Source organism: Brevibacterium sp. CT2-23B, assembly GCF_013168765.1.
In the GTDB taxonomy this organism is placed as follows: domain Bacteria; phylum Actinomycetota; class Actinomycetes; order Actinomycetales; family Brevibacteriaceae; genus Brevibacterium; species Brevibacterium sediminis.
Genome location: NZ_JABBYK010000003.1, coordinates 230,437 through 578,724 on the forward strand (window position 1 = coordinate 230,437; position 348,288 = coordinate 578,724).

At 65.2% G+C, this 348,288-nt stretch carries 297 protein-coding genes, 1 tRNA gene, 1 pseudogene and 1 riboswitch (1 of these 300 only partly in view); of the genes and pseudogenes, 124 read left to right on the top strand and 175 right to left on the bottom strand.

Annotated features, from left to right (window positions below):
• Nucleotides 1-1,985 carry the 5' portion of an MMPL family transporter gene (locus tag HIM68_RS09625; protein WP_172171720.1) on the bottom strand. 1,009 nt of this gene lie to the left of the window's left edge, so only the first 1,985 of its 2,994 coding nucleotides appear in the window; the start codon lies at nucleotides 1,983-1,985; its stop codon lies off the left edge, out of view.
• Between the two features lie 203 nt (nucleotides 1,986-2,188).
• Here HIM68_RS09625 and HIM68_RS09630 point away from each other — a divergent pair, with 203 nt between their 5' ends.
• Both HIM68_RS09630 and HIM68_RS09635 read left to right on the top strand, forming a co-directional pair.
• A complete protein-coding gene (locus HIM68_RS09630; RefSeq protein ID WP_248283891.1) occupies nucleotides 2,189-2,851 on the top strand; it encodes a TetR/AcrR family transcriptional regulator in 663 nt (220 codons plus the stop codon).
• A gap of 97 nt (nucleotides 2,852-2,948) precedes the next feature.
• Entirely contained in the window at nucleotides 2,949-3,965 is a 1,017-nt protein-coding gene (locus tag HIM68_RS09635) for a hypothetical protein (protein ID WP_172171722.1), read from the top strand.
• 15 nt (nucleotides 3,966-3,980) lie between these two features.
• On the opposite strand, the gene HIM68_RS09640 is transcribed toward HIM68_RS09635, so the two are convergent.
• Together HIM68_RS09640 and HIM68_RS09645 are read right to left on the bottom strand one after the other, a co-directional pair.
• Complete coding sequence (locus HIM68_RS09640) at nucleotides 3,981-5,228, bottom strand: C45 family peptidase (RefSeq protein WP_172171724.1); 1,248 nt, start codon at nucleotides 5,226-5,228, stop codon at nucleotides 3,981-3,983.
• A 44-nt stretch (nucleotides 5,229-5,272) separates the two neighbouring features.
• A complete protein-coding gene (locus tag HIM68_RS09645) occupies nucleotides 5,273-6,355 on the bottom strand; it encodes an MBL fold metallo-hydrolase (protein ID WP_172171726.1) in 1,083 nt (360 codons plus the stop codon).
• A gap of 311 nt (nucleotides 6,356-6,666) precedes the next feature.
• Here HIM68_RS09645 and HIM68_RS09650 point away from each other — a divergent pair, with 311 nt between their 5' ends.
• Together HIM68_RS09650 and HIM68_RS09655 are read left to right on the top strand one after the other, a co-directional pair.
• A complete protein-coding gene (locus HIM68_RS09650; protein WP_172171728.1) occupies nucleotides 6,667-8,106 on the top strand; it encodes an APC family permease in 1,440 nt (479 codons plus the stop codon).
• A gap of 276 nt (nucleotides 8,107-8,382) precedes the next feature.
• Nucleotides 8,383-8,922: an MOSC domain-containing protein gene (locus HIM68_RS09655; protein ID WP_172171730.1), complete on the top strand. Its 540-nt coding sequence runs from the start codon at nucleotides 8,383-8,385 to the stop codon at nucleotides 8,920-8,922.
• Nucleotides 8,923-9,234: 312 nt separating this feature from the next.
• Here HIM68_RS09655 and HIM68_RS09660 read toward each other — a convergent pair.
• Nucleotides 9,235-9,325, bottom strand: a tRNA-Ser gene (locus HIM68_RS09660).
• Nucleotides 9,326-9,530: 205 nt separating this feature from the next.
• Nucleotides 9,531-12,023, bottom strand: a complete 2,493-nt coding sequence (locus HIM68_RS09665) for a hypothetical protein (RefSeq protein ID WP_172171732.1) — start codon at nucleotides 12,021-12,023, stop codon at nucleotides 9,531-9,533.
• A gap of 265 nt (nucleotides 12,024-12,288) precedes the next feature.
• Here HIM68_RS09665 and ilvA point away from each other — a divergent pair, with 265 nt between their 5' ends.
• The 5 genes from ilvA to HIM68_RS09690 all read left to right on the top strand — a co-directional run bounded on the left by ilvA (nucleotide 12,289) and on the right by HIM68_RS09690 (nucleotide 16,684).
• Complete coding sequence (ilvA, locus tag HIM68_RS09670) at nucleotides 12,289-13,560, top strand: threonine ammonia-lyase IlvA (protein ID WP_172172139.1); 1,272 nt, start codon at nucleotides 12,289-12,291, stop codon at nucleotides 13,558-13,560.
• 102 nt (nucleotides 13,561-13,662) lie between these two features.
• A complete protein-coding gene (locus HIM68_RS09675) occupies nucleotides 13,663-14,667 on the top strand; it encodes an NAD(P)H-quinone oxidoreductase (protein ID WP_172171734.1) in 1,005 nt (334 codons plus the stop codon).
• Between the two features lie 3 nt (nucleotides 14,668-14,670).
• Nucleotides 14,671-15,276 carry a proteasome activator gene (locus tag HIM68_RS09680; protein WP_253903878.1) on the top strand — a complete coding sequence of 202 codons (606 nt, stop codon included), beginning with the start codon at nucleotides 14,671-14,673 and terminating at the stop codon, nucleotides 15,274-15,276.
• On the top strand, nucleotides 15,273-15,845 hold the full coding sequence (locus HIM68_RS09685) for a hypothetical protein (protein WP_172171736.1): 573 nt from the start codon (nucleotides 15,273-15,275) through the stop codon (nucleotides 15,843-15,845). The genes HIM68_RS09680 and HIM68_RS09685 overlap by 4 nt, the downstream gene beginning before the upstream one ends.
• Nucleotides 15,842-16,684 carry an HAD family hydrolase gene (locus HIM68_RS09690; protein WP_216657054.1) on the top strand — a complete coding sequence of 281 codons (843 nt, stop codon included), beginning with the start codon at nucleotides 15,842-15,844 and terminating at the stop codon, nucleotides 16,682-16,684. Before HIM68_RS09685 ends, HIM68_RS09690 begins: the two co-directional genes overlap by 4 nt.
• 68 nt (nucleotides 16,685-16,752) lie before the next feature.
• On the opposite strand, the gene HIM68_RS09695 is transcribed toward HIM68_RS09690, so the two are convergent.
• Entirely contained in the window at nucleotides 16,753-17,613 is an 861-nt protein-coding gene (locus tag HIM68_RS09695) for an HAD family hydrolase (protein WP_248283890.1), read from the bottom strand.
• A gap of 108 nt (nucleotides 17,614-17,721) precedes the next feature.
• Entirely contained in the window at nucleotides 17,722-19,002 is a 1,281-nt protein-coding gene (gene serS, locus HIM68_RS09700) for a serine--tRNA ligase (protein ID WP_172171738.1), read from the bottom strand.
• Nucleotides 19,003-19,083: 81 nt separating this feature from the next.
• Between serS and HIM68_RS09705 the strand changes: the two genes are divergently transcribed.
• The 3 genes from HIM68_RS09705 to HIM68_RS09715 all read left to right on the top strand — a co-directional run bounded on the left by HIM68_RS09705 (nucleotide 19,084) and on the right by HIM68_RS09715 (nucleotide 24,175).
• Nucleotides 19,084-20,199: a diacylglycerol kinase family protein gene (locus HIM68_RS09705; protein ID WP_253903879.1), complete on the top strand. Its 1,116-nt coding sequence runs from the start codon at nucleotides 19,084-19,086 to the stop codon at nucleotides 20,197-20,199.
• 222 nt (nucleotides 20,200-20,421) lie between these two features.
• Entirely contained in the window at nucleotides 20,422-22,611 is a 2,190-nt protein-coding gene (locus HIM68_RS09710) for a hypothetical protein (protein ID WP_172171740.1), read from the top strand.
• 241 nt (nucleotides 22,612-22,852) lie between these two features.
• On the top strand, nucleotides 22,853-24,175 hold the full coding sequence (locus HIM68_RS09715) for a lipoprotein 17-related variable surface protein (RefSeq protein WP_172171742.1): 1,323 nt from the start codon (nucleotides 22,853-22,855) through the stop codon (nucleotides 24,173-24,175).
• Nucleotides 24,176-24,320: 145 nt separating this feature from the next.
• Here HIM68_RS09715 and HIM68_RS09720 read toward each other — a convergent pair whose 3' ends face one another.
• The 5 genes from HIM68_RS09720 to dnaK all read right to left on the bottom strand — a co-directional run bounded on the left by HIM68_RS09720 (nucleotide 24,321) and on the right by dnaK (nucleotide 29,535).
• Nucleotides 24,321-25,196: a DUF1206 domain-containing protein gene (locus HIM68_RS09720; protein ID WP_172171744.1), complete on the bottom strand. Its 876-nt coding sequence runs from the start codon at nucleotides 25,194-25,196 to the stop codon at nucleotides 24,321-24,323.
• A gap of 149 nt (nucleotides 25,197-25,345) precedes the next feature.
• Complete coding sequence (locus tag HIM68_RS09725; protein WP_062241058.1) at nucleotides 25,346-25,786, bottom strand: helix-turn-helix transcriptional regulator; 441 nt, start codon at nucleotides 25,784-25,786, stop codon at nucleotides 25,346-25,348.
• A gap of 14 nt (nucleotides 25,787-25,800) precedes the next feature.
• Nucleotides 25,801-26,817: a DnaJ C-terminal domain-containing protein gene (locus HIM68_RS09730; RefSeq protein ID WP_172171746.1), complete on the bottom strand. Its 1,017-nt coding sequence runs from the start codon at nucleotides 26,815-26,817 to the stop codon at nucleotides 25,801-25,803.
• 181 nt (nucleotides 26,818-26,998) lie between these two features.
• On the bottom strand, nucleotides 26,999-27,673 hold the full coding sequence (locus HIM68_RS09735; RefSeq protein ID WP_172171748.1) for a nucleotide exchange factor GrpE: 675 nt from the start codon (nucleotides 27,671-27,673) through the stop codon (nucleotides 26,999-27,001).
• Nucleotides 27,673-29,535: a molecular chaperone DnaK gene (gene dnaK / locus HIM68_RS09740; RefSeq protein WP_139467936.1), complete on the bottom strand. Its 1,863-nt coding sequence runs from the start codon at nucleotides 29,533-29,535 to the stop codon at nucleotides 27,673-27,675. Before dnaK ends, HIM68_RS09735 begins: the two co-directional genes overlap by 1 nt.
• A 662-nt stretch (nucleotides 29,536-30,197) precedes the next feature.
• On the opposite strand from dnaK, the gene HIM68_RS09745 reads away from it, so the two are divergent.
• Nucleotides 30,198-31,376: an alpha/beta fold hydrolase gene (locus tag HIM68_RS09745; RefSeq protein ID WP_172171750.1), complete on the top strand. Its 1,179-nt coding sequence runs from the start codon at nucleotides 30,198-30,200 to the stop codon at nucleotides 31,374-31,376.
• A gap of 595 nt (nucleotides 31,377-31,971) precedes the next feature.
• Here HIM68_RS09745 and HIM68_RS09750 read toward each other — a convergent pair.
• Nucleotides 31,972-32,931, bottom strand: coding sequence for a DMT family transporter (locus HIM68_RS09750; protein WP_139467934.1), 960 nt, complete (start codon nucleotides 32,929-32,931; stop codon nucleotides 31,972-31,974).
• On the opposite strand from HIM68_RS09750, the gene HIM68_RS09755 reads away from it, so the two are divergent.
• Nucleotides 32,930-34,339 (top strand): PLP-dependent aminotransferase family protein, encoded by a 1,410-nt coding sequence (locus HIM68_RS09755; protein ID WP_172171752.1) that lies wholly within the window; start codon nucleotides 32,930-32,932, stop codon nucleotides 34,337-34,339. The genes HIM68_RS09750 and HIM68_RS09755 overlap by 2 nt on opposite strands.
• Nucleotides 34,340-34,403: 64 nt before the next feature.
• Here the strand turns inward: HIM68_RS09755 and HIM68_RS09760 are convergent, their stop codons facing one another.
• Nucleotides 34,404-35,324 carry an EamA family transporter gene (locus HIM68_RS09760; protein WP_216657055.1) on the bottom strand — a complete coding sequence of 307 codons (921 nt, stop codon included), beginning with the start codon at nucleotides 35,322-35,324 and terminating at the stop codon, nucleotides 34,404-34,406.
• A gap of 112 nt (nucleotides 35,325-35,436) precedes the next feature.
• Here HIM68_RS09760 and HIM68_RS18820 point away from each other — a divergent pair, with 112 nt between their 5' ends.
• On the top strand, nucleotides 35,437-35,874 hold the full coding sequence (locus tag HIM68_RS18820) for a LysR family transcriptional regulator (RefSeq protein WP_367647493.1): 438 nt from the start codon (nucleotides 35,437-35,439) through the stop codon (nucleotides 35,872-35,874).
• Entirely contained in the window at nucleotides 35,871-36,293 is a 423-nt protein-coding gene (locus HIM68_RS18825) for a LysR substrate-binding domain-containing protein (protein ID WP_367647494.1), read from the top strand. Before HIM68_RS18820 ends, HIM68_RS18825 begins: the two co-directional genes overlap by 4 nt.
• Before the next feature lie 43 nt (nucleotides 36,294-36,336).
• On the opposite strand, the gene HIM68_RS09770 is transcribed toward HIM68_RS18825, so the two are convergent.
• Nucleotides 36,337-37,407: a GNAT family N-acetyltransferase gene (locus HIM68_RS09770; protein WP_367647496.1), complete on the bottom strand. Its 1,071-nt coding sequence runs from the start codon at nucleotides 37,405-37,407 to the stop codon at nucleotides 36,337-36,339.
• Nucleotides 37,408-37,425: 18 nt separating this feature from the next.
• Between HIM68_RS09770 and HIM68_RS09775 the strand changes: the two genes are divergently transcribed.
• A complete protein-coding gene (locus HIM68_RS09775; RefSeq protein WP_172171758.1) occupies nucleotides 37,426-37,902 on the top strand; it encodes a MarR family winged helix-turn-helix transcriptional regulator in 477 nt (158 codons plus the stop codon).
• Here the strand turns inward: HIM68_RS09775 and HIM68_RS09780 are convergent.
• Complete coding sequence (locus HIM68_RS09780; RefSeq protein ID WP_172171760.1) at nucleotides 37,897-38,475, bottom strand: TetR/AcrR family transcriptional regulator; 579 nt, start codon at nucleotides 38,473-38,475, stop codon at nucleotides 37,897-37,899. The genes HIM68_RS09775 and HIM68_RS09780 overlap by 6 nt on opposite strands.
• A gap of 73 nt (nucleotides 38,476-38,548) precedes the next feature.
• Here HIM68_RS09780 and HIM68_RS09785 point away from each other — a divergent pair, with 73 nt between their 5' ends.
• Nucleotides 38,549-38,956 (top strand): VOC family protein, encoded by a 408-nt coding sequence (locus HIM68_RS09785; RefSeq protein ID WP_172171762.1) that lies wholly within the window; start codon nucleotides 38,549-38,551, stop codon nucleotides 38,954-38,956.
• A gap of 31 nt (nucleotides 38,957-38,987) precedes the next feature.
• On the opposite strand, the gene HIM68_RS09790 is transcribed toward HIM68_RS09785, so the two are convergent.
• From HIM68_RS09790 to HIM68_RS09800, 3 genes are read right to left on the bottom strand one after another with little or no spacing between them, the layout of a single operon-like run.
• Nucleotides 38,988-39,782, bottom strand: a complete 795-nt coding sequence (locus HIM68_RS09790) for an ABC transporter permease subunit (protein WP_139467928.1) — start codon at nucleotides 39,780-39,782, stop codon at nucleotides 38,988-38,990.
• A gap of 58 nt (nucleotides 39,783-39,840) precedes the next feature.
• The gene (locus HIM68_RS09795) at nucleotides 39,841-40,497 is read right to left on the bottom strand and encodes an ABC transporter ATP-binding protein (RefSeq protein WP_253903881.1); all 657 of its coding nucleotides are present in this window, start codon (nucleotides 40,495-40,497) and stop codon (nucleotides 39,841-39,843) included.
• Complete coding sequence (locus tag HIM68_RS09800) at nucleotides 40,494-40,853, bottom strand: hypothetical protein (RefSeq protein WP_139467927.1); 360 nt, start codon at nucleotides 40,851-40,853, stop codon at nucleotides 40,494-40,496. Before HIM68_RS09800 ends, HIM68_RS09795 begins: the two co-directional genes overlap by 4 nt.
• Nucleotides 40,854-40,924: 71 nt before the next feature.
• On the opposite strand from HIM68_RS09800, the gene HIM68_RS09805 reads away from it, so the two are divergent.
• Nucleotides 40,925-41,452, top strand: a complete 528-nt coding sequence (locus HIM68_RS09805) for a helix-turn-helix domain-containing protein (RefSeq protein ID WP_139467926.1) — start codon at nucleotides 40,925-40,927, stop codon at nucleotides 41,450-41,452.
• Between the two features lie 38 nt (nucleotides 41,453-41,490).
• Nucleotides 41,491-42,156: an SGNH/GDSL hydrolase family protein gene (locus tag HIM68_RS09810; RefSeq protein ID WP_139467925.1), complete on the top strand. Its 666-nt coding sequence runs from the start codon at nucleotides 41,491-41,493 to the stop codon at nucleotides 42,154-42,156.
• A gap of 438 nt (nucleotides 42,157-42,594) precedes the next feature.
• Here the strand turns inward: HIM68_RS09810 and HIM68_RS18995 are convergent.
• The 3 genes and pseudogenes from HIM68_RS18995 to HIM68_RS09820 form a co-directional block, all read right to left on the bottom strand.
• A pseudogene (locus HIM68_RS18995) lies at nucleotides 42,595-42,734 on the bottom strand (IS3 family transposase); the annotation flags it as partial.
• Between the two features lie 782 nt (nucleotides 42,735-43,516).
• Nucleotides 43,517-44,218: an AAA family ATPase gene (locus HIM68_RS09815; RefSeq protein ID WP_172171764.1), complete on the bottom strand. Its 702-nt coding sequence runs from the start codon at nucleotides 44,216-44,218 to the stop codon at nucleotides 43,517-43,519.
• 78 nt (nucleotides 44,219-44,296) lie between these two features.
• Nucleotides 44,297-45,325, bottom strand: a complete 1,029-nt coding sequence (locus tag HIM68_RS09820; protein ID WP_367647497.1) for an ABC transporter substrate-binding protein — start codon at nucleotides 45,323-45,325, stop codon at nucleotides 44,297-44,299.
• A 135-nt stretch (nucleotides 45,326-45,460) separates the two neighbouring features.
• On the opposite strand from HIM68_RS09820, the gene fepB reads away from it, so the two are divergent.
• Nucleotides 45,461-46,492: a Fe2+-enterobactin ABC transporter substrate-binding protein gene (fepB, locus tag HIM68_RS09825; RefSeq protein ID WP_172171766.1), complete on the top strand. Its 1,032-nt coding sequence runs from the start codon at nucleotides 45,461-45,463 to the stop codon at nucleotides 46,490-46,492.
• A 145-nt stretch (nucleotides 46,493-46,637) separates the two neighbouring features.
• On the opposite strand, the gene HIM68_RS09830 is transcribed toward fepB, so the two are convergent.
• Both HIM68_RS09830 and HIM68_RS09835 read right to left on the bottom strand, forming a co-directional pair.
• Nucleotides 46,638-47,906, bottom strand: coding sequence for an alpha-hydroxy acid oxidase (locus HIM68_RS09830; RefSeq protein WP_172171768.1), 1,269 nt, complete (start codon nucleotides 47,904-47,906; stop codon nucleotides 46,638-46,640).
• A gap of 88 nt (nucleotides 47,907-47,994) precedes the next feature.
• On the bottom strand, nucleotides 47,995-49,683 hold the full coding sequence (locus tag HIM68_RS09835; protein ID WP_172171770.1) for an L-lactate permease: 1,689 nt from the start codon (nucleotides 49,681-49,683) through the stop codon (nucleotides 47,995-47,997).
• Nucleotides 49,684-49,918: 235 nt separating this feature from the next.
• Here HIM68_RS09835 and HIM68_RS09840 point away from each other — a divergent pair, with 235 nt between their 5' ends.
• Complete coding sequence (locus HIM68_RS09840; RefSeq protein ID WP_172171772.1) at nucleotides 49,919-50,704, top strand: FadR/GntR family transcriptional regulator; 786 nt, start codon at nucleotides 49,919-49,921, stop codon at nucleotides 50,702-50,704.
• An 81-nt stretch (nucleotides 50,705-50,785) separates the two neighbouring features.
• Here HIM68_RS09840 and HIM68_RS09845 read toward each other — a convergent pair whose 3' ends face one another.
• Nucleotides 50,786-54,445 carry an efflux RND transporter permease subunit gene (locus HIM68_RS09845; RefSeq protein WP_172172147.1) on the bottom strand — a complete coding sequence of 1,220 codons (3,660 nt, stop codon included), beginning with the start codon at nucleotides 54,443-54,445 and terminating at the stop codon, nucleotides 50,786-50,788.
• 336 nt (nucleotides 54,446-54,781) lie between these two features.
• Nucleotides 54,782-55,960, bottom strand: a complete 1,179-nt coding sequence (locus HIM68_RS09850) for a GTP-binding protein (RefSeq protein WP_172171774.1) — start codon at nucleotides 55,958-55,960, stop codon at nucleotides 54,782-54,784.
• Between the two features lie 227 nt (nucleotides 55,961-56,187).
• On the opposite strand from HIM68_RS09850, the gene HIM68_RS09855 reads away from it, so the two are divergent.
• A complete protein-coding gene (locus HIM68_RS09855; protein WP_139467918.1) occupies nucleotides 56,188-56,589 on the top strand; it encodes a Fur family transcriptional regulator in 402 nt (133 codons plus the stop codon).
• Nucleotides 56,590-56,634: 45 nt separating this feature from the next.
• Here the strand turns inward: HIM68_RS09855 and HIM68_RS09860 are convergent, their stop codons facing one another.
• On the bottom strand, nucleotides 56,635-57,639 hold the full coding sequence (locus HIM68_RS09860; protein ID WP_172171776.1) for a GTP-binding protein: 1,005 nt from the start codon (nucleotides 57,637-57,639) through the stop codon (nucleotides 56,635-56,637).
• Between the two features lie 69 nt (nucleotides 57,640-57,708).
• Here HIM68_RS09860 and ykgO point away from each other — a divergent pair, with 69 nt between their 5' ends.
• Entirely contained in the window at nucleotides 57,709-57,831 is a 123-nt protein-coding gene (gene ykgO / locus HIM68_RS09865) for a type B 50S ribosomal protein L36 (protein ID WP_139467916.1), read from the top strand.
• Here the strand turns inward: ykgO and HIM68_RS09870 are convergent.
• Entirely contained in the window at nucleotides 57,812-58,435 is a 624-nt protein-coding gene (locus HIM68_RS09870) for a molybdenum cofactor guanylyltransferase (RefSeq protein WP_172171778.1), read from the bottom strand. The two genes, ykgO and HIM68_RS09870, sit on opposite strands and share 20 nt — an antisense overlap.
• A 143-nt stretch (nucleotides 58,436-58,578) precedes the next feature.
• On the opposite strand from HIM68_RS09870, the gene HIM68_RS09875 reads away from it, so the two are divergent.
• Entirely contained in the window at nucleotides 58,579-60,303 is a 1,725-nt protein-coding gene (locus HIM68_RS09875) for an amidase (RefSeq protein WP_172171780.1), read from the top strand.
• A gap of 4 nt (nucleotides 60,304-60,307) precedes the next feature.
• Here HIM68_RS09875 and HIM68_RS09880 read toward each other — a convergent pair whose 3' ends face one another.
• Entirely contained in the window at nucleotides 60,308-61,042 is a 735-nt protein-coding gene (locus HIM68_RS09880; protein WP_172171782.1) for a DUF998 domain-containing protein, read from the bottom strand.
• Between the two features lie 99 nt (nucleotides 61,043-61,141).
• On the opposite strand from HIM68_RS09880, the gene HIM68_RS09885 reads away from it, so the two are divergent.
• The 4 genes from HIM68_RS09885 to HIM68_RS09900 all read left to right on the top strand — a co-directional run bounded on the left by HIM68_RS09885 (nucleotide 61,142) and on the right by HIM68_RS09900 (nucleotide 63,790).
• Nucleotides 61,142-61,915, top strand: coding sequence for an isocitrate lyase/phosphoenolpyruvate mutase family protein (locus tag HIM68_RS09885; protein WP_139467912.1), 774 nt, complete (start codon nucleotides 61,142-61,144; stop codon nucleotides 61,913-61,915).
• A gap of 66 nt (nucleotides 61,916-61,981) precedes the next feature.
• Nucleotides 61,982-62,743 (top strand): VOC family protein, encoded by a 762-nt coding sequence (locus HIM68_RS09890; RefSeq protein ID WP_172171784.1) that lies wholly within the window; start codon nucleotides 61,982-61,984, stop codon nucleotides 62,741-62,743.
• A gap of 70 nt (nucleotides 62,744-62,813) precedes the next feature.
• Nucleotides 62,814-63,299 (top strand): hypothetical protein, encoded by a 486-nt coding sequence (locus HIM68_RS09895; protein WP_216657056.1) that lies wholly within the window; start codon nucleotides 62,814-62,816, stop codon nucleotides 63,297-63,299.
• A gap of 194 nt (nucleotides 63,300-63,493) precedes the next feature.
• Nucleotides 63,494-63,790 carry a hypothetical protein gene (locus HIM68_RS09900; RefSeq protein WP_139467910.1) on the top strand — a complete coding sequence of 99 codons (297 nt, stop codon included), beginning with the start codon at nucleotides 63,494-63,496 and terminating at the stop codon, nucleotides 63,788-63,790.
• A 2-nt stretch (nucleotides 63,791-63,792) separates the two neighbouring features.
• Here the strand turns inward: HIM68_RS09900 and HIM68_RS09905 are convergent, their stop codons facing one another.
• Both HIM68_RS09905 and HIM68_RS09910 read right to left on the bottom strand, forming a co-directional pair.
• Nucleotides 63,793-65,931 (bottom strand): RecQ family ATP-dependent DNA helicase, encoded by a 2,139-nt coding sequence (locus HIM68_RS09905; RefSeq protein ID WP_172171786.1) that lies wholly within the window; start codon nucleotides 65,929-65,931, stop codon nucleotides 63,793-63,795.
• Between the two features lie 94 nt (nucleotides 65,932-66,025).
• Entirely contained in the window at nucleotides 66,026-66,499 is a 474-nt protein-coding gene (locus HIM68_RS09910; protein WP_139467908.1) for a hypothetical protein, read from the bottom strand.
• Nucleotides 66,500-66,647: 148 nt separating this feature from the next.
• On the opposite strand from HIM68_RS09910, the gene HIM68_RS09915 reads away from it, so the two are divergent.
• Nucleotides 66,648-67,232, top strand: a complete 585-nt coding sequence (locus HIM68_RS09915) for a TetR/AcrR family transcriptional regulator (RefSeq protein WP_139909196.1) — start codon at nucleotides 66,648-66,650, stop codon at nucleotides 67,230-67,232.
• Nucleotides 67,233-67,269: 37 nt separating this feature from the next.
• Here the strand turns inward: HIM68_RS09915 and HIM68_RS09920 are convergent, their stop codons facing one another.
• Nucleotides 67,270-68,169, bottom strand: a complete 900-nt coding sequence (locus HIM68_RS09920) for an ArgP/LysG family DNA-binding transcriptional regulator (RefSeq protein WP_172171788.1) — start codon at nucleotides 68,167-68,169, stop codon at nucleotides 67,270-67,272.
• A 70-nt stretch (nucleotides 68,170-68,239) separates the two neighbouring features.
• Between HIM68_RS09920 and HIM68_RS09925 the strand changes: the two genes are divergently transcribed.
• Together HIM68_RS09925 and HIM68_RS09930 are read left to right on the top strand one after the other, a co-directional pair.
• A complete protein-coding gene (locus tag HIM68_RS09925) occupies nucleotides 68,240-68,839 on the top strand; it encodes a LysE/ArgO family amino acid transporter (RefSeq protein ID WP_367647499.1) in 600 nt (199 codons plus the stop codon).
• A gap of 63 nt (nucleotides 68,840-68,902) precedes the next feature.
• Nucleotides 68,903-69,622: an AAA family ATPase gene (locus HIM68_RS09930; protein ID WP_172171792.1), complete on the top strand. Its 720-nt coding sequence runs from the start codon at nucleotides 68,903-68,905 to the stop codon at nucleotides 69,620-69,622.
• Nucleotides 69,623-69,977: 355 nt separating this feature from the next.
• Here HIM68_RS09930 and HIM68_RS09935 read toward each other — a convergent pair whose 3' ends face one another.
• Both HIM68_RS09935 and HIM68_RS09940 read right to left on the bottom strand, forming a co-directional pair.
• On the bottom strand, nucleotides 69,978-72,155 hold the full coding sequence (locus HIM68_RS09935) for a YhgE/Pip domain-containing protein (RefSeq protein ID WP_172171794.1): 2,178 nt from the start codon (nucleotides 72,153-72,155) through the stop codon (nucleotides 69,978-69,980).
• A gap of 40 nt (nucleotides 72,156-72,195) precedes the next feature.
• Entirely contained in the window at nucleotides 72,196-73,053 is an 858-nt protein-coding gene (locus HIM68_RS09940) for an ATP-binding cassette domain-containing protein (protein ID WP_172171796.1), read from the bottom strand.
• A gap of 378 nt (nucleotides 73,054-73,431) precedes the next feature.
• Here HIM68_RS09940 and HIM68_RS09945 point away from each other — a divergent pair, with 378 nt between their 5' ends.
• Nucleotides 73,432-74,511, top strand: a complete 1,080-nt coding sequence (locus HIM68_RS09945; RefSeq protein WP_172171798.1) for a tellurite resistance/C4-dicarboxylate transporter family protein — start codon at nucleotides 73,432-73,434, stop codon at nucleotides 74,509-74,511.
• Between the two features lie 194 nt (nucleotides 74,512-74,705).
• Here the strand turns inward: HIM68_RS09945 and HIM68_RS09950 are convergent, their stop codons facing one another.
• From HIM68_RS09950 to HIM68_RS09960, 3 genes are all read right to left on the bottom strand, one after another.
• The gene (locus HIM68_RS09950) at nucleotides 74,706-75,272 is read right to left on the bottom strand and encodes a DUF805 domain-containing protein (protein ID WP_172171800.1); all 567 of its coding nucleotides are present in this window, start codon (nucleotides 75,270-75,272) and stop codon (nucleotides 74,706-74,708) included.
• 295 nt (nucleotides 75,273-75,567) lie between these two features.
• Nucleotides 75,568-76,881 carry an MFS transporter gene (locus tag HIM68_RS09955; RefSeq protein ID WP_172171802.1) on the bottom strand — a complete coding sequence of 438 codons (1,314 nt, stop codon included), beginning with the start codon at nucleotides 76,879-76,881 and terminating at the stop codon, nucleotides 75,568-75,570.
• Between the two features lie 89 nt (nucleotides 76,882-76,970).
• Complete coding sequence (locus HIM68_RS09960; protein WP_139467898.1) at nucleotides 76,971-77,459, bottom strand: MarR family winged helix-turn-helix transcriptional regulator; 489 nt, start codon at nucleotides 77,457-77,459, stop codon at nucleotides 76,971-76,973.
• 201 nt (nucleotides 77,460-77,660) lie between these two features.
• Nucleotides 77,661-77,789: riboswitch (FMN riboswitch) on the top strand.
• 114 nt (nucleotides 77,790-77,903) lie between these two features.
• On the opposite strand from HIM68_RS09960, the gene ribD reads away from it, so the two are divergent.
• The 4 genes from ribD to ribH all read left to right on the top strand — a co-directional run bounded on the left by ribD (nucleotide 77,904) and on the right by ribH (nucleotide 81,678).
• Nucleotides 77,904-78,998 carry a bifunctional diaminohydroxyphosphoribosylaminopyrimidine deaminase/5-amino-6-(5-phosphoribosylamino)uracil reductase RibD gene (ribD, locus tag HIM68_RS09965; protein WP_253903882.1) on the top strand — a complete coding sequence of 365 codons (1,095 nt, stop codon included), beginning with the start codon at nucleotides 77,904-77,906 and terminating at the stop codon, nucleotides 78,996-78,998.
• Between the two features lie 53 nt (nucleotides 78,999-79,051).
• Entirely contained in the window at nucleotides 79,052-79,768 is a 717-nt protein-coding gene (locus HIM68_RS09970; protein ID WP_172171804.1) for a riboflavin synthase, read from the top strand.
• A complete protein-coding gene (gene ribA, locus HIM68_RS09975; protein WP_172171806.1) occupies nucleotides 79,761-81,146 on the top strand; it encodes a GTP cyclohydrolase II in 1,386 nt (461 codons plus the stop codon). The genes HIM68_RS09970 and ribA overlap by 8 nt, the downstream gene beginning before the upstream one ends.
• Before the next feature lie 61 nt (nucleotides 81,147-81,207).
• On the top strand, nucleotides 81,208-81,678 hold the full coding sequence (gene ribH, locus HIM68_RS09980; protein ID WP_139467895.1) for a 6,7-dimethyl-8-ribityllumazine synthase: 471 nt from the start codon (nucleotides 81,208-81,210) through the stop codon (nucleotides 81,676-81,678).
• Nucleotides 81,679-81,869: 191 nt separating this feature from the next.
• Here the strand turns inward: ribH and poxB are convergent, their stop codons facing one another.
• From poxB to HIM68_RS10015, 7 genes are all read right to left on the bottom strand, one after another.
• Complete coding sequence (gene poxB, locus HIM68_RS09985) at nucleotides 81,870-83,585, bottom strand: ubiquinone-dependent pyruvate dehydrogenase (protein WP_139909206.1); 1,716 nt, start codon at nucleotides 83,583-83,585, stop codon at nucleotides 81,870-81,872.
• 365 nt (nucleotides 83,586-83,950) lie between these two features.
• On the bottom strand, nucleotides 83,951-85,114 hold the full coding sequence (locus HIM68_RS09990; RefSeq protein ID WP_172171808.1) for an MFS transporter: 1,164 nt from the start codon (nucleotides 85,112-85,114) through the stop codon (nucleotides 83,951-83,953).
• Nucleotides 85,104-86,462: a Wadjet anti-phage system protein JetD domain-containing protein gene (locus tag HIM68_RS09995; protein ID WP_172171810.1), complete on the bottom strand. Its 1,359-nt coding sequence runs from the start codon at nucleotides 86,460-86,462 to the stop codon at nucleotides 85,104-85,106. The genes HIM68_RS09990 and HIM68_RS09995 overlap by 11 nt, the downstream gene beginning before the upstream one ends.
• On the bottom strand, nucleotides 86,459-90,037 hold the full coding sequence (locus HIM68_RS10000; RefSeq protein WP_367647500.1) for an ATP-binding protein: 3,579 nt from the start codon (nucleotides 90,035-90,037) through the stop codon (nucleotides 86,459-86,461). The genes HIM68_RS09995 and HIM68_RS10000 overlap by 4 nt, the downstream gene beginning before the upstream one ends.
• Nucleotides 90,034-90,783, bottom strand: a complete 750-nt coding sequence (locus HIM68_RS10005; protein WP_172172153.1) for a DUF4194 domain-containing protein — start codon at nucleotides 90,781-90,783, stop codon at nucleotides 90,034-90,036. The genes HIM68_RS10000 and HIM68_RS10005 overlap by 4 nt, the downstream gene beginning before the upstream one ends.
• 56 nt (nucleotides 90,784-90,839) lie before the next feature.
• Nucleotides 90,840-92,303: a DUF3375 domain-containing protein gene (locus HIM68_RS10010; protein WP_172171812.1), complete on the bottom strand. Its 1,464-nt coding sequence runs from the start codon at nucleotides 92,301-92,303 to the stop codon at nucleotides 90,840-90,842.
• Nucleotides 92,304-92,358: 55 nt separating this feature from the next.
• Complete coding sequence (locus tag HIM68_RS10015) at nucleotides 92,359-92,793, bottom strand: MmcQ/YjbR family DNA-binding protein (RefSeq protein WP_139469119.1); 435 nt, start codon at nucleotides 92,791-92,793, stop codon at nucleotides 92,359-92,361.
• Nucleotides 92,794-92,846: 53 nt separating this feature from the next.
• Here HIM68_RS10015 and HIM68_RS10020 point away from each other — a divergent pair, with 53 nt between their 5' ends.
• Complete coding sequence (locus HIM68_RS10020; RefSeq protein WP_172171814.1) at nucleotides 92,847-93,848, top strand: asparaginase; 1,002 nt, start codon at nucleotides 92,847-92,849, stop codon at nucleotides 93,846-93,848.
• Nucleotides 93,849-93,851: 3 nt separating this feature from the next.
• On the opposite strand, the gene HIM68_RS10025 is transcribed toward HIM68_RS10020, so the two are convergent.
• Nucleotides 93,852-94,859 (bottom strand): LacI family DNA-binding transcriptional regulator, encoded by a 1,008-nt coding sequence (locus tag HIM68_RS10025; protein WP_172171816.1) that lies wholly within the window; start codon nucleotides 94,857-94,859, stop codon nucleotides 93,852-93,854.
• 286 nt (nucleotides 94,860-95,145) lie between these two features.
• Between HIM68_RS10025 and HIM68_RS10030 the strand changes: the two genes are divergently transcribed.
• From HIM68_RS10030 to HIM68_RS10050, 5 genes are all read left to right on the top strand, one after another.
• Nucleotides 95,146-96,507, top strand: a complete 1,362-nt coding sequence (locus tag HIM68_RS10030; protein ID WP_172171818.1) for an MFS transporter — start codon at nucleotides 95,146-95,148, stop codon at nucleotides 96,505-96,507.
• A 1-nt stretch (nucleotide 96,508) separates the two neighbouring features.
• On the top strand, nucleotides 96,509-96,862 hold the full coding sequence (locus HIM68_RS10035) for an L-rhamnose mutarotase (protein WP_139469116.1): 354 nt from the start codon (nucleotides 96,509-96,511) through the stop codon (nucleotides 96,860-96,862).
• Between the two features lie 86 nt (nucleotides 96,863-96,948).
• Entirely contained in the window at nucleotides 96,949-98,118 is a 1,170-nt protein-coding gene (rhaI, locus tag HIM68_RS10040) for an L-rhamnose isomerase (RefSeq protein ID WP_172171820.1), read from the top strand.
• Between the two features lie 103 nt (nucleotides 98,119-98,221).
• Entirely contained in the window at nucleotides 98,222-100,258 is a 2,037-nt protein-coding gene (locus HIM68_RS10045) for a bifunctional aldolase/short-chain dehydrogenase (RefSeq protein WP_172171822.1), read from the top strand.
• Nucleotides 100,259-100,287: 29 nt separating this feature from the next.
• On the top strand, nucleotides 100,288-101,742 hold the full coding sequence (locus tag HIM68_RS10050) for a rhamnulokinase family protein (RefSeq protein WP_172171824.1): 1,455 nt from the start codon (nucleotides 100,288-100,290) through the stop codon (nucleotides 101,740-101,742).
• Between the two features lie 96 nt (nucleotides 101,743-101,838).
• On the opposite strand, the gene HIM68_RS10055 is transcribed toward HIM68_RS10050, so the two are convergent.
• Complete coding sequence (locus HIM68_RS10055; RefSeq protein WP_172171826.1) at nucleotides 101,839-102,861, bottom strand: NADP-dependent oxidoreductase; 1,023 nt, start codon at nucleotides 102,859-102,861, stop codon at nucleotides 101,839-101,841.
• 75 nt (nucleotides 102,862-102,936) lie between these two features.
• A complete protein-coding gene (locus tag HIM68_RS10060) occupies nucleotides 102,937-103,779 on the bottom strand; it encodes a DUF402 domain-containing protein (protein ID WP_172171828.1) in 843 nt (280 codons plus the stop codon).
• Between the two features lie 86 nt (nucleotides 103,780-103,865).
• On the opposite strand from HIM68_RS10060, the gene HIM68_RS10065 reads away from it, so the two are divergent.
• Nucleotides 103,866-104,876, top strand: coding sequence for an amidohydrolase family protein (locus HIM68_RS10065; protein WP_367647501.1), 1,011 nt, complete (start codon nucleotides 103,866-103,868; stop codon nucleotides 104,874-104,876).
• A gap of 3 nt (nucleotides 104,877-104,879) precedes the next feature.
• Here HIM68_RS10065 and HIM68_RS10070 read toward each other — a convergent pair whose 3' ends face one another.
• The 14 genes from HIM68_RS10070 to HIM68_RS10135 all read right to left on the bottom strand — a co-directional run bounded on the left by HIM68_RS10070 (nucleotide 104,880) and on the right by HIM68_RS10135 (nucleotide 122,280).
• Nucleotides 104,880-105,419, bottom strand: coding sequence for a DUF421 domain-containing protein (locus HIM68_RS10070; RefSeq protein WP_172171830.1), 540 nt, complete (start codon nucleotides 105,417-105,419; stop codon nucleotides 104,880-104,882).
• 100 nt (nucleotides 105,420-105,519) lie between these two features.
• On the bottom strand, nucleotides 105,520-106,269 hold the full coding sequence (locus HIM68_RS10075) for an SDR family oxidoreductase (RefSeq protein ID WP_172171832.1): 750 nt from the start codon (nucleotides 106,267-106,269) through the stop codon (nucleotides 105,520-105,522).
• A 68-nt stretch (nucleotides 106,270-106,337) separates the two neighbouring features.
• Nucleotides 106,338-107,273 (bottom strand): hypothetical protein, encoded by a 936-nt coding sequence (locus HIM68_RS10080; RefSeq protein WP_172171833.1) that lies wholly within the window; start codon nucleotides 107,271-107,273, stop codon nucleotides 106,338-106,340.
• A gap of 1 nt (nucleotide 107,274) precedes the next feature.
• The gene (locus HIM68_RS10085; RefSeq protein ID WP_139909223.1) at nucleotides 107,275-107,919 is read right to left on the bottom strand and encodes a response regulator transcription factor; all 645 of its coding nucleotides are present in this window, start codon (nucleotides 107,917-107,919) and stop codon (nucleotides 107,275-107,277) included.
• The gene (locus tag HIM68_RS10090; protein WP_172171835.1) at nucleotides 107,907-109,832 is read right to left on the bottom strand and encodes a sensor histidine kinase; all 1,926 of its coding nucleotides are present in this window, start codon (nucleotides 109,830-109,832) and stop codon (nucleotides 107,907-107,909) included. Before HIM68_RS10090 ends, HIM68_RS10085 begins: the two co-directional genes overlap by 13 nt.
• Before the next feature lie 276 nt (nucleotides 109,833-110,108).
• Nucleotides 110,109-111,395, bottom strand: coding sequence for a PLP-dependent aspartate aminotransferase family protein (locus HIM68_RS10095; protein ID WP_259357255.1), 1,287 nt, complete (start codon nucleotides 111,393-111,395; stop codon nucleotides 110,109-110,111).
• Nucleotides 111,396-111,658: 263 nt separating this feature from the next.
• Nucleotides 111,659-113,689, bottom strand: a complete 2,031-nt coding sequence (locus HIM68_RS10100; RefSeq protein WP_172171839.1) for an FAD/NAD(P)-binding domain-containing protein — start codon at nucleotides 113,687-113,689, stop codon at nucleotides 111,659-111,661.
• A complete protein-coding gene (locus HIM68_RS10105) occupies nucleotides 113,682-114,647 on the bottom strand; it encodes an LLM class flavin-dependent oxidoreductase (RefSeq protein WP_172171841.1) in 966 nt (321 codons plus the stop codon). Before HIM68_RS10105 ends, HIM68_RS10100 begins: the two co-directional genes overlap by 8 nt.
• On the bottom strand, nucleotides 114,644-115,261 hold the full coding sequence (gene ssuE / locus HIM68_RS10110; protein ID WP_139909228.1) for an NADPH-dependent FMN reductase: 618 nt from the start codon (nucleotides 115,259-115,261) through the stop codon (nucleotides 114,644-114,646). Before ssuE ends, HIM68_RS10105 begins: the two co-directional genes overlap by 4 nt.
• A gap of 1 nt (nucleotide 115,262) precedes the next feature.
• The gene (locus tag HIM68_RS10115; protein WP_172171843.1) at nucleotides 115,263-116,693 is read right to left on the bottom strand and encodes an NtaA/DmoA family FMN-dependent monooxygenase; all 1,431 of its coding nucleotides are present in this window, start codon (nucleotides 116,691-116,693) and stop codon (nucleotides 115,263-115,265) included.
• The gene (locus tag HIM68_RS10120; protein ID WP_172171845.1) at nucleotides 116,686-118,644 is read right to left on the bottom strand and encodes an ABC transporter ATP-binding protein; all 1,959 of its coding nucleotides are present in this window, start codon (nucleotides 118,642-118,644) and stop codon (nucleotides 116,686-116,688) included. Before HIM68_RS10120 ends, HIM68_RS10115 begins: the two co-directional genes overlap by 8 nt.
• Nucleotides 118,641-119,579, bottom strand: coding sequence for an ABC transporter permease (locus HIM68_RS10125; protein WP_172171847.1), 939 nt, complete (start codon nucleotides 119,577-119,579; stop codon nucleotides 118,641-118,643). The genes HIM68_RS10120 and HIM68_RS10125 overlap by 4 nt, the downstream gene beginning before the upstream one ends.
• Nucleotides 119,576-120,646 carry an ABC transporter permease gene (locus tag HIM68_RS10130; RefSeq protein WP_172171849.1) on the bottom strand — a complete coding sequence of 357 codons (1,071 nt, stop codon included), beginning with the start codon at nucleotides 120,644-120,646 and terminating at the stop codon, nucleotides 119,576-119,578. Before HIM68_RS10130 ends, HIM68_RS10125 begins: the two co-directional genes overlap by 4 nt.
• Nucleotides 120,646-122,280 carry an ABC transporter substrate-binding protein gene (locus HIM68_RS10135; RefSeq protein WP_172171851.1) on the bottom strand — a complete coding sequence of 545 codons (1,635 nt, stop codon included), beginning with the start codon at nucleotides 122,278-122,280 and terminating at the stop codon, nucleotides 120,646-120,648. The genes HIM68_RS10130 and HIM68_RS10135 overlap by 1 nt, the downstream gene beginning before the upstream one ends.
• Nucleotides 122,281-122,791: 511 nt before the next feature.
• On the opposite strand from HIM68_RS10135, the gene HIM68_RS10140 reads away from it, so the two are divergent.
• Nucleotides 122,792-123,157, top strand: coding sequence for a helix-turn-helix transcriptional regulator (locus HIM68_RS10140; protein WP_135810474.1), 366 nt, complete (start codon nucleotides 122,792-122,794; stop codon nucleotides 123,155-123,157).
• A complete protein-coding gene (locus tag HIM68_RS10145) occupies nucleotides 123,154-123,645 on the top strand; it encodes an SRPBCC domain-containing protein (protein WP_172171853.1) in 492 nt (163 codons plus the stop codon). Before HIM68_RS10140 ends, HIM68_RS10145 begins: the two co-directional genes overlap by 4 nt.
• On the opposite strand, the gene HIM68_RS10150 is transcribed toward HIM68_RS10145, so the two are convergent.
• Nucleotides 123,614-125,200 (bottom strand): acyltransferase, encoded by a 1,587-nt coding sequence (locus HIM68_RS10150; RefSeq protein WP_172171855.1) that lies wholly within the window; start codon nucleotides 125,198-125,200, stop codon nucleotides 123,614-123,616. The genes HIM68_RS10145 and HIM68_RS10150 overlap by 32 nt on opposite strands.
• A 267-nt stretch (nucleotides 125,201-125,467) precedes the next feature.
• On the opposite strand from HIM68_RS10150, the gene HIM68_RS10155 reads away from it, so the two are divergent.
• Nucleotides 125,468-126,499 carry a nitronate monooxygenase gene (locus tag HIM68_RS10155; RefSeq protein WP_172171857.1) on the top strand — a complete coding sequence of 344 codons (1,032 nt, stop codon included), beginning with the start codon at nucleotides 125,468-125,470 and terminating at the stop codon, nucleotides 126,497-126,499.
• A 48-nt stretch (nucleotides 126,500-126,547) separates the two neighbouring features.
• On the opposite strand, the gene HIM68_RS10160 is transcribed toward HIM68_RS10155, so the two are convergent.
• Complete coding sequence (locus tag HIM68_RS10160) at nucleotides 126,548-127,279, bottom strand: response regulator transcription factor (RefSeq protein ID WP_216657057.1); 732 nt, start codon at nucleotides 127,277-127,279, stop codon at nucleotides 126,548-126,550.
• Nucleotides 127,280-127,447: 168 nt separating this feature from the next.
• On the opposite strand from HIM68_RS10160, the gene HIM68_RS10165 reads away from it, so the two are divergent.
• From HIM68_RS10165 to HIM68_RS10175, 3 genes are all read left to right on the top strand, one after another.
• Entirely contained in the window at nucleotides 127,448-128,359 is a 912-nt protein-coding gene (locus HIM68_RS10165) for a hypothetical protein (RefSeq protein ID WP_172171859.1), read from the top strand.
• Nucleotides 128,356-130,344, top strand: coding sequence for a sensor histidine kinase (locus HIM68_RS10170; protein WP_172171861.1), 1,989 nt, complete (start codon nucleotides 128,356-128,358; stop codon nucleotides 130,342-130,344). Before HIM68_RS10165 ends, HIM68_RS10170 begins: the two co-directional genes overlap by 4 nt.
• Nucleotides 130,345-130,461: 117 nt before the next feature.
• On the top strand, nucleotides 130,462-131,361 hold the full coding sequence (locus HIM68_RS10175) for a hypothetical protein (RefSeq protein WP_172171863.1): 900 nt from the start codon (nucleotides 130,462-130,464) through the stop codon (nucleotides 131,359-131,361).
• Nucleotides 131,362-131,366: 5 nt separating this feature from the next.
• Here HIM68_RS10175 and HIM68_RS10180 read toward each other — a convergent pair whose 3' ends face one another.
• Nucleotides 131,367-131,768: a hypothetical protein gene (locus tag HIM68_RS10180; RefSeq protein WP_172171865.1), complete on the bottom strand. Its 402-nt coding sequence runs from the start codon at nucleotides 131,766-131,768 to the stop codon at nucleotides 131,367-131,369.
• Nucleotides 131,765-132,778, bottom strand: coding sequence for a CPBP family intramembrane glutamic endopeptidase (locus HIM68_RS10185; RefSeq protein WP_172171867.1), 1,014 nt, complete (start codon nucleotides 132,776-132,778; stop codon nucleotides 131,765-131,767). The genes HIM68_RS10180 and HIM68_RS10185 overlap by 4 nt, the downstream gene beginning before the upstream one ends.
• A 181-nt stretch (nucleotides 132,779-132,959) precedes the next feature.
• Between HIM68_RS10185 and HIM68_RS19340 the strand changes: the two genes are divergently transcribed.
• Both HIM68_RS19340 and HIM68_RS10195 read left to right on the top strand, forming a co-directional pair.
• The gene (locus HIM68_RS19340; RefSeq protein WP_172171869.1) at nucleotides 132,960-134,369 is read left to right on the top strand and encodes a histidine kinase; all 1,410 of its coding nucleotides are present in this window, start codon (nucleotides 132,960-132,962) and stop codon (nucleotides 134,367-134,369) included.
• Nucleotides 134,366-134,998: a response regulator transcription factor gene (locus HIM68_RS10195; RefSeq protein WP_172171871.1), complete on the top strand. Its 633-nt coding sequence runs from the start codon at nucleotides 134,366-134,368 to the stop codon at nucleotides 134,996-134,998. The genes HIM68_RS19340 and HIM68_RS10195 overlap by 4 nt, the downstream gene beginning before the upstream one ends.
• 106 nt (nucleotides 134,999-135,104) lie before the next feature.
• Here HIM68_RS10195 and HIM68_RS10200 read toward each other — a convergent pair whose 3' ends face one another.
• The 3 genes from HIM68_RS10200 to HIM68_RS10210 all read right to left on the bottom strand — a co-directional run bounded on the left by HIM68_RS10200 (nucleotide 135,105) and on the right by HIM68_RS10210 (nucleotide 137,059).
• On the bottom strand, nucleotides 135,105-135,866 hold the full coding sequence (locus tag HIM68_RS10200) for a 3-hydroxyacyl-CoA dehydrogenase (RefSeq protein WP_172171873.1): 762 nt from the start codon (nucleotides 135,864-135,866) through the stop codon (nucleotides 135,105-135,107).
• Between the two features lie 219 nt (nucleotides 135,867-136,085).
• On the bottom strand, nucleotides 136,086-136,664 hold the full coding sequence (locus tag HIM68_RS10205; protein ID WP_172171875.1) for an NADPH-dependent FMN reductase: 579 nt from the start codon (nucleotides 136,662-136,664) through the stop codon (nucleotides 136,086-136,088).
• Between the two features lie 8 nt (nucleotides 136,665-136,672).
• Nucleotides 136,673-137,059 (bottom strand): hypothetical protein, encoded by a 387-nt coding sequence (locus HIM68_RS10210; RefSeq protein ID WP_172171877.1) that lies wholly within the window; start codon nucleotides 137,057-137,059, stop codon nucleotides 136,673-136,675.
• 1 nt (nucleotide 137,060) lies between these two features.
• Between HIM68_RS10210 and HIM68_RS10215 the strand changes: the two genes are divergently transcribed.
• A complete protein-coding gene (locus tag HIM68_RS10215; RefSeq protein ID WP_172171879.1) occupies nucleotides 137,061-137,720 on the top strand; it encodes a TetR/AcrR family transcriptional regulator in 660 nt (219 codons plus the stop codon).
• Between the two features lie 67 nt (nucleotides 137,721-137,787).
• Here HIM68_RS10215 and HIM68_RS10220 read toward each other — a convergent pair whose 3' ends face one another.
• The 4 genes from HIM68_RS10220 to HIM68_RS10235 form a co-directional block, all read right to left on the bottom strand.
• Nucleotides 137,788-139,593, bottom strand: coding sequence for an ABC transporter ATP-binding protein (locus HIM68_RS10220; RefSeq protein WP_172171881.1), 1,806 nt, complete (start codon nucleotides 139,591-139,593; stop codon nucleotides 137,788-137,790).
• A complete protein-coding gene (locus tag HIM68_RS10225) occupies nucleotides 139,590-140,651 on the bottom strand; it encodes an ABC transporter permease (RefSeq protein WP_244195243.1) in 1,062 nt (353 codons plus the stop codon). The genes HIM68_RS10220 and HIM68_RS10225 overlap by 4 nt, the downstream gene beginning before the upstream one ends.
• Nucleotides 140,651-141,742: an ABC transporter permease gene (locus HIM68_RS10230; protein ID WP_139469086.1), complete on the bottom strand. Its 1,092-nt coding sequence runs from the start codon at nucleotides 141,740-141,742 to the stop codon at nucleotides 140,651-140,653. Before HIM68_RS10230 ends, HIM68_RS10225 begins: the two co-directional genes overlap by 1 nt.
• 141 nt (nucleotides 141,743-141,883) lie before the next feature.
• Nucleotides 141,884-143,518 carry an ABC transporter substrate-binding protein gene (locus HIM68_RS10235; RefSeq protein WP_139469085.1) on the bottom strand — a complete coding sequence of 545 codons (1,635 nt, stop codon included), beginning with the start codon at nucleotides 143,516-143,518 and terminating at the stop codon, nucleotides 141,884-141,886.
• A gap of 422 nt (nucleotides 143,519-143,940) precedes the next feature.
• On the opposite strand from HIM68_RS10235, the gene HIM68_RS10240 reads away from it, so the two are divergent.
• Nucleotides 143,941-145,479, top strand: a complete 1,539-nt coding sequence (locus HIM68_RS10240; protein ID WP_139469084.1) for a sodium:alanine symporter family protein — start codon at nucleotides 143,941-143,943, stop codon at nucleotides 145,477-145,479.
• Nucleotides 145,480-145,861: 382 nt separating this feature from the next.
• Here HIM68_RS10240 and fbaA read toward each other — a convergent pair whose 3' ends face one another.
• A complete protein-coding gene (gene fbaA, locus HIM68_RS10245) occupies nucleotides 145,862-146,887 on the bottom strand; it encodes a class II fructose-bisphosphate aldolase (protein ID WP_139469083.1) in 1,026 nt (341 codons plus the stop codon).
• 217 nt (nucleotides 146,888-147,104) lie between these two features.
• Between fbaA and HIM68_RS10250 the strand changes: the two genes are divergently transcribed.
• Nucleotides 147,105-148,427, top strand: a complete 1,323-nt coding sequence (locus tag HIM68_RS10250; RefSeq protein ID WP_172171883.1) for an MFS transporter — start codon at nucleotides 147,105-147,107, stop codon at nucleotides 148,425-148,427.
• Nucleotides 148,428-148,463: 36 nt separating this feature from the next.
• On the opposite strand, the gene HIM68_RS10255 is transcribed toward HIM68_RS10250, so the two are convergent.
• Together HIM68_RS10255 and HIM68_RS10260 are read right to left on the bottom strand one after the other, a co-directional pair.
• Entirely contained in the window at nucleotides 148,464-148,952 is a 489-nt protein-coding gene (locus tag HIM68_RS10255; protein WP_172171885.1) for an SRPBCC domain-containing protein, read from the bottom strand.
• A 31-nt stretch (nucleotides 148,953-148,983) separates the two neighbouring features.
• Complete coding sequence (locus HIM68_RS10260; protein ID WP_172171887.1) at nucleotides 148,984-149,325, bottom strand: helix-turn-helix transcriptional regulator; 342 nt, start codon at nucleotides 149,323-149,325, stop codon at nucleotides 148,984-148,986.
• A 101-nt stretch (nucleotides 149,326-149,426) separates the two neighbouring features.
• Between HIM68_RS10260 and HIM68_RS10265 the strand changes: the two genes are divergently transcribed.
• From HIM68_RS10265 to HIM68_RS10275, 3 genes are read left to right on the top strand one after another with little or no spacing between them, the layout of a single operon-like run.
• Nucleotides 149,427-150,071 (top strand): TetR/AcrR family transcriptional regulator, encoded by a 645-nt coding sequence (locus HIM68_RS10265; protein WP_172171889.1) that lies wholly within the window; start codon nucleotides 149,427-149,429, stop codon nucleotides 150,069-150,071.
• Nucleotides 150,068-151,006: an ABC transporter ATP-binding protein gene (locus tag HIM68_RS10270; protein ID WP_172171891.1), complete on the top strand. Its 939-nt coding sequence runs from the start codon at nucleotides 150,068-150,070 to the stop codon at nucleotides 151,004-151,006. Before HIM68_RS10265 ends, HIM68_RS10270 begins: the two co-directional genes overlap by 4 nt.
• On the top strand, nucleotides 151,003-152,739 hold the full coding sequence (locus HIM68_RS10275; protein ID WP_216657058.1) for an ABC transporter permease: 1,737 nt from the start codon (nucleotides 151,003-151,005) through the stop codon (nucleotides 152,737-152,739). Before HIM68_RS10270 ends, HIM68_RS10275 begins: the two co-directional genes overlap by 4 nt.
• Here HIM68_RS10275 and HIM68_RS10280 read toward each other — a convergent pair.
• Entirely contained in the window at nucleotides 152,729-155,020 is a 2,292-nt protein-coding gene (locus HIM68_RS10280) for a LuxR C-terminal-related transcriptional regulator (RefSeq protein WP_172171893.1), read from the bottom strand. The two genes, HIM68_RS10275 and HIM68_RS10280, sit on opposite strands and share 11 nt — an antisense overlap.
• Nucleotides 155,021-155,287: 267 nt before the next feature.
• Between HIM68_RS10280 and HIM68_RS10285 the strand changes: the two genes are divergently transcribed.
• On the top strand, nucleotides 155,288-156,493 hold the full coding sequence (locus HIM68_RS10285) for a peptidoglycan bridge formation glycyltransferase FemA/FemB family protein (RefSeq protein WP_172171895.1): 1,206 nt from the start codon (nucleotides 155,288-155,290) through the stop codon (nucleotides 156,491-156,493).
• 48 nt (nucleotides 156,494-156,541) lie between these two features.
• On the opposite strand, the gene HIM68_RS10290 is transcribed toward HIM68_RS10285, so the two are convergent.
• Nucleotides 156,542-157,576, bottom strand: coding sequence for an ATP-grasp domain-containing protein (locus HIM68_RS10290; protein ID WP_172171897.1), 1,035 nt, complete (start codon nucleotides 157,574-157,576; stop codon nucleotides 156,542-156,544).
• Nucleotides 157,577-157,923: 347 nt separating this feature from the next.
• Between HIM68_RS10290 and HIM68_RS10295 the strand changes: the two genes are divergently transcribed.
• Nucleotides 157,924-159,120 carry a hypothetical protein gene (locus HIM68_RS10295; protein ID WP_253903883.1) on the top strand — a complete coding sequence of 399 codons (1,197 nt, stop codon included), beginning with the start codon at nucleotides 157,924-157,926 and terminating at the stop codon, nucleotides 159,118-159,120.
• A gap of 59 nt (nucleotides 159,121-159,179) precedes the next feature.
• On the opposite strand, the gene HIM68_RS10300 is transcribed toward HIM68_RS10295, so the two are convergent.
• The 12 genes from HIM68_RS10300 to HIM68_RS19345 form a co-directional block, all read right to left on the bottom strand.
• Entirely contained in the window at nucleotides 159,180-160,217 is a 1,038-nt protein-coding gene (locus HIM68_RS10300; protein WP_172171899.1) for an ATP-grasp domain-containing protein, read from the bottom strand.
• A 154-nt stretch (nucleotides 160,218-160,371) separates the two neighbouring features.
• Nucleotides 160,372-161,874 carry an oligosaccharide repeat unit polymerase gene (locus tag HIM68_RS10305; protein WP_172171901.1) on the bottom strand — a complete coding sequence of 501 codons (1,503 nt, stop codon included), beginning with the start codon at nucleotides 161,872-161,874 and terminating at the stop codon, nucleotides 160,372-160,374.
• A gap of 111 nt (nucleotides 161,875-161,985) precedes the next feature.
• On the bottom strand, nucleotides 161,986-163,536 hold the full coding sequence (locus HIM68_RS10310; protein WP_172171903.1) for a polysaccharide biosynthesis tyrosine autokinase: 1,551 nt from the start codon (nucleotides 163,534-163,536) through the stop codon (nucleotides 161,986-161,988).
• 119 nt (nucleotides 163,537-163,655) lie between these two features.
• On the bottom strand, nucleotides 163,656-164,834 hold the full coding sequence (locus tag HIM68_RS10315; RefSeq protein WP_172171905.1) for a glycosyltransferase family 4 protein: 1,179 nt from the start codon (nucleotides 164,832-164,834) through the stop codon (nucleotides 163,656-163,658).
• Between the two features lie 4 nt (nucleotides 164,835-164,838).
• Nucleotides 164,839-166,200: a lipopolysaccharide biosynthesis protein gene (locus HIM68_RS10320; RefSeq protein WP_172171907.1), complete on the bottom strand. Its 1,362-nt coding sequence runs from the start codon at nucleotides 166,198-166,200 to the stop codon at nucleotides 164,839-164,841.
• The gene (locus tag HIM68_RS10325) at nucleotides 166,187-166,789 is read right to left on the bottom strand and encodes a sugar transferase (protein ID WP_367647502.1); all 603 of its coding nucleotides are present in this window, start codon (nucleotides 166,787-166,789) and stop codon (nucleotides 166,187-166,189) included. Before HIM68_RS10325 ends, HIM68_RS10320 begins: the two co-directional genes overlap by 14 nt.
• 80 nt (nucleotides 166,790-166,869) lie before the next feature.
• Nucleotides 166,870-167,484 carry a low molecular weight phosphatase family protein gene (locus tag HIM68_RS10330; RefSeq protein ID WP_139909264.1) on the bottom strand — a complete coding sequence of 205 codons (615 nt, stop codon included), beginning with the start codon at nucleotides 167,482-167,484 and terminating at the stop codon, nucleotides 166,870-166,872.
• Nucleotides 167,485-167,836: 352 nt separating this feature from the next.
• Entirely contained in the window at nucleotides 167,837-169,039 is a 1,203-nt protein-coding gene (locus tag HIM68_RS10335) for a DegT/DnrJ/EryC1/StrS aminotransferase family protein (RefSeq protein WP_172171911.1), read from the bottom strand.
• Complete coding sequence (locus HIM68_RS10340; RefSeq protein WP_172171913.1) at nucleotides 169,036-170,919, bottom strand: nucleoside-diphosphate sugar epimerase/dehydratase; 1,884 nt, start codon at nucleotides 170,917-170,919, stop codon at nucleotides 169,036-169,038. The genes HIM68_RS10335 and HIM68_RS10340 overlap by 4 nt, the downstream gene beginning before the upstream one ends.
• Before the next feature lie 299 nt (nucleotides 170,920-171,218).
• The gene (locus tag HIM68_RS10345) at nucleotides 171,219-173,906 is read right to left on the bottom strand and encodes a helix-turn-helix transcriptional regulator (protein WP_172171915.1); all 2,688 of its coding nucleotides are present in this window, start codon (nucleotides 173,904-173,906) and stop codon (nucleotides 171,219-171,221) included.
• Between the two features lie 292 nt (nucleotides 173,907-174,198).
• Complete coding sequence (locus HIM68_RS10350) at nucleotides 174,199-176,772, bottom strand: helix-turn-helix transcriptional regulator (RefSeq protein WP_172171917.1); 2,574 nt, start codon at nucleotides 176,770-176,772, stop codon at nucleotides 174,199-174,201.
• A complete protein-coding gene (locus HIM68_RS19345) occupies nucleotides 176,757-179,303 on the bottom strand; it encodes a LuxR family transcriptional regulator (protein WP_172171919.1) in 2,547 nt (848 codons plus the stop codon). The genes HIM68_RS10350 and HIM68_RS19345 overlap by 16 nt, the downstream gene beginning before the upstream one ends.
• Nucleotides 179,304-179,606: 303 nt before the next feature.
• Between HIM68_RS19345 and HIM68_RS10360 the strand changes: the two genes are divergently transcribed.
• Together HIM68_RS10360 and HIM68_RS10365 are read left to right on the top strand one after the other, a co-directional pair.
• Nucleotides 179,607-180,800, top strand: coding sequence for an acyl-CoA dehydrogenase family protein (locus HIM68_RS10360; protein WP_172171921.1), 1,194 nt, complete (start codon nucleotides 179,607-179,609; stop codon nucleotides 180,798-180,800).
• A 38-nt stretch (nucleotides 180,801-180,838) separates the two neighbouring features.
• Nucleotides 180,839-181,984: an acyl-CoA dehydrogenase family protein gene (locus tag HIM68_RS10365; protein ID WP_172171923.1), complete on the top strand. Its 1,146-nt coding sequence runs from the start codon at nucleotides 180,839-180,841 to the stop codon at nucleotides 181,982-181,984.
• A gap of 473 nt (nucleotides 181,985-182,457) precedes the next feature.
• Here the strand turns inward: HIM68_RS10365 and HIM68_RS10370 are convergent, their stop codons facing one another.
• The 4 genes from HIM68_RS10370 to pyrE all read right to left on the bottom strand — a co-directional run bounded on the left by HIM68_RS10370 (nucleotide 182,458) and on the right by pyrE (nucleotide 186,406).
• Nucleotides 182,458-183,087: a TrmH family RNA methyltransferase gene (locus HIM68_RS10370; RefSeq protein ID WP_172171925.1), complete on the bottom strand. Its 630-nt coding sequence runs from the start codon at nucleotides 183,085-183,087 to the stop codon at nucleotides 182,458-182,460.
• The gene (locus tag HIM68_RS10375) at nucleotides 183,084-184,784 is read right to left on the bottom strand and encodes an ABC transporter permease (RefSeq protein WP_253903884.1); all 1,701 of its coding nucleotides are present in this window, start codon (nucleotides 184,782-184,784) and stop codon (nucleotides 183,084-183,086) included. Before HIM68_RS10375 ends, HIM68_RS10370 begins: the two co-directional genes overlap by 4 nt.
• Nucleotides 184,784-185,659 carry an ATP-binding cassette domain-containing protein gene (locus HIM68_RS10380; protein ID WP_172171927.1) on the bottom strand — a complete coding sequence of 292 codons (876 nt, stop codon included), beginning with the start codon at nucleotides 185,657-185,659 and terminating at the stop codon, nucleotides 184,784-184,786. The genes HIM68_RS10375 and HIM68_RS10380 overlap by 1 nt, the downstream gene beginning before the upstream one ends.
• Nucleotides 185,660-185,839: 180 nt before the next feature.
• Nucleotides 185,840-186,406, bottom strand: coding sequence for an orotate phosphoribosyltransferase (gene pyrE / locus HIM68_RS10385; RefSeq protein ID WP_062862586.1), 567 nt, complete (start codon nucleotides 186,404-186,406; stop codon nucleotides 185,840-185,842).
• Between the two features lie 337 nt (nucleotides 186,407-186,743).
• Here pyrE and HIM68_RS10390 point away from each other — a divergent pair, with 337 nt between their 5' ends.
• Nucleotides 186,744-187,016 (top strand): GlsB/YeaQ/YmgE family stress response membrane protein, encoded by a 273-nt coding sequence (locus tag HIM68_RS10390; protein WP_101547170.1) that lies wholly within the window; start codon nucleotides 186,744-186,746, stop codon nucleotides 187,014-187,016.
• Nucleotides 187,017-187,191: 175 nt separating this feature from the next.
• On the opposite strand, the gene HIM68_RS10395 is transcribed toward HIM68_RS10390, so the two are convergent.
• Genes HIM68_RS10395 through HIM68_RS10405 form a run of 3 tightly spaced genes read right to left on the bottom strand, consistent with a single transcriptional unit; the run spans nucleotide 187,192 to nucleotide 188,619 of the window.
• Entirely contained in the window at nucleotides 187,192-187,593 is a 402-nt protein-coding gene (locus tag HIM68_RS10395) for a hypothetical protein (RefSeq protein WP_139909273.1), read from the bottom strand.
• Nucleotides 187,586-188,059 carry a hypothetical protein gene (locus HIM68_RS10400; RefSeq protein WP_253903885.1) on the bottom strand — a complete coding sequence of 158 codons (474 nt, stop codon included), beginning with the start codon at nucleotides 188,057-188,059 and terminating at the stop codon, nucleotides 187,586-187,588. The genes HIM68_RS10395 and HIM68_RS10400 overlap by 8 nt, the downstream gene beginning before the upstream one ends.
• Entirely contained in the window at nucleotides 188,056-188,619 is a 564-nt protein-coding gene (locus HIM68_RS10405) for an RNA polymerase sigma factor (RefSeq protein ID WP_139469057.1), read from the bottom strand. The genes HIM68_RS10400 and HIM68_RS10405 overlap by 4 nt, the downstream gene beginning before the upstream one ends.
• A 183-nt stretch (nucleotides 188,620-188,802) precedes the next feature.
• On the opposite strand from HIM68_RS10405, the gene HIM68_RS10410 reads away from it, so the two are divergent.
• The 5 genes from HIM68_RS10410 to HIM68_RS10430 are packed head-to-tail and all read left to right on the top strand — an operon-like array spanning nucleotide 188,803 to nucleotide 191,052.
• Nucleotides 188,803-189,273 (top strand): Asp23/Gls24 family envelope stress response protein, encoded by a 471-nt coding sequence (locus tag HIM68_RS10410; protein ID WP_139469056.1) that lies wholly within the window; start codon nucleotides 188,803-188,805, stop codon nucleotides 189,271-189,273.
• 37 nt (nucleotides 189,274-189,310) lie between these two features.
• The gene (locus HIM68_RS10415; protein ID WP_062862592.1) at nucleotides 189,311-189,493 is read left to right on the top strand and encodes a hypothetical protein; all 183 of its coding nucleotides are present in this window, start codon (nucleotides 189,311-189,313) and stop codon (nucleotides 189,491-189,493) included.
• Between the two features lie 4 nt (nucleotides 189,494-189,497).
• On the top strand, nucleotides 189,498-189,887 hold the full coding sequence (locus HIM68_RS10420) for an Asp23/Gls24 family envelope stress response protein (protein WP_229664069.1): 390 nt from the start codon (nucleotides 189,498-189,500) through the stop codon (nucleotides 189,885-189,887).
• Nucleotides 189,884-190,459: a DUF6286 domain-containing protein gene (locus HIM68_RS10425; protein WP_172171931.1), complete on the top strand. Its 576-nt coding sequence runs from the start codon at nucleotides 189,884-189,886 to the stop codon at nucleotides 190,457-190,459. The genes HIM68_RS10420 and HIM68_RS10425 overlap by 4 nt, the downstream gene beginning before the upstream one ends.
• The gene (locus HIM68_RS10430) at nucleotides 190,456-191,052 is read left to right on the top strand and encodes an alkaline shock response membrane anchor protein AmaP (protein ID WP_139469054.1); all 597 of its coding nucleotides are present in this window, start codon (nucleotides 190,456-190,458) and stop codon (nucleotides 191,050-191,052) included. Before HIM68_RS10425 ends, HIM68_RS10430 begins: the two co-directional genes overlap by 4 nt.
• 579 nt (nucleotides 191,053-191,631) lie before the next feature.
• On the opposite strand, the gene HIM68_RS10435 is transcribed toward HIM68_RS10430, so the two are convergent.
• Together HIM68_RS10435 and HIM68_RS10440 are read right to left on the bottom strand one after the other, a co-directional pair.
• Entirely contained in the window at nucleotides 191,632-192,408 is a 777-nt protein-coding gene (locus tag HIM68_RS10435) for an SDR family oxidoreductase (protein WP_139469053.1), read from the bottom strand.
• Nucleotides 192,405-193,229 carry a thioesterase family protein gene (locus HIM68_RS10440; RefSeq protein ID WP_139469052.1) on the bottom strand — a complete coding sequence of 275 codons (825 nt, stop codon included), beginning with the start codon at nucleotides 193,227-193,229 and terminating at the stop codon, nucleotides 192,405-192,407. The genes HIM68_RS10435 and HIM68_RS10440 overlap by 4 nt, the downstream gene beginning before the upstream one ends.
• A 68-nt stretch (nucleotides 193,230-193,297) precedes the next feature.
• On the opposite strand from HIM68_RS10440, the gene HIM68_RS10445 reads away from it, so the two are divergent.
• Together HIM68_RS10445 and HIM68_RS10450 are read left to right on the top strand one after the other, a co-directional pair.
• Nucleotides 193,298-194,092: an exodeoxyribonuclease III gene (locus HIM68_RS10445; protein ID WP_139909275.1), complete on the top strand. Its 795-nt coding sequence runs from the start codon at nucleotides 193,298-193,300 to the stop codon at nucleotides 194,090-194,092.
• A 110-nt stretch (nucleotides 194,093-194,202) separates the two neighbouring features.
• A complete protein-coding gene (locus HIM68_RS10450) occupies nucleotides 194,203-195,117 on the top strand; it encodes a GTP pyrophosphokinase family protein (protein WP_172171933.1) in 915 nt (304 codons plus the stop codon).
• A 68-nt stretch (nucleotides 195,118-195,185) separates the two neighbouring features.
• Here the strand turns inward: HIM68_RS10450 and HIM68_RS10455 are convergent, their stop codons facing one another.
• Together HIM68_RS10455 and HIM68_RS10460 are read right to left on the bottom strand one after the other, a co-directional pair.
• The gene (locus HIM68_RS10455; protein ID WP_172171935.1) at nucleotides 195,186-196,037 is read right to left on the bottom strand and encodes a DUF1707 domain-containing protein; all 852 of its coding nucleotides are present in this window, start codon (nucleotides 196,035-196,037) and stop codon (nucleotides 195,186-195,188) included.
• 11 nt (nucleotides 196,038-196,048) lie between these two features.
• Nucleotides 196,049-196,957 carry a DUF1707 domain-containing protein gene (locus tag HIM68_RS10460; RefSeq protein WP_172171937.1) on the bottom strand — a complete coding sequence of 303 codons (909 nt, stop codon included), beginning with the start codon at nucleotides 196,955-196,957 and terminating at the stop codon, nucleotides 196,049-196,051.
• Nucleotides 196,958-197,067: 110 nt separating this feature from the next.
• Between HIM68_RS10460 and HIM68_RS10465 the strand changes: the two genes are divergently transcribed.
• The 5 genes from HIM68_RS10465 (at nucleotide 197,068) to HIM68_RS10485 (ending at nucleotide 202,672) form a co-directional block, all read left to right on the top strand.
• Nucleotides 197,068-197,946, top strand: coding sequence for a DUF5926 family protein (locus tag HIM68_RS10465; RefSeq protein ID WP_139469047.1), 879 nt, complete (start codon nucleotides 197,068-197,070; stop codon nucleotides 197,944-197,946).
• 81 nt (nucleotides 197,947-198,027) lie between these two features.
• A complete protein-coding gene (locus HIM68_RS10470; RefSeq protein WP_172171939.1) occupies nucleotides 198,028-198,876 on the top strand; it encodes a glycosyltransferase family 2 protein in 849 nt (282 codons plus the stop codon).
• Nucleotides 198,873-199,811, top strand: a complete 939-nt coding sequence (gene pheA / locus HIM68_RS10475) for a prephenate dehydratase (protein ID WP_172171941.1) — start codon at nucleotides 198,873-198,875, stop codon at nucleotides 199,809-199,811. The genes HIM68_RS10470 and pheA overlap by 4 nt, the downstream gene beginning before the upstream one ends.
• Before the next feature lie 186 nt (nucleotides 199,812-199,997).
• Nucleotides 199,998-201,836: an FAD-binding dehydrogenase gene (locus HIM68_RS10480; RefSeq protein WP_172171943.1), complete on the top strand. Its 1,839-nt coding sequence runs from the start codon at nucleotides 199,998-200,000 to the stop codon at nucleotides 201,834-201,836.
• Nucleotides 201,833-202,672 carry an SDR family NAD(P)-dependent oxidoreductase gene (locus HIM68_RS10485; protein ID WP_219729043.1) on the top strand — a complete coding sequence of 280 codons (840 nt, stop codon included), beginning with the start codon at nucleotides 201,833-201,835 and terminating at the stop codon, nucleotides 202,670-202,672. The genes HIM68_RS10480 and HIM68_RS10485 overlap by 4 nt, the downstream gene beginning before the upstream one ends.
• An 84-nt stretch (nucleotides 202,673-202,756) precedes the next feature.
• Here HIM68_RS10485 and HIM68_RS10490 read toward each other — a convergent pair whose 3' ends face one another.
• Nucleotides 202,757-203,689 (bottom strand): NAD(P)-dependent oxidoreductase, encoded by a 933-nt coding sequence (locus HIM68_RS10490; RefSeq protein WP_172171945.1) that lies wholly within the window; start codon nucleotides 203,687-203,689, stop codon nucleotides 202,757-202,759.
• Between the two features lie 33 nt (nucleotides 203,690-203,722).
• On the bottom strand, nucleotides 203,723-204,502 hold the full coding sequence (locus HIM68_RS10495; protein ID WP_172171947.1) for an enoyl-CoA hydratase: 780 nt from the start codon (nucleotides 204,500-204,502) through the stop codon (nucleotides 203,723-203,725).
• A gap of 108 nt (nucleotides 204,503-204,610) precedes the next feature.
• On the opposite strand from HIM68_RS10495, the gene HIM68_RS10500 reads away from it, so the two are divergent.
• Together HIM68_RS10500 and clpB are read left to right on the top strand one after the other, a co-directional pair.
• Nucleotides 204,611-206,188 (top strand): Na+/H+ antiporter, encoded by a 1,578-nt coding sequence (locus tag HIM68_RS10500; protein WP_172171949.1) that lies wholly within the window; start codon nucleotides 204,611-204,613, stop codon nucleotides 206,186-206,188.
• 187 nt (nucleotides 206,189-206,375) lie between these two features.
• Nucleotides 206,376-208,982, top strand: a complete 2,607-nt coding sequence (clpB, locus tag HIM68_RS10505) for an ATP-dependent chaperone ClpB (protein WP_172171951.1) — start codon at nucleotides 206,376-206,378, stop codon at nucleotides 208,980-208,982.
• 155 nt (nucleotides 208,983-209,137) lie between these two features.
• Here clpB and HIM68_RS10510 read toward each other — a convergent pair whose 3' ends face one another.
• From HIM68_RS10510 to HIM68_RS10520, 3 genes are all read right to left on the bottom strand, one after another.
• Nucleotides 209,138-210,490 carry an HTTM domain-containing protein gene (locus HIM68_RS10510; protein ID WP_367647504.1) on the bottom strand — a complete coding sequence of 451 codons (1,353 nt, stop codon included), beginning with the start codon at nucleotides 210,488-210,490 and terminating at the stop codon, nucleotides 209,138-209,140.
• Nucleotides 210,480-211,223, bottom strand: a complete 744-nt coding sequence (locus tag HIM68_RS10515) for a DUF5819 family protein (RefSeq protein ID WP_229664072.1) — start codon at nucleotides 211,221-211,223, stop codon at nucleotides 210,480-210,482. Before HIM68_RS10515 ends, HIM68_RS10510 begins: the two co-directional genes overlap by 11 nt.
• A 260-nt stretch (nucleotides 211,224-211,483) precedes the next feature.
• Nucleotides 211,484-212,653 (bottom strand): CoA transferase, encoded by a 1,170-nt coding sequence (locus HIM68_RS10520; RefSeq protein WP_172171953.1) that lies wholly within the window; start codon nucleotides 212,651-212,653, stop codon nucleotides 211,484-211,486.
• A 200-nt stretch (nucleotides 212,654-212,853) separates the two neighbouring features.
• Here HIM68_RS10520 and HIM68_RS10525 point away from each other — a divergent pair, with 200 nt between their 5' ends.
• Together HIM68_RS10525 and HIM68_RS10530 are read left to right on the top strand one after the other, a co-directional pair.
• Nucleotides 212,854-213,888, top strand: coding sequence for an agmatine/peptidylarginine deiminase (locus HIM68_RS10525; RefSeq protein WP_172171955.1), 1,035 nt, complete (start codon nucleotides 212,854-212,856; stop codon nucleotides 213,886-213,888).
• Between the two features lie 278 nt (nucleotides 213,889-214,166).
• Nucleotides 214,167-214,607: a hypothetical protein gene (locus tag HIM68_RS10530; RefSeq protein WP_172171956.1), complete on the top strand. Its 441-nt coding sequence runs from the start codon at nucleotides 214,167-214,169 to the stop codon at nucleotides 214,605-214,607.
• A 152-nt stretch (nucleotides 214,608-214,759) separates the two neighbouring features.
• Here HIM68_RS10530 and cls read toward each other — a convergent pair whose 3' ends face one another.
• Entirely contained in the window at nucleotides 214,760-216,256 is a 1,497-nt protein-coding gene (gene cls, locus HIM68_RS10535) for a cardiolipin synthase (protein WP_139469036.1), read from the bottom strand.
• 189 nt (nucleotides 216,257-216,445) lie between these two features.
• Here cls and HIM68_RS10540 point away from each other — a divergent pair, with 189 nt between their 5' ends.
• Nucleotides 216,446-217,147 carry an NUDIX domain-containing protein gene (locus tag HIM68_RS10540; RefSeq protein WP_367647505.1) on the top strand — a complete coding sequence of 234 codons (702 nt, stop codon included), beginning with the start codon at nucleotides 216,446-216,448 and terminating at the stop codon, nucleotides 217,145-217,147.
• A 1-nt stretch (nucleotide 217,148) separates the two neighbouring features.
• Here the strand turns inward: HIM68_RS10540 and HIM68_RS10545 are convergent, their stop codons facing one another.
• A complete protein-coding gene (locus HIM68_RS10545) occupies nucleotides 217,149-218,033 on the bottom strand; it encodes an enoyl-CoA hydratase-related protein (RefSeq protein ID WP_172171960.1) in 885 nt (294 codons plus the stop codon).
• Nucleotides 218,034-218,140: 107 nt separating this feature from the next.
• Entirely contained in the window at nucleotides 218,141-219,532 is a 1,392-nt protein-coding gene (locus HIM68_RS10550) for an MFS transporter (RefSeq protein ID WP_172171962.1), read from the bottom strand.
• Nucleotides 219,533-219,701: 169 nt separating this feature from the next.
• Between HIM68_RS10550 and HIM68_RS10555 the strand changes: the two genes are divergently transcribed.
• The 3 genes from HIM68_RS10555 to HIM68_RS10565 all read left to right on the top strand — a co-directional run bounded on the left by HIM68_RS10555 (nucleotide 219,702) and on the right by HIM68_RS10565 (nucleotide 222,495).
• Nucleotides 219,702-220,181 (top strand): TM2 domain-containing protein, encoded by a 480-nt coding sequence (locus HIM68_RS10555; RefSeq protein WP_172171964.1) that lies wholly within the window; start codon nucleotides 219,702-219,704, stop codon nucleotides 220,179-220,181.
• A 146-nt stretch (nucleotides 220,182-220,327) separates the two neighbouring features.
• Complete coding sequence (locus tag HIM68_RS10560; RefSeq protein ID WP_172171966.1) at nucleotides 220,328-221,911, top strand: FMN-binding glutamate synthase family protein; 1,584 nt, start codon at nucleotides 220,328-220,330, stop codon at nucleotides 221,909-221,911.
• Between the two features lie 14 nt (nucleotides 221,912-221,925).
• A complete protein-coding gene (locus HIM68_RS10565; protein ID WP_172171968.1) occupies nucleotides 221,926-222,495 on the top strand; it encodes a dienelactone hydrolase family protein in 570 nt (189 codons plus the stop codon).
• Nucleotides 222,496-222,597: 102 nt separating this feature from the next.
• On the opposite strand, the gene HIM68_RS10570 is transcribed toward HIM68_RS10565, so the two are convergent.
• Nucleotides 222,598-223,401 carry a 3-oxoacyl-ACP reductase gene (locus HIM68_RS10570; protein WP_172171970.1) on the bottom strand — a complete coding sequence of 268 codons (804 nt, stop codon included), beginning with the start codon at nucleotides 223,399-223,401 and terminating at the stop codon, nucleotides 222,598-222,600.
• Between the two features lie 296 nt (nucleotides 223,402-223,697).
• Between HIM68_RS10570 and HIM68_RS10575 the strand changes: the two genes are divergently transcribed.
• The 4 genes from HIM68_RS10575 (at nucleotide 223,698) to HIM68_RS10590 (ending at nucleotide 229,634) form a co-directional block, all read left to right on the top strand.
• Entirely contained in the window at nucleotides 223,698-224,726 is a 1,029-nt protein-coding gene (locus tag HIM68_RS10575) for a hypothetical protein (protein ID WP_172171972.1), read from the top strand.
• Nucleotides 224,727-224,850: 124 nt separating this feature from the next.
• The gene (locus HIM68_RS10580; RefSeq protein WP_139469028.1) at nucleotides 224,851-225,879 is read left to right on the top strand and encodes a 3-oxoacyl-ACP synthase III; all 1,029 of its coding nucleotides are present in this window, start codon (nucleotides 224,851-224,853) and stop codon (nucleotides 225,877-225,879) included.
• Nucleotides 225,880-225,886: 7 nt separating this feature from the next.
• Nucleotides 225,887-228,661, top strand: coding sequence for an alpha/beta fold hydrolase (locus tag HIM68_RS10585; protein WP_139909292.1), 2,775 nt, complete (start codon nucleotides 225,887-225,889; stop codon nucleotides 228,659-228,661).
• A 7-nt stretch (nucleotides 228,662-228,668) separates the two neighbouring features.
• Nucleotides 228,669-229,634 carry an NAD(P)-dependent oxidoreductase gene (locus HIM68_RS10590; protein WP_172171974.1) on the top strand — a complete coding sequence of 322 codons (966 nt, stop codon included), beginning with the start codon at nucleotides 228,669-228,671 and terminating at the stop codon, nucleotides 229,632-229,634.
• Between the two features lie 61 nt (nucleotides 229,635-229,695).
• Here HIM68_RS10590 and HIM68_RS10595 read toward each other — a convergent pair whose 3' ends face one another.
• Nucleotides 229,696-231,039, bottom strand: coding sequence for a hypothetical protein (locus HIM68_RS10595; RefSeq protein WP_172171976.1), 1,344 nt, complete (start codon nucleotides 231,037-231,039; stop codon nucleotides 229,696-229,698).
• Nucleotides 231,040-231,161: 122 nt separating this feature from the next.
• Here HIM68_RS10595 and HIM68_RS10600 point away from each other — a divergent pair, with 122 nt between their 5' ends.
• Complete coding sequence (locus HIM68_RS10600; protein ID WP_172171978.1) at nucleotides 231,162-233,093, top strand: acetate--CoA ligase; 1,932 nt, start codon at nucleotides 231,162-231,164, stop codon at nucleotides 233,091-233,093.
• A gap of 279 nt (nucleotides 233,094-233,372) precedes the next feature.
• Here HIM68_RS10600 and HIM68_RS10605 read toward each other — a convergent pair whose 3' ends face one another.
• Nucleotides 233,373-234,320 carry a hypothetical protein gene (locus HIM68_RS10605; protein WP_172171980.1) on the bottom strand — a complete coding sequence of 316 codons (948 nt, stop codon included), beginning with the start codon at nucleotides 234,318-234,320 and terminating at the stop codon, nucleotides 233,373-233,375.
• 85 nt (nucleotides 234,321-234,405) lie between these two features.
• Here HIM68_RS10605 and HIM68_RS18830 point away from each other — a divergent pair, with 85 nt between their 5' ends.
• On the top strand, nucleotides 234,406-234,993 hold the full coding sequence (locus HIM68_RS18830) for a MarR family winged helix-turn-helix transcriptional regulator (RefSeq protein ID WP_216657060.1): 588 nt from the start codon (nucleotides 234,406-234,408) through the stop codon (nucleotides 234,991-234,993).
• 107 nt (nucleotides 234,994-235,100) lie between these two features.
• Here the strand turns inward: HIM68_RS18830 and HIM68_RS10620 are convergent, their stop codons facing one another.
• The 4 genes from HIM68_RS10620 to HIM68_RS10635 all read right to left on the bottom strand — a co-directional run bounded on the left by HIM68_RS10620 (nucleotide 235,101) and on the right by HIM68_RS10635 (nucleotide 239,408).
• Nucleotides 235,101-235,586 (bottom strand): SRPBCC family protein, encoded by a 486-nt coding sequence (locus HIM68_RS10620; RefSeq protein ID WP_172171982.1) that lies wholly within the window; start codon nucleotides 235,584-235,586, stop codon nucleotides 235,101-235,103.
• Between the two features lie 180 nt (nucleotides 235,587-235,766).
• Entirely contained in the window at nucleotides 235,767-237,236 is a 1,470-nt protein-coding gene (locus HIM68_RS10625) for an LssY C-terminal domain-containing protein (RefSeq protein ID WP_172171984.1), read from the bottom strand.
• Between the two features lie 123 nt (nucleotides 237,237-237,359).
• Nucleotides 237,360-238,457: a MerR family transcriptional regulator gene (locus tag HIM68_RS10630; RefSeq protein ID WP_367647506.1), complete on the bottom strand. Its 1,098-nt coding sequence runs from the start codon at nucleotides 238,455-238,457 to the stop codon at nucleotides 237,360-237,362.
• 156 nt (nucleotides 238,458-238,613) lie between these two features.
• Nucleotides 238,614-239,408, bottom strand: coding sequence for a HEAT repeat domain-containing protein (locus HIM68_RS10635; RefSeq protein WP_253903886.1), 795 nt, complete (start codon nucleotides 239,406-239,408; stop codon nucleotides 238,614-238,616).
• A 99-nt stretch (nucleotides 239,409-239,507) separates the two neighbouring features.
• On the opposite strand from HIM68_RS10635, the gene HIM68_RS10640 reads away from it, so the two are divergent.
• Nucleotides 239,508-240,131, top strand: a complete 624-nt coding sequence (locus HIM68_RS10640) for a GyrI-like domain-containing protein (RefSeq protein WP_172171986.1) — start codon at nucleotides 239,508-239,510, stop codon at nucleotides 240,129-240,131.
• A gap of 82 nt (nucleotides 240,132-240,213) precedes the next feature.
• On the opposite strand, the gene HIM68_RS10645 is transcribed toward HIM68_RS10640, so the two are convergent.
• Nucleotides 240,214-240,480 (bottom strand): hypothetical protein, encoded by a 267-nt coding sequence (locus HIM68_RS10645; RefSeq protein WP_139469017.1) that lies wholly within the window; start codon nucleotides 240,478-240,480, stop codon nucleotides 240,214-240,216.
• Between the two features lie 151 nt (nucleotides 240,481-240,631).
• Here HIM68_RS10645 and HIM68_RS10650 point away from each other — a divergent pair, with 151 nt between their 5' ends.
• The gene (locus HIM68_RS10650) at nucleotides 240,632-241,219 is read left to right on the top strand and encodes a peptidoglycan-binding protein (RefSeq protein ID WP_216657061.1); all 588 of its coding nucleotides are present in this window, start codon (nucleotides 240,632-240,634) and stop codon (nucleotides 241,217-241,219) included.
• 100 nt (nucleotides 241,220-241,319) lie between these two features.
• Nucleotides 241,320-241,679, top strand: a complete 360-nt coding sequence (locus tag HIM68_RS10655) for a helix-turn-helix transcriptional regulator (protein ID WP_139909298.1) — start codon at nucleotides 241,320-241,322, stop codon at nucleotides 241,677-241,679.
• Nucleotides 241,680-241,776: 97 nt separating this feature from the next.
• Here the strand turns inward: HIM68_RS10655 and HIM68_RS10660 are convergent, their stop codons facing one another.
• The 3 genes from HIM68_RS10660 to HIM68_RS10670 all read right to left on the bottom strand — a co-directional run bounded on the left by HIM68_RS10660 (nucleotide 241,777) and on the right by HIM68_RS10670 (nucleotide 244,568).
• Nucleotides 241,777-242,712 carry a DMT family transporter gene (locus HIM68_RS10660; protein WP_172171988.1) on the bottom strand — a complete coding sequence of 312 codons (936 nt, stop codon included), beginning with the start codon at nucleotides 242,710-242,712 and terminating at the stop codon, nucleotides 241,777-241,779.
• A gap of 40 nt (nucleotides 242,713-242,752) precedes the next feature.
• On the bottom strand, nucleotides 242,753-243,886 hold the full coding sequence (locus HIM68_RS10665) for a pyridoxal phosphate-dependent aminotransferase (protein ID WP_172172168.1): 1,134 nt from the start codon (nucleotides 243,884-243,886) through the stop codon (nucleotides 242,753-242,755).
• Nucleotides 243,887-243,995: 109 nt separating this feature from the next.
• On the bottom strand, nucleotides 243,996-244,568 hold the full coding sequence (locus HIM68_RS10670) for a peroxidase-related enzyme (protein ID WP_216657062.1): 573 nt from the start codon (nucleotides 244,566-244,568) through the stop codon (nucleotides 243,996-243,998).
• A gap of 119 nt (nucleotides 244,569-244,687) precedes the next feature.
• Here HIM68_RS10670 and HIM68_RS10675 point away from each other — a divergent pair, with 119 nt between their 5' ends.
• Complete coding sequence (locus HIM68_RS10675; protein WP_172171992.1) at nucleotides 244,688-244,993, top strand: cupin; 306 nt, start codon at nucleotides 244,688-244,690, stop codon at nucleotides 244,991-244,993.
• 141 nt (nucleotides 244,994-245,134) lie between these two features.
• Here HIM68_RS10675 and HIM68_RS10680 read toward each other — a convergent pair whose 3' ends face one another.
• Nucleotides 245,135-246,616, bottom strand: coding sequence for a glutamate-cysteine ligase family protein (locus tag HIM68_RS10680; protein WP_139469012.1), 1,482 nt, complete (start codon nucleotides 246,614-246,616; stop codon nucleotides 245,135-245,137).
• Nucleotides 246,617-246,811: 195 nt separating this feature from the next.
• Here HIM68_RS10680 and HIM68_RS10685 point away from each other — a divergent pair, with 195 nt between their 5' ends.
• A complete protein-coding gene (locus HIM68_RS10685; RefSeq protein WP_172171994.1) occupies nucleotides 246,812-247,984 on the top strand; it encodes a M20 family metallopeptidase in 1,173 nt (390 codons plus the stop codon).
• 155 nt (nucleotides 247,985-248,139) lie between these two features.
• Here HIM68_RS10685 and HIM68_RS10690 read toward each other — a convergent pair whose 3' ends face one another.
• Nucleotides 248,140-249,150 (bottom strand): FkbM family methyltransferase, encoded by a 1,011-nt coding sequence (locus HIM68_RS10690; RefSeq protein ID WP_172171996.1) that lies wholly within the window; start codon nucleotides 249,148-249,150, stop codon nucleotides 248,140-248,142.
• Nucleotides 249,151-249,323: 173 nt separating this feature from the next.
• Between HIM68_RS10690 and menC the strand changes: the two genes are divergently transcribed.
• Entirely contained in the window at nucleotides 249,324-250,448 is a 1,125-nt protein-coding gene (gene menC, locus HIM68_RS10695) for an o-succinylbenzoate synthase (RefSeq protein WP_172171998.1), read from the top strand.
• Between the two features lie 88 nt (nucleotides 250,449-250,536).
• On the opposite strand, the gene HIM68_RS10700 is transcribed toward menC, so the two are convergent.
• Nucleotides 250,537-252,162: a DASS family sodium-coupled anion symporter gene (locus tag HIM68_RS10700; RefSeq protein ID WP_367647508.1), complete on the bottom strand. Its 1,626-nt coding sequence runs from the start codon at nucleotides 252,160-252,162 to the stop codon at nucleotides 250,537-250,539.
• 94 nt (nucleotides 252,163-252,256) lie between these two features.
• Here HIM68_RS10700 and HIM68_RS10705 point away from each other — a divergent pair, with 94 nt between their 5' ends.
• Both HIM68_RS10705 and HIM68_RS10710 read left to right on the top strand, forming a co-directional pair.
• The gene (locus tag HIM68_RS10705; RefSeq protein ID WP_172172002.1) at nucleotides 252,257-253,141 is read left to right on the top strand and encodes a LysR family transcriptional regulator; all 885 of its coding nucleotides are present in this window, start codon (nucleotides 252,257-252,259) and stop codon (nucleotides 253,139-253,141) included.
• 137 nt (nucleotides 253,142-253,278) lie between these two features.
• The gene (locus HIM68_RS10710) at nucleotides 253,279-254,388 is read left to right on the top strand and encodes a tartrate dehydrogenase (protein WP_172172004.1); all 1,110 of its coding nucleotides are present in this window, start codon (nucleotides 253,279-253,281) and stop codon (nucleotides 254,386-254,388) included.
• A gap of 79 nt (nucleotides 254,389-254,467) precedes the next feature.
• Here HIM68_RS10710 and HIM68_RS10715 read toward each other — a convergent pair whose 3' ends face one another.
• From HIM68_RS10715 to HIM68_RS10730, 4 genes are all read right to left on the bottom strand, one after another.
• On the bottom strand, nucleotides 254,468-255,376 hold the full coding sequence (locus HIM68_RS10715) for a cation diffusion facilitator family transporter (protein WP_139469005.1): 909 nt from the start codon (nucleotides 255,374-255,376) through the stop codon (nucleotides 254,468-254,470).
• Between the two features lie 141 nt (nucleotides 255,377-255,517).
• Complete coding sequence (locus tag HIM68_RS10720; RefSeq protein WP_139909310.1) at nucleotides 255,518-257,266, bottom strand: flotillin family protein; 1,749 nt, start codon at nucleotides 257,264-257,266, stop codon at nucleotides 255,518-255,520.
• 174 nt (nucleotides 257,267-257,440) lie between these two features.
• Complete coding sequence (locus HIM68_RS10725; RefSeq protein WP_172172006.1) at nucleotides 257,441-257,902, bottom strand: DUF3817 domain-containing protein; 462 nt, start codon at nucleotides 257,900-257,902, stop codon at nucleotides 257,441-257,443.
• 237 nt (nucleotides 257,903-258,139) lie between these two features.
• Nucleotides 258,140-260,290, bottom strand: coding sequence for a M28 family peptidase (locus tag HIM68_RS10730; protein WP_172172008.1), 2,151 nt, complete (start codon nucleotides 260,288-260,290; stop codon nucleotides 258,140-258,142).
• A gap of 475 nt (nucleotides 260,291-260,765) precedes the next feature.
• Here HIM68_RS10730 and HIM68_RS10735 point away from each other — a divergent pair, with 475 nt between their 5' ends.
• Nucleotides 260,766-261,869, top strand: a complete 1,104-nt coding sequence (locus tag HIM68_RS10735; protein ID WP_172172010.1) for a VIT1/CCC1 transporter family protein — start codon at nucleotides 260,766-260,768, stop codon at nucleotides 261,867-261,869.
• A complete protein-coding gene (locus tag HIM68_RS10740) occupies nucleotides 261,866-262,753 on the top strand; it encodes an aminotransferase class IV (protein ID WP_172172012.1) in 888 nt (295 codons plus the stop codon). Before HIM68_RS10735 ends, HIM68_RS10740 begins: the two co-directional genes overlap by 4 nt.
• Nucleotides 262,754-262,859: 106 nt before the next feature.
• Here the strand turns inward: HIM68_RS10740 and HIM68_RS10745 are convergent, their stop codons facing one another.
• Nucleotides 262,860-263,060 (bottom strand): hypothetical protein, encoded by a 201-nt coding sequence (locus HIM68_RS10745; RefSeq protein WP_139468999.1) that lies wholly within the window; start codon nucleotides 263,058-263,060, stop codon nucleotides 262,860-262,862.
• Nucleotides 263,061-263,307: 247 nt separating this feature from the next.
• Here HIM68_RS10745 and HIM68_RS10750 point away from each other — a divergent pair, with 247 nt between their 5' ends.
• The gene (locus HIM68_RS10750; RefSeq protein WP_092010107.1) at nucleotides 263,308-263,607 is read left to right on the top strand and encodes a DUF4235 domain-containing protein; all 300 of its coding nucleotides are present in this window, start codon (nucleotides 263,308-263,310) and stop codon (nucleotides 263,605-263,607) included.
• Nucleotides 263,608-263,782: 175 nt separating this feature from the next.
• Here the strand turns inward: HIM68_RS10750 and HIM68_RS10755 are convergent, their stop codons facing one another.
• Entirely contained in the window at nucleotides 263,783-264,685 is a 903-nt protein-coding gene (locus HIM68_RS10755; protein ID WP_172172014.1) for a type I 3-dehydroquinate dehydratase, read from the bottom strand.
• Between the two features lie 57 nt (nucleotides 264,686-264,742).
• Here HIM68_RS10755 and HIM68_RS10760 point away from each other — a divergent pair, with 57 nt between their 5' ends.
• The 6 genes from HIM68_RS10760 to HIM68_RS10785 all read left to right on the top strand — a co-directional run bounded on the left by HIM68_RS10760 (nucleotide 264,743) and on the right by HIM68_RS10785 (nucleotide 271,035).
• Nucleotides 264,743-265,543: an alpha/beta fold hydrolase gene (locus HIM68_RS10760; protein ID WP_139469129.1), complete on the top strand. Its 801-nt coding sequence runs from the start codon at nucleotides 264,743-264,745 to the stop codon at nucleotides 265,541-265,543.
• A 351-nt stretch (nucleotides 265,544-265,894) separates the two neighbouring features.
• Complete coding sequence (locus HIM68_RS10765) at nucleotides 265,895-267,205, top strand: glycine betaine/L-proline ABC transporter ATP-binding protein (RefSeq protein WP_139468997.1); 1,311 nt, start codon at nucleotides 265,895-265,897, stop codon at nucleotides 267,203-267,205.
• Nucleotides 267,205-268,104 (top strand): proline/glycine betaine ABC transporter permease, encoded by a 900-nt coding sequence (locus HIM68_RS10770; protein ID WP_172172016.1) that lies wholly within the window; start codon nucleotides 267,205-267,207, stop codon nucleotides 268,102-268,104. The genes HIM68_RS10765 and HIM68_RS10770 overlap by 1 nt, the downstream gene beginning before the upstream one ends.
• A 54-nt stretch (nucleotides 268,105-268,158) precedes the next feature.
• Complete coding sequence (locus HIM68_RS10775) at nucleotides 268,159-269,067, top strand: glycine betaine ABC transporter substrate-binding protein (RefSeq protein WP_139468995.1); 909 nt, start codon at nucleotides 268,159-268,161, stop codon at nucleotides 269,065-269,067.
• Between the two features lie 202 nt (nucleotides 269,068-269,269).
• On the top strand, nucleotides 269,270-269,794 hold the full coding sequence (locus HIM68_RS10780) for a methylated-DNA--[protein]-cysteine S-methyltransferase (protein WP_172172018.1): 525 nt from the start codon (nucleotides 269,270-269,272) through the stop codon (nucleotides 269,792-269,794).
• A gap of 338 nt (nucleotides 269,795-270,132) precedes the next feature.
• The gene (locus HIM68_RS10785) at nucleotides 270,133-271,035 is read left to right on the top strand and encodes a glycine betaine ABC transporter substrate-binding protein (RefSeq protein WP_172172020.1); all 903 of its coding nucleotides are present in this window, start codon (nucleotides 270,133-270,135) and stop codon (nucleotides 271,033-271,035) included.
• A gap of 68 nt (nucleotides 271,036-271,103) precedes the next feature.
• Here the strand turns inward: HIM68_RS10785 and HIM68_RS10790 are convergent, their stop codons facing one another.
• The 4 genes from HIM68_RS10790 to HIM68_RS10805 all read right to left on the bottom strand — a co-directional run bounded on the left by HIM68_RS10790 (nucleotide 271,104) and on the right by HIM68_RS10805 (nucleotide 274,849).
• The gene (locus HIM68_RS10790) at nucleotides 271,104-272,414 is read right to left on the bottom strand and encodes a Dyp-type peroxidase (RefSeq protein ID WP_367647510.1); all 1,311 of its coding nucleotides are present in this window, start codon (nucleotides 272,412-272,414) and stop codon (nucleotides 271,104-271,106) included.
• Nucleotides 272,404-273,072: a copper chaperone PCu(A)C gene (locus tag HIM68_RS10795; protein ID WP_172172024.1), complete on the bottom strand. Its 669-nt coding sequence runs from the start codon at nucleotides 273,070-273,072 to the stop codon at nucleotides 272,404-272,406. The genes HIM68_RS10790 and HIM68_RS10795 overlap by 11 nt, the downstream gene beginning before the upstream one ends.
• 441 nt (nucleotides 273,073-273,513) lie before the next feature.
• Nucleotides 273,514-274,209 carry a hypothetical protein gene (locus HIM68_RS10800; RefSeq protein ID WP_172172026.1) on the bottom strand — a complete coding sequence of 232 codons (696 nt, stop codon included), beginning with the start codon at nucleotides 274,207-274,209 and terminating at the stop codon, nucleotides 273,514-273,516.
• Between the two features lie 67 nt (nucleotides 274,210-274,276).
• Nucleotides 274,277-274,849 (bottom strand): hypothetical protein, encoded by a 573-nt coding sequence (locus HIM68_RS10805; RefSeq protein WP_172172028.1) that lies wholly within the window; start codon nucleotides 274,847-274,849, stop codon nucleotides 274,277-274,279.
• Between the two features lie 229 nt (nucleotides 274,850-275,078).
• Between HIM68_RS10805 and HIM68_RS10810 the strand changes: the two genes are divergently transcribed.
• Nucleotides 275,079-276,764, top strand: a complete 1,686-nt coding sequence (locus HIM68_RS10810; RefSeq protein ID WP_172172030.1) for an HNH endonuclease signature motif containing protein — start codon at nucleotides 275,079-275,081, stop codon at nucleotides 276,762-276,764.
• 170 nt (nucleotides 276,765-276,934) lie between these two features.
• On the opposite strand, the gene HIM68_RS10815 is transcribed toward HIM68_RS10810, so the two are convergent.
• The 13 genes from HIM68_RS10815 to dcd form a co-directional block, all read right to left on the bottom strand.
• Nucleotides 276,935-278,167 (bottom strand): N-acetylglucosamine-6-phosphate deacetylase, encoded by a 1,233-nt coding sequence (locus HIM68_RS10815; protein WP_253903887.1) that lies wholly within the window; start codon nucleotides 278,165-278,167, stop codon nucleotides 276,935-276,937.
• Nucleotides 278,168-278,509: 342 nt separating this feature from the next.
• Nucleotides 278,510-280,525 carry an alpha/beta fold hydrolase gene (locus HIM68_RS10820; protein WP_172172034.1) on the bottom strand — a complete coding sequence of 672 codons (2,016 nt, stop codon included), beginning with the start codon at nucleotides 280,523-280,525 and terminating at the stop codon, nucleotides 278,510-278,512.
• 193 nt (nucleotides 280,526-280,718) lie between these two features.
• A complete protein-coding gene (locus tag HIM68_RS10825; RefSeq protein ID WP_367647511.1) occupies nucleotides 280,719-281,519 on the bottom strand; it encodes a hypothetical protein in 801 nt (266 codons plus the stop codon).
• Complete coding sequence (locus HIM68_RS10830; protein WP_172172036.1) at nucleotides 281,516-283,156, bottom strand: sensor histidine kinase KdpD; 1,641 nt, start codon at nucleotides 283,154-283,156, stop codon at nucleotides 281,516-281,518. Before HIM68_RS10830 ends, HIM68_RS10825 begins: the two co-directional genes overlap by 4 nt.
• Nucleotides 283,153-283,905 (bottom strand): response regulator transcription factor, encoded by a 753-nt coding sequence (locus tag HIM68_RS10835; protein ID WP_139468984.1) that lies wholly within the window; start codon nucleotides 283,903-283,905, stop codon nucleotides 283,153-283,155. Before HIM68_RS10835 ends, HIM68_RS10830 begins: the two co-directional genes overlap by 4 nt.
• The gene (gene mnhG / locus HIM68_RS10840) at nucleotides 283,895-284,290 is read right to left on the bottom strand and encodes a monovalent cation/H(+) antiporter subunit G (RefSeq protein WP_101546653.1); all 396 of its coding nucleotides are present in this window, start codon (nucleotides 284,288-284,290) and stop codon (nucleotides 283,895-283,897) included. The genes HIM68_RS10835 and mnhG overlap by 11 nt, the downstream gene beginning before the upstream one ends.
• Nucleotides 284,280-284,825 carry a monovalent cation/H+ antiporter complex subunit F gene (locus tag HIM68_RS10845; protein ID WP_139468983.1) on the bottom strand — a complete coding sequence of 182 codons (546 nt, stop codon included), beginning with the start codon at nucleotides 284,823-284,825 and terminating at the stop codon, nucleotides 284,280-284,282. Before HIM68_RS10845 ends, mnhG begins: the two co-directional genes overlap by 11 nt.
• Entirely contained in the window at nucleotides 284,822-285,499 is a 678-nt protein-coding gene (locus tag HIM68_RS10850) for a Na+/H+ antiporter subunit E (RefSeq protein ID WP_253903888.1), read from the bottom strand. Before HIM68_RS10850 ends, HIM68_RS10845 begins: the two co-directional genes overlap by 4 nt.
• On the bottom strand, nucleotides 285,499-287,079 hold the full coding sequence (locus tag HIM68_RS10855) for a Na+/H+ antiporter subunit D (RefSeq protein ID WP_139909327.1): 1,581 nt from the start codon (nucleotides 287,077-287,079) through the stop codon (nucleotides 285,499-285,501). Before HIM68_RS10855 ends, HIM68_RS10850 begins: the two co-directional genes overlap by 1 nt.
• Nucleotides 287,076-287,711, bottom strand: coding sequence for a Na(+)/H(+) antiporter subunit C (locus HIM68_RS10860; RefSeq protein ID WP_139909328.1), 636 nt, complete (start codon nucleotides 287,709-287,711; stop codon nucleotides 287,076-287,078). Before HIM68_RS10860 ends, HIM68_RS10855 begins: the two co-directional genes overlap by 4 nt.
• The gene (locus HIM68_RS10865; protein ID WP_139469126.1) at nucleotides 287,708-290,755 is read right to left on the bottom strand and encodes a Na+/H+ antiporter subunit A; all 3,048 of its coding nucleotides are present in this window, start codon (nucleotides 290,753-290,755) and stop codon (nucleotides 287,708-287,710) included. The genes HIM68_RS10860 and HIM68_RS10865 overlap by 4 nt, the downstream gene beginning before the upstream one ends.
• Nucleotides 290,756-290,937: 182 nt before the next feature.
• A complete protein-coding gene (locus HIM68_RS10870) occupies nucleotides 290,938-292,140 on the bottom strand; it encodes a hypothetical protein (RefSeq protein ID WP_248284004.1) in 1,203 nt (400 codons plus the stop codon).
• Nucleotides 292,137-292,715, bottom strand: a complete 579-nt coding sequence (dcd, locus tag HIM68_RS10875) for a dCTP deaminase (RefSeq protein WP_139468980.1) — start codon at nucleotides 292,713-292,715, stop codon at nucleotides 292,137-292,139. Before dcd ends, HIM68_RS10870 begins: the two co-directional genes overlap by 4 nt.
• Before the next feature lie 312 nt (nucleotides 292,716-293,027).
• Here dcd and HIM68_RS19350 point away from each other — a divergent pair, with 312 nt between their 5' ends.
• The 3 genes from HIM68_RS19350 (at nucleotide 293,028) to HIM68_RS10890 (ending at nucleotide 296,639) form a co-directional block, all read left to right on the top strand.
• Complete coding sequence (locus HIM68_RS19350; protein ID WP_172172038.1) at nucleotides 293,028-294,533, top strand: LPXTG cell wall anchor domain-containing protein; 1,506 nt, start codon at nucleotides 293,028-293,030, stop codon at nucleotides 294,531-294,533.
• A gap of 6 nt (nucleotides 294,534-294,539) precedes the next feature.
• Nucleotides 294,540-295,616: an ABC transporter gene (locus tag HIM68_RS10885; RefSeq protein ID WP_172172040.1), complete on the top strand. Its 1,077-nt coding sequence runs from the start codon at nucleotides 294,540-294,542 to the stop codon at nucleotides 295,614-295,616.
• A gap of 63 nt (nucleotides 295,617-295,679) precedes the next feature.
• Nucleotides 295,680-296,639, top strand: coding sequence for a hypothetical protein (locus HIM68_RS10890; RefSeq protein ID WP_172172042.1), 960 nt, complete (start codon nucleotides 295,680-295,682; stop codon nucleotides 296,637-296,639).
• A gap of 227 nt (nucleotides 296,640-296,866) precedes the next feature.
• Here HIM68_RS10890 and HIM68_RS10895 read toward each other — a convergent pair whose 3' ends face one another.
• The 3 genes from HIM68_RS10895 to mmsB form a co-directional block, all read right to left on the bottom strand.
• The gene (locus tag HIM68_RS10895) at nucleotides 296,867-298,801 is read right to left on the bottom strand and encodes an NHL domain-containing thioredoxin family protein (protein WP_172172045.1); all 1,935 of its coding nucleotides are present in this window, start codon (nucleotides 298,799-298,801) and stop codon (nucleotides 296,867-296,869) included.
• 178 nt (nucleotides 298,802-298,979) lie between these two features.
• On the bottom strand, nucleotides 298,980-299,717 hold the full coding sequence (locus HIM68_RS10900) for a YggS family pyridoxal phosphate-dependent enzyme (RefSeq protein WP_172172047.1): 738 nt from the start codon (nucleotides 299,715-299,717) through the stop codon (nucleotides 298,980-298,982).
• Between the two features lie 182 nt (nucleotides 299,718-299,899).
• Nucleotides 299,900-300,805, bottom strand: coding sequence for a 3-hydroxyisobutyrate dehydrogenase (mmsB, locus tag HIM68_RS10905; protein WP_139468974.1), 906 nt, complete (start codon nucleotides 300,803-300,805; stop codon nucleotides 299,900-299,902).
• Nucleotides 300,806-300,945: 140 nt separating this feature from the next.
• Here mmsB and HIM68_RS10910 point away from each other — a divergent pair, with 140 nt between their 5' ends.
• Nucleotides 300,946-301,821 (top strand): LysR family transcriptional regulator, encoded by an 876-nt coding sequence (locus tag HIM68_RS10910; protein ID WP_139468973.1) that lies wholly within the window; start codon nucleotides 300,946-300,948, stop codon nucleotides 301,819-301,821.
• Between the two features lie 90 nt (nucleotides 301,822-301,911).
• Here HIM68_RS10910 and HIM68_RS10915 read toward each other — a convergent pair whose 3' ends face one another.
• From HIM68_RS10915 to rpmB, 7 genes are all read right to left on the bottom strand, one after another.
• A complete protein-coding gene (locus tag HIM68_RS10915) occupies nucleotides 301,912-302,658 on the bottom strand; it encodes a 3-hydroxybutyrate dehydrogenase (protein WP_172172049.1) in 747 nt (248 codons plus the stop codon).
• A 193-nt stretch (nucleotides 302,659-302,851) separates the two neighbouring features.
• Nucleotides 302,852-304,210 (bottom strand): MFS transporter, encoded by a 1,359-nt coding sequence (locus HIM68_RS10920; RefSeq protein WP_139467449.1) that lies wholly within the window; start codon nucleotides 304,208-304,210, stop codon nucleotides 302,852-302,854.
• A 399-nt stretch (nucleotides 304,211-304,609) separates the two neighbouring features.
• Nucleotides 304,610-306,667, bottom strand: a complete 2,058-nt coding sequence (locus tag HIM68_RS10925; RefSeq protein ID WP_172172051.1) for a bifunctional copper resistance protein CopD/cytochrome c oxidase assembly protein — start codon at nucleotides 306,665-306,667, stop codon at nucleotides 304,610-304,612.
• Between the two features lie 237 nt (nucleotides 306,668-306,904).
• The gene (locus HIM68_RS10930; protein ID WP_025779153.1) at nucleotides 306,905-307,192 is read right to left on the bottom strand and encodes an HU family DNA-binding protein; all 288 of its coding nucleotides are present in this window, start codon (nucleotides 307,190-307,192) and stop codon (nucleotides 306,905-306,907) included.
• 69 nt (nucleotides 307,193-307,261) lie between these two features.
• Complete coding sequence (gene rpsN / locus HIM68_RS10935; protein WP_025779151.1) at nucleotides 307,262-307,567, bottom strand: 30S ribosomal protein S14; 306 nt, start codon at nucleotides 307,565-307,567, stop codon at nucleotides 307,262-307,264.
• A 6-nt stretch (nucleotides 307,568-307,573) separates the two neighbouring features.
• Nucleotides 307,574-307,744 (bottom strand): 50S ribosomal protein L33, encoded by a 171-nt coding sequence (gene rpmG, locus HIM68_RS10940; protein WP_200885341.1) that lies wholly within the window; start codon nucleotides 307,742-307,744, stop codon nucleotides 307,574-307,576.
• A complete protein-coding gene (gene rpmB, locus HIM68_RS10945) occupies nucleotides 307,741-307,977 on the bottom strand; it encodes a 50S ribosomal protein L28 (RefSeq protein ID WP_025779147.1) in 237 nt (78 codons plus the stop codon). Before rpmB ends, rpmG begins: the two co-directional genes overlap by 4 nt.
• Before the next feature lie 586 nt (nucleotides 307,978-308,563).
• Here rpmB and HIM68_RS10950 point away from each other — a divergent pair.
• Nucleotides 308,564-309,523, top strand: coding sequence for a protein kinase (locus HIM68_RS10950; RefSeq protein WP_172172053.1), 960 nt, complete (start codon nucleotides 308,564-308,566; stop codon nucleotides 309,521-309,523).
• 58 nt (nucleotides 309,524-309,581) lie between these two features.
• Here the strand turns inward: HIM68_RS10950 and HIM68_RS10955 are convergent, their stop codons facing one another.
• Genes HIM68_RS10955 through HIM68_RS10965 form a run of 3 tightly spaced genes read right to left on the bottom strand, consistent with a single transcriptional unit; the run spans nucleotide 309,582 to nucleotide 312,773 of the window.
• Complete coding sequence (locus tag HIM68_RS10955) at nucleotides 309,582-309,908, bottom strand: hypothetical protein (protein WP_253903889.1); 327 nt, start codon at nucleotides 309,906-309,908, stop codon at nucleotides 309,582-309,584.
• Nucleotides 309,892-311,325, bottom strand: coding sequence for an acyclic terpene utilization AtuA family protein (locus tag HIM68_RS10960; protein ID WP_248283854.1), 1,434 nt, complete (start codon nucleotides 311,323-311,325; stop codon nucleotides 309,892-309,894). Before HIM68_RS10960 ends, HIM68_RS10955 begins: the two co-directional genes overlap by 17 nt.
• On the bottom strand, nucleotides 311,313-312,773 hold the full coding sequence (locus HIM68_RS10965; RefSeq protein ID WP_172172055.1) for an SLC13 family permease: 1,461 nt from the start codon (nucleotides 312,771-312,773) through the stop codon (nucleotides 311,313-311,315). Before HIM68_RS10965 ends, HIM68_RS10960 begins: the two co-directional genes overlap by 13 nt.
• 87 nt (nucleotides 312,774-312,860) lie before the next feature.
• On the opposite strand from HIM68_RS10965, the gene HIM68_RS10970 reads away from it, so the two are divergent.
• Nucleotides 312,861-313,757: a LysR family transcriptional regulator gene (locus HIM68_RS10970; RefSeq protein ID WP_172172057.1), complete on the top strand. Its 897-nt coding sequence runs from the start codon at nucleotides 312,861-312,863 to the stop codon at nucleotides 313,755-313,757.
• A gap of 94 nt (nucleotides 313,758-313,851) precedes the next feature.
• Here HIM68_RS10970 and HIM68_RS10975 read toward each other — a convergent pair whose 3' ends face one another.
• From HIM68_RS10975 to HIM68_RS11000, 6 genes are all read right to left on the bottom strand, one after another.
• On the bottom strand, nucleotides 313,852-315,312 hold the full coding sequence (locus HIM68_RS10975; RefSeq protein ID WP_172172059.1) for a dihydrolipoamide acetyltransferase family protein: 1,461 nt from the start codon (nucleotides 315,310-315,312) through the stop codon (nucleotides 313,852-313,854).
• Nucleotides 315,313-315,330: 18 nt separating this feature from the next.
• The gene (locus tag HIM68_RS10980) at nucleotides 315,331-316,308 is read right to left on the bottom strand and encodes an alpha-ketoacid dehydrogenase subunit beta (RefSeq protein ID WP_139467455.1); all 978 of its coding nucleotides are present in this window, start codon (nucleotides 316,306-316,308) and stop codon (nucleotides 315,331-315,333) included.
• Nucleotides 316,308-317,462, bottom strand: a complete 1,155-nt coding sequence (pdhA, locus tag HIM68_RS10985) for a pyruvate dehydrogenase (acetyl-transferring) E1 component subunit alpha (RefSeq protein WP_169253557.1) — start codon at nucleotides 317,460-317,462, stop codon at nucleotides 316,308-316,310. The genes HIM68_RS10980 and pdhA overlap by 1 nt, the downstream gene beginning before the upstream one ends.
• 466 nt (nucleotides 317,463-317,928) lie before the next feature.
• Complete coding sequence (locus tag HIM68_RS10990; RefSeq protein ID WP_172172061.1) at nucleotides 317,929-319,446, bottom strand: hypothetical protein; 1,518 nt, start codon at nucleotides 319,444-319,446, stop codon at nucleotides 317,929-317,931.
• Between the two features lie 145 nt (nucleotides 319,447-319,591).
• Complete coding sequence (locus HIM68_RS10995; protein ID WP_172172063.1) at nucleotides 319,592-320,323, bottom strand: hypothetical protein; 732 nt, start codon at nucleotides 320,321-320,323, stop codon at nucleotides 319,592-319,594.
• A complete protein-coding gene (locus HIM68_RS11000; protein WP_172172065.1) occupies nucleotides 320,320-320,565 on the bottom strand; it encodes a hypothetical protein in 246 nt (81 codons plus the stop codon). The genes HIM68_RS10995 and HIM68_RS11000 overlap by 4 nt, the downstream gene beginning before the upstream one ends.
• A gap of 252 nt (nucleotides 320,566-320,817) precedes the next feature.
• Between HIM68_RS11000 and purB the strand changes: the two genes are divergently transcribed.
• Nucleotides 320,818-322,251, top strand: a complete 1,434-nt coding sequence (gene purB / locus HIM68_RS11005; RefSeq protein ID WP_172172067.1) for an adenylosuccinate lyase — start codon at nucleotides 320,818-320,820, stop codon at nucleotides 322,249-322,251.
• Nucleotides 322,252-322,410: 159 nt separating this feature from the next.
• Here purB and HIM68_RS11010 read toward each other — a convergent pair whose 3' ends face one another.
• Nucleotides 322,411-323,217 carry a transcriptional regulator gene (locus HIM68_RS11010; RefSeq protein ID WP_172172069.1) on the bottom strand — a complete coding sequence of 269 codons (807 nt, stop codon included), beginning with the start codon at nucleotides 323,215-323,217 and terminating at the stop codon, nucleotides 322,411-322,413.
• Between the two features lie 214 nt (nucleotides 323,218-323,431).
• Nucleotides 323,432-324,811 (bottom strand): MFS transporter, encoded by a 1,380-nt coding sequence (locus HIM68_RS11015; RefSeq protein ID WP_101547017.1) that lies wholly within the window; start codon nucleotides 324,809-324,811, stop codon nucleotides 323,432-323,434.
• Between the two features lie 193 nt (nucleotides 324,812-325,004).
• Between HIM68_RS11015 and HIM68_RS11020 the strand changes: the two genes are divergently transcribed.
• Nucleotides 325,005-325,889, top strand: coding sequence for an alpha/beta fold hydrolase (locus HIM68_RS11020; protein ID WP_139467463.1), 885 nt, complete (start codon nucleotides 325,005-325,007; stop codon nucleotides 325,887-325,889).
• Between the two features lie 149 nt (nucleotides 325,890-326,038).
• Here HIM68_RS11020 and HIM68_RS11025 read toward each other — a convergent pair whose 3' ends face one another.
• On the bottom strand, nucleotides 326,039-327,415 hold the full coding sequence (locus HIM68_RS11025; RefSeq protein WP_172172178.1) for a D-arabinono-1,4-lactone oxidase: 1,377 nt from the start codon (nucleotides 327,413-327,415) through the stop codon (nucleotides 326,039-326,041).
• A gap of 5 nt (nucleotides 327,416-327,420) precedes the next feature.
• Complete coding sequence (locus HIM68_RS11030; protein WP_172172071.1) at nucleotides 327,421-328,683, bottom strand: amino acid deaminase/aldolase; 1,263 nt, start codon at nucleotides 328,681-328,683, stop codon at nucleotides 327,421-327,423.
• A gap of 49 nt (nucleotides 328,684-328,732) precedes the next feature.
• Here HIM68_RS11030 and HIM68_RS11035 point away from each other — a divergent pair, with 49 nt between their 5' ends.
• Entirely contained in the window at nucleotides 328,733-330,334 is a 1,602-nt protein-coding gene (locus HIM68_RS11035) for a succinic semialdehyde dehydrogenase (protein ID WP_172172073.1), read from the top strand.
• An 11-nt stretch (nucleotides 330,335-330,345) separates the two neighbouring features.
• On the opposite strand, the gene HIM68_RS11040 is transcribed toward HIM68_RS11035, so the two are convergent.
• The 4 genes from HIM68_RS11040 to HIM68_RS11055 form a co-directional block, all read right to left on the bottom strand.
• Nucleotides 330,346-332,280, bottom strand: a complete 1,935-nt coding sequence (locus tag HIM68_RS11040) for a penicillin-binding transpeptidase domain-containing protein (RefSeq protein WP_172172075.1) — start codon at nucleotides 332,278-332,280, stop codon at nucleotides 330,346-330,348.
• Between the two features lie 184 nt (nucleotides 332,281-332,464).
• Nucleotides 332,465-333,199, bottom strand: coding sequence for a response regulator (locus HIM68_RS11045; protein WP_172172077.1), 735 nt, complete (start codon nucleotides 333,197-333,199; stop codon nucleotides 332,465-332,467).
• A gap of 112 nt (nucleotides 333,200-333,311) precedes the next feature.
• Nucleotides 333,312-335,237, bottom strand: a complete 1,926-nt coding sequence (locus tag HIM68_RS11050; protein ID WP_172172079.1) for a sensor histidine kinase — start codon at nucleotides 335,235-335,237, stop codon at nucleotides 333,312-333,314.
• A gap of 181 nt (nucleotides 335,238-335,418) precedes the next feature.
• Nucleotides 335,419-337,323: a 2Fe-2S iron-sulfur cluster-binding protein gene (locus tag HIM68_RS11055; protein WP_172172081.1), complete on the bottom strand. Its 1,905-nt coding sequence runs from the start codon at nucleotides 337,321-337,323 to the stop codon at nucleotides 335,419-335,421.
• A gap of 113 nt (nucleotides 337,324-337,436) precedes the next feature.
• Here HIM68_RS11055 and HIM68_RS11060 point away from each other — a divergent pair, with 113 nt between their 5' ends.
• The 3 genes from HIM68_RS11060 to HIM68_RS11070 all read left to right on the top strand — a co-directional run bounded on the left by HIM68_RS11060 (nucleotide 337,437) and on the right by HIM68_RS11070 (nucleotide 340,350).
• Entirely contained in the window at nucleotides 337,437-337,730 is a 294-nt protein-coding gene (locus HIM68_RS11060; RefSeq protein ID WP_062862662.1) for a metal-sensitive transcriptional regulator, read from the top strand.
• 86 nt (nucleotides 337,731-337,816) lie between these two features.
• Entirely contained in the window at nucleotides 337,817-338,029 is a 213-nt protein-coding gene (locus HIM68_RS11065) for a heavy-metal-associated domain-containing protein (protein WP_101547024.1), read from the top strand.
• The gene (locus tag HIM68_RS11070) at nucleotides 338,029-340,350 is read left to right on the top strand and encodes a cation-translocating P-type ATPase (protein ID WP_172172083.1); all 2,322 of its coding nucleotides are present in this window, start codon (nucleotides 338,029-338,031) and stop codon (nucleotides 340,348-340,350) included. Before HIM68_RS11065 ends, HIM68_RS11070 begins: the two co-directional genes overlap by 1 nt.
• Nucleotides 340,351-340,629: 279 nt before the next feature.
• Here HIM68_RS11070 and HIM68_RS11075 read toward each other — a convergent pair whose 3' ends face one another.
• The gene (locus tag HIM68_RS11075) at nucleotides 340,630-340,911 is read right to left on the bottom strand and encodes a hypothetical protein (protein ID WP_139467472.1); all 282 of its coding nucleotides are present in this window, start codon (nucleotides 340,909-340,911) and stop codon (nucleotides 340,630-340,632) included.
• A gap of 466 nt (nucleotides 340,912-341,377) precedes the next feature.
• Here HIM68_RS11075 and HIM68_RS11080 point away from each other — a divergent pair, with 466 nt between their 5' ends.
• The 4 genes from HIM68_RS11080 to HIM68_RS11095 all read left to right on the top strand — a co-directional run bounded on the left by HIM68_RS11080 (nucleotide 341,378) and on the right by HIM68_RS11095 (nucleotide 345,464).
• Nucleotides 341,378-341,923 (top strand): hypothetical protein, encoded by a 546-nt coding sequence (locus HIM68_RS11080; protein WP_139467854.1) that lies wholly within the window; start codon nucleotides 341,378-341,380, stop codon nucleotides 341,921-341,923.
• Entirely contained in the window at nucleotides 341,923-342,888 is a 966-nt protein-coding gene (locus HIM68_RS11085; RefSeq protein WP_172172085.1) for a response regulator transcription factor, read from the top strand. The genes HIM68_RS11080 and HIM68_RS11085 overlap by 1 nt, the downstream gene beginning before the upstream one ends.
• A 4-nt stretch (nucleotides 342,889-342,892) precedes the next feature.
• The gene (locus HIM68_RS11090) at nucleotides 342,893-344,179 is read left to right on the top strand and encodes a HAMP domain-containing sensor histidine kinase (protein ID WP_172172087.1); all 1,287 of its coding nucleotides are present in this window, start codon (nucleotides 342,893-342,895) and stop codon (nucleotides 344,177-344,179) included.
• Nucleotides 344,180-344,579: 400 nt separating this feature from the next.
• On the top strand, nucleotides 344,580-345,464 hold the full coding sequence (locus tag HIM68_RS11095) for a D-alanyl-D-alanine carboxypeptidase family protein (RefSeq protein ID WP_253903890.1): 885 nt from the start codon (nucleotides 344,580-344,582) through the stop codon (nucleotides 345,462-345,464).
• A 4-nt stretch (nucleotides 345,465-345,468) separates the two neighbouring features.
• On the opposite strand, the gene HIM68_RS11100 is transcribed toward HIM68_RS11095, so the two are convergent.
• Nucleotides 345,469-346,086, bottom strand: coding sequence for a DUF1990 family protein (locus tag HIM68_RS11100; protein ID WP_172172091.1), 618 nt, complete (start codon nucleotides 346,084-346,086; stop codon nucleotides 345,469-345,471).
• A 168-nt stretch (nucleotides 346,087-346,254) separates the two neighbouring features.
• On the opposite strand from HIM68_RS11100, the gene HIM68_RS11105 reads away from it, so the two are divergent.
• The gene (locus HIM68_RS11105; RefSeq protein WP_172172093.1) at nucleotides 346,255-346,707 is read left to right on the top strand and encodes a MaoC family dehydratase; all 453 of its coding nucleotides are present in this window, start codon (nucleotides 346,255-346,257) and stop codon (nucleotides 346,705-346,707) included.
• A gap of 149 nt (nucleotides 346,708-346,856) precedes the next feature.
• Here HIM68_RS11105 and HIM68_RS11110 read toward each other — a convergent pair.
• The coding region (locus HIM68_RS11110) for a glycoside hydrolase family 15 protein (protein ID WP_172172095.1) at nucleotides 346,857-348,288 on the bottom strand (1,432 nt) is incomplete at its 5' end.

Consider the following 348,288-nt stretch of genomic DNA (forward strand, 5'->3'; position numbering starts at 1 on the left):
GGCAGGAAGCTGATGACCGGTCCCGTCCCGTCGATGCCCAAGGGGCCGGCGAAGAGTCCGTCGTGGAAGACGAGGACGACCGTGCCGAAGGAGGCGAAGACGGAGAGGAGGAACCCACCGGTGGCCTTGATCGGCACCGCCACGGAGCGGAAGACCATCATGAGCAGGATGATGGAGAGTCCGACGACGAAGATGCCGAAGGGCACCAGAGCCTTGCCGAGCTGGTCGGAGACGTCGATCTGGATCGCGGTGGCACCGGTGACGGCGGTGTCGAAGTCGAAGTCGTCCTCGATCTCCGTGCTCAGGTCCCGCAGCCGATCGACCGTGTCGAGGGTCGCCGGGTCGTCGGAGGCCGTCGTCGGAATGATCTGGAAGAGCCCGACGGTCGCGTCCCGGTTCGGGGTGGCCATGATGACCTGTTCGACGCCGTCGACCTTCTCGATGCGCTTCTCGATCTCCTCGACGTCTCCGAGCGGATCGTCGCTCGTCACGATCTGGCTGGTCATGACCAGGGGCCCGTTGTAGCCGGGTCCGAAGTGCTCGTCGATGAGGTCGTAGGTCGCCCGTGCCGGGGTGCCCTGCTCCTGGTCGCCTGCGGTGGGCAGGGACAGTTGGAGCTGGGTGGCGGGGATCGCGAAGAGCGCGAGGCCGCCGACGATGACGACGATCGTCAGCAGCGGGATCTTCGTGACGACCTTGAGCCACCCGGCGAAGAACTTGTTCATGATCGTCGGCGGGTACGGGTCGCCGCCCTCGGCGCGCGCCTCGTCGGCGATCCTCTCCCGCAGTGCCGGGTTGGTCGCCTCGGCGGGGGTTCCTGTGGAAGCGTCGGTCGCCACAGTGGGGGTTCCTGTGGAACCGTCGCCCGCCTCGGTGCCGGTCGATGATCCCTTCGCCGAGGCAGACGTGCCCGTCGTCGCCCGCTGAGCGGCCGCGGCATAGGCCTTCCGGTAGCGCTTCGTCGGCTTCGGGGTGATCTTGGACTTCACGAGTCCCAGCAGGGCGGGGACCATCGTCAGGGAGATCATCACGGCCACGGCGACGGAGCCGGAAGCGCCGATTCCCATGATCGTGAGGAAGGGGATTCCGGCCAGGGACAGGCCGAGGAGCGCGATCATCACGGTCATGCCCGCGAAGACGACGGCGGACCCGGCGGTCGCGACGGCGCGTCCGGCCGCCTCGACGGGGTCGTGGCCGTCGGCGAGGAGGTCGCGGGCGCGGGAGACGATGAAGAGTGCGTAGTCGATGCCCACGGCCAGTCCGAGCATGAGCGCGAGCATGATCGATGAGGAGTTGATCGTCGCGAACGCGGTGCCGCCGACGATGAGCAGCACGGAGATGCCGACGCCGATGAGCGCGGTGATCAGCGGCATTCCTGCGGCTCGGAAGGAACCGAGTGTGAGCAGGAGGACGATGAAGGCGATGACGACGCCGATGCCTTCGACCCAGGAGATCTCGACACCGGTGATCTGGAAGAGCTCACCGCCGCCTTCGACCTGCGCCCCGGGCAGGGCGTCACGCAGCGGATCGAGGGCTTCGATGAGGTTGTCGCCGGCGTCTTCCCCGACGTCCTGCTGAGTGCCGTCGTATTGGACGGAGATCATGGCCGCCGTCTCGTCCTTGCTGATGGCGCCCTCGACGAGGTCGGAGTACGGGGAGGTCACCGTGTCAACGTGCGGGAGGTCCTCGATGCGATCGATCTCGTCTTCGATCGCGTCCTTGTACTTCGCATCCTCGACCGAGTCGCCGTCGTCGGCGACGACGATCACGGAGGCGGAGACGCCGGCGGCTTCGGGGAACGTCGACTTCATCGAGTCGAGAGCGGTCTGCGCCTCCGAGCCCGGGAGTGTGAAGTCATTGTCGAAGTCCTTGGAGAAGGCGGCGACTCCGGCTCCGACGAGGACGAAGATCAGCAGCCACGCAGAGATGAAACGCCACGGGGTCCGGTACGCACGACGGCCCAGGGCGTAGAGGAAAGTTGACACGAAAACCTCGATACAAAAGTGTATTGGATACAGTATTGTATTGTTGTGCAATACCCACCCTCCATGCAAATGGATCCCAGGTTGAGCGAGGATTCTCATAAGATGCTCAGCCGCCCTGACCTTCGAACCGACCCCGCGGCCGGCTCTGATGCCGGCACAGATGACAGCGCCACCCTGGCCATCGCCGCCCCACCAGCAACGAAATGACGATGAACACAGACGAACTCAGCCCACGCAGACGCCAGACCCGATCCACCCTCGTTCAGGCCGGCACCTCGGTCTTCGCCGTGCGCGGCATCGACGGCGCCTCGATCGAGGAGATCTGCGAGGCCGGGGGTCTGACCCGCGGGGCGTTCTATTCGAACTTCTCCAGCCGTGACGACCTGGTGCTCGCGATCATCGAGATGCGCATCTCGGAGAACCTCGATCGCCTCGATGCCACGATCCAGCGGTGGTCCGAGCAGCTCATGGCCACTGCCGAGGTGCCGGAGATCAAAGCGCTGATGACGCAGTTCATCGACGATGTCTTCAATGAGAAGAAGCAGACCGTGGCCGAGACGATCACGGAACAGGAGATCGAGCTCTACTGCCTGCGGGTCCCACATCTCCACGCCCGCTATGTCGAACTCAACGCCACTCAGCTCGATCGGCTGGCCGCGCTCGTGACCACGGCCCTCGATGTCGCCGGCGCCACGACGAAGCAGCCGCTCGGCGACTTCCTCACGGTCATCATCTCCGTGTTCAACCGGATCGCCCTGACTGCGGCGGCCGGGAAGAAGATGGACGAGCACGTCGACATCGATCCGAGCCTCATCGTCGAGGTCCTCATGCACCTCATCGATTTCTGTCCCGACGCCGAGGTCTGAACGCTTCTGCCCCGACAGCGATACCTGGAGGCTTCTGCCCCTATGACAAGGTCTGAACGCGCTCGACGAACCGGCTCGAGGCACTAAGGTGGTGCCCGTGAACGAACTCCAGCGAGAATTCTCTGCTTTCATCAACAATATGGACGTCCGCCTCGGCGCGTTCGTCCTCGCCGACCTCCCCAAAACCTTCGAGAAGGAGGACGGGGAGACCGTGAAGTTCCCGAAGGACTTCGGGCCGAAATCACTGCCGATGCTCGAACTCTTCGTGCTCTCGAAGTTCCCGAACACCGAAGAGATCCTCAAGCCGGAGAACCGCCGCTTCTTCGAAGGACTCATCCGCTACCTCGGCGAAACCTATCTGCGTGCGATCGGCGGCGTCTGGGACCACGACGAGTCGACGGGCAACGGGATGCCATTCATCCGCCCCGACAATGCCGACGGTCCGGCCGCCGGTGAGCCGATCCCGCTGGTGGGCATCGTGCTGGCCGCCGTCGATCAGCGCAGCGCCGAGGTGTTCACCGCAGTGCTCGACAAGGCCAGGGAGCTCCTCGGCGGGGACGGCCAACCGCGCCGCAAGTGCACGGGACTCTCCCTCGGCGTGCTCAATGCCGAGAACTCGAGCGAGGAGGAGGTCGAATTCCTCACCCGCTTCATCGGCACCGTCGAACCGGGCATCGCCGCCTGGACTCAGGAGCAGGCCGATCCGAGTTCGTGGGGCTTCGACCGGGAGAGCCTCGCCCGTCTGGGCAAGCAGGTCGCGGTCCGCTACGACGGCCCCGATGACATGATCGCCGAGGACGAGACCCCCTTCACCGCCGGCGCCATGCGCTTCATCGGTGAGACGGTGCGCCGCATCGCCTTCGGCCAGTGGCGCTACGGCGCCGAACTCGAAGCCGATGATCCGCGCAGCAAGCAGCCGTTCATCCGCTTCGTCATCGGCGATCAGAATCTCGACCTTGTGCCGTGGCGACTCATCCAAGCCGCACTGGAGAACGACGATGCGATCGCGTCTGCCCTCGACGCGGTCATCGAGATGCGCGAGCAGGAAGCCGCCGAGGCGGACGAGAGTTCCGATGATTCCGCCAGTGCGACGGACGGAGCAGACGAGGACTGAGCGGCCGCCGCCGGTTCAGAGTTGGAAGCGGCGGTTTCCGTGCAGACCGTCGGCCGGTGACCCGGGTGCGAGGTCGATCTGTTTGCGCGCCGGATCGATGCGCACGCTCACCAGGGTCGCCGAACGATCCCCGTAGGCGGCGCCGGGCGCCGGAGTGCAGCACACGGGCGCGTCTCCCGGTCCAGTCGTCAGCAGCTTCGTGAGATCTCCGACCGCGACGGGCGCGTTCTTCGCACCGTCGGTCGAGGCAGCGCCGTCGGACACGACGACGCTGTCGGATTCAGCGGCACCGTCAGCATGGGCGGCGCCGCCTGCCGGGGCCTCTTCGCCACGCGCCAGCGCACGTTCGGCTTCGAAGCGCACGACCGCCTCGGCGAGGTGACGGTACCGTTCCTGCGAGGTCGAATCGGGACGCAGCTCGAGTGCACCGTCGAGCAGATCCGGGTGCAGGAAATGGTTCGTGTGGATGAGGAATCCGGACTCCCCCGTCTCCCCATCGGCCACACTGCCCGCGCGGGCCCGTCGCTCGCGCTTGAGGCCACCGGCGATCTCCACCTGGACGGCCGCCTCGGCGGTGATGACGGTGATGATCGACGACGATGACGTCGGTGCGGAGTCGATGATCTCAAGCGCCTCGGCGAGGGTGCCCGCTTCGGCCAGGACACGGGCGAGGATCATGTGGATGGGCACGCCACCAGGCGCATCGTTCCGGTGCCTGAGGATGTTGAGCAGGACGCCGACACCGGCCTCGTTGAGACCGATCTTGCCGAGCATTCCGAATTCGGCGATGCCCACATGCCGGTGCTGCCCGGGCACGGCACCGACATCGTTGAAGTGCCACAGAGTGGAGAAGTCCGCCGCCCAATCCCAGTTCTGTGCGGCCACGGAGGCGCCCGGGCTGGTGTGGCTCACGGTCGAGCATTCGGTCGGCGCGGCCAGTGCCTGGGTCATGATCTCGGTCCGGGCGACGATCTCCATGAGCTCCGTGACGTCGATGCCCGCTCCGGCTGCGACGGCTTCGACCTCCTCGGCGCCGGTCGGCCACCATTGCTGGAGTCGCTGCCAACTCGACGTTGCTGCCGATTGCACGGCCGCCTCGGTGATGGACAGATGCGAGAAGTAGCGCCGATACGCATCCAGGGTGGAGGCGATTCCCGTGCGCAGCTCCTCGCCACGGCGGTGGCCGCGCTCGACGTGGTCGCTCGCATGGACGGCGAAGGTCACGGGCCGCACCTCGGCGGCGGGAACGAATTCGGTGCTCATGCTGGTTCCTCCTTGCTGTCTCTCTTCTTCAGGCCGGGCCCGGCTCAGTCTTTGCCGACGAGAGAGCCGACGCCGATGTCGATACCGAGATAATGCATGTGCGCGGCGGTTTCGGCAAGGGCGGCGAAGAGGTTGAAATTGTGCAGGCTCTCGAAGCCGCGGGACCAGTGCAGGCCCGCCGCGATCGAGTAGACGCTGTGGTCGTCGGTGGCCTCCATGCGGGCGCGGATCTCGCCGAGGCGCTCGTGATGGTGTTCGACGAGTTCGACCTTGCGGTCATGGAGCCCGCGGAAGCGGAAGCCGTGGGCCGGCAGCACCGCCACGTCCTCGTCGAGCTCGCCGATCTTCTCCAGCGAGCGCAGATAATCGCCGAGGCTGTGCGTGATCGCCCCGGAGTCGAGGCCGATGTTCGGCGTGATCGTCGGCAGCACATGGTCGCCGGAGAAGAACAGTTTGTCCTCGTCGCGGACGAACGCCGAGTGCCCGTAGGTGTGCCCCGGCGTCCACATTGCCGTCACTCGACCTTCGTCGAGCGGGAGTTCGGTGCCGTCATCGAGGACGTGGATGTTCTCGGGCAGCCGGCTCATCGCCTGTCTGTACAGGTCCATCGAGGCGCTCTTCGACCCGCCCTTGTCCGATCCGACCTGGAGGCTTTCGACTTCGGCCCAGCGGTCCTCGGGGACACCATAGGCGCGGGCGATGTTGAGGTTGGGGTCGATTCCGGTGCCGAGGTCGACGGCGTTGGTGTAGAAGCGTTTGATCGCGCGCAGGTCCTCGCCGTGCATGGCGACCCAGGCGTCGGGGTTCTTCGCGAGGAGTGCGGGCACGAGCCCGATGTGGTCGCGGTGATAGTGGGTGATCGCGATTCCGTGGATATCGGTGACCGTGAAGCCGAGGTCGTTAAGCGCCGAGGTGAGCGCCAGGTACTGATCCTTGCCATCCCAGCCCGGGTCGATGAGGACGACGCCGGAGCCGTCGGCGAGGGCATAGCAGTAGGTGTAGACGAGAGGGTTGTTGGGGATCGGGACCGGGAGGGCCCAGACACCTTCGGCGACCTGTTCGACCGGCGGCAGGACTCGATCCTTCCATGCCGCCGACTGCTGGGAACTGAGCGTTTCGATCGCCATACTGCTCTCACACCTCTCGTGGGGCCACATTGTCCGTTGACTGCAATCTACTCTGTTTCGCGTCGGCGCTGACGGTTCGTTCGATAACTGGTCATCGTGATGCCGGCTGGGACTACCGATATCGTTGCCGATATTGACGGTTTTCATCGGAAAGGTCACGATTTCACACTGATACCCGTCCCGATCCTCGGCGATGGTTTCGTTTTCAGTACCTTGGGCGCTAAGATCATGACGCACATCACTTCCGGGCCGGTCATCGATGGCGACGTCGACGGCCCGGCGGGCGGCAAGACTCATTGGGGAGGATTGATATGGCTGCCTCTGGCTCACTGAAGCGCAACCTCGGACTGTGGTCCATCGTCGGACTCGGACTCGGCTATATGACGCCGACGGTCGTCTTCGACACGTTCGGAATCGTCTCCGAACAGACGAACGGAGCCGTTCCGGCGGCGTACCTCGTCGCGCTCATCGTCATGATCTTCACGGCCTTCAGCTACGGCAAGATGGTCAGGGTCTTCCCGACCGCGGGGTCGGCCTACACCTATACGCGGGAGACGATGTCACCGGGGCTCGGCTTCCTCGTCGGGTGGACCTCCCTCCTGGACTATCTGCTGCTGCCGATGGTCAACTGCCTCATCATCCGGCTCTACATGGAGTCGATGGTCCCCGATGCGCCCCCGTGGGTGTGGGTCATCGTCTATACGATCGTCATGACCGGCATCGTCCTGTCCTCGATGCGGGGAACGGCGAACATCAACGGCGTCCTCCTCGTCTTCGCGGTTGTGCTCGTCGCCACGTTCTGCGTGCTCGCCGTCATGCAGCTCAACGCCGGCGAAGGCGCCGGAGTCGTCTTCAGCCCGGAGCCGTTCATCCATCATGGCGTCCACCTCGGCGCGGTCCTCACCGGTGCGACTGTCGTGTGCTTCTCGTTCATCGGCTTCGATGCGGTGACGATGTACACGAACGAGGCGAAGCACGTCAGCCTCATGCCGAAGGCGATCATGCTCACCGTTCTCGCCGGCGGTCTCATCTTCCTCGTCGCCGGCTACTTCGCGCAGCTGCTCTTCCCCGACAATTCGCAGTTCACCATCGTCGACGATCCGCTGCCGGAGATCGGCATGATCACCGGCGGCCACGTGTTCCAGCTGTTCTTCGTGGCTGCGGCATTCGCTGCGACCGCCGCCTCGGGGCTGGCTTCGCATGCGTCGGTGTCGCGGATGATGCTCGTGATGGGCCGCAACGGGGTGCTGCCGCGCAAGGCCTTCGGATACATCAACCCGAAGACGCACACTCCGGTGTTCAATATCGTGCTCGTCGGTGCGGTGTGCCTGCTGGCGATGTCATTCAGCCTCGAGCTCATCTCGGCGCTCATCAACTTCGGTGCGCTCATCGCCTTCACCTTCGTCAACCTCACGGTCATTGCGCACTACGCCTTCCGGACCAAGCAGGTCAAGGACTTCAAGTCGGCGTTCAGCTACGTCGTGATGCCGGCCGTCGGCGCGATCCTCACAGGAGTCCTGTGGGTCAGCCTGCACGGGACCGCGCTCATCGGCGGTCTCGTGTGGCTGGCGATCGGCATCGTGTACCTGGCAGTGCTGACCCGCGGATTCAAGCGTTCGGTGCGCAGCTTCGACGACCCCGAGGCCGATGCCGAGATGTCCGAACCAGAGGCGCCTGAGGCTGGCGAGGGTGCTGGGACGCCCGAGGCTGGCTCCAGCGGTCCCGAACCGGGAGCACCAGTCCGCGACTGAGCGGTCGGCACCTGAGTGCACTATCGGCCTAACGGTGCCTATGAGCGGCTTCGAAATTCATACGCGGTGATCTTGATCAGTGCGCATGAATTTCGAACCCGCGAGTTACGACACTTAGCGCTGGGCGTGCCGTTCAAGCGCTGCACCGCGGGAATCCCGTCGTTCAAGACCAGGCGCGGTTATCGGTAGGTCTGCCCAGCGAAAAGCGCGCTCAGCCTTGAACGAGCGGAAGTGGAGTCTCTGTCGCGGGGCTGGCCACATGGGAGAATCAGTTCCATGGTGTCCTCGGTTCGCGCAGTCCACTTCAACCCTGCGCATGACTTCAGCAAAGAGCCGATGCCCTCGATCACGCTCATCGAGGGCATCGGCGTCGCCGGTGACGCTCATGCAGGCACGACCGTTCAGCATCGCAGCAGAGTGGCCAGGGACCCGAGCACACCGAACCTCCGACAGGTCCACCTCATCCATGGCGAACTCTTCGACCACCTCAGCGACGAGGGGTTCACCGTGGAGCCGGGCAGCCTCGGGGAGAACATCACCACGCGCGGAGTCGATCTGCTCGAACTGCCGGTCGGCACTCGACTGAGAATCGGTGAGGCGACAGTGGTCGTCACCGGTCTGCGCAACCCGTGCCGTCAGATCGATGACCTGCAGCCTGGCCTGATGAAGCGCCTCGTGTTCAAAGACGACGATGGCCATGTTCGCCGGCTTGCCGGAGTCATGGGCATCGTCGCCCGAGGCGGAGTGGTTCGTCCGGGCGACCCGATCGCCGTCGAGCTTCCACCCTTGCCGCATCATCCGCTCACCACCGTCTGACAAACTCGCTGAAGGCACTGGGACACCCGGCGCTTCCGGCGGGCCTGGTCAAGAAGGACCCTTGCGCGACCGAGTCTGTGCGACTCGGTCTGCGGCAGCGGCAGCGCTAGGACCGTCGTTCAAGCGCTGCACCGCGGGAATCCCGTCGTTCAAGACCAGGCGCGGTTATCGGTAGGTCTGCCCAGCGAAAAGCGCGCTCAGCCTTGAACGAGCGGAAGCAGAGGCTTTGCCGCGAATGCTGACCCGTCGCGGCGGGCGCGCGAAAGCCCCCGAGCTCTTCGCTGTTGACGATGAGCTCAGGGGCTTCTCCCATGGCGGAAGCGGTGGGATTCGAACCCACGGTGCGGGGTTGCCGCACAACGGTTTTCAAGACCGTCTCCTTCGGCCGCTCGGACACGCTTCCTTCGGTTCTTCCATGCTTGTGACAGTGATGGAGCGAACCCGGCCTGCTCGACGCGAGGTCGAGCCACCATAGTTTCTCACAACCGCAACAGCATCTGCCAATTGGCGGATGCGCACACGAATGTCACCAGCTCAGTCAGCGACTGGCTCAGTCCGCGACCTTCACCGAGGCAACCGGCACCGAGGCGACGAGTCCGCGGAGGCGGTCAGTCCTTCTTGCGCTTCTTCATCCGGTTCCGCTTACGCTCGGTGCCCAGGAGGTCATCGAACACAGACCCGCCGGCAGGCTTCGAATCGTCCCGGGACTTATCCATTGATTCGTCGGGCCGTGCCGCGGAATCGTCGCGACTCTTGTCCGGCCGCTCGGAGATCTGCTCGCCGAATGTTCCGCGGTCGCTGCCGGAGTTCTGCGAACGTTCGCTCCACGTGTGGCCGAGCTTCGGTGCGTCCTTCGGCTTGGCCGGCTGCGATTCGTGTCCAGTGCTGTCGGCGTCCTCCGAGGTGGCGCCGCGCGCCGCGAACGAGGCCGGAACTCGTCGGACCGGAGCCTCCGATTCTTCCTCGTCGACGAATTCCTCGTCTTCAGCAGGAGCTGGAGCCACTTCGGGTGCGTCGTCCTGGGGCGGGACCACGGTCGAGTCCTCGACATCGTCGATGTCGGAATCCGCGACCGCGTCAACGGTGTTCTCCGCAGTATCGGCGACCTCGACCTCGTCCGCTTCGATTTCACTGGCTTCGGTCTCGTTGGTCGCGGAGTCCCCGGCTTCGGGCTCACCAGCTTCAGACTTGTTAGTTGCCAAATCCTCGGAGTCTGAGTTCGCGATCGCAGCTGCGACGGCGCCGGAGGTTCCACGGGGCGCCGCAGAGACCGACTCCGAATCGGCGGCGGTCGCCTCGTCGGCGGGTGGAGCCACGGCGAACGCATCGCTCGACGCGACTTCCGCATCCACTTCCGAGTCCTCGGCAACAGCAGCACCGGCTGCGTCGCCGGAAGCTGGAGAGTCCTCGGCCGCATCGGACCCCGCCTCGCCGGAATCAGACCAGTTGAGGCGGGCCTCAGCAGCCTCCTCGGTGCGGGCGGGCTTGCCCTTGAGGACGAGGGTGAGCGTGGCCAGCGGCACGGACAGCCAGTTCGGGCGGTTGCGCAGCTCGGTGACGACCTCGACGAGAAGCCGGTCGACCAGCGCCGCGCGCAGCACGGGATCGCTCAGCCCGATGCTGTCGCCGCGCGCCCGCGAATATCCGGACAGCAGCGAGTTCTGGACCTGCGAGGCCCACAGGTACTCGGGCGAATCGAAGATCGCGCGCAGCGCTCCCGGATCGTTGCCGAAGCCGCTGACGACCAGCGAGCCGTCCTCGGAGTCGAGCGCGTCGGTGCGCTGCAGACGAGCGAAACCAGCAGCGTAGTCGATGCTGCGCAGCAGAGCCACGAGGTCGAAGGCGGCGGGCTTGGGGTCCGAGTCCGTCGAGTCCGTGAACTTCACGACCGAATAGCCGTCGGTGGACGAGCTGACCACATGGTCGAGCGTCAGCTCGCCGTGGATCTTCTGCAGGGTGCCGATGGTTTCGAGGCTCTGCAGCCTGGCACGGTGGCCGCGCAGCTCCGGCACCAGCGAATCCAGGGCCAGGGGTGCCCGGCCCAGCGCCCAGTCGATGCGTTCGACCCACTTCTGCACCAGCTGCTTCGTCGGTTCGCCGGCGCCTTCGACGACACCGAATTCGGCGGCCATGTCCGTGTGCAGTTCGCCGATGCGCCGACCCATCTCTGCGGCGTGGGCGTTGTAGGCCCCGATCGAACCGGAGTCGACGGCGCACACCGTGTTCACGGCTTCTCGCCATGCGGGTTCGGCGTCGACATCGACGTGGGAGAGCAGCGCCATCGGCGCCTCCATCTCCTGGACCTCGAACATGTCGTACCAGCGGCCCGAACCCCAGCCGATGACCTCGGGCACGCTGCGCGAACCCGCCTCGGTGAGCAGAACCGGAATCGTCAGCGACGACGGCATTCCGTTCTCGAGGACGTGGAAGAACGAGAGCTCCAGCGGCTCGTATTCGTCGTGGATGATGACGGTCGACTTGTACTGCCCGGAGTCCGAGACCTCGATCGGGCGGATCTCGACGGGCATGACGTCCTCCGCCCCCACCGTGAGGTCTCCGATCGATGGCTTCGGTGGGACCGCCTCGGCGGCGGTGTTCGTCGATCCATTCGCCGAGGCGGCCGCCCCGTTCGCGGTCACGGGGAACGGCATGGGCGCACGGTCCCGGGCCTCGGTCTTCTCCTGGCTGTGGCGCAGGGACTCGGTGGACAGCTGCCCGCCGTCGAAGACCTTGCGCTTCGTGATCGCGTCGGCCATGAGGTTGACGAAGACGGGATCGGCGGCGCCGTCGTAGACGTAGACGGTGCCGAGCGCGAGGTCGTCGACGCGGCCGATGAGGGCGTGGCGCAGGTGCATATCCTCGGCACCGCGCAGGGTCAGGGGGATGTTGAGGCGACGCAGGGTGGGACCGTCGCCGACGGAGATGACGGTCACGAGACCGGCGAAGCCCCCGAGCTCCTCGGCGGTGTAAGTGAACGCGCGGGCCACCGACATGGGGGTGATGTCGGGGTCGGTCCCGAAATCTGCTGCGAGCTTGGGAAACCACGGCTGTCGGGGTATCCAGCTGGCTAACAGTTGTTCGAGCTCACTGCTGATGGCCATGACGTCTCCTAGAAGGGATTACGGGCATCCTCCATCCAATCATGATATGGGGTGTTCGCGGTCCAGGGCGCACCCGAAACCCCGAAGTCGGGAGCCGAATCACCGGGTTCGGGTAGGTGCGAGGCGGGTACGGGAGGGACGCGGTACTGTCATAGCGGGGCGGGCCGAGGCGGGTCCTCAGCGGCCCCGCAGTTGTCCTCATATCGATACGAGTTGCCAAATAGCAAGACAAAGGGCGCACAATAGTCTGGTGGTTGAAACAGACATGACTCCCCAGAAGCTCACACTCGCCGGCGAGGTCGAGGCGGCTGCGCTGCGAATTTCCGATTCTGTCATCCTGTCGCCACTTCAGATCTGCGAGCGGTTGACGACCGCTACCGGTTCCACGGTCTACCTCAAGCGCGAGGACCTGCAGATGGTGCGGTCCTACAAGATCCGCGGCGCCTTCAACTTCATGCTCCAGCTCGATGCCGACGAACGGGCCCGCGGTGTCGTCTGCGCCTCGGCGGGCAACCATGCCCAGGGATTCGCCCGTGCCTGCAAGGAACTGGGCATCCAGGGCACGATCTTCGTGCCGAAGACGACGCCGAAGCAGAAGATCGAACGCGTCCGTCACTTCGGCGGGGAGCAGGTGACCATCGAGATCGCCGGCTCCACCTACGATGACGCCTCGGCGTTGGCCCACCGGTTCGCCGAACGCAATGAGGCACTCCTGGTCTCCGCCTTCGACGATATGCGCACCATCGCCGGTCAGGGCACCGTGGCCGCGGAGATCCACGCTCAGCTCGAGACCGACCCGGATTACATCATCGTTCCCGTCGGCGGCGGCGGAGTGCTTGCGGGAATCGCCGCCTATGCGGCCGAACGGATGCCGAACACGAAGGTCATCGGCGCCGAACCCGCCGGAGCCGCCTCGATGATCGCAGCGCTCAAGGCCGGCCACCCCGTGACCTTGGAGAACATCGACCGCTTCGCCGACGGCACCGCAGTGCGCCGGGCCGGCAACATCACCTATGACGTCATCGCCGACCTCGGCCTCGACATCCGCCCCGTCGCCGAGGGCGCGGTGGCCACCGAGATGCTCGATATGTACCAGGTCGACGGAATCATCGCCGAACCCTCCGGTGCTCTGGCCTCGGCCGGGATCGGCGGCCCGGAGTCGGACAAGCCGATCACGATCGAACCCGGATCGACCGTGGTGTGCCTGGTCTCCGGCGGCAACAACGACATCTCCCGCTACCCGGAGATCCTCGAACGCTCGCTCGTCCACGAGGGCCTCAAGCACTACTTCATCGTCGACTTCCCGCAGGAGCCCGGTGCCCTGCGCCGGTTCCTCAACGAGGTGCTCGGGCCCGAGGACGACATCGCGATGTTCGAGTACGTCAAACGCTCCGACCGGGAGACCGGACCGGCGTTCGTCGGCATTCAGCTCGGCTATGCCGAAGACCTGCCGAACCTGCTCGAGCGGATGGAGGCCTCGAACATCGAGGTCGAGCGCGTCCACCAGAACTCGCCGATGTTCCGCCTCTTCGCCTGAGCGGCTTCGCTGCCGCCCTGCCTCATCCCGAGCGGCCTTCCACCGAACCCCACCTCGCGGATGCCCCTGCCCACTCGCGCACCCAGCTACTAGAGTGGACGCATGCGCGCTATCACGATCTCCTCCCCCGGTGAGCCCGAGGTCCTGCAGGTCACCGACGAACCCACGCCAGACATCGCCGCCGACGAGGTCCTCGTCCGCGTCCATGCCGCCGGCGTCAACAGGGCCGACCTCCTGCAGCGCCGCGGATTCTACGATCCCCCACCAGGGGCCACCGAGATTCCCGGCCTCGAGGTCTCCGGCACGATCGAAGAACTCGGCGCCGACGTCACCGGCTGGTCCGTCGGCGACCGGGTGGCGGCTCTGCTCTCAGGCGGCGGATACGCCGAATACGTGCCCGTTCCTGCAGGTCAGCTGCTTCCCGTCCCCGCCGGCTTCGACCTCACCGAGGCGGCCGCCCTGCCCGAGGTGCTGTCGACCGTCTGGTCCAACATCGTCGGCCGCGCACAGGTGCAGGCAGGCGAATGGCTGCTCGTCCACGGCGGCGGCTCCGGAATCGGAACGGCCGCAATCCAGATCGCACGCCACCTCGGCGTGAAGATCGTCGTGACCGTCGGCTCCGAGAAGAAGGCCGAATTCTGCCGCGAACTCGGCGCCGATGCCGTCATCAACTACCGCGAAGAGGACTTCGTCGAACGCGTCCACGAGATCTGCACCCACGACGACGGGTCGACCGGAGCCGATGTCATCCTCGACATCATCGGCGCGAAGTACCTCGAGCGCAATATCAAGGCGCTGGGCACCGACGGCCGTCTCGTCATCATCGGCATGCAGGGCGGAACGAAGACCGAGATCAACCTCGGCTGGCTCATGCAGCCGCGCAAGTCAGTCTCCGCCACGACCCTGCGGGCGCGGCCGAAGGACCAGAAGATCGCCATCGTCGCCGAGGTGGCCGACCGCCTCTGGCCGGCCGTGATCTCGGGCGACATCCGCCCCATCATCCACGAGGCCATGCCGCTGGCCGACGTCGTCCGTGCTCATCAGACGCTGGAGGACGGGGCGAACATCGGAAAGGTTCTGCTCATCGTCGATGAGGAAGGTGCATGAGCAATGACTGAGAATCCCGAGTCCTTAGGCGGCATCCAGAACTCCGCGGGTGACACGAGCACTTCGGACGCAGCGAACACAGACGAGGCGGGGAACGCGAACGGTGTATCGAACGCCGACGGAGCGCAGTCCGGCCTCGCCAAGGCGCAGCACGATCAGGCGGATGTCTCGTCACCGGCGAAGGTGATGCGCATCGGCACCATGGTCAAGCAGCTGCTCGAGGAGGTCCGTGGTACCGAACTCGATGAGAAGGGACGCGAGCGCCTCGCCGAGATCCATCGCCGCTCCATCGACGAACTCGAAGATGGGCTGTCGAAGGACCTCATCGAGGAGCTCGAGCGCCTCGACCTGCCCTTCGACTCGGCCGACGGTCCTCCGACGACCTCGGAGCTGCGGATCGCCCAGGCTCAGCTCGTCGGTTGGTTAGAGGGTCTCTTCCACGGCATCCAGACTGCGATCATGGCACAGCAGGCCATGGCCCAGCAGATGGCCGGTCGCGGCCAACTGCCTCCGGGAATGGTTCCGCCCGGAATGACGCTGGCCGACGGGCAGCCCGGCGAAAAGAAGGAGTCGGACCGCGACGATCGCGGCACCGGCAACTATCTGTGAAGCGCTTCTTCTCCGGTCTGCGCAAGAAGGCGATTCCGACCGCGGTCAAGGACGATGACCGGTTCGGCACTGGTCTGTGGCGCCACAACCGCGACCGCTTCATCCGCGCAGTCGACCGGTATTACACCACCGCGGTGGCCCTCCACGAGTCACGCGACTCCGGTGGCAGCGCCATCTCGGGAGCCGCCTCGGCGGGATCATCCGACGGCGAGGCCACGGCCGCCTCGGCGAAGGATCCGATCGACGTCATCGTCGGCGGCACCCACCGGCTCAACGCGCTCGTCGACGTCGTCGACGACCTCACCGCGACCCTCCACGCCCGCCACCCCGTCACCGGTCAGGTGGTGCCCGGGCCGGCTCGGCAGGCCGTCGGCGACGCACCGGAGCTGCTGACGAAGGCCTCGTCGAAGGTCGGCGAGGCGGTGCTCGCTGCGTCGATGGCACGGTCGGACGGGCCATCGGGACGGTCGATCGACTCGAGCGCGGGGGCCACGGTTCGGTTCATCACGGATGCCGAGGAGCTGCTGGGGCGGGCGCGGGAGATTCTCGCTAGGGTGGAGGCATCATGAGACCTCCGATCAGCCCCGATATCCTGCCGCCGGATGACTTCGACCTCGGCCTCGTCGCCAGCGATATCGACGGCACGCTGCTGCTGAACTGGAAGCCGATCTCGACGGCCACGATCGATGCGATCCACCGCTGTCAGGATGCGGGAATCCCCTTCGTGCTCGTCACCGGGCGGCCCATCCGATGGTTGGCGCCGATCGCCGAGCAGATCCCCGACCTCGGTCGCGTCGTCTGCCTCAACGGCGCAGTCGTCTACGACATCGCATCGCAGTCCGTCGTCGATGCCCACACCATCGATGCGCAGACGCTGACGGAGATCACCGCGGCGGTCCGCGTCGATCATCCCGAGGCCCGGTTCGCCTACGAGACGCTCAACGGCGGTTTCATCGACCGGGAGTTCGTCACCGGCCGACCGCGTGAGGCCAGGATCATCGACGATGTCTCCGAACTCGCCGGCGAGGACGTCGTCAAGGTGCTCGTGCGTCTGGAGACGAGCGATTCGCAGGCGATGCACGACCTCATCGATCCGCTCGTCGACGGCACTTGCCATGCCTCGTTCTCCGAGCCGGACAACGGTCTTGTCGAACTGGCACCGCATGGGATCACGAAGGCGAAGACGCTGTCGGATCTATGCGACCACCTCGGAGTGGCGCGGGCGCAGGTGATGGCGTTCGGGGATATGCCCAACGACATCGAGATGCTGTCGTGGGCCGGGCACGGGGTCGCCATGGGCAATGCGCTGGGGTCGGTCAAGGCGATCGCCGCGGCGGTAACGGAGGCCGTCGACGACGATGGCGTCGCCCGCTACCTCGACGCCGTCCTCGACGCCCGCCCCAACTAGTCCTAATTGCTACGTGACGGCGGCCCAGCAACCTCGCGCGAGGTTGCTGGGCCGCCGTCAGGTAGTAATCAGGGGCGGGTGTTGGTGGTGCCCTCTGCCTCGAGGAGCGCTGAGTCGAGGCTGAAGTAGTCGACGAGGGCGGTCGCCAGTCCGTCGTCGTCGACCGAGTCGGTGACCACGCTCGCGAGCACCTTGAGTTCGTCCTTCGACTGCCCCATGACGATTCCGTGTTCGACCCATTCGATCATCTCGAGGTCGTTGAGTCCGTCTCCGGCCCCCACAGTGTGAGCGTGCTTGACCCCGAGTTCCTCGGCCACGATCTCCAGACCGCTGGCCTTCGAGACCCCGTCCGGGGCGATGTCGAGCCAGTTGCTCCAGCCCACCGAGTAGCTGACCTCATGCAGTCCGAGCGAGTCCACGGCGGCGGCGAACTCCTCGGCGGTGCCGTTGACCTCACGCATGACGATGCGGGTGGCCCGCTTGGTCAGCAGTTCATCGAAGTCGACGATGTCGAGGGTGTCGGATTCGGCGAGTTCGCCAACCGGGAACGCCCCGGACGCCCACCGGTGCAGGTCCGGATCCTCGACGAGGAACAGCGCCGTCGGCAACGCCGCGTGCATCTGCTCGAGCGCATCCTTCGGGTCGAAGGACACGACATGGTGCAGCTCCCACCCCAACGGCAGCTCCGGGTCGAGGCGGACGACGACGGATCCGTTCGAGCACACGACGAAGCCGTGCTTGAGGTCGAGCGCGTGGACGACCTCGAGCGCTCCCGGCAGGGCTCGGCCGGTGGAGACCACAAGGTGGTGGCCCTCCTCGGCGAGCCGATCGAGCACCTGCTTCACCGACTCCGACAGGGTCCCGTCGTAGCCGACGATCGTGCCGTCGACATCGAGTGCGATGAGGTGCGGGGTCAATGTGTCTCCCAACGTATGCGTGAATCTTCTTGTCGTTCTTCCCGGCGCCGAGGCGACCGAACCCGACCGAGTCCCGTCGAGTTCCGCCGCACGGTCAGTGCCCCGCGTCCCGGCACAGGCTCAGTAGCGCGGTCCTTCCGGTCCCTGTGCGGTCATCCCGCCGAGGTAGGGCCGCAGTGCCTCGGGCACCGTGACCGAGCCGTCCGCCTGCTGATGGTTCTCGAGGATCGGCACAAGCCAGCGGGTGTTGGCCATGGTTCCGTTGAGGGTGGCGACGGGGCGGGTCGATCCGTCGCGGCGTTCGCGGATCTGCAGGCGGCGGGCCTGGAACGTCGTGCAGTTCGACGTCGAGGTCAGCTCGCGGTAGGTGCCCTGAGTCGGCACCCAGGCTTCGCAGTCGAACTTGCGGGCGGCCGAATCACCGAGGTCGCCGGCAGCTGTATCGATGACCCGGTAGGGAAGCTCGCACAGTCCGAGCATCTTCTCCTGCAGCGACAGCATCCGCTCGTGTTCGGCTTCGGCGTCCTCGACCGGGACGTAGGCGAACATCTCGACCTTCTGGAACTGGTGGACGCGGATGATTCCGCGGGTGTCCTTGCCGTAGGAGCCGGCCTCGCGGCGGTAGCAGGAGGAGATGCCGGCGTAGCGCAGCGGACCGTCGGAGAGATCGATGATCTCGTCCATGTGGTAGCCGGCCAAGGGCACCTCGGAGGTGCCGACGAGGAACAGGTCGTCGGCTTCGAGACGGTACACCTCATCGGCGTGCTCACCGAGGAACCCGGTGCCGCGCATGACTTCGGGACGCACCAGGGTCGGGGTGATGGTCGGGCTGAACCCGGCCTCCTCGGCGACGTCGCGGGCGAGGTTGAGCAGAGCCATCTCGAGCTTCGCGCCGAAACCGGTGAGGTAGTGGAAACGCGAGCCGGAGACCTTCGTTCCCCGCTGAGTGTCGATTGCCTTCAGCTTCTCGCCGATCTCGAGATGATCGAGCGGTTCGAAGCCGTCCGGGGTGAAGTCGCGGGGTTCGCCCACGGTCTTGAGCGTCACGAAGTTCTCTTCGCCGCCGGCAGGGATCCCCTCGATGATGAGGTTCGGAACCTTCGACACGAGCTGGTCGAAGGCGAAAGTGGCTTCTTCGGATTCCGCGGACAGCGACTTCACGGCCTCGGACTTCGCCTTGCCCTCCGCGATGAGTGCCGGCTTGTCCTCCTTCGGCGCCTTCGCGATCTGGGAGGAGAACGATTTCTGATCCGCACGTGCGTCTTCGAATGCGGTGATGGCCGCACGACGAGCGGAATCGGCGGCGATGACCTCGTCGATGAGCTCGACGGATGCCCCGCGAGCCTCCTGCGATGCCTTGAACAGGGCCGGGTTGTCTCTGAGAAGCGCTAGATCGATCACCCTCTCAGCTTAACGGGCCGGGCGTGTTTTCGACATTCGGCACTCAGCCTGCACACGACCGGGGCACTGTAGATTTGGGACATGATCATCGAGTTGGACCCCCTGATGACCTGGGTCATCGTCATCGGTGCCCTCGCCGTGCTCGTGGCCGCGTTCCTCATCGGCCGCCGCAACGGCGTGCGACGCACGCTCAACACGATGAGACGCTACGCCCACCCGGCGAACCTCTCCGACGAGGCGGTCGATGATGCGGCCAGATACCGTGCCGCGCTCATCGTCAATCCCACGAAGACCGATGTGCGCAAATTGGCCGCCACCGCCGAGGCGATCTGCCGTTTCGAAGGATGGAACCCTCCGCTCGTGCTCGAGACCACCCCCGAGGATTCCGGCGAGGGGGCCACGGTCCGTGCCCTCGACGAGGGGGTCGACGTCGTCATCGCCGCCGGCGGGGACGGCACCATCCGCGCGGTCGCCTCGGCGCTGGCAGGAACCTCCACTCCGCTGGGGATCGTGCCGTTGGGGACCGGGAATCTGCTCGCCCGCAATATCGACCTCGTCCTCGACAAGACGGAATGGGCGCTGCGAATCGCCCTGTGGGGACGCAACCGGGAGATCGACGTGGGGAAGGCGAAGATCGCCCCCGACGGCGATACCCATGTCTTCACCGTGATGACCGGACTCGGCTTCGACGCCGCGGTCATGGCCGATACCAACGACGATCTCAAGGCCCGCCTCGGATGGCTCGCCTACGTCGAAGCGGGTTCACGAAAGCTCACCGGCAAACCCAGTCATGTCAAGGTCACGTTCGACGACGAATATCGGATCTCGGCCAGGGTGCGTTCGGTGCTCGGCGGCAATTGCGGCCGATTGCAGGGAGGCATCCAGCTGCTTCCCCAGGCCGTGATCGACGACGGCATGCTCGACGTGCTCATCGTCAGCCCGAAGAACCTCGGCCAGTGGGTCGGCGTGCTCGCATCGATCGCCGGCCGCCGAGCCTCACGCGGGCTGCACACGAACATTCGGAAGTGCCGAAAGGTCGTCATCGAAGCCGGTGACGAGGTCGATATCCAGATCGACGGGGACCCGCTGGGACAGTCGTCCTACCTGGAGATGGAGGTCGACCCCTCCGCCCTGACCGTCCGCGTCCCCACCGTCGAACAGCGCAAGCAGATCCGCGCCGAGGCGTGGCCGGTCTAGTTCGGAACCGCTGAATTCGCGCGGCCGACTCGTCCTTTCGCCGAGGCTGCACTGACGGTCATTCTTTTACCGACGAGTAGGTCACGAAACGGTTAAAGAAATTCACCTAAGTGTTACCGCTTTTAAACCTGAACAAAACGTACAGAAATAGTTTGGAAAACCCTCAGAACCTAGGATGAGTGCCGTATCACACCCCTCGCCACAGAGATTGAAGGCACTCCAATGAAGAAGATCATCCTCGCGCCGGCAGTCGCGCTCGCGTTCACCGGGCTTGTCGCGAGCCCGGTCGCCGCCGCGGAATCGACGTCTGCCCAGTCCGCCTCCACGCAGAAGGCCGAGCAGAAGAAGGCCGACGCCGAAAAGGCCGAAGCCAAGAAGAAGGAAGAGGCCAAGAAGGCCGCGGCTGAGAAGGCTGAAGCCGAGAAGAAGGCAGCTGCAGAGAAGGCGGCAGCCGAAAAGAAGGCCAAGGAAAAGGCCGAGGCTGCCAAGAAAGCCGCTGACAAGAAGAAGGCGGACGGGAAGAAGGCCGCCGAGGACAAAGCGGATAAGAAGGACGAGGCAAAGAAGCCTCCGAAGAAGGTCGATCCGAAGCCCGCTCCTGCCCCCAAGGACGAGGACAAGGACTCCAAGGACGACGACAAGTCCGAGGACAAGGCCAACCCGATCAACGCCTCGGTGCAGGTCACCTCGGGTGAAGTCACCGCCGAGGAGCTCCACGAGGACGGTGTGACCGTCAAGGTCACCGGCCTCGAGAAGGGCGACAAGGTCGCCGCCAAGTCCGGCCTGACCGGTCCGGCCGTCACCGCTCAGGGATCGACCGCAACGATGAAGCTGCGCTCCTCCAAGAGCGCCGAGTCCCTCACCTCCGGCCAGCAGAGCCTTGCCGTTCAGGTCGAGCGCAAGAATGCACAAAGCGTCACGGAGACAACTAGCTTCTCGTACGCCCCGTTTGCAGATGACGGGACCGCCCCGATCGACGCCAAACTCTCGGTGTCCCCAAACGAGATCACCGCAGAAGATCTCGCCGACGAGAGCAAGGGCGTCGACGTCACTGTTACCGGCCTTGAAAAGGACGACACAGTCACTGACAGCCTGACCGGCAAAGAGAAGACCGTGCAAGCCGATGGTGATTTCACCTTCAGCGTCTACTACAAAGGCGACCCCGCGGATCTCGAAAAGGGCCCCGTCGATTTCACCGTCACCATCGACCGTGAGGACGAGGAATCAAAGACCCTCAACGGCACCATCAACGTCGTCGCCGAAACCAGCGACGTCGACCCGACCGTCAAGGTTGATTCGAAGGAGATCTCTCTCGAAGACTTCAAGAAGGATGGGCTGAAGTTCAGCGGATCCGGGTTCACCCCGAACGGAACCGTCAGCGTCAAGGGCGAGGCCGTCTCAACGCAGCGTGCCGCCGCACCGCAGGCTGACGAACTGCGCGCTGACGAAAACGGTGATGTCGAAGGCGTTGTGACCGCTCCCGAATCTCTCGAAGCCGGCACCTACTCGCTGACTTTCATCGACGATGAGACCAGCACCGCCAGCAACTCCGTCGAGGTCACCGTCACCGACGAAGACGAGGACGCCGTCGATCCGATCGACGCCTCACTCAAGGTCGATCCCAAGGAAATCACGGCCGCGGATCTCGCCAACAAGGACAAGGGCGTGACAGTCACCGTCTCGGGCGTGAAGAAGGGCGACACGATCACTGACTCGCTCACCGGCAACAGCCAGACCGCAGAGGCTGACGGTGACTACAAACTCCACCTCTGGTACGAGGGCAACCCCGCGAACCTCGAGGTCGGCAAGGTTCCGTTCACCGTCACCATCGACCGCGAAGGCACCGAGTCGGAGACTCTCAACGGCAACATCAACGTTGTCGGTGAAGACGATGGTGAGACCGAGGCTCCCGCCGAGGCGACCTTCAAGGTCTCACCGAAGACGATCGAGGCGGCGGACTTCGCCAACGAGAAGAAGGGCGTCACCCTCGCCGTCGAGAACTGCGAGCCCGGCGCAGATGTCCACTTCGAGGTCAACCCGAAGGGCATCAACGTCACGGCCTATGAGAACACCGTCAAAGCTGACGACGAAGGCAATGCCTCGGTCAACGTCTTCGGCACCTCGTCGGATGTCTCCGCCTACGTCGGTGCGTACACCGCAACCGCAACTTGCGGCGACGACACCATGAAAGACTCCTTCACAGTTACCGAAGGCGCCAATGGCGGCGGATCTGACGGCGGGGACAACGGCAATGCCAGCAACGGCGGTGAAGATGACGGCAGCCAGCTGCCTCGCACCGGTGCCGACCTCGGTGGACTGACGACGGGAGCCCTGCTCCTCCTCGTCGGTGGTGCCGCGATCGCACTGACCGGCCGCAAGAACAAGTTCGGACAGACTCCGACGAGCTTCTGATCCGAGCCAGGCGGATGACCTGAATCGAGAGGGAGGGGCGGCTCAGCACACGCTGAGCCGCCCCTCCTTCTGTTCTGCAGTCTGTGACGAACCGGGTGTTCAGGGTGAATGAAGAATGAACTCTGCAACAGAGCCGACGTCAGTGCTGAACAAAACGACCACAACTATGTGTGTGGTGAATGTTGCATTACTGTTACATTCGTAATACTTCACACCCAGCTGTAATTTTCTAAGGAAATACATGAAGAAGCTCGCCCTCGCCCCCGCGGTGGCCATCGCCATCACCGGCCTGGCCGCATCCCCAGTCATCGCTGCTCCCGGTTCGGACAGCTACTCGCACACTGTCGTCAAGAACTCCGGCGACGCCCAGGAGAGCACTCCTTCGGAGTCGCCTGAGGCTGAGGCGCAGGCCATCGAAGCGAAGGTGACAACCTCCCCCAAGGAGATCACCGCCGAGGACCTCGCCAACAAGGACAAGGGAATCGTCGTCACGATCACCGGTCTTGAAGCCGGAGACAAGATCTCGGATTCGCTCACCGGCGAAGCCGGAACTGCTGAGGGCGATACCTTCGAATACAACATCTACTCGACTCAGCCCGCCGAAGACATCGAGAACGGCAAGGTCGACTTCTCCGTCACGATCACTCGCGATGGCGAGGAGCGCACCTATGACGGGCTGAGCTTCTCCGTCGTCGACGACACAGACGAGCCCGAGGCTCCCGAGGTCGACCCGAAGGTCTCGCTCAACGCCGACAAGTTCACGGAAAGCGAGTTCGCAGAGAACGGCGTCAAGGTCACCGGTGAGGGCTTCACCCCGAACAGCAAGGTCACCGTCGTCGGCGGCAACGCAACGTCGCCGTTCGCGACCAAAGAAGTCGAAGCCGACGACGAAGGAAAGATCTCCGCAACCCTGAAGTTTGAGGGCGACGAGGCGCTTCCGGCCGGCGACTACTCCGTCTGGGGCGTCGACCAGGAGTCGGAAACCAACTCCCCGGCTCAGGACTTCGTCATCACCGAAGACGAAACCGAAGAGCCCACCGCTCCGGTTGAAGAAGCCAAGCTGACCGTCTCCCCCGAGTCGATCACTCCTGCTGACTTCGTCAAGGAAGACAAGGGCGTCACCCTCGCCGTCGAGAACTGCGAGCCCGGTGAAGACGTCCGCTTCCTCGTCAACCCGAAGGGCGAGTCAAGCGTCACCGCCTTCGACAAGACCGTCCAGGCTGACGACGAAGGCAAGGCCAACGTCAACGTCTACGGCACCAGCGCCTCCAACGCATCGGCCTACGTCGGCGATTACGACGTCACCGTCACCTGCGGCGATGACGAGCTGACCGGTGACTTCTCGGTCGAGGAAGATCCGAACGCCGGCGGCGGCGATGAAGACGGCAACGGTGGAAACGACGATGGCGACAACGGAGATGCCGGCAACGGCGGCGACCTGCCCCGCACCGGTACCGAGCTGACCGGCCTCGTCGGCGGCGCCGGCCTCCTCCTCATCGGTGGAGTTGCAGTCGCCATGACCATGCGCCGCAAGAAGGTCGCCAAGGATCCCGCTGAGATCTGATGGCGACCGACTTGAGAACGTGCCGGCTCGACTGAGCCGGGCGTGAGTCGAAGAAGGGCGCGAACCCAGTTGGGTTCGCGCCCTTCTTCGTATCTCAGCGGCTAAACATCAGCGGCCAAACATCTGCCGCCGGGCAGAAGACTGCTCAATCCATGCGGTCGTACCTCGAGCGCAGGGCGAGGAAGACTCCGTAGAGGACCAGGCCCAAGCCCACCGCCAACAGCAGGTACGGCCCGAACGGCTGATCGCGCATGCCCTTGAGCGCACCGTCGATACCAGTGAACTCCTCCGGATCACCGGTCGCCGCAGACACCACGATGAGGATGCCCACCGACAGCAGCGTCGCACCTTTGCCCAGATACCCGACAACACCGGTGAACCCGACGAGGAAGCGGGTGAACGCGCTGCGCGGCCGACGAAGCTCATCTTTCCACTTCCGGCGCAGACCATTGATACAGAACACGATGCCGATGAGCGCAATCACGGCGCCGGCAGCCATGAGGATATACAGTCCGCCCGGGGCCTTCGCCACGGTCGTCGAGGCCTGTGAGCTCACTTTGCCCGAGTCCGATCCTCCGCCGAAGACGAACTGGGAGAAGGTCGCGGCAACCACCACATAGGCAATGGCAGAACCGACCGTCGAGAAGAAGTCGATCCACTGTTTCCTCCCCTGCTTCTCCTGCGGGTCGCGAGTTCCGGCACCGCGCAGCGACGACGCACCGAAGAACGCGTTGACCAAGCACCACAACGCCATCAGCGCACAGCCGAGGAAGCAGATCACGATCAGCACCAGGCCGAAGGGCTGTGAAGCGATCTGTCCGACCGCTCCGGCCTGGTCGGCTTCGCCGCCGCCCTGCCCCAGGCCGATCGTCACGGCCGTCGCACCGAGGATCGCGTGGACCAACCCATTGGCAATGAAGCCCGCGCGGGCCACACGCTCGAACCAGCGGCTGTCCGCGGCTTCCTGAGCCGCCGAATCGGCACTGTCGGCGACCTGTCGAACCTTCTCTTTCTCGTTCACAGAGTCAGTGTCGCACAACACGTGTACTTTTCTGCGCCGCAATGAACTGGATTCGTCGAGCAACGCGAAAAGGCGGAGTGCGCACCGAAAGTTCGGTTCGCACTCCGCCTCGACGCTGTTCTCAGCGTCCCAGTCGGGCCTCGTCAGGATCAGCCGCGTCGGTACCGGTTGTACAGCACCAGAGCTCCCGGCTCAGGGCGACCCTGTGGGCGTCGTCCCCTCGAGATCGAGACGACGTCTCCGCCCACGGTTCCGGCCGCGAAGACACGCGCATCGCGTTCCTGCGCCGACCGGCGTGCCCGAACCTCGTCCTCGAGCTCCTCGTTGCGGCTCTTGAGCGCATCGACCTGATTCTGCAGGTCGATGATCTTCTTGATCCCGACGAGGTTGACTCCCTCGTCCTGCGACAGCTGCTGGATCAGTCGCAGCTTGGCGATGTCCTTCCCGGAATAACGCCGGCCCCGGCCCGCAGTGCGTTCCGGAGAGACGAGACCCAGTCGGTCATACTGCCGCAGCGTCTGCGGGTGCATGCCCGCCAGATCCGCGGCCACCGAGATGACATACACCGCCGCACTCGATGAAATGTGCATTGTGATTCACCACCTCAGCTGGCCTTGGCTTTGTCCAGCAAGCCGGCGCGTGGGTCCTCACCTTCAGTGGCGGCCTTGAACGACTCGACCGCTTGCTTGGCTTCCTTGGACAGGTTCTTCGGCGCCACGATCTCGACTGTCGCAAGCAGATCGCCGGTGCCCTTCTTCGTCTTCACACCTTTGCCCCGCACGCGCAGGGTCCGTCCCGACGGTGTACCCGGCGCGACCTTGACCTTGACAGGCATTCCGCCCAGAGTCGGCACCTTGACCTCGGCGCCGAGGGCCGCCTCGTCGAAGCTGATCGGCAGATCCATCCGCAGGTTGTCACCATCGCGGGTGAAGACGGGGTGTGGACTCACGTGCACGGTGAGGATGACGTCACCGGGCTCGCCGCCGTTGGGGCTGGCCTTGCCCTTGCCGGCCAGGCGGATCTTCTGTCCGTCCTTGACCCCGATCGGGGTCCGCACGGTCAGCGGCTTCCCGCCGGGCATGTTCAGCTTCACCGAGGCGCCGTCGATGGCTTCGGTGAACGACAGGGTCGTGCTCGACTTGATGTCGCCGCCCTTGACCGGAGGCTGGTAGCCACCGTATCCGCCGCCACCGCCGAAACCTCCGCCGAATCCGCCGAGCAGATCCGCCAGGTCCGGGGGAACGTCTCCCCCACCGCCGTAGGTCGTGCGGGTCCGGGTGCGTCCGCCGCCTCCGAAGAGGTCGGAGAACACGTCGTCGAATCCGCCGCCGGCAGCCCCGCCGGGTCCACCGGAACCGGCGCTGAACCTGGCGCCGCCGCCCATGACGCGGACCTGATCGTACTGGGCCCGGGATTCCTTGTCGGAGAGCACCTGGTGGGCCTGGCCGATCTCCTTGAACTTCTCCTCGGCCTTCTCATCACCGGGGTTGGCGTCCGGGTGATACTTGCGCGCGAGCTTGCGATAGGCCTTCTTGATCTCGGCGTCGGAAGCATCCTTGGAGACGCCGAGGGTTTTGTAGAAGTCCTTGTCGAACCAATCATTCTGAGGTCCGGTATTCACCTGGCACCTCCTTTCCTTCCAATCAATCCTGTCATCAGGGTATTCACTTGTCCTCTCACAATCCGCATCCCCGGGGCGATGCCCCGAAGATCCGGACCGCCGCCGAGGCGGTTCCCCGGCCCCGTACGTCGGTGAACCGGCGTGCGGGGCGGGCGGCCGCCTCGGCGATCGTGGTCGTTGCTCAGTCCTCCGGCTGCTGGACACCGACGCGGGCGGCGCGGATGATGCGCTCCCCGATCCGGTAGCCCGGCTGCATGACCAGGAAGAGCGTCGGATTCTCGACCTCATCCGAAGGCTGCTGCATGAGCGCTTCGTGGATGTTCGGATCGAACTCGTCGCCGACCTCTCCGTACTGCTCGACGCCGAGCTTGTTCAGCGATTCGACCAGCTTGTTCACGTGGGTCTCGAAAGGCCCGGTGACATCGCCGTTGTCGCGAGCGAGCTTGACCTCGTCGAGCACGGGGATCAGGGCCTCGACGACCTTGATCGTGCCGCCGAGCGCCGCACGCTCACGTTCACGGTCGGCCCGCATCCGGTAGGCCGCATATTCGGCGTTGATGCGCTTGAGGTCGGCCAGGTACCCCGCTGCCTCCGAACCCGGTTCGGGCTCGGCCTCCGGCTCGATGTCCTCGAGACCCGAGGCATCGGACGGGATGTCCACACCGAGGTCGCTGGCATCGGCCGCGCCAGCCTGTTCGGCATTCGGGTCCGCGGTCGGCTCCTCGCCGGCCCCGGCCGAGGCCGACTGGGCGTCGGCCTCGGGACGGACCTCACCGGTGTTCGGATCGACCCGGCGCTTGTCACTGAAGGTGAAGCCTGGCTCCTCGGACGACTTGTCGTTGCCCTCGGCAGTCATTACTTCTTCTCCTCATCCTCATCGTCGACAACTTCGGCGTCGACGACATCGTCGTCTGCGCTCGCATCGGCTGCGCCTTCACCGGCAGCTTCGGCGCCTTCGGCACCGCCCTGCTGGCTGTAGATGGCTTCGCCGATCTTCTGCTGGTTCTCCACGAGCTTGTCGTAGGCGCTCTTCACGGCGTCGTCGTCTTCACCCTTGAGGGCTTCCTTGACGGCGTCGACATCGCCCTGCATCTCGGTCTTGAGCTCTTCCGGCAGCTTGTCGGCATTGTCGGTCAGCAGCTTCTCGGTCTGGTAGGCGAGGTTCTCCGCATTGTTGCGGACGTCGGCAGCCTCACGGCGCTTCTTGTCCTCTTCTGCGTGTTCCTCGGCCTCGCGGACCATGCGGTCGATGTCTTCCTTCGGCAGTGCCGAACCGCCGGTGATCGTCATCGACTGCTCGGTGCCGGTGCCCTTGTCGGTGGCCGACACATGGACGATGCCGTTGGCGTCGATGTCGAAGGCGACCTCGATCTGCGGCACACCGCGCGGAGCCGGAGCGATACCGGTCAGCTCGAAGGTGCCGAGGTTCTTGTTGTCGCGAGTGAACTCACGCTCACCCTGGAAGACCTGGATCGACACGGAGGGCTGGTTGTCCTCAGCGGTGGTGAAGGTCTCCGAACGCTTGGTCGGGATCGGGGTGTTGCGCTCGATGAGCTTGGTCATCACGCCGCCCTTAGTCTCGAGTCCGAGCGAGAGCGGGGTGACGTCGATGAGCAGGACGTCCTTGCGCTCACCCACGAGGACACCGGCCTGAACGGCGGCGCCGATGGCGACGACCTCATCGGGGTTGACGCCCTTGTTGGGCTCCTTGCCACCGGTGAGTTCGGTGACGACGGCGGAGACGCCGGGCATACGGGTCGAACCGCCCACGAGGACGACGTGGTCGATGTCGCTGACGGAGACACCGGCGTCCTTCATGACTGCGTGGAACGGAGCCTTGGTGCGCTCGAGGAGGTCCTTGGTCAGGTCCTCGAACTTCGCACGGGTGAGGGTCTCATCCAGGTGGATAGGTCCGTTCTCGCTCATCGACAGGTACTGCAGCGAGATGTTCGTGCTGGTGGCCGAGGACAGTTCCTTCTTGGCCTGCTCAGCGGCTTCCTTGAGGCGCTGCAGAGCGGTGGCATCCTTGGTCAGGTCCACGCCGTAGTTGTTCTTGACCTGCTCGACCAGCCAGTCGACGATGCGCTGATCCCAGTCGTCACCACCGAGGCGGTTGTCACCGGAGGTCGCACGGACCTGAATGGTGGAGAAGTCGTCTTCGTCCTTGCCGACTTCCAGCAGGGAGACGTCGAAGGTACCGCCACCGAGGTCGAAGACGAGGATGAGCTCGTCTTCCTTGCCGCGCTCGAGACCGTAGGCCAGAGCGGCAGCAGTGGGTTCGTTGATGATGCGCGAGACGTTGAGGCCGGCGATTTCACCGGCGTCCTTGGTTGCCTGGCGCTCAGCATCGTTGAAGTATGCGGGAACGGTGATCACCGCGTCGGTGACCTTCTCCTGCAGGTACTCTTCGGCGTCGTGCTTGAGCTTCTGGAGGATGCGGGCCGAAACTTCGGGGGCCGTCATCTTCTTGCCGCCGATCTCGGTGGACCAGTCGGTGCCCATGTGGCGCTTGACCGATGCGACGGTGTTCTTGATGTTCGTGACGGCCTGGCGCTTGGCGATCTCACCGACGAGGGAGTCGCCGTTCTTGTTGACTGCGACGACGGACGGGGTCGTGCGACCGCCTTCCGCGTTTGCGATGACCTTCGGGTCGCCGCCCTCGAGGACGGTGACGACGGAGTTCGTGGTTCCGAGGTCGATACCGACTGCACGTGCCATAGTTTTCTCTCCTTACAGATCGTGAGTTCCTGCGACTCGAATGTGTGCGATCGGGCGGCTCCGGCTCTTGAGTCAGAACCACTCGACCGCACACATTGAGCCAACCGGACTCAAGTATTCTCTTCGAGGTTCCGACCGTCAAGTCGGCCTCATCAAAGTTGCGTACACTAGACTCAACTTTGCTGAGAATGGTTTTATTCCAGCGGGAGAGAAGTTCTTTTCAGACAGCTGCTGTAGGTTCTCGGATTTCGTGTCGGAATCTCAATTTCGCGTCGGAGGCGTGTCGGTGTTCCCAGTTTCATGTCGGCGCGAGGATGCTGGAAACATGACAACGGAGACGTTGCTGGACACGGAACTGATGTACCTCACCGAGGAGGGCACATCGGTAGCCACCACTGTGGGAGCTGTGGACAGCACCCGACTTTCGAAGGGACTACCGGTCCGGTCGCCCAGATCATACGCGCGTCAACGTCACTACCCCGGTTTGTTTTGGTCCGCGACCACAAACGACCATATACCGTTCGAAAGCCGGTTAGAACTCGATCGATTGTGGTTGGCGGACTTCGAGTGGAAACCAAACCATGGGTCAGGTCAGAGTCAAACAAACCTTCAGCATTCCCTTCGTTTGACCTGAACCTCGGTTCAGGGGTGAAGCTTGAGGCATGAGTGAACGAGATGAGCTGTTTGGGATTGCCGAAGTCTCGGCACGGATCGGTCTGGAACCGGACACGATACGATACTTCGAGCGCCAGAGGGTCATACCGTCTCCACGACGCGACAGTGCGGGACACCGTCAGTACACGACGGCCGACGTCGAGTTGATCCGCATGCTGGTTCATCTCCGTGAGACGGGGATGCCTCTGGCTGATATCGCGAAGTTCACGGGCGCAGACAACAAGGTGGCTGATCTGGCCGGACTTCGAGTGGAGTTACTGACAGCCCATCGCCGTCGCGTCCAGGATAGGCGTGAGGAGCTCGACCGAGCGCTCGATGTAATTACGCGGAAGATCATGGATTTCAGCGATCGAATCACCGGTTCGGTGAACCTTCTCGAGCGAACAGATTGCACGATTGCGTTCGACTTCCAGGGGGAGGGGCCTCTGTTGTTCCTGGTCGGTGCGCCGGCGGGGCGGGCTGGTTTCGCACCGCTAGCGCATGAGCTTTCCGACCGTTATACCGTCGTCACCCATGACCCACGTGGTGTCGGTGCCAGTCGTGCAGTCCTGGGGATGGCTGCACCCACGCCCGAGGTACTTGCCGAGGATCTTGCTGCGCTTGTTGACCGGCTCACCGGAGGACCCGCCCTATTCGTCGGAACCAGTGGCGGCGCCGTGACGCTGTTGGAACTGGCCAAGCAGTATTCTGAAATGGTTGGCCGGGCCGTGTTGCATGAGCCGCCGCTCGTGTCCCTCGTGGCTGATTCGAAGCTAGCGGACAGAGCTGCAGCGGTGTTTGAAGCCGCGGAGGCTGATCCCCAGCGGGCAGTGCAGGAGTTCTTTGATCTCAGTGGCGCTGCCCACCATACGGGACCAGATCAGACACCTCCCGCCCATATGTCGATGCCCGAGCTACCTGCCGAGGAACTCGAAAAGAATCGCTACTTTCTAGGGCAGATGGCCGGTCCATCAGTCTTTTACGTACCCGATATTGAGGCCATCCGACGTGTTGCGATTACGCTGTGTGCAGGCTCACTGAGCCATCATCAACTCGCGCGGCGGGCAACCCAAATACTCGCTGAACGTCTAGGACTGCCCCTAGTCGACATGCCAGGTAACCACCTCGGCGCAAGCTCAGAGCCGTCAGAATTCGCAAAAGACCTCAAGCGCCTGCTCGAACCCTGAGCACTACCCGCGGCCCTTCCTAGGCCGAACGGCCCAGGACCACGGCCCCGCTGGAGCTCTTGACCGTTGAGGCGGAATGCCCGCTCTCCCACGCGTTGAGGGGGCGCTTAATCGTTCCGGTGGTGGTCTTCTTAGCCCTGATATGTCCAAACGAGGGCGGCGCACGGAGCCGCAGCCCAGTTTCTCGTACAGCTAGGCGGTGGAGGCGGGGTCGAGGCCCCGCTCGTCGCGAATGAGCGTCATCGACCAGAACAAGGCTCGGCGATTCCTAGCGATTCTCTTCCACGACCACTCGACGACCTTATGGGCGTGTACGAGACGCCCCAGCACTCGCAGATAGCGGTGAAGCGCCCTGGGGTTCGCTCCAGGTCTTAGCAAGGGGAACGGGAGTATGTCCAAGGAGTTCAGTCAAGAGTTGCGATATCGCACCATGCGCATGGTCTACGAGTGCCCGGCCCCGCTCGCAGTCGAATCGTGCGCTCACCCCGCGGTTCGGTGTCGGCGGCGAGACGCTGCGAATCTGGTGCAACCGCTACGGGCCCACCGAACCTGCGGGTTGCCACGGATCAGCCCGTAACTTCTCCGAGATCAGTCATCAGTTAGCGCGGAGTGTGTCTCGTACACCTGCCTGCTTTCCTCGGTTGCGGGCGCGAACTGCAAGCAGTGCGCAGCCGATCACGGCGATGCCGCCGGTAACGGTCTGCCAGCCGATGTGCTCGCCCAGCAGCAGGCCTGCCCAGAGGATGTTCATCACCGGTTGAGTGAGCTGCACCTGGCTGACTTCTGCCATCGGTCCGATGGCGAGGCCACGATACCAGGCGAAGAACCCGAGGAACATGCTCACCACCGCGAGGTACGCGAACGCGCCCCACTCCACGAGGGTGCCCATGTGAGGCTGCTGCACCATGGCGATGCCGGTCAGTAGAATCATCAGCGGTGAGGCGAGCACAAGCGCCCACGAGATTGTCTGCCACGACCCCAAGCTGCGCGAGAGCAATCCGCCTTCCGCGTAGCCGACCGCGCAAACGACGACGGCGGCGAACAGTAGCAGGTCGGAGAAGTGCAGCCCGCCGAAACCGCCACCTTGGATCACGGCGAATACCACCGCAGCGACAGCACCAAACGCGGCGGCGACCCAGAACGAGCGTGCGGGTCGTTCCCCCGTGCGCAGCGCCGCAATCACCGCCGTCGCTGCGGGCAGCAGCGCGATCACCACAGCCCCGTGGCTCGCGCGCGCTGTCTCGAGGGCAAACGACGTCAGCAGCGGGAACCCGACCACCGCGCCGCCCGCGACCACCGCGACCTGTACCCACTGCCTCCCTCGCGGGAGTCTTTGCCGCGTCAATCCGAGGGCGAAGGCGGCAAGCACGGCCGCGATCACCGCACGGCCCGACCCGACGAACAGTGCCGACATGTGCCCGTTCTCCACCGCGACCCTGGTGAACGGCACGGTGAACGAGAATGCGGTCACGCCGAGCAGCCCCCACCACAGGCCGGAACGGGATACTGGTAGCAGTTTGACAGAATATACAATAGCGCTATTGTTGTGATTCATGATTAATAGTAGCAGTGACCGCATCGTGTCGGCACTTGGCGAGTGGCTCGCGGTCGCTCCTGCGGGCGCACAGCTTCCGTCGACGCGGCAGCTTGTCGCGCGATTCGAGGCCAGCCCGGTGACGGTGCAGAAGGCACTGCGCACCCTCATCGGTCAGGGGGTGATTGAGTCGCGGCCGGGCGTCGGCACGTTCGTGCGCAGGGTCCGGGAGGTCCGTCCGAACGACTACGGCTGGCAGACGGCAGCGCTCGGCTCCCCGCAGCACCGCATCCCGGCCTCGTCGGTGGCGCTGCGCACAACGCCGAACGATGTGATCGCCCTGCATTCGGGCTACCCCGACAGGGAGCTGCTGCCCGAACGTCTGGTACGGGCCGCGTTCGCTCGCGCTGCACGCAGCGAGGCGGCGGTGAGCCGCCCGCCCGCTGCAGGCCTGCCCGAGCTGCAATCCTGGTTCGCCGCTGAACTCGGCGCGATCACTCCCACGGATCTCACCGCCCCGGCCGCAAGGGATGTCGTAATCGTGCCGGGTAGCCAGAGTGGCCTCAGCACTCTCTTCCGCACCCTTGTCGGTGCGGGACGACCACTACTCATCGAGTCACCGAGCTACTGGGGGGCGATGCTCGCCGCCGCGCAGGTCGGCGTGCAACTCGTACCCATCCCGTCCGGGCCGCACGGCCCGAACCCCGACGACCTCGACCGCGCCTTCGCGCAGACCGGGGCACGCGCGTTCTACGCGCAACCGAACTTCGCCAACCCCACCGGCGGCCAGTGGTCGGCGAAACTGGGTGACGCGGTGCTCGGGATCGTGCGCGAGCGCGGCGCGTTCCTCATCGAGGACGACTGGGCGCACGACTTCGGCATCACTACCGATTCTGTCCCCATCGCCGCCCGTGACGACAGCGGTCACGTCGTCTACATCCGCTCACTCACCAAAAGTGTCTCTCCATCAGTCCGGGTCGCGGGCCTGATCGCGCGCGGCCCTGCCCGTGATCGCATCCTCGCGGACACGCAGGCCCAGGAGATGTACGTCAGCTCCGCCCTACAAGCCATCGCGGTCGATGTGGTCACGCAACCGGCTTGGCGCACGCACCTGCGCTCACTCAGGCAACAGCTCGCCACCCGCCGCGATCTCCTCGTCGACGCGCTCCACGAGCACGCTCCGGCGGCGTGCCTGGACGCCGTACCGTACGGCGGCCTGAACCTCTGGCTGCGACTGCCCGACGACACGAACCTGCTCCAGCTTGCCCGAGAATGCGAAGCTCGTGGGGTCATCATCGCAGCAGGCGACGATTGGTTTCCCGCCGAGCCAACCGGCCGCTATCTCCGTCTGAACTACTCCGGACCCAACCCCAGCGCGTTCCCCGAAGCCGCGCGAATCATCGGACAGGCCCTCGCAAACAGACAGTGAATCGTTTCGGTGAGGATAGCGCTCCCGACCTTGCCGGTCGCACCGAATACAGCGGCTCGCATGATCAGACGTGGTCTTTCGTGCTCGGTGGCGGGAGTTGACCGGCGACCATCGAGATGAGTGCGGCGGCAAAGCCGAGAAGTTGGAGTGGGGTCAAGGCTTCACCTGCGATCGCGGCGCCGAGCCCCGCCGCGACGAGCGGGGAAAGCAACCCGAGCAGGGCGGTTGCCGTCACGGGCAGACGCCGGATGCCGGCGAACCAGATGGTGTAGGTCAGCAGCGCCCCGATCAGCCCCAGCCAGGCGTACCCCAGCACGGCCTTACCGTCGATACCGGGCGGAATGCCGTCGATGAGCAGAGCCGGCAGCAGCAGGACAAGACCGGCCGCGGTGAGTTGCCACCCGGCCAGACCTACTGCGGAGACCCCTTCGGGGCGCCCCCACTTCTTCGTCAGCACAACTCCGATGCCCATCGACACGGCACCGCCCAAGCCCGGGAGGACACGAAGAGGTGATATCGCAGCGTTCCGGCCGAGGACGACGAGCGCAACGCCGATCATGCCGAGCACGCCCCACGTGACTCGCCAGAGCGAGAGCTTTTCGTGCAGGATCGCCACGGCGAGGAACGCGATCACGATGGGCTGTGCCGCACCCAGCGTGGCTGCTACTCCGCCTGGCAAATGCTGGGCTACGAGGAAGAGCAGCGGGAAGAATGCGGCCATGTTGAAGGTGCCGAGCACGAGGCTCTTCCACCACCACGAACCGAGCGGCAACTGCCTCGCGATCAAGAGCGCGAGCAGACCTGCGGGAAGCGAGCGCATCATCGCAGCGAAGAGAGGATGCCCTGCGGGCAGTAGGTGCGTGGTCACGATGTAGGTGGTGCCCCAGGCCATCGGGGTGAGCGCAGTCAGTATCGTCCACACGGCCTGGCTCGTGGATTCTGCCTGCACGCTTGGAGGCGTGCGCGGTGAGGTCGTGATGCTCATGGTTACATCGTCGGGTCCGGCATGCCCATGAGTCCAGGACATTGTTGTGATCCCAGTGATGAACAAGGATCATTGAAGTGTGGAGCTTCAGCAGATGCGGTATGTGGTCGCGGTGGCCGAGGATCGCAGCTTCACTCGCGCGGCAGAGCGGTGTCTCGTGGTGCAGTCCGCTCTGAGTCACCAGATCAAGGCGCTCGAACGCGAACTCGGGGTGAGGTTGTTCGCGCGCACCAGCCGCAGGGTTGAGACCACGGCCGCCGGCGAGGCATTCCTGGCACGAGCACGAGAGAGTCTCGATGCGGCTGAACGGGCGGTCTCCGAGGCGGCGGAGGCGGACGGGCAGATTCGAGGCAGTCTCACGATCGGTGTGATTCCGACGGTGACCACCATCGATATACCTACTGTACTGGGGCGTTTCCATCGCGCCCACCCTGCGGTGCGGATCAAGCTCCGAGGCGGCGGTAGCGATGAGTTCATCACCGCGATCAGCGAGGGCCGTATGGACGTCGCAGTGCTCGGGCTGCCCGACAGCGCACCCCGAAAGGCGTGAACGCGCGCGTTCTTGCCAGGGAGCGGCTCATCGTCGTCGTCGCCGCTGAACACTCACTGGCTCGGCGTCGCAGACTACGGTTGGAAGACTTGACCGATGAAGTGTTCGTGGACTTTCCCGAGGGAACACCCGGCCGAGTTCCCTCCGACCTCGCATTCCAGGCCGCTGGTGTCCATCGCGAGGTCGCCTTCGAAGCGATGAGCGCCGACCTTATCGTCGACCTGGTCAGGCAGGGCCTCGTGATCGCCCTGCTCTCACCAGCTGTCATCCCCGCCGGCAGCAACGACCTTCGAACGATCCCGGTGACAGCTGGCCCCACCCGTATCGAGTACCTCGCGTGGAGCAGCTTCAACTCCACCCCCGCAGCAAGAGCATTCCTCGAAAGCCTGCCGATGCCTCAACCGGGCGACGACACGTAGGTGCATTCGCAGGGAGCCGAATGTCAGTCCACCGGACCTCGCTTCAAAAACGCTTGACAAGGTCGACTGCTCCTTCGGGATTCTCGGTTTGCTGGACGAATCCTTCGCTCGTGTACAGATGGATGTTCTTCGTGCTTCGCGATCCGGTGCTGAGCTCTATCCGGTCGCAGGAGCTGGCGAGAGCATCCGTCGCGTGCCGGAGGAGCCAGCGCCCGATTCCCCGTCCGTAGAGATCGGGAACGACGGCGAGTCTGCCGATGCACCCTGTTCGCGATGCGCGTCGAGCGCGAACCATTCCGATGAGACGACCGTGGAGCCAGAGTCCGATCGTCTCCCAGTCGGTGAGCCAGGCCTGCACGTCGTCGAGGGTCTCGGTGAACGGAGTGAGGTCTAGTGTTTCGTTGCTCAACGCCTCGTCGACCCAGCAGCATCGCTGCAGAACCAGTACATGAGGTGCGTCGTTGGGAGTCAACGGGCGTGTATAGCTACCGGGCAGCGGCCCAACTCCGTTACCGGGCCGTGCAGCCTCCCGCATGGGCTTGAGCGCGTGAGCTAGTCTGATCAGCTCTTCCAGCAAGCTGTTCGCTGACGCGGTCAGCTGTGCGCCCGGGCGCACCCCGGTCGAATCGATCGTGTCTTTCAGGCGCAGGGCGACGGTCGAGCCGAGTGGGACGAGACGAAGTGTCGTTATCACCTGTTTCGCGTGCTGCACGGATCGGGTGCCTGCCGAGGTGTTGCCGTAACTCACGAACCCCATGGGCTTCCATGCCCATTCTTGGCTCAGGTAGTCGAGGGCGTTCTTGAGCGTCGCGGGCATGCCGTAGTTGTATTCCGGCGTGACCGCGATGAAGCCATCCGCCTCGTCGACGATCTTGCTCCACGCTTTGGTGTGCGGGTTTCGGTACGCGCCAACAGCAGGATGTTCCTCCTCGTCGAAGAACGGGAGGTCGAGATCGCGCAACGACACATGCTGAAGCTCGACGCCGAGTGCGTCGGCGTCGGGGGTGAGGGTTCGCAGGAGCCAGTCTGCAACCGCCGGGCCCATAGCTCCTGGCCTGGTGCTGCACGTGAGGATCACGACTCTAGGAGATTTCATTGACATGTAAACGAGCATAGATCGTAGAATGATTACATGTCAACGAAAAGGATGGGGTCCGCGGCGCCGTGGCTGAACGAGGATGAGGAAGTCGCCTGGCGCGCGTTTCGTCGCATGACGATCGCAGTGCAGGCCGGTGTGGTGCACGACCTTGCAGCGTCGGGTCTCTCGGAGCCCGACTACGAGGTGCTCAGCACCCTGGTCGAAGCGCCGGAGAGGACGAGCACACTGCATGCCCAGGCGCAGAAGATGGGGTGGTCGCGGAGCAGGCTCTCGCGTCACGCCGGCAGGATGGAAGCGCGAGAGCTGATTCGCCGTGATCCCGACCCGGCAGACGGTCGCGGCTGTCTGCTCGTACTCGCCCCCCTCGGTCTCGACGCCCTTCGTGGAGCGACTGCCGTGCACTTGGAATCCGTGTGCCGCCGCTTCACCGATCGGCTCGACGCGCGCGACCTCCTCGACATCGTGCGAATCTCTGGAAAACTCTCCCATGCTCCAGAGTCGGCTCTATGACACGTAGGCCGTGAGCAGTCTGTCAAGGGCCCGATGAGACTGCCGACGAGCCAGGTCGATGTCGTTCTGTTGGGCTGTCCACAGGGCTGCTTCGTTCATCGCGCCGGAGAGCTGCGCGGTCGACGCATCGAGGATGTCTTCTGCAACTCCTGCCTCACGTAGTGCCTCTCGCAGATGCGTCGCCGAATTCTCTGCGTCAAGTCGGCGCCATTCCTGCCAGCCGGTCACTGCTGGTGAATCGATGAGCAGGATGCGCATGGCGGCTCCGTTCGTGATCGCATCGAGGAATGCGTGCGACCCGGCCTTGAGCTGTTCGTGAGGCTGCGGGTCTGCATTCTCGGCTGCCGCGACGACAGCTCGTGCGACGTCGGCTTGGAGTCGGGCGGCGACTTCGCCGAACAGCGCGACCTTGTTCCGGTAGTGGTGGTAGACCGCCCCCCGTGTGACCCCGGCGTCCCGGGCGACGTCATCGACGGAGACTTCGCTGAAGCCTCGCGCTGATAAGAGTTCCTTCGCGGAATCGAGGATGCGTTGGGCTGTCTGGGCGGCGTCGGCTGCGGAGGCGCGGGGCATGGTCCTCTTCCTTTACGTACAGTGTGTATGTATACTGGCTTCGTTACATGCATATCGTACGTAAAGGAGTGCAATGTCCGTCACCAGCCTCTATCCCGTGCTCATGTCTCGCGATGTCGACGCCGCGGCGTCCTTCTACCGCGACTTCATCGGTTTTGAGACGACCTTTGAATCCGACTGGTATGTCAGCTTGCGCTTAGGCGAGTTCGAGCTGGCGATCTTGGCTCACGATCACTCCACGGTGCCGGCCGGATACCGTGAACTTCCCCGAGGAGTGATCGTCAACCTCGAAGTCAGCGACGTCGATGCCGTCCACAAGCAGCTGGCCGGCAGAACAGAGGTGAACGTGGTGTTACCGCTTCGCGACGAGGACTTCGGTCAGCGGCACTTCATCATTGCTGCCCCCGATGGTGTGCTGCTCGACATCATCCAGCCCGTGGCTCCCAGTGAGGACTACGCGAGCGCGTATATGCAGCCATAGAGGCTCCCGTTCGGCGAGACCCTGGATCCGTTCACCTCAGGTCTCGCCGAAGGGGAACGAAGATGGCGAGAATCGCCGCGATGACCGCGTATGCCACGAGGATCGCAGCGCCGAGCACAGGTGAGACCATCGTCGCAGGCGTCAGCGCTGTCTGGCTCGCGATCGCGCCGGTGAGGAAGTCGAAACTCGTCAGCGATGCCGTCGCGCCGCCCGGCAGGAACGGGTAGATCGCATTGACGCCAGGAACCATCATCAGGACGTACTCGACGAACAGGAAGTAGCCGAGCACGACGCCGATCGCGACGAAGGGTGAACGCGCCAACGCGCCGATCCCTACTCCAAGCAGCATGTAGGCGGCAGCGGCGAGGCTGAGCTGTATGAGTGCCGGTACCAGATTCACCACATTGACGCCCAGCGGTACACCGCGCATCCATGTTGCGACGATCAGGGCGAGGAAGGCCGACAGGGATGCGACCATTCCGTAGACAATGCCCAGCGCTGTGTACACGGCGAGCTTGGCTGTGAGTACTCGACCCCGACGAGGAACGACGAGGAACGTCGTGCCGATCGTGCGGTGTCGATACTCGTTTGTGATCGCGATGGTCCCGATCAGCGCGGGGACGAACAGAAGCACGGTTCCGATGCCGAGCACGAATCCAACGCCTTCGGGGGTGTCGATGTCCGGCATGGGAGGCTGGGCGTTCTGCGGTCCGGTGAGCGCAAGGAGAAGCGGCAATCCGCCACCACACGCGAGCGCAACCAGTGTCGACCGCAGTGCTACTCCGGTGCCGCTCAGTCGCGCGACTTCGCCATAGACGGCATTCATAGGAGGAGTCCTTTCTGCGTGAGGCGCAGGAAGGCTTCTTCGAGGGGAGCATCTTGCGCTACGAGTCGTTCGAGTGCGCCCGCCCAGACGGTGCGGCCTCGGTCGATGAGGATGACGTCGTCGATCGTGTGCTCAACCTCGTTGAGCACATGGCTGGAGAGCAGTACGGCGCGCCGTCAGCATCGGCGAACTCGCGCAGGAATGTGCGGAGCCAGGCGCTTCCGCTTGGGTCGAGACCGTTCGACGGCTCATCGAGCACGAGGATGTCCGGGTCGCCGAGCATCGCGGTGGCCAGCGCGAGGCGCTGGCGCATCCCGGTGGAGAAGGTGCCGATCCGACGATCGGCGTACGACTGCGCCCCCACGAGGGATAACACGGTGTCGACCCGCGACCGGTCCATTCCTCCGAGTGCCGCGTACGTGTGAAGGTGAGCGCGTGCCGTCATGCGTGGATGCGCTGAGGCAATGTCCAGGACCGCGCCCACGGTCTTTGCGGGCGCAGGCAGGTGGGCATACGGAAGGCCAGCAATGTGAGCCTCACCGCTGTCGGAGCGAACTAGGCCGAGTAGTGCGCGCATGAGCGTCGATTTCCCTGCCCCATTGGGCCCGAGGAACCCGACGACGCGCCCGTACTCGACCTTCAAGGTGACATCTTCGAGCGCAACGACTGCCCCGAACCGTTTTGAGAGCGCCTCTACCTCGATCGCAGCGTTCAAGAGTGCACGTCCGATCGGAGGTCTGCCGCGATCGACTCTGCAGCATCGGTGCTCAGGAGGACCTCGTCGAACCCGACGGCGGCCCGGTCGACGGCGATCCGCAGCAGCGGGTGACCGCGCTTCATCGAGACTAGGCGCCGCACTCCCGAAGGGTGTCTGAACGTGCCCAGCTTGCGGTAGCCAGAGATGACGAGACCGGATTTCATCCCGAGGATCTCGGAAGTCCATCCCGGCTCGCTCGTTACACCACGGATCGCCGCCCTCGGAATTGACAGCTTCGGCAAGCCCGTCATCGTCGCCTCCCAGCCGGGAAACTGCACGTGTACTCCCGTTTGGTCGTACGTGATGTTCGTCATCGTTCTCTCCTGGTCGCTAGAATAGAATCGTAACGAGAACATTATCATAATGATAACAGTGAGGAGTCAAGGTGCCGGACAAGACTGCTCTGGCAGAGGTCGTGCTGCACCCCGTGCGATTACGGATCATCCAGCAGCTGGGTGGTCGCAACCGCACGACGGCACAGTTGCGCGAGGCGCTCCCGGATATCCCGCAGGCCACGCTCTATCGACATGTAGCGGCCCTCCTCGATGCCGAGGTTGTCGCCGTGGTCAATGAGCGCAGATCTCGTGGCGCGATCGAGCGAACCTTGGCGCTAGGGGACCGGATGGCAGCGATTGACCACGCCGAGCTTTCTGCGATGAGCAGCGCGCAGCTAAACACAGCCTTCCTGACTTTCTTGGGAGACGTCACGGGTGACTTCGATCGTTTCCTCAGCGCGGGTTCTCCCGAAGCCCGTGAGTTGGTCGGTTTCGCGCGAACGCCCTTGTACGTGAACAGGGAGGATCTCGCCACGATCCAGTCCAGCCTCGCCGAGCTACTGGCCCCTTACCTGACGGAACGGGAGGACGGTCAGCAACGCGTCAACCTCGCCACGATCCTCCTTCCGGACCCGTGAACGCGTAAAGAGAACGACGGCAACGCAAAGGAGACAAGATGCCAACGACGAAGCACATCCTTGTGTACTCGGACTCGCTGACCTGGGGCATAGTCCCGACGACTCGGCAGCGACTTCCCTTCGAAGAGCGCTGGCCCGGAGTCCTGCACGCCGCGCTCAACGCGGGAAGGGACGGTCGCATCCGGCTTACGGAGGATTGTCTCAACGGGCGTCGCACCGCCTTCGACGACCCATACAAACCTGGGCGGAACGCCCTCAGCGGCATCCAACAGGTCATAGAAGCGCAATCCCCGCTCGACCTCGTGATTCTCCTACTCGGCACGAACGACTTCCAATCCATGCACCAGCACAAACCCTGGCACTCCGCGATGGGCATCGCAGCGCTCATCAACGCGATCAGGACAGCGCCGATCGAGCCCGGGATGCCTACCCCGCCGATTCTCGTCATCGCGCCCCCGCAGCTTGACAACCCTCGAGGACCGATCGGCCCGAAGTTCGCGGGCGGGGATATCGCCGCACAGGGTCTCGCGCAGGCAATTCGACAGGTCAGCGAAGACACCGACTGCGTCTTTTTCGACTCGAACACGATCACCACCAGCAGCAAGCACGACGGCGTGCATCTCGACGCCGACCAGCACCACGCCCTGGGTGTCGCACTCGCGCCGGTCGTCGCGGACCTGATGGTAGATCGCGATGCTGGCTGAAGCTCCACAGTCAAACAATGCGGGTCATCCGGCCCCTTCTGAGGCGATCAGAGCGTAGTTCCTTACTTTTACCTACTGGGCGCTGCCTAGTTGGTCACATGCAGGAAGACTGTCGGCTACTTTTGCTGAGATAGGACGGTGCGCTGCCCAGACCCTCTCTATATCAACTTGGCGTAGCGCATCTCGCATCGCTCGTAGCGCGTTATCCGAGTGTCGCAACGTTTTCTGGGTACCTAGTCGAAAGAGGTGCGAAAAATGGTCGTCGTCATTGCCTAGTCCCAAGTGCCTGCGCAGAGCTGTGGCTCGGGTGCGGTTAACGTTTGATTTGTCGGCCAGGTCATATTTTCCCATGTAGAACTTTATCTCCAAGTCGACTTCACGGATGCCGGCCGCTTCGGCTTCAGGGTCATTGGTCGTGTGTAGCGCAGTGCCCTATAGGTCTTTGTGCTCGTCGAGGAAAGCGACGATCACTTCCGTAGGCGGTCGAACTCCGCCTTGCCGAAGTACGCGGTCGCTGACCGGAGGATCTCGTTCGTCTTCTTCAGCCCCCGATTCTCAGCCTCCAGTTGCCGGATCCGAGCTGTGGAGTCGATCGGCGTCGTGGGCAGATCGTCATCTTAAGCGCGCTTGACCCACGTCTGTAGAGCTTCCTTGTGGACACCGGTCTGTTCAGCGATCCGAGCGATCGCGCCGTTGCGCATCGCAGGGTCTCGGCGAGCTTCCACCGCCAACCGTGTGGTACGCGCGTGGAGCTCGGTAGGATCCTTCGGGTTCGGTAAAAGGGCCGTCCTTCCGGATATCTGTCACACCCTCAATCAAACTAAGGACGGTTCAATCTGTGGCTACTCGTTTCCCTTTGTCAAAGACATTCTTGTCTCCAGTAGCGAGCAGCGCTGCTTCGAGGAGCATTTCGAAACAATGCTTAAGATGGATCAAGACTGTGGTCACTCTTCCATTGTTTTCCAGTGCGTTGAACGCTGTGACGCCAGTCCGCAGCGAGGAGATGGCTTTCGCCCTCAGTGTGCGAACGTCGTATGACTTTCATGGCATGATTACAGGTTAAATGAGATCGGATGCACTTCCACCGCCTGTGAGCCCTGATGTTGGCAGGCAGAGGTCAGACATTGAGATCGCTGACGAGCGTGGACCTAGTCAATCCAAGCTCCCTTGACAGTAGGCGGATCCTGCTCGTCGTCGAACACTCGTAGGTGATATGACTTTACCCGAGCGACTTGACCGCAAAGCGGGCGCTCACTCCTTTACGCAATGTTGCACCGCGATAGCTCATCTTTAGGCTTTCATCTACTCTGTGGTAGGTACTGGAAGAAAATGACAACTTAGTGAGACGAAAGTGGTCTCCTCAAGTTGTCATGTCCAAGGTCACCTCGGTGAGCTTCTGACAAGAGTAACGAGATCCTACAGCCGCTGCGGTATCGAGCAGGCCGAGAACATCATCGACAACAGCACCCCGATGCGACAGCACGACACGGCCCCAGGGCTCACCGTCACCGAGGCTGTCACCACGAAGGATGCGCTCGCGCAGTTCGCTCCAGCGCCTCCAATGTCGGTCGAAGGCGCGTCGCCTGACAAGCCTCTTCCGCTGCGCCTGATCGCGAAGCGCGGAATCTCGATCCGTATCAATGAAGACAATCATCGGTCGATATCCGAGAATTCCTGCAAGGCTCACAATGAGTCGGCGACTCCATCGGCGGGTGCCCGGATCATGGATGACCAGCGGTCCGCCGCCCCTGTTGAGCATGAGCGCAAGCACGCGGAGATGGGCGATCGTGTGGAGAATCGGTCGAACAAGCGCGTACGGCAACCACGGCACCCACTGACGCAGCTGACGTCGCACGCCCTCCGGGTCTGCCGACCGCACCCGAGGCGATCGGCCCCGTAATACTCTGAGCGCTTCGGTCTTGCCTGCCCCGGGAACCCCGGCGATGACAACGAGAGGAGTGACCGCAGCACTGCCCGATGGGCCGCTTTCGCGCCCTTTGAAATTCCGGTCGAGTTCCTTAACGAACCCGTCGTCGCCTCTCGCAGCGGCTGCTGATCCCATGGTGGCCTCTCCGAGTCAGATGATGAGAGTCAGCATAGAGGCGATTTCTTCGCCGTCACTGCGAAATCTCTCGGAGATTCACTCGCCGAGGTGGCCCTCCAGATCATCGAGGATCTGACCGGCCCCGGTCGGGCCGAGTCCAAGGAACCAGACATCGTCATTGACGCGGATGGCCTTGCTGTCCTGGACCGCGTCGAGACCCTTCCATTGGCTCGACTCGAGTGCCTTCTTCTCCCCGGTCGCCTCCGGATCGCCATAGCTGGTGTAGAAGACATAGTCGCCGGCCGCCTGGTCGAGGTTCTCCGGAGAGATCTCGACGGCGAGCTCGTCGACGTCCTGATTCTTCGGGCGCTTGAACCCGGCATCGTGGAGGATGACTCCGATGAGCGACTGATTCGCGTACAGGCGGAGGCGATCAGGCATGAAGCGCACGAGCGAGATCGTCGGGTCGCCGTCGACGGAGTCCTTGAGCTCTCCAGCCTCGCGAGCGTACTCCTCAAGCTCCTTCGTCGTCTCGTCTTCCATGCCCATCGCCTCACCCACGAGGCGGAAGTTCTCCTTCCACGGGAAACCGGGACGGATCGAGAACACCGTCGGAGCAATGGAGTCGAGTTCGTCATAGCGTTTGTCGGCGCGCAGCTGGCTACCGAGGATGAGGTCAGGTTCGAGTGAGGCGATCTTCTCGAGATCAAGCTCCTGAATCGTGCCGACCGTCTCGACTCCCTTGACCTGGTCTTCGAGATAGCTCGGCACCGGGCTGGCGCCTTCGGTCGTCACCATGCCGACGGGTGTGATGCCCAGCGACAGGACATCGTCGAGCTCTCCCGTGTCGAGGACGACGACGCGCTCGGGCTTCTTCTCGATCTCCGTCGTGCCATTCGCATGCTTGACCGTCCGCGGGAAGACCCCAGCCTCGGCATCGCTGCCGAGCTTCGCAGTCTCCTCATCAGCAGTGCCGAAGGCCTCGCCTCCTGTCGCAACATCTTTGTTTCCGGCGTCCCCGTCGGCGCCCTTGTCACCCTCGGCGGCACAGCCGACAGCGAACAGGGCAATGGTCAGAGCTGAGGCGGCCACAGCAACCGCCCGATTCTTCAGAGTCGATTTCACGAAGATGAGCCTACCCTAAGTGGATACTTCGCTCGACACGCCGCACCTTCCGCTGAATCGCACCACGAATGCAGTTTCCCGGGTCTACTTAGGTTAGGCTCATCTTCGCAAGCGAACATTCTCGAAAGGTTCCCTATGTCCCGCGTCAAACCCGGCAGCACACGCGTATTTGCCGCAGTCACCCTCGCCACCGCTCTCAGCCTCAGCGCCTGCGGCGGGTCCGGCTCTTCCGACTCCGGCGATGGCGACACCGCCGCCGACGGTCAATGGCCCCTGACGATCACGGACGACGCCGGCCACGAAGTGACCATCGACGAAGCTCCCGAATCGATCGTCTCCACCTCGGTGACTCTCACCGGCAGCCTCCTCGCCGTCGACGCACCGGTCACCGCCTCCGGGGCCACCATGCCCAATTCCCCCGTTGCCGACGATCAAGGCTTCTTCACGCAGTGGAGCGACGTCGCGAAGGAGAAGGACGTCAAAGCCCTCTACCAGGGCGACCCCGATGTCGAGGCCGTGCTCGCCGAGGAACCCGACCTCATCGTGGTCTCGAAGACCGGCCAGGACTCGGCGAACGCCATCTACGATCAGCTCAACGACATCGCCCCGACCGTCGTCATCGACTACGGGGACAAGGACTGGCAGGAGGTCACTGCCAAGCTCGGTGAGATCACCGGCCACGAGGATGAGGCGAAGAAGGTCAACGACGAATTCGGTTCCCGCGCCGAGGAGGTGAAGTCCGCCATCGACGCCCCGAAGCAGCCGGTCACCGGCATGATCTTCAACGAGAAGGCCAAGGGCGGAGGATCCGGGGCCAGCGCGAACATCTGGACCCCGGAATCCGCTCAAGGCAAGCTCCTCCAGGAGGTCGGCTTCGAACTCGCCGAGGTCCCCGAAGGCACAGCCGGCCAAGGAGAAATGGGCAAACGCGCCGATATCGTCGAAGTCACCGGTGAGAACCTGTCGAAGGCCGCCACCGGCGAATCCGTGTTCCTGTTCAACGCGAACGAGAAGACAGCCGCGTCATATGCGAAGAACTCGCTGGTCGAGAGCACACCGGCGGTGAAGAACGATGCCGTCTACCCGATGGGCCTCGACTCATTCCGCCTCGATTACTACTCCGCCACGAACGTCCTCGACCGCATCGAGGACGAATTCGGCAAGTGATCACCTGAACCCGAAACGGACGGCCGGCAACGAAGATTCTTCTCGCTGCCGGCCGTCCGTTCTCTGCCTACGGAGCCCCGTCTTGGCGGCCCCGGCGGGGCCGCCTCGGCGATCTGATCGACCTCCGCGGGGCCGCCTCGGCGAATCAGCCCTTGGCCGGGCGGGAGCTGATGATCTCCGCGCGCTCGTCGCGGTTGAATTGACGCAGCTGGGTCACATGGGACGGGTTGAGCTCGGAGACATCGGCGACCTGGAGCAGGCGCATGGTGCGCTCGACCTGCTCGCCGAGGATCGCGATCGTCCGGTCCACTCCGGCCCGACCGCCGGCCATGAGGCCGAAGAGGTAGGCGCGGCCGATGAGCGTGAAGTCCGCGCCCAGCGCCAACGACGCGACGATGTCGGCGCCGTTGCGGATTCCGGTGTCGATGATGATCTCCACGTCCTTGCCGATCTCGCGAGCCACCTCGGGGAGGAGTTCGAAGGGCACGGGCGCGCGATCGAGCTGGCGCCCGCCGTGGTTGGACAGGACGATCGAATCGACGCCGAGGTCGGCGAGCTTTTTCGCATCCTCGAGCGTCTGCACGCCCTTGACGGAGAATTTGCCGGGCCACATGGCGCGGATCTCGGCGAGGTCATCGAAGTTGATGGAGGGGTCCATCGCCGAATCGAGGAGCTCGCCGACGGTGCCGCCGGTCTCCGACAGGGACGCGAACTCGAGCTTCGGGGTGGTCAGGAAGTCCCACCACCACCAGGGACGAGGGATGGCGTTGAGGATCGTCTGCGGGGTCAGCTGCGGTGGAATCGAGAAGCCGTTGCGGGTATCGCGCAGTCGGGCACCGGCGACGGGGGCGTCGACGGTGAAGAAGAGAGTGTCGAACCCGGCGTTCTTCGCCCGCTCGACGAGGCCGTAGGAGATGTCGCGCTGCTTCATCACATAGAGCTGGAACCAATTTCGCCCATGCGGGTTGGTCTTCTTCACGTCCTCGATCGACGTCGTGCCCAACGTCGAGAGCGTGAACGGGATGCCGGCAGCTCCGGCGGCTCCGGCGCCGGCGGTCTCACCCTCGGTCTGCATGAGTCGGGTGAAGCCGGTCGGCGCGATGCCGAAGGGCATGGCCGAGCTGCCACCCATGATCTGGGTCGAGGTGTCGACGTTCGTGACGTCCTTGAGGATCGAGGGGTGGAACTCGATATCGCGGAAGGACTGGACCGAGCGCTCCATCGAGATCTCACCCTCGGCGGCCCCGTCCGTGTAGTCGAACGCCGCGGCCGGGGTCCGGCGCTTCGCGATCTTGCGCAGGTCCTCGATCGTCAGCGCATTCTCCAAGCGACGCTTCTTCGGGTCGAGTTCGAACTTCTTGAACTTCATCAGCTCGAAGATCTCGGCCGGCTGAGGAATCTGCCTCTTGACCATGTTTTTCGCTCCTTTGATTAGGCGGTGGTTGAGAAGTGGGTGGTGGCTGGTGCGGGTGGTCCGATCGGCAAGACGGCGCCGCGCGGATTCAGGAGCCGGGGACCATCCAGGACAGCACCGTCGACTGGAGTCCGACGAGCAGACACATGGCGACGAGCATGCCCAGGGACCAGCCGATGACGCGGCGGAGGATCGAGGCCTCCTTGCCGAGCAGACCGACGGCGGTGGCCGCGATGGTGAGGTTCTGCGGGCTGACCATCTTGCCGAGGACGCCGCCGGAGCTGTTGGCGCCGACGAGCAGCAGCGGGTTGAGCCCGGCCTCGTGTGCGGCGGTCTGCTGCAGGGTCGCGAACAGTGCGTTCGCCGAGGTGTCCGAACCGGTCACAGCAGTGCCCAGCCAGCCGAGGATCGGCGAGAGGAAGGCGAAGAAGGCTCCGGTGCCGGCGATCCAGGTTCCGATGGTGATCGTCTGGCCCGAGAGGTTCATGACATAGGCCAGCGCGAGAACGGAGCCGACGGTGAGGATCGAGAACTTCATCTTCACGACGTTGACGATGAAGACATCGAAGGCGTCCTTCGCCGACATCTTGTACACGATCGCGACGATGATGCCGGAGATGAGCAGCAGGGTGCCAGGGGAAGACAGCCATTGGAAGTTGTAGACCGTGCTCGTCGAGACTTCGCCGGCGGCGTTGAGGATGTTCCCATCCAGTCCGGGCCAGGGGATCTTCACATCGGTCGAGGCCAGCCAGTTGTTGATTACCGGCACGAGTTTGGCCACGGAGAAGATGACGATGACGAGCAGATAGGGAAAGAGCGCGAGGAAGACTCGGGACCCGGTCAGCGGCGCGGTCTCCTTCTTCACATCGGTGGCAACGGCAGCAGAGGCACCGCCGGCATCGGGAGCATCGGCGCCTTCGTGTTCGCGCTCATCGGCCATGCGGTCGAGTGCGTCCTGACCGCCCTTCGGCTTCCAGAAGCGCAGCATGATGACGACGGCTGCGAGGCCGACGAGGGAGGCGATGATGTCGGTGAGTTCGACGGAGAGGAACGTGGCGGAGACCCACTGGGCGAGGCCGAAGGCGATGCCCACGACGAGGGCCAGCGGCCAGATCTGCTTCAGCCCGCGACGCCCGTCGACGAGCAGGACGAGGAAGAGCGGCACGACCGCGGCGAGGAACGGGGTCTGGTGACCGACCATGGCGCCGATGTCCTGGTAGTCGATTCCCGTCAGAGTGCCGGCGGTGATGATCGGGATGGCGATGGCGCCGAAGGCCACGGGCGCGGTGTTGGCAACGAGGACGACGACGGCCGCTCGCATAGCGGTGAAGCCGACGGCGACGAGCATGACACCGGTGATCGCCACCGGGGCACCGAATCCGGCGAGCGCTTCGAGGAGGCCGCCGAAGCAGAAGGCGACGATGATGGCCTGGATGCGCGGGTCATCGGAGATGACGTTGATGACCAACCGCAGGTCCTCGAAGTGCCCCGAGCGCACGGTGAGTTCGTAGAGCCAGATCGCCGTGATGACGATCCACATGATCGGAAACAGTCCGAAGGCGAACCCCTGTGTCGCCGAGAGCGCGGCGAGTCCGACCGGCATTCCGTAGGCGGCGATCGCGACGAGGAGAGCGACACCGACGGCGGTCAGTCCGGCCCAGTGGGCCTTCCATTTGAGCGCGCCGAGGGTGACGAAGATCGTCAGCAGCGGCAGGATCGCCAGCAGGGACGACCACAGCAGGCTGTCGGCCACCGGTGCGATTTCAGGTGTGTACATGGTTTCTCCAAATCGGCCGGGCCTGCCCACATCGGGTCCGTTCCCCTGTGAACGCGCTCCGAACTCGAACGATCAGAATTTTCAGTATGGCCTTTATGAGGTCAGACCATTAATCTGAGCATAGGACGAGGGTGTGATCTGCGTCAAATGTTTTCCGGCAGCGGTTCCGGTCACACCCCACGAGCAGGACGACGAGCAATGAGAGGCATGACATGATGGCGCGGTGGAGACGACCATGAATGATGATGCGAATGGGGTCCGCCCGGATCAGGCAGACAGCACCGAGGCGGCTGCGGGCCCCGACTGGAAACCCGTGAACCGTGCGAGCACCTATGAGCTCGTCATCGACGCCATCGAAGAGCAGATCATGACCGGCTCACTGGGCGTCGGAGATCCTCTGCCTGCCGAACGCGACCTGGCGACGAAGCTCGGCGTCAGTCGCGCCAGTGTGCGCGAAGCGCTGCGCGTGCTCGACAGCCTCGGCGTCGTTCGGTCATCTGGCGGGTCCGGCCGCGGTGCCGGCACGTTCATCGCCGCCATGCCCTCGGCCGCGCTCACTCGTTTCCTCCGCCTTCATGTTGCGCTCACGAACTTCAGCATCGATGACGTGACGGAGACGCGCATCCAGCTCGAACGCTCGAGCGCGATCCTCGCGGCGACCCGAGCCGATAAGGACGCACTGGCAGAGGTGAATGCGCAGCTGGCGATGATGGACACTCCCGGGATCAGCCTGGAGACCTTCAACGACGCGGACACCGCGTTCCACGTCGCCATCGCTCAGGCGGCTGGAAATCAGCTGTTCTCCGACCTCACCGGGGCCATCCGCACCTCTCTGCGGAAGTCGATCTTCTCCTCATTCAGCCGCGTCGACGACCAGCAGGCGCTGATGGCGAAGCTGCAAGCCCAACACCACGGGATCATGGACGCCATCACCGCCGGTCGCGCCGAGGAGGCTGCGGCCCTGACCGAAGAGCACATCCGCTTCGCCGCCTCACGCTTACCCGGCCTCTCCGACACCTAACCCACCCCAATTGCTACCTGACGGCGGCCCAGCAACCTCGCGCGAGGTTGCTGGGCCGCCGTCAGGTAGTAATTAAGGGGTTTACTGGTCGTCGGAACGTTGGGCCACCTCGGCGGTTTCCGCTTCGATCCGCGCTTGGTTCTCGGCCCGTTTCTTGGCGCGCTTCTCCTCCTTATGTGCCGCCCGGACCTCTTTGCGCCGTTCGACGAGGAGGTAGAGGGCGGGGACGAGGACGAGCGTGAGCACCGTCGACGAGGTGAGCCCGCCGATGACGACGATCGCCAGGGGCTGCGAGATGAACGCTCCCCCACCGGTCAGCCCCAGCGACATCGGCACGAGGGCGAAGATCGTCGCGGCCGCGGTCATGAGGATCGGGCGCAGGCGCAGTCGGGTGCCGTGGACGATCGCGTCCATGAGGTCGAGTCCGTCCTCCCGCAGCTTGTTGATGAGGTCGATGAGCACGATCGCGTTCGTCACGACGATGCCGATGAGCATGAGCAGACCGATGAGTGAGGGAATGCCCAAGGGTGTGCCGGTCGCCAGCAGGAGCAGCACGGCTCCGGTCGCTGCGAACGGAATCGACACCAGCAGGATGAGCGGCTGGACGAAGCTGCGGAACGTCGCGATCATCACGAGGAACACGAGCACGATCGCCACGGCCATCGCCATACCAAGCTGACCGAAGGATTCCGCCTGCTCCTGGCTGGCACCGCCGACGTCGAAACTGACTCCGTCGGGCAGATCCATGGTCTCGGTCAGATCGGTGGCCGCAGCGGTGACCGTTTCGAGCTGACCGCTGGACGGAGTTGCGAACACGGTGACCTTCCGGTCTCCGTCGGCACGGTCGATCGTCGCCGGGGTCTCGGTCTTCTTCACCTCCGCGATCTCGTCGACGGTGATCGGTTCGCCCTTGATGTCGGGGATGGCGGCCTGCTCATCGGCAAGCGCTTCTTCCTCCTCCTGGCTCTGCTCCTGTTCACGCTGGCCGTCGACGAGGTCGTCGATGGCGTCGTTGGCTTCCTTCAGTCCCTTCTCTGCTTGTTCGACGCCTTCGCGGGCCTGTTCCACCTGGTCGGCAGCCATGTCGCCCGGGCTCGGAGCCGGCGGCGGATTCTCGGCATCGCGCAGGGCCTTGCGGGCCTGTTCGAGCTGGTCGGCCGCGTTGTCACGAGCTTCACGGGCAGACTCAAGCTGCTCGGCCGATTCGTCAGCGGCCTTGCGCTTGGCCTCCTCGGCGCGGGCATCGGTCTTCTCCTCGACCCGATCGGTCGCATCCTCCTGGGCGTTCTGCGTCTGCACCTCGGTGACGGGCAGTTCGAGAGCACGGATCTCGTCCGGGGTCGCATCCGGATGAGTCGGAGCGAGAGTGATGACGCGCTCCTGGCCATTGAGGGTGATGGTGCCGGCCTCGACACCGTGGAGTGCGGCGGCGATGGCCTGCCCGACCTCAGCCTGGCTGAATCCGTAGTCGGCGGCTTTCTCCCTATCGACGTCGACCTCGATGACCGGCTGATCGGCGGCGAGGTCGTTGCGGGCGGACTGTACGCCGTCGGTGTCCGCCATCTTCTTCGTCACCTCGTCGGCAGCCTTTCGCAGCGCACCCAGGTCGGTGCCCGAAAGGGTGACCTCGACGTCCTCGCTGACGGAGCCGCCAGCGTCCTGGACGTCGATCTCGCCCGCGTCCTTCCCGAGGTCGTCGAGTTGGGTGCGGAGGCGGTTCGTCGCGACCTCGGCCTCGGAGTCTTCGGCCAGGGTGACGTTGAACTGGTTCTCTGCTCCGGATTCCGGGCCGTTGACCGTCGTCGAGTAGGTGTCGACGTCCGGATCATCGCCAAGCACGGCTTCCACGCGCTTCGCGGCCTTGTCACCGGCTTCGAGCGAAGCGCCGGCGGGGAGGGTCTGCGTGATGTACACGGAGTTCTGCCCGGCCGATCCGAGCAGGTCCGTCTTGAGGAAGGTCGCGCACATCATCGTGACAACGAAGATGACGACGGAGAAGGCGATGGTCCTCCAGGGGTGGTGCAGGGCCGAGATGATCGCCGGCAGGCTGCGCTGCTGGAGGCGATCGACTCGGCCGGAGGCCTCACCGTTTCCGGGTGCGGGAGCGACGACGGGTTCGACGGTCGCGTCCGGCAGCGGGTCCTTGCCCTTGGCCGCGCGTTTAGCGTTTTTCTTCTCGATCGCCTTCTGGCGGCGTTCGGCACGGGCCACCGAGCGGCGGTGCTGCTTGGCCGCCCACAGCTCATAGCTGCGGTCGGTGGCGGCTTGCCGTTTGGGCGAGAGCGGTTTGGGGCTGCGGCGCAGGACCCAATAGCTGAACACGGGGACGATCGTCAGCGCCACGACGAGGGAGGCCAGCAGTGCCAAGGACACGGTGCCGGAGAAGGGCCGGAACAGCTGTCCGGCGATGCCGTCGACGAACGCGATGGGCAGGAACACGGCGACGGTGGTCAGGGTCGAGGCGGTAATGGCACCGGCGACCTGCTTGACGCTGGCGACGATGTCTTCGACCGTCAGGTCGCTCGTGCCCTGGCGTCTCCGGATGTTCTCGATGACGACGATGGAGTCGTCGACGACGCGGCCGACGGCGATCGTCAGGGCGCCCAAAGTGAGGATGTTCAGCGTGTAGTCGCCGACCATGAGGCCGATCATCGCGATGAGCAGCGACATCGGGATCGAGATCGCGGCGACGATGGTCGAACGGAACGAGCCGAGGAAGGCGAGGATGACGAAGATCGCGAAGATCAGGCCGAGTCCGCCTTCGACGGAGAGGTCGTGGATAGATTTCTCGATCTCCGGAGCCTGATCGAAGATCGTCGAGAATTCCGTGTCCTCGCCGAGCTTCGGACCGACCTTGTCGAGGGTGTCGGCGACCTTGTGGGAGACGTCGACGACATTGGCGTCCTGGTCTTTGGTCACCGACACGGTCACGGAATCCCTGCCGTCGGCACGGGACAGGGAGGTCTTCTCGACCGAGTCGAGGTCGACGTCGGCAACCTCACCCAGCAGTACGGTGCCGTCCGCGGTGCGCAGTGGCGTCTTCTTGATCTGCTCGACGGCGTCGACCTCAGTGCCGACCTCGACGGCCATCGACGTGTCGCCCCGTGAGCTCTGGCCAGCGGGAACGACAGTGCCGGCGGCTTCGAGCTCATCGGGCACGGAGGATTCGACGACGTTCTTCTCCGCCACGTCCTCGGGGCGGAAGGTGATGGAGACTCGCTGCTCGTCCTGGCCGGTGACCTCGACGTTCGAGACTCCGTCGAGAGCGCGGAGTTCGGGGACGAGGTCAGTCTCAAGACGGTCACCGAGGGTGGCGGAGTCTCCACCGGAGACGGCGAACATCGTCACCGGGACCTCATCCATCTGATACGACAGCACCTCGGCTTCCGCATCGGCGGGCAGGTCGGACTTCACTCCGTCGACGGCCGAGCGGACGGCGTCGGTCATCTCTTCGGAGTCCTTGCCGAAGGGCCAAGTCACCTCGGCGGTCATCATCCCCGACGAGGTGGAGGTGGTCACCGATTCGAGCTCTCCGACCCCGTCGAGCGCAGTTTCGAGGGGCTTGGTCACAGTCTCCTCGATGACCTCCGGAGAAGCGCCGGGGACGGTGGCCTGCACCGAAGTGCCGGGCAGGTCGACCGAGGGCATCGTCTCCTGGTTGAGTGAGGTGGTCGCGACGATGCCGAAGACGGCGATCACGAGGGTGAGCAATCCGACGATGAGGCGGTTCTTCAGACTCATCCGGGTGATCAGGTGCACGGGGTTCCTCCGGGTTCGGGGGTGTGAGCGGGGCGCTCCAGTCAGTCTTCCAAGCGGATCGCCTCAGCGGATCGCCCAAAAGTAGGCAACGGTGTCCCCCAAAAGGATGAATTCTCACTGCTGTTCCCGGCAGGTCGATCACGGCCGTTCGGTGGGGCACGTTCCGACCCTAGAAGCGGTCACAGGTGCCCGGCACGGGAGTTGTCCCCCAGACCACCCTCAGGAAACACGGAAAAAACCGGAGGATCCCCTCCTCTTACTACCTGACGGCGGCCCAGCAACCTGGCGCGAGGTTGCTGGGCCGCCGTCAGGTAGCAATTAGGTGTGGAGGCGGACGTGGTGGAGGAGGCGTTCGGAACGGTCACTGCCTGATGCCGCGACATCCAGGCCTCCGGCGGCGTCGCTGTTGAGGGCGGCGGTCAGAGTGGCTTCGGCCGCCTCGGTGTCGAAGTCCTCTCCGATGGCGACGAGGACGCTGTCGGCATCCGGCCGATCACCATTCCCCGCGCTTAAGGACGGCGTCTTCGGGACAGGTCGGGCCGCCTCCGCGACGTAGACGTTCGGACCCACAGCCTGCACACCGAAGCTGCGCCTGCGAGATCCCACAGCCGCGAGCACGGTGCCCTTCACGCGGTACACCCCGGGCGGGAGGTCTTCGACGAAATCCATCACCGCATCCGGATCGACAGGGCCGCTGCCGGTGACGGTCACGGACTGGGCGTGGCGGTGTGGCATGGATTCCGCATCGACCTCGTCGTCACCGATCTCGTCGACCGCCGCCTCGGCGTAGGCCTGACGCAGCAGTTCCCGGATCGGCAACTCAGGTTGGATCGGGTCATCACCGGCGTCGGAGCCGCCTCGGCGAAGGTCCTGCTCACCTTCGCCCGGATCGAATATGAGTGTGGGGTCGAGGCGGGCGTGGTGGGTGCCGATGACGATGACGCGCGGATTGCGTTCGTGGACGCGGGCGCGCACGGCCTCGACCGTGGTCCCACGGTCGGCCACCGGCACCTGGTCGAGCTTGTTGACCAGCACCAATGTCGTCGCGGCGAAACGCAGGGGCGGCAGGCTCGAGGTATCGATGGTGTCGAAGTACATGGTGGCGTCGACGACGTCGATGACCCCGCCGAGGTGGAATCGGTGGTGGCCCATGCGCGTGATCATGCGGGCCAGGGTCAGGGGCTCGGCGAATCCGCTGGCCTCGACGATGATTGCGTCGAGGCGCAGCTTGGGGTTCGTCATCGCCACGAGCGCGTCTTCGAGCTCGGAGTCATCGGTCAGGCAGCACACGCATCCGCCCGAGATCGACAGCGGTTCGTCGACCTGGCCGACGACGAGTCCGGCGTCGATGTTGAGGTCGCCGAAGTCGTTGACGATGACGCCGATGCGGGCGTCAGGGTGGCGCAGGAGGTGGTTGAGCAGGCTCGTCTTTCCGGCACCGAGGTAGCCGGTGAGCAGGATGACCGGGATCGCCGGTCTGCGGGTGGGGCCGCTCATTGCGCCTCCTCGGTGGTCGTGCTCGCTTTTCGTGCTCGGTGGCTCGACAGCGCGGGTTCCGCTGTGCGCGCGGGCCCCGTTCTCGGTACGGGGTCAATCGTAGAGATGCGGGTGAACCGCCCGTTAATGGTAACGTGTTTCATTATTTCTCTCGCATATGCGCGTTCATGCATATGCCCCTGTGACGTCGACGATGAGTTCGACAGAGACTATAAGGGAGGACTCCCATGGCAGCTCCGCAGAAGAAGACGCGTAGCACCGCACAGAAGGCACTCATCCGCTCTGCCCTTGAGACCGAGACCCGCTTCGTCTCCGCCAAACAGCTCCACCGCCGCCTCGAAGACGAAGGGGCCAGCGTCGGCCTCGCCACCGTCTACCGGCAGCTCAATGCGCTTGCACGCGGCGGCGATGCCGATACGATCACCATCGCCGAGACCCAGCTCTTCCGCGCCTGCGCGCAGACCGAGCACCATCACCATCTCGTCTGCGAGCGCTGCGGCACCGCCGTTGAGATCGACCCGCCGAGTGAGGACTGGATGCGTCAGATTGCGGCATCGAACGGCTTCGAGATCACACACCACGTCTTCGAGATCTTCGGCCTGTGCGCCGAATGTCGGGCGTCCGGCTGAGCGCAGCCGGAGCACCGCCCCGGCGTCAGACTAAGACCGCTGGCGTCATCCGCGGTGCGCGGAGTCCCATGCGGGGAACTCGTCGTGATACTCGAGCCAGGCCATCGGACCCGCCAGAAGCTCAGCATCGGTGAGGACGGCGCGGTCGAGCGCTTCACACAGCCCCGCCTCGTCGAGGTCGAAGCCGATGAAGGCGAGATCCTGACCGAGCGCCAACAGCTCTGCACCGGGCAGCGGATCAGCGGTCAGCGGTGAGAACGTCAGCAGCGTGCCTGCATGATCCCAATGCGCGGTCACATAGGGTCGGGAGGCAAGCTTCGCGAAGCCGGCCGAACGGACGATTCGCCCCCAGCAGCCTTCGCCGAGAGCCGCACTCAGCACTGCCTGCAGTCGCTGCGGGTGGAAGGGTCGCGCTTGCTCGAAACGGCAGGCGCGGACACCTCCCGACCGAGCCGGGGGCCGAAACTCCGAGTTGAGTATCGCCGTCCACCCCGCGGCGGGAGGTCGGTGCCCGAACTGCCAGCACACCGGCTCATGCACCGCGCCGTCGCGCAGGAGAAAGCGCTCGGCCTCCGGTGCCAGGTGCGCGATCAGCCCGATGGCCGCCTCGGCCCCGGCCGAGTCGGCTGCATCGGGCGCCAGCAGAGCAAGTGTCGAGGCGAATTCGATCTGCGCAACCAGGGCTCCGGCGCGCGCTTCCGAATCGAGATCGCTGCGCAGGCAGGCAAGGTCGAGCACGCAGACGAGGTCGGTGAGCACGGCTCGCGCGTCGGGAGCACTCAGAGCTCCGATGATCTCCGCACAATCCGCGTCCTCCCCGTATTCGAGGACGAACCCGTGCACCCCGGATGTCATTCCGACCAGATCGACGAGGCGGTCGATCGCCTCGATGCCCTGTTCCGTCTGCTCCGCGGGCACGAAGACAAAACCGCGATCCCTGGCCAGACCCATCGCATAGCGCCTGCGCTCAGCCGCGCAGAGTCCGACGACGGCGATCGCTTCGATTCCGTCGACGATGAGACTCCGGCCGCGTTCGTCTGATCCCTGCATTCGCTTCCCTTCGCTGGAGAACATAGTATTATCTCTAATGATACTCATTCTCACTAAGGAGTCGCATCCATGAAGGTTCGTCGTTCGCTGCGTTCGCTGAAGTCACTGCCCGGTTCGCAGGTGGTCCGCCGCCGCGGCCGCGTCTACGTCATCAACAAGAAGAATCCTCGATTCAAGGCCCGTCAGGGCTGAGCCGGGTTCGAATCGCTTCGAGCTCGGCTGCAGTGTCGAAGTCGCTCACTACCTCCGGGTCCACAGCGACCGCGACCGGCTCGAGTCCCGCGAAGAGCAGCTTCACCGCCCCATCCGTCGGGTCGCCGATCTCCGTGAGACGGGCACGCAGCAGCCGAGTCGGCCAGGCCGCGCAGAGGAACTGCGTCTTTCCCCGATCGTCGGCGCCCGTGGCCGGACGTCCGGTGGCACGACACGCAGAGATGAGCTCACCGAGGTGGCCCGCCGTGATCAGCGGCATGTCCCCGGCCAGGACAAGGGTGACATCGGCCGTCTCGGCCGGAAAGTCCGCCTCAGTCGGCATTGCCGCAACCGCGGCTGCGATCCCGGCCAAAGGGCCCGCGAACTCGGGTTCTTCCCGCACGACGCGGACGCCTTTCTGCTCCGCCGCCGAGAGTCCGTCTGCGGGTCCGGCCACCCACACCTCGGCGTCGGCTGCCGCACCGCGGATGCTCTGGAGGATCCGGGAGATCGTCGACCGTCCGTCGACCTCGACGCCGGGTTTGTGAATACCGTCGAAGCGTCGCGAGCGACCGCCGGTGAGAATGATCGCGTTGACCGTCATGCCTCGATCGTACAGACCGCGAATACCGCACTCAGCACCTCGAGGACAACGAAATCCGCAGCCCGTCCTCGGCGAATCGGCGCTACTCTGGGCAGGAACACACCCACATCGCGCACGCACCGTCGAGTGCCCGGAGGAAGATCATGTCGAAGTTCGATGTCGTCGAAGCGTCCATCGCCGATCTGCGAGCCGCCCTCGAGAACGGCCGCACCACCTCGGTGGAGCTCGTCGAGGCCTATCAGGACCGGATCGCCGCGTTCGACGGCCCCGACACCGACACGAAACTCAACTCCGTGATCGTGAAGAACCCGCAAGCCCTCACCGAGGCGGCCGCCTCCGACGAACGACGCGCGGCCGGTGAGACGCTCGGCCCCCTCGACGGGATTCCGTACACCGCGAAGGACAGCTATATGGTCGCGGGCCTCACCGTGGCCTCCGGATCCCCGGCCTTCGCCGATCTCGTGGCACAGAAAGATGCATTCACGATCGAACGGCTGCGCGCCGGCGGCGCCATCTGCTTGGGTCTGACGAACATGCCGCCGATGGCCAACGGCGGCATGCAGCGCGGGCTTTATGGTCGCGCCGAAAGCCCGTACAACGCGGATTGGCTGACCAGCGCCTTCGCCTCCGGTTCCTCGAACGGATCGGGCACGGCCACGACGGCGAGCTTCGCAGCCTTCGGGCTCGGCGAGGAGACCTGGTCCTCGGGCCGAGCCCCAGCGTCACACAATGCGCTCATCGCCTACACCCCCTCGCGCGGGGTCATCAGCGTCCGCGGAAACTGGCCGCTCGTGCCGACCATGGACGTCGTCGTCCCCCACACTCGCACGATGGCCGACCTGGCCGAGGTCCTCGACGTCATCGTCGCCGACGACGAGCAGACTCGCGGGGACTTCTGGCGCGTCCAGCCGTGGGTGGATATCCCGAAGGCGAGCTCGGTGCGCCCGGATTCCTATGCCGCACTGCTGCCGGAATCGGTCGCGGCGGCTGGGTCGGTGTTGGCCGGCAAACGCCTCGGCGTGCCACGGATGTACATCAACGCCGATGACGAGGCCGGGACGAACCCGGACGGCGGTATCGGCGGGCCCACGGGACAACGCGTCGAGACGCGCGCCTCGGTGATCGAGGCCTGGCAGGCGGCGCGAGCCGACCTCGAATCCGCAGGCGCCGAGGTCGTCGAGACCGACTTCCCGGTCGTGAGCAATTACGAGGGCGACCGGCCCGGTGCGCCGACGATCGCGACGCGGGGTTTCGTCACCGCCGACTACCTCGACCGGGAGATCAACGACCTCTCGTCGTGGGGGTGGGATGACTTCCTCGCCGCGAACGGCGACCCCAAACTGAACACCCTCGCCGAGGTGGACGGAGCCTTGATCTTCCCCCACCCACCCGGTGCGCTGCCGGATCGCTACGTCGGGTTCGACGATGACATCGCAACCTACCCGGAGCAGGTGCGCACGAATCGCTACGCCTCGGTCACGGAGATCCCGGAGCTCGAGTCCGGTGTGCGCGGGCTCGAGGAGACCCGCCGGGTCGACCTCGAGGAATGGATGGATGAGCGGGGCCTCGATGCGGTGATCTTCCCGGCGATGGCCGATGTGGGACCGGCCGATATGGATGTCAATGAGGCTTCGGCCGAACTCGGTTGGCGCAACGGCACATGGGTGGCCAACGGCAACCTCGTGCCCAGGCATCTGGGCATTCCCTCGGTGACGGTGCCGATGGGCACCATGTCCGATACCGGGATTCCCGTGGGCCTGACGATCGCCGGACGAGGCTGGGACGATTCTGCGCTCATCGAGATCGCAGCGGCGTTCGAGGCGACCGGCGACCGTCGCCAGGTGCCGCCGCGGACTCCGCGGCTGTAGATCGTCAGCGCCCGGAGGCGAGTTCGCGCTTTCGCCTGGAGGCGTCACGCAGCTGCATCCATCCGGCGAGGATGAACCAGATGAGGAACGGGTAGGACGCGGCTCTCTCGACGATCCCGACGGGCAGGTTCCAGGTCTCGGATGCGGCCAAGATCAGTGCTCCGGCGAGGCCGAAAGCGCCCAGTCCGAGCGTGAGCCCGCCGAATTCGACGGGACCGATCCAGCGCTTCTCGGGCCAGCGAGTCAAGGCGACGCCCGCGGCGAGCAGACCGAGATTCTGGATTCCGGATCCGCCGAAACCGAAGACAGCATGCAGAGTCGGGTCGATATCGGCGGGGACCATCCCGGTTCCGGCCAACAGCATTCCGCCGGCGGCGAGCAGGAAGGATCCGCACCTGCCCCAGCGACTCGGGGCGATCCAGTCGTGCCAGATGAAGGCGATGATCGCGAGCATCGATCCGGCGATGATGGAAACACCGTTGACGAAGGGATGGGCCGGTGAGCAGACCTCGATCGGGGTTCCGACGTCTCCCCAGTCCCCGCATCCGGTCATCCCCAGATGGCTGATGGGTTGCTGAGTGAACGAATAGCCGCCTTCGGACATCAGTGCCGCGGGAATCTCGATGAGGATCGTGGCCATGCCGGCAAGCACGGCGAGAAGTGCCCATACCCGCTCGGGTTTGGGCGAAACGCGGATGGCGCCCGAACCGGCCACCTCTGCTCCTCCGTACGGCGACATCGGATGTTGTTCACGCTATCACTGCGCCTGCCTGAAACCTTCTGGTGAACCAGTCCGACCCCTGGCGTGTCGAGGCACAACAGTGGAAAAGTATTGACCATGGTCGATTACACGGTTCTCGCCGAACGCGCTTTCACCCTTCTGCAGGGACATCACCAGGACGAACCTCTCGTGCTACCGACTGTCTGGGATGCCTGGTCGGCTCGTGCGATGGTCGACGTCGGTTTCAACGCTCTGAGCATCGGGTCGCACCCGCTCGCCGATTCGCTCGGCCACGGCGACGGTGAGCAGATGACGCTCGAGCAAGCGCTCGAGGGGATCTCACGGATCACCTCGGCGGTGGATGTTCCGGTCACCGCGGATCTCGAATCCGGCTACGACACCCCCGCTCCCGAGCTCATCGCCGGTCTCCTCGAGGCCGGAGCGGTCGGTGTGAATATCGAGGACACGGTGCACAGTCGCGGCAGCATGCGCAGCCCCGAGGAGCATGCCGAATACATCTGGAGTCTGCGCCAAGCGGCCGAGGCTCAAAGGGTCCACGTCGTCATCAACGCCCGCACCGACGTGTTCAAATATCCCGGCGACTTCGAAGACCCCACCGCCGAGGTGGTACGACGTCTGCGTCTGTGCACCGACGCCGGCGCGGACTCCGTCTACCCCGTCCGTCTGCCCGATGTGGGCACACTCAAGTCGATCCTCGCGCAGATCACTCTGCCGCTCAATGTCACCGCGCACCCGATCAAGGGCGCGGTGCCCGAAGAACTCGACCTCTCACAGCTCGCTGAGCTCGGGGTCGGGCGCGTGACCTTCGGTCCGCTTCTGCAGGCGGCGCTGACCGACTGCTTCGCGGATTTCACGCGCGCTTGGCAGTAGGGTCATCCCGCTGCCGTCGGCACCATTCACTGCAACTCACCTCCACCAATCACAAGAGGAGACGCATTGCCTGCCAACCCCCGCGAAGGCCAGCCGATCTGGATCGACTATGTCTGCCAGGACTTCGAGGCCGCCCAGAACTTCTACAATCAGCTCTTCGGCTGGGAATTCACCGACATGGGTGAGGACTTCGGCCACTACAACATGATCACGAAGGACGGAGGCAACGTCGGCGGCGCCATGCGAGCCATGAACATGGACGGCACCCCGAGCCCGGAGATGCCCACAGCCTGGTCGACCTACCTGCACACTGGGGACATCGCCGGAGTCCACCAGGCAGCGTTGGGTGCCGGTGCTGCGGACGTCGTCGGACCCATGCCCGTCGGCCCGCTCGGCCAGATGGCCGTCGTCGTCGATCCGACTGGTTCGCCCATCGGCATGTGGCAGCCCGGCGAGTTCTCCGGCTTCGATACTCCGCTCTCACCGGGAACTCCCGTGTGGTTCGAGCTCATGACGACGAACTACCAGGCAGCGAATGATTTCTATGCCAAGGTCTTCTCATTCGACATCACTCCGATGGAGGGCTTCCCGTACTCGACGCACGGCGACGGCGACGATGCCGTGGCCGGAATCTGCGATGCCAGCGAGTGGGCACAGAATTCCTTTTGGCGCACCTACTTCAACGTCGACGACGCCGATGCTGCGGCAGCGAAGGTGACCGAGCTCGGCGGCAAGGTGCTCGCCGGTCCGGAAGACTCCCCATACGGTCGCATCGTCACGGTCACCGATCCGGAAGGCGCGACGTTCCAGCTGCAGCAGAATCTGTGACCGTCAGCCTCGCCGAGGCGGCCCGGTTCTGTTCCGGTCGACTGCCCCTTCGGCAGTCGCTGATCCGGCTGTGACTGACACCGACCGTTTTGCACCGCTGCGGCGGCGATTCCTCAGCCTGGGGCTCGGGGAGATCGTCGCCGCAGCGGTCTTCGCTGTCATTCCGACACGGCTCGCTTTCGTCACGGCCGATCGAACCGAAGCAGCGCTATGGGCAGCACTGTCCCCGCTGCTCTTCATCCTCGTCCAGGCCGGAATCTACTGGCTGATCGCTCGGCATCATCTGCCGGCCCCGATTCCAAGACCGGTGGCTCGAATCTATCGGTTTCTGCGAGTCATCAACCCGCTGGTGCTTCTCGCCTCACTCATCGGCATCGTCGTCGCTTGGCCCGGCGTTTCGCTCAGCGCGGTTCTCATCATCGTCATCTGGCTGTTTGCGGTCGCCGAATACATCAACTATTTCCATGTCCGGCTCTCCTACCCGTGGTCGAAGTGGACAGTGAAGGTCGGACGCCGGTCAACTCCGCGCCTGGTCAGAGACCTGCAGAGGAGTTAGAGGTACCGCTGCAAGTCATCCAGCACGCTTGATGGTGAGCTTTGAAATCATGCGGTCGCTGAATAAGTCTCAGAATGAACATCGCGACAGTCTCTGTATTTATGGCATCTTCATTAGCCGACGTTTAAGCTCGAAACCAACGAGCCGACGGCCGAGAGTGTCGCACGACTGGAAATCAAAGAGGGCGGATCCATTTGGACATCAGCACGGAACTGAACGGCAGGATCGAATACATAGTAATTCCAGCGATTCAGAAGCTGCTTACTGATGCCGAATTCGAACAACTTACTATCGAATCTGAGGGGTCTAGGCTCGATCGATTCGTAGCGTCTATTCAGGCATGCGGAGAGACTCTCAGCGTCATCGTTTCAGATTCCTATATGCACGAAAGCATGGATGAGGCGCGAGATCGATTCTTCGAAGATCTTCGAGATGAAATATCGGAGACCGAATTCGGCTGGGGTCAGCTCCGGGACGGCTCGTCGAATTGACCTCAGGCCCGGAGTGCAAGGGCAAACGGCAGCACCGAGGTGGCTCCCGCCTTGCGCAGCAATCGTGCGCAGACCGTCATCGTCCACCGCGAGACGACCTCGTCGTCGACCAGCAGCACTGACTTCCCGGCCACTGCCTCCTCGATCTCCGGAGGAACAACGAAGGCCTCATAGAGGTCTTTGACGCGGAAAGCACTGTTGACATCAGGGGTGCCGTGATCGCCTACCTGGAGCAGTTCCCCGCCGTCCACAAGTCGGCCGGCCGCGGCGAGATTCGCGGCCAGAGACCGCACCGTCACAGGACGGCGATTGCTCGGGATCGATACGACCACCTCGGGCCGTGTTTTCCAATCCCACTGTGCCAGGACTTCAAGACACCACTTGCCGATCTGACCGGGCACCTCTGCATCGGGAGCATCAGGGGCGAGAAACGAGCGCAGACTCTGCCCCTGTCCGAGGTCGGAGAGGCGGGCGATGGCACGTCCCTCCTCGGCGAGCTCTTCAGCCGAGATCCGACCTTTGAGAGGGACACCGATATTGGCGAGTCCGCTGGGCCAGGTGCTGCGCGGCTCGATCGGCAGGCCGATCTTGTGCAGGTTCCCGGCCGCGACTTGGCGCTGTTCGTCGGAGATCTCGGCAGAGAACCACACTCCCGCACAGTTGTCGCAGCGCCCACACGGCTGCGGGTCGGGATCGTCGAGCTGACGGATGAGGAACTCCATCCGGCACTGCTCTGTCGCCTCATAATCGAGCATAGCCTGGGCCTCTTCGGCTCGGACGGCCGCGACCTTCTCATAGCGTTCCCGGTCATACGTCCAGCCCAACCCGGTCGAGACGTACCCGCCTTTGACCTTCGACACCGCGTCTTCGACTTCGAGGGTCTTGAGCAGCAGGTTGAGACGGGAGCGTTTGGTTCCGACCAAAGTTTCCAAGCGGGCCACGGACAGGGGGCCGTCCGCCTCGGCGAGGGCTGCGAGCACGGCGTTCGCATCGTCCTGATTGGGCATCGACGCAGTCGCAAAGTACTCCCAGATCTGTTCGTCTTCCGCTCCGGGCAACAGCAGGACATCGGCGGAGTCTGTGGCGCGGCCGGCTCGGCCGACCTGCTGGTAGTAAGCCACGGCTGAGGAGGGCGCGCCGATGTGGATGACGAATCCGAGGTCCGGTTTGTCGAATCCCATGCCCAACGCCGAGGTGGCCACCAGCGCCTTGATCCGATTGTCCTTGAGCTGCTGCTCGAGTTCCGCGCGTTCTTCGGCATCGGTCCGGCCCGTATAGGCGCGGACCTCGTGGCCTTGTTCGCGCAGCATTCGGGTGATGTCCTCGGCAGCGGAGACGGTGAGCGTGTAGACGATGCCGGACCCGGTGAAGTCGTTCAGGTGCGAGGCCAGCCAGGCGATGCGGGCACTCGCGTCGAGTCCGGGCAGGACGCCGAGGCGCAGGGAATCACGGGCGAGTTCACCGCGGACGACGGTGGTGTCGTCGCCGAGCTGTTCGGCGACGTCGGTGACGACGCGGGAGTTCGCTGTCGCCGTCGTCGCGAGGACCGGGGTGTCACGTGGCAGTTCGGACAGAATCCGGCCGATGCGGCGGTAGTCGGGGCGGAAATCGTGGCCCCAATCGGAGATGCAGTGGGCTTCGTCGACGACGATGAGTCCGAGGAAGGCCAGCAGCTGTGGCAGCACTTCGTCGCGGAACTGCGGATTGTTCAGCCGTTCCGGAGAGACGAGAAGGACGTCGAGACTGCCGGCCTTGAGGTCCTCGAGCACGGAATCCCATTCGGTGACGTTCGAGGAGTTGAGACTGGCGGCACGGACTCCGGCACGTTCGGCCGCGGCGATCTGGTCGCGCATGAGCGCCAGCAGCGGGGAGATGATGAGACTCGGCCCGGTGCCTGAGGCCCGGAGCATCCGAGTGGCCACGAAGTACACAGCTGACTTGCCCCACCCGGTGCGCTGGACGACGAGGACGCGTTTCTTCGCCTGCACGAGGTCGCGGATGGACTCGAGCTGGCCATCGCGGAACTGCGCGTTCGGGTTCGCGGTGAGCTCGGCCAGGATCCGCTGCGCCTCGATCGCGAAGTCATCAGGGGTGCCGGGCGACTCGGCAACGGGTGGGAATGTCGGGGTGGATTCCGTCATGGGGCCAGTCTAGGTGGAGGGTGTGACACGGCAGGCCCATCCCCCAGTTGGCCTGGGCAAAGCATGTCCTTCACTTTCCCTTTGCTGCTGCTCCTCAGCGCAGGGCGAGCTCGATGCCCAGGGTGGCGAGCACTCCGAAGAGGACTCCCCAGAGGATGATCGAGATGACCTGCCAGAAGGCTACGACATTGCGGTTCGCACCGAAGCCGACCATCGCTGACGAGGTGATCTGCGAGGGCAGGAGCGTCTGGCCGAGCAGCGAGACTCCCGGCACGCCGAATTTGTCGAACATGCGCTTGAGCCGCTGTCGTTTCGGCTTCTCCTCGACCTCTTTGTTCTTCGTCGCCTTGTCGCGGATGGCACCGGCCCCATAGACGAAGGCGAGCATTGAGATGACGTTGCCGATGATGGCCATGAGGATGGCGACCACGGGGTGGAGTCCGATCGCGACGCCGATGACAGCGCCGAAATACGACTCGACGAAAGGGATGGCCGAGACGAGCAGAATGCCCGCCCACTGCAGCCAGTCGGGGATGTTTCCGGCGAATTCCTGCAGACTGTCGATCATGAGGGCTCTCTCTTCTTCCGTTCGGGTCCTCTGGTCGGGTCAGCACACTGTTCCTGCCGCGCCGTTTCAACGCTTTGGCACACCGTACTAGTACAACGTACTATACACTGAGTTGAAGCATCGTTGTCAATGAAGCGAGGAGTCACGGTTGTCGAAGCGAGACGAGATCGTCGCCGCAGCCATCCGCCTGGCTGAGGGGTCGCAGCCTGGGCACGCGAACCTCAGTGTGCGCGCCGTGGCCAAGGAAGCAGGGGTCGGACCGTCGACTCTGCGCCACTACTTCCCCACCCAGGCAGACCTCCACGAAGCAGTCGCTCGGCGCTCCATCGACACCGTCGTCAAGGACTTCTCCATCGCTGATGCGAACCGCGACCCGGCCGACCGGCTCTATGAGTGCTGCGCCCAGTTCCTGCCGACTCATGAGCATCGAGATGTGCAGCTCGAAACCTGGTTCTCCATGCACTTGCATGCCCTTGGAGCGGAGAAGCGGGCAGTGTCCCGGCGCCTCCTCGAACACGGTCACCGTGTCACCTATGACAGCCTGCATCGCTGGCTGAATCTGCTCGCCGAGGAGGGGCATCTCGACCCGACTGAGGTGGCGCCGACCGCCACAGCACTCTTCACCACCGTCGACGGCATCGCCCTGCACTCGATCATCTCTCCCGAGACCATGACCGTCGACGCCGCACATGAGCAGGTCAAGTGGACGATCAGCAAGCTCCTCAGCTCCTGAGCGGATCAACAGAGGGCAGTTCAGCTCCGCCCCCGAATCACCGCATGTTGGCGGCCGCGCGGCGCAGCGCCTCGGTCAGTCGAGAGAGCTTGTCCGAAGCCAGAGTCCAGTGATGCCAGTACAGCGGGACGTCGATATGCGGATCGGGACCGATCTCGACGAGGTCGGCTTCGAGATCGTCGAGCTGCATGACCGGCACCATCCCCCAGCCGAGGCCTGCTTCCACTGCGGCTGCGAACTCCGCTGAGCCCGGCACGACCGACATCGGCGGCCGACCGTCGACACCGCAGCGGCGGAGGAACTCGAACTGCAGGTCGTCGTCCTGTCCGAAATTCACCATCGGCAACTGGGCCAGATCCGCCTCGGCGCCGGTGGAATGCCGATCGAACAGGGAACGTTCGGCCACGGCGGTGTAGCGCATCGTCCCGAGCCCGGCGACCGTTGTCCCGTACCCGCCGGTCGCCGTCGAGGTGATCGTGCCGAGCACCTCTCCCGAGGCCAAGAGCGGCAGCGCTTTGTCCTGGTCGACCATCTCGATGCGGAGGACGACATCGTCCCAGCCGGCCGCCTCGGCGAAGATCGGGCGAAACCATGTCGCCATCGAATCGGCGTTCACCCCCACCCGAAGCACCGTGGGCTCACGACCCCGGTCACCGGATCCGCCCAGCCCGAGGGAGTCGGCGTCGATGCCGTGCAGCCGGTCGAGCGCCTCGGACTCGAGCAGCTCAACCTGCCGAGCATAACGGAGGATCGCCTGCCCCGCCTCGGTGACGGTGATCGGATTCGATCGTCGGATGAGCACCTGCCCGAGGCGGGACTCGAGTGTGCGGATGCGCTGACTCGCCGCCGAGGCGGTGATGCCGAGTACGAAGGCCGCTCCCTCGACGGTGCCTTCGTCGACAGCGGCGGCGAGCGCCTTGACGTGATCGATGTTCATGAAGCAATTGTGCATCAGATGCATATTCTGTTGTTCTTCTTCTGATCAGTCGGTCTCTACTGTTGAGTCCGTGCTCACTCATCTCGTCACCGGACTTCTCACCGGCTGGTCCCTCATCATCGCCGTCGGCCCGCAGAACGCACTCCTGCTGCGGCAGGGGATCCGTCGCGAGCACCTCGGCGTCGTCGTCACCATCTGCATCGTCGCCGACGTGCTGCTCATCGCAGCGGGCACGGTGGGGATCGGGGCAATCGTGCTGTTGGCGCCGTGGGCGCTCGAAGTCCTGCGCTGGCTGGGTGTGGCCTACCTGCTGTGGTTCGCGTGGACGAGCCTGAAATCGGCGCGCGAAGCCACCGGGCTGAAGGCGGACACTCATCAGCGGTCCCTCAAGTCCATCATCGTCACCACTCTGGCGCTGACGTTCCTCAACCCCGGCGTCTACATCGACACCGTCGTCATGCTCGGCAACCTCGCGAATCAGCAGGGTTCGGACGGGGTGTGGCCGTTCACATTCGGGGCAATGCTCGGCTCGATCAGCTGGTTCCTCGTCATCGGCTACGGCGCCCGTGGGCTCTCCCGTTACTTGTGGCGGCCGCGAGTCTGGCAGGTCCTCGACGTCATCATCGCCGTCGTGCTCGTGCTGCTGGCCGCGCGGCTGGCGCTGGGGTAGGACGTTGCGCCGACGCGACCGACGTCGTCGCCGATGTCAGTGCCCATCGGTACCGTCGCAGACATGGATCCCCGCATCGACCTGCCACTGCGTTCTGTGGCCGAGCATGCCCTGTCTCCTCCAAAGCTGAGTCCCTGGCTGCGTGATCTGCCGGCCGTTCGCGACGTTCTGTCCGGCTTCGAGTTCGATCGGACGACCGTCTTCGTCGGCGAGAACGGCTCGGGCAAGTCGACCATCATCGAGGCCATCGCCACGGCTCTTGACCTCCCGCACGGCGGTGGCTCAGATTGGGAGGTGCGCGATCACGTCGAGGCGCCTCCCGAACTGAGTGAACACCTGCAGATCGTGCGCGGAGCGACAACGAATCGCAGCGGATTCTTCCTTCGCGCCGAAACGATGCACGAGAACATGGCCTATCTCATGAGCGTCGGTTCGATGCGCGGCCATCACTATGCGCAGCGCTCGCACGGCGAGATGTTCGTCGACATGCTGACGAGCCGCTTCATGGACCTCGGGCTATGGATCCTCGACGAGCCCGAGAGCGCTCTGTCGTTCACAGCCTCGCTGACTCTTCTGCAGCTCATCCGCGAACGCCAGCGGAAGGGCCTGCAGACCGTCACGGCCACCCACTCCCCCGTCCTCGCCCGAGCCGACAACGCGAAGATCGTCGAGGTCGGCGAGTGGGGCTTGCGCGAATCCGCGTGGGAGGACCTCGACATGGTCGATCACTGGCGCCGCTTCCTCCACGACCCGCAGCGATACCTGCGCTACCTCGACGACTGAGCCGCCGCTGACGCCCGCTACGCCAGAGGCGGCACCGCTCCTTGCTCTGCAGACACACACGGCTTGCACCCGGGAAGCTCCAAACACCTCGGCGAAGGTTGCCTGATCTCCTCCCACTCGATTTCGCTGGATTGTTGGGTCGACCCACGGCGTTTCAAGCAGCGAAAACACCGTGGATCGACCCAACAATGCGCCGACAGCGTCTGGCATCCGCAACGGGCCACGCCCGCGCTGCGACGCCCGCGCTGCGATCAGGCCTGTAAGTCCGCAGCAGCCCTGTGCCCTGCAACAACTCTGCAGCCCGCACCCCTAGGCACCCCCGCACCCCAAGGCACGACACTGCAACCGGCCCGGCCTACAGCTGCAGGCTCGGGTGGAGCTGAGTGAGCGTGACCATACGCTTGCGGCTGCAGACCACGGTTGTGGCAACCAGACAGATTGCGGTCATCAGCAGCAGGACCACGGCCGCCTGCGCGGCGATGAACATGTCACCACCGGCAACCAGTGTGCGCAGACCGCTGACCGCGTGCGTCATCGGCAGGAACGGCGAGATGATCTGGAAGATCTTCGGCGCCGTCTCCACCGGATAGGTTCCGCCTGCCGATGCGATCTGCAGCATCAGCAGAACCAGGGCAATCAGCCTGCCGACACCACCCAAGGCCGCGACACACAATTGGTGCACGGAGTGGAAACAGGCCGCCACGAGCATCGAGAACAGCAGCGTCCACAACCACGAGCCGGCCGAGAAGTCCAAGGTGAAGGCGAGGATCGCATAGAGGACCGCAACTTGGGCGATGCCGAACAGCAGCCCAGGAACGTAGCCGGCCCATGCGATGCGCGACGAGGTGGCCGATGAGAACAGTGCTCGGTATGGGATGGCGTTGAGCACCATGTAGGTGATCATTCCGCCGATCCACAGGGCCAAGGAGACGAAGAACGCAGACAGTCCTTCGCCATAGGCATCGACGGCATTGTCCTTGACCTTGTCCGCATCGACAGGGACAGCTACGACGTCCGACCGGTGCTCCCGATCCTTCTTGTCGTAGGTCGGGATCTGCTCGAGTCCCTTCTCCAGCCCGTCGGCGAGTTCCCCGGAACCGTCTTCGAGTTTGCCCGCACCTTTGTCGAGTTCGGTCGACCCGTCGACGAGCTGCTCCGATCCGTCCTTGAGATCACCGGCTCCGTCCTTGGCCTTCGCCGTGCCGTCCTTGAGCTGGACGGCCCCGTCATGCAGGTCACCGGCACCCTTGGCGAGCTTGCCCGCTCCGGCGTCGAGCTTGATCAGTCCGGAGTGGAGGTCATCGGCACCGGTCGCGACCTTCTGCGCTCCGTCGTCGAGCTGACCGATCTTCTTATCGGCCGTGCGGATCTTGTCCATCACGCCGTCGACCGCGTCGGTCAGCTTGTCCTCGAGGCTCTTGGCTTCATCCTTGGCATCGGAGGCGCGCTGGTGTGCGGAATCGAGGTCCTCGCCGAGGCCGTTGGCATCCTCGGCGAGTTTCTTGACGTTCGGGTCGTCCGGATAGTCCTCCTGCAGCTGCTTGATCCGGTCGTCCATGTCCCCGCGCACGGTGGTGCGGGCGTCGTCGAAGTCCCCTTCGGCGCGCTCGAGCTTCGGTCGCGCTCCGTCGACGACGTCATCGGCCTTGCGTTTGACGTCCTCGGCTTTCTTCGTCGCCTCATCGGCGGTATCTCGCAGCTCTGAGGTGCCGTCGGCGACCTGCCCGGCACCGTCGGCGAGTTTCTTCGAGCCGTTCTTCGCTTCGGTGGTGGATTTCGCCAGGGTATCGGCCCCGTCGGCGAGGTCGCCGCTGCCCTTCTTCAGCTCGCCCGCACCCTTATCGAGGTCGATGAGCCCGGTCTGCAGCGTTCCGATTCCTTTGTCGAGCCTCGTCGTCCCGTCCACGAGCTCTCCGGTGCCGTCGTGGAGTTGGCCTGCTCCGTCGTGCAGGTCGGACGCACCGTTTGCAGCTTTCTCCGTCTCCGAATGGATGTCGTTGAATCCGAGATAGACCTGGTTGACGTACTCGGCGGTCGTCGTCTTGCTCAGTCCGCCCTTGATCTCGGAGAGGATGGTCCCGGCCACCTGTCCGACGATGAAGTTGTGGGCGTCGTCGGTGCGCAGCCGCAGCCCTGCCTGCTCCGGATCGTCACCTCCGGTCGACACGAGCATCTCGGAGAAGTCCGAGGGGATCTCGAGGACCGCGAAGTATTTCCCTTCGGCCAGTCCCTCGTCGGCTTCCTCTTGGCTGGTCTCCTGCCAGTCGAATCCGCCTTCGCCCTTCGGCGTGATCTCGTCGACGAGTTCCTGACCGGCGTTGAGCTTCTCTCCGTCCGAGTCGGGCTTCTCCGCGCCGGTATCCTCGTTGACGATTGCCGCCTGCAGCTTGTCGAGGTGCTCGGTCGGGTTCCAGTTCGAGGCGAGGTACAGCCCGCCGTAGATCGACGGGATGACGATGATGACGATCATCGCCAAGCGCGTGATCGTGTGGCGTTTGAATCGTGAGAGTTCTAACCAGGGCAGGGAGAACATTCGGGAATCTCCTCGGATTCGTATACGTGGGGCAGGCAGTTCAGTGTTTGGACCCGCGATGAGCGGGAGGGTGGGGCGGCAGTTCGAGTTCGACCAGCGACGGCTCCGCGCGGAAGCCGAGCGATCTGGTGGCGATGTCGAGTTCGCTCGAGTCCTCGCAGGAGACGATGACCGTGAGCGGGTTCTCGGGATCCCGTGATCTGCGCAGCTGCTGGTAAATGAGGATCCCGGCCCAAGCACGGGCTCGGTCGGCGGATTCGCGCAGGTAGTCGATGTTGTCGATGACGACGACGGGTGGGCGGCTGAGGCTCGCCAGCCCGAATTCGAGGAAGAATTTCTGCAGCTCACTCAGCTCGGAGACGAATACCTCTCCGTCATCGTCGATGAGGAAGTCCGCGCGCTGGGCGTCCTGCTTCGAGAACGTCCCAGGCGGGAGTTCGTCAATGATCTCCGTAGCCGTGGTGAAAGTGTCCCGGATGAGACCGATGACCTCACGCAGGGTCGATTTCGACGCCCACGGCTTGTACCAGGGCTGGAGCATGATCTGTCGTTCAGCGACGTGCTGCGCAACCGTGAAATCGTCCTCAAGGTCCGTCAGCCCGCCGATATGTCCGACCGCAACCTGCCCGCGCACGGTGCGGGCCTGCTTGCGGATATCGATATCGCCGAGGCGGCCCTCCCCCGCGGAGACCCGCATCCTTCCAGCCAAGGACAGGAGGAGAGAGGTCTTCCCGCTGCCGGCGGGACCACGGACGACAGCGATGGCACCGGTCGGCACCTCGAGGTCGATATCGGTGAACACATCGCCCTGTTTGCCGGACAGCGACCAACCGTGCAGCGCGACCGCTGGCGCGTCGATGTCGGTGTCCTCGGCGAGAGTGTCCGTTGTGCTCTCCATAGCCATCGCTCCCAATCGTCTGTGCCCTCGTCGATCCGGTCAGTGCCGGATAATTCTGCACCGCGCAGGTGACTGCAGACTACGCCACCACCGGCACGTGAGGGTGTGGAGCGGGCGACTCCACGCGAAGTTACCCATTGGTAACACCAGTGAATTCTCTCATGAAAATGACGCGAGAGTGACTCGAGAAGACCCAGATGTCACGAATTGCACATCGATTCGCTGGACAGAGGCCATCGGGCGGACTCTCGGGTGGCCTCTCGGTGGGGACCGCGGAACGGTTCAGGAGGGCGGGACTGCAACGCGGTTTCAGGGGTGGGGTCGTACTATCGAAGACGTCGATGTCCCTCGACACACGACGACGAGAATGAGGAGCGGATGAGCACGGCCGATCGCAACCTCACCGGACTGCACAGACGGTGGGGGCTGAGCCCTTCGACGCTGGCTCCCGGATGTTTCGCCTCGGTGATGGCGACCGGCATCGTGTCGATCGGTGCCGAGCTCAAAGAGCTGCACTCGCTGTCAGTGGGTCTGTTCTGGATCGCCGTCGCTCTGTATGTGTCCTTCACCGTACTCACCGTGGTGCGGATCCTCCGATATCCAGAAGCTGTCCGCGCCGACCTGCATGATCCCTCCCGGGCGTTCGGGTTCTTCACCGCTGTGGCAGGCACGACTGTCCTGGCGACGGGGCTCGTCGGTTTCGGCTTGATCCCGCTGGCCCTCGCCTTCTTCGCTCTCGGCGGTCTGCTCTGGCTGGTGCTCGGGTACGGGATTCCCTTCACCGCGATCCTCGGGTCGAGCACACGGCCGGTATCTGCAGGGGTGAACGGCACGTGGCTTGTGTGGGCGGTGGCCGCTCAGTCAGTGGCGGTGGTCGCCGCGAGCCTGGGGATCGAGCTTCCGAACACCGCATATCTCGAGCCCGGTCTGGTCGCATTCCTCGCGCTCGCGGCGGTGGTCATGTGGGCGGTTGGACTGGCGCTCTACGTCGTCTGCGTGATTGCGATCGGCGTGCGCGTGCTTCGGCATCGGTTCGGGCCCAAGGACCTCGATGCTCCGTATTGGGTGACGATGGGGGCACTGGCAATCACGATCGTTGCGGGTTCCCGGATTCTCGATCTCGGCGACGCTCCCCTGCTCGAAGCGACACGTGTACTGGTCGGCGCCTCCTCGGCGCTGCTGTGGGCGATCGCCACGTGGCTCGTCCCGGCGCTCGTCGCCGCAGGAGCCTGGAGGCATGCCGTCCACCGGGTGCCGATGACCTATTCGGCCGGGCTGTGGAGCATGGTGTTCCCAGTCGGCATGTACGCCGTGGCGAGCATCTACCTGGGCCGGTCGGATCATGTGCCGGCGATCGAATGGATCGGGCTTCACTGGTACTGGATCGCACTGACCGTCTGGGCGATCGTCTTCGTCACCATGGTCACGTCATTCGTCAGAACCGTCCGGCGTTCCTGACAGGTCGGACCGCCTCGGCAGGGTCTTCGCAATCCGTCCTCTTGGCAACACAACACCCCGCCAGTGGCTTCTCGCACCATTGCAATGGTGCGAGATGACACTGACGGGGCGTTATGGTTGCGCAGCTGTGTTACGTGTCAGCAACTAGACGTGATGCTCCGCCCGAGCACAGGCGCCGCAGTCAGACCTCGAAATCAGACGTCGAAGCGCTGACCCTCGGGCTTGGGCGGCATGATCTCCATAACGAGCACAACGATTCCGCCGATAGAGGTCAGGGTAAGCAGGTAGAAGAGGCCGGAGAAGCCTGCATCGTGGAGGCGGCGCCAGGAGACAGCGATCGACGGCACGATCGTGGCCAGGACAAACACGCCGAGAAGGACCCCTCCGATGCCCATCAGTGCAATGCCACCGCCCGAGGGCGCCCCGCCCCCGTAGGGATCGGCAGAAGCAGACGCCGCCATCATCACCGCTCCGATGATGACAAGAATGTAGGGCACCAGCGCAACGAGAACGCAGAACAGCGTCGCCCACCAGAACTCGCTGCGCGAGGCGCGCCCGCTGAACTTCGCGTAGTTCTTGAAGAAGCGCTTGACGGCCTGGCCGAAGGAAGCGCCGTAGAGCGGCAGTGAGAGGTCATCGGGGCTGGCGGCACCGCGTGGCGCTCCACCGAAGCCCTGCCCTCCATAGCCCTGGCCGGCGGCACCGGGAGCTCCTTGACCGGGTGCGCCGGAGTTGTATGCTGCATTCGCGTCGTAGGACATGATGACCTTCATTTGTAGGTGACGTTTCCGATCGCGCTCCCACGTCGATGGGCCGAAAATGCTCAGCCGATCTTCAGGAAGCGCGCACTCTATTCTGCACCAGGCATTCCATCGATCATGTGTCGAACCGGTTTCAGATCTGCAACACAGCGCATGATTCACTCATTTGTCATGGTCCGGACACGGAAACGGCGCCCGAGGAATGATTCCTCGGACGCCGTGATCCGCGAGCCGCTGCCGCTTCGAAAAGGCTCGACCTCGTCGACGATCGGCACTGCCTGCAGGCGAGTTCGCCTCAGGCGTCGCCTCCGGTGAGGGCATAAGCCTCGTCGACCGGCGACTCATCGATATGCCCGTCGACGCGACGCAGCTTCTTCCAGCCGAGCGAGATGACGACGACCGACAGCAGCACGGCCCCCGCACCGAAGAGGTACGGAGAACCCGCACTGATCGATTCCGACACCGCACCGGCGACGATCGGCGCAACGGCACCGCCGATGAAACGCACACCCGAATAGGTCCCCGAGGCGACCGGACGAGGCAGGTCGCTGACCTCCATCGCCGATTCCGTGAACACCGTGTTGAGCACGCCCAGAAGCATGCCCGCCACGATGATGCAGACGATGATCCCGGCCAGCGATTCGACGAGAAAGGACATCACGCCCAGAAGCACGGCCAGTGCGACCAGGGTGACGATGAGGCTGCGACGACGTCCGATCCGCTTGGTCAGCACGGGAGCACCGAACACCGAGGTGATCGCCACGCAGATGCCCCAACCGAAGAAGACGTAGCCGAGGCCCATGGCGCCGAAGTCCTCCATGCCCAGCTTCGCGGCGGCAGCCTCGACAGGGAACGGGCTGTAGGCCAGCAGGATGAAGAAGCCGAAGTTGTAGAGCAGAGCGGAGACGCCGAGGATGGCGACACCCGGACGGGCGAGCGCACGGAACGTAGCGCTGAGCTTGATCGGCTCCGCCGAGGCCCCATTCGAGCTCGTTCCTCCCGGCAGCAGCACAACGATGGCGATGAAGCCGATGGCCATGAGGACTGCGGTACCGAAGAACGGTCCGCGCCAGGAGATGCCGCCGAGCAGTCCGCCGAGCAGCGGGCCGGTGGCGATGCCGACGCCGAGAGCCGCCTCGTAGAGGATGATCGCCTTCTCAGCACCACCGGACGCGGCACCGACGATCGTCGACAGAGCGGTGGAGATGAACAGCGCGTTGCCCAGCCCCCAACCGGCACGGAAACCGATGATCTGGTCGACGGAACCGGAGAATCCAGCCAGAGCCGCGAACGCGACGATGAGCACGAGGCCGATGAGCAGCGTGGTCTTCGCACCGATGCGCGAAGACAGGAAGCTCGTGAAGAACATCATTCCGCCGGTGATGAACAGGTAGCTGGTGAACAGCAGCATCGATTGGGCGGGGGTGGCGTCGAGCTCGGCCGAGATGGCCGGCAGGATCGGATCGACCAGGCCGATGCCCATGAAGGCGATGACCGCGGCGAACGCGACCGCCCAGACGGCACGCGGCTGGCGAAGGATCGACGCTCCCGCCCCGGAATCGGCGGGTGTTTCGTCCCCTGTTGTTTCGTTGTCTGCTGACGCTCTCATCTGCTGGTCGCGTCTCCTTTCCTATGGTGCGTTCCGCTTGCGAAGTCCGATTCGGAAGCGTGGTTGAAAAAATGAGGTGTGTGCTGCGGCTAGCCCGCGGCCGAGTCGGAGTCCGATTCGTCGGCGGGTTCGTCGACGCCGTCGACCGGGTGGCGGTCCTTGAGGAAGTCCGAGACCAGCCCGAGCGCACGATCGACGCTCTGCCTCTCCTCGACGCTCAGCGACTCGAAGTAGGGCTGCATCTGCTCGATCATGATCGACCGGTTCTCCGCCAGCCTCGCCCGTCCGGCTTCGGTGAGAGAGAACTGCGACGCCCGGCCGTCCGTGGGACTGGGTTCGCGCACGACGAGTCCGGCTTCTTCGAGTTTGGCGAGGAGTTTCGTCGCCGCGGGCTGAGAGCTCAGATATCCTTGCGCGAAATGGCCTACCCGTACGGGCTGATACTGCTCGACGACTGCGAGAGCACGCAGCGCCGCCAGCGAGTTCTCATTGCCGATCACTCGTCGAAACGCTCTGGTCAGGCGCGACGAGACGACAACGAGCCGCGACACGAGTTCAGCCGAATCCACATCATCCATAACTTATTTATATACCCAGGTTATGCAATTCGGCAAATCGTGGTCACCGCGAGCGCCTTCGCGTCGCTCGCGAACGCCGGCCCGCCCGGACCACGGAGACACTCCACCCCATCCGCACGCAAAACCGCTCCCACCCCGCCCAGGTGTCACCATGTGACGGACCTCACGGCCGCCTCGGTGATGGTCATGCTACTCTGGCCTCACATGTTCCGGGGACGGTGAAATTCCGTACCGGCGGTCATAGTCCGCGAGCCGCTCGCATTCGTGCAGGCGGTTGATTCGGTGAAATTCCGAAACCGACAGTCAGAGTCTGGATGGGAGGAGCATGGTGGCCTCGGCCGCTGTGTCTGGTGCAATCGACCGCACCGTCGCACGCGACTGAGACGCCCTGATGGTTGCACCCGCAATATCCTCCCTCCCGGCGAAGGCTCGGGAGGTTTTTTCATGGGCGCGCAGCCAGGCGACGCAGCGGAATTCACGGACCTCGAATCCGCGGCGATGACCGCTGCCCTCAATGCGGCCCGCGAAGGTGTTCGCGGAGCGAATCCGCTGGTGGGCGCGGCAATCCTGACAGCCGACGGCCAGATCGTCACCGGTCACCACGGAGGTGCGGGCACTCCCCACGCCGAGGTGGACGCGATCACCACCGCCCACGACCTCGACATCGATCTGACCACCTCGACACTGTTCGTCACGCTCGAGCCCTGCGCCCATCACGGCCGGACCGGCCCCTGCACCGAGGCGATCATCAACGCTGCGATCCCCTCCGTCGTCTTCGCCTCCCCCGATCCGAACCCCTTGGCCGCGGGCGGCGGAAAGACCCTCGCCGAGGCGGGGCTGACGGTCCGTTCGGGACTGCACGAAGAGGACTCCCGCGCACTCAATGCCCGCTGGGTCCGGTCGACGGCCGAGGCCCGCCCGTTCGTCTCGGCGAAGATCGCACAGAGCCTCGACGGGGCCGTCGCCGCCGCCGATGGAACCAGTCAGTGGATCACCTCCGCGGAGTCTCGCGCACACGCCCACGAAGTCCGGGCCCGAGTCGACGCCGTCCTCGTCGGCACCGGCACCGCCGTGGCCGACGATCCGCGTCTCAATGCCCGCGGCCCGGACGGAATCTCACTCGACGACCAGCCGCGGCCCGTCGTGCTCGGCACCTCGGAACTGCCGGTCACATCGTTTCTCGCCCTCAACCCGAACACTCTGCAGCTGCGCACCCACGATGTCCGTGCGGCCTTGGACGAACTGTACGCCGCCGGAGTGCGCCACCTCCTCGTCGAAGGCGGGCCGACGGTGCTGGGCGCGTTCTTCTCCGCAGGGATCGTCGACGAGGTCTTCTGCTATCAGGCTCCGCTGCTCATCGGCCCCGGCCGCAGCAGCGTCGACGGCTTGGACATCGGCACCCTGTCCGAGGCGCTGCAGCTGATCCCCGACGACACGGAGACACCGGCGGTGTCACGGCTCGGCCCGGACTTCCTGCTGCACTTCACAACTACGGATCCGGAACCTACCGAAACCGGCTCCCCCGAACCAGGTACGTAGCCGCCGCACTCCCCCAACCACCACCGACCACCGCCTGAAGAATCTGGAGTCACATGTTCACCGGAATCATCGAAGAACTCGGCACCGTCGAGTCCATCGAGCACACGAACGATTCGGCCGCGATCACCATCGACGCCGGCCCCCTCGTCGCCGACCTCGACCTCGGCGGCTCGCTGTCCGTCAACGGAGTCTGCCTGACTTCGACGAGGCAGCCCACCGAGCAGCGTCCCGGCCTATTCACCGCCGAGGTCATGGGCGAGACCCTGCGCCTGACCGGGCTCGGCTCCTTGGTCACGGGCGACCGCGTCAACCTGGAACGCTGCACGCCCGCCTCGGGGCGCTTCGACGGGCATGTCGTCCAAGGACACGTCGACGGACGCGGCGAACTCCTCAACCGCATCGACCGACCCGACTGGTCGACCCTGCGCATCGGGATCCCGAACGACCTCGCACCGCTGACCGCGATCAAGGGGTCGATCGCGCTCAATGGTGTGTCGCTGACGCTGACGGCCGTGTCCGAACCGAGCGCACCCTCGGCGTGGGTGGAGGTCGGCCTCATTCCAGCCACCCTGGCACACACGACGTTCGGCGAGCTGCCGGTAGGCGCGGCCGTGAACGTCGAGGTCGACGTGCTCGCGAAGTACACCGCACGCCTCCTGTCCTTCCGCACCGATGGCGGCGCCGCCGACGCGGTCCCCACTCACTCGAGCCCCGCCTCGGCGGACTCATCGCTTTCGAACAGCACCCAGCAAGGAGTCGATCATGACTGATCCCATCGCCCACGCCAGCCGCCTCGATCCCATAGACGCGGCCATCGCAGCCGTCGCCGCCGGCCGACCCATCCTCGTCGTCGATGATGAGGACCGGGAGAACGAGGGCGACCTCATCATGGCCGCCGAGTTCGCCGACCCCACGACGATGGGCTTCTTCGTCCGGCACACCTCGGGCGTCATCTGCGCACCCATGACCGCCGACCGAGCCGCGTCCCTGCGTCTGCCGCCGATGGTCACCGACAACGAGGATCCGAAGGGCACCGCCTACACGGTCAGCTGCGACGCGGTCGGGGTGACCACGGGCATCAGCGCCGCCGAACGCGCCGAGACCGGTCGAGTCCTCGCCGCCGCCGATCCGGATCCGGCGGCGATCTCGCGGCCCGGCCACATCTTCCCGCTCGTCGCGAAGGACGGCGGGGTCCGGGAACGTCCAGGTCACACCGAGGCCGGAGTCGAGTTCGCGCGCCTGGCCGGTGCTCAGCCGGTGGCGATGATCGCCGAGGTGGTCCACGACGACGGTTCGATGATGCGCTTCGACGCGGTGCGCGACTTCGCCGACACCCACGACCTCGTCATGGTCTCGATCGAACAGCTCATCGCCTACCTCGAGCTGCGTGACGCGGATGAGTCCAACGACTCCGCGGCGTCCGTGTCTTCGCCTTCGGACGATTCCCGCACTGAGGCGGCCGCCTCGGTGAACATCGCCGGTGCCCCTGGTGGGGACGAATCGGTTGAGGCGACCGCGGAGGTGGCTCTGCCGTCGGAGCACGGCAGCCTGCGGGCCCGCGCGTTCACGATCAACGGGCATGACCACCTCGGCGTGTTTGCGGGGTCCCCGGATTCCGACTCAGCGGGTCCGGCACCTCTCGTGCGGCTGCATTCGGAGTGCCTGACCGGGGACGTCTTCGGTTCGCACCGGTGTGACTGCGGTGAGCAGCTCGACCTGGCGCTCGGCCTCATCGCCGAACACGGCGGGGCGGTGCTCTACCTGACCGGGCACGAGGGTCGCGGAATCGGGCTGAGCAACAAGCTGCGCGCGTACGCCCTGCAGGATCAGGGGCGGGACACCGTGGATGCGAACCGGGACCTCGGGTTCACCGACGACGCCCGCGACTACCGTGCCGCGGCGACAATCCTGCGCTCGCTCGGGCTGACTCGCATCCGCCTGCTCACGAACAACCCGGCGAAGACCTCGGCTCTCGAAGAGCTGGGCATCACGGTCGACGCTGTGGTTCCGCTCGAGGTCGCGGCGCGGCCAGAGAACACGCACTACCTGGCCACGAAGCGCGAACGCATGCACCATGTGCTCTCGCTGCCGGAGGTCACGGGCACATCCGGCACTGGCGCGGGCACAGCCGGGGCCGTCGCCAGCTGAATCTCGGCCCCACACAGACACGAACCAGGCTCTGCGGAGCCTTCGAACAAAGGACACACTCATGGCTCATTCCGGAGCACCAGAACTCACCGTCGACGCCGCTGACCTGCGCGTCGCCATCGTCGCCGCCTCCTGGCACACCCAGATCATGGACGGACTCGTCGACGGGGCCCAACGCGCCGCCGCCGAGGCCGGAGCCGAAGCCACACTCGTCCGCGTGCCCGGCAGCTTCGAACTGCCCGTCGCCGCGGCCCGCCTGGCACCGCACTTCGACGCGGTCGTCGCCCTCGGTGTGGTCATCCGCGGCGGCACCCCGCACTTCGACTACGTCTGCCAAGCCGCCACCGACGGCCTCAACCGGGTCGCCATCGACTCCGGCAAGCCCGTCGGCTTCGGGGTCCTCACCTGCGACACCGAACAGCAGGGACTCGACCGTGCCGGGCTCGAGGGCTCGGTCGAGGACAAGGGCCATGAGGCGATGACCGCCGCCCTCGTCACAGCTCAGGCCCTGGCGCCGTACCCTCAGATCTGAGCAGGGCTGACTCGGGCGAGCGGGTCGGCCGGCCCCGGCTTCCTCAGACCGATCGGACCGCAGAACCTGCTTCCCCACAGATAAGTGTGCGCAGATTGCCCGTTTGGGTGTCCCAAGTGGCAATCTGCGCACACTCATCGTGCTGTGCGGCAGGTTGCGCCGGCGGCGCAGGCCCCGCGACCTGACTCAGCTCAGAAGAGCTGGCGGATGTTCGTCCGGGCGAGGTCGATGAGCTCGTCGCCCTTGCCCGAGAGCACCGTGCGGATGGCGTAGAGCGCGAAGCCCTTGGCCTGCTCGACGGTGATCGACGGCGGCATCGACAGCTCCTGACGTTCGGTGACGACATCGAGGACCGCAGGCCCCGGGTAGGCGAGGAATTCCTTGACGACCTTCGGCAGGTCCTTGGACTTCTCGACACGGAATCCCTTGATCCCGACCGCCTCGGCGATGGTGGAGAAGTCGGGATTGTCGAGGTCGGTACCGAAGGTGACGAAACCGGCCGCCTTCATCTCGAGCTCGACGAAGTTGAGCGACGAGTTGTTGTACACGACCGTCTTGACCGGCAGCTTGTTCTGCGTGAGCGTGATGAGCTCACCGAGCAGCATCGACAGTCCGCCGTCACCGGCGAGCGCGATGGTCTGCCGGTCCTCGAACGCCGACTGCACGCCGACGCTCTGGGACAGGGCGTTGGCCATCGACCCGTGGCTGAAGGAACCGATGAGGCGGCGTTTGCCGTTCATCGTCAGGTAGCGGGCCGCCCACACCACGGGTGATCCGACGTCGGGGATGAAGACGGCGTCGTCATCGGCCATCTCGTCGAGGAGGCGCGTCAGGTATTGCGGGTGGATCGTCCGCTTCGACGGTGTAGCCAGTTCGTCAAGGTCCTTGCGGGTCTTCTGATAGTGCTTGGTCAGGGACTTCAGATGCGTGCTGGTGCGGTTGGCCTTGATCTTCGGCAGCAGCGCCTCGACGGTGTCGGCGACCGTTCCGACAAGCGGAATGTCGACCTTCGTGCGCCGTCCGATCTGGGACCCGCGCACATCGACTTGGATGACGGTGGCGTCCTCGGGATAGAACTGCTGGTAGGGCAGATCGGTACCGAGCATGAGCAGAGTGTCGCAGTCCTTGAGCGCGGCGTAGCCGGAGGAGAATCCGAGCAGGCCGGTCATGCCCACATCGTAGGGATTGTCGGGTTCGACGAATTCCTTGCCACGCATCGTATGGACGATCGGGGCCTGGAGCTTCTCGGCGATGGCGAGCAGCTCATCATGGGCACCCTCGGTGCCGGCGCCGGCGAGGATCGTCGTCTTCTTGCCCTTGTTGAGCGCCTTGGCCGCGGCCTCGACCTGGGACTCCGCGGGAATCATGTGCGACGGATAGGCCCGGACCTCCTCGGCGGCGGCATCGATGTCGGCCAGGCCGACGTCACCGGGAATGACGAGCACGGCCACGCCGCGCTTCTCGATGGCTTCTCGCATGGCGATGCGCAGCAGGCGGGGCATCTGCTCAGCCGAGGAGACGTTCTCGACGTAGACGCTGCAATCGCGGAACAGCTCGGTCGGGTGGGTCTCCTGGAAGTAGTTCGAGCCGATCTCGTCGCTGGGGATCTGTGCGGCGATGGCCAGCACGGGAACTCGCGAACGCTGGGCGTCGAAGAGACCGTTGATGAGGTGGAGGTTGCCGGGTCCGCAGCTGCCGGCGCAGACCGCGAGCTCACCGGTCAGGGCGGCCTCGCCGCTGGCGGCGAAGGAAGCGGCCTCCTCGTGGCGGACGTGAACCCATTCGAGCTGCGGGTTCACGCGGAGGGCATCGGTGAATCCGTTGAGCGAATCTCCCGGGATGCCGTAGACGCGCTTGACTCCGCTCGCGACGAGGGTATCGACGATGTTTCTGGCGACGGTGGGCATTGACTTCCTTCCGTTGAACCATGGCACCGGGGTGCATTCACAGCCCCGGCAGGGGGCGGCCCCACGCTTGGGGCCTTGACCGCGCTTTCAGTCTAGCCCCGAAGTCCATCAGGGCGGCTGTCCGATTCCTCACCCTCCAGTGCGGGAATATCTCCCTTTTCGGTCAGGGAAGAACCTCGCCGAGGCGGCCCTGACCATGGGTTCGCATGTGCAGGATCCTCCGACGAGGTGTCTGTTGGGAGGCCCGCAGGAGAGCCCGGCAGATGTGTCAAGCAACTTTCCATATCTCCGAAACGTGTAAAAAAATCGCCGATTCTTTTACACGTTTCTCTGCTCAGAGAGTGTGCCCCTCACCGAGGCGGCATTCACGTCCGCGCAGACAGCAGGGTCGCCAGTGTGAGCAGCCCGGCCATGGTCACCGCCATCATCGGGTACCCGCCGAGTACCCCAGCCAGCGCCGGACCCGCGACCGGTGCGAGCGCCGTGCCCGCGGTGATCGGCGCGACGAAGACGCCGTTGACGGCCCCGAAGTTCCTCGTCCCCCACCGGTCGGACACCGCTGTGGCCTGCAGCAATGTCATGCAGCCGCGCACGCTACCGCCGAGCATGGCGATGCCGATGAGCAGCCAGATCGGGCCGGGAACCAGAGCGAGCAGCCACAGGCCGACAGCGCCCGAGGCGAAGAGGATGACCGTCCGCGACCGTGTCGACGAGTGCCGTTCCAGACTCGGGTAGCCGAATCGTCCCGCCATCTGGCCGAAGCCGACGAGGCCGAGGGCGATGGCCGCCAGACTGTAGCCGGCACCGCGTTCGATGATGAGCGGGATGATGTTGATCGTCACCGCGAAGAGTGTGAACGTGGCGATCGCGACGGCGATCTGCAGGGTGATGAAGCGCGGGTGACGAGTGACGCGGCGCAGTTCGGCCCGGCTCGGCTTCACCGTGGATGCGGCCGCCTCGTCGGTCCAGGTGCGGTTGAGGAAGAACAGGTGCATCGGCAGCGCGAGGACGGCGAGCAATCCGGCGAGCACACCGTAGGTTCCCCGCCAGCCGAGGCTGTCGATGAGCCAGGCGATGATCGGGGCGAAGACCGTCGATGCGAGCCCGCCGACGAGCGTGATCGTCGTCAGGGGCTTCGTCCGCTCCGCCCCGTACCAGCGGGTGATGACGGCGAAAGCCGGCGGGTAGAGCGTCGCTGCCTGGGCGAATCCGGCGAGGATCCAAGCGGCGAAGAACACGAAGAGGTTCGGCGCGATCGCGACGAGTCCGAGGGCGACGACCCCGATGGCCGTGCCCGCGCCCATGATCAGCTGCGGACCGTGCCGGTCGAGCATCCGCCCGACGCTGGGCCCCATGAGCGCTGAGACGATGAGCCCGACTGTCAGCGCCGCCGTCACCGTCGTGTGGCTCCACCCCATATCGTCAGAGATCGGGGTGACCGCCACCGGCAGAGAGTAGTAGAGCAGGCCCCAGCAGACGAGTTCGGCAACGCACAGCGCGGCCAGTCCCCCGCGGGGTTTATCGGTCATCATCGAGGCCCTCGCCGAGGCGGTGCTCCGTTCCCACGCCACGACCTGTTCCTTCGCCGAGGTGACCCGAGGTCTCCACCTCGGCCGCGGACCTCAACCGTTCCAGTGCCGTCTCCCACGGGATGCGTTCCTGTTCGAGTCGAACGTGGCCTTCGGCGCGGAGTCGTTCGAGGGCACGTGCCTCGGTGCCGGTGAGATGTGCGAAAGTGCCGGTGCTCGGCTTCGGTTCCGGCACCCAGAGGTCCTGGTGTACGAGCAGAGTTGCTTCGTCCATGAGCACGGATTCGACCTCCGGCAGGTGGCTGCGCAGGCGGTTGAGAATCGCGAAACCATGGGAGTCGAGGTCGCCCCAATAGATCACGCGCGCACCGGCGATCCAGTCCAATCGAGCGACCCCGTCGACGGCATAGCCGGAGCCGTGTACGGCCACGGCACCCGGCCAATCCGGCATGGCGAGCACGGATTCGAGGTTCTCGAAGACGAAGACCAGCCTCGGCGATATGGGCAGTCGACCGAGTTGGGAGATCGGAGCGGTCACATCGTCGAGGGACGCGGCGGCCGCTCTGTCCGAGGTGCGATCGACGGTGACCTCATGATCCACGGAGCCGATCAAGGTCCCGTCGAGGATACGCAGCCGCAGTCGCGGTTCGGCGTCGAGGACGGTCACCGCATCGGCATGGCCGATCCCTCCGAGCAGGGCGGTGACGAGGCTGCGGTGGGTCTCAAACCACTTCGAGTCCACCCCGCGGATGGGCAGCTGCCTGGGTCGCAGCGATCCGAGCGGATGGGTGCACAGCCAGTCGACGACGTCGATGACAGTAACGAACGCAGTGTCGGACAAGGAGAGGATCCGTTTCGACTGGGAACGTATCGCCGCGGCAAGGGAGCCCCCGTCCGAGCTGACCTCCGCGTCCGCGTCGCGAGTCGCCGCGATGCCGTTCGATACGGACCCGAGTCGCTGCCGGATGCTGACGGCACGGTCTCGCAGCCTCCGCCATTCTCGAGCGGTGTCGCCGCCAACGAAAGCGGCCACTGCATCAGGGGTCAGCAGTCGCAGTCGGACCGGAACGCGTTGACTGCCGACGCGGACCCAGCTGCGCTCTTCCCAATCGATCTCGAGCTCTGCAGGTGCGCCCGCGGCTGCCCCCGCAACCTCCCGGACCGCCCGCCAACTGCCGGCCCAGTCGGCGGCAGCAGCCTGATCGGAGAGCACCTGCTGTTCCGTCGGCGATTTGAGGGCGATCTCGATTCGCACCTCCTCGACCTGTTCCGCCGCCCAGGCAGCCATAGACGCAGCCAGGCGCTTGCGCGCCTTGTCCCGAGCCTCGGCGACGGAGAGCATCGTCATCGGGCGTCCGACTCCTCGAACTCAAGCTCGACTTCACCGGCCACACGGATGCTGTCGGAGCCGTCCGCCTTCTCAGACCCATCTGCCCCACCGGCACCGTCCGATCCCTCAGCTTCCGTGGCCGCTCCGGCGCCGCTCGATTCTTCGCCAGCGCCAGCGACTGACTCCGACTCCGATACTGACTCCGAGACCGACTCAGCTCCAGCCCCGTCCAGCTCCGTCTCGTCCCACACCATCGTCGAGGTCAGGGTCTTCTGCCGACTCGGATTCTCGATCGAGGTCGCCGCACCCACATAGGGTTCGATCGTCTGCAGCAGCTTCTGCGGAGTCGCCAGCACCATGTGGAAGCCGAACTCGATGAAGATGTCCAAGGCCATACGCGTATACCGCGTATCCGCTTTGTCGAAGGCCTCGTCGAGGATGATCGTGCCGTACTTCGAGATCGCCTCATCCGGGTCGGCGAGCTGATAGCGCAGCGCTGCCGCCAGGCAGAAGATCACGAGCTTCTGCTGCTGACCACCGGACATCGCCGCACCCGAATCGTAGGTGGCATGTGCACGACCATGGTCGTCGATCTCCTCGGCGAGGAAGCTCACGTGCAGGCGTGTGTCCAGGCACTGAGTCTTCCAGACCTTGTCGACGTGCTCGCTGGATGAGAATCGGCGCATCACCTCGGCGAGGGTGTCGTACTTCCTCTCCGCAGTCTCCATATCGTCCTCACCCCAGCTGCCGCTCGCCACGAGGCGGAGATCGGCGATGAAGGCGTTGACGGTCTCGGACCGCCGGGTCTTGACCTTCAGCCGCAGGTACCGGTCCTCGTCGAACTGCGACCGCAGAAGGGACGAATTGATCGGCGCGACCCGATCCTCGATCTCACGCGGGGCGGCATGGATCTCGTTGAGGAGTTCGCCGATGAGATCCCGGGACCGCTGCTGCAGCAGATCCCGGAAACGGTTCTCATGATCGGGCAAGCCGTGCGCGAGGATCTCATCGAGCATCGACAGGTAGGCGCGCCGATCATCGACTTCCGCCGTGAGCTGGGACGATACCGATGGCCATGCGGCCTTGAACTCGGCAGCCAACCGTGTCACGGACTGCCCCGACCGACTTGCATCGGCTTGCGCCCGGTCCTTCTCCTCCTGCAGCACCTGCGAGACCTGCTGGCCCACCTCGGCGAGGTTCTCCCGCTTGATGCTGCGTTGGATCTTCCGGAACCGTTCGTCCAATTGTTCGCCGAGGTGGCCCTCGACTTCCGCCACCCGACCTGAGTTGACGTCGTCCTCGATCCGGGTCAGGTTCGAGCGCAGACCCGTCGATTCCTCGTTCGCCCGGCGAAGGGCATAGTCGGCTTCGTTCTTCGCTGTCTCGGCCGCGTCCTTGACCGCCTTGGCTTCGCGTTCGGCGCCGATCGCCTGCTGCAGGTCGCCGTCGGCATCTTCGAGTTCGGCCAGCTGCCGCTCGAGAGTCGCGACCTTCTCGGCCGCTCCGTCTCGGTCGACGTCGCGCCAGGACTGTTCGCGAATACCGGCGAGGATGCCGCGGCGACGGTGGGCCAGTGCGGTTTCGGCGTCAGCCGCCGCGACCACCTGTTCGGCCGCGGCCAGTTCCGACTGAGCCTCCTTGAGGGATTCGACGAGGGCTTCGAGTTTCGCTTCGCGGTTGCCCAGGACCCATTGGCTGCGATCGTCGATGGCCCGCCGGTCGTCCTTCTCGTACCGGGTGCGTGAGGTCTTGACCTGGCCCTTGACGGTGACGGCGCGCGGATGGTCGTCGAGTTCGTCCGGGTGGTCGACACAGGCGAAGTCGAAGCGTTCGGACAAGGTGGTCCGGACCCAGTCGCCGAAGCCGGTGTCGCTGACATTCACCTTGTTGACCAGCGACTTCTCACTGCCCACGGGGCGGGGGCTCGGCACTGAGCGCGGGATCTCCTCGAAGACGAGGCGTCCGCGGATGCGGTGGGAATCCACCCAGGTGCGCACGGCCGAGAGGTTCTCAGAACGGACGAGGACGGTCAGAGCCATGGGCCGCAGCACCCTCTCGATGGCACCCGTCCACCGGGCCTCGTCGGGGTCGACTTCGATGAGTTCGGCCGCGAACGGCAGCGCCTTCTCGCTCAGTCCGGTGCCGGCGGCGAGCTCGGACCTGATCGTCATGAGGTTGTTCGGCACGGTCGATCCGGACCGCCGAAGGGATTCGATCTCCCCTTCGAGTTCGCGGACCTTCGCCCGCGCCTGAGAGAACCGGTCGTGATCGGCATGGCTGGGTCCTGCGACCTGCGTGTCGTCGTCGAGGCTGGAGGCGATCTGGGCCTGCAGTTCGGCAAACTCGGCGGCAGTGGTCGGGGCGTGCTCGATGCCGGCCTGCTCAAGCTGACGAGCCAGCCCAGACCAACGTTCGGCGATGGCACGACGTTCGGTTTCGGCGGTGTCGATGCGCTGCTGAAGGTGCTCTGCCTCGGAACCACCGAGTTCCAAAGTGGCTCGTCGGGCCAAGTCGTATTCGTCGACTGCGGCGTCGAAGTCACGTTTGGCGCGGTCGGCGGTGACTTCGAGTTCGACGATCTGCCTGGTCAGCGCCGAAAGGTCGGCGCGGAGGATATCGAGCTCGCGCCGCTTCTGGTACGGCAGCAGAGCTTCGCTGAGCGCGATCGACTTCGCGGCGATGTCGTTGGCAGTCTCGAAACGGGAGGCGGCTTCGCGCAGCTGCAGCAGATGATCGCGCTGTTTGCGCAGTTCGACGACATGGTCATGAGCGTCCTTGAGGTCACCGAACTGTGCGACGGCAGTCTCGGCGAGGTCGAAGGTCACCGGACTTTCGAGCATATGGTCTCGGAAGAGCCGGTCGAGGCTGTCCAGGCTCTTCGCCGATTGTGTCTTGTGCAGCAGCTGGAGTGCGGACTCGTCGGCCATGCCGAAGGTCTTGCGCATCCGTGCATAGAACTTCCCGTGGTGGCCGTTCGAGGTGACCACCGCATCAGGATGGTCGGCCTTGAGTTTGCGGGTCTCGAGTCCGGAGCGCGCATAGTGCTGCAGGTCGGAGAGGTCGAGGTCCGCGCGCTCGAGGACACAAGCGTCGGAGAGGTCCGTCGTTTTCGTGCCCGAACCCTTGATGAAGAAGAGTCGGGCCAACGACAGGGGCTTGTCGCTGCCGTTGTCGTAGCGGAGGATGATTCCGCTCCAGGTGGCGCGCGGGCGCAGATATTTGCTGACGACCCGGTCCTCTTCGGAATCCGCGGTGCGAGTCCAGGCCCCGCGGACGTAGCTGACGAGGCTGCGCTGGTCGAGGCGAGCGCCCGCGGTCTGAGCAGCGACGTTGAAGCGCAGCCACTTGTCCGGGGTGAGGACTGCGGCGATTCCGTCGAGGAGGGAGGACTTGCCCGAGCCCGAGGGCCCGGTGATGAGGTGGCCCTTGTGGGAGACGGGGATGCGGTGGATGTCGGCGTCGAAGGTGCCCCAGTTCGCGATCTGGATCTCGCTCAGGCGCCACTGACTGCCGACGTCGGGCCGGTTCGCTCCGCGAGCACGCGCCTGGTCGGCGACGAAGGCGGCATCGAGCGGGAAGAGTGCCTCGGTCACGCGTCGTCCTCCTCGGTGTCGGCGTCGATGTCGCTATCGGCATCGGATGCGTCGGTGGCGGTATTGTCGACGACCGCCTCGGCGATGGAGTCCCCGCCGTCATCAGACTTGCCGTCATGGATCTCAACGGCATCGGTCTCACCAGCGGCGATGCGTTCGTAGACGGCGATGAGCTCGCGCACACGGTCCTCGTCGATGAGGAACTTCACCATGGGAGAGATCTCGAAGCGGTCTTCACCGGCTTTGTGGAGCACGCGCAGGCGGTTGCTCATCCGCGACCACGCGCCGTTGAGATTGCGCTGGAAGGTCGATTCGTCCCCTGTGCGGTAGATCGCGAGTCGTTCATAGACCTCTTCGCGATCGACGATGACACGCTTCTCCCCCGGCGCGGCCAACAGCAGCTGCCGGAGCACCAGCAGCATCGCCGTGTCGAGGAAGGTGAGTCGTTCGCTGCGCACCGCGGCGGGCGCGTCGATCTCGTCGGTGACGATCTTGCGGGTGAATGCGAATTCGTCGACCCGGTCGATGACGAGGTCGAGGAACAGATCGTGCAGGCGCGAACGGACGAGGCCCTCGTCCGCGACGAGAGCGGCCCACAGCTGCGGGGCCTGCGTCCCGGACACATACGGCCCTTTGAGCAGTTCGAGCAGCACTCGGCGAGTGCGCTCTCCCAGCGTTCCGGTGTCACCGGACCACAGACCGCTGGGGTTGTGGCCGAGGTCGTCTGCGGAGTCGGTGGATTCCATCGCCGAGGCGACCCCCACCTCGGCGGGGGCTGTGTCGTTGTCGTGGTGGGTGGGGCTCATAGGGTGATGCCTTCGGTGAAGTAGTGGCGGCGGATCGCGGCGGTGCGGACGATGCCGTCGATACCGGCCCAGGTGAGGATTTCGCGGTTGCCGACATCGACGTGGCCATAGGTGCTGGCCAGGGACAACAGGCCGACGACGCTGGCCAGTCCCTGTGTGGCGGGGAAGGTTTCGAGCACCTCCGCGACGGAGGCTTCGTGGGCGGAAGTGACGACGGAGTTGATGTTCTCGGTGAGTTCGGCGAAGTCGATTTCGGATTCGCGGGCGACTGCGATGAGTTCGGCGAAGTCGATCTCGGAGTCCGTGGCCTCGCCGAGTTCCGCTCCGGCGTCGAACTCCTCAGGGTCGTGGAGGATGACCTCGCCGACGCTGCCGAGTGAGACGCTGGAGAGTTCGAGGTCGATGCCGATCTCGTCGTAGGGTTTGAGCTCCTGCGACACGGGCGCGGCCGCGGCGAGACCCTCCTGGAGGAGAGTGCGCATGACGCGGTCGCGTTGGAATTCGTGGGAGTGGACGTAGCGGCGCAGGCCACGGGCGAACTCGGTGAGGATGTCCGAAACCTCGTGAGACCCGTCCTTCATCTGGCGCATCAGGGTGCGCAGGGAACGGCGGGTGGCCAGAGAGAGGGTGGCGGAGAAGTCCCGGTCGAGGATGGCGGCGATGTCGTCGTCGAAGGCCGCGGACTGTTCGGGGTCGCGGACGAGGGCGGAGAACGCCGAGAACGTCCGACCTTCGTCAGAGGACTCGATGAGGTCGACGCCGCGGAACACTTCGTCGAGTACTTGGGACTGGGAGTCCTCGGCGGCGAGGATCGAGACCCGCAGTTCCTGATTGAGTTCTTCGAAGCGGGCGCGCACGCGGGCGAAGTCGGCGGGCAGTCCCTGCGCCTGCTGGAGGATGTCGGAGACGCGTTCGTTGGCTCGCCGCCTGTCGAGGACGACGGAGCGCGGATCGCCGCGGCGGACCCGGGCGATCTCGGCGTCGATGCGGTCGCGTTCGGCGCGTAAGGAGGCGAGGCGGCGAGAGCTGTCCGGGTCGGTGTCGATGGCCAGCTGTCGCACGGATTGGGCGAGGCTGACCAGCCGGGATTCGGTGGCGGTCTGTGGTGGGGTGCGCAGCTGCTCGAGCATGCGGATGGCATCGAAGCCGGCGGCGGAGAGTTCGTAGGTTTCGCCTCTGGCGGCGGTGGCGGGACGGCGGACGAGGATTTCGGCGCGACGCCAGTCATCGCAGTAGGCCTTCGCCGTCCGCAGCGAGAGGTCGAAGTGGTCGCGCAGCTCCTCGAGGTCGGCATCGATGCCTTCGTGCAGATCCTCGGTGTTCATCCTGGTGCCGGGCTTGCCGAGATGAGCGTCGAGGGTTCCGGCCATGACAGCGAGGTTGTCGGCCCGGAGCATGCGCAGGGTGGCATTCGATTCGAGCAGTCGCCGGTAGGCGAGCGCGGATGACAGGGCGGACATAGGAACTATTCTCTGCGCCTAGGCGGGTGCGCGCCAATTCGCGAGTCGGGTGAGGTCAACGGCTGTCTCTCCTCCCTCCGAAGGTGTCAGGGTCAACAGGTCGGTCCTTCTTGGGCATCTTGGCCACGACAAGACAATAGGACTCGAGCACGAGGTCGTGGAGAAGATCGGGATCGAGACGATCGCCGGCAGTTGCGGCGCCGGGTTCGCCGCCGTCATCGCTTCCCTCCCCGGCCACGGTGATCCAGTGCTTCTTGTTCATGTGATAGCCGGGTGAGATCTCCGCATAGGCGTCGCGCAGCACCTCACCGTCGAGGGGATCGATCTTGAGGTTGAGACTCGGAACTCCCCGCAGCTCGTATGCCATCATGAACATCTTTCCGCGCACTTTGTACACGGCATTGTCCGGCCCGAACGGGTGGTCGAGCTCGACCGAGGGGTACTGCATGGCTTGGTCGTTGGCCAAGCGGAGCACGGTGGCGGGGTCCATGCGTGGAGACTAGCAAAGGCCACTGACGTAGGAACTGACGTTAGACTCGAATCATGCCTGAGACCTCACTCCACACCGCCCCTCACCTGCTCTTGGCCGCTCTCGGCGGGACCATCGCGTCGACCGCCAATGCCGCAGGTGGGGTTGCTCCAGCACTCAGTGGGGCAGAGATCGCTGCGGCCGCAGGTCTCGATCAGGTCTGGCCGGATCTGCAGGCTGATTTCACTCAGGTTGCTCAGGTTTCGAGCGCGAATGTCACCCTCGAGATGCTCTTCGACGTCGTCGAACTCGCCCGCTCATCCGCGGCCGATGGAATCGTCCTCACCCAAGGCACCGACACTCTTGAAGAGTCCGCGTTCGGGCTCTGGCTGCTCAATGACTCGAGCACTCACATCGCTGTCACCGGGGCCATGCGCAATCCGACCCTGCCCGGAGCCGACGGGCCGGCAAATGTCCGGGCCGCCGCGCTCACTGCCCTGTCCGACCAGGTCAGAAACCTGCCTGCGTCCCTTGTGTTCAATGACGAGGTCCACGATCCGAGGTTCGCAACGAAGTCGCACACGACCTCGACGGCCGCGTTCTCCTCCGGGCCCATCCTCGGCGCGATCGGATGGCTGAGCGAAGACGATCTCCATCTCCCGCACGCACCCCAGCCTCCGAAATCACCGTTCGCCGGACTTCCCCGTCCGTCTCAACTGAGCAAGGTCGCCCTCGCCGAGGTGGGGATGGGCGAACCGGAAGAGACCCTTGATCTCATCGACGGGTCCGGGTTCGCCGGAGCCGTGGTCTCCGGAGTCGGCGGCGGTCACGTCCCCGAGGATCTGATGCCCGCCGTGGCCCGACTGGCCGAGAGGATGCCCGTGGTGCTGGCCTCACGTACCGGTTCGGGTGCGAGCCTGCACCGCACCTACGGCTATCCGGGCGGCGAGATCGGCCTGCTCGATTCCGGGCTCATCTCCGCGGGAATCCTCGACGCTCGCAAGGCCCGCATCGTGCTCAACCTGGCGCTGAGCTTCGGCCTTGACCCCGCCGAGGTGTTTGGTCAATTCAACTGAGCTTCACACCGGCCTGGTCGACCCCCGCACCACGAGTTCCGGGGTGAACTGGCGGTCGTGATGTTCATCCGAGGCCAATGCGTTCTCCTGCAGGAGTGCCTCCACCGCCGTGCGTCCGAGCAGTTCCGCCGGCTGCCGCACGGAAGTCAAGGGCACGATCGTTGAGAACGCATAGTCGATATCGTCGTAGCCGACGATCGCGATGTCCTCGGGGATCCGCAGATCGCTGAACATGATGACTGCCTGCATGAATCCGACCGCCAACAGATCATTGGCGCAGAAGACCGCGTCGGGCCGCTGATCGTCGGGCAGCGCGACGACCTTCTCCCCCGCGTCCCGTCCGGCGAGGATGGTGAGTTCGGCGGTGTCGAAGACCGGCAACTCGAGTCCTGCTTGACCGGCTCGTTCTCGCGCTCCGGTCAAACGGTCGGCGACCTGCGGCAGCGACTGCTGGCCGCCGATGAACGCTGGTCTCGTGCAGCCACCGGCGATGATGTGGTCGAGTGCCAACCGCCCTCCGGCGATATTGTCCACGGTCACTGACGACAGGGCGTAGCCGTTCGAGTCACGGTCGACGAGCATGACGGGCGTGCCTCTGGACGCAATCGATTCGAGCCCGGACAGGTCTGAGCCAGTCGGGGTGACGAGCAGACCGTTCACTCTCTGTTCGGCGAAGAGGTCGACATATTTCGATTCCCGGGCCTCATCGGTCCCCGAGTCTCCGATGAGCAGTGAAAGTCCTGCCTCGTCGCAGGCTTGTCTGGCCCCGTGCGCAACAGACGCGAAGAACGGGTTCGCGGTGTCGAGGACGACGAGGCCCAAACTGCTGCTGTGCCCAGATCGCAGCTGCCTGGCCGCGGCATTGCGAACGAAACCAAGCTCCTCGATCGCGGCGTTGACCTTCGCCGCCGTCGCCTCGGCGACCTTCGACGAACCGTTGACGACATGGGAGACCGTGCCGACCGAGACTCCTGCGCGGTCGGCGACTTCGCGCATGCTCACTTTCGCCATGAGTCTCCCTCTGTCATCCGTTGTACTTACGTCACCTGCGCTGTGCCGTCCGTTATCCGCTCCGCGGCACTCCGCAATTTCGCGGGCAGGCATGTCTCATTGTGCCTGACGCACCGTCATTCCGGCCGCCGCTCCCACCCCAACTTCCACAACCGCCAACGGCCGTCTTGATGTGACCCGAACGACATGCTAGTGTTCCGAGCAACAATATTGAAACGTTTCAATCACTTCATCTCACCCGGCGGATTCGCGAAGTCGCGATCACCGAGCCATCCTGGAGGAACCTATGAAGGACACAACGACGTCGTCCAAATGGAAGGCCACGGTCGCCGTGGCTATGTCGAACTACATCGAAGCCGGTTCGATCATCGCGATCGCCACGAGCATCAGCCTGTGGCAGACGGAATTCGGCCTCGACAGCATGGCCGTCGGCCTGCTCAGTGCACTGAGTGCCAACGCCTTCGGTGCTGCGATCGGTGCAGCCATCGGCGGTCCGCTCTGTGACCGCTACGGCCGGAAGTTCATCTACACCTACGACCTGCTCCTGTACATGTTCGGCACGCTGTTCGCGATCTTCGCGTTCAACTTCGCCTCGCTGCTCATCGGCTTCGTCCTCACAGGCATCGCCGTCGGTGCCGGTGTCACCGCCGCATGGACCTATATCGCCGAGGAAGCCCCCGACGGCCGTAGGGCCGGCCATGTCGGTGTGGCCCAGTTGGCCTGGTCGATCGGGCCGATGATCGGCTTCCTCCTTGCCGCCCTGCTCGAACCGATGGGTCTGCTCGGCTCCCGCATCATCTTCGCCCACCTCTTCGTCATCGCCTTCATCACCTGGTGGGTCCGCCGCGGACTGAGCGAATCGCGTCGCTGGACGAAGAAGCAGGCCAACCCGAACACCGTGGGCACCTACCGCGGAATCTTCGGGATGTTCACCAAGAAGAAGAACATCACAGCACTCCTCTTCCTCATCGGCGTCTACGGCCTGTGGAACACGGTGGCCGGTCAGGCCGGAATCTTCCAGCCCCGCATCTACGAGGCCACCGGACTCACCGACGCCCGCTCCCAATACCTGCTGCAGGTCCTCGTCTGGGGTCTGACCAGCGCCGCAACCTTCTTCGGCTTCATGCGCTACGGCGACAAGGTCTCCCGCCGCTGGCTCTACGGCTTCGGCGCCGGACTCGGCGTCATCGCCTGGGCCGTGCTCATCTGGGGACCGGCCGGTTGGTTCTCCCTCCTCGTCTTCGCCATCGGCTGGGGCATCTCGTCCGGACTGGGCGCTCAGGCCTTCTACGGGCTGTGGGCGGCCGAGCTCTTCGCCACCCGCTACCGTGCCTCAGCACAGGGCTTCATGTTCATGATCGTGCGCGTCATGGTCGGCGTCCTGTCTCTGTGGTTCCCTCTCATGCTCGAGAAGACCGGCATCCACGGCGTCGGATTCCTCATCGTCGGACTCCTCGTCGCCGCCCTGCTCATCGGCATGATCTGGGCCCCGAACACCCAGAACAAGACCCTCGAAGAGATCGAGATCGAACGCTACGGCCGACTCCTCGATGCCGATCACGCCACCGAGGTGGCCGCGGGCAATATCCACACCGACGGAACCGCAACATCCGGTTCGACCGATTCCACCGCAGTCAGGGAACGCTGAGATGGAGCGGGTGTGTTTCCGCATGCAGGTCGATCCTGCCCGCCTCGATGAGTACGTCGCGGCACACCGGGCCGTATGGCCGGACATGCTCGAGGCTCTCGAATCCACCGGTTGGCGCAACTACTCCCTGTTCGCGGATCCGACCGGCATGGTCATCGGCTATCTCGAAACGGACGACTACGAGGCCGCGCAGAAGGGGATGGAGCTGACGGAGATCAACGCTGCTTGGCAGCAGTCGATGTCTCCGTACTTCGCTGCCGGCGGGTCGTTCGACGCAGGACCGGAACGAATCCGCGAAGTCTTCCACCTCGAGGACCAACTCGCTGCGGCCCGGGCCGAAGTTCACCCCGAGTGACCACTGCATCGGATCCAGCGACTCGCTGATTCTTCAGTCCCACAATGCACCCAGCACCACCGCAACATTAAGGAATACCAACTCTCATGAGCACTCGCCCCACCTTCTCCGACATCACCGATAAGCTCGCCGCGCAGGAGATCGAACTGCCCTCCTGGGCGTTCGGCAACTCCGGCACCCGCTTCAAGGTCTTCGGCACCCCGGGCACTCCGCGGGACCCGTTCGAGAAGATCGCCGATGCTGCAAAGGTCCACGAACTCACCGGACTCGCTCCACAGGTGGCCCTGCACATTCCGTGGGACCTCTGCGATTTCGATGAGCTGGCTGCCCACGCTGCCGGACTCGGAGTCCGTTTGGGCACGGTCAACTCGAACACATTCCAGGACGACGACTATAAGTTCGGTGCCCTCACCCACGAGGACGAGGCTATCCGCGCCAAGGCCATCGACGCTCATCTCGAATGCATCGACGTCATGGATCGCACTGGATCACGGGACCTCAAGATCTGGTTGGCCGAAGGTTCGAACTACCCTGGCCAAGCGGACATGCAGGGTCGGCAAGATCGACTCCACGAGTCACTTTCCCAGATCTACGACCGCCTCGGCGAGGAACAGAGGATGGTGCTTGAATACAAGTTCTTCGAGCCCTCGTTCTACCACACGGACGTCCCCGACTGGGGCACTAGCTACACCCAGGTCGCAGCCCTGGGCGACAAGGCGCTGGTCTGCCTCGACACCGGCCACCACGCTCCGGGCACGAACATCGAATTCATCGTCATGCAGCTGCTGCGCCTGGGCAAGCTCGGCTCGTTCGACTTCAATTCCCGCTTCTACGCCGATGACGACCTCATGGTCGGTGCCGCCGACCCGTTCCAGCTCTTCCGAATCATCCACGAAGTGATTCGCGGAGGCGGCCTCAACAGTCCCGATATCGCGTTCATGCTCGACCAGTGCCACAACGTCGAGAACAAGATCGAAGGACAGATCCGCTCGGTGCTCAACGTCCAGGAGATGACCGCCCGAGCCCTCCTCCTCGACACCGAGGCGCTCACTGCGGCTCAGCGAGCAGGCGATGTCATCACCGCCAACGACATCTTCATGGATGCGTTCTACACCGATGTTCGCAGCGACCTCGCTGATTGGCGCGTCTCCCGCGGACTGCCGGCCGACCCCATCCGTGCCCTCCGTGAATCCGGCTACCAGGAGCAGATCGCAGTCGACCGCGTCGGCGGCACCCAAGCCGGCTGGGGCGCCTGAACTTGGAGACAGTGGGCGTCCCGAAATCGCGACGCCCACTGTCTCGACCCACCTCGCTGCATCACGCACTTCGACACCCGCACCATCCTTTTCAAGGAGAACCATGACCCATCCGACCGTCAACGAACTCATCACCCGCTCGAACTCGCTCGGCGCCGATCGTCGCAATACGAACTTTGCCGGTGGCAACACCTCCGCCAAAGGCACCGACATCGACCCGGTGACCGGCGAAGACGTCGAACTCATGTGGGTCAAAGGCTCCGGCGGAGACCTCGGAACGCTGACTCCCGAAGGTCTCGCGGTCCTCCGCCTCGACCGGCTGCGAGCGATGGAGAACACCTATCCCGGTGTCGACCGCGAAGACGAGATGGTCGCGGCCTTCGACTACACCCTGCACGGCAAGGGCGGTGCCGCACCCTCGATCGACACCGCCATGCACGGGCTCGTCGACGCCGCCCACGTCGACCACCTCCACCCGGATTCGGGCATCGCCATCGCCACTGCGGCAGACGGTGAGGAACTGGCCACAAGGATCTTCGGCGACAAGGTAGTCTGGGTGCCGTGGCGCCGTCCCGGTTTCCAACTCGGCCTCGATATCGCCGCGATCAAGACGGAGAACCCGCAGGCCATCGGCACCATCCTCGGTGGTCACGGGATCACGGCCTGGGGAGCCACCTCGGCGGAATCCGAAGCCAACTCACGGTGGATCATCGACACCGCGGCCGCTTATATCGCCGAACACGGCCGCCCCGAACCTTTCGGCGCAGAGCGCACGGACTTCGCCGCTCTGCCTGCCGATGAGCGTCAGGCCAAGGCCGCGGCCCTGGCTCCGCACCTGCGTGGTCTCGCCTCTGCGGACAGGACGATGGTCGGGCACTTCACCGATGAACCGGCGGTGCTCGAATTCCTCGCCGGGGAGAAGCTCAACGCTCTGGCCGAACTCGGCACGAGCTGCCCGGACCATTTCCTCCGCACCAAGGTGAAGCCGCTGGTCATCGATCTGCCGGCGGCCACCTCGGTGGAAGAGACCATCGCCGCACTCCCGGCACTGCACGAGGCCTACCGAGCCGATTATGCGGCCTATTACGACCGCCACGCCGATGCTGAATCACCCGCCATGCGCGGGGCGGATCCGGCGATCATCCTCGTTCCGGGGGTGGGCATGTTCTCCTATGGTGCGGACAAGCAGACAGCGCGGGTGGCCGGCGAGTTCTACGTCAATGCCATCAACGTCATGCGCGGAGCCGAAGCGCTGTCGACCTACGCTCCCATCAGCGAGGCGGAGAAGTTCCGCATCGAATACTGGGCTCTCGAGGAAGCCAAGCTGCAGCGGAGGCCTGCACCTAAGCCGCTGGCCGGTCGCATCGCGTTCGTCACCGGCGCCGCTTCGGGGATCGGCAAGGCGATCGCCACTCGCCTCGTCGCCGAGGGGGCCTGCGTCGTCATCGCCGATCTCGACCGGACCAAAGCACAGGAGGTTGCGACCGAACTCGGGCCGACCGATGTCGCCATCGGCGTCGCAGCCGATGTCTCCGATGAGGCCGGAGTGCAGGCGGCCTTGAATGAGGCGGTCCTCGCCTTCGGCGGTCTCGATCTCATCGTCAACAATGCCGGGCTGTCCCTGTCGAAGTCGCTGTTCGACACGACCGAAGCCGATTGGGACCTCCAGCACAACGTGATGGCCAAGGGGTCGTTCCTCGTGTCGAAGAACGCCGCCCGGATCCTCGTCGACCAAGGGCTCGGCGGTGACATCGTCTACATCTCCTCGAAGAACTCCGTCTTCGCTGGACCGAACAATATCGCCTACTCGGCGACGAAAGCCGATCAAGCTCATCAGGTGCGTCTGCTCGCGGCTGAACTCGGCGAACACGGAATCCGTGTCAACGGCATCAACCCCGACGGCGTTGTGCGCGGTTCAGGAATCTTCGCCGGCGGTTGGGGTGCGCAGCGCGCGAAGACCTATGGGGTGGAGGAGAAGGACCTGGGCAAGTTCTATGCTCAGCGGACCATCCTCGGCCGTGAGGTCGTCCCGGAGAATGTGGCCAACGCCGTCTATGCGCTGTGCACTTCCGACTTCTCGCATACGACCGGCCTGCACGTGCCCGTCGACGCCGGAGTCGCCGCAGCGTTCCTGCGCTGAGCCGCACGCGAACGGAGATCCTCATACATATGGATACCACTGAATCTGCTGCCGGTCTCACTCTCGCCGCGGTCGACCTCGGCGCCACGAGCGGCCGCGTCATCTTGGGCGGCGTGCACGATGGCGTGCTGCGGATGAACCCCGTGGCTCGGTTTGCCAATGTGCCGCAGTTCTTGGGCGAGAGCATGCACTGGAACATCCAGTCGCTCTTCGCCGAACTGAGTACGGGCCTCCGGGAAGCCATCCTCAGAAGTCCGGGACTCGTGAGCATCGGCATCGATTCGTGGGCCGTCGACTATGGGCTGCTCCGCGGCGGAGAACTGCTCGGGATTCCGCACCATTACCGGGACGGACGGAATCTGCGCGGTGTCGAAATCGTCCACGAACTCGTCGCCCCTGATGAGCTCTTCACCCACAACGGCCTCCAGCACCTCGACTTCAACACCGTGTTCCAGTTCGCGGTCGAAGCCGAATCCGGGTTCCTCGACCTCGCCGACGCGGCACTGCTCGTTCCCGATCTCATCGGATTCTGGCTGACCGGGCAGATGCGCACCGAACGCACGAACGCCTCGACGACCGGGCTTCTGTCGGTCCGCAACGGAGACTGGGACGCCGACCTCATGGAGCGGCTCGGACTGCCGGCCGATCTTCTGCCCGCTCTCGTCTCCCCCGGCGAGAGCATCGGGGAACTGACTGCACCGGTGGCTGAACGTCTCGGGGCGGTCGAACCGATCCAGGTGACGGCCGTGGGCAGTCATGACACCGCCTCGGCGGTGGTGGCCGTGCCGATGGAGGGGCAGAGCTCTGCTTATATCTCCAGCGGAACCTGGTCCCTGGTCGGTCTCGAGATCGACGAACCGGTCGTGACCGAGGAGGCGCGCCGAGCGAACTTCACGAACGAAGGCGGAGTCGACGGAACGATCCGGTTCCTCAAGAACGTGTCCGGTCTGTGGCTGCTCAGCGAATCGATGCGCCAGTGGGAACACGACGCCACCGATGCTCAGCGCAGCTCGGACCTTGAGAGCCTGCTCGCCGAGGCGGCCGCAATCACGACGCCTGTGGCTGTGTTCGACCCGTCCGATGGACGTTTCACCCCACCCGGGGACATGCCCACCCGCATCCGCGACTGGTGCTGTGAGCACGGCATCGACCCTCCCCACACCCGCGCCGAGGTGGTCAGATCCATCCTCGAATCGCTTGCTGCCGCTTATGCTCAGACCATTGCAAAGGCCGAGAAGCTGACGGGACGGAGTGTGGAGACGATCCACATCGTCGGCGGCGGTTCGCAGAACACTCTGCTCTGCCAGCTCACCGCGAACCGCTCCGGCCGCAGAGTGCTCGCCGGTCCCGTCGAGGCGACGGCGATCGGCAATCTGCTCATCCAAGCGCGAGCGGTCGGTCAGGTCGATCCGACCAGCAGCTTGGACGAGCTGCGTCAGGTCGTGAGGAACTCGTTCTCCGTCACCGAATACCTGCCTGGCTGAACAGCGTTGCGATCCGCAAGGCAAGAAAGAGGCGGCGTCGGCCAGAACTGGCCGACGCCGCCTCTTCGTTTCCGATTCAGAGATGAACCGACAGACTCAGCTCTCGGCGCCCACGGCGACGACCATCTTGCCGAAGTTTCCGCCGGTGAGCAGATCGTTGAAGTATTCGGGAGCCTTGTCGAGACCGGGACGGATATCCTCGCGGAAGCGAACCTTGCCCTCCTTGAGCCAGCCGCTCATGTTCGTAAGGAACTGCGGGGTCAGACGCTCGGCGAACTCGGTCTGGATGAATCCGCGCACGAGCAGCGACTTCGTCAGGATGTTGCCCATGAGCGCTCCCGAACGGTCCGGCCCCTCTGGCAGCGAGGTGAGGTTGTAGTTGGCGACGAGACCGCACACGGGCACGCGAGCGAACGTATTGAGCCGCGGCAGCACAGCGTCGAAGACCTCCCCGCCGACGTTCTCAAAGTAGACGTCGATGCCCTGCGGCACCGCCTCCTTCAGCTCCTGCCGCAGGTTCCCCGTGCGGTGGTCAAGTGCCACGTCGAAGCCGAGCTCACGAAGGTGAGCGACCTTGTCCGGTCCGCCGGCGATGCCGACGGCAGTCGCTCCCTTGATCTTCGCGATCTGACCGACGACGGATCCGACGGGACCGGTCGCAGCGGCCACGGCCACGGTCTCAACCTCCTTGGGCTGACCGATCTCGAGCAGACCCGCGTACGCAGTGAACCCGGGCATGCCGAGCACACCGAGGTGGGTGGAGATCGGCGCAATCTCCGGGTCGATCTTGCGCAGGTGTCCGGTCGACTCGACCGAATACTCCTGCCAACCGCCGTAGCCGAGCACGATCTCACCGGCGGTGAAGCCCTCGGCATTGGATTCGACGACCTCGGACACGGTGGCGCCGACCATGACATCGCCGACCTCGACGGGCTTGGCGTAAGACTTCGCGTCCGACATCCGCCCGCGCATGTACGGATCGAGCGAGAGATAGAGGGTGCGCAGCAGCACCTGCCCCTCGCCCGGGGTCGGCACAGGCACCTCGTCGAGCAGGTAGTTCTCTGCAGTGGGAGCGCCCACAGGGCGCGAGTTCAGGCGAATCCGATGGTTGGTCGTCATGGAGACGGTTCCTTTCAGCAGCAGATCATTCTTCGCTTGTGTGCTTCAATGGGGCGACAGGTGCATCCGCGACGATCACCGATGCTGTCGGTCATAACAACCATTCGGGATCGCCCGATGTTCCTGATCGAACGATTTTTCTGACACCGAGGCGGCACCCAGTCGAACCTTCCCCACCAGATCGCGGGCCACCGTCTCCCATTCGGGATCGAAGGCCCACCCGAAATCGCCGAGGTGATCGAGCAGATGGCTGCCATTGTCCCGGATGATCTCCGACCACTCCTTCGGCCACGCGCCGTAGTTCGCCGCCGCGGCGAGTTCGTCGACATCCTTGAACACGGCACCGGTCGGATCGAGCCGACCGTCCTCGGCGTGCAGGGGCATAGACGCGATCGGGAAGGTGATATCGAGGATGTGATCGCTGGTGAACAGCGCATCATCGCTGCGTCGGTGTGAGGTCTCAAGATTGATGTACCACTCGACCTGCACGCCGCCGGACTCTGGACGATCGACATCATCCCCAGCATCTTTGAGCAGCACCCATACGGAGAACGGAGCTTCGGGCGGGACGATCTTGAGCACTCCACGACCCCGCCACGTGCCCTCGACATTGATCCTCGTCGGCGCCTCGGCGATGGGACGAAACCGTACCTTCAACGGCACATCGTGGGCGTTCGTGTCTTCCCACCCGACGATGCGGGTCTCCTGCGTCGGCGTACCCCCTGCCAACCACAGAACAGAGCCGGACGGCCCGTCGGCGATGACACGCATCGGGCGGGCCACCTCGGCGAGGTCGCGGTCGAAGTCGAAACGACGGAACGTACAGGTCACGGTCTGTCCCGGAGTCCAGAACGGCGCCGTCCCCACGGGTCTGACCTGGGACGGAGTGGGGATCGTGAACGGATCGCGCAGGCTCATGCGGGCAGTCTATGCGTCGGTCATGGGCGAGCGCTGAAGACCGACCAACCGTGAAGACCTGGGCGGCGAGGTCATAGAGTGGGGCCATGAACGACTCCGATGACGCAGCGACTCAGACCCCCTCGGCCGCCCAGACTGCACCCATTCCCCCGACCGCGAACCCTGCCCCGGAGACGACGATCGGTCGCACCTTCGAGATCCCGAACACGATGACCGCTCCCCCGCGCACCGATGCCGAGGTGCCCGACTACGTCCGCGCCCTCGGCCTGCCCGGACTCGCCGACATCCACGTCCACTTCCTTCCGCAGAACGTACTCGACAAGGTGTGGGAGTACTTCGACAACGCTGCGGACAACTACGGTCGCGACTGGCCGATCACCTACCGGTACGACACGGACACCCGCCTGGATATCGTCCGCGAGCTCGGCCTGCGCGCGATCCCGGCCCTGACTTACCCGCACAAACCCGGAATGGCCGCCTGGCTGAATGAATGGAATGCCGAGTTCACCGCCGCCCACGACGACGTCATCCACTGCGGCACTCTCTATGCCGAACCCGAATCAGCCGACTACGTCCCTGCCGCGCTTGCCGCCGGTGCGAAGCTGTTCAAGGTCCACGTTCAGGTCGGTGTGTTCTCTCCCGACGACGAGGTCCTCGACCCTGCGTGGAAGGCACTCGAAGAGGCCCGAGTGCCGATCGTCATCCACGCCGGATCTGCTCCCCTGCCGGGCGCCTACACCGGGCCGCAGGCGGTGGCGAACGTCCTCGAGCGATTCCCGCAGCTGAATTTCGTCATCGCCCATATGGGCATGCCCGAGTACGACGAGTTCGCCGATCTCGCAGAGAGATTCGACAACGTCTATCTCGATACGACGATGTTCGCCTCCGGGTATTTCTCCACCCCCGCCGAGGTGACCCCCGCCTACCGCGAACGACTGGCCAGGCTTGAGGACAAGGTCATCCTCGGCTCTGATTTCCCGAACATCCCCTATCCCTATGTCGATCAGATCTCCGGACTGGCAGGGCTGGGTCTCGGCGATGATTGGATGCGCTCGGTGCTGTGGACCAACGGCGCGAAGGTGCTCGGGCTCGACTGAGTCTCAGCCGTCGCGGGGCACTCGGTCGGCGCCGACGACCCCGGTGAGCATCTCCTCGGCGGTGGGTGCACCGCGTCGGATGACGCTGATCTGACCGGTCGATTCGAGGATCACGCATGCCACCTCATCGCGGTTGCGGATGCCGGCAGATCGCAGTTTGGCGATGAGTTCGTCGTGGTCGACGTGGCTCTTCGACAGGTTGTCCTTGAGGATCTCACGACCGGCCATGAGCACCACCGCCGGGGAGTTGACGACGCTGCGCACGAATCCGAAGCGTCGGCCGAATCCGCTGAGCGCCTGCAGGATCAGCAGGGTCGCCAGACCCAGGATTCCGGCCGCCAGGGTCGGGGTATCGCCGAGGATGGACCGCCCGATGATCGCTCCCATCGCAATGATCGCGGCCACGTCGAAGCTCGACAGGCTCGCCAGAGTGCGCTGGCCGAAGATGCGCAAGAGCAGAATGATCCCGAAGTAGAAGGCCACACATGAGACGACGATCCTGACTGCGTCGACCCAGTTGAGCCCGTATTCCATCCAATCCATGACAACCTCCGGAACGGATGATACGCCTGCCCCGGAATCGGGGCGTTGCGCTGGGGTCGGGGTCAGCGATTCGCAGCGGGGTCAGCTCTTCACACGAAGCTCAGACCGAGCGCAGCCATTCGTCGACGGTCTTATCGGACATCCTCGGTGACGGTGGGATGAGGCCGTCGCGGGCCATCGGCCCGGGCAGGGGAATGCCGACGACTTTCGACGGCTTCACACCCGCCTTCCGGGCACGTGCAGCGGCAAGTCGGCGGGCGATCTCAGCGAAGTCGCTGATCTCGGGACCGGCGACCTCGATGGTGCCGCGCTCGCGTGCGTCGATGGCTTCGGCCATCATGCGTGCCGCCTCGGTGACTGCCAGGGCCCGCACGCGCATCTTCGGCACGAAGCGCAGCGGCCCGGCCTTGATCGTCATCGTGTCGACGAGTTCGAACCACTGAGCCGACCGGAACATCAGCAGCTGCTCCTCCGGGATGAGCCGGCGAAAGATGCGCTCCTGCATGGCTTTGCCCCGGTAGTAGCCCATCAGCCGCGACTCGGCGGCCTCGGAGCGGAACGCGATCGACAGGACGGCCACGGAGGTGCCGGGCTTCTCGGCAGCCGCCTCGGCGATCGAACGGGAGCTGCGTGAGAAGAAATCGATGGCTTTGTCGGCGTTCATCGTCAGCTGGTTGACGCAATCGACGAGGACGTCGCTGCCTTCGGCCGCCTCGGTGACTCCCTGACCGGTCACCGTGTCGACCCCGCTCCCGCGATGAGCGGCGATAACAGTGTGTCCACGTTCGCGCAGTTGGGGCACCAACTGCGCGCCGAAGGTTCCGGTGGCTCCATAGACGGTGATCTGCATGATCGTCGACCCCTCAGACGAAGCACGGGCGGGCCCGACGTCGAGCCCGCCGGTGCGCCGGTCGTTTCTCAGTTCTGGTTGACTGTGACAGTACCAGTGTCGGCTGTGGCCGAGATCGGAACGAGGATCTTGCCCTTGGCTTCCTTCGGGTCGTCCGCCACGTCGTACTTCTTCAGATCGGAGGCGAGGTCGACGGTGCCGTCATTGGACTTCGCGTTGATCCGGTAGAAGAAGTCCTTATCCAGCTCTTCTGAGGTGAGCTTGAGATTCGGCACTCGCATGTCGATCGAGCCCTCTTCTGTCTTCGCGATGATTCCGCCGGTGGGCATCGCCTGATTGGTGAAGTCGAGGTCGACGGTTCCCGTCGAACTGACCACGTCGATGCGGTCGCTGACGGTGAGGTTCTCGCCTTCGATGGCACCGACCCCGGTCTTGGCCGACACCGTACCGAAGTCTCCGTCCAGGTAGGTCGCACCCCAATCGCTCGTGGTCCGCACCTTCTGAGCCGACCCGGTCACGTTCGCGGTTCCACCGCCGGTATCGGCGTTGATCTCGGCGAAATCGCCGGTGACATCGAACCGGCCGTAGTTGCCGTCGAAGTCCAGCGCAAGGTCTTTCGCCTCACTGGTCGGGATGGTGACGGTCAACCTGGTGTTCTCGAGTTTCCCGCCGTTCTTCACGGCCACCTCGGCGGTATCGGCTCGACTGTCGACCTCAAGGTTCGCGGAGCTGTCACGGGGACCGGTGCCGGTGAGCTTCACGGTCGCCTCGGCGACGTCGGCGGTCTTGATGTCGACAGCACCACCGGAGTCGAGGCCGATCTTGAGTTCCTTCATCGCCTTCGGCAGCGGTTCGGACGATTCGATCCGCCCGTAGTCGAGGCGGGAAGCACCTTGGGCGGTGCTGACGATGACGGGGACGAGGAGGACGACGGCGGCGAGGATGATCAGGACCGCGCGCAGACCGACGCGGGCGGATTCGCTGATGCGCACTGTGGCAGGCATTCTAGGCTCCGAGGAATGTGAGGACGGCGAGGACTCGGCGATTCTCCGAGGTGTCGGCGGTGAGGCCGAACTTCGTGAACACCGAGGAGATGTGCTTTTCTACGGCACCGGCACTGAGGTAGAGGGTGCCGGCGATCGCGGCATTGGACTTGCCCTCTGCCATGAGCTGGAGGACTTCGATCTCGCGGGGGCTCAGGGTCGAGAGTCCGTCCTTCTTGCGCGTGCGCACGAGGATCTGGGACACGACCTCCGGGTCGAGAACGGTGCCGCCTCCTGCGACCTCGTCGACGGCGGTGAGGAAGTCTTCGACGTCGGCGACACGGTCTTTGAGCAGGTAGCCGAAGCCGCCGGTGTTCTCGGCGATGAGTTCGGACGCGTACTGCTCCTCCACGTACTGGCTGAACACGAGGACCTTGACGTCCGGGTTCTGCTTGCGGATGAGGACGGCGGCGCGGATGCCTTCATCGGTGAACGTCGGGGGCATGCGCACGTCGATGACGGCGAGGTCCGGCGGATCGTTGTGAACGACGGCGAGGAGTTCGTTGGCGTCGGGCACGGCGGCGATGACCTCATGTCCGGCGTCGGCGAGCAGCCTTTCGAGTCCGGCCCGCAGGACGGCAGAGTCTTCAGCGATTACGATGCGCATGGCACCTCCACAACTACAGTCGTTGGCCCACCTGCGGGGCTGGTCAGGTTCAGTGTGCCACGAGCGGCTTCGACCCGGTCGATGAGGCCGGCGATCCCGGTGTGACGCCCCGTGCGGTCGACACGTGCACCGCCGTGGCCGTTGTCGGTGACGACGATCTGCACACCGCTCTCGATCGGGGCGATGAACACGCTGGCGCGAGTGGCGCCGGAGTGCTTGGCGATGTTCGTCAGGCATTCGGCGACGACGAAGTAGGACACGGCCTCGGCTTCACGCCCGATCCGCCCCTCGAGGCGGACATCGACGTCGACGGGAATCGTCGACCGTCCGGCCAGGGCGGAGACCGCGGCGTCGAGTCCGCGATCGGTGAGGACAGCGGGGTGGATTCCGCGGGCCAGCTGGCGGAGTTCGTTGACGATGCCCTTGGCTTCGGTATGGGCTTCGGCCACAAGTTCCTTCGCCTTCTCCGGAGCTGTGTCGATCTTCGTCTTCGCCATGCCCAAGGTCATGGTCAGAGCGACGAGGCGGGGCTGGGCTCCGTCGTGGAGGTCGCGTTCGATGCGCAGACGTTCCGCCGCGGCCGCCTCGAGGCCGGCCATGCGGGCCCGATCGAGTTCGGTGACCTCGGCCTGCAGCGCCACGGTGCGGGCCGGGGCGAGCAGCGCCCGGTCGAGGGCGCGGTCGAGCAGCGGGGCGAACCACAGGATGGCCAGGGAGCTGGCGAGGACGATGACGGCACCGATGGCCACACCGATGCGGGCCGGTCCGTCGATGGTTTCGCCGATGAAGAAGGTGTTGACTCCATGGGGGTTGATGGCCGCGAAGATGCCGAAGATGGAACCGCAGATTGCCGCAATGGTGCCGGCGACGACGATCAGGCCGAGGAGCATCTTGATGTAGTGGTGGGCGGTCGAGCGCCAGAAGGCACCGGATTTCACCTGCAGCCAGCGATTGTGGAGGAAGCGGCCCATGCCGGGTTCGCGATTGCTGCTTTCGATCTTCGGGACGGGGATCTTATCGGAGTAGATGAGTTCAGCCCGGTAGCGTTCGGCGTTGTTCGCGCCCTGCTGGACGAGGACCCAGACGAGGAGGGCGAGGACGCCGAGGCCGAGGGCGAAGATGCCGCCGATTCCGGTGAACAGCAGTCCCAGCGGGATCCACGCCCAGATCAGGGCGAGGACGGCGGAGAGCACGAGGTTCGCGACGCCGATGATTCCGGTGGGGCGTTTGGGCCAGGTGATGGGTCCGTCGGCAGGGATCTCGGTGACCTCGTCCCGGCTCAGCGGCAGTGAGCCGGTGACCGGGGCGTAGGCGACGGGTTCGCGTTTGGGCTTCATCCGCCGAGGCGGCCGCGGGCGTGGCATCGGCTGTGCCATCGGCATGGGCTGTGCGTTCGGCGCAGGCCGTGCATGCGGCATGGGCTGTGCATGCGGCGCGGGACGACCGAACTGCGGGCCGGGTTGTGGTGCTGGGCGCGGTCCGGGTTGAGGGGCGCGGCCGGGTGGGGTGGGGTAGTTCGGGTTGTTCGAGGGCGCGTACCCGGATGGTGCGGCCTGAGCCGAGGGATGGGTGCGGGGGCCAGGCTGCGCAGGAGCCGTCGGATGTGTGTAGGTGACCGGCCTGGTGGGGTTCATCGGTGGGTCGTCAGGACGCTGGGCCTGTTCGCCGGCTCCCATCACTCGGGTCGAGCCCGTCGCGAACGGCACGTCGAGGTCGACGGGTTTCGTCCGGAACTCTCCTGCTTCGCGAGCGGTCGGTACGTCGACCGCTGCTGCGTCGACTTCGGTGGTCGGCGGTGCATTGACGATCGCTTCGGCGCTGATCGACTCTTCGCGCTGTGGGGGTTGAGGCTCCTGCGGATCGGGGCCGAGCGGCTCCTGATCCTGCGGGTTCTCGGGGGTCTTCTCACTCATAGCAAATACGCTACGGGAGCCGCGGGCTCGCGAACAGCACGAAGACCTCCGACCCCACGTCGGGTTTTCCCGACACCCTGTGACCGGCCCCACTGGATTTCCAGGTGGACGCTGGAGCCCCGGACCGCATCAGCCGCGCCTTTGCGCGCGGCGTGTCTGAGCGTCCCTCACCCTTCGCGACGAATCACCCCGCTGCAACGAGGTGGTCTGCCACGAAGGGTGAGGTGTGCCGACGTACCGGGAGGAAGTGTCGCTCCCGGTACGTGATGCCGTCGGCTATACGGGGACCGCAGCCGCTCGAGACGAGACGTGGTGCTTTCCCGCAGGAGCGGTATGTGCGGCTCCGTCGGCAGGACTCGTGCCCGCATCACCGGACGTGGCGTCGAGCGCCTGCGCAAGGTCGGCGAGGATGTCTTCGACGTCTTCGATCCCGACGGACAGGCGGATGAACCTGCCGGAGACGCTGACCTCGCTGCCGGCCACGGACAGGTGCGTCATCGTCGCCGGGTGGTCGATGAGGGACTCGACTCCTCCGAGCGATTCGGCCAGAGTGATGAGCTTCGTGTTCGCCACCAGGGACAGTGCCCGCTCCTCGGTGTCGGTGCGCAGGGACACCACTCCTCCGAACCCGCTCATCTGCCGCTTCGCCACCTCGTGCCCCGGGTGCGAGGGCAGGCCCGGGTAGATCACTTCGGCCACCTCGTCGCGGGTCTCCAGCCATTCGGCCACCGCCTGCGCGTTGGCACAGTGCGCCTTCATCCGCACCGGCAGGGTCTTGATCCCGCGCCTGGTCAGCCACGCGTCGAACGGGGAGATGCCCAGCCCGACGGACGCGAGGTGGCTTTCGAGGCGGTCGACCACCTCGGCGGCGCGGGGACAGCTCGTCCCGTCACCGGTGAGGACCGCCCCGCCGATGACATCGGAGTGGCCATTGATGAACTTCGTCGTCGAGTGCACGACGATATCGGCGCCGAGTTCCAGCGGACGCTGGAGCACCGGGGTCGCAAAGGTCGAGTCCACGGCCAGGAGCGCGTTCGCTCGGTGGGCGAGGCGGGCCGCCTCGGCGATATCGATGATGTCGAGCCCGGGGTTGCTCGGGGTCTCGACCCAGATGATCGCGGTGTTGTCGTTGATGGCGGCGGCGAGCGCCGCGGTGTCGGTGAGGTCGACGGTGCGGATGACCACGCCCCAGCGGACGTATTCATTCTGCAGGAGCCGGAAGGTCCCGCCGTAGACGTCGCGGGGCAGGATGACCTCGTCGCCGGGACGAAGCAGAGAAGAGAACACGGCCACCTCGGCCGAGGTTCCGGAATTGACGGCCGCGGCGAACGACGCTCCCTCCAATTCGCACAGAGCCTGTTCGAGGTCGCTGCGGTTCGGCGTGCCCGTGCGCGCGTAGTCGAAGCCGGCGCGAGTCTCTCCCGGAGTGTCCATCATGAAGGTCGAGGTCTGGAAGATCGGGGCCACGACCGAACCGGTGTGTGCCTCGGGCATGGCTCCCGAGTGCACCGATCGGGTCGAGATTCCGGCGGGTGTGGTGGGTTCGAAACGGGGTGAACTCACGGCGGATCCTTCCTTCACTGATGGGCACCGCTGCATCTGCGGTGTGATTCAGTGTGAGTGTCCCCGATGTGCTCGCGCGAACGCGCCGTCTCGGATGGTCACGTCGCGTCATATGTCGTCGATGAATGTCATTTTTCGACGTAGAAGGTCGGCATCCCTCGCCGAGGCGGTCCGCCGACTCGTACGCCCGCGACGTGACCGTCGTTCGTTCCCACCGCGGCAGCTCTCTGTGACGATCGAGCAGTCCCACTGCCGGTCGCCGGTCACCCGGCCAGGAGCTCCCGCCAGTCGGACCCTGCCGCCACGGCGTCGAGGATCGCCCCGGCAATGCGCTCGTTGTCAGCGAACACGGGGGCGCCCGTCTGCGGTCGGCTGAAGGCCTCGGCGGTCGATCCGGAGACCGCGGGACCGAGCAGGAACAGATCGCCTTGTGCCCGACCATGTGCGTCGAGCGCGCGACCGGCACCGTCGGTGCGCAGCTTCGCGTGAGCCGCGGTCTCGAGCAGCAGTCGGCCGTCCGCCCGCAGTGTTTCGAGGACCGGATCGGCTGCCTTCTCCGCACTCTGCCGAGCCAGGCGGGCATCGACGAGATGAGTGAAGGTCTTCGCCTCCGGGTGAGCGGTGGAGCGGGCGGTGAAACCGGCAGCAGCGGCGTCGATGCTCAACCCGGGACCGAGGAACCGAACGAGACCGGCTTCGTGGAGAGCGAGGATCTGTCTGACTCTCTTCGGCGGCGGGCCGCTGCCGACGAATGAGAACAGGGAATGGAAGCTGCCTTCGACGAACTCCGTGCGATCGCCATTGCTGACTCGACCGTCGCGGACGAGCATCCTGATCTGCACATATGCCTTGACCAGAGCGGTGAAGACGGCGAGGTCGGCAGAGTGGTGCACATCGGCACTGCGCTTGAGTTGCCCCGAGATGTGATCGCGCACGCTCGCCTCTGCAGAAACGAGGTCATCGCAGCGCAGATCGGCCAGCGGACGGTTGATGCGGTCCAGGTCGAACAGATCGGCCTCGTCTCTGATGACGTCGCGGGCGGCCTCGGCGATGGTCTCGAAGACGGCGCCGGTGGTGGCTTCTGCCCCGTTCTCGCCGATGCGGCCTGAACGGACCCGCTCGGCGGTTGCGTCGATGCGCTCGAGCAGTTCGGGAGCGTCGATGCCGCGCTTCCACAGCACGTGTTCGTAGTGGGCATAGGTGAGTTCGAGTTCGAACAGCGGACCGAGCACCGCATCGAACTCGATGAACCGGGAACTCTCGCCGAGGCGCTGCCCGCTTCCGCGACGGTCCCCTCCCACGCTGCCGGTTCTCTCAACCACGCGGTCCAAGTACCGCAATTCCACGGCCGGTGCGCCGGGGACATCGACTTGACTGTAGCCGAGCTTCGGACTGTAGGAGACCCCACGGGAGGATCCCACCCACAGCACCGGTTCGGTGCCGGAGGGCCGGTAGCGAAGCCGTTCGCCGTCGTCGACGAACTCACCGCCGCGGCCCTCGGTGACCATGACCATGAAGTCGAGGAACGCGAGTCCGAACCCGCGGGTGAGCACCTCAGCGCCAGCGGGGATGCCGCTGAAGTCGAGGTCGGCCGTGTATCCGGGAGCCTGATAGTACAGATCATGTCCCGCCGAGGCGGCAGCGCGGTCGGCCAGTATCGCATCCTGCTCGGCGGTGTGCATGTCGAGATGCCCCTGAGCCGAGACGAGGACGTCGGTGTCGATCTCCGCACCGATAGAGGTGGTGACCACGAAGCCGCGGTCGTCATCGCCGCGGCGCACCGCCGCGGCGCGGGCGCGATGGATGTGCACCTGAGCATCGAGACGATCGAGGGCGGTCTCGAAGGCCGCCGTCAGGTAGTGTCCCTGGACCCGGCGGCTGGCAAATGATTGGGAGTCGAGCCCTGCCGCCTCGGCGCCGAGGCCAGCCTGCGTCAGGCGCTCCCGACCGGGCCCGTGGATCCACTCGTGCAGGGTCGGTCCCATGATGCCGGGATTCTCGAGCAGGCAGGACTCGTCCGGGAAGATCGTGATGTCCTCGGTGCGCGAGTTCATCCACAGGTGCGGCGACTGTTCGGTCCGCCATATCCGCCCGGCTCCGGCCGGATACGGGTCGACGAGGTGGATGCGCAGGCCTGCCCCGGCGTCCGTGTTCGCGGCGATCGCGAGCAGGATGCCCAGGGTCTTCGGCCCGGCCCCGATGAAGGTGAGGTCGGCGCGGTGTCCGCCCGAATCGGATGCCGTCGACGCATCACCGCCGGTCGTGAGGTCCGCCGCAGCCGACGTCTTACACATCGGCATAGAGGCTCACGGCCGGGGCGAGTCCGAGGCGGCCGCGCAGATCGCTCGCGTCGCTGTCGCCGCCCAGTGCCGCAACGACCTCAGGGGTGTCACGCAGTCCCGCCGCGTGCAGGGCGGGCAGGATCTCGGAGACGAGGCGGACGCTGAAGTCGAGTTGATTCTCAGCTGACGCGGTCAGCAGCACCCCCGAGGCCCCGCGTTCGACGAGGATGCGCACGGAGCTGACGAGCTCGGCCACCTCGGCGCGGTTCGTCGGTGCCGGCAGGACGGTGAGCACCGGCACCCCGGGGTCGAGTTCGGTGCGCAGATCCTCGAGCGAGATGGTGCCGGCGGCCTCGTCGGCGAGAACGACGTCGGCGGCGCCGCGGGCCGCCTCGTTGCCGGCCTCCGCACGGACGATGATCGGCGGGTGGCCCTGCGGCGGGCGCGGCGTGATCGAGGGGCCGAGCACCGAGTAGTCGACTCCCGTCGAGTCCTGGACCTGCGCTTCGATGTAGTGGAGGCGGTCGCGATCGATGTACCGGTCGGTGGCCTCGTCGCGGATGATCGCGTCGTCGTCCCAGGAGTCCCAGAGTCGGCGGATGACGTCGATGACGGATGCGGCCTCGGCCCAGGCAGCGGGTGCCGGGGCGGGGCCGCGTCGACCGAAGAGGGCCGCCTCGGCGGGGGTGGATGAGATGCCCACAGCGAGTCCGGCACGGGCCCGAGCCGCATAGTCGAGCGTCGCCGAGGCGGTCGCGAGGTGGAAGGGCTCGAGATGGGTGGCGCGGACCTCGGGGACGATCCCGAGCCTGCTGGTCAGCGGGCCGAGCCAGGAGGCGAACTCGAGCGCGTCGTACCCGGTGAAGTCATCGGGGACGAGGGCGAAGTCCGCATGTCCGTCAAGGGTCTTCGCGGTCGCCGGTCCGGTGGTCGGGTCGGGAGTCAGCGTGGTGGCGATGATGACGCTCATGAGGGATTCCGTTCGGTCGTGATCGGGGTGGTGATGAGGGATTCGGCGGCGGCCGCCTCGGCGTGAGTGCACGACCTCGCACGGACGGTCAGTTCGGAGTCGAACTGGTCGATGGCGTCGACGACGTCGCGCTCGACGGATTCGTCGATGCTCGGAGGGGTCGTGTCCGTGGCCGGGAGGATGTTGCTCGATGCGACGAAGCGGCCGCGGCCGATCGAGCTCGCCCCGAGCGTGGCCAGCAGCGGTTTGAGGCCGTAGTCGAGGGCGAGGACGTGGGCGGCGGATCCGCCGGTGAGCAGCGGCAGAACGGGTTTGCCGTGCAGGGCGTCCATCGGCAGCAGATCGACGAAGACCTTGAGCAGTCCGGTGTACGTGGCCTTGAAGACCGGGGATCCGACGATCACCGCGTCGGCGGCGGCGACCGTGTCCCGCGCCGAGGCGATGAGGCCGTCGCTCGAATCCCCCGTCAGGAGGGGGCCGGCGGGCAGGTGGCGGAGTTTGATGAACTCCGTACGGTGGCCGTACTGGCCGAGCCTGCGGGCGATGAACTCGAGGAGCGCTTCGGTCTTCGAGTTCTCCGAGGGGCTGGCCGAGAGCAGGACGACACGCGACATGTCAGCCCACCTCCTTGAGTTCGCGGGTCGGAGCGTCGGGGGTGCCGGCGACACCGATCTCTGTGGTGTCGGTTTCTGCGGCGGCGGTGCTGCGGGCTTCGCGACGGGCGGCGGCCCAGTCAGCGGCGGTGCGGGCGGCGGGCAGTCCGATGCTCTCGCGCAGGGACCCGTCCGGATACTCGGTGCGATAGACCCCGAGTTCCTGGAGTTCGGGCACGACCTTCTCAACGACCTCGTCGAGTCCGCCCGGAGTGAGGTGGGGGACGAGGATGAAGCCGTCGGCGGCCTTCGTGCGGACCGCCTCGGCGAGGTCGGTCGCGACCTGGTGCGGGGTGCCGACGTAGGAGTGACGGGTCGAGACCCGGATGACGAGTTCTCGGGCGGTGAGGTTCTCGGCCTCGGCGATCTTCCGCCAGCGGGCAATCGTCGCTTCCGCGTCCTTGATGTGTTTGACCCTGCCCTGGGAGATCGAGTCGGCGGCCGGCGGCACATCGGGCAAGGGTCCATTGGGGTCGAAGGCGGAGAGGTCGCGGTCCCACACGCGTTCGAGGAACGCGATGGCACCGGCCTCGCTGACCTGTTGGGAGGCGACCTCACGGGAGCGTTCGGCCGCCTCGGCGAGAGTGTCGCCGAGGATGATGGAGACTCCCGGGTAGATCTTCAGGGAGTCTTCGGTTCGGCCGTAGCGGGCCAGGCGGGACTTCACGTCCGCGTAGAACTTCCGGCCGGATTCGGGGTCGGAGTGACGGGTGAAGATGACGTCGGCCGAGCCGACGGCGAAGTCACGGCCGAAGTCCGAGTCCCCCGCCTGGAAGACGACGGGGTGACCGCCGGGCAGGGGGCCGGCGGGGAAGCGTCCGGCGATGTCGAAGAAGTCGCTGGCATGCGTGAACGACCCGTCACCGGCGGCGGTGTCCCAGAGTCTCCGAGCCACGTCGATGAAGTCCTCGGCGCGGCGGTAGCGGTCGGCGTAGTCGAGGTAGCCGCCGCGGCGGAAGTTCTCGCCTGTGAAGGCGTTGGAGGTCGTGACGACGTTCCAGGCGGCGCGACCGTTCGAGAGGTGGTCGATCGTCGCGAGCCGGCGGGCGATGTCGAAGGGTTCGTTGAACGTCGAGCTCAGGGTTCCGGCCAGCCCGATGCGCTTGGTGACGGCGGCGAGCGCGGAGAGCACAGCCGTGGTGTTCGGTCGTCCGACGACGTCGAGGTCGAAGATCTTCCCCTGGTGTTCGCGCAGGCGCAAACCTTCGGCGAGGAAGAAGAAGTCGAAGAGTCCCGCCTCGGCGGTCTGTGTCAGATGAGCGAAGGAGTCGAATTCGATGTGGCTTCCCGAGGCGGGATCGGACCATACGGTCGTGTTGTTCACGCCCGGGAAGTGCGCGGCCAGGTGGACCTGCCGCGGCTGGCCGGGGATGCTGCTGTCGAATTCAGGCATGGGATGCTCCTGTCAGTTCGGTGGTGTTCGGGGTCAGCGATACGTCGCCGGTGTCGGTGGACGTCGCGCGCAGGTCGGTGTCGGTGGTCTCTGTCGAAGTCGCGCGCTCGGCCGTGCGCACGGCGGAGTCGTCGAAGCACGGCACTGCGTCGATGAGCGCCCGCGTGTAGTCGTCACGGCTCTCGTGCAGCACACGAGCAGTCGGCCCGGATTCGACGACAAGTCCGTCCTTCATCACGATCACCTCGTCGGCGATCTGCTCGATGACGGCGAGGTCATGGGAGATGAAGAGGTAGGCGACGCCGAGGCGATCCTGCAGGTCGACGAGCAGCTGGAGGATCTGCGCCTGCACGCCGACGTCGAGTGCGGAGACGGGTTCGTCGAGGATGATCACCTCGGGGTCGACGGCCAGCGCACGGGCGATCGCGAGCCGCTGCCGCTGCCCTCCGGAGAGCTCCCGCGGGGTGCGCTTGAGGAGGCTGTGATCGAGGGCGACGGAGTCGAGCAGCTCCCGCACGCGTCCCGGCCGGTCGGCTCGGATGCCGATGCGGTGGCCGCGCAGCGGTTCGGTGAGGATCCGCTCGACCGTGTAGTGCGGGTCGAGAGCCGCGCTCGAGTCCTGGTGGACGTACCGGATGCGCCGTCCGAGGTCCTTCCGCCGATAGTCACTGACGGGCTTTCCGTGGAGGGTGATAACTCCGGAATCCGCCCGGTCGGCGCCGAGCAGGATCCTCGCCGAGGTCGTCTTCCCCGACCCGGATTCGCCGACGATTCCCACAGTCGATCCTGCCCGCAGATTGATGTCGAGACTGTCAACTGCGGGACGGTCCCCACCGAAGTTCCGCACGATGCCGCGGCCGGACAGGACCGCCTCGGCGCCGGTGTGGGTCGTGGTGGCGCCAGCGTCGGTGCTCGGCCGCAGTCTCGCCCACCCGAGGTGCGGGGCCGCGGCGAGGAGCGACTGCGTATAGGCATGCTGGGGGTCGGCGAGGACGGCTTCGGTGGGCCCGGTTTCGACGATGCGCCCGGCCTGCATGACCAGCAGCTTTGCGGCGCGTTCCTTCGCGACGCCGAGGTCGTGGGTGATGAGCACGAGCGCGGTCTGCGAACCGGCGACGAGGCCGCTCAGCACGTCGAGGACCTGTTTGGCCACGGTCGCGTCGAGCGCCGAGGTGGGTTCGTCGGCGATGATGAGCGCCGGCCGGGCGGCGATCGCATTGGCGATGAGCACGCGCTGCCGCTGCCCGCCGGAGAGCTCGTGCGGATACCGCCGTCCGTGGGTCTGCGGGTCGAGTCCCACGGCGGTGAGAACCTCGGCGATGCGGGGTCTGATCTGCGGTTTCGCATAACCGTTGACGGTCAGGGTCTCGGCCAGGGCGGAGGCGATCGTGCGCACCGGGTTGAGCCCGGCGCCCGCGTCCTGCGGCACGTACGCGATTCCCGTACCGAGGATCCGCTGCCAGGTGCGCGGCTTCGCCGAGGTGAGGTCCTCGCCGAGGTGGCTGTGCGTGTGCGCGTGGACCTTCGTCCCCGCCGGGAGGAGTCCGGTCAGCGCCGCGGCCGTCGTGGACTTGCCGGATCCGGATTCGCCGACGATCGCGAGCGTGTCCCCGGGGGCGAGACTGAGGTTGATGTCCGCGATCGCCGGGGTGGGAGCACCGGGGTAGGTGACGCTCAGTCCCGCAACCTCGAGGACTGGAGGCCCCTGGTGGGCTGATGACTCGGGTGCCTGGACACCGGGTGCTGAGGTCTCGGGCGTTGAGACATCGTGCGCTGGGGTCTCGGGCGTCGCGGTTCGCTCGACTGCGACCCCGGACGTCACGGTCGAGGTCGACGAGTCGCGGGTGTCTGCCGCAGCGGCATCCGCCGCGGGAGTCTTCGCGTCGGCCTCGTCGATGACTTCGGTGCCGGCACCGGCTGCGGGCCAGGCGAGGAGATCGGTGTTGATCATCGGAATTCCTTCTCGGAGTTGACGGCGTGGGAGAGACGGTTGGCCGCGAGCACCACCGCAGCGACGACGAGTCCGGGGAAGGTCGTCATCCACCAGGCTGCGGCGAGGAAGTCGCGGCCCTCGGAGACGAGCAGACCCCACTCCGGCTGCGGCGGCGGGGCGCCGAAGCCGAGGAAGCTCAGGGCGGAGACGGCGAGCACAGCGGACCCGAATTCGAGTGCGAGCAGTGCCCCGATCGGGCCTCTGACCTGGGGCAAGATGTGCAGGGCGAGGACCGATGCAGCCGAAAGTCCGTCAGCGCGGGCGGCGCGGACGAATTCCGTCGAGCGCCATCGGATCACCTCAGCACGGGTCAGCCGGGCGAACGAAGGCACGGCCGCGACGCCGACAGCCACGGCGACGTTGAGGGTGCCGAAGCCGAGCGCGGTGATCACTGCCATCGACAGCAGCAGGCCGGGCACGGCCTGGAGGACATCGACGGTGCGCATGAAGATCGCGTCGAGCACCCCGGTGAAGAAGCCGGCGAGCAGGCCGATGAGGACGCCCGCGCCGACCCCGATGAGCACGGCGGCGAGGCTGGCCGACAGGGTCTGCGCGGACCCGTGGATGGTGCGGGCGAAGACGTCGCGGCCGAGCTGATCGGTGCCGAAGACGTGCTCGGCGCTGGGTGCCAGGAGGCGGTCGGTCGGGTTGCCGGTGAGCGGATCGACGCTGGTGAGCAGGGTCGGCCAGACGGCGGCGAGTGCGGCGAGTCCGAGGACGATGATCGCGATGACTTCGACGATCCCGATGCGGGTGGAACCCACCGCCGAGGTGAGTCGACGCAGCCGACCGGGCGTGCCGCCGCCGGGGACCCGGTCCTCGTGGGGCCGGGCCGCACCGGGCCCGGTCGGTGCGATCTGGGCGTTCTTCTGCAGTTCGGTGGCCAGGCTCATGCGCGCGCTCCTTCGGTCTTCGTCGATGCGGACTCTGCCGTCGAGCCGGCCGGGCTCGCACCGGCGGGTGCGTCCTCACGGTCGGACGCCTCGGCGAGGGTGTCCCTGGCCTTGGTTTCGAGCTTCCGGCGGGCGCCGCGCAGCCGCGGATCGAGCAGCGGGTAGGTGAGGTCGGTGATGAGGTTGACGAGGACGAACACGGCCGCGGCGAAGAGGACGATGCCCTGGACGAGCGGGATGTCCTGCCCGGTCACGGCGGTCTGCGCGAGCCGACCGAGGCCCTGCCTGGAGAACACGTTCTCCACCACGACGGACCCGGCGAGCGCCTGGCCGAAGAGCACCCCGCCCATTGTCAGCGCCGGCAGCAGCGCCACGGGCAGGGCCTGGCGCAGCAGCAGCCGCAGCCGGGTGTAGCCCGATGCGTGGAAGGTCGTGACGAAGGGCTGGATCCAGGCATTCTGCAGCGAGCGGAAGAGGACCTGGGCGATGATCGCCGACAGCGGGATCGCCAGGGTCACGGCCGGCAGCACGATCGCGGCCGGGGAACCGGTGCCCACCGCAGGGAAGAGCGGGAGGCGGAAGGAGAAGATCTGCAGCAGCATCAGTCCGACCCAGAACGTCGGCAGTGCGACCCCGAGTCCCGGCAGAGCCGCGAGGGTGTCGCGCAGCCACGGGCGGCGGGTCAGGGTCGCGGCAACCGCGATGACGATCCCCACCGCCAAGGCGAGACCTAAGGCCAACGCGGCGAGTGCGAGCGTCGGGGGCAGGGCGGCGGCGATCGCCTCGTTGACGGGGGTGCCGGCCTGGATCGAGGTGCCGAAGTCAAGGCGGACGACGGCCAGGAGGGCGAGCAGGTACTGGATGGGCAGCGGCTGGTCGAGGTTGAACTCGGCACGAAGCCTGGCCACCTCGGCGGGGTCGAAGCTCTGCAGCTCTCCCCCGGCGCCGAGCATCGTGATGACCGGATCGCCGGGCAGCCAATAGAGGAGGAAGAAGCTGAAGGTGAACGCGATCCACAGGACGAGCAGTCCTTGGGCCAGCCGGGAGGCCAGGTAGCGCAGGCTCATCACCGCTCACCGTCCAGCCAGGTGTCATAGAGCTGGAAGCGCGAGGAGGCCTCGTACTTGAAGTCGTGGACATTCTTGCCGGTGCCGATCACTCCGGAGAGTTCGACGATCGGAATCGAGTAGCCTTCGTCGATGAGGATCTTCGCGGCCTTCGTGAAGTCCGCCGTGCGTTCCTTCTCGTCGAGCGTCGAGGTCGTGCGGGCGAGGATGTCGTCGAGTTTCTCCTTCTTCTTCCTCGCGTTGCCGTTCTGTTCGTCGACGCCGAAGTAGTTGCGCAGAACATCGCCGTCGGCACGGGTGAGGTTGCCGAAGGTCAGCTCTTCCTTGCCCTCGGCCTGCTGGGCGGTCACCTCGGCAGTGGTCTTCTTCTCGAGTTTGAGGTCGAAGCCGATCTCTCGCAGCTGCTGCTGGACGAGCTCGAGGAATGGGGCGTCCTGCCAGTAGGTCAGCGTCGTCGACAGCTTCTTGCCGTTCTTGACCCTGATGCCGTCGTCGCCGGGCTTCCAGCCGGCATCGTCGAGGAGTCTCTTCGCCCCGTCCGGGTCGTAGGCGAGCAGATCGGAGAGGTCTTCGTACTCAGGGGTCGACTTCGCCAGCACCGAGGTGGCCGGAGCCTGGTGCAGCGAGATCACGCTCTGCAGCTGGTCGCGGTCGATGCCCTTGACGAGCGCCTGACGCACCGACTTGTCCTTGGCGATGTTCCCGGTGAGCTTGGGCACGAGGTTGTAGACGACGCCCGGGTTCGGTCGGGAGGCGATGCCCAGTCCCTGCGCCTCGAGGGTTTTCTCGTCCTGGGATTGGACGGAGAAGTCGACATCTACCTGCCCCGACAGCAGTGAACCGTTGCGCACCGAGGCCTCGGGGACGATGGAGAATTCGATGCCGTCGAGGTGGGCCGGCCCTTCGTGCTCGGCGATCGATGACGGCCAGTCGTAGTCGTCGAACCGGGCGAGCTCGATCGACTTGTTGTGCTCGAAGGACTTCACCTGGAACGGGCCGGTGCCGACGATGTCTCCGGTGCAGCGTTCCTCGGGGGACTTCGCGAGTGTGTCCGAGGAGTAGAAGCTCAGCGACATCGTCGACGTCGCCTGGAGGAACTGGGCGTTGGACTTGTCGAAGGTGAATGTCACGGTCTGCTTGTCGGGAGTCTCGATCGACTTCAACCCGTCGAGGTAGGTCTGTCCCAGGGAGGCCTTCGCCCCGAGATCCTGGATCGCTTCGAAGTTCTCCTTCACCGAGGCGGAGGTGAAGTCCGTGCCGTCCTGGAACTTCACCCCGTCACGGAGGTGGAAGGTGAAGGTCTTCGCATCATCGGAGACATCCCAGCTCTCGGCGAGCCACGGCTTGATCTCCTGCGTCTCCGGATCCTGATCGGTGAGCGAGTCCGTGATCTGACGAGTGACATTGAGGGTGACGTTCGTGCCCTGCTGCTGTCCGTCGAGGCAGGTCGGATCGACGTCGTAGGCGATCTTCAGTGTTCCGCCGTCCTGAGGTGTGGCATTTTCGTCCTCGGCCTGTGCCGATCCGGAGCACCCGGCGAGGAGGAGGGAACCTGCTGCGAGAGCGGCGAGAGCGAAGTGAGAGCGGCGCTGCGGCGAGCGGGTCGGAGCGGCGGGAGAGCTGATGGTGGTCATGGGTGTCCTGGGTGGTGTCAGTAGTGGATGTGAATCAGAGGTGATTGCGAGGGTGTCGGCGCGAGTTGCGACGATCACGGCCGACCATACGGCAGTGATTGCTCAACATATCGCCGAAAAGATCAAACGCTTTCGACTCGGCGCCCCAGAATCATGCGAGAAAGCGGAGCGTCCGGCAGGGCGAGGCGAGCGAGGCTCGACAGCCTCCGCCGCAGAAAAGCCCGGGCGCCCGGAGTCGGCGAGAAATCAGCCTTTGACGAGGCGGAACATCGGCATGGTCATGCAACAGTCAAGAGCTTCGAACCGTGCGGACAGCGCCCAGGTCTGCGAATTCTTGAAAGCGATCATCATGCCCTCTGCTGAAGTGATGTCGTGGAATGTTGACGATCAACACCGTATCAGTAAACTCAATTGCTCAACAATAGTTGAGTATGATCGTCGTCATCATTCGTCACAGAACTTTCAGCCGCCCTCTTCCCATAGGCCACCCCAGGATGTAATACTTAGCCTTATGGTTAAGTATTCGGATGAGCTCGATGCGATGTTCTCAGCATTGGCCGACCCCACTCGCCGCAGCGTGATCGCGCGTCTCGGGCGGGGGCCGGCCAGCGTCGGAGAGCTTGCCGAGCCGTTGTCGATCTCGCTGCCGTCGTTCATGAAACATGTGCGCAGCCTCGAATCGTGCGGCCTCATCCGGACCGAGAAGTCCGGGCGCGTGCGCACCTGTGTGCTCAACCAGGATCGGTTCCATCTGCTCTCGGGTTGGCTCGAGGAACAGCGGCGCATCTGGGAACGTGCCACCGACCGGCTCGAACAGTTCGTCACCACGGGTTCCGTCGACTCCGACGGGCCCACCCCCACCAAGGAGGAATCATGACCACTCAGCTCTCTCGCACACGAAATCAGAATCCAGACCTCGACCTCAGCATCCAGCGGATCATCCACGCCCCGAAGCAGGCCATCTGGGACGCTTGGACCACGCCGGATCAGCTGGCCCAATGGTGGATTCCGGCGCCCCTGAGTCTGCGCGTGGATTCGCGCGAGCTCGCTCCGGGCGGTGCCTTCGTCACCCGGATGAGCGAAGACGGCACCGAGTGGCATCCGCATGTCCATGCGGTGTTCCTCGTCATCGAGGAAGGCGGCCGCCTCGTGTTCACGAACGCCGTCAGCAGCTCCTGGCACCCTTCGCTGCCGGACCCGGTGGCGATGACCACCGAGATCATCCTCGGCGACCATCCCGACGGCACCGACTACCGCGCCATCGTGCGGCACGGCAGCCCGGAGCAGCGCGCCCGGCATGAGGAGCTCGGGTTCTTCGACGGCTGGGGCACTGTCACCGACCAGCTGGCTGCCGCAGTGGAGTGAGCCCGGCCGACAGGACGAGCGAACCCATCAGCAGGCCGGCCGCCACGACCGACCAGATCATCGGCGCGATTCCGACGAGGAGGGCGATCGCAATGCCCATCGTGGCCGCTCCGACAGCGACGATGGCGCGCGCCCGCGAGCTGAATGCCTGGACCGGGAAACCCTGCGGAAGGACAGCACGGACAAGCGCTGAGAGGCTGCGACCGACTGCGGCCAGTCGCTGTTCGGAGGGGAACGGGATCCGCTCCGCGGCCATGGCGACCAGCGCGGAGAGTCCCATGACTGCAAGCAGCCACGGCAGACGCGTCGCCCACCACCATCCCGACTCGATCTCGGGAAGGATGAACTCGGCGACGATGCCTGTCGGCAGGTCGAGCAGAATCCCCGTCGGGAAGCCGACGGCTGTCTGCGCCAGCCATCCGAGACCTCCGATGAGGACGATGACGACGCTCATATGCCACAGGTAGACCTGCATTCCGTAGGTATTGCCCCAGGCGATGACCCGCGCCGATAACTGGGCGGTCAGGATTCGGGAGGAAGGGGCCGCCGCAGTGGGGGCCGCCTCGGCGGGGACTTCTCCTGGAACCATCGTCGACTCTGCGGACGGCTGATCGACGTCGAGCGCCCGATTCAGCCGGGCGTGGCACAGCCGCAGCACGCAGAGCTGTGCCACGCCGAGCAGGACGAGGGCGCCGGTCGGCGGATTGAGGTTGACGAGCATATTCGGGCTGTACACCCCGGCTGCCACGAGTCCGCCGAGGAGACCCAGAGCGGCCGCAAGCGCCGACCACACCACGGGACGGCTGATCGGGCGGTCGGAGGCATCGGCGAAGAAGAACCCGAGCTGTTGGATCAGCGGCCAGACGACGACGAAGTTGAGATAGCCGAGGCCGGCAATCCCTGTCGTTCCGGAGAGAACGTCGACGGCGATGACGGCACCGGCGAGGACTGCCAGGGACCGCCTCGGCGCTCTTTCATGGAAATGGACCGCTACCGGCACCAGCGAGGACAGGCCGAGATAGACGGCGAGGAACCACAGCGGCTGGCCGATGCGGCGGCTCGCCTCGGCGATGAGTTCGGAGGAAACGCCCATGTCAGCGGCCGCGGACAGTCCGATTCCGGCAATGACGACGAGGACAGCTGTGGGTACGGCGAGGCGGCGCAGTCGGGCACGCAGGTAGTCGGTCCAAGTTCCGCCTCGGGCACGGGTGCGCCGCCATCCGGTGATGCCCGCGTATCCCCCGATGATGAAGAACAGGGGCATGACCTGGAAGAACCAGGACGCTGCGGCGAATCCGGCGGTCGTCGACAGCGCGACCGTCGGCGCCACTGTGCCGTCGGAACCGAGCACGGCCGGGCTCATCATCGAGTGGAGGATGACCACGACGACGAGGCAGCCGAACCGGATGAGGTCGATGGCCTGGTCACGGTGGGGTGTGGCGGCGGTGTGGGTTTCGCGAGCCCGAGGTTCGGCGGGCGGGGCGACCGCGCTCTCGGGGGTTCGGACGACCTCGGTGCCGGCGGGCGGGGCCGGGCTGTTGAGCATGAGTGTCATGGCAGTTCCTTGTCAGAGTCGTTCAGTGCCGATCACAGGGAATCGGGGCGATGACACCGAAGTTAGGAACCGCGTCTGCCTCGGCACATCACGCCGGAGAGCCCACCTCTCCCCCGCCGACCGATACTTCCGAGGGATACCTTCGACCGGTCACCTCATACTCGCCGCGGCCGATCGTGTGAGAATGGCGATGAGCACGCACGACCACGCGGCCGCCTCGCTCGGCTACAGACGCCGAGCCCGGGCCGCCGATAATAGGAGAGAACCGTGACGATCGCCTTCGCGAAGACCTCACTGCCCATCATCGGTGCACCCATGGCCGGTGGGACGACGACGCCCGAACTCACCGAGGCTGTCGCCCGGGCCGGCGGATTCCCTTTCGTCGCGGGCGGCTATCTCACTGTCGAGGCCCTCGCTCCGCTTATCACACGGATGCGTGAGACGACCTCGAACTTCGGCGTCAACCTCTTCGCCCCGAATCCCGTTCCCGTCGATCGCGAAGCTTTCGACGACTTCGTCAGTGCGCTCGAACCGGTCGCTGCCGCTCGCGGGATCACGCTCGATCCCGAACCGGTCGAGGATGACGACCATTTCGACGACAAGCTCGACTGGCTCACCGAGCACCCCGTTCCTCTGGTCTCGCTGACCTTCAATCTGCCCACCGCCGAGGCGGTCGACCGCCTCCACGCCGTCGGCACTCAGGTCGTCGCCACGGTGACCACGGTTGCTGAGGCCCGTGCGGCCGCCGAAGTCGGGGTCGACGGGCTCATCGTCCAAGGTCCGCACGCCGGCGGACATTCGGGTACGGCCGATCCGACACGGACCATCGAGGACCGCGCGACCGTCGATCTCGTCCGTGACATCCTCGCCGAGGTGGACCTGCCCGTGGCAGCCGGCGGCGGAGTCGACGGTGAGGCTATGGTGGGAGAGCTCCTCGATGCGGGGGCGAGCTCAGTCGTCGTCGGTACCCTGCTGCTGCGCTCCGACGAGGCAGGAACGGCACCCACTCATCGGGCTGCACTGGCCGACGACGAGTTCACGGACACCCAGCTGACCAGGGCGTTCACCGGGCGCCCCGCGCGTGCGCTGGTCAATGACTTCGTGCGGACGTTCGACCCGATCGCCGTCGACGCCTACCCGGCGGTGCACCATCTGACGAAGGAGTTCCGCGCCGCGGCGAAGAAGGCCGATGACCCGCACGGCCTGCACCTGTGGGCCGGAACCGGCTACCGCAGCGCCCAGGACAGATCCGCGGAGACGATCGTCAAAGACCTCGGAGCCGGCTTCGCCCGCGAGTAGTCAGCGAGCCGGCGCCCCCCGCAGACGCCCCTCTCCGAACCGCGCCGCTCAGTTCCCGGCGACGACCAACCCGGACTCGTAGGCGGCGACGACGATCTGGGTGCGGTCGCGCAACCCGAGCTTCGACAGGATCCTCGAGACGTGGGTCTTCACGGTCTGTTCGGCGAGGTACAGCTGTTCGGCCACCTCGGCGTTGGCGTGTCCTTTCGCCACCAGGGTCATCACGTCGATCTCCCGGTCGGTGAGCTGACCGAGCACCGCGGTGTCCTTGGCCACGGTGGGCCCGGCGACGTATTCGGCGATGAGGCGGCGGGTCACCGACGGCGCGAGCAGCGATTCCCCACCGGCAACGACCCGGACAGCGGTGATCATGTCTTCGGCGGTGGCGTCCTTGAGGAGGAATCCGCTGGCACCGGCGCGGAGCGCGGAGAACACGTATTCGTCGGCGTCGAACGTGGTGAGCATGATGACTCGCGGGTGGTCCCCGGGCATGTTGAAGATCGCTCGGGTGGCGTCCAGCCCGTTGAGCGTCGGCATCCGAATGTCCATGAGGATGACATCGGGGCTCGTACGGCGGACGAGGTCGACGACGGCGGACCCGTCATCGGCGCTGCCGACGACCTGCATGTCCGACTGCGCGTCGAGCAGCGCCCCGAACCCCTGCCGCACCATCGCCTGATCGTCGACGATGGCGACCCTGATCGTCGTCTCCGACGGAGGCGGCACACTCGCCGAGGCGGCTCCCCCGTCTCCGTTCCCCGCGTCCTCAAATCCCGGCATGGTCCAAACCTACCGGACAGCGAGGTCGCAGTACCCGCGCAATCCCCGAGAATCCGCCGCTTGGGTCCGGTTTCGCGCAGATCTCATCCTCACGGGTGATACGTGCGGCGCTCATTTCACTCCTGCGTATGATGTGCCGGCGCATACCGGCTCCCTAACGTTCGAGTCATGATCATCACCGCCGTCATCCTCGCCACCGCAGCAGCGTTCTGCCTGGCCTTGGGTACCCACTTCCAGCAGCATGCCGTGGCCACCATGGCTCCGAGCCTGCGCCGTCGCGCTGCCTGGGCAACCGGGCTCGGCCTCATGGGGCTGGTCACGGTGCTCAACGTCATCGCGCTCGGACTCGGCCCGGTCGCCATCGTTCAGCCCATCGGCGCGGTCTCTCTCGTCTTCGCCGTCCTCATCGGCCGGCGGTACTTCGGGCTCCGCCTCGGTGCTCCGCTGCTCATCAGTATCGCGGTCACGCTCTTCGGGATCTTCTCCTTCGTGGCCACCTCGGCGAGGTTCGCCCACGACATCTCCGTGAACGCACAGTCGGTGACCTGGCTGCTCGCCGTGCTCATCGCCCTCACCGTCTTTGCGGGGCTGTTCTCGTTCAGCTCCGCCGGCCACATCCCCCGGGTCGTCATGACCGGGATCGTCTTCGGCACGGTCGCCGCGGCCACGCACGTCCTCGCCCGATCAGTCGTCATGTCGGGACTGCCCGGACTCGATACGTTCGGTCTGCGCTGGTGGGCGCTGCTGGGCGCGGTCGGCCTGGCCTCGGCGGCGGGGTTCTGGCTCGTCCAGACTGCGTACGCCTGCGGCCCCGCCGAGACCGTGCTGGCCGGCCTCACCGTCATCGATCCGATCGTCGCCGTCATCATCGGTGCCGCATTCTTCGGCGAGTACACGGGCCTGACTCCGCCGGCCACTCTCGGTCTGCTCGTCTCCGCAGCCATCGGCATCGGCGGAGTGTGGATGCTCTCGCGCTTCCACCCGAAGGTCCTCGAATCCCGCAGCACCGCTCGCACTCACACTGCGGTCGGCACCGCGCAGACGTCCTCGCACACAGCACAGGAAGGAATCACGCTGTGAACCACTCCCCCGATCTCACCTCCCCCGCACCCGCCGACGCGTACGCTGGAGACGTGCCCCGCCCAGCAGAGCCTCCGCAGATCGGCCCGAACTCCCAGGAGGCCGCCGATTCTCAGGCCGCAACCGCGCCGAGTTCGTGGTGGGCCCGGCTGTGGCACAATCTCGGCCGCGATGCCGGCCTCATCGCCCCGAGCCTGGTCATCTCCCTCATCGCGTTCCCGGTGCTCGTCACCCTGGTCTCCGTCTCGATCGCCACGGTCATCGTCTGGGTCGGCGTGCTCCTGTTGCCGCTGACGCTCACCGTCGCCCGAGCGTTCGGCAACCTCTCCCGTGTCCGTGCCCGTGCGTGGGGTGCCCCCATCACCGAGGCGGCTCCCCGTCCCCGTGGACGCGGACTCCGCTGGTGGTTGGCTCCGCTGTCCGATGCGCGTGCGTGGTTGGATCTGCTCTACGAAACCGTGTTCGCACTGCCGATCCGGCTCTTCACGTTCTCGATCTCCCTTGCCTGGTTCGCAGGCGGTCTTGGCGGGATCACGTTCTTCTTCTGGGGCAGGTTTCTCCCCGAAGACGAAGGCGACACTGTCGACTGGGTGGTCGCCTGGGTGACGAACTCCCCGGTCACTGACCTCGGGTTCTCCGCCGAGGCGACGTTCCAATTCGTCACGGGCATCATCCTGCTGCTGACTTTCCCCTTCATCCTCCATGCCATGGCGCTGCTCGAGATCGTTTCGATCCGCGCTGCCCTGTCGACTGACGGGGAAGCTGCCGCGATGCAGTCGGCGCAGTCGACTCATCCGGCGCAGTCGTCCGCACTGTCGACCATCGCCGGGAGTCAGGGGTGGTTCTGGCTCATCGCAGCGTTCGTCGGGGTCGTGCTCGTCGCGATCGCCTGGCCGGTGACCACCGTGCTCTACGGTGTCCCGACAGTCTTCGCGATGGTTCTTGCGTTCAGTCTCAGCGCCGCGCTCCTGCTGTCAGTGCGCTGGCCGATACCGGCGATCGGCCTCGGCCTCGTCGCTCAGTTGGCAGGCATTCTGCTCACTGCGGACGTTTCGGGAGCAGTCCGACCGTTCACGGTCACCTCGCTGCTGGCTCTCGTCTTCCTCCACCTCATCATCGGTCTGCGTCACCGCTGGATCCACCTCGTCGCACTGTGGTCGGGCAGTGCGCTCATCGGCGTGCTCGCCCTGGTCCTGCCGCATGCCGGCGAGCTGCCTGGGGCCTTATCGAACGTGATCACCACCGCGGCCGTCGCCGCCGGTGCCGGAGTCATCGGCGTCATCGGCAACCTGCTCATCAAAGGTCGCAGGCAGCTCGAATCCGAACGCGAACTCAGCGCCGCGGAGCTGGCGAAGCGACAGGAGTTGGAGGAGCGCAACCGGATCGCTCAGGAGCTCCATGATGTCGTGGCGCACAGCATGTCGGTCATCAGCGTCCAGGCGACGACGGCGAAGTACCGGCTGCCCGGACTCGATGAGCGCAGCCTCGGCGAATTCGATTCGATGGCGGGATCGGCCAGGCAGGCGCTCACGGAGATGCGTGGGCTGCTCGCAATCCTCCGCGGTGGCCGGGATGCCGACCTGGCGCCGCAGCCGACCGTCGATGACATTCCCGCTCTCGTCGATGTCACGCGCGGCTCCGGTGCGGTCGTCGATCTCGACTTCCCCACCGACCCCATGTCGCTGCCACCGACGACGAGCCTCACGGCCTTCCGGGTGGTTCAGGAGAGTCTGTCGAATGCGCTGCGGCATGCCGCCGGCGCACCCGTGGCGGTCACCGTCACAGCCATCGGCGCCCGGCTCGAGATCTCCGTGCTCAACGGGGAACCCGACGGCGGGGCGGATGCGGGTGGGCACAGCCACCTCGGCGGAGGTTTCGGCATCAAAGGGATGCGCGAACGCGTCGAAGCCTTGGGCGGGAGCCTGCAGGTGGGGCCGACCCAGCACCGTGGTTTCGAGGTCAGAGCGTCGCTGCCGATGGAGTGAAGGTCCGAGGAAAGCGCTGAGGCGGCGCGGATTCGCGCCGAATCAGGCAAGCGTCGGGCGTCCGGTGCCATACTGGAAGTCCCCTCATGCTTTCCCATTCGGAAGGACTGTTTCCCCATGTCACAGCCGCCTCCTTCGCCATCTGCATCTCCGCTTTCGCCGGCGACCGCCTCGGCGTCGGATCCGAAGGCACCGAGACGATCGGTGCGGATTCTGCGGCGCACGATCGCCATCATCATCGTCGTGGCTTTCAGCCTGGCTGCGGCCGGCGGGATCATCGTCCTCCTCGGCGACATCGAGTCCGAAGCGACGTACAAAGTCATCGGCACCACGGCTCTGACCGGCGCCGTCAGTGTCGCAGCGTTCTGCGGTGCCACGCTCATCGGTCGCCGGACCCAGTGGTTCGGGATCACCACGATCGGCATGGCTGCGGTCACAATGGCGCTGAGCCTGTGGTTCCTCTGGGGCGACCCCTATGCAGATCCTGACAGCTATGCACTCGAGGAGGTCCTCTTCCAAGCCCTGTCCTCGCTCGCCCTCCTCACCGCTGTCGCCTCGATATCCGCGCTCATTCTGCTGCTGGTGCCCCGGTCCTGGGTGGTGCGGGTCGGGCTGCCGATCACGCTCGGACTGCTTGCTCTCGGCACGAGCCTGGTTCTCGTCACGATCTGGGTGGAATCGGCGTGGGAGCTCGAGTGGCTGACCCGCCTCAACGGGATCGTATGGATCCTCGCCGCACTCGGGGTCGTCATCGTGCCGCTGACCTCGCTGCTGCTCAGGGCCGGGTCGAAGCCTGCGGGCGCCGACCGCGCCGGCGAGACGTCAGCCCGATCGACTCAACCGTCGTCGTCCCAGCCGGCGCCGGCCCTGTCGCCTTCGACGCTCGAGCGCCTCGAAGCCGCGGCTCGGGCCGAGGGCATCACGGTCGACGAGCTCGTCGATCGTCGTCTGGCCGCCGACTCGACACCGCCGGACGCCTCCGCATCCGGGCCGCAGTCCGAACATCCACGACACTGAGCCGGTCAGCGGTCGTTCGCGCGTGAGTCCTCGAACTCCTTGGGCACACGAGTGTCGATGAACCCTGCGACGAAAGCGCCGATGATGAGCAGGACGATGAGTGCGATGATGCCGCCGATTTCCCTGAACACGGGATTCGTGAAATCGAACAGCCCAGGCCAGATCGCAAAGACCGCCACACAGCACACTCCGATGAAACCGAAGACGTTGAGCGTCGTACCGCCGCGGGAACGATGACGTGGTCCGGTGTATTCGGAGGCCTTCTGTTTCGGCGTGCCGAACTCGGCGTCGGGTGTCGTCCCTGCCGCCTCCGCTCTGTCTTTGACCTCGTGGAGGACGGTGAGGACCTGGTCTTCTTCACACCCGCGCTTGCGCAGGTTCTGGGCAAGCTCGCTGTAGTAGCTCATGACAGGTTCGCTTTCGTTTCGGTGTCGGCATTCACATCGCTGTCCACCGCGGTTTCCTCGTTCTCTGGGCCGTCCCCGCGGGGACGCATCGGTTCACGGTCGGTCGGGCCGCCTCGGCGAAAGGACGATCCGCTTCGGCGGCGATGATCGAGGACGACGATGATGCCGAAGACGATCGGAGCCGTGATCGACATGACGACCTCGACTGTGGGGGCGCTCGTCGCATTGAGGTCGGCACCGGCGAGCACGCCCAGACCGAACGCGAAGACGTTGTTGACGATGTGGAAGGCGATTCCGGCCTCGAGACCGCCGGTGATGATGGTCAGGGTGCCGACGATGACAGCGAAGATGCCGACGTCGATGAGTCCCGGCAGGTCGTAGACGTGGCCGACGACGAAGAACGGCGCGGGGATGAGCACGGCCCACGCGGGGTGGCGCAGCCATGAGCCGATGATGTTCATGGCCAGGCCGCGGAAGACGATCTCCTCGGCCGTCGCCTGGAACGGAACGAGGAGGATGATGGCGATGAGCATGGCAAGCACTTGGCTGTTCCACACGATTCCCGAGGTCAGGTTGTTCATCGCCCCGTCGGAGAAGGTCACCATGATGATCGCGCAGACCACCCATACGGCCGCGCCGACCAGCAGATACCGGCCGACCTGCCCCCATCGCATGCCGCCGCGGATCGAGATCATCGAGGAGAACGAGCGCCGGTAGATGCATAGGGTCGCGAGCTCGGCGGCCGGCCACATGAGGATGACGCTGACGAGTCCGAAGAGGACGCCCGTGGTCGTGTTCATGTCGATGAGCTGGTCCGACCATGTGTTGAAGTCGCCGTCGGCGCCGAGGGCGAAGAGTGCCCAGACGAAGAAGCCGACGAACAGGGCGACGATTGCGATGAGGTAGAACACCGCGGTCAGGAGCGCCACGAGGATCGGCTTGAACCACCGAGTGTCCGGCAGCGCGGCGAATTGACGATGAAACGGCAGTGAGTGGGGTTGATTTCTCATGTCTCCACTCTTTCGAAACCGGCGGCCGCCCACCATCGGTCAAGGGCATGATTCATGTCATCCGATCGAATGAATGCGCACGTCAGGGCGCATCCGGCCGGGCTGCCGCGCCCTCGCGTCCGCTCCGAATTCATCCTTTCGGGCGACACCCTCGCGGCCCGCGCCCGGGTAGGCTCGAAGGGTGACACCTCGCCCCGCCCGCCGCCCGCTCGCGCATGCCCTCCTCTGGACCGGCATCTCCGCGGTCGTCGGCGCGCTCATCCTCTTCGTTGTCATCGGAAACCAGTGGCCGAACCCGAAACCCACCGGTGCTGAGGCGGACGCGCTCAGTGCCGAAATCTTCGTACACATCGTCTTCGGGCTCGTATCCTTCGTCTGTCTGCCAATCGTGCTCGTCTTCGACGGACGCCGGATTCCGCGCAAACAACTGCGTCCGAAGGTCCTTGCCTCAGAGAAGCTGCGCGAATTCCTCACAGTCACCGGTCACGGCGGTGATGAGTTCCTCGCCGCCGACGGATCCGTCGAATCGCTTCAGCGGCGACCGGGAGGCTGGATTCCCGTCACAGTCGGGATCATCGGCATACTCCTCGGCACGGTCAGCATCCTCGGCGCCTTCGCCGCTTCGATCATGCTCATCTCACTGTCGGCCCGGCGCAGTTGGGCCCTCGACTTCGTCGCACTCGCCGCCACATTGGCAGCCTTCTCAGCGACCTATGTGCTCACTCCACAGGCCGCGGGAGCCTTCGATCTTCCCGTGTTCGTCTTCGGCGGCACGATGTACGCCGTTATCGTCATCGTCGGTGTCATCCGCGGTGCCCGCGAGCAGGGCTTCATCGACTCCGCCGCCCAGACCCTGCTGCGCGAACGCTCCCGGCAGGACCGCGCCATCGCCGAGGTGCGACGCGGCATCGCCCGCGATATGCACGATTCCCTGTCCCACCACCTCTCCGTCATCGCCATGTATTCCGGTGCGCTGTCCGTGCGGCAGGACCTCGACCCCGACGAGGTGCGGGAGAACGCCCGCCTCATCGCCGATGCCGCCCGCCGCTCCGGCGTCGAACTCCGGGAGGTGCTCACCATGCTCCGCAGCGACGATCAGGGCACGGTCATCGACCCCGACATCGACCGCCTCGTCGCGGCCAGGGGCGACACCGCTGAGCTGCGCTACCTCGAACCGGTGACGGGCGCGGCGCTCCACCGGTGTGGGGCGCTCGAGCAGACGACTATCTACCGCTTCGTCCAGGAGGCGATCACGAACGCGGTCAAGCACGCACCAGGCCAGACGGTGACGATCAAGGTCGGCTTCGATGAGGCCGACGGTCACCTCGTGCTCGTCGCCAGCAATCCGCACACAGGCCTGGCCCCGGCCTTCCGCGCCGGAGCGCAGCAGCTCGTCTCCGGATCCGGGTTGGGACTGCTCGGACTGCGGGAGAGAATGGAGGCCATGGGCGGCGATCTCACCGTGACGACGACCCCGGAGTTCACCCTCCGTGCCCGCATCCCCGTCGACGCCGACATCTTCACAGACGGCGACGCCCCGGGTATGACCGAAACGACCGACCCCCGCGACGAGCAGGAGGCACAGCCATGAGCATTCGGGTACTCATCGCCGACGACGAATCGCTCATGCGCTCGGGTCTCAAGCTCCTCCTCGGCGCGGCGACCGATATCGAGGTCATCGCCGAGGCGGTCGACGGAGTCGAAGCCATCGACCTCGCCCGTCGGCTGAGTCCCGACCTCGTACTCATGGACATCCGGATGCCCCGTCTCGACGGCCTGGAAGCAGCTCAGACGCTGCTGTCCGATCCCGAACATCCGCAGGTGCTCATGCTCACGGCCTTCGGGACCGACGATTTCATCCACCGCGCCCTGCAGTCCGGGGCGGCTGGTTACATCCTCAAGGACACCCCGCCGGAAGAGCTCATCAACGCCGTCCGCGCGGCAGCCGACGGCACCCGCACCCTGTCGGCGACCGCCCTGGCCACGTTGATGTCGTCCCGTCCGGCCGCCTCGGCGCCGGGTCAGGATCCGCTGGCAAATCTGTCGACCAGGGAACGGGAGATCGCCGAGGCGGTCGCTCAGGGTTTGACGAACGCACAGGTGGCGCGGTCGCTGTTCGTCTCGACGGCGACGGTGAAGACCCACCTGGCGCGCATCTTCGACAAGCTCGAGGTGACCTCGCGGGTGCAGCTGGCGCTACTCGTCAACGCCCGCCGCTGACAATTCCAGTCAACGGCAGAGCCGCCCCTCCGCGACTGCGGAGACGGGCGGCTCTGTCGGTTGGACGCTCCTCGGGGAGGGCCTCCTCGGTGAAGGTGTCAGTCGATCATTTCGGAGCCATGCGAATGGCGCCGTCGAGGCGGATCGTCTCCCCGTTGAGCATCGGGTTGGCGACGATCGCTTCGACGAGCTGCGCGTACTCGGCGGGCTTGCCCAACCGGGCCGGGTGCGGCACGGACTTGCCGAGGGATTCCTGCGCCTCGGCGGGCAGACCGGCCATCATCGGGGTCTCGAAGATGCCGGGGGCGATGGTGACGACGCGGATGAGAGAGGCGGCGAGTTCGCGGGCCATCGGCAATGTCACGGCGGCCACGGCACCCTTGGACGCCGAGTAGGCGATCTGGCCGATCTGCCCGTCGAAGGCGGCGACGGAGGCGGTGTTGACGATGACTCCGCGCTCTTCGCCGTCCGGCTCCTGCTGCTGCATGGCCGCAGCGGCGAGGCGGCAGACATTGACGGTGCCGACGATGTTGATGTTCAGCACCTTCTGGAATGCCTCGAGCGGCAGCGGACCCTTGCGGGAGACGAGCTTTCCGGGGGTCGCGACGCCCGCGCAGTTGACGACGACGCGCAGGGCGCCGAGTCCGGTGGCGGTGTCGACGGCGGCCTGAACCTGCTCTTCGTTCGTCACGTCGGCGGTGACGAAGTGGGCGGAGTCACCGAGTTCGGCGGCGACCTGTTGCCCCACCTCGGCGTTGAGGTCGACCATGACGACCTGGGCGCCGGCGGCCAAGAGGCGTTCGGTGGTGGCGCGGCCGAGTCCGGAGGCTCCGCCGGTGACGAGGGCGACGGTGTTCGTGAGATCCATGAGTGTCCTTTGCATCGCTGAGCGAACAGTTGATCACTGCGACTCTAACGCAGATGTGGGGACAGTCACTGTGCATGGTCGAGTGGGGCCGCCTCGGTGAGGGATCACCCTGACGGCGGCGCCGGTCGTGACCGGTACGGTGTCAATCGACACGGGGACGACAAAGCCCGCCGGTCGGGTGACCGGCGGGCCTGTCTCAGCTCAGTTGCGAGGGCGGACTCAGGCAGCCTGCTCCTCGGCACCGGCTTCGCGCACGGACTTCAGGGCCTCGCCCCAGGCGACGAGGTCGTCGACCATGGAGGCGAACGGGGCGGCCGAGACCTCGGTGGGGGCGAACGTACCGTCGGCGACGTCGGTGAAGATCGAGAACGATGCCTGGTCGCGGACGACGGCGAGCTTGTAGTTCGCGAGGATGTGGCGCAGGTGCTCAGCGGCGCGCACTCCCTTGTCGGCGCCGTAGTTCACGATGCCGGCGACCTTGTGGTTGAACTCGGTGGCGACGAAGTCGAGGGCGTTCTTCAGCGAACCCGAGATCGAGTGGTTGTACTCCGGGGTGACGAAGATGAAGGCGTCGAACTCTTCGAGCTTCGCGCCCCAGGCCTTCGTGTGGTCGTTGGCGTACATCTTCGCACCGGCGGGGATCACCTCGTCGAGGAGAGGCAGGTCGAAGCTGCCGAAGTCGACGACCTCGGCGCGGACGTCATCATTGGAAGCCAGCTGCTGCTCGACCCAGCTCACGATCTGCGGGTTGAGCGCCTGCGGGCGGGAAGTTCCGGGAATGATGGCAATGTTGAGCATATGCGTCCTCAAATCGTTGAGCGGTGTCCACCGGCCGGGCGGCCATGGCGGTCGAGTTCACTGGTGGAGCCTGCGACCCCGGCGAACCGGATCGGCTGCAGCTCCACCGTGACCAACATTGTTGAACACTCAATCATTCCCGGATAGAGAGTGACACTGGTCACAGGTTGGGGCCGGGTCAGGTCGCTCACCAGGCACTGCTCGATCACTGTTCCGGTGACGGGGCCATACGAAGTCCGCGACCGGTCGCAACGGACGCCGAACACGGCGATACCGTAATTCCGCGCGAAATCAGGCCCGCAGAGACCGCCTGTCGTGTATGGTCGTTGGGCAAGTGAAAGACTGTTCGTTAAAAAGTCGGCTTCAACGGAAAACAAGGCAAGGAGTCCGGTCATCGTGCGCTCAACCAACGGCCGCAACAATATTCTCCGCTCGGCCCGGGACACCTTCGCGGACAAAGGATTCGACGGCGCGTCCATCCGCGATATCGCACAGACAGCAGGTCTGAGCCTCTCAGCGCTCTACTACTACTTCCCGTCCAAGCAGGAAGCTCTCTACGAGCTCGTCCACACAGCGTATACCTGGTACGTCGAACACTGCCGAGCGGTCATCGCCGACGTCGATGACGATGTCGTCGACCAGCTGGCCGTGGCGGTGCGTTACCTCGCCCGCTATCGCATGGAGAACGTCTCGGTCTCCACCGTGCTGCTGCGCGATACCGAACGGCTCACCGGCGACAACGCCGTCCGCGTGAAAGAACTCCAGCGGGAGGCCCGCGAGATCATGGGCGATATCGTCCAGGCCGGCATCGACTCGGGTAAGTTCCGCGTCAGCAGTGCGGCTCTGGCCACCCGCGCCATCCACTCGATCTGCAACTCGCTCTCGCTGTGGTACCGGCCGACGGGCGACCTGACGCCTGACATGATCGAGCGCGACTTCACTCAGTACTCGATGCGCATCCTTGGTATCGACCCCGACGAGGCCGAACTCGACCGCCTGTTGGCCCTGCCGGTCAATCAGGCCGGAATGCTCGATTTCATCGCCGACACCAACTGACCCCGTTGCTACCTGACGGCGGCGCAACAACCTCGCGCGAGGTTGCTGCGCCGCCGTCAGGTAGTAATTAGGGGGTTGGGCGGAGGGTTCTTGCCAGCTCGCGGCGCTTCGCCTGCTCCTTCGGGTCCGGGACCGGCAGTGAGGCGATGAGGCGTTTCGTGTAGTCCTCCTGCGGCGCACCGAGCACCTGCTCACCCGTGCCCTCTTCGAGCAGCTCGCCGTGGAAGAGCACCCCGATGCGGTCGGAGAGCATATCGACCACGGCGAGGTCGTGGCTGATGAACAGGGCCGCGAAGTCGAAGCGGTTCTGCAGCTCGACGAAGAGCTCGAGCACCTTCGCCTGCACGGACACATCGAGCGCCGAGGTCGGCTCGTCGGCGATGAGCAGCTCCGGATCGAGCGCCAGTCCGCGCGCCAGGGACGCCCTCTGCCGCTGACCGCCGGAGAGCTCATGCGGATACCGCGCCGCATACGCCTTCGGCAGCTGCACAGAATCGAGGAGTTCGGCCACTCGCTGCGACCGGTCGTTCGCACTCATCTCCCGGCGGTGGATCGCGAACGGTTCGGCGATGCACTCCCCGATCGACAGATGAGGATTGAACGAGGCCGCCGGGTCCTGGAACACGAACCCGATCCGTCGCCGGATCTTCGAGAACTCACGCTCCTTGAACCCGACCATCTCGTGCCCGAGGACGGAGAGGCTGCCGCCGCTGGCCCTGGTCAGGCCCGCAATCGCGCGTCCGATCGTCGTCTTGCCCGAACCCGACTCACCGACGAGCCCGTAGACTTCGCCGGCCTTGATATCGAAGCTGACCTTCTTCACCGCGTGGAAGTCCGACTTGCCGATCCCGCCCGGATAGACGATATCGAGCTCGCGCGCGGTCACGATCGATTCGCGTCCGTCTCCGTCCTTCGCCGAGGCGGCTCCCTCCTTCGCCGAGGCACCCCCGTCCGACGTCTCCCCCGCCGAGGCGACCCCACCCGAGGCCTCCCCAGTCGAGTCAGTGCGCACTGAGGCGGCGGCCGCCTTGCGGCTTCCGGCCACGGTCGACCCGATCCGCGGCACCGCGGCGAGGAGTTCGCGCGTGTACTGCTCCTGCGGATCGTTGAAGAGCTGCTCGACGGTCGAGACTTCGACGAGGTCGCCGCGCAGCATCACGGCCACTCGATCGGCGAGGTCGGCGACGACGCCCATGTTGTGGGTGATGAGAACGATGGCAGTGCCCGTCTCGTCTCGCAGATCGCGCAGCAGGTCGAGGATCTCTGCCTGCACGGTGACGTCGAGTGCGGTGGTGGGCTCGTCGGCGACGATGAGCTTCGCCCCGAGAGCGAGGGCCATGGCGATGACGATGCGCTGCTTCTGCCCGCCCGAGAACTGGTGCGGGTAGTAGTCGAAACGGCTTTCGGCATCGGGGATCCCGACCTGCCGCATGGCCTTGACGACGCGCGCCTTGAGGTCGGCCTTGTTCGCCTTCCTATCGTGCGCGCGCAGACCTTCGGCAATCTGCCACCCGACCGTGAAGACGGGGTTGAGCGCCGTCGACGGCTCCTGGAAGACCATCGCCACGTCCCGGCCGCGCATGGCCCGCAGCTCATCGGCGGAGACGCTGAGCACGTTCGCACCGGAGATGACGATGGCCCCGGTTCGCTGCGCCGTCTCGGGCAGCAGACCGAGGATGGATCGGGCGGTCACGGTCTTGCCGGACCCCGACTCACCCACAATCGCCAGCACCTCACCGGGCGAGACGCTCAGCGACACGTCCTTGACCGCGTGGACGTCCCCGCCGTCGGTGGAGAAGGTGACGTCGAGCCTGTCGACATCGAGGATGCTGCCCGTCGCCGAGGCGGTCCGCTCGTGTTTCTGCTTGCTCATGCCGTGACCTCCGCGGGCTTGACGTTCTTGACCTTGGCTTTGCGTCGCACGCGCAGACGCGGGTCGTTGAGGTCGTTCATCGACTCACCGACCAAGGTGATTCCCAGCACCGTGAGCACGATGGCCACGCCCGGGAACACCGCCGTCCACCACACACCGGAGGTGACGTCCGGCAGTGCCTTGTTGAGGTCGTATCCCCATTCCGACGCCGAAGTGGGTTCGATTCCGAAGCCCAGGAACCCGAGTCCGGCCAAGGTCAGAATCGCCTCGGACGAGTTGAGTGTGAAGATCAGCGGCAGGGTCCGAGTAGCATTGCGGAAGATGTGCTTGGAGATGATCCGCGTCTTCGAGGCGCCGAGGACGATCGCCGATTCGACGAACGGTTCGGCCTTCAGCCGCAGCGTCTCGGCACGGACGACGCGGAAGTACTGCGGGATGAAGACGACCGTGATCGAGAATGCGGCCGCGGCGATGCCGCCCCACGCACTCGACTGACCGCCGGAGATCGCAATCGACATGACCAGCGCCAGCAGCAGGGTCGGGAAGGCGTAGACGGCATCGGCGATGACGACGAGGATGCGGTCGAGCCATCCGCCGATGTAGCCGGAGACGAGACCGAGGATGACACCGGCGAAGATCGACATGACCACGGCCACGACGATGACGGCCACTGCGGTCTGGGCGCCCCAGACGACACGGGAGAAGACATCGTAGCCGCCGACGGTCGTGCCCCAGATATGGGTGCCGCCGGGTGGCAGCTTCGACCCGAAGTTGCCCTCGGAGGTGCCCAGCTGGTTGAAACCGTACGGGGCGATGAGCGGAGCGAAGATCGCGCAGATGAGCACGATTCCGCACAGCACGAGGCCGGTGATGAGCATTCCGCGCTGCAGCCCCACGGACTGGCGCAGATGCGAGATGATCGGCAGGCGGGAGAACCAGGACTTCTTGGCCCGGTCGTCGAACGCCACTGCCGGTACTCCGGAGCCGGGAGCCTCCTCGGCGAAGGTCTGGGCCTCTTCAGCCGGGCCCTGGTTCTGCGGGTTGTCTGGAGTGGACATCAGTACCTCACTCTCGGGTCGATGAACGCGGCGATGACGTCGACGAGGAAGTTCGTGACCGCGACGATGACGGCGAGGAACACGACGATTCCCTGCACTGCCACGAAGTCACGGGCGGTCAGGTACTCGGCGAGTTTGAAACCGAGTCCCTTCCACTCGAACGTCGTCTCGGTGAGCACGGCGCCGGCGAGCATGAGCGCGATCTGCATACCCATGACCGTGATGATCGGGATCAGCGCTGGACGGTACGCATGCTTGGTGACCAGGCGGTATTCGGAGATTCCGCGGGATCGACCGGAGTCGACGTACTGCTGCTCGAGCGTGCCGATGAGGTTCGTGCGCACGAGCCGGAGGAACACTCCGGCGGTGAGCACGCCGAGGGCGATCGCCGGCAGCACCGCATGGGCGAGCACATCGCCGAGGACCGAGAAGTTGCCGATGCGCAGGGCGTCGATGAGGTAGAACCTCGTCGGGCCGACGACACCGGACATGATGTATTCGGTCTCTGTGGTGCCGCGGCCGGCGACGGGCAGGATCGGCAGGAAGACGCCGAAGACGAGCTTGAGGATCATGCCCGCGAAGAACACCGGGGTCGCATAGCCGAGGATCGCGAGCACACGCAGTGCCGCGTCGGGGGCCTTGTCGCGGTGATAGGCGGCGAGCATGCCCAGCGGGATGCCGAGGATGAACGCGACGATGAGCGCGTAGAAGACGAGTTCGACGGTCGCTGCTCCGTAATTGAGCAGGATCGACGAGACCGGCTGTCCGTCGGAGACCGCTGTGCCGAAGTCGCCTTTGAGCAGATTGCCCAGGTATTCGAAGTACTGGACGAGGATGGGCCGGTCGTAGCCGGCGGCGTGGACGCGCTCGGCCAGTTGGGCCTTCGTCAGGCGTCCTCCCAACGCTGCGGTGATCGGGTCACCGGTGATGCGCATGAGGAAGAACACCAGAGTGGTGAGAATGAAGATGGTGGGAATGATGAGCAGGAAGCGGATGAGGACATAACGTCCCAGACCGCCTCCCGAGGGCTTCTTGACCGCGACCGAAGTCTCGGCGGCCTCAGCCCCTGGTTCGCTGATGGCAGCAGACATGTGTTCCTTATGGGATGTGTTTCGATGCGCTCGCGGCAAGAGACAGCTCGGCGAGGTTCACTGCAGGCGTACGTACCTCGCCGCGGACGCGCCACGAGGTGCAGGCGGCCTGATCGGCTCACCTGCACCTCGTGTGGGTGATCACTTGCTCAGCAGTGCCAGACGGAACTGGAAAGCGGGGTCGAGGGTGTCGTCGACGCCCTTGACGTCCTTGCCGGACACGGCGATCTGGTTGCCCTGCAGCAGCGGCAGGGTCGGCAGTTCGTCGGCCAGCTCACCCTGGATCTTCTTCAGGGCATCTTCGCGCTTGCCCTTATCAGCGATCGAGGACTGAGCGTTGAGCTCCTTGTTCATCGCCTCGTCACGGTAGTGGTTGGCGAGGAACGACGGAGTCTCATCCGTGTCATAGAAGAACGGCATGAGGTAGTTGTCGGCATCCGAGTAGTCCGGGAACCAGCCCAGCTGGTACATCGGGTACACGTCGTCGGTGCGGTCCTTCGAGTACTGGACCCACTCGGTCGACTGCAGCTTGACGTTGAACAGCCCGGTCTTGTCCAGCTGATCCTTCACCAGGGCGTACTCATCGCCTGAGGAGGGTCCGTAGTGGTCAGGGTTGTACTGGAGCTTGAGCTCGACCGGGGTCTTGACGCCGGCGTCCTTGAGCGCCTTCTTCGCCTTCTCGACGTCGGCGCCGCCCTTGCCGTCGCCGTATTCGGACTTCAGCGGTTCGTCGGAGCCGGGAAGCCCGTCGGGCACGTGCGAGTACAGCGGAGTGAAGGTGTCCTTGTAGACCTGGCTGGCGATCGCCTGACGGTCGACGGAGTCGGCCATGGCCTGGCGGACAGCGAGCGCCTTCTTCTCGTCGGCGTCATCGGTCTTCGCGCCGAAGGGCATCGTGTCGTAGTTGAACACGATGTACCGGATCTCGCCACCGGGACCCTTGTGGACCTTGAGGTCCTCGTTCTTGCCGAGGTCCTCGACGTCGGTGGCCGAGAGCGAACGCCACGCGACGTCGATGGTGTTCTCCTGGACGTCGAGCTTCATGTTGTTCGCGTCCGAGTAATACTTCATCTGCACGGTCTCGGTCTTCGCCGGCTCGATGAAGCCCTTGTAGTCCGGGTTCGCCTTGTAGGTGATCAGCTCGTTGAACTTGAAGCCGTCGATCGTGTACGGGCCGGCGAAGGCCTTGCCGTCGACGATCTCCTGGTCCTTCGTGACCTTGTCGGCCGAGAACACGTCTTCATCGACGATCGGTCCGGCGGCGCTGGCGAGGACTCCGGGCCAGGTCTGGTCGTTCTTGCGCTTGAGGTTGAAGACGACGGTCTTCTCATCCGGGGTCTCCACGGACTTCAGACCGCCCAGCAGCGAAGAGGGCCCGTTGGGATCCTGGATCTTCAGCTGACGATCGAAGGAGAACTTCACGTCCGAGGAGGTCAGTTCGTTGCCGTTGGCGTATTTGAGTCCGTCCTTGAGCTTGACCTCGTACTTCGTCGGCTCGGTGAAGTCAGCGGACTCGGCGATCGATGGGTTGAGTTCGGCCGTGCCCGGCTTGTAGGCGAGGATGTACGGGTAGATCTGCTGTTCGACGAGCGAGCTTCCGTTGTCGTACGCAGCAGCCGGGTCGAGAGCCACGACCTTGTCCGTGGTTCCGACCGTGAGCATTCCGCCTTTGTCGTCCCCGCCGCCGCCTCCGGTCGTCGAGGTCGAGCAGGCGGAGAGGAGCAGAGCTCCGGCCGCGGCGATGGCCACAGCCTTTGCACCGGTTCGTCGTTTCATGGTGTTCCTGTCTTTCACAAGTGCTCTTCGTGTCTTCTTTGCTCGAAGAGATCCGCACCACATCTTACGGTTCCCGTCCCAAATAGTGAACTGAAGCACATGAAGTGATCCAGTTCGCAACGACTTCGCAACAATTCGCCGAGGCGGCCCTGCTCGCCACAGCGAAACTTCCCTTGCCGGGACAGCCGGGGCACTCCCCGCCGTCACCCCACATCACGCCCACAACCGCCGCGAACCGCTCCCAGCCGTAGCCCATCCAACGGCCGCGACTTCGGCGGCGCAACGGGGAGCCGCCTCGGCGAATTCGATTTGCGTCACCGATGACAATCGGTTTCACTTATGAGGTGCATCACAGAGAAGACACAGGTCCTTCACTGTTTCGATGCTCAGAAACCCCTGCCCCCCCTTCTGATTGGAAAAGCGTGTCCGCAGTCCTTGATTGGCTCAACGGAATCATCTGGTCCTCCGCCCTCGTGTACCTCTGCCTCGGTGCCGGCGTGTACTTCACGATCCGCTCCCGAGCCGTCCAGATCCGACAGATCAAAGCGATCTTCACGCAGATGTTCCGCGGGAAGAGCTCGAACGAGGGCGTCTCCTCCTTCCAAGCTCTCGCGATGTCGTTGGCCGGTCGCGTCGGCGTGGGCAACATCGCCGGTGTCGCCACCGCAATCGGCTTCGGCGGACCTGGCGCGGTGGTGTGGATGTGGATCTCCGCGCTGCTCGGAGCCTCAACGTCCTATGTCGAGTCGACTCTCGGCCAGGTCTTCAAGGAACAGGACCCCAAGAGCGGCGAATACCGCGGCGGACCGGCTTTCTACATCGAGAAGGCCTACCGGCACACGAAGGCCAAGGGCCTGTTCAAGGTCTACGGTCTCGTCTTCGCCGCTGTCACGGTTCTCGCGATGAGCTTCATGCTCCCGGGCATCCAGTCGAACGCGATCTCCGGTGCGGTCGAGAACGCGTGGGGAACTCCGACATGGATCACCGCGGTCATCCTCGCGGTCATCATGGGCTTCATCGTCATCGGCGGAGTCAAGCGCATCGCCCACTTCGCCTCACTCGCGGTGCCCTTCATGGCCGTCATCTACATCATTGCGGCGATCGCTGTCACACTCGTCAACGCCGACCAGATCATCCCCGTCTTCCAGCTCGTCTTCACCTCCGCATTCGGCGTCGACGCAGGACCGGACGCGGCCTTCGGCGGCATTCTCGGCATGGCGGTTCAGTGGGGCGTCCAGCGCGGGATCTACTCGAACGAGGCCGGACAGGGTACCGGCCCGCACGCTGCCGCTGCCGCCGAGGTCTCGCACCCGTCGAAGCAGGGACTCGTGCAGGCCGGTTCGATCTACATCGACACCCTCTTCGTGTGCTCAGCGACTGCTTTCATGATCCTCTCCACCGGTATGTACAAGGTCTTCGATGCCGACGGCGAGACCATCATCGGCACAGGACGCGGTCAGATGGCCGAAGCCATCGCTGCAACACCCGGTGAGAAGTGGCCTCAGGCCGGACTCGACACGATGATCTCCGGCTTCGGTGCGGGCTTCATCGCGATCTCGATCTTCCTCTTCGCCCTGACGACGATCGTCGCCTACTACTACATGGCGGAGACGAACCTCGTCTACCTGCTCGGCAAGGCCAAGAGCACATTGGCCCTGACGATCGGCACTCGTGTACTGCAGGTAGTCATCGTCATCGCGGTGGCCGTGGGCGCGATGTCGACTTCGGGCAGCGCCTGGGCACTCGGCGACATCGGAGTGGGCCTCATGGCCTGGCTGAATGTCATCGCGATCCTCATCCTCCAGCAGCCGGCGTTCAAGCTCCTGCGCGACTTCGAACGCCAGACCAAGCTCGGCCTGGATCCGGTGTTCGAGCCCGAGAAGATCGGCGTGCGCAACGCCGACTTCTGGGATCAGCGCGTGGCTCGCCTCAAGGCCGGCGAGGCGGTGCCGGAAGGCTGATGCCCCTCCCGATCGGGCTGCCGGCCGTACGGCAAGCAGCCCGATCGGGAGGCAGATCGTTCGGCTGACGCCTCGTCCGCCGAACCGAGGGACAGACTGCGAGGCCCGGGACAATGGCGTCCCGGGCCTCGTGCCATTCACAGTGGAATCTCGCCGAGAAACGGGCTGAGTGTCGAGACACGGGTGTGCGCGTGCGTTTCTCGACACTCAGCCCGTTTCTCGACGGTTCAGCATGCGCAGCACCCCCACAAAGCGGCCGCCGCCCTGAATCGGGCGACGGCCGCTGTCGGTTCACGGGGCAGACTCTGCTGCCCTCCGGCTCACCAGCCGAGCTGGCCGCGCTGGCTAAGCTGGCTGCGCTGGCTCAGCCGACTGAGCCGGCTCACTTCTTCAGGCTGGTGCCTGCCGAGCCGAGGTTCTGGCAGGCTTCGACGATGCGCTCGGCCATGCCCTTCTCTGCGGCCTTGCCGTAGGAGCGCGGGTCGTAGAGCTTCTTGTCGCCGACCTCGCCGTCGATCTTGAGCACTCCGTCGTAGTTGCGGAACATGTGCTCGACGACTGGGCGAGTGAAGGCGTACTGGGTATCCGTGTCGATGTTCATCTTCACGACTCCGTGGCGGACCGCCTCGGCGATCTCTTCTGCACTCGAACCCGAGCCGCCGTGGAAGACAAGGTCGAAGGGAGCCTTCTTGCCGACCTCGGCCCCGACCTTCTCCTGGATCTCACCGAGGAGTTCGGGACGCAGCTTCACATTGCCGGGCTTGTACACGCCGTGGACGTTTCCGAAGGTCAGAGCCGTGAGGTAGCGGCCCTTCTCGCCGGTACCCAGCGCTCGTGCGGTGGCCAGCCCGTCCTCGACGGTGGTGTAGAGCTTGTCGTTGATCTCGTTCTCGACGCCGTCCTCTTCGCCGCCGACGACGCCGACCTCGATCTCGAGGATCGAGTGCGCTGCCGTCGAGAGCTCGAGCAGCTCCTCAGCGAGAGTGAGGTTCTCGTCGAGCGGAACGGCGGAACCGTCCCACATATGCGACTGGAAGTAGGGATCGCCGCCGTTCTTCACGCGCTCGGTCGACGCGGCCAGCAGGGGCTTGACCCAGGCTTCGACGGCGTCCTTCGGGGCGTGGTCGGTGTGCAGCGCGATGTTGACGTCGTAGCTCTTGGCCACCTCGGCGGCGAAGACGGAGAACGCGATGGCGCCCCGCACGCGGTCCTTGACCGTCGGGCCGGACATGTATTCGGCACCGCCCGTGGAGATCTGCACGATGCCGTCGGATCCGGCCTCGGCGAACCCGCGGATGGCGGCGTTGATCGTCTGCGAGGAGGTGCAGTTGATCGCGGGGTAGGCGAAGCCCTGGGTCTTCGCGCGGTCGATCATCTCGGCATACACTTCGGGGCTGGCGATGGGCATACATGCTCCTTGGTCGGGGTCGGCCGTTTCTGCTGCCACCAGCCTACTCGTTCCGCCCCGCCCATGGCAGGAGGTCCCAACGGCGGCCCCACCGAGGATGCTCTCCCCTGGCACCGAACGTGGAGGACCCCGGCGCGCAATTTCGGATCCTGCCGCCGAGGAGGCCCGACCCTGGCTCAGACCTCGCTTCGGACGCTGCATTCAGTACAGTGGCCTCATGGCCTCGACGCTGACTCCGCCCGGTTCGGGCAATCGCCTGCGCATCTTCAATTGGGCCCTGTGGGACTGGGGCTCGGCGTCCTTCAACGCCGTGATCATCACCTTCGTCTTCGCCCCGTATCTGACGAAGTCCGTCGCCGCCACCGAGGAGGCCGGATCCTCGGCATTGGGCTGGTCGATGGCCGCGGCCGGCTTCGTCATCGCCGTCGTCGCCCCGGCCGCCGGCACCCGGGCCGACGCCGGGGGTCGGCATCGCCTGTGGCTGGGTGTGCACACCGCAATCGTCGTGCTCACGATGTTCGGGCTGTTCTTCGTCCGCGACTCCCCCGACTATCTGTGGCTGGGCCTTCTGCTCTTGGCCGTCGGCAGCGTCTTCTTCGAATTCGCCGAGGTGTCCTACAACGGCATCATGGTCCGCATCACCACACCCGACAACGTCGGCAAGGTCTCCGGATTCGGCTGGGGAATGGGATACGTCGGAGGGTTGGTCCTCCTCGTCATCCTCCTCGTCCTCGTCATCCAACCCGAGGTCGGCTTCCTCGGCGCCAGCGACGAGGAGGGACTGCGGTTCCGCATCGTCGCGGTCCTGTCCGCCGTGTGGTTTGCGATCTTCGCAATCCCCGCTCTGTTCTCGGCACCAGGGGCGAAGGTCAAGGGCACTTCGGGTGGGCACCCGATCCGAGCATTCATCGCCGACTACGCCGCACTCGTGCGCCGTCTGATCCGGATGTGGTCGACCGAGCATCAGACGCTGCGGTTCTTCATCGCCTCGGCGGTCTTCCGGGACGGTCTGGCCGCGATCTTCTCGTTCGCGGGCGTCCTCGCCGCCGGCAGCTACGGGTTCTCCGCCTCCCAGATCATCATCCTCGGCGTGGCCGCGAACGTCGCCGCCGGTGCCGGGGCGATGATCGCCGGATGGTTCGATGATCGGCTCGGACCGAAACCCGTCATCATCGCCGGTCTCATCGTCATCATCCTCGGCGGACTGCCGATCCTCTTCAGCGCCGAGGCAGCCGTGTTCTGGGTCTGTGCCCTGATACTCAGCTTCTGCGTCGGTCCGGTCCAGGCCTCGAGCCGGTCGTTCCTCGCCCGCATCACTCCGCCGGAGTCGGCCGGGGAGAACTTCGGCCTCTACGCCACGACCGGAAGGGCCGTGAGCTTCCTGGGCCCGGCGATGTTCGCCCTGGCGATCACGGTCTTCGGCTTCCAGCGGGCAGGAACGCTGGGCATCCTCATTGTTCTGGCGGTCGGCCTGGCGCTCATCATTCCCGTCCGACCCGACGCCCCGGCCCACTCCATGCAGGCCCGCGAGGAAAGCTGAAGCATTGCGGAGAGGCCGGGCGCCGGCCGCACCGGCTCACTGCCGAGCGAGCAGATCGTCGATCTGGTTGATCGCTCCGGTCGAGCCTTCGATGACACCCATCTCCAACACGGTGCGCAGTCCCTCAGCCGAGTCGAAGACCGATTCGTAGGTGGCACGAGTCCCGGTCTCGGTCGCTTCGAAGCGGTAGATGCAGCTGCTTCCCGGCATCGATTCGACGACGCTGAAGTCCTCATCGGCGAAATAGTCGCGGAACTCCAGGCGCGCGGGACGGTCGACGGCGGTCAGTTCCCACAATCCGCAGAACTTCTCGCCCTCCGGGCTCGTCATAAAGTATGTGACTCTGCCGCCGGGCTCGAGCGAATGGTCGACGACCGTGGCCGGATACGTCGGCGGACCCCAAATCTGCTCGAGCTGGCGAGGATCGGCATAAACTTCCCACACCCGTTCGCGCGGCGCCGCGAACTCGGCGACGATCGTCAGCGTCAGTGTCTCTTCGTCATGAAATGTGTCGATGACCGGCATGGCTGCTCCTTAAGCATTGCGGTGGTTTGCTTCACGACCCGGCCTGTTCGTCCCCGGCCAGAAGGTCGTCGATTCTCTGCACTCGGTCGACCCACTGGTCTTCGAGTTCGGCGAGCATGCTCCTGATGGTGCGAAGCGGACCCACCTCTGCGTGAGCGATCTGCTGCTTTCCGACTCGTCGCTTCGTCACCAGTCCTGCACGTTCGAGGACCGCGACGTGCTTCTGCACTGCGGCGAAGCTCATGTCGTAGTCGGCGGCCAGATCGGTCACCGAAAGCCCTTCTCCTGCGACTCGGCGTACGATATCGCGCCGGGTGCGGTCGGCCAATGCTTGGAACAGCGCATCCGCCTCGTCATCGAGAAGTCCTTTCATGCGATCAATCATACAACCAAATGGTTGTATGTAAATAGGTGCAGGCAAAGATTCTCGCGACCCGTTGACATTCGACATTGAACACGCGTTTAATATTAAACATGCGTTCAACGAACCCCGATTCCAACTCGCGCCGCTCTCCCAACACCTCTCCGGAGACTGCCGAGAAGATCCTCTCTGCCGCCGTCGCGGAGTTCGCCCGCCGCGGGTTCACTAAGACGACGGTCCGCGGCATCGCCGCTGCCGCCGAGGTCTCCCCCGGCCTGGTCATCCACCATTTCGGGTCGAAGGACGCGTTGCGCAGTGCGTGTGATGAACACGTATTCGAGCGAATCGCTGAGTCGAAGGCGGCGAACGCCGGCTACGCCACCATGGCAGTGCAGATGATGTTCGACGACCCCGAGATGTCCACTGCTGTGGACTACCTCGTCAAGTCCCTGCTCGACCCCAGCGAGCATGGCCAGCGCTACTTCGACCACTACGTCGACCTCGTCGAGTCCTATATCACCGAAGGATTCGCCGGCTACACCTTTCGACAGAGCGAGGATTCTCGTGGACAGGCGGCGACCATCGCGGTCATGGCCCTGGCCCCCTCCCTGCTCGAGCACCGCCTGCATTCGGTCCTCGGCACCGATGACACCACCGCAATGATGACCCGACTCGCCCCGCATCTGCTCGACCTCTACCTGCACGGTGCCCTCGAGTCAGTCCCCGACAACTCTCAACCAGGAGATGAGGAACCATGAGCACATTGACCCGTCCCCGCCGCACCGACGACGGCCGCGCATCCGCCTCGGCGGCGATCTCGATGCGGGACGTCGTGAAATCGTACGGACGCGTCCGCGCCCTCGATGGTCTCGACCTCGAGGTCGCCCGCGGCGAGGTCCACGGCTCCCTCGGCCCCAACGGCGCCGGCAAGTCGACGACGATCCGGATTCTGCTCGGAATCCTGCGACACAACTCGGGCACGGTGCGCCTCCTCGGCGAGGATCCCTGGTCGAAGGCGGTGACCCTGCACCGCCGCCTGGCCTATGTTCCCGGCGATGTGGAGCTGTGGCCGGGACTGACCGGCGGTGAGGCGATCGACCTGTTCGCCCGGTTGCGCGGAGGGGTGGACAGGCGTCGTCGCGATGAGCTCATCGAGCGGTTCGACCTCGACCCGCGGAAGAAGGGCCGGACCTATTCGAAGGGCAACCGGCAGAAGGTCGCACTCATCTCAGCTCTGGCCTCGGACGTCGAACTGCTGCTCCTCGACGAGCCGACGGCCGGACTCGACCCGCTTATGGAAGCGGTGTTCCAGGACTGCATCCGTGAGGCGAAGGACGCCGGTCGCACGGTGCTGCTCTCCAGCCACATCCTCGCCCAGGTCGAAGCCCTGGCCGATCGGGTGTCGATCATCCGCTCGGGTCGCATCGTCGAGACGGGGACCCTGTCCGAGCTGCGGCACCTGTCGCGGACGACGATCACCGTCGGGCTCGAACACGATGTGCCCGCCCTGTCCGAGATGACCGGAGTCCACGACCTCGTCCGCGAAGGTTCGCGACTGCATTTCAGCGCCGATACGGCGCAGCTGCCCCGTATCATGCGGGCGCTCGGCGAACACGATGTCGAATCGCTCACCGCGACCCCGCCGACCCTCGAGCAGCTGCTACTGCGTCACTACGGCAAGGAGGAGTCATGAATCTGCTGGCCGCATACACGGACGACGGGGATCGCACTGTCCACGGAGGCCCCGGGAACTCACCGCGAACCGGGCATCATCATGGTGCACATGAACGTGTTCGGCGTGGCCGCCTCGGCGAGGGAAACCTGGCAGGGTTGGGGAATCTGCTGAGATTCATGCTGCGGCGGGACCGCCTGTGGCTGCCGGTCTGGGTGCTTGCTCTCTCTGCGCTCACCGCGTATTTCGCTAATGCGATCGCCGTGGTCATGGATTCGGATTCGCTGCAGGCGATGACGGCGTTCGCGAAGAATCCGGTGATGGCGCTCATCACGGGGCCAGGTTACGGGCTCGACCAGGTGACGATTCCGCGGTTCATCGTCGGCATGTACGGGGTGTTCCTCATGATCGGGGCGGCTCTGATGTCGATCCTCACCATCTCCCGCCACACGCGCGCCGAGGAGCAGACGGGGCGGGCCGAACTCGTTCGCGCCGGCGTCACCGGTCGGCACACTCAGCTCATCGCCGCCCTTGCGCTCACGGTGTTCATGAATCTCTTGCTCAGCGCGGGCATGGCTGCGGCGTTCGGATTCTCTCAGGCCGAACCGGATTCGTGGTCGGCGACGATGCTGTTCACGGTCGGAATCGGCGCGGTGGGCTGTGTCTTCGCCGCCGTCACCGCGGTCACTGTGCAGCTGAGCGCGTTCGCCAGGGCCGCCTCGTCGATGGCCGGAGCGGTGCTCGCACTCAGCTTCGTCCTCCGCGGGATCGGTGATATGTCGCACGTGTCCGGGGGTGGCCTCGATTGGCTGTCGTGGCTCTCGCCCTTGGGGTGGGCGCAGCAGACGGCACCGTTCACCCTCGACCGCTGGTGGCCGCTGCTGTACTCGGCTGGTCTGTTCACGGTCCTCGTCGTCGCGGCCGCGATGCTGCAGTCTCGTCGTGACCTGGGTGCCGGAATCGTCGCAGAACGGCTGGGCCGGTCGCAGGCGGGACCGCTGCTGTCGACGCCGCTGGGTCTGGCGCTGCGCCTGCAGGCCTCGAGCCTGATCTGGTGGTCGATGAGCATGCTGGTCATGGGTGTGGTGTTCGGATCGTTCACCGGGCCCATGGACGAAGGAGCGGCGGGGATGCCGCCGGAGATCCTGTCGATCATGGGCGGTCGGTCCGGAATCGTCGACGGCTACCTCGGATACATGGCCCTGTACTTCGCCATCATCGTCGCCGCGTATGCGGTCATCGCCGCTGGTGGGCTGCGGTCGGAGGAGTCCTCTTTCCACACCGAACCGGTGCTCGCGACCGCGGTCTCCCGCAGCGGATGGTTGGCTTCCTGGGCAATGGTGACTCTGGTCGGGGCCGGTTGGCTGATGGGCATGGCCGGCCTCGGTGAAGGGGTGGGTGCCGCGATGTCGATGGACGATTGGTCCCTGGTGTGGCCGACCTTGCTCGGGCATCTCGCGCAGGCGCCGTCGATCTGGGCGCTGCTCGGATTCGCCTACCTGCTCTACGGCCTCGCCCCGCGGCTGATGAGCCTGAGCTGGATCGTCTTCGGCGCCTCGGCGGTGCTCGCCCTCTTCGGCGGGCTGATGCAGCTCGACGACGCGGTCCTCGATCTGTCCTTGTTCACCCATATCGGCCAGTATCCGGCCCAGGATCTCTCCGCCGAGGCGGTGCTGTGGTTGGCAGGGATCGCTGTGGTCCTCGTCGGGGCTGGGATCCTCGGATTCCGAAGGCGGGACCTCGTCACGGCGTGAGGTACCCCAAGGACCGGGCGCGGCTGAGGACGTCCGCCCGGTTCGAAACTCCGAATTTGCGGTAGAGAGCCGAAAGACGGTTCTTCACGGTTCCGGGCACCTGCTGCAGTTCGCCGGCGATCTCGGCAACGGACAGGCCACGTGCCAGCAGGTCGATGAGCTGGGCTTCGCCGACGTTGAGCTGCGGCGCTTCTGCCAGCTCCACGGAGACCGAGCCGATGCGCCGCAGTCGCTCCATAAGCTGCTCCGGTGAAGCGAAGGTCACGGCGAACTCGTTCGCGGCTTCCGCCCATACGGGCGAGTCGGCTGTGAGGTCGACGAGTCGGCTGCGATCGGTCAGCGGCAGCAGTGCAAGCGGCAGCAGCGAGCTCACCCAGGTCGAGAGACTCACAGCCGTCGTGAAATCACTCTGCGCTGCAGCCTGGTCCCCCGTACGCAGTTTGGCTGCTGCTCGGATGGCGGCGAGTTCTGCGCGGCTGCGTGGACTGAGCGAACGGTGATAGAACCAGGTATCGGCGCACGCGATCGCCTCGGCGTTGCGACCGGCCACGAGCTTTGAGCGGACGTCGAGGACGATGCGCGCATCACACGCCGGGGAGAGCCTTTCTCGGTCGAGCTCGGCCCACCGCAGCTGACCGAGTGCGATGAAGACCATGCTGCGTCCGAACGCAAGCAGATCCTTCTCAGCGGCGGATAGAACTCCGGAATCGCGATACCGCTCGGCATCATCGTTGACGAAGAGCAACCCGGATTCGGACTTTGCGGACAGCACTGCCAAGGTCCGAGCGATGAGAGGCAGATAGACCCACAATGTTCGCAGCTCGGGGTAAGCGGACAACGCGTCGAATTCCGTCCGAGCGCGTTGCACGTCGAGACGGTCGAGAGCCCGCAGCGCCGCCGCGATACGCAGCGGCGGAGTGACGAGCTCGTCGACGATGCCGCTCGGCCGTGTTGCTGAACGAGCTGCGACAGAGCCGGTTCCATCACAGGCTCGGCTGGACTCGGACGACTCTGCTGCCAATGCGAGATGGATATCGGCTCGTTCACAGTCGCCGCTGACGGCCGAGATGAGAGCTGTCCACGCGATGATTGCCGGCAGCAGGAAGTCGCCGTCGATGTGACCGGCCCGAGCTGGCCCCTCGATCTCATGGAGCAGGGACAGTGCCCGGCGAGACTCGGCTGCATGGTGGAGTGCGATCGCAGTGAGGAGTCGGACGACGGAACGCCCACGCACACTGGGCATCTTCGCCGCGGCACGGATGCCCAATTCTGCGGCATCACCGTGCCGGCCGGATTCGGCGAGACCGATCAGTTGACGAACGGTGTCGATGACATCCACCGGCAATCCGTCCGGCCGGATTTCTCCGCTCCCATCTTCTCCCAGTGCCGAGTCGCCGAGAATCGCCGGCAGTCGTGACCTCAGCAGTCCGGGCCCGGTATGCCTGATCACGGCGGCACGGATGCGTGCCGGATCGGCGGCAGCGGAATCAGCGTCGATGTCCTCGGCGAGTGTTCCGAAGAATTCGAGTCCGGGCCAGTTCGCACGAGTCTTGGGCGGCAGAAGACGAAACGCGGTGCAGGCGGTCCGCGGAGTGAGCAGGAACATCGGTATGCCCACTGCCTCGGTCACTCGCAGCAGCTGGGGCCAGCAGCCGCCGTGTCGGGCCAAGAGCAGCACGTCGCTGAGGAGTTCGGGCTCAACGGCGCCTGCCGATTCCATATGTTCGATGAGCACTTCGAGAAGTGAGGCGACCACCGGCCCCGCATCGGGTGTGGTGGTGAGGTCATATCGCAACTTAGCCGCGATGAGGGTAGGAACCTGCAACAGTGAGCCCCGCACCGAATCCTCAACACGAGTGAGCATCCCGCTGGAGTGGAGTCGGATCAGCACTCCTTCGGGGTCGTTGACCCCGATTCCGCCGAGGAGGTCATCAGCCACCGCGGTCAGCGCCCGCACGGCGGTCGGCTCTGACACAGCGCTGAGTTGAGCGAGCACCGAGGCTGCCGCCGTGTCACCGGGTCCCAGCTCCAGGGACAGCCGTGGACACAGTTCGACGACCCAATCGGCGAAGGCAGCAGACTCGGGCTCCACCGTGACGCCGGCGGTGGCTGCGGCACGGAGGACCGCCTCGGCGAAGAGAGCACGACCGGCGCATTCAGTCCACAGCAGGTGGCAGAGCTCGGTGTCGACCGGGCCCACGCCTGAAGATTCGAGTTCGATGATGAAGTCTCCCAGACTGCGGCGAGGATCTTGCGCTTTCCCTTCAGCATTCGAGCTCATGGTCGCCCATCCTTCATCTCGGCGGATCGCACCCGCGTCACGCTCATCGACGTACACGTGAGCTCCCCTCTCAGACGTCCCGCTGTCAACAATCGGATGACCGGCACGCAGCTTGCTGACCTGTCCGGACTCCCAATGTGCCTGTCATCCGTCGGCGATTGTCGACCGACGGGAGCGATATGCGGTCATCCGCCAATGGAGTGCGGATGCACGAAAGCTGCATCGTGATCTCCGGTTGCCCCCTCCGTACCTCCCTACCCTGATTCCATGCATACGGTTGAAACCCTTGAAAGCGCCGATTACCACCGGTTCCTCGAAAATTTCGAGACCGCAAGCTACCAGCAGACTCCGCAATGGGGAGACGCACGCGGCCAGATCTGGGACTATGAGCTGCTGGGTATCCGAGACAATACGGGAGCACTGGTCGCTGCGACGCTCGTCAAGTACAAGAATCTGCCTGGGACTGGGCTCCGATTTGCATATATTCCGCAGGGGCCACTGATCGACTGGGCCGCCCCGGATGCGGTTGAGCAGCTGCACGCCCTGACCTCTCATCTGCGCGCAAAGAACATCTTCGCCGTCAGGATTGCTCCGCCGTTGAAGCTGCGAAGCTGGCATGCCGACACTGTGAAGAAGGGTCTCACGGATCCCGGCGTCGCACGATTCGACGATCTCGCCCCCGACGACACCAATCCTGTCGGAAGTGACATCGTGCGACAGTTGTCACGACTCGGCTGGAAGGAAGTTCGTGGCAACAAGGAAGCCGAAGCCAGCCAGCCCAGATTCAATTTCCATCTCTCGCTGGAAGGCGGCTCAGAGCAGGCCGTCTCTTCACGGATGTCGAAGACGTGGCGAAAGAATATCCGCAAGGCCGACCGCGCGGGAGTGCAAGCGCAGACCGGCGAACTGGCAGATCTCGATGAAGTGCTCGGAATATTGGCGGAGACAGCCGACCGCAACCGTTTCAATGCAAAGCCTCGAAGCTACATAGAGGCAGTCCTGACAACATTGACTGTTGACTTTCCTGGTCGCATCGCATTTGACGTCGCCAGGCACAATGGCGAGGTTCTCGCCGCCGAGGCGACAGCGCAGCTCGGTCGAAGGGTGCAGGGCATCTTTGCCGCAACAAGCACTCTCCGGCCCGAGGTGAGGCCGTCGAATGCCCTCTATTGGGAGATCATCCGTCGTGCCGTCGCAGACGGAGTCGAAGTCATCGATATCGGCGGGGTCCAAGATACCTTGGATCCCGATGTTCCGGCTGCGGGTCTGATTCACTTCAAGGCCGGCATGGGAGCCGATGCGCACGAATACATCGGAGTCTGGGATCTGCCGCTGCGACCGCGGATCTACACCGCATTCTCTTCCCTGCTGGCGCTTCGGGACCTGGTCCGATCGGATGCCACGCACAAGATGCGTGACTTCGCCACCCGCCTCGGCGAAAATTCGCACCGGAACGTGAAAGTCGGCAGCTGAGGGCGACGTCATCTCAACCTCACCGAATTCACGTCTGGGTCCTCTTCGTCAACCCGTGACGCGGATGCTCTCATATTTCGCGGAGACGACGTCCAATTCGTATCGGTTCCAGCTCTCACCGATATCAACCCCGAGGACCTGTGCAAGATAGTAGAGAGGCACATCTGCACCGGCGAGGTGGACGAATGGATATCCACCGCCGAATCGAGGGTTGATGTCGATCACGGAAGCCCCACCGAAGTCATCGACGAACACGTCAACGTCGATGAGGCCTGTCAGGTCTGACGCTTCGGCGATCCGCTCAGCGATTCGAGTGAATGGTGCGGGGTCGACGGTCACGGCTTTGTCCGTCTCTCCAGCCCTCATGCGAACCTTGCGGCGCGCCAGCACGCCGCTGAGCATTCCGCAGTCTGTGAGGCTCCCGATGATGTCGACACCGTATTCGGTTCCCGGGAGCTTCGGCTGCACTACAACATCATCCCGGGTACCCGAATGCCCACCTGCCGCCGGGGCAGAAAGCGCGGCTTCTGTCACCGCCTGACGGACGTGATCTGCTGAGACCACCCGGAGACCCGAGGACCCGCTGCCGAATCTGTGCTTGACGACGAACTCGTCGGTCTGAGCACTCAGCTCATCGATTCCTTGGTCATCCGCGCCGCTGACGGTCGCCGGCGTCGGAACCTCGATGGAGGCGAGCATCTTCGCCATCTGCAGCTTGTCTGCGCAGCCGGCCTGCCATGCTGCCGATACTCCCGGCACAAGCACGCCCCTGTCCCGAAGAGAGTTCGCAAGTCCACTCTTCACATGGACATGCATGAGCTCGTAGTCGTTCGCCGAAACGAAGATCCTGGGGTCGAATTCGACAACCAGGCGCATCAGCTCTGGACCATAGTCCGGATCATCGTATTTCGGCAGACTCCGGCCGACGTCGCCGTAGGAAGCGGAGGAGCTTGTCGGATCGTTTTCGGCAACGATCACTCGCCCTTCGAGGCCAAGAGCTTCGAAAGCCTCGCGAAACCAGTCGATGAGGTACAGACGCCTCCCGGCTGAGCTGATGATGATCGTCTCTGGCTTAGCTGTCATACCGTCCTCCTCGAACTGGTCCGAGTCTCCCCGATCACATCAGACGATCTCTGTACGGATGGAGTTCACCCAGACCGAATTCGTCAATTGCATTTTCTTGCACATCGGGGCGCAGGATATTACTGCGAAATTCCGATTCCATTCTGCCCAAGTCAGTTTGATTCTATTTCTATCGTCAGACACCCCGATGGCAGCATGCGGTTCTCCGCAATAATCAGTGAAACGACTCCGCACCCCAACTGCTCTCCGTAGACTGCTTGAATACACGACATGAAGCACAGAAGAGAGTGATTGAAGTGGCGCAGCACGGGACCCGGCAGCACGAGCCCCAAACGCCGGCTTTTGTCTTGGACTCATCAGTCCTCGAAGAATTCATCGATAGATTTCGCCAAGCACTTCTGAATCAATGGCCGAATTCAGTGCTGTCGTATTCTTTCAAAACGAATGCACTGCCATGGCTTCTGTCTTTCATGAATACGCAAGGCGTCTGGGCAGAGGTGGTATCGGATGCCGAGTACCAACTTGCGCTGTCCGTGGGGTATCGCCCGGATCGCATCGTATTCAATGGCCCGGTCAAGAGTCGGCAGCGCTTGCGCCAAGCCCTCGCCCACGGGTCAGTCGTCAACCTGGATTCAAAGCGAGAGGTCAGGTGGGCCGCCGAGTTTGCCAAGGAGCAGCCCGAGCAGACGCTTTCAGTGGGATTGCGTGTCAATTGGAACCTCGAAGAGAGATGTCCCGGGGAGAGCACGACGTCGGGACAGCACAGCCGTTTCGGGTTCAATGCGGAGAACGGTGAACTCGGCGCAGCGATGTCCACGCTGAAGGCCGCAGGGGTGAGGGTGGCCGGTCTCCATATGCACCGGAATTCGCTCACACAGAGTTTGGGAGTCTACACGGCGTCGGCAGAGCTCGCTGCCGAGCTCATCTCCGAGTTCGACCTCGATCTCGAATGGATCGATATCGGCGGCGGGTTCTTCGGCAGCCCTGTCGGAACTCCGACATTCGACCAATATGTGTCGACGATTCGCAGAGGACTCGAGGGAGCGGTCGACATCGATCGAACTCAATTGATCGTCGAACCGGGCGGTTCGCTGATCGCAGTGCCTGTGGAATTTCATTCACAAGTAGTCGACGTCAAATTCGTCGGAGATCACCGGTACGTGGTCACTGATGCCAGTCGCACCAATATCGATCCCCTCTTTCGGAGACAGAGGGAGTTCGATGTGCGAATCGATGCCGCTTCTGAGGAATCGATTCCCGAACAGGTGATCTGCGGCTTCACCTGTATGGAGGACGATCGCCTGACAGTCCTGAGAGACGCGCCGCAGCTGTCGGAAGGTGATCGGATCGTCTTCTACCGGGTCGGTGCCTACACGATGTCCTACCAGTCTTCCTTCATCGAATTCCCTCCAGCTGTCTTCGTCCGGGACGACGATTCTCTGAAATTGGTGAGGCGGAGGGGCTCGGTGGACGACTATCTGGGCGGACATTCGTGGCTCCATGCCACGGCATCTGTACCTGCCTCGGTCGCAGCTGGTTCATGACAGAACCTGAAGCAGGATCCTGACGCTCCGAGGCGGCTCATGCCGGCTGTTGGCCGGCACTATCGACGGAGAACGGAGAATTCGTCTCTTCTCGCCGTCGTCACCCCGACTTCATAGTCCAACAGTGATGGAGCATCGGCCAGTCCCGCCAACTCACGGACCAGATAGGCGGGAACATTCGCTCCCGCAAGGTGACAGAACGGGTACCCTCCACCGAACCGCGGATTGATATCGATGATCTGGGGAGAGCCTTCGGTGTCTTCTTTGAAGTCGACGTCGATCGGACCCACCGGTTTGAGGAGGTCCCCAAGTTCGGCCAGCGCCTGGGTGAAGCCCTTCGCCGCGACAGTTGTGGCGACATCGGTGTCTCCGCCTCTCATCCTGTCCTTGCGACGCGCAAGTGCCCCATTCAGACGGCCGGTTCCATCGAGGGCAAACACTCCATCGACGCCGAACTCCGTTCCGGGTAAGTGGGTCTGGATGATGACGGCGTCTTCGCCGTGAGTTGTCGGTCGTCCGCCTGCGTCTCTTGCCGTCTTCGCCGATTCGATGATCATTTCCTGCAGAGCCTCACCTGTGGCAATGCGAAGCCCGTCTGATCCGCTTCCGAAACGGTGTTTGACGATGAAGCTGCCGCCCGAGTTCGTCGCCTGCGCCATGTCAGCCTCACTGCCGAGCCAAGTTGCAGGGGTGGGAAGTCCTCGGTCACGCAGTCTCGCAGCCATCAGGTGTTTGTCGAGGACGATGTTCTGCGCATCGGCGTCGAGTGCTGCGACCGTGCAGCCGCCCCTGCGCAACTCTTCTGCCAAGCCACCGGCCAGCACCTGAAGCTCGTAGTCATTCACTGAGACAAACAGGTCAGGCGATTCTCTCCGAACCCAGTTCAATACCTCTTCGCGGTACTCAGGAGAGTTGTATGCCGGCATCACCACGCCACGGTCTGCCAGGGACAGGGTCGGGGCCGTGTCTCGATACTCGAACGCGATGACTTCACCGTGGATTCCCTCGGTTCGCAAGGCCGTCTTGAACCACTCCACATAGTGCGCCCGGTGCGCGGCAGAGGCAATGACAACAGTGAGCCCGTTCGAATTCTTCATCCGGAATCCTCCTTCGAGTGCGTTTCGACATTCACACCGACCGCTCAGATCACGGTATCTGAACAGACAGTACTGGCTGAGCACGGAGACAGCAGCAAGCGCCGACGCACTTGCGCATTGCCCTGTGCAGCCGAGGTCGGGCCGATGTCGAGAATCATTGCGGTTCCGAGACGGCTGAGAACTTCACGTATTGGGCCGTTCGCCGGCGTCGGTGGTCGAGGGAGTCAGCGGATGAGTCTACATTGTCAGCACGGCGCTCCGGCTCCCCCTGCTGGAAGGAGACGAATTGCGGAATGATTCGGCGCGGAAGGTAGAAGGTGAGCAGCCAGAGGACGACGAGTGCTGCAATTCGTGCGTACATTCGCACTATCCATGTGTGGAATCCGGACCAGACTATGTCCCCGACCCCGCCCAATAGGGCTGCGAAGAACACCAAGAGCAGAAGGTCGCGTGGCCCCTGGACAGCACGTCGGTAGATGCGGAGCGTCGATGAGTCGATGCGATCAAGCATCACGGCGAGAAGCGGAACCCCGATCACCAAGCCCAGCGCTCCGAAATTCCACCAGAGATCGCCATAGACGGTTGCCACCGTGGAGAACCCGGTTCCGTACAGCTGCGGATCTGTCAGAGCAGCGAGTTGGTAGCCGATAGCGTCGGGTATCCAGTCAGGCGCGAAGCCATCGGGCAGCGCTGCCCGCAATGGTGACAGAAGCGATGCTCCGAGAGTCGGGAGACCTCCGAGGTCGAAGTCATGTATCAGAGACCCGAAATTGCCGATGCCGACGAACATCGACGAGAGGCCTGTGTCGTTCCCGTGCTCGCCGCTCAACGAGGCTTCGTATTCCCTGCGCCATACACCCAACGCCGCAAGAATCATCGGGGCGAGGAAGACTCCGACCACTTTCAGCCATTGACGCCCGTACCTGAGGAAGAAGATGTAGACAGCGGCCAAGATGAGCGCAATGGCTCGCAAACGGCCTGTCCCCGAGATGATGGCGGTCGGATACACCAGAAGTGCACCGGCGATGGTCACGGCATTCCAGGGGTTCTTCAGACCGCGCGGGCTGAGCAGAATCGCAATACAGATGAGCAGAATCGCCGCTGACCCGAATCCGTCCGCCAGCACGCCCAGCCGATCTCCCAGAAGAACTGTGGCCGCGATCGTGATGAGTCCGGCGCCGAGGGCCCACCGCACGCAGCGGATAGGCAGCACCACCTCATGAGGACGTCCTATTGAATCGGATCTCAGGCAGAGCATTCCGATCCCGATCTGAGTCAGCGTACTGCCGAACAAAGCCGTATTGAGGTAGACCTCGGGATGGGAGCCGACGATGAAAGACGGATCCGGGATGACGAGCAATCCGCTTACTCCGACGATTGCTGCACTCGATGCCATGAACAGTCCCGGCATAGTGATCCGATCACGTCCGAGGATCACGAAAAGGGTCATGCCGTGGGCAAAGGAGATTGCGGCGATGACCCCGCTCGAGAATGCGGCTGCTTCGACGTCCGTGGAGAAGCATATGCGAGCAATGACGACGATCAGCGCACAGACTGCGGTCAGTGATGCCACGAAGATCGGAGAATGAGCAGGGTCCATGAGGGCACCCGTCCGGGCCCCGGACGGGCGCTGCTGAGTGCGGACAGATGACGGCACAATCATTCACCTTCTGCGGAGCTGACCGGACTCCAGATCGCGCGCAGAACCGGCCCTTCGAACCTCCTCGGCGATTCACCACTTCGATCAGTTCGATCCCTGTGCAAGAACTCAATCATTGCTGGTCACCCTTGTCCCGGGGAATACAGATCTACAACCCAGATCCGGACGACGCGAGCTGTCAGAGGCTGAGAGGGGGACCTCACGGTCGGAATCTGGGGGAGCCTCCGCCTGCCTGACCGCCAGCTGCTTCGAATAGATGTTCTCCGGCTCAGCGCGGTGCGCCCAAGTGTCGGGATCTTTCCGAGTTGAATGCTCGGCATAGCTGCTGCCATAACTCTGCGAATATGTTGTGCCTGTGGTCCGGGGTACTCCATTGAGCACGAGTCCGAGAAGGCGCGCCCGCACGAGTTGGATCTTTCGCAGCGCCTGAGTGATCTGCGTTCGACGCACAACCCCGTTTCGAGCGACGAAGACGGTTCCAGACACTCGAGTAGCCATCGCTATTGCGTCTGTCGCAGCAAGCACTGGCGCAGAGTCCAGGACAACGGCGTCGTACTGATTGGTGGCTTCTTCGAGGAAGACTGTCATCTGCTCGCTGTCCAGCAGTTCAGCCGGGTTCGGGGGTATCGGCCCGCTCGCAAGAACGGCGAGGTTGACGAGTTCCATAGATTGGACGACGTCTTTCAACTCGGTATCCCCGATCAGCACTGTCGACAGGCCTGCGCCCCCTTCTATTCCGAGATACCGGTGCACAGAGGGATCGCGTAGGTCAGCATCGACAAGAAGCACGCGGTCCCCGCCGCGGGCGAGGGCGGAAGCGAGGTTGATGGAGGTCACCGATTTTCCTTCGCCTTTCACGGAAGAAGTCACGAGCAGAGATCGGCTCCTGCCCCGCGGCTCAAGGAAGCGGAGATTCGATCGCAGCTCCCTGTACGGCTCAGCCTGAACGTTCTGCGATCCGTGCTCTGAAACGAAGACGTGGTTCTCTCCTGCAGTGATCAGCGGGACCGTCCCGATCACCGCGGCGTCGGTCAGCTGCTCAATGTGATCTGCTTTCCGCACTTTGTTGTCCAGTCGATCTCTGAGCACGGCGGACAACATCCCTGCGAGTATCGCGGCGATAAATCCGAGCACGAGGTTCTGTGTGAGGTTCGGCGAGGACGGCGCTTTCGGCGCCGTCGCCGGAGTGACGACCGTCAGTTGGACTGTCGCCTTTCCGCTGGTGGTTTCGAGGTCTGCGACCTGCTCTTGCAGGCTTTCAGCCACCGCATTCGCAAGTTTCGCCGACGCTTCGGAACCGTCTGCTCTTGCGGTGATCGAGATGAGAAGAGTGTCTTCGGGGACATCTGCTGAGACCCTGTCAGAGATCTGTCCGGCGTCGGCATCCAAGTCGAGGGATCTGATGGCGGGGTCAAGCACGATAGGAGTGGTAACGAGATCCGCATAGGTGTCGATCTGCTGCCGAGCGTAATCAGCCGCGGCCGAACGGTCGGTGACCGAATTGCCTGGATCGGTACGGACGAAGACGTTTGCGGACGACTCGTACACAGGGGGCTGCAGCGCCGTGATCCCGGCTACCGCAGCTATCACGACGAAGGCGGTCGACAGTGCGTAGACCCACCGTTCGCGGAGGATCGTCAGATAGTGCTGAACAATCATGATCGTTCACTTCCTACGCGGCAGTGTTCAGTTGGCTGAGAGGTGTGAGAAAGAAGTGCACGGCATTGCCCCTGTGGGGGGGGGGGGGGGGGACATGACCACCCAGGGAGCCTCCACGATCAATGTGCATCGAGGACCACCCCTCCGAGGCGTTCGTACGTCTTTGACCGGTCGAAGTGGTCTTCGGCCATTCGTCTGGATCCTCGGCCGCGCTCTGCCAGTCGACGGTCATCGGCCATCTTCTTGAGGGCCTCTGCGAATGCGGCCGGAGTCGATTCGCAATTGATACCCGCTCCATACTCGGTGAGGAGATCTTGGTACTCGGCGCACTGCTGAGAGTTGACGACAGGGAGTCCTGCGGCTGCATAATCGCAGACTTTGTTGATGATGCTCGCCGCCGAGTTCGCAACAATGGGATTGATGGCGATATCGCACCCGCGCAGACGCGAAACCATCTCCGGGTATTCGAGCTTGCCGTAGAACACCACGTCCTCATCCAGATCCCCTGCTTCCTCACGCCAGCGATCTTCGAAGGGACCCGTACCCATGACGTGCAGGCGCATGCGGATGCCTTTCCTTCTCAGTTCGCGAAGAGCCCCGAACACCGACGGCAGGTCGTAGCTGTGTCCCAGAGTTCCGATATATGCGAGCTCCGCGATTCCTGTTCGGGGAGGACGCAGAACCGGATAGGAGTCGAATCTCGTCAGATCCGACCCGAGGTACACGGTGGAGACAGTCGAGCCGTCCCTGCGTGCCGAACTCACTCGTTCTGAATAGGTTTCGGAGACGGTCACCACTGCATCCGCAGCTCGGTAGATCGCCTCGGCACGCCTGCGGATGGGGATCAGAGCCTGGCGCACCATCCAGCGTGGTCGCAAGACCATTTCAAAGGCCTCTGGCCATAGGTCCTGCACGTCGAGGATGAATCTCACATCGTTCTTCTCCGCGAATTCGGCTGCGGCATGCGCCACCTCGAGAGAAGGCATGGAACAGTAGATGATGTCCGGGACCTTCCTCCGCCGCAGGTATTCAGCAAGGTTCCTCCCGAGGGCCCGGTGGCTGCGCAGACGACCGGCAGAGACGTTGCTCCGATACGACGGTTCGTGCACATAGGTGGTCGAGTACAGCGGGTTCCGTTCCACCGAAGTGTCACGTTGCGTCTTGAACGCGTGCTGGAACGAGGATGTGACCAGCTCGACTTCTGCACCGCGGCGAGCAAGAATGCTCGCCAAGCTGTCGAAGCGATCGTTCGGCAGCCATCCAGTTGCTGTGTAATGGGCGATCATCAATACGTCCATGACTTCACTTCCTTGTCCGGTCCGGATATCGGTCTATGAGCTCGACGTCAGATCCTGCAGGCTCTGCTGCCGACGGTGCGATGTCTGACAAGTCCGCGCCACCATCGGCAACGTCAGCGCTCGGCCCATCTGCATACGACTGCTTTGCTTTGCGCCTGATCACCCGCGCGAGCGTGAAGGCTCCGGCAGCGGCGCAGACGGCATATCCGATGATCGACCCGTAGGCCGCGCCGAACATTCCGTAGTACGGAATCAGAGTGATGTATGCAATGAGCGAGGCCACGGTGCCGATGATTTCGACGACCGACACCGTTCCCGGGGAGTCCGCAGCGATGAGGAGGCCCTGTTGGACGCGTGTAACTCCGAAGATGACGGCGGATACAGCCAATGGGATGATAGCGGCTGCTGCCGGCGCATAGGAGTCCGGCAGAACAAAGACGATCATGGCGTATGCTGCGGCTGCGAGTACCGCGGCAGAAGCCACCAGCAGCAGAACGCTTCGGGCGATTATTCGCACCACTGGGAAAGAATGGGAAGAGAAGCCCTGAGACCAATTCCGCAATGAAGCATCAACCCACTGCTGCACCGGCCAGGTGGCCATCTCGAGAACAGTGGCTACTGTGACGTACAGGCCCAGCGCGGCCGAACTGCTTAAGATCGGCAGAAGCAGACGATCGGATCGAAGCATGGCGGAATTGCTGAATTCGGATGGGAGAAGCACCCAGCCCCGCCGGCGGAGTCCTCGCTTCTCGGTTCGGGTGGGTTCCAAGTGCTTCGAGGGGCGGGGTGCGACGAACAGGAGGACCGCTGTCGGTACCGCAGAAGCCGCATAGGCCCACATCCACACCACCGGATCATTGATACCGATCAGCACCAGCAATACCGCTCCGACGACGATGATCAGCTGGGTGACGATCGCATTGACGGCAAACCATTTCCACTCACGGCTGCACACATAGGCGACGCGCAGAGCATGCACCAATGAATTGAGCGCAACGTAGGCGGCGATCGCGATCACACCCATCCACATCCATCTGGTGCTGAACGGCGACAGCGCTGCTGCGATGAAGGCGATGGGCAGAACGCAGAGCGTGCCGGGCGTCACCATGCGCGCAAAGACACGATATTCGGTGCCGAATCCTCCAGAACGCGAAGCGATGAAGGGCCGTTCGAGCCCCATGAGCGCGAACACGGAAAGAAAGTATGCCAACTGCAGTGCAAAAGCCAGGTCTCCGCGCCCCGCCGGACTCAACACGACAGCGGCCAGCAGATTGACTGCCACTGCACCACCGGCCGCCAAGATCTGGGCTGCCACCAAAACTGCTGCGGCGATCTTCGTACCCGTCTGACTGTCACTGGCTGACATCACTGGAGTTCTCCCGTCCAGTGAACACAGGCATGGTGTCGTGTCCGTGTTTGCTGATTCCCCGCCGACCGACGACTGTTCGCACCGTCTGCAGAAGAATGGAGAAGTCGATTCGCAGACACCTGCCGTCGACGTATTCGACGTCGAGACGGAAACGGTCTGCCCACTCAAGATCGTTGCGGCCCCTGACCTGTGCCAATCCGGTGATTCCAGGACGAACCTCATGCCGTCGAGCCTGCTCAAGCGTATAGAGATCGAGATATTCGACGATCAAGGGTCGCGGACCGACAAAGCTCATGTCACCGCATACGACATTCCACAGCGAAGGGAGTTCGTCGAGGCTCGAAGCGCGTAGGAACCGGCCGAGTCGCGTCAGGCGCTGTCCGTCAGTCACACGCTCTCCGTCGGGCTCCACCATGGTTCGGAACTTCAGAATGTCGAAGACCTTGCCACCCAGCCCTGGCCGAGACTGCCGGAAAAGCACCGGTCGACCGTGGACGGCCAGGACGACCAGGGCCACTCCGGCGATCACAGGGGACGCCAAGATGAGTCCGATCACGCTGAAACAGATATCGGCAATGCGTTTCACATTGTCATAAGAGATCCGTCCGTCCGAAGGGTGCGCACGTCGCGTACTCATTGCCGCCGGCCGTCGTCTGCCTTTCAACATCATTCCCCCTCGCCGAGGTTCAGCGCTCTTTGAAACAGAACCGATACCCCTTCGACAGCAGGGGCGAGCTGGAGGGCCGAAAGTGCATAGATGTCCCGAGAGCAGCCGTAGGGGTCAACGACATCGTCGTGCGCCGGAAGCGTGAGGTTCCGCCTCCTGCTCCGGCGCCGACCGGCTGCTTCGACTGCAGCACGCAAGCGGGTTGCGCGGTCAGCTGTCGGAACTGCACCTTCAGTCACAATGTCCTCATCTCGGGTGACTGCGGCGAGACTCGAAATCTCTCTGATGGTGAAGGTTCTGCGAACGATGCGAGGGTTGAGCTCGACGACCTCACGCCTTTGATCGCGTGTCATCGTAAGCACGAGGTCAGCAGCGCCGAGCAGATCTTCGTCCACTTGCCGAGCGTGTACGGCCCGCCCCTCGATGACCCCCATGAACCCGGCGATCTCCCACACTTCTTCCGGCGTCCGATGCCCCAAGGCCGCACGAGTGCCGGCTGAATGAACGCGGATCTCGCAGACCTCGGCAAATCGCTGCGCAAGCGCGAGCTCTGCCAGGGGCGACCGGCAGAGATTGCCCGTGCACACCGTGAGGACATTGAATTCTTCCGACATCAGTTCTTGACCGTCCGCCTGCAACTTAAATACACGACCGCAGGTTCCACCCGATCGGTGTTCTCCATGCCTGTACCCTCCTTGACCATGGAATCCGTGCGACAGATCCGAACTGAAGCGCGCGATTCCCTTGCGGCGGCTCACAGAACGACGCCGCACTGCCCGCCCAGTGTTCGAAGCCCGGAGGCGAGTTCGAACTCACGCTATCTTCGATATTTCCTGCCCGGCCCATTCCGGTCCGTGCCCTGCGGAGGCCCGCATAGGGAGTGCGGATATCCACTCTCGCTATGCCGTCTACGCAGGAAGTGGGCGTTGAACTGTTGGCTCGGCAGTTCGACACTCATCGCGGGGCTCAACGAGCTCGCCGGTCGAAGAACACGTCGACGGTCGCGATGACCCGCTCGACATCGTCATCACTCATCGTCGATCCGCTCGGCAACGCCAGACCCGTGCTGAAAATGCCTTCGGAGACCTCACCTCCATACATCTGAGTTCCCGCGAAGACCGGCTGCAGATGCATCGGGTTCCACAGCGGCCGCGTCTCGATATCGTGCTCGGCCAGCCATGCACCGAGCTCACCGGCAGTGAAGCCCGTACGACTCTCATCGACGAGGACCGCCGACAGCCAGGCGTTGTCATGGTGCTCGTTGTCGTCACCGAAGAGAGTGATCCCGTCAGTTAATGCAACGATCGAGTCGCGATATCGTCCGCGGATCTCCCGTCGTCGTTCGACCAGACCATCGAGTCGAGCCAGCTGCGCCCGCCCAAGTGCAGCAAGCAGATTGCTCAGACGGTAGTTGAAGCCGATCTCCCTGTGTTCATAATGTGCCACCGGCTCCCTGGCCTGAGTCGAAAGATACCTGGCGTACTCAGCCAAATGCTCGTCATTCGTGAGCAGCGCTCCCCCACCCGAGGTGGTCATGATCTTGTTTCCGTTGAAGGACACTGCCGCGCCCTCGCCGAGGCTGCCGCAGGCTTGGCCGCGAAAGCGAGATCCCAGCGATTCCGCGGCATCGACGAGGACGGGGACGTCGAATTCGGCAGCGATCGGAAGAATCCGATCATAGTCCGCAGGCCGACCCAGCAGATCGACCGGGACGATTGCCGCAGGCTTCGTTCCGCTCACGATTGAGTCTTTCAGTGCCCGATGGAGCTGAATCGGATCCATGTTCCCGTCGTAGACACAGTCGACGAACACGGGTTCGGCCCCGCAGTAGGTGATGGCATTCGCCGTCGCCGCGAACGTCATCGTCGACGTGATCACCCGGTCTCCCGGTTTCACTCCGAGACCCAGCAGACCAAGATGCAGAGCGGCTGTGCCAGACGACAGTCCGACCGCATAGGCGACTCCGGCCTTATCTGCCAGTTCCTTCTCAAAGGCTTCGAGGTCGGGGCCGATGGGAGCGATCCATCCGCTGCGGAAGGCACGGAGCAGGTATTCTTCTTCGAGATCTCCGACGTCAGGTCCCGACAGCAGAATCCGTTTGGCAGCCGGGATGATCTGAGACGGAGCTGCCGTCAAAGTCTTCGTCGGCACTGCATCCGAAATCGTCATGGCCTGACCTCATCCTTCACCAGCTTGACCGGCGCCGGCAGGTAAGCGGCTCCGCCGACGGGTTCCCGGCGGCCGACTTCCGGATGAGGGCGACAGGAGCGGTCACAGAAGGTGTCGATGATGCCGCGGTCAGCCGTGAATTCCGGGAGATCGACGGGTGAGAGAACCGGTGCCTCAACACGGCTGATCTTGTCGTGGATGCGGATGACGGTGCCTTCGTAGTCACCGAAGAGCTCCTCGTCGAGCTTCTCACCCTCGCGCAGGCCGGTATAGACGATCTCGGTAGTCTGATTCGACATCGCAACCAGACTCCGGGCGATGTCGACGATGCGCACCGGTTCGCCCATATCGAGGACCATGACGTAGCCGTCCTCGCCGATCGTCGCCGCCTGCAGCACCAGCTGGCATGCCTCCGGGATCGTCATGAAGAAGCGTCGGACCTCCGGATCGGTGACCGTGATCGGACCGCCCTGTCTGATCTGTTCCTGGAAGGACAGGAGCACCGATCCGCGGGAGCCCAGAACATTGCCGAAGCGAACCGAGAGGTAGGTGCCTGGCGACTTCGCTGCGAATCCGCTGACGAGTCTTTCGGCGATCCGTTTGCTCCGGCCGAGCTCGCTCGTCGGTGCGGCGGCCTTGTCCGTCGAGATGTTGACGAAGGTTTCGACTTCGACTGCGCGTGCTGCTTCGAGGACGTTGAGGGTGCCATGGACATTCGTCTTCCAAGCCTCCTCGGGGAATCTCTGCAGCATCGGCAGATGCTTGAGTGCCGCCGCGTGGAAGACGATCTGCGGCTTCGCCTCGGCGAAGACATAATCAAGTGCGGCCCGGTCGCGGATGTCGGCAAGCACGGTGTTCGGCGACATCAGCAGTGCCGAGCCGTAGAGCGTGAGTTCGACACCATGCAGCGCGGTCTCATCCCGGTCGAGCATGACGAGGCTCTCCGGGTGGAGAGCGAACAGCTGTCGGCAGAGTTCGCTGCCGATCGATCCACCCGCTCCCGTGACGAGGACCCGTTTGCCGGCCACCTTCTTGGCGATCTCTGCCAGATCGGTGTGCACCGGGGCACGGCCGATGAGGTCTTCGACCTTGATATCGCGGATATCGCCGATCTCGACCTTGCGATTGACCATCTCGGCCAGCGGCGGGATCGTCCTCAGCCATTTCCCTGTCGGCTCCAGGGACTCGCGGCATTTCTGCAGGAATTCCGCGTCGGAATCAGCGATCGCGACGATGACACCGGCCGCATTCAGCCATCCGGCCGCCTCGGCGATGTCCTCACTCGTCCCCCGAACACGGACCCCATGGATGCTCAGTTGCCGTTTGTGCGGATCGTCGTCGATGAGTCCGACGGGCAGATATTCACCGTCAGGGTTCGAGAGCATCTGGCGAATCAGGGATTCAGCCGCGTCGCCGGCGCCGACGACGAGTACTCGCTCGCCCCGCAGCGGACGGGTCGAGATCTGGTGGGACCAGCGGATGAGGTAACGGCTGCCGGTCATGAAGATGACTGCAGAGAAGACAGTGAGCAGGACGAACGGCGAATCCCCCAAGGTGACGGCCATCAGTCCGCACGCGATGATCAGGGCGATGACGGCGATACCGCCGTATTCGGCGAAACTTCCGTAGTGATAGCGACTGCGATAGAGGCCGGTGAGCAGGCCGAGGAGCACTTGCAGAACCACTGCCGCCCCAAGCGCGGAACCGAGTTCGACTTCACTGACGACTCCTGAACCCATGACCGTCGAGGCGAGCAGGCCGGCAGCCGTCCAAGCGACGAGATCGAGGACGAGCTGGAACCTGGTCTTGCCCTTCCAGATCCGCGTTGTCAGCCGTGCCGGCCACGTCGATCCAGAAGTCGCTGAAGGTGGCGAAGCCACACCGCCGGCCCTCCCCCGGATGAGTGGATTCGGATGTTCTGACACAGTCATCGTGATCTCCCATGTTCGACTCTCCCGGCCCCGTCACTGTGGCGGCCGGGCATCGTCGGTGAGAGCCGACGATGCTGCGATTCCAACTGCGGAATGCGTCGACTTCACGCTATGAGTGCGATGACTCTGTTCTGGTGCTTGCGGAGGGGAGACTGCGGTCATCCGCGACTGCGGTGCGGGTCTCCGCGGGGCGTTCTGCCGCGGACGGCGCGAACCGTCTGCGGCTCACGCTCCGCAGGGACGCGAATTCAGACCGCGGCGAGACGCGGGCTGCCCGCGAGCCTGGATACGAGCTCTGTGCGAGACCCGACGTCGAGCTTGCGGTAGACAGCGGTGAGGCGGAGTTCGACGGTGCGCAGGGAGACGAAGATCCGTTCGGAGATCTCCCGGTTCTTCATTCCCGCACGGACCAGTTCGACGACCTTGAGCTCCTCGTCGCTGAGTTCGCCGAGGCGCGGCAGCTCAGGCATCGTCGGCACCTTCGGCTCTTCGACGATCTGCCCGGTGCGGAGATGGTCGGCGAGACGACCGGCCCCGACTTCGCGAAACAGCGCCGCAGCGGCGAGTCTCTGTTCACGTGCTCTCAGGTTCGAACCGTTGTCGGTCAGGCGAGAGGCGAACGCCGCATGAGTGACCGCCTTCTCGAAGACGAACTCTGAGGTGCTGGACTGCCGCAGCACTCGCCCGAACAGGTCGGTGGCAGTCTCCCCAGCGGCCAGAAGCGCTTCACTCCGGCTGACGGACAGATCGGTCCACCGAGAAGGGCATGCCTTCGCGCGGTCACGCAGCTCCTGAAGCAGAAGAGTCGCATGCTCTCTTCTGCCGATACCCACCAAGGCTTCGATGAGGTCGCCCTCGAAACGACGCACGTTCGGGTTGGTCTCGTCCGCGGACAGCTGTTCGCAGCGCCGAAGGTGTCCGATCGCTTCGGCCGCGCAGTCGGTGCGCAGCAGGTATCTGCCCTGGAGCGCATTCAGCTCGGCCAGCAGACGGTGGTTGTTCGTCGCCGAAGCTCGGACCGCGGCCTGTTCCTCGACGAGCCCTGCTTCACCGGCGCGTCCGGTCAGCAGCAGCTTCCAGGCGTGCAGCAGCAGGATCCGATCCTGCCGGACGGCGACGAGCCCTCTGCGCTTGTCGGCCTCAGATTCCGCGATGAGCCTGTCGATGACGTCGACGGCCTGGCTGACTCGGCCGAGGCGCATTTCCAGATCAGCACGGACACAGTCCACCTGCCGCTTCCAGACCCTGGTCGCGGCACAGGTCTCACCGATGTGGTCGAGCACAGCCGAGGCGGCTTCATAATGCTCGGTGAGCACCAGTCCCTGGGCGACGGCGAGTCCGAAGCTCGGCCTGATCGCATCCTGGTGTTCCTGCAGGCTCGCGAATCCGGCGAGCGCCGACCCGTCCTTTCCGCAGTTGACGTCAAGCAGGATGCGAATGGCATGGACAAGCTGTGCCTCGCTGTCGCGAAACTGCTCATCGGCGGCTTCGGCAAGTGCCAGAAGTTCCTGGGCTCGGGCGAATTCGCCTCGTTCACAGTGGCAGAGCGCCAGCGTCAGCTGCAGGCGTGCCACCTCGGCGGGTGCCTGCTCCGATTCGACCCTGCTCCACGACGTGAACAGTGAGGACGGCAGCGTCTGCGTCTCGAGGAAGACATTGCGGACTTCGAGAGTCCGAGCGCGGACCACGACCGCGGCCCGGTTCGACCGAGAGGCGATCTGCACATAGCGGCGGGAGAAGGCGAACTGCCCGTGATCGGACAGCGTCTCGGCGATCTCGACCAGCTGACCGCGCAGCTCCTCGAGATCGTTGCAGACCCGGATGGCCCGTTCGGCGAATTCGGCCCCTCCGGCAGTGAGTCCGCGTCGCACCAGTCCGAGAGCGTGTGCCGCCAGCTGCTGTGCGGTCTCCTCACCCGGGTCGATGAACGAGACGTGCCAGGCTTCGACCTGCGGCCACGTGTCGGCGCAGTCTTCGGCCAGGACGAGGTGGGTTCGACGTCGCTCGCGCGCCCCCATCGACTGCTGCACCATGGCACGGACGAATCCGTGGGGTATCCGCAGAAAGGCCCCTCGACGTTCGATCGTCCCGCGCGATTCGAGTTCGTCGACGGCTTCCCAGAATCCGGGCAGCCTCCTGGCCAGAGGCCGCAGCGGCGTCAGTGGGGACAGAGACAGACATCCGAGCAGCGCTTCGGCATTGGCCGTCAGCCCTTCGACATAGTCGGCGATCATCGGACGGCTGGCCGGTCCCACTCTGACCGGGATCGACAGCGCGATCTCCCCGCGCATCTCACTGGGCGCCATCTCCTCGAGGATATGGCTGACGGCCAAGGGACGACCCGCGGCGGCGTGGGCAGCGACCTGGGCTGCCTCCTCGGCGATCCTCGTGTGTCCGAAGCGGGCCAAGGCGAGGTCCCGGGCGAGCTCGATGAGCTCGGCGATGCTGAGATCCGCAAGTTCGATCTCCGGCACCGAGGCGAACGGACCGTCATCGTCGATCGACCGAACCGTGATGACGATGTGCAGACGTCCTGACTTCAACCGGCGCAGCGCCTGACCGAGCACCCGCTGCGAGTCCATGTCCATCTCGTCGGCATTGGGCACGAGGATGAGCGTGTCCTCGTCTCCTGGAATCGATCGGAGAGCCGTCATCATGTTCGGCACGATCTCATCATCGGCGAGCTCCGCCGGATCGGAGGGGCCGTGCACGGATGCGCTGACTGCGGCGAGCAGACCGCCTATCCCGGACCAGGGCGTGTCCTCATCGAGCGGACTCGATGCGACCCTGATCACCGTTCCATCCCACTCCGACTCGAGTGCCGACAAGATCGATCGCCGCCCGGACCCGAAGCCGCCGGTGAGGGCTGCGGCACGGTGCCGCGAGAGGAGGGAGCGGAGCTCGCCGACTTCCTTGCGGCGAATCACCTGACGCATGATCCGCCTCCCGTCGTCGAGCCCGGGGAACTCGTTCGGAGAAGGATTTCCGGCCCGGAGACGGACGCCGCCGTTCGCACGGCGCGGGGGTCGGTTCGATGAGGAGACTGAGGAGGCTGAGGCGTGATGTTCATACTCAGATACTGCTCGCCGGCAGCCGTCTCGGACCAGGTGGTCGATACTGGAGTCGCCTTCGGGTCACTACTCAGTCACCACCAGGTCACCACCGGAGCACCGCAGTGAGTACTCACCCGAGCCCGAAATCCCGCAGTCGGTGATACTCGGCTCACGCTCAGGCGCGCAGTCGGCCCTCGGCATCCCGCATCGCCTCGGCGACCTGGTCCCTGCGCTCGATGCCGAGTTTTCGGAACAGCCGGTACGTGTGCCCCTCGACCGTTCGCACCCGCACACCCAGTTCCGCAGCGATCTCCGCATTCGATCGGCCGGCGACGATGAGCACGCTGATCTGCTTCTCCCTGGCAGTCAGCCCCGTGACCTGCCCACCCGGTCCGCGGCTCTGGCCGGCTCCGAATCGCGCAGCCAATGCGACACATCTGCCCGCCAGGTCCGGCATCGACGGGCCGTATTCCTCCGCAAGCGACGTCAAAGCAGCACGATCATGATCGCGCAGAGCAGCGCCGAGGCGGCCGACGATGTCGAACTCACGCCCGGTTCCGTTCGCGGCCGCTTCGCACATCGCCTCGGGTGCGATCTCATCGAAGTGCAGGAAGAGGTGCAGGCGGATGAGGACGACGATCGCCGCTGCCCCATCGGCTTCGGCTTCGTCCATCATCCGGCGCAGCTCGTGCTCGTACCGGGTCTCACCGGTGCGTATCGCCCGCGCGGTGGTTCGCAGTACGAGGGCTCGACGATATTCGTGGTAGAGGGCTGTGACGGGCAGCTCGTCGAAGCGGGCGTGCAGCTCGTCGGCGTCAGCAGCGGTTCCGACACGAGAGACCGCATATTCGGCCTCCGCCAACGCGATGGCCAGCTGCGTGCCCAAGTTCCAATAGGTGAGCGATTCGATCGCGGCGCGAAGCGCCTTCATCGCCCCCGGCAGATTGCCCTCGAGCAGGTGAGTCTGCGCCCACAGCAGGTCGATCGGCCCGGACCGAGCTGACAGGTAGGCGATGTCATGCGTCGCCAGTGTCGTCATCAGGTCTCTCGCCTCAGCGGTTCGTCCCAGCTGCAGAAGTGTGCGCCCCTGCAGCATGGTCAGGTGAAGTGACCCTGTGCTTTCGTTGCTGAAGTCGGCTTGAGCGGATTCGAGGAGCGCGAGTGCTTCCAAGGTGCGTCCCGAGTCGAGCATGTCGGTCGCGTGCAGCATCGCGTCGAGCAGATGGAAGTTGCCCGTTGCCCCGCCCTCGGGTGTGAGTCCGTCGAAGACGTCCACGGTGATCGGTCGTTCTTCGGCCACGACGGCGGCGACTCGGTCGAGGAATTCGAGTCCGAACGCTGCGTCCACTCCCCCTCCGGGGTGTCCGTCACCTTCCTCGTGCAGCCGATTCAGAGCGGTGCGGAAGTCCGCAAGCCGCAGGGCAGGAGACATGGAGGCAGAAGCGCGGTTCATCCAGACTACGAGCGCATCGACGACCAGCGGAGCACAGCATGCGGTGCGAACCGCATGGGCCAAGATGTCGAGTCCGAGGGGAATCTTATTGCAGCCGCAGTAGAGCAGAGCGACTGAGAGCAGCTCGTGCGGATTCATCTTCTCCGTCGGGATCTCCGCGATCAGCCGCATGGCCCGATGCCAGTCTCCGAGGCGAGCGGCGATCAGTGCGGCGTCGGTGGTCCTCGACTCGCTGACTTCCGCTCCGCAGATCAGTCCCCACTCGGCCCTGACCACCTTCGACCACTCCGCAGGTGCATCTCCGCTGGAGTCGATGAAGTCGAACCACTCTCGACTCCGACCGGTCGGGGTCGTGTACCTGATCGTGTCCGAGGTGTGGTTCTCCACTGCCTCATAGATATGGGGTCTCTGTGCGTCGATCTTCAGTTCACCGGCGGCCACGAGGGCATCCGCGGCTTCCCCGAGCCCCGCCTCGAGCAGTGTCGCCAGCTCCACCTCCCCCGCGAGGACGACCAACTCGAGGGCCTCCGTCTCCTGCGGCGAGTGGTCGGCGAGACCGATCCGTGCGTAGTCGCGGGCACGCGCATCGTAGTCGGTGTCGTGTCCGTCGAGGATCCACACTCCTCGGCGCAGGAGGAAGCGCGACCGTCGTGCGGTGTATTCGAGGAGTTCGATGAGCTTTCCCGGATTGCGCTTCGAATGGAAGTCGACGATGTCGACCACTGCTTGGGACACGATGTGACCGAGGCGGTCTTCGATCATCGACCGATAGTCCTCACGCGGCAGAGGACCGAGGACGAGATGCTGGAGCACACGGTCTTCGACCAGAGTCGAGAACGGCATGACCCCACTCTCGGGGTTGGACCGCGACATCGCGATGAGCCTGATCGAGCCGACGCTGGCCAAGTCGGTCAGGACCTCCTGCGAACGGGAATCGAGCAGGTGGGCATCGTCGACGAAGACCGCCTGCGAGGTTCGAGTCGAGGTGAGCCGGGACACGATTCGTCCCAGCAGTGTGGACGGGTCACCGTCGAGGTCGATGAGCAGACCGAAGACGCCGAACTCGGTGTTCTGGTGCACGCGGTCCCCGCGGATCCAGATTCCGTCGCTCCCGTCCTCGAAGGCTGTTCTCGCCAGAAGGGTCTTGCCGACGCCGATCTCACCTTCGATGAGGATGCCGGAGCATTCCGAGCAGCGCAGCGACTGACGAATCAGTTCGAGTTCGCCCTTGCGCCCGAAGATCGTCGTGCCGTCCTGGATGCTCTCGCCCGATGATGTGGTCAGCTCTTCAGCCATTCCGTCACCACCTCTCGCAGCTCCTGCCGATTGGCCACATGCACTCGGCGGTAGAGACGACCGAGGTGCCATTCGACGGTTCGGGCCGAAAGGTGCAGCTCTTCTCCGATCTCTGCGCTCGTTCGACCCTCGACGATGCCCGTGATGATCGAGTGCTCGAGCTCGCCCAGATTCGCGAGGAACCGTTTGCCGTCGGCATCGAAGTCGAGCACGCGCCGGCTCCGGCCCAGCAGGATCCGGGCTTCCTTGGTGGCGGCAGCATTGCCTGAGGCAACGGCGCGTTTTCGGGCCTCGCCGGACAGCTGGGCGCAGAGCACGACCGCGCCGAAGATCAGCGCCTCACGGGCCGCGGTGATGAGCGCCTGCAGATCGTCAGTGCTGAAGGCACGTGCGACGGCGCTCAGCAGGCGACCGAGGGAGCCGTCGACCCTGCCGGCCGACGCGGACAATCCACCGATGGCCTGTTCGTGCCCGAGTCGACCGGCTTCGAGCCAGGCCAGGCAGGCAAGGGTGTGCGCACCGTGTTCTTCTGCCCAGGCCCCGAGCTCATAGAGTTGCGGGGCTGCCGGCTCCGGCGACGTCTGCGCCAGTGCCTGCAGATCGAAGAGTCTGGCTTCGAATGAAGCCCACCACGAATGCCGACTGGCTTCGGCCTCCTCGTCGACAGCGATCGAGACGACCTCCGTCCGCTGGTCTGTCAGCACAGCGGAGAGAGACAGTGCCGACCTGGCCATTCCAGCGATATCGACGATGTCGCAGGGGTCGGCACCGAGATTGAGTTCGCCGAGGATGCAGTGGGCTTTCGCCGCGTTTCCGGTGCGCAGGTCGATGAGCGCGTTCGTCAGCCTGGTCAGCCGCCGACTGGAGGTCAGTTCATCCATTGCCGTTCGTGCCTGGGCCCAGTTGCCGGCGATGAAATTCGCCACGAAGAACTGCGGGATGGCATCTTCCCGTTCGAACGATTCGGGCCCGGGAAGTCCGAACATCAGCCCGGCCTGCGCGATATAACTCAGTCCCAGTTCGATCCGCCCGGACATCACTTCTGCCACGCCAAGGAACGCACACGCGCGCAGACGGTGGCGCACCGAGCTCGCATGGTTGAGATAGACGCTCTCCGCCAGCGCACAGGCAGCGGCGATACGACCTCCTTTGAGGTCGAACCTGGCGCGCGTCGCATCGAGCCGACCGACGTCGATCGGCAGCGAAAGCGTGTCCCGGACCCAGTCCAGCCGCAGATCCTCGGGCTTCCTTGGGTCCATCAGCCTCAGTTCCATCGAGGCGAGGCGGGACAGATACTCCTGTGCTGAGGTGTCCGGATTCAGACACGCCTCGGAGACAAGCGGGTCGACGATCTCCCGGGCCTGGCGGAGCCTACCGGCTCCCCATTCGCTGCGGGCGTGCTCGAGGTCGAGTTCGGGACCGCGATAGCCGCTGGTGCGGATGATCTCTGCGGCTTCGCGGTATCTGCCCCGCGCGTTTGCCCAACCGGCGGCATCCAGAACCTGTTTGGGAGTCGGCACCCGGCCCAAGGAGATCGACCACGCGGCGTAGCCGAAGAGCGTCCTGCCGTGAAGTGCCGAAAGATCCGCTCCGGCATCGAATCGGGTGAGCAGCTCGAGGCTGCGAGAGGGAGGGACCATGGCTCGGACGTTCTCAGCCGTGACGGGTTCGTGCATGCTCACCGTTCCCCCTCGACCCTTCGAAATCGAGAGCAGACCGTCCTCCGCCAAACAGTCGATCGTCTGCGGACTGGTGAACCCGACGAGCACGTCATAGGGCACCGCTTCGATGAGAGCGACGGTTTCGATGACCTCGCGGCTGGACTGATCGACCCGGGCGATCGCGGTTTCGACCCCGCTGGTCCGGCTCCGCCCGAACAGCAGCCTCTCGAGCAGCCGCGGATTGCCGTGGGCGAGTGCAGTCAGCTCCGAGACCGATCTCGTCTCAGTCTCCGAGAGTCCGATGCTGTTGATCATCGCAGCCGCATCCGCCTCGTCGATACCGTCCAGATCGATCCTGACAATGCTTCCGGACAGCCACAGTCCGGCGATGAGATCGACCGGCGGACGCGCCGATTCGGCGGCGATGACGAGTTTGATCCTGCGCGCATCCGTCAGCTGGGCCAGCACTGCGAGGGAATGATCGTCCACGAGATCGGCATTGTCGACGACGACCAGAGAGCGACCGCCCTCAGCTCTGCGCTCGAACAGATCACCGATCACCGACAGCGCCCGACCGGGCGGAAGGTCTGTGTCGATGCCCTCCCTCGACAGCAGGATTTCGAAGATTCCGAGGTTCCGGACACGCGCGTTCTCCGAGCCGCGCAGGCGAGTGACCGCAAGATCGGGGTCGAGACGAGAGAGCGCAGCATTCACCAGCGCGGTCTTCCCGATGCCCGCCGCGCCGATGATGAGTGCGCCCAGATGCCCCTGCCCGGAGATCGCGCCGACGACCGTCGAGAGCTCGGACTCATAGCCGAAGAGCCGACGCGACGGTGCGACCGGGGGGATATGCGTGGTCCTGCCTGACACGTCACTCAGCTTTCCGTACCCCTGGGGATCTTCTGCAGCGGGGAATGCGGAGCCCAGCGGCGCGGGGTTCAATCCGGAGAAGCTCACGTCTCGGAATCACCATTGGAATTCCTGGATCAGTATTACCACTTGGGATAGGTGTAGTAATACATCTCTGAAATAAAGTTAGGCGATTGTGACATCAACATCCGATCCGACCGGAGGGCCGCCTCGGCGAGGATCTCCGTCGTCTCCCACTTGTGAGCCCGAACACCGAACCGTACCATTGGAGGAAAGTTACTGAACGATCTATAAGGAGTTCGCATGGACACCCTACTGAATGCAGAAGAGCGCGAGTTCGCGCAGCAGATGCGTCAGTTCTACCGCACGGAGATCCCCGAGGAACTCCGTTTCAAGGTCGCCACCGGCCAGGAGCTGAGCAAGGAGGACATGGTCACCTCGCAGCAGATCCTCAACCAGCACGGCTACGCCGTGCCGAACTGGCCGGTCGAATGGGGCGGCCAGGACTGGACCCCCGTGCAGCGTCACATCTGGCTCGAAGAGATGCAGCTGGCCTGCGTTCCGCAGCCGCTGCCGTTCAACGTGTCCATGGTCGGACCCGTCATCGCCACCTTCGGCTCGCAGGAGATCAAGGAACGTTTCCTGCCCGCTACCGCGAACATCGACATCTGGTGGTCGCAGGGATTCTCCGAACCCAACGCCGGCTCGGACCTCGCCTCGCTCAAGACCACCGCGGTGCGCCAGGGCGACAAGTACATCGTCAACGGCCAGAAGACCTGGACGACCCTGGGCCAGTACGGCGACTGGATCTTCAACCTCGTGCGCACCGACCCTGACGTGAAAAAGCAGGCAGGCATCTCCTTCCTGCTCATCGACATGAAGACCCCCGGCGTCACCGTCCGTCCGATCCAGCTCATCGACGGCGGCCACGAGGTCAACGAAGTCTTCTTCGACAATGTCGAGGTCCCCGTCGAAAACCTCGTCGGCGAAGAGAACAAGGGCTGGACCTACGCGAAGTTCCTGCTCGGCAACGAGCGCACCGGAATCGCCCGCATCGGCGGTTCGAAGGTCAACCTCGCCCGTGCCAAGGCCTACGCCGCGGTGACGAAGACCGCTCGCGGCACTCTGTTGGATGACCCCCTGTTCTCCGCTCGTCTGACGAAGATCGAAGCCGAACTCACCGCGCTCGAGATGACCCAGCTGCGGATCCTCTCGACCCAGGCCGCCGGGTCCGACAAGCCGGATCCACGCTCCTCGGTGCTCAAGCTCAAGGGCTCCCAGCTGCAGGAGGACATCTCCGAACTCCTCGTCGACGTACTCGGTCCGCAGGGTCTCGACTTCGTCTCCGACCGCGTGCAGGGCCAGGGTCTGTCCGACCTGCCCAACGGCGCTGTCGATGCTCTGCCCGGCTACTTCAACACCCGCAAGGTCACCATCTACGGCGGTTCGTCCGAGGTGCAGCGCGGAATCATCTCGAAGGCACTGCTCGGTCTCTGAGATACCGACTCTCACTCGATCTCCCAAGAAGGACAACAATGGATCTTGAACTCAACGACATTCAGCAAGAACTCGCCAGCACACTGAACAAGTACCTGCGCAGCGAGTACGACATCGCCAAGCGCGAAGAGATCCTTCGCAGCGACGAGGGCATCTCCCGCGAGAAGTGGCAGGCCTTCGCCGAGATGGGTCTGCTCGGACTTGCGATTCCCGAGTCCTACGGCGGCGCGGACATGACCTTCAACGAGGTGGCCGTGGTCGCCGAGGCGTTCGGTCGCTCACTCGTCCTCGAACCGTTTCTGGCTACCGCAGTCCTCGGTGCCAATGCCGTTCTACTCGGCGGCAGCGAGGAGCAGAAACAGGCCATCCTGCCCGGTGTGGCAGAGGGCCAGACCTTCCTCGCTCTCGCAGCACTCGAGCCCGGACTGCGCTACGCGATCGACGCTCCGCAGACTCAGGTCTCCGGTGCAGACGGCAGCTTCACCCTCACCGGTGAGAAGAACAACGTGCTCGGCGGGGACGTGGCCGACCACTTCGTCGTCACCGCCACGCAGAACGGCGAACTGGGTCTCTACCTCGTCGCCGCCGATGCCGAGGGTCTGAGCCGTGCGGCTCAGCGCCAGGCCGATGGTCTGGGCAGCGCGAACCTCAAGCTCGAGGGTGTCGCCGCCCAGCGCCTCGACGCCGCCGATGCCAACGCCGTGCTGTCCGAAGTCCTCGACCTGGGCAACGCCGCAATCATGGCTGAGGCCGTCGGTGCGCTCGAAGCCTCGCTGACGATGACTGCCGAGTACCTGAAGACCCGCGAGCAGTTCGGTGCACCGATCGGTGCGAACCAGGCTCTGCAGCACCGCGCCGCCGACCTCTACGCCGAACTCGAGTACGCGCGCAGCATGGCTCTGTACTCTCGCTTGGCCGTGACCTCCGAGGTCCCCGGGGCTGAGAAGGACCGTCACCGCGACGTCATCGCCGCGAAGATCATCGTCGACCGGGCTGCTCGCAACATCAGCCAGGAGTCGATCCAGATGCACGGCGGCATCGGCATGACCATGGAGTACCCTATCGGTCACTACGCCAAGCGCCTGACGGTCATGACCCGCACGTTCGACGACTCGGATTCGCTGACCGCAGAGCTCGCCGAACTCGGCGGACTCATCGAACCCCACGCCGCCGACCTCAGCTGAGGCACCGGCACTTCAGCGCCGCACGTTCGACTCCGAGCGTGCGGCGCTGCGTCGTCGGGGCCTATCAACGCCCACCGAGGCGGCCGGATCCCGGCAGCACGGAAGCGCCGAGGCGGCCGGATCCCGGCAGCACGGAAGCGCCGAGGCGGCCGGATCCCGGCAGCACGGAAGCGCCGAGGCGACACGACGTTGGTCGTGCCGCCTCGGCGCTTCTTCGTCTCTGTATGCCGGTCGGCAACCTCCGTGGCGGCGACTCGGTCCACCGCACTCCAACAGAGTTGGATTGTTGGGGCGATCCACGGTGATCTGAGCGCGAATAACCCCGTGGATCGACCAAACAATGCCGTCAACCGCACCTGCGCAAGGAGGACAGGGCCTCCTCGGCGAGACCACGGCCTTGTGGACGAGGAGGACGGGATTTCCTCAGGGAGACCAAGTCCTCCGCTGCGAGGCCTGCGCTGCCGGCAGCGAACTCAGCTCACGGGCTGGTCGTACACGTGCCGGCGGATCCACGAATGCATGGTGATCGCGGCGGCTGCTGCGGCGTTCATCGACCGTGTCGAACCGTACTGCGCGATCGAGAGCACGTCGCGGCTCGCCTGGTGCGCTTCCTCGCTCAGTCCCGGTCCTTCCTGACCGAACAGCAGCAGGCAGCGCTTGGGCAGGTCGTAGGTCTCCAGCGGCACGGAATCCGGGAAGTTGTCGATGCCCAGCAGGGGCACGTCATTCTCGGCGCACCAGCTGAGCAGGTCGTCCACGCTCGGATGGTGGATAACGTGCTGGTACTTGTCGGTGACCATCGCTCCACGCCGGTTCCAGCGGCGTTTGCCGACGATGTGCACGGCTGCGGCGTTGAAGGCGTTGGCGGTGCGCACGACCGAACCGATGTTGAGGTCGTGCTGCCAGTTCTCGACTCCGACGTGGAAATCGTGCCGCGAGGCATCGAGGTCGGCCACGATCGCATCGTGCTTCCAGTACCGATACTGATCGACCACATTGCGCCGATCACCCTCAGCCAGCAGCTCCGGATCGAAGTGCTCACCCACAGGCCAGGGGCCGATCCACGGACCGACCCCCACCTGCGGTTCAGCGCTTTCGGTCACTTGTCGTCGCGGGAATCATCCGCCGACTTCGCGTCCTCTTCGTCTTCTCCGCCGGACTTCACGTCCGACTTCTTCGTGCCGGATTCCTTCGCCGAGGCGGCCGCCGCCTTCGCGTCGTCCGCCGACTCAGCGTCCTTGCCCGCGTCCACGTCGTCCGCGTCGTCCGAATCGGCATCATCCGCGTCGTCAGCGCTCGAGTCCGACTTCGCGGCGCCCTTCGCCGAGGTGGCGGCACCGACCTTCTGCGCGCGCTTGCTCATCTTCACGGTCCTGCCGCCGCGACCGCCACCGGACAGCACCGAGCGCACGTACGCGCCCGAGGCCAGAGCATGGAGGATGACGGCGAGGACCAGGGCGATGCCGGCGGCGACGAGACCTTCCCACCACTCGGCCTGACCGGCGAAGGAACGACCGGCGATGCCCAGCGGCGATGTGAACGGCGTCCACGACAGCACCTTCGCGACGGTGCCCGAGGGTCCGATGATGACCGGAGCGAAGAAGCCCGCCACGGTGATGACGCCGATGATCGTGAGGAAGGTGGCGCGCGCCTTGGAGCCGACGACGGTCGACGCCCAGACGAGCAGCGCGAACACCGACCAGGCGGTGAGCAGCAGGGCCAGCGCGAACCAGCCCAGGCCCGGCAGCATGGCGAATGCCAGGGACGTCTTGCCCGACAGCGAGAGTCCGAGCTCGGTGATGACGGCGGCCGCAACGAGGTGGACGACGACGAGGGTCAGCATGCCCGTCACTCGCCCCGAGGCCGAGGCGCGCGGCGGAATCGTGGCTGCGATGATCTCGGTGATCCGGTTTCGCTTCTCCAGGCGCAGGTTCTGGTACAGCGCAGTGCCCAGTGTGGCGACGACGAGCAGCGACAGCGCGACCATGCCCCACAGCAGCGGAGTGGCCACGGCACCGTCGACGGCCGGGGTCTCGAGCAGCGTCGCCTCGGTCTTCGGTGCGAGCTTCTCGAGCAGGGCATCGGGCTGCTTGTCGAGGGCGATGATCGTCGGCTGTCCCTGACCGCTCGGGTCCTGGATGAATGCGGCGTCGACCTTGCCCTCACGCACGAGCTTCTCGGCGGCGGGGGCGTCCTTGGCGTCGGTGATCTTCACACCCAGCTGCTGCTCATACATCGCCGCCTGCTCGCCGACTCCGACCATCGCCATGGTCGGGGTGCCCGAGTCCTTCTGCACGTCGGCGACGATTCCGGAGATGATCGCGGCCAGCACGCCGAGGATGATCACGGCGGCCGTGACCAGGAAGTAGGGGCTGCGCATGGCCGTGGTGGACTCACGATTCGACACGAGCCACGCGGCCTGGCGGTTGCCGACATCGACGAACTCCGAGACCAGTCCGGTCTCCGGCAGTTCGTCGGGGTCGGGGGTGTCCTCGGCCAGTTCGAAGGGAACGTCGTCGAGGCCGGCGGTGGCGCCGGACTCGTCCGCTTCCTTCGCGTCGGAGGCCTTCGCGGCTGGATCCTTCGCCTCGGTGCCCTTCTTCGCCGAGGCGGCCGATCCCGTGGTCGCACCGGCGGCGGTCGCCTCGTCGTCCGAGTCGACCTCCTCGGCGGCGGTCTCGTCTTCGATCACATCGTCATCGACGGGCACACCGAGGCCGTCGATGCCTTCGCCGGCCGTGCCCTTGGACACGAGCGGTTCCGGGGACTCGTCATTCGCACCATTGTCTTTGCGCGCCATTACAGAGCCTCCTTGTACTGCTCGGCCAGTGTCGGGCGGACACTTTCGAAGTTCTTCACATTCTTCAGCTCGGCCACGGCAGCGGCGGCTGACTTCGCATCATTCGCGCGGAAGCTCACGCCCTCGCGTCCGACGGTCTTCACATCGCTGATTCCAGTTCGGGATTTCAGCGCCGAGGCGGCCGCCTCGGTGTCCGTCGTCTCGACGCGATAGTGCGGATCACCGAGCAGCTTCTCGACGCTGCCCGAGGCGGTCACCTTGCCCTGGTTCAGAATGATGACATCATCGGCGAACGTCTGTGCGGCCTCCCAGTCGTCGGTGGCCAGGATGACAGGCACTCCCGAGGATGCATGGGCCCGCAGCAGGGACGTGACCAGGCGCAGCGAGGCGGCGTCGAGGCCAGCGAAGGCGTCGTCGATGACGACGACGTCCGGGTCCGCGGCCAGGGTCGCGGCGATGTCGACGCGGGCGATCTCGGCGCCGGAGAGGTTCTTCAGCGGTGCGTAGCCGCGGTCGGCGAGCTCGAGATGGCCGAGCAGGGTCAGCGCATTCCGTTCGGCCGCACCCAGGGTGATCCCGTGCAGGCGGGCGAGGTAGACGATCTGGTCGAGCACGCGCATGTTCGGGTATCCGCCGCGCTCGGCGGGCAGATAGCCGAAGTTCTGCCGGTCGCCGAAGTCGAGTTCGAAGTCCTCGAGTTCGATGGTGCCCTCATCAGCGGCGATGAGGCCCATGATGATGCGCACCAATTCGGTGCGGCCCGCCGAGCGGGTTCCCACGATTGCGGTGATCCGGCCCGCCTCGGCGGTGAAACTCACCTCGTCCAGATATGTCCGCTTCCCTTTGCGCAGGGAAACCTCTTTCAGTGTGAGCACGCGTCATCCTTTACATCAAACAGTTCTTGGGGAGTGTCTCATCTATCGTGTTGAAATAAGAGACTTGTTTCAAACCACGTCCTCGATTTCGACAGAATTGCCAGTCGAGTCCCAGGTCGTGATCGGTGAGCCGAATTCGCCGAGGGGTCACCGTTTCGCCCCACCTCGCCGAGGCGGGTCTCAGTCGAGGCCGAGATCCGCGGTCGTCAGCGCGGTCAGGTACGGAATTCCCGTGGCTTCGACCCGTTCCTTGGCGCCGGTGTCGCGGTCCATGACCACGGCCACGGCGACCACCTCGGCGCCGGCTTCCTTGAGCGCTTCGACAGCGGTGAGCACGGAACCGCCCGTGGTCGACGTGTCCTCGACGGCGACGACGCGCTTGCCGGCGACGTCGGGGCCTTCGACACGACGGGACATTCCGTGCTTCTTCGCCTCTTTGCGCACGACGAAGGAGTCGAGCGGGGTGCCGCGCACCACCGACCGGTGCATGACGGCGGTGCCGACCGGGTCGGCGCCCATCGTCAGTCCGCCGACGGCATCGACCTTGTCGAGCAGATCATGAGCCTCGAGGAGATCGAGGACGACATCGCCGACGAGCGGTGCCGAGCGGTGATCGAGGGTGACCCGACGCAGATCGAGGTAGTAGTCGGCCTCCTTGCCGGAGGAGAGGGTCACCCTGCCGCGCACCACGGCGAGTTCGTCGATGAGGTCGAGCAGTTGTCGGCGAGTGTCAGCGCTGTCGGTCATGAACTCCAGTCTACTGGGCGGTCGGACCACGCCCGTTCAGCCCCGTCTCAGTGACCAGGCGCCCTCCCTTTCAGCGTCCAGAAGGCCTCCCGCAGGCCTCCCGCCTCAGAGCCCAGCTGCCCTTTTGCCGCGGCCCGCTGACATCGGATGTGAGTATCCTCGTGAGGATCCGGCTGGTCGTGCTGACACCGGGCGTGAGGATCCGGCTGGCTCTGCGTCTGTATAGATGTCATAAAGGATCAACAAGACTTGGCACTTACCCTGCGTTTCGGTTGTACAGTGGCAACAGCACCGTGCAACCCGGCCGGTCAACTGTCTCAGAAGGGACGTGAGCAACATGGGTTTCATCGCATACCTCATCCTCGGACTCATCGCCGGAGCCATCGCTAAAGCGATCCTGCCCGGCAAACAGGGCGGCGGCTTCTTCGCCACGCTCATCCTCGGCGTCATCGGAGCCATGCTGGGCGGCTGGCTCGGCGGCATGATCTTCGGCGCCCAGATGGATAAGTTCTTCTCACTGTCGTCCTGGCTGTGCGCGATCGGCGGCTCGCTGATCGTGCTCATCATCTGGGGCCTCATCACCGGACGCTCGAAGAGCAAGGCCGACTGAGGGACTGCAGCCATCTAGAGAGCCACTGCCCGGCGGCACCCCGTTGCGGCCAAACACAGCCGCAGACGGCAGCGTCGGCAACAGCCCAGAAAAAGGTGGACAGCCCAAGTTTGAAACTGGGCTATCCACCTTTTTCTGTGCCGTTCGCGTCTTGAGTGCCGCCCGCCGCACGACCTCAGCGGCTGCGGCTGACGATGTGCACGTCGATGTCGATCTCCCCGATGGGCCCGTCGACCGCCGCCTGCAGGTCGACGGCGATGACGGCGAAGAGCTCGTCGACGATCTCGGTCACGGGCCGACTGTCATCGAGATGCGCATCGATCCGGACGCCGAGATCCTCGCCTGTGCGCCAGACCTCGACGCGCAGCGGTTCGGATCCGGTTCGGCGCATCACTCGAGCGGCCGCGTTGGCGATCATGTCGCGCAACCCCGGTGCCAGGCCGGTGACGCCGTCGACTCCGGTGACGGATTCGGTCAGGCGGGCCGAGACCGCCGCCTCGTCGAATCCGCGTGAGGTCCCGCTTTCAAACCTCGGCTTTTCAACTCTCGCCTTCTCAACCCTCGGCTTCTCAGTCATCGGCGGCCTCCTCATCCACGAAGACGTCCTCGACGGTGACGTCGACTCGCATTGCGGGGATCCCCACCTGCGCGATCAGGGCACCGGCGACGCTGCGGCGGACATCCTCGGCGGCGGAGACGAAGGCCGTCCCCGCGCTCATCGTCACGGTCAGCGAAACTTCGACGGCGCTGCCCTCCGGCTCGCCCGCGGGGGTCAGATTCACGCTGCGGGCGCGGATCCCGGGCACGGAGTCGACGGCCTCGCGGATGATTCCGCGCACTTCTGCCGTCGCCATCCGGAAAGGGTTGCCGCGCTCGGTCGTCAGCTTCGTGGCCGGCGCCAGGGCCGCGTCCTCGCGCACGATCTGGAGGATGCGTTCGCGCAGGCCGACGGATTCGGCGGGGTCCGGTTCGAAGGCCCCCATGTATTCGTCGATGATGCCGCGCAGGTGAGCGTCCGTGGCGTCGACGGACTCGTCGCTCATACCCATCCCTCCATGCCCTCGGCGATGGCGGTTCGGGCGCGGTGGATGCGTCCGCGCACACTGCCTTCGCTGATTCCCAAGGTCTCGGCGACCTCGGCGTAGCTGAGACCTTCCATCTGGTGGAGCACCCACGTTACACGCTGCTCGGAGGACAGAGTCTGCAGAATCTCGGAGAAATGCTCAAGCGCCGTGCGTGCCTCGACGGACCGTTCGACCGAGGCGGCACCGTCGACGTGATGGCCAAGGTCCTCCGGATCCGATGCTTCGGAGGGCCGGGATGTGCGTCGGCGCAACACATCGGTGCAGCGGTTCGAGGCCATCCGGTAGATCCACGTGCCGAAGGCCGCGGGTTCGGCCAGGGCGTCGAGCGACCTCCAGGCCTTGACGAGCGTATCCTGAACGACGTCCTCGGCATCCTGTCGATCCCCGAGCGCACGCCAGGCGAAACGCAGCAGCTTCCGCTCGTATTCGTCGACGAGGGCCTCGAACGAGGCGATGTCGCCCTCGCGAGCGCGCACAACCAGGGTGACGATGTCGAAACGATCATCTCCCCTTGTCATATTCCCATCGTAGGCCACGCGGCCGCGGAACCGGCTTGCCGCCTCGGCGAAAAATTCGCTCCGGCGAAAAATTTCTGCGAACACCGCGTGAGGATTCTCATCAGGCTGCGTCTGTACCTGTGTAAGCATCCTTCAGACGAAGGACTTGCGAACCGCATGCACCTCCAACGAAAAGGAAGAACGATGCCGGAACCCAAGCAGTCCGATTCGAACCAGAAGGCCCAGACCACCCAGAACGATGACGTGCGCAGCCCGCTCGTCACCGAGATGGGCACCACCACCATCGCCGAGAACGTCGTCGCCAAGCTCACCGGAATCGCCGCCCGCGAGGTCCCCGGCGTCTACGGAATGGGCAATGCCGCACGCCGCGCCTTCGACACCCTCACCGACCGCATCCCCGGCTCGCAGACCAACGTCTCGGGCGGAGTGTCCGTGGAGAAGGGTGAGAAGCAGACCGCCATCGACCTCACCATCGTCGTCGAATACGGCACCTCCATCGTCGACGTCGCCGAGGCGATCCGCCGCAACGTCGTGCGCGCCGTCGAACAGGGCACCGGACTCCAGGTCGTCGAGGTCAACATCGACGTCACCGACGTCCACCTGCCCGAGGACGACGAAGAGGCTCCGGCCAAGGATTCGCCGGAACTCAACTGACCCTCATCCGCTGCACCACCTCGGCAGAAGGAATGCCATGTCGAAAACTCTCATCGGACTCCTCGTCGGCCTGACGCTGGGAATCGTCGCCTACTTCGGCGGTTTCCTCGCGTTCCTCGTCGTCGCCATCTGCGGCGGGCTCGGCCTGGTCGTCGGCCTCGTCCTCGACGGACGCCTCGACCTGTCCGCGCTGAGCTCACGCTCGACCACGCGGAGGTAGCGCCGTGGCCCCGATACTCGACGACGCTCCAGCTCGCCGAGGCGGCCTGACCATCGCGGACAAGGTCGTGGAGCGCACCGCCGGGCAGGTGCTGAAAGACCTGCCCGGCGTCGGCGGCACGAGCTCGGGTCTCTTCGGAATCGGAGCGAGTTCCAGCCTGGACACGCGCCCGTCCGTGGATGTCACCCTGTCCGGGCGCAGCTGCACGCTCGCCGTCCAGCTGGGCCTGGCCTACCCCACCCCCATCGTCGAGGCGACCGAACACGTCCGCTCCACCCTGAGTCACGAAGTCGAACGCCTCACCGGTGTCACCGTCCGTCAGGTCGACATCAGCGTGCGGTGGCTCGCCCCGGAGTCCTCCGGTGCGAATCGAGGAAGGAATCGCCTGCAATGAGCACACGCCTGCTGCGCAAGTGGCCCTCCCGCATCGGTCCGGCCGTGGTCGTCGCCCTCATCCTGCTGCTCCTCGCCGTGGGACTCGGCTGGGCCGGCATCGCCGCATTCGTGAGCTTCGGATCCGTCGCAGCCGCACTGATCGAGGCGCCGGATTCCGCCATCGCCGAGGCGGCCGGGAACCTGCATTGGAATTCCGCGGTCGTCATCGCGGTCGGCATCGTCCTGGCTCTGCTCGGACTCATCGCCTTCATCCTCGGCATCTCTCCCGGAGCGCGCCGGATCCTCGGCGTGAGCGCCGCTGGGTCAGAACACATCGGTGATTTCGAGGTCGCCCTGCCCACCTCGGCGCTGTCGCAGATCGCGGCCGCGGCCGCCGATGGGGTCGACGGCGTCAGCGGGGTCAAGGCCTCGTCGAACGCGAGGTCGACGATCGTGACGTTCTCGACGCCGATCCGCGACGTTGAGCCGATCCGCGCCGAAGTCGAAGCCGCCGTCAGGGAACGCTTCGCCTCGATCTCATTCGACCGCACCCCCACGGTGAAGGTCCAGGCCAGAAGGAGTCAGTCATGAGACGCACGGCCGCCGCCGCCAACCGCACGGGACTGATCATCCTCGGCCTCATCGCGCTGATCATCGGATTGGCAGTGCTCGCCATCGGGTTCGGTCTCACCGCCCCGGTCGACCCTGCCCTGGAGGCGGGAGCGGATCTCGGTCCGGTCGCCTCGGTGCTGGCGCTGCCCTATTCGGCGCTCATCGCCGTGGTCGTGGCCCTCATCCTGGCGATCATCGGGCTCCGCTGGCTGAGCGTGCAGGTCCCGCGCAAGGACTTCGCAAAGCCCTTCCGGATGCAGGCCGATGCCCGCACGGGTCTGACCACGGTGAATGCGGAGGTCATCGCCGAGGCGGTCGCCGCCGACCTCGAATCCACCGACGGAGTCTCCGACGCCACGGTGATTCTGCGCGGCACCGCGCGGAGTCCGGAGCTGCTCATCCACGTCGACGCCGATGAACGCGCCGACATCGATGCGATCATCGCCGAAGTCGCCGAGCGCGCCGCCGGCAATGCGGCAATGGCACTCGGTGCTCCGCTGAGCGCGGTGGCCCTGGAGATCGGCATCGCCCGCACTCGCTCGCGCCGCCAGCGCAGCGTCAGCGTCCAGTAGCGCCGACATCCAAGAGCGCCGCAGTCGGCAGAAGCCGGCAGCTGCAGTTTCTGCTTCAGCAACAGGCAGCGGCGAGGTCACCATCGGATGCGGCCACCGAATCCAGGTCACTATCGGATACTTTTCGCACGCAGAAGTATCCGATAGTGACCTGGATTCGAGTTCGGATGTCCGATAGTGACCTGAAGACAGGCAGGCGGTCGCGAAACACTGCTGTGAATGACAAGAACCCCGGGGCGCGTAATCGCGACATCCCGGGGTCCTCGCAGCACTCCCCTCGAGTACCCGGACGCATCCCCATACGTCCGTTATGTCCACCCGATCCCCACCGGGCGAACACATTAATTTGACCACACTTTCGTGTCGCTTGTAAAGAATCTCACGCTCCGTCTTGAATCCTGTCGGGCCCTGTAGCACAGAAGCGATCAGAATAAAACCCCTGGTCACAGGCTCAGCCCCCGGTAGTTCAATCCTCAACTCAGTTGTGCCGCCCCTGCCGAAAATTGCATATAGGTCACATCCCGCGGTGAGCACACGACCACAGTTCGATGACCGCCGGCGCATCTCGCGAATCCCGACTCAGTGATCGCGGGTGCGGGCGAAGGAGAATCCGGCCGACCCCCATCGCATGAGCGGACGCGGCACCACAGGGGCAACGAGCGCGGCAATGCGATATCCCCACCCCGGCACAGAGACGACCTTCCCCGCCCGCGCATCACGCAGCGACTCCCGCACCACCTGATCGACGCTGAGCCAGATCAGGCCGGGTCCCGGACGCTCCACGCCGAGGCGGCTGTGGAATTCCGTCCGGATGAAGCCAGGCAGAACGGCGGTGACCGTCACCGGGCCGCCCCTGAGTTCCCCGGCGAGCGCCTCGGTGAAGACCAGAGTCGAAGCTTTCGACGCGGCATACTGTCCCATCGTCGTCACCGCCGCCAGCGAGGAGACGTTGATGATTCCTCCGCGACCGCGGGACTGCATGCGCCGAGCCGCTGCCAGCGACAGCTCTCTCACCGCCCCGGCGAGCACCCGATCGAGCGCATCGAGCTCAGCAGCATCGGTATCCAGCAGTGTCCCGCGCAGCCCGAAGCCGGCATTGTTGATGAGCACATCGATCGGCTGCGTCGCGATGATCTCGTTGACCGCGTCGATACCGTCACGGGTCGACAGATCGGCCACGGCCGCCTCGGCGTGGGTACTCTGCGTGGTTCGCACCTGCTCGGCCAGCTGATTCAGCCGGTCCGCGTCCCTGGCGACCAGGACGAGGTCGTAGCCCTCGGCGGCCAGGGTGCGGGCATAGCCGCGCCCCAGCCCGGAGCTCGCCCCGGTGATGAGGGCACGCGGCCGCGGATTCATACCGCGCCTTGACCTCGACGAACGGTCAGGGACTGAACTGCTGTGCCGATGGGTCCGTCGACGTCGCTGAGCACGCTCGTCGTCTGCCCCAGTCCGGTCGGCCCGAAGGCCACCTTGGTGTCGAAGCCGACCCAGCCGGCTTCGGGCACGCGAGTGAGGTGGATGGAGAGGTCGACGTTCGGGAAGAACGTCGTCTTCGGATCCTCACGGACGGCCAGACCGTTAGCGGTGTCGACGAACTTCACGAAGGCCGCGGTCGGCGGGTCGATCTCACCGTCGACGAGAGGATAGGGACTGCGCACCCAGGACCGTGCGCAGCCGGGGTGGGCGTCCGCTCCCTGGCGCCCCTCGAGGGACGCGATGTAACCGCCGCCCCAACGGTTGGTGAAAGGAATCTCGGGCACTTCGGACACGGGCGGCATCGCGGACCATTCGTCGCCTGCGACCGCCTCGGTGTCGGAGGCCTGCAGTCTCCACACCCGAGCGGTCACGCTGGTGCGCTCACCGTGGCGCATATGCGCTTCGACGAGTTCGATGGTGCGGCCGGGGCGGACGACGTCGACATCGATGGTGAACTCGCCGGAGTGGATGACGCCGAGGACGTCGAAGGTCACCCGGGAGATGAGCTTGTCGCTGGGCAGTCGACGTTCGATCTCGGCAAGCACCATCCCCGAGGCAGGCGCGAGGTGCTGCTCGCCGGGCTGCCAAGCGCCCTGGCTGTGCAGAGTCGAGACGAGGCGGTCCTCGGACAGCCGCACATAGTAGGAGTCCGGGTAGGCGGCACCGTCATGGCCGAGGTGTTCATTGGGAGCTTCAGGCATGGTCCCAATCCTATCGACCCGTCGAGACCCCGCTTTCTCCTCCGGCGCGGACGGCTTAGGGTGGGAGGGTGAGAATCGCTACGTGGAATGTGAACTCGATCCGTGCCCGCCATGACCGCATCGGGGCCTGGCTGGATCGTTCGGATGTCGATGTCCTGGCCATCCAGGAACTCAAGTGCAAGGACTCGCAGTTCCCCGAGGAGCTGTTCACCGAGCGCGGCTACGAGGTCAGCTATCACGGCCTCAACCAGTGGAACGGTGTCGCCATCGCCTCGCGCGTCGGACTGGCCGACGCCGAGATCGGGTTCAAGGACATCCCTGCCTTCGGTTCGGAAGAACCCGTCGTCGAAGCCCGGTCGCTGTCGGTGACCTGCAACGATGTACGCGTCTACTCGCTCTATGTGCCCAACGGCCGCGAACTCGACCACCCGCACTACGGCTACAAGTTGGAGTGGTACAAGGCGCTGACGGCCGATATCGCCGCCCAGCTGAGCGCCGAACCGGAGAAGAAGCTCGTCCTCTGCGGTGACTTCAACGTCGCTCCGCTCGACGAGGACGTCTGGGACATGGCCGAGTTCGACGGCGCCACCCACGTCTCCGATGCCGAGCGTGCCGCTTTCGATGATCTCCTCGGCGCGGGCCTGAGCGAAGTCACCCGCCAGTTCACGCCCGGACCCGGCGTCTACACCTTCTGGGACTACCAGAAGCTGCGCTTCCCGAAGAAGCAGGGCATGCGCATCGACTTCCAGCTCGCCTCACAGGCGCTGGCGAAGACAGCGACCGCAGGCGAGATCGACCGTGAGGAGCGCAAGGGCAAAGGCGCGTCCGATCACGCTCCCGTCGTCGTCGACTACGACCTCTGAGGCACCTTCGTCTCACCTTTCGGCACCCCGGCGCAACTTCAGCGTCGAAGCCATAGACATCTCCCCTCTCTTCTGGTGAAGTTGAATCAGGAGCTAGGAAGGTGACGAGGATGTCAGCAACTGTCCGCGAATTGGTCGACGAAGCCTACGACCGGCGTGAGTCCACCTGGAGGGCCGCCCTCGAGACGGTCAATGACTGGGTCGAGTCCGTCCGCGCTCCATCCGCACTGCTCTCCGGAGATCGAGTGCGCGTCGTCGACGGTCGGATCAAGGATCGACTGCGCACCGGCGAGAAGCTGCGCCGCAAGCTCGCCGATGCCAACGACGAGATCCACGAATCCGTCGAGGTCGAGAACCAGGTCATCGATGTCGTCGGCGCCCGCGTCATCTGCCGCACCGAACGCGAACAGTCGGCCCTGTGGGACCTGCTCACCGAGGTGAGCGACGATACGAACCTCTCCATCGCCGAGGTGCGCGACTACTCCGCGACCCCGAAGCCCTCTGGATACCGCGGCCGCCACCTCATCGTCGAGGTTCCCTTCGATTCCGAGCCTTCCGTCCTCGTCGAACTCCAGCTGCGCACGATCATGCAGGACGCGTGGTGCGTGCTCGCCGAGGAGCACCTCTTCAAACCCGGGCAGGCCCTGAAATCCGATGCCCAGCAGGAACGGCTGTCGGTGATCCTCGCAGGTCTGATGGCGCAGGCCGACTCCGTGGCCGGCTACATCGCCGATGACGTCGGCGCGTATCTGGGCATGGGCAATTCCGCCCCGCCCCGCGCCTTCGCCGAGGCGGACGAACCGACAGATCCGGCCATCGAGGTCACGGTCCGCGAACTCAACCACTCCTATGTCCTCGCCGCCGACGAGGTGGGCCGCCACGGCATCATCCGCTTGGAGACGCTCGGACTGACCCCCGACAACCCGGAGCGCTCTGCGTTCCCCCATCCGGGCGACAAGTTGCAGGTGCGCATGGACGAGTCGAACAACACGCGCTACTTCATCCCCGTCGGCCACGACCGCTGAGTCGAGCACGACCGCTGAGTCGAGCACGTCAGCTGAGCTGCCTGCGACAGGCAGTGGCGGCTGTTCGGTCAGTCGCGTTTGACGCGCTTGAGCCCGTCAAGGGTCCAGGCGAAGGAATCCGGCCCGTCCCAGATCAACACCAGCCATTCGTCAGCGGTCAGGTCATAGCCGATATCGAGCTGATGCGACTGCGTGTTCTTGCTGAGTTCGGACTTCACTTCATCGTGCAGAGCGGCTACGTCGACAGCTGGGATCTCGGCGGGTCTGAGCCATTTGTCTGACGGACTCTGGCTCGTGTCGGTGTCGACCGTCGGACGAAAGCCCTTCCGGAAGCGGACCGTGATCCACTCGTCGTTCTCGTTCGACCCCTTGACCGTGACGTCGTCTCCTCCGCCCTGAATCCGCCCGACCATGGTCAGCCCGAGTGCCGTCGCATGTTCGATTGCTGAGGGCACAGTGTCCTTGCGCCAGTTCAGCACCTGCACGAGATCAGTGGGAACGGTCTCCTCATAGTCGTCCTCAGACTCGGAAGAATCAGACTCAGAGGACGCCGAGTTCGACCCCACTTCGCCTCCACCGCCTCGGACAGTCGCCTCGGCGCGGTCTCCGCTCTTCACCCACGCTCGGGTGCCGACCCACGATGCGGCAGTGATGCCGACCAATGCCCCGATGCCGAGCACGAATCGCCGGCGGTCGGTCGTCTGCGTCCGTTCGAACTTCTCGTCATGCCATTCGAAGGGCAGATCGGCGACGAGGCCGTCGAGGGTGGTGAAACTGGTGGCCGCCTCGGCGGAAGCGATCCGCTCGTCGTGTTCGTCGACGCTGAGCCGTTCGTCGGCGAGCGCCTCATTGAGCGCGGAGATATAGGGCGCGCGTTCGTCACGGGAGGGGCGCCAATCGTCCTTCTTCTTCTCGGCCATTTCGATCCCCTTCATTCCTCGCCCGTGCGATGGATGGAGATGAGTTCTCTCCCGTCAGCAGTCCAGCGCAGTTCGCCTCCGCCATCGCCGTAGTCGCCGCCCGCCACCACCACAGAGATCACCGGTTCCGCTTTGCTGTTGGACGCGTCGCTCTCGGTCCGCAGCTCCACTCGCAGGCCCTGCCCGCTGCCGAGTTTCTTCGCTGCCGCCTGGGCCATCGCCGGGATGAGGCCGAGAGCGAAGTCGTCGAGTGTGAAGAGCCTGTCGCCTTCGCCCAAGCGACTGCTGGGGGTGATGTCCGGCTCTGCACGCCCGTAGACGATGACGCTGTCGATGCCGCGAGACGATTTCAGACTGCGGGCACCGGCCTGGAACACATCCGGATCGATAGAGATCTCACGGAAATGCGTGTACCCCTTGTCCTTCACCTTTGTCAGCACATCTTCGAGGGCAGCAGGATCAGCGATGAAGTCGACCTCAGGCGAGTCCGAGCCCGAAGTTTCGACTGCCTTTGAGTCCACGCCGAAGAGCCGAGAGGCTCCGCCGGCGACGACGAAGCCCAAGGCAGCGGCACCACCGGCGAGCAGGAGGCGGCGGCTGACCGCCGGGGCGCCGGAAGTCCGCAGCGAACGGCGCCGCTTGAGCGCCTCGGCGCGGGTAAGTGTGGTCGGGAACTCGACCTCGGGTCGGGGCAGATCGGCCAGGGCTCGCTGCAGGTCCGCGGCATGGTTCCCGGTTTCGATGAGAGTGGAGCGGCGCTCGAACTCTTCATCGTCGATGCGCCCGTCGGCATAGGCCGACGACAGAGCGGTGCGAAAGGCGTCGCGTTCGACGAATGAAGGGCGCAATTCTTTCCGGGCGGCTCCGGCTGTATCGGACCGGTCGTCTGGGTTCCCGGTCGACGTCTGCAGAATAGCCACGGATAAATGATGCCACCGTTGCCAAGCGTGGGCCGCTTCAACTCACCGTGCTGCGCGGGCCGTCGCACTGGATGATGCACCGATGACTCCACCGACTAGACTTGCGTCCCATGGGAAAGAAGTCGAAGCGCTCCAAGGAAGAACTCATCGCCAAACGCCTCGCCAGGGCGCAGGCCACGGCATTCGTCGCGCGTCCGTTCGCGGACCTGCCGTTCGAAGCCGACCTCATCTGCCTGCGTGAACTCGTGCCCGCGGCCACCGCGACCGCGAAGCTCACCGAGGAATACGGCGGCCACGAGGTGACCATCACGTCCCTGCTGCCCGCCGCATGGCAGGCCTGGCGCCGCGACGACGGTGAGATCCTGGCCGGAATGCAGGTGCCCGTGTCCTCGACAGACGCCTCCCGCGACGTCGCCCGCGGCCTGCTGGCCGCCGTCGACGCCGAACCCGGCACCTCCATCGAGGCGACCACCGAACCCGGTGAGGGCCCGCGTCTGCAGGACATCCTCGACACCTCTCACCCGTTCGACGTCCGCGTGCTCGAGAACTTCGACTACTGGGCCCTGCCCGAAGCCGAGTCCGATGCCGACGTCGCCGCCGCCCTCCAGCAGGCCAACGACTCCGTGGCCCCGACCGAGAAGCTCGCCTCCGTCGCCTCCGCCTACTGGACCGAGATGTCCGGCCGCACCTACGTCCGGTGGGCCCGCCCCGAAGGTGAGGACCGCGTCGTCGATGCGATGGCCCGCCTGCAGGCCGAGAACGCCAACGACCTCGGCGGAATCGGCACCTTCCTCGGCTACTTCCGCGCCCACGGCATCATCGTCCCCGTCTGGGAACTCGAGTTCGGCACCCAGGTCGACGACGTCGAAGAGCCCATCGCCGCGTTCGGCAAGCGCCTCGACGAAGCGCTGAACACGACCGAGCCGATGAGCACCGAGGCCCGCCGCGTCCGCTCGGGCATCGTGTCCCGCCAGCTGACCATCCACTGATATCCGTCACCACCCCGTCACCGAGGCGGGCCCCGAAAAGGGTGCCCCACCTCGGTGCCGGTGACGGACAGGAGAACCGACATGAGCGTACAGCCGCACCCCGCCCCCGAGGCGGTCGCCGCCATCATCCCCGCGATGAACGAATCCCAGCGGATCGGTGCCACCGTCGCTGCGGCCAAGCAGATCCCCGGGGTCGACATGGTCCTCGTCGTCGACGACGGATCGGCTGACGACACGGGGACTCGGGCCCGCCGGGCCGGCGCCGAGGTCATCACCCACCCGAAGAACAAGGGCAAGGCTGCGGCCATGATGACCGGAGCCTTCGCTCTGCGCAATCGGGAGATCTCCGACGCCGATCCGGGCGTCGACCCGCACCACCGGGCGCTGCTGTTCATCGACGGCGACCTCGAGGACTCAGCGATGAACACCGCTCCCCTGGCCGAGCCTGTACTCGCTGGTCGGGCCGACATGACGATCGCGATCCTGCCCGCGCAGAAGCGCAAGGGCGGGGGCTTCGGCTTCGTCGTCGGTCTGGCGAAGAGAGGCATCGCCGAGCTCTCCGGATTCGAAGCCACCCAGCCCCTGTCGGGCATGCGCTGCCTGTCGAGAGAGGCCTTCGACGCGGCCCTGCCGTTCGCCGCAGGCTGGGGCGTCGAGGCGGCCATGACCATCGACGTCGTCAATGCCGGCCTGCGCGTGGAAGAGGTCGAATGCGACCTCCACCACCGCGTCACCGGTCGTGATCTGAAAGCGCAGCTGCACCGCGCTGCACAGTATCGCGACGTCGCCCGCGCCATCCTCGTCCGCCGCCTCCGCGCGAAGCGGAATGGCGGGACGCCAGGCGGCGGCTTCTCCTCCACCCCCGCCGATTCCGGGTCTTCCGAATCCACGCAGAATTCCTCCGATCCACACAAGGAGACCGGCAAGTGAGCCTCAACCGTTTCGCGTACCTCGGCCCTGAGGCCACTTTCACCGAGGCGGCCCTGCTCAGCTTCCTCGACTCCCGGAACCTGCGCGCCGAGGCCACGACGCACCCGATGCGCAATGCCCCCTCGGCACTCGACGCGGTGCTCGAAGGTGACTGCGATGCCGCGGTCGTGCCGATCGAGAACTCCCTCGAAGGCGGAGTGCCCGCCACGATCGATGCGCTCACCGAGAACGGGCGTCTGCAGATCATCGCCGAGGTGGTCGTGCCCGTCCGCTTCGTCCTCGCCGTCAAGCCCGGCACCACCAGGGAGGAGATCTCCTCCTTCGGTTCGCACCCGCACGGCGAGGCGCAGGTGCGGGCGTTCATGAACGAGAACTTCCCCGAAGCCGTCTACCTGCCGACGTCCTCGACTGCCGCGGCCGCCAGGGACCTGGCCAATGACGCCGGCGACCATATGGCCGCCGTCTGCCCGGCCCTGGCCGCGCAGCGCTATGGACTCGAGATCGTCGCCGAGGACATCGGCGACCGCAAAGACGCCGTCACCCGATTCGTCGTGGTCACCCGCCCGGGCCCTCTGCCCGCCCCGACCGGCGCGGACAAGACGACCGTCGTGGCAGCCCTGCGCTCGGACCGGGCGGGTTCGCTGCTCGAACTGCTCGAACAGTTCTCCAGCCGCGGGATCAATATGTCCCGCATCGAATCCCGGCCGACCGGTGACGGGTTGGGCCTCTACCAGTTCTCCATCGACCTGCTCGGACACATCCACGAGGCCCGCATGGCCGAGGCCCTGCAGGGAGTCCACCGGGCGGCCCTCAAGCTGCACTTCCTCGGCAGCTACCCGAGCTCCGACGGAGCAGTGGTGCCGGTCGACCCGACGACGACGGACGAGTCCTTCGCCGCCGCCGCCGATTGGCTGGAACACACCCTCGAAGGCTGATGGGCACCGACCGAACTTGCGCCTGGCTTCGGACCGCTTGCGCCTCTTCACACCGGGAAAATCTGCAATACTGAAACCTACTGGTAGGTAAGTGTGCGCAGATCGCCAGAAACCCGCCGGTTTTGGGCAATCTGCGCACACTTGACGTCTGTTCACTAGCCGACAGAGACGACAGAGGAGTCGACGATGAGTTCTTTCGACAGCACGGGCTCGTCCCACGCACCTGGTGACGGCGGAGACATCTCCGAACCCGGTGATCGTTCCACCCCGGATCGCCGCTCTCCCGATGCGATCGTCGTCGGGGCCGGGCTCGCCGGTCTCGTCGCCGCCCACGAACTCACCCAGGCCGGCAAACGCGTGCTCATCCTCGACCAGGAGAACCGCGCGAACCTCGGCGGACAGGCGTTCTGGTCCCTCGGCGGACTCTTCCTCATCGACTCCCCCGAACAGCGGCGACTGCGCATCCACGATTCGCTCGAGCTCGCCAAAGACGACTGGGCCACCTCGGCGGGCTTCGACCGAGATGAGGATCATTGGCCGCGGAAGTGGGCGGAGGCGTACCTCGAGTTCGCGGCCGGGGAGAAGCGCCGGTACCTGCGTGACCTCGGCTTACGCCTGACCCCGATCGTCGGTTGGGCCGAACGCGGTGGGGCCGGTGCGGCTGATCACGGCAATTCCGTGCCCCGTTTCCACCTCACCTGGGGCACCGGCCCCGAGGTGGTCCGGATCTTCCGTGAACCCGTCGAGACCGCGGAGGCCGCCGGACTCGTCGAGTTCGCCTTCCGTCACCGCGTCGACGAACTCATCACCGAGGATGGGACCGTCGTCGGCGTCCGCGGGCGGACGCTCGCCCCCAGTCACACGGCCCGCGGAGTCGAATCGAACCGCGACGAACTCGCCGACTTCGAACTCCGGGCACCCGCCGTCATCGTCACCACCGGCGGCATCGGACACAATTTCGAACTGATGAAGAAGTACTGGCCGGTCGACCGCCTCGGCGAGTTCCCGGACACGATGCTCGCCGGAGTGCCCGCTCATGTGGACGGGCGGATGCTGCAGATCGCCGAGGATGCCGGAGCCAGCCTCATCAACCGGGACCGGATCTGGGCGTACACGGAGGGCATCGAGAACTGGAATCCGATCTGGCCGGGGCACGGGATCCGCATCATTCCGGGGCCGTCGTCGATGTGGTTCGATGCCGAGGGCATTCGTTTCCCGGCGCCGAACTATCCCGGCTTCGATACGAATCGGACGATGCGCACGATCCTTGAGACCGGGCACGACTATTCGTGGTTCGTGCTCAACGAGTCGATCATCCGCAAGGAATTCGCGCTCTCCGGTTCGGAGCAGAACCCGGACCTCACGGAGAAGGACATCCGGATCACGCTCGATCGGGTGCGCTCCTCCGATGCTCCGGGACCGATCGAGGCTTTCAAGACGTACGGCTCCGACTTCGTCGTGGCCGAGACCACCGAGGAACTGGTGGCGGGAATGAACGAACGCTCCCGCGGACCGGTCATCGACCACGACCACCTCGTTGAGCAGATCCGGCAGCGGGACCGGCAGACCGAACACGCTTTCTCGAAGGACGCGCAGGTCCAGGCCATCCACAATGCGCGGTCCTACCTCGGTGACAAGATCGTGCGCGCGGTCAAACCGCACAAGATCCTCGACCCGGCACACGGTCCGCTCATCGCGGTGCGTCTGAGCCTGCTGTCACGCAAGACCCTCGGAGGGCTGGAGACGAACCTCGACGGGCAGGTGCTGGCGGGATCCGGCGCTGGTGAGGAGCGAGGTCGCGAGGCTGAGCGCACACCGATCCCGGGCCTCTACGCCGCCGGCGAGGTCACCGGTTTCGGGGGCGGCGGAATGCACGGGTACAACGCGCTCGAGGGAACGTTCCTCGGCGGGTGCATCTTCTCCGGCCTCCGCGCCGGACGCGCTGCCGCCGAGCAGGCCGGCCGTGCGGTGACCTCTCTGCGACCGGAAAGCGGGTCTGCTAGAGGCGAAGCAGCGCACTCGTGACCGGCAGCGCGCGTTCAGCCCTCACAGTCTTGGTCACCGGCGGCACCTCGGGAATCGGTCGAGCCGTCGCCGAGGCGCTGGCGGCGAAAGGCTGCACGGTGCTGGCAACCAGCCGGAACCCGGACCGCATCTCCCCTGCCGACCGGATCCCCGGTGTCAGGTATCTTCCGCTGGACCTCGCCGACCCGGATGGTCCGGACCGACTGGCCACAGAGCTCGAGGAACTCGGCCTGCTCGACGGCATCGACGTGCTCATCAACAATGCCGGTGAGAGCCAGTCGGGTCCGTTCGAAGAGCTGCCGGCCGATGCCGTCGAACGGCTCTTCCGTACGAACGTGTTCGGACCGGTTCGACTGAGCCAACTCGTCCTGCCCGGGATGCGTGCGCGACGGGCGGGGCGCATCATCATGGTCGGGTCGATGCTCGCCAGCTTCCCTTTGGCCCACCGCAGTTCGTACTCTGCGGCGAAGGCGGCTCTGCGCGCTTTCGCCACGGCGGCTCGGCAGGAGCTCTCCCCCTTCGGCGTATGGGTGAGCACCGTCGAACCGGGATCGATCGCCACGGGTATCGGGCTGCGGCGGACGAAGTACCTCGAAGAGGGGTCGCCCTATACGCAGGACGTAACGACGATGCTCGAGCACCTCGACGCCAACGAGCGCGGCGGCATTCCGGCCGCCAAGGTTGCGGCCACGATCGTCGATGCGATCATCGCGCCGAGGCCGCGGGAGTTCTACGCCGTTGGCAGCAGAGCACCGCTGCCGTTCCTGCTGGGGCGTGCGCTTCCCCGCGAACTCGTGTCGAAGATCGTCGCCGCCCAGCACGGGCTCAAGCGGTAAGCGTCTCAGTCGCCGGGTCCGGCGGATTGCTGTACCGCTGATGTCCGGCTGAAGCGCTGAACCTGGTCGCTGGGCCCCAGCGCCCTACTGCAGGCGGGACGGGATGAGATGTTGGGTGGTCGAGATGCCGAGCACCCGCTGCTGCCGGGACAGATTGTACGTCCGATCCGACTGCAGGTATCTGACGAGGAAGAGCTTCGCTCGGTCCCCGCGCTTGAACACGCCCTTGATCTTGAGTCCGAGCTTCGCCGACACCAGCGCCTTGTCCTTCGCGACCCCCTCGATGACGACTTGGTCATAGCCCATCCGAGCGAAGTGAGTGACCACAGCCTCTTTGAGCCGGTACGGAATCGGGTCACCGATATTGAAGGGACCCGCCGCCGAAGGCACGTCGAGGCAGGCGAGCGCGGCCCGCACCACATTGTCGACGTGGGTCAGGGTGATCTTCTGCCTGCCGCCGCCGGGCAGCCGCAGCACACCCTTCTTCGACATCCGCGACAGGAACGGCATGAGCATCGTCTCCCCCGGACCGTAGACAGCCGCGGGACGCAGGATCGCAGCATCGGGACGGAGCCTCACGACGAGCTGCTCGGCGAGAGCATGGGTGCGAGAGTACGCGTCGGCGAAGTCGTTGGGGTCCTTCGGACCGGCTTCCTCCCACAGCTCGGCGTGGGGTTCGGACTCGGAGTACACCGTCGTCGAGGACACGTGCACGATGCGGGACTTCGGAAACGCATCGAGGACATGACGTGTGCCCGTCACCTTCACGTTGTAGAGAGCGTCGTCATCGGCGCTGACGGAGGCGATTCCGGCACAGTGGAAGACCGCGGTCACATTCTTGGCCAGGGAGGTCACCGACGCGGACGCAGGTTCGGTGATGTCCCAGTGTTGGAAGTTCACCCCGGGGATCTCGGGATCTCGCCGGGACAGCGCGTAGACCGTTTCGTCCCTTTCGGCGAGCGCCCGTGCAATGGCACCACCGATGAAGCCGCTGGCTCCGGTCACTATCACCGCCACGACGTTCCCTCTCTCATCTTCACGCCCACCGCCTCAGCGGCGGTGCTGCCACTGCGGCACCCTCTTCGTCAGGAAGGCGTCGATCCCTTCCTGCGCATCGGCCGCGACGGCATTGTCCGCCATCACCTGCGACATCCGCGCATAGGCGTCGGCCACAGGCAGCTCCCGCTGTTCGTAGAACGCGGCCTTTCCTAGGGCAACTGTAGCCGACGAGGCGGACGCGACTTTGAGAGCCAATTCCAAGGTGGCGGACTCGAGGTCGGCGTCGGCGACGATATCGGAGACGAGACCGAACTTCAGCGCATCCTCGGCGGTCACGAAATCACCGGTCAGCAGCATCCGCATCGCCTGTTTCGCCGGCACCGCACGGGAGAGAGCCACCATCGGAGTCGAACAGAACAGACCGATCTTCACTCCCGGAGTTGCGAATCTGGCGGACTCGGCGGCCACGGCCAGATCGCAGGTCGCCACCAGCTGGCAGCCGGCCGCCGTGGCCACGCCCTGCACCTGCGCGATGACCGGCTGTGGGATGGATCGGATGAGCTGCATCAGTCGGGCACAGGCGTCGAACGTGGTCTGCTGCGTCTCCAGATCCGCCCCGCGGATCTCGGTGAGATCATGACCGGAGCTGAACACATGACCGGCGGTGATGAGGATGACCGCGCGCACATCGGTGCGGTCGGCCACCTCGGCGAGGGTGTCGATGAGGTCTTCCATGACCTCACGCGACAGTGCGTTGCGCGTGGACGGCCGGTTGATCGTCACGGACGCGACTCCGTCGTCGAGCTGCGCGAATACAATTGATTCCGACATAGCCTCATTCTGCCAAAGGTCGCCGGGCCCGGCGCGGAATCTGCGCAGACGATTTCCGCCCGCCTCCGGACACATCTGCCCCGGTGGGAGCGATTCGGAGGGACTGGCATGACCACACTGCTGATGATCATCGGATTCGGTGCCGCCACCTCGGTGGTGGTCGGATTGGGGCAGAAGCTCAAGCTCCCGTGGCCGGCGCTCATGGTCCTCATCGGCATCGCCGGTGCGTTCATCCCCACCTTCGCCGAGGTGGCCATCGATCCGGAGCTCGTCCTCCCCCTCTTCCTGCCGCCCCTGCTCTTCGCCGCCGCACAGAAGACATCGTGGGCGCTGTTCGCGATCCGGTGGCGCACGATCCTCGGCATGTCCGTGGCTCTCGTCGGTGTGACCGTGGCCGCCGTCGCCGGGTCCGCGGTCTTCCTCGTCCCCGGAATCACCATCGCCGCGGCCATCGCGCTCGGCGCCATGCTCGCCCCACCCGACCCGGTCGCTGTCGAAGCCGTGGCCAGCACCGTGTCGATCCCCCGCCGCATCATGTCGACCCTGCAGAGCGAAGGCCTGTTCAACGATGCCGCCTCCCTGGTCATCTTCCAGACCGCGATGGCCGCGGTATTGGCCGGCACCGAGGTGGACTACGCAGATCTGGCCGTGTCGTTCGTCGTCTCCGCCGTCGTGGCGATCATCGTCGGCCTGGTGCTGTCCTTCGCCGCCTGGTGGGTGATGGAGAAGATCGATCACACGATCGCTCGGTCCTCCCTCATGCTCGTCCTGCCCTTCGGCGTCTACCTCGTGGCCGAGCACTTCCACGCCAGCGGGGTCATCGCCGTCGTCGTGGCCGCCCTCGAAGTGCGGCGCCGCGATGTCGAGGGGAACTCGGCGGAGCGGGTGACGCAGAATTCGACATGGCAGGTCCTCGAGATGCTCATCACCGGAATCGCCTTCGGACTCATCGGCCTCGATCTGCGTCTCATCGTCGAATCCGAACACGCCGACCTCGGGCGAGCGCTGCTCGTCGGCGGGCTCATCGCTCTCATCGTCGTCGCCGTCCGCTTCGTCTGGCTGCTGCTCGGCACTGTCATCGAACGCAAGAGACGCGAGGAGGATCCGGATGCGGCACCTTTGAGCGTCCGCGATGCCACGCTGATGACCTGGGGCGGGATGCGCGGCCTCGCCACGGTCGCCTTGGCCTTGTCGATCCCGGCCACGACGAGTTCCGGTGCCCCGTTCCCCGGTCGGTCCTATGTCGTCGTCGCGGCCGCGGTGGTCCTGCTGGTCACTCTGGTGCTGGCGGGCTTGAGCTTTCCGACCGTCGTCGCTCTCCTCGGCATCGACGACGAGGCGGAGAAGGAACATCAGGCGACCAGGGACATCGCTCTGCGTGCCTACAAGGCTGCGATGCGCGAGATCAAGAACGATGACAGTCTGCCCGACGACGTCATCGAACCCCTGCGGGCGAGGTTCAAAGTCCTGCACGATCAGCTCAGCGGAACCACCGATGACCAGGCGAGCTCGGAGCAGGCGATGGCATTCAAGGAACACCGGGAGCAGATGCTGGCCGTGCAGAAGAAGGCCATGCAGTCCGCCCGTGCCGAGGTGCTCAAGGCCCGGCGCGAACGCGGCACCGATCCGGAGATCGCCGACCGCGTGCTCCACCGCTTCGACCTCCAGTCGGTCATCACGAGGTAGAGGCGGGCCGGTCCCGACCGGGCGGGTTTCCGAGCCGGCCCCGGCTGGGCAGGGACACGTATCCGGGCGGGCCGCCTCGGCGAAGTTCTTCTCGATTTTCAAAGTTGAGCGGAATAGACTCAACTTTGTCGGTGTTGTTCTTTTCGAGAGCTGAAATCAGCACAGATTCTGAGAAGGAGATGCGTACATGGACGCACAGATGACAACCAAATCCCGGGAGGCGCTGCAGACTGCGGTCAACGACGTCGTCGCCCGGAAGAACAATCAGATCGAACCGGCCCACCTCGTCGCGGCCCTGCTCGGCCAGCCCGATTCGCTCGCCGCGACCCTGCTGACGAAGGTCGGTGCTGACCCGCAGACCGTGCTGCGGTCCATCGAGTCCGTGATCAGCGGGTTCCCCACCGTCAGCGGTTCCACCGTCAGCCAGCCGGGACTCTCCCGCGCCGGCCTGGAGATGATGAACCTCGCGCAGGAGGAGATGACGGCCCTCGGCGACCAGTTCGTCTCGACCGAACACCTGCTGCTCGCCGCTGCGGCCGGCAAGGACGGCGCCGGTGAGGCGCTGCGCGCGAATGGGGCCAACAGGGACGCGCTGCTCGCGGCCCTGCCCGAACTGCGTGCCGGAAAGAAGGTCACTTCGGAGAACCCCGAGGAGACGATGCAGTCGCTGGAGAAGTTCGGCATCGATCTCACCGCCGTCGCCCGGGAAGGCAAGCTCGACCCGGTGATCGGCCGCGACAAAGAGGTTCGCCGCGTCGTCCAGGTGCTCTCGCGGAGGACGAAGAACAACCCCGTCCTCATCGGTGAACCCGGCGTCGGCAAGACCTCCGTCGTCGAAGGCCTGGCCCAGCGGATCGTGGCCGGAGACGTGCCCGAATCGCTGCGCGACAAGACGCTCATCAGCCTCGACCTGTCCGCCATGGTCGCCGGCGCGAAGTACCGTGGTGAGTTCGAGGAGCGGTTCAAGGCCGTGCTCGAGGAGATCAAGAACGCCGACGGTCGGATCATCACCTTCATCGACGAGCTCCACACGATCGTCGGTGCCGGTGCCGGCGGAGACTCCTCGATGGACGCAGGCAATATGCTCAAGCCGATGCTCGCCCGCGGTGAGCTGCGGATGATCGGTGCCACCACGTTGGACGAATACCGCGAGAACATCGAGAAGGATCCCGCTCTGGAGCGCCGGTTCCAGCAGGTCTTCGTCGGTGAGCCCAGCGTCGAGGACACGATCGCGATCCTGCGCGGGCTCAAGGAACGCTACGAAGCTCACCACAAGGTCTCGATCAACGACGGCGCCCTGGTCGCGGCCGCAACGATGTCGAACCGGTACATCACCGGCAGGCAGCTGCCGGACAAGGCCATCGACCTCGTCGACGAGGCGGCTTCCCGCCTGCGGATGGAGATCGATTCGGCTCCGGTCGAGATCGATGAGCTTCGCCGTGCCGTGGACCGCCTGAAGATGGAGGACATGGCCCTGGCTAAGGAGACAGACTCCGCGTCGATCGAGCGGTTGAGCGCCCTGCGTGCCGATCTCGCCGACAAGGAGGAGGAGCTGCGCGGACTCGAGGCCACCTGGGAGTCCCAGCGTGCCGGCCTCAACCGGGTCGGTGAGCTGAAGACGAAGCTCGACGAGCTGCGTTCGGCCGCCGAGAAGGCTCAGCGCGACACGGACCTCGAGACCGCATCCCGTCTGCTCTACGGCGAGATCCCTGCCGTGCAGAAGGAGATCGCCGAGGCCGAAGCCGCCGAGGCCCAGGCCGAGGCGGGAGCGAATTCCGATCAGATGGTCTCGGACAAGGTCTCGAGCAACGACATCGCCGAGGTGGTCTCCTCGTGGACGGGCATCCCCGCCGGACGCCTCGTCCAGGGCGAGGTCGAGAAGCTGCTGGGAGCCGAGGGCATCCTCGGTGAGCGTCTCATCGGGCAGAAGAACGCCGTCGCCGCGGTCTCCGACGCCATCCGCCGTTCGCGGGCCGGGGTCGCCGACCCGGATCGCCCGACCGGTTCGTTCCTGTTCCTCGGACCCACCGGCGTCGGCAAGACGGAGCTCGCGAAGTCTCTCGCGGACTTCCTCTTCGACGACGAGAAGGCCCTGATCAGGATCGATATGAGCGAATACGGTGAGAAGCACACCGTGTCCCGCCTCGTCGGTGCACCTCCGGGCTACGTCGGATACGACGAGGGCGGCCAACTCACCGAGGCGGTCCGCCGTCGCCCGTACTCCGTCGTCCTGCTCGACGAGGTGGAGAAGGCGCACCCGTCCGTGTTCGACATCCTGCTGCAGGTCCTCGATGACGGTCGGCTCACCGACGGTCAGGGACGCACGGTCGACTTCAGGAACACCATCCTGATCCTGACCTCGAACCTCGGTTCGCAGTTCCTCGTCGACAAGAGCCTGTCGACCGAAGAGCAGCGGTCCAAGGTGCTCGATGTCGTGCATGCGACGTTCAAGCCCGAGTTCCTCAACCGTCTCGATGACATCGTGCTCTTCGACGCGCTCAGCCAGACCGAGCTCGCGTCGATCGTCGATCTGCAGATCTCGCACATGTCGCGACGGCTCTCCGACCGTCGAGTCTCGCTCGAGGTCACTCAGGGAGCCGAGGACTGGTTGGCGCTCGAAGGCTACGATCCGGCGTTCGGCGCCCGGCCGCTGCGCAGGCTGGTCCAGCGCGAGATCGGCGACAAGCTGGCCCGCGCTCTGCTCGCCGGAGACATCGTCGACGGGGACACTGTGGTCGTCGACCTGCCCGAAGACCCCGAGGCCACCGGCCTGGAGCTGCGCCCCAAGCGGTAAGGCTCCCGGCTGGGGCGTGCTGCGCGGATTCAGCCCAGTTTGAGTTGAATAGCACCTATTCGAACATGGGCTATTCAACTCAAACTGGGCTGTTTCGCTGACCGCAGGGTCTCCCATTTCAGCATCTGCCGGTTGCTGAGCGCCATGCGCGACGGTTACTTGCCGCGAGAGCCTGCGGACGACCGCGTACGAGTCTTCGCAGACCCGCCCTTGGCAGCACCCGAACCACCGCGAGCACCCGAACCGCCGCGGCCACCAGCGGAACCGCCACCAGCCCCACCAGCACCCCGCGGGGCCGATGACGTCCACCAATGCCGCAGGTAGGCGCTGACCTTCGCGAATGAGCGGTCGCGGATGAAGATCGCGTCGACGGCGATCATCGTCAGCGAGAACCACGGCAGGCCCATGAGCAGCGCGATGCCCAGGTGGAAGGACAGGATGCCCAGCAGCGCGATGATGCGGGTGTAGCGGTTGAAGAGCATGAACGGGAAGGCGCACTGGAAGAGGATCGATCCCCACGAGATCGCTACGACCATCGGCCCCCACGCCGTCATCAGGTCCGACAGCACCGGCCACGTGCCGAACTGCTGAGTGTGCAGCGGGTTGTACACGGCGAATCCGTGCTGCCAGGCCTCGCCTCCGGCCTTGTACAGACCGCCGGACATGTAGATCGCGCACACCTGGAACGCGAGTACGACGATCGCGAGGTTGTTGGCCATGATGAGCGCCCAGCGCCACTGCCCGCCGTCGTTGTCCGGGAACTCCGGGTTCCGCGCGCGCCGCCTGGCGTCGAGGGACCATCTGCGGGTCGTATCGGCGAAGAGCATGGCGATCATGAACATCCGGTAGGCGTTGTCGCCCTGATCCCCTGCCCCGTCGTTGAGCTCGATGAAGCTCACCCACAGCACGAGGTAGATCGGCAGGACGATCCTTGTGCGCCACCCGAGGATGATGACGATCGCCAGCAGCGCGAGCCCGATCATCATCGCCGTGAACAGCGGCGGCGTCGTCACCGCTCGGTGGAAGAGGGAGAAGAGCCAGATGGTCGGGAAATCGCTCTTGGGTTCGGCGATCTCCCCGTTCCAGGCCGATCCCACACCGAAGGTGTAATGCCGAGCGCTGAAGTTCGTGAGGATGAGGCCGAGACCGGCGAATCCGATGAGGATCCGTGTCACCGCCAGCCCGTATGTCGCGTGGTACCGGCCGGTGAGCATCTCCTCGAGCCAGTTCCAGCCCTGCGCGAGCTTCGTCCGCACGAGGGTCGTCACCGGGACCAGCCCGAATTCAGGAGCCGAATCACTCGCCGAGGCGGTCCCATCGTTTCCGCGGCCGGCGGAGTCCGAACCGTGGTCCTTCTCCGGTTTCCGCGCCGAGGCGGTGCCGGCGTTCGCGTGGCCCGCGGAGTCCTTCACCCGGCCCTGCGCCGAGGCGGCCGTGCCGGTCCGCTGGTCAGTGACCTCTGCATCGTGGTCGTCCCCGCCTGTGCGGGTCGTGTCATCACTGTTCACCGACGCACCTCACTTCGTCCGAGGCACAGAAGTACTTCGTGAATTCCTCTTGGGACTGATGATCTTCGACGACGAGTGCGCGCCATCCCACGGGGACGGGTTGGATGTTCGGACGCTTCGCGTCTTTGTCGTTGCGTTCGGCGAAAGGCACGACGTTCTGACGGGCGGCCTGGTATTGGACGCGCTGGACGTCGTCGCCCCAGATGGCCTTCGCCACCTGCGTCGCATACGCCGTGGCCAGATGTTCGCTCTCCAGGTAGGCGGGAATCGCGTTCTCCGGGTCGTCGTATTCCCCCAGCTTCGTCTCCAGCCGGTCGACGGAATCGTCGCCCTTGAAGTAGTCGAGTTTGACGATCGCCTTCTGATCGTCGGGCAGATCTTCCCACGAACCTTTGATGTCCGAGGCCACTCCGATGCCCAGCCCCGCCGACCGCGGCGGGAACAGCTTGTATGTCGAGTGGTCGAGTTCGACATCGGTGGCCCGCACCCATTGAGTGATCTCTTCGCCGCTGTCGGTCTTGATCACCGCGCGCACATCGAAGTAGTAGTCGCCGTTGATCGGCTCGGGGGCGAACACGCTCCACGACTGTCCCCACAGCGGGATCATGTATTTGGAGAGCAGGTCACCGGGAATCACCTCCCTCGCCGTCGAGGCAGGGGCGATCCACAGGAAGCTGGCGAAGATATGGAACCCTGTGATCGCCATCGCGATGACCATCAGGGTCCGTTTCACCGCCGAACGTCTCCGAGGTGTGACCTCGGTCGACTCATTGTCCATCTCGGTTCCGGAATTCTCTTGGGAATACGACTGCCGTCACCGCAGGTCCCGCGCCTCATCGGTCGCTTGGCAGATCTCTCGGTGACAACGCACAGTCAATAGGGTACTTCAGCTGTGGCACTGCCCGCCCGGGCAGCGGCAGAATCATTCGCGGTCATCAGGCGCAAGATGACTTCCTCACGATGACTTGCCGATTCGCGGCGCACGCCCGAGGTCTATTCGGCCGCCCTCAGCCACGCCTTGACCGCTTCCGTGGAATCGCCGAGCGTCGGCGGAGCCAGTTCGTAGCTCGGCGGGGTCTCGGACAACCGGATCGGGTTGCGGACGGTGGGGATGACGCGATCGCCCTGACCCGCCTCGGCGACGGGCTCGAGTCCCAGCGACGATGCCAGGTCCACACCTTGGGCGATCGAGTTGATCGGCGCGCAGGGCAGCCCCGCCTCGGTGAGGATGTCGAACCATTCCTGGTTCGTCTTCTCGCTCAACGCGGCGATGAGCTCGGGCTCGAGGTCATCGCGGTTGACGTTGCGGTCGGCGAAGTTCGCGAACCGTTCATCGGTCGCCCATTCGGGGTGGCCGAGCACCTCGGCGAGCCGGGCGAACTGCTTGTCGTTGCCGCACGCGATGATGATCTGGCCCTCCGCCGTGGGCATCGGCTGGTACGGGTAGAGGCTCGGGTGCTTGTTGCCCATCGCCTGCGGAGTCACGCCGCCGGCCACATATGCCGAGGTCTGGTTCGCCAGCCCGGACAGCGCCGAGGACAGCAGATTCGTCTCGACCAGCTGACCGGTCCCGGTGTCCTTGCGGTGGTTGAGCGCGCCGAGGATGCCGACCGCCGTATGCAGTCCCGTGATCACGTCGACGACAGCGACACCCGCCTTGACCGGGCCCGACTCTTCGGAGCCGGTGACCGACATGAATCCGGACAGACCCTGGATGAGCAGATCGTAGCCCGGCTGAGGATTGTCGCGACCGAAACCCGTCACCGAGGCGTAGACGATGCCCGGATTGACCGCGCTGACCGACTCATAGTCGAGGCCGTACTTCGCCAGTCCCCCGGCCTTGAAGTTCTCCACGAGCACATCCGCGCGAGCAGCGAGCTGCTGGGCGAAGGAGAGGTCGTCGGAGTCCTTGAAATCGAGGACGACGGAGTGCTTGTTCCGGTTCGCCGTGAGGAAATACGTCGCATCATCCCCTCGCCGAGGCGGCGCCCAGTGACGTGTATCGTCCCCGGTTCGCCCCTCCACCTTGATGACCGTGGCACCCAGATCCGCAAGCATCATCGTCGCGTAGGGGCCGGCGAGGACTCGGGAGAAATCGGCCACGATGGTTCCGGCCAGAGGCCCCGTCCCCTGCCGTCCGAATGCTGCGTCTGCTGCTGACACTTGATGCCTCCTTTGGCACGTTCTGCTTGCCTGTTCTTCGCCTGACTATACGGAATCGACATGGCCGCCCTGGCCTGTGGGGTGAGCGTCCGCGGAAACGAGCCGAGAGCCGGGCGGGCGGCAACGAAATCCGTCGACCGCCTCAGCGAGATTCTGGCTACACTCGGCTCAGCGACAGTCCACCAGCGAAGGGACGAACGATGACGTTGCACATGCCGGCGGAGACCGCCGCCCAGGACCGAGTCTGGATGGCGTTCCCGTCCTCCGGCTACGCGCTCGGCGACACGGAAGCCGAGGCCGAGGCGGCACGCGCCACGTGGGCCGCCGTTGCCCGCGCCACCAGCGAATTCACCCCTGTCACGGTCGTGGTGACCAGTGCACAGACCGATCATGCCAAGCGCCACCTCGGCGAGGGGATCAACCACGAGATCACGATCGTCAACGCCGAACTCGACGATGCGTGGATGCGCGATATCGGACCGAGCTTCGTCGTCGACGAGGCGGGTGCGATGCACGCGGTGGACTGGGTGTTCAACGGTTGGGGCGCGCAGGAATGGGCGAGCTGGGATCACGATGAGCACATCGGAGAATTCGTCGCGGGCCTCGCCGGGACTCCCGTGGTGTCCTCGGATCTGCGCAACGAAGGCGGCGGATTCCACGTCGACGGTCAGGGAACGGTGCTTGCGACGCGCAGCGTCCAGCTCGACCCCGGCCGCAATCCGGGACTGACCGAAGCCGATGTGGAAGCCGAATTCGCGCGCACGATCGGGGCCAAGAAGGTCATCTGGCTCGACCGCGGACTCCACCGGGACAATCAGACCTTCGGCACCCGTGGACACGTCGACATCGTCGCCGCGATGCCCAGCCCCGGCGTCGTCCTCGTCCACGATCAGCGCAATCCCGAACATCCGGACTTCGAATTCAGTCGCGCACTCAAGGAGCAGTTCGCGGCCGAGACCGCCGCCGACGGCACGCCCTTCGAAGTGGTGCCGATCCCGGCTCCCGAGGTGCTGCGTGACGAAGAAGGGTGGGTCGACTATTCGTATGTCAATCACCTCGTCACCAATGGCGGGGTCATCGCCTGCACCTTCGACGATCCGATGGACGCCGAGGCGGCAGCCGTGCTCGAGCGCGTCTACCCGGGGCGGAAGGTCGTCGGGGTCGATGCACGCGAACTCTTCGCCCGCGGCGGCGGAATCCACTGCATCACCCAGCAGCAGCCGAGCCTCGGCTGAGTCGAGCCGGAACCTGCTGCAGGTCCCGGCTTCCAACCCCCGGGCCACGCGTGCCGAGCCGGGATCCCGCGTGCCGAACCCGGGCCGCGCGTGCCGAACCCGGGATCGTCGAGAATCTGCGATGACGGCGCGGGTGAATCCATACCCGTACGAGCACGACTCGGTATAAGCTGGATCTTGAGGGCACAGTGCCCGTGCGCTGCCACATCGTTGCCCGGACCTGTGTCGCACAGCAGAGCCGAATACGGTGACGTCGAGTTGCGAAGAGGAGCAAGACCATGAAGAAGAGATTGATTCTCCTGGCCGGTCTCGGAGTCGGATTCATTCTGGGATCACGCACCGGGCGCCAGAGCTACGAACGGCTGAAGGCCCAGGCTCAGGATCTGTGGACCGACCCGCGCGTCCAGGACACCGTCGAGAAGGCCAACCAGTCTATTCGCGAGAAGTCGCCGGCAGTCGCCGATGCCGTTCAGACCGCGGCCGACAAGGTCAACGCCGCCGCTGCCACGAACACTCCCGTCTCCGAATTCGACGGCGACGAGGACTCGACTGGTGCGAAGGCAGACACGACCGCGAAGAGCACCACCGCCGCGCAGGAAGCAGCGAAGTCAAACACCACGGCTAAGCACAAACCGTCGCCGAAGGCCCAGGATTCGATCACCGATCCGGAGCGTCACCTCGACGACGAAGGACCGGCAGGAGTCGCCGACGACGACTGAGCAACGGCAGACTGGCTGAGTCAGTCGGCAACAGCCCAGGAAAAGGTGAACAGCCCATGTTTGAAACAGGGCTGTTCACCTTTTTCTGGGCTGTTCGCAGAATCCGCCGCTTTCTGGGCTGTTCGCAGAATCCGCCGCTGGTGGGCCGGCGCCTACAGCAGCGAACTCGTCAGGCGGGCCACGTTCTCCAGATACTTCTTCAGCAGCGGCCGCGCCTGCCACTCCTCCGCATTGAGCTCGACCGAATTCGGTGCATAGCGTTCGGCCTCGAGGTCGTACATGCGCTGCGTGAATTCCTTGTTGACGATGAAGAGCGTGACCTCGAGGTTCATCGCGAATGACCTCTCGTCCATATTCGACGAGCCGATGATCGAGACCTCGTCGTCGATCATGAGGAACTTCGAGTGCAGCACCGTCGGAGCGTGGTACATGAAGATCCGCACCCCGGCGCGCACCAACTCGTCATAGTACGACTGCTGCGCCTTGTGGGTCAGCCAATGGTCGCTCGTCTCGCCGACGTACAGACGCACATCGACTCCCGATCTGGCCTCGGTCGTCAGCGCGTGCAGCAGGGACTCGTCGGGCACGAAATACGGTGAGCAGACGACGACGCGACGATTCGCGTTGTAGATGAGGTGGTTGAACAGGCGCAGATTGTTCTCGTCCTCGAAGCCCGGACCCGACGGCACGATCTGAGCCTGGACGCCGCCGAATTCGGGGGCCTCGAGCTCGAAGCTGTCGGGTTCGTCGAGGATCTCGTCGGTCTCCGAATACCAGTCGGTGATGAACACGGCATCGAGCTCTTCGACGACCGGCCCACGACATTCCACCGACAGGTCCTTCCACTGGAAGCCCTTCCTGCGGTTGCGGGCCTTGTTGTAAGTGCGGTCGATGATGTTCTGCGAACCGGTGAACGCGACCTCCCCGTCGACGACGAGGATCTTGCGGTGATTGCGCAGGTCGGGCCGCTGGTATTCGCCCCTCCAGGGGCGGATCGGCAGGGCACGGCGCCAGCTGATGCCCGAACCGTCGAGCTTCTTCACCAGTTCCGAGTAGCCCGGGTAGCCCAGCGATCCCACATGGTCGATGAGGACCCGCACACTCACACCGCGCCGGTGCGCGGCCAGCAGCGATTCGAGCAGCCGCCTCGTCGTGTCATCGATGGCGACGATGTAGAACTCGAAGTGGACGAACCGCTGTGCTCGGTCGACGGCATCGGCCATCGCCTCCATGCAGGCGTGGTTGTCGACGTGGAGGTCGAAGGAGTTGCCGTGGGTCATCGGCAGGGCACCGAGATCGAAGTTGAGCTGCGCTGCGGTGCTCAGCGGTTCGGGCATATGGTCCTGGCGTCCGACGATCGCCTGGTGGCGGATCTGATCGCGGAAGAGGTCATTCATCTTCGACTGTTTGTCCCGCCGCCGCTTCGGCAGCTTCGACGATCCCAGCAGCAGGAACGCCGCAATGCCCACATACGGGATGAGGAAGATCGCAAGCAGCCAGCCCAGCGCGACCGACGGCCTGCGATTGTGCGGAATCCACCCGAGCGCGATGATGCGGATGATCATGTCGACCAACAGCAGGATGACGATCAGCCAGTTCGGCCAAGCCTGATTGATGTTGAAGAACGGATAGATCCCGAAACTGCTCATATAGTGCCCGTTCAGCCCCGCCCTGTTCGTCACCGGTTGGGTTATCGGCCTCAGATGGAGGATGTCAGATTGCCATCCATCGTATCCTGCCCGCCCCGCGCGCACTCGCCCCACCCCGCCATCGGCCCTCTGCCCGAGCCCGGGCATACTGGAAGCAGACATCAATTGCTGAGAGCGAAGGTGCTGAACGTGATTCGAGACATCAACCCCGAAGGTTCCGACCGTTCGGATACCGCCGACAGCGCGAGCCGCGGTCCCGATATCGCCGACGCCGAGGCGGTCCCGATCAGGCCCGCCGTCAGCGTGCTCATGCTCCGCGACGGGGAAGAGGGTGTCGAGGTGTTCGTCCAGCACCGGGTGTCGACGATGGATTTCGCCGCCGGCGTCGTCGTCTTCCCCGGCGGTCGCGTCGACCCTGTCGATGCGACGATCGCACCGACCATCGCCGTCCCCGATCCGCAGGTGCACACCTCCGCATGGTCCGATTCGACCATCGCCGAGGATGCCGAGGGTTGGCGCGTCCTGCTCGCCACCGCTGTGCGCGAGGTCGAGGAGGAGACGGGCGCGGTCCTCGACCCGGCCGGGCTCAAGCCGTGGGCGAACTGGGTGACTCCCTTGGGGCGGCCCAAACGCTTCGATACGTACTTCTATACGATCGCGGCTCCCGAGCTCGCCGCCGCCCAGCATCAGACGACGGAGGCGCACACGAGCGAGTGGCGCTCGGTGACCGGGATCCTCGCAGATGAGGGAGCCGGACGGCTGAAGCTCATGCGTCCGACGTTCGTGCTGCTGCGTGAGCTCGCGGAATTCCCCACCGTCGCCGAGGCGATCACCGCCGAGAGGATCATCGATCCAGTCCGCCCAGAGTTCCCCTCCAACCGCGGGTCCTGACTCAGCCCTTGGCGCGGGCCTTCATCGCGGCCAGGCGAGTGGCGACGACCTGCTTCTGCTCGTCGGTGCCCAACAGCGCGGCGAGCGCTTCCTGTTCGGCGTCGAGTCCGGTGCTGAAGTCGGAGTCATAGGACAGGTCAACAAGCCGCTTCGCCCACACCAGCGCCGACCGTGACTGGCCCGCGATCTGCCCGGCCAGTTCGAGAGCACGGGCCAGAGAGTCCTCGACGACTTCTTCGACGAGGCCGATGCGCAGGGCTTCTTCGGCACCGATCGTGTCGGCGGTGACGATGAGCTTCTTCGCCTGAGCCGGTCCCACGAGTCGCGGCAACAGCTGGGTGCCGCACATATCGGGGATGATTCCCCAATTGAGTTCCATGAGTGAGAGCTTCGCGTCCGGTCCGGCCACACGCATGTCCGCACCGAGAGCGATCTGCAGCCCGCCGCCGAGCGCCGGACCGCGCACGGCAGCGATGACCGGAACCTCGACGAGTGACCACACGTGCACGGCTTTCTGCGCCAGGGCCCGGGCCGAACCGAGCCGCTCGCCGATATCGACGGCGGTGGCCACGGAGTCCGCCGCTTCCGATTCACCGGCACCGGCGGCCTGCTCGGCTGCTTCCTCAGCGGATGAGCGGGTCGCTGCTCCGGCCTCGGCGATCCGGGCCATCTCGGTGAAGTCGAGACCGGCGCTGAAGGCACGACCGCGACCGGACAGGACCACGGCCTTGACTTCGCTCGAACCTTTAAGTGCCAGCCCCGCCTCGACGAGGTCTTCGAAGACCTCGCGAGTGAGCGAATTGAGCTTGTCGGCACGGTCGATCTCGACGTGGGCGACGCCGTCGGTGATCGCGTAGACGACGGTCGAGTTGGTGGTCTCGGACATGAATGGGCCTTTCGACGACGATGCCGGTGCGCAAACCACCGGCACAAGCGGAACATGACGCAGCCGCAGGCGACAGGCCACCGACGCCGGCGACACTGAACGAGCGATCAGCTGCGTTTCCTGAAGCCTAGCGGAGCACCGGTCAGGGTCAAGACGAAGACCACTATGAGGGAGCTCGCGCACATGGCGACGACTCCCGGCCAAGCGAAATCGGCGAAGAGGACCGCCGAGAGCCAGGCGCCGAGGCTCGTGCCCAGGTAGTAGACGGTGAGGTAGATGGCCGCAGAACGGGTCGAGTCGACTCCCGGCCGGGCGGCGCTGGCCGCCGCGGAGGCACCCGTATGCCCAAGGAAGAATCCGGCGGTGAGCAGCGACATGCCGATGATGATCACCACGAGCGAATCGACCAGAGTCAGCCCCGCACCGGCGAGCGCGATGACCATTCCCGCCAGGGTGATCCGAGTGCGTGGGTACTTCGTGGCCAAGCGGCCGTAATACGTGGTGACGACGGTGCCGACGAGGTAGATGAGGAAGAACAGCGCGACTGCGCCCTCGCTCAGGTGCCACGGATCCTGCTGGAGGCGGGTGCCGAGCATCGTGAACGATCCGCCGAAGACGATCATGCACAGGAACCCGGTGAGGTAGATCCTCCACAGACCTCCGCGCAGCGGAATCGCTCGCTGAGGGGGCTGCGCGCTCCCAGCCCCACCGTCGTCGGCGGCGTCGCCGGAAGAGTCGGCATCGCCGTCGACGGACCCATCGGTGGCGGCCGGGACGCCGTCACCGTCGGCGAGAGCATTGCTGGCACTGCCGTCACCTTCGGTGACAGCGTCAGGGTCGGCCGCCTCGGCGAGGGTGGGATTCGTGTCGGACGGAATGGAGTCGTCCGTGTCGAGGACAGCCCGGCTGCGGGCGGTGGAGAAGAGATCGTGGCGCAGCAGCCAGACGACGATGAGCCCGAAGATCAGCGACACGACCGCGGTGAACGCAAGCCCACCGTGCCAGCCGAGGAATTCCGACGCCAGCCCGGTGAGCAGCCTCGAGCAGAGCCCGCCGATCGTGTTGCCGGCGATGTAGACCCCGATCGCCCCGGGCAGCGCGGCCGGCGGCAGACGAAGCGACAGATAGGCCATGGCCGTGGCCGGCACCGAGGCGATCGCCAGGCCCTGGAGGAACCGGACGACGATGAGCAGCTCCGGGGTCGGAGTGAAGGGAAGTACAAGCGCGAGGATCGCCGCGACGATCACCCCAGCACCGATCTGGCGGGCGTGGCCGATCCGCGGGGCGAGCATGGAGAAAGGAATGAGGAAACAGGCCATGGCCACGTTCGTCGCGGACACGGTCAGGCTCGCCGTCGGACCGTCGATTCCGTAGGCGTCGCGGATCGCCGGCAGCAGGCCCTGGGTCTCGTAGAGGACGAGGAAGACGGAGACTCCCGCGAGGAAGACCGCGGCTACGGTACGCCGAGTGCTCGTCGGACTCGGCTCACCTGTGCTCATGAGCCCTACGCTATGCCTCCGGCATTCGCGGCTCAAACGATTCCGGGTCCCGGACCGTGTGAGTCCGGACACCGCGGGGATGCGGAGGATAACCCCATCGCGGAGGCGGCCCTGCGACTTCTAGGCTGAAGACCAGAAGTTCGACGAGCAGTGAATGGACGTGCCAGCGATGACGGCGACCAGCGAGATTCCCGCACTCAGCGCAGACCCCGCGAACCGCTCTGCCGCACCCTCTGACTCACCCTTTGCTCCACAGAACCCAGCCGCGCCCTCCCCCGGTGTCCCCACCTCGTCCCTGGAATCGCTTGCGCCTTCCGAAAGCCAGCCCGCGGACGTGCCCGGCAACCGCTCCTTCGTCATCACCTGGCTGCTGTCGATGCTCTTCGGGGTCCTCGGTCTTGATCGGTTCTACACCGGCCGATACCTCACGGGGGCGCTCAAGCTGCTCAGCCTCGGCGGGTTGGGGATCTGGTGGCTCATCGATCTCGGCATCGTTCTCGCCGGCGGCCTGCGTTATCGACGGGAGCCGCTGCGCGGTTACGCGCAGGACAAGGAGATAGCGTGGATCGCCACCGGATTCACCCTCATCGTCGCCTATTCGATGCAGGTCGACGAGCTCGTGACAACGCTGCTCGGCAGCCTCTTCTGAGACGATCCAGCCTCCAGTTCTGATGCGTCTCGGCAGCCTGTTCTGAGACGGTTCGCCGGCAGTTCACGACTGTCTCAGGTCTGCCTTTCCTGAAAACTGCACGTTCTCGGTCTAGGCTCGAGATCAGGACAGTCCAAGGAGGCACAATGAAACGGCAATTCCCCATTGTCCGGATGGTCACCGGCGAATCGGCAGGCAAGCAGATCGCCGGAGCGGCGGCGGCCGCCTCGGCGCTCGGACTCGGCGCGCTGGCAGCATGGGATCTCACGCAGAAGAAGCATTCGATCCTGCGCAACTATCCGATCGCCGGGCACGCCCGATTCCTGCTGGAGTCGATCCGACCGGAGATCCAGCAGTACTTCATCGAACGCAATTGGGACGGGCGCCCGTTCAATCGCGACACCCGCACCACCATCTACGAACGAGCCAAAGGCACCCACTCGGAACACGCGTTCGGCACCGAGCACGATGTCGACCGCGCCGGCTACGAGGCGCTCATGCACTCGAACATGCCGATCCCCAATCCGCCCAGGCCACCACGCGTGCGCATCGGCGGTGACGAGTGCACTCAGCCCTACGACATCTCGTTACTCAACGTCTCGGCGATGAGCTTCGGCTCGCTGAGCAACAACGCCATCCGAGCCCTGAACAAGGGCGCGGCGCTGGGCGGATTCGCCCACGACACCGGTGAGGGATCGATCTCGCCGTATCACCGTGAGCACGGCGGCGACCTCATCTGGGAGCTCGGCACCGGATACTTCGGCGCCCGCACCCCCGAAGGAGAATTCTCCCCCGAGATCTTCGCCGAGAAGGCGCAGGACCCGCAGGTGAAGATGGTCTCGCTCAAGCTCTCCCAGGGTGCGAAGCCGGGCATCGGCGGCGTGCTGCCAGGGCCGAAGGTCACCGAGGAGATCTCCGAGATCCGCGGCATCCCCGTCGGCCAGACCTGCATCAGCCCTCCCGGACACACGGTGTTCTCGACTCCGATCGAGCTGCTCGAGTTCATCCGGCAGATGCGTGAGCTCTCCGGCGGCAAACCCGCCGGATTCAAACTGTGCATCGGCTCGCGCACGGAGTTCCTCTCGATCGTCAAGGCCATGGTGGAGACGAACATCCTGCCGGACTTCATCATCGTCGACGGCTCCGAGGGCGGCACGGGTGCTGCACCATTGGAGTTCGAAGACAATGTCGGTCTGCCTCTGACCCAGGGGCTGATGATCGTCCACAACGCGCTCGTCGGCGCGGGCCTGCGGAAGCAGATCAAGGTCGGCGCCTCGGGCAAGATCGCCACCGGCACCGATATCGTCAAACGCCTCATCCAGGGTGCGGACTTCACGAACTCCGCCCGCGCGATGATGATGGCAGTCGGCTGCATCCAGGCCCAGGCCTGCCACACGGGCAAATGCCCCGTCGGCGTCGCCACACAGGATCCGCGGCGAGCGCGCGCCATCGACGTGCCCACCAAGGCCGATCGTGTGCGCAACTACCACGACGGAGTCGTCGCCGAGGCGGTCCGCCTCATGGCATCGATGGGTGCGGCCGCACCCGACGAGCTGGAGCCGACGATGCTGCGACGCAATGTCTCGGCCTCCGAATCCTGGTCCTATGCTCGCCTCTACGACTGGCTGAAGCCCGGCGAACTCCTTGATGACACCCCATCGGAGTGGGCAGACGACTGGGCCACGGCCCGCGCGGACACCTTCACCATCCCCCGCGGACACAGCCGCTGAGTGAGAGGATTCCTATGACCACGCTTGTCCTTCTCCACTCGGCGCTGGGACGGACGTCCGGGATGGACGCCATCGCCGAACGCTTCGCCCTCGCCGGGCATGCCGTCCACACTCCCGACGTCTACGCAGGCAGGACCTTCGACGACGCAGAATCGGGAGTCGCCCACTCCCAGGAGGTCGGGTTCTCGACCCTCGTGGATCGGGTGAAGGACGCCTGCGAGGACCTCGGCGATGATCTCGTCTTCGGCGGATTCTCACTCGGAGCCGCCCTCGCTCAGCAGATGGGCAAGAACGATCCGCGCGCCCGCGGCGTCCTGCTCTTCCACGGCGGCGGCTTCCCGAAGCCGACGCGCTGGCAGGCCGGGGTTCCGGTGCAGGCTCATTTCTCCGTCGATGACTCCTGGCGCAGTCCGGGAACGATCGAGACGCTGATGGAGTCTGCGACGAAGGCGGGTGCGCAGGCGGAGTACTTCCTCTACCCGGGCAGCACCCACCTGTTCAGCGACCCGACCACCCCGGACTACCGCGAAGACAGCGCAGAACTGCTCTACGAACGGGCCTTGGCTTTCCTCGACCGGTTCTGAAGTCCACTTCCCGGCTCCGGGCCACCCTTGCACATAGGCCATCGGTTGCCCAGCCTCGTCGACGCTGGCGGGCGCGGCCCGCCCATGTCACAGTCGGCCGCCTCACCCCACGACGAGGCCGTTGTCGACGATGAGGTTCTGGCCGGTCACCGCACGCGAGGCGGGAGAGGCGAAGAACACCACCGCCGAGGCGAAGTCCTCCGGAGTCGTCACCCGTCGCAGCGCACTGGCGGCCGCGATCTGGTCGAAGACCTCTTCGGGCGTCGCCGAGGACGCATCGGTGGTGCGCAGCAGTCCGCCGGAGACCATGTTCACCCGCACCCCGGCCGGGCCGAGATCCTTCGCGAACGTCCTGGTCAGCGACAGCAGCGCCGCCTTGCCTGCCGTGTAGTCGTGGTACGGCACGACCGGGTCCTGGAACAGGTTGGTGCCGATGTTGATGACGCGGCCGGAACCGAGCTCGCGGAAACCGTGCATCGCGGCCTGGATCGTGTTGACCGCACCTTCGACCGAACCACGGAACTGGTCGGCGAAATCCGAGTAGTCGATCTCATCGGCCGGTTGGCGCTCATCTCCGTTGAACGAGAAGTCTGCGAGAGCGTTGTTGACCACAGTGGATACGGGAGTACCGAACTCGGCGGCCGCGGTTTCGAACATGGCGTCGACGGCGCGGGAATCGGTGACATCGGCTTCGATGGCCACCGCACGTCCACCGCGAGCGCGGACCGCCTCGGCGAGCTCTTCTGCAGTCTCGGCAGAGTACCGGTAATTGATGACCAGGGCCGCACCTTCCGGAGCGAAGGCCTTCGCGATCGCAGCGCCCAGGCCGCGTCCGGACCCGGTGACGAGCACGACCTGCTCATCGAGTGGCAGAGCCTCGGAGGTGAATGCCTGTGGGTTGCTCATCGCGTGTCTCCTTCGGACGTCGGTGGGCGGATCCTGACCCCACCATACCCAGGAACCGCCAGCACCGTGGCCGAGCGCCGCGAGACGGTCTGCAGCGCGGCCGAGCGCCGCGAGACGGTCTGCAGCGCGACAGATGTTGGGTCGATCCACGGTGATGTCGCGGCGCAGAACACCGTGGATCGACCAGCAAATCGCTGCGAACCGCGCGCACATGGGCCACGGAACGTGCTCTGAGCGGCATGAGTCCATAGACTGAAAAGAAGACCACCGTTGTCCATCCCCAGGAAGTCACCCTTATGAACGAGCTCGGCGCCGGCATCTCCATCGGAGTCCTCGCGGCTCTCGTCGTCTTCGTCATCTACTTCATCGGAGCGAAGCTCGGACGATGGCAGCCCAGGAACCCCGCCAGTGGAGGCGGCGCCCAGGGCGGCTACCCGCAGACTCAGGGATACGGCCAAAACCCCTACGGCCAGCCCGGCTACAACCAGTCCGGTCGCCCGTGGAGCAGCGAGGATGAGACCCGCGTTCTTCCCAGCAACGCTCAGGGCTACAACGCACAGGGCTACGACGACGACGCCGATCTGCCGCGAGCGACGAAGAACGAACTCGCCGCCAACGTCCAGCACTCCGGCCAGATGATCGAGGCCAACCGACGGGCTGCCACCGCGGCCAACGGCGACACCGTCGCAGTGTTCACCTACATCCTCGGTGCCGCACTCATCGCCGTCGTCGCCTTCGTGTTCTTCAACAACCTGCTGCTGCCGGCCACCATCGGCGCGCTGACGGGCGCGATCATCTGCGTGGCTCTCTCGGCGACCTACACGATCAAGCACCTGGACTTCTGGCCGGACAATGCGACGATCTCGATCATCAACCTGCTCGTCGCCCTGGCCGCGTCGATCTTCATGTACATCGGGTCCGTGCAGACGGTGCGCGACAACATCAGCCTGTCCACGATCACCGACTCGTTCGACGCCCTGCCCTTCGGCGACGGCTTCTCCGCCTTCGCCGTGGCCATCGGCGACCGGGTGGTGACGTTCTTCAAGGACTTCGGCTTCTTCGGCTTCGTGTTCCTGCTGTTCATGGGCATCGGCTGCATCATCGTCTTCACCCTCGCCGCTAAGTCGCTCGTCGACGTCATGGATTGGCGGATCTTCGCCCAGTTCGGCCACAACGTCACCGATCGTCCTATGTCGTATTCGCGTGCCGTGCGCTTCCAGACGTCGAAGGTCTCGCACACTGTGACCTCGCTCGTTCTCGCCGTCATCGCTGTGCTCGCCGCCACAGGATTGCTCTATGACGGCTTCACCTGGTTCACACGCTGATGAACATCTCAGAAACCGGGCGGTAAGATAGGTCCGGAATTCCCCCGTCGTGACGCGTTACGAGCGCGCCTCTGCGGCCGATATCGACACCGACGAACGACCCGAAAAGGGATGAGTACTTCAATTGGCGAATGGCAACGCAACATTTCGGCACTCGAACGTGGCCCTGCTCGGCCTGACCGAGACCCTGGCCCCGAACGAAGTGACCTCGCAGGAATTCGACGACCGCCTCGCCGATACGCTGTCATCTCTCAAACTGCCGCAGGGTCTGCTCCAACGCGTCGCCGGTGTGTACGCCCGCCGCAACTGGGATGAGCCCCACCAGTTCGCCGATGGGGCGATCGCGGCCGGAAAGAGAGCCCTCGCCGAGGCGGGGGTCCCTCCCGACGCCATCGGACTGATGGTCAACACCTCGGTGACCCGTGAGCACCTGGAACCGTCCGTGGCCGTCGGCGTCCACGCCGGCATCGGGCTCGGCCCGCAGGCGATGAACTTCGACATCGCCAACGCCTGCCTCGGATTCGTCAACGGAATGACCCTGGCCGCGAACATGATCGACGCCGGGCAGATCGAATACGCCCTCATCGTCGCCGGCGAAGACGCCTCCCGCGTCCAAGACGCGACGCTCCGCCGCCTCAACCGTCCGGAGATCACCCGCGAGGAGTACCTCAACGAATTCGCGTCCCTGACCCTGGGTTCCGGCGCTGCCGCCGCCGTCCTCGGCCCGGCCGACAAACATCCGGAGGGCCACCGCATCCTCGGCGGCATCACCCGTGCGGCCACCCAGCATCACGAGCTGTGCGTCGGTGACCACAACGGAATGTTCACCGACACGAAGGGGTTGCTCTCCGGCGGCATGGAACTCGTCGTCGCCGCGTGGGAGGAAGCCCACGAGACCGGTTGGAACTGGCGGGAGATGGACCGCTACGTCATGCACCAGGTCTCCGATGTGCACACGAATTCGATCACGAAGGCCGCGAACCTCGACCCCGACCGGATTCCCGTGAGCTATCCGGAGCTGGGCAACGTCGGCCCCGCCTCCCTGCCCATCACCCTGTCCCGTGAGGCCGAGAACCTCAAACCCGGCGACCGCATCCTGTGCATGGGCGTCGGCTCCGGCCTCAACACCGCCATGACCGAGATCGAGTGGTAGAGACTTCATGAGATTTCCTGCACGGCCGGCCACGACTCCCCCGCAGCTGCCCGAGTGGGCCCCCGCCTGGTCCCGAATCGTCGAGGCGGAAACCTCCGACGGGACGCACGCGTTCCATGTGCTCGACACGCTGCCGGCCCTGACCGCTGCCGGGGTGGAGCCGACGGGCACGATCGTCGCCCTCCACGGCAACCCGACCTGGTCGTATCTGTGGCGCAGGCTGGCGCAGGCCACCATCGATGCCGCACAGTCCGGCGGCCGCGCCTGGCGGCTCATCGCCCCCGACCAGCTCGAGATGGGCTTCTCCGAACGGCTCGCCCACTCCTCGATGCCGGCCCCGAAATCCGCAGAGGTCCGTCGCATCGCCGATCGCATCGCTGATTTCGACGCGGTCGTCTCAAACCTGTTCGCCGAGGTGGCCGCCACCGGATCCGCCACCCACCCGATCGTGACGATCGGTCACGACTGGGGCGGAGTCCTCTCCCTCGGCTGGGCCGCCAGGAACACCGAACTGGTGTCCGCGGCGATCAGCCTCAACACGGCCGTCCACCAGCCCGAGGACGCCCCGGTGCCCGCACCGCTGCGCGCGACCCTGGCCGGGCCCATGCTGCCTGCGGCCACCGTTCTCACCGACGGTTTCCTGCGCGTCACCCTCGCTTTGGGTGACCTCGATGCCGAGACCAAGGACGCCTTCCACGCCCCGTACCGGAGGGCAGAGGACCGGTGGGCGATCGGGAACTTCGTCGCCGATATCCCCGTCGATGGCACTCATGCCTCCGATCCCGAACTCCAGCGCATCGGCCAGGACATCGCTGCCTTCGACAAGCCGGCCCTGCTCGTCTGGGGCCCGAAGGATCCGGTGTTCCTCGAACGCTATCTGCGCGACCTGCGCCAGCGCCTGCCGCAGGCCGATGTGCACCGATTCGAAACGGCCTCCCACCTCGTCAGCGAAGACCACGACGTGCCCGGTCTCGTCCTCGACTGGCTGAGCGCCCAGTTCGATGCGCCCACCACCGCGAACACCCCCACCGAGGCGGCCCCCGCGAAGGGATCGTCCGAGCGGAAGGGCACGGCCGCCTCGGCGACGGGATCGATCCCTGCCGCCGCCGGCTCAGCGTCCGAGGCTGATATCCGCGCGGTGACCGCGATCCTCGATGCCCGCCGTGACGACGAGGCGATCGCCTCGGTCGACTTCGCGCAGAATCCGGCGCAGCAGATCACGTGGCGCCACCTGTGGCACGTCACCACGTCGATCGCGAACGGGCTGCTCGACCTCGGGGTGAAGCCCGGGGACCGGGTGTCCATGCTTGTGCCTCCGGGCAACAATCTCACCGCCGCCCTCTATGCGTGCCTGAAGATCGGTGCGGTCGCCGTCGTCGCCGATGCCGGACTCGGCCCGAAGGGAATGACTCGGGCGATCACCTCGGCCGATCCGCAGTGGATCGTCGGCGAGCTGCCCGGACTCGCTCTGGCCCGCGCCTTCGGCTGGCCGGGACGACGCATCTCCGTGCGTCCGCTCGGACCTGTGCGCTCGCGGATGTTCAAGGCGGAGACGAGCCTGACCGAGCTCTCCCGCACCCCGCACCGGGCCGAGCTGCCGACCCCGGAACCGGATGCCGATGCGGCGATCCTCTTCACCTCCGGGTCGACGGGACCGGCGAAGGGCGTGCGCTATACGCATGCGGACATCTCCGCGCTGGCGGCCGTGCTGACCAGGACCTTCAATGTCACCGAAGGCACCGGTCTGGTGGCTGGGTTCCCACCGTTCGCCCTGTTGGGACCGGCCATCGGGGCCACCTCGGTGACACCGGACATGTCGGTGACGAAACCGAAGACGCTCACGGCCACTGCGATCGCCGATGCGATCATCGCCGGACGGGCCACCATGGTCTTCGCCTCCCCTGCCGCATACACGAATGTCGCCGCGACCGCCGGCGAGCTCGACGAGCAGCAGCGGGAAGCGTGCGCCGGGGTCGAACTCGTGCTCTCGGCGGGTGCGCCCGTGCCGCTGGAGCTTATGGATGCCATTGCCGAGGTGTTCCCGAACGCGTCCATCCACTCCCCCTATGGCATGACCGAGGGGCTCCTGCTCACCGACATCGACCGTGGCGGCGTGGCCGCCGCCGATGCCACCGGTGGTCTCGGGGTCTGCGTGGGGCAGCCGATCGACGGCGTCGAACTCGCTCTGGCCCCCATCGATGAGTCGGGACGTTCGGCCGATGAGCTGCTGCAGGGCGCGGCCGTACAGGGCCGCCTCGGCGAATTCGTCGTCAGTGCCGCCCATATCAAGTCCGGCTACGACAATCTGTGGCACACGACTGCGGATTCGGCGCGTGATGATCTGCACGGTCTGACATGGCACCGCACGAACGACATCGGCCACATCGATGAGAACGGTCGCGTGTGGCTCGAGGGACGTCTGCAGCATGTCGTCACGACCCCGCGCGGGCCGGTCGGGCCCGGAGGCCTCGAAGCGCTCATCGACGCCGATGAGCAAGTCAGCCGCAGCTCCGTCGTCGGCATCGGTCCCGTCGGCACCCAGGCGCTTGTGGCCGTGCTCGATGCCGAGGGCACCTCGCTGTCTCCCGGTCTGGCGCCCTTGGACCTGACGGCGCGCCTGCGGGAGAAGGTCGCCGAGGCGGTCGGTCATGATCTGACCGCTGTGCTCGTGGCACCCGAGTTCCCCACCGACATCCGCCACAATTCGAAGATCGACCGCTCCCGCCTCGCCGCCTGGGCCGACAGCGTCCTTGCTGGTGGGCCGGTGCGGGGAAGCGTCTGAGGCTGAAATGAGAATCACCGTCACCGGAGCCTCTGGGCTGCTCGGTTCGTCCGTCGCGCGTGCGCTCGTCACCGCCGGTCACGAGGTCACCACTCTGCAGCGTCGCCCCTCAGGGGTCGACGGTGCCGTCGATGTCATTGGTTCGGTGACCGATGCGGCCGCCGTCGATCAGGCCGTCACCGGCGCCGAGTCGGTCGTGCATTTGGCCGCGAAGGTGTCCATGATGGGTGATCGCAAGGATTTCGAGGCCGTGAACATCGGCGGGACCCGCACACTCGTCGATGCGGCGCGGGCCGCCGGCGTGCAGCGGCTGGTCCATATCTCGTCGCCGTCGGTGGCACATACCGGTGAGTCGATCATCGGCGACGGTGCCGAACCGGCGTCTCCGGAGTCTGCGCGCGGCGAGTATGCGCGGACGAAGGGCGCCGGTGAGCGGATCGCTCTGGGCGCGGACTCGTCCGACTTCCGGGTGCTCGTCCTGCGTCCGCACCTCATGTGGGGTCCGGGTGATACCCAGCTCACTGAACGGGTCATCGACCGTGCCCGATCTGGACGAATGCCGGTGCTCGGTTCGGGAGCGGCGCTGGTCGACACCCTGTTCGTCGACAATGCGGTGGAGGCGATCGTCGCTGCGGTGACCGCGGTCGATTCCACCCATGGTGAGGCACTGGTGGTGACGAACGGTCAGCCTCGGCCGATCGGTGAGCTGATGTCACGCATCGCGATCGCCGGCGGTGCGGCGGAGCCGAAGCTGCGCATTCCGGTGGCGCCGGCGCTGGCAGCAGGGTCTGTGGTCGAAAAGGTGTGGGAGCTCGGAGAGCATGACGACGAACCGCCGTTGACGAGGTTCCTCGCCGAACAGCTGTCGACCGCGCATTGGTTCGATCAGCGGCGGACGCAGGAAGTCCTCGGGTGGACTCCCCGCGTCAGCATCGAAGAGGGCCTGCAGATCCTCGCCGCGCACTACGCCTGAGGATTTGCTCGCCTGAGGGGCCGGTGACCTGAGGGCGTGTCTGTCCGAAGGCGACGCCGGCTCAGAGCCGGTACTGGTTGTTCTCCTCGGCCGACGGTTCCTCGCGTTCAGGAGCTTGGGCTTCCTCGGTTTCGTCTTCGGCAGGCTCTTCCTCGGTCGAGTCGGCGGACTCCTCGGCCTCATCGGGCATCTTGCCGGAGAGCGCGTCAGCCGACATTCCGGGTTCACCGGTCGGCGGTGCCTCGAGCGAGGAGCCGCTGGCGGATTCGTCGAATTCCTCCGGGTCGAGCGTCGCCGGGTCTTCGGCGGGTCCTTCGAGTCCGGGGTCGGACGCCGAGGCGGACCCGCTGTCACTGACATCGTCCTTATTCAGCGACGGAGCTGCAGTCATGGTCTCGTCAGCCGTATCCGCAGCCTGTGGTGCGGCGGTGGGCTGAGCCGGGAACGCCGGCGGCATCGGTGGAGGCGGCGGCAGTTCGGACGAATCGCCTGACTGCGCGGCTGGCTTCTCAGCGGGCCGAGCCGGTTCATCATCGACAGCGGCTGTGCCGCCGGTTTCGGCGTCACCGACGCGGGTGCTTCCCGCTTCGGTGTCTGCGACGCTGGCGTCGGCGGCTTCGGAGCCACCGGACGGCGCAGAGGCGGATGGCTGTGCGGGAGCGACGGGTGCTGCCGGCTGTGCGGGCTTCACCACCACTGCGGGCTTCGCAGAATCCGTGGGTCGCTCCTCATCGTTCGAGGCCTCGCCGCCTTCGGTTCCGTCCGACTCCAGGGACGAGTCCGTCTCACTGTTCTGCTCAGCCGCGTGCTCGGTCGCGTCGGTCTCAGGCGCCTCGTCCGACCCAACGGTCGACGCCTCGTTCGGCGAAGCGGTCGCCGCACCGTCGGCAGCGGCGCTGGTCCCAGCCGATTCCTCGCCTTCGGTCGTCGCCGCGGCCCCAGCCGCGTCCGAGCCTTCAGCTGGCGCACTGCCGGCGGACTCGCTCGCAGTCGGAACCGCCTCGGTGGGTGTCGACTGGGCCGATGCACCCTCGGTGGAAGCCTCCTCGGCTGACCCATCGGACGAGGCCGCCTCCGACGATTGGGCGGTCGACCCCGGCAGGGCACCGTCGATGCCTTCGAGGCTCACTCCCGCCTCGGCGGCGAGTCGGGCACGTCGTTCGGCACGGGCCTTCGCCCGCTCGTCTTCGCTCTTCTGCGCCTTCGCCTTGGCCTTCGCCGATTCGCCCTTCGGCTGGGTCGGGCGCACGGCCTCCCAGATGAGCAGGACGACGAGCATTGTCAGCCCGACGATGACGCCCATGAGGATCGAACCCCACGGTCGCGCCATCGCGAAGAAGTCGAAGATGGCGTTCAGACCGAACATGACGGCGAGGCCGAGGATCAGTGCAACCAGGAATCTCATATCCCCATTGTGCCCTCTCCTGGTCCGAGTGCAGGGAAATGGGTCCACTTTCGTGCCGGTGGCGATCCCCGAGGATGCGCCCCACCTCGGCACACAACTGTGCCATGCGTCACAATGGGAGCATGAATACCACCATCGAGAACTCCACGGAAAGCTACGACGACGTCGTGGCCCGCATCACCGAGGACGCGCACGGCTTCTGGCTCGAGCAGGCCAAGAACCACATCGACTGGGTCACCGAACCGACGAAGGCCGTCGACGATTCGAATGCGCCGATCTATCGCTGGTTCCCCGACGGCGAGCTCAACGTCTGTTACAACGCGCTCGACCGACATGTCGCGAACGGCCGCGGCGACCAGGCCGCCATCATCTACGATTCGCCGGTCACCGACACCGTCCGTTCGATCAACTACGCCGAGCTTCTCGACGAGGTCTCCCGCTTCGCTCGGGCCCTGGCGGACAGAGGTGTGACCAAGGGCGATCGCGTCGTCATCTACATGCCGATGATCCCCGAGGCGGCCGTGGCCATGCTCGCGTGCGCCCGCCTCGGCGCGATCCACTCGGTCGTCTTCGGCGGCTTTGCTCCGAACGAGCTCGCCGTGCGCATCGACGACACCGCCCCGAAAGCCGTCATCTCCACTTCCTGCGGAGTCGAGAAGAGCCGAGTCCTCGAATACAAACCGATGCTCGATGAGGCCATCGAGATCGCCGAGAACAAACCGGACTTCACCGTCATCGTCCAGCGCGACGAACATCGCTGCGAACTCGGCGAGAACGACCTCGACTACGCCGAACTGCTCGCCCAGACGCCCGAGGGCATCGACCCGGTGACCGTGAAGGCCACCCACGAGCTCTACGTCCTCTACACCTCGGGCACCACCGGCAAACCGAAGGGAATCGTCCGCGATTCCGGCGGATATGCGGTGGCCGGAGCGTTCTCGATGCCGACCGTCTTCGGCCTCCACCCGGGCGACACGATGTTCACCGCCTCCGACGTCGGGTGGGTCGTCGGGCACACGTACATCATCTACGCGCCCCTGTTGGCCGGCGTCACCTCGGTGCTCTATGAGGGCAAACCCGTGGGCACACCCGATGCCGGAGCCTTCTTCCGCGCCATTGAGCAGCACAAGGTCAACGTCCATTTCACCGCCCCGACCGCCATGCGCGTGGTGCGCAAGGAGGACCCGAACGGCGAGCTGATGAAGAAGTACGATCTGTCGAGTCTGCGTGCGGAATTCCTCGCCGGCGAACGCCTCGATCCCGACACGTATGAGTGGACGACGAAGATCCTCGCCGAGGCGACCGGACGCGACGTGCCCGTCGTCGACAATTGGTGGCAGACGGAGACCGGCTGGCCGATCACGGCGAATCCGCTGGGACTGACTCGGTTCCCGCTCAAGGCGGGGTCCTCGACGAAGCCGACTCCCGGCTTCCACGTCGAGGTCGTCGACCCCGGCGGTCAGCCCGTTCCGGCCGGAGAGGAAGGACTCATCGTCATCCGGCTGCCGCTGCCTCCGGGCACCATGGCCACGGTGTGGGGCGACGACGAGCGGTTCATCTCCTCCTACCTAGCCGCCTTCGACGGCTATTACCTCACCGGCGATTCCGGCTATCTCGATGAGGATGGGTACGTCTTCGTCATGGGTCGCACCGACGATGTCATCAACGTCGCCGGGCACCGCCTGTCCACCGGCATCATCGAGGCGGTCGTCGCCTCCCACCCGGCCGTGGCCGAGGCTGCTGTCATCGGCGTCCACGATGACATGAAGGGACAGATCCCACGTGCGTTGGTCGTGCTCGGGGATTCCGCCGAGGCGGCCGACCCGGACACCGTCATCGACGAACTCGTGGCGCTCGTCCGCAAAGAGATCGGGCCGGTCGCCGCATTCAAACGCGTCGACATCGTCGCGGGTCTGCCGAAGACCCGATCGGGCAAGATCCTGCGCAAGACGATGCGGCAGATCGCCGATGGCGTCGACGATCCGGCGGTGCCGTCGACGATCGAGGATCGCAGCGTGCTCGATGACCTCGGGGCGGTGCTCTCCCGCAGCTGAGCGTTCAGCGGCCCGCGCTGCCGCATGATCGCTGCCCCGGCGGCGGTGTCGTGGGCACGCAAGCGCGCCACGCCGGGAGTCCCGGCGCACAGTCGCAGACGCGATCCGGTGCGAACCGTGGAGGTTCGCACCGGATCGCGTCGATGTTTCACGGTGCCGTTCTGTTGATGGACAGCGCGAATGTGCGGGCCGGCATCGCGTTCTCGGGTGGTCGGGAGAGTGTCTTCGCACGACCCAACGGTCGGCCGCCGGCGGAGAGCACTCCACCGGCGGCGTCGCTTACGAGTTGCGTCCCTGTTCGAAGCCCGCGGCGAATCCGCGCTCGAAGGCCTCTTGGACCTCCTGTTCGCGGCTGCGGCGCTCATCGGCCCAGCCGAAGGGGTCGAATCCTCGTCGGCCCGGACCGAAGCCGGGACCGAAGTTCGGGCCGAATCCGCGCCGTCCGCGGCCTCCCCCGCGGCGGCGGTCGTGGTCGCCGTTCCCACCACGAGGTCCATGAGCCTCGTGACGGTCAGGGCCGCCTCGGTGATCGTCATGGTCGTGGGGGTGTTCACGGTCGTGCGGTCCGTTATGGCGGGCCGAGTCGTCGCCGCAGCGATCGGGGCCGAAGTTGTCGACGATCTTCGACAGCGAGGCCTTGAGGTTCTCGAATTCTTCGGAGGTGAGCACCTCTTCGATGCGATCGCCGACTCCGTCGCGCATATCGCGGAAGCGCTGGCGCAGCTCTTCGGGATCGATGTTCTTCGATGGCCCCCATCCACCTCGGCCGCGCGGCGGACCGTAGGTCACAGGCTCTTCCGGGTAGGCGGAACCGTCGGCGACGACCTCATCGGAATCCCAGCGGCGACGTCCTCGCCGCATACGCCCGAAGTCGCGAGGGTCGAATCCGGAGTCGACCGCGGCCGAGCGGAATTCGCGACGCAGCACGTGGCTGAACTCGCGCAGCAGCTGCGGCAGATCGGTGTCGGTGTCATCGCCCTTGCCGTCGCCGGAATCGGCACCGTTCACGGGCTCAGTGCGTGCGGCCGAATCATTCTCCGCCGCATCGGTCCTGTCCGCTTCGCCCGGCTGTTCGCGATCGGAGCCGAGACTCGAGGCGCTGCCGGCGACGGTGTTCTCGTCGGTGTTCGGCGAGTCCGTCCGGCCATCGGCACCTGCTGCGCCGGCTCCTCCGGTCGGGGTGGTGAAGTCGTCGTTGTCATCGTTGAAGTCTTTGTTTTCAGTCATGTCATCTCCTTAGTTGTCATCTGACATGTACATGCAGAATGACATGCAATTCGATTGCATGTCAAGTGGCATGTAAAATCAAATCATGAGCACGAACGATGACATTCAGGCGATCGCCGAGGCGCTCACCCGCCTGCAGTGGCGGCGCGGGCCCGGCGGACCGCGCGGATTCGGCCCCTTCGGCGGGTTCGGTGAGCACGGCGGCCCTGGCGAGCGCGGCGGCTTCGGTGAACGCGGTGGATTCGGAGACCGTGGTGGATTCGGTGGCGGTCGGAACTCAGACGATTTCCCCTTCGGCGGCAGGCGTCATCCCGGTGGGCCGTTCGCCGCACACGGCCGTGGGCGTGCACTCATCCGTCTGCTCGTCTCACTCGTCCAGGCGGGCACGGCGCTGGGAGTCAGCGCACTCGGCGATGCGATCGGCGTCGATCAGCCGCGTGCCTCCAGGCTCGTGTCCCAAGGCGTCGAGCTCGGCCTCCTGCGTCGCGAGGCAGACCCGGATGATGCCCGGCGAACCCTCATCGCGCTGACGGACAAGGGCCGCGCGATCACCAACAGATTCCGCGGCGCCCAGCGTGACAACGTCGATCAGGCATTGAGCACATTCACCGAGGACGAACGGGCACAGTTGGCATCGCTGCTCACGCGCCTCGCCGACGCCTGGCCGAAATGAGTGCCTCTATCCGTCTGTTCCGACCGGACTGCTGTCCCGGCGGGACGGCCACTCGGACGCGGTAAGCAGTCAGGCCTCGGCCGCGGCTGTCTGCCAGGCGCCTGATCTCAGCCTTCGGCGAGCTGCTTGAGTCTCTTGAGCGAGGCGAGCAGATTCGCCGCGGTCGTCGACTGCGCCCGCGACAGACGCTTCGGATCGCGCAGCTCGGTCCAGTCATAGGTGTGACGAACCAGGACCGAGTCGTCCCCGGTCGATTCGATCTCCCACACCCACTTCTGACCGAACGGCTCTCCATCCACTTCGGAGGGCTTCCAAGCGATGAGCCTGCCCTCGGCGAAGTCGACAATGTGGTTCTCCCGGTCCACGCCCTTGGTCAGAGTCGTGACGAACGAGCCCCCGGTCCCCTGCACTCGCTGGCCCTCGACGGCCGAGCCGAGGTTGTCGTTGCCGTCCCATTCCGGCTGTCGCTGCGGGTCGGCGATGAGTTCGAAGACCGTCTCGGCGGGAGCTGAGATCTCGATCTCGGCGGTGACGACCTTGAGGACCGGGTCGATCGAATCGAAGACGGAAGCTTCGGGGGTCTGGTCGGTCATGGAGTCCTGCCTTCGTGTGTGGTTCAGACTCGGCGTCGAGCTGAAGTGCGGAGTGCGGAGTGGATCGGACACGGTCAGAATACACGGACCCGCCGTCCCGGGCCCCGCGGGCGGGAACCCGCCGCCCCGTTCCTCGCAGGTGGGGACCCACCGCGCCCTCGAGGGCGCGGTCCTGCCGCGTCAGTCCTCGAGGGCGCGGTCCTGTCGCTCGGCACGCAGGGCTGCGGTGCTGAAGCGGGTGAACATCCGGGAGGAGTCGCTCGACAGCGCCAGCAGCACCGCCACCTGCATGGCGATGGTCGTCAGCGCATACATGTTCGTCGCCAGGTCGCGGTCTCCGGTGAAGTAGTTCGTCATCGACACGATCACGGAGATCGTCGAGAGCGTGAGGATCCACAGCCTGGCCCGGTTGCTGCCGCGGAACACCGACGTCGAAGCGACGACCTGCAGACAACCGATGAGGAGGCTGACGCCGACGAGGACTCCCGCGACGATGCGCGTGGCCGTGTCATCGCTGATGGCCGCGATGTCCGAGCTGTAGCCGACGACTTCGGAGCGCAGTCCGTTCCAATCGAGGAGCATACTGATCACATCCCACGCCTGGAAGAGCAGCAGGACGAGCACGAGGGCGGCCCCGACGACGGTCTGCAGCGGGCGCTGTCGCCACAGCGTCTTCGTCACTTCGGACACGCTGCGTGAATCGGAGTAGATGCGGGTGGCGTCGAGCGCCAGCTCCAGGCGTTCGGGGTGATCGGCTTCGTCGGCGACCACCTCGGTGACGTCGACGATCGGCAGGTGCCCGTCGGTGATGATCGCGTCGCCGCCGCCGTTGCGGGAGTGGTATCCCGTGGAGAAGTCCTTGATCCGATCGACCGCGATCACTTCATTGGCACGGGTGACCGTGTCGACGATGTGGTCTCGTTCGACGTCGGTGTTCTCTTCGATCTTGTGGGTGAACTGGAGGGTGAACAGGGAGATGCCGACGGCTTTGTCATAGGTTCCGGCGGCAAGCCAATCGGCCTGGTGCCCGCCGGGCAGCAGCCATCCGCGCGGGCATTTCCAGAACCGCACATGGTGGCGCTGGCCCGGATCGCCGTCGACTTCCTGCTGGTAGGCGAAGTCCTGACGGCGGCCGAACAGCAGCAGCGGGGACACCGGCGCCTGCGGGTAGCTGCGCTTCGTCACCGTCGACCGGATGATCTCCCACGTCGATGCGGGAGTGATGCTGTCGGCGAGGATCCATCCGGCTTCGCGCATCGCATGGTGGATCTGCGCTTCCTCACCGCGCCAGGCGAGGTTGACCGGATCGCCGAGCAGACCGTCAGAGGTGCGTGTGCGGCCGATGAAGTAGTTCGGCACATAGATCTGGGACAGGATGCGGTGCAGTCTGGGCAGAGCCAGATAGGACACGACTCCCCAGAACACGAGCAGCGTGAGCACCTGCCACCAGCCGAGGCTGAATCCCTTGAGCAGGATGAGCAGCGCCAGCCAAGTCGAGGCCGCACCGGCGAACAGGAAGAACAGGTAGTCGAGCACTCCGGTGGGTGTGAAGTGGTGTCGCCGATAGACGAACGGCTGCCTCAGCCGCCGTTTCTGCCCGACCGCCGCACCGGCCGCATCCGTTCCGTCCGTCGTCCCGCCCGTTGTCATGAGGGCCAGTTTAGTGATTCGTGCTCAGCCACCGGAATGAGGAAGACCCGACATCCCTTCACCGAGGCGGTCGGAACGCGGATTCCCACCGCCCCCTCACAGAGGCCGCCCGACCGAAATCGGTCAGGTTCGTCCCTTGCCCGATGTCTGCTCCCGTCGGCGGCGATCGAGTGCGGCGAGTGCGGTGGCTGCGAGCTCCGGGCTGTCGTCGTCGCTGAGCTCGGCAATGAGGTCACTGCTGCGGTCGCCGGAGATCTCGAGGAGGACTTGGAGCACCCGGAACCGTATCTGGGGATCGTGCGAGTCCGCTTGTCGATGCAGTTCGGTGAGTACCCGTTCGCCGATGTCGGCAGTCGGTCCGGTCGCGTCGACGATGAAGCCGAGGGTCTCGGCCGCCTCGATGTCCCTCGGTCCGTTCATCGCCATGTCGAGCAGCACGGGCACAGCTTTCTCATCACCTGAGCGGCCGAGGGTGAGTGCGGCGATGCTGCGGATACCAGGATCGACATCGTCGAGTCCCTTGTCCAGCGCCTGCCGGATCATCGAAATCGAGCGTGAGTCGAGTTTTTCATCAGGTGTGGTCCTGCGGATCTCGTCGAGGGCCAGCAGTGCATTGCGACGCACTTGGGCAGATGCGTCGTCCATTCCGACCACCACATGAGGCACGGCCTCGGCACCGGCCTGGGCGAGCGCCCACCGCATGGCCCCGGCCGCGTTGAGCACGGTCTCCTGCAGGACCGCCTGCGACAGAGCCTCAATCGGCATTCCTCCGTCGACTCCGCTGCCGAGCGCGGCCTTGTGCCGTTGGATGACATCGCCGGACTCGAGAGAGCGCATGAGATCGATGGTGTAAAGGAGAGACTCGCCGTCGGCTCGACCGAGCCGAGCGACGGACTGGAGGTGGTCGAGCAGACGCTGCTCGGCCGCGATCCGCTCACGTGCCTGGTCAATGAGGTCCCCGAGCACTGTGCCGGGGTCGAAGTCCGGCTCGGACAGCACCCGACCGACTTCGGTCAGAGACATCCCGAGTTTGCGCAGACCTTCGATGTGGAAGATGCGCCCGATGTCGGCGTCGGAGTACTCCCGATAGCCGCCAGGCGTCCGCTGGCTGGGCGCGACGAGGCCCAATGATTCGTAGTGGCGCAGCATGCGTGCGCTCACACCGGAGCGCCGGGCCACTTCGCCGATGAGCATTGCCACCTCTTCTCTGCTGTCAGCCACTCTATGCCGCGATCGCGGCCCTCCGGGTGCATTGTTCCGAAGTTCTTCGATGCCTGGGACCTTTCGGACGTCGTTCAACGGCCGCAGGCGGACTTCGCACAGGTGCTGGAACCGCGCACTGAAGGAAGGGATCCGAGACCTCGGCCGTGTGCCGATCTAGACCGTGGCCTCGGACCCCAGTGCGACCACCCGCTTGGCTGCGTCCAAGGCGTGGGCGAAGCCGGCATCCGGGTCATCGAACATGTCCCGAGTCGCCATGGCGTGAGCCCGCACTGTGTCGTCCTCTGCATGAAGCCTCTCATCGACCACTGACACGAGATCCTCGCCGAGGGAGACAATCGCTCGACTGAGGCTCTTCTGCATCTCGAGATCTCCTCGCCCCAACTGCGTCACCAGGGCGGATGCCAGCTCTTCACGATCTTCACCGGGGACAAGGGCAACGGCGGCTCTCCACGCGCTGCGGGCCACCTCGGTGTCGGCATGGGCGATGAGGGCGGTGCCGATCCGGGCCGGGTCCATGGCCGGCCAGGCGCGGACGTCACCGATCTTCGACAGGGTGTGCAGGGATTGACTGATCGCCTGCGACAGCGGCGAGTCGAGTTCGGCGACGAGGCGGGCAACGGTGTCGCCGGCGGGCAGCCGAGTGAGCGCCCAGGTGAGCATGTCGCGGACGAAGAAGTCCGGTTCGATGCGGCACCGGGCGATGAGCACGTCGAGGTCACGGGGCTCGGCTCGTGTGCCGATGGCCATCGCCGCCTGCAGGCGCTGCTGCGGGGTCGACGCACTCAGCGCTTCGATCATGGGGTCGCCGGTGTCGTTCCATCGGTCACTGGGCTCGATCAGACGATCGCTGGTGTCGCTCCTGCCGCCGCTGGAGTCATTCCGGCGACTGTCGGTCTCTGTCGAAAGCGCCGGTTCGGAAATATGGTGGTGTTTGAGTGGATGTGTCATGGTCTCCACCTCCTTGCCACCCAGTGAAGACCCTGACATCGTGTCAAGGTCAAGCAGATCAGACCCATCCCTTTCCCAACCCACGGAGCGGAGCCTCGTATGGACAAGATCGATTTCAAGAGATCGCTGCCGAGTTTCCGCGCGAAGCAGGGGCGATTCGACCTCATCGAGGTGCCGGAATCGCAGTACATCATGATCGATGGCCACGGGGACCCGAACACCTCGCCGGATTTCGCATCGGCGCTGACGAGCCTCTATCCGATCGCCTATGAGCTGAAGCTCCTCAGCAAGCTCGAACTCGGTCGCGACTATGTCGTGCCACCGCTCGAGGGGCTGTGGTGGGCCGATGATATGGCGGCGTTCACGAGCGCTCGGGACAAGTCAGCGTGGGACTTCACCCTCATGCTGTTCGTCCCGGACTGGCTGGACGCAGGCCACGGCGACGGCGTCATCGACACGGTCCGGGCGAAGGGATCGGCGCCCCGCCTCGGCGAGATCCGATTCGACACGCTGCGGGAGGGAACGTGCGTCCAGACCCTGCATGTCGGACCCTTCGACGACGAAGGGCCCGTCCTCGAGCGCATGCACACCGATGCCATTCCCGAGGCAGGGATGACGATGGCGGGGAAACATCACGAGATCTACCTCAGCGACGTTCGCCGGACCGCGCCGGAGAAGCTGCGCACGATCCTCCGCCAGCCGGTGATCCCGCTGGGCGACTAAGGCTGATTCGGATCGGTGATCTGGACGGATGCCGACGATGCTGCTCGCCCGTCCTACCAGGGACTCAGCCGCGGCCCGACACTCAGCCTCCGCTCGTCCAGCCTCCGGACACCGGGGCAGTGGTGCTCGGACCGGGGCCGCCGTCCGAATCGGAATCGGAGGATGAGGATCCGATCGACGAGGAGTCCGAGGTCGGCGATGAACCTGTCGACGATGACTCCGCGGAGAGGAAGATGATGGCGACGAGGATGCCGGCAACGGTCAGGATGCCGACAGCGACGAAGGAGAAGACCACAATGAGACAGGTCATCAGAGGTGGGCGGTTGTTGCGCCGAACGATTCTCACCATGGTTCAAGCCTAAGCTGTGCGGGGCCTTCCGAAACCGGTCCGCGATCGGCTCCGCTCGCACTCTCACCGCCGCCCGGCCGTGACCTTCCTGTGATAAAAACCTCGGCGTTGCCCCATGCACTCTTAAGTTTGTTGCATTATCGTTATATTCATGCCTCGTCTGACCTCATCTCGCAAGGGCCGCCGGTCCGTGCTCACTGGTGCCCTCATCGGGCTCGGGGCAGCAGTGATGGCACTGGTCGTGGGCGCCGTCATCATCCTCAATTCCCCCATTTCATTCGGTTCCACGAAGATCAGGCAGATGCAGATGGCTTCGGTCAACCAGCTCAGTCAGCAGCAGATTGACAATGCTCGGCTCATCATCGGCGTCGGCCGCGGCGGAAACTTCGACGACCATGCGATCAGGATCGCCCTGATGACAGCGCTGCAGGAGTCCTCGCTGCGCAATCTGGATTCCGGCGACCGTGATTCGGTCGGTCTGTTCCAGCAGCGCCCGTCACAGGGCTGGGGCGAACCCCATCAGCTCACCGATCCCATCTACGCTGCCAAGGCGTTCTATGGGATCAATCCCGAGGTCGAGAACCCCGGCCTCAACCAGATCGACGGCTGGGATTCGATGTCACCGACCGAAGCGGCACAGTCCGTGCAGCGGTCGGCACTGCCGGACGCCTACGGTCAGTGGGAGACCTTGGCCGATGACCTCCTCGGCTCGCAGGCCGACGTCGAAGCCCTCGACTGAGGCGCTGGCTGCCCCGACCGCCCGAACCCCGCGACTGCCGCGACCGCCTCACGGTGCCGGATATCGCATGACCACGCCGGTTGTCCGGTAATCTGCACTCATGGCTTCCATTCCCGATTCCGTCCCCGTCAATGACGATGTCGAGCAGCTCCTGCTCAACCCCGAGGACCATCTCGAAGCCATCACCGAGACCGCCGACCTCTTCAAGGCACTCGCCACACCCTCCCGGCTTAAGATGCTGCTCGTCCTCACCCACGGCGAGGCCACGGTCACCCACATCGTCGAGGCGACCGGACTGTCCCAGCCGCTGGTGTCCCAGCACCTGAAGTTCCTCCGCGGACTCCACCTCGTCGGAGTCAATCGGATCGGCCGCGAAGCCTACTATTCGCTCAAGGACGACCACGTCGCCCACATCATCGTCGACGCCATCGCCCACACGATCGAGGCCCACGAACACTGAGTTCCACCCGGGGCGCTGCTTCCGCAGCGATTCCTTCGCCGAGGCGGCCCACCGTTCCCAGCCCACAGCAGCGATCCTTCGCCGAGGCAGCCCATCCCTACCGACGTCGACGACGCGTGAGGGCCTCGGGTCCTCCACCGACGACCCAGACGATGAGAGCCACGAGGACAGCACCGATCCACTGACCTGCCTGCAGCCGTTCCCCGGCGATGAGGGATCCGAGCACCACTGCGGACAGCGGTTGGAGCAGCATGAGCGCCGCGGTCATCGGTACCGGCACCAGCGGGCTGGAGATGCTCAGCAGCACCCACGACAGCGCCTGACCGCAGACGGCCAGGGCGATCATCCAGCCCCAACCGGCCCAGCCGAGGTCGAAGTCGAGGCCGCCGAGGGTCAGCCCGGCGACGGCGGTCATCACGCCGGCCGCGATCGTGCCCACCTGGACCGGGGCGACGACGAAGTCTCCGGCGACCTTCCGGCTGTGGTGGATGCCGAAGATGTAGACGCCGTAGAGCACACCGGACAGGACCCCGAAGATCGCTCCCCGCATCGGATTCGCCGCCGTCTCGTCGGCGCCGAACACTCCCCCGGTCAGCAGCATGCCGATGATCATGATCGGCACGCAGCCGATGAACAGCCATCCCGGCCTTGAACCGCCGAACGCCCACACCAGCGCCGGAAACACGATCACTTGAACGCTGATGAGGACCGTGGACACGCCCAGACCGGCGTCGAGCACGCTCTGCGCCCACAGCACATAGTCGATTCCGAGCGCCGCTCCGGAGACCGCGGCGATGAGGATCGCCTTCGGCGGGAAACGACCGTACCTGCGCAGCTCGAGCCACGCCAACGGGGCGAGCACAATGATCGCTATCCAACACCGCAGGAAGGCAGCTGTGGGGGCGGTCGCCTCGGCGAGGATGACGAACAGTCCGGCCGATCCGAGCAGGACTGCGGCCAGGATGATGCCGAGCACCGGCAGGGCCTTGCGGGCGGGAGGCGGCCCGCCCGCCCGCACATCCTCGGCGCTCATCGGATCCCCTCGGAAGGGCTCATCTCACGACGTTCAGGGCTCATCCCATGAAGTCGAGGATGCGGTCGATGGCTTCGGCCGTGCGGTCCGCTCCGACGGCCAGCGACAGGCGCACCGAACGGGAGCCGTCGACTGAGTCGAAGTCGTCACCGGGTGCGAGCGCGACACCGGTGGCCTCGAGCACCCGCGCGCACCACTGGCCGGCAGTGGCAATTCCCGCGCGGTCGAGGATGTCGTCGATGCGGGCGTACATGTAGAAGGCGCCGTCGGGTGGGGCCATCTCGCCGAAGCCGAGGTCCGCGCGGGCGCCCAGGACATGTTCGCGTGCACCGGCGAACGAGGCCACTGCGGCCTCGCATTCGGCATAGGACTCGTCTGCAAAGGCCGCGACCGCCGCGTACTGCGCCGGCACCGGGGCGCACAGGGAGAGGTTGCCCGTGACGTTCTGGGTCGGCGCGACGAGCGCTTCGGGCAGGATCGCCCAGCCGAGTCGCCACCCGGTCATGCCCCAGTATTTGGAGAACGAGGAGATGACGACGGCAGAGTCGTCGTGGGCGAGTGCGCATTCGCCGCGGGTGCCGATATAGCTGATGCCGTGGTAGATCTCATCGGAGATCACCTGCACTCCGTTGGCCCGGCACCAGTCGACGATCCGGCCGAGCGCCTCGGGGCCGATCATCGTGCCGGTCGGGTTCGCAGGTGAGGCGAGCATGAGCCCTTTGAGCGGGGCCTTCGCATGGGCGGCGGCCAAGAGGTCGACGGTGGGCTGGAACCCTTCGTCGGCACCGCAGTCGAGTTCGACGACCTCGCAGCCGAGGGCCGCGAGGATGTTCTTGTACGCCCCGTACCCGGGTCGGGCCAGGGCTACTCGGTCACCGACGTCGAAGCAGGTGAGGAACGTCGTCTGGAAGGCGCCGGAGGATCCGGTCGTCACGGCGATGCGGTCGGGTGCGATGTCGAGTCCGTACCAGTCGCGGTAGTGGGAGGCGATGGCTTCGCGCAGTTCGGGGATGCCGAAGATCGGCGAGTATCCGAGTCCGGTGCCGTCGGTCATGACCTCGGCGGCACGGGCGAGCACGGGGCCGGGCGCGCCCTGGGTCGGTTCGCCCAGGCACATGGCGATGGTGTCGCGGCCGGCGCGCTGCATCTGCCCGACGGTGGCGACGATGCCCATCGCGGCGAACGGTTTGACGAGCCCGGATCGGGCGGAGGCGGCCGGGAGGGTTTCGGCGGAGGCCCGGGTGATGGGGTCCGCCTCGGCGGGGGTGGATGAGGTCACCGGTTCACTTCTTCTCACGCGGGAGGCGGCCGAGGGTGTAGAACTCCGGGTTCGGGAGCATTCCGGAGATGTGGGCCATGCGGTTGGACAGGCCGAAGAAGCCGGTGATCGCGGCGATGTCCCAGGCGTCTTCGGCGTCGAATCCGTGGTCGGCAAGCCTCTGGTGGTCGGCGTCTCCTACGGCCCACGGCTCTTCGCAGACCTTGACGGCGAAGTCGAGCATAGCCATCTGACGTGGGCTGATATCGGCTTGGCGATAGTTCGTGGCGACGACATCGGCGATGAGCGCGTCTTTCTGGAAGATCCGCAGCATCGCTCCGTGCGCGACGACGCAGTAGAGGCAGTGATTGATCGCCGAGGTGGCCACGACGATCATCTCCCGATCGGCCTTGGTCAGGTTCCCCGTCTCCTTCTCCATGAGCGCGTCGTAGTAGGCGAAGAAGGCGCGGAATTCGTCCGGCCGGCGTGCCAGGGCGAGGAAGACGTTGGGCACGAAGCCCGACTTCTCGGCGACCTCGAGGATCTGGGCGCGGATGTCATCGTCGACGTTGTCGATGTCAGCAAGTGGGTATCGCATATCCCTCATGCTAGCCCGGGTGGATCGGTTCAAGTCGAGCCCGCTCAGGGCGATACAGTGAGTGCGTCAGGTCCGTCCCGGCTCTACCGCAAACCGCTCGCGCATCGAAGGAGATCACCATGACCGCAGACAATGCAGCAGACACCGGTTCGACCGGCGAGGTCCAGATCGACAACGGAGTGTTCCGGGTGACGAAGTGGACGATCCGCCCCGACGGCGTCATCCCAATGCACAAGCACGAGTACGAATACGTCGTCGTGCCGATGGTCACGGACACGATGCTCGTGCGCAATTCGGACGGCACGGAGATCCGCGCCGAACTCGAGGCAGGAGTCTCCTACACGCGTCCGGCAGGGTCCGAGCACGAGGTCTCGAACCCCGGAGGCGGCGCCGACGTCGTCTTCGTCGAGGTCGAACGCCTCTGAACCAAGTAGTTCATAAAGCACGTTCCCTGTGGGTAGATCCACCTCGATTTCTGCCGCGATATCGGTGTGGATCCACCCACAGGAGACATTTCAGCTCGCGTCACATCACTCGAGCGCCTCAGAGGCGACGAGAAATCAGCCTCAGCGAGTGGGGATCTCCCAGGTGTGGACGGGCTTCCCTGTCGCCTGGTTCGCGAGGTAGGCATCCATCATCGCCGTGATGCCCTCGGCGCGTTCGGGCGAGTCCTGGCGGCTGCCGGGCGCGAGGCTCTCGAGGGCCTTCAGCTGCCAGGTCGCACCATTGACGCGGCTTTCGGCACGGCCTTCGATGATCGACATGTATTCGTCGATGACGTCCTTGTCGATGTTCAGTCGCGAGAGTCCGCGCCTGGCCTGCGGCGCGAGCACATCGGTGACGAGGTCGGCCACGCCGATGCGTCCGATCTTCGGCCAGGTCACCCGGGCCTCGATCCCATCTTTGGCGCAGGCATTGAAGTTCTCCTCCGCCTCGGCGAATGACATCCGCGACCACACGGGACGGTTCTCCCCGACGAGGAACTCGGCCAGGCCGTAGTAGAAAGCGGCGTCGGCAACCATGTCGACCGGGGTCGGACCGGCCGGAAGCAGGCGGTTCTCGACACGGATGTGCGCGCCGCCGTCGCCGGAGTTGTAGATGGGGCGGTTCCAACGCCACACCGTGCCGTTGTGCAGATTGAGTTCGAAGAGCTTCGGAGCGTCGGCGGCACGGAATTCGACGAAGTCCTTGATCTCGGGCAGCAGCGGCGGGAAGTAGCGGACGTTCTCCTCGAAGAGGTCGAAGACGCTGGTGATCCACCGTTCGCCGAACCATACACGGGGACGCACGCCCTGGTTGACGAGTTCGGGCGTGCGGGTGTCGATGGACTGCGCGAAGATCGGGATCCGGGATTCGTGCCACAGCTTGCGGCCGACGAACAGCGGTGAGTTCGCTGCCATCGCCACCTGCGCCCCGGCGATCGCCTGCGAGGCGTTCCACGCGTCGGCGAAACGGTTCGGCGCCACCTGCAGGTGCAGCTGCATCGACGTGCAGGAGGATTCCGGAGCGATATCGGCGAACTCCGCCTTGTACCGCTCTTCACGACCGAGCTCGATGCGGACGTACTCGCCGCGGGCGTCGATGACCGAGTTGCTCAGCGCCTCGTAGCGGTTCTCCTCCGTCATCCACTTCTCGTCGGTGAGGAATTCGGTGGTCAGGGTCGGCAGGGTGCCGATCGACACCACCTTGAGTCCGTCTTCCTCGGCGGCCTTCTGCGCTTTCTCCAAGCGATGAGCGACACCGGCCTCCAAGGTCTTCAGCCCCCGCCCGGCCACTTGGAGCACCGGATGGTTGAGTTCGAGGTTGAAGCCGCCGATCTCGGACTGATACTCGTCATCGAGTCGATCGAGCACCTCCTTGTTCCGCAGGCTCGGCTGATTGCCCTCGCCGACGAGGTTGAGCTCGAGTTCGAGCCCGATCGTGCCCGCCGATTTGAAATCCGCATGACGAAGGTAGGTATCGAAGAGCTCGAGATTCTCCGCGAGCTTCTCCCGATACAGTGTGCGTTCCTCCGGCGTGTACCGCTTCGAGCTGACTGCCTCACCCATAGGACTAGCAAACCACAGACGGCCGGGTTTGTGCGCGGCCGCGGTCCACAGGCCATTCCGCACGGAGACCGCGATCCTTCCCACGGCGCACCGCACACCGATTCGGCCGCGGTGCGGACAAGCTGCGCATCGGGTCCGTCCTGCATCATTCGGACACCTGCGATGTCGGCAACCGGCCTTCCGTAGACTCGCCCTATGACTTCGACCACATCATCTGCGCCCCAGCCCGCTGACTTCGTCGAACAGGCGAAGCGACGTCTGCCCGACATGCTCGCCGACATCGAACGGGTCATCTCCATCGAGACCCCCTCACACGACAAGGCGGCCGTGGCCGCAGGAGCACGGGACTTCGCCGCGCTCCTGGGGGACCGCCTCGGCGCGGAGGCGGAACTGCTCGAGGTCGACGGCACCGCCCACCTGCGTCTGCGCTTCGGCACCGGGCCGGCCCGCGTCGTCCTGCTCAACCACCAGGACACGGTGTGGCCGCACGGCACGCTCGAGCGCATCCCCTTCTCCACCGAGGACGGCATCCTCCGCGGTCCCGGCAGCTTCGACATGCTCACCGGGGCGATCATGAGCGTGCACGCGACCGCGATGGTGGCCGACCACCTCGGCGAGGGCGGACTGGACGGTCTGTCGATCCTCGTCACCGGCGATGAGGAGATCGGATCCGTGTCCTCGTCGGACCTCATCCGCGCCGAGGCGGCCGAGGCGAAGGCCGTGTTCGTCATGGAGGCGAGCGCTGACGGGGCGCTCAAACTCGAGCGGAAGGGCACGAGCAACTACGTGCTGAAGTTCACCGGCAAGGCCTCGCACGCGGGGCTCGAACCGGAGAAGGGCATCAACGCGGGAATGGCCCTGGCTCTGACTCTGCCGTTGGTGGCCGACCTGGCCGACGCCGAGGCGGGGACGACGGTGGTGCCGACCGTGATCAGCGCGGGGACCACGTCGAACACCGTGCCGGCCGAGGCCCGGGTGGACATCGATGTGCGAGCCCGGACTGCGGCTGAGCTCGAACGCGTGGATGCGCAGATCCGTGAGTTGGCTGCGAAGCCGCAGGTGGAGGGCTCGATGACGGAGGTGCTCGGCGGAATCAACCGGCCTCCTTTCGAACGGGAGCAGTCGGCTGCGCTCTTCGAGCGGGCGACGGCTCTCGCCGGAGAACTCGACCTGCCCGCGCCGCGGGGAGTGTCCGTGGGCGGCGCCTCGGACGGTAACTTCACTGCCGGTGACGGCATCGCCACTCTCGACGGGCTGGGCGCCGTCGGCGATGGGGCGCACGCCGAACACGAACACGCCGTCATCGATGAGATCGCCCCGCGTACCGCACTGCTGGCCGCTCTCATCGCCGATCAGCTGCAGGGCTGAAGCGGAGCGGCGAGCTGCTGCCTTTCGCTGCCGCCGTAGTTCCCAGACACCGACAGTGCGCCGGGGCCTCCCCTACGCAGTTAAGTGTGCGCAGATTGCCAGTTTCGAGCCGAAGATGTGCAATCTGCGCACAGTTGACTGTCGGCAGCAGGGCTTCAGTCGACCGGGTAGCCCGCCGCGCGCATCTGATCCGGTGTTTTCAGCGTGAACAGCCAGTCGCGCAGGTGAGGATCCGGCCGAATCGTCGTCCGCGCGTACAGTCGATCTTCGCCGACGAGGTAGTAGTGGTAGCCGTGCTCGCCGAGGTGGCCCATGAGCTCCCGCGGTTTCGCGCGGTCATCGAGGACTTCGCACAGAATGTCCGGGTGCAACGCGGCGAGGAAGTCCTGTCCGTGCGCGAAGACGTCGTTCTCACCGCCTTCGACATCGATCTTCACCGTCACGCGCGGTGCCTCTCCCCGCCTTGAAACGTCAGGTACACCTTCCCCGGCGTGCAACCGCGGATCTCGCTCCGACGCCTCGACGAGCACCTCGGTCAGGAGTGCGTCGAGAGAAGTGAAGCGCACCTCGGCGTCGGAATCGAAGCGCATATCGGAGGAGTAGAACGACGGCAGCGCCGATCCTCCGTCCCCGATGGGCACCTTCATCCAGGTGTCGGGGCTGCCTACCCCGGTCGGGTGGACGGTCACGCGGCTGTTGAAGCCGTTGCGTTCGACGTTCTTCTCCACACCCGCGACGACGGCGGGGATGATCTCGAAGACGTGAGCGCGCACATGCTCGTTCGCGGCGAGGACGGCCATGGTGAAGACCCCGGTGTAGGCGCCGATGTCGAGGAATACATCGGCATCGGCGCTGAGCGCGACCATGAGGTCGAGGGCGAACGCGTCTTCGGGTTCGGTGCGTCTGCCCCTTCCCCAGTAGAACTCCTTGGCGATCTCGCAGCGGAAGGGCTCGACGAGGATGAAGTCCGCTCCGCCCGCTCTCCCGCGGATTTCGGTGAGTTCGATGGGGGCGGGGAGGCGACCGATCTTCAGCCCTCTGATCCGGGGCGCGATCGTTCGCAGCAGCGGGTGGAGCGCAGGTTGTGCGAGGGCGGTCTTGACCGGCAGCTTGAGGCCGAACCAGGACTGTCTGCGCGCGGTGAAAGTGCGCAGGTGATCATTCACGACGGTGGCCCCCTTGCTGACAGGAAGACTTTTGTTCACACTATCAATCGCCGGCCCGCCGCTCCAGGGTTCTTCCGGACCTGATTCGCGATACTCGCCGCCTCTTCGCGGACCACTGGCATAAGGTGGAAGCGAAGACCCATCCGCCCCGTTGCGAAGCAGGAGCCCGGCATATGAAGCTCAAGTCAGTCACCCTCCACCAAGTCTCGATTCCTCTCGTCACCCCGTTCGAGACCTCGTTCATGCGGGAGACGGAGAAGGACTGCTACCTCGTCGAGGCTGTCTTCGACACCCCGCAGGGTGAGATCACCGGGTGGGGAGAGTCCGTGGCGATGATCTCTCCGCTCTACTCCTCCGAGTATGTGGCCGCCGGCATCGATGTCACTCGCCGCTGGTTGGCACCGCTGCTCTTCGACGTCGAAAATCTCACTGCGGAGACGGTCGGCTGGCACCTGCGTCATGTCATCGGCCACCCGATGGCGAAGTCGGCTCTGGAGATGGCAGTCATCGAGGCTCAGCTCAAGCTCAACAACCAGTCGTTCAAGGACTACCTCGGCGGAGTGGTCGACTCCGTGCCTTCAGGAGTGTCCGTCGGCATCCAGGATTCCGTCGAGGAGACCGTCAAGGTCATCGGCGGCTACCTCGAAGAGGGCTACGCCCGGATCAAGCTGAAGATCAAACCCGGCAAGGACATCGCCCCGGTGGCCGCGGTGCGCAAGGCCTTCGGCGACGATTTCGGCTTCCAGGTCGACGCGAACGCCGCCTACACCCTCGTCGATGCCGCACACCTGCGTCGCCTCGACGACTACAGTCTCCTGCTCATCGAACAGCCCCTCGGCGAAGCCGACATCCGCCAGCACGCCGAGCTCGCCAAGCTCATGGACACTCCGATGTGCCTCGACGAGTCGATCGTCTCCGCCGAGGCTGCCGCGGACGCGATCATGCTCGGCGCCACCTCGGTGATCAACATCAAGCCCGGAAGGGTCGGCGGGTTCATCGAGGCGAAGAAGATCCATGATCTCGCCGCCGCCCACGGCGTCGCCGTCTGGCACGGCGGAATGGTTGAAACCGGCCTGGGGCGCGCGGCGAATGCGGCGCTGGCATCACTGCCGGGCTTCACCCTGCCCGGCGACATCTCCGGCTCGAATCGGTTCTTCCACGAGGACATCACCGAGGAGATCGTCATGTACGAGGGCAAGGTCGACGTGCCCACCGGCATCGGCTTCGGCGTCTCCATCGACCCGGCCAAGCTCGAACGCTTCCGCACCGAATCTGTGGAGATCCTGCCCGCCCAGTAGGACAAGATCCGCCGAGGCGGCCCTCCCCTCACCGGTCACCGACCGGCAGGTTGGGCCGCCTTCACTGCAGGATCCCGCCGGCGCGACCTCACTGACCGAGGCCGACGACCCCGATCATCACCGGCACCAGTGCCACGATGAGGATGGCTCCGGCGATGTCGAAGGAGAATCCGGTGCGGATCATCCTCGTGATCGGCACGGCTCCGGTGCCGTAGACGATCGCGTTCTGCGGCGTCGAGACCGGGAGCATGAAACCGAATGACGCTGCGAAGGTCGCAGCCATCGCCGGCACGAACGGATCGATGCCCGCCGCCTGGCACAGCGGGATGACGATCGGCACGATCACGGCCGCCGCTGCGGTGTTCGACGTCGTCTCCGAGATGAGGATCGCCAGCACAACAGACACTGCGGTGATGGCGAGCAGACTCGTCACGCCCAGACCGTCAGCGAATCCGGTGCCGATCGTCTCGGCCAGACCGGTGTCGGCCAGCAGGGCTCCGAAGATGATGCCGCAGCCGAAGAGGATGATCGTGCCCCAGTCGATCTTCGCCGCCTGGGTCCAGGTCAGCGTGGGCTCGCGACGCTTCCAGTCGACGGGGAGGATGAAGAGCAGCGAGGCGCCGATGACGGCGACGATCCCTTCGTCGAGGCGGGAGTCGAGGAACTCGTAGATCGCCGAATCGGTGCCTGTGAACAGGGCAGCGAATGCCGGCAGTAGCCACAGCACCACTGTGACTCCGAAAGCGAAGAGGGTGTTCTTCTCCGCACGGGACACGGGACCGAGGTCGGCGAGCTCCTTCTTCACATACTCTTCGACTCCTTCGATCTTCCGGATCTCCGGCTTGTTGAGCAGGAACAGCACGACGGCGAGGATGATGAACATCGCCACGCAGATCGGCAGGGCCACAGCCATCCACTGGCCGAAGGAGATCTTCGTCCCCGTCGCCTCCTCGATGAGTCCGCGTCCGATGAGGTTCGGAGGCGAACCGACGGGAGTGAGCAGCCCGCCGACGCTCGCACCGTAGGCCAGCATGAGCAGCAGTGCCGCACCGACGCGGAGCCGCAGCGGGTCGAAGTCCTTCTTCACGATGCCGCGCTCCTGCATGAGCTCGGCGATCACGGCGAGGATGCCCAACGCCGTGGGCATGAGCATCGCCACAGTCGCCGTGTTCGACACGAAGGCGGAGAGCACACAGGTGATGAGGCCGAAGGCGAGGATCACGCGGTAGACCGACTTCCCGACACCGGGCAGTGCGAGAACGGTCAATGCCAGCCTTTGGGCGATTCCGTGGTGGAGCATCGCTTGGGCGAGGATGAACGCACCGATGAAGGTGAAGATCGTCGAAGAGCCGAAGGGCCCGACCGCATCTGCGGCCGGCACGATCCCGAGGACGACGACTGCGCCGACACCGATGAGACCGCCGATGGGGATCGGCACCGGTTCGGTGATCCAGAGGACGATGACGCCGAGGAGGATCGCCGCCAGCATGTGCTGCTGATAGCTCAGCCCCATCGGGATGAGTGCGAAGACGATCGTCACAAGCGGAGCAAGGATGAAACCCGAAGTCATCCGAGCCCGTTCGAACTTCTCCTCCCGCGGAGAGAGCTTCTGCTCGCTCAGACTTCGGAATGTCTTGCCGCCCAGCAGGGCCTCACGCACATCGGTCATCAGCCCTGACGCACCGTTGCTGCCGTATTTCTGCGAAGTACTCACCGTCATTGGTCCTTTCATCGCCGTCGTTTCAGCCTGACGGACCGGGCTCGAATAGTCCAAGGCTATTTTTCGATGCAATCGATAGTCTTGACCTATGGATATTCGTCAGATCCGCCATTTCCTCGCCGTCGTCGACACCGGCAGCTTCACGAAAGCTGCGGAGTCACTCCTCGTCGCGCAGCCCTCTCTGTCGCAGACGATCAAAGGGCTCGAACGGGAGCTCGGTGTGACACTCTTCCACCGGGTCGGACGTCGCATCACGCTCAGCGAAGCGGGCAGGGAACTCGAGGGACCGGCCAGGCTCGTCATCCGCGACCTCGAGACGGCGGAAGCGCACGTGCGAGGCCTGCGCGGACTGCGGTCGGGTCGGATCCAGATCGCGGCGATGCCCACCCCGAGCATCGAGCCGCTGACGTCTCTGCTGTCGACTTTCACGCGTGAACACCCACAGGTCTCGTTCGATCTCAACGGCACGTTCACCGTCGACGAGACGGTTGAAGCCGTCCGCTACGGTCGCGCCGAGATCGGATTCCTCGGCGGACGCGGCCCTCTGCTGGTCAGCGACCTTCAGGTCGTCCCGTTGGCGGACCAGCCCCTCATGCTCGCCACCGGCCCGTCCATGTCCGCTTCATTCGATGCCGAGGCGTTCACCCCGGAATCCCTCGCCGGCACACGACTCATCGTCTCCCACAGGGGCTCGCTCATGCGCGCGTACGTCGACGAGCTCATCGGGCGCGGCATCGATATCGACATCGTCGCCGAGGTGACTCACCGCAATTCGATCCTCCCCCTCGTCAGGGCCGGCATCGGCCAAGCGGTGCTGCCCGCCTCCTGGCAGAGCTTTGCCGCCGAAGGCCAGGTGCGCCTGGCCCCGATCTCCGGCGCACCGTCTCTGCACGTCTCGGCCATCGCACGTCAAGAAGGTCTGACGCCCGCGGCAGCTCGACTGCTGCAGCTGGCGATCGATCTTCAGCTATAGGCACCACCTATCTGAATCATCACAATCCGATCTTGGACTTATCAACGGATCGAGTGCTCAATGGAGTCAGAGCGATACGCCCGGGCGCCGCAGGCGCCACGAGCTCTCCACTCCCTTCGACCAAGGACGAAAGAATCATGACGGAATCACAGACCTTCTCGATCGCCTCCATCCCCGGTGACGGCATCGGCGGCGAGGTCGTCGCCGCCGGACTGCGCGTGCTCGACACCATCGCCAAACAGTCCGAAGGGACAGTCGAGTTCGAGGTCACCGAGTATCCCTGGAGCTCGGAGTACTACCTGAAGAACGGCCGGTACATCCCCGAAGGCGGACTCGAGGAACTCGAGAAGCACGACGCCATCTACTTCGGTGCGGTCGGTTCGGCCGACGTCCCTGACCACACCAGCCTGTGGGGGCTGCGTCTGGCGATCACACAGCCCTTCGACCAGTGGGCGAACATCCGCCCCGTCACTTTCCTGCCCGGCGTCGAGTCCCCGCTGCGGAAGGCCGACGATACCGAGCTCGACTGGATCGTCGTCAGGGAGAACAGCGAAGGTGAGTACGCAGGGATGGGCGGCCGCAACCTCAGCGGACGCGGCCCCGGCAACGAGGTGGCGCTGCAGACCAGCCTGCACACGGAGAAGGGATGCGAACGGATCATCCGCTTCGCGTTCGATATCGCGCGCACTCGGGACGTGAAGAAGGTGTCCAGCGTGACGAAGTCGAACGCTCAGCAGTACGGAATGGTGCTGTGGGACGAAGTGTTCGTCCGTGTCGCCCAGGACTACCCCGATGTCGAGACCGAGAGCGTCCTCGTCGACGCGATGAGCGCGAAATTCGTCCTGCACCCGGAGCAGCTGTCCGTTGTCGTCGCATCCAATCTGCACGCCGACATCCTCTCGGATCTCGGTTCGGCGTTGGCCGGCAGCCTCGGCCTCGCAGCGAGCGCGAACCTCAACCCCGAGCGACGCTTCCCCTCGATGTTCGAACCTGTGCACGGCTCCGCCCCGGACATCGCCGGACAGGGAATTTCGAACCCGATCGGAGCGATCTCGTCGGCCGCACTCATGCTCGACCAGTTCGGACTGACAGCAGAGGCCGACCGCGTCCGCCGGGCCATCGAGAATGCCACCGGAGCCGGGATCCTGCCACGAGACTTGGGCGGCGAGTCGAATACCGTCGAGATGACCGAGGCGATCGTCGCTCAGCTCGAAGCCATCCACGCCGAGGATCTCACAGCCGTCTGAGCAGCGCCCGGCAGAGACCCGAATCCCACCGAGGCGGCCCTCCCTTCACCGGTCACCGACCCACACAGGGAGGGCCGCCTCAGTCGTGGGTGTGAGTCTCCTCGGCGGCGTCCTTCGCCCGATCGAACTGGAACGTCGAGTGTTCGATCGCGATCTTGTGGTGCTCCGTCAGGCATTCCTGCAGAGCCTTGAGGATGCGCGGAGCATGCCCGTCATAGAAGCATTCATCGGCGAGAACGACATGAGCGGTGAGCACCGGCAGGTTCGAGTCGATGCGGGTGATGTGGAGGTCGTGGACTTCCTGCACGTGTTCGACTGACTCGAGATGCTCGCGGACCTTGTCAAGGTCGAGTTCCTTCGGCGCCTCTTCGAGCAGGATCGATCCGGTCTCGCGCAGGATGGCGAACGCCCTGGGGACGATGAGCGCCGCGATGACCAGAGCAGCCACGGCGTCGGCCCGGTCCCAGCCGAAGAGCCAGATCGCCAGGGCGGCGAAGATCACGGCCACCGAGCCGAGCGCATCGGCGATGACCTCGAGGAATGCGGCCTTGAGATTGAGGGAGTCTTCCTTCGATGAGCTGAGGATGACGATGGAGACGAGGTTGCCGACGAGGCCGATGGCACCGAAGAGCAGCAGGCCCGGGCCGGGCACTTCCGGCGGGACGAAGAATCTCCGGATGCCTTCGATGAGGCTGTAGACGCCGAGCCCCAGCAGCAGGGTCGCCTGGGCGCCGGCCGCGAGTACTTCCGCCCGGCGGAACCCCCAGGTCTTCTGTCCGCCCGTCGGTTTGCTGATCAAGCTCGCCGCGAAGAGCGCGATGCCGATGCCGATGAGATCGACGGCGTTGTGGCCGGTGTCGATGAGCAGCGCAAGACTACCCGTGACCACCGAACCGATGAGCTGAAACACGAAGATCGTCGCGACGATACCGAAGACGATCCGCAGCTGCCGCCGCGAACCTGAACCATGCGCATGATCGTGAGCCATTGATACCTCCTCGATTCAACACATTAACATATGCACATTTGTTTATGCATCTGACCGACCTCCACGAAAGAAGCGGCCGCCGAGGATGTCCTCGACGGCCGATTCCTGCGTGAGCTGGGCGCCCCTCACCTGGGGCGGCGGTCAGCCCTGGGAGCCCTTGCCGTCGTCGTCCTGTTCGTCGCCCGGATCGTTACTGTCGGGGATGCCTGCCGCATCCGCCCCGGACGCGCCTGAACCGCTCTCGTCGAGGCGACGCTTCGCCTCGTCGATATAGGCCTGCACATCGAAGCCGGTGGCCTTCTTCACCTCGTCGCCGATCCGGTCGAGGTCGACGCCGCTGTCATCGAGGAAAGCCTTCGGGTCGAATCCCGTGCCTGTCGATCGCGGACCGGCAGCCGCGTCGTCTGCGACGACCCCGTCGACGATCTCGTCCGAGGCGCGGTCCGCCCCAGATGAACCATCGGGAGCAGTCCCGCCAGAACCACCGGCCCCGCCGTTTCCACCGGGCTCGCCCGAACCATCACCACTCGAGCCGGCTCCGCCGGAGCGCTTCGCCTTGGCCACGAGGTCGGTGAGGTCGACACCAGTCGTTCCGCGCACAACCTCGAGGACCTGCGAGAGGTTGTTCGACACGGAGTTCGCGAGCTTCGACTCGCCATCGGTGGACACGATGGAGAGATCCTTGATGTTCGCATACGGCGCCACGAGCTCCCCGGCGACCGAGGGCAGCACCTCGAGCACCTTCGACAGCACGGCCGCGTCGTTGAACTGCTTGTAGGCCTCGGCCTGTGCACGCAGCGCCTCGGCTTCGGCTTCACCGCGGGCACGAATCGCATCGGCCTCGGCTTCACCTTCGAGGCGGATGGCCTCGGCGTCCTTCGACCGACGGTGGAGTTCGGCGGCGGCCTCGGCCCGGCCCTGCGCCTCGATCTCATAGGCACGGGCATCGGCCGCGGCCTGCTGCCGGTAGCGTTCGGCGTCGGCCGGGCGGCGCACTTCGGCGTCGAGCTGTTCGGCACGCAGCTCCGCGGCTTCCTTCGCCACGATCCGATCCTTTTCGAGCAGCTTCTGCTTCTCGGCCGCCGCGGCCAACGGACCGGCGTTGTCTGCCGTGGCCTGCCGCTGATCGGCCTCTTCCTTCAGCGCGGCCCGGCGCAGGGCCAGCTGCTGCTGCTGTTCGGCGATCGCCTGATCGGTGAGCGCCTGCTGCTTCTGGGTCTCTTCGTTCTGCTGCGCCTGCTCGACGGCCGAGGCACGGCCGGCGTTCGCCTCGGCGATGGCTGCGTTCTTCGCCACCTCGGCGGCCTGCGGACGACCCCAGTCGCGCAGGTAGCTGCCTTCGTCCTCGACGGCCGAGATCTGGAACGTGTCGATGATGAGGCCCTGATTGTTCATCGAGTGCGCGGACTCTTCCTGCACCTGCGCGGCGAAGGAAGCACGGTCCTGGATGATCTGCTCGACGGTGAGCGTGCCGACCACTGCGCGCAGGGTACCCGAGAGGATCTCCTTCGAGTAGTGGTCGATCTGGTCCTGCTGATCGAGGAAACGCTGCGCGGCCTTGCGCACATCGTCCTCGGTGCCGCCGACCTTGACCTGGGCGACGCCGCGCAGACGCAGGGCGATGCCGTTGATGGAGATGCCGTCGATCTCGACGGAGATCTGCCGCGAGGACAGTGAAAGGATGAACGCCTTCTGCACGATCGGGTAGACGACCGAGCGGCCCCCGATGACGATGCGCCCGGTTCCCGACGCGCCCGAGGCGTTCCGGCCGGTGATGATGAGCGCCTCGGACGGTGAAGCGATCTTGTAGGAGCGCAGGATCACGAACAGGGCGATCAGAATGATGAGGACGAGGACGCCGATTCCTCCGGCGCCTAAGAGCAGGTCCATCAGTGGGCCTTTCATCGCGGTGGGGTGTGCCGACCGACCGATCGCCGGCCGATCCCTTCCATCCTATGCGAGCGCTCTGACACGCGACAGGGCAGAATCTCGCCGAGGCGGCCGTCCCGACCGTCACCCGCGCGGTGGAAGTCCGCCCTCACCCCGCCGCGGCAGTGATCAGGTTCACTTGCCCCAATCGCCGGGAGGGCCTGCCAGGAGCAGCCCCGAGAAGACGAGGATGACGAAGACGATGCCCAGCCCGATGGCCAGCCAGGGCGAACGGATGCACCACGAGGTGAGCTTCTCGAACCAGGTCTGCGGGGTGCGGCCGTTGCGGCCCAGACCCCAGTCGCCTTCGAGAGATCCGGTCTTCTCGACGGAACGCTCGAAGGGAATCGTGGCGTAGGGAATGATCGCCGATCCGAGACCCGTGGCGATGCGACGCTTGCTCCACTGCTGCGAGGTGCCGACGCCGATGACGGCGATGACGAAGCAGATGAAGATGAAGCCGTGGATGCCTCCGCCGATCCGCACCCCCACCTCGGTGGTGTGGGTGACGTGTTTGAGGAACATGCCGATGAGCAGCAGAGTCCAGGTGACGGTCTCGGCGATGGCGAAGAAGGTGAAGAAACGTTTGGGAGTCACAGAAGACCATTGTGCCCGGACAAGGTGAACGCCCCCTGAGGAGCGCCGCCAGGTGAGTCGCTCGATCTCAGATCTGGTTCAGGGCAGACTCAGCTGCGTCATCGGCGCCGGATTCGAACCGCGGCCATCGTCATCATCGCGGACGAGAACGGCCCGACGCGGGCCGGCGACCGTCTCCAGTCACCGGCCCACGTCGGGCCGTCCGTGCCGTTCAGGGCACGTTGTCTCGGATGCCGCTCAGCTGCGGCGGCGGCGTGAACCCAGCGTCATCGCCAGACCGAGCACGATGAGCGCTCCGGCCGAGAGGATCAGCGGCAGGGCTTCGTTACCGGTGCGCGGCAGATCTCCTCCGCCGCCACCGTTGCCGCCGCCACCGGCACCCGGCCCGTCACCCTCGGCGACGACCTCGAAGGATCCGGTCAGCGGATTCCCGCCTTCACAGTCGACCGTGACGTCGTAGGTTCCGATGTAGCTGTCAACCATCGACGCATCGAGCCCGCGGACTCCGAATCGAGCGGTGCCGTCGGCGCCGACCTCGGCAGTCTGTTCGAACTTCTCGATCTTCCCGTTGTTCGGGGTCACCGTCATCGTCGCGGTGGAGTCGGCGGTGCAGCCGGTGACCGCGACCTGGACTCCCTTCTCGCTGACGAAGTCCGGCGCCTCGATCGTCTTCGGATCGATGCTCAGAGCCCGCTCATCAGGAGCCTCGGTCGGCGTCTCCGTGGGCGGATCAGTGGGATCCGTGGGCGGAGTCGTCGGATCGGTGGGAGGATCCGTCGGCGCGTCGGTGAGGTCATAGGCCAACGTGTGGACAGCGAAGCCGATGGCGGGAGCGAAGATGTCGATGGATTCCTTGCTCACGTTCTCGATCGTGTCCGTGGACTGGTGGTAGTTCGTGTCATGCTTCTCACCGACGGTGCCGCCGAACATCTCGGCTTCCTCGGCGGTCTTCGTACCGTCGGCGCCGGAGAACAGGCCGCTGGCCGGGATGCCGTTGTCGATAAACGCCTGATAGTCCGAGCGCCCGGAGAAATCGGTGCCGACGTTGGGCTGGTCGATATCGGCGAAGTAGTCGGTGAAGACCTTCTCGAGTTCGGCCGAGCCTTCGGGGACGTTGACGCCGTCGGGAATCGGCACATCTGAGCCATCCGAGTCGAGTGTGCCGACGATGTAGTTGTCGGACCCGATCATGTCGAAGTTCATGTACGACTTGATCTTGCCCAGCTCGGCATCGTCGAGGCTCTCCACGTAGTGTGTCGAACCGACGAGTCCCTCTTCCTCGGCTCCCCACCAACCGAAGCGGATGGCGTTGTCGACATCGGTCGGCTGTTTCGCGAGCGCCTCGGCGGAAGCGAGAAGCGCCGCAGATCCCGAACCGTTGTCGTTGACGCCGGGACCTTCGGCCACGCCGTCGAGGTGGGCGCCGAACATCTGGACGTTGTCGTGGTCGCCGGCCTTGGTCTCGGCGATGACGTTCCATGTCGTCGAGGTCACATACTCGGTCTCGAGCGTGAAATCGGCCGTGAGCACGGCGGCCGCTGCGGCATCGTTGCCGGCCTCAGCTTCGTCGCCCGTCGTTTCGTCTGCGTCGTCGGCTCCATTCGCCTCGCCTCCACCGGCGAGGCCGCTGCCGGCCTCGGTGCCGGCGTTCTCAGTCGCACCCTCGGCCTCCGCTGCGTCCTCGACCTTGGAAAGGAGATCCTGGCCGACCTTGTAGGTCACCGTCACGGTCGGGGTGCCATTCTCAATCCGCTCACCGAGGGTGGCGTTGAGCTCCTCGTCGGGATTGTCGGCGTCATTATTGTAGATGATGAGCGCGGCGGCACCGGCATCGGTGGCGGCCTGCGCCTTCTCACCGAACGAGCACTCTCCGCGGGAGGCGAGGACGAGCGCGCCTTCAGCAGACTCATCGTAATCATCGGCAGAGCAGCCGAGCTGCCCGCCCGCAAGGTCGCTGTTGTCATCATCGACCGGCAGGACCACGGGTATGCCAGTCAGCGGTTCTTCGGTCGCCTCGGTGTAGCTTGCGGTGTTGACATCGACCTTCTCGCCGTCGACGACAACCTCGACCGTGCCGTCCTTCTGCTGTTCGTGCTCGAAGGCCTGACGCTTCACATCGAAGGCACCGGTCGCCTCGAGGGTGGATTCGACGTATTCCACGGCTTCTTCGTAGCCGGGCGTGCCCAGCGCGCGGAATCCTTCATCCGCATGCGAGGTGGAGATGTCGGAGATCTTCTGCAGATGTTCCATCACGGCGTCGCCGTTGACGCCCATATCGGTGTGTTCAGTCGGCCCCGCGGTGCCCGCTGCCAGTGCCGGGCTCACCCCGCCGAGGACCAGTCCGGCCGTGGCGGTGACCGCCAGCCAGCTCTTCGTGCGCAACTTCATGGAGTTCCTTTCGCTCCTTTGTCTGTGTCCAGAGGAATCGCACATGACGGCGCACCGGAAGCGACCGCCAGGGTATGGCTCCTCGGCCATACCGGTGTCGGCCTCTCTACGGCTGCACTTGCGGGGAAGCTCGATTCTGACGCTTCGCCATGATTCGTCGTTGGTAACGAATCACATGCTTCTATAACGAAACGGTGACACAACTCACATTGGTCATTAATCTAACGCACCCCAGCGGGCTTTAATGTTACGAATTGATAACAACCGGTCACTGATTGATTTCGCACGCGCGGACTGTCTGCGGTTCACATGCGGATTCTCTGCGGCGACTGCGGCCGCACCACCGGTCACTCCCGCGACGCCCCGGCCTCACCTGCTGCCTGCCCGCGCATCGCACCGCGCAACCCGGCCCGTCTTCTCAGCCCCCTCACGGCCGCCCGTGCCGGAATCAGACCGCACGACTAGACTTGGACCAGTGACGACCAATGACTCCGCAGGAGGGACTCCGCCCGCCTCCCCCGACCGGCGGACCATTCGCCGCTGGCAGCGCTACCTCGCCAACGAGCGGCTCGAGGAACGGGTGTATCGCAACCTCGCCGAACGCCGCAAGGGCGAAGACCGCGAGATCCTGCTCAGCCTCGCCGCAGCGGAATCCCGGCATCAGGAGCATTGGATCTCCCTCCTCGGCGAACACGCCCAGAAGCGCCGCTCCGCCGATCTCGTCACCCGCTGCCTGGCGTTCCTCGGCCGCATGTTCGGCTCCGTGTTCGTCCTCGCCCTGGCTCAACAATCCGAGACGAGCTCGCCGTACGACGAAGACGAAGCCGCCTCGGCCGAGATGGCCGCCGATGAACGCATCCACGCCGAGGTGGTCCGTGCCCTGGCCGCCCGTTCCCGCGCCCGCCTGTCGGGAAACTTCCGTGCCGCCGTCTTCGGCGCCAACGACGGCTTGGTCTCGAACCTCGCCCTCGTCCTCGGTGTCGGCGCGGCTGGAGTCTCGAACACCGTCATCCTGCTCACCGGCGTGTCCGGACTGCTCGCCGGAGCCCTGTCGATGGGAGCCGGCGAATACATCTCGGTGCGCTCCCAGCGCGAACTCCTCGACGCCTCCACTCCGGATCCCGAGTCCCGGCACGCTCTGGCCGACCTCAACATCGACGCCAACGAGCTCGCTCTCGTCTTCCGCGCCCGCGGAATGAAAGCCCGCGAAGCCGAGGCCCGCGCCAACCGCACGATCGCCGCGGCGAAGAACAAACAGGCACCGAGGCTGCCGAACCTCGACTCCGAAGTCGACCGCGACGAACTGGGCACCGGCCTCGGCGCCGCCCTTTCAAGCTTCTGCTTCTTCTCCTCCGGCGCGCTCATCCCGATCCTGCCCTACATCTTCGGCATGTCCGGACTGCCCGCCGTATTCCTGTCCGCCGGCCTCGTCGGCATCGCACTGCTGTTCACCGGCGGTATCGTCGGCCTGCTCTCCGGCAAATCGCCCGGCCCCCGCGCCCTGCGCCAACTCGGCATCGGCTTCGGCGCCGCTGCCGTGACCTACGCCCTCGGCCTGCTCTTCGGAGGTACCGCATGACCGATCCGCTCATCCTCGTCAACCCCGCCACCGGCACGTTCGAACTCACCGACCTGCGTTCCGCCCAACTGCCCGTCACGGACCTCTCCGCTCATCGCGGGGACGGGATCTTCGAAACCGTACTGGTGAGCGTGGGTGCGCACGGTGCCACCGTGGTGTCACGGGAACGGCACTTCACCCGGTTCCGCGCATCCGCCTCGGCGCTGAATCTGCCCGATCCCGACCAAGGACTGTGGGATCGGGTCATCGATTCCCTCATCGCCGAGGTGGCCGCCGCCGATCCCGAGAATGTCGAGTTCGGGATCCGCTACGCTCTCTCCCGCGGGGAGCAGGATGCGAACGGCGCATTACGGGGCCGCGGGTGGGCCTTTCCCGTGCCCGTGGACGACCACATCCGTACAGCTCGGGAGCAAGGTGTCACCGCCGTCAGCCTCGACCGCGGATTCGACGCCTATATCGGCAGTAAGGCACCGTGGCTGCTCATCGGCGCGAAGACTCTGTCCTATGCGGTCAATCAGGCCGCCGGCCGCTATGCCGCGGCCAACGACGCCGATGAGGCGCTTTTCGTCTCCCATGACGGAATCGTGCTCGAAGGACCGACCGCGAATCTCATCATCCGCCGAGGCGACCACCTGCTCACTCCGAATCCGGAGGCGGGCCTGCTGTCGGGAACGACGCAGCGCCTCATCTTCGATCATGCGGAGGAACTGGGCCTGAGCGCCGAATATGCCGACCTGAGCCTCGACGACGTCAAGGCGGCGGATGGGGCTTGGTACGTCTCGTCGATGCGCACGGCGGTAGCGCTGCGCGAACTCGACGGGAACGCGATCTCAGTCGATCAGACTCTGACTGACAGGTTCCAGGAGATCATCCGCGGACGGTGAGGCCGTGGGAGCCGCCGGCTCCGAGCGGCGGCAGGCGCCTTCGGGGATACGCCGCCCCGGGGTGGCCGGACTCTGGGCGCCTTCGGGGATGCGCTGCCCCGAGCCCTCAGGCTCGGGGCAGAGCGTCGGCGGGTTTCGCCGAGGGGAGAGTGAAGGCGAGAACGAGCCCGAGGATGCAGGCGGCGCAGCTGATCAGCCACACCGGCCAGAAGACGCCGGACATTCCCGGCAGCAGCGCAAGCAGGAATCCGAGGGCGCCACAGACGAACAGTCCGGTGACGACGCGCGTCTTCCACTTCCTCAGCATCGTGTGCCTTTCTCTTCACGTTTCGACCCAGACCTTCCCTTGCCCGATCGAAGCGTGCTCTCACGCTATCTCCCCCGGTCTGCCCGGCACATCCCCCAAAAGTATGAAATGAGCGAACTTTCTCGACCTCGTTCAATCTCGGGTGGCCTCGCGCGCATCGTCCTGCGTTAGTGTTGACTTCGACGGAATACGTTCCCGCGTCTCGTCAGAGTCGTGGGACTCAATGTTCAAAGGAAAGGACACGAGCATGGGAAAGCTCGCTTGGCAGATCATCGGCGTGGGAGCGCCTATCGCAGCTGCATTCGTCGCTCGCAAGACCCTGACCTTCGCGTGGGAGAAGTCGACGAAGCGCCCGGCGCCGTCGAACCCCGTCGATGACGAGATCTCGATGTCCGAGGCCCTGGCCTGGACGATCGTCTCCGGTGTCGGTGTGGCCGTGGCTCAGCTCGTGGTTCAGCGCATCGCCGCGAACACCGTGCGCAACAACTTCGGCGATGAGGCCCTGCCGAAGAAGTTCCGCAAGCAGATCGAAGAGGTCACTGACTGATCTTCCGCTGACCTTCTGCTGCTTCTGCAGCAGCGAAGCGGCCCGCGAAGCTCGTGCTTCGCGGGCCGTCTGCTTCCCTGGCGAAATCTGCCGGTTGAGCCCGGCCCGCCAGCAAACGCGAGTCAGAAATTCATACGCCCTGATCAAGATCACTGCGTATGAACTTTGAGGCCGCTCATCCACACCTAGGTCCGACGCGGTCGAGGATCTCGGCGAGGATCGATGCCTCAACCTGCCCCGGCGCCGAAGCCTGACCGATCTGCGCGAATGTGGCGCAGCTGCCGAAGTCGGCGCCCATGATCCGGCTCGTCCGGCCCAACGATCCCATAGAGATTCCGAGCACGGGAACCGGCAGCGAGGCATCCGCCGCGGCAGTCGCCTCCAGGAGACGCAGAACATCGGCCGGCGCCTGCGGCATCATCGCCACCTTGGCCACATCAGCACCGGCCTCACCCATCGCAGCGAACGTCTTCAGCAGGCGCTCGGGTGAGTCCGTGGACTCGAAATTGTGGTGCGAAGCGACGACGGGCACGCCGGCCTCCCGCGCCGAGGCGATGAGGGAGCCCGATTCGGCCCGGTCGATCTCGACGTCGACGGCGACGGGAACGCCCCTTGATGCGCTGCCGGGAACGCCCGAGGCGGCGGTGCCGGTGGGACCGGTGCCGGCAGCAGTTCCGGCGTCCGCCTCGACGTCGGCGACCCCGGCGATGAGTTCCCGCACCACCTCGGCGTAGTCGTCCTCGGTGATCTCCACCTGCCCGCCCTCGAATCCGGTGCGGACGGTCAGCAGGATCGGCAACCCCGCTGTGAGTGCACTCGGAAGCAGACGAAGGGCCGCCTCGGCGAGGCTGTGCACACTCGTGCGCACCCCACCCTGCGCAGGACCGGAGGCGACGAGGAGCAGCGGATCGATGCGCCATTCGACGGCGTCGACGATTCCGGTCGCGGCGGCCGCGGCGCATTCGGCAGTGAGCTCATCTGCATCGATTGCCTGTGTCGGCACGATGACGGCAGGTCGCCCAGGATTGCGCACCGCGGGCGATCCTGCGGCAGGATTGAGGAACGGCAAGGATTTCATTTCTCAAGCGTAGGCGGTGACCAGGCGCGCGCGGGCAGGAGGACACGGGTGGAGACGATGCAGGTGGACAGGATCAGCGCACGCGATGGCTTCCCCCTCGAGGTCCAGGTCAGCGGGCCGGAGGACGCTCCTGCACTGCTCCTCCTGCAGGGCCAGTCGAATTCGCACGAGTGGTGGGACGATCTGCGCGGGGACTTCGAACCGGACTTCCGCACGATCACGTTCGACTATCGCGGAACGGGCGGCAGCCGGGGTGAGCTAGGGGAACTGTCGACAGCGAGCTTCGCCGAAGATGCCGTGGACGTGCTCGACCACCTCGGCGCGGATCGGGCCGCGATCTACGGCACGTCCATGGGCGGGCGGATCTCGCAGATGCTGGCACTCAACTATCCGGAGCGGGTGAGCGCTCTGGTCCTCGGGTGCACCTCGCCCGGCGGGCCGCATGCCGTCAAGCGTCCGCGTGAGGTCGGCCAAGCTCTGGCGAGGCTGCGTGGTGACGAGCACACGCAGTACCTCTTCGACCTCTTCTACACCCCCGAATGGACGGTATCGGCGGAGTACAGCAAGATGCTCGGCGACGACACGATGACGGCGGCCGAGTCATCCGCCCATCTGCGCGTGAGCGCCAATCACAATGCCTGGGACCGGCTGCCCGAGATCTCCGCCCCGACGCTGATCATGCACGGCGATGCCGATCGGATGAACCCGGTCGGGAACGCCCGCATCCTCCACGAGCGCATCCCCGGATCTCAGCTGCTGATTCTGCCGGAAGGCCGACACGGATTCTTCGAAGAATTCGCCGAGGTGGTCACTCCGGCCGTGGTCCGATTCCTCACGGAATCGCTGCAGAATTCCTGAAGGCAGGAATTCCGGAGGCAAGGCCGCCTACTGCATCAAAATCCCATATCCGTTATCAAATCCATTAACGGCATACCTACATGCTCCAATCGATGATTATAACAATCAAGTAACGCACGAACATCTGTTTGCCCAGGTCAGAGCGCTAGTCAAGGGCGACGCGCCGCATAATCCCAACAAGATCTCTACCGAAAACCCTGAACAAAACTACAATGGTGGATCAGATATCCGTGTGCGGTGAGGCGCGTGCGCAATTGAGCTATTCGGATCTGATCTGCGAGCACCGAACCGTGCAAACGGGGGTGAAGCCTCTCGTTCTTGCGGACTGCCAAGAATGCAAGGAGGAAGCACGTGAGCGTTGTCAAAGCGTCACACGTCTACAAAGTTTTCGGAAAGCGCGAAAACGAAGTCGTCAAACGACTTGAAGAGGGCGCCGACCGAGATGATCTGACAAAACTCGGAACCGCCGCCGTCATCGATGCGAGCTTCGAAGTCGAGGCCGGCGAGATCTTCGTCGTCATGGGCCTGTCAGGCTCGGGCAAGTCGACCCTGATCCGCACTCTCAACGGACTCTGGGCACCCACCGCCGGATCCGTCGAGGTGCTGGGCACCGACATCGCGAAGATCGATCCGGCCGCACTGCGCAAGGTCCGCAGCGAACACATCTCGATGGTGTTCCAGCACTTCGCACTGCTCCCGCACCGCACCGTCCGCGACAACGCCGCCTATGCGCTCGAGATCCGCGGAGTCGCGAAGGCGGAGCGGGACAAGGCCGCCGACCGTTGGCTCAAGGCCGTCGGCCTCGAAGGCTGGGGCGACAAGTTCCCCGAGCAGCTCTCCGGCGGTATGCAGCAGCGCGTCGGCCTGGCCCGCGCGCTGGCGGCAGAGACCGACATCCTCCTCATGGACGAAGCCTTCTCCGCCCTCGACCCGCTGATCCGGCGCGAGATGCAGGAACAGCTCGTCGAACTGCAGCGGGAGCTGAAGAAGACCATCATCTTCATCACCCACGACCTCAATGAGGCGATGTTCCTCGGTGACCGGATCGCGGTGATGCGCAACGGACGCATCGTCCAGGTCGGCACCCCGGAGGACATCCTCACCGACCCGGCCAACGACTACGTGGCACAGTTCGTCCACGACGTCGACCGGGCCCGCGTGCTGACTGCCAACAACGTCATGGAGAAGGCTCGGCAGACCGTGAGCAATCAGAACGGTCCCCGAGTTGCACTGCGCACCATGCGCGACAACGGCGCCTCAGGCGTGTACGTCACGGACAGGGACAGGAAGTTCCTCGGCCTCGTCAGCGACCGCGACTGCATCGAACACATCCGGACAGGTGCCACGACTCTCGACGAGATCATCAAACCGGTCGCCCACCCCGCATCTCCGGACGACCTGCTCATCGATCTCTTCCTCCCGACCGCGGAGATGCCTCTGCCGGTGCCCGTCACCGACGCGGACGGCGAGCTCGTCGGCGTCGTCCCCCGAGCCACCCTGCTCGCCGCGCTCGGCACGCAGAACGGCAACGACGAGGCCTCGACGGAAGCCGCTGTCGAAGACTGGCCCGAACCGGTCGACACCGGAATCATCGACCAGGTTCTCGCCGAAGGTGATGATGCCGTCGCACCGCAGGCCACCGGTGAAAGGAGTGAGCGCTGATGGAGAACATCCGTATTCCGATCGGAGCCTGGGTCGACACCGTATTCGACTGGCTCAAAGACAACATCGCGTGGTTCTTCGACGCCGTCACCTGGCTGTTCAACTTCCTCATCGAAGTCCTCACCGACGTGCTCGTCGACCTCCATCCGCTCGTCATCATCATTCTGCTGGCGCTCATCGGTTGGATCTTCCGCTCGTGGCAGATGGCCGTGGGCACACTCATCACCCTGTTCTTCATCATGACGATGGATCAGTGGGTGGCCGCGATGCAGACCCTGGCGCTGATCATCATCGCCGCTGTCATCGCCATCATCATCGCCATCCCGGTCGGAATCCTGGCCGCACGCAGCAACAGAGCCTCGGCGGTCATCAAACCGATCCTCGACTTCATGCAGACGATGCCGGCCTTCGTCTACCTCATCCCGGCGGTCACCTTCTTCGGCATCGGCGTCGTTCCCGGCCTCGTGGCCACGGTGATCTTCGCTCTGCCCCCGGGTGTGCGGTTCACCGAGCTCGGCATCCGCGGGGTCGATTCGGAGACGGTCGAAGCCGGACAGTCCTTCGGTGCGACTCCCGGCCAGATCCTCCGCGGAGTCCAGCTGCCCTTGGCCACGCCGACGATCATGGCCGGCATCAACCAGGTCATCATGCTCGCACTGGCGATGGCCGTCATCGCAGGCATGGTCGGCGCCGACGGACTCGGAAAGAACGTCGTCGAAGCGATCGCCACCCAGAACCTGCCGCTCGGTGTCGAAGCCGGACTCGGCGTGGTGATCATCGCGGTCTACCTCGATCGCGTCACCGCAGCCCTGGGCAATGCGAAGGACTACCCGCACTCGCTCGTGGCGGGAATGCGTCGTCGCAGCGCGAAGAACAAAGCGGCCGCGGCAGCGGCCTGAGTCAATCGACCACACAGTCTTAAATAGTCGATCACTAGAGAAAAGGAACACACAATGAAGAGAAGATTCCTCACCCCGATCGTCGCTGCAGTCGCAGCCCTCGGCCTTGCCCTGACCGGTTGCTCGCAGGAAGCGGCGAAGGACGACGGCGGAAGCGGCGGCGACAAGGGTGACATCACACTCGGCTATGTCACCGGCTGGACCGACGGCCAGAGCATTTCGCTCCTGCTCGAAGACCAGCTGGGCAAGATGGGCTACAACGTCAAGACCGAGACCTTCAACGACGCAGCCGTCCTGTACGCCGGTGTCGCCAACGGCGATATCGACATGTATCCGTCTTCGTGGCCCGAGGTCACACATAAGCAGTACGTGGACAAGTACGGTGACGAGCTCGAAGATCTCGGCGCCTACTACGACAATGCCGTCCTCACGATCGCCGTCCCGAAGTACATGAAGGACATCAACTCGATCGAGGACCTCAAGGGCAAGGGCAAGGACTTCGGCGGAGAGATCATCGGAATCGAGCCCGGTGCCGGTCTGACCAAGGCCACTAAGGCGATGATTCCGGAATACGGTCTCGACGGCGAATACGAACTCGTCACCTCCTCGACCGCTGCCATGCTCACCGAGCTCGGCAATGCGACCGATGCGAAGAAGGACATAGTCGTCACCCTGTGGCGTCCGTTCTGGGCCAATAACGAGTACCCGGTCAAGGACCTCGAGGACCCGAAGGGTGCGATGGGAGACCCCGAGAAACTCCACTTCACCGCGACCAAGGGCTTCGGCGAAGAGTTCTCCGACGCTGCTGACTACGTCGGGAAGATCAAGATGGATGACAAGCAGTACGGAGACCTCGAGGACCTGGTCGTCAACAAGTACAAGGATGATGGCAAAAAGGCCATCGCCGAGTGGCTGAAGGCCAACCCCGACGCCTACGAAGGTGAGCTGCCGGACGAGAAGTGATCCTGACGCCGCGGCAGCAGCCGCACTGAGGACGACATCGTCGGCTCAGCTGCGGGCTTCCCCATTGACCGACGTGCGGTCATGAATATGCTGTGCCCTCTCGACTCGGACGAGTCGGGAGGGCACAGCCGTATGAGTAGACTCGGCTGAGAATCGCCGTTGACACCGTTTTCGGTGTGCCGGCCCGGACGGAGGACATCCCATGACGACCGATTCGGCAACCGTCGACACTTTCGTCGGCCCCCTCACTGTGACAAGCGACGGCCGGTCCGTCGTCCGACTCGAATGGCACATTTCCGCCGAGGCGACCGACGCCGCCGATCCGATCCCCACCGAGGCGGCCGCCGCCTCGGACCCGACCCTCGTCGAGGCGGTCGCCCAGTTGCGAGCGTACTTCGACGGCCGCCTCGGCGATTTCGACCTGCCCGTGGACTTCGGTCAGATCTCGGACGTCGCGAGGACCGTTTTGACGACCTTGGCCGAAGAGGTCCCGGCAGGGACCACGGTCACCTACGGACAGCTCGCCGAAGCCAGCGGAACCGGGATTCCGGCGCGTGCCGTCGGCGGGATCATGGGACTCAATCCAATCCCGATCATCGCCCCCTGCCATCGTGTTGTCGCCGGTGACGGGCTCGGCGGGTATTCGGGCGGGCTGCCCGGGCACGAGCTCGAGACCAAGCGACGCCTCCTCGAGTTCGAAGACGCCCTGCCGCAGCCCCTGTTCTGACGCTGACGCCGCCGAAGCGTTCTTGGCCCGCGTCTGGCTCGCTTCGGTACCGCGTCGGGCTCGCTTCGGTCCCGCACCGGGCTCGTTTTGGTCCCGTTCCGTGCCGGTAGTCTGCCGCATTCAGCTGTCCGCCGGGCGGAGCTCTCCGGACACCGGTCGGGGGTCACGGCAGATCTGGAGGACGCCACTGGAAGTTACGCGAATAATGTGATTACATTGCCGTACCAACTTTTGTGATCACAAATGATCCTGCATTCACATGTTCCTGCTCGGACGATCGGAATTGCCAGAGTCGGCGGTTTCACCGCGCTCGAGCAGCCACCACGAAGAGGAAACTGATGAAGTCACGCACACTCACCTCCGTTGTCGCCGCCTGCGCGACGCTGGGCCTCGCCCTGACCGGGTGCTCGCAGGAGGCCGGTAAGGACTCCGGCTCCGACGGCGACAAGGGCACAATCAAGATCGGCTACATCTCTTCGTGGTCCGACAGCCGCAGCACCGCGTTCCTGCTCGAGGACCAGCTCGAGAAGCTGGGATACGAGCCCGAGCTGGAGACGATCTCCGAGGCCGCGATCCTCTATGCGGGAGTGGCGAACGGCGACATCGACATCTACCCCTCCGCCTGGCCGGAGAAGACCCACAAGCAGTACATGGATGAGTACGGCGACAAGATCGAGGACATCAGCACCTATTACGACAAGGCGCAGAACACGATCGTCGTGCCCGACTATGTCGACATCGATTCGATGGATGAACTCAAAGACAATGCCGACGAGTTCGACGGCAAGATCGTCGGCATCGAGCCCGGGGCCGGTCTCACCAAGGTGACGAAGGATTCGATGATGCCTGCCTACGACCTCGAGAAGGACTTCGAACTCGTCACCTCCTCGACCCCGGCCATGCTCACCGAGCTGGGCAATGCCATCGAGGCGCAGGACGGCATCGTCGTCACCCTGTGGCGTCCGTTCTGGGCGAACAACGCCTACGACGTCAAGGAGCTCAAGGATCCGAAGAACGCCATGGGCGATCCGGAGAAGATGCACTTCCTCGGCACCGAGGGCTTCAGCGACGAGTTCCCTGAGGCGTCGGAGCTCATCAAGGGGATCAAGCTCGACGACAAGACGTACGGAGAGCTCGAGGACCTCATCGTCAACGAATACAAAGAGGGCCAGGAAGGTGACGCCGTCGACCAGTGGATCAAGGACAATCCGAAGGCCTTCGACTCCGAGATCACCGACTGAGCCGCTGCGCGAACATACGGTGCGGCCGCCGCCCCCGCTTCTGCGGGTCCGGCGGCCGCGCCGCTTTCTCAGCCGTCGAACAATTCCTGCCCGACGTACCCGTCCTCGGTCGCTCCGGGCGGGATCGCCCACACGGTCGACCCGATCGGGGTCGTCCATTCGTTGAGCAGGTCCACCTCGGCGAGGCGGCGCTGGATCGGCAGGAACTGCCGTTCGATATCGGCCTGGAAAGACGCGAACAACAGTCCCGAATCCCCACCCGCACCGGTCTCGTAGTTGAACGTGCGCCGGTGGATCTGCACCTCCGGGCCCAGTCCGTCGCGGGCCCGGGCGATATGCGCGACCTGTGAGATCTTCGTCAGTCCGCGCTGATCGACGGCGGTGAAGTCCGGGACGTCGAACTCGTCCTCACCCGACAGCGGTGCCCCGGTGCCCATGGTCCGCCCGACCGCGAACTCCCGTGCCGGTCGGTCGGCCTGATCCCAGGTGTCGAGGTTCATCGCGATATCGCGCAGAACCAGCGTCGTTCCCCCGCGCATCCACACCGGCAGATGCGCACCGAGGTCGGCCGGCGGCTCCCCGCGGGCGGAGAACACCGGGTTCGCGGTCTCGGTGGCCTGCCCCCAGATGATCCGCGCGAAGTCCTCGGATCCGGGTCCCGGATTCGCCGTGCCGTCGAGCTGACCGAAGAGGTTCCGCTGAGTCTTCCCCTCCCCCGCGCTGCCGTAGGCACGTCGGAATCCGTCCCGCTGCCAGGCCACCTCGGCGAACGATCGCGAATCCTTGAACAGCATGCGCCTGGCATGTGCCAAGGTCAGCGGGTCGTCGCCGCAGATCTGCAGGAGCAGGTCGCCCTTGCAGCGGCCCCGATCGAGGCGATCGATCGAGAAGGCCTCCAAGGGCTTCAGCCAATCCGGGACGTGCTCCCTTCCAGCCAGCGCCACCAGCTCGGATCCGAACCCGAAGGTCACCGTCAGTCGGGCAGGGTCGACGGCGAGCTCGGATTCGGAGTCGGCCAACGGGGCCTGCCCCTGCGTCAGCGCGGCTGCATCCGCGGTGAGCAGCCGCAGCCAGCGCACCGCTTCGGCGGCCTTGATCCCGGGCCCCAGCGTGAACGCGATGAAGTGCGCGAAGGCCTGCGGCGGGGTCTCGACCCCGGATTGATGAGCGCCGTAGAACGGCTCGGTCTGCGGCCCGTTCGCGCCATCCAGATCTCGCCGAGGCGGCCCACCGTCACCGGCGCTCGTGCCCTGTGATCTGGGACCGCGGCCGAGCGCAAATCCGGCCGTGGCACCGACGACACCTGCACCGCCGGCCGCGGCCGCCGAGGTCAGGAGACCTCGGCGGCTGAAGCCGGTGCGACCGGGCTCAGTGGTCACTGTGGTCTCCGTGATCGGAGTCCTCGTGCTCTTCGCTGTCGGCGCCGATGTGTTTGCCCTCGTCGCCGTGCTCACCATGGTCGCCGTGGTCGTCGCTGGAACCTTCGGCCTCACCGGGCGCGTAGTCTTCCTGGGCTCCGGAGTACTCCTTGGCCACGGCCGTGACCTCGACGGTCTCGTCATCGGCGGTGACGAGATCGAGCTTGATCTGCTCGCCCGGCTTGATCGCCTTCTTCAGTCCCATGATCATGATGTGATCGCCTCCGGGCTCGAGGCGGAGGCTCTCCCCGGCCGGGATGGTGAAGCCGCCCTTCTTCTCCTGCATGGACATTCCGCCCGAGCTGTCGCCTACGGTTTCGTGGAGTTCCACCATCTCCGCGTCCGCGTATTTCGCCTCGACGAGGTTGATGTCGGCGTCGGTGTTGTTCTTCAGCTCCCCGAAGACCGCGGTCATTCCGTCGTCGGCGGCCTTGACCCATGCGCCGTCGAAGCTGAGCGCTTCGGCGTCGACCGCGCTTTCCGAGGATTCCGCCGAGGTGGAGCTGCCGCCGTCGGTCTGTGTCGAACCGGCGGCCTTGCTGTCGTCTTGGCCGCAGCCTGCCAGGCCGATGGCGACGGCGATGGGCAGGGCAAGGGCCAGGGTGATGTTCTTTCGCATGATGTCTGCACTTTCGTCATTCAGGTGCTGTCGAGCACATGTCGGCGCGCGCCGCGGTCACCTGTTGGCACAGGCAGTCCCGCGTGTCCCCCACCGTCAGACGACGAGGATCTTCGGTCGCAGAGTCTCTGCTGCCCGAAGCTGCGGGCGCTGAGCCGCATCGCGTTCATCCGCCTGTATGCAGGGAACGCGGCTGACCGGCAGCGCTTTCGTGAGCCTTTGCGTAGGTCACAGTTGCCTGCGCGCAGCTCGTGCGAGTGCAAGTGCGCAGGGCATGTGCTGGCCAGGGTGCGGGTACGTGTCTTCTGCGCGCAGTGGTGTGCGCGGACGTGTTCGACTGTCACCGAGGGGCGGCCCGCCGCTGTCTGGGCGGTCGCCCGAAGATGGATGGTCACCCGGGAAACCAGGTGTGGGTCGGCGCTGCAAACGCCGATTGGGATGTCAGCCGAACGCGGGAGGGCCGCGGCGGTAGTTCGGGCCGACCACCGCTGAGGTGACCGGCTGCGGCACCCGGAGCGAAGCGCAGAGCTTGCGGAACGGTTCGTCGGCCAGGATTCCGGCCGCCTCGGCGAGGGCTCGCAGCGCGCCGATCACCGGGCCCAGGGCCAGCTGCAGAATGCTGAGGACGATGTCCTCACCGCGTTTGAGGATCACGGCGGTGACGAGGACGGCGACGACGTGGGCGATGATCATCCCCGCCGAGGTTGCCCCGTGGCTCGCATGTCCGAGCGCGGTTGCGGCAGGACCGAGATCAAGGGAGCCGGAGGCTGGGACGATGTGTCCGGCGTGGGCGTGGAGGGCCGCCTCGGCGGAAGTGGATCCGGCACCTGCAGCTCCGGCCTGCCCGCTTCCGGATTGAGCGGTTCCCGCGTGGGCCCCCGCATGGGCGAAGGTGTGTGCAGACCAGCTCATCGTCAGGTGCATGAGCACCTGTCCGAGGCCGAGCAGGCCCGCCAGAGTCAGGTAGCCCAGGCGCCTGCCGGCGACGATCATCGCCGCCCAGAGGACGAGAACGAAGACGACCACAGTGCCCGGAATCGAGACGCCGCCACCAGCACCGAGGTGCATGAGCAGGGCGAGGAGAGTCGTGAAGAGGGCAGCGAAGAGCGCACGTACGGATTTCGTCCATCCGGTCATGGGCCCTCCTCTCAGCTCGCTCCCACATTCTACTCAATGTAGAACAATTTCGGGAAGGCGACTGAGCCTACATCCGCAGCCAGGTATCGGCGGTCTTCTTGACCATGGCACCGGCATCAGCGGCAGCATCCCCCCAGGCGACGAGGTTGCCATCGGGGTCAGTGGTGGAGTCGGAAAGGACGACGACGTCGAAGTTGCACACAAGACCCGCCATCGCCGAGGCGTAGACGGCTCCGGGGGTGCCCGCCGAGGACGCGTCGGCGCCGGCGTCGGCATCGCCCTCTGCCTGGGCGGCGGGGTCAGTGGTGACTTCGCCAGCTCCAGTGCCTGGCTCGCCCGCGGTGGCGTCGGCGCCGGCGATGATGATCCGGTCGACGGAGAGGTCATGCAGACCTGCGGCCAGATCATCGACGCCCTCGAACACATCCGGACTCTCGGATCGGAGCACGAGATCCTCCTCATCGGGGACGAAGATGCTCAGCTCCTCATCGGGAGTGTCGGCGAGGTCGGCCTTCGTCGACGCGAAGATGAGCACACCGCCCACAGCGCGGGTGCGGGTGACGATATCGCCGAGGGTCTCCATGGCGTCATCGCTGGGGTAGCTGGCGTCGTCGGTGTCAATGAGGAGCAGGGCATCCATACTCCAATCGTGCCACGACCGACTGACACATTCGAAGCCGGTTCACCTCGGCCACAGCCGACACCACCCCTGACCTGCATGGACACAAAGAATCTTGTGAGCATCCTCGAACTGTGACGAACACTGAATTTATGTTCGAAACGTTTTTCGATCATCTATGGCGTTCCACGCATTATGAGCGTACACTGGATTCCAACAACAACGATGTTGGTGAACGGAATTCATCCCCATGACCCTCACTCCCGAACGCAGCTCCGATCATTCCGATCGGAACGCCGACAACTCCTCGCAGACCAGCGGACACCCGCTGCTGGCCGACGAGGAGTGGGCAGATCTCAGCCGCTTTGCGCCCGAGGTCACCTCTTCGATCACTCAGCTGATGAGCCTCAAAGATGAGCTGCGCTCGTTCGATCGCCCCATGGGAGCGGATCAGGCCATCATGCTCGCCGATGGGGTCGAGGCGATCACACGCATCAACGATGCATTGTCGACGCTCGCGCTCTCCGTCTGCGAACGTGTCGGAACACCCAGCGATTTCGGCGCCAAGTCGACGAAGTCGCTCATCGAGAACCGATTCAACCTCACCGGCGCCGAGGCGAATCGCCGCACCGATATGGCCAAGAACCTCGGCGGACGCGTCGACATGGCCGGACAGGCTCTGCCGCCTCTCTACCCTGTCGTCGCAGATGCGCTCCATGCCGGCACGATCTCCGCCGCCCAGGCGTCTGTCATCGAAGACTGCATGCGCAAACTGCCCACGTGGGTCAGTCAGACGGTCCGCACCGACGTCGAGACGCGCTTGGTCGACAACGCGCCCAAGGTCCGCCTCAAGGATCTGCGCGAGATCTTCGGCAAGCTCATGGGCTATATCGACCCGGACGGCGCAGAGCCGAACGACTCGGCCGACCGCTCGGCGTACAACATGTCCATGCGTGCCAGGACCAACGGCGACTGGGAGCTGCGTGGACTGCTCGACCCCGTCACCGGCGGAACTCTCAACGGGCTGCTGACCTCACGAATCCAGTCTGCGGGAGAAGACGACAAGGCCGGTGCCGACAATACCGATGCCGACTCGGCGACCGGCGCCTCTGAGATCGCGGCCGCGGGCAATCCCGCCACCGTCACCGGTGCTTCTGAGGAAACGAGCTCGCCGCTGCCAGACAAAGAGCTGCTTGAGATCGTCGACGCGGTGCTCTCCGGTGACCGATATGACGCGAAGCGAGTTCCGGCACCCGATCTCAACGCAGCTCGCACGAGCGGAAATTCGGCAGCTGTCCCCGGGGTCGGCGTTCGTGAGGACGGCGGTTTCGTGGACGTCAGCGCCGAACAGCCCTCGGCGCGCGAATGGATCTACGAACGATTCGCCGGCCTCGTCACGACGATCGACAAGCAGCGGACGGCTGCAGGAGCGCCTTATGCTCTCGTCATCAACGCCACCGCCGAAGATCTGGCCAAAGGAACAGGACACGGAACCACGGGCGCCGACAATCCCATTCCCATCAAGGAACTGATGAGAAACGGCCTCAACGGCTCGCTGTTCTTCCACCTCATGAGCGACAGGGCCAAGACGATGCAGGTGGCCACAGAACAGCGCTTCGCCAATCGCAAACAGTTGGCAGTGATCACCGCCCGTGACCGAGGTTGCACGTTCCCCGGCTGTGACGCCCCTCCCGGTTGGTGCGATGCCAACCATGTGTTTCCATGGTCGCTCGGCGGAAAGACGGAGATCAACAATCTCGCGCTGCTCTGCAGCTATCACCACCACCTGCTCGACCGCACCGCCTGGGACACGGTGATGCTCTTCGACGGGCGACCGGCCTACATTCCGCCTGCCGCAAAGGACCCGGCTCGTAAGCCGATCCTCCACGCCCGCTTCATCGCGGACGACATCGTCGACTCCCTGTTCGACAAATAGCCGCCCCTCCTTTCAGGGGACAGCTGTGCCCACTTTCCAGCTTCGGCCGGGTTCAGCCCACTTTCCAGGTTCAACTCGGTTCAGCCCGGTTCAACTCGATTCAACTCGGTGCAGTCCGGTTCGGCCCGGTTCGGCCCGGTTCGGCCCGATTCGGCCCGGTTCAGTCGGGTTCAGTCCCCCAATGAAGAGGCTCGGATGCTCATGTCCTCATCGAGGAGCAGGAGATCCGCCGGCATTCCGGGAGCCAACAGGCTGCCGGCACCAGCGGCACCGCCCGCCGCCTGCAGAGAATCACCCGGCTCCGGCACTCCGCCCACCGCACGCAATGGAACGAATCCTGCGGACTGCACAGCGTCGAACGGGCTGAGTCCCACCTCGGCGACGGCCCGCTTCACAGCCTCGTCCATCGTCAACGTGGACCCCGCGATGGCGCCCTGAGCGCCGTCCGAGGTGACCAGACGAGCCACCGAATCCTTGACCTCGACCGGGAGCGAACCAAGGTGATAGCTCCCATCGTGCAGGCCGGTCGCCGCCATGGCGTCAGTGATGAGAGCGATGCGCCCGGGCACGAGTTCGTGGAGCATACGCGCGACCGGGGCAACCACGTGGACGCCGTCATTGATGAGTTCGACGGTGACATGCTCGGCCTCGGCCGCGGCGAGGACCGGCCCCGGAGCACGGTGATGGATTCCGGGCATCGCATTGAACGCGTGGGTGAGGATGCTCGCCCCCGCCTCGAAGGCCTGCGCGGCCAGCGCATAATCGGCAGCCGTGTGACCGACGGCCACACGCACCCCTGCCGCAGAGAACCGACCGATCGCATCGAGAGCACCGGGAAGTTCGGGCGCGATGGTGATCTGGCTCAGAGTTCCATCGGCCGCCTCGAGGATTGCTTCGACCGCCTCCGGAGTCGGCGATGTGAGCACTTCGGGCGCATGCGCACCTTTGAAATCCGGGGACAGGAACGGGCCTTCGGCGTGCAGGCCCATGACCATGGCCCGCTCACGGACGAGTCCGGCGCCCGCGCGCAAGGACTCACACAGCCCCTCGATCGTGTCGGAGACGTAGGACAGAGCGAGCCTGCCGGTGCCGTGGGCCCGATGCACGTCGAGGATCGCATCGATCCCCTCGCTCCTGTCCTCGGCGCTCGCACCGCCCGCACCGTGACAGTGGATATCGACGAACGCGGGAGCCACGTATCCGCCGGCGGCGTCGATGACCTCGCCTCTCGCCGAGGCGGCCCTGTCCTTCCAGCCGTCCCCGCGGCCCAGTGCCGTGACCGTTCCCTCGGCGACCGCGATCCACGTGTCCGCGGTCCCCTCGGTGAACGTCACCCGATCGCCGTCGAGGATGCACGCATTGTGGATGACCGCCTCGGCGGGGATCTGTTCGGTCTGTGTCATCAGGGTCCTTCCATCGCTCTGCGAACGCCTCATTCAGGGTACGGAATCAGTTGGTGAATTTACCCCGCAGTAGGGTCTTGGCGAGTAGGGTCTCGTCGGGCAAGGTGTCGACGGGTGTTGTGCCGACAGATCGGCTGTCGGCTCGCCCCAAGGTGCGAACAAACCGCTTGCCGCCTCGCGCCAGGGTGCGAACGAACCGCTTGCCGCCTCGCGCCAGGGTGCGAACGAACCGCTTGCCGCCTCGCCCCGGGGGCGCCGACAAAACGGTAGCCGCCCCGGCGCGGGGCGCGGACGAACCGGTTGCCGCGCCCACCTCAGGAAACCGACGAACCGACTGCCGGCTCACCCCAGTGTGCGAACTCGGTTCGCGTCGATGCCGAGCACATGAGTATCGAGGAACGCGAGCACGGTGCGGTACCAGACCTCGGCGTTCCCGCGGCCGAGGATCCAATGCCCCTCGTCGGGGAAGTAGAGGAACCGATGCTGAGTGTCGCCATCGGCGTCGAGGGGAGTCTTCGCCCGAGTGAGAAGATCCAGCCACAGCTCCTGACCCTGACCGATCGGTACCCGGTAGTCCTTGTCGCCATGGATGACGAGCATCGGCACCTCGATGTCATCGGCGAACAGGTGCGGCGAATACTGAGTCGACTGCTCCCGCATCGCCTGATCCCACGACGAATTGTCCGTCGTCCGCCCCATCGACGTGGTGTTCCACAGAGAGGCGTGGGTGACGATGCACTTGAACGCGCTGCCGGTATGCCCGGCCACCCAATTGGCCATGTATCCGCCGTAGGACCCGCCGGCCAGGGCGACACGTTCGAAATCGATGTCCGGCCTCTCCCCTGCGGCTTCGGTCAGCGCCATGATGTCGGTGAAGGGAGTGCCGCCCAGCTGCTGCTGACCGCGGTCGATCATCGCCTGCCCGTAGCCGGTGGAGATCGCCGGGTCCGGCAGCAGCACCGCATAGCCGGCAGCCGCGAAGGGACCTGGGTTCCACCGGTAGGTCCACGCATTCCACGACCCCCATGGTCCGCCGTGGGCGAAGACGACGAGCGGATGCGGCCCCTCCCCTTCCGGAAGCACCAGCCACGCACGGATCGGCGTGCCGTCCTCGGCACGGATCTCGACCTCGGTGAGGGTGCCTTCCTCGTCGAGCACCGTCGCGGGGTTCGCGAGCTCGCTGATGACCCCGGTGCGGAGGTCGACGGAGATCGGCAGCGGCGCGACATCGATCGCCGAGGCGGTCGCCACGACCGTGTCCTCGCGCAGGGCCAGCCCCGAGAACGAATACTTCTGATCGGCGCCCCCGACGAGCCGCCGAGGCTGAGCATCATTGATGTCACCGATGAAGATGCTGCCGCGACCGTGATCATCCGCGGTGGCCACGATGGTCGAATCGTCTGCCCAGATCGGGGAGAACCAGAAATCACCATCCGGCCACACAGGATTCAGTTCCGCGGTCTCGAGATCGAGGACCATGAGTTCGGCCGCGAGGTTGGTCTGCGGAGTCCAGTTCTGTACGCGAGTGACCAGTGCTTTCGTCCCGTCCGGGCTGATCGCCTCGATGTCGAAGCTGTGATCGGCAGCCGGTTTCGTCAGACGATGCAGTTCGGGTTCCCCGTCGAGGTCCACGCGCCAGACCTCACTGGCCTCGAGCTGTCCGGGGATCGGCTTCTCGAGCTGGACGAGGGCGAAGCGCGCCCCATCGTCGACGGCCCAATCGACAAGTCGCCCAGACGGCAGGGACAGGTACCGGAAGTCCAAGCCCGCCGGGGCGCTCAGCTCGTCACTGACTTCGGGGAAGTCGGCGGCCGCCTCGTCGAGGGTGGCCACAGCCAGGGTCTGCCGTCCCGGCCCCAGATCATGATCCCAGCGACGGACGGGGAAACCGGTGTGGAGGATCCCGCTGACCTTCGCGTCGCTGCGTTCGGAGCTGAATTCCTGATGGTCGTTCTCGTCGGCGGCCCATGTATGGACAGGGAACTCGACGATGATGGTCTCGCCCTTGACCTCGATTCGGGAGAAACCGCCCTCATGATCGGTAAGCTTGCGGGCCTCACCGTTGTCCGGCAGGGCCCACAGGCTCGGAGACTCGGCATCCTTGCCGTCCTCGCCCTTGCGTTTGGAGGCGAAGACGATCGTGCCGTTCTCGCTCAGTGCGGCCGGTCCCACGGACTGATCGCCGCGAGTGATGCGTCGGGGCGTCTCCCCGCTGATATCGGCGAGGTGGCTGAGGGAGGAATTCCCTTCGGAATTGAGGAACGAGTACTGGGCGATGACGCGGCCGCTCTGATTCGTCAAGAGGCCTTGCAGGCGGCGGGCGTCGAGGAGTCGGGTCACTGCGTCGTGGGTCGTCATCTTCCCATCCTAGATCCCCACGCAGATTCCGGGGTGAAATCCAGAGAAACCCCAGATCGCCGAGGCGGCCGGCCACTGTGATGACCGACTGGAGTCACCGAGGCGGTCGACCGGATCGCGGGCGCATTAACTTCGCGGGCGCACTATCTTCGCGGGCACCTGATCGCCACGTCGTTCGGTGCTCACTGGCACGTCAGTGGAAGCTCGGTGACGGGACTTTCTCACCATCGATCGTCACCGTCGGAAGCATCTTCTTGAAGTCCTCCGCCACTTCGGTGTTCGTCTTCGGTGTGCGCATCTCGATGGACAGATTCACCAGGCGCCCGTTGATCTTATACCCCGTCTGCACCCCGAAGGCATAAGTCGGTTCGTTGTTGATAGCGAGGATCTCGGTCGGACCGAGTTCACCCTGATAGCTCCAGAACTCGCCCGCGGCCAGAGACCCTGTCTGCTCGGCCAACACCTGTGAGTCCTGTTCGGAGAAGTTGTACCGCCTCTTCTGATCAACGACTTCCTGAGCACTGTCACCGTATTCGTCGGTGCAGTTGACGAGGATGGCATCGCCGCGAGTGGTGTCTTCGCCATGGTTGAATACATGGAACTGCTCGGTACTCCCGGTGCTGTCTCTCCAGTCATCACCGATTGCGAAGGTGAGTTCGACCGGGCAGCTGCTGCCGAACGTCACTGAAGTCTTCGTCATCCCCTCGGGGATGCCGGCTTCGGTGGGCTTGCCCGTAGGCTCGGGACCGGCGGTCTCCTCCACGCCGATCCGCACCGGCCCTGCGGACTTGTCTTCCGTGCGGATCTGGAGGACCGAGCATCCGCTGAGGAGGACGGTCAGTGCGAGTGTGCCGGCGGCCGCGGCTCGTCGCGCCGAGGCGGGTCTGCCCGCGTCGGGACTCCCCGCGGTACGACTCCCCGAAACGGGTCTCTTCGCTGCGAAGATCCCCACGGATGAGGTATCCGATGCCGTGCGCCCAGTCGCTGGTCTCACTGCTGGTCACCTCGGCGGCGACGGTCTGGGTACCCCGCTTCCGGACCGTTCTGATTCGGCTGAGCCGGCCCGTACCCGTGCTGAGGCATTTGCGGACCGGATCCGGGCTGCCCGGTGGGCTGGCTTCCGACAGGTGGTTGTCCGGTGGACTGGAGGCCGCCGGCGGGCTGACTGCCCGCAGGCGGCTGACCGTTGTACGGAGCACCGGGCCGGCTGCCGACGGGCTGCTGGCCGAAGTTCTGGGGTCCCGAATTGGGCTGACTTCCCGCGTAGGACTGGCCGAAGTTCTGCGGACCGGAATTGGGCTGACTGCCAACAGGTGTCTGCCCGAAGTTCTGCTGACCCGAGTGCGGCTGACTTCCGACCGAAGGCTGTCCGGGCTGTTGCGGGCCGGATCTCTGAGGACCCGAGTTCGGCTGGCTGCCGGCAGGCGGCTGCCCATAGCCCGGGTTCTGTCCTCCGGCGTTCGGGGCCTGCCGCGGCGGTTTGAACTGCGAATGCTGACCGGAATCCGGCGGGAACCCACCGGAGACGGATTCGCCCGTCCGACGATTGACCAGGTTCCCGTCGACCCTCTCGAGACGACGCTTCGACGTCCGCCGCGGAGTGCCGAGGATCCGTCCCTGCAGTTCGGCCTCATTGGGCTGACGCGGAGGCAGGAATCCGGGCGCCTGCCGCGAATCCGCCTGCTGCACCGGCTGCACCGCATGCGAACCGGCGGCGACCCGATCCATATGATCCGACATCTGCGGAACGGTCACGGGCGCGGCATCGGCAAGGACGGGGAGGACCATGCGCACCGAGGTGCCCACACCCTCCTGGCTGAAGAGCTGCACGGATCCGCCGTGCCGAGTGACGATGGCGCGCACGAGCGAGAGTCCCATGCCCGAACCGGCGACCGCGCGTACACGTGAACCGCGAGAGAGCTCGTCCCAGACGTTCTCCTGTTCGGCCAGCGGGATGCCGCTGCCCGTATCCGCAACCTCGACGACGACCCAGCGGTGCCCGTCGATGATCTGCTCATTGGCACGCAGCTCGACGACTTCGGCCTGCGACGAGTATTTGAGAGCATTGCCCAGCAGGTTGAGGATCGCGGTGAGCAGCAGATCCTCTTCACCGGCGACATCGGGCAGCCGCCACGGAGCACGGGCGACAGTCGCCACGATCATCCGGTCCTCGGCTCCCGGCGCCGTCGATGCATCTTCGACGGCCTGATGGATGAGCGCATCGAGATCGACGCGGGCGTATTCGATGATGCGGGTCTCGACGTCGGCGAGCTTGCGCAGATCGGCCAGCAGTCGGGCGACCCGGCGCGAGGACACGTCGACCTGCTTGGCGGCCGGCTCAACCTCGCTCAGCGTGCCGCCGTCGCGGACGACCTCCCGGATGCTCGCCGCCGAGGTGCGCAGCGCCGTCAGCGGATTCTTGAGCTCATGATCGAGTCGGATGAGCATCCGATTGCGCTTCGTCATCGAATCCTCGGCCGCGGCCGTCTCGATGGATTCCCGCAGCGCGGCCTCACGCCTCTGCAGATACCGCCAGCCGAACCAGGCACCGACGGCGAGACCGCCGAGCACGACGACGAGCAGCAGCAGGAACAGCCAGACCTGGATCTCGAAGACAAGGAAGTTCGTCATAGACGGCTCTGTCCGTCCTCGCCGCGGACCTCACCGACGAAACGATAGCCGCGCCCCTGCACGGTGGCGATCCACCGCGGTTCTGCGGCGTCCTCGCCGAGCACACGACGCAGCTCGGCGACCCGGGAGTCCACGGCACGGGTGCCAACGGCCTCTTCGAATCCCCACAGCACTTCGAGCAGGCGGGAGCGTTCGATGAGCTCGTCCTTGTGCACCATGAGGTACTCGAGCAGGGTGAAGCCCTTCGGGGTGATGACGAGTTCACGCTGCCCCAACCACGCCCGGCGTCCGACACGGTCGACGCGCAGGCCGAAGCTGGACACGAGCACCGGTGCCGTGGCCAAGGGCGGACCGTCATTGCGGGTCCTGCGCAGCACGGCACGGATGCGCGCGACGAGCTCGTGCGGATCGAAGGGTTTGTTGAGGTAGTCGTCGGCGCCCTCTTCGAGCGCCATCGCCCGCTCGACGCCCTCGCCGACCTGGGTCAGCAGCAGCACCGGAACCCAGTTCTCCTCTTGGCGCAGGCGGCGCAGCACCTGCCGACCGTCGGCTCCGGGCATGAGCACGTCGAGGACGCACACATCGGGTTTGTGACGATGGATCTCGTCGAGAGCGAGCAGTCCGTCGCTGGCAGGCAACACCCGGAAACCGGAGCGCTCGAGGAACGGTACGACCGCCCCGAGGACGTCGGGCTCATCATCGGCGACTAAGACGAGTGGTTGGGGCTCGGTGTGATTGTCAGCCGTCATGGTGGTCTGTTCCGGTTCCTCTCTGGCGTTCCCAGGCGATCTCTCGGGCCTCGGCACGGTCGACCGCCTCGGCGAGTTCATCTCGGTACAGCATAGATCGACGCAGGTGCTTGGTGCGATAGCCGGCGCGGCCGACCATATGGGTGGCGACGGGAATCGTCACGAGCTGGAAGGAGATGATGATCGCCAGAGTCGTCACCGTCGCCCAAGTCGGGAACTGGATCGCGATCGCCACGGCGACGAGCACCAGGCCCAGCACCTGGGGTTTCGCGCTCGCGTGCATTCGCGAGAGAAGGTCGCCGAAGCGGACGAGACCGACCGCGGCGGCCAGGGACAGGACCGCGCCGAGGAAGATGAGCACGGCCGAGATGATGTCAAGAACCACGATTGCTCTCCTGCCCGTCGCCATCCGACACGTGCTCGGCGTCATCGGGTCCCGGGTCGGGTCCGGTGCCCTCGCCCTCTCCGCCGCTGTCGGCGTGGGCGTCGTAGGTGGCATCCGCGATCTCGGTGACGTCATCGCCGGGTCGAGCCTGGGGCACAGAGGTCGATCCGGGCCCGGCGCCCTGCTCGTCCGCATCACGGGGCATGTGCCAGTCAGAGGCACTGAACTCGGACAGGGCCCCCGCCTCGGCACCGGGAGTCATCGAATCGGACTTCGACACATACCGCGACACGCTCACCGAACCGACGAAGCCGAGCATCGCGAGCACGATGAGCACGGGCAACAGATCCGTCCGGTCGGACAGAGCCATATACCCGCCGAGGCCGCACATGATCGCCGCCAGCACGACGTCGGTGCCGATCATGCGGTCGAGGATCGACGGACCGCGGACGATCCGGAAGAGCGCAATGACCACCGAGGCGGCCAACAGCACCGAACCGGCGACGACGAGGGAGTGGAGGACGATCTCACTCATGAGCGGCCCCCTTCGGTTTCGGCCAGCGGATCCGGTCTGGCCCGCAGGGCGGCGAGATCACGGTGCGAACCGAGAGTGCGGATGAGCAGCTCTTCGATGTAGTAGACCTGCGCTTTCGCCTTGCGCACCTTCTCCTCGGAATCGCAGTCGAGGAAGTGCAGGTAGAGCATGCCCATGGCGCGATCGCTGTCGATGATGATCGACCCGGGGATGAGGCTGGCGGTATCGGCGATGAGGGTGAGCACGAGGTCCGAGCTCGTGCGCAGATCGCAGGCGACGACGGACCCGGCGCCGACCGCTTTGCGACGGAACGCATACCAGGCGACTTCGATGGAGGCGTGGAGAACCGAATAGAGGAACCACAGACCGAACACCAACGCATGCCAGACGTTGAACCGTCCGGAGAGCACAACGGGCGGGAGGTAGAAGACGCGCGTGATGACGAAGGCCAGCACGATTCCGGTGACCACGGTGACCACAGTGATCGAATCCCACAGCATCAGCCACAGCAGAACCAGCGAGACCAGCAGCACGAGCTGCTGGATGAATCCGCGGCCCCGGCTCATCCGCGCCCGGTTCGCCGGCACCCGGTCCTGTGCCGCTGCCCGGTCCCGGCCGCGGACTCGGTCCTGGCCGTCAGCTCGGGTCTGTCCCTGGTCTCGGTCGGGGCTCATCACTCATCACCTCCGAGCACGTTCGTGACGTAGTCGATCGGCGTCGAGAGGTTCTCGGCCGCCCGGTTCGACATGTCCCACAGAGGTTCGGCTGCGACGGTGAGAACGATGGAGGCGATCACCACCACCGAGGTGGCCGCCACCATGGCGGGGGGAACGCCGATCTGAGATTTCCACTTCTTCCCCGCCAGCAGCGTCTTCTTCCGCTCCGTGAACTCCTCGACGAGGTCCTCGTTCGGCTCCTCCGCATCGGCCGGATCACGCCAGAATGCGAGGTTGAAGGTACGTCCGATGACGTAGAGAGTGAGCAGACTCGTCACGGTGCCGGCGACGATGAGGACGGTCGGCAGCCACGCGTGGTCGTCGAAGCCGGCGAGGAAGAGTGCGACCTTGCCGATGAACCCGGAGAACGGCGGAATGCCGGAGAGGTTGAGAGCCGGGATGAAGAAGATGATCGTGATCACCGGCGAGAGCACCATGAGACCGCCGAGCGACCTCGTGGAGGTGGACCCGCCGCGCATTTCGACGAGGCCGATGGCCAGGAACAGCGCGGTCTGGACGATGATGTGGTGAACCGTGTAGTAGATCGCCGCAGACAGGCCGACACTCGTGCCCAGCGCCACACCGAAGAGCATATAGCCGATATGGGAGACCAGTGTGAAGGACACGATCCTCTTGATCTCCGACTGTGCGATGGCGCCGAAGATGCCCACGAGCATCGTCAGCCCGGCCGCGATGAGCAGCGGCACCCGCAGGGAGGATTCGGCGAACAGCAGGGTCTCCGTGCGGATGATCGCATAGATGCCGACCTTGGTCAGCAGTCCCGCGAAGACCGCTGTCACCGGGGCCGGTGCCGTCGGATAGGAGTCGGGCAGCCAGAACGACAGCGGGAAGATCGCGGCCTTGATGCCGAAGCCCAGCAGCAGGAGGACGTGGAGGATCATCTGCACATCGGCCGGCAGATCCGAGAGCCTCTCGGACAGCTGCGCCATGTTCACGGTGCCGCACGCGGCGTAGATGACACCGATGGCGGCGAGGAAGATCACCGAGGACACAAGCGAGATGATCACATAGGTGACTCCCGCCCGGATCCGCTCCGCCGTGGCACCGAGGGTGAGCAGCACATAGGAGGCGACGAGGAACATCTCGAAGCCGACGTAGAGATTGAACAGGTCTCCGGCGAGGAACGAGTTCGCAATGCCCGCGCACAGCACCAGATAGCTGGGGTTGAACACGGAGATCGGAGTCTCGTTCGAATCGTCGTTGGCGTCCTGACTCAGGGCGTAGACGAGCACGCACAGTGTGACCAGTGCAGACACGATGAGCATGAGAGCGGACAGCCGGTCGGCGACGAGCACGATGCCCGCAGGAGGCTGCCACCCGCCGATCGCCACGACCTGCGGCCCATGCGCATCGACTCCGAAGAGGATCATCGTGGCGATGACCATGACCGCGACCAGGATCGCGATCGACACGATGTTCTGCGCCCGCGTGTGCTTCGACAGGATGAGCGCGATTCCGGCGCCGATGAGCGGCAGCAGAACCGGCAGGGGAACGAGCACGGGCAGAAGATCGATCATGCGTCGTCTCCCTGCTGTTTCGCATCTTTGGCCTCTTCGGTGACCTCGGCCTCCTCGGCGCTGTGCGCCTCCGTCTGCGAGTCCGCGGCCTCCTCGGCGATGGCATCGGCCTCGGCCGGGGTCGACGCGTCCTCGATGTCGTCGGCGAGGTCCTCCCTCTCTGCGGGCGTGCCGTCGTCATCGAGGTCGATGGCACCGGTGATCGGGGACTCCGCTTCGTCACCGAACTCGGTGTCGTCGTAGTCGGTGCTCGCCTCCGCCTCGGAGTCGATGAGCTTCGTGATCGCCACCTGGAGGTCGGTGTCGTCATCCTGCAGCGAATCGGCGCGCATGAGCCTCCAAGAGCGGTAGATCATCGCCAGCAGGAACGCCGTCACGGAGAAGGTGATGACGATGGCTGTGAGGACGAGGGCGTGCGGCAGCGGATCGGACATGCCTTCGGTCGACAGGTTCTCTCCGTCGGTCAGGGGCGGGGAACCGCGGCCGGCGGTGAGGATGATGAGCAGGTTCGCTCCGTTGCCGAGCAGGATGAAGCCGAGCAGAACGCGGGTCAGGGAGCGTTCGAGCATGAGGTAGATGCCGGCGGCGAAGAGGACGCCCATAGCCAGGACCATGATGAAGGGGACGCTCATAGGCGGCCCCCTTCCGCACCGTTATCGACGTCGAGTTCGTTGACGCGGTCGATGATCTCGGACACGGCCCGGTGTTCGGCCGTGGCGCCCATGTCCTCGGAGAAGTTCACATTGTCGTGGATGCGGTTGGTCAGCATCGCCTCGTCGCGCTCCTGGTGCAGATCGACTTCGGCTCCCAGCGAGCGGAGGATGTCGAGCATGAGGCCGACGACGATGAGGTAGACGCCGATGTCGAAGAACGTCGACGTACCGAAGGACAGGTGGCCCAGCACCGGCAGATCACCCTCGATGTAGACGGACTCGAAGACCGTCCCACCCCAGATCCACCCGCCGATGACGGTGAGGATCGCGGTGACCAGACCGGTGCCCAGCATTCCCGAGGGGGTGAAGGGGGCCGCTTCGGCGAGTTCGTACTTGCCTCCGGCAAGGTAGCGCACGACGAGCGCGAGCCCGGCGACGAGGCCGCCGGCGAATCCGCCGCCCGGATCGTTGTGGCCGGCGAAGAGCAGGTAGACGGAGAAGACGATGACGGCGTGGAAGATCAGGCGGGCAGTGACCTCGAGGATGATCGACCGATTGCGCGGAGCCAGGGTCCGTCCGGCGATGAGCCAGGACGCACGCTTCTGCGACAGCCCTTCCCCGCGGCCGGCGTGGTGGAGGTCGACGACGTCCTCGGCCACGGGTTGGAAGCGGATGCGACCGGCCGCCTCGGTGCCGTCTTTCTTTCGTTCGAACCGATGCAGGTGTCCTTCGCGACCACGGACGAAGATGAGGCCTGCGATACCGGTTCCGGCGGCCACGAGCACCGAGATCTCGCCCATCGTGTCCCACGCGCGGATATCGACGAGGGTGACATTGACGATGTTCTTGCCGTGACCGAGCTCGTAGGCGAGCTGACCGAAGTCGATGGAGATCGGATCGGCCATGCGCACACCGGAGGCGATGAGGACCACTAGCATCATGGTGATGCCCACGGCACCGCCGATGATCGCCCGCCAGGCGGGGGTGAGTCGACCGGTCGACTCGCCGATGCGCGCCGGCAGCCGGCGGAGGACGAGGACGAACACGACGATCGTGATGGTCTCGACGAGCACCTGGGTCAGGGCCAAGTCCGGAGCGCCGACGAAAGCGAAGTAGGCGACCATGGCGTAGCCGGAGATGCCGGTGACGACGACGGCGGTGAACCGCTTCTTGGCTCGGGTGGCACCGATCGCGACGATGACGAGCACGGCCGCGACGATGAGGTCCAGCGGGGTGTCCCAGAGCCGGAACGTGATGTTCCACGTGTCGTTGGAGATGATCGCCAGTCCCAGTCCGGCGACGAGGACGAGGTAGACCACGCCTTGGTAGAACGGCAGCGAACCGCGCTGGGTGCGGGCGGTGACCCACAGCGCCAGGGCCTCCATCCAGCCGATGAGCATTCGGTAGAGCTCATGGAAGTCCAGTCCCGACGGCAGCGTCGCCTGGACCTTCGCGAAGGGACGGCGGTAGATGAACAGAGCGAGGCCTGCGGCGACGGTGACGGCGGTGAAGGCGAGCGCCGGTTCGAATCCGTGCCACAGCGCGAGGTGGTAGTGCCCATCGCCTTCGGCCACTGCCGGCAGCCCGGAGGTCCACGCGGAGAAGTAGCCGTCGAGCAGGCCGACTCCCGGGCCGAGCGCCAGAGTCAGGGCGGTGAGGATGAGCGGGGAGACGACGAGGGTGAGCTTCTCGTCGCGGCGGGCGATGTCGTCGACTCCGGGCTTCGAGGAGAACGCGCCCCAGACGAAACGGGCCGAGTAGGCGACGGTGAGGATCGAGCCGATCATGATGCCGATGAAGGCGATGACCGAGGCCTTGTCCGGCGAGGACAGAAGGGTCGAGTACGCGGCTTCCTTCGCCGCGAAGCCGAGCAGCGGGGGCAGTCCGGCCATCGAGGCGGCGGCGATCGTCGCACACACGGCGACGACGGGGAAGGCCTTCCAACCGCCGGAGAGCTTCGTCAGGTCACGGGTGCCGGCACGGTGGTCGATGATTCCGACGCACAGGAACAGGCACGACTTGAACAGGGCGTGGGCGATGAGCAGACCCAGGGCCGCCTTCGTGATGTCCGGGGTGCCGAACGAGGCCATGGTGGTGAGGAATCCGAGCTGCGAGACCGTGCCGAAGGCCAGCAGCAGTTTGAGGTCGGTCTGCTTCAGCGCCTGCCAACCGCCGATGAACATCGTCAGCAGACCCAGGGTGAGCAGCACCTCGGACCAGCCGGGGATGTTGTTGTAGCCAGGCGCCAGGCGCAGGACGAGGTAGATTCCCGCCTTGACCATGGCCGCGGCGTGCAGATAGGCGCTCACTGGAGTGGGTGCGGCCATGGCGCCGGGCAGCCAGAAGTGGAACGGCATGAGCGCGGACTTCGAGATCGCGCCGACGAGGATGAGGATGACGGCGGAGATGATGATTCCGCCGGTGTCCATGCCCGACTGGGCTCGATCGACCAGGGTCGAGATCTGCCCGGTGCCGGTGGCGGTGATGAGCAGGATCATGCCCACGAGCATGGCCAGCCCGCCTGCGGTGGTGACGATGAGGGCCTGCAGTGCCGCCTGCCTGGAACGGCGGCGGGACTGGCTGTGCCCGATGAGCAGGTAGGAGAAGACGGTGGTGCCTTCCCAGAACAGGTAGAGCATGAGCAGTTCGTCGGCGATGACGAGCCCGTACATCATTCCGGCAAAGGCCATGAAGATTCCCGCGAACCGGGCCAGTCCCGGCTCGTCGGGCGGGAAGTAGCGTGCACAGTAGACGAAGACGAGGGCTCCGACCCCGGTCACCAGCAGCGTCATGATCCAGGAGAGCACGTCGAGGCGGAAGATTCCGGCGAGACCGAGCTCGGGCAGCCAGTCGAGATTCTCCACGACCGGCTGGGCGGCGGGGCCGAAGATCTCTGGGATCGTCGACAGGCTCCACAGCAGTCCCGCGAAGGGGACGAGAGCGAGGAAGAAGAAAGCGTTGCGACCGAGCAGGCGAACCAGAGGGTAGGCGATGACAGATGCCCCGAAGAAGGCCCCTGTCATGACTATCACCGGCGGCCACCTCCGTCATATGCCTGTTTGTGAGAAAGGTTCGTCATGTCATTTTCGCACGAACAGGTGTCGTTTCCCCAATTGCTGGGTGTGAGCTGAGACAGGCTCTGCCCCGACACGACACCGCTCACGCGCGAATCCGAAGGCTGGTCACGCGCGCATCCGACAGCTGGTCACGCGCGCAGCTGTCTGCTGGTCACGAGGAAGCCGTTCTCGTCGAGACCGATGCCGTCCGAGCCGACGAGCAGCTCGGCTCCGATCGCATCTGTGAGTTCGGCCACCCGACCGCGCATCCGTCGGAAGCGGCGGCCCTGGTTCGGCTGATAGCGCTTCGACTCGGTGTCCATCCAGTGCACGTGGTATTCGATCTGCGGGGCGACGGTATGGGCGGCGACGATCGGCGGAACCCACTCGGCTTCCATCACTCGGATCTCGAGGCTGCCGGCGGATTCATCGATCTCGCCGAGCGGAACGAGCAGGGCATAGCCGTCGAGGATGACCGGGGCGGAAGGGTCGAAGAGCGGATCGTCGATGCTCGCTTGGGCCAGCACATCCTCGTCGGGGGTGGGCAGGGACTGCTGGAAGGCGTGCGGGGCATGGCGGCGGACGAAGTCGAGCGCGACCGACGGCTCCATCCAGTACGAGGAGTAGATGTAGAGGTCGACCTTCGCCTCCGGGTCGGGGATGATCACCCGCGTCGGCAGTCCGGGCTCGTCGGCCAAGCGCACGCCCGTGTGGAGGCGGGAGGCGACGGAGAGCATGAGGCTGAGCATCCGCTCCTCCTCCCGATCCGGCATTCCGTTGGGGAAGGCCTCGTGGAGTCCGTCGGCGTCGGCGAACCAGTCCGGCGGCGGGGTCGGCTGCCGATCCCGGGGGCAGTCGATGACGATGGCATGCCGAGCCCAGTCGGGGACTTCGAGCGCGGCGGCATCGGCCGGGTCGAGGGCAGCCCCGGAGCTCAGTCGGGAGTGCCGGCTCAGGCGCAGCTGCCCGTGCTCGTCGAGCACGGGGCGCAGATCGGGCAGCTTGTTGTGGATGAGCGCGAGGACGTCGGAGACCTCGACCGCATCATCGAGGAGGATGAGGTGGAAACCGCGCAGATCCGCCGAGGTGGCCGTGTCCTCGGGCGCGGACGTGTCACCGCCGTATCCGGGCCGTCCCGTCGACGGCATCCCGGTCCGCCGCCTGCTCGCGGCCTGAGCGTCGGAGGCAGGGGGCACGGGGGCAGAGGCATCTGTCGGGGCAGAAGCATCCGTCGGGGCAGAGGCATCCGTCGCTTCGGCGTCGGGGGCCTGGTAGCGCGCAGCGTCGGCCTGTTCCCGGGCGGCGCGTTCAGCGGCTTCGCGTTGCAGCCGCAGTTCGCGGCGGGTGATCACATGTCCCTCCGATAGAAATTGAGGTGCGAACGGGAGGCGGTCGGGCCGCGCTGGCCCTGGTAGCGGTTGCCCGTGGCCTGGGAACCGTAGGGGTTCTCCGCCGCCGAGCTGAGTCGGAAGAAGCAGAGCTGGCCGATCTTCATCCCCGGCCACAGCGTGATCGGCAGCGTCGCGACGTTCGACAGCTCCAGGGTGACGTGGCCGCTGAAGCCGGGGTCGATGAATCCGGCCGTCGAATGGGTCAGGAGACCGAGACGTCCGAGCGAGGACTTGCCCTCGAGCCGGGCCGCGACATCGACGGGCAGAGTCACGAGCTCATGAGTGGAGGCGAGGACGAACTCCCCCGGGTGGAGGACGAAGGGCTCCCCCGGAGCGGCTTCGACGAAACGGGTGAGTTCGGGCTGCTCGAGGCTCGGGTCGATGACCGCGTACTTGTGGTTGTCGAAGAGCCGGAAGTAGCGGTCGAGACACACGTCGACGCTGGCCGGCTGGATCAGCGACGGGTCGTAGGGGTCGAGGGCGATGCGTCCGGAGTCGAGCTCGGCGCGGATGTCGCGGTCGGAAAGGAGAGTCACGCTTCCGATGGTAGTCGCTGCAAGCCCCGCACGCTTGAGCTTTCTCTCCTCTCCCCTCTGCCGAACCATGGGTCGAAGACGCATAACCGGCCGGCAAAATCTACCGACACGCCGAAACTATGTCACAAAATGGTAACGATTCTCGGGAATTCTCCTGATTTCTACCCGTGTGTCTCCCCATAGCGGCGGATGAATGCTTTAGGGTAATGAGCTGTACGGACCCGCGCACGATGGTGCCTTCCCCTTCTTAAGCCAAGGAATGCCGGGAGTCCATCGTCTTTCGTGGGTAGACAACAATCGAAAGGCATTACTGTGAAGACCTCGCGTCTTGTGCTTGCCCCCGCAGTAGCCGTTGCATTGACAGGTCTTGCTGGCGCCCCGGCGTTCGCAGCGACAGAGTCCACCGCTTCGGTCCCTCAGCAACCGCTGTGCGCCCAGGGTGATCAGCAGTCATCGAGCAGCTCCGAATCGGATTCTTCGGTTCCCGACGAGTCGGATCCGCAGGCGACCCTTGCGCAGGCGCAGGTGACCCGCGCCGACATAGCTGACGACAAAAAGGGAATCGGCTTCTCCGGCACCGGATTCAGCCCGGACCAGAAGGCCACGGTGACCGTCGTCGGCACCGATGGCACCGAATACTCGCCGGACAAGAAGCTCACGGTCGACGAAGACGGAAAGGTCTCCGGCACCTACTTCTTCACCGTCACCGACGGTGCCCAGGTGCCTGTCGGCGAGTACTCGCTCTACCTCACCGATCTCAAGTCCGAGAAGAAGTCTTCGAAGGTGACCTTCGAGGTCGTCTCCAAGGCCTCCGAGGTCGACGAACCGGGCAAGGGCGACGACGATAAGTGCGATTCGGCCACCGGTCCCATCAAGACTCCGGACGAGACTCCCAGCGAAACGAAGTCCCCGGAGCCCTCCGAGACGAAGACCGAGGAGCCCACCACCGAGGCGCCCACGCCTTCGGAGACGAAGACCGAGGATCCGACCACGAAGGCTCCTGAGCCGACGGAGACCAAGACCGAGGAGCCCACCACCGAGGCGCCGAAGCCGAGCCCGTCGGAGACGAAGACCGAAGAGCCCACCACCGAGGCACCGAAGCCGAGCCCGTCGGAGACCGACAAGGGTGAGGACAAGGACGACAAGGCTCCTGCGGACAACGTGAAGCCGGGACCCGCCGAGGGTCCGAAGGACGAAGCGCCGAAGTCCGACGAGCCCAAGGTCGATGAGACCGACGGTGCCGAAGACGACAAGAAGGCCGAGGACGAGGCTCCCGAGTCCACCGGTCCGGCCAGCCCCGGCACCGAGGACAAGAAGCCTGCCGCAGCCGCACAGGCGTCCATGTTCATCAACCCCACCGAGGTCAGCTCCGAGGACTTCCTGAACGACGGCATCAAGATCGGCGTCAGCGGGGCTCAGCCCGGCGAGAAGGTCTCGATCACGGTCGAGCATGCCCAGGGCAAGGTCGACCGCTACACGATGACCAAGGAAGCCGATTCCGAAGGCAAGGTCACGTTCGGCGTCCAGGCCAAGGTCAAGGCCGTGCTCGGCACCTACAACGTGCGTGCCCAGGCCGAGAGCTTCGATGAGCCCCAGGGCGGAAGCTTCACCGTGCTCACCAACGGCACCGCCGTCGACGAAGGCGGAAACGGGGCCGGGAACGGCAGCGGCTCGAATGATTCGGGCAGCGACCTGCCGCGCACCGGTGCCGAGATGACCGGACTGGCCCTCGGTGTCGGTCTGCTCGCAGTCGGTGCAGCAGCTGTCATCATCACCCGTCGGCGGATGAACGCCTCCGACGATCCCGCGGAGTTCTAAGCCGCGTTGAACGATGAATTGTCCCTCGCGGGGCTGCAGCTCGACGGACGCGAGATCGACCTCGGACGTCTGCGAGCAGGGACAATGCTCGGACTCATGGGCAGCCCGGACAGCACCACCTCGGTGGTGCTGTCCGCGGCGGCCCTGCCCCACGTCGCACCACCACCACGCTTCCCGACCGGTCGCCGGTCGGGTCGCTTGCGTGTGCGCAGCTGGATGAAGAGCTATCTTCGCGAAGCCGATGCCGGATCTGGGGAGGCGGCATCGGCAGCGGATCCATCGGCTGCATTGACATCGTTCGGACTGCGGTCCGATATTCTGCGTCGGCGCCTCGACGACCTCGACGCGACCGATCGTGCCCGCCTCGCCCTGGCCGCGGCTTGGGCGAGCGGCGCGAAGTGGCTGGCTCTCATCGACCCGTTCGGTTCGGTCCCCGGCCATCTGCGCACCGGGCTGCGGGGTCGCTTCGCCGAACTCGTCGCCCAAGAAGGGCGCGGGGTCGTCTTCAGCTCGAATTCGCTGACCGACCACACCATCGCCGAGGCGGGGGTGGCCGATATCGAAAAGGACCAACTCGTCGCGCTCGGCTCCTTGGAGCAGATCGTCACTGAACCGCGCGGTTCGCTGCCGGCCGAGCTCAGCGGGGTCAACGTCTATTCCGGGCTGGCCCGGAAGGGATGGCTGTCCATCGGCCATTCAGCCGTGCGCGCCCGCACCGAACTCGACGGGAAGGTGTTCGTCACTCTCGGGTGGCGTGCCGCCCTCCTGTCACTGGACGAACACGACCCGGCGTTCACCTCGGCGACGGTGTTCGAAGCCATCGTCACGGGACTGCGCGATCGCGGTTCCTGTCTGCAGGCGAAGCTCTCACCGGTCGACACGGAGATGGGTCTCGCGCTCGACGTCGACCTCGCCGACCTCGCCGGAGTGCCGAGAACGCAGACGGATCCGACCATCGGATTCGGTGTCCTGCACCCGGGACTCGGCGCGACGATCTCCGAACTGCGAGCCAACGTCAAGGTCGGCACGCATGTCTTCGTCGAGGTCGACACCTCTGCCCTGCATGCCTACCCGGTCGAGTGATCCGCGGCAGATAGACTGAGAACTGCCCAGTCCCCTCAAGTCCCCAACCGAATCAGGAGCGCCATGCGAACGTCGCGCAGACTTCTGATCTCAGCGCTGACGGTCGTCGTCCTCACAGTGGCAGCGGTCCCCCTCCTCAACTTCACCGTCTACACGCCCGCGCGAGCCGCCGAATCCTATATCTCGGCGATCGAACGCGGCGATGCGCAGAGTGCCTTCTCCTACCTGTCCACGCCGACTCCGACATCGACCTTGGCACTCAGTGACGAAGTGCTCTCCGCGGCTCCCGATCTGCCGCGCGAGCCCGAGGCCGAGACCGTTTCCGTCGACGGCGATCACGCGAAGGTCAGCCTCAGGTACAACCTGTCCTCGCGGGAGCAGACCGTCGATCTCAACATGGTCCGCCTGCCTGCCAGCGCGGGAATCTTCAACCGCTGGGCCATCGAACAGGAAGCATGGCCGACCTTGACCCTGGACGTCTCCGGTTCGTCGACGGCGACGGTCAACGGATACGGGGTCAGCACGGGGAGTGTGCCCGTGCTGTTCCCGGCGAGCTACCTCGTTGGTTTCGATGCAACGTATCTGAAGTCGCGATCCCAACGCACCGAGGTAACCGCCCCCGGCGACTCCCCCACCGTGAAGCTCTCGCCCGAACCCACGGCCAAGCTCGAGCAGACCGTGGAGGAGCAGGTCACCGACCATCTGCAGGACTGCATGAAGTCGAAGACGCTCATGCCGGCCGGCTGCGTCTTCGGCTACGACACGGACAACGAGATCATCGGCGATGTCTCCTGGTCGCTCGAGCGCAGTCCGCAGATCGGGCTGACCTCGTCCGGCAGCGATCTCGAACTCACTCCCTCGACGGTCGAGGTACGGGTCAAGGGACGTTACCGCGACATCGTCACCGCTGCCGAACACGACTTCGACGAGAAGCTCTCCTTCGTCCTCGGCGGCTCGGTGGTCGTCAAGTCCTCACAGGTGAGCTTCGAACCGCGCCGCCTCGGCGACGTCACCATCGCCTGAGGGGCGCTCCTCCTGCTGAGGTCCCAGTCCCGCTCCACAGGCCCGTGTCCGGACCTCCGACGGATGCGCCTCTCGCGGTTCTCCTTGCCACAGTGATTGTTGGGTCGATCCACGGCGTTCAGAACGCCGCAACCACCATGGATCGACCCAGCAATCTCCGTGCATGGGCGATTCTGCGACTACCGTCCGCCTGATCTACAGCGGCCCTCGCTCCGGTGGCGGAGCGCTCAGGCGCCGCGGAGGTCGAGGGTGAGTGCGTTCGGAGCCGAATCCACGAGCTCGACCGGGATGCCCCAGTCCTGCTGGTAGAGGTGGCAGGCCGCGTGCAGCGGGATCTCTCCCCCGGGCTCACCGTCGCAGGCTGCAGCACGCGCTGTCACGTGCAGCACTCCCTCGGTGTACTCGGGATTGATGACGATATCTCTGCTGAGCCCCTCGGCTCCGCCTTCTCCTGAGGAGATGAGTTCCGGCGGCGTCGCAGACACCTGCAGGAACGTGGGATCACCCCACCGGTCGTCGAGCTTCTGACCAGCTGGGACAGTGAAACTCACGGTCAGCGACACCGGACCGGAGGCGATCTCCGTCGAAGGGCGCTTCGTCGTCAATGCGCCTTCGTCGACCTTCTGGGCGTCCTTGGGCAGCTTCACCCGGGTGAGTGCGTGTGCGGCGGACTCGACGACGATGAGTTCGGCGTCATCGGGGGTGCCTTCGTTGCCGATGAGGACGATGTCCGAGGGTTCGCGCAGGCCGCGCGCCAGGGTCGTGACTTCCTCGGTCCTCGGGTCGAAGCGGCGGATCGCACCGTTGTAGGTGTCGGCGATCGCGACCGATCCGTCAGGCAGGCTGCGCACTCCCAGCGGGTGCTGCAGGCGGGCTTCGGCGGCCGGTCCGTCGCGGAAGCCGAAGTCGAAGAGTCCGACGCCCACCAGCGAGGACACCTCACCTGTGGCGGGATCGAGGCGGCGGATCGCCGAGGTCTCGGAGTCGGCGACGAACACCTCGCCCGCGGACCCGAGGTCCAGACCGGAGGATTGGGCGAACCAGGCTGACTCGCCGTCGCCGTCCACCAGGCCCTCGTTCATCGTGCCCGAGAGGATGCGGATCGTGCCGTCCTTCGGGTCGAAAGACCAGATGGTGTGGTTGCCTGCCATCGCCACGACCACCTCGGCGGTGGAGGGGACGAAGAGGACATCCCACGGCGACGACAGCTTCACGTCTACCGCGGGTCCGTCGTATCGTCCCAGCTCACCGGGCTTGCCGCGGACGTTGTCGATGGCCCCGACCATGTGCTGCTCACCGGTGCCGGCGATGGTCGTGACCGTCTCGTTCGTCAGGTCGATCCCGCGCAGGGTGTGGTTGACGGTGTCGGCGACGACGAGGTCGTAACCGACCTCGGCCGCCAGATCGGCAGGCAGCACAGTGATGCCGCCGGGTTCGCTGAAGCTCGCCGAGGCGAAGTCGCCGTCGTCCGCGCCGCGCTCACCGGTGCCGATACGGCGGATGATCGTGGCCGCATCGTCGTCGTATTCGACGAGGCTGTGGTGTCCGGAATCGGCGACCATGAGGTGGCCCGAGGGCAGCCGGGTGGCCTTTCCGGGGTAGAACAGGTCTGTCTCCGGGGCAGGCGGCGGAACGTAGGGTCCGTCGCCGGAGTGGAGGGTGCCCTTGGCCGAGTGCTCCTCGATGAGGCCCTCGATGATCTCGGTGAGACCGGCCGCGTGGCCTTCACCGGACATGGTCGCTACGAGGTAGCCCTCGGGGTCGATGACGGCCAAGGTCGGCCAGGCGCGGGCGGTGTAGGCCTGCCAGGTGACGAGGTCGGGATCGTCGAGGACGAGGTGCTCGACCTGGTACCGTTCCACGGCCTGGTCGACGGCTTCGACGGTGCGTTCGAACTCGAATTTCGGCGAGTGCACGCCGATGATGACGAGCTCTTGTGCGTACTTCTCCTCCAACGGGCGCAGTTCGTCGAGGACGTGGAGGCAGTTGATGCAGCAGAAAGTCCAGAAGTCGAGGAGAACGACCTTTCCGCGCAGGTCGGCCAGGGTCAGATCCTTGCCGCCGGAGTTCATCCATCGGCGGCCGACGAGTTCGGGCGCACGGACCTTGACGTCCCGTGTCGACGAGGTGGCTGACGCGGAGAATTCTGGACTGGTGTTCATGATTCTATGATCGCAGATCCCCCACCGAGGCGGCCTCCCCGGTGTCATTGTGTGACAGTTCCGCTCGCGCCCGGTCCGGCGTTGGCTCTGTCCGCAGGCAGCCCGGTGCCGGTTCCGACTGTGATCGGTCCGGCGTTGGTTTCGGCCGCCGCCGATCAGCTGCGGGAGGGACTGTCGTTCAGGTGTAGTCGCGGGCGCCGAAGATGCTCGAGCCGACTCGGACGATCGTGGCGCCTTCGGCGATGGCGAGTTCGAAGTCGTTGCTCATGCCCATCGACAGCTCGGTCGCCTCGGCGGGCATGGCCCCGTCTCCGCGCAGCTTCTCGCTGAGTTCGCGCAGGTCCGAGTAGCTGGGGCGGATCTCTTCGGGACTGCTGCCGGGCAGGCCGATCGTCATGAGTCCGCGCAGCCGCATCCGGCCGAGCTCCCTGGCCGCGGTGATGAGTTCCTCGGCGTCTTCGGGCGCGACACCGAACTTCGAGTCTTCGCGGGAGGTGTTGACCTGGATGAAGTAGTCGACGGTCTCATCGAGGACGTCGAGACGGTTGTTGATCTTCTCGGCCAGCGGGAGGTTATCGACGGACTGGACGCAGTGAGCGTGCCGCAGGGTGTGATTGACCTTGTTCTTCTGCAGGGGTCCGATGAGGTGGGTCTCGGGGTTGAGGTCGGCGAGAGCCTCGGCCTTCCCGGTGATCTCCTGCACCTTGTTCTCGCCGATGAGGGTGAACCCGTGCTCGAGGGCGACGCGTATCTTCTCTGCCGGCTGCGTCTTCGTGGCCAGCAGCACGCGCACATCGTCACCGCTGCGACCGCTCGACTCGGCGGCGGCGCGGGCACGGTCAGCCACCTCGTCGAGGTTGCCGATGATGGCTGCGATGTCGTCGGCGGACAGCGAGGGGGAATCAGGCGTACTCATGTCTCCAGTCTTACATGAGCCGCGCGAAGTTTCAGGTCGCCGAAGATGCCCGGCCGAGAAACGAAATGCGGACGATCCGGGTCGAAATCATCGTGATTCCTCGACCTGGATCGTCCGCAGCTCGGTGCCGCCGTTGTGAGCGGGCTGTGCTTGTTCCAACCGCCTCGGCGTCGGTTGAGTGCTTACTTCGGCAGGCCCTCGGCGTTCGGGTCGATGTTCTTGATCAGCGCGGAGGTGTCGAGTCCGCCGAGGTCTTCGTCAATGAGCTTCTGCAGCTGTGCATGGACGAGGGTGGCCGCCGGGAGGTCGACTCCCTGGGTCTCGGCGCCGGCGAGGGCCAGGCCGACGTCCTTGTGCATGAGTGCGGTGGCGAAACCGGGCTTGAACTCGTTGTTCGCCGCGGCCGTGGTGGTCACGCCGGGCACCGGATACCAGGTCCGCAGCGGCCAGGAGTCGCCGGAGGACACCTTGGCAATATCGTGGAAGACCTTCGGATCGAGGCCGAAACGATCGGCCAGCACAGCGCCTTCGACGACACCCTGAAGGCTGATCGAGAGCATCATGTTGTTGACGATCTTCGCGGCCTGACCTGCGGCGTCACCGCCGGCGTGGAAGATGTTCCCGGCCATTGCCTCGATGACGGGTCGGGCCTCTTCGATGTCGGCGTCGTCGCCGCCGAGCATGAACGTCAAGGTGCCGGCCTCGGCACCGGTGACGCCGCCGGAGACGGGACCGTCGATGAGGCGGAAGCCTGCCTTCTTCGCCTCGGAGTGGAGGAGGCGGGCCGAATCGAAATCGATCGTCGAGGAATCGATGAGGAGGGTCTTCCGGTCTGCGTTGGCCAGGACTCCGTCGGGCTCGAGGTATGCGGTGCGCGCGTGCTCGCCCTTGGGCAGCATCGTGAAGACGATATCGGCACCGGCGACCGCCTCGGCGATGGAACTCACGGGGTTCACCCCGCTCTTCGCGGCTGCGTCCACGGCCTCGGGGACGAGATCGAAACCATTGACGGTGTGACCGGCCTTGACCAGGTTCGCAGTCATCGGGCGGCCCATATTTCCCAGGCCAACCCATCCAATCGTCGACATAATATGCCTCCTCGCATCATGTTCAGCAACTCTTACGTGTTCCCTCTCACAGTACGCCAGTGAACGCGCGGAAGCCCGGCGGGGAGCCTCACCTCTTCCGCACCGGTTATGTGCGCGTACGCAGATAGAATGGGGCCACTATGGCTTCCTATGCACCTGGCAGTTCCGGTCCGCAGATCGCCCCCGAGGATCTGCTGACTCTGCTCGCCGTCGCCCGGCTGGGGAAGTTCACGGCCGCGGCACACAGCCTCGGCCTCAACCACACGACCGTGTCCAGACGCATCGCCGCGCTGGAGAAGGCGTACGGCGATCGCGTGCTCGTGGCCTCGCCCGACGGGTGGGAGCTCAGCGCCGCCGGGCGTCAGCTGCTGCCGATCGCCGAGGACATCGAGGCCGCTCTGGGGCGCATCGATGCGCATTCGAATTCCGCTCTGTCCGGAACGATCCGGCTGGCGTGCCCGCAGGCCTTCGCCCTTGAGTACGCCGTTCCGGCGCTTACCGAACTGCAGGGGCAGCACCCGGGACTGCAGATCGAACTGATCACCGCTACGCAGCGGGCCCGGCAGTATCGGTCGGGCGTCGATATCGAAATCGTCGTGGGACGTCCGGATGCCCCGCGCTCGATCGCCAAGCACATCCGCGACTACCGGCTCCAGCTCTACGCTTCGCAGGATTACATCGCCTCGCATCCGATGCCGCAGACGCTGGATGATCTGGCCGACCACCGGATGGTCTACTACATCGAGAATTCGCTGCGGGTCGATGATCTCGACGAGGCGGCCGACGCACTTCCGCGCGGGAAGGGATTCTTCCGGTCGACCTCGGTGCATGCGCATGTGCTCGCGACCTCGCACGGTGCCGGGATCGGCATCCTGCCCGACTTCCTCGCCCACGGAAACTCCCGCTTGGTGCAGGTGCTGCCCGAGCTGTTCTCCAAGCAGGTGTCGTATTGGGCCTCGGTCCGCCACGAGTCCCTGCGCAACGCCGGAGTCCGCAAAGTCCTAGAATCCCTCTAATTGCTACCTGACGGCGGCCCAGCTACCTCGCGCGAGGTTGCTGGGCCGCCGTCAGGTAGTTCTGGGAGGGGGAGCGAGATGCTGGAGAGTTCAGGCGGCCACCCAGCCGCCGTCGATGCTGTGAGCGCTGCCGTTGATGACTGCGGCATGATCCCCGGCCAGGAAGGTCGCGATCGCCGCAACGTCCTCGGGTTCGGCGAGCTTGGGCACCGCGGAATGGCCGAGGAAGACCTGTTCGAGGACCTCGTCCTCGCTGATGCCGTGAGTCTTCGCCTGATCGGCGATCTGCCCCTTCACCAGTGGCGTGAGCACGTAACCGGGGTTGATCGCATTGCACGTCACTCCGTGCGGGCCGGCCTCGAGTGCAGTCGTCTTCGTCAGTCCCATGAGACCGTGCTTGGCCGCGACATACGCGGACTTGTTCGCCGAGGCCCGCAGACCGTGGACGGAGGAGAGGTTGATGATGCGTCCCCAACCGCGTTCGTACATCTTCGGCAGCACCGCCTTCGTGAGCACGAACGGCGCTTCGAGCATGAGCGTATTGATCAGCCGCCAGTCCTCGAGCGGAAACTCCGTGATCGGGTGGATCCGCTGGATGCCGGCGTTGTTGACGAGGATGTCGACGTCGAGCTCGGTGCCGTCCAGCGCCGAGGTGCCCGCCAGGTTGACTGCCCACGCTTCACCGCCGATCTCGTCGGCAACGGCCTGTGCCGAGTCGGCGTCGACATCGGCGACGATGACAGAAGCACCGGCCCGTGCGAACGACTGAGCGATCGCTTTTCCGAGCCCGGATGCTCCGCCGGTGACGAGGGCGCGTTTGCCGGTGAGGTCTCCCATGAGATGTGCCTTTCGTGGTTCGAGTCTGTCGTACGTGTCCATCTTCCACCCTGCGGAGGCCGAGGAATCATCGAGGTGGGCGCCGAGGCGGCTGCCGAGCGTAGGTCGCAGTCCGACAGGTGAGGTCGGCGCCAGGCAAAGGGGCGGTGCCGATATTCACCGACACCGCCCCTCACCGGGTCACCATCCGGCCTCAGCTGGCCGTGGCGACTCCGCGGCGCACCTTGTCTGCATGGTCGAGCGAGCGCAGGTCGATCCCCTTGGTCTCGCGGGTGAACATGAGTGCGATGAACGAGATGATCGCAGCGGCCAGCAGGTAGAGCGCGATCGGCACCGAGGAGCCGAAGGCGTCGAGCAGTGCGGTGGCGATGATCGGCGCGAAGGATCCAGCGACGATGGCCGTCACCTGGTAGCCGGTCGAGACGCCCGAGTTGCGCATGCGGGTCGGGAACATCTCGGACATGATCGCCGGCTGGCCCGCGTACATCAGTGCGTGGAAGACGAGACCGATGAGGAGGGCGAGGAAGATCATGCCGGCACTGCCGGTGTCGTACATCGGGAAGGCGAAGAAGCCCCAGGTCGCGGTCAGGATGATGCCCACGGCGTAGGGCATCTTGCGTCCGATCCGGTCGGTGGCGGCACCGACGAGCGGAACGAGGACTGCGTGGATCGCATGGGCGCCGAGGAGGAGGCCGAGGATCTCGGCGGATTCGATCTTCACCTGCGTGGCGAGGTAGGTGATCGAGAAGGTCACCACGAGGTAGTAGTGGATGTTCTCGACGAAGCGCAGGCCCATCGCGGCGAAGACCTCACGCGGATAGCGCTTGAATACGGCCTTGATGCCGTAGTCGACGCCTTCTTCGATCTCCTCGGCCTGAACCTCGTCGAAGATCGGCGCATCGGAGACTCGGGTGCGGATGTAGTAGCCGATGAGGACGATGACGGCCGAGAGCCAGAACGAAATGCGCCAGCCCCACGACAGGAAGTGCTCTTCGGTCAGCGTTGCAGTGAGAACGAAGAGAACCGCGGTGGCCAGCAGGTTGCCCAAGGGCACGCCGGACTGCGGGAATGATGCCCAGAAACCGCGCTCCTTGTTCGGAGCGTGCTCGGCCACGAGGAGGACAGCTCCGCCCCATTCGCCGCCGACTGCGAAGCCCTGGACCACACGCAGCAGCACGAGCAGGATCGGAGCGAGGTAGCCGATCTGGTCGAAGGTCGGCAGACAGCCCATGAGGAACGTGGCCACACCGACGAGGACGATCGAGAGCTGCAGCAGCTTCTTGCGTCCGTACTTGTCGCCGAAGTGACCGAAGACGATGCCACCGACGGGGCGGGCGATGAATCCTACGGCGTAGGTGGCGAAGCCTGCCAGGATCGGTGTCAGCGGATTGTCGGAAGGCGGGAACAGAATGTGGTTGAACACCAGCGTGGCGGCCGAACCGTAGAGGAAGAACTCGTACCATTCGACGACCGTTCCGGCCATCGAGGCAGCGACGACCTTGCGCAGCTGAGCGCGGATCGACTTCCTCTCAGCATTGTTCTGAGAACTCATGGGACTCCTTCGTTTCCACAATCCGCGTCACCGTTGAATGCGCGAATAGGCTTGCTCCGGCGCCGACCGGCTGACAGCCCGGAGCACTCAGACCGCATCGGCGCGGCCGGTGTACCCCTGCTTCAGCGCAGTGTTTGGGGCGCTTGGATATTTCTCATCCAAGGATCAGTGTGCGCCACGTTACGGAGTTTTTGGTAACGACCTGGCCATAATCCGAGAATTTCCGGTGCACATTCGTGCACAGCGGTTGTGCAGCAGTCAGCTGTGACCGCTGCGAGCTCGCAAGGCCCATTGTGGCGCGAATCGTCCCTGTGCGTCAGGCCAGCTCCCCCGCGTCTGATCACCACGCCGGCCATCGAGGTACCACCGCAGTCAGCGCAGCGAGCACAACCCCGAACCTCACCGTCGGCGCGGAGGCGCCTTCGCATCGCGTTCGGCCATCGACGCGAGCATCGCATTGTAGGCGCGCAGCTCGGCGTCGTCGGTGCGGTCTTCGCTGCGGTCGATGCGCTTGGCCTCCCGGTCCGAGGACTTCGCCCATTGGACGCAGACCATGATCGCGATGAACAGGGTCGGGAATTCGCCGATGCCCCACGCGATGGAACCGCCGAGCTGCTGGTCGTCGATCGCCGTGTAGCCCCATCCTGCGCCGACGTTGCCGAACCAGTCTCCGGCGATCAGCACGTTCGAACTCATGATCGAAATGCCGAAGAAGGCGTGGAAGGCCATCGTCACCAACAGCATCACGAGCCGCATCGGGAAGACAGGGCGCTTGACGCCCGGATCGATGCCGATGAGGGCTTGGGCGAACAGGTACCCGGCGCCGAGGAAGTGGGCGATCATCAGTTCGTGCCCGATATGAGTATCGAGCGCGTAGTACATGATTCCCGAGTAGTAGAAGACGACCAGCGAACCCGCGAAGTTCACACTCGCCACGATCGGGTGCGCGAAGAAGCGCAGGTACGGAGTATGGACGAGCCAGAGCACCCATTCGCGCAGGCCGACGGACCCGTCCGTGCGCGCCTTCGTTCCGCGCATGAGCATCGTGATCGGTGCCCCGAGCACGAGCGGCAGGGGCACGACCATGACCAGGAGCATGTGCTCGATCATGTGCGCGGAGAACTGCACCTCGCCGTAGACCCGGGGTCCGCCCGAGGTGACGTAGACGAGGAAGACCATGCCCACCAGCCAACTGATGAGGCGCAGCACCGGCCATTTGTCGCCTCGGCGGCGGAGGTTGATAAACGCCACGACGTAGGCGATCGAGGCGCCCGCTGCGATCGCGATCCACAGTGGATCCATCGACCATTCGCTGAAGTAGCGGGACAGGTTCGGCTTCGGCGGCAGCGGATCACCGGTGAGGATCTCGGCCGGGGTGGGGTCGCCCACCGGCTCCTGCGGCACGGGCGGCTGTGACCGGGCCAAGGCCACGGCCAATCCCATCGTGACCCCGAAGAGGATGAATTCGACGGTGATGAGGCGCCAGAATTCCACTGTCGCCGAGGCGGCTGTGCCCAAACGTGAGATGACGAACTGACGGTGCCAGAATCCGATCAGACCGAGCAGGACCGTCGCGAACGCCTTTGCGAGGATGACCTGCCCGTACGTGGTCATGAGGTCGTCGAAGCCCTGCACGCGCAGAAGCGAGTTGACGACTCCGGAGAAGACGATGAGGCCGAAGGCGATGAGGGCGATCGTCGAATACCGTTCGACGACCGGCTTGAGGTTCTTCGAAGCGGCCAGACGGGTGCCCAACAGGGCGATGACGAAGAGCCCACCGAGCCAGAGGACCGCGCCGAGGATGTGCAGACCGAGGCTGTTGACGGCCTGCGTGTGCCCGGAGGCCTCTGCGGAGTGGCCCATCAGAGCCAAGGGGAGGATCACGGCGACGCTGAGCACTCCGGCGGCGGCGATGCCGATCTGGGAGCGGGTGCCGAAGCACAGGGTCGAGGCGACAGCGATGAGGACGACGATGAGCACCCACAGCTGCCCGTAGGCGATCTGAGTGACGAACACGCCGAGTTGGTTCGAGAAGTCGAGATAGGCCTGGGCGCCCACAGTATCGACGAATGAGAAGACGAGCACGGCGACCGCAGACAGCGTCCACACGACCGAGGAGTATTCGGCAATCTGAATGGCCTTCGTCCACAGCGGGTCGAGAGGAACGTCATCGTCCGTGGCCTTGTGCCGGCGGGCGCGACCGCCGGCTGTGCGCGGGAGGATGAGGACGGCGAACATGAGGGCGCCGACGGTCAGCGACATCGCAATATTGAAAACGAACTTCGCTGCGGGAAGACCGAAACGGACGACAGAGCCGGGGTCGTTGAGCAGAGTCGGGTTGGCTGCTCCGGTGAAGAAGAGTGCGGCCAGACCGGCGACCACCCCGAGGAAGACGACGATGGGGACCGTGGCACGTTGCACGAACCGTGTGATCGGTTCGAAACCTGTAGAACTCACTGCGCGCGGACCGCCCCTTCTGACATGACCCAAGGATATCGTTCGGCGTCGCGCCACTGCCAACCGGGAGATCTCTTCGTGGCCGAGATCTCGGGGAGCCGCCTCGGCGAGGATGGATTCAGTCGTACGGGACGACGATCCTCCCTGTTCGAAGGCGGTCTGAGACGCTTGAAGACGCTCAGAGACAGCAAACGGCCCGGATCGTACGATCCGGGCCATTCGACGCTGCTGCGTTGATCAGTTCGGGCTGCCAGCGGCACCCTTCAGCTTCGAACCAGCGGACAGCTTCACGGAGTAGCCGGCCTTGATCTGGATCTCTTCACCGGTCTGCGGGTTGCGACCCTTGCGAGCGGCACGCTCGGTGCGCTCAACGGAGAGCCAGCCGGGGATGGTGAGCTTTTCGCCCTTGGCCACGACGTCGGAGAAGACATCGAAGACACCATCGAGCACGTCCGAGACCTGCTTCTGGGTCAGGCCGGACTTCTCGGCAACTTCTGCAACGAGCTCACTGCGGTTCTTAGCCATAAAAGTGTCCTCCTTAGGACAAGTCGGTAGGTCACCGGTCCGTTTTTCCGATGACGAACTTCCTCGAGATTACCAGCTCGACTTGGTAACGCCGGGCAACTCGCCGTTGTGTGCCATTTCGCGGAAGCGAACTCGCGAGAGTCCGAACTTCCGGAGGTAGCCACGCGGACGGCCATCCACCTGGTCGCGGTTGCGAACGCGAACCGGCGAAGCATCGCGGGGAAGCTTCTGCAGTGCGAGGCGTGCTTCCTCGCGCTGCTCATCGGTGGAATCGGGGTGGGTCAGCTGACGCTTGAGAGTCGCGCGGCGCTCTGCATAGCGTTCAACGATGACGCGACGCTGCTTGTCTTTTGCGATCTTTGACTTCTTAGCCATGTGCGCTCAGCGCTCCTCTCGGAAATCGACGTGCTTGCGGACTACGGGATCGTACTTCTTGAGCACGATGCGGTCCGGGGTGTTGCGGCGGTTCTTGCGGGTCACGTAGGTGAACCCGGTGCCGGCCGTCGACTTGAGCTTGATGATGGGACGAACATCCTGTGCCTTAGCCATCAGAGCTTCACTCCCTTGGCGATGAGTTCGTTGACCACAGCGTCGATTCCGCGAGCGTCGATGACCTTGATGCCCTTAGCGGATAGGGTCAGCGTGACGTTGCGGCGCAACGACGGAACGTAGTAGCGCTTTTTCTGAATGTTCGGGTTGAAGCGGCGCTTCGTGCGGCGCTTCGAGTGGGACACGTTGTGTCCGAAACCGGGGACTGCCCCGGTTACCTGGCAGGTTGCTGCCATGTCTCTCCTCCAGTTCACAAGTTACCGACTCTCGAAACAAGCCCCTGCGGGATTGCACTTGCGTGCCCTCTCCGCTTGCTTGCGCCGATGTCGGAAGACATCAACAAATTTTCTCGACTGTCACCGTGAAAATTGTGTACGCCAAAACAGGTCTGCCCGTTCGGGCGAGATGTCTCACCAGCGCTGAAGCCGTAGCCTGTGAGAGATGGCCGAAGCTGGAGTGCAGCGGTGGGTGAGCACCATGTGTGTCCTAGCAGATCGATCGGTGACCTGCCTGCTACGACACAACAAGAATCAATCTTACTGAGATGCCGGGCCGGAGAGCAAATTCATCCTGGTTTCTGCGGTGGGGCCTTCGTCACTGAAATCTTCCGCGTGGAAGGGCTTGTACGGTCGTCATCGACGCCCGGAGGGACCTTTGTCGACGCCCGGAGGGACTTTCACAGGTGGGGCCAAGCCAACTCGGTGATTTCCGCAGTAGGCTTTCGTCGGCAACGCGTCCTGTCGGCGATCCTGTTGAACGACTGCTCGACTCGTGCCAAGGTAAGTAGATGATTGCCACCACATCTGGCATTCAGGAGGACTGATGAGCGACGTTCCACAGAGGCCGCGCATTCGTCCGGCGACTAGCGACGACTGGCACAAGGGTTCAGGTGAATCTGCTGGTCAGACCCCGTCGTACGGGAATGACGCGGAACGTTCGTCTGCCGATTTCGACAACTCGACCTACTACGAGTACCTCGAACGGCACACGGGGGAACAGTCGATCTCGAAAGCTCGCAGCGGCAATGTCTTCGCCCCTGCCGGACGCTCACCCTTCGATGACGCTCACTCTGCCGGTTCCCACCAGTATGTGAATTCTCAGCAGTCTCAGCAGCCTGCCGGCGGTGGTGCCGGCAATGGCGTCGGCGGCTCGACACAGAATGGAGCCCAGACTCCTCCTTCCCCACAGTTTCCGCCCACCGTCCAAGACGATTCTTCCTCGCGCAATGGTCTGAAGATCGCTGTCGTCATCATCGCCATACTCATGGTTCTGGCCTTGGTGGGATTCTTCGGTATCCGGTGGCTCGCGCCGTCCTCGGGAACCGTCCCTGTGGATGTCGGATCCAGCGAGCCGGCCAGCTCGTCGCCCAGCCCTTCGGATGACCTTGTCCAACCGACGAAGAGCCCGGAAGACCAGCTCGACGCCTATACCGAAGTAGGCACCGAGAAAGCCGCTGACCTCGAAGGTGAGTGGGTGACTCAGGTGAGCGCGAAGAACGTCGGCCTCAAGGCCGACGGCAAGACCTGGTCAGCGCAGGACATCCTCAACGAGTACGAGGCCAACAAGGTCAAGTACCCGGGCGCAATCCTCATCCACAGCGGCGACTGGGCCTCGTACAGGGACGGCAGCTACTGGGTCACGGTCGTCGACACCGGCTACAGCAATCCGGAGCAGGCCCTCGACCAGTGCCGCTCGTGGGGTCTCGACCGCAACCACTGCATCGCCAAGCGACTCGTCAAAGACGGCAGCCCCAAGGACAACAGCGCCTACCTCGACGGGTAGACCGCACCGTCGGACCGGCCGGAGCACATGCAGGTCTGCCCCTCGACGAGCATCCCGCTCAGTGCTTCAACTGCATCGTCAGCAGGTGGTAGCTCAGCGTCTTTCCATGTCCGTCGAGGTGGCTGACTCCCGTGACACCCCTGCCCAGCATTCCCTTGAGTTCAAAACTCATGGCGTTCAGCCGCGGCAATAGACAGCGGCGGACTCGCGAGACCGGCAGCCCGAAGTGATGCGCCACTGCCTCCTCGGTGACCGCGCGACTCAGCACGGAGAATTGGGCCCCTTCACGGGCAATGACACCGAGGATGAGCGTATCCCCTTTGTCTCCGGTCCTGACTGCGGCCAGGTCATCGACGGTGAGCATGTGCTCAGACTTCGCGGCCATCAGACGCCTCCTCATGGTCAGTCAGTTCGTCGGCGTGAATGACGGAGACCTTCGTGAGTGCACGCGGCAGCGAACACGATTTGACACTGAGGCTCTCCCGAACGGACGTCCTTGCGCCGCCTCCTCCCGCCGGCCCGTTGGTATAGAGCGCCTCGACCTCGGCTCCGATCGCAGAGGCGCGTCTGCGGCTCTGAGCAGCTCCTGCCACCCGCAGTCGCACTTCGGGCGGATCTGCCACATCGCTGAGACCTCTGAAGCTGGCTCCGGCGCCGATGAACTCTACCGAGAGTTCGGATTCCCGATATCCGTGTATGCGCTCCAACCGACGTACGACGATGTCTGCCGCGAGCTGGGCACGCAACAGAGCCCGCGGGCCGGCATAGGTGATCTGTCCTTCTGCTTCCCACCCGCCGAGGTAGCCCAATGTCACCTTGAGCTCGACTGGTGCGGCAACTCCTTTTCCACCAGTTACAGCGATCCGGTCGGACCCGACCTCTCGGAGTACTGTTCCAGTGAAGTCTGCGACCACGTCCGGGGTGACGTAGGCACCGGGGTCGGCCACTTCGTAGAGCAGCTGCTCCGTGCAGGTCCGGACGGTGACGGCGCCTCCGGTACCCGCGAGCTTCCCAATGACGGCGTCGCCGCTGGGTGAGACATCGGCGTAAGGGAAGCCGAGACGGTCCAACCCTGCCACGGGCTTCGTCATCGGGTCGGCGAAGTATCCACCGGTGACCTGGCCTCCGCATTCGAGGAGGTGGCCGATGACAGTGGCCTGCCCGATGAGGTCGGAATCGTCGTCCGACCAGGAGAAGCTGTGGCTCAGCGGCCCGACGTACAGCGAGGGATCGGCAACTCTGCCGGTGATGACGATGCGTGCACCTTCGTCGAGCGCACGTCGGATGCCGGATGCGCCGAGGTAGGCGTTGGCAGAAGCGAGCCGGGGCTCCGAGCTGGCAGCCGGTTGGGAGTCTTCCCACCTTAGGGGATCCGTCGCAAGCACTTGGTCGAGCACATCGTCACCGATGACAACTGCCACCGGCATGTCAATGCCCATGTCGTCGAGAAGCCCAGCGACGGCGCGCCCTGCTGTAAGCGGATTGGCTGCTCCGCCATTGGTGATGATGCGAGTTCCGTTGGCCGAGCAGTGCGGTGCGGTGAGCCGGATCCTATCGAGCAGAGTCGGATCGTAGCCCGCAGAGGGGTCATTCAGCCGGGCTTTCTGAGCGTTCGCGACCGTCCGTTCGCCGAGGAGCTCGAAGACGAGGAAGTCGAGATGCCCAAGCTGCGCGAGCTCGAGGGCCGGGTCGAGACGGTCGCCGGCGAACCCTGCTCCCGATCCGATGCGAACTGTCCCAGGTTCTGGCGGATCAGCTTCTCTGGCCGTTGAGCCCAGATCCTGTGCTTTTACGATACCCACAGCGGAATCACTCCTAGTGCGATGGCGACGATGGTGACGACGATGCTGACCAGCCACAGCCAGCCGGTGGCGCGGATGATGTGCTTGCCGATCGGGACCCCGGCTAAGCCGACAAGCAGATAGAAGGAGCCGGTCAACGGGCTGATGGGGAAGCCCAGTGTCTCCTGCCCGATGATCGATGCCTGACCGAGGACGACCGGATCGATGCCGTAGGTGCTGCCGACGCTCGCCAGCACGGGCAAGAGCCCGAAATAGTATGCGTCCGGGCCGAACAGCAGACTCATCGGCACGCCGAGCACAGCGACGATGATCGGCAACACCGGCATGACGCCGGCGGGAAGCACAGCGGTCGCCGACTTGGCCATCGCCTCGATCATTCCGCTTTCGTCGAGCACTCCCAAGAGCACACCCGCTGCCAACAGAGTGCTGGCCATGAGCATGCATGATTTGGCGTTGAGGTCGAACTGTTCGGACTGACCCGCCATTCCGCGGTGGTTGATCAGCAGAGCGAGAATCGTTGCAACCATAAAGGTCAGTGCGGGTGAGATCACGCCAGTCATCATCGTCGCCAAGGCAGCGACGAGCACGACACCATTGAGGACGAGCGACAGCACCGTCGGCCCCGCCTCCGCTGGACCGCGAGTGGAGTTCGAATCACCCGCAACATCGGTTCCGTCGGGTGAGCCCGATCCCGCCGTCTGGTCGGTTCCAGCCGTTTCCTCCGAACCCTGTGCTGATCGGATTGTGCTGGATGCCTCCGCCGAACGGCCGGTTTCTGCGGCCGACGTCGCTGCGACCATCACCGAGTCGGCAGAGTCGTCGGCAGGCACCCGGTCGAGCCGCTTTGCTTCACGATGCCCGAGGTACCAAGCCACTGCCAGAGCCGCAATGATCCCAGCGATCTGAGCCGGGATGAGAGGGACCCACAAGTCGTTCGCATCGACCTTGATCGTTGCCGCCGCACGGGCAGTCGGCCCTCCCCAGGGCAACATGTTCATGACGCCGGCGCCCAGCGCCACGCACGTCGACAGCGTCAACCGGCTCATCCCGAGACGCTGGTAGAGCGGCAGCATGGCTGGGATCGTGACCAGGAACGTCGTCGCACCTGCACCGTCGAGGTGAACGACACATGCCAGAAGTGTGGTCGCAACGGCTACGTTGCGCGGTGAGGATCCGCCGAACCTGATGATCCGATCGATGATCGGGTCGAAGAACTTCGCATTGCGCAGGATTCCGAAGAAGACGATGGCGAAGATGAACATGACGACGACGTCTGCGACTCCCGCGATTCCGGCTGAGACGAATTCACTGATGTCGGCCGGCGACTGTCCGGCGATCAGCGCCGCGACGAGCGGCACTCCGGCCAATGCGACGACCGGAGAGACCTTCTGCGTGAGCAACAACGCCAGAATGATGAGCATGGTGACATAGCCGATAAGTGAAAGCACCTTTGATTCCCTTCTCGATGAACGTATTCATCCTCGTTGAGCATGAGTAGGACCGTCCAATATCCGTTGCGGCTAGACTCATGATTCATGGTTATCAATCTGTCCTTGCACCACCTGCGAGCAATCGAAGCGGTGCAGCGCACGGAGAGTTTCACCCGTGCGGCCGAGGAGATCGAGGTCAGCCAGCCGGCTCTCAGCCGTACCGTCGCGGAGGCAGAGCGACGCATCGGCACACAACTGTTCGAGCGCACCACCCGCAAGGTCACCGCAACGGTTACCGGCACCGAAGTGGCACTGTACGCCGCACACGCAGTTCGCTCGTTCGACTCGGCATTGGAACGGATCTCCGGCTTCGTCACCGGCAGTTCGGGGCAGGTGAGAATCGCCTGCCTGCCATCGTTGGCAGCAACCGGATTGCCCGAGGTCGTTCACGCGTTTCGCCGGGAGTTCCCGGAGGTCGAACTCGTCATCCGTGATGCGGCTCAGGATCAGGTCGTGCCGATGGTGACCGAAGGGACGGTGGACATCGGCCTCGTCGCCTTCACGGACTCTCTCCCTGCCGATCTGGCAGTGACTCCATTCCTGTCCGATCCTTTCGTCGCAATCGTTCCACGCGGTCATCGATTGGCTGCACGCGCATCTGTGCGGTGGGAGGAGTTCCACGGCGAAGAGTTCGTCGGCTTCAACTCCGTGACGAGCATCGCGCCGATGGTGCGGCGAACTCTGCTCAAGGCAGCAGCAGAACCCCATGAAGTGCAGACGGCAGATACGATTCCCGCGGTCGGCGGCATGGTGGCAGCAGGTATGGGCATCACCGCAGTACCGAGGTTGGTCGTCCCCCTGATGAATTTCAGCGATCTCGTCAGCATCCCGATCATGCCCACCATTGAACGCAAACTGGTGATCGCCTACCTTTCCGATGCTCCGCTCCCGCGCCCGGTCTTCAACTTCAAACAGCGACTGATCGAGTCAGCCGCCGAGTGACTGGCGAAACGCTGAAACGCCCCGGCCTCGCATTATGCGAAGCCGGGGCGCTCAAGCTCCCAAAGCCGGCTAGGAGCCGACGCCAGGGCGAGAATCAGGCCAACATCAGAGTCGGGTCCTCCAGACCCCGTCCGACGTCGGCGAGGAACTTCGAGATGATCTCGCCGTCGACGACACGATGGTCGGCGCTGACCGACAGCGTGGTGATCTCGCGCGGAACGATCTCGTCGTCCACCACCCACGGCTTCTTCCGGACCTGTCCGAACGCGAGGATCGCGGCCTCACCAGGATTGATGATCGGCGTACCGGCATCGACTCCGAAGACACCGACATTCGTGATCGTGATCGTGCCCCCGGCCTGATCGGCCGGCGGCGTCTTGCCCGACCGCGCCAGAGCGGTGAGATCCTGAATGCCCTGCGCCAGTTCGCCCAGCCCCATGGCCTGCGCGTTCTTGATGTTCGGCACGATCAGTCCGCGCGGAGTGGCGGCCGCGATGCCGAGGTTGACGTACTTCTTCACGACGATCTCGTCGCCCTCGAGGCACGAGTTGATCCGCGGGTTGCGTCCCACGGCCCACGCCACTGCCTTGGCGACGATGAGCAGCGGCGAGACCTTGACGTCCTCGCCCAGGAACTTCGTCGACTTCAGCCGGCGGACCATCGCCATCGTCTCGGTGACGTCGACGTCGAGGAACTCGGTGACGTGCGGCATCGTGAATGCCGAATCGACCATGGCCTTCGCCATCATCTTCGTCACGCCCTTGAACGGGATCCGCTCTTCCAGCGCTCCCTGATCACTCGCCGAGGCGGCCGCCGGTGCCGTCGCACCCGACGTGGGAGCGGCGGTCCGGTTGGCGGCGGCGTGCACATCGTCGCGCGTGACGTCCCCGCGGGGCCCGGTCGGTGTCACCTGGGAGAGGTCGACCCCCAGATCCTTCGCGAGCTTCCGCACGGGCGGCTTCGCCAGCGGCTTGCTCGGTGACGCGGGAGCCGAAGCGGACTGCGACTGCGCTGCCGGAGCAGGTGCCGACGCCGACTGTGCCTGAGCCGCCGGAGCCGCGGCCGGTGCAGGCGCGGCCGCCTCCGCAGCCTGGGCAGCTGAGGCAACCGGGGCAGCCGACGCTGCGGGAGCGGCGCCAGCGGCGGGAGCGGGGACGGAAGCGCCCTTCCGCGGACGCCGCTTCGACGACGTCTCCTTCGCTCCATAACCGACGAGAGTGGCTCCGCCGTCGGCATCACCGGAGGCATCGACCGACTTCTCAGCCGAACCGGAAGCCGGCGCATCAGCGGAGGCGGGGGCCGCCTCGGTGTTAGCATCATCTCCGCCGAACCGAATGATCGGGGTGCCGACCTCGATGGTCTGGCCCTCCTCGACAAGGAGCGCACCGACGGTGCCGGCCTGCGGACTGGGCAGCTCGACGAGCGATTTCGCGGTCTCGATCTCGACGAGAATCTGGTTGACGGTGACAGTGTCGCCGGGGGCGACCTTCCACGCGACGATGTCGGCCTCGGTCAGGCCCTCACCGACGTCGGGAAGAGGAAATTCGAATGACATTCTTGACTCTCCTCGAAATCAGTAGGACAGGGCCCGATCGACACCATCGAAGATGCGATCGAGGTCGGGCAGGTAGTGCTCTTCCATCCGCGAACCGGGGTACGGGGTGTGGTAGCCGCCGACCCGGATGACCGGGGCTTCGAGGTTGAAGAAGCAGCGTTCGGTGATGCGCGCGGCGATCTCCGAACCCAGCCCCAGGAAGGTTGGAGCCTCATGGGCGACGACCAGTCGGCCGGTCTTCGTCACGGACTTCTCGATCGCGGTGAAGTCGATCGGGTTGAGGCTGCGCAGGTCGATGAGTTCGACGCTCTTGCCTTCCTCGGCGGCCGCGGTGACCACGTCCTGCGCGGTCGGCACCAGCGGGCCGTAGGCGACGAGGGTGACGTCGGTGCCTTCGGACACGACGCGGGCGTCATGCATGCCCAGCTCGCCTCGGGCCGACGTGTCGACGTCCCCGCGCATCCAGTAGCGACGCTTGGGTTCGAAGAACATCACCGGATCCTCGCTCTTGATTGCGTCCTGGATCATCCAGTACGCGTCGTGAGCGTTCGACGGGGATATGAGCCGCAGTCCCGCATGGTGGGCGAACACGGTCTCGGGGCTCTCCGAATGGTGCTCGGGTGAGCCGATGCCGCCGCCGTAGGGCACGCGAATGACCAACGGGATGTTCTCTTTGCCCAGGGTGCGGTTGTACAGCTTCGCCACCTGGGTGACGATCTGGTCATAGGCCGGGAAGATGAACGCGTCGAACTGGATCTCGATGACGGGACGGTAGCCGCGGATGGCCATGCCGATCGAGGTGCCAACGATGCCGGATTCGGCCAGCGGGGCATCGATGACACGCTGCGGACCGAAGTCCTTCTGCAGACCCTCGGTGACGCGGAAGACGCCGCCGAGTTTGCCGATGTCCTCGCCGATGAGGACGACCTTCGGGTCGTCCTCCATGGCCTTGCGCATTCCGGCGGTGATCGCCTTCGAGAGGGGAAGTTTCTCCATCAGGCCTCACCCGCATCGGCGAACGAGGCCTGGTATGCCAGGAATTCGGCACGTTCCTCGTCGACGAGGGAGTGGGGTTCCGCGGTGACATGGGCGAACATCTCGACGCCGTCGGGGTTCTCCATGGTCATGCAGTTGTGGCGGATGCGGGCGGCGAGGGTGTCGGCCTCGGCGTCCACCTCGGCGAAGAATTCGTCGCTGGTCTCGGTGTGCTTGTCCAGGTAGGCCTTGAGGCGGGTGATCGGGTCGCGGTCCTCCCAGATCTCCTCTTCGGCCTTGTCGCGGTACTTCGTCGGATCATCGGCCGTGGTGTGGGCGCCGCGACGATAGGTGAAGGCTTCGATGAGCATCGGGCCGTGGCCGGCGCGCACGGAGTCGAGGCTGGCGCGGGCCACGGAATACATCGCGATGATGTCGTTGCCGTCGACGCGGATGCCGGGGACTCCGAATCCTTCGCCGCGGGTCGACAGCGGGGCTGCGGACTGGACGTGAGTGGGTTCGGAGATGGCCCACTGGTTGTTCTGGCAGAAGAACAGAACTGGGGCGTGGAAGGCTCCGGCGAAGGTCAGTGCTTCGGAGACGTCGCCCTGCGAGGTCGCACCATCGCCGAAGCAGGCGATGGAGACAGTGTCGCGTTCGATGTCGCCGGTGCCGACGTCGCCGTCCATGGAGATGCCCATGGCGTAGCCGGTGGCGTGCAGGGCCTGCGAGCCGATGACGATGGTGTAGGTGTGGAAGCGGTGCTCCTGCGGATCCCAGCCGCCGTGGTTCTGACCGCGGAAGATGCTGAGCAGGGTTTCGGGTTCGACACCGCGGGTGTAGGCGAGGCCGTGTTCGCGGTAGGTGGGGAAGACGAAGTCTTGGGGGCGAGCGGCCCGTCCCATGCCGATCTGGGCTGCTTCCTGTCCGAACAGAGGTGCCCACAGGCCCAACTGTCCCTGACGCTGCAGAGCAGCTCCTTCGGCGTCGATGCGGCGGACCAGGACCATATCCCGGTAGAAGCCGCGCAGATCCTCATCGGTGAGTTCTGCGGCGAAGGCATCGTACTCACCGGATTCGACGCGGTTTCCGTCTTCGGTGAGCATCTGGATCATTCTGGGCTCCGAGGACTGACTGTGGGCAGCGCCGGTTCCCACTGAAATGTTGGAGGTCATTTCAGTTCTCCTTTGTTCGAGGTCCATCTTCACCGGAGGTGACCAGTGGTGGACCGTGTCCGTCGGGCAGGCCCTCGGATGTGAGAACTCGCCCTCGAGTGATCTGATTCACAGGTGATATCACAATACCGAATCCACTCACTGCTTGCCACTCTCCCCATGCGGTTCGAGTATCAAAAGTGCAGGTCAGGAACAGACTATGGCCCGAGCTCGACACATGTGGCCGAGTTCCAAAGCGTTCCGTGGACAATTGTCGATCACGGCAGAGATGCTCCATCGTCCGACCAATGCACATCCGAGCACCGAGGCGGCCCTTCTTCGGGAAGACGTGTGCAGAATTCGCACGATCCCATCGCTCGCCGGGGCGGCCCATCCTCGGGAGATCGAGTGCAGGTCCCATGAGCTCCGTTGGTGCACCGGGGTGTCCCATCGTTTCGATGCCGAGTGCCGTTCCGCGAAACCGAGTTCAATGACGTCTGCGCTTGCCCTGGTAGTCGCGCGTCTTCCCGAGATCACCGGTGAAGAAGCCTGAGTTCTTCGAGGTGAAACGGTCGATTGCGGAATTCCCGCCCTTCAGCAGCAGTCCGATCGAGGCCGCATAGGCGACGGACGAGTGCGCTGCCCCGGCCGAGGCGAACATCGCATCGAGTTCGGCATCGGTCTTGTCCGCCAGCTCGGGGACCTTGCGCAGTTCGTCGGGGTCGTAGTCGACGGTGATCGTCGACCAGTTCTTCGTCGCCGGGTTCTCATTGCCGTCGAGATCGGGGACGAGGTCCTGTTCGTGCTCGATCGAAAGCACGTCGATTCCCGAATCGATGGCGAAATCGGAGACCGGAGCACCGACCGTCATCAGGGCAGTGACGTTGACATCGTCGAGGAACGCGGGGTCCGCGGCCAGAGAGCCTGCGGTGATACCTCCCTGCGAATATCCGACGAGCATGACCTCGGCGCCGCGGCCGATCCCGGCATCGGCGATCGCCTGGCGCACCATTTCGCGCATCACGGTGTCGTTGCCGGCCATGCCCTGCACGTTCGTCGTCAGGTCCGTCGTATTGTCACCCGACTTCGGAGACCAGTCGGTGGTGGCCGGGACGTAGACGATATAGCGACTCGTCCCATCGGGTCCGACGACCTCCTCGATGCGGACCTGCCCGGAATCGGCTCCGCGGTGGCAGTTCGCTTCGCGGATGAAGAGGTCTTCGACATCACGCGGCGGCTCTTTGTGCGGCGGAGTCAGGCCTTTCGCCCTCCATACCTCGACATCGGAAGGCAGCAGCAGTCCGAACGCGTTCGCACCCGCCAGGACCCAGATCGTCATCGACGTCGAGTCGTGCGGCCAGAACGCGTGATCGCCGTCGGAGTCGAGGATGAATGGAGGCAGCCCGAAGAATCCGACGACGAAGCCCGGCAGCACATGCTCGATGACGGCCCCGGTGACGTCGGACTGTTCGAACGCGAACGTGATCAGCGCTTCCTTCGCTTTCGCCTTCGTCTTGCCCAGGTCGATGCCGAACTGCTTGGTGATGACATCGTCGAGTCCGGTGGCGTCGAGGATCTTCGTGACCACGACGACCTGAGCGCCGACGACGAGCGCAACGGGAATGATGACGGGCAGGCTGAGTGCGATGATGCGACCGGTCGCGTACCCGAGAGCGTCGAGCAGTCCGCCGAAGACTTCGCTGATGCCCTTCTCCGCCTGCCGGTATGCGAAGGCAGCGGCTCGAACGGCGAGCAGTGTCGCCTCGAGTTCGAGCACCGAGGCGGTCAGCTGGGCGTGGAACCGGATCCGGCAGGCATCGAGGTTGAGCGCCGTCACCGGGGCGGGGACCTGGGTGAGCAGGGTCGCGAGGTCGAAGTCTCCGACAGCGGCGTCGACGGACAGATCACCGATGTCGGCGATGACGGTCTGCAGTGCGTCTCCGCTGCCGTCGGCGCGTTCGTCGACGGTGATCCGTCCGCCTCCGCGGGTCGTCGAGTCGATCATCGCGGGTCTCCTCTCATGCCCCGGTCGCTGCCGCCCTCATGCCCCGTTCCATGCCGGTCCCTGGCGCCACAAGCCCACGGGGCCACGAACTCCCGGTCGTCAGCCGCTGCCGCCGTCAGTGATGCTGCCGTCAGTGATGCCGCCGTCAACTCGGAGCTCCTGCCGTCAGCGTCCGCGTGAGCACGGCGCTCAGCAGCTTTCGCACCGCTGATTCGCCGGCGTCGACGTCATCGTCGACGGTGACGGAATCGCCGGCGCGCTCGATGACCGGCCGGAACCATGTCCCGCCCTCTCGGCGGAGGAATTCCAGTCCTGTCGCACCCCGTCCGGACGCCCAGCTGAGCGTGAGCACACAGTCCTGGTCGACGAGCTCGGTGAGATCCTCGACGACGTGCCCGATCCGTCCCGGCTCGATCCGGCGCAGCAGCTGGTGCCGCGCGAAGTCTTCGAGTCCCTCCCCCTGCAACGCGAGGATCGCATGCGCGATCCCCGGCCCCAGGCACAGTGCCAGGTGGACGGTTTCGACTCCCGATGACACGACGACGCTGATGCGCGTGCGCACCCGGTTGAGTTCGGAGGCGAAGCCGCGCAGCCATGCGGTGAGCACATCGAGGTCCCGCTTCGCGCCCCCACTGCCCTCGCCCATTCCCGAGGGTGCGGCGCCAGTCCCCGAACCTGCGGCCGCAGCCCCCGAACCTGCGCCGGAGATCTCCTCCTCCGCCGAGACGGCTCGGGAGTCCCGGTCGACCCGGCGAGGGAGCAGATCGGGCGGCCAAAGACGACGCAGCCGTTCGGGCAGTCTGCTGATCCGGTCGAGGTCGACGACGATCCAACTGTCGATGTCGGCGCCCTCACGTTCGGTGGGGTGAGTGTTCACAGTTGGATCCGCCCGCCCACCGACACGACCTGCAAGTGGAGGTCATACGCCTCGGCGAGCTTCTCCGCCTTCTCGCCCAACTTGTCGATCGATTCTGCGCAAGAGGCCACTCGGTCATCGAGCAGCGCTCCCGCCGGGGAATCCCATCCGTCGATCTGGCGGCAGCTCTGCGCCAGGGAGTGCAGCACCTCCGCTCGCCGCCTCCACTGCTCACGATTGCGCTCCAATTCGTCAGTGATCATGTCCCAGTCCTCCCGCCTGCCTGTTCGGCATCCGTGCCCGAATCACTCGACCGTAGGCGGCAGCGGCTCGAGCAGAGAAGCCTCGATTCCAAGGCTGGGGAAGAGGCTTGAGCATCCACAGGGCACAGGCGTCGAAGTCGCCACCGAATCCACAAGGGGCGATGCTCGAGTCTCGTGGTCCCGCCGGCGCCTGGCGATCGGTCGGCGCGGACGGGTGCCGCTCCGATTCGCCGCTCATGAGAAAATGAGGGCATGCCGACTGTTTCCCTTGCCGAAATCTCGCCCGCCATCGCTCTCGGACCGCTTGATGGTCGCTACCGCAAAGACACCGCTGACCTCGTCGATCATCTCTCCGAGGCGGCGCTCAACCGCAACCGCATCATCGTTGAGATCGAATGGTTCATCCATCTCGCACAGAACTCGGTGATCGAGGGCGTTCGCACCCTCACCCCCGATGAGATCGACGGACTGCGTGCCTTCGCCGCCGACTTCGACGCCGACACCATCGCCACGCTGGCCGCTCATGAAGCCGTCACCGTCCATGACGTCAAGGCCGTCGAATACACAATCAAAGAAGCCCTAGTGACGATCGGCGCCGAGGACCTCGGCGAGCTCGTCCACTTCTGCTGCACGTCCGAAGACATCAACAACCTGTCCTGGGCGCTCGGCATCAAGGGTGCCACCGAACAGGTGTGGCTGCCGAGAGCGAAGGCCCTCATCGACGCTCTCGCCGAGTCCGCCGCGGAACTGGCCGAAGTTCCGATGCTCGCCCACACCCACGGTCAGCCGGCCACTCCGACGACGATGGGCAAGGAGCTCGCGGTCTTCATCCACCGCCTGCGTCGTCAGTACGAACGCATCGCCGCCACAGAGTTCCTCGGCAAGATCAACGGCGCCACGGGCACCTATTCGGCCCATCTGGCCGCTGTGCCGGGAGCGGATTGGCCGCAGATCGCCCGCACCTTCGTCGAAGACCGTCTCGGGCTGACCTTCAACTCGCTGACCACGCAGATCGAGTCCCACGACTGGAACTCCGAGCTGTTCGCCGATATCGCTCGGTTCAACCGGATCGCACACAACCTGGCCACCGATATGTGGACCTACATCTCGATGAACTACTTCAAACAGATCCCCGTCGCCGGTGCGACCGGTTCGTCGACGATGCCGCACAAGGTCAACCCGATCCGCTTCGAGAACGCCGAAGCGAACCTCGAACTCTCCTGCGCCCTGCTCGATTCCCTCGGCTCAACGCTGATCACCTCGCGGATGCAGCGCGACCTCACCGACTCGACCTCGCAGCGCAATATCGGCGTCGCCTACGGCCACTCGGTCCTCGCGCTCAACAACCTGGTCAAGGGCCTCGGTGCGCTCGCCATCAACGAGGATGCTCTGGCCGCCGACCTCGACGGCAACTGGGAGGTCCTCGGTGAAGCCGTCCAGTCGGTCATGCGTGCCGCCGGACTGCAGGGCGTGCCGGGAATGGACAACCCGTACGAAACGCTCAAGGAACTCACTCGCGGCAAGCGCATCAACCAAGCTGATCTGCAGACGTTCGTCGACGGTCTCGGACTGCCCGAGGAGCGTGCCGAACTGCTCAAGGCCCTCACGCCCGCCACCTACACCGGTGTCGCGGCTCAGCTCGCCGAGTCCGAGGTCTCGGACTGGAAGGCCTTCAGCGAAGGCTGATCTCAGGGCCTGACAACGCCTCGAGGCCGGTCTCCGAATTCGGAGACCGGCCTCGATGTGCATTTCCCTGGTCGGCCGACGCCGCCCTGACTCAGGCTTGGCGGGTCGCAGCCACATGACTCACGGTTCACAGCCGCCCTCGCGAGTCAGCCTCGAGAGTCAGACGGAGGGGATGTCGAAGGTCGTCGTGAACTCCGGGACCTTCTCGTCGGTTCCCAGCACCTTGCCGGGTCCGCGTTCATAGCGGATCGTGTAGGCGTCCTGCTTCTCGTTCGGAACATAGGCGAGCCAGCCCTGGTGGGTTCCGCCGTCTCGGCGTCTGACGTCTTCGAAGGGCTCGTAGCCAGCAGCTCGCATTTCGGCTTCGAGGCCGTCGGTCTGGTCGTATCGGTAGTCCGCCCCGCCGTCTTCGGAGATCTTGAATGCTCCGGACTGGATGAGTCCGCTGTATTTCTGCCCTGGGGTGATCTTGACTTCGAGGAGGACTACTTCGCCCCCGAGTTCGATCGCCGATGCCCTCTTGGACGACTCGAAGTTCCGCACCGCAGAGAGCACCTCGATCTTGTCCTGCATCTCCGGATCCTCGAAGCTTTCGCCGATGCTGACCTGCCCCTGGCTGCCGGACGACGCTCCCGAGTCCGAACCCGTGGACCCGTCAGCCGACGAGGTCGACGACGAGGAGCCCGAGGTCGACTGATCGGAACTCGCGTCCTGACCGCCGGTCTGGTCCTGTCCGGCCTGTTCCTGGCCGTTCTGGTCGGCACTCGACTCCTGACCGTTCTGGTCGCCCTGACCCTGAGCGTTCTGATCCTGGTCGCCCTGATCCTGAGCGTCGGCATTCGGCTGCTCTCCGCTCTGGCCCTGTTCGGGCTGGACGGCCTGGCTGATGAGCGAGCAGCCCGAGAAGGCGAGTGTGCAGCTGAGCAGGGCCGCAGCGGTGAAGGTGGCACGCTTCATGCGTTTCATGATGACTCCTTGATCGGTCTCTCGCACCCGGGAGTCGTTCGCCCGAATGCGTGTTCTGAAACCAACCTATGAGTTCATCGAGCGCGAGATGTGCGCAGAGTGTGGCAGAACGGCAACGTCTGTCACCGATCCGCCGCAGCCCCCGAAGAGTCGCACTCAGCGAGGCGTCGGTGTGCCGCTTTGAGAGGGTCGCGCGAATTCCCCGGCCACATTCTCAAGCGGGCACGAGATGCTTGTCCGCGTCCACCTCGGCGAGGGTCTTCTTGCCCATGCTGCGGGCGAGGATGAGAGTCGGGACTCCAGCGACGACGATGACGACGGTGGCGTAGATCGCCGGTGCCAGAGTGATGCCGGTCGACGACATGAGTGCCGTGGCGATGAGCGGCGAGAGACCGCCGAAGAGGACGGTGGCGACGTTGTAGCCGATCGCCATGCCGGAGAAACGGCTCGTGCCGGTGAACTGCTCGGGCACCATAGCGGCGGCCACCGCGCTCCACCCGGCGGCGGGAATTGCGAGGAACGCAACACCGAACACCGCCCCACTCGAGGAGCTGCCGCCCAGCAGAGCGTATGCGGGAATGATCGTGAACACGAAGACAGCCATGAGAACGGCCAGGGCGGGTTTGCGCCCGAACCTGTCGGAGGCCAGGCCGAAGAACGGAGTGACGACGATGGCGACGACGGCCGCGACCGTGCCCAGGGCCAGGGAGCCGGAGTTCGGAACCTTCGCCACCTCTTCGATGTACGTGGGCACATAGGTGATGTTGAGGAAGTAGCTGACCGAGCCGATCGAGGAGATGAGGAAGGCCACGAGGATCGCCCGCGGCTGTTCGAGGATCGCAGTGATGAGCGGGGAGCGCTCGAGGGCCGTGTCCTTCGTGCCCTTCTTCTCCTTCTCTGCCTGCTGCAGCCGTTTGAAGGTCTCGGTCTCCTCCATCATCGACCGCAGCGGAACCATGAGGATGGCGAGCACAGCACCGAGGACGAACAGCAGCCGCCAACCCCAGGAGTCCATTGCCTCGGGGCTGAGCGTATTCGCCAGCAGCGCACCGGACCCCACCGCCAAGAGGGCGCCGACCTCGCTGTTGGCCGCAGCCCAGCTGGCCGCCAATCCGCGCTTTCCCGGTCCCGCCGATTCCATGAGGAAGACCATGATTCCCGTGTATTCCGCGCCGACGGAGAATCCGGACAGGCAGCGCAGGGCGACCATGAGCACGCCTGCCCAGATGCCGATCGTGTCGTAGTTCGGGATCACCGCGATCCCGAGCATGGAGATCGCCATGAGGACCGCGGAGATGATGAGCGTCGATCGTCGCCCGATCCGATCACCGAGGTGGCCGAAGACCATCGCGCCCAAGGGCCGGAAGAGGAATCCCGCCGCGCCGACCCCGAGGGTCAGCAGCAGAGAATCCGTCTGATCGCCGAAGAACTCCTTGGTCAGGGTCGTGGCGACATAGAAGAAGATCGAGAAGTCGTACCATTCGACGACGGTGCCGAATGCGGCGACGAACATCGACCTGCGCCGGCCTCTCTCCCGCTCGCGGCTGGTCGCCTGAGTGGGTGATGCGGGATGGTTCCGATCCGACGCGGTCATTCCCCGATCGTACCAGCACGCTCGGACATGGGAACCCGCAAAGGACTTCGGCGAAATCCTGCCGAGGATTACGGCGGGGACGGGCCGGGGGCTGCAGCGGGAGGGCGCCGAACACGCCGGCACGGAGGGCAACGACCAGAATTATATTACCGACTAGTAGCATCCTGGCGTCGTGGTGATTACGCTGAAGCATATGGACTCACTTCTCAAACAGGACGTACGCATCCCGGTGCCGAGCCGGTACGGATCCAACGACCTCGAGGGACATCTCTTCCTCCCCACGGCCGACCCCCGTGCGGTGCTGACGATCCACCCGGCGACCGCGACTCCGGAGCGCTTCTACTTCTCCTTCGCCGAGGCGGCCGCCGCGAGAGGGTTCGCCGTGATCACCTACGGCTTCCGCGGCGTCGGCGATCGAACGGAAGCTCGCGCACATCGGCACATCCGCATGCGCGACTGGATCTCCGAAGATGTGGCGGCAGCGGGTGCCTGGGCGGAGGAGAGATTTACTGATCTGCCGCATACGGCGTTGGGCCACAGCGTCGGCGGGCACGCTCTGCTCCTGGGATACGGCGGTCAGCGCCTGAGTGGAATCGCCACGGTCGCCACAGCGATGGTGGCGGCGCGCCAAATCGCACCCCGCAGCGAGCGATTTCGGGTGGAAGTCGGCCTCGGCGTCTTCGGCAGAGCGATCACTCGGGTGTTCGGGTACATGCCAGGCAGCCGAGTGGGACTCGGTGAGGACATTCCCGCTGCCGCTCTCTACGAGTGGACGAAATGGCTGCGCCGCCCCCACTTCTTCTTCGACGACCCGAGCTTCGATGCCGAGGCACGAGCCTCCCGACTGCGCACACCTGTGCTCGCCATCGGCACCTCAGACGATCCTTGGGCGACGCAGGCGTTCATCGATGCGATCACCGACCGGCTGCGACTGGCCCCGGTGACTCGTCGCACCTTCGCCCCGGAGGAGCTCGGAGTGAAGAGCATCGGACATCACGGCCTCATGCGCAGATCGACCGCCGAGGCCGCCTGGCCGGAGATCCTCGACTGGCTCGACGCGCGAGCAGCCGAAGAATAGGTCACTGCCGGAGCTCTTCCGCGCCCAGAAATATCCGATTGCGACCACTTTCCGGTCGCCAGTATCCGTTTGCGACCACTTCTCGGCTGACCGGCCCTCAACTGCGGGCGATGCCGAACACTCTCAGCCGCGGGTGACGTCGACGGACCTCAGCGCCGCGTGACGCCGAACAGCGAGTCGGTGAAGCGATTGCCGAACATGGCCTCCGGATCCAGTCGAGCCCGCAGATCGCAGAAGTCCGCGAATCGCGGATAGAGCTCGGGCAGGTCAGCAGCGGTACGAGTGTGGATCTTGCCCCAATGCGGGCGGCCGCCGTGCCGGCACAGGATCTCCTCGACGACGCGGAAGTACTCGGCGAAGTCCTCTTTGATGAAGCGGTGGACGGCGATGTACATCGTCTCCCGCCCCGATGCCGTCGACAGGGGCACATCGTCGGCGGCGGCGCACCGAACCTCGAGGGGGAATGAGATCGCCCACCCCTTGGCCTCGATGACGTCTCTGATCTCCCGAATCGCCTCGGACCCGGAGTCGAAGGGCAGCGCGTATTCCATCTCGTTGAACCGCACCCGCCGTGGGGTGACGAACACATCGTGACCCGGCGCCCGATACGTCCGGTCTGCCACGACGGACTGAGCGATCCGATTGATCGAGGGCACCACGGCCGGGACCTTGGCACCGAGCTCGACGGCCAGCCGCAGCGCCCCGTTCTCCACCACCTCTTTGTCGAGGAGGTTGAGCCACCGGTTGCGCACCCCCGCCTCGGCGAGGTGACCCGGCCCGGCCTGCCCAGGCTCGACCCGGGTGTTCGTCTTCGTCAGCACCGAATCGGTGTGCGGGAACCAGTAGAACTCGAAATGGTCTGCCCCGCGCATCCGCTCGGTCAGCCCATCGAGGAGCTCGTCGAATCCGGCGACCTTCTCCTCGGCGATGAGGTCGAAGGCCGGCACGCACTGGAGTTCGACCTCGGTGATGACTCCGAGGACGCCGAGGCTGACCCGTGCGAGGTCGAAGATCTCCGGTTCCGCCTCGGCCGACAGCTCCCGTACTTCGCCGTCGGGGCCCATGAGGCTCAGTCCGGTGACGGTCCCGGCGAACCCGGTGAACCCGATCCCGGTGCCGTGTGTGCTCGTCGAGATCGCACCGGCAAGGGCTTGCGGATTGACGTCACCCTGGTTCTCCAGGGCCAGGCCGAAGGGTGCGAGGAGGGCGGGAATGTCCCGCAGTCGGGTGCCGGCGTGGAAGCGGACCCGGCCGGCCGCCTCGTCGACGGCGACGATCCCCGACAGTGCGTTGAGGCTGACCATGACGTCATCGCCGGCGGCCACGGGAGTGAACGAATGCCCGGCCCCGACGACCCGCAGACGATCCCCGGCAGCTGCAGCGGCCGTGACGATTCCCGATAGCTCCTCCGCCGAGGCGGGACCCGAGAATGTGTGCGGATGTGCGTGGACGTGCCCGGCCCAGTTCCGGAACGCTCGTCGCTGCGCGGTCCAAGCGCGCGCTTGAGTGCTTCGGCCTCTGTTCATCGTGCTCACAGCACCAGTCCCTCTCCCCTGTATGTCGACCAGGTGTCGATGATCGTCGATCCCGAGACGACGAGGAATTCGTTGAAATGTTCGGCCAGTTCGCCTGCTTTCGCATGCCTGAACCACACGAGATCGCCGATGCGCAGCGATTCCGTGCCGGGCCCGGTCAGCGGAGTCTGCACCTCGCCGGGACCCTCGAGACCGGAGTACTCGAGGCCCGGCGGCCAGGCGATGGTCGGCAGCCGGTCGGAACCAGGAACCCCCGACGCGATGAATCCGCCTTTGAAGACCGTCACCCAGCCAGGGCCGGGCCTGCGCACGACGGGCGTGACGAAGTACGCGGCCGGCCGATGCCGAAAGTGCGTGTAGCCGTCGAAGAGTCCCGGGGAGAAGAGGCCGGATCCGGCGGCGAGTTCGGTCAGAGTGCCCTCGACGGAGCTGGATTCGAACGAACCGGTCCCGCCGCCGTTGACGAATTCGAGGTCGACAACCTCGCGGACTGCGGCGATGACGGCTGCCCGCCGTTCGGCGAGTTCGGTGATCGAGGCCTTCTGCATAGCGCGCACGATCGTCTGCCGCACCGAGCGTCCGGCATCGGCGGTGCCGGCGATCTGCCCCTCGTAGAACATCATCCCGACGAGGTCGAAACCGGGCCGCGCAGCGACCTGCCGGGCAAGCGCGATGGCCGCTCGCCCGTCACGGATCGGCGAGCGCCTGGCCCCGATATGGACGCGGTCGCCCAACCAGGATTCGGCCGGTCGATAGGAGGAGTCGACGTCGATGCACACCCGCACCGAGGCGGCTCCCGCCTCGGTGAGGTTCTTCCCCTCCCCTGCCGGACCGGTCCCGTCCGAGGAGGACTTCCGCCCCGCCTCGGCGAGGTTCTCTCGGACGTCGTCGATGATGTCGAGGTGGTCCACGGAATCGATCATCAGGGTGATGTTCGTGCACGCTCCCGACTCGGCGAACATCCGACTCAGGGAAGCTCGGTCGAGGCTGGGATAGCCGATGACGATATCGCGGATGCCGCGCGCATGGAGGAACAGCGCCTCGGGGACGGAATAGGCGAGCACCCCGGAAAATGCGGGATGGGCGAGCGCCCGGTCGATGGCGGCGGGCACGCGCAGCGACTTCGTGGCCAGGCGGATCGGCAGTCCGCGAGCCCGCTCGGCAAGGGCATCGAGGTTCGCGTCGAAGGCGTCGAGATCGAGGACGGCGGTGGGTGCGCCGGTCCCCTTCAGCGCCCTCCGCAGATCACTCGAAACCATATTCGGTAGTCTAGCCTGCGATGACCTACGTCACAGAAAGAGGAAGCCGATGAGTACAGAGACCGCCGCACGCACCTCCGAAGCAGACGCTGCCGGGACCCCTTCCGCGCATGTCACCGCGGCGCTGCGGGACTTCCTCGACACCGATCCGTACGCTGACGCCTCCGGCTCGGGCGAGGTGATGCGCGGAGTCGAGCCGTTCACCGGCCAGGAGGTCGACAGGTTCGCCCGGAACACTCCCGACGATATCGAGGCTGCCTACGCCACCGCGCGCATTGCCGGCGAGGCATGGGCCGCTCAGTCGGTCGAGCACCGAGCGAAGGTGCTCACCCGACTGCATTCCGCACTGGTCCGGAATGAGGATCTGCTCCTCGACATCATCCAGTACGAGACCGGCAAGGCCCGCATCCACGCCTATGACGAGATCCTCGATACCTTCAATGTGCTCCGCCACTACGGGGTGATGGCCGCCCGCTATCTGCGCCCCGAACGTCGGCGCGGAGCCATCCCCGTGCTCACCCGCACCGAGGTCACCCGCACCCCACTGGGCGTGATCGGCTTCATCACACCATGGAACTACCCGCTGACCCTGGGGGCGACCGACCTGTTCGCCACCCTGACCGCCGGCAATGCCGTCGTCCACAAACCCGACTCGACGACGACGCTGACCTCGGTGTTCATGCGCAGACTGGCGATCGCCGCCGGCCTGCCTGCCGAGGTCTGGCAGCTCGTACCCGGGCCCTCCGCCGAGGTCGGACCCGCGCTCATGGCCGGCGCCGACGGAATCTCGTTCACCGGGTCGACGGCCGCTGGGCGGTCGATCGCCGCCGAGGCGGGGCAGCGTCTGCTCCCCGCCGCGCTCGAGCTCGGAGGCAAGAATCCCCTGATCGTGGCCGCCGATGCGGATCTGGAGAAGGCCGTCGAGGGTGCTGTGCGCGGATCGTTCTCGTCGGCCGGGCAGCTGTGCATCTCCATCGAGCGCATCTACGTCCACGAGGACCTCTATGAGACCTTCTGCGCCCATTTCGCCGAGGCGGCCCGTGCCTACCGTCTCAGCGCCGCGTTCGAGTACGGCCCGGACATGGGCACCTTGGCGGGACCGAAGCAGCTCGAGACGATCACCAACCATGTCGAGCAGGCGCGCAGCGCCGGTGCCACGGTTCTCGCCGGTGGACACCCGGTGCCCGATCTCGGCCCCTACTTCTACGCCCCGACCGTGCTCACGGATGTTCCTCCTGAGGCGGAGCTGCATCGCGAGGAGACCTTCGGTCCCGTCGTCTCCGTCTATTCGGTGCCGTCGGATGCCGCGGCGATCGCTGCGGCCAATGACAGCGACTACGGACTCTCGGCATCGGTGTACTCACGCTCCCACGGGCGTGAGATCGCGCGGCAGGTCGAGGCCGGAATGGTCAACATCAACGAGGTCTACCCGGCCAGCTGGGGATCCATCGACGCACCAGCCGGCGGAGTCAAGGCCTCTGGAATGGGCCACCGGCACGGCCCTGAGGGCCTCTTTCAGTTCATGCACTCGCACACGATCGCGCAGCAGCGCCTCCACCCGATCGCACCAGCCGGCCCCCTCGACCAGGCGAAGTTCGCGAAGGCCATGACCGGGGCGCTGCAGGCCATGCGATCCCTGCGCATGAAGTAGACCGGCGAAACTCAGTTGACGGTGTCGAAGAATTCGTGCGCCACCGGCACGGCCGCCTCGGCGCCGAATCCGCCGTCTTCGACGAGCACGGCCACGGCCAGGTCGCCCTGGAATCCGGCGAACCACGAATGGGTGCGCGGCGGGGAGTCATTGCCGTATTCGGCTGTTCCGGTTTTGCCGTGGACGGGATCGCCGGGAACGTCCTTGAGATCGGTGGCGGTGCCCTCGGTGACGACCGCTCGCATCATCTTCGAGATCTCCTTCGCCGCTTGGCCATCAAGGGCCGGAGGATCGTCAGCCCCTTCCGCACCCGACTCGTCGACGCCGGCATCGTCGAGGGCATCACCGAGCACGAGCTGCGGGTCCACGGTCTCCCCGGCCTGCACCGAGGCGGCCATCGTCGCCACGGACAGCGGGCTCGCCTGCACCTTGCCCTGACCGATCATCTGCGCAGCATGCGTGACCTCGTCGTCGGCCGGCACCGAGGCGGTCTTCGCTCCGATGCCCAATGTCGCAGCCGTCATGCCCAGCTGCTCGGCTGCTGCGATCAGGTCGTCGCCGGTGACCTCGTCCCCGGAGGAGACGAAAGCGGTGTTGCACGAGTGTGCGAAGTCGTCGGCGAAGCTGACGTCGCCGAGCACTTCGTCTTCGGCATTCTTGAACCTCTTGCCACCGACCGTCACTGTCTGCGGGCAGTCGATCGTGTCGTCCGGCTTCACCCCGGATTCGAGGAGCGCGAGGCCCGAAGCGATCTTGAACACCGAGCCGGGAGCGTACTGGCCGCTCAGCGCTCGGTCCCAGGCCGCTCCTTCCGGGTCGTGGTTGGCCACGGCAAGGACGTGACCGTCGCTCGGTCGGATGGCGACGAGAGCTGTCGGTTTCCTGCCGGTCGCAGCCGCCTTGTCCGCGGCTTCTTGGATCCGCACATCGAGGGTGGTCTCGAGATTCTCGCCGTCTTCGGCTGTGAAGGCATGGAGACTCGTCAGCTTCGTCGTTCCGCCCGTGTCATCGCTCGCATCGCCTTTCGCGAAGACTTCGACGCCGCCAGGTCCGCTCAGCCGATTGTTGAATGTCTTCTGCAGACCCGTGCGGCCGATGATCTCGCCGGGGATGATCGTGGCCTGAGATTTCTCGATGTCGTCGGCGCTGGCCTGCCCCACGGAACCGAGGGTGGCCTGGGCGAACCCGCGGGACCGGGTCAGGGTCTGGGTATCCTCGGTGAACAGCACTCCCGGCAGATCGTGGATGGCGTCCTTGACCGACTTGTAGTCGTCTTCGCGCAGCGTAACGACGGGGACGAGCTGGTTGCCTTCGGCGTCATCGACGGACTTCTCGAGATCATCGGCGTCGAGGTCGAGGGAGTCGACACCGTCGTTGAGTCCGCTGACGAGTCGGCCGATGGTGTCGGGTTCGAGTCGATTCGGGTGGACGCCGATGTCGACGACCTTCCCCTCCTCCATAAGCACTTCATCATCGGCGCCGAGGATGTTCCCCCTCCTTCCCTGGTTCGCGCGCAGTTCGAAGCGACCGCCCTGGCCGAGCTTCGGGTGGATGGCCTTCTCCGTGAGATCTGCCCACCAGAAGAGCCCGTTCTTCTCCAGGGGCAGCTGTGAACTGTATTCCCAGGACTCTCCGTCGTTGTTCGCCCACGTCCAATCGAGTGTGGCCAGGGTCCGACCGTCGGCCTCGGTGATGTCGTCGACGGTGACCGACCGCAGGTCGACTCTCGTGCCCAATGCCTTCGTGACGCGGTCGAACAGGCCCTGGGCGAGGTCCTTCTCATGCCAGATGTCCGAGCTCAGCTGCTCTTCGGCGAGGTCGTGGGCGGCCGCCTCGGCGGCGGAGGACTTCGTCATCGGCAGCCGGAAGAGAGCGAAGACTCCGGCTCCGGCGAGCAGCACGAGGACGAGGGCGACGGCCAGCCAGACCCGGGACTTCTTCGACATGGAACCATCCTCTACCGGGGTTCGCCCGATGTCCATTGCCCTGCGGCGAGACCGGCGCAACGTCGGCCCCACGACCGATTGTTGGGGCGATCCACGGCGGTTTCGGCGTTCAGAACGCCGTGGATCGACCCAACAATGCTTGCGGCGTCGGTCACGGTCGGCTGCTCGCGCAAGTAATCCGCGGTCAGCCTGCGTCGGGGACGACGGTGTATTCGAGGACGGGACGACCGGCCGAACCGTATCGGGGACGGCGTTCGAGCATGCCGGCGTCGGCCATGGATTCGAGGTAGCGGCGAGCGGTGACTCGGGAGACCCCGAGCCCTTCGGCCAGCTCTGCTGCGGACTGGCCGGGATTCTCATCGAGCAGGCTCTTCACCTCGGCTTGGACCGCATCGGGCACTCCCTTCGCGGTCGCCGCCACGGTGTGCGTGCGCAGGGCCGAGATCGCTTTGTCGACCTCGGTCTGGGTGACCTCGCCGTCGTTCGAATCCGCGCCGAGGCGGTTGCGGAAGGACGAATACGCCTCGAGTTTGGATTTGAAGACGGGGAAGGTGAAGGGCTTGATGATGTACTGGGCGACGCCGTAGGACAGAGCCTCCTGCACGATCTGCATATCCCTGGCAGCGGTGACCGCGATGATGTCGACGTCGACGCGTTGGCCGCGGATAGCGCGGCAGACCTGCAGCCCGTGCCCGTCGGGCAGGTTCATATCGAGGAGGACGAGATGGACGCCGGAGGGATCGAGGCCGTAGATCTGACCTGTGAGAGCAGCCATCGCCTGAGTGGCATTCTTCGCCACTCCGGCGACGTGATAGCCGTCGATGCGGTCGATGTACTTCGCGTGAGCACGGGCGGCGACCACCTCATCCTCGACGACGAGCACACCGATGCTCGATTCAGGCGCAGTTGTGTCCGACATGCCGCCAGTCTATCTTCACCCGTTTGACAGCGTCCCGGATCGTGTTGCAGTCCCGTCACATCCGGTTCCGGTCCACCTGGGCGGTGCCGGCATCACCGGCGATCACCCGCCCCTATCCGACCTGCCCGTCGCCGGACTGTCCGGAACCCGACCTGCCTGCCGCGGTCTGACCCGCCCCGATCTGACCCACATTCCCCGGGTCGGGCAGCCACACCGTGAGCACTGCGCCCTTGAATCGGTCGCAGTCCTCCCCGTGGCCCTGCACGTCGACGGCTCCCCCGAGGCGGCGGATCGCCTGCACGACCAGGGACAGCCCGACCCCGCGGGTGCCCGTCTGCTGGCGACCCTGTCCCTGGTCGGTCTCGACGCCATCGTGCTTCGTCGACCAGCCGCGCTCGAAGATCGCGTCGAGGTATTCCTCGTCGATTCCCGGGCCGTCATCGCTGACCTCGATCGTGAATCCGCCGGGACCGCCGGAGCCGGAGAGTTCGACATGGACTCTCTTGTCCTCGGGCAGTACGTCCTGCCTGCTCAGGGCGTCGAAGGCATTGTCGACGAGGTTGCCGAGGATCGTTGCGAGGTCGCGATCGTCCCCGCCGAGGTTGCCCGTGAGGTCCGCGGTGTCCACCGTCATCTCGATGCCCGCCTCGGCGGCTTGGGCGATCTTCGACAGCAGCAGCGCCGAGAGGACGGGATGGTCGAAGGTCATCGACCCGTCACCGTTGACCCGGTTGAGATCGTCGATGTCCTTGGCCGCGAAGTCGATGGCCTCGTCGACGTGCCCGGTCTCGAGCAGGGACACGACCATGTGCAGCCGGTTCGCGTATTCATGGGTCTGCGCGCGAAGGGAATCGGAGAAGGAGCGCACGGAGACGAGTTCGCCGGAGAGCTCGGCCAGCTCCGTGTGATCGCGCATGGTCACGACCCACGTGTCGCTGGCCGCCTCGGTGGGCTGCTGATTGACGACGAGGACACGGTCGTCGGTGTAGTGGATCTCGTCACGAGCCCACCGTCCGGAAGCGAGCAGATCGTGCAGCGCCGCGGGCAGGTCGAGTTCGCGCAGCGGCATCTCCTCCGCCGAGGTGGGGCCCGAGTCCGCATCGTCGCCGGCGGGCGGCATGCCCAGCAGTTCCCGGGCCTCGGTGTTGATGAGCACGATCCCGCGGGCTCGGTCGACGAGCAGCAGTCCTTCGGAGACGGCCGTGAGCACGGAGGAGTAGAAGTCGAGCATGCTGCGCACTTCGTCGGCACCGTAGTCACCGGTGACCCTGCGCAGTCCCCGCGATGTCACCCAGGACGAACCGATGCCGAGGACGAGGGTGAGGACGGCGATGCCGATGAGCCATTTGCCCTGCGCCAGGAAGCCTTCGCGGACCGAATCTGCGGAGCTGCCGACGATGACGGCGCCGACCACGGTGTCCGATCTCAGTCCGTCGACGCCGACGTGCTCGGCGTAGACGGGGGTGACGACGTACATGGTGCCGTCGGCCGGGCCGCCGTCGTTGATGAAGCGCACGGTCGACCTGCCATTCTGCAGGGCCTGTCCGTCGACGGCCTGGGCCAGCTGGTCGATGGAGTCCTCGGGGATCTTCCCGGAATCCGCCGAGGCGGTCTTCGCTTCCAGCGCCTGCTGGCGTCCGGGTGAGCCCAGGGTCGGCGGCGTGAGGAGGAAGTCGATGGGCACGACCGCGGCGATGTCGAAGCCGTATTGGCTGATGACGTTGTCCAGCAGCGTCTGAACGTCGTCGCGGGATTCGGAATCGAGGTAGTCGTCCTGGCCGACGTCACCGGTTCCGACGAGGCCCAGTGACATCGAGATGTTGTCCGCGGCCGACCGCAGCAGGTCCTGTTCGCGCTTCGTGTTGAGTTGGGAGAGCTGGAGGTAGAGCAGACTCGTCGTGAGCACCATGATGCCCACGAGCATGATCGAGTTCGCGAACATGATCCGCCCGGCCGCGGAGAGGCGGACCCACCGACTCAGGCGACCCACCGGTCCGGCGGGCCCCTTCGACAGCACGGTGCGCTTCTTCTTCGGCATGGAATCCATTGTGCCACCCGCCCAGCCGCCGTCTGCCTGATCGGGCCGGGAGGTCATTCGGCGGGTTCAGAGGGCCGGCTGGGTCAGTCCGCCTGGTCAGTCAGCTGTGGTCGGCCTGCCGGGTTCAGAGCGCCAGGCTGGTCGGTCAGCCGCGTCATTCCGGCCGGTCGGCCTGCCGGGTTCAGAGCGCTAGGCTGATGGGCCCGGCGGGGACCGCGGAGCACACGAGCACCTCGTCGCTCTCGACGCGGGCGGCGGGTTCGATCGGATAGAGCACGGACCCGGCGGCCAGGGACACCGAACAGGTTCCGCAGGATCCGCCTCGGCAGGAGCTCGGCGAGCGGAATCCGCGCGCTTCCAAGGATTCGAGCAGGGTGCCTTCCTGCGGCTGCCAGACGAAGCTCGTGCCCGATTCCTCCAGTGTCACCTCGGCGGGCGAGCATGCGGCGATGGCCTCGCTCATCCCCGTGTTCGGAGAGGCGAAGGTCTCCTGGTGGACGGCGGGAACGCCGGCCTCGTCAGCGGCGGCGAGCACGGCCGCCGTGAAGTCGCGGGGTCCGCAGACCATGACGTTGTCACAGCCGGCCACCCAATCCACGAGCTCCCGGTGGCCGGGTCGACCGGCCGTCGCGGTGTCGCGGTGGTGGGTCTCGACGGGTACGGCACCCGAGTGGGCACGGTCCTGCAGCCGGTTCCACAGGCAGGCGGTGCGGTGGTCGCGGTCGACGTGGACGAGGCGGATACGGTCGGTGGCGGGCAGGTCGGCCAGCCCATCGCTGCGCAGCAGTCCGAGGCTCGGGGTGATGCCGATTCCCGCGGTGATCAGGGCCGTTGTGCCGCCGAAGACGCGGGAGGCGGTCATGGTTCCGTGCGGGCCGGAGGTGAGGATCCGCTGCCCCTCGTCCAGCGACGCCACGGCGCGGGAGCCCTTGCCTTGGGTGCGCACGGCGATGCGGACGATGTCGCCGTCGACGTCGGTGATCGTATAGGTTCGCCAGAACGGTGCGCCGAGGTCGAGATGGACGCGCAGGTTCGTGCCCGGCTCGTCGAATTCGCGGATCCAGCCGAGGTCGTCGCGCAGGGCCACCTCGACGATGTCGTTGCAGATCTGCCGGCGGCCGACGACGGTCATGAACCGCGGAGTTCGTGCGACCTTGACCAGTTCCCGCGGGGCTGGGCCTTCGACCGTGATCTCGTCGCCGGCCGCGACATCGCCGGTCTCGAGGATCTGCCCGTAGATTCCGCAGTGCAGATGGCCGCAGGCGGAGTTGAGCAGACGTGGGACGTTGACGTCGACCTCGGTGGTCGTCGGGTTGACGGTCGTCGCCGGGCAGCGTTCGATCGTCGAACGGATCGCCAGGCGCACGCCGCCGAGGCGGATGATCGAACCGATGAGCGCGAACTCCTCGAACGGGGCGAGTCCGTCGACGAGGATGTTGCCGCGGAACCGCAGCGGGTCGAGCTCGGCTGCGGGAGTGACCGGGTCATCCGTGTCCGCCGGGTCGACCGCCGTACGACCGGCAGCTTCCGCGCTCAACCCGAGGGCCGCGCGGCCCTCGTCGGTATCGGCGATCGCGGCGACCGTGGCGGGGTTGATGAGCGAGATTCCCGAGCGCTGCGAGTCGAACATCCCCTGATCGGCGATGGCCAGGCAGCGCGGGAATGTACCCTGAGGGGGTATCCGCTCGGAGAGGAACATCGCCGAGGCGGCCCTGCCCTCTTCGTCATCAGTGGAGAAAGTCGTCGACTCCCCCGTCGGGGCCGTGAGGGTCACGGTCGCGGACATATCGTCGACCGCCTCGGCGGGGGCGCTCCGGCCATCCGGATCGGGTCCGGGCACGGATTCGGCGCCGACCGCCTCGGGGAGGGTCGTTGCGACCTGCCATTTCTGCAGGTCGGTGTCGTTCTTGAGCACGGTGAAGGCGGAGTACGAGTGCCAGGCGTCGGCGGGGACGTCGAGGCTGCCGTTCGTGAACGCCGCGATCCGGTCGCCGCGGATTCCGCGGTCCTTGACCACTCGGGCCTCGGTGAGCTCCTCGGCGGGGAATCCCTTGACCGGGAACCGGAACAGTCTGGCAGCACGCATAATTCGATTGTAGGAGCCGGAGAACACGTCAGGGTCAGGGTGAGAGCAAACGCACAGCCGCCTCGGCGAGGATCGACCTTGATTTATACCCTATAGGGGTATACGGTGTGATTATGACTGAGCAACATGGATACACCCCGCAGAAGGACGCTCTCGCACGGAGGATGAAGCGGATCGAAGGTCAGGTCCGCGGAATCGGGAAGATGATCGATGAGGACAAGTACTGCATCGACATCCTCACCCAGGTCTCCGCCGCGACAGCCGCGCTGCACGCGGTCTCCATCAACCTCCTCGAAGAGCACATAGCTCACTGCGTGGTCGACGCCGCCTCATCGGGCGACGACGAAGAAGCGCGGAAGAAGGTCGAAGAGGCATCAGCCGCCATCTCCCGACTCATCAAGAGCTGAGCGGAGGGCCGCGTCCGCCCGATCGGGATGCGACGACGCCTGAGGCTCTGACATCGGGAAGCACTCACAGCTGATAGGAGAGCACAATGACGACCACCACCATCACCGTTTCGGGAATGACCTGCGGACACTGCGAAGCCGCTGTCAAGGAAGAGCTTGGCGCACTTGCGGGCGTCTCGGACGTCGCCGTCGACCTCAACGCCGGGGGCGATTCCCCGGTCACGATCACCTCGTCGGCTGCACTCGACGATGCGGCGATCCGTGCCGCCGTCGATGAGGCCGGCTACGAGGTGAAGTGATGCCTCGCGAGCTCGAGCTCGACATCACGGGCATGACCTGCGCGTCGTGCTCGGCGCGGATCGAGAAGAAGCTCACCCGCCTCGACGGGGTCACGGCGGAGGTCAACCTGCCGCTGGAGACCGCGCATGTGGTCATCGACTCCGAACTCAGCGACGACGACATCACCGCCGCCGTCGAGAAGGCCGGCTACGGTGCCACGGTGCGCAGCCCCGGCGCGGGCGGTGCCGGTCCGGAGATCGTCGACTACGATCCCCGCCACCTGCGACCGCGCTTCGCAGGCGCCCTCGTCCTGGCCGTGCCGATCGTCGCGATCTCGATGGTCATGAGCTGGCACTTCACCGGGTGGCAGTGGATCGTCGCGATCCTCGCCCTGCCGGTCGTCACCTGGGGAGCGTGGCCGTTCCACTCGGCGGCGTACAAGGCTGCCCGCGGTGGATCGACGACCATGGACACCCTGGTCAGCGTCGGCATCACCGTCGCGAGCCTGTACTCGTACTTCACGCTGGGCCGGGCCGTCGCCGACGGTCACGGCTGGGCGATCCCCGCCGAGTACCACGTGTGGTTCGAGGCGGCCGCGGCGATCACGGTGTTCCTGCTCATCGGCAAGCTCACCGAAGACCGGGCGAAGAACCGGGCGACGGCCGCGCTCAAGGCGCTGCTCGACCTCGGCGCGAAGTCCGCGACCGTGCTGCGGGAGGGTGCCGCCGCGAACAGTGGGGCCGCTTCGGGCGGGGCTGCTGCGAATGGCGGCCGTGTCGAAGTGCAGGTGCCGATCGATGAGCTGACCGTCGACGATGTCTTCCTCGTCCGCCCCGGCGAGAAGATCGCCACCGACGGCGAGGTGCTGACCGGTCATTCGGCCATCGACGAGGCGATGCTCACCGGCGAATCCGTGCCGGTCGAGGTCGGCCCCGGAGATTCCGTCACCGGCGCCACGATCAACACCTCCGGTGTGCTCGAGGTCCGTGCCACCCGAGTGGGTGCGGACACGACGCTGGCGGCCATGGCCGATCTCGTCTCTCGTGCGCAGAACGGCAAACCTGCCGTGCAGCGGCTGGCCGATCGGATCTCGGCGGTGTTCGTGCCGATCGTCTTCGGCATCGCCATTCTCACCCTGCTCATCTGGGGTTTCGTCACCGGTGAGTGGGCGGCGGGGCTGCATGCGGCGCTCACCGTGCTCATCATCGCCTGCCCCTGTGCCCTGGGTCTGGCCACGCCGACGGCTCTCGCGGTCTCGTCTGGACGCGGATCCCAACTGGGCATCCTCGTCTCCGGGCCCGAGGCGCTGGAGTCGACGCGGTCGATCGATACGGTCGTCCTCGACAAGACCGGCACCCTGACCACCGGCGTGATGCGCCTGACCGGAACCGAGCTCTCGCCCGCGGACTTCGATGTCCTGGCCCGATTGGAATCGCGCAGCGAACATCCGATCGCCCGCGCCATCGTCGACGCCGCGCCCGAGATCGTCGGGACGGGTTCAGCGGGAGCCGCCGCGACCGGGACTGTTCCAACTGAGCCGAGCTCGATGGGATCGGCCGAGGATTCGGCCAGGGCCGCCTCGGCGAGGTCGGTCGAAACCGCGACCGGGTCATCGGTCACGGATTTCGAGAACATCGCCGGCGGCGGACTGCGGGCCACGATCGACGGCGCCGAGGTGCTCGCCGGTCGCCCTGATCTGCTCCGGGAACGCGGAATCGCGGTCGACTACCCGACCGATTCGATTCCGCGTGGGGCCACGATCGTCGCACTGGCGATCGACGGTCAGTTCCGCGGGTTGAGCTTCGTCTCCGATGAAGCCAAACCGACGGCCAAGGCGGCGATCGACGAACTGCATTCGCTGGGACTGAGCACCGTGCTCCTGACCGGGGACAATGCTCAAGCCGCCGAGGTGGTCGCCGAGGCTCTCGGGATCACCGAGGTCCGCGCGGATGTCCGCCCGGAAGGCAAGGTCTCCGTGGTCAGCGAACTGCAGGGGCAGGGCCGGGCCGTGGCCATGGTGGGCGACGGGGTCAACGACGCCGCCGCACTAGCCGGTGCCGATCTCGGCATCGCGATGGGGTCGGGCACAGACGCGGCGATGGCGGCTTCGGATGTCACCATGGTCAAGTCCGATCCACAGCAGATCCCGCAGGCGATCCGACTCTCGCGCCGAACCTTGGGGCTCATCAAGGGCAACCTATTCTGGGCCTTCGCCTACAACACGGCAGCGATCCCGATCGCGGCGTTCGGTCTGCTCGACCCGATGATCGCCGGTGCAGCGATGGCGTTCTCGTCGGTGTTCGTCATCCTCAACAGCCTCCGCCTGCTGCGCTTCAGGTAAGCGCGGCGGGGCCCTCCGGCGACGGAGCTGCGGCGGGCACACGTCGGCCGCACAGCGGTAACCGACAAGCTGCCTCTTCCCGGACTGCGAGCATCACCCACTGAAAGCGCCATAACGCCCTGCAGGAGCAGGGCGTTATGGCGCTTTCAGTGTCTGATGCCTCAGCAGCTGTAGGAAATGACAGTCACGCGAGTTGGTGCCGCGAGAGGGAAGTCGATCCGGCGCCGCAATGAACGTCTCAGCGGAGGGCCGGCGCGTCTCTGTGCGTGGCGGGGCGTCTTACCGCATGACCGGGTAGGACTGGTTCTGGTTCTGCGTATCCTTGCGCATCACCCAGTTGAGGTAGCTCGTGAAGCCCGACACCAGCACAAATGCGGCTCCGGCGTAGATGAACGCGTAGCCGAAGGCGCGGCCGTCCTGCCAAGCTCGAGTGACGATGATCGCGAGGACGAGAGTGACGATTCCGCAGACGGCGCCGACTTTGATCGCGTCCTTGTAGGACACCGTGCTGGTGGGCTTGCCGCCTGTGGACTTCTTCTTCGGGGTGTTCGTGGGCGCCATGCCGCTCATTCTACCGGTCCGACCTGAGAGCAGTCCCATCCTGTGGGCGAGATCAAATCTCGGTCGACCCCAACTGGAACTTCGATTCCACCGGCACCGAGGTGGGCCCCGCCAACCGTCCATCCCAAGCACCGAGGCGGCCACAAGACGCCTTGAAACCGGCGGACGACACGACGGCAGGTGGATCCGACGACGGCGCTGAGCCCTCTGCGCCGATGATCAGGTGGACTACAGGCTCGGAACAGGCAAAAATGAGGATGTGCCCGTCACTGTCAGACGCGCCTCCGGGGAGGAGCTGCGCTCATTTCACTCCAGCCAGGCCCCGCCTGGCTGTGAATCATGCGCGGACACCACTGCACCGACGACCACCGCCGCAGCCGTCGGCCCCGGCCCCCTCGATATTCCCCACTCGGCATCCCCCCGTCGCACACTCCGCACCTTCACCGCACTCCTCCTCGCGGCAATCATGACTCTCACCGTCACAGCCTGCGGCCCCGATCGCGGCCTCAAGGTCTCCCCCGAGGGCAATCCCTCCCCCTCTCTCTTCGCCCCCAACACCGAGGCAGCCGGCCAGGCGAACGAACCGTTCTCGCTCGACGAGGTCCGCAAGGCCATCGAATCGTCCTCGGGAATCGCCGTCACCGGCAGCGCCACGGAGACCGCCAAGGTCGTCGCCGACTGCAAGGACTGCCTGAAGTTCGCGTCGCCGTTCCTCAGCGGCAAACAGAAGTTCCAGCTGGTCACGGTGGCCAACCCCAAACAGCGGAATGAGATCATCGCCGGCGCTGTCATCAGCGAACAGAAGGGCGAGCCCCGCCTCGAGCTCATCGCCACGGGCAATCAGCTCAAGGTCAGTCCCGGCAGAAATGGGACACTGGTGGTGCAGGAGGCCATGTTCGCTGACGGGGACAAAGCATGCTGCCCCTCCGGCTGGTCGGTGCAGGTGTTCCGCCTGCACGACGGTAGGTTTGAACCAGGTCAACGCTTCACGCGGCTTAATGGAGAAACGTAATGCACATAGTTCTGGTCGAGGATGACGAGGTCATCCGCGAAACGACGCAGATCGGACTCGAACGCTTCGATTACACGGTCTCGGCCTTTGCCGACGGCCGCGAGGGCTACGAGTTCGTCTCCGCCAACGGCGCCGATGTCCTGCTTCTGGATCTCATGCTGCCGACGATGAACGGCGCGTCCATCTGCCGTGCCGTGCGCGAGCGTTCGACGATCCCGATCATCATCATCTCCGCCCGTTCCGATGCCATCGACATCGTCCAGGCGCTCGAGGCCGGAGCCGACGACTACCTCACCAAACCCTTCGACATGCAGGTGCTCAACGCCCGCATCCGCGCGGTCGTTCGTCGATTCATCACCACCGGCACCGACCGGTTCGGCTATTCCCCCGCCCCCGAGGCGGATGAGCATCACGAAACCGTCATCGGTCCCGGCGGCATGGTCACCGGCGACGGCATCCCCGAGGTCCTCGGCGCCAGCCCCGGAATGGACACCCGGGATCGGCTGCGAGCGCAGCTCGAATCCGATGACACCTACCTCGGTGCCGGTGGGAAATTCACCACCGCCCCCGAGACGGATGACGACGAAGAGGCGATCGGCGGCACCGGGGTTCCACCCCGCCCGAGCGGCACGCCCACTGTGGCCCAGGAACCGTCCGGCTACGACGGCGGGCTGGGTCCGTTCCGCACACGACTGGGATCCCTCGTCCTCGACACCGGCCGGCTGACCGTCGAGGTCGACGGAGAGGAAGTCCACCTCACCCCGACCGAGCTGCGCGTCCTCCTGCTGCTGACCGAGCAGCCCGAACATGTGTACTCCCGGGAGAAGATCGCGTTCACGGTGTGGGGATACGAATGGGCCGGTGACTCCCGCGTCGTCGACGTCCACATCCAGCGCCTGCGGAAGAAGATCGGGGCGAACATGATCGAGACCGTTCGCGGATTCGGTTACCGCTTCGCAGGCTGATCGCATGTCGCTGCGCTGGAAGATCTCTCTGCTCATCGTCGCCTCGGTGATCATCGCCGTGCTGTCGTGCTCGATCGTGTTGCGCCAATCCGCCGCACGAGCTGAGGACGACCGGATGCGTTCGACCGTGACGGAGCAGCTGACGAATGCGACGGCCATCTTCTCCGAAACCGGAGTGCTCACCCTCAATGCCCGCATCGACGATCCGGAGCTGCCCAAGGAAGCGCGCAAGTCCGCGCTCAAGGGCCAGAGTGTGACGATCCGGTCCGAGGTCGACGGTGAGGAGATCGTGTGGGCCGCCGCCCCGATCAAGGTCGGTTCGCACACCCAGGTGATCTCCGTGCGCGCCTCGACGAAGGACAGCCAAGAGCTCATCGGCCGCATCGACCAAGCACTGCTTGTCGGCATGATCGGCTCCGCCCTCGTTGTCGGCGGTGTGGGATCGATCGTCGCCGGCCGCATCTCCCGCAGGCTCACCCTCGGCGCTCAGGCTGCCAGGAAGATCGCCGCCGGGGACACGACGACGCGCATCGCCGATGTCATCGACGAATCCGATCAGGAGGTGTGGGCCTTCGCCACTGCCGTCGATACCGCGGTAGCCCGACTGACCGAACGCATCGACTCCGAGCAGCGCTTCACCGCCGACCTCGCGCACGAGATGCGCACCCCGCTGACCGGTCTGGTCAACGCCGCCAACCTGCTCGAAGAGGATTCCCGCCCGGCCGAACTCGTCAAGGACCGGGTCGTGCGCATGCAGGTCCTCGTCGAAGATCTCCTCGAGGTCTCCCGCCTCGACGCCGGCCGCGCCAACCCGGAGTTCACCCGCGTCGACGTCGATCAGGCGATCCGGTCCCTGCTGGGCACGATGGAAGCCTCGGGTGCCCTCGCCGGTCATCAGATCGACACCCATCTGGCGGCGCTGAATTCGACGCTGGTCACCGATGTCCGCCGTTTCGAGCGCATCGTCTCGAACCTGCTCGTCAACGCGATCAAACACGGTGGAGATCCCATCCGCCTGGAGACGAGCACGCGCAGCATCGTCGTCACCGACTCCGGCTCCGGCTACCCACCGGACATCGTCAACACCGGCCCGACCCGTTTCGTCTCCGCCGGCGGCGGCGGAATGGGCCTCGGTCTCGTCATCGCGCAGGGGCAGGCTCGGCTGCTCGGCATCACGCTGATCTTCAGTAACGACCCCTTAACGGGAGGCGCGCGAACCGAGGTGATCTTCCCCGACGAGGAGGCCCAGGATCGCGCGCTCCGGGAGTACATCGAGAGCCGATCCGAATGATTTCGCCGAGGCGGCCCCTCACCGCCGTTCAGGGCGCTGACCTGGTCTGATGACCGGATTCCGAGGTTTCGCTGGACCCGGCCTGGACAACGGCTGACCGCCCGCGAGTGCGACTCGTCACCAAAATATGACAGGTTCTATATATTCCCGTTACACTTTTGTGATGTTGTATTGAAGTCGTCGAAACCTCGGCGGTCTTCGACGAGTCACAGTCACACGGAGAGTTATGTCAGAGTCATCATCGACCACAGAACCAACGGTGCGTCGACGGGATCTGCACAGGCGTCGCTCATCGTCCCCGTTCTCACGCGCACGCACCTCGTCGCGCAGCACCGGGGCACCGACCGCGCCTGCATCCACTGATTCTTCTGCCGAGTCCCTGTCGCCCAGGCGCGCAGCGATGGCCGACGAGGCGCGGGCCGCTCAGGCGTCTCCGCGTCGTGCCGCAATGGCGCGTGAAGCAGCCGCGGTCCCCACGACCTTCGGCTCACCGTCTGCCTCGTCTGCCCGTCGGGTCAGCGCAGGAGCCGCCGAGAGCCGCGGGTCCGATGGTGCGCTGCTCAAGTCCGTGCGGAAGAAGAAAGTGCGGACCGTCTCGACTCTGGCAGCCGTCTCAGTGGCGGGTGCCGCCACTGCAGTGACCATGCTGGTCAACAACCTCAGCGGAGGTGCCGAGGTCAAGACCGACCCGACCGCCGCCGGTGAGCCCGCCGCCATCAATGCTGAGAAGGTCAACGCCGACGTCCCGGAAGTCAAGGGAAAGTCATCGATGGAGATCGGCGTGCCGAGCGCCAAGCAGAAGAAGGTCGAAGCCGCGTCCCGCGCTGTTGAGAAGAGCGCCCTGCCCGGCTGCGATGCGAAGCAGAACTTCGACCAGTCCGCCGGCAACGGCGAACTGCCCGACGAGTGGCTGTGCAACCTCGGCAAGGAAGACCACCGACTCCGCGCCGACGCCGCAGTCTCCTTCGCGAAGATGAATGCCGCGTACAAGAAGGACACCGGCAAGGAGCTCGAGATCACGGACTCCTACCGCGACATGGCCGGACAGCTCTCGGTCGCCGGCCGGAAGCCGGGGCTGGCCGCCAAGCCGGGCACCTCACTGCATGGTTGGGGAATCGCACTCGACCTCGGCGGCGGAGTCGCCAACAAGACCGGAGCCTGGAACTGGCTCGTCGAGCACGGAGACGAATACGGCTGGGAGAACCCCGACTGGGCCAAGGCGAGCATGTACGAGCCGTGGCACTGGGAATACACTCCCGCCCGCGACTCGATTCCCGGCAAGTGACCGATCAGCTGCGCAGCGCCCGTCCGTAGCGCCGGCGGTAGATGATCTGAGCGAGCCGGACGAACGGTTCGCCGAGTCTCCAGATGCCCAGCCCCGCCCGCGAGACCGATCGCAGGACGAGGAAGACCCTGTCATCGGCGGTGCGGATGAGGATGAATGACTCCTCTCCGGTGATCGGATGTCCCGGCTTCGTGCCATAGGTGAAGCCGCATCGGTCCTCCTCTTCGAAGACGTCGATGACTCGTGAGGGCTCAGGCAGTCGGAAGGGCCCGAGGCGCACGCGGATCGTCGGCTCCTGCCCCGGCTTCACTCGAGGCGGCAGGCCAGAACCCACTCCGTCCGCGCGAGCGCCGACATCGGCCATCAACTCTGCTCCAGCCGCTCGACTGACCGTGTCCGCACTTCCGACGAGGACGGCGTCGACGTCCACCTCGATGTCGAACCCGCTGCGAATCTTGACCTCCCAGTGCAGTAGCTCCTCGGCGCAGCGCTCGAACGTGTCGCTCCCGTGGCCGACGAAGTACGCGGATTCGAAGTGACGGTAGCCGTCGGGACGCTCCAGCCACCTCGGCGAGAGCGGATGCGTCAGCGTCTCCGGGCGCTCCTGTGATTGTTCGGCCATGCCTCCAACCTAACGGACTCGAACCGTCAACCTAACGGACTCGGACCGTGGGACTCACAGTCCGGACGGCTGTGTGGCGTCGACCGGACGGCCACGTATGATGCCAAGAACAGCGGACCTCAATCGAATGTCCGCTCAGCATCTGAGCCAGGATCAAAGGAGAACCACGTGCGCACAATCAACGGCATCGACGAGATCGAATCGCTCATCGGCCAGGAGCTCGGCTCCTCCGAATGGATGACGATGGATCAGGACGCCATCAACACCTTCGCCGATGTCACCGGCGACCACCAGTGGATCCACGTGGACGAAACGCGCGCGGCCGAAGGGCCCTACGGTGCGACGATCGTCCACGGATTCTTCACCCTCTCGCTCATTCCGAAGTTCTCCACGGAGGTCTTCACGATCGAAGGCGTGTCGATCCGAGTCAACTACGGGCTCAACAAGGTCCGCTTCCTCCAGCCCGTCCTCGTCGGCTCCCGACTGCGCGGAACCATCAGCGTCAAGGACGTCATCCGCGGCGACAAGGGCACTCAGGTCATCCTCGAACACACGATCGAGATCGACGGCCAGGATCGCCCCGCCTGCGTCGCCGAGGTGGTCACCCTCCTCGTCGAGTGAGCTGAGCGCGACAGGACAGCTGGCACCACTGAGCGTCCGCCGTCTGACGGCAGGATAAGTGTGCGCAGATTGCCCATTTCCAGCTCGATATTGGCAATCTGCGCACATTTATCGCGCGGGCGGGGTCCGCCGCGGCAGGCAGCGTTGCCTCAGCTCGGGCGGTGGGCGTCGAGCTGTTGGGCGACGCGGATGTAGCCGAGGTGTGAGTACGCCTGCGGGTGGTTGCCCAGGTGCATCTCGGCGACGGGGTCGTATTCCTCTGACAGCAGCCCGGTGGGCCCGAGCAAGTTGTCGACCTGCCGGAACAGATCCCAGGCGTCGTCGATGCGACCGACCTTGATGAAGGCTTCGATGAGCCAGGTCGTACAGATGTGGAATCCGCCCTCGAGCCCGGGCAGCCCGTCATCGTAGCGATAGCGGAACACCGTCGGGCCGACCCGCAGCTCGCGTTCGATCGCATCGACGGTGGACACGAAGCGCGGATCGTCGGCGGCGAGCAGTCCCGAGAGTCCGACGAACAGTGCGGCCGAGTCCAGGTCCGTCTCACCGTAGGCGACGGTGAATGCTCCGACTTCCTCGTTAAAGCCATGCGTGAGCACGTCGTGGGCGATCTCCTCGCGCAGTTGCCGCCACGCACCGGGCGGCTCACGATCGAACCGGTCCGCGATCCGCAGCGCCCGATCGACCGTCACCCAGCACATCACGCGCGTGTACACGTTGTGCTTCGGCGGACGCCTGGCTTCCCAGATCCCGTGATCGGCCTCGAACCACCGTTTGCCCACGGCCTCGACCATCTGACAGGTGAGCGCCCAATAATCCTCGGGCAACTCGCCGAGGTGGTCGCTGAGTTCGTCGAGGAGCTCCGTGACCGGGCCGAACACGTCGAGTTGGACCTGATGTTCGGCGGCGTTGCCGACCCGCACCGGCCGTGATCCGGCGTATCCGGGCAGGTGGTTGAGCACCGCCTCGGTGGTCAGGGCCGAGCCGTCGACGGCGTAGAGCGGATGCAGCTGTTCGGGTGAGACCGTGCGCTCGAGCACCCCCGACAGCCAGGAGAGGAATCCTTCGGCCTCACCGGTGGAACCGAGGGCGAGCAGGGCGCGGACGGTCATCGATCCGTCGCGCAGCCATGTATAGCGGTAGTCCCAGTTGCGGACGCCGCCGATGCCCTCGGGCAGGGAGGTCGTGGGGGCGGCGAGGACTCCGCCGGTGGGTTCGTGGCACAGAGCGCGCAGGGTGATCGCGGAGCGGATGACCTCTTCGCGGTGGTGACCGGGCAGAGTCAGTGATTCGACCCAGTTCGTCCAGAAGTTCAGGGCGCGTTCGCGCACATGATGCTCGCCGCCGGTGGCCATGTATCCGGCGTCGCCCGTGCCCGTCCCGCAGGCGAGGACGAGGACGACGGATCCGCCGGGCTGCTGCGAGGGGACGACGGTCGCCTCGGCGGTGTGGGAGTCGCCGTTCTCGACGATGTCGAAGTCGATTCCGGGGGCGTGGAGTTCGATCGGCTCGGCGGGGCCGAGCACCCCCACACCAACATCGGACCGGGGCATGCGGGGGGGGAACGCGGCGGGGGCGCGC

Coding starts and splice junctions, on each gene's coding strand:
- HIM68_RS10685 (WP_172171994.1), top strand. CDS start 246,812: ATGACTTCGACCACATCATCTGCGCCCCAGCCCGCTGACTTCGTCGAA.
- HIM68_RS10160 (WP_216657057.1), bottom strand. CDS start 127,279: ATGCCGGGATTTGAGGACGCGGGGAACGGAGACGGGGGAGCCGCCTCG.
- HIM68_RS10530 (WP_172171956.1), top strand. CDS start 214,167: ATGAAGAAGAGATTGATTCTCCTGGCCGGTCTCGGAGTCGGATTCATT.
- HIM68_RS10185 (WP_172171867.1), bottom strand. CDS start 132,778: ATGAGAAATCAACCCCACTCACTGCCGTTTCATCGTCAATTCGCCGCG.
- HIM68_RS11055 (WP_172172081.1), bottom strand. CDS start 337,323: ATGCGTGCTGCCAGACTGTTCCGGTTCCCGGTCAAGGGATTCCCCGCC.
- HIM68_RS10745 (WP_139468999.1), bottom strand. CDS start 263,060: ATGCTGAGGAAGTGGAAGACGCGCGTCGTCACCGGACTGTTCGTCTGT.
- HIM68_RS09645 (WP_172171726.1), bottom strand. CDS start 6,355: ATGGCGATCGAAACGCTCAGTTCCCAGCAGTCGGCGGCATGGAAGGAT.
- HIM68_RS09715 (WP_172171742.1), top strand. CDS start 22,853: ATGAAGAAGCTCGCCCTCGCCCCCGCGGTGGCCATCGCCATCACCGGC.
- HIM68_RS09930 (WP_172171792.1), top strand. CDS start 68,903: ATGGATCCCCGCATCGACCTGCCACTGCGTTCTGTGGCCGAGCATGCC.
- ilvA (WP_172172139.1), top strand. CDS start 12,289: ATGACTCCCCAGAAGCTCACACTCGCCGGCGAGGTCGAGGCGGCTGCG.
- HIM68_RS10260 (WP_172171887.1), bottom strand. CDS start 149,325: ATGAAAGGACTTCTCGATGACGAGGCGGATGCGCTGTTCCAAGCATTG.
- HIM68_RS10635 (WP_253903886.1), bottom strand. CDS start 239,408: ATGACACATCCACTCAAACACCACCATATTTCCGAACCGGCGCTTTCG.
- HIM68_RS10130 (WP_172171849.1), bottom strand. CDS start 120,646: ATGAGCCTGCGCTACCTGGCCTCCCGGCTGGCCCAAGGACTGCTCGTC.
- rpsN (WP_025779151.1), bottom strand. CDS start 307,567: ATGGCTAAGAAGTCAAAGATCGCAAAAGACAAGCAGCGTCGCGTCATC.
- HIM68_RS10455 (WP_172171935.1), bottom strand. CDS start 196,037: ATGGCCGAGAAGAAGAAGGACGATTGGCGCCCCTCCCGTGACGAACGC.
- HIM68_RS10435 (WP_139469053.1), bottom strand. CDS start 192,408: ATGAATCCGCGGCCGCGTGCCCTCATCACCGGGGCGAGCTCCGGGCTG.
- HIM68_RS10820 (WP_172172034.1), bottom strand. CDS start 280,525: ATGACGACCCACGACGCAGTGACCCGACTCCTCGACGCCCGCCGCCTG.
- HIM68_RS10070 (WP_172171830.1), bottom strand. CDS start 105,419: ATGGATTGGATGGAATACGGGCTCAACTGGGTCGACGCAGTCAGGATC.
- HIM68_RS09870 (WP_172171778.1), bottom strand. CDS start 58,435: ATGACGGTCAACGCGATCATTCTCACCGGCGGTCGCTCGCGACGCTTC.
- HIM68_RS10930 (WP_025779153.1), bottom strand. CDS start 307,192: ATGGCTAAGAACCGCAGTGAGCTCGTTGCAGAAGTTGCCGAGAAGTCC.
- HIM68_RS11090 (WP_172172087.1), top strand. CDS start 342,893: ATGTCGCTGCGCTGGAAGATCTCTCTGCTCATCGTCGCCTCGGTGATC.
- HIM68_RS10350 (WP_172171917.1), bottom strand. CDS start 176,772: ATGGCTGAAGAGCTGACCACATCATCGGGCGAGAGCATCCAGGACGGC.
- HIM68_RS10345 (WP_172171915.1), bottom strand. CDS start 173,906: ATGCGTCAGGTGATTCGCCGCAAGGAAGTCGGCGAGCTCCGCTCCCTC.
- HIM68_RS10640 (WP_172171986.1), top strand. CDS start 239,508: ATGGACAAGATCGATTTCAAGAGATCGCTGCCGAGTTTCCGCGCGAAG.
- HIM68_RS11085 (WP_172172085.1), top strand. CDS start 341,923: ATGCACATAGTTCTGGTCGAGGATGACGAGGTCATCCGCGAAACGACG.
- HIM68_RS10050 (WP_172171824.1), top strand. CDS start 100,288: ATGGATACCACTGAATCTGCTGCCGGTCTCACTCTCGCCGCGGTCGAC.
- HIM68_RS10175 (WP_172171863.1), top strand. CDS start 130,462: ATGTCACAGCCGCCTCCTTCGCCATCTGCATCTCCGCTTTCGCCGGCG.
- HIM68_RS10555 (WP_172171964.1), top strand. CDS start 219,702: ATGACGGCGACCAGCGAGATTCCCGCACTCAGCGCAGACCCCGCGAAC.
- ribD (WP_253903882.1), top strand. CDS start 77,904: ATGGGCGCGCAGCCAGGCGACGCAGCGGAATTCACGGACCTCGAATCC.
- ribH (WP_139467895.1), top strand. CDS start 81,208: ATGGCTCATTCCGGAGCACCAGAACTCACCGTCGACGCCGCTGACCTG.
- HIM68_RS11065 (WP_101547024.1), top strand. CDS start 337,817: ATGACGACCACCACCATCACCGTTTCGGGAATGACCTGCGGACACTGC.
- HIM68_RS09920 (WP_172171788.1), bottom strand. CDS start 68,169: ATGAACATCGATCACGTCAAGGCGCTCGCCGCCGCTGTCGACGAAGGC.
- HIM68_RS10285 (WP_172171895.1), top strand. CDS start 155,288: ATGCATACGGTTGAAACCCTTGAAAGCGCCGATTACCACCGGTTCCTC.
- HIM68_RS09960 (WP_139467898.1), bottom strand. CDS start 77,459: ATGGATGATGTGGATTCGGCTGAACTCGTGTCGCGGCTCGTTGTCGTC.
- HIM68_RS09880 (WP_172171782.1), bottom strand. CDS start 61,042: ATGTCGCCGTACGGAGGAGCAGAGGTGGCCGGTTCGGGCGCCATCCGC.
- poxB (WP_139909206.1), bottom strand. CDS start 83,585: ATGCCCACCGTCGCCAGAAACATCGTCGATACCCTCGTCGCGAGCGGA.
- HIM68_RS11045 (WP_172172077.1), bottom strand. CDS start 333,199: ATGTCGGACACAACTGCGCCTGAATCGAGCATCGGTGTGCTCGTCGTC.
- HIM68_RS10100 (WP_172171839.1), bottom strand. CDS start 113,689: ATGTGTAAGACGTCGGCTGCGGCGGACCTCACGACCGGCGGTGATGCG.
- HIM68_RS09905 (WP_172171786.1), bottom strand. CDS start 65,931: ATGACGGAATCCACCCCGACATTCCCACCCGTTGCCGAGTCGCCCGGC.
- HIM68_RS09950 (WP_172171800.1), bottom strand. CDS start 75,272: ATGTCCTACGACGCGAATGCAGCATACAACTCCGGCGCACCCGGTCAA.
- HIM68_RS09680 (WP_253903878.1), top strand. CDS start 14,671: ATGACTGAGAATCCCGAGTCCTTAGGCGGCATCCAGAACTCCGCGGGT.
- HIM68_RS10650 (WP_216657061.1), top strand. CDS start 240,632: ATGCCTCGTCTGACCTCATCTCGCAAGGGCCGCCGGTCCGTGCTCACT.
- HIM68_RS10720 (WP_139909310.1), bottom strand. CDS start 257,266: ATGGACCTGCTCTTAGGCGCCGGAGGAATCGGCGTCCTCGTCCTCATC.
- fepB (WP_172171766.1), top strand. CDS start 45,461: ATGTCCCGCGTCAAACCCGGCAGCACACGCGTATTTGCCGCAGTCACC.
- HIM68_RS10390 (WP_101547170.1), top strand. CDS start 186,744: ATGGGTTTCATCGCATACCTCATCCTCGGACTCATCGCCGGAGCCATC.
- HIM68_RS10850 (WP_253903888.1), bottom strand. CDS start 285,499: ATGAGCCCCGACCGAGACCAGGGACAGACCCGAGCTGACGGCCAGGAC.
- HIM68_RS10180 (WP_172171865.1), bottom strand. CDS start 131,768: ATGAGCTACTACAGCGAGCTTGCCCAGAACCTGCGCAAGCGCGGGTGT.
- HIM68_RS10575 (WP_172171972.1), top strand. CDS start 223,698: ATGAACGAGCTCGGCGCCGGCATCTCCATCGGAGTCCTCGCGGCTCTC.
- HIM68_RS10550 (WP_172171962.1), bottom strand. CDS start 219,532: ATGAGCACAGGTGAGCCGAGTCCGACGAGCACTCGGCGTACCGTAGCC.
- HIM68_RS10760 (WP_139469129.1), top strand. CDS start 264,743: ATGCAGGTGGACAGGATCAGCGCACGCGATGGCTTCCCCCTCGAGGTC.
- HIM68_RS10290 (WP_172171897.1), bottom strand. CDS start 157,576: ATGACAGCTAAGCCAGAGACGATCATCATCAGCTCAGCCGGGAGGCGT.
- HIM68_RS10425 (WP_172171931.1), top strand. CDS start 189,884: ATGAGCACACGCCTGCTGCGCAAGTGGCCCTCCCGCATCGGTCCGGCC.
- HIM68_RS10375 (WP_253903884.1), bottom strand. CDS start 184,784: ATGGCGCGCAAAGACAATGGTGCGAATGACGAGTCCCCGGAACCGCTC.
- HIM68_RS10230 (WP_139469086.1), bottom strand. CDS start 141,742: ATGTCTGCTGCCATCAGCGAACCAGGGGCTGAGGCCGCCGAGACTTCG.
- HIM68_RS10795 (WP_172172024.1), bottom strand. CDS start 273,072: ATGCGAAAGAACATCACCCTGGCCCTTGCCCTGCCCATCGCCGTCGCC.
- HIM68_RS10810 (WP_172172030.1), top strand. CDS start 275,079: ATGACCCTCACTCCCGAACGCAGCTCCGATCATTCCGATCGGAACGCC.
- HIM68_RS09785 (WP_172171762.1), top strand. CDS start 38,549: ATGTCCGTCACCAGCCTCTATCCCGTGCTCATGTCTCGCGATGTCGAC.
- HIM68_RS10600 (WP_172171978.1), top strand. CDS start 231,162: ATGAATACCACCATCGAGAACTCCACGGAAAGCTACGACGACGTCGTG.
- HIM68_RS09750 (WP_139467934.1), bottom strand. CDS start 32,931: ATGAATCACAACAATAGCGCTATTGTATATTCTGTCAAACTGCTACCA.
- HIM68_RS10715 (WP_139469005.1), bottom strand. CDS start 255,376: ATGGCTCACGATCATGCGCATGGTTCAGGTTCGCGGCGGCAGCTGCGG.
- HIM68_RS10255 (WP_172171885.1), bottom strand. CDS start 148,952: ATGCCGGTCATCGACACATTTCATGACGAAGAGACACTGACGCTGACG.
- HIM68_RS09665 (WP_172171732.1), bottom strand. CDS start 12,023: ATGGCCATCAGCAGTGAGCTCGAACAACTGTTAGCCAGCTGGATACCC.
- HIM68_RS10275 (WP_216657058.1), top strand. CDS start 151,003: ATGAATCTGCTGGCCGCATACACGGACGACGGGGATCGCACTGTCCAC.
- HIM68_RS10480 (WP_172171943.1), top strand. CDS start 199,998: ATGAGTTCTTTCGACAGCACGGGCTCGTCCCACGCACCTGGTGACGGC.
- HIM68_RS10895 (WP_172172045.1), bottom strand. CDS start 298,801: ATGAACACCAGTCCAGAATTCTCCGCGTCAGCCACCTCGTCGACACGG.
- HIM68_RS10855 (WP_139909327.1), bottom strand. CDS start 287,079: ATGATCGATCTTCTGCCCGTGCTCGTTCCCCTGCCGGTTCTGCTGCCG.
- HIM68_RS10065 (WP_367647501.1), top strand. CDS start 103,866: ATGAACGACTCCGATGACGCAGCGACTCAGACCCCCTCGGCCGCCCAG.
- HIM68_RS11100 (WP_172172091.1), bottom strand. CDS start 346,086: ATGGCCGAACAATCACAGGAGCGCCCGGAGACGCTGACGCATCCGCTC.
- HIM68_RS09835 (WP_172171770.1), bottom strand. CDS start 49,683: ATGTACACACCTGAAATCGCACCGGTGGCCGACAGCCTGCTGTGGTCG.
- HIM68_RS10730 (WP_172172008.1), bottom strand. CDS start 260,290: ATGAAGTTGCGCACGAAGAGCTGGCTGGCGGTCACCGCCACGGCCGGA.
- HIM68_RS10085 (WP_139909223.1), bottom strand. CDS start 107,919: ATGCGCATCGTAATCGCTGAAGACTCTGCCGTCCTGCGGGCCGGACTC.
- HIM68_RS10665 (WP_172172168.1), bottom strand. CDS start 243,886: ATGGGCATCGTCGCCACCGTCGGGCAGATGCAGCGCGCCGGCCGCGAC.
- HIM68_RS10395 (WP_139909273.1), bottom strand. CDS start 187,593: ATGACTGAGAAGCCGAGGGTTGAGAAGGCGAGAGTTGAAAAGCCGAGG.
- HIM68_RS09970 (WP_172171804.1), top strand. CDS start 79,052: ATGTTCACCGGAATCATCGAAGAACTCGGCACCGTCGAGTCCATCGAG.
- HIM68_RS10955 (WP_253903889.1), bottom strand. CDS start 309,908: ATGGCCGCGAAGTCTGAGCACATGCTCACCGTCGATGACCTGGCCGCA.
- HIM68_RS11040 (WP_172172075.1), bottom strand. CDS start 332,280: ATGTCGAAGAAGTCCCGGGTCTGGCTGGCCGTCGCCCTCGTCCTCGTG.
- HIM68_RS09640 (WP_172171724.1), bottom strand. CDS start 5,228: ATGAGCACCGAATTCGTTCCCGCCGCCGAGGTGCGGCCCGTGACCTTC.
- pyrE (WP_062862586.1), bottom strand. CDS start 186,406: ATGACCGACAGCGCTGACACTCGCCGACAACTGCTCGACCTCATCGAC.
- HIM68_RS09705 (WP_253903879.1), top strand. CDS start 19,084: ATGATCATCGAGTTGGACCCCCTGATGACCTGGGTCATCGTCATCGGT.
- HIM68_RS09910 (WP_139467908.1), bottom strand. CDS start 66,499: ATGATCGACAGTCTGCAGGAATTCGCCGGAAACATCCCCGACTGGCTG.
- HIM68_RS10250 (WP_172171883.1), top strand. CDS start 147,105: ATGGCCTCGACGCTGACTCCGCCCGGTTCGGGCAATCGCCTGCGCATC.
- HIM68_RS10015 (WP_139469119.1), bottom strand. CDS start 92,793: ATGGACCCCGCCACCGTGCTCCGCTTGGCCAACGACCAAGCCATGCAG.
- HIM68_RS10090 (WP_172171835.1), bottom strand. CDS start 109,832: ATGAGTGAGAAGACCCCCGAGAACCCGCAGGATCAGGAGCCGCTCGGC.
- HIM68_RS11020 (WP_139467463.1), top strand. CDS start 325,005: ATGGACTCACTTCTCAAACAGGACGTACGCATCCCGGTGCCGAGCCGG.
- HIM68_RS10815 (WP_253903887.1), bottom strand. CDS start 278,167: ATGACACAGACCGAACAGATCCCCGCCGAGGCGGTCATCCACAATGCG.
- HIM68_RS10975 (WP_172172059.1), bottom strand. CDS start 315,312: ATGTCATTCGAATTTCCTCTTCCCGACGTCGGTGAGGGCCTGACCGAG.
- HIM68_RS10105 (WP_172171841.1), bottom strand. CDS start 114,647: ATGAGCGTCATCATCGCCACCACGCTGACTCCCGACCCGACCACCGGA.
- HIM68_RS09935 (WP_172171794.1), bottom strand. CDS start 72,155: ATGTTCTCCCTGCCCTGGTTAGAACTCTCACGATTCAAACGCCACACG.
- HIM68_RS10920 (WP_139467449.1), bottom strand. CDS start 304,210: ATGAGTTCTCAGAACAATGCTGAGAGGAAGTCGATCCGCGCTCAGCTG.
- HIM68_RS10440 (WP_139469052.1), bottom strand. CDS start 193,229: ATGCCTGAAGCTCCCAATGAACACCTCGGCCATGACGGTGCCGCCTAC.
- mmsB (WP_139468974.1), bottom strand. CDS start 300,805: ATGTCGACGATTGGATGGGTTGGCCTGGGAAATATGGGCCGCCCGATG.
- HIM68_RS10365 (WP_172171923.1), top strand. CDS start 180,839: ATGGATCTTGAACTCAACGACATTCAGCAAGAACTCGCCAGCACACTG.
- HIM68_RS11035 (WP_172172073.1), top strand. CDS start 328,733: ATGAGTACAGAGACCGCCGCACGCACCTCCGAAGCAGACGCTGCCGGG.
- HIM68_RS10605 (WP_172171980.1), bottom strand. CDS start 234,320: ATGACTGAAAACAAAGACTTCAACGATGACAACGACGACTTCACCACC.
- HIM68_RS10645 (WP_139469017.1), bottom strand. CDS start 240,480: ATGGTGAGAATCGTTCGGCGCAACAACCGCCCACCTCTGATGACCTGT.
- HIM68_RS09760 (WP_216657055.1), bottom strand. CDS start 35,324: ATGAGCATCACGACCTCACCGCGCACGCCTCCAAGCGTGCAGGCAGAA.
- HIM68_RS18830 (WP_216657060.1), top strand. CDS start 234,406: ATGAGCACGAACGATGACATTCAGGCGATCGCCGAGGCGCTCACCCGC.
- HIM68_RS10280 (WP_172171893.1), bottom strand. CDS start 155,020: ATGAGCTCGAATGCTGAAGGGAAAGCGCAAGATCCTCGCCGCAGTCTG.
- HIM68_RS09800 (WP_139467927.1), bottom strand. CDS start 40,853: ATGACGAACATCACGTACGACCAAACGGGAGTACACGTGCAGTTTCCC.
- HIM68_RS10655 (WP_139909298.1), top strand. CDS start 241,320: ATGGCTTCCATTCCCGATTCCGTCCCCGTCAATGACGATGTCGAGCAG.
- HIM68_RS09830 (WP_172171768.1), bottom strand. CDS start 47,906: ATGGTCAAGAGGCAGATTCCTCAGCCGGCCGAGATCTTCGAGCTGATG.
- HIM68_RS09810 (WP_139467925.1), top strand. CDS start 41,491: ATGCCAACGACGAAGCACATCCTTGTGTACTCGGACTCGCTGACCTGG.
- HIM68_RS11095 (WP_253903890.1), top strand. CDS start 344,580: ATGGCCGACGAGGCGCGGGCCGCTCAGGCGTCTCCGCGTCGTGCCGCA.
- HIM68_RS11010 (WP_172172069.1), bottom strand. CDS start 323,217: ATGAAACGCATGAAGCGTGCCACCTTCACCGCTGCGGCCCTGCTCAGC.
- HIM68_RS10060 (WP_172171828.1), bottom strand. CDS start 103,779: ATGAGCCTGCGCGATCCGTTCACGATCCCCACTCCGTCCCAGGTCAGA.
- HIM68_RS09655 (WP_172171730.1), top strand. CDS start 8,383: ATGGTGTCCTCGGTTCGCGCAGTCCACTTCAACCCTGCGCATGACTTC.
- HIM68_RS10990 (WP_172172061.1), bottom strand. CDS start 319,446: ATGATCGACTCGACGACCCGCGGAGGCGGACGGATCACCGTCGACGAA.
- HIM68_RS10195 (WP_172171871.1), top strand. CDS start 134,366: ATGAGCATTCGGGTACTCATCGCCGACGACGAATCGCTCATGCGCTCG.
- HIM68_RS10300 (WP_172171899.1), bottom strand. CDS start 160,217: ATGAAGAATTCGAACGGGCTCACTGTTGTCATTGCCTCTGCCGCGCAC.
- HIM68_RS11070 (WP_172172083.1), top strand. CDS start 338,029: ATGCCTCGCGAGCTCGAGCTCGACATCACGGGCATGACCTGCGCGTCG.
- HIM68_RS09955 (WP_172171802.1), bottom strand. CDS start 76,881: ATGAGAGCGTCAGCAGACAACGAAACAACAGGGGACGAAACACCCGCC.
- HIM68_RS10470 (WP_172171939.1), top strand. CDS start 198,028: ATGAGCGTACAGCCGCACCCCGCCCCCGAGGCGGTCGCCGCCATCATC.
- HIM68_RS10315 (WP_172171905.1), bottom strand. CDS start 164,834: ATGGACGTATTGATGATCGCCCATTACACAGCAACTGGATGGCTGCCG.
- HIM68_RS10950 (WP_172172053.1), top strand. CDS start 308,564: ATGAGCGACGTTCCACAGAGGCCGCGCATTCGTCCGGCGACTAGCGAC.
- HIM68_RS09745 (WP_172171750.1), top strand. CDS start 30,198: ATGAGTGAACGAGATGAGCTGTTTGGGATTGCCGAAGTCTCGGCACGG.
- HIM68_RS10010 (WP_172171812.1), bottom strand. CDS start 92,303: ATGTCCGCCCTGTCATCCGCGCTCGCCTACCGGCGACTGCTCGAATCG.
- HIM68_RS10120 (WP_172171845.1), bottom strand. CDS start 118,644: ATGATCAACACCGATCTCCTCGCCTGGCCCGCAGCCGGTGCCGGCACC.
- pdhA (WP_169253557.1), bottom strand. CDS start 317,462: ATGACCTCCAACATTTCAGTGGGAACCGGCGCTGCCCACAGTCAGTCC.
- HIM68_RS10035 (WP_139469116.1), top strand. CDS start 96,509: ATGGAGCGGGTGTGTTTCCGCATGCAGGTCGATCCTGCCCGCCTCGAT.
- HIM68_RS09995 (WP_172171810.1), bottom strand. CDS start 86,462: ATGACGATGCTCTCCGTCGCCGAGGCTCGGGACAAGGCGCGCAAGCGC.
- HIM68_RS10415 (WP_062862592.1), top strand. CDS start 189,311: ATGTCGAAAACTCTCATCGGACTCCTCGTCGGCCTGACGCTGGGAATC.
- HIM68_RS09675 (WP_172171734.1), top strand. CDS start 13,663: ATGCGCGCTATCACGATCTCCTCCCCCGGTGAGCCCGAGGTCCTGCAG.
- HIM68_RS10980 (WP_139467455.1), bottom strand. CDS start 316,308: ATGGAGAAACTTCCCCTCTCGAAGGCGATCACCGCCGGAATGCGCAAG.
- HIM68_RS10265 (WP_172171889.1), top strand. CDS start 149,427: ATGCGTTCAACGAACCCCGATTCCAACTCGCGCCGCTCTCCCAACACC.
- HIM68_RS09815 (WP_172171764.1), bottom strand. CDS start 44,218: ATGGGATCAGCAGCCGCTGCGAGAGGCGACGACGGGTTCGTTAAGGAA.
- dnaK (WP_139467936.1), bottom strand. CDS start 29,535: ATGGCACGTGCAGTCGGTATCGACCTCGGAACCACGAACTCCGTCGTC.
- HIM68_RS10750 (WP_092010107.1), top strand. CDS start 263,308: ATGGGAAAGCTCGCTTGGCAGATCATCGGCGTGGGAGCGCCTATCGCA.
- HIM68_RS10545 (WP_172171960.1), bottom strand. CDS start 218,033: ATGTCCGAGACCACCAACTCGACCGTCGTCTACGCGATCACCGACGGC.
- HIM68_RS10200 (WP_172171873.1), bottom strand. CDS start 135,866: ATGGATCTCACGAACACCGTCGCCCTCGTCACCGGCGGAGCCTCCGGA.
- HIM68_RS10495 (WP_172171947.1), bottom strand. CDS start 204,502: ATGTCGGAATCAATTGTATTCGCGCAGCTCGACGACGGAGTCGCGTCC.
- HIM68_RS10670 (WP_216657062.1), bottom strand. CDS start 244,568: ATGCGATACCCACTTGCTGACATCGACAACGTCGACGATGACATCCGC.
- HIM68_RS10205 (WP_172171875.1), bottom strand. CDS start 136,664: ATGCTCAACATTGCCATCATTCCCGGAACTTCCCGCCCGCAGGCGCTC.
- HIM68_RS10335 (WP_172171911.1), bottom strand. CDS start 169,039: ATGACGATTTCGGATGCAGTGCCGACGAAGACTTTGACGGCAGCTCCG.
- HIM68_RS11015 (WP_101547017.1), bottom strand. CDS start 324,811: ATGACCGCGTCGGATCGGAACCATCCCGCATCACCCACTCAGGCGACC.
- ribA (WP_172171806.1), top strand. CDS start 79,761: ATGACTGATCCCATCGCCCACGCCAGCCGCCTCGATCCCATAGACGCG.
- HIM68_RS09875 (WP_172171780.1), top strand. CDS start 58,579: ATGTCGAAGTTCGATGTCGTCGAAGCGTCCATCGCCGATCTGCGAGCC.
- HIM68_RS09650 (WP_172171728.1), top strand. CDS start 6,667: ATGGCTGCCTCTGGCTCACTGAAGCGCAACCTCGGACTGTGGTCCATC.
- HIM68_RS11080 (WP_139467854.1), top strand. CDS start 341,378: ATGACTCTCACCGTCACAGCCTGCGGCCCCGATCGCGGCCTCAAGGTC.
- HIM68_RS10080 (WP_172171833.1), bottom strand. CDS start 107,273: ATGCCTGCCACAGTGCGCATCAGCGAATCCGCCCGCGTCGGTCTGCGC.
- HIM68_RS10225 (WP_244195243.1), bottom strand. CDS start 140,651: ATGTCCACTCCAGACAACCCGCAGAACCAGGGCCCGGCTGAAGAGGCC.
- HIM68_RS10860 (WP_139909328.1), bottom strand. CDS start 287,711: ATGAGCGTCCCCTTCATCATGGTCCTGGCTATGGGCGTCCTCTTCGCC.
- HIM68_RS10320 (WP_172171907.1), bottom strand. CDS start 166,200: ATGTCAGCCAGTGACAGTCAGACGGGTACGAAGATCGCCGCAGCAGTT.
- HIM68_RS09855 (WP_139467918.1), top strand. CDS start 56,188: ATGGCAGCTCCGCAGAAGAAGACGCGTAGCACCGCACAGAAGGCACTC.
- HIM68_RS10310 (WP_172171903.1), bottom strand. CDS start 163,536: ATGATTGTTCAGCACTATCTGACGATCCTCCGCGAACGGTGGGTCTAC.
- HIM68_RS10465 (WP_139469047.1), top strand. CDS start 197,068: ATGGGAAAGAAGTCGAAGCGCTCCAAGGAAGAACTCATCGCCAAACGC.
- HIM68_RS10045 (WP_172171822.1), top strand. CDS start 98,222: ATGACCCATCCGACCGTCAACGAACTCATCACCCGCTCGAACTCGCTC.
- HIM68_RS10330 (WP_139909264.1), bottom strand. CDS start 167,484: ATGTCGGAAGAATTCAATGTCCTCACGGTGTGCACGGGCAATCTCTGC.
- HIM68_RS09945 (WP_172171798.1), top strand. CDS start 73,432: ATGAGCACGGCCGATCGCAACCTCACCGGACTGCACAGACGGTGGGGG.
- HIM68_RS10585 (WP_139909292.1), top strand. CDS start 225,887: ATGAGATTTCCTGCACGGCCGGCCACGACTCCCCCGCAGCTGCCCGAG.
- HIM68_RS10800 (WP_172172026.1), bottom strand. CDS start 274,209: ATGACCGGATGGACGAAATCCGTACGTGCGCTCTTCGCTGCCCTCTTC.
- rhaI (WP_172171820.1), top strand. CDS start 96,949: ATGAGCACTCGCCCCACCTTCTCCGACATCACCGATAAGCTCGCCGCG.
- HIM68_RS10210 (WP_172171877.1), bottom strand. CDS start 137,059: ATGACCGGACTCCTTGCCTTGTTTTCCGTTGAAGCCGACTTTTTAACG.
- HIM68_RS10680 (WP_139469012.1), bottom strand. CDS start 246,616: ATGGGTGAGGCAGTCAGCTCGAAGCGGTACACGCCGGAGGAACGCACA.
- HIM68_RS10145 (WP_172171853.1), top strand. CDS start 123,154: ATGACCACTCAGCTCTCTCGCACACGAAATCAGAATCCAGACCTCGAC.
- HIM68_RS10560 (WP_172171966.1), top strand. CDS start 220,328: ATGAAACGGCAATTCCCCATTGTCCGGATGGTCACCGGCGAATCGGCA.
- HIM68_RS09710 (WP_172171740.1), top strand. CDS start 20,422: ATGAAGAAGATCATCCTCGCGCCGGCAGTCGCGCTCGCGTTCACCGGG.
- HIM68_RS10020 (WP_172171814.1), top strand. CDS start 92,847: ATGCCTGAGACCTCACTCCACACCGCCCCTCACCTGCTCTTGGCCGCT.
- HIM68_RS10830 (WP_172172036.1), bottom strand. CDS start 283,156: ATGACGAACTTCCTTGTCTTCGAGATCCAGGTCTGGCTGTTCCTGCTG.
- HIM68_RS10785 (WP_172172020.1), top strand. CDS start 270,133: ATGAAGTCACGCACACTCACCTCCGTTGTCGCCGCCTGCGCGACGCTG.
- HIM68_RS10075 (WP_172171832.1), bottom strand. CDS start 106,269: ATGCAGATCACCGTCTATGGAGCCACCGGAACCTTCGGCGCGCAGTTG.
- HIM68_RS10620 (WP_172171982.1), bottom strand. CDS start 235,586: ATGACCGACCAGACCCCCGAAGCTTCCGTCTTCGATTCGATCGACCCG.
- ssuE (WP_139909228.1), bottom strand. CDS start 115,261: ATGTCGCGTGTCGTCCTGCTCTCGGCCAGCCCCTCGGAGAACTCGAAG.
- HIM68_RS10900 (WP_172172047.1), bottom strand. CDS start 299,717: ATGAGTACGCCTGATTCCCCCTCGCTGTCCGCCGACGACATCGCAGCC.
- HIM68_RS09630 (WP_248283891.1), top strand. CDS start 2,189: ATGACGATGAACACAGACGAACTCAGCCCACGCAGACGCCAGACCCGA.
- HIM68_RS09755 (WP_172171752.1), top strand. CDS start 32,930: ATGATTAATAGTAGCAGTGACCGCATCGTGTCGGCACTTGGCGAGTGG.
- HIM68_RS10055 (WP_172171826.1), bottom strand. CDS start 102,861: ATGACGACCAACCATCGGATTCGCCTGAACTCGCGCCCTGTGGGCGCT.
- HIM68_RS10625 (WP_172171984.1), bottom strand. CDS start 237,236: ATGACAACGGGCGGGACGACGGACGGAACGGATGCGGCCGGTGCGGCG.
- HIM68_RS10450 (WP_172171933.1), top strand. CDS start 194,203: ATGTCAGCAACTGTCCGCGAATTGGTCGACGAAGCCTACGACCGGCGT.
- HIM68_RS10675 (WP_172171992.1), top strand. CDS start 244,688: ATGACCGCAGACAATGCAGCAGACACCGGTTCGACCGGCGAGGTCCAG.
- HIM68_RS10590 (WP_172171974.1), top strand. CDS start 228,669: ATGAGAATCACCGTCACCGGAGCCTCTGGGCTGCTCGGTTCGTCCGTC.
- HIM68_RS11050 (WP_172172079.1), bottom strand. CDS start 335,237: ATGCCGAAGAAGAAGCGCACCGTGCTGTCGAAGGGGCCCGCCGGACCG.
- HIM68_RS10360 (WP_172171921.1), top strand. CDS start 179,607: ATGGACACCCTACTGAATGCAGAAGAGCGCGAGTTCGCGCAGCAGATG.
- HIM68_RS10220 (WP_172171881.1), bottom strand. CDS start 139,593: ATGAGCAAGCAGAAACACGAGCGGACCGCCTCGGCGACGGGCAGCATC.
- HIM68_RS09690 (WP_216657054.1), top strand. CDS start 15,842: ATGAGACCTCCGATCAGCCCCGATATCCTGCCGCCGGATGACTTCGAC.
- purB (WP_172172067.1), top strand. CDS start 320,818: ATGCCGACTGTTTCCCTTGCCGAAATCTCGCCCGCCATCGCTCTCGGA.
- HIM68_RS09780 (WP_172171760.1), bottom strand. CDS start 38,475: ATGCCCCGCGCCTCCGCAGCCGACGCCGCCCAGACAGCCCAACGCATC.
- HIM68_RS10770 (WP_172172016.1), top strand. CDS start 267,205: ATGGAGAACATCCGTATTCCGATCGGAGCCTGGGTCGACACCGTATTC.
- HIM68_RS10410 (WP_139469056.1), top strand. CDS start 188,803: ATGCCGGAACCCAAGCAGTCCGATTCGAACCAGAAGGCCCAGACCACC.
- HIM68_RS10140 (WP_135810474.1), top strand. CDS start 122,792: ATGGTTAAGTATTCGGATGAGCTCGATGCGATGTTCTCAGCATTGGCC.
- menC (WP_172171998.1), top strand. CDS start 249,324: ATGAAGCTCAAGTCAGTCACCCTCCACCAAGTCTCGATTCCTCTCGTC.
- cls (WP_139469036.1), bottom strand. CDS start 216,256: ATGAGCAGTTTCGGGATCTATCCGTTCTTCAACATCAATCAGGCTTGG.
- HIM68_RS11030 (WP_172172071.1), bottom strand. CDS start 328,683: ATGGTTTCGAGTGATCTGCGGAGGGCGCTGAAGGGGACCGGCGCACCC.
- HIM68_RS09990 (WP_172171808.1), bottom strand. CDS start 85,114: ATGACCGATAAACCCCGCGGGGGACTGGCCGCGCTGTGCGTTGCCGAA.
- HIM68_RS10165 (WP_172171859.1), top strand. CDS start 127,448: ATGATCATCACCGCCGTCATCCTCGCCACCGCAGCAGCGTTCTGCCTG.
- HIM68_RS10270 (WP_172171891.1), top strand. CDS start 150,068: ATGAGCACATTGACCCGTCCCCGCCGCACCGACGACGGCCGCGCATCC.
- HIM68_RS09725 (WP_062241058.1), bottom strand. CDS start 25,786: ATGCACATTTCATCGAGTGCGGCGGTGTATGTCATCTCGGTGGCCGCG.
- HIM68_RS09860 (WP_172171776.1), bottom strand. CDS start 57,639: ATGCAGGGATCAGACGAACGCGGCCGGAGTCTCATCGTCGACGGAATC.
- HIM68_RS10970 (WP_172172057.1), top strand. CDS start 312,861: ATGGTTATCAATCTGTCCTTGCACCACCTGCGAGCAATCGAAGCGGTG.
- HIM68_RS09885 (WP_139467912.1), top strand. CDS start 61,142: ATGGTCGATTACACGGTTCTCGCCGAACGCGCTTTCACCCTTCTGCAG.
- HIM68_RS10030 (WP_172171818.1), top strand. CDS start 95,146: ATGAAGGACACAACGACGTCGTCCAAATGGAAGGCCACGGTCGCCGTG.
- HIM68_RS10740 (WP_172172012.1), top strand. CDS start 261,866: ATGACCGATCCGCTCATCCTCGTCAACCCCGCCACCGGCACGTTCGAA.
- HIM68_RS11025 (WP_172172178.1), bottom strand. CDS start 327,415: ATGAACAGAGGCCGAAGCACTCAAGCGCGCGCTTGGACCGCGCAGCGA.
- HIM68_RS10710 (WP_172172004.1), top strand. CDS start 253,279: ATGACGGAATCACAGACCTTCTCGATCGCCTCCATCCCCGGTGACGGC.
- HIM68_RS10775 (WP_139468995.1), top strand. CDS start 268,159: ATGAAGAGAAGATTCCTCACCCCGATCGTCGCTGCAGTCGCAGCCCTC.
- HIM68_RS10430 (WP_139469054.1), top strand. CDS start 190,456: ATGAGACGCACGGCCGCCGCCGCCAACCGCACGGGACTGATCATCCTC.
- HIM68_RS10500 (WP_172171949.1), top strand. CDS start 204,611: ATGACCACACTGCTGATGATCATCGGATTCGGTGCCGCCACCTCGGTG.
- HIM68_RS10570 (WP_172171970.1), bottom strand. CDS start 223,401: ATGAGCAACCCACAGGCATTCACCTCCGAGGCTCTGCCACTCGATGAG.
- HIM68_RS09845 (WP_172172147.1), bottom strand. CDS start 54,445: ATGAGTCTGAAGAACCGCCTCATCGTCGGATTGCTCACCCTCGTGATC.
- HIM68_RS10660 (WP_172171988.1), bottom strand. CDS start 242,712: ATGAGCGCCGAGGATGTGCGGGCGGGCGGGCCGCCTCCCGCCCGCAAG.
- HIM68_RS10025 (WP_172171816.1), bottom strand. CDS start 94,859: ATGGCGAAAGTGAGCATGCGCGAAGTCGCCGACCGCGCAGGAGTCTCG.
- HIM68_RS10865 (WP_139469126.1), bottom strand. CDS start 290,755: ATGACAGGGGCCTTCTTCGGGGCATCTGTCATCGCCTACCCTCTGGTT.
- HIM68_RS10150 (WP_172171855.1), bottom strand. CDS start 125,200: ATGACACTCATGCTCAACAGCCCGGCCCCGCCCGCCGGCACCGAGGTC.
- HIM68_RS10235 (WP_139469085.1), bottom strand. CDS start 143,518: ATGAAACGACGAACCGGTGCAAAGGCTGTGGCCATCGCCGCGGCCGGA.
- HIM68_RS09840 (WP_172171772.1), top strand. CDS start 49,919: ATGAATGATGATGCGAATGGGGTCCGCCCGGATCAGGCAGACAGCACC.
- HIM68_RS10135 (WP_172171851.1), bottom strand. CDS start 122,280: ATGACCACCATCAGCTCTCCCGCCGCTCCGACCCGCTCGCCGCAGCGC.
- HIM68_RS10595 (WP_172171976.1), bottom strand. CDS start 231,039: ATGAGATTCCTGGTTGCACTGATCCTCGGCCTCGCCGTCATGTTCGGT.
- HIM68_RS09790 (WP_139467928.1), bottom strand. CDS start 39,782: ATGAATGCCGTCTATGGCGAAGTCGCGCGACTGAGCGGCACCGGAGTA.
- HIM68_RS10705 (WP_172172002.1), top strand. CDS start 252,257: ATGGATATTCGTCAGATCCGCCATTTCCTCGCCGTCGTCGACACCGGC.
- HIM68_RS09850 (WP_172171774.1), bottom strand. CDS start 55,960: ATGAGCGGCCCCACCCGCAGACCGGCGATCCCGGTCATCCTGCTCACC.
- HIM68_RS10125 (WP_172171847.1), bottom strand. CDS start 119,579: ATGAGCCTGGCCACCGAACTGCAGAAGAACGCCCAGATCGCACCGACC.
- HIM68_RS10565 (WP_172171968.1), top strand. CDS start 221,926: ATGACCACGCTTGTCCTTCTCCACTCGGCGCTGGGACGGACGTCCGGG.
- HIM68_RS09735 (WP_172171748.1), bottom strand. CDS start 27,673: ATGACTGCCGAGGGCAACGACAAGTCGTCCGAGGAGCCAGGCTTCACC.
- HIM68_RS10005 (WP_172172153.1), bottom strand. CDS start 90,783: ATGGAATCCACCGACTCCGCAGACGACCTCGGCCACAACCCCAGCGGT.
- rpmB (WP_025779147.1), bottom strand. CDS start 307,977: ATGGCAGCAACCTGCCAGGTAACCGGGGCAGTCCCCGGTTTCGGACAC.
- HIM68_RS10755 (WP_172172014.1), bottom strand. CDS start 264,685: ATGAAATCCTTGCCGTTCCTCAATCCTGCCGCAGGATCGCCCGCGGTG.
- HIM68_RS10835 (WP_139468984.1), bottom strand. CDS start 283,905: ATGACGGCTGACAATCACACCGAGCCCCAACCACTCGTCTTAGTCGCC.
- HIM68_RS09770 (WP_367647496.1), bottom strand. CDS start 37,407: ATGCTCGTTTACATGTCAATGAAATCTCCTAGAGTCGTGATCCTCACG.
- HIM68_RS10115 (WP_172171843.1), bottom strand. CDS start 116,693: ATGCCTGAATTCGACAGCAGCATCCCCGGCCAGCCGCGGCAGGTCCAC.
- HIM68_RS10780 (WP_172172018.1), top strand. CDS start 269,270: ATGACGACCGATTCGGCAACCGTCGACACTTTCGTCGGCCCCCTCACT.
- clpB (WP_172171951.1), top strand. CDS start 206,376: ATGGACGCACAGATGACAACCAAATCCCGGGAGGCGCTGCAGACTGCG.
- HIM68_RS10845 (WP_139468983.1), bottom strand. CDS start 284,825: ATGAGTGAGATCGTCCTCCACTCCCTCGTCGTCGCCGGTTCGGTGCTG.
- HIM68_RS10910 (WP_139468973.1), top strand. CDS start 300,946: ATGGCTTCCTATGCACCTGGCAGTTCCGGTCCGCAGATCGCCCCCGAG.
- HIM68_RS11000 (WP_172172065.1), bottom strand. CDS start 320,565: ATGATCACTGACGAATTGGAGCGCAATCGTGAGCAGTGGAGGCGGCGA.
- HIM68_RS11060 (WP_062862662.1), top strand. CDS start 337,437: ATGACTGAGCAACATGGATACACCCCGCAGAAGGACGCTCTCGCACGG.
- HIM68_RS10525 (WP_172171955.1), top strand. CDS start 212,854: ATGACGTTGCACATGCCGGCGGAGACCGCCGCCCAGGACCGAGTCTGG.
- HIM68_RS09940 (WP_172171796.1), bottom strand. CDS start 73,053: ATGGAGAGCACAACGGACACTCTCGCCGAGGACACCGACATCGACGCG.
- HIM68_RS10400 (WP_253903885.1), bottom strand. CDS start 188,059: ATGAGCGACGAGTCCGTCGACGCCACGGACGCTCACCTGCGCGGCATC.
- fbaA (WP_139469083.1), bottom strand. CDS start 146,887: ATGCCCATCGCCAGCCCCGAAGTGTATGCCGAGATGATCGACCGCGCG.
- HIM68_RS10805 (WP_172172028.1), bottom strand. CDS start 274,849: ATGGATGCCCTGCTCCTCATTGACACCGACGACGCCAGCTACCCCAGC.
- HIM68_RS10890 (WP_172172042.1), top strand. CDS start 295,680: ATGCGAACGTCGCGCAGACTTCTGATCTCAGCGCTGACGGTCGTCGTC.
- HIM68_RS09775 (WP_172171758.1), top strand. CDS start 37,426: ATGTCAACGAAAAGGATGGGGTCCGCGGCGCCGTGGCTGAACGAGGAT.
- ykgO (WP_139467916.1), top strand. CDS start 57,709: ATGAAGGTTCGTCGTTCGCTGCGTTCGCTGAAGTCACTGCCCGGTTCG.
- HIM68_RS10915 (WP_172172049.1), bottom strand. CDS start 302,658: ATGGGAGACCTCACCGGCAAACGCGCCCTCGTCACCGGCGGAGCATCC.
- HIM68_RS10405 (WP_139469057.1), bottom strand. CDS start 188,619: ATGACAAGGGGAGATGATCGTTTCGACATCGTCACCCTGGTTGTGCGC.
- HIM68_RS11075 (WP_139467472.1), bottom strand. CDS start 340,911: ATGGCGCCCACGAACACCCCGAAGAAGAAGTCCACAGGCGGCAAGCCC.